At 63.2% G+C, this 458208-nt stretch carries 419 protein-coding genes, 8 tRNA genes, 2 other RNA genes, 11 pseudogenes and 2 riboswitches (1 of these 442 only partly in view); of the genes and pseudogenes, 193 read left to right on the top strand and 247 right to left on the bottom strand.

Annotated features, from left to right (window positions below; all coding sequences use genetic code 11):
* Positions 1 to 37, top strand: the final stretch of a protein-coding gene (locus H4V95_RS07855) for an OsmC family protein (protein ID WP_209729768.1). 458 nt of this gene lie to the left of the window's left edge; 37 of the gene's 495 nt are visible here — the last part of the coding sequence; its start codon lies beyond the left edge, outside the window; the stop codon is at positions 35 to 37.
* Positions 38 to 56: 19 nt separating this feature from the next.
* On the opposite strand, the gene H4V95_RS07850 is transcribed toward H4V95_RS07855, so the two are convergent.
* Positions 57 to 1040, bottom strand: a complete 984-nt coding sequence (locus H4V95_RS07850) for an NAD-dependent epimerase/dehydratase family protein (RefSeq protein WP_209729766.1) — start codon at positions 1038 to 1040, stop codon at positions 57 to 59.
* Between the two features lie 94 nt (positions 1041 to 1134).
* Between H4V95_RS07850 and H4V95_RS07845 the strand changes: the two genes are divergently transcribed.
* Together H4V95_RS07845 and H4V95_RS07840 are read left to right on the top strand one after the other, a co-directional pair.
* Positions 1135 to 1752, top strand: coding sequence for a mechanosensitive ion channel family protein (locus H4V95_RS07845; protein ID WP_209729764.1), 618 nt, complete (start codon positions 1135 to 1137; stop codon positions 1750 to 1752).
* On the top strand, positions 1749 to 2234 hold the full coding sequence (locus tag H4V95_RS07840; RefSeq protein WP_209729762.1) for a globin: 486 nt from the start codon (positions 1749 to 1751) through the stop codon (positions 2232 to 2234). The genes H4V95_RS07845 and H4V95_RS07840 overlap by 4 nt, the downstream gene beginning before the upstream one ends.
* Before the next feature lie 25 nt (positions 2235 to 2259).
* On the opposite strand, the gene H4V95_RS07835 is transcribed toward H4V95_RS07840, so the two are convergent.
* Complete coding sequence (locus H4V95_RS07835; protein ID WP_312883972.1) at positions 2260 to 2928, bottom strand: hypothetical protein; 669 nt, start codon at positions 2926 to 2928, stop codon at positions 2260 to 2262.
* A 3-nt stretch (positions 2929 to 2931) separates the two neighbouring features.
* Positions 2932 to 3414 carry a thioesterase family protein gene (locus tag H4V95_RS07830; RefSeq protein WP_209729760.1) on the bottom strand — a complete coding sequence of 161 codons (483 nt, stop codon included), beginning with the start codon at positions 3412 to 3414 and terminating at the stop codon, positions 2932 to 2934.
* A gap of 161 nt (positions 3415 to 3575) precedes the next feature.
* Here H4V95_RS07830 and H4V95_RS07825 point away from each other — a divergent pair, with 161 nt between their 5' ends.
* Positions 3576 to 4460 carry an acyl-CoA thioesterase II gene (locus tag H4V95_RS07825; RefSeq protein WP_209729758.1) on the top strand — a complete coding sequence of 295 codons (885 nt, stop codon included), beginning with the start codon at positions 3576 to 3578 and terminating at the stop codon, positions 4458 to 4460.
* Between the two features lie 107 nt (positions 4461 to 4567).
* Here H4V95_RS07825 and ettA read toward each other — a convergent pair whose 3' ends face one another.
* Together ettA and H4V95_RS07815 are read right to left on the bottom strand one after the other, a co-directional pair.
* Positions 4568 to 6250: an energy-dependent translational throttle protein EttA gene (ettA, locus tag H4V95_RS07820; protein ID WP_196866508.1), complete on the bottom strand. Its 1683-nt coding sequence runs from the start codon at positions 6248 to 6250 to the stop codon at positions 4568 to 4570.
* Positions 6251 to 6311: 61 nt separating this feature from the next.
* The gene (locus H4V95_RS07815) at positions 6312 to 6896 is read right to left on the bottom strand and encodes a single-stranded DNA-binding protein (RefSeq protein WP_209729756.1); all 585 of its coding nucleotides are present in this window, start codon (positions 6894 to 6896) and stop codon (positions 6312 to 6314) included.
* A 200-nt stretch (positions 6897 to 7096) separates the two neighbouring features.
* On the opposite strand from H4V95_RS07815, the gene H4V95_RS07810 reads away from it, so the two are divergent.
* Positions 7097 to 7172: transfer RNA gene (locus H4V95_RS07810), tRNA-Arg, on the top strand.
* Positions 7173 to 7212: 40 nt separating this feature from the next.
* On the opposite strand, the gene H4V95_RS07805 is transcribed toward H4V95_RS07810, so the two are convergent.
* Both H4V95_RS07805 and mptB read right to left on the bottom strand, forming a co-directional pair.
* Positions 7213 to 7623, bottom strand: coding sequence for a DUF3224 domain-containing protein (locus H4V95_RS07805; protein ID WP_209729753.1), 411 nt, complete (start codon positions 7621 to 7623; stop codon positions 7213 to 7215).
* 55 nt (positions 7624 to 7678) lie between these two features.
* Positions 7679 to 9208: a polyprenol phosphomannose-dependent alpha 1,6 mannosyltransferase MptB gene (mptB, locus tag H4V95_RS07800; protein WP_209729751.1), complete on the bottom strand. Its 1530-nt coding sequence runs from the start codon at positions 9206 to 9208 to the stop codon at positions 7679 to 7681.
* A 173-nt stretch (positions 9209 to 9381) separates the two neighbouring features.
* Here mptB and orn point away from each other — a divergent pair, with 173 nt between their 5' ends.
* The 4 genes from orn (at position 9382) to def (ending at position 12087) form a co-directional block, all read left to right on the top strand.
* Positions 9382 to 9984, top strand: coding sequence for an oligoribonuclease (gene orn / locus H4V95_RS07795; RefSeq protein ID WP_209729749.1), 603 nt, complete (start codon positions 9382 to 9384; stop codon positions 9982 to 9984).
* 137 nt (positions 9985 to 10121) lie between these two features.
* A tRNA-His gene (locus tag H4V95_RS07790) sits at positions 10122 to 10197 on the top strand.
* A 115-nt stretch (positions 10198 to 10312) separates the two neighbouring features.
* Entirely contained in the window at positions 10313 to 11467 is a 1155-nt protein-coding gene (locus tag H4V95_RS07785) for an acyl-CoA dehydrogenase family protein (RefSeq protein ID WP_209729747.1), read from the top strand.
* Positions 11468 to 11517: 50 nt separating this feature from the next.
* A complete protein-coding gene (def, locus tag H4V95_RS07780) occupies positions 11518 to 12087 on the top strand; it encodes a peptide deformylase (protein ID WP_209729745.1) in 570 nt (189 codons plus the stop codon).
* A gap of 18 nt (positions 12088 to 12105) precedes the next feature.
* Here the strand turns inward: def and H4V95_RS07775 are convergent, their stop codons facing one another.
* From H4V95_RS07775 to rnpB, 3 genes are all read right to left on the bottom strand, one after another.
* A complete protein-coding gene (locus H4V95_RS07775; protein ID WP_209729743.1) occupies positions 12106 to 13374 on the bottom strand; it encodes an MFS transporter in 1269 nt (422 codons plus the stop codon).
* Positions 13375 to 13485: 111 nt separating this feature from the next.
* Positions 13486 to 14007 carry a DUF6395 domain-containing protein gene (locus tag H4V95_RS07770; protein WP_312884088.1) on the bottom strand — a complete coding sequence of 174 codons (522 nt, stop codon included), beginning with the start codon at positions 14005 to 14007 and terminating at the stop codon, positions 13486 to 13488.
* A gap of 118 nt (positions 14008 to 14125) precedes the next feature.
* An RNA gene (rnpB, locus tag H4V95_RS07765) (RNase P RNA component class A) lies at positions 14126 to 14532 on the bottom strand.
* Between the two features lie 145 nt (positions 14533 to 14677).
* Here rnpB and H4V95_RS07760 point away from each other — a divergent pair.
* Positions 14678 to 15442: a YaaA family protein gene (locus H4V95_RS07760; RefSeq protein WP_209729739.1), complete on the top strand. Its 765-nt coding sequence runs from the start codon at positions 14678 to 14680 to the stop codon at positions 15440 to 15442.
* A 12-nt stretch (positions 15443 to 15454) separates the two neighbouring features.
* On the opposite strand, the gene H4V95_RS07755 is transcribed toward H4V95_RS07760, so the two are convergent.
* The 3 genes from H4V95_RS07755 to H4V95_RS07745 form a co-directional block, all read right to left on the bottom strand.
* Complete coding sequence (locus H4V95_RS07755; RefSeq protein WP_209729737.1) at positions 15455 to 16441, bottom strand: reverse transcriptase-like protein; 987 nt, start codon at positions 16439 to 16441, stop codon at positions 15455 to 15457.
* Between the two features lie 4 nt (positions 16442 to 16445).
* Positions 16446 to 17186, bottom strand: coding sequence for a zinc ribbon domain-containing protein (locus H4V95_RS07750; protein WP_209729734.1), 741 nt, complete (start codon positions 17184 to 17186; stop codon positions 16446 to 16448).
* A gap of 99 nt (positions 17187 to 17285) precedes the next feature.
* On the bottom strand, positions 17286 to 18167 hold the full coding sequence (locus tag H4V95_RS07745; RefSeq protein WP_395939869.1) for a Nif3-like dinuclear metal center hexameric protein: 882 nt from the start codon (positions 18165 to 18167) through the stop codon (positions 17286 to 17288).
* A 129-nt stretch (positions 18168 to 18296) separates the two neighbouring features.
* On the opposite strand from H4V95_RS07745, the gene msrA reads away from it, so the two are divergent.
* From msrA to epsC, 3 genes are all read left to right on the top strand, one after another.
* Complete coding sequence (gene msrA, locus H4V95_RS07740; RefSeq protein WP_196866521.1) at positions 18297 to 18821, top strand: peptide-methionine (S)-S-oxide reductase MsrA; 525 nt, start codon at positions 18297 to 18299, stop codon at positions 18819 to 18821.
* 101 nt (positions 18822 to 18922) lie between these two features.
* Positions 18923 to 19858, top strand: a complete 936-nt coding sequence (cysK, locus tag H4V95_RS07735; RefSeq protein ID WP_209729730.1) for a cysteine synthase A — start codon at positions 18923 to 18925, stop codon at positions 19856 to 19858.
* Positions 19859 to 19882: 24 nt separating this feature from the next.
* Positions 19883 to 20470, top strand: coding sequence for a serine O-acetyltransferase EpsC (epsC, locus tag H4V95_RS07730; RefSeq protein WP_209729728.1), 588 nt, complete (start codon positions 19883 to 19885; stop codon positions 20468 to 20470).
* An 88-nt stretch (positions 20471 to 20558) separates the two neighbouring features.
* Here the strand turns inward: epsC and gndA are convergent, their stop codons facing one another.
* Positions 20559 to 21998 (bottom strand): NADP-dependent phosphogluconate dehydrogenase, encoded by a 1440-nt coding sequence (gene gndA / locus H4V95_RS07725; RefSeq protein WP_209729726.1) that lies wholly within the window; start codon positions 21996 to 21998, stop codon positions 20559 to 20561.
* 294 nt (positions 21999 to 22292) lie between these two features.
* Between gndA and H4V95_RS18755 the strand changes: the two genes are divergently transcribed.
* The gene (locus H4V95_RS18755) at positions 22293 to 24284 is read left to right on the top strand and encodes an acyltransferase family protein (protein ID WP_245345618.1); all 1992 of its coding nucleotides are present in this window, start codon (positions 22293 to 22295) and stop codon (positions 24282 to 24284) included.
* 59 nt (positions 24285 to 24343) lie between these two features.
* Here the strand turns inward: H4V95_RS18755 and H4V95_RS07715 are convergent, their stop codons facing one another.
* The 5 genes from H4V95_RS07715 to H4V95_RS07695 form a co-directional block, all read right to left on the bottom strand.
* On the bottom strand, positions 24344 to 24679 hold the full coding sequence (locus H4V95_RS07715) for a DUF732 domain-containing protein (RefSeq protein WP_209729724.1): 336 nt from the start codon (positions 24677 to 24679) through the stop codon (positions 24344 to 24346).
* Positions 24680 to 24795: 116 nt separating this feature from the next.
* Positions 24796 to 24871: transfer RNA gene (locus H4V95_RS07710), tRNA-Val, on the bottom strand.
* Positions 24872 to 24964: 93 nt separating this feature from the next.
* The gene (locus tag H4V95_RS07705) at positions 24965 to 25897 is read right to left on the bottom strand and encodes an NAD-dependent protein deacetylase (protein ID WP_312883971.1); all 933 of its coding nucleotides are present in this window, start codon (positions 25895 to 25897) and stop codon (positions 24965 to 24967) included.
* Entirely contained in the window at positions 25894 to 26388 is a 495-nt protein-coding gene (locus tag H4V95_RS07700) for a peroxiredoxin (protein ID WP_209729722.1), read from the bottom strand. Before H4V95_RS07700 ends, H4V95_RS07705 begins: the two co-directional genes overlap by 4 nt.
* Before the next feature lies 1 nt (position 26389).
* Positions 26390 to 26809 (bottom strand): DUF3052 domain-containing protein, encoded by a 420-nt coding sequence (locus H4V95_RS07695; RefSeq protein WP_196866530.1) that lies wholly within the window; start codon positions 26807 to 26809, stop codon positions 26390 to 26392.
* Between the two features lie 417 nt (positions 26810 to 27226).
* On the opposite strand from H4V95_RS07695, the gene aceE reads away from it, so the two are divergent.
* The 6 genes from aceE (at position 27227) to fabF (ending at position 35148) form a co-directional block, all read left to right on the top strand.
* Positions 27227 to 29965, top strand: coding sequence for a pyruvate dehydrogenase (acetyl-transferring), homodimeric type (gene aceE, locus H4V95_RS07690; RefSeq protein ID WP_196866531.1), 2739 nt, complete (start codon positions 27227 to 27229; stop codon positions 29963 to 29965).
* Positions 29966 to 30133: 168 nt separating this feature from the next.
* On the top strand, positions 30134 to 31369 hold the full coding sequence (locus H4V95_RS07685) for a CdaR family transcriptional regulator (protein WP_196866532.1): 1236 nt from the start codon (positions 30134 to 30136) through the stop codon (positions 31367 to 31369).
* 96 nt (positions 31370 to 31465) lie between these two features.
* A complete protein-coding gene (locus H4V95_RS07680) occupies positions 31466 to 32428 on the top strand; it encodes an ACP S-malonyltransferase (protein WP_209729720.1) in 963 nt (320 codons plus the stop codon).
* A gap of 14 nt (positions 32429 to 32442) precedes the next feature.
* A complete protein-coding gene (locus H4V95_RS07675) occupies positions 32443 to 33480 on the top strand; it encodes a beta-ketoacyl-ACP synthase III (protein WP_245345614.1) in 1038 nt (345 codons plus the stop codon).
* Positions 33481 to 33563: 83 nt separating this feature from the next.
* The gene (locus tag H4V95_RS07670; RefSeq protein ID WP_019482900.1) at positions 33564 to 33809 is read left to right on the top strand and encodes an acyl carrier protein; all 246 of its coding nucleotides are present in this window, start codon (positions 33564 to 33566) and stop codon (positions 33807 to 33809) included.
* A gap of 103 nt (positions 33810 to 33912) precedes the next feature.
* On the top strand, positions 33913 to 35148 hold the full coding sequence (gene fabF / locus H4V95_RS07665) for a beta-ketoacyl-ACP synthase II (RefSeq protein ID WP_196866535.1): 1236 nt from the start codon (positions 33913 to 33915) through the stop codon (positions 35146 to 35148).
* 131 nt (positions 35149 to 35279) lie between these two features.
* Here fabF and H4V95_RS07660 read toward each other — a convergent pair whose 3' ends face one another.
* The 23 genes from H4V95_RS07660 to ffh form a co-directional block, all read right to left on the bottom strand.
* Positions 35280 to 35783, bottom strand: coding sequence for a DUF3145 domain-containing protein (locus H4V95_RS07660; protein ID WP_171587029.1), 504 nt, complete (start codon positions 35781 to 35783; stop codon positions 35280 to 35282).
* Between the two features lie 227 nt (positions 35784 to 36010).
* On the bottom strand, positions 36011 to 36931 hold the full coding sequence (locus H4V95_RS07655; protein WP_209729718.1) for a tyrosine recombinase XerC: 921 nt from the start codon (positions 36929 to 36931) through the stop codon (positions 36011 to 36013).
* 31 nt (positions 36932 to 36962) lie between these two features.
* Positions 36963 to 37559 (bottom strand): methylated-DNA--[protein]-cysteine S-methyltransferase, encoded by a 597-nt coding sequence (locus H4V95_RS07650; protein ID WP_209729716.1) that lies wholly within the window; start codon positions 37557 to 37559, stop codon positions 36963 to 36965.
* A gap of 14 nt (positions 37560 to 37573) precedes the next feature.
* On the bottom strand, positions 37574 to 38791 hold the full coding sequence (gene dprA / locus H4V95_RS07645) for a DNA-processing protein DprA (protein WP_209729714.1): 1218 nt from the start codon (positions 38789 to 38791) through the stop codon (positions 37574 to 37576).
* Positions 38788 to 40332, bottom strand: a complete 1545-nt coding sequence (locus H4V95_RS07640) for a YifB family Mg chelatase-like AAA ATPase (protein WP_209729712.1) — start codon at positions 40330 to 40332, stop codon at positions 38788 to 38790. Before H4V95_RS07640 ends, dprA begins: the two co-directional genes overlap by 4 nt.
* Complete coding sequence (locus H4V95_RS07635; RefSeq protein ID WP_209729710.1) at positions 40332 to 40688, bottom strand: YraN family protein; 357 nt, start codon at positions 40686 to 40688, stop codon at positions 40332 to 40334. Before H4V95_RS07635 ends, H4V95_RS07640 begins: the two co-directional genes overlap by 1 nt.
* 157 nt (positions 40689 to 40845) lie before the next feature.
* Positions 40846 to 41352, bottom strand: coding sequence for an SRPBCC domain-containing protein (locus H4V95_RS07630; RefSeq protein ID WP_209729708.1), 507 nt, complete (start codon positions 41350 to 41352; stop codon positions 40846 to 40848).
* The gene (locus H4V95_RS07625) at positions 41349 to 41699 is read right to left on the bottom strand and encodes a winged helix-turn-helix domain-containing protein (RefSeq protein ID WP_209729706.1); all 351 of its coding nucleotides are present in this window, start codon (positions 41697 to 41699) and stop codon (positions 41349 to 41351) included. Before H4V95_RS07625 ends, H4V95_RS07630 begins: the two co-directional genes overlap by 4 nt.
* Before the next feature lie 52 nt (positions 41700 to 41751).
* Positions 41752 to 42342, bottom strand: a complete 591-nt coding sequence (locus H4V95_RS07620; protein ID WP_209729704.1) for a hypothetical protein — start codon at positions 42340 to 42342, stop codon at positions 41752 to 41754.
* Positions 42323 to 42526, bottom strand: coding sequence for a hypothetical protein (locus H4V95_RS07615; RefSeq protein WP_209729702.1), 204 nt, complete (start codon positions 42524 to 42526; stop codon positions 42323 to 42325). Before H4V95_RS07615 ends, H4V95_RS07620 begins: the two co-directional genes overlap by 20 nt.
* Positions 42527 to 42639: 113 nt before the next feature.
* A complete protein-coding gene (locus tag H4V95_RS07610) occupies positions 42640 to 42966 on the bottom strand; it encodes a DUF2469 domain-containing protein (RefSeq protein WP_019482913.1) in 327 nt (108 codons plus the stop codon).
* 7 nt (positions 42967 to 42973) lie between these two features.
* Complete coding sequence (locus H4V95_RS07605; RefSeq protein WP_209729700.1) at positions 42974 to 43687, bottom strand: ribonuclease HII; 714 nt, start codon at positions 43685 to 43687, stop codon at positions 42974 to 42976.
* Positions 43688 to 43692: 5 nt separating this feature from the next.
* On the bottom strand, positions 43693 to 44598 hold the full coding sequence (gene lepB, locus H4V95_RS07600; RefSeq protein ID WP_209729698.1) for a signal peptidase I: 906 nt from the start codon (positions 44596 to 44598) through the stop codon (positions 43693 to 43695).
* 32 nt (positions 44599 to 44630) lie between these two features.
* Positions 44631 to 45296: a signal peptidase I gene (gene lepB, locus H4V95_RS07595; RefSeq protein WP_209729696.1), complete on the bottom strand. Its 666-nt coding sequence runs from the start codon at positions 45294 to 45296 to the stop codon at positions 44631 to 44633.
* 21 nt (positions 45297 to 45317) lie between these two features.
* Positions 45318 to 45677 carry a 50S ribosomal protein L19 gene (gene rplS, locus H4V95_RS07590; RefSeq protein WP_171585996.1) on the bottom strand — a complete coding sequence of 120 codons (360 nt, stop codon included), beginning with the start codon at positions 45675 to 45677 and terminating at the stop codon, positions 45318 to 45320.
* A gap of 197 nt (positions 45678 to 45874) precedes the next feature.
* Positions 45875 to 46696: a tRNA (guanosine(37)-N1)-methyltransferase TrmD gene (gene trmD, locus H4V95_RS07585; protein WP_209729694.1), complete on the bottom strand. Its 822-nt coding sequence runs from the start codon at positions 46694 to 46696 to the stop codon at positions 45875 to 45877.
* A complete protein-coding gene (rimM, locus tag H4V95_RS07580) occupies positions 46697 to 47335 on the bottom strand; it encodes a ribosome maturation factor RimM (protein WP_196866549.1) in 639 nt (212 codons plus the stop codon).
* A gap of 114 nt (positions 47336 to 47449) precedes the next feature.
* Positions 47450 to 47695, bottom strand: a complete 246-nt coding sequence (locus tag H4V95_RS07575; RefSeq protein WP_019482920.1) for an RNA-binding protein — start codon at positions 47693 to 47695, stop codon at positions 47450 to 47452.
* 1 nt (position 47696) lies between these two features.
* Positions 47697 to 48116, bottom strand: coding sequence for a 30S ribosomal protein S16 (gene rpsP / locus H4V95_RS07570; protein ID WP_171586094.1), 420 nt, complete (start codon positions 48114 to 48116; stop codon positions 47697 to 47699).
* A gap of 174 nt (positions 48117 to 48290) precedes the next feature.
* On the bottom strand, positions 48291 to 49193 hold the full coding sequence (locus H4V95_RS07565; protein ID WP_209729692.1) for a VOC family protein: 903 nt from the start codon (positions 49191 to 49193) through the stop codon (positions 48291 to 48293).
* A gap of 205 nt (positions 49194 to 49398) precedes the next feature.
* Positions 49399 to 49893: a GNAT family N-acetyltransferase gene (locus tag H4V95_RS18315; RefSeq protein ID WP_209729689.1), complete on the bottom strand. Its 495-nt coding sequence runs from the start codon at positions 49891 to 49893 to the stop codon at positions 49399 to 49401.
* A gap of 19 nt (positions 49894 to 49912) precedes the next feature.
* A complete protein-coding gene (locus H4V95_RS07555) occupies positions 49913 to 50605 on the bottom strand; it encodes an alpha/beta fold hydrolase (RefSeq protein ID WP_209729687.1) in 693 nt (230 codons plus the stop codon).
* A 167-nt stretch (positions 50606 to 50772) separates the two neighbouring features.
* Entirely contained in the window at positions 50773 to 52350 is a 1578-nt protein-coding gene (gene ffh / locus H4V95_RS07550; RefSeq protein WP_209729685.1) for a signal recognition particle protein, read from the bottom strand.
* Between the two features lie 26 nt (positions 52351 to 52376).
* Here ffh and H4V95_RS07545 point away from each other — a divergent pair, with 26 nt between their 5' ends.
* A complete protein-coding gene (locus H4V95_RS07545; RefSeq protein ID WP_209729683.1) occupies positions 52377 to 53897 on the top strand; it encodes a glucose-6-phosphate dehydrogenase in 1521 nt (506 codons plus the stop codon).
* Positions 53898 to 54044: 147 nt separating this feature from the next.
* Here H4V95_RS07545 and H4V95_RS07540 read toward each other — a convergent pair whose 3' ends face one another.
* Positions 54045 to 54383 (bottom strand): P-II family nitrogen regulator, encoded by a 339-nt coding sequence (locus H4V95_RS07540; RefSeq protein ID WP_019482927.1) that lies wholly within the window; start codon positions 54381 to 54383, stop codon positions 54045 to 54047.
* Positions 54380 to 55678 (bottom strand): ammonium transporter, encoded by a 1299-nt coding sequence (locus tag H4V95_RS07535; protein WP_196866554.1) that lies wholly within the window; start codon positions 55676 to 55678, stop codon positions 54380 to 54382. The genes H4V95_RS07540 and H4V95_RS07535 overlap by 4 nt, the downstream gene beginning before the upstream one ends.
* Before the next feature lie 283 nt (positions 55679 to 55961).
* Here H4V95_RS07535 and H4V95_RS07530 point away from each other — a divergent pair, with 283 nt between their 5' ends.
* Entirely contained in the window at positions 55962 to 57716 is a 1755-nt protein-coding gene (locus tag H4V95_RS07530; protein WP_209729681.1) for a hypothetical protein, read from the top strand.
* A 76-nt stretch (positions 57717 to 57792) separates the two neighbouring features.
* Here the strand turns inward: H4V95_RS07530 and ftsY are convergent, their stop codons facing one another.
* Entirely contained in the window at positions 57793 to 58995 is a 1203-nt protein-coding gene (gene ftsY / locus H4V95_RS07525; RefSeq protein WP_196866556.1) for a signal recognition particle-docking protein FtsY, read from the bottom strand.
* Positions 58996 to 59059: 64 nt separating this feature from the next.
* Between ftsY and H4V95_RS07520 the strand changes: the two genes are divergently transcribed.
* Positions 59060 to 60325: an MFS transporter gene (locus tag H4V95_RS07520; protein ID WP_209729678.1), complete on the top strand. Its 1266-nt coding sequence runs from the start codon at positions 59060 to 59062 to the stop codon at positions 60323 to 60325.
* Here the strand turns inward: H4V95_RS07520 and H4V95_RS07515 are convergent.
* A complete protein-coding gene (locus H4V95_RS07515) occupies positions 60322 to 64017 on the bottom strand; it encodes an AAA family ATPase (protein WP_209729676.1) in 3696 nt (1231 codons plus the stop codon). The genes H4V95_RS07520 and H4V95_RS07515 overlap by 4 nt on opposite strands.
* Before the next feature lie 235 nt (positions 64018 to 64252).
* Here H4V95_RS07515 and H4V95_RS07510 point away from each other — a divergent pair, with 235 nt between their 5' ends.
* Genes H4V95_RS07510 through H4V95_RS07500 form a run of 3 tightly spaced genes read left to right on the top strand, consistent with a single transcriptional unit; the run spans position 64253 to position 69002 of the window.
* Positions 64253 to 65275, top strand: coding sequence for a 3-oxoacyl-ACP synthase III (locus tag H4V95_RS07510; protein WP_209729674.1), 1023 nt, complete (start codon positions 64253 to 64255; stop codon positions 65273 to 65275).
* Positions 65269 to 68034, top strand: coding sequence for an alpha/beta fold hydrolase (locus H4V95_RS07505; RefSeq protein WP_209729673.1), 2766 nt, complete (start codon positions 65269 to 65271; stop codon positions 68032 to 68034). The genes H4V95_RS07510 and H4V95_RS07505 overlap by 7 nt, the downstream gene beginning before the upstream one ends.
* Entirely contained in the window at positions 68031 to 69002 is a 972-nt protein-coding gene (locus H4V95_RS07500) for an NAD-dependent epimerase/dehydratase family protein (RefSeq protein ID WP_209729670.1), read from the top strand. The genes H4V95_RS07505 and H4V95_RS07500 overlap by 4 nt, the downstream gene beginning before the upstream one ends.
* A 266-nt stretch (positions 69003 to 69268) precedes the next feature.
* On the opposite strand, the gene H4V95_RS07495 is transcribed toward H4V95_RS07500, so the two are convergent.
* From H4V95_RS07495 to H4V95_RS07475, 5 genes are all read right to left on the bottom strand, one after another.
* Entirely contained in the window at positions 69269 to 70138 is an 870-nt protein-coding gene (locus H4V95_RS07495) for a C40 family peptidase (RefSeq protein ID WP_209729668.1), read from the bottom strand.
* A 3-nt stretch (positions 70139 to 70141) separates the two neighbouring features.
* A riboswitch (cyclic di-AMP (ydaO/yuaA leader) is annotated at positions 70142 to 70318 on the bottom strand.
* A 290-nt stretch (positions 70319 to 70608) separates the two neighbouring features.
* A complete protein-coding gene (gene mutM, locus H4V95_RS07490; RefSeq protein WP_209729666.1) occupies positions 70609 to 71628 on the bottom strand; it encodes a bifunctional DNA-formamidopyrimidine glycosylase/DNA-(apurinic or apyrimidinic site) lyase in 1020 nt (339 codons plus the stop codon).
* A gap of 9 nt (positions 71629 to 71637) precedes the next feature.
* A complete protein-coding gene (rnc, locus tag H4V95_RS07485; protein ID WP_312883968.1) occupies positions 71638 to 72474 on the bottom strand; it encodes a ribonuclease III in 837 nt (278 codons plus the stop codon).
* Between the two features lie 63 nt (positions 72475 to 72537).
* Positions 72538 to 72741, bottom strand: a complete 204-nt coding sequence (gene rpmF / locus H4V95_RS07480; protein WP_024476178.1) for a 50S ribosomal protein L32 — start codon at positions 72739 to 72741, stop codon at positions 72538 to 72540.
* A 2-nt stretch (positions 72742 to 72743) separates the two neighbouring features.
* Entirely contained in the window at positions 72744 to 73310 is a 567-nt protein-coding gene (locus H4V95_RS07475; protein ID WP_196866564.1) for a DUF177 domain-containing protein, read from the bottom strand.
* A 269-nt stretch (positions 73311 to 73579) separates the two neighbouring features.
* On the opposite strand from H4V95_RS07475, the gene H4V95_RS07470 reads away from it, so the two are divergent.
* From H4V95_RS07470 to H4V95_RS07440, 7 genes are all read left to right on the top strand, one after another.
* A complete protein-coding gene (locus tag H4V95_RS07470) occupies positions 73580 to 74170 on the top strand; it encodes a YdcF family protein (RefSeq protein ID WP_312883967.1) in 591 nt (196 codons plus the stop codon).
* 177 nt (positions 74171 to 74347) lie between these two features.
* A complete protein-coding gene (locus H4V95_RS07465; RefSeq protein WP_209729662.1) occupies positions 74348 to 74692 on the top strand; it encodes a DUF3140 domain-containing protein in 345 nt (114 codons plus the stop codon).
* Positions 74693 to 74852: 160 nt separating this feature from the next.
* Positions 74853 to 75257, top strand: coding sequence for a molybdopterin-binding protein (locus H4V95_RS07460; protein WP_196866567.1), 405 nt, complete (start codon positions 74853 to 74855; stop codon positions 75255 to 75257).
* Position 75258: 1 nt separating this feature from the next.
* Complete coding sequence (modA, locus tag H4V95_RS07455; RefSeq protein WP_209729660.1) at positions 75259 to 76029, top strand: molybdate ABC transporter substrate-binding protein; 771 nt, start codon at positions 75259 to 75261, stop codon at positions 76027 to 76029.
* Positions 76026 to 76835, top strand: coding sequence for an ABC transporter permease (locus tag H4V95_RS07450; protein WP_209729658.1), 810 nt, complete (start codon positions 76026 to 76028; stop codon positions 76833 to 76835). Before modA ends, H4V95_RS07450 begins: the two co-directional genes overlap by 4 nt.
* Positions 76832 to 77869: a sulfate/molybdate ABC transporter ATP-binding protein gene (locus tag H4V95_RS07445; protein WP_209729656.1), complete on the top strand. Its 1038-nt coding sequence runs from the start codon at positions 76832 to 76834 to the stop codon at positions 77867 to 77869. The genes H4V95_RS07450 and H4V95_RS07445 overlap by 4 nt, the downstream gene beginning before the upstream one ends.
* 123 nt (positions 77870 to 77992) lie before the next feature.
* Entirely contained in the window at positions 77993 to 83815 is a 5823-nt protein-coding gene (locus H4V95_RS07440; RefSeq protein WP_209729654.1) for a peroxidase family protein, read from the top strand.
* Positions 83816 to 83914: 99 nt separating this feature from the next.
* Here the strand turns inward: H4V95_RS07440 and H4V95_RS07435 are convergent, their stop codons facing one another.
* Positions 83915 to 84133 (bottom strand): hypothetical protein, encoded by a 219-nt coding sequence (locus H4V95_RS07435; RefSeq protein ID WP_196866572.1) that lies wholly within the window; start codon positions 84131 to 84133, stop codon positions 83915 to 83917.
* A gap of 48 nt (positions 84134 to 84181) precedes the next feature.
* Positions 84182 to 84658, bottom strand: coding sequence for a pantetheine-phosphate adenylyltransferase (gene coaD, locus H4V95_RS07430; RefSeq protein ID WP_196866573.1), 477 nt, complete (start codon positions 84656 to 84658; stop codon positions 84182 to 84184).
* Between the two features lie 79 nt (positions 84659 to 84737).
* Between coaD and H4V95_RS07425 the strand changes: the two genes are divergently transcribed.
* From H4V95_RS07425 to H4V95_RS18930, 10 genes are all read left to right on the top strand, one after another.
* On the top strand, positions 84738 to 85976 hold the full coding sequence (locus H4V95_RS07425; protein ID WP_209729652.1) for an aminotransferase class I/II-fold pyridoxal phosphate-dependent enzyme: 1239 nt from the start codon (positions 84738 to 84740) through the stop codon (positions 85974 to 85976).
* A complete protein-coding gene (locus H4V95_RS07420; protein ID WP_196866575.1) occupies positions 85973 to 86785 on the top strand; it encodes a spermidine synthase in 813 nt (270 codons plus the stop codon). Before H4V95_RS07425 ends, H4V95_RS07420 begins: the two co-directional genes overlap by 4 nt.
* A gap of 181 nt (positions 86786 to 86966) precedes the next feature.
* Positions 86967 to 87257, top strand: coding sequence for a DUF1540 domain-containing protein (locus tag H4V95_RS07415; protein WP_196866576.1), 291 nt, complete (start codon positions 86967 to 86969; stop codon positions 87255 to 87257).
* Between the two features lie 423 nt (positions 87258 to 87680).
* On the top strand, positions 87681 to 88889 hold the full coding sequence (locus H4V95_RS07410; RefSeq protein WP_245345612.1) for a glycosyltransferase family protein: 1209 nt from the start codon (positions 87681 to 87683) through the stop codon (positions 88887 to 88889).
* A complete protein-coding gene (locus tag H4V95_RS07405; protein WP_245345611.1) occupies positions 88876 to 90174 on the top strand; it encodes a glycosyltransferase family 4 protein in 1299 nt (432 codons plus the stop codon). Before H4V95_RS07410 ends, H4V95_RS07405 begins: the two co-directional genes overlap by 14 nt.
* On the top strand, positions 90171 to 91304 hold the full coding sequence (locus H4V95_RS07400) for a glycosyltransferase family 4 protein (RefSeq protein WP_196866579.1): 1134 nt from the start codon (positions 90171 to 90173) through the stop codon (positions 91302 to 91304). Before H4V95_RS07405 ends, H4V95_RS07400 begins: the two co-directional genes overlap by 4 nt.
* Positions 91301 to 93214, top strand: a complete 1914-nt coding sequence (locus tag H4V95_RS07395) for an ABC transporter ATP-binding protein (protein WP_312883966.1) — start codon at positions 91301 to 91303, stop codon at positions 93212 to 93214. Before H4V95_RS07400 ends, H4V95_RS07395 begins: the two co-directional genes overlap by 4 nt.
* A 164-nt stretch (positions 93215 to 93378) precedes the next feature.
* Positions 93379 to 94641 carry a phosphotransferase family protein gene (locus H4V95_RS07390; protein WP_209729645.1) on the top strand — a complete coding sequence of 421 codons (1263 nt, stop codon included), beginning with the start codon at positions 93379 to 93381 and terminating at the stop codon, positions 94639 to 94641.
* Entirely contained in the window at positions 94638 to 95897 is a 1260-nt protein-coding gene (locus H4V95_RS07385) for a phosphotransferase (RefSeq protein WP_209729643.1), read from the top strand. The genes H4V95_RS07390 and H4V95_RS07385 overlap by 4 nt, the downstream gene beginning before the upstream one ends.
* Positions 95898 to 95911: 14 nt before the next feature.
* Entirely contained in the window at positions 95912 to 96130 is a 219-nt protein-coding gene (locus H4V95_RS18930) for a hypothetical protein (protein ID WP_395939868.1), read from the top strand.
* Positions 96131 to 96215: 85 nt separating this feature from the next.
* On the opposite strand, the gene rsmD is transcribed toward H4V95_RS18930, so the two are convergent.
* The gene (rsmD, locus tag H4V95_RS07375) at positions 96216 to 96794 is read right to left on the bottom strand and encodes a 16S rRNA (guanine(966)-N(2))-methyltransferase RsmD (protein ID WP_196866582.1); all 579 of its coding nucleotides are present in this window, start codon (positions 96792 to 96794) and stop codon (positions 96216 to 96218) included.
* A gap of 319 nt (positions 96795 to 97113) precedes the next feature.
* Between rsmD and H4V95_RS07370 the strand changes: the two genes are divergently transcribed.
* Positions 97114 to 97320 carry a hypothetical protein gene (locus H4V95_RS07370; protein WP_209729641.1) on the top strand — a complete coding sequence of 69 codons (207 nt, stop codon included), beginning with the start codon at positions 97114 to 97116 and terminating at the stop codon, positions 97318 to 97320.
* Between the two features lie 42 nt (positions 97321 to 97362).
* On the opposite strand, the gene H4V95_RS07365 is transcribed toward H4V95_RS07370, so the two are convergent.
* The 4 genes from H4V95_RS07365 to H4V95_RS07350 all read right to left on the bottom strand — a co-directional run bounded on the left by H4V95_RS07365 (position 97363) and on the right by H4V95_RS07350 (position 104073).
* Positions 97363 to 98928: an alpha/beta fold hydrolase gene (locus H4V95_RS07365; RefSeq protein WP_209729639.1), complete on the bottom strand. Its 1566-nt coding sequence runs from the start codon at positions 98926 to 98928 to the stop codon at positions 97363 to 97365.
* Positions 98929 to 99242: 314 nt separating this feature from the next.
* A complete protein-coding gene (locus H4V95_RS07360) occupies positions 99243 to 100742 on the bottom strand; it encodes an HNH endonuclease signature motif containing protein (protein ID WP_209729637.1) in 1500 nt (499 codons plus the stop codon).
* A gap of 150 nt (positions 100743 to 100892) precedes the next feature.
* Positions 100893 to 103115, bottom strand: a complete 2223-nt coding sequence (locus tag H4V95_RS07355; protein WP_209729635.1) for an ATP-dependent DNA helicase RecG — start codon at positions 103113 to 103115, stop codon at positions 100893 to 100895.
* Positions 103108 to 104073 carry a DAK2 domain-containing protein gene (locus tag H4V95_RS07350; protein WP_209729633.1) on the bottom strand — a complete coding sequence of 322 codons (966 nt, stop codon included), beginning with the start codon at positions 104071 to 104073 and terminating at the stop codon, positions 103108 to 103110. The genes H4V95_RS07355 and H4V95_RS07350 overlap by 8 nt, the downstream gene beginning before the upstream one ends.
* 282 nt (positions 104074 to 104355) lie before the next feature.
* Here H4V95_RS07350 and wecB point away from each other — a divergent pair, with 282 nt between their 5' ends.
* Positions 104356 to 105495: a non-hydrolyzing UDP-N-acetylglucosamine 2-epimerase gene (wecB, locus tag H4V95_RS07345; RefSeq protein ID WP_395939825.1), complete on the top strand. Its 1140-nt coding sequence runs from the start codon at positions 104356 to 104358 to the stop codon at positions 105493 to 105495.
* Positions 105496 to 105854: 359 nt separating this feature from the next.
* Here the strand turns inward: wecB and H4V95_RS07340 are convergent, their stop codons facing one another.
* The gene (locus tag H4V95_RS07340; RefSeq protein ID WP_209729629.1) at positions 105855 to 106136 is read right to left on the bottom strand and encodes a hypothetical protein; all 282 of its coding nucleotides are present in this window, start codon (positions 106134 to 106136) and stop codon (positions 105855 to 105857) included.
* Positions 106137 to 106149: 13 nt separating this feature from the next.
* Between H4V95_RS07340 and H4V95_RS18310 the strand changes: the two are divergent.
* Positions 106150 to 106344, top strand: a pseudogene (locus H4V95_RS18310) (IS3 family transposase); the annotation flags it as partial.
* A gap of 39 nt (positions 106345 to 106383) precedes the next feature.
* On the opposite strand, the pseudogene H4V95_RS07330 reads toward H4V95_RS18310, so the two are convergent.
* The 4 genes and pseudogenes from H4V95_RS07330 to H4V95_RS07315 all read right to left on the bottom strand — a co-directional run.
* A pseudogene (locus H4V95_RS07330) lies at positions 106384 to 106538 on the bottom strand (IS3 family transposase); the annotation flags it as partial.
* 242 nt (positions 106539 to 106780) lie between these two features.
* Positions 106781 to 107914 (bottom strand): hypothetical protein, encoded by a 1134-nt coding sequence (locus tag H4V95_RS07325; RefSeq protein ID WP_209729625.1) that lies wholly within the window; start codon positions 107912 to 107914, stop codon positions 106781 to 106783.
* A 195-nt stretch (positions 107915 to 108109) separates the two neighbouring features.
* Positions 108110 to 108463, bottom strand: a pseudogene (locus H4V95_RS07320) (transposase); the annotation flags it as partial.
* Between the two features lie 380 nt (positions 108464 to 108843).
* A complete protein-coding gene (locus H4V95_RS07315; protein ID WP_209729621.1) occupies positions 108844 to 109995 on the bottom strand; it encodes a hypothetical protein in 1152 nt (383 codons plus the stop codon).
* A gap of 1309 nt (positions 109996 to 111304) precedes the next feature.
* Here H4V95_RS07315 and H4V95_RS07310 point away from each other — a divergent pair.
* From H4V95_RS07310 to H4V95_RS07300, 3 genes are read left to right on the top strand one after another with little or no spacing between them, the layout of a single operon-like run.
* A complete protein-coding gene (locus H4V95_RS07310) occupies positions 111305 to 111613 on the top strand; it encodes a hypothetical protein (protein WP_209729619.1) in 309 nt (102 codons plus the stop codon).
* A gap of 57 nt (positions 111614 to 111670) precedes the next feature.
* On the top strand, positions 111671 to 112099 hold the full coding sequence (locus tag H4V95_RS07305; RefSeq protein WP_196840410.1) for a hypothetical protein: 429 nt from the start codon (positions 111671 to 111673) through the stop codon (positions 112097 to 112099).
* Positions 112096 to 113097, top strand: coding sequence for a DDE-type integrase/transposase/recombinase (locus H4V95_RS07300; RefSeq protein WP_209729599.1), 1002 nt, complete (start codon positions 112096 to 112098; stop codon positions 113095 to 113097). The genes H4V95_RS07305 and H4V95_RS07300 overlap by 4 nt, the downstream gene beginning before the upstream one ends.
* A 15-nt stretch (positions 113098 to 113112) precedes the next feature.
* On the opposite strand, the gene H4V95_RS18925 is transcribed toward H4V95_RS07300, so the two are convergent.
* Entirely contained in the window at positions 113113 to 113448 is a 336-nt protein-coding gene (locus H4V95_RS18925; RefSeq protein ID WP_395939823.1) for a DUF6270 domain-containing protein, read from the bottom strand.
* A gap of 5 nt (positions 113449 to 113453) precedes the next feature.
* Between H4V95_RS18925 and H4V95_RS07295 the strand changes: the two genes are divergently transcribed.
* Both H4V95_RS07295 and H4V95_RS07290 read left to right on the top strand, forming a co-directional pair.
* Positions 113454 to 114601 (top strand): IS3 family transposase gene (locus H4V95_RS07295; RefSeq protein ID WP_209729601.1). Its coding sequence is split into 2 segments (ribosomal slippage): positions 113454 to 113718 and positions 113718 to 114601, totalling 1149 coding nucleotides; the frame shifts between segments, so codons are not numbered across the junction.
* 79 nt (positions 114602 to 114680) lie between these two features.
* Positions 114681 to 114956, top strand: a complete 276-nt coding sequence (locus H4V95_RS07290; RefSeq protein ID WP_209729617.1) for a hypothetical protein — start codon at positions 114681 to 114683, stop codon at positions 114954 to 114956.
* Between the two features lie 13 nt (positions 114957 to 114969).
* Here the strand turns inward: H4V95_RS07290 and H4V95_RS07285 are convergent, their stop codons facing one another.
* Positions 114970 to 115356: a hypothetical protein gene (locus H4V95_RS07285; RefSeq protein WP_209729614.1), complete on the bottom strand. Its 387-nt coding sequence runs from the start codon at positions 115354 to 115356 to the stop codon at positions 114970 to 114972.
* 602 nt (positions 115357 to 115958) lie between these two features.
* On the opposite strand from H4V95_RS07285, the gene H4V95_RS07280 reads away from it, so the two are divergent.
* From H4V95_RS07280 to H4V95_RS07265, 4 genes and pseudogenes are all read left to right on the top strand, one after another.
* Positions 115959 to 116219, top strand: coding sequence for a hypothetical protein (locus tag H4V95_RS07280; RefSeq protein ID WP_209729612.1), 261 nt, complete (start codon positions 115959 to 115961; stop codon positions 116217 to 116219).
* A 46-nt stretch (positions 116220 to 116265) separates the two neighbouring features.
* Positions 116266 to 116503, top strand: a pseudogene (locus H4V95_RS07275) (hypothetical protein); the annotation flags it as partial.
* 167 nt (positions 116504 to 116670) lie between these two features.
* Positions 116671 to 117171, top strand: coding sequence for a hypothetical protein (locus tag H4V95_RS07270; RefSeq protein WP_209729610.1), 501 nt, complete (start codon positions 116671 to 116673; stop codon positions 117169 to 117171).
* A gap of 2 nt (positions 117172 to 117173) precedes the next feature.
* Positions 117174 to 119282 carry a glycosyltransferase gene (locus tag H4V95_RS07265; protein ID WP_209729608.1) on the top strand — a complete coding sequence of 703 codons (2109 nt, stop codon included), beginning with the start codon at positions 117174 to 117176 and terminating at the stop codon, positions 119280 to 119282.
* Between the two features lie 265 nt (positions 119283 to 119547).
* Here the strand turns inward: H4V95_RS07265 and H4V95_RS07260 are convergent, their stop codons facing one another.
* Positions 119548 to 120795, bottom strand: a complete 1248-nt coding sequence (locus tag H4V95_RS07260) for an IS256 family transposase (RefSeq protein ID WP_209729607.1) — start codon at positions 120793 to 120795, stop codon at positions 119548 to 119550.
* An 18-nt stretch (positions 120796 to 120813) separates the two neighbouring features.
* Between H4V95_RS07260 and H4V95_RS18620 the strand changes: the two genes are divergently transcribed.
* Complete coding sequence (locus H4V95_RS18620; RefSeq protein ID WP_281064522.1) at positions 120814 to 120942, top strand: hypothetical protein; 129 nt, start codon at positions 120814 to 120816, stop codon at positions 120940 to 120942.
* A 142-nt stretch (positions 120943 to 121084) separates the two neighbouring features.
* Here the strand turns inward: H4V95_RS18620 and H4V95_RS07255 are convergent.
* Both H4V95_RS07255 and H4V95_RS07250 read right to left on the bottom strand, forming a co-directional pair.
* Positions 121085 to 121317 (bottom strand): annotated as a pseudogene (locus H4V95_RS07255) (IS3 family transposase); the annotation flags it as partial.
* Positions 121318 to 121362: 45 nt separating this feature from the next.
* The gene (locus H4V95_RS07250) at positions 121363 to 121986 is read right to left on the bottom strand and encodes a transposase (RefSeq protein WP_209729605.1); all 624 of its coding nucleotides are present in this window, start codon (positions 121984 to 121986) and stop codon (positions 121363 to 121365) included.
* Here H4V95_RS07250 and H4V95_RS07245 point away from each other — a divergent pair.
* Together H4V95_RS07245 and H4V95_RS18920 are read left to right on the top strand one after the other, a co-directional pair.
* Positions 121981 to 122259: a hypothetical protein gene (locus H4V95_RS07245; RefSeq protein ID WP_209729603.1), complete on the top strand. Its 279-nt coding sequence runs from the start codon at positions 121981 to 121983 to the stop codon at positions 122257 to 122259. The genes H4V95_RS07250 and H4V95_RS07245 overlap by 6 nt on opposite strands.
* Before the next feature lie 165 nt (positions 122260 to 122424).
* Complete coding sequence (locus H4V95_RS18920) at positions 122425 to 122610, top strand: DUF6270 domain-containing protein (protein ID WP_395939824.1); 186 nt, start codon at positions 122425 to 122427, stop codon at positions 122608 to 122610.
* Here H4V95_RS18920 and H4V95_RS07240 read toward each other — a convergent pair.
* A protein-coding gene (locus tag H4V95_RS07240) for an IS3 family transposase (RefSeq protein WP_209729601.1) occupies positions 122596 to 123743 on the bottom strand; the annotation gives its coding sequence in 2 pieces (ribosomal slippage) (positions 122596 to 123479 and positions 123479 to 123743; 1149 coding nt in all). The genes H4V95_RS18920 and H4V95_RS07240 overlap by 15 nt on opposite strands.
* A 5-nt stretch (positions 123744 to 123748) precedes the next feature.
* Between H4V95_RS07240 and H4V95_RS18915 the strand changes: the two genes are divergently transcribed.
* A complete protein-coding gene (locus tag H4V95_RS18915) occupies positions 123749 to 124084 on the top strand; it encodes a DUF6270 domain-containing protein (RefSeq protein WP_395939823.1) in 336 nt (111 codons plus the stop codon).
* A 15-nt stretch (positions 124085 to 124099) separates the two neighbouring features.
* On the opposite strand, the gene H4V95_RS07235 is transcribed toward H4V95_RS18915, so the two are convergent.
* Both H4V95_RS07235 and H4V95_RS07230 read right to left on the bottom strand, forming a co-directional pair.
* Positions 124100 to 125101: a DDE-type integrase/transposase/recombinase gene (locus tag H4V95_RS07235; RefSeq protein WP_209729599.1), complete on the bottom strand. Its 1002-nt coding sequence runs from the start codon at positions 125099 to 125101 to the stop codon at positions 124100 to 124102.
* A complete protein-coding gene (locus H4V95_RS07230; RefSeq protein ID WP_196840410.1) occupies positions 125098 to 125526 on the bottom strand; it encodes a hypothetical protein in 429 nt (142 codons plus the stop codon). The genes H4V95_RS07235 and H4V95_RS07230 overlap by 4 nt, the downstream gene beginning before the upstream one ends.
* A gap of 72 nt (positions 125527 to 125598) precedes the next feature.
* Between H4V95_RS07230 and H4V95_RS18910 the strand changes: the two are divergent.
* Positions 125599 to 125946: pseudogene (locus H4V95_RS18910) on the top strand (DUF6270 domain-containing protein); the annotation flags it as partial.
* A 292-nt stretch (positions 125947 to 126238) separates the two neighbouring features.
* Here the strand turns inward: H4V95_RS18910 and H4V95_RS07225 are convergent.
* Together H4V95_RS07225 and thiL are read right to left on the bottom strand one after the other, a co-directional pair.
* The gene (locus H4V95_RS07225; RefSeq protein ID WP_209729597.1) at positions 126239 to 129403 is read right to left on the bottom strand and encodes an S-layer homology domain-containing protein; all 3165 of its coding nucleotides are present in this window, start codon (positions 129401 to 129403) and stop codon (positions 126239 to 126241) included.
* 168 nt (positions 129404 to 129571) lie between these two features.
* Positions 129572 to 130573: a thiamine-phosphate kinase gene (gene thiL, locus H4V95_RS07220; RefSeq protein WP_209729595.1), complete on the bottom strand. Its 1002-nt coding sequence runs from the start codon at positions 130571 to 130573 to the stop codon at positions 129572 to 129574.
* Between the two features lie 1136 nt (positions 130574 to 131709).
* On the opposite strand from thiL, the gene H4V95_RS07215 reads away from it, so the two are divergent.
* Positions 131710 to 133059 (top strand): hypothetical protein, encoded by a 1350-nt coding sequence (locus tag H4V95_RS07215; RefSeq protein WP_209729593.1) that lies wholly within the window; start codon positions 131710 to 131712, stop codon positions 133057 to 133059.
* Between the two features lie 238 nt (positions 133060 to 133297).
* Entirely contained in the window at positions 133298 to 135886 is a 2589-nt protein-coding gene (locus tag H4V95_RS07210) for a heparinase II/III family protein (protein ID WP_209729591.1), read from the top strand.
* A gap of 21 nt (positions 135887 to 135907) precedes the next feature.
* Here the strand turns inward: H4V95_RS07210 and H4V95_RS07205 are convergent, their stop codons facing one another.
* From H4V95_RS07205 to H4V95_RS07160, 10 genes are all read right to left on the bottom strand, one after another.
* The gene (locus H4V95_RS07205) at positions 135908 to 136903 is read right to left on the bottom strand and encodes a serine O-acetyltransferase (protein WP_196865905.1); all 996 of its coding nucleotides are present in this window, start codon (positions 136901 to 136903) and stop codon (positions 135908 to 135910) included.
* Positions 136900 to 140844 (bottom strand): glycosyltransferase, encoded by a 3945-nt coding sequence (locus H4V95_RS07200; RefSeq protein WP_209729589.1) that lies wholly within the window; start codon positions 140842 to 140844, stop codon positions 136900 to 136902. The genes H4V95_RS07205 and H4V95_RS07200 overlap by 4 nt, the downstream gene beginning before the upstream one ends.
* Before the next feature lie 585 nt (positions 140845 to 141429).
* A complete protein-coding gene (gene wecC / locus H4V95_RS07195; protein ID WP_196865903.1) occupies positions 141430 to 142680 on the bottom strand; it encodes a UDP-N-acetyl-D-mannosamine dehydrogenase in 1251 nt (416 codons plus the stop codon).
* A 9-nt stretch (positions 142681 to 142689) separates the two neighbouring features.
* Positions 142690 to 144570: a glycosyltransferase gene (locus H4V95_RS07190; protein ID WP_245345610.1), complete on the bottom strand. Its 1881-nt coding sequence runs from the start codon at positions 144568 to 144570 to the stop codon at positions 142690 to 142692.
* Positions 144571 to 144599: 29 nt separating this feature from the next.
* On the bottom strand, positions 144600 to 145481 hold the full coding sequence (locus H4V95_RS07185; RefSeq protein ID WP_312883964.1) for an ABC transporter ATP-binding protein: 882 nt from the start codon (positions 145479 to 145481) through the stop codon (positions 144600 to 144602).
* A complete protein-coding gene (locus tag H4V95_RS07180; RefSeq protein ID WP_312883963.1) occupies positions 145471 to 146367 on the bottom strand; it encodes an ABC transporter permease in 897 nt (298 codons plus the stop codon). Before H4V95_RS07180 ends, H4V95_RS07185 begins: the two co-directional genes overlap by 11 nt.
* Positions 146355 to 147941, bottom strand: a complete 1587-nt coding sequence (locus H4V95_RS07175) for a glycosyltransferase family 4 protein (protein ID WP_312883962.1) — start codon at positions 147939 to 147941, stop codon at positions 146355 to 146357. Before H4V95_RS07175 ends, H4V95_RS07180 begins: the two co-directional genes overlap by 13 nt.
* Before the next feature lie 161 nt (positions 147942 to 148102).
* Positions 148103 to 149287, bottom strand: coding sequence for a glycosyltransferase family 4 protein (locus H4V95_RS07170; protein ID WP_245345609.1), 1185 nt, complete (start codon positions 149285 to 149287; stop codon positions 148103 to 148105).
* A gap of 140 nt (positions 149288 to 149427) precedes the next feature.
* Positions 149428 to 150165 (bottom strand): hypothetical protein, encoded by a 738-nt coding sequence (locus tag H4V95_RS07165; protein ID WP_209729582.1) that lies wholly within the window; start codon positions 150163 to 150165, stop codon positions 149428 to 149430.
* 44 nt (positions 150166 to 150209) lie between these two features.
* Entirely contained in the window at positions 150210 to 151244 is a 1035-nt protein-coding gene (locus H4V95_RS07160) for an LCP family protein (RefSeq protein WP_209729580.1), read from the bottom strand.
* Between the two features lie 110 nt (positions 151245 to 151354).
* Between H4V95_RS07160 and H4V95_RS07155 the strand changes: the two genes are divergently transcribed.
* The 3 genes from H4V95_RS07155 (at position 151355) to H4V95_RS07145 (ending at position 153684) form a co-directional block, all read left to right on the top strand.
* A complete protein-coding gene (locus H4V95_RS07155; RefSeq protein WP_209729578.1) occupies positions 151355 to 151834 on the top strand; it encodes a DUF3515 family protein in 480 nt (159 codons plus the stop codon).
* Positions 151834 to 152757 (top strand): aldose 1-epimerase family protein, encoded by a 924-nt coding sequence (locus tag H4V95_RS07150; protein ID WP_209731305.1) that lies wholly within the window; start codon positions 151834 to 151836, stop codon positions 152755 to 152757. The genes H4V95_RS07155 and H4V95_RS07150 overlap by 1 nt, the downstream gene beginning before the upstream one ends.
* 63 nt (positions 152758 to 152820) lie before the next feature.
* Complete coding sequence (locus H4V95_RS07145; RefSeq protein WP_209729576.1) at positions 152821 to 153684, top strand: SDR family oxidoreductase; 864 nt, start codon at positions 152821 to 152823, stop codon at positions 153682 to 153684.
* 22 nt (positions 153685 to 153706) lie between these two features.
* Here H4V95_RS07145 and H4V95_RS07140 read toward each other — a convergent pair whose 3' ends face one another.
* Together H4V95_RS07140 and H4V95_RS07135 are read right to left on the bottom strand one after the other, a co-directional pair.
* On the bottom strand, positions 153707 to 154426 hold the full coding sequence (locus H4V95_RS07140; RefSeq protein WP_209729573.1) for a CDP-alcohol phosphatidyltransferase family protein: 720 nt from the start codon (positions 154424 to 154426) through the stop codon (positions 153707 to 153709).
* A 16-nt stretch (positions 154427 to 154442) separates the two neighbouring features.
* Positions 154443 to 154877 carry an SRPBCC family protein gene (locus tag H4V95_RS07135; protein ID WP_209729571.1) on the bottom strand — a complete coding sequence of 145 codons (435 nt, stop codon included), beginning with the start codon at positions 154875 to 154877 and terminating at the stop codon, positions 154443 to 154445.
* 72 nt (positions 154878 to 154949) lie between these two features.
* On the opposite strand from H4V95_RS07135, the gene H4V95_RS07130 reads away from it, so the two are divergent.
* The 5 genes from H4V95_RS07130 to H4V95_RS07110 all read left to right on the top strand — a co-directional run bounded on the left by H4V95_RS07130 (position 154950) and on the right by H4V95_RS07110 (position 159403).
* Positions 154950 to 155942, top strand: coding sequence for a zinc-binding alcohol dehydrogenase (locus tag H4V95_RS07130; RefSeq protein WP_209729569.1), 993 nt, complete (start codon positions 154950 to 154952; stop codon positions 155940 to 155942).
* Positions 155943 to 156013: 71 nt separating this feature from the next.
* Positions 156014 to 156412, top strand: a complete 399-nt coding sequence (locus H4V95_RS07125) for a 6-carboxytetrahydropterin synthase (protein WP_196865892.1) — start codon at positions 156014 to 156016, stop codon at positions 156410 to 156412.
* A gap of 6 nt (positions 156413 to 156418) precedes the next feature.
* Entirely contained in the window at positions 156419 to 157516 is a 1098-nt protein-coding gene (locus H4V95_RS07120) for a glycosyltransferase family 4 protein (RefSeq protein WP_209729567.1), read from the top strand.
* Entirely contained in the window at positions 157471 to 158412 is a 942-nt protein-coding gene (locus tag H4V95_RS07115) for a hypothetical protein (protein WP_209729565.1), read from the top strand. The genes H4V95_RS07120 and H4V95_RS07115 overlap by 46 nt, the downstream gene beginning before the upstream one ends.
* Positions 158413 to 158455: 43 nt before the next feature.
* Positions 158456 to 159403 (top strand): lysylphosphatidylglycerol synthase transmembrane domain-containing protein, encoded by a 948-nt coding sequence (locus tag H4V95_RS07110; RefSeq protein ID WP_209729564.1) that lies wholly within the window; start codon positions 158456 to 158458, stop codon positions 159401 to 159403.
* Here H4V95_RS07110 and ribA read toward each other — a convergent pair.
* On the bottom strand, positions 159305 to 160693 hold the full coding sequence (gene ribA, locus H4V95_RS07105) for a GTP cyclohydrolase II (RefSeq protein ID WP_209729562.1): 1389 nt from the start codon (positions 160691 to 160693) through the stop codon (positions 159305 to 159307). The two genes, H4V95_RS07110 and ribA, sit on opposite strands and share 99 nt — an antisense overlap.
* A gap of 295 nt (positions 160694 to 160988) precedes the next feature.
* Between ribA and H4V95_RS07100 the strand changes: the two genes are divergently transcribed.
* Positions 160989 to 161369 carry a hypothetical protein gene (locus H4V95_RS07100; RefSeq protein ID WP_196865887.1) on the top strand — a complete coding sequence of 127 codons (381 nt, stop codon included), beginning with the start codon at positions 160989 to 160991 and terminating at the stop codon, positions 161367 to 161369.
* 17 nt (positions 161370 to 161386) lie between these two features.
* On the opposite strand, the gene heR is transcribed toward H4V95_RS07100, so the two are convergent.
* From heR to H4V95_RS07085, 3 genes are all read right to left on the bottom strand, one after another.
* Positions 161387 to 162190 (bottom strand): heliorhodopsin HeR, encoded by an 804-nt coding sequence (heR, locus tag H4V95_RS07095; protein ID WP_196865886.1) that lies wholly within the window; start codon positions 162188 to 162190, stop codon positions 161387 to 161389.
* 380 nt (positions 162191 to 162570) lie between these two features.
* Complete coding sequence (locus tag H4V95_RS07090) at positions 162571 to 164007, bottom strand: glycosyltransferase family 2 protein (protein WP_209729560.1); 1437 nt, start codon at positions 164005 to 164007, stop codon at positions 162571 to 162573.
* 47 nt (positions 164008 to 164054) lie between these two features.
* Positions 164055 to 164906 (bottom strand): MurR/RpiR family transcriptional regulator, encoded by an 852-nt coding sequence (locus H4V95_RS07085; protein WP_196865884.1) that lies wholly within the window; start codon positions 164904 to 164906, stop codon positions 164055 to 164057.
* A gap of 111 nt (positions 164907 to 165017) precedes the next feature.
* Here H4V95_RS07085 and H4V95_RS07080 point away from each other — a divergent pair, with 111 nt between their 5' ends.
* Entirely contained in the window at positions 165018 to 166043 is a 1026-nt protein-coding gene (locus tag H4V95_RS07080) for an ornithine cyclodeaminase family protein (protein WP_196865883.1), read from the top strand.
* 6 nt (positions 166044 to 166049) lie between these two features.
* A complete protein-coding gene (locus H4V95_RS07075) occupies positions 166050 to 167669 on the top strand; it encodes an aromatic amino acid lyase (RefSeq protein WP_209729558.1) in 1620 nt (539 codons plus the stop codon).
* On the opposite strand, the gene H4V95_RS07070 is transcribed toward H4V95_RS07075, so the two are convergent.
* Positions 167614 to 168633, bottom strand: a complete 1020-nt coding sequence (locus tag H4V95_RS07070; protein ID WP_196865881.1) for a LacI family DNA-binding transcriptional regulator — start codon at positions 168631 to 168633, stop codon at positions 167614 to 167616. The genes H4V95_RS07075 and H4V95_RS07070 overlap by 56 nt on opposite strands.
* Positions 168634 to 168820: 187 nt before the next feature.
* Here H4V95_RS07070 and H4V95_RS07065 point away from each other — a divergent pair, with 187 nt between their 5' ends.
* Both H4V95_RS07065 and H4V95_RS07060 read left to right on the top strand, forming a co-directional pair.
* The gene (locus tag H4V95_RS07065; protein ID WP_196865880.1) at positions 168821 to 169714 is read left to right on the top strand and encodes an amidohydrolase family protein; all 894 of its coding nucleotides are present in this window, start codon (positions 168821 to 168823) and stop codon (positions 169712 to 169714) included.
* The gene (locus H4V95_RS07060; RefSeq protein WP_196865879.1) at positions 169711 to 170301 is read left to right on the top strand and encodes a cysteine dioxygenase family protein; all 591 of its coding nucleotides are present in this window, start codon (positions 169711 to 169713) and stop codon (positions 170299 to 170301) included. Before H4V95_RS07065 ends, H4V95_RS07060 begins: the two co-directional genes overlap by 4 nt.
* Here H4V95_RS07060 and H4V95_RS07055 read toward each other — a convergent pair.
* Positions 170276 to 171781 carry an aromatic amino acid lyase gene (locus H4V95_RS07055; RefSeq protein WP_196865878.1) on the bottom strand — a complete coding sequence of 502 codons (1506 nt, stop codon included), beginning with the start codon at positions 171779 to 171781 and terminating at the stop codon, positions 170276 to 170278. The genes H4V95_RS07060 and H4V95_RS07055 overlap by 26 nt on opposite strands.
* Before the next feature lie 142 nt (positions 171782 to 171923).
* Here H4V95_RS07055 and H4V95_RS07050 point away from each other — a divergent pair, with 142 nt between their 5' ends.
* From H4V95_RS07050 to H4V95_RS07030, 5 genes are all read left to right on the top strand, one after another.
* Complete coding sequence (locus H4V95_RS07050; protein WP_196865877.1) at positions 171924 to 172985, top strand: ABC transporter ATP-binding protein; 1062 nt, start codon at positions 171924 to 171926, stop codon at positions 172983 to 172985.
* Positions 172982 to 173629, top strand: coding sequence for an ABC transporter permease (locus H4V95_RS07045; RefSeq protein ID WP_196865876.1), 648 nt, complete (start codon positions 172982 to 172984; stop codon positions 173627 to 173629). Before H4V95_RS07050 ends, H4V95_RS07045 begins: the two co-directional genes overlap by 4 nt.
* The gene (locus H4V95_RS07040) at positions 173629 to 174354 is read left to right on the top strand and encodes an ABC transporter permease (protein WP_196865875.1); all 726 of its coding nucleotides are present in this window, start codon (positions 173629 to 173631) and stop codon (positions 174352 to 174354) included. Before H4V95_RS07045 ends, H4V95_RS07040 begins: the two co-directional genes overlap by 1 nt.
* Before the next feature lie 58 nt (positions 174355 to 174412).
* Positions 174413 to 175321 (top strand): ABC transporter substrate-binding protein, encoded by a 909-nt coding sequence (locus tag H4V95_RS07035; protein WP_245345608.1) that lies wholly within the window; start codon positions 174413 to 174415, stop codon positions 175319 to 175321.
* 98 nt (positions 175322 to 175419) lie between these two features.
* A complete protein-coding gene (locus H4V95_RS07030) occupies positions 175420 to 176436 on the top strand; it encodes a putative sulfate exporter family transporter (protein ID WP_209729556.1) in 1017 nt (338 codons plus the stop codon).
* A gap of 170 nt (positions 176437 to 176606) precedes the next feature.
* On the opposite strand, the gene H4V95_RS07025 is transcribed toward H4V95_RS07030, so the two are convergent.
* The 6 genes from H4V95_RS07025 to leuC all read right to left on the bottom strand — a co-directional run bounded on the left by H4V95_RS07025 (position 176607) and on the right by leuC (position 183234).
* The gene (locus H4V95_RS07025; RefSeq protein ID WP_196865872.1) at positions 176607 to 177770 is read right to left on the bottom strand and encodes a D-alanine--D-alanine ligase family protein; all 1164 of its coding nucleotides are present in this window, start codon (positions 177768 to 177770) and stop codon (positions 176607 to 176609) included.
* The gene (locus H4V95_RS07020) at positions 177767 to 178798 is read right to left on the bottom strand and encodes an NAD(P)H-dependent glycerol-3-phosphate dehydrogenase (RefSeq protein WP_209729554.1); all 1032 of its coding nucleotides are present in this window, start codon (positions 178796 to 178798) and stop codon (positions 177767 to 177769) included. The genes H4V95_RS07025 and H4V95_RS07020 overlap by 4 nt, the downstream gene beginning before the upstream one ends.
* Positions 178795 to 179553, bottom strand: a complete 759-nt coding sequence (locus H4V95_RS07015) for a 1-acyl-sn-glycerol-3-phosphate acyltransferase (RefSeq protein WP_209729552.1) — start codon at positions 179551 to 179553, stop codon at positions 178795 to 178797. The genes H4V95_RS07020 and H4V95_RS07015 overlap by 4 nt, the downstream gene beginning before the upstream one ends.
* Before the next feature lie 17 nt (positions 179554 to 179570).
* The gene (murA, locus tag H4V95_RS07010) at positions 179571 to 180923 is read right to left on the bottom strand and encodes a UDP-N-acetylglucosamine 1-carboxyvinyltransferase (protein ID WP_196865869.1); all 1353 of its coding nucleotides are present in this window, start codon (positions 180921 to 180923) and stop codon (positions 179571 to 179573) included.
* Positions 180924 to 181143: 220 nt separating this feature from the next.
* Positions 181144 to 181743 carry a 3-isopropylmalate dehydratase small subunit gene (gene leuD / locus H4V95_RS07005; RefSeq protein ID WP_209729550.1) on the bottom strand — a complete coding sequence of 200 codons (600 nt, stop codon included), beginning with the start codon at positions 181741 to 181743 and terminating at the stop codon, positions 181144 to 181146.
* Between the two features lie 9 nt (positions 181744 to 181752).
* The gene (gene leuC, locus H4V95_RS07000; RefSeq protein WP_209729548.1) at positions 181753 to 183234 is read right to left on the bottom strand and encodes a 3-isopropylmalate dehydratase large subunit; all 1482 of its coding nucleotides are present in this window, start codon (positions 183232 to 183234) and stop codon (positions 181753 to 181755) included.
* Positions 183235 to 183311: 77 nt separating this feature from the next.
* Here leuC and H4V95_RS06995 point away from each other — a divergent pair, with 77 nt between their 5' ends.
* Together H4V95_RS06995 and H4V95_RS06990 are read left to right on the top strand one after the other, a co-directional pair.
* On the top strand, positions 183312 to 184031 hold the full coding sequence (locus H4V95_RS06995) for an IclR family transcriptional regulator (RefSeq protein WP_209729546.1): 720 nt from the start codon (positions 183312 to 183314) through the stop codon (positions 184029 to 184031).
* Between the two features lie 26 nt (positions 184032 to 184057).
* Entirely contained in the window at positions 184058 to 184651 is a 594-nt protein-coding gene (locus H4V95_RS06990) for a DUF1697 domain-containing protein (RefSeq protein ID WP_209729545.1), read from the top strand.
* Positions 184652 to 184656: 5 nt separating this feature from the next.
* Here the strand turns inward: H4V95_RS06990 and H4V95_RS06985 are convergent, their stop codons facing one another.
* The 8 genes from H4V95_RS06985 to H4V95_RS06950 form a co-directional block, all read right to left on the bottom strand.
* Positions 184657 to 186300, bottom strand: coding sequence for a GTPase (locus H4V95_RS06985; RefSeq protein ID WP_209729542.1), 1644 nt, complete (start codon positions 186298 to 186300; stop codon positions 184657 to 184659).
* The gene (locus tag H4V95_RS06980; protein WP_209729540.1) at positions 186297 to 188090 is read right to left on the bottom strand and encodes a dynamin family protein; all 1794 of its coding nucleotides are present in this window, start codon (positions 188088 to 188090) and stop codon (positions 186297 to 186299) included. Before H4V95_RS06980 ends, H4V95_RS06985 begins: the two co-directional genes overlap by 4 nt.
* Positions 188091 to 188216: 126 nt before the next feature.
* Positions 188217 to 188289 (bottom strand) — tRNA-Glu (locus H4V95_RS06975).
* Between the two features lie 135 nt (positions 188290 to 188424).
* A tRNA-Gln gene (locus H4V95_RS06970) sits at positions 188425 to 188496 on the bottom strand.
* Between the two features lie 71 nt (positions 188497 to 188567).
* The gene (locus H4V95_RS06965) at positions 188568 to 189287 is read right to left on the bottom strand and encodes an HAD family hydrolase (RefSeq protein WP_196865862.1); all 720 of its coding nucleotides are present in this window, start codon (positions 189285 to 189287) and stop codon (positions 188568 to 188570) included.
* Between the two features lie 2 nt (positions 189288 to 189289).
* Positions 189290 to 190798 (bottom strand): glutamate--tRNA ligase, encoded by a 1509-nt coding sequence (gene gltX, locus H4V95_RS06960; protein ID WP_209729538.1) that lies wholly within the window; start codon positions 190796 to 190798, stop codon positions 189290 to 189292.
* A 117-nt stretch (positions 190799 to 190915) separates the two neighbouring features.
* The gene (locus H4V95_RS06955; protein ID WP_196865860.1) at positions 190916 to 191203 is read right to left on the bottom strand and encodes a hypothetical protein; all 288 of its coding nucleotides are present in this window, start codon (positions 191201 to 191203) and stop codon (positions 190916 to 190918) included.
* An 11-nt stretch (positions 191204 to 191214) separates the two neighbouring features.
* Positions 191215 to 191988: a fumarylacetoacetate hydrolase family protein gene (locus H4V95_RS06950; protein WP_209729536.1), complete on the bottom strand. Its 774-nt coding sequence runs from the start codon at positions 191986 to 191988 to the stop codon at positions 191215 to 191217.
* 543 nt (positions 191989 to 192531) lie between these two features.
* Between H4V95_RS06950 and H4V95_RS06945 the strand changes: the two genes are divergently transcribed.
* Positions 192532 to 193578 (top strand): hypothetical protein, encoded by a 1047-nt coding sequence (locus H4V95_RS06945; protein WP_209729534.1) that lies wholly within the window; start codon positions 192532 to 192534, stop codon positions 193576 to 193578.
* On the opposite strand, the gene H4V95_RS06940 is transcribed toward H4V95_RS06945, so the two are convergent.
* Positions 193575 to 195140, bottom strand: a complete 1566-nt coding sequence (locus H4V95_RS06940) for a glycosyl hydrolase family 18 (RefSeq protein ID WP_196865857.1) — start codon at positions 195138 to 195140, stop codon at positions 193575 to 193577. The two genes, H4V95_RS06945 and H4V95_RS06940, sit on opposite strands and share 4 nt — an antisense overlap.
* A gap of 257 nt (positions 195141 to 195397) precedes the next feature.
* Here H4V95_RS06940 and H4V95_RS06935 point away from each other — a divergent pair, with 257 nt between their 5' ends.
* The 3 genes from H4V95_RS06935 (at position 195398) to H4V95_RS06925 (ending at position 199682) form a co-directional block, all read left to right on the top strand.
* Positions 195398 to 197722, top strand: coding sequence for a glycosyltransferase family 2 protein (locus H4V95_RS06935; protein ID WP_196865856.1), 2325 nt, complete (start codon positions 195398 to 195400; stop codon positions 197720 to 197722).
* An 81-nt stretch (positions 197723 to 197803) separates the two neighbouring features.
* The gene (locus tag H4V95_RS06930) at positions 197804 to 198151 is read left to right on the top strand and encodes an STAS/SEC14 domain-containing protein (protein ID WP_196865855.1); all 348 of its coding nucleotides are present in this window, start codon (positions 197804 to 197806) and stop codon (positions 198149 to 198151) included.
* Entirely contained in the window at positions 198144 to 199682 is a 1539-nt protein-coding gene (locus H4V95_RS06925) for a bifunctional diguanylate cyclase/phosphodiesterase (RefSeq protein WP_209729532.1), read from the top strand. Before H4V95_RS06930 ends, H4V95_RS06925 begins: the two co-directional genes overlap by 8 nt.
* 58 nt (positions 199683 to 199740) lie before the next feature.
* Here H4V95_RS06925 and H4V95_RS06920 read toward each other — a convergent pair whose 3' ends face one another.
* Positions 199741 to 200847 (bottom strand): branched-chain amino acid aminotransferase, encoded by a 1107-nt coding sequence (locus H4V95_RS06920; protein ID WP_196865853.1) that lies wholly within the window; start codon positions 200845 to 200847, stop codon positions 199741 to 199743.
* 11 nt (positions 200848 to 200858) lie between these two features.
* On the bottom strand, positions 200859 to 201920 hold the full coding sequence (locus tag H4V95_RS06915; protein WP_209729530.1) for a 3-isopropylmalate dehydrogenase: 1062 nt from the start codon (positions 201918 to 201920) through the stop codon (positions 200859 to 200861).
* A 146-nt stretch (positions 201921 to 202066) separates the two neighbouring features.
* Between H4V95_RS06915 and H4V95_RS06910 the strand changes: the two genes are divergently transcribed.
* From H4V95_RS06910 to H4V95_RS06890, 5 genes are all read left to right on the top strand, one after another.
* The gene (locus tag H4V95_RS06910; protein WP_196865851.1) at positions 202067 to 203266 is read left to right on the top strand and encodes a sensor histidine kinase; all 1200 of its coding nucleotides are present in this window, start codon (positions 202067 to 202069) and stop codon (positions 203264 to 203266) included.
* Between the two features lie 2 nt (positions 203267 to 203268).
* Positions 203269 to 204003 (top strand): response regulator, encoded by a 735-nt coding sequence (locus tag H4V95_RS06905; RefSeq protein ID WP_395939821.1) that lies wholly within the window; start codon positions 203269 to 203271, stop codon positions 204001 to 204003.
* A gap of 152 nt (positions 204004 to 204155) precedes the next feature.
* Positions 204156 to 204947 carry an ABC transporter ATP-binding protein gene (locus H4V95_RS06900; protein ID WP_209729529.1) on the top strand — a complete coding sequence of 264 codons (792 nt, stop codon included), beginning with the start codon at positions 204156 to 204158 and terminating at the stop codon, positions 204945 to 204947.
* A 3-nt stretch (positions 204948 to 204950) separates the two neighbouring features.
* On the top strand, positions 204951 to 207470 hold the full coding sequence (locus H4V95_RS06895) for an FtsX-like permease family protein (protein WP_209729527.1): 2520 nt from the start codon (positions 204951 to 204953) through the stop codon (positions 207468 to 207470).
* 77 nt (positions 207471 to 207547) lie between these two features.
* A complete protein-coding gene (locus H4V95_RS06890; RefSeq protein WP_209729525.1) occupies positions 207548 to 208081 on the top strand; it encodes a hypothetical protein in 534 nt (177 codons plus the stop codon).
* A 14-nt stretch (positions 208082 to 208095) separates the two neighbouring features.
* Here H4V95_RS06890 and metG read toward each other — a convergent pair whose 3' ends face one another.
* From metG to ilvD, 6 genes are all read right to left on the bottom strand, one after another.
* Positions 208096 to 209667, bottom strand: coding sequence for a methionine--tRNA ligase (metG, locus tag H4V95_RS06885; protein ID WP_209729523.1), 1572 nt, complete (start codon positions 209665 to 209667; stop codon positions 208096 to 208098).
* Between the two features lie 153 nt (positions 209668 to 209820).
* The gene (gene serA / locus H4V95_RS06880) at positions 209821 to 211413 is read right to left on the bottom strand and encodes a phosphoglycerate dehydrogenase (protein ID WP_209729521.1); all 1593 of its coding nucleotides are present in this window, start codon (positions 211411 to 211413) and stop codon (positions 209821 to 209823) included.
* Positions 211414 to 211591: 178 nt separating this feature from the next.
* Entirely contained in the window at positions 211592 to 212617 is a 1026-nt protein-coding gene (gene ilvC / locus H4V95_RS06875) for a ketol-acid reductoisomerase (RefSeq protein WP_209729519.1), read from the bottom strand.
* An 82-nt stretch (positions 212618 to 212699) separates the two neighbouring features.
* A complete protein-coding gene (gene ilvN, locus H4V95_RS06870) occupies positions 212700 to 213212 on the bottom strand; it encodes an acetolactate synthase small subunit (RefSeq protein ID WP_026553121.1) in 513 nt (170 codons plus the stop codon).
* Between the two features lies 1 nt (position 213213).
* Positions 213214 to 215103 (bottom strand): acetolactate synthase large subunit, encoded by a 1890-nt coding sequence (locus tag H4V95_RS06865; protein ID WP_209729518.1) that lies wholly within the window; start codon positions 215101 to 215103, stop codon positions 213214 to 213216.
* Between the two features lie 381 nt (positions 215104 to 215484).
* Entirely contained in the window at positions 215485 to 217188 is a 1704-nt protein-coding gene (gene ilvD, locus H4V95_RS06860) for a dihydroxy-acid dehydratase (protein ID WP_196865843.1), read from the bottom strand.
* 104 nt (positions 217189 to 217292) lie between these two features.
* On the opposite strand from ilvD, the gene H4V95_RS06855 reads away from it, so the two are divergent.
* Complete coding sequence (locus tag H4V95_RS06855) at positions 217293 to 217784, top strand: hypothetical protein (protein WP_196865842.1); 492 nt, start codon at positions 217293 to 217295, stop codon at positions 217782 to 217784.
* A 54-nt stretch (positions 217785 to 217838) separates the two neighbouring features.
* On the opposite strand, the gene H4V95_RS06850 is transcribed toward H4V95_RS06855, so the two are convergent.
* A complete protein-coding gene (locus tag H4V95_RS06850) occupies positions 217839 to 218789 on the bottom strand; it encodes a 2-hydroxyacid dehydrogenase (protein ID WP_209729516.1) in 951 nt (316 codons plus the stop codon).
* Between the two features lie 118 nt (positions 218790 to 218907).
* Between H4V95_RS06850 and H4V95_RS06845 the strand changes: the two genes are divergently transcribed.
* Positions 218908 to 219207 carry a hypothetical protein gene (locus H4V95_RS06845; protein WP_209729514.1) on the top strand — a complete coding sequence of 100 codons (300 nt, stop codon included), beginning with the start codon at positions 218908 to 218910 and terminating at the stop codon, positions 219205 to 219207.
* Here H4V95_RS06845 and H4V95_RS18305 read toward each other — a convergent pair.
* On the bottom strand, positions 219204 to 219449 hold the full coding sequence (locus tag H4V95_RS18305; RefSeq protein ID WP_245345605.1) for a hypothetical protein: 246 nt from the start codon (positions 219447 to 219449) through the stop codon (positions 219204 to 219206). The genes H4V95_RS06845 and H4V95_RS18305 overlap by 4 nt on opposite strands.
* Here H4V95_RS18305 and H4V95_RS06840 point away from each other — a divergent pair.
* From H4V95_RS06840 to H4V95_RS06830, 3 genes are all read left to right on the top strand, one after another.
* Positions 219448 to 220341, top strand: coding sequence for a sorbosone dehydrogenase family protein (locus H4V95_RS06840; RefSeq protein WP_245345604.1), 894 nt, complete (start codon positions 219448 to 219450; stop codon positions 220339 to 220341). The genes H4V95_RS18305 and H4V95_RS06840 overlap by 2 nt on opposite strands.
* Before the next feature lie 82 nt (positions 220342 to 220423).
* Positions 220424 to 220499: transfer RNA gene (locus H4V95_RS06835), tRNA-Lys, on the top strand.
* A gap of 118 nt (positions 220500 to 220617) precedes the next feature.
* Positions 220618 to 221046, top strand: coding sequence for a hypothetical protein (locus H4V95_RS06830; protein WP_209729511.1), 429 nt, complete (start codon positions 220618 to 220620; stop codon positions 221044 to 221046).
* Positions 221047 to 221072: 26 nt separating this feature from the next.
* On the opposite strand, the gene H4V95_RS06825 is transcribed toward H4V95_RS06830, so the two are convergent.
* Entirely contained in the window at positions 221073 to 221588 is a 516-nt protein-coding gene (locus H4V95_RS06825) for a MarR family winged helix-turn-helix transcriptional regulator (protein WP_196865837.1), read from the bottom strand.
* A 176-nt stretch (positions 221589 to 221764) separates the two neighbouring features.
* On the opposite strand from H4V95_RS06825, the gene bcp reads away from it, so the two are divergent.
* The 8 genes and pseudogenes from bcp (at position 221765) to H4V95_RS06785 (ending at position 231093) form a co-directional block, all read left to right on the top strand.
* Positions 221765 to 222235, top strand: coding sequence for a thioredoxin-dependent thiol peroxidase (bcp, locus tag H4V95_RS06820; RefSeq protein ID WP_196865836.1), 471 nt, complete (start codon positions 221765 to 221767; stop codon positions 222233 to 222235).
* A gap of 56 nt (positions 222236 to 222291) precedes the next feature.
* Positions 222292 to 222373 (top strand) — tRNA-Leu (locus H4V95_RS06815).
* A gap of 333 nt (positions 222374 to 222706) precedes the next feature.
* Positions 222707 to 223411 carry a fasciclin domain-containing protein gene (locus H4V95_RS06810; RefSeq protein ID WP_196865835.1) on the top strand — a complete coding sequence of 235 codons (705 nt, stop codon included), beginning with the start codon at positions 222707 to 222709 and terminating at the stop codon, positions 223409 to 223411.
* A gap of 194 nt (positions 223412 to 223605) precedes the next feature.
* Positions 223606 to 225330, top strand: a complete 1725-nt coding sequence (locus H4V95_RS06805; protein ID WP_209729509.1) for an ABC transporter substrate-binding protein — start codon at positions 223606 to 223608, stop codon at positions 225328 to 225330.
* A gap of 96 nt (positions 225331 to 225426) precedes the next feature.
* Complete coding sequence (locus H4V95_RS06800) at positions 225427 to 226923, top strand: malate:quinone oxidoreductase (RefSeq protein WP_281064520.1); 1497 nt, start codon at positions 225427 to 225429, stop codon at positions 226921 to 226923.
* A 47-nt stretch (positions 226924 to 226970) separates the two neighbouring features.
* Positions 226971 to 230132 (top strand): efflux RND transporter permease subunit, encoded by a 3162-nt coding sequence (locus H4V95_RS06795; protein ID WP_245345603.1) that lies wholly within the window; start codon positions 226971 to 226973, stop codon positions 230130 to 230132.
* 174 nt (positions 230133 to 230306) lie between these two features.
* Positions 230307 to 230567 (top strand): annotated as a pseudogene (locus H4V95_RS06790) (5,10-methylene tetrahydromethanopterin reductase); the annotation flags it as partial.
* Between the two features lie 22 nt (positions 230568 to 230589).
* Positions 230590 to 231093 carry a MarR family winged helix-turn-helix transcriptional regulator gene (locus H4V95_RS06785; protein WP_312883961.1) on the top strand — a complete coding sequence of 168 codons (504 nt, stop codon included), beginning with the start codon at positions 230590 to 230592 and terminating at the stop codon, positions 231091 to 231093.
* Here H4V95_RS06785 and H4V95_RS06780 read toward each other — a convergent pair.
* Positions 231087 to 231890, bottom strand: coding sequence for a transglutaminase family protein (locus tag H4V95_RS06780; RefSeq protein ID WP_196865832.1), 804 nt, complete (start codon positions 231888 to 231890; stop codon positions 231087 to 231089). The genes H4V95_RS06785 and H4V95_RS06780 overlap by 7 nt on opposite strands.
* A 103-nt stretch (positions 231891 to 231993) precedes the next feature.
* Here H4V95_RS06780 and H4V95_RS06775 point away from each other — a divergent pair, with 103 nt between their 5' ends.
* Entirely contained in the window at positions 231994 to 232911 is a 918-nt protein-coding gene (locus H4V95_RS06775) for an oxidoreductase (RefSeq protein WP_196865831.1), read from the top strand.
* 10 nt (positions 232912 to 232921) lie between these two features.
* On the opposite strand, the gene H4V95_RS06770 is transcribed toward H4V95_RS06775, so the two are convergent.
* Entirely contained in the window at positions 232922 to 233707 is a 786-nt protein-coding gene (locus H4V95_RS06770) for a hypothetical protein (RefSeq protein ID WP_196865830.1), read from the bottom strand.
* Positions 233708 to 233827: 120 nt separating this feature from the next.
* Between H4V95_RS06770 and H4V95_RS06765 the strand changes: the two genes are divergently transcribed.
* Positions 233828 to 234736, top strand: coding sequence for an alpha/beta fold hydrolase (locus H4V95_RS06765; RefSeq protein WP_209729505.1), 909 nt, complete (start codon positions 233828 to 233830; stop codon positions 234734 to 234736).
* Here H4V95_RS06765 and H4V95_RS06760 read toward each other — a convergent pair.
* The 7 genes from H4V95_RS06760 to H4V95_RS06730 form a co-directional block, all read right to left on the bottom strand.
* A complete protein-coding gene (locus H4V95_RS06760) occupies positions 234733 to 235707 on the bottom strand; it encodes a DUF368 domain-containing protein (protein ID WP_312883960.1) in 975 nt (324 codons plus the stop codon). The genes H4V95_RS06765 and H4V95_RS06760 overlap by 4 nt on opposite strands.
* Before the next feature lie 42 nt (positions 235708 to 235749).
* A complete protein-coding gene (locus tag H4V95_RS06755) occupies positions 235750 to 236898 on the bottom strand; it encodes a cysteine desulfurase family protein (protein WP_209729503.1) in 1149 nt (382 codons plus the stop codon).
* Positions 236895 to 237779 (bottom strand): carboxylating nicotinate-nucleotide diphosphorylase, encoded by an 885-nt coding sequence (gene nadC / locus H4V95_RS06750; RefSeq protein ID WP_196865827.1) that lies wholly within the window; start codon positions 237777 to 237779, stop codon positions 236895 to 236897. The genes H4V95_RS06755 and nadC overlap by 4 nt, the downstream gene beginning before the upstream one ends.
* Positions 237776 to 239428 (bottom strand): L-aspartate oxidase, encoded by a 1653-nt coding sequence (gene nadB, locus H4V95_RS06745; protein ID WP_196865826.1) that lies wholly within the window; start codon positions 239426 to 239428, stop codon positions 237776 to 237778. The genes nadC and nadB overlap by 4 nt, the downstream gene beginning before the upstream one ends.
* The gene (gene nadA / locus H4V95_RS06740) at positions 239425 to 240708 is read right to left on the bottom strand and encodes a quinolinate synthase NadA (RefSeq protein ID WP_196865825.1); all 1284 of its coding nucleotides are present in this window, start codon (positions 240706 to 240708) and stop codon (positions 239425 to 239427) included. Before nadA ends, nadB begins: the two co-directional genes overlap by 4 nt.
* A complete protein-coding gene (locus H4V95_RS06735; protein WP_312883959.1) occupies positions 240705 to 241490 on the bottom strand; it encodes an NrtR DNA-binding winged helix domain-containing protein in 786 nt (261 codons plus the stop codon). The genes nadA and H4V95_RS06735 overlap by 4 nt, the downstream gene beginning before the upstream one ends.
* Before the next feature lie 175 nt (positions 241491 to 241665).
* Positions 241666 to 242148: an Lrp/AsnC family transcriptional regulator gene (locus tag H4V95_RS06730; RefSeq protein ID WP_196865823.1), complete on the bottom strand. Its 483-nt coding sequence runs from the start codon at positions 242146 to 242148 to the stop codon at positions 241666 to 241668.
* Between the two features lie 297 nt (positions 242149 to 242445).
* On the opposite strand from H4V95_RS06730, the gene H4V95_RS06725 reads away from it, so the two are divergent.
* The 5 genes from H4V95_RS06725 (at position 242446) to H4V95_RS06705 (ending at position 246849) form a co-directional block, all read left to right on the top strand.
* Entirely contained in the window at positions 242446 to 243477 is a 1032-nt protein-coding gene (locus tag H4V95_RS06725; RefSeq protein WP_196865822.1) for a thiamine pyrophosphate-dependent enzyme, read from the top strand.
* The gene (locus H4V95_RS06720; protein WP_196865821.1) at positions 243470 to 244507 is read left to right on the top strand and encodes an alpha-ketoacid dehydrogenase subunit beta; all 1038 of its coding nucleotides are present in this window, start codon (positions 243470 to 243472) and stop codon (positions 244505 to 244507) included. The genes H4V95_RS06725 and H4V95_RS06720 overlap by 8 nt, the downstream gene beginning before the upstream one ends.
* On the top strand, positions 244500 to 244829 hold the full coding sequence (locus H4V95_RS06715) for a biotin/lipoyl-containing protein (RefSeq protein ID WP_196865820.1): 330 nt from the start codon (positions 244500 to 244502) through the stop codon (positions 244827 to 244829). Before H4V95_RS06720 ends, H4V95_RS06715 begins: the two co-directional genes overlap by 8 nt.
* Positions 244830 to 244855: 26 nt before the next feature.
* Entirely contained in the window at positions 244856 to 245656 is an 801-nt protein-coding gene (locus H4V95_RS06710; protein ID WP_209729501.1) for an alpha/beta fold hydrolase, read from the top strand.
* Positions 245657 to 245826: 170 nt separating this feature from the next.
* On the top strand, positions 245827 to 246849 hold the full coding sequence (locus H4V95_RS06705) for a serine/threonine-protein kinase (protein WP_209729499.1): 1023 nt from the start codon (positions 245827 to 245829) through the stop codon (positions 246847 to 246849).
* Here the strand turns inward: H4V95_RS06705 and H4V95_RS06700 are convergent.
* Together H4V95_RS06700 and H4V95_RS06695 are read right to left on the bottom strand one after the other, a co-directional pair.
* Positions 246846 to 247001 (bottom strand): hypothetical protein, encoded by a 156-nt coding sequence (locus H4V95_RS06700; RefSeq protein ID WP_196865817.1) that lies wholly within the window; start codon positions 246999 to 247001, stop codon positions 246846 to 246848. The genes H4V95_RS06705 and H4V95_RS06700 overlap by 4 nt on opposite strands.
* Before the next feature lie 17 nt (positions 247002 to 247018).
* Positions 247019 to 247594, bottom strand: coding sequence for a dihydrofolate reductase family protein (locus tag H4V95_RS06695; protein ID WP_196865816.1), 576 nt, complete (start codon positions 247592 to 247594; stop codon positions 247019 to 247021).
* Between the two features lie 104 nt (positions 247595 to 247698).
* On the opposite strand from H4V95_RS06695, the gene H4V95_RS06690 reads away from it, so the two are divergent.
* Positions 247699 to 248151, top strand: a complete 453-nt coding sequence (locus H4V95_RS06690) for a PGPGW domain-containing protein (protein WP_196865815.1) — start codon at positions 247699 to 247701, stop codon at positions 248149 to 248151.
* Positions 248152 to 248186: 35 nt separating this feature from the next.
* Here the strand turns inward: H4V95_RS06690 and H4V95_RS06685 are convergent, their stop codons facing one another.
* From H4V95_RS06685 to H4V95_RS06670, 4 genes are all read right to left on the bottom strand, one after another.
* Positions 248187 to 249083: a DNA-formamidopyrimidine glycosylase family protein gene (locus H4V95_RS06685; protein ID WP_209729497.1), complete on the bottom strand. Its 897-nt coding sequence runs from the start codon at positions 249081 to 249083 to the stop codon at positions 248187 to 248189.
* 93 nt (positions 249084 to 249176) lie between these two features.
* Complete coding sequence (locus H4V95_RS06680) at positions 249177 to 250508, bottom strand: MFS transporter (RefSeq protein ID WP_196865813.1); 1332 nt, start codon at positions 250506 to 250508, stop codon at positions 249177 to 249179.
* Positions 250509 to 250660: 152 nt separating this feature from the next.
* The gene (gene hpaB / locus H4V95_RS06675; RefSeq protein WP_196865812.1) at positions 250661 to 252115 is read right to left on the bottom strand and encodes a 4-hydroxyphenylacetate 3-monooxygenase, oxygenase component; all 1455 of its coding nucleotides are present in this window, start codon (positions 252113 to 252115) and stop codon (positions 250661 to 250663) included.
* A gap of 54 nt (positions 252116 to 252169) precedes the next feature.
* Positions 252170 to 252721: a flavin reductase family protein gene (locus H4V95_RS06670; RefSeq protein ID WP_196865811.1), complete on the bottom strand. Its 552-nt coding sequence runs from the start codon at positions 252719 to 252721 to the stop codon at positions 252170 to 252172.
* A 104-nt stretch (positions 252722 to 252825) separates the two neighbouring features.
* On the opposite strand from H4V95_RS06670, the gene H4V95_RS06665 reads away from it, so the two are divergent.
* A complete protein-coding gene (locus H4V95_RS06665; RefSeq protein WP_209731302.1) occupies positions 252826 to 253581 on the top strand; it encodes an IclR family transcriptional regulator in 756 nt (251 codons plus the stop codon).
* A 12-nt stretch (positions 253582 to 253593) separates the two neighbouring features.
* Here H4V95_RS06665 and H4V95_RS06660 read toward each other — a convergent pair whose 3' ends face one another.
* From H4V95_RS06660 to H4V95_RS06645, 4 genes are all read right to left on the bottom strand, one after another.
* Positions 253594 to 254868 (bottom strand): MFS transporter, encoded by a 1275-nt coding sequence (locus H4V95_RS06660; protein ID WP_196865810.1) that lies wholly within the window; start codon positions 254866 to 254868, stop codon positions 253594 to 253596.
* A gap of 77 nt (positions 254869 to 254945) precedes the next feature.
* Positions 254946 to 258047, bottom strand: coding sequence for an AAA family ATPase (locus H4V95_RS18750; protein WP_209729495.1), 3102 nt, complete (start codon positions 258045 to 258047; stop codon positions 254946 to 254948).
* A complete protein-coding gene (locus H4V95_RS06650) occupies positions 258044 to 259210 on the bottom strand; it encodes an exonuclease SbcCD subunit D (RefSeq protein WP_209729493.1) in 1167 nt (388 codons plus the stop codon). Before H4V95_RS06650 ends, H4V95_RS18750 begins: the two co-directional genes overlap by 4 nt.
* A gap of 75 nt (positions 259211 to 259285) precedes the next feature.
* On the bottom strand, positions 259286 to 260344 hold the full coding sequence (locus H4V95_RS06645; RefSeq protein WP_209729491.1) for an MIP/aquaporin family protein: 1059 nt from the start codon (positions 260342 to 260344) through the stop codon (positions 259286 to 259288).
* Between the two features lie 197 nt (positions 260345 to 260541).
* On the opposite strand from H4V95_RS06645, the gene H4V95_RS06640 reads away from it, so the two are divergent.
* Together H4V95_RS06640 and H4V95_RS06635 are read left to right on the top strand one after the other, a co-directional pair.
* Positions 260542 to 261612, top strand: a complete 1071-nt coding sequence (locus H4V95_RS06640; protein WP_209729490.1) for an ADP-ribosylglycohydrolase family protein — start codon at positions 260542 to 260544, stop codon at positions 261610 to 261612.
* 67 nt (positions 261613 to 261679) lie between these two features.
* Entirely contained in the window at positions 261680 to 262600 is a 921-nt protein-coding gene (locus tag H4V95_RS06635) for an SDR family NAD(P)-dependent oxidoreductase (RefSeq protein ID WP_196865805.1), read from the top strand.
* Between the two features lie 8 nt (positions 262601 to 262608).
* Here H4V95_RS06635 and H4V95_RS06630 read toward each other — a convergent pair whose 3' ends face one another.
* Complete coding sequence (locus tag H4V95_RS06630) at positions 262609 to 263607, bottom strand: exonuclease domain-containing protein (protein ID WP_196865804.1); 999 nt, start codon at positions 263605 to 263607, stop codon at positions 262609 to 262611.
* Between the two features lie 90 nt (positions 263608 to 263697).
* On the opposite strand from H4V95_RS06630, the gene H4V95_RS06625 reads away from it, so the two are divergent.
* Complete coding sequence (locus tag H4V95_RS06625) at positions 263698 to 264306, top strand: HAD family phosphatase (protein ID WP_196865803.1); 609 nt, start codon at positions 263698 to 263700, stop codon at positions 264304 to 264306.
* On the opposite strand, the gene H4V95_RS06620 is transcribed toward H4V95_RS06625, so the two are convergent.
* The 11 genes from H4V95_RS06620 to clpS form a co-directional block, all read right to left on the bottom strand.
* Complete coding sequence (locus H4V95_RS06620; protein WP_196865802.1) at positions 264303 to 264989, bottom strand: hypothetical protein; 687 nt, start codon at positions 264987 to 264989, stop codon at positions 264303 to 264305. The genes H4V95_RS06625 and H4V95_RS06620 overlap by 4 nt on opposite strands.
* Positions 264986 to 265906, bottom strand: coding sequence for an ABC transporter ATP-binding protein (locus H4V95_RS06615; RefSeq protein WP_196865801.1), 921 nt, complete (start codon positions 265904 to 265906; stop codon positions 264986 to 264988). Before H4V95_RS06615 ends, H4V95_RS06620 begins: the two co-directional genes overlap by 4 nt.
* Positions 265903 to 266277, bottom strand: coding sequence for a GntR family transcriptional regulator (locus H4V95_RS06610; protein ID WP_196865800.1), 375 nt, complete (start codon positions 266275 to 266277; stop codon positions 265903 to 265905). Before H4V95_RS06610 ends, H4V95_RS06615 begins: the two co-directional genes overlap by 4 nt.
* A 124-nt stretch (positions 266278 to 266401) precedes the next feature.
* Complete coding sequence (locus H4V95_RS06605; RefSeq protein WP_209729488.1) at positions 266402 to 267052, bottom strand: GNAT family N-acetyltransferase; 651 nt, start codon at positions 267050 to 267052, stop codon at positions 266402 to 266404.
* Entirely contained in the window at positions 267039 to 267752 is a 714-nt protein-coding gene (locus H4V95_RS06600) for a DedA family protein (protein ID WP_196865798.1), read from the bottom strand. The genes H4V95_RS06605 and H4V95_RS06600 overlap by 14 nt, the downstream gene beginning before the upstream one ends.
* Positions 267753 to 267799: 47 nt before the next feature.
* Positions 267800 to 268447, bottom strand: a complete 648-nt coding sequence (gene rdgB, locus H4V95_RS06595) for an RdgB/HAM1 family non-canonical purine NTP pyrophosphatase (RefSeq protein WP_312883958.1) — start codon at positions 268445 to 268447, stop codon at positions 267800 to 267802.
* Positions 268440 to 269213, bottom strand: a complete 774-nt coding sequence (gene rph, locus H4V95_RS06590) for a ribonuclease PH (protein WP_196865797.1) — start codon at positions 269211 to 269213, stop codon at positions 268440 to 268442. The genes rdgB and rph overlap by 8 nt, the downstream gene beginning before the upstream one ends.
* 49 nt (positions 269214 to 269262) lie before the next feature.
* Positions 269263 to 270066 carry an MBL fold metallo-hydrolase gene (locus H4V95_RS06585; RefSeq protein ID WP_209729486.1) on the bottom strand — a complete coding sequence of 268 codons (804 nt, stop codon included), beginning with the start codon at positions 270064 to 270066 and terminating at the stop codon, positions 269263 to 269265.
* Positions 270063 to 270998 carry a glutamate racemase gene (gene murI / locus H4V95_RS06580; RefSeq protein ID WP_209729483.1) on the bottom strand — a complete coding sequence of 312 codons (936 nt, stop codon included), beginning with the start codon at positions 270996 to 270998 and terminating at the stop codon, positions 270063 to 270065. The genes H4V95_RS06585 and murI overlap by 4 nt, the downstream gene beginning before the upstream one ends.
* Before the next feature lie 90 nt (positions 270999 to 271088).
* Complete coding sequence (locus H4V95_RS06575; protein ID WP_196865794.1) at positions 271089 to 271649, bottom strand: DUF2017 domain-containing protein; 561 nt, start codon at positions 271647 to 271649, stop codon at positions 271089 to 271091.
* 64 nt (positions 271650 to 271713) lie between these two features.
* Positions 271714 to 272022, bottom strand: a complete 309-nt coding sequence (clpS, locus tag H4V95_RS06570; protein ID WP_196865793.1) for an ATP-dependent Clp protease adapter ClpS — start codon at positions 272020 to 272022, stop codon at positions 271714 to 271716.
* 102 nt (positions 272023 to 272124) lie between these two features.
* On the opposite strand from clpS, the gene H4V95_RS06565 reads away from it, so the two are divergent.
* Positions 272125 to 273441 (top strand): nicotinate phosphoribosyltransferase, encoded by a 1317-nt coding sequence (locus tag H4V95_RS06565; protein WP_209731300.1) that lies wholly within the window; start codon positions 272125 to 272127, stop codon positions 273439 to 273441.
* Positions 273438 to 274061 (top strand): nicotinamidase, encoded by a 624-nt coding sequence (locus H4V95_RS06560; protein ID WP_196865792.1) that lies wholly within the window; start codon positions 273438 to 273440, stop codon positions 274059 to 274061. The genes H4V95_RS06565 and H4V95_RS06560 overlap by 4 nt, the downstream gene beginning before the upstream one ends.
* 6 nt (positions 274062 to 274067) lie before the next feature.
* On the opposite strand, the gene H4V95_RS06555 is transcribed toward H4V95_RS06560, so the two are convergent.
* Positions 274068 to 275096, bottom strand: a complete 1029-nt coding sequence (locus H4V95_RS06555) for a matrixin family metalloprotease (RefSeq protein WP_209729481.1) — start codon at positions 275094 to 275096, stop codon at positions 274068 to 274070.
* 238 nt (positions 275097 to 275334) lie between these two features.
* Between H4V95_RS06555 and H4V95_RS06550 the strand changes: the two genes are divergently transcribed.
* Positions 275335 to 276234, top strand: a complete 900-nt coding sequence (locus H4V95_RS06550; protein ID WP_209729479.1) for a hypothetical protein — start codon at positions 275335 to 275337, stop codon at positions 276232 to 276234.
* A gap of 36 nt (positions 276235 to 276270) precedes the next feature.
* Here H4V95_RS06550 and H4V95_RS06545 read toward each other — a convergent pair whose 3' ends face one another.
* From H4V95_RS06545 to H4V95_RS06510, 8 genes are all read right to left on the bottom strand, one after another.
* The gene (locus H4V95_RS06545; RefSeq protein ID WP_196865921.1) at positions 276271 to 278052 is read right to left on the bottom strand and encodes a DEAD/DEAH box helicase; all 1782 of its coding nucleotides are present in this window, start codon (positions 278050 to 278052) and stop codon (positions 276271 to 276273) included.
* Positions 278053 to 278088: 36 nt separating this feature from the next.
* Positions 278089 to 279537 (bottom strand): MFS transporter, encoded by a 1449-nt coding sequence (locus tag H4V95_RS06540; RefSeq protein ID WP_196865789.1) that lies wholly within the window; start codon positions 279535 to 279537, stop codon positions 278089 to 278091.
* Between the two features lie 104 nt (positions 279538 to 279641).
* Positions 279642 to 279956, bottom strand: coding sequence for a DUF3039 domain-containing protein (locus tag H4V95_RS06535; RefSeq protein WP_171584226.1), 315 nt, complete (start codon positions 279954 to 279956; stop codon positions 279642 to 279644).
* Between the two features lie 50 nt (positions 279957 to 280006).
* Positions 280007 to 280789 (bottom strand): glucosamine-6-phosphate deaminase, encoded by a 783-nt coding sequence (gene nagB / locus H4V95_RS06530; protein WP_196865788.1) that lies wholly within the window; start codon positions 280787 to 280789, stop codon positions 280007 to 280009.
* A 40-nt stretch (positions 280790 to 280829) separates the two neighbouring features.
* Positions 280830 to 282401, bottom strand: coding sequence for a transporter (locus H4V95_RS06525; RefSeq protein ID WP_196865787.1), 1572 nt, complete (start codon positions 282399 to 282401; stop codon positions 280830 to 280832).
* A complete protein-coding gene (locus tag H4V95_RS06520; RefSeq protein ID WP_209729477.1) occupies positions 282383 to 283195 on the bottom strand; it encodes an ABC transporter ATP-binding protein in 813 nt (270 codons plus the stop codon). The genes H4V95_RS06525 and H4V95_RS06520 overlap by 19 nt, the downstream gene beginning before the upstream one ends.
* A 111-nt stretch (positions 283196 to 283306) precedes the next feature.
* Positions 283307 to 284317: a tetratricopeptide repeat protein gene (locus H4V95_RS06515; RefSeq protein ID WP_209729475.1), complete on the bottom strand. Its 1011-nt coding sequence runs from the start codon at positions 284315 to 284317 to the stop codon at positions 283307 to 283309.
* A 65-nt stretch (positions 284318 to 284382) separates the two neighbouring features.
* Complete coding sequence (locus H4V95_RS06510) at positions 284383 to 286134, bottom strand: hypothetical protein (RefSeq protein WP_209729474.1); 1752 nt, start codon at positions 286132 to 286134, stop codon at positions 284383 to 284385.
* 302 nt (positions 286135 to 286436) lie between these two features.
* Between H4V95_RS06510 and H4V95_RS06505 the strand changes: the two genes are divergently transcribed.
* Positions 286437 to 287750 (top strand): AI-2E family transporter, encoded by a 1314-nt coding sequence (locus H4V95_RS06505; RefSeq protein WP_395939820.1) that lies wholly within the window; start codon positions 286437 to 286439, stop codon positions 287748 to 287750.
* A 24-nt stretch (positions 287751 to 287774) separates the two neighbouring features.
* Here the strand turns inward: H4V95_RS06505 and H4V95_RS06500 are convergent, their stop codons facing one another.
* Positions 287775 to 288566, bottom strand: coding sequence for an alpha/beta hydrolase (locus tag H4V95_RS06500; protein WP_209729470.1), 792 nt, complete (start codon positions 288564 to 288566; stop codon positions 287775 to 287777).
* 66 nt (positions 288567 to 288632) lie between these two features.
* Complete coding sequence (locus tag H4V95_RS06495; RefSeq protein WP_196865781.1) at positions 288633 to 288965, bottom strand: hypothetical protein; 333 nt, start codon at positions 288963 to 288965, stop codon at positions 288633 to 288635.
* Between the two features lie 299 nt (positions 288966 to 289264).
* Between H4V95_RS06495 and nucS the strand changes: the two genes are divergently transcribed.
* The 4 genes from nucS (at position 289265) to H4V95_RS06475 (ending at position 293661) form a co-directional block, all read left to right on the top strand.
* Complete coding sequence (nucS, locus tag H4V95_RS06490) at positions 289265 to 289960, top strand: endonuclease NucS (protein WP_196865780.1); 696 nt, start codon at positions 289265 to 289267, stop codon at positions 289958 to 289960.
* Between the two features lie 153 nt (positions 289961 to 290113).
* Positions 290114 to 291886, top strand: a complete 1773-nt coding sequence (locus H4V95_RS06485) for a DUF222 domain-containing protein (RefSeq protein ID WP_395939819.1) — start codon at positions 290114 to 290116, stop codon at positions 291884 to 291886.
* An 86-nt stretch (positions 291887 to 291972) separates the two neighbouring features.
* Positions 291973 to 293202 carry an N-acetylglucosamine-6-phosphate deacetylase gene (locus H4V95_RS06480; protein ID WP_196865778.1) on the top strand — a complete coding sequence of 410 codons (1230 nt, stop codon included), beginning with the start codon at positions 291973 to 291975 and terminating at the stop codon, positions 293200 to 293202.
* 255 nt (positions 293203 to 293457) lie between these two features.
* On the top strand, positions 293458 to 293661 hold the full coding sequence (locus H4V95_RS06475; RefSeq protein ID WP_019481284.1) for a cold-shock protein: 204 nt from the start codon (positions 293458 to 293460) through the stop codon (positions 293659 to 293661).
* Positions 293662 to 293749: 88 nt separating this feature from the next.
* Here the strand turns inward: H4V95_RS06475 and H4V95_RS06470 are convergent, their stop codons facing one another.
* The 13 genes from H4V95_RS06470 to H4V95_RS06415 all read right to left on the bottom strand — a co-directional run bounded on the left by H4V95_RS06470 (position 293750) and on the right by H4V95_RS06415 (position 305149).
* The gene (locus H4V95_RS06470; protein ID WP_196865777.1) at positions 293750 to 294181 is read right to left on the bottom strand and encodes a DUF2550 domain-containing protein; all 432 of its coding nucleotides are present in this window, start codon (positions 294179 to 294181) and stop codon (positions 293750 to 293752) included.
* A gap of 11 nt (positions 294182 to 294192) precedes the next feature.
* On the bottom strand, positions 294193 to 294477 hold the full coding sequence (locus H4V95_RS06465; protein ID WP_196865776.1) for a F0F1 ATP synthase subunit epsilon: 285 nt from the start codon (positions 294475 to 294477) through the stop codon (positions 294193 to 294195).
* A gap of 5 nt (positions 294478 to 294482) precedes the next feature.
* A complete protein-coding gene (atpD, locus tag H4V95_RS06460) occupies positions 294483 to 295946 on the bottom strand; it encodes a F0F1 ATP synthase subunit beta (RefSeq protein WP_196865775.1) in 1464 nt (487 codons plus the stop codon).
* Between the two features lie 78 nt (positions 295947 to 296024).
* Entirely contained in the window at positions 296025 to 296918 is an 894-nt protein-coding gene (locus tag H4V95_RS06455; RefSeq protein ID WP_196865774.1) for a F0F1 ATP synthase subunit gamma, read from the bottom strand.
* An 89-nt stretch (positions 296919 to 297007) separates the two neighbouring features.
* Positions 297008 to 298642: a F0F1 ATP synthase subunit alpha gene (gene atpA / locus H4V95_RS06450; RefSeq protein ID WP_019481289.1), complete on the bottom strand. Its 1635-nt coding sequence runs from the start codon at positions 298640 to 298642 to the stop codon at positions 297008 to 297010.
* Positions 298643 to 298742: 100 nt separating this feature from the next.
* On the bottom strand, positions 298743 to 299558 hold the full coding sequence (locus H4V95_RS06445) for a F0F1 ATP synthase subunit delta (RefSeq protein WP_209729466.1): 816 nt from the start codon (positions 299556 to 299558) through the stop codon (positions 298743 to 298745).
* Positions 299558 to 300106 carry a F0F1 ATP synthase subunit B gene (locus H4V95_RS06440; RefSeq protein ID WP_196865772.1) on the bottom strand — a complete coding sequence of 183 codons (549 nt, stop codon included), beginning with the start codon at positions 300104 to 300106 and terminating at the stop codon, positions 299558 to 299560. Before H4V95_RS06440 ends, H4V95_RS06445 begins: the two co-directional genes overlap by 1 nt.
* 50 nt (positions 300107 to 300156) lie before the next feature.
* Positions 300157 to 300372: an ATP synthase F0 subunit C gene (locus H4V95_RS06435; RefSeq protein WP_019481292.1), complete on the bottom strand. Its 216-nt coding sequence runs from the start codon at positions 300370 to 300372 to the stop codon at positions 300157 to 300159.
* 86 nt (positions 300373 to 300458) lie between these two features.
* Positions 300459 to 301280: a F0F1 ATP synthase subunit A gene (gene atpB / locus H4V95_RS06430; protein WP_196865771.1), complete on the bottom strand. Its 822-nt coding sequence runs from the start codon at positions 301278 to 301280 to the stop codon at positions 300459 to 300461.
* Between the two features lie 85 nt (positions 301281 to 301365).
* The gene (locus H4V95_RS18300; RefSeq protein ID WP_245345602.1) at positions 301366 to 301707 is read right to left on the bottom strand and encodes a hypothetical protein; all 342 of its coding nucleotides are present in this window, start codon (positions 301705 to 301707) and stop codon (positions 301366 to 301368) included.
* Entirely contained in the window at positions 301688 to 302191 is a 504-nt protein-coding gene (locus H4V95_RS06425; protein WP_209729464.1) for a hypothetical protein, read from the bottom strand. The genes H4V95_RS18300 and H4V95_RS06425 overlap by 20 nt, the downstream gene beginning before the upstream one ends.
* A gap of 113 nt (positions 302192 to 302304) precedes the next feature.
* Entirely contained in the window at positions 302305 to 303327 is a 1023-nt protein-coding gene (locus H4V95_RS06420) for a glycosyltransferase family 4 protein (protein ID WP_209729462.1), read from the bottom strand.
* The gene (locus H4V95_RS06415) at positions 303320 to 305149 is read right to left on the bottom strand and encodes a polysaccharide biosynthesis protein (RefSeq protein ID WP_196865768.1); all 1830 of its coding nucleotides are present in this window, start codon (positions 305147 to 305149) and stop codon (positions 303320 to 303322) included. Before H4V95_RS06415 ends, H4V95_RS06420 begins: the two co-directional genes overlap by 8 nt.
* A gap of 188 nt (positions 305150 to 305337) precedes the next feature.
* On the opposite strand from H4V95_RS06415, the gene H4V95_RS06410 reads away from it, so the two are divergent.
* From H4V95_RS06410 to H4V95_RS06400, 3 genes are read left to right on the top strand one after another with little or no spacing between them, the layout of a single operon-like run.
* Positions 305338 to 306237: a glycosyltransferase gene (locus H4V95_RS06410; RefSeq protein WP_209729460.1), complete on the top strand. Its 900-nt coding sequence runs from the start codon at positions 305338 to 305340 to the stop codon at positions 306235 to 306237.
* A gap of 1 nt (position 306238) precedes the next feature.
* The gene (locus tag H4V95_RS06405) at positions 306239 to 307225 is read left to right on the top strand and encodes a glycosyltransferase (protein ID WP_209729458.1); all 987 of its coding nucleotides are present in this window, start codon (positions 306239 to 306241) and stop codon (positions 307223 to 307225) included.
* A 2-nt stretch (positions 307226 to 307227) separates the two neighbouring features.
* Complete coding sequence (locus H4V95_RS06400; protein WP_209729457.1) at positions 307228 to 308223, top strand: NAD(P)-dependent oxidoreductase; 996 nt, start codon at positions 307228 to 307230, stop codon at positions 308221 to 308223.
* Here the strand turns inward: H4V95_RS06400 and H4V95_RS06395 are convergent.
* The 9 genes from H4V95_RS06395 to argS all read right to left on the bottom strand — a co-directional run bounded on the left by H4V95_RS06395 (position 308132) and on the right by argS (position 320218).
* Complete coding sequence (locus H4V95_RS06395) at positions 308132 to 308851, bottom strand: L-threonylcarbamoyladenylate synthase (protein ID WP_209729455.1); 720 nt, start codon at positions 308849 to 308851, stop codon at positions 308132 to 308134. The two genes, H4V95_RS06400 and H4V95_RS06395, sit on opposite strands and share 92 nt — an antisense overlap.
* A 4-nt stretch (positions 308852 to 308855) precedes the next feature.
* Positions 308856 to 309749, bottom strand: coding sequence for a peptide chain release factor N(5)-glutamine methyltransferase (prmC, locus tag H4V95_RS06390; RefSeq protein WP_209729453.1), 894 nt, complete (start codon positions 309747 to 309749; stop codon positions 308856 to 308858).
* A 14-nt stretch (positions 309750 to 309763) separates the two neighbouring features.
* Entirely contained in the window at positions 309764 to 310840 is a 1077-nt protein-coding gene (gene prfA, locus H4V95_RS06385) for a peptide chain release factor 1 (protein WP_196865762.1), read from the bottom strand.
* A 150-nt stretch (positions 310841 to 310990) separates the two neighbouring features.
* Positions 310991 to 313267, bottom strand: coding sequence for a transcription termination factor Rho (gene rho / locus H4V95_RS06380; RefSeq protein WP_196865761.1), 2277 nt, complete (start codon positions 313265 to 313267; stop codon positions 310991 to 310993).
* Between the two features lie 308 nt (positions 313268 to 313575).
* Complete coding sequence (gene thrB, locus H4V95_RS06375; protein ID WP_395939816.1) at positions 313576 to 314592, bottom strand: homoserine kinase; 1017 nt, start codon at positions 314590 to 314592, stop codon at positions 313576 to 313578.
* Positions 314585 to 315712 (bottom strand): threonine synthase, encoded by a 1128-nt coding sequence (thrC, locus tag H4V95_RS06370; RefSeq protein ID WP_196865760.1) that lies wholly within the window; start codon positions 315710 to 315712, stop codon positions 314585 to 314587. The genes thrB and thrC overlap by 8 nt, the downstream gene beginning before the upstream one ends.
* Positions 315713 to 317065: a homoserine dehydrogenase gene (locus H4V95_RS06365; RefSeq protein WP_196865919.1), complete on the bottom strand. Its 1353-nt coding sequence runs from the start codon at positions 317063 to 317065 to the stop codon at positions 315713 to 315715. It lies immediately after the preceding gene.
* Positions 317066 to 317081: 16 nt separating this feature from the next.
* The gene (gene lysA, locus H4V95_RS06360) at positions 317082 to 318566 is read right to left on the bottom strand and encodes a diaminopimelate decarboxylase (protein WP_395939815.1); all 1485 of its coding nucleotides are present in this window, start codon (positions 318564 to 318566) and stop codon (positions 317082 to 317084) included.
* A gap of 2 nt (positions 318567 to 318568) precedes the next feature.
* A complete protein-coding gene (gene argS / locus H4V95_RS06355) occupies positions 318569 to 320218 on the bottom strand; it encodes an arginine--tRNA ligase (protein WP_196865759.1) in 1650 nt (549 codons plus the stop codon).
* Positions 320219 to 320378: 160 nt separating this feature from the next.
* Between argS and H4V95_RS06350 the strand changes: the two genes are divergently transcribed.
* From H4V95_RS06350 to hrpA, 3 genes are all read left to right on the top strand, one after another.
* Positions 320379 to 320451, top strand: a tRNA-Arg gene (locus H4V95_RS06350).
* 304 nt (positions 320452 to 320755) lie between these two features.
* The gene (locus H4V95_RS06340) at positions 320756 to 321712 is read left to right on the top strand and encodes a YafY family protein (RefSeq protein ID WP_209729451.1); all 957 of its coding nucleotides are present in this window, start codon (positions 320756 to 320758) and stop codon (positions 321710 to 321712) included.
* A 35-nt stretch (positions 321713 to 321747) separates the two neighbouring features.
* Positions 321748 to 325719 (top strand): ATP-dependent RNA helicase HrpA, encoded by a 3972-nt coding sequence (gene hrpA, locus H4V95_RS06335; RefSeq protein WP_209729449.1) that lies wholly within the window; start codon positions 321748 to 321750, stop codon positions 325717 to 325719.
* Between the two features lie 22 nt (positions 325720 to 325741).
* Here the strand turns inward: hrpA and H4V95_RS06330 are convergent, their stop codons facing one another.
* Together H4V95_RS06330 and H4V95_RS06325 are read right to left on the bottom strand one after the other, a co-directional pair.
* On the bottom strand, positions 325742 to 326173 hold the full coding sequence (locus H4V95_RS06330) for an HIT family protein (protein WP_196865756.1): 432 nt from the start codon (positions 326171 to 326173) through the stop codon (positions 325742 to 325744).
* Between the two features lie 67 nt (positions 326174 to 326240).
* A complete protein-coding gene (locus tag H4V95_RS06325) occupies positions 326241 to 327071 on the bottom strand; it encodes a sulfurtransferase (RefSeq protein ID WP_209729446.1) in 831 nt (276 codons plus the stop codon).
* 136 nt (positions 327072 to 327207) lie between these two features.
* On the opposite strand from H4V95_RS06325, the gene H4V95_RS06320 reads away from it, so the two are divergent.
* Together H4V95_RS06320 and H4V95_RS06315 are read left to right on the top strand one after the other, a co-directional pair.
* Entirely contained in the window at positions 327208 to 328290 is a 1083-nt protein-coding gene (locus H4V95_RS06320) for a PLP-dependent cysteine synthase family protein (RefSeq protein WP_209729445.1), read from the top strand.
* 46 nt (positions 328291 to 328336) lie between these two features.
* On the top strand, positions 328337 to 330025 hold the full coding sequence (locus tag H4V95_RS06315) for an alkaline phosphatase D family protein (RefSeq protein WP_209729443.1): 1689 nt from the start codon (positions 328337 to 328339) through the stop codon (positions 330023 to 330025).
* Here the strand turns inward: H4V95_RS06315 and H4V95_RS06310 are convergent.
* Positions 330022 to 330681 carry an MBL fold metallo-hydrolase gene (locus H4V95_RS06310; RefSeq protein ID WP_196865752.1) on the bottom strand — a complete coding sequence of 220 codons (660 nt, stop codon included), beginning with the start codon at positions 330679 to 330681 and terminating at the stop codon, positions 330022 to 330024. The genes H4V95_RS06315 and H4V95_RS06310 overlap by 4 nt on opposite strands.
* Before the next feature lie 110 nt (positions 330682 to 330791).
* Between H4V95_RS06310 and H4V95_RS06305 the strand changes: the two genes are divergently transcribed.
* Positions 330792 to 331229 (top strand): Fur family transcriptional regulator, encoded by a 438-nt coding sequence (locus H4V95_RS06305; protein ID WP_209729441.1) that lies wholly within the window; start codon positions 330792 to 330794, stop codon positions 331227 to 331229.
* Here H4V95_RS06305 and H4V95_RS06300 read toward each other — a convergent pair.
* The 6 genes from H4V95_RS06300 to H4V95_RS06275 form a co-directional block, all read right to left on the bottom strand.
* A complete protein-coding gene (locus tag H4V95_RS06300) occupies positions 331226 to 332113 on the bottom strand; it encodes a metal ABC transporter permease (RefSeq protein WP_209729439.1) in 888 nt (295 codons plus the stop codon). The two genes, H4V95_RS06305 and H4V95_RS06300, sit on opposite strands and share 4 nt — an antisense overlap.
* 2 nt (positions 332114 to 332115) lie before the next feature.
* Positions 332116 to 332898, bottom strand: coding sequence for a metal ABC transporter ATP-binding protein (locus tag H4V95_RS06295; RefSeq protein ID WP_209731298.1), 783 nt, complete (start codon positions 332896 to 332898; stop codon positions 332116 to 332118).
* A 90-nt stretch (positions 332899 to 332988) separates the two neighbouring features.
* Complete coding sequence (locus tag H4V95_RS06290) at positions 332989 to 333978, bottom strand: metal ABC transporter solute-binding protein, Zn/Mn family (protein WP_209729437.1); 990 nt, start codon at positions 333976 to 333978, stop codon at positions 332989 to 332991.
* Positions 333979 to 334069: 91 nt separating this feature from the next.
* Positions 334070 to 335164, bottom strand: coding sequence for a hemolysin family protein (locus tag H4V95_RS06285; RefSeq protein WP_196865748.1), 1095 nt, complete (start codon positions 335162 to 335164; stop codon positions 334070 to 334072).
* Positions 335161 to 336507, bottom strand: a complete 1347-nt coding sequence (locus H4V95_RS06280; RefSeq protein WP_209729435.1) for a hemolysin family protein — start codon at positions 336505 to 336507, stop codon at positions 335161 to 335163. The genes H4V95_RS06285 and H4V95_RS06280 overlap by 4 nt, the downstream gene beginning before the upstream one ends.
* A 313-nt stretch (positions 336508 to 336820) precedes the next feature.
* A complete protein-coding gene (locus tag H4V95_RS06275; protein ID WP_209729433.1) occupies positions 336821 to 338284 on the bottom strand; it encodes a GuaB1 family IMP dehydrogenase-related protein in 1464 nt (487 codons plus the stop codon).
* A 265-nt stretch (positions 338285 to 338549) separates the two neighbouring features.
* Between H4V95_RS06275 and H4V95_RS06270 the strand changes: the two genes are divergently transcribed.
* Together H4V95_RS06270 and H4V95_RS06265 are read left to right on the top strand one after the other, a co-directional pair.
* A complete protein-coding gene (locus H4V95_RS06270) occupies positions 338550 to 342467 on the top strand; it encodes a multifunctional oxoglutarate decarboxylase/oxoglutarate dehydrogenase thiamine pyrophosphate-binding subunit/dihydrolipoyllysine-residue succinyltransferase subunit (protein WP_209729431.1) in 3918 nt (1305 codons plus the stop codon).
* 145 nt (positions 342468 to 342612) lie between these two features.
* Positions 342613 to 343212, top strand: a complete 600-nt coding sequence (locus H4V95_RS06265) for a GDSL-type esterase/lipase family protein (RefSeq protein ID WP_196865744.1) — start codon at positions 342613 to 342615, stop codon at positions 343210 to 343212.
* Between the two features lie 12 nt (positions 343213 to 343224).
* On the opposite strand, the gene H4V95_RS06260 is transcribed toward H4V95_RS06265, so the two are convergent.
* The gene (locus H4V95_RS06260) at positions 343225 to 343656 is read right to left on the bottom strand and encodes a DUF1810 domain-containing protein (RefSeq protein WP_209729429.1); all 432 of its coding nucleotides are present in this window, start codon (positions 343654 to 343656) and stop codon (positions 343225 to 343227) included.
* Between the two features lie 112 nt (positions 343657 to 343768).
* Between H4V95_RS06260 and H4V95_RS06255 the strand changes: the two genes are divergently transcribed.
* Positions 343769 to 344005: a hypothetical protein gene (locus tag H4V95_RS06255; protein ID WP_209729427.1), complete on the top strand. Its 237-nt coding sequence runs from the start codon at positions 343769 to 343771 to the stop codon at positions 344003 to 344005.
* 31 nt (positions 344006 to 344036) lie between these two features.
* Here H4V95_RS06255 and H4V95_RS06250 read toward each other — a convergent pair whose 3' ends face one another.
* Positions 344037 to 345005, bottom strand: coding sequence for a zinc-binding dehydrogenase (locus H4V95_RS06250; RefSeq protein WP_209729424.1), 969 nt, complete (start codon positions 345003 to 345005; stop codon positions 344037 to 344039).
* 140 nt (positions 345006 to 345145) lie between these two features.
* On the opposite strand from H4V95_RS06250, the gene H4V95_RS18905 reads away from it, so the two are divergent.
* A complete protein-coding gene (locus H4V95_RS18905; protein WP_116778527.1) occupies positions 345146 to 345220 on the top strand; it encodes a 50S ribosomal protein bL37 in 75 nt (24 codons plus the stop codon).
* A 96-nt stretch (positions 345221 to 345316) separates the two neighbouring features.
* Here H4V95_RS18905 and rsrA read toward each other — a convergent pair whose 3' ends face one another.
* Both rsrA and H4V95_RS06240 read right to left on the bottom strand, forming a co-directional pair.
* Complete coding sequence (gene rsrA, locus H4V95_RS06245; protein WP_019483104.1) at positions 345317 to 345577, bottom strand: mycothiol system anti-sigma-R factor; 261 nt, start codon at positions 345575 to 345577, stop codon at positions 345317 to 345319.
* The gene (locus tag H4V95_RS06240) at positions 345574 to 346251 is read right to left on the bottom strand and encodes a sigma-70 family RNA polymerase sigma factor (protein WP_245345599.1); all 678 of its coding nucleotides are present in this window, start codon (positions 346249 to 346251) and stop codon (positions 345574 to 345576) included. Before H4V95_RS06240 ends, rsrA begins: the two co-directional genes overlap by 4 nt.
* A 330-nt stretch (positions 346252 to 346581) precedes the next feature.
* On the opposite strand from H4V95_RS06240, the gene H4V95_RS06235 reads away from it, so the two are divergent.
* The 10 genes from H4V95_RS06235 (at position 346582) to H4V95_RS06190 (ending at position 355171) form a co-directional block, all read left to right on the top strand.
* The gene (locus H4V95_RS06235) at positions 346582 to 347160 is read left to right on the top strand and encodes a DoxX family protein (RefSeq protein WP_209729422.1); all 579 of its coding nucleotides are present in this window, start codon (positions 346582 to 346584) and stop codon (positions 347158 to 347160) included.
* Positions 347161 to 347176: 16 nt separating this feature from the next.
* The gene (gene aroA, locus H4V95_RS06230) at positions 347177 to 348508 is read left to right on the top strand and encodes a 3-phosphoshikimate 1-carboxyvinyltransferase (protein ID WP_209729420.1); all 1332 of its coding nucleotides are present in this window, start codon (positions 347177 to 347179) and stop codon (positions 348506 to 348508) included.
* A gap of 1 nt (position 348509) precedes the next feature.
* Positions 348510 to 349643, top strand: a complete 1134-nt coding sequence (gene rsgA, locus H4V95_RS06225) for a ribosome small subunit-dependent GTPase A (protein ID WP_196865739.1) — start codon at positions 348510 to 348512, stop codon at positions 349641 to 349643.
* 102 nt (positions 349644 to 349745) lie between these two features.
* Positions 349746 to 349949, top strand: coding sequence for a cold-shock protein (locus tag H4V95_RS06220; protein ID WP_019483099.1), 204 nt, complete (start codon positions 349746 to 349748; stop codon positions 349947 to 349949).
* Between the two features lie 135 nt (positions 349950 to 350084).
* Positions 350085 to 350894, top strand: coding sequence for a histidinol-phosphatase (hisN, locus tag H4V95_RS06215; protein WP_196865738.1), 810 nt, complete (start codon positions 350085 to 350087; stop codon positions 350892 to 350894).
* 79 nt (positions 350895 to 350973) lie between these two features.
* Positions 350974 to 351732 (top strand): class I SAM-dependent methyltransferase, encoded by a 759-nt coding sequence (locus H4V95_RS06210; protein WP_209729418.1) that lies wholly within the window; start codon positions 350974 to 350976, stop codon positions 351730 to 351732.
* Positions 351733 to 351780: 48 nt separating this feature from the next.
* Positions 351781 to 352689: a metal ABC transporter solute-binding protein, Zn/Mn family gene (locus H4V95_RS06205; protein ID WP_209729416.1), complete on the top strand. Its 909-nt coding sequence runs from the start codon at positions 351781 to 351783 to the stop codon at positions 352687 to 352689.
* Positions 352686 to 353513: a metal ABC transporter ATP-binding protein gene (locus tag H4V95_RS06200; RefSeq protein ID WP_209729414.1), complete on the top strand. Its 828-nt coding sequence runs from the start codon at positions 352686 to 352688 to the stop codon at positions 353511 to 353513. Before H4V95_RS06205 ends, H4V95_RS06200 begins: the two co-directional genes overlap by 4 nt.
* Positions 353513 to 354427, top strand: coding sequence for a metal ABC transporter permease (locus H4V95_RS06195; protein WP_196865734.1), 915 nt, complete (start codon positions 353513 to 353515; stop codon positions 354425 to 354427). The genes H4V95_RS06200 and H4V95_RS06195 overlap by 1 nt, the downstream gene beginning before the upstream one ends.
* Positions 354428 to 354430: 3 nt before the next feature.
* Positions 354431 to 355171, top strand: a complete 741-nt coding sequence (locus H4V95_RS06190; protein ID WP_196865733.1) for a metal-dependent transcriptional regulator — start codon at positions 354431 to 354433, stop codon at positions 355169 to 355171.
* 14 nt (positions 355172 to 355185) lie between these two features.
* On the opposite strand, the gene H4V95_RS06185 is transcribed toward H4V95_RS06190, so the two are convergent.
* From H4V95_RS06185 to H4V95_RS06175, 3 genes are read right to left on the bottom strand one after another with little or no spacing between them, the layout of a single operon-like run.
* Positions 355186 to 355572 (bottom strand): CrcB family protein, encoded by a 387-nt coding sequence (locus H4V95_RS06185; protein WP_209729412.1) that lies wholly within the window; start codon positions 355570 to 355572, stop codon positions 355186 to 355188.
* Positions 355569 to 356066, bottom strand: coding sequence for a CrcB family protein (locus tag H4V95_RS06180; protein WP_209729410.1), 498 nt, complete (start codon positions 356064 to 356066; stop codon positions 355569 to 355571). The genes H4V95_RS06185 and H4V95_RS06180 overlap by 4 nt, the downstream gene beginning before the upstream one ends.
* Entirely contained in the window at positions 356066 to 356548 is a 483-nt protein-coding gene (locus tag H4V95_RS06175) for a universal stress protein (protein WP_209729408.1), read from the bottom strand. The genes H4V95_RS06180 and H4V95_RS06175 overlap by 1 nt, the downstream gene beginning before the upstream one ends.
* A gap of 22 nt (positions 356549 to 356570) precedes the next feature.
* Positions 356571 to 356642, bottom strand: a riboswitch (Fluoride riboswitch).
* An 85-nt stretch (positions 356643 to 356727) separates the two neighbouring features.
* Here H4V95_RS06175 and H4V95_RS06170 point away from each other — a divergent pair.
* Positions 356728 to 357828 carry a glutamate--cysteine ligase gene (locus H4V95_RS06170; RefSeq protein ID WP_209729406.1) on the top strand — a complete coding sequence of 367 codons (1101 nt, stop codon included), beginning with the start codon at positions 356728 to 356730 and terminating at the stop codon, positions 357826 to 357828.
* Here the strand turns inward: H4V95_RS06170 and H4V95_RS06165 are convergent.
* From H4V95_RS06165 to H4V95_RS06110, 12 genes are all read right to left on the bottom strand, one after another.
* A complete protein-coding gene (locus tag H4V95_RS06165) occupies positions 357825 to 358316 on the bottom strand; it encodes a YdeI/OmpD-associated family protein (RefSeq protein ID WP_209729404.1) in 492 nt (163 codons plus the stop codon). The genes H4V95_RS06170 and H4V95_RS06165 overlap by 4 nt on opposite strands.
* A gap of 22 nt (positions 358317 to 358338) precedes the next feature.
* A complete protein-coding gene (locus H4V95_RS06160; RefSeq protein ID WP_209729402.1) occupies positions 358339 to 360048 on the bottom strand; it encodes an alpha-glucosidase in 1710 nt (569 codons plus the stop codon).
* A 13-nt stretch (positions 360049 to 360061) separates the two neighbouring features.
* A complete protein-coding gene (locus H4V95_RS06155; RefSeq protein ID WP_209729400.1) occupies positions 360062 to 362200 on the bottom strand; it encodes an alpha-galactosidase in 2139 nt (712 codons plus the stop codon).
* A gap of 67 nt (positions 362201 to 362267) precedes the next feature.
* Entirely contained in the window at positions 362268 to 362540 is a 273-nt protein-coding gene (locus tag H4V95_RS06150; RefSeq protein WP_209729398.1) for a hypothetical protein, read from the bottom strand.
* 107 nt (positions 362541 to 362647) lie between these two features.
* Positions 362648 to 363018: a transfer-messenger RNA gene (ssrA, locus tag H4V95_RS06145) on the bottom strand.
* Between the two features lie 81 nt (positions 363019 to 363099).
* The gene (locus tag H4V95_RS06140) at positions 363100 to 363471 is read right to left on the bottom strand and encodes a hypothetical protein (protein WP_209729396.1); all 372 of its coding nucleotides are present in this window, start codon (positions 363469 to 363471) and stop codon (positions 363100 to 363102) included.
* Between the two features lie 3 nt (positions 363472 to 363474).
* Positions 363475 to 363948, bottom strand: coding sequence for an SsrA-binding protein SmpB (gene smpB, locus H4V95_RS06135; protein ID WP_196865723.1), 474 nt, complete (start codon positions 363946 to 363948; stop codon positions 363475 to 363477).
* A gap of 85 nt (positions 363949 to 364033) precedes the next feature.
* Positions 364034 to 365545 (bottom strand): M23 family metallopeptidase, encoded by a 1512-nt coding sequence (locus H4V95_RS06130; RefSeq protein WP_209729394.1) that lies wholly within the window; start codon positions 365543 to 365545, stop codon positions 364034 to 364036.
* Positions 365546 to 365573: 28 nt separating this feature from the next.
* Positions 365574 to 366488 carry a permease-like cell division protein FtsX gene (gene ftsX, locus H4V95_RS06125; protein ID WP_209729392.1) on the bottom strand — a complete coding sequence of 305 codons (915 nt, stop codon included), beginning with the start codon at positions 366486 to 366488 and terminating at the stop codon, positions 365574 to 365576.
* A complete protein-coding gene (ftsE, locus tag H4V95_RS06120) occupies positions 366485 to 367189 on the bottom strand; it encodes a cell division ATP-binding protein FtsE (RefSeq protein ID WP_209729390.1) in 705 nt (234 codons plus the stop codon). Before ftsE ends, ftsX begins: the two co-directional genes overlap by 4 nt.
* A gap of 133 nt (positions 367190 to 367322) precedes the next feature.
* Positions 367323 to 368441 (bottom strand): peptide chain release factor 2, encoded by a 1119-nt coding sequence (prfB, locus tag H4V95_RS06115; protein WP_196865719.1) that lies wholly within the window; start codon positions 368439 to 368441, stop codon positions 367323 to 367325.
* 82 nt (positions 368442 to 368523) lie between these two features.
* Positions 368524 to 369657, bottom strand: a complete 1134-nt coding sequence (locus H4V95_RS06110; protein WP_209729388.1) for a glutamate--cysteine ligase — start codon at positions 369655 to 369657, stop codon at positions 368524 to 368526.
* Between the two features lie 259 nt (positions 369658 to 369916).
* Between H4V95_RS06110 and H4V95_RS06105 the strand changes: the two genes are divergently transcribed.
* Positions 369917 to 370981, top strand: coding sequence for an FAD-dependent oxidoreductase (locus H4V95_RS06105; RefSeq protein ID WP_209729386.1), 1065 nt, complete (start codon positions 369917 to 369919; stop codon positions 370979 to 370981).
* A gap of 15 nt (positions 370982 to 370996) precedes the next feature.
* Here the strand turns inward: H4V95_RS06105 and H4V95_RS06100 are convergent, their stop codons facing one another.
* The 21 genes and pseudogenes from H4V95_RS06100 to H4V95_RS06000 all read right to left on the bottom strand — a co-directional run bounded on the left by H4V95_RS06100 (position 370997) and on the right by H4V95_RS06000 (position 395122).
* Positions 370997 to 372562, bottom strand: coding sequence for an FG-GAP-like repeat-containing protein (locus tag H4V95_RS06100; protein WP_245345598.1), 1566 nt, complete (start codon positions 372560 to 372562; stop codon positions 370997 to 370999).
* 108 nt (positions 372563 to 372670) lie between these two features.
* Positions 372671 to 373081, bottom strand: a complete 411-nt coding sequence (locus H4V95_RS06095) for a pilus assembly protein TadG-related protein (RefSeq protein ID WP_209729384.1) — start codon at positions 373079 to 373081, stop codon at positions 372671 to 372673.
* A 62-nt stretch (positions 373082 to 373143) separates the two neighbouring features.
* Positions 373144 to 373587, bottom strand: a complete 444-nt coding sequence (locus tag H4V95_RS06090) for a hypothetical protein (RefSeq protein ID WP_209729382.1) — start codon at positions 373585 to 373587, stop codon at positions 373144 to 373146.
* Entirely contained in the window at positions 373553 to 373987 is a 435-nt protein-coding gene (locus H4V95_RS06085; RefSeq protein ID WP_209729380.1) for a TadE family protein, read from the bottom strand. The genes H4V95_RS06090 and H4V95_RS06085 overlap by 35 nt, the downstream gene beginning before the upstream one ends.
* A gap of 21 nt (positions 373988 to 374008) precedes the next feature.
* The gene (locus H4V95_RS06080) at positions 374009 to 374251 is read right to left on the bottom strand and encodes a hypothetical protein (RefSeq protein ID WP_209729378.1); all 243 of its coding nucleotides are present in this window, start codon (positions 374249 to 374251) and stop codon (positions 374009 to 374011) included.
* Between the two features lie 40 nt (positions 374252 to 374291).
* Positions 374292 to 375233 carry a type II secretion system F family protein gene (locus H4V95_RS06075; RefSeq protein WP_395939812.1) on the bottom strand — a complete coding sequence of 314 codons (942 nt, stop codon included), beginning with the start codon at positions 375231 to 375233 and terminating at the stop codon, positions 374292 to 374294.
* Positions 375230 to 376087: a type II secretion system F family protein gene (locus H4V95_RS06070; RefSeq protein WP_209729376.1), complete on the bottom strand. Its 858-nt coding sequence runs from the start codon at positions 376085 to 376087 to the stop codon at positions 375230 to 375232. The genes H4V95_RS06075 and H4V95_RS06070 overlap by 4 nt, the downstream gene beginning before the upstream one ends.
* Positions 376084 to 376398 (bottom strand): annotated as a pseudogene (locus tag H4V95_RS06065) (CpaF family protein); the annotation flags it as partial. The pseudogene H4V95_RS06065 and the gene H4V95_RS06070, both read right to left, overlap by 4 nt.
* A gap of 156 nt (positions 376399 to 376554) precedes the next feature.
* Positions 376555 to 377452, bottom strand: a pseudogene (locus H4V95_RS06060) (IS5 family transposase).
* Positions 377453 to 377547: 95 nt separating this feature from the next.
* Entirely contained in the window at positions 377548 to 378228 is a 681-nt protein-coding gene (locus tag H4V95_RS06055) for a DUF6308 family protein (RefSeq protein ID WP_209729374.1), read from the bottom strand.
* A gap of 710 nt (positions 378229 to 378938) precedes the next feature.
* Positions 378939 to 379745, bottom strand: coding sequence for a hypothetical protein (locus H4V95_RS06050; protein WP_209729372.1), 807 nt, complete (start codon positions 379743 to 379745; stop codon positions 378939 to 378941).
* A gap of 2 nt (positions 379746 to 379747) precedes the next feature.
* Positions 379748 to 380974 carry a toxic anion resistance protein gene (locus tag H4V95_RS06045; protein WP_209729370.1) on the bottom strand — a complete coding sequence of 409 codons (1227 nt, stop codon included), beginning with the start codon at positions 380972 to 380974 and terminating at the stop codon, positions 379748 to 379750.
* A gap of 147 nt (positions 380975 to 381121) precedes the next feature.
* Complete coding sequence (locus tag H4V95_RS06040; protein ID WP_209729368.1) at positions 381122 to 382429, bottom strand: ISL3 family transposase; 1308 nt, start codon at positions 382427 to 382429, stop codon at positions 381122 to 381124.
* Positions 382430 to 382952: 523 nt separating this feature from the next.
* Entirely contained in the window at positions 382953 to 384455 is a 1503-nt protein-coding gene (locus tag H4V95_RS06035) for an excalibur calcium-binding domain-containing protein (RefSeq protein ID WP_245345596.1), read from the bottom strand.
* A gap of 1098 nt (positions 384456 to 385553) precedes the next feature.
* Positions 385554 to 385870: pseudogene (locus tag H4V95_RS06030) on the bottom strand (IS3 family transposase); the annotation flags it as partial.
* Positions 385871 to 385950: 80 nt separating this feature from the next.
* A complete protein-coding gene (locus tag H4V95_RS06025) occupies positions 385951 to 389028 on the bottom strand; it encodes a type I restriction endonuclease subunit R (RefSeq protein ID WP_209729366.1) in 3078 nt (1025 codons plus the stop codon).
* 86 nt (positions 389029 to 389114) lie between these two features.
* Positions 389115 to 389375 carry a winged helix-turn-helix domain-containing protein gene (locus H4V95_RS18900; RefSeq protein WP_209729364.1) on the bottom strand — a complete coding sequence of 87 codons (261 nt, stop codon included), beginning with the start codon at positions 389373 to 389375 and terminating at the stop codon, positions 389115 to 389117.
* Between the two features lie 2 nt (positions 389376 to 389377).
* The gene (locus H4V95_RS18745; RefSeq protein ID WP_209729362.1) at positions 389378 to 390643 is read right to left on the bottom strand and encodes a restriction endonuclease subunit S; all 1266 of its coding nucleotides are present in this window, start codon (positions 390641 to 390643) and stop codon (positions 389378 to 389380) included.
* The gene (locus H4V95_RS06010; protein WP_312884087.1) at positions 390640 to 392619 is read right to left on the bottom strand and encodes a class I SAM-dependent DNA methyltransferase; all 1980 of its coding nucleotides are present in this window, start codon (positions 392617 to 392619) and stop codon (positions 390640 to 390642) included. The genes H4V95_RS18745 and H4V95_RS06010 overlap by 4 nt, the downstream gene beginning before the upstream one ends.
* Before the next feature lie 311 nt (positions 392620 to 392930).
* Positions 392931 to 394327, bottom strand: a protein-coding gene (locus H4V95_RS06005) for an IS3 family transposase (protein WP_395939811.1) whose coding sequence is annotated in 2 segments (ribosomal slippage) — positions 392931 to 393976 and positions 393976 to 394327 — 1398 coding nt in all. Because the reading frame shifts where the segments join, the coding sequence is not laid out codon by codon here.
* 405 nt (positions 394328 to 394732) lie between these two features.
* Positions 394733 to 395122, bottom strand: coding sequence for a hypothetical protein (locus tag H4V95_RS06000; RefSeq protein ID WP_209729358.1), 390 nt, complete (start codon positions 395120 to 395122; stop codon positions 394733 to 394735).
* A gap of 360 nt (positions 395123 to 395482) precedes the next feature.
* On the opposite strand from H4V95_RS06000, the gene H4V95_RS05995 reads away from it, so the two are divergent.
* The 3 genes from H4V95_RS05995 (at position 395483) to H4V95_RS18285 (ending at position 397765) form a co-directional block, all read left to right on the top strand.
* Positions 395483 to 395668, top strand: a complete 186-nt coding sequence (locus H4V95_RS05995) for a hypothetical protein (protein WP_209729356.1) — start codon at positions 395483 to 395485, stop codon at positions 395666 to 395668.
* Between the two features lie 128 nt (positions 395669 to 395796).
* Positions 395797 to 396462 (top strand): recombinase family protein, encoded by a 666-nt coding sequence (locus tag H4V95_RS05990; protein WP_209729354.1) that lies wholly within the window; start codon positions 395797 to 395799, stop codon positions 396460 to 396462.
* Between the two features lie 313 nt (positions 396463 to 396775).
* On the top strand, positions 396776 to 397765 hold the full coding sequence (locus H4V95_RS18285) for a restriction endonuclease (RefSeq protein WP_245345593.1): 990 nt from the start codon (positions 396776 to 396778) through the stop codon (positions 397763 to 397765).
* Between the two features lie 233 nt (positions 397766 to 397998).
* Here the strand turns inward: H4V95_RS18285 and H4V95_RS05980 are convergent, their stop codons facing one another.
* Entirely contained in the window at positions 397999 to 398841 is an 843-nt protein-coding gene (locus H4V95_RS05980; RefSeq protein ID WP_209729352.1) for a GIY-YIG nuclease family protein, read from the bottom strand.
* Positions 398842 to 399016: 175 nt separating this feature from the next.
* On the opposite strand from H4V95_RS05980, the gene H4V95_RS05975 reads away from it, so the two are divergent.
* Positions 399017 to 399319: a DUF4193 domain-containing protein gene (locus tag H4V95_RS05975; protein WP_209729350.1), complete on the top strand. Its 303-nt coding sequence runs from the start codon at positions 399017 to 399019 to the stop codon at positions 399317 to 399319.
* A gap of 19 nt (positions 399320 to 399338) precedes the next feature.
* Here the strand turns inward: H4V95_RS05975 and H4V95_RS05970 are convergent, their stop codons facing one another.
* On the bottom strand, positions 399339 to 399704 hold the full coding sequence (locus tag H4V95_RS05970) for a hypothetical protein (protein WP_209729348.1): 366 nt from the start codon (positions 399702 to 399704) through the stop codon (positions 399339 to 399341).
* A gap of 230 nt (positions 399705 to 399934) precedes the next feature.
* On the opposite strand from H4V95_RS05970, the gene H4V95_RS05965 reads away from it, so the two are divergent.
* Positions 399935 to 400081: a hypothetical protein gene (locus tag H4V95_RS05965; RefSeq protein WP_209729347.1), complete on the top strand. Its 147-nt coding sequence runs from the start codon at positions 399935 to 399937 to the stop codon at positions 400079 to 400081.
* A 297-nt stretch (positions 400082 to 400378) separates the two neighbouring features.
* Here H4V95_RS05965 and H4V95_RS05960 read toward each other — a convergent pair whose 3' ends face one another.
* Positions 400379 to 400909, bottom strand: coding sequence for a hypothetical protein (locus H4V95_RS05960; protein WP_209729345.1), 531 nt, complete (start codon positions 400907 to 400909; stop codon positions 400379 to 400381).
* Between the two features lie 199 nt (positions 400910 to 401108).
* Positions 401109 to 401492, bottom strand: coding sequence for a hypothetical protein (locus H4V95_RS05955; RefSeq protein ID WP_209729343.1), 384 nt, complete (start codon positions 401490 to 401492; stop codon positions 401109 to 401111).
* A 765-nt stretch (positions 401493 to 402257) separates the two neighbouring features.
* Here H4V95_RS05955 and H4V95_RS18280 point away from each other — a divergent pair.
* From H4V95_RS18280 to H4V95_RS05925, 6 genes are all read left to right on the top strand, one after another.
* Positions 402258 to 402707, top strand: a complete 450-nt coding sequence (locus tag H4V95_RS18280) for an S-layer homology domain-containing protein (RefSeq protein WP_395939867.1) — start codon at positions 402258 to 402260, stop codon at positions 402705 to 402707.
* Positions 402708 to 404192: 1485 nt separating this feature from the next.
* The gene (locus tag H4V95_RS05945; protein ID WP_209729339.1) at positions 404193 to 404549 is read left to right on the top strand and encodes an antitoxin Xre/MbcA/ParS toxin-binding domain-containing protein; all 357 of its coding nucleotides are present in this window, start codon (positions 404193 to 404195) and stop codon (positions 404547 to 404549) included.
* A 63-nt stretch (positions 404550 to 404612) separates the two neighbouring features.
* A complete protein-coding gene (locus H4V95_RS05940; protein WP_209729337.1) occupies positions 404613 to 405392 on the top strand; it encodes a metallophosphoesterase in 780 nt (259 codons plus the stop codon).
* A gap of 479 nt (positions 405393 to 405871) precedes the next feature.
* Entirely contained in the window at positions 405872 to 406909 is a 1038-nt protein-coding gene (locus H4V95_RS05935; RefSeq protein WP_312883957.1) for an endonuclease/exonuclease/phosphatase family protein, read from the top strand.
* A gap of 10 nt (positions 406910 to 406919) precedes the next feature.
* Entirely contained in the window at positions 406920 to 407348 is a 429-nt protein-coding gene (locus tag H4V95_RS05930; protein WP_209729335.1) for a hypothetical protein, read from the top strand.
* 575 nt (positions 407349 to 407923) lie between these two features.
* On the top strand, positions 407924 to 408256 hold the full coding sequence (locus tag H4V95_RS05925; protein ID WP_209729333.1) for a hypothetical protein: 333 nt from the start codon (positions 407924 to 407926) through the stop codon (positions 408254 to 408256).
* Between the two features lie 139 nt (positions 408257 to 408395).
* On the opposite strand, the gene H4V95_RS05920 is transcribed toward H4V95_RS05925, so the two are convergent.
* The gene (locus H4V95_RS05920; protein WP_209729331.1) at positions 408396 to 408755 is read right to left on the bottom strand and encodes a hypothetical protein; all 360 of its coding nucleotides are present in this window, start codon (positions 408753 to 408755) and stop codon (positions 408396 to 408398) included.
* A gap of 202 nt (positions 408756 to 408957) precedes the next feature.
* Between H4V95_RS05920 and H4V95_RS05915 the strand changes: the two genes are divergently transcribed.
* Together H4V95_RS05915 and H4V95_RS05910 are read left to right on the top strand one after the other, a co-directional pair.
* Entirely contained in the window at positions 408958 to 409503 is a 546-nt protein-coding gene (locus H4V95_RS05915) for a hypothetical protein (protein WP_209729329.1), read from the top strand.
* Between the two features lie 150 nt (positions 409504 to 409653).
* Positions 409654 to 409815 (top strand): hypothetical protein, encoded by a 162-nt coding sequence (locus H4V95_RS05910; protein ID WP_209729327.1) that lies wholly within the window; start codon positions 409654 to 409656, stop codon positions 409813 to 409815.
* A gap of 401 nt (positions 409816 to 410216) precedes the next feature.
* On the opposite strand, the gene H4V95_RS05905 is transcribed toward H4V95_RS05910, so the two are convergent.
* A protein-coding gene (locus H4V95_RS05905; protein WP_209728238.1) for an IS3 family transposase occupies positions 410217 to 411613 on the bottom strand; the annotation gives its coding sequence in 2 pieces (ribosomal slippage) (positions 410217 to 411262 and positions 411262 to 411613; 1398 coding nt in all).
* A 485-nt stretch (positions 411614 to 412098) separates the two neighbouring features.
* Here H4V95_RS05905 and H4V95_RS05900 point away from each other — a divergent pair.
* Both H4V95_RS05900 and H4V95_RS05895 read left to right on the top strand, forming a co-directional pair.
* Positions 412099 to 413493, top strand: coding sequence for an IS1380 family transposase (locus H4V95_RS05900; RefSeq protein WP_209729325.1), 1395 nt, complete (start codon positions 412099 to 412101; stop codon positions 413491 to 413493).
* Positions 413494 to 414441: 948 nt separating this feature from the next.
* Positions 414442 to 415838 (top strand): IS3 family transposase gene (locus tag H4V95_RS05895; protein ID WP_209728238.1). Its coding sequence is split into 2 segments (ribosomal slippage): positions 414442 to 414793 and positions 414793 to 415838, totalling 1398 coding nucleotides; the frame shifts between segments, so codons are not numbered across the junction.
* Here H4V95_RS05895 and H4V95_RS05890 read toward each other — a convergent pair.
* Positions 415835 to 416632, bottom strand: a complete 798-nt coding sequence (locus H4V95_RS05890; RefSeq protein WP_209729323.1) for a hypothetical protein — start codon at positions 416630 to 416632, stop codon at positions 415835 to 415837. The two genes, H4V95_RS05895 and H4V95_RS05890, sit on opposite strands and share 4 nt — an antisense overlap.
* 245 nt (positions 416633 to 416877) lie before the next feature.
* Between H4V95_RS05890 and H4V95_RS05885 the strand changes: the two genes are divergently transcribed.
* Positions 416878 to 417240: a hypothetical protein gene (locus tag H4V95_RS05885; RefSeq protein ID WP_209729321.1), complete on the top strand. Its 363-nt coding sequence runs from the start codon at positions 416878 to 416880 to the stop codon at positions 417238 to 417240.
* Between the two features lie 511 nt (positions 417241 to 417751).
* Here H4V95_RS05885 and istB read toward each other — a convergent pair.
* Complete coding sequence (gene istB, locus H4V95_RS05880) at positions 417752 to 418567, bottom strand: IS21-like element helper ATPase IstB (RefSeq protein ID WP_209729319.1); 816 nt, start codon at positions 418565 to 418567, stop codon at positions 417752 to 417754.
* Positions 418564 to 420246: an IS21 family transposase gene (gene istA, locus H4V95_RS05875; RefSeq protein WP_209729317.1), complete on the bottom strand. Its 1683-nt coding sequence runs from the start codon at positions 420244 to 420246 to the stop codon at positions 418564 to 418566. The genes istB and istA (H4V95_RS05875) overlap by 4 nt, the downstream gene beginning before the upstream one ends.
* 2095 nt (positions 420247 to 422341) lie before the next feature.
* On the opposite strand from istA (H4V95_RS05875), the gene H4V95_RS05870 reads away from it, so the two are divergent.
* The 4 genes from H4V95_RS05870 to H4V95_RS05855 all read left to right on the top strand — a co-directional run bounded on the left by H4V95_RS05870 (position 422342) and on the right by H4V95_RS05855 (position 424307).
* Positions 422342 to 423115, top strand: a complete 774-nt coding sequence (locus tag H4V95_RS05870; protein ID WP_245345591.1) for a hypothetical protein — start codon at positions 422342 to 422344, stop codon at positions 423113 to 423115.
* The gene (locus H4V95_RS05865; protein WP_209729316.1) at positions 423088 to 423261 is read left to right on the top strand and encodes a hypothetical protein; all 174 of its coding nucleotides are present in this window, start codon (positions 423088 to 423090) and stop codon (positions 423259 to 423261) included. Before H4V95_RS05870 ends, H4V95_RS05865 begins: the two co-directional genes overlap by 28 nt.
* Positions 423262 to 423298: 37 nt before the next feature.
* On the top strand, positions 423299 to 423664 hold the full coding sequence (locus H4V95_RS05860) for a hypothetical protein (RefSeq protein WP_209729314.1): 366 nt from the start codon (positions 423299 to 423301) through the stop codon (positions 423662 to 423664).
* Positions 423665 to 423791: 127 nt separating this feature from the next.
* A complete protein-coding gene (locus H4V95_RS05855) occupies positions 423792 to 424307 on the top strand; it encodes a hypothetical protein (protein WP_209729312.1) in 516 nt (171 codons plus the stop codon).
* 25 nt (positions 424308 to 424332) lie between these two features.
* Here H4V95_RS05855 and H4V95_RS05850 read toward each other — a convergent pair whose 3' ends face one another.
* Positions 424333 to 425067 (bottom strand): NYN domain-containing protein, encoded by a 735-nt coding sequence (locus H4V95_RS05850; RefSeq protein ID WP_209729310.1) that lies wholly within the window; start codon positions 425065 to 425067, stop codon positions 424333 to 424335.
* 184 nt (positions 425068 to 425251) lie between these two features.
* Here H4V95_RS05850 and H4V95_RS05845 point away from each other — a divergent pair, with 184 nt between their 5' ends.
* On the top strand, positions 425252 to 426145 hold the full coding sequence (locus H4V95_RS05845) for an endonuclease/exonuclease/phosphatase family protein (protein ID WP_312883956.1): 894 nt from the start codon (positions 425252 to 425254) through the stop codon (positions 426143 to 426145).
* Between the two features lie 3371 nt (positions 426146 to 429516).
* Here the strand turns inward: H4V95_RS05845 and H4V95_RS18275 are convergent.
* A complete protein-coding gene (locus tag H4V95_RS18275; RefSeq protein ID WP_245345590.1) occupies positions 429517 to 429717 on the bottom strand; it encodes a hypothetical protein in 201 nt (66 codons plus the stop codon).
* A gap of 230 nt (positions 429718 to 429947) precedes the next feature.
* On the opposite strand from H4V95_RS18275, the gene H4V95_RS18270 reads away from it, so the two are divergent.
* The 3 genes from H4V95_RS18270 to H4V95_RS05825 all read left to right on the top strand — a co-directional run bounded on the left by H4V95_RS18270 (position 429948) and on the right by H4V95_RS05825 (position 434288).
* Entirely contained in the window at positions 429948 to 432755 is a 2808-nt protein-coding gene (locus H4V95_RS18270; RefSeq protein ID WP_245345589.1) for a S8 family serine peptidase, read from the top strand.
* 485 nt (positions 432756 to 433240) lie between these two features.
* Positions 433241 to 433408: a hypothetical protein gene (locus tag H4V95_RS18895; RefSeq protein WP_395939866.1), complete on the top strand. Its 168-nt coding sequence runs from the start codon at positions 433241 to 433243 to the stop codon at positions 433406 to 433408.
* Positions 433409 to 433466: 58 nt separating this feature from the next.
* Positions 433467 to 434288 (top strand): hypothetical protein, encoded by an 822-nt coding sequence (locus tag H4V95_RS05825; protein WP_209729304.1) that lies wholly within the window; start codon positions 433467 to 433469, stop codon positions 434286 to 434288.
* A 129-nt stretch (positions 434289 to 434417) separates the two neighbouring features.
* Here the strand turns inward: H4V95_RS05825 and H4V95_RS18260 are convergent, their stop codons facing one another.
* Positions 434418 to 434696 (bottom strand): S-layer homology domain-containing protein, encoded by a 279-nt coding sequence (locus tag H4V95_RS18260; protein WP_245345587.1) that lies wholly within the window; start codon positions 434694 to 434696, stop codon positions 434418 to 434420.
* A 10-nt stretch (positions 434697 to 434706) separates the two neighbouring features.
* Entirely contained in the window at positions 434707 to 435138 is a 432-nt protein-coding gene (locus H4V95_RS18255) for a hypothetical protein (protein ID WP_245345586.1), read from the bottom strand.
* A gap of 264 nt (positions 435139 to 435402) precedes the next feature.
* On the opposite strand from H4V95_RS18255, the pseudogene H4V95_RS18890 reads away from it, so the two are divergent.
* The 3 genes and pseudogenes from H4V95_RS18890 (at position 435403) to H4V95_RS05800 (ending at position 438585) form a co-directional block, all read left to right on the top strand.
* A pseudogene (locus H4V95_RS18890) lies at positions 435403 to 436486 on the top strand (IS630 family transposase).
* A gap of 968 nt (positions 436487 to 437454) precedes the next feature.
* Entirely contained in the window at positions 437455 to 438261 is an 807-nt protein-coding gene (locus H4V95_RS05805; RefSeq protein ID WP_209729298.1) for a type II secretion system F family protein, read from the top strand.
* 96 nt (positions 438262 to 438357) lie between these two features.
* Complete coding sequence (locus H4V95_RS05800) at positions 438358 to 438585, top strand: hypothetical protein (protein WP_209729296.1); 228 nt, start codon at positions 438358 to 438360, stop codon at positions 438583 to 438585.
* Between the two features lie 27 nt (positions 438586 to 438612).
* On the opposite strand, the gene H4V95_RS05795 is transcribed toward H4V95_RS05800, so the two are convergent.
* Positions 438613 to 439221 (bottom strand): hypothetical protein, encoded by a 609-nt coding sequence (locus tag H4V95_RS05795; RefSeq protein ID WP_209729294.1) that lies wholly within the window; start codon positions 439219 to 439221, stop codon positions 438613 to 438615.
* A 115-nt stretch (positions 439222 to 439336) separates the two neighbouring features.
* On the opposite strand from H4V95_RS05795, the gene H4V95_RS05790 reads away from it, so the two are divergent.
* Positions 439337 to 439945 (top strand): hypothetical protein, encoded by a 609-nt coding sequence (locus H4V95_RS05790; RefSeq protein WP_209729292.1) that lies wholly within the window; start codon positions 439337 to 439339, stop codon positions 439943 to 439945.
* A gap of 506 nt (positions 439946 to 440451) precedes the next feature.
* Here H4V95_RS05790 and H4V95_RS05785 read toward each other — a convergent pair.
* A complete protein-coding gene (locus tag H4V95_RS05785) occupies positions 440452 to 440772 on the bottom strand; it encodes a metallophosphoesterase (protein WP_209729290.1) in 321 nt (106 codons plus the stop codon).
* Between the two features lie 2210 nt (positions 440773 to 442982).
* Here H4V95_RS05785 and H4V95_RS05780 point away from each other — a divergent pair.
* The 12 genes from H4V95_RS05780 (at position 442983) to H4V95_RS05725 (ending at position 449865) form a co-directional block, all read left to right on the top strand.
* Positions 442983 to 443150, top strand: a complete 168-nt coding sequence (locus H4V95_RS05780) for a hypothetical protein (protein ID WP_209729288.1) — start codon at positions 442983 to 442985, stop codon at positions 443148 to 443150.
* Positions 443151 to 443531: 381 nt separating this feature from the next.
* Entirely contained in the window at positions 443532 to 444212 is a 681-nt protein-coding gene (locus tag H4V95_RS05775) for a DUF2510 domain-containing protein (protein ID WP_209729286.1), read from the top strand.
* Positions 444213 to 444280: 68 nt separating this feature from the next.
* Positions 444281 to 444424, top strand: coding sequence for a hypothetical protein (locus tag H4V95_RS05770; RefSeq protein WP_209729284.1), 144 nt, complete (start codon positions 444281 to 444283; stop codon positions 444422 to 444424).
* 223 nt (positions 444425 to 444647) lie between these two features.
* Positions 444648 to 444821: a hypothetical protein gene (locus H4V95_RS05765; protein WP_209729282.1), complete on the top strand. Its 174-nt coding sequence runs from the start codon at positions 444648 to 444650 to the stop codon at positions 444819 to 444821.
* Between the two features lie 57 nt (positions 444822 to 444878).
* Complete coding sequence (locus H4V95_RS05760; RefSeq protein ID WP_209729280.1) at positions 444879 to 445424, top strand: hypothetical protein; 546 nt, start codon at positions 444879 to 444881, stop codon at positions 445422 to 445424.
* A gap of 49 nt (positions 445425 to 445473) precedes the next feature.
* Complete coding sequence (locus H4V95_RS05755; protein ID WP_209729278.1) at positions 445474 to 446460, top strand: pentapeptide repeat-containing protein; 987 nt, start codon at positions 445474 to 445476, stop codon at positions 446458 to 446460.
* Positions 446453 to 446587, top strand: coding sequence for a hypothetical protein (locus H4V95_RS18605; RefSeq protein ID WP_281064518.1), 135 nt, complete (start codon positions 446453 to 446455; stop codon positions 446585 to 446587). Before H4V95_RS05755 ends, H4V95_RS18605 begins: the two co-directional genes overlap by 8 nt.
* 339 nt (positions 446588 to 446926) lie before the next feature.
* Positions 446927 to 447100: a hypothetical protein gene (locus H4V95_RS05745; RefSeq protein WP_209729276.1), complete on the top strand. Its 174-nt coding sequence runs from the start codon at positions 446927 to 446929 to the stop codon at positions 447098 to 447100.
* A 229-nt stretch (positions 447101 to 447329) separates the two neighbouring features.
* A complete protein-coding gene (locus H4V95_RS05740; RefSeq protein WP_209729274.1) occupies positions 447330 to 447848 on the top strand; it encodes a hypothetical protein in 519 nt (172 codons plus the stop codon).
* Between the two features lie 482 nt (positions 447849 to 448330).
* Positions 448331 to 448936, top strand: a complete 606-nt coding sequence (locus H4V95_RS05735; protein ID WP_209729272.1) for a hypothetical protein — start codon at positions 448331 to 448333, stop codon at positions 448934 to 448936.
* A gap of 87 nt (positions 448937 to 449023) precedes the next feature.
* On the top strand, positions 449024 to 449605 hold the full coding sequence (locus H4V95_RS05730) for a hypothetical protein (protein WP_209731424.1): 582 nt from the start codon (positions 449024 to 449026) through the stop codon (positions 449603 to 449605).
* A gap of 116 nt (positions 449606 to 449721) precedes the next feature.
* The gene (locus H4V95_RS05725; RefSeq protein WP_209729270.1) at positions 449722 to 449865 is read left to right on the top strand and encodes a hypothetical protein; all 144 of its coding nucleotides are present in this window, start codon (positions 449722 to 449724) and stop codon (positions 449863 to 449865) included.
* On the opposite strand, the gene H4V95_RS05720 is transcribed toward H4V95_RS05725, so the two are convergent.
* Together H4V95_RS05720 and H4V95_RS05715 are read right to left on the bottom strand one after the other, a co-directional pair.
* Positions 449862 to 451226, bottom strand: a complete 1365-nt coding sequence (locus H4V95_RS05720) for a recombinase family protein (RefSeq protein WP_209729267.1) — start codon at positions 451224 to 451226, stop codon at positions 449862 to 449864. The two genes, H4V95_RS05725 and H4V95_RS05720, sit on opposite strands and share 4 nt — an antisense overlap.
* A 289-nt stretch (positions 451227 to 451515) precedes the next feature.
* Positions 451516 to 452663, bottom strand: a protein-coding gene (locus tag H4V95_RS05715) for an IS3 family transposase (protein ID WP_209729265.1) whose coding sequence is annotated in 2 segments (ribosomal slippage) — positions 451516 to 452399 and positions 452399 to 452663 — 1149 coding nt in all. Because the reading frame shifts where the segments join, the coding sequence is not laid out codon by codon here.
* Between the two features lie 190 nt (positions 452664 to 452853).
* Here H4V95_RS05715 and istA (H4V95_RS05710) point away from each other — a divergent pair.
* From istA (H4V95_RS05710) to H4V95_RS05695, 4 genes are all read left to right on the top strand, one after another.
* Entirely contained in the window at positions 452854 to 454407 is a 1554-nt protein-coding gene (istA, locus tag H4V95_RS05710; protein WP_209729263.1) for an IS21 family transposase, read from the top strand.
* Complete coding sequence (locus H4V95_RS05705; RefSeq protein ID WP_281064517.1) at positions 454404 to 455153, top strand: ATP-binding protein; 750 nt, start codon at positions 454404 to 454406, stop codon at positions 455151 to 455153. The genes istA (H4V95_RS05710) and H4V95_RS05705 overlap by 4 nt, the downstream gene beginning before the upstream one ends.
* A gap of 214 nt (positions 455154 to 455367) precedes the next feature.
* Positions 455368 to 456276 (top strand): hypothetical protein, encoded by a 909-nt coding sequence (locus H4V95_RS05700; protein WP_209729261.1) that lies wholly within the window; start codon positions 455368 to 455370, stop codon positions 456274 to 456276.
* A gap of 164 nt (positions 456277 to 456440) precedes the next feature.
* Positions 456441 to 457748: an ISL3 family transposase gene (locus H4V95_RS05695; protein ID WP_209729238.1), complete on the top strand. Its 1308-nt coding sequence runs from the start codon at positions 456441 to 456443 to the stop codon at positions 457746 to 457748.
* Positions 457749 to 458208 lie beyond the last annotated feature (460 nt).

Raw genomic sequence — 458208 nt, 5'->3', positions numbered from 1 at the left:
GGTGATGATTGCCGAGGACGCCCAGGAGCACGCCTAGGGCGTTGCTGGTCCGGCAGTCACTTGTCCGGTAGCTGCGCGAGCAGCTTTTCCTCAGTGTCTGGGGTCAGCCCCGACTTCCGCTCCCGGCTAAGCCCCCGCCGTCGTTCATCCTCCAGCACCCGCTGGATCGTCTCGTCAACGGGTCGCTGGGACAGACCCTCGGCCAGGGCAGCCGCAGCCGATCGGGAGGCGAACCCTGCATAGCCTTCCGGCAACCAGTGGGGCAGGGAATCCGGGCCAGCCCAGTAGGCGAAGCCGTGCTCCGTCAACCAGTCCGGATCCACCCACCGGATCATGCCCTCGAAGCCGACCTGGGACGCTGTCCGGTCCATGAGGTCACCGAACCCGGTGGACGGGCCAACCGTGTTGAATACACCGGTCAGGTTCCGGGCGGCCGCGGTGAGGAGCCATCCGGCGAGGTCGTCCACGTCGATGGTCTGGGTCGAACGTTCACGCATCGCCGGGACGATCACCGTTCCGCCGCGGGCGAGCCGGGCAGGCCAGTAGCCGAACCGGTCGCTGGGGTCTCCCGGGCCGGAGATCAGCCCGGGACGGGCAATCAGGACACCGGCACCGCGATACCTGTGACATAGCTCTTCGCAGGCCACCTTCGCCTCGCCGTATGACTCGCCAGGTGCGGGGATGTCACCGTCGTACGAAGGAAGAAGCGCGGCGCCCTCGTCCGCGCCGGGCACCGAATTGTCGGCGTAAACGGAACAGCTGGAGACATAGATCCAGAAACCTGCCCTGCCGCCCAGTGACCGCAGCGCCTCCTCGACCTGGTAGGGCTGCCACGACACCTCGACCACCACGTCCCAATCCTGATCCACTGCGGCGTAGGGGGTGGGCCCGTCACGGTCAGCCTGGACGAACGCGGCACCCTGCGACGGCATGGACGACGTGCCACGGGCGAGGCAGGTGACGTCGTGGCCGAGATCGAGCGCGAGCTCGGTGATTCGCCGGGAGAGAAATACGGTTCCACCGAGGATCAGGATGCGCATCAGCCCAGCCTACGGCGCTAGCCTAGGAGCAGACACCCTTTCCGCCGTGTGCGGAGAACACACCTCAGCTAGTGAAGGAACCGGTCATCCCCCCATGCAGTCCCCCACAGAGATCGGTCTAGGAGACCAGCTACTGAACGCCGCCATCATCATCGTGGCAGGGCTGGTGTTGTGGCTGGTGGTCCGGTTTGTCATTAATCGCATGGTGCGACGGGTGCGGAGCGGATCCGACCTGTTCAAGAAGCCCCACTTCAAGTGGGCGCAGCCGGTCCTGCGCACGCTTGACCACAAGCGGCGGGTCCAACGCACTGAAACCATCGGCGCGCTGCTCCGCAGCGTGTCGGGACTGACCATCGCAGTGATCGCCATCATGATGGCGCTGCAGGCGCTTGGCGTGAATATCGGACCGATTCTCGCCAGCGTGGGAATTGTGGGTATTGCGATCGGCTTCGGCGCCCGCGAGATCATCAGGGACGCGTTCCTCGGGTTTTTCATCACCCTCGAGGACCAGTATGGAATTGGCGACACCATCGAGATCGGGGACACCGTGGGAGTGGTGCAGTCGGTCGGTCTGCGGATCACCCGGCTGATCGACGGGAACGGGGCCATCTGGTACATCCGCAACGGGGACATCATGAAAGTGGGCAACCGTTCACAGGGCAATTATCTGCCCCCGGTAGCGGCCGACGAACCGACAGGAGAGAAACAATGACCACCCCTGGAAGCCCCGAAGGCATCCCCATCCCGTCCCGGTTCGGTGAGCCGCTGGCCAAACTGACCCCGCTGGGGCCACGTTTCGACCAGCCCGCCTACACCGACAACTTCTATGCGGCGGTGGGCGGTCACCCGACCTTCGTGCAGCTGGTGGACGTCTTCTACGACGGCATCGCGGGTGATGAGCTGCTGCGGCCGATGTACCCGGAGGAAGATCTGGGACCGGCGAAGGAGCGGTTGCTGATTTTTCTGGAGCAGTATTGGGGCGGCCCCAAGACCTATGGTGACCAGCGCGGCCATCCCCGGCTGCGGATGCGGCACATGCCGTTCACCGTGTCGCCGCGGGCACGCGACCACTGGCTCACGCATATGCGCGCGGCGGTCGACTCACTTGACCTGGCGCCCCTGCACGAGGCGACCCTGTGGGATTACCTGGAGCGGGCCGCCCATTCGATGGTCAACTCTGCCGACGAGCGCTAGGACCCGAACCTTGTGAACCGGCCGGTTAAAGGACGGTCGGGATCCGCGATAGCACGTGTCCCCGCGAGGTGCTGATCCTGGTCCATCGTCCGTTGGTGAAAATGGCTGGGCGTTCACCCTTTGCGAGGAACCCCAGGGCGAAGGCGCCGAAGGCTGCTCCCGCGGGCACCTCCACCGGCAGGCCCTCGATGCTGCGGCCCCAGATTGCTCCCCTGGCGCTGTTCACGATCAGGGCACCCGGGTTGTTGGGCACGGTTTCCGCAACTTCCCGGATTCCGGTTCGGGCTGCGGTTTCAACCACGCCGGCGTCCAGGTCCCCGTGGGACTCCCATCCGGCGCGCGGCGGAAGGACTCCCGTCCAGCTTTCGGTGACGGTGGTCGGCGGTACCTGCAGCACCACGTCATCCTCAGCCATGCGGGCAAGCCGGTCCGACACCGATGCCAGTGCCACCGTTACGTCCACCTGGGCGGGGGCGTTCAGCGGCATGGTCCGCAGTCCCAGGACCGTCGGAGTGGCTTCGCCCAGGATCCGTGGGCGAAGGATGCAGATGTAGGCGGCGAGGACGCTGCCGGCGGCCTGCAACCTGACGGCGCCATCCTCGGCGGCCCGCGCGCGGGCAATGAAAGTGCGCAGGTCAGCGACATTCCACTGATCGGCGAAGACCAGCTCTGCTGACGGCGAGTGTGGTTCCACCGGTTAGCCGTTCGACCGGCGTCGGAAAGACACTGGTTCGCCGAGCCAGTGCTCGAGCGCGGCGCGCTGCGCGTCGTTGAGTTTCGCTGGCCGGCCGGTGGCCCGGTTGACCAGGATCATGGTGGAGGCCGCGAGGGCGTAGCTAGCCGATCCGTCCGGCTCGGCAATCTGGTAGCCGAGGTCGAAGCTGGAACCACCGACGCCTGTCACCCAGATGCTGATCTCCAGGGGGTCTGGGCGGTAGTTCAGGGGTGCCGAGTACTCGATCTCGTGCCGTGCCACCAGGGTGAAGTGGTCGGGACCGATCAGATCCAGCAGCGTGTCCTGCTCCGCAGCACCGTCGGGAGCCGAGTCCGACAGCGGGTGGTGGATGAACTGCACCCGGGCATCCTCAAGATACTGGAGGAACCGGACATTGTTGACGTGTCCGTAGGAATCTTCGTCGCCGAAGCGGAGCTGAATGGGGAAGCGTTGAATCCGGGTCATGCTGCAATCCTCTCAAACGGTTGTTGCTCCGGCTAACCACAGCCATAATCGTTGGCCGTGTTGAGGGGTGGACTCCGGTGCGTCTAAGGTCAGAGGTACTTTCCGCCGTTCACGCGGCGCGTCAGCCTTCCCTTCCCCGCATCACAAGGAGAACCAGATCCATGGCAGTCGAGTCCCCGGTCGATCCCACCCAAACCCTGGTCGATCTGCTTGATCTGAGCAGCGCTGACGGAGCACAAACCGACGAGGAAATTTTTGTCGGAACCTCTGTGCAGCAGGCAGGGCGGCGGATCTTCGGGGGCCAGGTACTCGCGCAGGCTTTGATCGCTGCGATCCGGACGGTCGAGCCGACCCGTGAGGTCCACTCAATGCACGGCTACTTCCTCCGGGCCGGTGATGCGCTGCAGCCGATCACGTTTGGCGTGCAGCGATTGCGCGACGGGCGCTCCTTCTCGGCGCGCCGAACCCATGCCTACCAGAATGGTGTGCCGATCCTGTCGATGATCGCCTCGTTCCAGGAGCCCGACGACGGGCTCAGCCACCAGGAGCCGATGCCCGAGGGCATGCCGGATCCCGAGACGCTGCCGAGCACTGCCGACCTGTTGGGTGAGATGGACCATCCGCTGGCCAAGGCCTGGTCCTTCGACCGCCCCTTCGACATCCGGCATGTGGACGGCGCGCTCTATGTGCAGCACGAGGGCGATCGGGTGGCGCACAACGCCGTGTGGATGAAGACGTTCGCCCCCATGCCCGCCGACCAGGGACTGCACCGGGCGGCTCTCGCCTATGCCAGCGACTACACGCTGCTGGAATCGATCCTGCGCCAGCACGGGTTGAGCTGGATCACCCCGGGGATGAGTGTCGCGAGCCTGGATCATGCCATGTGGTGGCACCGTCCGGTCCGGGTGGACGAGTGGCTGCTCTACGTGCAGCGCTCCCCCAGCGCGTCGGGAGCCCGCGGCCTGTCCACGGGACAGATCTTCAACCGTGCCGGGGAACTGGTAGCGACCGTCGCCCAGGAGGGAATGGTCCGGGTACCCGACTGATCGTCCGGGTAGGCGAAAGGGCCCGTCCTGCGGTGACCAGTCTGTGGTCACCGCAGGACGCGCCCTTTTTCGTATGCCTGGCTGTGCTGACTGCGGCCGTGTTGGTATTAGTCGCGGGTCAGGCGGCGGTGGGTGACGCGGTGCGGCTTCGCGGCATCAGCGCCGAGGCGCTCCACCTTGTTCTCCTCATAGGATTCGAAGTTGCCCTCAAACCAGTACCACTTGTCCGGATTTTCCTCGGTACCTTCATAGGCGAGGATGTGGGTCACCACCCGGTCGAGGAACCAGCGGTCGTGCGAGACCACCACGGCGCAGCCGGGGAACTCCAGGAGAGCGTTCTCCAGGCTGGAGAGAGTTTCGACGTCGAGGTCGTTGGTCGGTTCGTCGAGCAGCAGCAGGTTTCCGCCCTGTTTGAGGGTCAGCGCCAGGTTCAGCCGGTTGCGCTCACCACCGGAGAGCACTCCGGCACGCTTCTGCTGGTCCGGACCCTTGAACCCGAACGCTGACACGTAGGCACGCGAGGGCATCTCCACCTGGCCGACCTGGATGAAGTCGTGTCCGTTGGAGACGACCTCCCACAGGGTCTTGTCGGGATCGATGCCGCCACGCGACTGGTCAACGTAGGAGATCTTGACCGAATCACCGATGGTCAGTTTTCCGCCGTCGATCGGCTCGAGCCCCACGATGGTCTTGAAGAGCGTGGTCTTGCCGACGCCGTTGGGGCCAATGACGCCGACGATGCCGTTACGGGGCAGCGAGAAGGACAGCCCGTCGATCAGGATCCGGTCGTCGTAGCCCTTCCGCAGGTCGGTCGCTTCGATGACCTGGTTGCCCAGACGTGGGCCGGGCGGGATCTGGATGTCTTCAAAATCGAGTTTTTTGGTGCGCTCGGCTTCAGAAGCCATCTCCTCGTACCGGGCGAGCCGTGCCTTGGACTTGGTCTGGCGGCCCTTGGCGTTGGAGCGAACCCATTCGAGTTCTTCGGTGAGGCGCTTGGACTGCTTCGCGTCCTTCTTGCCCTGCACCTCAAGACGGGCGCGCTTCTTCTCCAGGTAGGTGGAGTAGTTTCCTTCGTAGGGGTAGAGGTGGCCGCGGTCCACTTCGGCGATCCATTGGGCGACGTGGTCCAGGAAGTACCGGTCGTGGGTCACTGCCAGGACAGCGCCAGAGTAACTCTTCAGGTGCTGCTCCAGCCAGAGCACGCTTTCGGCATCGAGGTGGTTGGTGGGCTCATCAAGGAGCAACAGGTCGGGCTTCTGCAGGAGAAGCTTGCAGAGCGCAACGCGGCGCCGTTCACCACCGGACAGGATAGTGACATCGGTTTCGGGCGGTGGGCAGCGCAGGGCGTCCATTGCCTGTTCCAGCTGCGAATCGAGGTCCCACGCGTCTGCGGAGTCAATGGCTTCCTGGAGCTTGCCCATTTCCTCGAGCAGCGTGTCGAAATCTGCGTCGGGGTTGGCCATTTCTTCGGAGATCTCGTTGAACCGCTGGATCTTGCCGTAGATTTCTCCGACGCCTTCCTGCACATTGCCCAGGACGGTTTTTTCCTCATTCAGTGGTGGTTCCTGCAGCAGGATCCCTACCGAGTAGCCGGCGCTGAGCTTTGCTTCGCCGTTGGAGGGGGTATCCAGGCCAGCCATGATTTTCAGGATGGTCGACTTGCCCGAGCCGTTGGGACCCACGACGCCGATCTTCGCGCCGGGGTAGAAGGACATGCTGACGTCGTCGAGGATTACTTTGTCGCCGACAGCCTTGCGTGCCTTGGTCATTGTGTAGATAAATTCCGCCATACCTCAAGGCTAGTCGCTGCACCCACCTATCTCCCATTTGTGTGCGGCAGCCGCCGCGGGACTAAAACGGTGCGTCGGTGAGCTGTCGGGCTGATTGTTCACCCCCGGTCTGGTCGGAATCGCCGGAGGGCTCAGCACCGGAGGAGTCATTCCCCTCAGGAGCCGCCGCATCACCCGGGTCGCCGAATATCTCGCCGGTGTCCCGATCAACATCCGGGTAGTCGACATCCGAGTCGTGGACATCCGGTGGGTCACCAGCGGTTGAAGCCTCGGTGCCCGCGCGGTCCGCGCTGGTCCGGCGAAAGTGCGCCGTGCCCCACATCAGGTCATGTCCTGCAGTGTCCGCATCGATGTCCACGGAGGTGCCGGTTCGCCCGTCCTCACGGATCCAGGGCCGGACCCGCAGCCGCCCGGTGACCACCACCTTGTCCCCTTTCCTGATGCTCACCCCGGCATTGGTGGCAAGCTGGCGGAACATCGACACGGTGTACCAGTTCGTTTGGCCATCCGTCCACGAATTGGTTTGGCGGTCGAAGCGGCGCTCGGTCGAGCACATTCGAAAACTCGCGTAGGCGAGGCCGCTCACGGCGACTCCCGATTTAACGTCGGTGGCCACATAGCCGCGGACGGTGATGCTGTCGCTCATCGAATTCCCCTTCAGCAAAGGTGTGCGCTGGCGGGTATGCCAGCAGACACTATTTCACCGGTACCGGGGTTTCGGAGGGAGCCGCGACAGCCCTATGTGGACAACCTGAGGGGAGGAACCCGGTGTGGAGGGAGAGTCGCCGACTGGCGTTCGTCCAACTTGACGATAAACTTGCGGTGGCGTGGAGATATCCGCCGTCGGCCCCCGTAGCTCAATGGATAGAGCAACGGCCTTCTAATCCGTAGGTTGCGCGTTCGAGTCGCGCCGGGGGCACCAGAATTATGCCGGTGGATGACAGCCAGGAGTCGTGCGGACTCTAGTCTCCGAAGGTGACTTTGAGCTCAAGGTGGTGCTGGCCAGCGGCGTCCTGGGAGTAGACGGCCTTCCCGGAGATTCCCTTCAGGCCATCGGTCCCCGATCCCGGAATGATGTGGCCCGAACTGGCGGCGGCGGTACCCTCAGCGATCCCCCAGTGCTGCACGATCATGGTGCCGTCCCTGCCATCCACCGAACCGGTGAATACCTCGGAGGCAACGTAGCCGGCACCGTAGTCGTTGCCCGCCATCAGCAGCTCTGCTGAACTGGTTCCGACAAGGCCGCCGCTGAAGACTTTCGTGGCGCTCACCTTGGTCAGTTCACTCGAGGAGCCTGGCGCTGAGTAGGGTTCCGGGCTCCAGACAGAGATCTCGAATTCGCCGCTGAAGATGTGTTCTGTGGAGTCGGTCATCGTCCAAGTATCGCCGGTTCGGGCCCAGAAAGCATGTTGGACCGGCCAGCGACCGCTAGTGTAGCCCGCCCACCACCGGCTCCTCGTACCGTTTCCGGAATAGGATTTTGGTCTTCGGATCAACAAAAACCAGGTACAGGGCAAAGCCCAGCGCGACGACCGCTGCCACCTGCCGTGCCACCGTCAGACTCAGCTCGAAGTAGGGAAAAATGTCCAGCTGATCCGAAATGGCATAGATCATGAAAAAGGACACGAGGAAGTAGAGGGTTTTGACCTGCCAGTCGTTGCGAATGCCGGTGACTGCGAACAACGGGATCAGCCAGACCACGTACCAGGACTGAATCATGGGGGCGAGGAAGACGATCGCGGCGAAGGCCAGAGCCAGTCGGCGGACCAGCCTGCTGTGCTCCCCCGTGAACATCAGCCAGCCGATGATCGCCAGCGCCACCAGCCGGCCGATCAAATACACCACCTCGGCGAAGGCCTGGCCGTCGAGCCCCACGGCATTCCCCAGGATCATGACGATCATGCCCAGGAAACCGATCGGCGCGTACCAGATCCAGACGCTGCCGGGGGTGCTCAGCGCACCGACCCACCCGAAACCGAAGCCGTTGATCAGTCCCATCACCCACAGAATGCCGAAGGAGATCCCCGCAGTGAGCGCCCAATAGAGGAACTTCCGCCGCCAGCTTGCCCCCTTGCCGGCCCACATCAGGCCGATGAACGGAAGGAAGATCAGGGTGATGGGTTTGATCGCAACCGACAGCGTGACCATGAGCACCGCCCGCCAGGGCTTTTGGGTTGCGGCGAGGTACAGGCCGGAGAGTGCGAGACCGATCATCAGCGCATCGTTATGGATGCTGGCAATGAAATTGATCAGGAAGAGCGGGTTCGCGGCGGTAAGCCAGAGCGCCCGGTTGGGGTTAACACCGTGCAGTTCCGCGAGCTTGGGCACGTAATAGACGCACATCACCACACCGACAATCGCGATGAGCCGGAACAGGAGCACCGAGAAGTCGGGTTGCCCGTTGGTGATGCCCACCACCAGGGCCTCAATCCAGAGGAACACCGGTCCGTACGGGGTGGGACTCTGCGCCCACAAGTCGTCCGCCCCGATTTGCAGGTAGTTGGAGATCTGCGAGTAACCGTCGACGTAGGGGTTCAGCCCGGAGAGGACCACCTGCCCCTGGGCGATATAGGCGAACACGTCCCGGCTGAACAACGGCAAGGCCAGGCACATCGGGGCGCCCCAGGCGATCACGGCGCGAAGAATCACTGGCCGGGATTCCGGGCCCCACCCGTGCAGCCGCTGACCGAGCCGCAGCCAGGACCTCACCAGGAGCATCCCACCGAGCGCCAGGATCAGGACCGATACCACCGCCCCGGCCGGTTCGAACCGCATCCACATGATGATGGGAATCCTGCGCAACTCCACCGATGCCAGCGACAGCCAGCCCACCCCGTAGGACCCGATCATCATCAGCAGGGACCCGATGAATCCCTGGATGACTGCCACGTTTGGTCGGCCAGCCAAAGCTGCGTCCGTCCGGGGCTGCGAGGCGTCCGCTGGCACCTGGGCGGTCATCTGCTGTTATCCAATCCTCGGTGGAACACGAAACTTCTGCACTTCTGACCGGGCAGACTGGCTAGATATTAGCATCGCCCCCTGTGCCGGGGCCGGTAACGCCGCGCACCGGGACGCGGGGTCTCCGCGGGGTACGACGTCGGCCGAGCCGGGAGGCGCGGTACATTTGGGAGGTGCCGATATCTAATGAACACATTGTCTGGATCGACTGCGAGATGACGGGGCTTGACCTCGAGGCTGACGCACTGATCGAAGTTGCTGTCCTCGTGACGGATTCCGAGCTGAACATCCTGGGTGACGGTGTCGACGTCGTTATCAAGCCCGATGACGCAGCCCTGGAGCAGATGGGCGACTTTGTGCGCGACATGCACACCACGTCGGGCCTGCTGACCGAACTCCCCCAGGGCATCAGCATGAAGGAAGCCGAAGCAGAGGTGCTCAGCTACATCATGAAATGGGTCCCCGACCCCCGGAAGGCCCAGTTGGGCGGCAACTCGGTCGGGACCGACCGCTCGTTCCTCGCCCGCGACATGCCGGCCGTGATTGAGCACCTGCACTACCGGGTCATCGACGTATCGACCATCAAGGAACTCGCCCGGCGATGGTTCACCCGCGCGTACTTCCAGTCCCCCGCCAAGAGCGGCGGGCACCGGGCGCTCGGGGATATTCGCGATTCCATCCGTGAGTTGCGTTACTACCGGGAGTCCGTTTTCGTTCCCAGCCCCGGCCCGGATTCAGCGACCAGCAAGGCGATCGCCGGGTCCCTGGCCGACTGACCCAGCGGTCGCGACGCCGCCGCGTAGCCCCGGTGGCGAAGGCCCGGCAAAAATTGTGTAGACTTGTATGCGCTGCCTTTTGTAGGTGACACTCCCGCAGGAACGAACTGCAGGACTGACATTTCGTAAGGCACATGGTGGGTATAGCTCAGTTGGCAGAGCGCCTGGTTGTGGTCCAGGAGGTCGCGGGTTCAAGCCCCGTTACTCACCCCAAGTAGGTCGAAAGATGACCTCGGAAGGCCGCCCCTGAATAACTTCGGGGGCGGCCTTACCTGTAGGACCCAGGCCGGGGACAGCCGGCGTTGAATCACCGTGGAGGTTGAACCGCATGGAACGCACAGTGTTCGAAGAAGACCATCTGCTGTTCCGTGAAGTCGCGGCCGAGTTCACCTCCCGGGAGGTGTCGCCGCACTACGCCCAGTGGGATCAGGACCACCTCATGCCCCGCACCCTGTGGACGGCAGCCGGTGAGCAGGGACTGTTGGGCCTGGCTGTGCCCGAGGAATTCGGCGGCGCGGGTATGCCCGACTACCGGTTCCGCGCCGTCATGGACGAGGAGTTCGCGAAGACCAACCACCTGGCCGTCGGTCTGGCTTTCCACCTCCACGACGACATGGTGCTCCCCCACCTGCTCGCCTACGGCAGCGATGATCATAAGTCGCGCTGGCTTCCCGGAATGGTGAGCGGCGAACGGGTGACCAGCGTGGCCTGGACCGAACCGGGAGCGGGCAGCGACCTCCGCGGGATCAGGACCAAGGCCGTGCGCGACGGCGATGACTGGCTGATCTCCGGGCAGAAGACCTTCATCGGCAACGGCATCAGCGGTGACGCCTCACTGGTGATGGCCCGCACCGACGGCAGCACGGGCAGGGGCGGCGCCGACTCCTTCTCACTCTTCATGGTCGAAAAGGGTGATGGGTACAACACCGGCAAGCAGCTCGACAAGATGGGCCTCAAAGCCTCTGACACTGCCGAACTGTTCTTCGACAGTGTCCGGGTGAGCGGCGACAACCTGGTGGGCGAGCTCGGTCACGGACTCCGCTATGCCCACGAACAACTGCCGCAGGGTCGGCTCGCGATCGCCGTTGCCGCGTCGGCTGTCTCCCGCGCCATCTATGAGGCCACCGTCACGTACACCAAGGAGCGCAACGCGTTCGGGGAACGGATCATCGACTTCCAGAACACCCGTTTCCAGCTCGCTGACATCCTCACCGAGGTGGAGGTCACCGAAACCTACGTCGACCAGGCGATGCTCGCTTTCAACGCGGGCACCCTTGATGCCGCTGCCGCCGCACGGGTCAAGCTGTGGGCCAGCGAACGCGCCACCTCGATCACCGACCGCTGCCTCCAGCTGCACGGCGGCTATGGCTACATCCTGGAATACCCGGTTGCCCAGGCGTTCCTGGCCACCCGGTTGCTCACCATCTTCGGCGGCACCAGCGAGATCATGCGCGACGTCGTCGGCCGCCACATCGCCGGCTGACACACCTGCCGCTAGCCGAACTTCCACCCCAATCCACAGGAAACACCACCATGACTGTTCGCCCCGTCACCATCACCGGTGAGCCAGTGCTGCACCGCCGGGCCGCCGTCGTCACCGAGTTTGACGACGAGCTGCGCGCCCTGATCGCCGACATGTTCGAAACCATGGACGAGGCGAACGGCGTGGGGCTCGCGGCCCCCCAGATCGGTGTGGGCCAGCGGATCTTCGTGTACGGCATGGAGAACGACGACGTCGCGCCGCGCGGGGTGCTGGTGAACCCCTCACTGGTGACCACCAAAATTTCGGGGGCGGACCCCGACCCGGAGGAGGAGTCCGAGGGTTGCCTTTCAGTGCCGGGCGAGTCCTTTCCGCTGAAGCGGGCCGACTGGGTCAAGGTGACCGGTTTCGACGGCTTCGGGGAGCGGCTGGAGTTCGTGGCCACCGGATGGTTTGCACGCTGCATGCAGCATGAGTATGACCATTTGGAGGGCAAGCTCTACGTGGACCGGCTTATCGAGCCGTATTCCCGGGCCGCCCGCAAGGCCATCAAGAAGAACCACTGGGGAGTGCCCGGCCTGACCTGGATGCCGGGCGTGGATCCGGACCCGTTCGGCCACTAGAGAGGGCCGCCAAGCGTGTCAGGCCTGCGGCTCCTGCCCGGGTTCCAGGTCCTCGAGCCGCTCCACGTGGCGGAGCGGCCCGAAAATGGCCACCAGGGGCGCTGCCACTGCCAGCAGGACGCCGATCAGCACGGCGTTCCAGATGCCGACCAGTTCCGCGAGGATTCCCCCAAGGATGCTGGCCACGCCGAGCATGCCCCAGCTGACCATCCGGGAAGCGGCGCCGAGCCTGCCCATCATGGCGGGAGGACACACCCGTTGCCGGAACGCTGACCCGACGACGATGTTCCAGGCGATGCACACGCCCATCACGAACATTCCCACGACACCCCAGAGCATTCCGTAGCCGGGGGTCATGATCAGGAGCGACGCGTACCCCAGCACGCCGGGGACCATGGCGTAGCGCCAGACCGGACCCGATCCGAACCGCTCGGTGGCCCGTTTGACGGTAATGCCGCCCAGCGCTCCGCCAACTGATGCTGCGGCCAGGAGGACCCCCAGCCAGATTTCCGACTCGTTCAGGGTCCGCAGCACCAAAAGCACCAGAAGCGATGCCACCATGCTGCCGCCAAGGTTCCAGAGCGCAGCGTTGAAGAGGATGGCGCGCAGCGGCCCGGTACTGAAGGTGTAGCGCAGACCGTCCTTCATTTCGCGGAAGATACGCCGCTCCCCCTGATACGGCTCGGCTTCCTTGAGCCTGAGGGAGGAGATGGCGAAGAGGGATGCGAAGGAGGTGATGATCTGGACCAGCAGCGAGTTGGAGGCACCCACCGCCACCGTCAACCAGCCAGCAATGCCCCGGCCAGCCGCATCCGCCGACGCCGACGACGCGGTCATCAGGCCATTGCCTTCGACCAGCTCATCCTTGGACACAGCCTGCGGAATGAGTGCCTGGTCTGACAGGGTAAAAAAGACAGCTGAGAGACCGACAAGGAACGCGACAACGAACAGCTGCGCCACCGACATGATCCCGAGCCAGAAGGTAACGGGGATGGTTGCCAGGGTTGCTATCCGGCCAACGAGGGACCAGACGATCACCGGCTTCCTGGGCCACCGATCCACCCAGACGCCCACCGGCAGGCCGAGGATCAACCAGGGGAGAAAAGTCATTCCTGCGAGGGCAGCGACGGCGAAGTCGCTGGCCTGCAGTTCGACCACTGCGATGATGGGCAGAGCGATGGAGGTGACAGCGGTTCCCAGGACGCCCACGGTGCCGGAAAGCCACAGTGCGCGGAAGTTGGGATTACGGACCAGCAGCGACTTCTGCGGCGCTACGGTGTCTGTCATTGGGATAGCGTATCCGAGCAAACACCGATCGGATGCCACTTTCACTATTCGGGAAAAACTTCATTCGGGGCTATTGACCCACGGCTATCGCGCCCTGATAATCCCCTGGTCTTAACCTCGTTTATCACGCAGGCCAGGTCTGGGAATATGTTTCGAATTCATTTCGCATCGCGTCTTCGAAACGCGGAATGTCCGCGCTGCCATTCCCTTTTCGGTCATTCTGCGCAGGAGCCGGATACCCGAGGTGCTCAACTGCATCGGGGAATACGCGCCGTGGAAGGCCAGCGGGCCGTGCGCGTCAATCAGGTCAGTGATCATTGACCCAGGTGGGCCGTTTTGTTGACCCGGCGGCGTCGACAAACTTGTCCCCGTAATAGAGTGCGGTGGCGCAACGAATTTCACGGTGGATTTGCTGCGCAGAAATTCCTCAACCAGGACGGTACCGGCCGGATTCAGCATCGCAGGAACGAATTTACGGCGAAGACACTTGGTGCACCTATTACAGTCCGGCACATCAATCTTTACGCAATAGGCAGCGTCATTCATTCGATGGTCCGCCACGACGATTCTGGCGCTGCCAATTTCGGAGAGGGTAAGGGCGGGAAGAATCTTCACTCCCCCGGTCTGGAATATCCGGTACCGGACGTTTGCGTTGCGGGCTTGTGGCCGACTCCCTTCGGAGCGGCAGGTCCGGGCATTTCGGTTCCGGACCTGACGGTGCGTGAGTTAGTGAACCGTGCACCGGGGTAAAGGGATGGGTTGACCGATACGCCGGGTTCTGTGCTTCCTGCCGTCGCCAGCGAAGAAGTGGCGGCCATCCATCTACGAACGCCGTTGCCGACGCCCTCCAGCGGCCTACCCGGACACTCAGGCGAGCAGCCTTCAAGCGCGCCCTGTCTGGCCTTGCTCCGGGTGGGGTTTACCGAGCCGCACCGGTCACCCGGCACGCTGGTGGTCTCTTACACCACCTTTTCACCCTTACTGCCTCAGGCATTGCTGCCTGGTACAGCGGTCTATTTTCTGTGGCACTTTCCTGCGGGTTACCCCGAGTGGGCGTTACCCACCACCCTGCTCTGCGGAGCCCGGACGTTCCTCGGTGAACGGGAGCCAGTGCACAAGGCACTGCGACCGGTCCAACGCGACCGCCTAGTCAACCCATCCTCCATTGATTCTACGGGCTGGCGGAGTTCCGCGGCGCACGCAGAACAGCTTCGACCTGTGGCTCGGTTCAGTGGCTTGGTTCAGTGGCATGGTTCAGGGGCTCGGTTCTGTGGCCCCCGATGATCATGGGTAAAGTGGTGCGGTGCTGATTCTGCTGCCACCCTCCGAAGGTAAGTCACCCGCTGTGAAGGGCCCGGCAGTGGATCTGGGGACGCTCCGGTTCCCCGAACTGACGCAGGCCCGCGAGACCGTACTGGATGCCCTCGCCGCCGCCAGCACCGATCCCGCCGCCCACAGCATTCTGGGAGTGGGCCAGTCCCTCGGAGCCGAGGTGCTGCGGAACGTCACACTCCGCGACCAGCCGGCGGCCCCCGCCTACCGGATCTATTCCGGTGTGCTATATGACGCGCTGGGCTACCCCACCCTGACCCCGGTGCAACGTCGCAAAGCCCAGGAGTCGGTGGTGGTGGTCTCGGCCCTCTGGGGTGCGCTGGGTTTTGCTGATGCCATTCCGGCCTATCGGTTATCCATGTCGGTCACGCTCCCCGCCACGGGGACGCTCTCCTCGTTCTGGAAGTCACGGCTGGCGGGTCCCCTGGGGGACCGGTCCGGGGACGCCCTGGTGGTCGACTGCCGATCCAGCACCTACGCCACCGCGTGGGCCGGCCACCCTGAGCGGACCGTCGCGGTGAACGTCCTGCTCGAGCGGGATGGCAAGCGCACAGTGGTCTCGCACGCCGCGAAGCATACCCGTGGGCTATTGGCCCGGCATCTGCTGACCCGGCGGTCGCGGCAGCCGGACACGCCGGCGGAGCTGCTGAAGGCTACCCGGGAGCGCTGGAGCGCCGAGCTGATCCCCGCAACACCTCGTAAACCGGTACAGCTGAGCATCATCCTGCCCGGCTGAGCCTTGCTGGGCTTACGCGGGGCCGTCCCAATCGGCGACCAGTTCCACTTCGAAGCCAGCCTGGTTCTCCAGGTACGCCGCATAGCTGTCCTTGCCACCGGCATGCGGGTAGGCGGCAGCAAACATGGGGGTCCAGCCGTGGCTGGTGGCCCTGCGTGCCAGCAGGTCAACCTCTGCAGCGGTCCCCGCCCGGAAAGCCAGGTGGTTCAGCCCAGGGTGCAACCGCTGGTGGGGTTCGTCGGCGACGGCGGTTCCCGATTCGATCACCAAATACAGGCCGTCGGCGCCGAGAAAACTGATGCCCTCCGCCCAGGTTTCCTTGACGGTGAACCCGAGTTGCCGAAGCAGCCAGCCAATCGAGTCGGTGGCCTCCTGCAGGTCCCTCACCCAGAGCTCCACGTGGTGCAGCCGGCCCGTGGACTGCCTGACTGGCTCCGGTCCGGCGTCGGACGTGTCCGGTCCCGGTGCTGAAGCGGCAGCCGAGGGAGCGGCGGCCGAAGGCGAGGCAGCGCGCGGCACCCAGGGGATGCCAGCCATCCCGGCATCCATGGCCTCGTTGGACAGCCGGTCCGCATCCTTATTGATTTCGCGGGGAATCCACTGGTACTTGACCCGGGCGGGGTCAAGCACTGCGCGGGCCTTGGTGGCCAGTGCGCGCATGTCGGCGTGTTTGATCTTCCAGCGGCCCTCCATCTGCTCGACCACCAATTTGGAGTCCATCTTGACCAGGATTCGGCACGTGGGATCCAGCTCGTTCGCCAGTTCCAGGCCAGCCACCAGCCCCGAATACTCGGCGACGTTGTTGGACACCTTCCCGAGATAGGCTGCCTTCTCGACCAGGATGGCGCCTGTCTCGGGGTCCCGGACAAGGGCACCGTAGCCGGCGTGTCCGGGATTTCCCCGGGAGCCGCCGTCGGCCTCCACAATCAGGAAGCGGGGAGCGGCGGCCGGTTCGGTGGTGTCGCTGGAATGGTCAAAGAGGGTCTGTTCAGCGGGCACTGGCCTAGTTGCCCCACTCGGCGGAGCGGACCAGAATGGCACCTGAATCGGGGCAGAACACGATGTCGTCCTCGGCGGCTTTCCTGAGCTCGGCCAGGTCTCCGGGGCTCAACTGCATTCCCGAGCCCTCTGATGTGCCGTGGAACAACCGCGCCGCGCCGACACCGCGGCGGGCGAGGGTCTTCTCGTACAACGCCAGGAGCCCGGCGTCGAACGTTGCCGCCAGCTCACTGCGCTGGGTACTGACGGAACCTGCTTCCGCCTCAATGGTGGTCAGTTCGGCGTCGCGGGTGGCTTCGATGGCGGTGAGTCGCTCCAGCGCTTCTTCCTTGCGCTGCTGGGCTGCCTGCTTGGCGGCACGGGCGGCGTCAACCTTTTCCATGATGTCCAGTTCCACGTCCTCCAGATCGGAGCGCCGTTTGGTCAGCGACGCGATCTCACTCTGCAGGGCGGTGAGGTCCTTGGGGCTCCCGGTCCCGCTGTCGAGGCGCTTCTGGTCGCGCTCCAGGCGGTTCACCACCGATTGCACGTCATCCTCGGCGCGGGTGAGGTCCCGTTCCTGGTCGCTGAGGACCGTCGCGGTGGCTACCAGCTCGCTGTCGGTCCCTTCCAGCTGCTTTGCCAGCTCGGCGAGGGCCGGATTGGCCCGTGCGGTGGCGGCCTGCCGCTGCAGCTGGTTCAACCGCGAATCCAGTGCCTGAAGTTCCAACAGCCTAAGCTGTTCTGCCGGTGCTGCTTTTGCCACAGTAAAACCTCCGCGGTTGCCGATTACCCGTCCATCTACCCTATTGCACGGCGCCTCCCACGGTCACCGCCGCTCAGGACGCCGTCGGCTGCGCTGGCCCTAGGGCATCCCCGGGGTGAGCACGAAGTCCCACGGGTCGGTATTGACGCTGCTTACCCGGATGTCGGCGTCGAACCCGTGGTCCGCCAGCACATGGGCCAGCGCCGCCGCAGCGGGGGTCAGCCACAGCCACTCACTGCCGAAGTGCGACACATCGATCAGGTACGGCCGGTCGTTTGAGGCTGCCTCCCGCGCCTCCGAGACGGGGTGGTGACGCAGGTCAGCGGTGACGTAGACGTCCGCCCCGCTGGCCCGTACCTGATCGAACAGGCTGTCCCCGGCACCGCCGCAGACGGCCACCCTGCGCACCAGCCCGTCACAGTCCCCCGCAACCCGGACACCACCGGCCACTGCCGGAAGGATCGAGAACACCACTCCCGCGAAGTCTCCCAGGGTGGTGGGGGCACTCAGGTTCCCTACCCGCCCCAGCCCTTCCTCCGGCAACCCACCGGCCGAGGACGTGAGGGGTTGGACGTCCACCAGGCCGAACGCGTCCGCCAGCACATCGGACACTCCCCCGACGGCGCTGTCGCCATTGGTGTGCACCGTGGTGAGGGCGCATCCACCCTCGATCAGCCGGTGCACCGCGTTGCCCTTGAAGTGGGTCGCCGCCACCGAATTGACCGGCTTCATCATCAGCGGATGATGCGTGATGATGAGATCGGCACCCCACTGAAGCGCCTCGCTGATGACCTCGTGGGTCGGATCGACAGCAAACAGGATCTTCGAAGCCGGGTTGCTGGGCTTCCCCACCACCAGGCCAACCGCGTCCCAGCTCTCCGCGAGGGTTTCAGGCCAGAGCTCCTCAACCGCTAGCAGCACGTCGCCCACGCTGGGCGGTGGGGTGCTCCCGGCACCGTGGTCGGAGCGTTGGCCAGTCATCAACGGATCAGCTTCCATGGCTCTAGTTGTACCTGCTCCAGTGGGAACAGCCCAATTGTCCTTATCCTTCCGACGTCCTTGGCGGAGAGCGTCGGGAATCTTCTGGCCCGGCAACGCATTGATATAGGCATGATGACATTCGTGCTCGGCGGAGGCTGCTTCTGGTGCCTCGACGCCCTTTACCAAAAAACCCGCGGCGTCACCGACGTGATCTCCGGCTACACCGGTGGACACACACCCGACCCCGACTATGACGCGGTCTGCTCCGGCACCACCGGTCATGCCGAGGTAGTGGCGGTGACCTTCGACGAAACGGTCATCCCCGCCGAGACAATCCTCGACATGTTCTTCGTATCCCATGACCCCACGACCCTGAACCGTCAGGGGTACGACGTCGGCACGCAGTACCGGTCCTCGATGTTCTATCAGAACACCGAGCAGAAGGAACTGTTTGAGCGTGCTATCGAGCGGAACCAGGAAAGCTGGTCCGACCCGATCGTCACCGAAGTCATCCGCTTGCCGCGGTTCCACCCGGCCGAGGAGTGGCACAACAACTTCTATGCAAAGCACCCTGAACAGGGGTACTGCCGCGTGATCATCAACCCGAAGCTGGCCAAGGCGCGCAAGTATTACGCTCAATGGCTGATCGACTAACTTTTACGCGCGGCGGGACGCCGCGCCGCTAGGCTGAATCCAAGCGCGCAGCGCAGAATCCGGCGAGCACTCCCCCAAACCCCGACCCTAGGCAGGTACCCATGGCCAAGATTTACGACGACGTCACCCAGCTGGTGGGGCGGACCCCCCTGGTCCGGCTCAACCGTCTCACCGAGGGCCTCGACGCCCAGGTTGCCGTGAAGCTTGAGTTCTACAACCCCGCGAACAGCGTCAAGGACCGGATCGGCGTCGCCATCATCGACGCCGCGGAGGAGGCCGGGGCGCTCAAGCCCGGCGGCACCATCGTGGAGGGTACATCCGGGAACACCGGTATCTCGCTCGCCATGGTCGGCGCGGCGCGCGGCTACCGGGTGCTCCTGACCATGCCCGAGACGATGTCCACCGAGCGTCGCGTGATGCTCCGTGCCTACGGCGCTGAGATTGTGTTGACCCCGGGGTCCGAGGGCATGCGCGGCGCCGTCGACAAGGCCAAGGACATCGTGGCGACGACCGAGAACGCCATCTGGGCGCAGCAGTTCGCCAACGAAGCCAATCCTGCCATCCACCGCGCAACAACTGCCGAGGAGGTCTGGGAGGACACCGACGGGGCCGTCGACATCTTTGTGGCAGGCGTGGGGACCGGCGGGACCATCACCGGCGTCGGGCAGGTCCTGAAGGAACGCAAACCCGGAGTGCAGATCGTCGCCGTGGAGCCCGCGGATTCGCCGATCCTCAACGGCGGCGCGCCCGGCCCGCACAAGATTCAGGGTCTGGGCGCCAACTTCATCCCCGAAATCCTTGACCGGGAAGCCTACGACGAAGTGATTGACGCCTCCGTCGAGGACTCGGTGCGGGTGGCGCGTGCCCTCGGAACCCAGGAAGGCATCCTGGGCGGCATCTCCTCCGGAGCGATCGTCTGGGCCGCACTGCAGCTCGCCAAGCGGCCGGAGAACGCGGGTAAGCTCATTGTGGCGATAGTCTGCGACTTCGGTGAGCGGTACATCTCCACCGTTCTTTTCGACGACATCCGGGGCTAAACCCCACCCAACAGAAAGTAGTCTGTGAGTTTTTTAGCGCGACTGCACGAGGATCTGCAGACGGCACGCGAGCATGATCCGGCCGCCCGTGGCTCCATCGAGAATGGACTGGTCTACTCCGGTCTCCACGCCATCTGGGTGCACCGGCTGACCCACCGGATGTGGGCCCGCCCCGGACTCCGGTTCCCGGCCCGGCTGCTCGCACAGCTGGCCCGGGCCGCCACCGGAATCGAGATCCACCCCGGGGCGACCATCGGCCGGCGGTTCTTCATTGACCACGGAATGGGTGTGGTCATTGGTGGTACAGCCGAAATCGGTGACGACGTGATGCTCTACCAGGGCGTCACGCTGGGCGGACGGTCCCTCGAGAAGGTCAAGCGGCATCCGACGATCGGCGACCGGGTGACAATCGGCGCCGGGGCGAAGGTGCTCGGGCCGATCACCATCGGTGCCGGCAGCGCGATCGGGGCCAACGCCGTCGTCGTGAAGGACACTCCGCCCGATTCGATCGCCACCGGCATCCCCGCGACCTTCAGGCATCGCGACTCCGCGCGGGAGACCCTACCCGCGGTGGATCCGGCCGAGTACATCGATCCGGCGCTCTACATCTAGCGTCACGCCTGGCGTCGCGGTCAACCACCGTTAGCTTTAACTACTGATGGCCCGGGCACAATGCCCGGGCCATCAGCAGTTAAGGATGCTAGTGGGTGTCCACCGCTTCGATCTCGGACTTGTCCTCGCCCCACAGGGTGTGGAACGTGCCGTCCATGTCGACCCGGTTGTAGGTGTGCGCCCCGAACAGGTCACGGAGGCCCTGAGTCAGTGCGGCGGGTAGCCGACGACGGCGCAGCCCGTCGTAGTAGGCCAGCGAGGCCGAGAACACCGGCACCGGGATACCCAGCTGGACGGCTGTCGACACCACGCGACGCCAGGCGGGAAGCGCCCCGGCAATCGACTCGGCGAACGCCGGGGCCAGCAGCAGGTTTACCGGCTGACCGTCAGCAGTGGCGTAGGCCTTCATGATGTCGTCCAGCAGTTCGGCGCGGATGATGCAGCCGGCACGCCACAGCGACGCAATCTCATCGAGCTTCAGCTCCCAGCCGTACTCCTTGGCAGCAGCCGTGAGCATGTCGATGCCCTGCGCGTAGCTGACCAGCTTCGACGCGTACAGGGCCAGGCGAACGTCCTCGACGAACGACTCGGGCAGGTCAACGGCGCCCTCGTGGCCGGCCAGGATGTCCTGTGCCTCGGCCCGCTGGTCCCGCTGCGAGGACAGGCCCCGGGCGAACACGGACTCGGCGATGCCCGACGTCGGGCTGCCCAGTTCGAGCGCCGACACCACTGTCCAGCGGCCGGTTCCCTTCTGCCCCGCCGAGTCGACGACGACGTCCACGAAGGGTTTCCCCGTTTTGGCGTCGGTGTGGCCGAGCACTTCGGCAGTGATCTCAATCAGGAACGAGGAAAGAGTGCCGGTATTCCAGTCGGTGAAGATCTTGGCCTGTTCGGCCGGCTCGATGCCAGCGCCGGAGCGCAGCAGGTCGTAGGCCTCGCCGATCACCTGCATGTCGGCGTATTCGATGCCGTTGTGGACCATTTTCACGAAGTGCCCGGCACCGTCGGTGCCGATCCAGCGGCAGCAGGGCTCACCGTTGTACTTGGCTGAGATTTTCTCCAGCATCGGGCCCAGGGAATCGTAGGACTCCCGGGAGCCGCCGGGCATGATGGACGGGCCCAGCAGGGCTCCCTCCTCGCCGCCGGAGACGCCGACGCCCACAAAGTGCAGGCCCTTGGTCGCCAGGGCAGCTTCGCGGCGTCGGGTGTCCTCGTAATGGGAGTTGCCGCCGTCGATCACAATGTCGCCGGGCTCAAGCAGCGGTTCCAGCTGACCGATGACCGAATCCACCGGTCCGCCCGCCTTAACCATGATCAGGACCCGGCGGGGCTTCTCCAGGGACTCGACCAGTTCCTCAAGGGTCTCGGTGCGGACGAAGTCGCCGTCGTCGGCGTGCTTCGCCAGCAGGGCGTCGGTCTTCTCGATCGACCGGTTGTGCAGCGCGACGGTATAACCGTTGCGGGCGAGGTTGCGGGCCAAGTTTGCGCCCATGACCGCTAGGCCTGTGACACCAATCTGTGCACTCATAAAGTCTCCAATACTGGGTTTGCCCCCGGCTGTGGGGGCCGATGCGCGGACAGCCGGAAAAGCTCCACGCCACGAAACAGTACTTTCACCTTATTACCGCTGGACGCCCACTGACCACACGGCGACCGATCGTGAAGCGGCAGTGAGCCACGTCTCGGCACCGACGTCAACCTCCGCAGGACGTTCTTTGCACGATTGATATAGATTAACTGAAGGCATCCATCAGGGAAGGGGCTTGTCATTTCGCGACCAACCGTCCGGCAGCCGGCTCCGTTCCGGCCTGATATCCAGGGCTTGCGGGCGGTAGCGGTGGGGGCGGTAGTCCTCTACCACGCCGGCCTGTCAGCGGTACCCGGGGGCTACGTCGGCGTCGATATCTTCTTCGTCATCTCCGGTTTCCTGATCACCGGCCAACTGATCTCCATGCTGGAGGCCCGCGGCCGGATCCCGTTTGGCGAGTTCTACGCCAAGCGCATCCGGCGCATCATCCCCGCCTCGTTTGTTGTGCTTGCTCTCACCACCGTGGCGTCGCTGGTGTTCCTTCCCCCAGCCACCCGTCCCGGGGCGTTGCAGGACGCCATCGCCACCGCCCTGTATGTCCCCAATGTCCTGTTCGCTGCGCAGGGCGCCGATTACCTTGCAGAAACCGCTCCCTCACCGTTCCAGCACTACTGGTCGCTCGGCGTCGAGGAGCAGTTTTACCTGTTCTGGCCGCTGCTCCTGCTGCTGGGGTTCCTGCTGGTCCGCAGATCCACCCGGAGGCTATTCTGGGTGGTCCTGTCGATCGTCGTCCTCTCCTTTGCCCTGTGCATCGTCCTGACCGGGACCTCCCAGCCGGCAGCGTTCTTCCTGCTCCCAACCCGCGCCTGGGAACTGGGGATCGGCGCCCTGGCAGCCTTCGCCCTGCACTCCGGGCTGGTGCGTTTGAACGGCCGGGCCGCGGCGCTCGGTACCTGGCTGGGGATGGCCGGAATCGCGGTCAGCCTGGGAGCCCTCAACGAGAGCACCGTCTTCCCGGGGTGGGCCGCGCTGCTTCCAGTGCTGTCCACCGCCGCGGTCATCGTGTGTGGCAGCAGCCTTCCGTCGCGTGGGGCCGGGATGCTGCTGAGCCGGGCCCCGATGCAGAAGGTCGGCGCCTGGTCGTACTCGATCTATCTGGTGCACTGGCCGCTGCTGGTCATCCCGCAGGCGGCGGTGGGCTACGAGAATCCGCTGCCGCTGGTCCTCACCCTGGCTCTGGGGGCCCTCAGCGTGCCGTTGGCAGTCCTGCTTTACAGGTACGTGGAGAATCGTTTCCGCCATCCGGCAGCGGGCAGCCCGCTGCGCGCCCGCCGGGTCATCGCAACAGCCGCACTGGCGTCGCTGGGGTTCGTGGCGGTCGCGGCGGGCGCGGGCGCTGTGCAAAGCACCGCCCCGATCGCCTCCACCCGTGAAGCGGCGTCGCAACCACTGCAGGTCGCTCCTAACGGCTCCACCTTTGTTCCGGCCAACCTGAACCCGACACTGCGCGACGCGCCGGACAGCATTCCCGGGACGTACGACGACGGCTGTCACGCCGATTTCCCTGCCACCGAGGTGAACACCGACTGCGTCTACGGAGACCCTGACGGCACCGTGGACATTGTGCTTTTTGGTGACTCCCATGCCGCACAGTGGTTCCCGGCGCTGGAGGCCTACGCTACCGACGGCTCCTACCGCCTGCACAATCTGACGAAATCCAGTTGCCCCTCCGTGGACATCGAGATCCTCCACGAGCAGCGCCCGTATTCCCAATGCGAACAATGGCGCCAAAGCGCCGTTGATTACATCGATGCACTCGATCCGGCGGTGGTGGTGCTCAGCAACTACGGGGAGGTGTCCCCCGTCGATACCTCGACCGGACTCGTGGAGCAGTGGGAGGCTGGCCTAGGTGCCACTCTGGCCGCTCTGCCTGGGTCATCGCATGCGCTGGTCCTCGCGGATACACCGAGTCACAGTACGTCCCCGCTGGACTGCCTGTCCCGAAACATTGAGGAGGCAGCGGCTTGTGACCTGCCCAGGGCGGAAGCACTCGACGGCGAGGTCCTTGCCGCAGAGGAGCGGGCAGTGCGGGACGGGACGGTGCAGGGTGGGACGGTGCAGGATGGCAACGCGTCGTTCGTTGATCTGAGCAGCTACCTCTGCACCGACATTTGTCCGTCGATCATCGGGGATCTGCTGGTCTACCGGGATGAGCACCACATGACCACCGCGTTCAGCAGGGCGCTGGCAGGCCCCCTCGGTGACGAACTCGACAAGGTCCAGTAGCGTCGGGTTCCAGCAGCGTCAGGTTTCCGACAGCGCCGAACCTTTCACGGTTCGTTGGCTCAGGCCGCGCCGGGGCAGAGATGCTCGGCAGCGAGTGCCTGGGTGATCCGGATGCGTTCAACGGTCTCGTCAGTCAGGTTCTCGGCGGGGTTGCGGGCGCCCAGCTCCTCGAGGTCCGCACCGGCCTCCAGATCGGCGCACACCTGCTCACCGGTGGCAATCAACTGTTCGTCCCCGGAGTAGGCCGAGTCGGGTGCCTGCTCTCGGAGCTCAGTGAGGAAACGCTCCTGGGCGGCCACGCTCCCGGCGTCGACCGTTCCGCAGCCGACCAAGCCAATCGCCAGACACAGCATCGCTGCGCCGGTGGTGCGGCGTGAAGTTTCACGTCTGGGCATTGCGACTACAGGTCCCTTCTCTTCGTCCAACCCGGTTCCGGTCGGATGCTGCCGCTCCCCGATACTGAAAAACCCCGCCGTCCCAAGCGATAGTGCTTGAAAGGGCGGGGTTTCGGTGGTGGGTCCTACCGGGATCGAACCGATGACATCCACGGTGTAAACGTGGCGCTCTACCAGCTGAGCTAAAGACCCAAATGTGTCGGTTGCGGCCCTCGGACCGGCCAACCAACGAGAAATTACTCTACTGGCATTCCCAAGAGAATGCCAATCGCCAGCCGTTGACCGCTACGGCAGGTCGGGCAGTTCCTCGGCCAGGTAAGTGAGCGCTTCCGAGACCCCGAGATTGACCAGCATGGTGGCCAGATCATCTCCGCGGGTGCTCCCCCGGTTAATGATCACCACTGGCTTGCCGAGCTTTGCAGCGTGCCTGACGAAACGCAGTCCGCTCATCACGGTCAGTGATGATCCAGCTACCAGCAACGCATCGCCGGAGTCCACCATCTCGTAGGCCTTCGCTACCCGGTCCTTCGGCACGTTCTCCCCGAAGTACACAAAATCCGGCTTCAGCATGCCACCGCAGTTGGGGCACGGGGCCATCACAAAGTCGCCCGTGTCGTCGACGTCGGCATCGGCGTCGGGCGCTACGTCACCCGCGTTCGATTCTCGCTCCAGATAGCCGGGGTTCAGGTCCTCCAGCAGCACCGCTATCTCGGACCGTCTGTAGCTCCTCGCGCACTGCAGGCAGACGACCCGATCGTAGGTCCCGTGCAGGTCGATAACCTGGTCACTGCCAGCCGCCGAGTGGAGCCGGTCCACATTCTGGGTGATCAGTCCGGAGAGAAGCCCCCGGGATTCGAGCGATGCCAGGGCATGATGACCAGGGTTGGGGTCGGCGTGACGGAGGTGGTGCCAGCCCACGTGGTTGCGTGCCCAGTACCGACGCCGCAGCCCCTCGTCCCCGACGAACTGTTGGTAGGTCATGGGGTTGCGGGGAACCGACTGGGGTCCGCGGTAATCCGGAATGCCGGAGTCGGTGCTCAGCCCGGCCCCGGTCAGGACGGCGAGGCGGTGGCCGCCCAGCAGCCTCACCACCTCCGCGACCCGGTTGCGTTGCTCGGGGCTGAAGGCGGAGGCGTTCACCACCGGTTCGCCACTGGCGAATCCGGTCAGACCGAGGCCAGGCGGTGTGGCTGCTCCGCCAGCTTGCTCGGGTGTCACGATAGCGGCCCGACGCGGTTTTCCCGCGTGGAAAGTTTGGTCAGCGCCGCTCGATATTCCTCAAGTGGGCGGGGGTGGCCGAGCTCGGCACGAAAGGTGTCAACAATTTGGCCCTGCGCATCAATGAGGTAGGTGGCTCGTTCCGCGTAGCCTCGGCTGGTGTCGAAAGCACCGTATCGGGCGGCGACGTCGCCGTGGGGCCAGAAGTCGGCCAGCAGGTCGAAGGTGAAGCCCTGGTCCTCGGCGTACGCGCGCAGCGTGTATTTGGAGTCGACCGACACGGCGAGGAGTCGCACGCCGTCGTCGTCGAACAATGCAAGGTTGTCACGGAGTTCGCAGAGTTCGCCGGTGCAGACACCCGAAAAAGCGAAGGGATAGAACACCACGGCGACGGGCGTTCCGCGCAGATCACTCAGGCGGACCGTCTCACCAAACTGGTTGGACAGGGCAAAATCAGGTGCCGACTCACCTCTCAGTGGGAGCCCGCTCATGCTAACTTTTCCGTCGGCTGACCAATCGGGTGGCAGCCCAGTCCTTGGAGACACCGGCCGACGACGTCGCGTGCAGACCGGCGGTCGGAGCGGCTTCCTGGATGATCGATGGGGCGACATAGCCGGTGCGGCCTGACTTGGGCGTGAGGACCCACACGGTGCCGCCTTCGTCGAGGCAGGTGAGTGAGTCAACGAGTGCATCCACGAGGTCGCCGTCGTCGTTGCGCCACCAGAGCAGCACGCCGTCCACAACGTCCTGGTCCTCTTCAGTGAGCAGTTCAGACCCGGTTTCATCCTCGAGGGTTGCGCGGAAGTCGAAATCCACATCCTCGTCGTAGCCGAGTTCCTGAAGCAGGTCCCCGTCCTTGAAACCCAACTTGCCCGCCACGGTATCCGTTGTGGCGGCTTCGGCCTCGCTCACTGTTTTCCTCCCGAAAGACTGTGGGCCACTTTTGACAGCGGATCCACTCGTTACGTTGATATGCATTATGACCAGCCAACACCTTTAAACGGCATCCATCAAGCCAGCAGGTCTCCCAAGCGAATCCGCGGTCGCATATGTACACCATATAGTGCGGAAACAGCCGGAAATACCTGCCCGGACGCGCCCGTCGGATCGATCCACGACGAATCCGCCAATTACCGCCGAGAGCGGAAACCTGTCACCTACCCGGTCCCCACTACGCATCTCCGACGCGTCGCGGCTAGAGTTACCAAAGTGAATTGTCACGATCCTTACGATCTTGGGGTCGTGGCCACAGACAGGCTGCGGAGCATCGTTCCGTTGCGTCAGTTGTAAGCATCGTAGACATCATCTGCGGAGTGGGAGAGGTTTGGCGTGGCTGTAGAGCAAGGTGGACCGGAAATTCTTAGTAATTTGACCGGCGGAACCGACGGTGACCCGGAGGAAACAGCCGAGTGGATTGAGTCACTCGATGAGTTGATCCGGGTTCAGGGCACTGAGCGGGCGCAGTTCATCATGCGTTCGCTGTTGCAGCGCGCCGGTGCCCGCAGCGTCGGTGTGCCTATGGTGACAACCACCGACTACGTCAACACCATTCCGGCGGACCAGGAACCAGACTTCCCGGGTGACGAGGAGATCGAGCGGAAGTTCCGCGCCTGGATGCGCTGGAACGCAGCCGTCATGGTGCACCGCGCGCAGCGCCCCGAGATTGGCGTGGGCGGCCACATTTCCACCTATGCGGGAGCCGCGACGCTCTACGAGGTGGGCTTCAACCACTTTTTCCGGGGCAAGGACCATCCAGGCGGCGGCGACCAGATCTTCTATCAGGGCCACGCCTCCCCCGGCATGTATGCCAGGGCGTTCCTTGAGGGACGCCTCACCGAGGAGGACCTCGATGGGTTCCGTCAGGAGAAGTCGAAGGAAGGCCACGCGCTTTCCTCCTACCCGCATCCTCGGCTGATGCCCAAGTTCTGGGAATTCCCGACCGTGTCGATGGGGATCGGCCCGATGAACGCGATCTACCAGGCGCAGTCCAACCGCTACCTTCACAACCGTGGCATCAAGGACACCTCCGACCAGCAGGTCTGGGCCTTCCTGGGCGACGGCGAAATGGACGAGCCGGAATCGCGCGGCCTGCTCCAACTCGCAGCCAACGAACGCCTGGATAACCTGAACTTCGTCATCAACTGCAACCTGCAGCGCCTCGACGGTCCGGTGCGCGGCAACGGCAAAATCATGCAGGAACTGGAGGCCTTCTTCAGGGGCGCCGGTTGGAACGTCATCAAGGTGGTCTGGGGCCGCGAGTGGGACGAGCTGCTGGAGAAGGATGAGGATGGTTCCCTGGTGGGAATCATGAACTCCACGCCCGACGGCGACTACCAGACCTACAAGGCCGAGTCCGGTGGGTTTGTTCGCGAGCACTTCTTCGGCAAGACCCCACAGACCAAGGAAATGGTCGCCGACTTCAGCGACGACAAGGTGTGGAAGCTCAAGCGCGGTGGGCATGATTACCGCAAGGTGTACGCCGCTTATAAGGCCGCCACCGAGTTCAAGGGGAAACCGACCGTCATTCTCGCGAAGACGGTGAAGGGTTACGGGTTGGGCCCTCATTTCGAGGGGCGCAACGCCACTCACCAGATGAAGAAGCTCACCTCGGATGACCTCAAGGCATTCAGGGACCACCTGCGCATCCCCATCACGGACGAGCAGATCGACGACGACCTGTACAACCCGCCGTACTACCACCCCGGCGAGGACGCCCCGGAGATCAAGTACCTGCTGGAACGCCGCAAGGCGCTTGGCGGCTTCGTACCCGAGCGTCGCAACAAGCACACTGACGTCACCCTGCCCGGGGACAAGGCGTACGAAGTGGCTAAGCGTGGCTCCGGCAAGCAGATGGCTGCCACCACGATGGCTTTCGTGCGGCTGTTGAAAGACCTGATGCGGGACAAGGAGTTCGGGAAGCGAATTGTCCCGATCATCCCCGACGAGGCCCGCACCTTCGGGATGGACTCATTCTTCCCGACGGCGAAGATCTACAACCCGAACGGCCAGAACTATCTGTCCGTGGACCGGGACCTGGTCCTTGCGTACAAGGAATCCGTCGAAGGGCAGATCCTGCACGCCGGCATCAACGAGGCCGGATCGGTGGCAGCGTTCACCGCCGCCGGCACGTCCTACGCCACCCACGGTGAACCGCTGATCCCCGTCTACGTGTTCTACTCGATGTTCGGCTTCCAGCGCACCGGCGACTCCTACTGGGCCGCCGCCGACCAGATGACCCGCGGGTTCATCATCGGGGCCACCGCTGGCCGCACCACGCTCACCGGCGAGGGACTGCAGCACGCGGACGGCCACTCACCGCTGTTGGCCTCCACCAACCCCGCCGTGGTCACCTATGACCCGGCCTACGGCTACGAAATTGGCCACATTATGCGTGACGGCCTGAACCGGATGTACGGCGAAGGTTCTGACGACCGCAATCTGATGTACTACATCACCGTCTACAACGAGCCGATCCTGCAGCCGAAAGAGCCGGAAGAACTCGACGTCGAAGGCCTCCTCAAGGGCATCTATCTGGTCTCCCCTGCGAAGATTGACGGCCCGCGGACCCAGATCCTCGCATCGGGTGTCTCGGTACCATGGGCGCTCGATGCGCAGCGGATCCTCGCCGAGGACTGGGGTGTCTCGGCCGATGTCTGGTCGGTCACCTCGTGGACCGAACTGCGCCGCGACGGACTGGCCGCCGAGGAAGAAGCGTTCCTCAACCCGTCCGGTGACGCCCGCGTGCCGTTCATCACCCAGCAGCTCGAAGGCGCCACCGGCCCGATCGTTGCCGTGACCGACTACATGAAGGCCGTCCCGGACCAGGTACGCCAGTTCCTGCCGAACGAATTCGCCACCCTCGGGGCGGACGGCTTCGGCTTCTCCGACACCCGGGCGGCAGCACGTCGGTTCTTCAAGATCGACAGCCACTCAGTGGTGGTACGGGCACTGGAAATGTTGGCACGCCGCGGCGAGGTGGACGCCAGTGCGCCCGCCGACGCGATCGACAAGTACAAGCTCCTCGACGTCAACGCCGGCACCACCGGAAACACCGGCGGGGACAGCTAGGCTCTAGGCACTCGTTGCCAAAAACTGCCCTGAGGGTCAGGTTCGCCGGTTGCAACCGGCGTAGCTGACTCTTGGGGCAGTTTCTCTTTGGGGAGTGAGAGGTACTCGGCGTGTTTGTAGCCTCTACACAAATGGAGCCGGATAGCGCTTCGGACGTATGCTCGTGGAATGCCTGTGTCCGAACGCCCGTTTCCGCCCAGTTTCCGCAGGACCCAGATCCCGGTGGCCGACCCTGACACGGTGGAGCGGCTGCAAGCCAAGATTGGCGCCCTCTCCACCGCCACCCTCCAGCAACTGGACGCCTCCCTCCCCTGGTACCGCAGCCTGCGGGCGGATGAGCGCTCGGCGTTGGGCCTGGTGGCACAAAAGGGCATCGCCTCGTTTGTGAACTGGTACCAACGGCCGGTGTCACCGGCGTGGGTTCTCAGCGATGTCTTCGGGACCGCACCGACGGAGCTCACCCGCTCCATCAGCCTCCAGAAAGCGCTGCAGCTGATCCGCGTGGTGGTGCAGGTGGTCGAGGATCGTGTTCCCGACCTCGCGGCCGACGCCGACCAGGGCGCCCTCCGCGAAGCCGTGCTGCGCTATTCCCGGGAAGTCGCCTTCGCCGCCGCCGATGTCTACGCCCGTGCAGCCGAGACCCGCGGATCCTGGGACACCCGGCTGGAAGCGCTGGTAGTGGACGCGATCCTACGCGGCGAAAGCTCGGACGCCCTGCGTTCCCGGATCGCCGCGGTGGGCTGGAAATCGCAGGCCCGGATCACGGTGATGGTCGGCAGCTCGCCGCCGGAACCAAACGCAATGTTCCTCAATGAGCTGCGCCGGACCACCGACCGGATCGCCGAAGACACCCTGGTGGGCATCCAGGGTGACCGGCTGATCCTGGTGCTCGGTGGAGTGGAAAACACCGAGAGCACTTACAGCCGTCTGAGCGACCTCTTCGGCCAGGGCCCGGTGGTGTACGGTCCGGAATCAGAGTCACTGGTCGCGGCCAGCAGTTCGGCACAGGCGGCGTTCGCCGGGCTGACGGCAGCCCGCGCCTGGCCCGCAGCCCCCCGGCCAGTCGCCGCCGACGATCTCTGGCCGGAGCGGGTCATCTCCGGGGACGATACCGCCAGAAAAGCCCTCATCCGGAACATCTACCGCCCCCTCGTCGGAGCCTCCAACGGCCTCGAAGAAACGCTGTCCGCCTACCTGAACCTGGGCCACTCCCTCGAAGCAACCTCCCGCGCCCTCTTCGTTCACGCAAACACCGTCAGGTACCGGCTCCGGCGCGTCTGCGACATCACCGGCTGGGATCCGCTCCTCCCCCGCGAAGCCTTCGTCCTGCAAACCGCACTGGTGGTCGGCCGGCTCAGCCAGCCCGCCCAGGCCCCGTCAGAGCGGCCTGCTACTCGTCCGTAACCCCTGCCTTCGTTGTAGACTTCCTACAAAGCGGCCTCCGGAGCTTCGTGCACCGGAATACCCAACAATCACCTAGCAGTTTGGAAAGCTTGATACGTGCTTGCAATTGTCTGCCCCGGTCAGGGGTCCCAAACGCCCGGTTTCTTGAGCCCCTGGTTGGAACTCCCAGGCGTCCCTAAGCATCTCGAATCCCTCAGCGAACAGGCCGGGCTGGACCTGATCCGTCACGGCACCGTCTCGGACGAGGAAACGATCAAGGACACTGCCGTGGCGCAGCCCCTGATCGTTGCCGCCGGCTTGGTGACCGCCCGGGTGCTGCTGGGTAACCGTCCGATGACGGCGGCCACGGTGGTGGCAGGCCATTCGGTCGGCGAGGTTACGGCGTCGGCGATTGCCGGTGCGTTGTCCGAACAGGATGCGGCAACCTTTGTCCGGGTCCGCGCCACCGCCATGGCCGAAGCGGGAGCAGCAGTGCCCACTGGGATGAGCGCCATTCTGGGCGGCGCTCCCGACGACGTCGCCGAGGTGCTTGCCCGCCATGGCCTGACCCCGGCGAACGCCAATGGGGGTGGGCAGGTTGTCGCCGCCGGGACCCTGGACCAGCTGGCTGCACTCACGGCCGATCCCCCCGCCAAAGCGAGGGTCATCCCACTGAAGGTTGCTGGCGCCTTCCACACCCACCACATGAGCCCCGCCGTAGCGGCGCTGCATGAGTTGCGGCCCACGCTCACCCCCCGTGATCCGGTAGCCACCCTGCTGTTGAACTACGACGGCGCACCGGTAACCACCGGCGACGGAAACCTGGACAGCCTGATCGCCCAGGTGTCGCGACCGGTCCGGTGGGACCTCTGCATGGCCCAGCTGGAGCAGATGGGCGTTTCGGGGGTTGTCGAATTGTCGCCGGCGGGAACCCTAACGGGATTGATGAAGCGCGGAATGCGCGGCACACCCACATTGGCCGTAAAATCGCCTGAGGATCTGGATGCTGCCGCTGCCTTCATCGAAGAGCACTCACGCACCCCGGACCCGGTCATTTCCCCCATTGCAGAAGGACACTAGTGAACGCCCCGGTCATGAAGCAAGCTCCGCTACGCGAGCACACCCGCATCCACGGCATCGGCGTATTCCGACCCGACGTCATTGTCACCAACGAAGATGTCTGCCAGTGGATTGACTCCTCTGACGAATGGATCCGGCAGCGGACCGGGATTGTTACTCGGCACCGCGCCGACCGCGACACCAGCGTGATCGACATGGCGGAGGCCGCGGCGCGGTCGGCGCTGACGAACGCCGGGATCGACGCAGCACAGCTGAGCGCCGTCCTCGTGTCGACCGTGACCCACCCCTATGCCACTCCCTCGGCCGCCGCCCAGCTGACGGACCGCCTCGGAGCCACCCCGGCGCCGGCCTATGACATTTCCGCAGCCTGCGCCGGGTATTGCTATGGCATTGCCCAGGCAGACGCGATGGTGCACGCCGGGACCGCCGAGTACGTTCTGGTGGTCGGCGTCGAAAAGCTGTCCGACTTCATCGACAACGCTGACCGAACCATCTCCTTCATCCTCGGGGACGGTGCGGGCGCCGTGGTGATCGGCCCGGCGGAGAGCGCCGGCATCGGACCGTCAGTGTGGGGCTCGGATGGCAGCAAGCACCAGGCCATCCGCATGTCCCACTCGCTGCTGGACATCCGCGACGCCGAGCTCGCTTCGGTAGGGGCCGTCGGCGGATCCCTCGAAGACACGCCGAAAGCTTCTTGGCCCACCATGCGCCAGGACGGGCAGACGGTCTTCAGGTGGGCGGTCTGGGAAATGGCAAAGGTCGCCCAGGAGGCGCTGGACGCAGCAGGCGTCACGGCCGAGGACCTGGTGGCATTCGTGCCGCACCAGGCGAACATCCGCATCATCGACGAGATGGTCAAACAGCTGAAGCTTCCCGACCATGTGGAAGTGGCACGCGATATCGTTGACGCTGGAAACACCTCGGCCGCTTCCATTCCACTTGCCATGCACCGCATGCTGCAGGAACACCCTCAGCTGAGCGGGGGCCTCGCCCTACAGATCGGTTTTGGTGCCGGACTGGTGTTCGGCGCACAGGTGGTCGTACTTCCCTAGTTTTTCCCAAGCCAAACCGTCAACCGCGGTTTGATTAACCATGCCGGGTCTTTGATCCGGCTTGACAAGAAAAGGAGCCATCCATGGCTAGCAACGAAGAAATCCTGGCCGGCTTGGCCGAAATCGTCAACGAGGAAACCGGGCTTGCACCAGAGTCGGTCGAGATGGACAAGTCGTTCACCGACGACCTGGACATCGACTCCATCTCGATGATGACCATCGTGGTCAACGCCGAAGAGAAGTTCGGCGTTCGGATTCCCGACGAAGAGGTCAAGAACCTGAAGACCGTTGGCGACGCCGTCAACTTCATTTCCGGCGCGCAGGCCTAGATCCTTTTGACTCCGTGGCCGCCAGCACCAGTAGGCGCTGGCGGCCACGGAGGAGCCAACCCGCACGTTCCACAGCTACACCCCACGTTTTAGAGAGTGAACCATGGCACGCAAAGTAGTGATCACCGGACTGGGCGCGACGACGCCGATTGGCGGCGACGTCCCCACCATGTGGAAGAACGCCCTGAAGGGTGTCTCCGGTGCTCGAACCATCGAAGCCGACTGGGTCCAGGAATACGAACTGCCCGTGACCTTCGCCGCGCAGGTCACCACACCAGCCAGCGAGGTCCTCTCACGAGTTGAAGCCAAGCGCATGGATCCCTCCACGCAGTTCGCGGTCATCGCAGCCCGCGAAGCCTGGCGGGATTCCGGCCTTGAAGAAATTGACCACGACCGGTTTGCAGTTGCCTTTGCTACCGGCATCGGCGGCGTCTGGACGCTCCTGGACGCCTGGGACACCCTGCGCGCCAAGGGTCCTCGCCGGGTCCTTCCCATGACTGTGCCCATGCTGATGCCCAACGGTCCGGCCGCAGCCGTGAGCCTTGATCTGGGTGCCCGGGCCGGAGCCCACACTCCGGTGTCCGCATGCGCCTCGGGTACCGAGGCCCTGCACCAGGGCCTGGAGCTGATCCGGTCCGGCAAGGCCGACGTCGTGATGTGTGGCGGCGCCGAAGCGGCGATCCACCCGATGCCCATTGCCGCGTTTGCGTCAATGCACGCGCTGTCACGGCGCAATGATGACCCCGAGCACGCGTCCAGGCCCTACGACACGGGCCGCGACGGTTTTGTCATGGGCGAGGGCGCCGGAGCCCTCCTGATCGAGGCCGAAGAGCACGCCCTGGCCCGCGGCGCCCGGATCTACGGCGAACTGGCCGGCACCTCGGTGACCGCTGATGCCTACCACATCACCGCACCGGATCCCGGTGGACTGGGCGCCACCCGCGCCCTCAAGGCGGCAATGTTCGATGCCCGGGTGCAGCCGTCCGATATTTCCCACGTGAACGCGCACGCCACGTCCACGCCGGTGGGCGATAAGCCCGAGTACGTGGCGTTGAAGACCGCCCTCGGATCCCACATCGACAATGTGGCGGTGTCAGCAACCAAGTCGCAGACCGGCCACCTGCTCGGCGCGTCGGGAGCGGTGGAAGCAGTGATGACTGTCCTGGCTGTTTACGATCGCAAGATGCCGGTGACCATCAACCTGGAGAAGCAGGACCCCGACATTCCGCTGGACATTGTGACCACCGAACGCACGCTTCCAGCCGGCGATCTGGTGGCGCTGAGCAATTCGTTCGGGTTCGGCGGGCACAACGCGGTAATCGTGGTCCGCAGCGCCTAGCTCGCGGTCTAATCGCCGCTAGCCAGAAACGACACGGAAGGCGCCGACCCAAAGGGTCGGCGTCTTCCGCGGTTCATATGCTTTTCCAGGTCTTTCTGGCGGATGACGGGTCGGATCGCTGCTGGCAGGAATTAACCGACCTGGTGGAGCCATCGCACGGGAGCACCCTCGGCGGCATGCCTGAAAGGTTCGAGCTCCTCGTCCCAGGATTCTCCGAGTGCCAGCGACAACTCGTGGTACACGGCCGCGGGATCCCCTGCGCCGGTCTCGTAGGCGTACCGAATCCGGTCCTCGGTCACCATGATGTTGCCGTGAACGTCAGTCGTGGCGTGGAAGATGCCCAGCTCGGGAGTGTGCGACCAGCGACCACCGTCGGCTCCGGCGCTTTGCTCTTCAGTGACCTCGTAGCGCAGGTGAGCCCATCCCCGCAGGGCTGATGCCAGCTGGGCGCCGGATCCCTGGGGCCCGACCCACGAGAGTTCGGACCTGAACATGCCGGGTGAAGCGGGCTGAGGGGACCACTCAAGATCGGTTCGTTGATCAATCACCGAACCGATCGCCCACTCGATATGAGGGCATAGCGCAGAAGGGGCTGAGTGAATATACAACACTCCGCGCGCCGTAATACCAGACATTCCATCCTCCATAGCTGTAGGTGCGTCTTCCCCAACGACCTGCAACAGTGAATGGATTCGTCCAAATGTGTCCGCCGACACGGCGGACTACGGTTTATTCTGCCCTACATACCCTCATTGCGCCACCGTAGCTAGCTGATGGCCACTTGATCTTGTCCGGAACCGGTGCTGAATCCACCTTGGCCTGCCTTGGGTCTGTCTTGGGTCAGGCTTGGGTCAGGCTTGGGTCAGGCTCGCGGATGGGCCTGTTCGTAACTCTTACGGAGCCGATCGACCGACACATGGGTGTAGATCTGGGTGGTCGCGAGACTGGAGTGTCCCAGGATCTCCTGAACGGCACGCAGATCGGCGCCGCCATCCAGCAGGTGGGTGGCGGTGCTATGGCGGAGTGCGTGGGGTCCGGTGGCGGAAGTGCCCTGCACCCCGGCGAAGAGCTTCCCTACCGTCGACCGGGCCTGCCGCTGGTCCATCCGTCCCCCGCGCTGCCCAAGAAACAGGGCTGGTCCGCTCGTCGATTGAGCCAGTCTGGGGCGTCCGCGTCGGAACCAGTCATCGAGGGCGTGTGCCGCCGGCAGACCGTAGGGCACCGTCCGTTCCTTGTTGCCTTTGCCGAGGACTCTCAGGGTCCTGCGGTCCGAATCGAGGTCATCGATGTCCAGGCCAACCAGCTCGCCCACCCGGATCCCGGTGCCATAGAGCACTTCGACGAGAGCTATGTTCCGCAGCGCAATCGGGTCTCCGTCCACGGCTGACTTGCGCAGCTTATCGAAAATGCCGTCCATCTGTTTGACCGACAGAATCCCGGGCAGCGTCTTCTCTTTTTTGGGTGCCCGGAGACGGAGGGCCGGGTTGACCTCGATGAGTTCCTCCCTGACTGCCCAGGCCAGGAAACTGCGCACGGTGGCAGCGCGGCGGGCAATCGTGGACCGGGCCTGGCCGTGCGCATCCATCGTGCCCAACCAACCGCGCAGGTCCGCAAGAGTCAGCTCGTCCAGGCGGGTAACTCCCGCCTCGTGGGTGAAACGAAGCAGTCCGCCGATATCGGTGAGGTAGGCACGCACCGTGTGCGCCGAGCGGTTACGTTCGGCGACCAGGTAGGTCCGGTACCGGTCCACGGTATCGGCGAACGGGTCGGGCGGTTGCTGCATCCTTTCACTGTGCGCCCTGTGGGGCCGATCCTCAAGGAGGCGCTCCGTCGCTTCCATCGGCGGCTTGCGCCCAGGCCGCCGGTCGGACTGAATCACCTGCCTCGAGGTCAAGGAGGAATCGCTTGACGGCCGCGCCCGCCGAATAGCCGGTGACCGCACCGGACGAGCTGACCACCCGGTGCCCCGGGATGATGATCGCCAGCGGATTCACTCGGATGGCAGTGCCGATGGCGCGTCCCATCAACGGGTTGCCAAGTCGCACGGCGAGTTCTTTGTAGCTGCGGGTTTCGCCATAGGGAATGGCGAGGACAGCTGCCCAGACCCGTTGCTGGAAATCTGTCCCGTTCGCCTGGACCGGAAGGCTGAAGGTCCGGCGTTTGCCCGCGAAGTACGCGCGGAACTGGTCCTCCGCGCGGTCAAAGGTCCCGGCGTCGGCCAATAGATTGGCTGCAGTGGGCGTTTCACCGACTCCGCCCGACGGCCCTGAAATCTTCGCGAACGGAACACCGACGGCGGAGGGGATCGGGGGCGGATTGTGCACCTCGTGGTAAACGGCGGTGAGCGATCCGTGGTCGACGACGAGCAGGAGCTTACCGGCTGGCGTGGCCATGAACCTGTGCGACTTCATCAGGGGTTTCCTTTCTACTGGTTCTTACGGTGGGTGTTCTTCCGACGCCAACCGCCGTCGTCGGAGCGTTCTGCGAGGCCTCCGAACTCCAGCCGGCTCAGTCCCGCCAGGACGCCGCGGATGCTCAGGCCGGCCACTGAGGCTAGTTTGTCGACGCTGGTGGTTGCCCGCACGGGGAGGGCATCCAGCAGGAGAAGGTCTTCGACGCCGAGCCCATCATGGACGGCAGGGGTTGTCTCGGGCTCGGGCGCCAGGGCGATGCCGATCGGCCCGGCGAGTTCGGCGATCTCCGCAGCATCCGTGACACACACGGCGCTCCCCTCCCGCAGGAGCCGGTGGCATCCCGCCGAGTTCGCTGAGTGCACCGACCCTGGAACGGCTCCCACCGCCCGGCCCAGACCCGCTGCATGATGCGCAGTGTTCAGTGCCCCCGACCGCCAGCGTGCCTCGACCACGACAGTCACTCCACAGAGTGCTGCTATCAACCTGTTGCGTTGCAAAAACCTCCACCGTGTCGGGGAGGAGCCGGGCGGCACTTCGGCGACCAGCAGTCCACGGCGGGCGGTTTCCCGCAGAAGCTGTTCGTTGCCGGCCGGGTAGTAGCGGTCGATGCCGCACGCCGTTACGCCGATGGTGGGTACCTGATGGTCCTCCCCTGCTGCGGCTAGGGCGGAACGGTGCGCTTGTGCGTCAATGCCGTAGGCTCCACCGGACACGACCGTGTACCCACGGGTGACCAGGCCTGCGGCGAGTTCTCCGGTCACGGTCGCGCCGTAGGCGGTGCTGTCGCGCGAGCCGACGACCGCGACCATCCGGCTGAGCTCTGGGATGCCTGGTGCCAGCGCGCCGCGTACCCACAGGCAGGTCGGCGCGGAGAGTTGCAGGTCGTCCAGCGCCGCGGGCCATAGGTCACTCTCGGGTGTCACCAGCACACCGCCAAGCCGGCCGAGGGTTGCGAGGTCCCGTTCGGGGGCTAGATCCGCCACTCTCGGCTTCCAGCGGTCCAGTGCCTCCTGCAGGGCGTGTGGCCGGTTATTGAATCCATTGGACTCCAGCAGTCCGGCGATCTCACCGGCCACGACCGCACCGGCAGAGATCTGGCCGCTGGCGATCCGTAGTGCATCGAGTGGTCCGACGGCGGCTGTCAGCGCAAGGCCCACGCTGTCTGAAGGCTCGAACAGCCGTGACAGAGCAGCCCTTGCGATCATTCTGGGGTCCGTGGAAACTGTCATGGGGAGCTCTCCTGAAGCCGCAGGTTGAGCGCAATATCGACGTCGTCGCTCGAGGGCGAGGTACGGCCACCGAGATCGGCGAGGGTCCAGGCCACGCGCAATACCCGGTCGTGTCCGCGCATGGTGAGGGTTTCGTTCTGCATGGCCCGGTCAACCGGTGCCGTGACGGCTCGGGACAGTTTGAGTCCGCCATTCAACACGGCCGAGGACATCTCAGCGTTGGTGCTGGCTCCCCACTTCTCCAGCCGTTCCCGCTGAGCGGCACGGGCGGCCGCCACCCGTGCAGCGACGGTCTTCGATGATTCGGCGGCGGAGGCGTCGTAGTAATCGGTCACGGACACGCGGGAGACCGCAAGCTGAAGATCGACCCGGTCGAGGAGGGGTTGCGACAGACGATTGAAGTACCGGCGGCGTTGCTCAGCGGTGCACACGCAGTCGATTCCCTTGCCGCTCGCCAGTCCACAGGGGCATGGGTTCAGAGCCATCACCAGCTGGAACCGGGCGGGGTAGGACGCGGTGCCCGCCGAACGGTGAAGGATCAGTTCGCCGCTTTCCAGGGGTTCCCGCAGGGCTTCCAGGACGCCACGCTGGTACTCGGGTGCCTCGTCGAGGAAGAGGACGCCTCGATGGGCTCGTGAGGCGGAGCCGGGCCGCGGTATTCCACTGCCTCCACCGATGATCGCCGCAGTCGACGACGTGTGGTGCGGGCTTTCAAACGGAGGTCGGCGCTGCAGGCCATTGCAGGAGAGCACCTTTCCGAGGGAGTGGATCGCTGTCACCTCGATGGCTTCCTCATCCGTGAGGTCCGGAAGTATCCCGGGCATGCGCTCCACGAGCATCGTTTTCCCCGCCCCCGGCGGGCCCATCATCATCATGTGGTGGGCGCCCGCGGCCGCGATCTCCACGGCAAACCGGGCAGTGGATTGTCCGGCGATGTCGGCCATGTCCTTCGGCGCTGCGGGGATACTGCGGGCGGGTGCGCTGACCGCTGGCACCGGATCGGTTACGACGTCAGGAAGAAGAACCTTCGTCGGGTCCGCACCAAAGGCGAGGAAGACCTCGGCCAGACTTGCGAAGGTCCTCACCGTCGCCTGCGGCACCAGCGCCGCCTCACCCTCATTTCCGGTTGCGACCACGAACCGGGTGTGTCCGGCTTTCACTCCAGCCATCACCGCAGGAAGCACTCCACTGACCGGACGGAGTCTGCCATCCAGTCCGACTTCGGCAATGAACACGGTGTCCTCGCAGCGGCGCACATCTCCTGCCGCTGCCAGCGCCGCCATCACGATCGCCAGATCGAAGCTTGAGCCCCGTTTGTGCAGGGACGCAGGGATGAGGTTCACGGTGATCTTGCGGCGACTCAGTGGCAGCCCTGCGTTGCGCGCGGCGGCCCTGATCCGCTCCCGGGCTTCGTTCAGCGATGCGTCCGGCAGTCCCAGGATGACGAACGCTGGCAGGGTCTGCCCGATGTCGGCTTCCACCTCGACGATGTAGCCGTTCAGGCCTACCAAAGACACCGCGTAGGTGCGTCCCAGTGCCATCAGCTCAACGCCCTGAGATACTCAAGCCGGGGTTCGCCGGTGCCGTCGTCGACCACAGCGACAGCATCCACGCGGATCTCCGAGAACCGCAGCTCGTGGGCTTCCGCCCACAGCGCGCCCAGCAGGTAAAGCCTCCGGAGCTTGACCGAACTGATGCCCTCCAACGGGTGGCCAAAATTCAGTGAAGACCGGGTCTTTACCTCCACCACTACCAGCACCGAGCCCTCGATCGCCACCAGATCAATCTCTCCGAGCGGACACCGCCAGTTGCGGTCCACCAGCTGCAGGCCAGTGCCCTCAAGGTAGGACGCCGCCAGCGCCTCTCCCCTACGTCCCAGACTGTCCTTCGCCAGCATCCCAACACCTCCGGTACAAGCCTGCTACGGCCAGCACAGAAGGCATTCGCAAACCCTGGCTATGTGCGAAACGTCAGCGGCACCCGCCCTGTGGAGAGCGAGTGCCGCTGGGATGACCCTGACAGCAAGCAGCGATCAGAATCGCCCACGGGGTGAATCAGAGATCGGCCTCGACCGATGACCTCTCGAGGATCGAGTCAATCTGCCCCATCGCCTGCTTGATGCCCTCCTCCATGCCCATGGCCACCATCTTTTCGAGCTGATCCAAGCTCTCAAAGCTGGACACGGTGGTCATCCGGGTACCGCCGTCCACTGCCTCCAGCGTGACGACGCCGTGGGTGATCCCCATGTCATCCACGGGGTTGCCGTTCTCGTCGGCGAAGCCGTCATCGAACTCGAGATGGGTTGGCGGGTTGATGGCGGTGAACTGCCACCAGCCGCGGCTCTTGCTACCGTCGGGGCCCGTCATGTAGTACGCCGCTTTGCCGCCGGTGACAAAATCATGGTGGTCGAACGTGGCAGGGTAAGTGGGCGGCCCCCACCAGCGTTCGAGCTGCCGCGGGTCTTCCCAGACCTGCCAGAGCCGCTCAACACTCGTAGTAAATTCGGCGACAATCGTGAGGCTGAGCGCCCCGGTGTCTTTACGCGAACTGATTACTGTCATGATGGTGATTTCCCTTCTTCTTCAGCCAGAATGTCGGAAATCCGGTCGACGCGTTGCCGCCAGATGACCTCGTACTCCTCAAGCAGCCGCTGCGCCCTTCTCAACCCGTCGAGATGGACCCGCACAATCTGCTCCCTTCCGCGCTTCTCCTTGGTGACCAAGGAGGCGCGTTCCAGCACTGCTACGTGCTTCTGCACCGCGGCGAAACTCATGGCGTAGTGGGCCGCCAACCCGGACACTGAGTAGTCACTGACCAGCGCCCTCGCGAGGATGTCCCGTCGGGTCGCATCGGCGAACGCCTGGAACAGGCGGTCGACCTCGGCATCGCTCAACTCATCTACAACCATAAGGTTGTACGTTAGCGAACGCCAGGTTCGCCGTCAAGGGGCCGAGAAGTGGTCAGGCCGGACTGACCGCGAAGGAAAGGAGCATCGCCCGGAGTTGGGAGTACTGCTCAGTTTCCATCCACTGTCGTGCCTCCTCTTCGGAGGCGGGTCCAGTCTCGTCAAGGGTGCTGGTGAAGATGAAGACGTCATTGTGCTCCATGAAGATCTTTCCGGCCATCTGGCTGGACATCCCCTCGAACGCGGGTTTTCCCGCTTGAAGCCGCGCCTGATACAGCCGTCCACCCTCCTCGTAGTCGGGCAGTGACTCGAAGACGAAGTAAACCGGGAGACCAGATTCGGGCTCCACGTGTGGAAGGAGTTCCGAGTCGAAGACCAGGTGATCCGGGCTGGGAAGGGCGGCGCCGTCACCCGGGACCCCACCATCGAACCGGGCGATCGGTTGGCCCGAAACATCCGAGATGACGTAGGCCGATGCACTGAGCTCCACCCCGTAGGTGGGCAGATCAAGGGGTTCAACGGCGGCGGCTTCCCACCCGGCAGGAAGCAGGAAGCTGTAGATGCCATCCGGCGTGGTGAAAACCGAACCGGCCACCTCGCCCGGGACAGCTGTGGGCTGGACTGGGTCAGGCGACGCCGACGGCATTGGGGTGGCTGTAGGGGTGGCCGAGGGTGTCGGGGCTGATGTAGGGGTGGCCGACGGCGTCGGGCTTACGGAGGGGCTGGGCGTACCCGAGGCCGTTTCGGTCGCCAACGGAGTCGCCGACGCCGATGGGCTTCCAGTGGATCCCGCGTCGGCGTTCCCCGTGCACGAGCTGAGCATCAGACAAGCCGCTACTCCGACAACGATGACCCGAGACTCTTTACCCATGCTTCAGCTACCCCCGTAGAGACCACATCCGGCGGTGTGCCGGAATTAGTGAGAGCGTACCCCGGGAATGCCTCAGTTCCCGAGCGGGCCGTCCTTCGGCAGTGCGATGTCATCCGACTTGGTCAGTTCCTCGACGTTGACGTCCTTGAACGTGATGACCCTGACGTTCTTGACGAACCGTGCCGTGCGGTAGACGTCCCACACCCAGGCGTCCTGGAGGGTCAGGTCGAAGTAGATCTCACCGTCGGCCGAGCGGGCCTGCAGGTCAACGTGGTTGGCCAGGTAGAACCGCCGTTCGGTCTCCACCACGTAACTGAACAGCCCGACGACGTCCCGGTACTCGCGGTAAAGCTGCAACTCCATGTCGGTTTCGTAGTTTTCAAGATCCTCAGCGCTCATGACCCCATCATCCCCCAATTTCCACGCGGGGAATGTTCATTCCGTCTCCGGTCCCGAGGCGCCAGGTGGTGCGGTGCAGGCCAGTGGGCCCCACCCCGTCGATCGCGGCGCGGTGGCCCGCCGTCGCGTACCCCTTGTTGATGTCCCAGCCGTACTGCGGATGGTCGGCGGCGTAGGACACCATCAGGGCGTCCCGCTCCACCTTCGCCAGAACGCTCGCCGCAGCGACGCTGAGGCACGACAGGTCACCTTTGATCCGCGTATGGACCGGTGCGTCGCAGCCGGCGGGAGGAACGTCAGTCTCGCCGTCGAACAGGGTGGCCTGCTCGCGGGGCGAGAGCCAGTCGTGGTTTCCGTCGAGAATCACCGCATCGGGCCGGGCGGTGACGACAACCTGCTCCCATGCGCGGTTCCCTGCCAACTGGAGGGCACGCATCAGCCCGACGGCGTCAATCTCGGCCGCGCTGGCGTGGCCTACCCCGTAGGCAAGAGCCCATTTCTGGATCCGCGGTACCAGCTTGACCCGATCGGCCGGGGAGAGGAGCTTGCTGTCCCGCACGCCGCGGAGGCCCTTGACGTCAACAAGGTCAATCAGCACCAGCCCCACGGATACCGGTCCGGCCAGTGCTCCCCTGCCCACCTCATCGCAACCGGCCAGGTACCGGTGCCCGGCCTCGCGGAAGGACCGCTCGTACCGCAGGGTGGGTGCAACAGACTTCATCGCAGCTAGGAGGTCGAATCGCTGGCGGCTGCCGGCTCGGGCACACCGTCAAAGACCTCGGGGTAATTGCCGAGGAAGCCCATCCGGTCCAGCGGCCAGGCGATAACCGCCGCCTTGCCCTCGATGTCTTCCACGTCGATGAATCCGGAGTTTGGCTTGTCCGTGTTGGCGCGGGAATCGGCGGAGGCGTTCCGGTGGTCGCCCATCACCCAGATCTTGCCCTCGGGGACCGTCACATCGAATTCTGTGTCGGACGGGCTGGCACCGGGGTACAGGTACGGCTCCTCAAGGGGTTCGCCGTTGACGGTGATCCGACCGTCGTCATCGCAGCACACCACCCGGTCACCGGCCATGCCGATGACCCGCTTCACGAGGTGCTGCTGGGTGTCATCGGGCAGCAGACCGACGAAGATCAGTGAATCCTTGACCCAGTTGGCGCCTGGTCCTTCGCCGGGCGGCGGTGCGGGCAGCCAGCCCTCGGTGTCCTGGAAGACCACCACGTCGCCTCGCTGCAACTCAAACGGTGCGGGCACCAACTGGTTGACGAAGATCCGGTCATCGATCTCCAGGGTGTTTTCCATTGAGCCGGAGGGAATGAAGAACGCCCGGAACAGGAAGGTCTTGATGAGGAAGGACAGCAGGATCGCGATCCCGACGATGATCAGGATTTCCTTGAGCCACCCGAGCAGGCCGCGGTCGCCGTCGTCGTCGCCCTTTTTCTTCGTCGCAGCGTCGCGGCGGGCCGCACGGGCCTCCGCGCGGGGCGTGTCCGAAGGTCGGGCCTCCGCACGGGGCGCATCGGAGGGTGAGGCCTCCTCGCGGGTCGCGTCCGAAGGTGAGGCATCCGGGCGGGGCGTGTCCGGACGGGCGTCAGCGTCGTCATTGGACTTGCCGGGAATGCTCGTTGCCATCTGCTGGTCATCTACCTAAGGTTGCTGGTCGGTCACTGGGCGGCGCGCTCGATGGGGCCGGATCGGGAGGGCGGCCAGATTACCTGGACTGCCCGTCCGATCACGCGGTCTGTTGAGACCAGTCCCCCGCCCGGCGCTCCCAGGAGAGATCGCGAGTCGAAGGATGCGGAGCGGTGATCACCCATCACCCACAATTTACCCTGTGGAACCTCCACCTCGAATTGCTGGTCGCTCGGAGCGTCCGAGGGGAAAACGTAGGGCTCGTCGAGGGGGTTCCCATTCACTTCCACCTGTCCGTCCCCGTCGCAGCAGAACACCGTGTCACCGCCGACGCCGAGCACCCGCTTGACGTACACGGTATCGCTACCGGAGATGCCCAGCCAGTGGCCGATCGTTCCGAGAATCTCGGCCGGACCGCCGCCGCTGATCGGGTCGAACGAGCCGCGGCCGTCGAAGACGACCACGTCGCCGACCCGCGGGTCATCATCGATCCGGGAGACCAGGACCCGGTCACCTTCCTCGAGCAGCGGCTGCATTGATGCCGAAGGGATGTAGTAGATGTCGGCCACGGTCGCGCGGAGCACCGAGGCGACCACCACAGCCACAAGAAGGGCGGACAGCACAAAACGCCAGCCCCGAAAGGGCCGGCGTTCTGGTTGTGCTCCCGCAGGCTGCCGGGGAGGATCTGATTCCGGCATGGTGCGGTTCAAGAACTGGTGTTACTTGGCAGTCTTGGGTTCGCGCTTTTCCTTGATCTTGGCAGCCTTGCCGCGCAGATCGCGCATGTAGTAGAGCTTCGCGCGGCGAACGTCGCCGCGGGAAACAACCTCAATCTTGTCGAGGACTGGGGAGTGCACCGGGAAGGTACGCTCCACGCCTACACCGAAGCTGACCTTGCGGACGGTGAAGGTTTCGCGAAGGCCATCGCCCTGGCGACCGACAACGAAGCCCTGGAAGACCTGAACACGGGTGTTCTTGCCTTCAATGATGTTCACGTGCACCTTGAGGTTGTCACCGGCGCGGAATGCTGGGATGTCGGTCCGCAGTGATGCGGCGTCGACGGCGTCAAGAATATGCATTGATATTGCTCCTGGTGAACGCCACAGGTCATTCACGTTGGTCACAGCGGTCAAGGCCTAGGCAATGTCCGCCGGAAATTTAGAAGACCGGCAAGACCATAGGTGGCCTGCCAGCGTGTCAGCCTGTTGGTAGTTCTCCCCCTGTGGCAGGGAACAACCCAGTAGACACAAAGTTCAATTATGCCATATGGATGGGATCAGCCGGTCACCGGCGGCGGGCTGCCTCGCGGACGCTCAGGCGTTCGCCTGAGCGCGCCCCCGACGACGGCGTACCCCAGGTCCGCCAGTGCTGACACGTCCGCCTTGCTGAGGGAGTCCGATGGCAGAGCTTCGAGCAGGTCGGGACGACGCTGCGCGGTGCGACGGAACTGCTCGTCCCGCCGGAACTGGGCGATCCGTGCATGGTTGCCGCTGAGCAGCACGTCGGGAATCCCACGGCCACGCCAGTCCGAAGGCTTGGTATAGACGGGGTATTCCAGCAGTCCGTCCGAGTGGGATTCCTCGACGAGTGACTCGGGGTTTCCGACGACGCCCGGCAGGAGGCGGCCCACGGCCTCGACCATCGCGAGGACCGCCACTTCGCCGCCGTTGAGGACGTAGTCCCCCAGGCTGACGGGGCGGACGTCAAAGAAATCACCGGCCCATTCAAGGACCCGCTCGTCGATTCCCTCATACCTGCCGCAGGCGAACGCCAGGTGCGGCTCCTCGGCAAGGTCATGGGCCATCCGCTGGGTGAACACCTCACCCGCCGGAGAGGGAACGATCAGCACCGGGCGGGTCTCCGCCGGTGAGGCGTCGACGATGGACTGCAGCGCCAGAGCCCACGGTTCGGGCTTCATGACCATCCCTGCTCCCCCGCCGTACGGGGTGTCATCGACCGTCCGGTGGCGGTCGGTGGTGAAGCTGCGCAGGTCATGGACCCGGAGGTCCAGCAGCCCGTCCTGCCGCGCCTTGCCGATCAGCGACAGGTCAAGGGCTGCCAGATACTCCGGGAAGATACTGACGACGTCGATGCGCACCTAGCGACCGCTGCCCTCAGAGGCAGAATCAGACGTGCCGGCGGCGTCATCGGCTCCGGCAGAACCGGTGGGAGCGTCGTCGTCGAGCCCGGTCACTTCGCCGTCGTCGGGACCTGCCTGGTTGGAACCGGGCAGGTTCAGTTCGAACAGACCGTCCGGCGGGGTCAGCAGGACGAAACCGTCGGCGACATTGACCTCGGGAACGATCTCGGCGACAAACGGGACCAGGGTTTCGTGGCCGGCCGAGGTTTCGATGATCAGCAGGTCCTGCACCTCGAGGGTGCGCAGGCCACTGACCTTCCCGACGACGTCGTCCCCCACCCGGGCCTCGAGGCCCACCAGCTCGTGTTCGTACCAGGCGTCGTCGTCATCGTCGTCGGCTTCATCGGTGTCGATGAAGAGCTTCGCACCGCGGAGCGTCTCGGCCGCGTTCCGGTCGGTGAACCCGTCAAAGCCGAGGATCAGGATGTCCTTGTTCCAGCGCGCCCCGCTGACGGTCAGGGGCCCGAGGGCTGCTGGTTCGGCGCGGAAGACGGACCCGGCCTCGAACCGGTCCTCCGGCGCGTCGGTGAACAGCTGCACGGTGACCTCGCCGCGAATACCGTGGGGCTTGCCGATCCTGGCAACCTGAACTTCCATCTGACACTCCTGGTGCTGCTGGGGTAGGTGGACATAAATTTGGCCCCTCCACCATTATCCGGTGCGGGGCCAAACTCATTGATTTTTGCTGTGTGGCAGTGTGCTGAAGGGCTGTTAGCCCCGGCGGCGGTCCGTGTCGACGACGTCCACGCGTACCGGCTCTCCATCGGCGAGGGCTGACACAACGGTGCGCAGTGCGCGGGCTGTGCGGCCCTGGCGGCCAATGACCCGGCCCAGATCGTCCTGATGAACCCGTACTTCGAGGGTTTCGCCCCGGCGGTTGTTCTTCAGGGAAACCTTGACATCATCGGGACTGTCGACGATTCCCCGGACGAGGTGTTCCAGCGCTTCTGCCAGCAATTTACTTGGCCTCGGCGGTTTCCGTCTCGGCTTCGGCTGGAGCCTCGGCGTCGGACTTCTTGGCCTTGGGGGTGATGGCTTCCGGAACGATGACCGAACCCTTTTCAGGAGCGGTGAAGGCTTCCTTGGGAGCCTTGGTCTTCAAGGTTCCCTCCTGGCCCTCAATGCCCTTGAACTTCTGCCAGTCACCGGTGATCTTCAGCAGTACAGCAACCTGCTCGGTTGGCTGTGCGCCAACGCCGAGCCAGTACTGTGCACGCTCGGAGTTGATCTCGATGAACGAGGGCTCCTCGGTGGGGTTGTACTTACCGATTTCCTCGAGGGCACGGCCATCACGCTTGGCGCGTGCATCCATGACGACGACACGGTAGAAAGGTGCGCGGATTTTACCCATGCGCTTCAGGCGAATCTTTACGGCCACTGTTGTGGTCACTCCTTGATGATCTAAAGGGGTGAACCCTACTCAGTGCTCCCGTGGGGCGGGCCACTTCTGAGGGTTCAAAAGGACAAGATGCGCGCGCAGAGAGAGGGGCTGCCCGGATCGAGTACAGGTCTATTGTGCCAGATAGCCGACTCCAGCACGAATCACGCCACGCTAGCCGACTGCAACCCGGATTTTGTTGTTCCACGGGTCGTTGAAGCGTAGTTCGCTGCCCGTGTGATGGTGGGTGATGCCTGCGCCCCTGAGCCTGTCGGCGAGAGCATCGACGTGGTCTGTGGCGGTAACCCGGATGAGTACCTCACCGAGTCCGAGTGTGTCCTTGCGGGGGCCGGCGCCGCGGCTGTTCCACACGTTCATGGCCATGTGATGGTGGTATCCCCCGGCCGACACGAACAGCGCCTGGCCGTGCCAGCCCGCGGTCCGCTCGAAACCCAGGGTATCGACATAGAACTTTCCGGCGGTCTCCACGTCGCCCACCTGCAGGTGGACGTGCCCGACGGCGGCCCTCGCCTGAGCCTGGCCCGTTACCGCCGCTTCGGTGAGGTGGTCACGGAGATAGGCATCTGCGGGAAGGCGAAGGCTGTCCATGACGACCGATTTACCCGGGGTCTTTCCGGTGGCCTGCCCGGAGCCGTCGGCGCTCCACTGCCAGGTCTCGCGGGGCTTGTCGAAGTAGAGTTCAATCCCGTTGCCCTCAGGGTCGGTGAAGTAGAAGGCCTCGCTGACCAGGTGATCGGCGCTGCCCACGTAGAGCCCGGCGTCGTACTGGGCGGTCGCCGCGACGGTGGCGGCGAGGGCCGAGCGGTCATCGAAGAGCAGCGCGGTGTGGAAGAGTCCTGCCTCGCCCTGGGCGGGGAGCTGGAGTCCTGCGGCCGGGGCGAGGTGAATGAGCGGCGTGTTTGTGCGGCCGAGCCGGAGGCCATCGCTGGCCTCGTCGATGATTTCCAGGCCAAGGGCTCGCTGGTAGTAGTTGGACATGGTGGGCAGGTCGCCCACCTTCAAGAGGACGGTGCCCATCGACAGGTCGTCGGGCAGCAGGTCCTGGGTGATGGTCATGGTTTCTCCTCTACGTGACGCAGTATCAGAGTAAACTACTTGAACCTTCAAGTTATTCCGCGGGGTGCCGCGCGAGTCTCCCCGGGTTCTGGCAAGGATTCGGTGTGGCGGACCGGGACACGCCGTCGTCGGGAGCCCATCCCCGCAGAAGGTGGGGAAACCTGCGCGGCGTCCCGTGTCCGGAACACTCACCCGACGTCGACGGCTACAGGACGGCCCGCATGATCACGCGACGGCCAATGCGGTCGAGGCCGAGCGCAGTTTCGTAACGTTGAAGGTCCAGCAGCGCCGGCGACAGCACCGGTATCGCCTCGAACCCGCAGGTTGCGTAGAACGGGGCGTTGAAGGGCACGTCGGCGAAAGTACTGAGGGTCATCGTGGGGTAGCCGTGGTCCCTGGCCCAGGCTTTCGACGCCTCCACCAGGGCCCGGCCGGTCCCGCGGCCCGCATGCCGCGGCAGCACGGCCAACTGCTCGAGGTGGGCGGCCCCGTCGAGCTCTTCCAGCCGGGCGAACCCGATGCATGGCGTCCCGGCGACCAGCAGCTTCAGTGAGGCGGCCAGTTCAGTCCGGGACGCTCCGTCCGGGAGCGGGACCTGAAGCGGTAGCCCGTTGATCGAGGTCAGGAGCGAGTCGGCCGCCGCCTCGATGGCTGGCAGGAAGGTGATATCCAGCCTCCCGGCCGCACGGATGCTGATCACGCGCTCAAGTCCCGGTTCCTCACGCGTGGGAGGCGATGAACCCACGGATGAGGGCGTCGCCGTCGGGCGTGTCCTGGGGCCGGTGGCCTCCCAGCGACACCACGTGGCGGGCGCCGGTCACGGCCAGGTATTCGGCAATCTCCTCGTACAGGGGTTCCCAGCCGCCGGTGACAATCAGGGTGGGCACCCCCGGGACGATATCCAGTGGAGCCTCCCACGGCGGGGACTGCAACCGGAGCCGTCGGGCCGCGCGGCGGTCCTCGGTGGTCGCGGGCGGCCGGGCATCGGTGGAAAAGACCAGGCGGACCAACTCGTGCAGGAATTCCTCGTCGGAGAGCGATTCGCGGCGATCGTACAGCTGGCCCACGAGCGCACGGTGGGCCGCCGTTGCGGGCAGGTCGGTGGTCAGGGACAAACACGCCGGTTCCACGAGCACCAGGGAACGCACCAGATCGGGGCGGTCAACGGCGGCCATCATCGCCGCGATGGCACCCTGTGAATGGGCCACCACATGGCCGCCCACCCCCAGCGCGTCGATCACGATCCGCTGATCGGCGGCGAAATCGGTGGGCAAAGGGTCAACGCCCACCTCGAAGCCGTGGCGGCGAAGGAACAGGCAGTCATACGTGCTGGCCAGGGCGTGCTGGGTGGGCCAGGCAGCGGCTCCGAAGGTACCGCTGCCGTGGACAAAAACGAGTCGTTCAGTGGTCATTTCAGTGCTCACAGGGTCCTCAAAGGTGGATCGAGTCAACAGAAGTGACCGGATGACGACGAAAATCCGGCCTAGCGGTTGACTCGATCCGGGGTAGAACTGCCGCACCACGGGAGGAGGTGCGTCCTCACCGCCGGGTTGAAGCTGCCCCACCCCGGGGATGAGAGTTACTTGCCGAGGAACTTCTCGAAGCCCTTCGGCAGGTTCAGGGATGCCGGGTCGAAGTCGTTCTGGGCACCGAACGCGGCACCGGAGGGCACCGAGGGACGGTTGCGCCGTGCCTCGGCGTCGGCCCGCTCCTGGGCGGCCTTCGCCGGGTTGCCTGACTTGGGCTTCTTCTTCCCCTTCGCGACGGCCTTGCCCTTGCGGGCGCCACCGTTGAAACCTCCGGGGCCAGCCATGCCGGGCATTCCGGGAATGCCACCACCGGACGCCATCTTCTTCATCATCTTCTGCGCCTGGCCAAAACGTTCCAGCAGGCCATTGACCTCCGAAACGTGCACACCCGAGCCGCGGGCGATGCGGGCGCGCCGGGAACCGTTGATGATCTTCGGTGCCACCCGCTCGTGGACGGTCATGGACCGCACTATCGCCTCAACCCGGTCGATTTCGCGCTCGTCGAAGTTTTCCAGCTGCTCGCGCATCCCGGCAGCGCCGGGCATCATCATCAGCATTTTCTTCATGGAGCCCATGTTGCGGATCTGCTGCATCTGCGCCAGGAAGTCGTCGAGGGTGAAGTCTTCCTGGTCGGAGAACTTCTGCGCCATCCGGGCGGCTTCGTCCTTGTCCCAGGACTTCTCCGCCTGCTCGATCAGGGTGAGGATGTCGCCCATGTCGAGGATGCGCGAAGCCATCCGGTCGGGGTGGAACAGTTCGAAGTCGTTCAGTCCCTCACCGGTTGAGGCGAACATGACCGGCTTGCCGGTGATCGAGGCCACGGAGAGCGCCGCACCGCCGCGGGCGTCGCCGTCGAGCTTGGTCAGGACCACGCCGGTGAAGTTGACGCCCTCATTGAATGCCTGCGCCGTGTTGACGGCGTCCTGGCCGATCATCGCGTCGATGACGAACAGCACTTCATCGGGGTTGACGGCGTCGCGGATGTCGGATGCCTGCTGCATCAGCTCGGCGTCGATGCCCAGGCGGCCAGCCGTATCAACGATGACGACGTCGTACAGCTTGGCGTGTGCCTCGGCAACACCGGCGCGGGCGACGGCGACCGGGTCGCCGGTAGCGGTCTCGGACTCGGAGCTGACACCCGGGTGCGGCGCGAACACCGGCACGCCAGCACGCTCACCGTTGACCTGCAGCTGCTTGACGGCATTGGGGCGCTGGAGGTCACACGCGACCAGCAGGGGGCTGTGACCCTGGCCCTTCAACCATTTGGAGAGCTTGCCGGCGAGGGTGGTTTTACCAGCACCCTGCAGACCGGCGAGCATGATGACGGTCGGCGGGTTCTTTGCCAGGCGGATCCGGCGTGTTTCCCCGCCGAGGATACCCACAAGTTCCTCGTTGACGATCTTGACGACCTGTTGGCCCGGGTTCAGCGCCTGGGACACCTCGAGCCCCAGCGCGCGTTCCTTGACCTTGGCGGTGAACTCGCGGACCACGCTGACCGCGACGTCGGCATCGAGCAGGGCGCGGCGAATCTCGCGCACTGTGGCGTCGACGTCGGCTTCGGAGAGCCGACCCTTCCCACGAAGGTTCTTGAAAGTTTCTGTCAACCGGTCAGAGAGTGAATTGAACACGTGCCGTGAACTGCTTTCTTCGATGGATGGTGGGGCCCAGTTATCAAGGGTACCAACTAGGGCCGCTGACGGCTTGCGGGACAACACGATGGCAAGGTGGCAGGGTAGTGCGGGTGGATACGCATACAAACTCAGTCCAGGACAGCTCCCCCTTTTCACCCGACCAGGAGGTCGCCACGCTCCTCATTCTGGGGGCCTCGGGCGACCTGACGGGCCGCTTGCTCCTGCCCGGACTGGCGCGCCTGGTCGGGCACGGCCGGGCGACGGGGCTAAATCTGGTCGGTGCCGGCTACGACGACTGGAGCGCCGGTCAGTGGGCGGACCGGGTGAGCGCTTCCTTCGCTGACGCCGCGAAGACCGCCGACGACGACGCCCGGGTCACCCTGGAGTTGCTGCGGACCACCAGCGAATACCGGCAGATCGACGTCACCGCGCCGGGTGAGCTGGCAGAGCTGATCTCGTCGCTGCAGGGTCCTGTGGCCGTGTACTTCGCCCTTCCGCCAGCGATCTCGGAGAAGGCGTGCGAGTTGCTCTCCGCCGACGATCTGCCACTGGGTACCCGCCTGGTGATGGAGAAACCGTTCGGGACCGATCAGGCGGCGGCTTTCAGACTCAACGAAACGTTGACGGCACTGGTAGCCGAGGACCATATCCACCGGGTGGACCACTTCCTGGGGAAGGCAACAGTCCTGAACATCCTGGGGCTGAGGTTCGCCAACCGACTCCTGGAGCCGGTCTGGAACAACCTGCACATCGATCGGGTCGAGGTGCTTTACGACGAGGCTCTGGCCCTGGAAGGCCGGGCTGGCTATTACGACGGCGCCGGGGCGCTCCGGGACATGATCCAGAGTCATCTGCTCCATGCCATGGCGATCCTCGCGATGGAGCCGCCGGTCAGTTTGCACGAGCGTGATCTGAGGGATGGCATTGGTGCTGTCCTGCGGGCCAGTGAGGTAGACCCGGATTTCGCCACGAGCACCCGGCGCGCCAGGTACTCCGCCGGGACTGTCGATGGGCGGATGATCCCCGACTACGCGGCCGAGGACGGTGTCGACCCGGCGCTGGGAACCGAGACGCTGGCCGAAATCACCGTGTCCATCAATAACTCACGATGGTCGGGGGTGCCCTTCATCCTACGGTCAGGAAAGGCGCTGGGTGGAAACCGGAAGGAAGCGCTCGTGACGTTCAAGCCGGTGAGCCATCTTCCGACCGGATTCACTGGGCAGGACTCCCCCACCCAGTTGCGGATCGGGTTTGGGCCCGAAACCCTGAAGCTTGAGATTGATGTCAACGGGCCAGGCGATATTTTCTCCCTGGACCGGGCCGTCCTGGAGGTTCAACTGAACGCCTCAGAGCTGCTGCCGTACGGTGAAGTCCTTGAGGGCGTCCTGACCGGCGACCCCACCCTGTCCGTTCGCGGAGACACCGCCGAGGACTGCTGGCGGATCGTCGACCCGGTGCTGGACGCGTGGGCTGCAAACGAGGTGCCGCTGGACGAATACCCCGCCGGTTCCTCCGGCCCCGATGCCTGGGAACAGCGGGCTTAAAGCCAACGTCACCCTCCGCTTCTGAACCACCGCTCGATGCGGTGATTCAGAAAGCGAAGGGTGACAGTTCCGGCGCGATTCAGTGCCGGTGTGATTCAGTGCCGGTGTGATTCAGGAGTGGCTGCGTCCGGCGAAATCCTGGCCCGGTTAGAGCGCGGCGTCGCCGCGTTCTCCGGTGCGGACGCGGACGGCGTCCTCCACCGGGATAACCCAGACCTTGCCGTCGCCGGCCCGGCCGGTGTTGGCTGTTGAGACCAGGACATCGACGATGTCGGTGACCCAGGCGTCCGCCACGAGGACTTCTACGCGAATCTTCTGGAGCAGGTCCACCGTGTATTCAGCACCACGATAAACCTCGGTGTGGCCGCGCTGTCTCCCATAGCCACTGGCCCCGCTGACCGTGAGTCCCTGGACGCCGTACGTTTCCAGAGCCCCGCGGACGCCGTCGAGCTTATCCGGGCGGACGATTGCTGTTACCAGCTTCATGAGTTCACCTTTTCCGACACACTGTCCTTGGCTGCAACGTTGTTAGTGGGGTGGAACTGTCCGCCGACACCGAGGCCGCCGAACTCGTAGGCTGTCTCGGCGTGCTCCGACAGGTCGACACCTGATACCTCGTTGTCGGCAGTGATCCGGAATCCGATGGTCTTGTGGATTGCCAGGCCGATGATCGCGGTCATCACAGCGGAGAGCGTGACGGCCACCAGGACCGAGACAACCTGTGCCAGCAGCTGGCCGCCGCCAGCGCCGTAGAAGAGGCCACCGCCCTCGCCGTCAACCGGCATGGCGATGAAACCGAGAGCAATGGTGCCGACGGTGCCGGCCACCAGGTGCACCGCGACGACGTCGAGCGAGTCATCGAAGCCCAGCTTGTATTTGAGGCCAACCGCCAGCGCGCAGAGTGCACCAGCGACGAGACCGAGGCCGACGGCGCCGATGGGGCTGACGTTGGCGCAGGCCGGGGTGATGGCGACCAGGCCGGCGACGATACCCGACGCTGCACCGAGGGAGGTGGGGCGGCCATCGCGGAAGCGTTCCAGCACCAGCCAGCCGACCATCGCGGCGGCGGGAGCTACCATCGTGTTGATCCAGATGAGGCCAGCTTCTTCCGCGGTGCCAGCGGCGCCGCCGTTGAATCCGAACCAGCCGAACCACAGCAGTGCTGCGCCGAGCATCACCAGCGGAACGTTGTGGGGGCGCTGCGCCGGGTCCTTGCCAAAGCCCTGACGCTTGCCGAGAATGATTGCCAGCACGAGCGCTGCCACGCCGGCGCTGATGTGGACGACTGTGCCACCGGCGAAGTCGATCGCCTCGCCCACGGCTCCGCCGACAGCGCCATCAGCGCTCAGCAGGCCGCCACCCCAAACCATGAAGGCCAGCGGGCAGTACACCAGGGTGACCCAGATGGGGACGAACAGCGACCAGGCACCGAACTTTGCCCGGTCGGCGATGGCACCGCTGATCAGGGCGACGGTGATGATGGCGAAGGTGACGCCGTAGCCGGCGCCGATCATGTCCTCGGTGCCGATCAGCCCTTCGAGACCGAAGGAAGCGAAGGGGTTACCGAACAGCTGGGCAACTCCGTCTCCGCCTGTCATCGAGTATCCCCAGAGAACCCAGACTATGCCGACCAAACCGACGGCGATGAAACTCATCATCATCATGTTCAGTGCGGCCTTGGCGCGCGTCATGCCGCCGTAGAAAAATGCCAGCCCCGGTGTCATCAGAAGCACCATAGCGGCCGAAACCAGAACCCAGACGTGACCTGCTGTCAGATCCATCGTCACATCCTCTCGCGAGTGGCGGGCAGTTCCCGCAATCAAAAGTCTGCCTGCGCTGTGTTTCGGGCCCGGGAGCCAATTGATTGCGGGGAGGTTACAGAACTCGCACGTTGGTAAAGAGTGCATGACGGGCATGTTTCGGCTGTGTTAACCGCGCCCGATTCTGCCCACTTCGCTGGACTGGATCAGGATCGAAGAGTAGTGGAGAAAGGGTCCGGCAGGGGGTCAAAGTGTGAGTCCCGGGCTGGCTAGACTTGCTGGGAGCTGACAACGATGGAGAACAATGTCCGACCAACCCTCTCGCCCCACCCCCGATCCCGCACCCGAAGACACCGGCAATCCGGTTGCAGCACGCACCCGGCCGACCCCGCGGGTCATGATGGCCGCCGGTCTGGCGACCGTTATCGTTCTGATTGGTGCCGGGGTGGGCATTACGGCGCTCACCGGCGACGACGAACCGGCCGCGACCCCGAGCTCGTCGGCGACGGCGACGGCGACGGCTCCCAGCGCACCCGCCGCGACCACCTCCCCTGCGCCCACCACCGAGCCGGTTCCCGAACCCACAGACGCGCAGCCCGAGGCACCGACCGATTTCTACGAGCAGGCCGGGCCACCGGATGGGTCGCCGCTGGAGGCGGTGGAGCCGATGACCGTCAGTGTCTCAGCCGAACCGACCGGCACTGAGCTGCCCTCCAACCTGATCGGCCTGTCTCTGGAGGCCACCGACCTCGCCGACCCACGGATGTCCGGGGACAACGAGGAGATCGTGAGCAGCCTGACCGGGCTGGGACGTCCGATGCTGCGCTTCGGCGGTAACGCCGTCGACCGGCGGTTTTTCTGGACGTCAACTAACGAGCCCATCCCCGGGAACCTTTCCGGCGACGACGCCCACCCGGTGCGGGCCGCGGGCCCCGCGGACCTGGAGCGCGTGAACACGCTCCTGGAAGCAGCCGACGCCACGATCAGCCTCACCGTCGACCTGGGCAACTACGATCCCGCACGCGCGGCCGACATGACCCGGTACGCAAGCGAGATCTTCGGGGACCGGCTGGTGGGCATCACGGTGGGGAACGAACCCAACGGGTACCCGACCAACGGTCTCCGCCCCTCCAATTGGGGCATCCCGGACTACCTGGCCGAACTGTCGGCGTATGCGGAGGCAATGTACGCCGTGGCCCCGGAGGTCCGGATCGTCGGCCCGGGTACCTACGCCGAAGCCTGGTGGGACCCATTCGCCCAGGCGGACCTCCCGCAGGAGAAGATCCTGTCCTTTCACCACTACCCGCTGTCCCAGTGTGACGGCGCGAACGACCCCCTGGGCGAGCCCATCATGGAAAACCTGATGGCTTCACCCATCCATGACCGGGCGCAGAATTACCGCTCCGCAGCCCTCGCGCCAGCCAAAGAGGCTGGGCTGGAAACGTGGATCCCCGAGACCGGCATTTCGGCCTGCCCCGGGTCCAACGAGACCACCAAGACGCATGCCTCGGCGCTGTGGACGGTCGATTACGCGCTGAGCGCGGCCGAGATCGGGGTTGCCCGGCTGAGTTTCCACAGCTCGCTGCTGACCTGTGTGGGTGGACCCCCGATGTCCTCCATCTGCTCCGGCGGACCATATCTTCAGCCGGATGCGACCTTCAACGAGCGGGCCAACTACTACGGGCTGTCGATGGTTGCCGAGCTTCCGCCGGGAGCGTTCCTGCAGAACACCGTCGACGGCGGTGGGCTGGCGTACAGCTACGCGATCGAGCACGAGGACGGCAGCATCAGCGTGGTGCTCGTGAATCAGAATGATCCCGAAGTGAGCGCCCAGACCGACGTCACGGTGCAGTTGCCCGCGGGTGCCCGCACCAGCGCGATGACCCAGCTCGGGGGGCCGTCCTACGGTGCCGAGGATGCGACGGTCATCGACGGGCAGCCCGCACCACCGGTTCCGGCAGCGGACCGTCCGGCCGTTCCCGGGTTTGTCCCCGGGGCCGAGTCGGTGCAGGTCCCGGTGACGGCGGGCACCGTCTCAGTGTTGACCTTCACCTTCTAGCCCCAGCACGAGAGTAATCCCACACAGAAGCGGCGCCCCACGAACCATCGTGGGGCGCCGCTTTCGGGTGGATCAGCTAGTTGAGGATTGCGTCCACAAAGGACTCCGCCTCGAACAGCGCCAGGTCGTCGGCACCCTCGCCGAGGCCCACCAGTTTCACCGGCACCCCGAGGCTGCGCTGGATCGCGACGACAATGCCGCCCTTGGCCGTGCCGTCGAGCTTGGTCAGGACGATTCCGGTCACGTTGACCACTTCGGCGAACACGCGGGCCTGGTTGAGGCCGTTCTGACCGGTGGTGGCATCGAGCACCAGCAGTACCTCATCAACGGTGGCCAGCTTCTCGATGACCCGCTTCACCTTGCCGAGTTCGTCCATCAGGCCGACCTTGTTCTGCAGGCGACCGGCGGTGTCGATCATGACCACGTCCACCTCGCCGTCGATCCCGGCCTTGACCGCCTCGTAGGCAACCGAGGCGGGATCGGCGCCGTCGACGTCGGACCGGACCGTGGGGACGCCCACACGCTGTCCCCACGTGGCGAGCTGTTCCGCTGCTGCGGCGCGGAAGGTGTCGGCCGCGCCGAGGAGAACGTCCTTGTCATCAGCGACCAGCACCCGGGCCAGCTTGCCGACGGTCGTGGTCTTGCCGACCCCGTTGACACCGACCACCAGCACGACCGCCGGGCGGTCTGCGTGCCGGTGGGTCGCGAGGGAGCGGTCCATCGTGGGATCCACGAGTTTGATCAGCTCTTCGCGCAGCATGTCCTTCACCTCGGCGGGGCTGCGGCTACCCGCCACCTTCACCCGGGCGCGGAGCGCGTCCACCAGTTCCATTGTCGGTTCGGTGCCCAGGTCGGCGAGCAGCAGGGTCTCTTCGATTTCGTCCCAGACGTCCTCGTCGATGTTGTCGCGGGACAGCAGGGCGAGCAGGCCCTTGCCGAGCGCGTTGTTCGACCGGATCAGTCGGGCACGGAGGCGGGCCAGGCGGCCCTGCACCTCTGCGGGGGTTTCGACCGGCACCGTTTCGGTCCCGATGGTGGTTTCGTCAAGGTCGCGCAGGTCGTCGGGAACAATGACATCGTCGGCCGTACCCATCGGCCGTTCCAACGTGTCGGTGGAGGTTCCCGACGGGCCGCTGGCGACCCGGTCGTCGTCGTCGCGGGTGCTGGTATAGGTACCCGGCGGTGTTTTCCGTCCCTTCAGCAGCAGCACGGCAAGTGAGCCGATGACCGCGAGAGAAATGGCTACGTAAATTACTATCTGGAGCGTCGTCTCGTTCACAGACCTAGCTTCTCATACGCGTCTGGCGCTGCCCGGGTGAAACTGGTGAAAGACTAAACGCATCATGTTCAGCTTCAGACGCTCCTCCACCACCGGCGCGGCCGCCGTCGAACCCGCCGAGCGCATCAAAATTCCGCGCGACATCCGGGTGCTGATTGCTGCTGCCTTCGTGATTGCCATCGGTTTTGGCCTCGTGGCGCCGGTCCTGCCTCAGTTCGCGCAGAGTTTCGATATGCCGCCGCTCGTGGCGCGCCTGGACCTGGGGGTCACCGCTTCGGCGATTATCGTCAGCGCTTTCGCGTTCACCCGGCTGGTGTTCGCTCCTGCCAGCGGCAAGTTAGTGGAGCGACTGGGTGAGCGACCGGTCTACGTGTCCGGTCTGCTCATTGTGGCGCTGTCGACGGCGGCGTGTGCGTTCGCGGCCGACTACTGGCAGCTGCTGATTTTCCGTGGTCTCGGCGGGATCGGCTCCACCCTGTTCACGGTCTCGGCGATGGGGCTGATCGTCAGGCTGGCACCTCCCGGGCTGCGGGGCCGGGTATCCGGGTCCTACGCGTCAGCGTTCCTGCTGGGCAGTATTATCGGCCCGCTGATCGGTGGCCTGTTGGCCGTGTTTGGGCTGAGGGTGCCGTTCCTGGTCTATGCCGGTGCGCTGTTGATCGCCGCGGCCGTGGTCTTCTTCCAGCTGCGGGACTCCTCGCTCCGGGACAAGGCAGCCAACGCCACCCCCCTTCCGGCGCTGACGGTCAGGGAGGCGCTGGGCGATTCCGCCTACCGGGCGGCCCTCGCCTCGGGGTTCTCCAACGGCTGGTCCTCGTTCGGCGTCAGGATGGCGCTCGTTCCCCTGTTCGCTGCGGCGGTACTCGGTGAGGGGCCGGAAGTGGCCGGCATCGCCCTGACCTTCTTCGCTGCGGGCACCGCCCTGGCGTTGACCTTCTCCGGCAGGCTGGCGGACCGCCTGGGCCGCAAGCCGATGATCCTGACCGGCCTTGCCGTCAACGGACTGGCGATGGCCTGCCTTGGCTTCACCACCGATCTGGTTCTCTTCCTGACCGTCTCCGTAATTGCCGGCCTCGGGGCGGGTCTGCTCAACCCGGCGCAGCAGGCGGCAGTGGCCGACGTGATCGGGAACCAGCGCAGCGGCGGAAAGGTCCTGGCCGCGTTCCAGATGAGCGCGGACACCGGTGCGATCATTGGCCCAATCATCGCCGGCCTCCTGGTGGACGCACTGTCCTTCGGATGGGCCTTCGCCCTGACCGGTGCCGTGGCCTTCGCTGCGTTCCTGGTGTGGCTGGGCGCCCGCGAAACGCTTCCCCAACGAACTCCCTAGGCTTCCACCAGCCGCTGGCTGATGACGGTGGAGACGCCGTCGCCCCTCATCGTCACGCCGTAGAGCGCGTCTGCCACCTCCATGGTCCGCTTCTGGTGGGTGATGATGATGAGCTGGCTGGACTCGCGGAGCTCCTCGAACAGGGTGATCAACCGGCCAAGGTTGGTGTCGTCGAGAGCTGCCTCCACCTCGTCCATCACATAGAACGGCGACGGCCGCGCCTTGAAGATCGCCACCAGCAATGCGACAGCGGTCAGCGAGCGCTCGCCCCCTGAAAGCAGGGACAGGCGCTTGATCCGTTTACCGGCGGGCCGGGCTTCCACCTCGATGCCGGTGGTCAACATGTTCTCCGGGTCGGTGAGGACCAGCCGTCCTTCCCCACCAGGGAACAGCCGTCCAAACACCCGTTCGAACTGCACCGCCGTGTCCCGGTAGGCGGCGGTGAAGACCTGCTCCACCCGCTCATCCACTTCCCTGATGATGTCCAGCAGATCCTTGCGGGTCGCCTTGAGGTCCTCGAGCTGGGTGCTCAGGAACTGGTGGCGTTCCTCCAACGCGGCGAACTCCTCCAGGGCCAGTGGGTTGACCTTGCCCAGCGAGGCGAGGTCCTTCTCGGCGCGCTTCAACCGTTTCTCCTGCTCCTCCCGGACGAAGGGCACGCCGACGGGTACCGGCTTGCCGTCGTCGTCCACGGGGGCGCGAAGCTCTGCCCACTTGTCCGCAGCAGCGGCGGGCACCGGCACCGGGATGTCCGGGCCGTACTCGGCGACGAGGTGGTCAGCGGTCAGCCCCAGCTCATCGATCGACCGGTTCTGGAGCGTCTCGATGCGGGCTTGCTGCTGGGCGCGGGCCAACTCGTCGCGGTGCACCGAGTCGGTCAGCTCCGCGAGCTCGGCCAGCAGCCGGTCGTTGCCGGTCCTGACCTCGCCGAGTTCGGCATCCCATTGGGCGCGCAACTCCTCGGCGGCGTCACGGTGGCGTGCTGCCTGATCCACTGATACGTCGAGGTAGGCCAGCGCACTGCGGGATGCCTGCCCTACGGCTGCGGCACGGCGGGCCTGGACCCGGCGGATCCGTGCCCGTTCGGCGGCCTGTACCCGCGCCTGCCGTTCGGCGATTGCCGCCCGTTCCAGGGAAACCGCCCGGTTGGCGATTGCGCGGAGCTGCTCCTCGGCGCTTCGCAACGACAGCCGGGCGTCCATTTCGGCCTGCCGTGCCTGGGCGGCGCCCAGGGCGAGCAGGTCCCGGTGCTCGGTCGACGGTTCGGTTTCGGCGGGAACGTCCTGGGCAGCCGCGAGCCGCGCGGTGACCTCGTGCAGCCGGTCCTGTTCGGTGGCGAGGTTGGCGGCAGCGGCGTCAGCGAGCTGGGTTAACCGCTCCGTCTCTCCTGCCGCGGAGCGCACCACCGAACCCAGTTGTCCCAGCTTCTCGGCCACTGCCGCCAGCCGTGCATCCGATTCGTGGAGCTGCTCCAGCGCCGTATCGGCAGCCAGCTGGGCGTCCTCGAGCCGCGCTGTCGCGGCGACAATCTCGAACCGTGCCCGTTCCCTCCGGTTGGCGGCCGCTTCCAGCCGGCCGGTGGTCTCATCAACTGCCGCCTGGATCTCCAGGACCCCGGGCTCGGCGGCTGAGCCGCCCCGGACGGAAGCCACGGTCACGAGATGCCCGTCGCGGGTCACCGCGGTGAGGTGTGGGTGCGTCTCCACCAGGTCGAATGCCTGATCAAGGAGGTCGACGACGACACTGTGGGCCAGCATGGTCCCGACGACGCCGGCGATCCGGGCGTCGCAGCGGACCAGGTCTGCCGCCGGCACGGCACCCGGGGGAAGTGCCTCGGCAGAAACCCGAGCTCTCGCGCCCGGCTCACCGTAGGAACTCCCCACCGTCGCAGACACGCCGCTGGCATTTGTCCCACCGGCATCAATACCACCGCCATCTGCCCTACCGACATCAGTACCACCGGCCTCGGCACCACCGGCGACAAGCAGTGCCACCTGCCCGGCGTCGTCGTCGATCACACGACGCAACGCGCTGTCGGCTGCCTGCAGGTCCCGGACCGCGACGGCGTCGGCTGCGGGGCCAAGGGCCGCCGCAATGGCCGTCTCGTACCCCTGCCGAACGGTAATCAGTTCAGTGACGGCAGCGAGCACGCCGTCCAGGCCTCCGTCGAGCACCACCTGGCTCCCGTCGCGGCGTTGCAGTCCGGTCTGGAGGGCCTCCCTGCGCGCCTGCAGCGACTCACGCTCCCGGTCTGCCGCGCGTTCCTGCCGGGTCAGTTCCTCGAGCTCAGCCTGGACTGTCGCCAGGGCGGCGCTGGCCGTCTCATACGTTTCGTCGAGGTTCTCCTCGCCCTGCTCGGCGCCGGCCACCTGTACCTCCAGGGCGGCAAACTCCTGCTGGGCTGCGGTGCGTCGCACGTCGACGTCGGCAACCGAGACCCGAAGCCTGCCCAGCTCCGCTTCCGCCGATTCCACCCGCGACCTGGCCGCTCCCACCTGACCGGTGAGCTTGGCCAGGCCCTCTCTCCGGTCGGCGGCTGCACGCAGCAGCCCGGTGAGGCGTTTATCTTCCAGTGCTGCAGCGTCCTCGGCGTCACCGCGCAGCTCAACGGCCGTCTCGAGGGCTTCCCGCCGGTCAGCAACGTCCCCGCGCAGGGTGGCTTCCTCGGTGCGTACGCGGGCAGCCTGCTGATCCAACTCGTCTGGGGTCCTGCTGCTGGTCCGCGACGCGTCGTCCTCCGCGCCGCTGCCCAGCAGCCGGGTGCGTTCATCGGCGAGGCTACCCAGCGACCTGAACCGTTCACGGGTGCTGGCCAGCTGGTACCAGGTGTCCCTGGCCGTGTTCAGCCGTGGTGTCGCCTCAGCAGCGAGTCGCTCAAGGTCCGCCTGCCGGGAGCGGCCGGTGGCCAGGAGCTTCTCGACGTCGGCCCGGCGTTCCTTGAGGGCTGTCTCGTCAGCCACCTCCTGCTCGAACGAGTTGACCAGCTGCACCAGGTTGTCGGCCATGAGCCGAGCTCGGGCATCCCGGACGTCGAACTGGACCGTCTTGGCGCGACGGGCGACGTCGGCCTGTTTCCCCAGGGGGGTCAGCTGGCGGCGGATTTCACCGGTGAGGTCGGTCAACCGGGTCAGGTTCGCCTGCATTGCATCAAGCTTGCGCACCGTTTTTTCGCGGCGTCGCCGATGCTTCAGGATTCCGGCGGCTTCCTCGATGAAGCCCCGACGGTCCTCAGGGGTGGCGTGCAGCACCTTGTCCAGTTGTCCCTGTCCCACGATCACATGCATTTCCCGGCCCAACCCGGAGTCCGAGAGCAATTCCTGGATGTCAAGGAGCCGGCAGGTGCTGCCGTTGATCGCGTACTCGGAACCGCCGGTCCGGAACAGGGTGCGGGAAATGGTGACTTCGGCGTATTCGATGGGCAGGGCGCCGTCGGCGTTGTCGATGGTCAGGGAGACCTGGGCACGGCCCAGCGGTGGGCGTCCGGACGTCCCTGCGAAGATGACGTCCTCCATCTTGCCGCCGCGGAGGGTCTTGGCCCCCTGTTCGCCCATCACCCAGGCGAGGGCATCCACCACGTTGGACTTCCCCGACCCGTTGGGGCCTACCACTGCCGTTACTCCCGGCTCGAAGTCGAACGTCGTCGCAGAGGCGAAGGATTTGAAGCCGCGCACGGTTAGACTTTTCAGATGCACAGTTCTCAGGGTCTCCAGAAGATGTCGGTTTCCCCCAATCTACTGCGTTCCAGGCCTGTGCAGCAGCATTGTGTTGGTTCACGGACCGCGTAATTCGCGTTTGATGCGGTCCTTGGAAAGTTATAGCAAGTAGGCTTTATAACGGATCGTTAGATCCGTTTGTGCGTCCGAGTGCCCTCAGGGCCATCCAGCGCAGGTTATCGAGGCGCACTGAACAGTCGACAAGGCAGGAAATTTGACCGGCAATTTCAACTTCCGACACCACAACACCGCGCTCCTGGGCATCGAGAGTGTTGAGGCTCCGGTCATCGTCACCTCCAACGAATTCGACCGTGTACTGGCTCCGGCGCTGAAGCGTCTGAGGCTTTCCTCCGGTTTGCTCCAGCGCGTGGCGGGAATCACCGAACGCCGCTGGTGGGCTCCCGGCACCCGGTTCGACGACGCCGCCATCGAGGCGGGCGCCAAAGCACTGGCGTCCTCGGGCATCGAAGCGTCGCAGATCGGCCTCCTGATCAACACCTCGGTCACACGAACCAATCTGGAACCATCGGTTGCGGTGAAGATCCATAATGGGCTGGGCTTGCCCTCCTCTGCCATGAACTTCGACGTCGCCAATGCGTGCCTCGGATTCGTCAATGGGATCACCCTGGCCGCGAACATGATCGAGGCCGGGCAGATCCAGTACGCCATGGTGGTCAACGGTGAAGATTCCCAGGCCACCCAGGAAGCCACTCTGCGCCGCCTGAACCAGCCCGAGGCTACCCGGGCCAGCTTCCTTCAGGAGTTCGCCACGCTCACCCTCGGATCCGGGGCGGCCGCTGCGGTCCTTGGCCCGGCCGACGCCCACCCCGGCGCGCACCGCGTCCTGGGCGGCGTGGCACGAGCCGGAACCGAACACCACGAACTCTGTGTCGGCGGGATCGACGGCATGTACACGGATGCACAGGGACTGCTCGACGGCGGCCTTGAGCTGGTGGTCGACGCCTGGAATGAGGCGCAGCAGGAGTGGGACTGGACCGCGATGGACCGTTACATCACCCACCAGGTGAGCAGCACCCACACCAACGCGATCGTCGAGGCGATTGACCTTGATCCGTCCCGGGTGCCCATGACCTTCCAGAAGTGGGGCAACGTGGGTCCGGCATCACTGCCGATGACCCTGGCCGCCGAGGCCCAGACCCTCACCTCCGGTGACCGGGTGCTCTGCATGGGCGTCGGTTCCGGGTTGAACACCGCGATGCTGGAGATTGCGTGGTAGCACTTCCCGGTGTCGACCCCTCGTGGCCGCACTACCGAGACGTCCCCTCCCATGCGGCAGTAGATCCCGAGGGAACCACCAACAGCTGGCATTACCTCGATAATGGGGCGCAGCTCACTGAGCCTGCCCGCGGAATCCTGCTGTGCGTGCACGGCAACCCCACCTGGTCCTACCTGTGGCGGAGCGTGCTTTCCGCAGGGGTTGAGCACGGCTGGCGGGTGATCGCCGTCGACCAGCTGAACATGGGACTCTCTGAACGCACCGGCCGGTTCCGACGGCTCGCGGACCGGGTCCAGGACCTCAACGATTTCGTCGGAGCCATGAATCTGAACGGGCCGATCATCACCGTCGGCCACGACTGGGGCGGCGTTGTCAGCCTCGGCTTCGCGCACCAGCGCAGGGACCTCGTCGACGCCGTCGTGCTCACCAACACGGCAATCCACCAGGACCCCAAGCGTGCTATTCCCGCTCCCCTGCGTCTGGCGCTCCACCCGCTGGTGCACCGGTGGGGGACGAAGGACACGTCGGCGTTCCTGGATGTCACCCACGCGCTGGCCCGGCCCGCGCTGCCGAAGGAGGTGCGGAAGGCGTTCCTCCTGCCGTACCGCGGTGGCGCCCGGCGCCAGGGTATTGCAGACTTTGTGGCCGACATTCCCGCCGGACCATCACATCCCAGCTATCCGGCGCTCCGGAGCATCGCCGAGGGCATCCGCACCCTCAATGTGCCCGCGCTGATGCTGTGGGGACCCGAGGATCCCATCTTCTCGGACACTTACCTCAACGATCTTGCGGCACGGCTCCCCCAGGCCGATATTCACCGGTTCGAGGGTGCCAGCCACCTCGTCGGCGAAGACCGGAACATTGCCGGTCCCCTCTTCCACTGGCTCGACGACGCCCTGGCTCGCACCGCTGTGGCACCTTCTCCTCAGCGCCCTGGAGAGAATGCCCCAGCAGGCGACAACCCCGCAGAGAATGACCCAACAAACGACGACCCAACAACCGCCGCGACCGCGTCGTTCACCCCGCTGGAGCACGAACTGACCCGGCGCGCACAGGGTCCTGACGCCGACCAGCTGGCTGTCGCCGACATGGGCGAGGATGGCCGGATCGGCCGGTCCCTGTCCTGGCGTGGGCTGGAACACGACGTCAGTTCGCTCGCCGACGCGCTGCGGCGGATCGGCCTGCACCGCGGCAGCCGGGTGAGCCTGATGGTGCCACCCGGGGTGGAGCTCACGGTGCTTCTCTACGCCTGTCTGCGGATCGGCGCCGTGATCATCGTTGCCGACGCCGGGCTGGGCCGTAAGGGTCTCAGCAAGGCGGTTCGCGGGACGGTTCCGGACTTCCTGATCGGTATCGACCTGGCGCTCACCGCAGCAAAGCTGTTCGGTTGGCCCGGCCGCCGCATCAGTGTTGCCACGCTTCCCACCGCCAAGCGGAAACTCCTTGGGGTGGAGTATTCACTCGCGGAGCTCCGCGAGGGCACGACGACCGCCGCGCCCGACGATGCTGGAACCCCTCACCCTGCAACCGGTGACACTGGAACCGGTGACACCGGATCAGCTCACGTGCTCGATCCTGATGTACTCGATCCCGATGCCGACGCCGCTATCCTGTTCACCTCCGGTTCCACCGGCCCCGCCAAGGGAGTCGTGTACACCCACCGCCGGCTCGCAGCGATGCGGGACACTGTCTCCGAGACCTTCGGCATTCGCCCCGGCGACGGCCTGGTGGCGGGTTTCGCACCGTTCGCCCTGCTGGGCCCGGCCCTCGGCACGACGTCGATCACCCCCGACATGGACGTCACCAGACCCAGGACCCTTTCAGCGTCGGCCCTCGCCGACGCCGTTGCGGCCATCGACGCGACCACCGTGTTCGCGTCCCCCGCAGCGCTCCGGAACATCCTGGCCACCCAGGAAGAACTGACCGATGCCGGCAGACAAGCCCTGGCAGGGGTTTTGCTGCTCCTTTCGGCTGGCGCCCCCGTGCCGTCGCGGCTGCTGTCCGAGCTGCTGGGCATTCTTCCTGCGGCGTCTCTCCACACGCCCTACGGGATGACCGAAGCGTTGCCCGTCACCGACGTCGACCTCGGGTTGATCCTTTCGGCCGAAGCCGACGCTGCTGCCGGGAACGTGGTGGGCGCTGGGAACGGCGTCTGCGTGGGCCGGGCCGTCGCGGGAGCACGGATCGCCGTCAGTGAACTCAGCCAGGCGGGGACCGCCGACGGCGAACCCACCACCGAGGCTGGGGTGACCGGGGAAATCCTCATCGATGCTCCCCATGTGAAGGACCGCTACCACCGACTGTGGCTCACCCAGAGCGAGAGCTCGCGGACCGGTGGCTGGCACCGCACCGGGGATATCGGACATTTCGACGGCGACGGGCGGCTCTGGGTCGAGGGACGGCTTCCCCACCTGATCACCCCGGCCGCTGGTGTTCTTACCCCGGTAGGGGTGGAGCAGGCTCTTGAGGCGGTGGACGTCGTCGGGCTCGCAGCGGTAGTTGGCGTGGGACCGGCTGGCACCCAGGCGGTGGTCGCGGTGGTCGAGACCATCCCGGCGACGGCAAAACCGGGGCTAGCACCCGCATCGCTGGCGTCCGAGGCACGCAGTGCCGCCCGCGCCGCTGGCGCTGAGCTGTCCGCCGTGCTGGTGGTTCCCGCGCTGCCCACGGACATCCGGCACAACGCCAAGATTGACCGGACTGCCGTGGCACGGTGGGCAGCCGGGGTGCTGGCCGGCGGAAAGATCGGCAAACTGTGAGGGTCCTGGTCACCGGTGCCAGCGGGATGCTGGGCCGGGTGACTGCCGAGGTTCTGCGGGACCAGGGCCACGAGGTGCGCACGTTTCAGCGGCGTCCAGCCGGGCTGAGCGGCATCGAGGACAGCCTGGGATCAATCACCGATCCGGCTGCCGTCCAGCGGGCGGTGCTGGGCATGGATGCTGTGGTGCATCTGGCGGCCAAGGTCTCGTTCGCCGGAGCGGCAGCTGACTTCGAAGCAGTCAATGTGGAGGGCACCCGGTGCCTGCTGGCTGCGGCGCGCACCGCCGGGGTGCTGGATTTCGTGTTCATCTCCTCCCCCTCGGTGGCGCACGTGGGTACGTCGATCGTGGGGCAGGCTGCCACTGACGCCACGCCCGAGAAGGTGTTGGGTCACTACGCCCAGACAAAGGCCCGCGCCGAAATCATCGCGTTGCAGGCCAACAGCGACAGCTTCCGCGTTGCGGCAGTCAGGCCACACATTGTGTGGGGTCCAGGCGACACCCAACTGGTGGAGCGGGTGTTGCAGCGGGCGCGAGCTGGGCGTCTCCCCGTCCTGGACGCTGGCACCGCACTGGTTGACACCACCTACGTGGATAACGCCGCCGAGGCGATCGCCGCTGCCCTCGGCCGGATGGACCGGGTAGCGGGGTTGGCGGTCGTGGTTACCAACGGAGAGCCCCGGCCCATCGGCGAACTGATCGCGGGCATCTGCCGGGCGGGTGGGGTTCGCCCGCCGCGGTGGAGCGTTCCCGGAAGGGTGGCACGTGGTGCGGGGTCGCTGGTTGAGTTCGTGTGGCAGCGCAGCGGGGCCGATGCGGAACCACCGATGACCCGGTTCCTGGCGGAGCAACTCTCCACCGCCCACTGGTTCGATCAGCGGCGTACCCGCGACCTGCTGGGCTGGAAGCCCGGCGTGTCACTCGATGAGGGCCTGGCCAGGCTCTCGGAGCACTACCGGCAGCTGTAGCCAGGAGTCCTCTCCACACCGAATATCCTCTGCCCGCTGAATAGTGGGCCATAGGCACCGGGACCAGACGTCGGTGAATATACGAGTCTGTGAAAATTCACAGTCAGTGAAAACGCTCATACGGGCGCAAAGAAAAGCGGACACAAGAATGCGCCACCGGAATTCTCCGATGGCGCATTCGTTGGTTGTGCCCGATCTCCTCAGGTTGTCTGCGGGGACGGCTTCCAGCCTGACGGCATTCCGCCTACGAGCCCCCCGTCAGACACTTAGGGAGTGTAGTACCCAACGACAGGCATTGCGTCGACCGCGTGGACCAGGGTGCCCTGGCTAGGGTTCAGCGCGCTGACCATCTGGCCGTCACCAATGTAGATGCCGACGTGTCCGCCGCCGTTCTGGATGACGAGGTCACCTGGCTGCGGGTTGCTGGTGCGGGCTGAGGCAGCCATCTGTGCCTGGCTGGTGCGGGGAAGGTCGATGCCGTGCTGGGCGAAGACCCACTGCGTGAAGCCTGAGCAGTCCCAGGCGCCCGGGGTGGTGCCACCGTAGACGTAGCCCGAGCCGACCATCGACAGCGCGGTGCCAACGATGCCCGAGCTGGATGCCTGTCCACCGGTGGAGGCTGCTGCCATCGGGGTGATGGCTTCAGAGGCGGTGGTGATGCCCAGGGTGCTGGTCTCGGCTGGAGCGGCCGGAGCCGGCGCGGCAACGGTCACCGCGGCGGCTGGTGCCGCAGCGGGTGCTGGTGCTGCTACCTGGGTGGCCTGGGTGGCGCCGCCCGAAAGGGAAATAACGTCACCCGGGAAGATGACCGAGTCGTAGCTGAGGCCGTTCAGGGCGAACAGCGACTCAAGGCTGACACCCTGGGCTGCAGCGATGTTTCCGAGGGTGTCCCCGGCCTGAACGGTGTAGGTTGCTGATCCAGCGCTCTGGACGGCTGGCGCCGAGGCGGCTGGCTGGACGGTGATTTCACCGGCTGCGTTGGCCGGGAGTCCGGCACTGAGCATGAGACCCGATGCGGCGACAAGCACAGCGGCTGGACGGCCGACGGCGCCAGCGTGTGAGCTGACCGCTTTGGAAACGGTCTTGAGCGCGCTCGGTGGGGTTGCGCGGTGACGCGCGATGTGGTTCTTGGACATGATCTTGCCTCTCCCGATGCCTACGAAGTTAGCTGTCGGATTCGGATGGGAGCCACCCGGACTCGAAATCGAGTCTTCACCCCAAGGCCGTCGATCGACGGCCACTATTGGTTCCTCCGCTTCTGCCGGATGTGTGCGGACGGACCTCACGACATCGGCAGAATTGGGCAATCTGTCGGGAGGACGCTGAGTTGAACGGAACCCTGCGCGCTGACCACTGTACCTAGGGTCGTCCAGTTTTGTCACATTTGTATCACGGCGGCGCTGTGATGGGTAGCGATTCGGTAACTCGCGTCGGGGTGATGAACCATGCTCGGGCGCTGGGAAGGTTTCCATTGCATGATGGTCCCGCACGGTCGACGCCCGCGGCGGCTTCTCCCCCGGTATGTGGGCAAGGCCCCGGTGTGGAGAACTAGTCGGCGCCCGCGGCGTTACACAAAAACCGTAATACTGCCTGGCCGGAGAAGCTCTTACCAGCGCCCGTTGCGGGGCTTTGGTTGGCAGCGGGGGCAGCTGAACGAGGACCGGTTCATGAACATTTCACGGCGAATCAGGGAGCTACCGTGGAATCCCGGGTCGGCGGCACAGCGGGTACACGGTTCGCCCTCCCTGCCGTAGGCGTTGAGGGAACGCGCGAAATACCCTGAGGTCCCGTTGACGTTGACGTACAGGGAGTCGAAGCTGGTGCCGCCGGCGTCCAGTGCGCGCAGCATGACGTCGCGGCAGGCATCGATCAGTCGGAGCGCATCGCCCCGTCGCATCGTTTCGGTGGGTCGTGCATAGTGCACGCGGGCAGCCCAGAGCGCCTCATCGGCGTAGATATTGCCGATACCGGAGACCAGTGACTGATCGAGGAGTGCCCGCTTGATGCCCGTCCTGCGCCGGCGCAACTTCGCATAGAAGTCGGCAAAGGAGAACGCCGGGTCCAGCGGGTCTCGTGCAATGTGGGCCGCCTCGACGGGGATTAGTGGCAGCGGGCTTTCGCCGAGGCCTCCGGCGTGACCGTCGGCGGTGGGAATCATCGACGTCACGAAGAGGCCACCGAAGATGCGTTGGTCGACGAACCGGAGTTCCCTCGGGAGCGGTCCGGCGTCGGCAGTGGATACGGCGGACAGTGTGAGCCGGACCCGGAGATGCTTTTCCTCGGGTGCTTCGGCGTCCTGGACGAGCAGTTGCCCGCTCATCCCCAGATGCGCCATCAGTGCAACAGGCGGTCCTGCAGTGTCTGTGTCGGATTTCGCTGCGGCGTCTGAACTAGCTGCAGTGTCTGACGGCTTTGCGGTAGCTGCCAGCGGGAGCCAGAGGAACTTGCCCCGGCGGACTACGTCCAGGACCCGGGCGCCCACCAGATTGCCGGTGAAGTCCTCGCCGCCGAGGGCGTGGCGGCGGATCGACCGCGGGTCGAGGATGTCGACGTCGTCAATGGTGCGTCCCAGGACCCAGCGCGCGAGGCCACGGCGCACCACCTCGACCTCGGGAAGCTCTGGCATGGGGTGCGCTTACGCCGATGCGGCGGATGCGGCGGATGCCGGATCGGACAGGCTGATGACAGGGTCGGGAACGGTGTCAGCGCCGTCAGGGTGAATCCCGTCGTGATCGACGGTGGCCACATCAACCGGGACCACTACCGTCTGGGCCGCTGTTTTGGGTTCAGCGGCGATAACCCGGAGCATCTTCCAGGAGGCTGCAGCAGCCTCCTGTTCGGCTTCCTTCTTGGAAGGACCCGATCCGGAGCCATAGGGCTTGCCTCCGACCGTGAGGAGTGCTTCGAAGGTGCGGGCGTGGTCGGGGCCGAATCCGGTGACCTTGTAGTCGATGGTGCCCAGGCGGCGCGCAGCGGCGATCTCCTGGATATTGGTCTTCCAGTCGGTGCCGGCGCCCATGGCGGCAGCGCTTCCCAACAGGGGACCCACCAGGCGCATCACCATGGCCCGGGCTATTTCGATCCCGTTGCTGAGGTAGGTCGCGCCAATGACGGCTTCCATCGTGTCAGCGAGAATCGATGCCTTGTTCCGCCCGTTGGTCAGCTTCTCGCCCTGGCCCAGCAGGACATGCTGGCCCAGCTCCAGGTCGCGGGCAATCCCGGCCAGGGCACGGGTGCTGACGACCGCGGAGCGCCGTTTGGCGAGGTCACCCTCCGACAGCTCGGGGTTGTCCCGGTACAGCGCGTCGGTGACCGCCAGCCCCAACACCGAATCACCAAGGAATTCGAGGCGTTCGTTGGTGGGGATACCGCCATGCTCATAGGCGAAGGAGCGGTGCGTCAGGGCAAGACGAAGCGTCCCGGCGTCAATTGAGACACCGAGACGCTTCAAAAGGTCTTCAGTATTAGCCACGTCTACTTACGCACTCGCATAAGAACGCTGCAGGCACCGGCGATGCCGGGCACACAGCGGTCGTTAGACGTCGGCTACCTTGCGTCCCTTGTACTCAAGGAACAGTGCAGTGCCGGCGGAGTCGGTGACTACCTTGGCCTGGTGAGCCAGGCTGTAGGTAACGCGGCCGTTCTCCACGGTCTTCACCAGTTTGGGGGCAGTTGCCTTCCACTGGGACCGACGTGCACGGGTATTCGAGCGGGACATTTTCCGCTTAGGAACAGCCACGACTAACTCTCTTCTCTCTCGACAGACTCTGTACTTGCTGCCACGTCGCTTGACGCTGCAGTGCTGGTCAGCCCGGTAAGGGCCGCCCAGCGGGGATCCAAAATTTCGTGCTGATGATCGGGGTCATCCGCGAGGCGGGCTCCACATTCAGAGCACAGACCCTCACAGTCCTCCCGGCACACCGGCTGGAACGGCAGTGACGTTACCACTGCGTCCCGAAGCACCGGCTCAAGATCAATTGAATCCCGATCAACCCGGTGCTCTTCAACAGGTTCTTCTCCCTCGGACAACTCGACGTCGTCGTAGTAGAAAAGCTCCTGCACATCGACGCTGCTGCTGTACTTGATGGGATCCAGGCACCGGCCACATTCGCCCACGATCTCGACGTCTGCGGTACCTGATACCAGAATTCCCTCGTGCACAGCCTCCAGTCTCAGATCCAGTTCCACGGGGGAACCTTCCTGAACACCGATGAGAACCACACCGAAATCCTTTGGTGCGGGTACATGTTCTTCGATTGTTCGCATGCTGCCCGGGCTGCGCCCGAGGTCCTTGACGTTGAAAATCAAAGGCGAACTGAGATCGCTCTTAATGGGAACTCCTGTAGAACATATGACCGACGTATCATCTTAGCCTGATTAGCCCGCCCGGCTCAAACCAGAGCCGGAGGGTTCGGCAAGCAACAGCCGCCGACGACGGCGGCTAGTGCCGCTCACGCCCCACCTCACCACGGATTATGGGCAGAGCCAAACGCGCCACGCGGGTGTGGTCCGGTCTGTGCGGACGCTTTGCGGGCGGTTACGGCCCCAGCTGGTGGCCTGCCCGTAAGGTTGACCCGGTGAGAATCCCCCCGACCCGAGTGCTGTGGCGATGGCTGCAACGGTCGACGGCGGCCCTGGTGGCGTTGACCTGCATCTGGCTGCTCGCCTGCTATTCCCTGTTCATCAACCCACCGGTGTTCGGCCCGGACTATGTGGCTGGAGTCAACGCCGATGCGGTGGTGGTCCTGGGGGGCGACAGCTCGGAGCGGCTCCCCCTCGCTGAGGAGTTGGTGGCGGCAGGGCACGCACCGATCCTTGCCATCTCCCGGACAGACACCCCCGGGAACGTCGACGCCGACCGGCTCTGCAAGAGACCGGCACACGCTTCGCGGGTGTGTTTTGAACCCTCCCCCCTCACCACCCGGGGAGAAGCACGCGCAGTCGCCCGACTCGCAGCCGACCGGGACTGGGACGCTGTCCTGGTGGTGACCTCCGATTATCACGCACTGCGGGCGTTCACCAACCTTCGTCAATGCTCGGACGCGGAGCTGGTCATGGTCCCCTCGACCCCCGACCATGGGCTGCTGGGATGGCTGCCCCGGTTTGTCGAGGAAACGGCAGCACTGGCGGCCACCCACCTGCGGCCTGTCTGCGCGAACAGGATCTAGTACCGGCTGTGCCGCCCGCTCGGAGAATGACCCTTACGGCCCTACCTACTTCGGCGTCCCGATCGCGTGATAGGTTCTCACCAACAATCAGCAGCCTTAGCTTTGCCGGGACACTCGCAGCCGATGAGGACCCGCCAAATGCCTGGGTGCACCCCAATCTGAAGGAGAGCGATAGCCATGAGCGGTTCCGAAGACACGTTGGACTCGGTGTGGCCAGACTGGCAGAAGGCGGTCAACCTGACGGCCTCCACACTGGAGGACTGGCTCGAATCCGAAGAATCACGGGCCGTCGGCCAGAAGGGCAACGGAGGTGAGTCGGTGGGCCACGAATCAGGCCGGCGGATTGTGAAAATCCTGCGAACCAGAAAAGCGGATCTCAGCGAGGAGGATATTGCGCACATGCACAAAGTAGTGGGCTACGTCCACAGACATCTGGCACAGAAGCCGTCGTCCGACGTTGAACACTCCCGGTGGCGGTACTCCCTGATGAACTGGGGACACGATCCACTGAAGAAAGACTAGAGCGCACCGGCCCCGCGCCCACCGCGCTCCGGCCCCGCACCGACCTCGCACCGACCCCGCACCGGCTTCGCACCGGCCCCCGGCTGACGAGGGCTTCACCGAGGCCTTGTTCGCGGACACTCCTGCCTGGAGACGCACCTGCTGGGCTAGAGTGGCTTTTATGTCGCAGATACGGGTCAAAGACGCAGCGCACTACCTCGGTGTCAGCGCCGACACAGTGCGGCGCTGGGCAGAAGACGGTACCCTCACCAGCACCAAATCCTCAACCGGCGTCACCATGCTTGACGGCCTGGAGCTCGCCCACCTGGCCCGGGAGCGTGCTGTCCTGCCCGAGGATCCATCGGGGATGGAGAGCTCAGCCCGGAACCGGTTTGTGGGGCTGGTGACCCGGGTGGTGACAGACAGGGTGATGGCCCAGGTGGAACTCCAGTGCGGCCCCCACCGGGTGGTCTCCCTGATGAGCGCTGAAGCCGTCAAGGAGTTGGCGCTGGAGCCGGGCTCGGTAGCCGTCGCGGTGGTGAAATCGACCACCGTCATTGTCGAGACTCCCGGAAGGAAGATCTGAGATGTGGCATTCCCGCGGCATGGTCGCCGTTGGCTCGTTGGCGGTCCTGGGGTTGGCCGCCTGCGGCACCGCAGCCGACTCTCCGGAGGCAGCGGATGCCGACCAGGGCCTGACCGTGTTCGCCGCCGCGTCGCTGCAGACCACCTTTACGAAGCTCGGTGAGCAGTACGAGGCAGCGAACCCGGGTTCCACCATCACCTTCAGCTTTGCCGGGTCCTCTGATCTGGCCACCCAGCTGACCGCCGGTGCACCCGCCGATGTGTTTGCCTCAGCAGACACCTTCACGATGGACCGGGTAGCCACCGAGGAGCTGATCGACGGGCAACCGGTGCCCTTTGCCACCAATACCCTCACCATCGCGGTACCCGCGGGCAACCCCGCAGGCATCACCGGCTTCGAGGATCTGGCCGACCCCGGCACCAGGGTGGTCCTCTGCGCACCGCAGGTACCGTGTGGGGCCGCTGCAGTCGAGGCTCAGAAAGCAGCCGGAGTGACGGTGAACGCGGTGAGCGAGGAAGCGTCGGTAACCGACACACTGGGCAAGGTCCGCTCCGGTGAAGCAGATGCGGGCCTGGTCTATGTCACCGATGTGCTGGCCGCCGGCAACAGCGTCGAGAGCATTGACTTCCCGGAGGCGACAGACGCTCTCACCACCTACCCGGTGGCGGCTGTGGCGGGTGGGAATAGTGATCGCGCCCGAAGCTTCATTGACCTCGTGACGTCTCCGGCGGGCCAGCAGCTGCTCACCGACGCAGGATTCGGTGCGCCGTGAGCACCAGAACCCGGGCAATCCGGCATGGAATCCCGCGGTGGGTGTTTGTCCTCGCTGCCGGCGGTGCCCTGTTGGTGCTGTTGCCCCTGGCGGCGATGATCGCGCAAGTGAACTGGTCTCAGTTCGTGCAGCTGGTGACCTCGGAGTCGTCGGTGGCGGCGCTCGGCCTGAGCCTGCGCACCTCGGTGATCGCCACGGGGCTGTGCGTCGTGTTTGGTGTACCGATGGCACTGGTGCTCGCCCGCACCGACTTCCCCGGCCAGCAGGTACTGCGGGCGCTGGTGCTGTTGCCCCTGGTCCTGCCGCCCGTGGTGGGCGGCATAGCGTTGCTCTACACGTTTGGCAGGCAGGGACTGGTGGGGTCCAGCCTTGAGGTGCTCGGGATCAGTATCGCGTTCTCGACGACCGCCGTCGTGATCGCCCAGACCTTCGTGGCCTTGCCCTTCCTGGTGCTCAGCCTTGAGGGGGCCATCAGGTCAGCCGGCAGCCGGTACGAAGCGGTTGCTGCGACGCTGGGAGCCCGCCCGGGAACGGTGTTGCGGAGAATCACTCTGCCCCTGGTGCTGCCGGGGCTGATCTCCGGAATGGTGCTGTCCTTCGCGCGGGCACTGGGTGAATTTGGTGCCACCCTGACCTTTGCGGGCAGCCTGCAGGGTGTCACCCGGACCCTTCCCCTGGAGATCTACCTGCAGCGCGAGACCGACCCCGATGCAGCCGTCGCGCTGTCCCTGGTGCTCGTGGTGGTCGCTGTGCTGGTAGTGGGGCTGGCACATCGGTCGCGCGCGCCGGGCGGAGGTGCCCTATGAGCCTGGTAGCCGATGTGCAGGTGGCGTCGCGCGGGCTAGATGTGCAGCTGACGGTGGAGAAAGGTGAAACGGTCGCCATTCTCGGCCCGAATGGCGCCGGGAAGTCGACGCTGCTCGCTGTCCTTGCGGGACTACTGCGTCCTGACAGCGGCAGCGCCACCCTGGGTGACATCACCCTGTTCGGCGCCCATGACTGGTTACCGCCCTACGCCAGGGGCGTCTCGCTGCTGGCGCAGGAGCCGCTGCTGTTTCCGCATCTGAGCGTGCTGGACAATGTGGGCTTTGGGCCGCGGAGCCGGGGAGAAAGTAGGGCTGCCTCCCGGACCGAAGCGCTTCGGTGGCTGCAAGAGGTGGAGGCGGAGGAGTTTGCCGATCGTCGGCCGTCGGAACTGTCCGGCGGGCAAGCACAGCGGGTGGCGGTGGCCCGGGCCCTTGCCATCCATCCACGGCTGCTGTTGCTCGACGAACCCATGGCGGCGCTGGATATCGCCGTGGCTCCCGCGATGCGGAGGACCCTGAAGCGGGTGTTGACGGGGCGAAGCGCGATCATCGTCACCCACAGCGTGCTTGACGCCCTGATGCTTGCGCACCGCACCATCATCATCCAGTCCGGACGCGTCGTCGAGGCGGGACCCACCCGCGAGGTTCTCGAGCGGCCGCGCAGTGCGTTCGGCGCCGGCCTTGCCGGGGTGAACCTGGTGACCGGCACCAGCACACCCGGCGGCCTGGTCACGGGAGATGGCCTCCGGTTGTCCGCCGTTGCTGAAGAGCCGCTCCCAGCGGGTCAGGAGGCCGCAGCGGTCTTCAGCCCCCGCGCCGTGTCGGTGTTTGTTGTCGAACCGTCAGGTAGTCCGCGGAATGTGCTGCCGGTTGTGGTCAGCGACCTGGAGCAGCGCGGTGATCTTGTCAGCGTCCGCGCCGGTCACCTGAGCGCCGACATCACCGCCGCAGCGGCAGCAGATCTTGACCTGATCCCCGGGATGAAGGTGTTCTTCGTGGTCAAGTCCACCGAAATTGCCCTGTATCCGCGGTAGCTGCGGGGTGTGGAGGATCAGCCGATCCTCGGCTGGACCCATCACAGCGCACTTCCAAGGATTTCATAGCCAACATCAAGCATGGTGGGCCCACTCGGTCCCTTCAATCCAGCAGGGTGTGTCATGAATATTTTCGGCAGGAAATCAGCACCAGAAAAACGAGAGGCATCGCAGGGGTCGCGGGCCGCTGTCCACCGAGCCCTTCACTCGGCCCAGTCACCCAACCGTGGGCAGAGGCTGCCGGTCCGACTGGCGGCGATTGCCACCGCTCTCCTCTTCCCGTTGGGCATGTTGCTACCGGTCACCGGAGCCAACGCTGTGGTTGCTCCTACCGGTCAGGGGTTTACCGTCACACCCTCGGATCTTGCCTTCATCCTGAAGCAGATCAAAATCGCCGAGGCGCACGTGGCAAATACCACTTCCGCAACGGGTCCGTGTGGAGCCCTGGTAGGTACCGGACCCAACCAGATCGCCACCCCTCTCATCTCCCACGGGCTGAGGACAGTCGACGGATCCTGTAATAACCTGCAGGCAGGGCAGGAAACCTTCGGCGCGGCGGACCAACCGTTCCCACGGCTCGCGCCCGCCACATTTTCAGGCGCCGAATCGGGTTCCCTCGGCGGGCCCCCTTCGCCGACCAGTTATAACCAAACCGCCGGCAACGTGTTCGATTCCCAGCCGCGAACCATCAGTAACCTGATTGTGGACCAGACCTCAACCAACCCCGCAGCCGTCGCTGCCGCGGGATTGCCCATCAGAAGCCAGAACAACACGGGGGTCACCCCGTGCACCACCGATCCCGACCCCCTGGCTGTGCCAGCTGTGGACGGGGTCCCCCTCGGCTGCACTCCGTCGTTCCAGACCCTGTTCATCCCGAACGTCACCACCGACGTCGGGCTTTCTCCACCGTACAACTCGTTGTTCACCCTGTTTGGCCAGTTCTTCGACCATGGGATTGACCAGACGGTCAAAGGCGGCGGCACTGTGTTCGTTCCGCTCAAGGGCGACGACCCACTTATTGCTGGGCCAGACCACAAAGTCGGCACCGCCGACGATCTGAACCCCAACCTGCGGTTCATGGTCCTCACCCGGGGCAAGAACCAGCCGGGCCCCGACGGACAACTTGGCACCGCCGACGATGTCCGCGATGCCCTCAACACTGACACCCCCTGGGTTGACCAAAGCCAGACCTACACCTCCCACGCCTCCCACCAGGTCTTCCTGAGGGAGTACGTCAACAACTCCAATGGACGCCCGGTGTCGACGGGCAAACTGCTGGGCGGACCTGCGGGGCCCACCGAGGGAGGCATGGCCACGTGGGCAGGTGTCAAGAATCAGGCAGCGTCTCTGCTTGGCCTGAAGCTTGAAGACGCTGACGCGCTTGATGTTCCGATGATCGCCGCCGACGCCTATGGCAAATTCATCCCGGGCCCAGCTCGCGGACTGCCGCAGTATGTAACTCTCACCGGATTGGTTGAGGGGGACACTGCTTCCCCGGTGCCGGTTCCAAACAACGTCAGGCACTTTGAAACCCCCTTCCTGACGGACATCGCCAACAACGCGGTACCGAAGCCGGGCTTCACCCCCGACCCCGACAATGTGGTCACACCCTCGCTGACTCCGTGTGCACAACCCGGATTCCCTGCAGGCTGCGTCAACCAGTACGACGACGAAATCCTCGATCTGCACTTTGCCGCTGGTGATGGAAGGGTCAACGAAAACATCGGCCTAACCGCTATCCACCAGGTGTTCCATTCAGAACACGACCGGATGGTGGGCGACATCAAGAACACCCTGGCGTCGGATACATCAGCGGCGGGAATCAGGGCGCTTGCCGAGTGGAAGTCAGCTCTCGGCGCCGAAGGCTGGAATGGTGAAAGACTGTTCCAGGCCGCACGCTTTGTGACCGAGATGGAGTACCAGCACCTCGTCTTTGAGGAGTTTGCGCGCAAGGTCCAGCCGGCCATCAACCCCTTTGAACCGTTTGCCTTCGTCCAGACTGACGTTGATCCGGCGGTTACCGCCGAGTTTGCCCACGCGGTCTATCGTTTCGGCCACTCAATGCTGACCGAGACTATTTCCCGCCGGAATGAAGACCGGCCAGGTAACGACAATGAATTTGGCACCTCCGATGATGTTGCGGGAACCCAGAATGATATTTCCCTGCTGGAAGGATTCCTCAATCCCCCGGCCTACACCGACGGCGGTCCCGCCGGTGACCTCACCTCCGAGGAGGCTGCAGGCAGCGTCTTCATGGGGATGTCCGACCAGGTAGGTAACGAGCTCGATGAGTTTGTGACCGATACGCTGCGAAACAATCTGCTGGGCCTGCCGCTTGACCTGGCGGCGATCAACATCGCCCGGGCACGGTCTGAGGGTATTCCACGCTTGAACGTCCTGCGCCGCAGCCTGCACGCTGCAACAAACGACGGGCAGTTGAGGCCCTACGTCAACTGGATCGACTTTGGCGAGAGTATCAAGCACCCGGAGTCCCTGGTGAACTTCGTTGCAGCGTACGGATTGCACCCAACTGTTACCGGCGCAACAACGCTGAAGGGTAAAAGGGAAGCAGCACGGGCCATCGTTAATCCAAATGTAGCCGCCGGAGACGTCGCCCCCGACGACGCAGCGGACTTCATGAACAGCACGGGCGCCTGGGCCAACAACGGAACGTCATCCATCACCGGGCTCGACGACGTCGACCTGTGGGTTGGCGGTCTTGCCGAGCAGACCAACGTCTTCGGCGGGCTATTGGGAAGCACCTTCAACTACGTGTTCGAAAGCCAGATGACCGACCTGCAGAACGGTGACCGTCTGTACTATCTTGCTCGTACTCCCGGCATGAATCTGCGCACGCAACTCGAGGGAAACTCTTTCTCGGAGCTGATCATGCGCAATACCAATGCCAAGAGCCTAAAGGCTGATCCGTTCGCGACATCAGACTGCAAGTTCGAACTGAAGAACCTCGCTGGCACCCCGGGCGGGTTCACCTCCTTCGGCAACACGATCGCCGATGATCAGGCCAGTGAATGCAATGAGACAGCGCTGCTGATTCGCATGCCTGACGGGACGATCAAGTATCGCTCACGCAATACTGTTGACCCCGCCGGAATCAACGGACAGAGCGTCTACAACGGGACGTCCGGAACTGACCGGGTCTTCGGTGGCAACGACAGTGATACCTTCTGGGGCAATCTCGGCAACGACGTCATTGAGGGCGGAGACGGAGCCGATGTGGCTCTGGGCGGCGAGGGTAACGACATCCTCACCGATCTCGCCGGAGACGACGTACTCAAGGGCGGTCCGGGTAACGACGCCATCAACGCGGGTCCCGGGCTTGATCTGATTATGGGCGGCGATGGCAAGGACTTCATGAACGGCGGCGGTAACGCCAATACCACCTTCGCCGGTGAGGGAGACGACTTCCTGATCCTCGGCGAAGGTATTGATCAGGGTATCGGCGACGGCGGCGACGACTGGATTGAGGGCGGTGACCAGCCTGACGGGCTGATCGGTGACAGCTCGAATCTGTTCTTCACCGACGACAACAAACCCGGTCACGATATCGCTATCGGCCAGGGCGGTGACGACGACTACGATCTTGAAGGTGGCGACGACATCGGCGTCGCTGGTCCCGGCATCGAGAAGAACGTCGGGGCGGCAGGCTATGACTGGTCGATCAGCCAGGGCGATCCGCAACCAATGGATTCTGATCTGTCGCTTCCCCTTCCTCCGCTCAACGTTCTCACCGTAGGGGTCAGGGACAAGTTCAACGAAAATGAAGCCCTGTCGGGGTGGAAGTTCAATGACAAGATCCGCGGCGACGACGTGGTTCCCAGTGAGGTTGGTGGCGGCGGATTCATCGGCTGCGACGTCCTCGATCAGGCGGGTGTGGATCGTATCGATGGACTCGATGCACTACTTCCGGCCTCCGCGCTGACCACCCCGCTGGCTGATGTGGCTGCCAACTCGGTGATCGGCCCGGGCGAATGTCCCGGACTAGCTGGACCGGTGTGGGGCGATGGCAACATCCTGCTCGGCGGCGCTGGCAGCGACCTGCTGGAGGGCCGTGGCGCCGACGACCTTATTGACGGCGATGCCTACCTCAGTGTTCGGCTCAGCGTCCGCAATGCAGCGGGCGAGGAGATCGGCAGCGCCGGTGTCGAAGGACCGGGTCAAAGTGCCATGGCTTCGCAGTATCTAAGCGATGTCAACGGCAACCTCACCGGGCCAACCCTTCAACAGGATGTCTTCGCCGGAAAAGTTAATCCGGGGAACATCGTGGTCATCAGGGAAGTCCTTTCCCCGGCCAACGGGACGTCGGTGGACATTGCGCAGTTCTCTGATCTTGAGGCGAACTACGACGTGACAACCATACCCACCGGTGCCGCACTTGGTTCGCCAGGATCGGTGACCACAGTGGTTCATGCCCGAGGTACCCAAGCCGACGGCACTGACACTGTCAGGAATGTCGAGGAGCTGCGGTTCTCCGACTTTGGGACCCCTGCCGCTCCGGTGATCGGAACGGCGACGGCTGCCAACGCGTCAGCGACAGTCAGCTGGACCTCACCAGCCGGACTCGTCACCGGCTACAACGTGCGGGTGGTCGATGCAGCGGGCATCCAGGTAGGCGCGCTGCGGCCGGCAGCGAACACAGCGACAAGCCTGGTAGTCACCGGGCTGGTCAACGGCCAGGCCTACCGGTTCCAGGTGGAAGCGATCAACGCGGTGGGAACAGGTCCGCTCTCGGCCCTGTCCACAGCAGTGACCCCGAACGTGGTCCCAGGAACACCCACCAACGTGGTGGGAGTCCGAGGCAACACCTCGGCCACCTTGTCCTGGACCGCTCCGCCAGCAAATGGTGGAACAGCCATCACTGAATACCGGGTGCAGGTGCTGACCGGCACAACAGTGGTTCGGACGGTGACCTTCGCCGGCGCTGCAACAACAGGCCGGGCAGTGACGGGTCTGACCAACGGCACCGCCTACACCTTCAGGGTCCAGGCTGTCAACGCCCTGGGCGCGGGAGCGTTGTCTGCGGCATCGGCAACGGTTGTTCCGGGGGCCGCTCTCCCGGCGGCACCGGTGATTGGGACTGCCACAGCGGGAAACACCTCTGCGACAGTCAGATGGACCGCAGCTGCAGGAGCCACCAGCTACAACGTGAGGGTGGTCAATGCGGCAGGAACACAGGTCGGTGCTCTGCGGCCAGCTGCCGGCACAGCGACGAGCGTTGTGGTAACCGGGCTGGCCAACGGTCAGGCGTACCGATTCCAGGTGCAGGCGCTCAACGCTTCGGGGGCGAGTGCCTTCTCAGCCTTGTCTGCAGCGGTGACCCCGAATGTGGTCCCAGGAGTTCCCACTAACGTGGTGGGAGTCCGGGGAAACACCTCGGTTACCCTGTCCTGGACCGCTCCGCCAGCAAATGGCGGAACGGCGATCACCGAATACCGGGTGCAGGTGCTCACCGGGACAACCCTGGTTCGCACGGTGACATTCACCGGCACCGCAACGACGGGCCGCACGGTTACGGGCCTTTTGAACGGCGTTAGCTATACCTTCCGGGTCCAGGCTGTCAACGCCCTGGGTGCGGGAGCGCTGTCGACGGCCTCAGCGGCAGTGTCGCCAGCGGGCCCTCCGGGGGTGCCGGTCATTCTGGCTCCCACCCAGGGCGCAGTGGGCGGAACACTGACTGCCAACGCCAACTGGAACGCTCCGGCCTCAACCGGTGGATCCCCCATCACCGGTTACCGGGTCAGGGCCCTGCGGATGGCGGCCGACGGTGTGACGATATCCGGCACACCGGTGACCGTCACAGCTGGAGCGACTCTTCGCACCTTGTCGTTCACGCTTCCAGCCGGTAACTACCGGTTTGATGTCGTGGCAGTCAACGCCATCGGATCAAGCCTCGCTTCGGCCCGGTCGGCGATAGTTCAGCCCCGGTAGCGACGGAGTAAGGATCGCACTATAAATGGAGGGAGTGGCCGTGTGGCCACTCCCTCCGTCTATGTACTTCAGGTCCGGCAGTCGCCTGCAGGACGAAGCCTACTTTTCTGAGTCGTCCTCGTCGTCGCGCCCGTCGAGTTCCTCATCAAGCTCTTCCTTGCGGAACGCGGTTTCCGGGTCCGGCTGGCCTTCCTCAACGTATTCCTCGTCGATCTGGCGGTGGACTTTACTGTTCAGCACTTCCACTTCACCGTCAGCCAGCGAGTCAAGATCTTCGGGAAACGGATCTTCTGGGCCAAGGCGAGTCTTGTCGGTCATAGCCATACCCTACTTCATCTGCCTCTTCGGGCCAGGCCGGTTGTGCCCTCAGGTCGATGGCCGATTGAGCCGTTTCAGCACACCCCTGGGCACAAAGGGAGATATGTCGCCGCCCAACGAAGCAACCTCTTTGAGGAGCGTCGATGAGAGGTGGGTGTAGCTGTTTTCCGCTGGAATGAACACAGTCTCGACGCCGGTGAGCTGACGGTTCATGGTGGCCATCGGCAGCTCATAGTCAAAGTCCTGGCTGGAGCGCAGCCCCTTGACGATCAGGTTGGCGCCATGGGACCGGCAAAAGTCGGCGAGCAGTCCGTCCCCCATCGAGAGAACTGAAACACCCCGCAGGTACTGAAGCGTCTCGCGGGCGCTGTCGAGTCGTTCGTCAAGATCAAACCGGTAATTCTTGGCTGGATTATTCGATACCGCAACAATCACCTCATCGAAAAGGCTCGCGGCTCGGGCAATGACCTCCACATGACCGTTGTGGATGGGGTCAAAGGATCCGGGGCAGACAGCGCGGCGCATGGTTCGAATCTACAGTGAAGCGCGCCGCTGTCCACCTGGTCCAATCGGCAGGTCCGAAAAAACAGCAATACTTGAGGGCATGAGTTCAACTACTTCTTCGCTGGTGACCGGCACAGCCTCAACCCCTACGCCATGGCAGCGGACGGCGTCGGGCGCTAATCTTCTGGCCTCCGATGGGCGTCTCGGTGTCACGATTTTCGAGGAAATCACCATGTTGGCAATGCAGCACGGCGCCATCAACCTGGGGCAGGGATTCCCTGACGAGGACGGGCCAGCCGAAATCCTTGAGGCAGCCCGGGCAGCGATTTCCGCAGGGGCCAACCAGTATGCGCCCGGCCAGGGTCTGCCAGTGCTCCGGGAGGCGATCGCGGCTCATCAGGAACGGTTCTACGGCCTGACGCCCGACCCCCACACCGAGACGATCGTCAGTACCGGCGCAACCGAGGGGATTGCGTCGGCGGTGCTGGCCCTGGCCGGGCCCGGCGACGAGGTTCTTACCTTTGAACCATTCTACGACTCCTATGGCGCGATCATCGGCCTGAGCGGGGCCACCCACACCACCGTGGCCCTGTCGGCGCCCGATTTCCAGCCCGATCTCGACGAGCTGGAGCGGGCAGTCTCCCGCTCGACCCGGATTATCCTGCTCAACAACCCCCACAACCCGACGGGAACCGTGTTCACCCGGGAGGTGCTGCAGAAGATTGTGGACCTCGCGGTGAAGCATGACGCCGTGATCGTCACCGATGAGGTCTACGAGCACCTCACCTTCGGTGTGGCGCATCTGCCCATCGCCTCGCTGCCGGGAGCCATGGACCGAACCCTGACCATCTCCTCGGCCGGCAAAACCTTCTCGGTGACCGGGTGGAAGATCGGTTGGATCACCGGGCCGCAGGAGCTCATTTCGGCGGTGCGGACCGTCAAGACCTTCCTTACCTACAGCTCAGGCACGCCGTTCCAGAGCGCCGTCGCCCACGGCCTGGGCCTGGATGACGGGTTCTTCCAGGCGACCGCGGCCACCCTGCAGACGAAACGGGACATCCTCAGCGCAGGGTTGAAAGCCGCAGGGTTTGATGTCTTCTCCCCGCAGGGGACCTACTTTGTGAACGTGGATACCGCGCCGCTGGGAATCAGCGACGCCACCGCGCTGGCACGACAGTTGCCGGAGCTGGTGGGGGTGGCCGCCATCCCTGTGGCGGTGTTCTGCCATCCCGACGGCGCAGCCCGCGCCAGTTCGCTCCTGAGATTCGCGTTCTGCAAAAAAACCGAGGTCCTGCAGGAAGCCGCGGACCGGCTGGCTACGTTGAGCGCCCGGCTATGAAGGGTGTTGAGCTTGCTGCCGACGAGGACGGCTCGGTGCCTACCCTGCAACTGGCCGGAATTGGCGAGCTTGCCGAAATTGATGAGGATGCATTTACCGAGGGGGCATTCATTCTCAGTATTGGTGGCGCACAACAATCCCATGTGAATCTGCGGAATCCCGGGAACGTCTTTTATGAGTATTTGCGCCGGATCGCTAATGTGCTGGATATCTTCAAGCCGGCGGGCGAGCCCATCCGGGTGCTGCACCTGGGTGCGGGTGCGCTGACCCTGGCGCGGTATGTCCAGGCCAGGCGACCAGGTTCCGAGCAGACAGCTGTAGAACTTGAACGGGAGCTGCTGGACTTTGTACTGGAGCATCTACCCCTGCCGGAGGGCACCCGGTGTTCGATGGTGATCGATGACGCCCGCGCGGCCCTGGAGCGTTGTGAGCCCGGCTCCTTTGACGCAGTGGTGCTGGACGTATTTGCTGGTGCTGATGCGCCGGCCCATCTGACTGATGAAGCCTTCTATGATTCGCTCAGGGCGGCAGTCGCTCCAGGCGGCGTGGTCCTGGTAAATGTGGGCGATGATCCGCCGTTGACGTTTGCGCGTGCCCAGGCGCGGAGGTTGCGTGCCGCCGCCGACGACGTCGCGGTGCTGGCTGATGCAGGGATGATCAGTGGGCGGATGGCAGGGAACATTGTGCTGGTGGGGACCGGTTCAGCCTGGCCCGCCACCTGGTCGCCGTCGTTGGTGGCAGCCGGCCCGCATCCGGGAGTCGTGGTGACCGGACCTGAGTTCGCTGCCTTTTGTTCGGCACGGCAGTAGCCCCTCCGCGAGACCGCGGTGGGCCACGAAGTCCAGAGGACATGACAAACCGTAGCGCCAATACGAAAGCAATAAATGCGCTAATTTAATGTGCGCTATCGAAATACTTTTGTTGAGTGTTATTTCCTCCATTCAGCAGTACCGTTAGGGGAATAGATCGACGGATCCCCTAGGAGGAACCATGACAACCGAAGTTGCAAGCGTTTCCGATTGCAGTGTCCATTCCTGCTCCTTTAACCATGACGGCTGCACCGCCTTCGCGATTACGGTCGGTGGTAGCCGTGACCACGCGTCATGCTCCACCTTCATCGACACCTCAGCGACCGGCGGACTACCCATGGTCCTGGCCCACGTGGGTGCCTGCCAGCGGACCGAGTGCACGTTCAATAGCCACCTCATGTGCGGCAAGACCGATGTGAAGATCGGCAGCGGCGCTGACACCGCCGATTGCCTGTCCTACCAGCCACAGTAGGCCGCACGCTTCCCACGCCACGCCACGGTCGGATGCTGCGTTCCGAAGACCCGGTTGTCCTCTGTGACGACCGGGTCTTCGTGTGTCCAGGAAGCACGCGTGTCCAGGAAGTACAGGTGGCAGGAGGTGGACGACCGTTCGTCGGGAACCGGCATAACGGTTATTGACCGACCACCGACGGGTGTCGATGAGAGATTTCGATGAGAACTCTCTCATAAGCGCCTCACGAACGTCTCATAGGCGGCTGGCTAGATAGAGAACCTGCAGCAGTTACATCACCGCAGGGAAAGATTGGTCACCGTCATGGAAACGCACTCGCCGCTAGGGCATTTCTCTCAGGAAGTTCCTGCACTCGACGTCGCTTCAGCGGACGTTGCGGCACAGGAACTCGACGCTCGAGGGCTTCCTGGAGAGGGAAATCAGTTGAAAGAGCTCCGGGTGGTGCTGTACTCACACGACTCCCAGGGCCTGGGTCATACCCGGCGGAATCTGGCTCTCGCCCACTCTCTGGCCGCCAACCTCCCCGGGCTGGCCAACCGCAAGGTCACCGGGCTGCTGGTCACCGGCGAGTCCCAGGCAACACGCTTTGACAGTCCGGATGGCTGGGACTGGGTGGTGCTCCCGGGTATTTCCAAGGGCAGCGACGGCTACGTCCCCCGCAACCTGACGATTAACCAGAGCAAACTCATCCGGCTTCGGTCGCAGATCATGGAAGCCGTCCTCTCCGAGTTTCGGCCTCATCTGGTGGTCGTGGACCGGCACGCCTTCGGTGTGGACCGGGAACTGATCTCGGCCCTGTCGGACCTGAAGAAGGCACGGCCCGGGTGCAAAGTGGTCCTCGGCCTCCGGGAAGTCCTCGACAGCCCCCAGGTGGCACGGCGGGAATGGAACGCGCTGGGGAACCTGGACAAGCTGCGTGGCTATTTCGATGAGCTGTGGGTCTACGGGGATCCCGTCATTCATGACCCGGTGGCATCCGGTGAAATTCCCGGCAAGCTCGCCTCGATGGTCCGCTATACCGGGTATCTGGCAACCGGCCGTCAGTCGAGGCGTCGCACCGGCTCCACAGCAAAGCCATACGTGCTGACCATGGCCGGCGGCGGATCCGATGGTCGTGCGATGCTGCTGGCTGCAGCCCAGGCGACAGTCCCCCACGGCTATGAACACCTGATTGTCACCGGTCCCCAGATGCCCAAGGAGGACCGCGTTGTGATCGAAAAGTCGGCGGCGCCCGGCACCCGGGTCATTTCGATGGTGCGTGACGGCCTCGCCGAGATGAGGGAAGCCTCGGCGATTGTGTCGATGGGCGGCTACAACTCGGTGTGCGAGATCATGAGCACCACCACCCCCGCGCTGGTGGTCCCCCGTGTTCATCCCCGGCGGGAGCAACTGATCCGCGCCGAATCCCTGGCCCGCCACGAGCTGATGGACATGTGCCACCCTGACCGGTTCACACCTGAGGTGCTCACCGACTGGTTCGACACCGTGGTCGGGACGCCGTCGCCACGGCACAACGTGGACCTGAATGGTCTGCACACCGTGGGTAAGTTTGCCGCCGAACTGCTCGGCTTCACGGTGCCAACCCCCCATGCCGACCTTCGCAGCGATTGGAAGAACCTTGCAGCCGTCTAGTGGTTCCCGCACCGGGTACATCCTGAAGATCTATCCCCGGTTCTCCGAAACCTTCATTGTCACCGAGATCCTCGCGCGGGAAGCCGCCGGGGACGAGCTGGAGATCTTTTCGCTCAGGCCTCCGATCGACCCCCGGTTCCATCCCGAGCTGGCCCGGGTCCAGGCTCCCGTCACCTATGTGTCGAAACCAGCCAAACTGGCTGATGGCTGGGCCATCATGGCAACCGCCGGGGACGTGATTCCGGACTTTGCTGAACGGTTCGCCCGGCTGCTCCCTGAGCTGGCCGCCATGGACGCGGTGGAGGTTCACCAGGGTGTTGAGCTTGCGATGCTGCTGTGTCAGCGGGGCATCACCCACGTGCATGCCCACTTCGGGTCAATCGCCGCCCGCACGGCGAAGGTCGCGGCGGAGCTGACGGGCATTCCGTTCTCGTTTACTGCGCACGCCAAGGACATTTTCCACGAAGAGGTGGACCCGGAGGTGCTCCGCGGACTGATCGGTGCCGCGCACCATGTGGTGACGGTGAGCGACTTCAACCTCAATTATCTGGGCGGGTTGTTTCCCGAACACCTGGGACGGGTCCATCGGATTTACAACGGTCTGGAGCTGGAACGGTTTCCTTTCACCAGTCCCACCGCGCCCGGACCGGTGCTGCGGGTTGCCGCCGTCGGCCGGCTGGTGGAAAAGAAGGGTTTCAACCAGCTCATCAAGGCTGTCGCTGAGCTGGTCCACCGCGGCGTTGTCCTCGACGTCCGTATTGCCGGTGGCGGAGAGCTTCACGACCAGTTGTCTGACCAGATTGCCAGCCACGGGCTGGAGGCAACCGTCACTCTGCTGGGACCGCGGACCCAGGCCGAAGTGATAGAGCTGTTGCGGTGGGCCGATGTGTTCGCCGCCCCCTGCCTGGTGGGCACGGATGGCAATGCCGATGGTCTGCCCACCGTTCTGCTCGAAGCAATGGCGATGGGCGTGCCCTGCATCGCCAGTGATGTCACGGGGATCCCCGAGGTGATTTCCAACGGTGGCAGCGCACTGGACCCCGGTCTGCCCACCGGCGACGGCGTCCAGACCGGAATCCTGATCCGTTCCGGCGTGCTCGGCGACCTGGTTGATGCACTCCAGCGGGCGGGGTCAGCGGACTTCGATCGGCAGGCAGTGGCACTCGCCGCGCGCCGGGTGATTGACCAGTTCTTTGATTCGCACCGACAGTCCGTCAGGTTGCAGGAACTCGAAGCCGGCCTGCGTCCGGTCCACCAGATCGAGGAAGCGGTGGTCTACTCATGATTCGTCTTGCCTATCTCTGCGTTGACCCCGGGGTGCCGGTATTCGGCTCGAAGGGTGCCTCGGTGCACGTGCAGGAGATCATCCGCAGCTGGCGGTCCCTCGGCGCCGAGGTCACTGTGTACTGCACCCGGCCGGGAACCGACATCCCAGCGGACCTTGCCGACGTTCCGGTGGTGGTTCACCGCATCCCCAAGGGCGACGGTGCCGCCCGCGAACAGGCACAGGCAGCCGCTGCGGCCGAGTTGGCGGCGCGTGCCATCGCCGACGGCGCGACGGCGGTCTACGAGCGGTATTCCCTCTTCAGCGACGCCCTGGCCCGCGTCGCGTCAGCGCTGGCCATCCCAGGGTTCCTGGAGGTGAATGCCCCGCTGATCGATGAGCAGCGTATCCACCGGTCTCTCGTCGACGAAGAGAGAGCGCTCACGGCGCTGCAGCGCCAGGTTGCGGCAGCGTCCAGGACCGTGTGCGTCTCAGAACCGGTCGCCGCCTGGGTGAAGGAGCGGGTGGCGAACGAGTATGAGGCGAAGGTGCTGGTGGTGCCAAACGGGGTCAACGTTGACCGGATCCGGCCCACTGCCGAGGCGGCAGGCATCCCGATGGTGGTGTTCGTCGGGACGCTGAAGCCGTGGCACGGGGTGGAGACCCTGATCCGGGCCAAGGCTGTCGCGTCAACCGACTGGGCTCTCCGGATTGTGGGAGACGGTCCGGAGGGTGGGCAGCTGCGTGAACTCGCCGTCGCGCATGGCGCGGATGTCGAGTTCACGGGCGCCGTCACTCCCGAACTCATCCCTGCTGCGCTGGCTGGCTGTGCCCTGGCGGCGGCACCGTATCCGGAGATGGAGGACGCAAGCGACCAGTACTTTTCTCCGCTGAAAATCTACGAATACTGTGCCGCCGGTCTGCCCGTGGTGGCCTCGCGGGTGGGTCAGGTGCCCTCAATCATTGACGACGGCGTCACCGGGCTGCTGGTGGCTCCCTCGGATCCGGGAGCGCTGGCAGCCGCCATCGATGACCTTGCCGGTGCTCCGCTGGCCAGGTCAGCGATGTCCGACGCCGCGCGCAGCCTGGCCAACGATCATCACAGCTGGGACGGCGTGCTGGGGCGCATCACCGAGGGGATCCTGTCATGACCATCGAGAAGACGCCCCCAGTGATTGCTACTCCTCCCCCGGCGCCGGCAATCGTCAGGACCCCCAAGCCGGCAACGCCGCCAACCATCGGACCCAAAATGGCGCGCAGCCCGCTCCGGCGGACCATCAACATTGCGAAACCGCATCTGCGCAAACACCGCCTGCTGATGAGCGGCGGAGTGGTGGCGTTGCTCTTTGAGGTGATCTTCCGGGTGCTGGAACCCTGGCCGGTCAAGTTTGTGGTGGATGCGATTTCCCGCAGCCTGGGAGCCGATCTGGCCGGAACCGGCCCGTTAGCCACCGAAGGCCTTCTCCTCGCCTGTGGCGCTGGGCTGCTGGTGATCATTGGGATGCGGGCGCTGTGCAACTACCTCGCCACCGTGGCGTTTGCGTTGGCCGGCTCAAGGGTCGCGACGGAGCTGCGGGCCCGGGTCTTTGAGCACGTGCAGTCCCTGTCCACCCGGTATCACTCGTCGGCGCGGACCGGTGACACCATCCAGCGGTTGGTGGGCGACGTCGGCCGGCTCCAGGAGGTGGCGGTGAGCGCAGGGCTGCCGCTGATCGCCAACTGCATCACGCTGGTGGTGATGGGCGGGGTGATGTTCTGGCTTGATCCGCTGCTCGCCCTGGTGGTGGTCATTGCCTGTGCCAGTTTCCTGCTGCTGTCGAGGGTCAGCACCGGCAAGATCACCGTCGCGGCGCGCAGGACCCGGAAAGGCGAAGGTTCGCTTGCCAACACCGCCCAGGAGAGCCTGGGTGCTATCAGGGTGGTGCAGACCTACGGCCTCGAAAAGACCCTCTCCGATCGGTTTGGCAGCAGTAACCAGAAGACCCTCAAGGACGGAGTCCAGTCCAGGCGCCTGGCTGCGGCGTTGGAGCGTCGCACCGACGTCATTGTCGGCGTCGCCACCGCCGTCGTGCTGGCTGGCGGCGGGTGGAGGGTGGTGCAGGGGGCCATGACTCCCGGCGATCTGGTGCTGTTTCTGATGTACCTGAAAACCTCCATGAAGCCGCTGCGGGACCTGGCCAAGTACACGGGGCGGATTGCCCGCGCGACGGCGTCGGGCGAGCGGGTAGCCGACCTCCTGGACGAACGAGTGGACATTGTTGACGCCCCGAACGCCGTATCGCTGGGCAAGGTGTGGGGCGATGTGGAGTTCCGCAACATGACCGCTGCCTATGGTGACGGGCATCCGGTCCTGAAAAACCTGGACCTGGCGCTGGTGGGTGGGCGCAAGACAGCAATTGTGGGGCCGTCAGGATCGGGCAAGTCCACCCTGGTGTCGCTGATGGTGCGCATGATGGATCCGGTGTCGGGAACCGCGCACGTGGATGGGCACGATCTGCGGACGGTGACGCTCGAGTCGCTGCGGTCGAATATCAGCCTGGTACTGCAGGATGCGGTGCTGTTTACGGGCACCATCCGGGAGAACATCCGTTATGGCCGGGCTGATGCCACCGACGCCGAGGTGGAGCGGGCGGCGGTGCTGGCAAATGCCCATACGTTCATCACCGGATTCGAGGACGGGTATGACACCCTGGTCGGCGAGCGCGGTGGGACCCTGTCCGGTGGGCAGCGGCAGCGGATCACCATTGCCCGGGCGTTGCTTCGTGATTCGCAGGTGGTGATCCTCGATGAGGTGACGACCGGGTTGGATCAGGCTTCCCGGGCCGAAGTCCTTGCTGGTCTGGCCACCCTGACGCAAGGACGCACCACCATCACGATCACCCATGAGGCGTCCGTAGCGCTCACGCATGACCGGGTGGTGTGGCTGCAGGATGGGCAGATCCTTCTGGATGGGACGCCCGCTGAACTGATGACCCATCCGATGTTCGCCACCTGGGTTCGTCAACAGCAGTCGGCCGATGAGGCGCAGCTCGCCGAAAAGACGGCTGGAGGCCGGGCATGAGGTCCACAGCTGTCCGGCCATCGGTAACGGTTGAGTCGACGACAGCTGGTGAGTCTTCGGCGGTTGTTGATTCTTCGTCGGCTGTTGATTCTTCGGCGGCTGGTGATCCGACACTGTCTGTCAATCCGACGTCGGCTGTTGATCGAGCGGCGATGATTGATCCTATGACAGTTATCGATCCGACGGCGGCCGTTGATCCGACGCTGCCGGGTCTTGAAGAGTTTTTCGACAGCGACCGGCTCAGCGGGTTGCTGGGCCGTCCGGTGAGGGCTGACCGGCTGCGGCACAAACCCGGTACGTCCGCTGTGGCAAGAATTCGGGAAGCCGGTGGCGGGATAGGCTGGCTTGCTACCTACAGTCCTGATGCTGCAGCAAAGCTTGAAAAAACGTTTAGCCGGTCGGTGGGCAGTGGGCTGGAAGTCCAGCATGTCGCGTTGCCGGACTACCCGGACCACAGCCTGGTGTCAGGGCCCATCGAACTGGATCACCGACTGTATCGGCCCATGCGGCCGTTTCGGCGTGACGGGTTCGGCTGGATCTTTGTTGACCGCTCGGTAGAGGTGCTCAACTACAACCCGCAGCGCAGGGTGGTGTTTGCGCTTCGCCATCGGGGTGAACGTCTGGTGTGCAAGCTCGGTGCGTCGACCCCACACGCGGATGGCGAGCTGTTGGCGAGGCTCGCGTCCCGAGGTGTCCCGGTATTGGAGACAGTCGACCGGTCGGGGCTGCCGACTTCGAGTCATGTGCAGTACTTCACGTGGTTCGGGTCTGGTGACCTCAGCACCGTGGGTACCAGCAACCAGTCCTCTCAGCTGGGAGCTGCGGATCTCAGGGATACTGCCGGGGCCGGGGCCGATGCGGCTGCCGCGTCCTATGCGGCGGGCATGGCGTTGGCGTTGCTTCATCAGCAGCCCCCAGCCTTTGACACACACCGGTGGCGGGCGCCTGCCGGGTCACTGATCAAACTGGCGCGGGAGACATCGTCACTGCTTCCCGGGATTACCGACCGGCTGGAGCGGCTTCGTGTCGGACTGGAACCGCTGTTGCGGCGTCCGGGCCGGGCAGCGCTCATTCACGGTGACTTTTCTGCCGACCAGGTGCTGGTAGATGGTAACGACATCCGGCTGACGGATCTGGAGCGGTGTACCTATGGTGCAGGTGCCTCCGATCTGGGCAGCTTTGCCGCCGTCGAGATCCTGCACAGTATGCCGCTGGTGAGAGACACCGATGTGTTGGCGCTTCCCCGCACGGCGGCCATGCTGGACGGCTACAGCGCCGGCCCGACGGGCGCCACTGAGACAGAGGTCCTGGGGTGGACAATCTTTCATCTGCTCAACCGCCTGAATGAGCCTTTTCGATCCTGTTCCCCCACCTGGCGGCAAGACATGGTGAACCAATTAGACCTGATGGAGAACATCCTGTGGTGACGACAATTCCTGCGACGCTGACGGATCGTGCTGGCAGGCAGCTGAACGTCCATCGGGCATGGCCGCGTGACGGTGGTCGACTCACCTTTGAGGCGATGGACACCGATGGTGGCCAGATCAGGGCTGGAACCATCGAGGCTGACGGAGTGGTGCGTTTATCCCCGTTTGCTGAAGACCCGGTGCTGTCTGGTCTTCCCGGTGCTGCGGCGCTGGGTCAGTTGCTGGTCCACCGGTACAAGCGGCGCGCAGTGGTCCGCGATGATGCTGGATTCACCAAGCTGCTGGCTCCCGGAAAGGCCGAGGGGGTGGCAGTAGCCCACCGGTTGATGCGCTCGTTGGCGAATCGGTCAGGGATCGTGGTGCCCGACGTCGTGGTGCAGCATCCGGACAGTGTCACGTTGACGGCGGTGCACGGCACCAGTTTGCACGAGCTCGGGCGAGGGTCGACCGCAGGCAGGCATGCGGACGGTGCTAGCTCAGGAGACGGGGACGCGCCTTCGGACGGACCCGGACATGACGGCGGGGCTGACACCTCCGCCGGGATTGGCAACCCGGCCGAAACTAGCACCTGGGACGGGGCTGGCACCTGGGAGACGGCGTGGCAGCAGTGGGCCCAGCGGTGGCCCCGGCTGGCGGTTGCCCAGGCCAGGGTTGAACCGGGCAGTGCCGGACAAGGAAGCGTCGGACAGAGCAGCATCGGACAGAGCAGTGTCGGACAGGGCAGTGTTGCTCTACCCGCCCATACGGCGCGCGATGAGTGTCGCACCGTGGCCCGGTGGGTCAACCAAGTGCAGGAGTTCGAGGCGTTGCCTGTTGCACCCGCCCGGCTCCAACGGGCGTCGGCGCAGGTGGCTCGGCTGCTGATTTCAGGTGTGCCGCAGCAGGCAGTGTTGTCGCATCGTGATCTCCACGACAAGCAGGTGTTGTTCAATCCGGATTCGCGCGTCGTCGGGTTGATCGACTGCGACACGGTGGCTGTCGCTGAGCCAGCGCTCGACCTGGCGAATCTCCTGGTGCACGTCGATTTTCGCCGAGCACAGGGTGTCTATTCTGCTGCTGCGGCGCAAACGGCGAAACAGGCCGTTCTCACCGCGGCAGACGCTATCGGGGTGTCCGATCAACGGTTGGAAGCCTATGCTGCGGCGACAAGGCTTCGACTAGCGTGCCTGTATGCGTTCAGACCTCAGTATCGGGCGCTCGCACACCAGTGGTTTGAAGGCCTCGAGATCAAACTCGCAGAAACAGCTGCGGCCTAGGCTTACTCCCCTGGCTGATCTCGTCTTCCTGGAAGGGCTGGGTCAAGCTGATCTGGACGGTCGTCGGCCAGTTCCTGCTGGTCAGGCCGGTCAGGCCGGTCAGGCCGATCAGGCAGATCAGGCAGATCAGGCAGATCAGGCAGACCGATGGTGTTGATCAGATGACTGATGGTGTTGGTCGGCTGACATATGGTGTTGGCCGGCTGACCAATGGTGTTGATCAGGTGACTTAATCTAGCCAGGCATTACTCTCTTGGCAGTTCCCTCGTTTGGTCTGGGCACATCAATTGGCTTCCCTGGAGGAAACGAGTCCCACATCTACGATGCAGGCGCTGTTGGTTCGGCGAACCACAGTTTAGTTTCGCCGTACTTCTTCTCAGCGAAGCGTTCCAGACCGACCGGCCAGTTTGGCTCCTGCGAGCGCGAAGAACGTTCGAGAACGACCACTGCACCCTCGGCCAGATGCGGAACCAGCGTGGCAAGAAGAGTGGTCAGCGATTCGTTTTCCACTGGATAGGGAGGATCCATGAGGACCAGATCCCACTGGTCCTCGGGGGTCACGCGATCAAGATAGGTTTCCACCTTGAGATGGTGGACCCGCACTGTCTGATGTTTGAGGGTCTTGTTAACCAGATCAGCATTGGATCGGCTGACTGCTGCTGCCTTGTCGGCCGACTCCACCAGGTCAACGACCTTCGCTCCCCGGCTGGCGCTTTCCACGCCCAGGGAGCCTGAGCCAGCAAAAAGGTCGAGCACCCTTGCATCGGCGATGACCTCGTAGGCGTCGAGACGCGAGAACAATGCCTCTTTGACTCGGTCAGTAGTGGGCCGTGTTGCTGTACCCGGGACACTGAATAACGGTATGCCTCCAGCGGCTCCGGCGATGATTCGACTCATGTTTCAACTGTATCGACATGAGGTGGGACGTCTGGCCACCGACGGTCCTCTGCTGAAAGCAGCGGCACTATGACTCACCACGGTATGACCCATCACGGCATGACCCATCTTGGTATGACTCATCTTGGCTTGTCGCGATGGTTGGGTCGACCTATTCAGGTTGCTCCTGGGTCCTGAAAGGCGCAGCCGTCCCCGATCATCGGTAGCCAGCCAGCCAGCCAGGTAGGTAGGCAGCCAGCCAGGTAGGTAGGTAGGCAGGCAGTGCGGGGAGGACCAAAGCCCCTAGCAATTCGGGGGCTTGCACTCGGACGATAGGCACATGACCAAATTGGATGGGTTTCCTGCTACGCCGGACCGTGGGTTCCACGAATATCTTCCCGGTGTGGGTATCAGCATGGGAGCCGGAGCCGGTGTCGTCATCGGCGTGGCGATTGCGGGCGGGCCTGGGATTGCGGTCGGCGCTGGCCTCGGGGCCGCGATCGGGTTGCTGGTGGGTGCTATTGCGAGGCTGATGTATAGACCATAGACGGTTTCGGCCGTCCGGTCGTGGATGACAAACGAGCGCTTCCTATCCGCTCGTGTCCTCCAGTACCTCAACCATCAGCCGATGGAACTCGGTTGGCTGCTCCCATATAGCTCGATGCCCTGAGGTCTCAAACATCCGCAGTTCCTTGGAGGGAGCACTCAGCATTCCGTACCATTCGAGCGCGAGGTCGGCACGACCGGGGGCTTCGTAGCGCCCGTGCGCCAGGTACACGGGGATGTCGAGGCTCGTTACCTGTTCGCGAAAATCAATCTCTTGTAGCTGCGGATAGAGCACTGAGAAGACGTCGAGGGTGGCGCCGAGGTTTCGGATCTTTTCGACATTTGAGTACTCCTCGACAAAAAGTCCTTCGGAGTTCTGACCTGATCCCTCGGCGTTTGGTGTGTGGTCGTACGGATGAACAAGTTGTTCGGTGCCGATCGCCGGTTCGTAGGCCCTAATGTCGGTGTAGGGCGGTGGACCGTTCGCCTCAAGCGTGGCCTCCAGCCCGACGTCGCCTGTGCTGCGCGCCCATTCCAACGCATCCTCATAAAAAATAATGTCAGTGGCCCGCTGACTCACCATCTGACCGATGCCAACGAAGGCCTGGTAGAGCTGTGGTTCACGATCCGAAAGGAGAACCCCGAGCGTTGATCCCCACGATTGTCCGACCAAGTAGATACGGTCCTGACCGAACCGTTGGCGAAGATACTCAGTGACGGCCAGAGCGTCGCTAATTGCGTTCTCAAGCGTCAGGGTTGAGGCCGGCTCGAACTGATCCATCGACTTGCCGGTACCTCGCTGGTCGAGGGTCGCGACGACAAAGTCCTCCTCCAGGGCCGTCCCGTGGTTGCGCATCGCCCCCAACTCGGTTCCGCCGGGACCTCCAGCAAGGAACAGCAGGACCGGGTTCGTATCGCTGCGTCCCCGGATCATGAGGTTCAGCTGATGATCCTCCACATCCACGCTTGCGAACTCGGCGACACTTCCCGGCAGCGGTGTGCCGTCGTCGGCCAGGATGGCGTCCGTGGTACCCGGCAACGCGACAAGGAAGCCAAGGAGAAGAACAAATACACCGGTAAGGGCCGTGAGTCCGCGAAGCAGGACTGTCCGCACCCGCCGAGAAGTTGAAACACTGGAATCTTGGCCTTTCCGCTGATCCCATCGCCGCTCAAGCGCAGCACCCAGGACGGCACCAAACATCATCGGGATCAGGATTAGAAGCCCGTGGAACCCGCGGCCCGTAATGAACGCGATGATGCCGTATAACGAGGTGAGCTGGATTTCGTCCACGGTTGGGCCCTCAGCACCTGCACGGACGAGCTCGAACGACACCAGGAATAGCACGGGCGCAAGAAGAACCGCCCACCGCGAGCGTAGGAGGACGCCGCTGGCAGCCCCGACCAGCAGACTTATCGCCACCGTTGCGACGGCTTCGACCTCCGTCAGGGGACCTCGAGGAGTCAGCCAACCGGCCACCGCCCCATACCCGACCGTTACAGCCACCGCGACTGCCAGTCTTATCCAGGGTTTAGTCAGGATGCCACTACGTCGGCTCGGCTCGGCCGGGTCGGACGGGGACGGCGAAGTAACAAGCTGCTCTTGTGACATATCCGTGTCTTCCTGGAGGGGAAATCCTCACTTGGAGACCACATCCCGCCAATTCAGAGTCGGTGGCCCCCACTGATTCGAACACTCTCTATTCGACAGCCGGCACAGCCCACAGCACAGAGTCGAAGGTCCCGCAGCGCCGGGTAAGAGTCGGGATGTCCGCGCAGTTCCGAGAGAACCGAACGTCTGTCGCAATCACTCGACGAATGGCATGGCATGAGTGAGTTGCCCGGTGAAGCCCCCAAGAGTGGAGTCAACAAGTGCCAATGAGAAAAGCCTCTGGTGGGGGCGGGCTTGGCAAGTCTGGCAGGGCTTCAACTCGTCAGCAATGGATTGTGACCCGGCGGCGGGTGGGGATGATCCCGGTGATAGTGGTTCTGTCGAGGTCTCTGCGTCGGATCGATATACCGGGGAGGAATGAACCATGGAATCCGGCTCTTCAGCTCGATTCTCCACTCCTCCTGGTGAAGCAAATGGTGATGCCTGCTGCACAACAACACTCCGTTATCCACGGTGGTTGGGCCACCTTGACTCCACGGAATGATGTGATGCCCCTCGGTCCAGGGCGACGGCATCATGCAGTCCGGAAACGCGCATCCACCATCCCGCGCTGTCAACGCCTTTCGGAGAATGGGAGGAAACAGCCGACGAGGATTCCCCACATCCAGAATCTGTCCTTCTGTTCCCAGCACCACCGGTAGAACATTCGCATCGCAGGCAATCCGACGAATCGCCCGAGCACTGATCAAACCGCCAAATGCTGCATGACCGGCTCGACCAACATCGGCCACCAAGTCCTTGTAATTGATGGTGACCAGCACCTGCGGCCTCATCCCTCCGGCATCGGAAAGCTTGTTGCTGGCCAAAGCAATACGACATGCACCTACCAGGCCATCCAGCAGCTGCTGCGCCCATGTCGACCGATCAAGTTCATCCTCTGGAGCGTTCCCTGTTCCTGGCATAGGGGAATCTTTCTGGACACCATCCAGCTTTTCGGCTTCGGCGGTTGATAGTCCTGCCCTGGCCCGTGGATTGGTGGCTGAATACATCACCGTGATCAGGTCTTCGAACTGATCGTCGGTCGCCGAGATCTCCATGAAGCGCAGACCATGACGCTTGCCCCTTAGGAAGACTCCCTGCCGTGCTCGCAGAACCTCTTCCGTCGGCTCAGAACCATCAGGATTGAGCAAACTTTCCCACCGCTGGATCAGTACCCTGAGCACGTCCACATCCGACAGGACTGCTTGCCGAGTCAAAGTGGCTTCCATCTCATCCAGGTCTTTGGACGAAGCAAAAGGCCTGACTCTCTCCATCGCCGCACTGATTAGGCTGGCAGCCTGGCTACTGACTTCCGATCGAGCAATTGCAGCTCCCAGGTGTTCCAGCCGCGGAGCAAGCGGCTGGCCATTCAACTGAACCGTGGGTAAAACCTGGCTGGATACACGGATCCGTCTCTTCGCGTCGCTCTTACTGATTCGCAACGTGTTCCGAAGATACTCGGCGTTGTCTCTGCACCCCGTACGGTTCAGGGATCCCGTGGAGGAATCGCCGTCAGACACTCCAAGACTTAGCCGCTGATCGGATTCGCCAACAACTGCCACATTCTGATGTTCCACCGCATGTGCGGCAATCAGCTGGAGTTGCTCCGCAGTTCTGGCGAGCTGTTCGATAGCCACCGCCGTTTCGGCGAGTTTGCGGGTAGGCATCACCATACTCTCCGAACGAAATGAGTCAGCGATCCCCGCAAGTTCGGTGTTCAGCCAAGCTAAATACCGAGGGGTATCGGTCTGCTGCTCGAACGGGCTGATTGCCATGATCAATTCTATCGAACATAGATTCGAACAAGATAGCGAAGATGGCCAGTGTGGAGGAGGAGTCGCCCACTTGTCCTCCACAGCATCAGGGCCGCCATCACGGACCCATGGCGGGGTGACGCTGACACCGAAGTCCCGCACCCACGAAGGCTAGCCCCGCTCCAGGAACGCTTCCTTCTCGGGATTCAGGTACAGATCCATTGCCTCGGCAAGGTCGGGATGATCCACCAGATCGAGATCGTCAGCCACGATCTGCTGTGCATCTTCGCGTGCCTTCTCGATGATCTTCACGTCTTTGACTACCCGAAGGAACTTCAACGCCGACCGTCCGCCGGACTGTGATGCACCCAGAATGTTGCCTTCGCGCCTGAGCTCAAGATCTTTCTGTGACAGTTCGAAGCCGTCGGTAGTCGAGGCGACAGCCGCCAGTCTCTCCCTGCTGGGATGCTCGGGGTCGAGCTGTGTCACCAGCAGACAGGTTCCGGGATGCCCGCCCCGACCTACTCGGCCCCTCAGCTGATGCAGCTGGGAAATACCAAACCGGTCCGCATCCATGATGACCATCAGCGTGGCATTGGGAACGTCCACACCGACCTCGATCACCGTGGTGGATACCAGGAGTTGGATACTGCCGTCATTGAAGCGGGCCATGGTGGCGCTCTTCTCGGCGGGATCCAGACGTCCATGCAGCATTCCCATCGACATGCCCCGCAGCGAGGGTACGTCTTGGAGTGTCTCGAACAACTCGTTGACCGACGTCAATTCCTGCTGAGGACCCCTGTTATCCGACAGCGCGTCTGGCGAGTAGAGCTCCAGCGCCGTGGAGTCCTCTTCCTGGTCGCCAATCTTGGGACACACCACGTACACCTGACGTCCGGCGTCGATCTCCTCCCTGGCCCGCGCCCAGATGCGCTCAATCCAGTCGGGATGTTCGGTGAGACCTACCTGATGGGTAGTGATCGGTGCCCTTCCTGCGGGCAGCTCGGTCAAGGTCGACACGTCCAAGTCACCAAACACCGTCATCGCGACCGTCCGGGGAATGGGGGTCGCGGTCATCACCAGCACGTGCGGCGAATTGGTGGCCTTGGATCGCAACACGTCGCGTTGCTCGACGCCGAATCGGTGCTGTTCATCCACCACGATGAGCCCGAGGTCGAAGAAGCTCACATTCTCGGACAGCAGGGCATGGGTCCCGATCACAATCCCGGCCTCACCCGTCGCCGCGTCCAGCATTGCCTGTTTACGCTGCGCGGTAGACATTGAGCCGGTCAGTAGGACCACCTTGGTTCCATCGACGGCTCCCCCCAGCATCCCTCCCATGGCCAGCGACCCCAGCGTCCGGGTGATGGATTGCAGATGCTGTGCAGCCAGAACCTCGGTCGGCGCCAACAGTGCGGCCTGACCACCGGCGTCGATCACCTGCAACATCGCCCGCAGCGCGACCAACGTCTTACCGGAGCCCACCTCACCCTGCAGGAGCCGGTTCATCGGATGGGAAGAGGACAGGTCCTCGGTCAGGGTCTCCCCGATATGCTTCTGTCCGTCGGTGAGGGTGAAGGGCAGCTGGGCGTCGAACTGGTCCAGCAGTCCGCCCGACCGCGGCTTGCGCGACGTCGCCTCCTCTAGCGAGGTGAGCGCCCGACGTCGGGCCAGTGCAGTCTGCAAGACCAGCGCCTCCTGATAGCGGAAGCGGTGTTTGGCCCGGTAGGTGTCTTCAATCGCATGGGGACGATGGATCAACTCATAGGCCTGGGTGATATTCATCAGCTTGTCGCGGCGCGCAATGTCCGGCGGCACTGGATCATTGAACTGAGAGTGCACCAGCCTGTCGAGCAACGTTTCGACGGCTTTCTTGATGGTTTCGCTGGGAACCTTCGCCGACGCCGGGTACACCGGCAGGGGCGCCTCGAGGAGATCGGGGTCGACGGGTCCGTCGTCGTCGAGCAATGAATAAATGGGGTTGGTAAGGGTCAGCCGGTGCCGATATTCAGTCACCTTGCCGGAGAACATGGCGTGGACGCCGGGACGCAGGTCCCTTGCGGCCTGGCGACCATTAAAGAAGGAGAGGCTGAGCCTGCCGAGCTGGCCTCCGGTGTCGTCGGTGATCACTACCTCGCACAAAGATCCCTTACGGGCCCGCATCTGCCTCAGGTTTGCGGATTGCACCCGTGCAATCAGTGTCACGTCTTCGCCCAATGGCACAGAGCTCACGGGAGTGAGCTCACCGCGCTCAAAATAGGCGCGCGGGAAGTGGTTGAGCAGATGGCTAAAGGTGTGAAGGTTGAGGGTCTCGGCAAAGGCTTTGACCTTGGCCTTGGGACTGACAACCCCATCGAGGGGAGAGTTGAGTTCCCCGGTCGTTGGACTATCCACTGGCCTCTTGGACTTCGCTGTACAGGGGCGTATCGCCGAGCCGTGGGGAAGCCAGCTGAGTCACCGAGACATTCATGGGATTGCCGGCTTCCTGGATGAGTTTCAGTGCAGGCTCAGGAGTGGGCACATGGACGTGGACCCGCCACCGGTAGCCCTCTTCCACCTCGGTTACTGCGCTCATGATGACCGAATCGCCGAGCTCGTCCAGGTGCAGCCGCAGGGTTGCGGCGTCGAGGGGGCTGAGATTGATGGTGCACATGACCTCCACACCCTCGGCGTCGCCGCCGTTATGGATGTGGGGTGCCTGGATGTCGTAGCCGTGAAGACCATCGAGGAGCTCGTCCTGGAGTTCCTCGCCAAGCGATGCGGCGCGCAGCGCATCCAGGATGAGAAGGAACCCCACTCCCCCGGCGTCCACCACCTTGGCCTGGGTCAGCACACCGAGTTGGCTCTCGGTGTGGACGACTGCTACAAGGGCTGCCTCAACGGCTGCCTGAAGGGTCAGGGCGAGGGCGTGGTTACTGTCGTCGCCGTTCTGGGCACCGTCGACGACGGCGGCTCCGCGGGCTGTCGCTTCGAGGACAGAGAGCATGGTGCCGGGAACCGGATCACTGAGCGCAGACCAGCTGCGGATCTGCGCGCGTTGCAGCGCTGTGGCGAGCAACGGGCCCGACAGCCGCATGTGGTGGTGCAATGGCTCGGCGATTGCCGAGAGGAAAACCGCGAACAGAGTGCCGGAGTTTCCTCTCGCGTCCTCCATGGCGGCCTGACCGGCGGTCTTCAGGAGTTCGCCGAGGTCCGAGGTGTCTGCCGCGTTGGCGGCCTGGGACGCGGCGCGGACCGTGAGGTAGAGGTTGGTGCCGGTATCGCCGTCGGCCACGGGAAAAATGTTGATGGCGTTCAGCCGGTCGCTGTGGTTACCCAGGGACTCTTCGGCCTTGCTCAACCATCGCTTCATCGCAGTCGCGTTAGCGGTGATTTTCGTCTGCAAAGTGATCCCATCCCACGTAGGCATGTGACTGCGGCGCTGCGGTCACTCCGGGCAATCCGGCACATACCGAGCCTACCGCAGTGAGGTCTACAGGGTGAGAGCGAATGGGGGTGTTGATGGCGTGCTCGCAGTCTGACTGCCCTCACCGCAGCTTCGGCGGTAACACCTAAGGGGAACATCGCGCCGCTGCAGTAGGCTGTAACGCAGAACACGACCCCATCGAACCTGAGGATACTCTTGCCTGTCATCATGCCGATCTATGGAACCCGACCCGAAGCTATCAAGATGGCCCCGATTGTTGCGGCGTTGAAGGACGCCGAAGGATTTGAGTGCATCGTCACCGTCACCGGGCAGCACCGCGCCATGCTCGATCAGGTAAACGACCTGTTCGGTATTGTTCCTGATTTCGACCTGAATATTCTGCAGCAGCGGCAAACCCTCGCCTCGATCATGACCAAGACCATCGACGGCCTGGACAGCCTGTTTGAGCGGTCCAGGCCCGACGCCGTCATTGTCCAGGGAGACACAACCACGTCAACCGCCGCCGCAATCGCCGCCTTCTACCACGGTATTCCCGTGGTCCACGTGGAGGCCGGCCTTCGTTCCGGCGACCTGTTCTCCCCTTTCCCGGAGGAGGCAAACCGAAAGATCACCTCCCAGATCGCCAGCCTCCATCTGGCCCCGACGACTACCAGCCGGGACAACCTGCTCGCTGAGAATGTCCCTCCAACGTCCATCGTGGTGACCGGAAACACCGTGATCGATGCCCTTCTGGAGACAGTGAAAAAGCAGGTGCCGTTCAACGATCCTCAGTTGGAAGTTCTCGCACGTTCCGGACGAAAAATCCTCCTCGTGACAACACACCGGCGTGAAAACCAGGGAGACGGTATGCGCGGAATCGGGCGTGCGATCGCTCGGATCGCGGATGCAGAATCCGATCTAGTGATCGTCTTGCCTGTGCACAAGAACCCTGCCGTCCGTGAAGCTGTCCTGCCCGCACTGGAGGGACGGTCAAATGTCCTCGTGACAGAGCCTCTGGCGTACGGCGAATTCACCCGTCTCCTCTCGCTCGCGCATATTGTGCTGACAGACTCTGGCGGAGTCCAGGAAGAAGCACCGAGCCTTGGCAAGCCCGTCCTTGTGATGCGTGACAACACCGAACGGCCCGAGGCCGTTGGCGCGGGTACCGTCAAACTTATTGGGACCGACGAGGAGAGAATCGTTGCTGAGGTTGATCAGCTTCTCAATGACGCAGACAGCTTCAGTGCGATGGCGAACGCTGTCAACCCCTACGGAGATGGCCTCGCCGCTTCCCGCTCGGTTGCCGCAATCGCGGAACTGCTGGGAATAGGCTCCCGGACACCGGACTTTGTAGAGCACTCAGCCTGACACTAAAAAGAGGCTGAAGGCCAACTTCTACATTTACAGGAACTCCGTTGGAGCGACACCTACGGTTACATTGACCCGTCATAGAAACTAACTGGTGTACTATATTTCCCGCCAGTTTCTGGTCAGCGCGTTTCGCCAAGCCGTCCATTTTTACTCTTTGGGCAGCGCGCTAGCAAGCCCATTCCAGCTTGGTAATCTCCGAGGCCTCCTGGAAAGCGACCTTCAATCCAGGCTTACCGAAACTGGATCAGACTTCGACGTTCCACTATGAGATCTGACTGACGAACGATTAGGAGTGCTCGTCTCCGGGAAAGGCCGATATATCACCCGTTCAGTCGAGCTGGTGCAGAGTAGGCTGCTCAACGCACACTCCGATCCCTTAGTGGATCATGATCCGGACCTTTAAATACCCCGTCCTTTGGTGACAGGCTGCGCGGCGATTCGAGGACTATCTGCGGAATGATGTAATCCTTGAAAAGGTAGTTCTCCACAATATCCCTGGTCGGATCAAACGCGACATCATCCGCTGCCTCAAGCGCTACGTCATCCGCGAGGTGGACCACTTCATCAAAGCGAACCAGAAAATCGGCGAAATCAGGAGTCGAAAAATATAGGATCATCGACGCGCTGGACGAGACCATGAACAACTGATCAAAGACAGAACTCGTCCGGAGCTCCGAAACGCGACCCGGTACGTGGAAAACGGTGGAGGACCTCGAACTAGCGACCCTTGGACGGTTTCACTGGCAGAACGACGAACGACTGCTCGGCTACCTCGGCGACATTCCACCCTCAGAATTCGAGCAGGCGTTCTATGCTGGCAGAACCAACATCACCCAGCTGGGCTAAATCGAAACCGCGGGCCACTATTAAGCCCAAAGCCGCTCACTCGGAACCGTACTGACTCTTCCAACGGCACCACGCCCCCTCGGTGACCGGCAGTTCCTTGATGACCTCGCGATCATCAGCTGTCCACCGCTGAGCATCTTTTGACCATCACAAACCTTCGGGATGACCTGATCAGGGGTATGTCTCCGCGTCATTCGGTGAGTCTTCTTCTGCACCCACTATCAGATGCTAAAACGTCATAAACACCCAGCTCCTACTTGGCGACACAAGCACGGAGAGTGTTCACAGACGCGGACTTTCATTCTGCCGGCGGTTAATATTCCTAGTAACGAATCTAAAAATAATTCGATCCTCCGCTTCCAGCGTCACGACCGAACAACTATTGTGCAAAATGTAATCTTGGCTTTGAGTTGAAGTCGAACGGGGTCCTATTTACCTACCTGCCCAGTGGCAGCAAGAAATTCAACGACGAGCCCTGTATGATGCTTGAAGAAATGCCAGCAAAGTTAGCCGCTTTACGAAGTTGAGAATTCGTGATGGAGCGGTTTTCACGGTTTGGAGAATTGGATTGGAAAAAAGCCATTCCTTTGGTGGAAATATTGGATTCAAACGTTTTCCATTGCCTGTCGAAAATTGCAAGCGCTGAAGGCTTCGCTCGGAAACGCCACAGCGCCAGATAGATTTCCCATACGTTTCCCCAGTCTCGCGACCAAGTTGGAGATTCGTTCAGATCAGTTTGGCCAGAAAGGACCTCGCGAGCAATTAACTCGGCCGCTTCACCCAATACCTCTACCCATCGGTCATGAAGATCTGGGTCCAATATTTCTGATACGAATGAACCCCAGCCCACTATAGTTGCCTGATAGGCGACGCTGAAGCCTAGTTCAAGCGAACCATTCCAATCCTCACGGTAGGCCCACCAACCAGCTTCATGCGCGCCGAACCTGTATATGAGGTGTTCCAGAATAAGCACAACTTGTATTCTGTATTTCTCGTCAGAAGTCACCTGATAAGCACGTGCTAATACAATCGCAGCGTAGGCATTTCCGTTCAAAACGTCGAATTGAGTTGTCGAGGCATTTTTATATACAGCCCCAGGGTTCTCGGCCGATATCCGCGTGAGAACGTATTCGGCCGCAGATAACAAAACGTGTTTTGCGTCAGGTGACCCAGAGGCATCATATACGCGATACAAGGCGTCCGCAGCAGCTCCTATTTCAGCAATATCCTCAATAGGCTCTTCTCCGATGGGCACGTTATAGGGTCCGCCGAATGATCCGTTGATGTTTTGCCGAGATCTTATATCTGTCGCTAGTGCGTCCGCTATTTTTTTATTGTTTAGGCCCGATACTGTTCCATGTAAAGCATAAAAATGCGCTATTTGGCTCTGGGAACAACAACTGGCGAGCGCCCCAAGCTCCGGATCAAAAATTGCTAAGCCATTTTCAGTTTTGGATTGCACTAAAAGCTCGTCAAAAAAAGGCTTCATACGCCAGAGGGCAGAAAAGTTGTTTCCCGCCGTAGTACTTTCATTCAAAATAGAAGGCGAGCCCTCTGGTTCAATTTTCATTCGACACCATTCTCTAATGCGACTTGCCATTATTCAACCCAGTCCGACAGGGCCGTTTTGAAACAAGGTCTCGTGACAAACAAAGACTGTAATTAAAGTCGGGCAAGTACAGCCTACCACCCATGGATTGGCAAAAGGCACTTAACAGCTTCTAAGGGAATGGCACCGCGGCCGCTCGTAGAAAATGTCAATTTACTCAAACATTGCATTCGCAAGATCTGCCTTGGTGCGCCGCTTCTTCCCTTTGAACAGCTCTATTTGCATGCTCGACCAGAACGATTCGATCATCGAGTTGTTGTAGCAGTCGCCGACTGTCCCGAGCGATGGTATCAGCCCGGAGGCTCGTATTTTGTCCGTGAAGGCCCACGAGGTGAACTGGGTGCCATGGTCGGCATGAACAATGCCGCCGGTCTCCGGCTTCCTGATTCTGATGGGTATGTCGAGCGTGTTGATAACAAGGTTGGTATCTTGGGCGCTATCGGTTGTCCAGCCGACGGTCTTCCCGGAATAGGTGTCCATGACAGCGCAGCAGAACACCTTGCCTTCTCGATGCTTTCCTCATGACCGCCACCTCTCCCTCAAGTAGCCGAATCTTCTTCTTCGCCTTCGCCATCTCACCGCTATTCGGCGTCGTGATGCTGGGATGTTCACCTCGGTCTATCTGATCCAGGCGAACGCAGTTATGAATCGCCGCCGCGCTTACGCCGAGTTCGACCGCAGCTGTTGTGATCCGTTAACCGGCCCGGACGAGCGCGACAGCTCTCCTTCGGAACTCGGCAGGAAAGGAACGTAACACAGGTGAAACCTCTCAACAGAAGCCCAATCCTCAGACAATAGTGGGCAACCAAACTTTGGGGCACGTCCGGAAGGCGACCAAACCCCCGGGGCAAGCCCATGGGCATAGGTCAGAGTTGAACCTAAATGTCTGGCTAGACCACCGGGTGGTATTGGCCGAGAAACGACCTCACTTGGGCGAACTCCTCCCAATCCCCTTTGCTGTAGAAGCACACACCACCTTCCACTAGCTTCCTGGCTAGCCCGCCCATCAGCTTTGCTGGGAAGTTAGCGTACAGAGTGTCGTTTGCCCTCTCAAAGAAGGTCAGGTCGAGCCTGTCGACAAGAAGGTTAGCCTTATTCGGGATACCCGATACAAGGCTTCCTGCGACTTCGCTGCCTGCATGTTTTAGGACGTAAAGCGATAACAGGTCGAGAGCAAAAATCTTCCCAAACCGATAGTGTGGTTGTGCTGGGGCCGGAATGTCCGGTAGGCCAACAGCCACCCCCAACCGCCCCGCTGTGACACTAGCAAGAATCGATTTGCGATAGAGTTTTTCCTCGCCTGGGCTCGCCACCGATAGCAAAGAATTTGCGACGAGATTAGGTTCGGTGCGCAGCATCACGGCTAAGGTCCCTATTTCAGTCAAACCCAAAACGTATGGCGCGTTGATGTATCCCGCTGCCTTGAATGGAGGGAATGTGTTGTTCCTTGCGGCAACCGGGGCAGTCCTCATGTTGTCGGGGCTAGCTTCGAGTATCCCGCCGAAAGTGTGGTACTTGGCTTTATAGTGGTTGCCTGCAAGGATCGCGCCAATGCCCATGAATGACCAAGAGTTTTGTCTTAGCGGGGTGTCAGCTAGGTTCGTTGAAACTCGGAGGGTGTCCCAGCGTTCGAAGGATTCGCGTTCCCTCGCGAACCTGCCACCAAAGTCCATGGAAACAAGCTTTACATCCTCTGGCATCAACATTTTCGCTGCGAGCGAGTCAAATCCACCACTGAAACTGAGCAAAGACCCGGCCCTATGGAATTGGATTTCCTCCGTGGCTGCGCGTGCCGCGACTTGCGCTTGCGTCAGTTCTCGAATCGCAGGAAAAACCCGCTCAGATACTGGGAAGTCATAATAAATTTCGCTATATTTCCTGCCACATAAAGTCGAGAGCGCAACCGCCACTGAAGTTGTTGTTACCCGAATGTCTTCACTGAACTCGAACCACAGATCGTATTCATCCTCTACGGTTGACGCCAACACCTCGACCCGGCGCTCAGACACGGATAGGTCGCGAAAGCTGATGCTCGATGCCACTCAACCACCCTACCCCGCCACAAATGGTGAACGGTCCCGGGATGCCGCTATCTTCTGTAAGAAAAATAGTGATTATGCCCAAGCAGTTATCCCGAGGTCCGTAATCCTGCAGTGCGCACGACGGTAAACCGGTTGTTCGAATACCTTTCTGTCTATACCGCTTGAGGGGCTTTGGTGCCGAAACACGGTGTCTGTGCCGAATCGCTGCGGCACTGGGTGGTCCAGGCCCAGATCGATGCCGGCGAGAGGACCGGGCCGAGCAGTGATGAATTAGAGGGAACTAGGTGGCTCAGGGCCGAAGTGTGGGATTCGAAGGAATCCAACGAGATCCTGAAACAAGCCTCGATTTTCTTCGCGAGGGAACTCGACCCTCGCCGCCGCTGATCTGCCGATTCCTCGACCGAACGTGCGCTCTTGGTTATGGGATCGAGTCGATCTGCGCCGTCCGGCGTGACCAGGGCAGGCAGGACGCCGCACGAACCTACCGGGTGTGGAAGACACGCCTGCCAGCGTTGCGCACCCTTGAAGGCGCCCGCCCTTCCGATGCCCTACGAGCCTTGAACCTCCCCGATACGAAAGGGCGCCCACGCCCCGAGATCATCTACGCGCGGCGGAAGATGACGCAGTGGCTGCGCAGAATCGGGTTTCCGGAAGCCTCCGAACACACTGGGGACCGGCTGATGCGCGAAAAATACATGAACGGTCTGATCAGAGGCCACAGGACCCGCACCACGGTCCCCAGCAAGGAAGTCCGCCGCGCCGTGTTTTCTGTTGAATCGAGACTTCACAGCACTGGCACCGAACCAGGTTTGGGTCACTGGCTTTACTTCCGTTCCGGTCTATGTCGGGTTCGTCAACGTGGTCCTGGTCATCGACCCTTATTCCCGGGCGATCGTCGGCTGGGACACCTTCACCGCAAAAGACACCGGGCACTGCCCCCGCGTTTGTGGAACATTGCCTGCGGATGCCTTTTTTGCGCCGTCAACACACCGACGGGCCATCGGCGAAGGGACTGATTCATCATTCTGACGCGGGGAGCCCAAGGTGAATTCAATTGGTCGTCGCAACACCTCGATTACGGAGGCTCGCGATGGGACGCGGTGGGAAGGAGTTACGGAAGGTTCCGGAGGGTGCGCGTCGGCACCGGGCGGCGGATCGGAAAGATGAGATACCTCTGCGAATTGCAGTCGGTGAATCCACCGAGTGCCCGGAATGCGGCAGAACTCATCAGTGGGAAGAGGGCAAGGTCGGATTCTCCGATTAGTACGGGTAGATCTAAGCGGCAGCCCTTTCAACGTATTGTGGTCGAGTGACTTCTCGTATCGCTTTTCGCGACCTCTCAATTTCAGACCGCCGGCTGGACGTATCCGTATCCACCCCTGACGCTGAACACCATTTATGGTTCGAGTCCACTGATCAGCTGGCTGTGACCACCACAACGATGGCCGTAGCACTGTCTACTCTTTGCGGACGTAAATTTGATCGCGTGGAGTACGACTTCCCGGTTTCAGGGGAAGTGATGCCCGCCATACGAGAGTTGACCGGCGCTGATGTCATGGCCAGCGGCAGCGCAACAATGGACGACTCTCCTCGTACCCTGTCTGTCAGCATTGGGTGAGACACCGCCACTTTTCCCACTGACTCCTTAAGGGCGAGATTTGGAAACCGATTCCCTGTGAGCACCGCACTTGCTTCCCCCACCACCAACACCGATGGTGGAGCCATGTCCGATCCCGAAAAACCCAGGGCAGAAAGGCCCCTCCGCCGCTCCTTCACCCCAGGGGAGAAACTCTCGATCCTGGAAACCTACGAGTCCCTCGACGGCCCCGGAGCCAAGGGCGCATTCCTCCGCCGCGAAGGCCTGTTCTCCTCCCAAATCACCACCTGGCGCCGGGCACGCGACGCCGGCGCCCTCACCGGCCTCGCCACCGCCGCCAGACCGGCGAAGAAGAACAGCCCCGAAGCCCAGCTTGAGGCCATGAAGGACCGCGCCGAACGGGCCGAAGCGAAACTCGGACGGACCGAGGAGGCATTATCGGTGCTGGGAAAATTACACGCTCTCTTGGAGGACATCTCCACGAGGGCGGACAACGAGAAGCCGTGAGCGCCGCCGTGGACGAGGCCTTCACAGCCCTGACCGGGCTGCTGCCCGTGCGGAGAATCTGCGCCCTCACGGGACGGTCTCCCGCCACGCACTACCGGTCCCAGACCCCGAAGGTCCACGGGCCCACACCCCGGCGCCCGGCACCGGTAAACAAGCTCACGGATGAAGAGGTCGCGCAGGTGTTGGACCGGTTGAACAGCGAGGAGTTCGCCGACAAGGCGCCGGCCCAGGCGATCCTGCTGGACCAGGGCACCTACCTGTGCTCGGAATCAAGCATGTACCGCATCCTGCGCGGCCACGGCCAGGTGCGTGAACGCCGACGCCAGGCCACCCACCCGGCGAAGAAGAAACCCGAACTCGTCGCGGTGAAACCCAACGACGTCTGGTCCTGGGACATCACCAAACTCCCCAGCCCCATCCGGGGCGTCTACTACGACCTGATGGTCATCATTGACCTGTTCTCCCGCTACGTCGTGCACTGGCACATCACCACCCGCGAGTCCGGGCTGGGCTCCAAGGACTTCATCGCCGACGCGGTCATGATCCACGGCACCCCGGGCGTGATCCACGCCGACCGGGGGACGTCCATGACGTCCAAACCGGTCGCCGAGCTGATGATCGATCTGGGCATCGACCGCAGCCATTCACGGCCCCGCGTTTCCAACGACAACCCGTATTCCGAGGCGGCGTTCAAGACCACGAAGTATCACCACTCCTACCCGGGGCGGTTTGGCTCCCGCCAGGACGCGGTCGCCTGGGCCAACGAATTCTTCCTTTACTATAATTTCGAACACCGCCATTCCGGGATCGGGCTGCATACCCCCGCGACGGTCTTCGACGGCACCTACGCGGCCATCCAGGGCCGCCGGGCCGCGGTGCTCCAGGACGCCTACGCGGCGACCCCGCACCGGTTCGGTCAACCGCCGGCGCCGCCGGCGGGCCCCACGGCGGCGTGGATCAACCAGCCCCAACAAAGCGAGGTCCCCACACACGCCTAACCACTTAGCTGTGTCTCAAACGCCTTGACAGATTCCGAAGTCGAAGCGCACTGGCTTATCCGCCAGTAGGTCAAGGCGTTTGGTTCGCAGTAGTTCTTTTGACCGTGTGACGAATGACTTGTCAGCTAGGCGCGCCACCCCTAACCGCTCATCCGTTAGGTCAACGAGGAGTAGGTCTGTGGTGGCAGCGTTCCGGCGTAGCGTAGGCAGGAGGTTCGATTGCAGGTCGCCCGACATGGACCGGTTTTGGAATCCTGATGCCAGCACCGCACCTTCTGGTTGGGTCCCCGGGTAGGAGTCCGGTGACTGTGTGAGTTTCGCATCCGATAATGGATGCAGGAGGAAATTCACAGATTATGGCACGTAGACATACCCCGGATCAGGTCATCGCGAAAGTGCGTCAGGGCCAGAAGATGCTCAACGACGGACGACCGATGATCGAGGTCATCAAAGAGTTACAGGTGACCGAGGCGACCTGGTATCGGTGGCTGCAGCAGTACGGGTCCGAGAAGAACGCCACCCAGGCCAAGGCCGTCAAGGACCTCGAGAAGGAGAACGCGCGACTGAAGAAGCTGTTAGCCGATCAGGTCCTGGCCAATGACATTTTGAATGAGGTGGCGCGGGGAAAATTCTGAGCCCCGAACCACGTCACCGCGCCGTTCGTATGGCGCAGGAGAAGTTCGGGGCGTCCGAGAGGTTCGCCTGCAAGGTGTTGGGGCAGAACCGGTCAGCGCTGCGCAAAGGCCGACCCGTGGTCAGCTTTGAAGAGGCACAGTTGCGCTCTGATCTGCGCGCTGTTGCCGGCAAGTATCCGGCGTGGGGGTGGCGCAAGGCGCGCTGGCACCTGCTCGAGCAACCGCAGTGGGACGGCGTGGCGCTGAACAAGAAGCGCGTCCGCCGGCTCTGGCGGGCCGAAGGACTCACGTGCAAGCCCAAGGCGCGCAAGAAGCGCCGCACCGGTCCCGGCTCCGGCGAGCACAAGCGCCTGCGGGCCGAGTACCCGATGCACGTGGTCAGCTTCGACTTCCAATCCGACGTGACTTCCTGCGGTCGGCATATCCGGTTCTTCAACGTCATCGATGAATACACCCGCACCGCCCTGGCCATCATCCCGAGACGGTCCTTCACTGCGACCGATGTGGTCGCAGTGCTGGAGGACATCATCGCCGAAACCGGCATCGTGCCGACCTATGTGCGCTCGGACAATGGTCCGGAGTTCACCGCGGCCGCGCTGATCGATTGGTGTGCCACCGCCGGAGTCGATACCGCGTTTATCGATCCGGGATCGCCCTGGCAGAACGGATTCGCCGAATCATTCAACGCCCAATTCAGGAGGGAACAACTCGCCGGAGAAATCATGGACACGATGGCCGAGGCGAAATACTTGGCCGACGAATGGAAAGAGATCTACAATAATGAACGGCCCCACGGATCCCTCGACGGACTGACACCGTCAAGACACTGGGAACGCTGGACCGCAGAGAACCAATTAGCTATCGCATAGCCGCTGGACTGCTAACGGGGGCCCAACCAGTGCACCAAAGAAGCCGCATTATTCGTTCGGGCAGAACTTTTCGTTAGATATGCTGACTCTTTATTCGATCAACCGAGTCGGCCACGAGTCCGGGCTTGTCCGGGACGTTCCAGACGAAGCGCACAAGCTCGCAGGAGAACTCGGAATGCAGTTCTTCGACCGGGCCAACTCCACCTTGTACGGACGCTTTCCGTCTGACCTGGCTGCCGGCTTGTATCAAAAGCTGGCCGAATACGGAATAACTTGGTACACGGAAAGTGACTGGCTCGACTATCGGAAGGTTCGCAGCTTCATGGCCGCTTACTATCCGGGGGTTGCGGCCTGACCTTCCGATAGGCCTAAGCTGCGTCTGGGGAACGCGAAAGCAGGTAGGCGCGCGCAGCATTGCGTCGCGCGAATGACAATAGCCTAGGCCAGTAAATGATCTCTCTCACCTCCGACACGTCACCGGCCTCGGCTGCGCCGAAGTACACGCCGCCGAATGAGGCAGGCGCAGCGGATCCGCCAGCTGATATCGCCTCGGACGTGCCGGCACGAACAACAAATGTGTTGTCGGCTGCCTGGGCGAGCATGACCACTGTCCCTCCCGCATAGTTGCCGGTCGTATATGCGGCGGCAGACCCCGACGTTCCCTGGATGAATCCGCTGGCACTCCGGCTGATGTAGGTACCTGTGATACCAACCGAACGCTCCCCCGATACCGGCGTCCTTATGACCGCAGCCACAGCCACCGGAAGCGACGTAATGTGCTCACCGAATAGCCGCCCGCCCGAGGTTGCTAGGCCTGGCGAGTGAAGATGTTTGACCCCGGACTCCCTCTTTCATCGTGACGGTTGACGCGGTGCCAGAAAGGGTTGCGAGGGTTGTCGGGGTAGTCCCTGCATTCGAACCCCACTTAGAGATAGTTAATGATTCGAAACTGCCTCGGACCTGACGTTCGAAATCCTCGGCGATGTTGGATCGGCGACGAACTCTAACCGGGGTCGAGCCTCGATCACGGGGGCGATACTCACCGACGGGGAAACGGAGATGGCTGGCAGCGACTACCTTACGGCTTCTATCGAGCATCTCGTGCCGGAGACATACAAGCTGACCCACCGGACCGGAACGTTGCCTCCCGGATTCGATATGGAGACGCGGTACCCGTCCGAATCTTTGACGGTCCGGGGCCAGTGGCTCAAGGAAGCCTTTCCCTCTATCCGGTCCTTTGCCGGGTTTGGGCTTGTGAAGGTCACCCGAACATCCACGATCACAGGGCCATTCGTCGGCCCCATCCCTGATGCATCCTGCAGGGCACTGGCTATCCCGGGAGACGAACACCATCGTCGTGGACAGGGTGCGCGACTACCTAGCAACACAGGTTACGACCCCATCACCGACGATCCCCAGCCTGACGGTCTCCTACGACCCGCGGCTGCAGCTCGGCGCCGTGATCATTATCGATTCAGCAAAGCTCATGAGCATCTCATTGAGGAGCCTCATCGTCGAGAAAAGCTACTCAGCTGGCACTTCAGACACCCGAGAACTAGGCGTCGTGATCATCACTGCCAAAATTACATTCACAACCTACGCCGGCCAGCCCCACTGAACTCTCAGTCAGGAGCATTCACCGGCGAAGACCGCTCTTCATAGAAGGAAAACAGATCCTCGAAAGGGCCCTTTTCTCTCTCCGCCTTGGTGGCATTGAAAGACCCACCATCTAGGGCTAACCACGACCGGAAACGGGCCAAAGGCAAACTTCACAACCAAGCCCTCATCATCCTGGCCCAGCGCCGCTACGACACCCCCTACGCCGTGCTCAGAGACGGAACCATTTTGCCCATCACGACCGGTCACAGCCACTTGACGAAAACCACACGGGCCCACCCCTAGATCACATGGACTCGTTCCATAAGCGGTGTTCGAGCGCGCTTCGTTACGCCGCTGGTACTTAAGCCGGTAGAATTTTTTTGAAATGCGGCACATACGGCCGAACACCGACGAGTACACCACATGGTCGAATCGCGAAGGGGAAACAGATACAAATGAGGCGAATCCAGATGGGTAAAACTGCCACCTCAGGCATTGTGATTCTAGGGTTAGCCATTGCGCTAACATTGTTCGGGCTTACAAATCTAGCCTTGGCAGCGATCGCATTCGGAATCGCCCTCGTCTTTTTCACCCTATCGGCAACGAATAAAGAAGTTCTGCGGGTTCAAAAATCTGAAGAAACAATCACCGAAAGTTTGTCGAATCTGGCGATCAAAATAGCAGCCATTTCTGAGACCTTAGAAAAACAACACGAAGTACAATCTCGGGGCATAAGCGAAAACCGCGAAAATAACGACAATCACCGTAAAAGTCTAGGCCTGATTTTTCGTCATCTGAAAACTATTGACTCAACCATCAACACACACTCTGTGAAGATTTCAAATATGGATGATCAAAATGAGAATAATCTAGCAGTTCAACTACTCGCCCTTCAATCGAGCCAGCGAGAAATAGTCAGAATTATTGACTGTGCCCAGGAAATAAAAACGCCTTCCAGCGTTGGAGAATGATCATGACATCTGCAAACCAGAAAGCAACAAAGACGCTGCAGATAAGTATCATCGTGCCCGTTTATAAAGGAGAACTTTGGATTGATAAATGTTTAACTTCGTTACGAGATCAGACACTCCCTCCCGAGCAGTTCGAAATAATACTTGTCTTCAACGGACCACCCGATGCTTCAGAGGATATAGCCCGTCGATTTTCGCAGGAGAATAAGGCTCTCCTATTTAAGTTCAAAACATCACCGATCGATTCCGCGCCGGCCGCTCGGAATGTCGGCGCGGCCTCCGCCGAGGGCGATTACGTTACATGGCTCGATTGCGATGATTGGTTCTCAGCCGAATATCTCGAGCTAATGCTTAAGAGCGCCCGTCGTGGCGTCGTTCCTATGGCCCAGATAGTCAACGTCGACCAAAATGGGCACGAAGACCACCAAAACTTGATCAATACCTCTATTCTTTCTCACGATCAACATCTAATCGATCCCAGCAAATTCGTTCGCGGGCTCTCATTCATGACATGTAAGTTAATTCCCGCTTGGTTGGCCCGTTCTGTGCCATTTGACGAAACATTACGGAGCGGAGAAGATGTCGCACTCTACGCGCGAATGTATACACGACATCCATTCAAATTCAATCTCATACCTGCGTTTGCGGGCGCTAAATACTACCGTTTGATGCGCGACGAATCAGTGTCAAGACAGGTTGAAAGTATGGACTTCTCCGTAACCCAACGGCTAGAAGTCATAAAATCACTCAATGAGACTCTTGGAGAGGCCCGTCCTCACGCGAGCGGGCTTGTCAAAAGCTTTATAAACTCTCAAGCCTCTTTCATACGCCGATTCGTTCAATCGAATCCAGCCGAGATGCAAGCGGTTATCGACCGGATCACTGAGGAAAACTATCTTCACTTCCCGTGGTCCAATTGGCACCCGAATGTCAGCAAGTTGGTAATAGCTTATAACTTCGTACCCTATGCCGATCCGGGCGCCATCGTAACCGCGAAACGAATCAGACAAGCAGCTGAACCAGTCGACGTCATACTGAACAGAATGGACGGCAAAAGAACCCAGGACCAAAAAAATGCCCTAATCTCTGCGCCATACGTGCAACTAGAAAAACGGGTTCAGACCCCGACTTTTTTTGCCGGATGGTCAGCAGTTTCAGCGTTTTGCGATGCAGGACTAAAAACTGTCTCTGACTGGCAAGCCAATCATGGTCGGATATACCGCGACGTTTATAGTCGGTCGATGTGGCCAGCGTCGCATTTCTTAGCAGCTCTAGTAAAGAGCCACAACCCAGGCGTCAACTGGACTGCAGAGTTTTCCGACCCTGTCAGATTGGACACTACCGGAAACCTACGTACATCGGCTTTCACTCAAGACGAAGTAAGCCGTCAAATTCTGGAGACTCTCGAGCCTGTTGACAAATTGTTGCTTGAAGAGAACTTGGATGTCTATTTTTGGGCCGAAAATCTGCCATACATCTTGGCCGATAAAATCCTCTTCACAAACGAGAACCAGTTACGAGTCATGGTCGACTATGCAGATCCGCGATTGGTCCCTTTGATTTTGGAGAAATCGACAGTCAGCAATCAGCCAACTCTAGCGCCGATGTTCTACAATCTCGAGACAGCCTATGTCCCGGATAAGTCTCGGGTAAATCTTGGATACTTCGGTGACTTCTATTCAACACGAGGACTCGATGAAGTTATTCAGGGAATCTCGACCCTCCCCCCTGAAAAGCGGTCGAGCATTCGTCTGCACATATTCACTTCAAATCCAGCTTTAGCTAAAGAACGGATCGCTGCTTTGGTGGATTCCGAAAATATTCAAATCAACATCTCCCTACCATATCTAAAATTCTTATCTTCTTTGAGGGGCTTTGACTGTTTGATTGTGAATGATGCGAGCACTAGCGACCACCATTCAGTGAATCCCTACCTTCCTTCGAAGTTGAGCGACTACAAAGGTGCCGGCGTCCCAATTTGGGGGATTTTTGAACCGGGCAGTGTCTTAAGTCGAACTGACTGTCGCTTCAAGTCTCCGATTGGGGACGTTGACGCCGCGTCTTCCGTGATGGAGGATCTCATCAATTCTGTCTCGATGGATCGAATCTAACGAATCGCAACGGTAGCCGGGCGGCATAGGCCGACCTCGTCATCACTCGGATTACCCGCCCGGGTACGGAAGAAAGTCGAATTGGGTCCGAACCGAGTGGCCTCTAACAAGTCGAGAGTTTTACAAGTTCGCAAACAACAATAGGTCCGACGAACGCCTAACTGCTGGACGGCACCTGTGGAAAAGCTCCGAAGGACTGGCAGTGCTCGGTTACGTCCCGCTGAGTGGTGGAGTTTTCTCGACACCGTGCGGGTCAGTTCCTTGATTATGCTGCAGTAAGTTCGGGAAGCAAAACCGTCTCCTCTATCGGTGTGGCGGCGGTCGCGTTCATGGTGGTGAGTTCGGCCATGGACGCCTCGGAGAGGTAGCGTCGGTCCCCGGCTTCCCACTCGTCGTGCTGCTCGACGAGGACCGCGCCGGCGAGCCGTAGGAGCGCTGCGGGGTTGGGAAAGACACCGACGACGTCGGTGCGGCGTTTGATCTCTTTGTTCACCCGCTCCATCGGGTTCGTGGACCAGATCTGACGCCAGTGCCTGGCAGGGAATCCTGCGAACGCGAGGACATCCTCCCGTGCGTCGTTGAGCATCGCGGCGACCTTCGGATGGGATTTAGTGAGCATCCGGGTGACTTCGTCGAATTGAGTGTGCACGTGCGCGGCGTCGGGTTGGGCGAAGGCGGTGCGGATGATCGAGGCGACCATCTCCTGGGAGCCCTTCGGCGCGGTCGCCAGGACGTTGCGCATGAAGTGCACCCGGCAGCGCTGCCACGCGGCACCTTGGAACACCGTACTGATGGCTTTTTTCAGCCCGCTGTGAGCATCGGAGATGGCGAGCTTGACCCCGCCCAGGCCCCGGGTCTTCAGAGAGCGTAGGAACGCCGTCCAGAAGCCCTCGTTTTCGCTGTCTCCGACGTCGAAGCCGAGGACTTCCCGGCGCCCGTCGGCGGCGACGCCGAAAGCGACCACGATGGCCTGGGACACCACCCGGTGACCGACGCGGGCCTTGCAGTAGGTCGCGTCCAGGAACACGTACGGGTATTCCAGCCCCGAGAGGTCCCGGTCGCGGAACGCACCGACTTCATGGTCGAGGTCCTCGCAGATCCTGGACACCTCAGACTTGGAAATCCCGGTGTCCGCGCCGAGGGCCTTGACCAGGTCATCGACCTTACGGGTGGAAACTCCGTGCAGGTAGGCCTCCATCACGACCGCGTAGAGGGCCTGATCAACCCGGCGGCGGCGCTCCAGCAGCGCCGGGAAAAACGAGCCCGCCCGCAGCTTGGGAATCTTCAAATTCAGATCCCCCGCGGTGGTCGTCAACGTCCGGGCCCGGGACCCGTTGCGCTGGGTCGTGCGCGCCTCGGAGCGTTCGAACGGGGCAGCACCGATGAACGCTGTCGCCTCCGCCTCGATCAGCTGCTGATACAGGGTTTCAGTCGCGGTACGAATCCGATCGGGCACGTCGGTGAGTTTCAATTGTCCAAGAAGGTCAAGCAGGGCAGACTGGTCTAGAGCCATCGTGTGTTGTGTCTTTCTGTGAGTGACTTTGATCGGTACTCACTGACCATCGCGCGATGGCTCACCACGTTGCCGGAGCAACGCGCTCACCGCGGGAAACTCCACCACCCCACGGGACGTAACCCAGTGCTCGTGCTCGGCGGCTGATGAATGAATTTATTGGAAATTTCGCGAGTTGGGTCATTGGATCCTCAAAACCTCAAAATTTCTCTAGCATCACTGAGAGATTGCTATCCCAAATTTGTGGACCGCATAATTTGGTCCAATCTGAGCTTGATGGAGGCTCGCGCTATTTGATTTCTACCAGCTGAGTGTTGGTGGTTTTGCCAGCATGGAACGCTTGCTCGAATTCTGCGGGTGGAATGTCGCCGAGGTAGCCGTGTAGGCGTTCAGACTGTGCCAGTTAATTCATCCGTCAGTCGCTAGCTCGAGGTCCTCTGCCGTCTTCCAGGGACCAGAGCGTGCCGGGCGTCCGACGAGTTCGATCTTGTAGTACCCGTTCACGGTCTCGGCACGGGCGTTGAAGCTCCTATGGCTGTCAACTCCTGATTTCGCCGGTTGTCGGGTTCATTTTGATGAGCTGGTAGACCTCACGAATGACGTAGCACTTGAGGCGGCGGATGATGTCGCGTTTGCTCCGTCCCTCCGCAGTCCGGCGGGCGACATAGTGATGGCTGGCCCGTTGAATCTCATTCTGACAATACCTGTTCGATAGATTGCGGCGTTGAGCTGGCTATGCCGGCCGTGGTCGATGCGATGCTTTCCGCTAGTCATCCCTGAACCCGTCAGGACCGGGGCGACTCCGGCCAGTTTGGCGAAGGCGGCTTCGGAGCGGAACCCTTCAGGGTTGTCTCCGGCGACGATAAGAATCTCGGCAGCGGTGTCGTTTCCGATCCCGAATTGCTCGAGGAGCTGCCGGGCGATGCGACGCACGAGGATGTCGATTAGGCCCTCGAGTTCTTTGGATTCGGCGTCGAGGGCGAGCCAGCGTCCCGCCAGGGCGCGGACCAAGTAACGTAGCGCGTCGTCGGGAGGGAACAGGTTCCATGGAGGTGAGTCTGCGAGATGTCGAGCGAGCTCGGGACGTGACATTTTGTTCGTGTCGCGGCGCATTTCAGGCGAGCAGTGGACGAGCATCGCTTTCATCATGATCATCGTTGAGGAACGGTTGACGACCGCGGAATCATGCACGACTTTCAGCTGTCGGATCATCTCGACGGCGTCGTCCGCGGTCTTCGGGATTGCGGTCGCGAACCCGGCAAGCAAGCTCCTGGCGGCTTTTCCCGCGTCGAGGGTGTCGGACTTGCAATTCGCGCGCCGCAGTCGCCGGTCAAGGCGGCCAGCTTCGATGTCGTGTCGGCGCAGGAACGAGGTCAGCGTGGCTCCGTAGGAGCCGGTGCCCTCGATGGTGCCCTCGATGCCGAACGCGAGGATCCGACCAAACCCTTCCGCTCAAGCCAGTAGCTGCCGGAACCCGCAGAAGTAGGTCGGGATCGTCAACGTCGGGAGGAGGCCACCGATCGTGTCCATCCTTCACAAAAGGAAAGCGGCATCAAACCCGGTACGGTTCACAGCAATCGTCTAATTTATGTGACAGGCACCCCGAGATGGCCGAGGTAGTGTTGTTATATGGGGAAAAGTATCTTGATTTATGGGAGTTGCGTATCCCGCGACGCATACAGCACATTCGGTGACGACTACGCTCTCACCGGATACGTTGCACGCCAATCGATGATCAGTGCGATGTCCCGCCCCACCACGCTGCCGGAAGTGGTTGGGCCCCCGTTAGCAGTCCAGCGGCTATGCGATAGCTAATTGGTTCTCTGCGGTCCAGCGTTCCCAGTGTCTTGACGGTGTCAGTCCGTCGAGGGATCCGTGGGGCCGTTCATTATTGTAGATCTCTTTCCATTCGTCGGCCAAGTATTTCGCCTCGGCCATCGTGTCCATGATTTCTCCGGCGAGTTGTTCCCTCCTGAATTGGGCGTTGAATGATTCGGCGAATCCGTTCTGCCAGGGCGATCCCGGATCGATAAACGCGGTATCGACTCCGGCGGTGGCACACCAATCGATCAGCGCGGCCGCGGTGAACTCCGGACCATTGTCCGAGCGCACATAGGTCGGCACGATGCCGGTTTCGGCGATGATGTCCTCCAGCACTGCGACCACATCGGTCGCAGTGAAGGACCGTCTCGGGATGATGGCCAGGGCGGTGCGGGTGTATTCATCGATGACGTTGAAGAACCGGATATGCCGACCGCAGGAAGTCACGTCGGATTGGAAGTCGAAGCTGACCACGTGCATCGGGTACTCGGCCCGCAGGCGCTTGTGCTCGCCGGAGCCGGGACCGGTGCGGCGCTTCTTGCGCGCCTTGGGCTTGCACGTGAGTCCTTCGGCCCGCCAGAGCCGGCGGACGCGCTTCTTGTTCAGCGCCACGCCGTCCCACTGCGGTTGCTCGAGCAGGTGCCAGCGCGCCTTGCGCCACCCCCACGCCGGATACTTGCCGGCAACAGCGCGCAGATCAGAGCGCAACTGTGCCTCTTCAAAGCTGACCACGGGTCGGCCTTTGCGCAGCGCTGACCGGTTCTGCCCCAACACCTTGCAGGCGAACCTCTCGGACGCCCCGAACTTCTCCTGCGCCATACGAACGGCGCGGTGACGTGGTTCGGGGCTCAGAATTTTCCCCGCGCCACCTCATTCAAAATGTCATTGGCCAGGACCTGATCGGCTAACAGCTTCTTCAGTCGCGCGTTCTCCTTCTCGAGGTCCTTGACGGCCTTGGCCTGGGTGGCGTTCTTCTCGGACCCGTACTGCTGCAGCCACCGATACCAGGTCGCCTCGGTCACCTGTAACTCTTTGATGACCTCGATCATCGGTCGTCCGTCGTTGAGCATCTTCTGGCCCTGACGCACTTTCGCGATGACCTGATCCGGGGTATGTCTACGTGCCATAATCTGTGAATTTCCTCCTGCATCCATTATCGGATGCGAAACTCACACAGTCACCGGACTCCTACCCGGGGACCCAACCAGAAGGTGCGGTGCTGGCATCAGGATTCCAAAACCGGTCCATGTCGGGCGACCTGCAATCGAACCTCCTGCCTACGCTACGCCGGAACGCTGCCACCACAGACCTACTCCTCGTTGACCTAACGGATGAGCGGTTAGGGGTGGCGCGCCTAGCTGACAAGTCATTCGTCACACGGTCAAAAGAACTACTGCGAACCAAACGCCTTGACCTACTGGCGGATAAGCCAGTGCGCTTCGACTTCGGAATCTGTCAAGGCGTTTGAGACACAGCTAAGTGGTTAGGCGTGTGTGGGGACCTCGCTTTGTTGGGGCTGGTTGATCCACGCCGCCGTGGGGCCCGCCGGCGGCGCCGGCGGTTGACCGAACCGGTGCGGGGTCGCCGCGTAGGCGTCCTGGAGCACCGCGGCCCGGCGGCCCTGGATGGCCGCGTAGGTGCCGTCGAAGACCGTCGCGGGGGTATGCAGCCCGATCCCGGAATGGCGGTGTTCGAAATTATAGTAAAGGAAGAATTCGTTGGCCCAGGCGACCGCGTCCTGGCGGGAGCCAAACCGCCCCGGGTAGGAGTGGTGATACTTCGTGGTCTTGAACGCCGCCTCGGAATACGGGTTGTCGTTGGAAACGCGGGGCCGTGAATGGCTGCGGTCGATGCCCAGATCGATCATCAGCTCGGCGACCGGTTTGGACGTCATGGACGTCCCCCGGTCGGCGTGGATCACGCCCGGGGTGCCGTGGATCATGACCGCGTCGGCGATGAAGTCCTTGGAGCCCAGCCCGGACTCGCGGGTGGTGATGTGCCAGTGCACGACGTAGCGGGAGAACAGGTCAATGATGACCATCAGGTCGTAGTAGACGCCCCGGATGGGGCTGGGGAGTTTGGTGATGTCCCAGGACCAGACGTCGTTGGGTTTCACCGCGACGAGTTCGGGTTTCTTCTTCGCCGGGTGGGTGGCCTGGCGTCGGCGTTCACGCACCTGGCCGTGGCCGCGCAGGATGCGGTACATGCTTGATTCCGAGCACAGGTAGGTGCCCTGGTCCAGCAGGATCGCCTGGGCCGGCGCCTTGTCGGCGAACTCCTCGCTGTTCAACCGGTCCAACACCTGCGCGACCTCTTCATCCGTGAGCTTGTTTACCGGTGCCGGGCGCCGGGGTGTGGGCCCGTGGACCTTCGGGGTCTGGGACCGGTAGTGCGTGGCGGGAGACCGTCCCGTGAGGGCGCAGATTCTCCGCACGGGCAGCAGCCCGGTCAGGGCTGTGAAGGCCTCGTCCACGGCGGCGCTCACGGCTTCTCGTTGTCCGCCCTCGTGGAGATGTCCTCCAAGAGAGCGTGTAATTTTCCCAGCACCGATAATGCCTCCTCGGTCCGTCCGAGTTTCGCTTCGGCCCGTTCGGCGCGGTCCTTCATGGCCTCAAGCTGGGCTTCGGGGCTGTTCTTCTTCGCCGGTCTGGCGGCGGTGGCGAGGCCGGTGAGGGCGCCGGCGTCGCGTGCCCGGCGCCAGGTGGTGATTTGGGAGGAGAACAGGCCTTCGCGGCGGAGGAATGCGCCCTTGGCTCCGGGGCCGTCGAGGGACTCGTAGGTTTCCAGGATCGAGAGTTTCTCCCCTGGGGTGAAGGAGCGGCGGAGGGGCCTTTCTGCCCTGGGTTTTTCGGGATCGGACATGGCTCCACCATCGGTGTTGGTGGTGGGGGAAGCAAGTGCGGTGCTCACAGGGAATCGGTTTCCAAATCTCGCCCTTAAGGAGTCAGTGGGAAAAGTGGCGGTGTCTCACCCAATGCTGACAGACAGGGCTTCGGCACCGACCGCCACACACAAGTCTGGATGCGTGCAGCGACGAACCTATTCGCTCGCATCCAGGACATGCCATTCAAAGTCCTGGTATTGAACACCCCATGGGCTTCCACCACCGGCGCTGGCGAACTTGTGCCTGATGAGCGGACTCCAATAGCAGTAGCCAATGTGACGTTCCAAACATTTGCGGAACACTTACGGGGGCTCGGCCTAGACGTCGCTGACATGCCAGCCGAATTGGCCTTATCCTCACCCGACCACAAGTGGGGTCCGGCCGCCTACCATTACGCACCACCCGCGTATGAATGGATACGGCAACAAGTCGAAGACACTATCTAGCCGAAAAGCACCCCGTGATCGGTGCCCATGCCCGATGAACGTCGCGCACTGGATTACCGCCGTGCGAGCCCCGATGCCAAGCTACCGAGAACCTGAGCGCGCCTTAGCCCCGCGGCCAGAAAGCCATCCTGGGGAATACCCTTCGAACAACACATAAACGGCGGTGAGGCCACCCGGTGATCAACGAGGAGTAGGCCTCGCCGGCCGTGACGTATCCACGCTCATCGTTTTCTGATTGGTGTTTCACAGGACGTCTTTTTATCCGGTCCGGCCCATAGATCTATCTCGCCTTCTACTTCACTGTCGCCGTCAGATTCAGGTTGGACACGTTGACCATGGTCATCTTGATCACCGTCAGCGCCTGCCCGTCTGACCCCTTACCAGGCGCAGCAACAGCAGCCAGTTTAGATCCCGATGGGACGCCACCGAAGTTGATAGTGATCTGCTGGCCGTCTTTCTTTAGCGTCGCCCGGTTGAGGCTGGTGTCGATAGTGACTACCGCGTCAGTAACCCATTGCCACGTCATTGCTTTGCCGGAGCTAGCCTTCATCACATCGTTGACCACCATGCCCGTGGCGTTGTGCGTCACAGTCCGGGTTGCTGAAGACGCACCAGGCAGGGCCTGAACCATATCCACGGAGGCTGACAACGACGAAAGCAGCTTCGTTGCGCCCTTTGCCTTAATGGGTTGATTCGTCTGACCAATTAGCAAAGTTGAGTGGGCTGAAGTGCCTGGCTTCCAGTAATTCCACCTACCACTATCGCCGTAGTAGCCCGGGGGGCTCCCCAGCTCTGTCCCGGGATCGACGGACCATTCCATGCCCTTTCTGAAGAAGGAAACAGTTCCGATGTCCAGGTGGGCATGATTGGCACTGTTGTCTCCACCCTTGAGAGTCGCCGTCGACGATGTGCTCCCTGCCGGTAGGTGCAACGCAGCTAACCCGGTGTGCGGGAATACCGAGGAACGTTTCGCAGGCAGACTGCCGGGCTTGACCCACCACCACATCAGCTGGGAGTCGGGCTTGGCCTGAAGCTCCTTCCATGCCCATGCTGCGGCGCCTGCGTCCTTGCTAGTGAACGCAGACCAGGCTGGCATCAGCGGACTGAGTGCATCCGGCTCGGCGTCAGCAAAGGGCGTCGGCGATCCATTAGGGTCTGTACTATTCATTGCATAATTCGCGGTCTTGACAAGTGAAGGCATGGTCATTGGAGATGTTGCATACACATTCGGCAGCGTCGAATAGATAGTAGATAGCGCGCGGCTTTGATATGTCCAGTAACCAGGCCCTTCTTGGGTCCCACCGTCAGCAGCGACCATGTTCAGCGCTGGTTGCACTGAGACAAGAGACTCCTTCGCTAGCGCTGCTGCCTGTACTGGCGATTTCTCAAGGAAGACTGCGGCGGCCACGAAAGTTGCGGCGTTGTGTATTGCGGCAATATTTGTAGCGGCGTCAACAAAATTTTCCCGGTCAGCATGCAAGCAGGTTTGCGGGCCGATCCACTGGACCAAGACGGTCTCTTCCAGTCCTTCGACGGGCGCCCAATCATTTGCCGTTCCTGCAGCCAGCAGAAGGTGTGACCAGGTCAATGTGTTCATCGAGCCCGGCCCCGCTTCAAGGATCCGTTTGGTGTCCGACCGCAAAACACTGCGTGCCTTAGTGTCCCCCGCCTGCAGCCAGCCGTAGCCGAGCCGCGAGACCCTCGGCGGATAGTTGCTTTGCAACTGCTGCAACGTAAGTGTCTGTGCCGCTTGATTTGCCGCACCTCGGATCATTTGGCCATGAATCGTCGCTATAGCGGGGTCTGAAAGTGCCCGTGCGTTGGCATCAGCAATCATTTTATTCGTTGTGATGATCCCTGGTCCGCTTGCAGGCAGTTTGGGAGCAAACTTTGACTCTGCCAATGGAAGAGCACATCCACCCATAAACCCAACCCAACCAGATGAGGCAGGAATGCTGCCGCTACGGCCCTCAAGTTCATCACGCCAGGTCGGCGCCTGAAGCTTGACCGAGGCCGCCACATCCCCGATAACACTCCGCTGGGCCACGCGGTCGGCTGCCAGAATTGTCGTAAAGGCCTCCGCACGAACTTTCGTCGCTTGATATGCGGATACTGAGATCTGTCCAGCATTCAGGTCAGCTAATGCTGCTTTGGCAACGTTCTGCTGTACAAGCCTTAGATCTTTCAACGTATTCATCTGGCTAGAGCTGGTCTTGACAGTCGCAGCCCGCAGTCCCTCAGCATCGACTGCCTGCGCCGCAGCGGTCATCGTGGTCTGAGTGGTCGCTGCGGAAACCAGACCGGCGGCCTTGTCCAAGCTTGCGGTGCCGTTGGCGACTGCATCTTTCACAATCAGGCCGTCAGACCTGGCCAAGGTTGATATGAAGGGCCTGGAATCCACGTAGAGGTTTTTGGCCGCCACAATGTCCTCCCTTAGAGCCGCACGCTGTTCGCTCAGCGTTGGTCCAGCTGCCGGATCAATAGGCGTAGTCACGGTCACGTTGGCGGCGTTCGCATATTTGCCGTTCACATCGTGTGCGAAGAGGGCATACGAGTAGGTGGTCTTCGGCTTGAGTCCAGGGTTGGTGATGCTGTTTTTTGGTGCCGCGACATCTGTTACGACGGTGCCAGATGTGGGTGAAGCGGGCGCAATCATGCCCAGGGCACGCCGGACAAGTACTCCCGAGTATGTGCTAGAACTTGGATTCGTCCATTTCAACGTCACTGAAAAAGGCGTAGTGCTGGCTACCGTCAGACCCGAAACAGGTGAAAGCGTTACTGGACTGGTAGGCGGGCTGCCTGCGTACCGGTACATGAACGCCGCCATAGCGTCTCGGTTGACGGGCTGCACAGGCCTGTACGTCTTATCAGGCCAGCCCTCAGATATCTTCTTGGCTGCCAGCCAGCTGATCTCCTTATAGAACTGGACATTCATGCCTACATCGACGAACCTCGGCGTGGCTGGAGCAGCATAGGTGGGACTTCCCGCAAGGCGGTACATGAACGCCGCCATTGCATCCCGGTTTACGGGTTCAAGTGGCCGGTACGTTTTGTCCGGGTACCCAGTCGAGATCTTCTTTGAAGCTAACCAGCTGATCTCTTTGTAGAACTGGGTCCTCGTAGTGACATCTTTGAAGGGGGACGTGGCGGGTGGCGTGTAGTTGGGACTTCCCGCGAGCCGGTACATGAACGCCGCCATAGCGTCTCGGTTCACTGGTTGCAGAGGACGGAAGGAACCGTCGGAGTACCCGGTGGATATTTCCTCGCCGGCGAGCCAATTGATCTCCTTGAAGAATTGATTATCACTGCCAACGTCGGAGAAGGCCGGTCCGCTCGCTGCGGCTGCGTAGTCCTTGGGGAGGGTGGCATTCGCTGACCCCATCGCGAGGAACGGGGTCAGAAGAACAACAGCAGTTGCCGAAGCGATAATTCGACGTGCTTGGGTAAGGAACGACATTAAGCTGACCTCCGCATAAGCCAGCCCCAACGACCGACGCCCTGGATAGATTCCGGGTTATTTTGAACCTACCCGTTGGCGAAGACGGAAACTTGTTTCATAACTAAACATGATCGAACGCTGACTGAATCCTGAGGCAAAAGGGCGTCCAGCGGAAAATCCACCACATTAACTGTGTCGGCCCCCGAAGTGGTCCCAACCGCCGGCGTCGTGAAGAGTTGATCCGACTTCGACAACGGATCCACCATCCAACACGTCTCCGACTTCTTGAAATCCTTTGGGCAACTCAGTGCCCAGCGGGAACGTTGCGAGGATTCCATAGTCCTCACCACCAGTAAGCACCCAGTCGGTCGGGTCAACCTTGAGCAATGACCCAGCGGACATAAGCGGGACGGCGAGAAGTTTCACGGCGCCAGGGTTCAATCTGATGGTCGCTCCGCTTGCCTTTGCGATTCGTCCGGCATCCCGTATGAGCCCGTCAGAGACATCGATTGCCGATCGTGCGCCAGCGGCAGCCGCAGCAGGTCCTGCCTTAAGCGGTGGCCAGGGTCGGCGCTGACTCAACACCAACCTCATCATCTCGGAATCAAGGCTTCGGGCATCGTGATCCGACTCCATAAGAGCCAATCCGGCTGCTGCCCGTCCCACTGTTCCGGCGAGGGCCAAAATGTCGCCAGCGACCGCACCAGAGCGGAGAACCGGAGCGCGCGAATCCAGAGTTCCGGTTACAGCTATAGATGCTGCCAGCTCACGTCCCCGCCCCAGATCACCACCGATGACACCGCATCCGACTGCACCGAGCTGCACGATGGCTGCAGCCATCCCATCCGCAAAACTATCTACCCAGTCGATAGGCGTCGCCCCAGGCAAAGTAAGACTGACCAGCAGAGAGGTGGCACGCCCACCCATTGCGTTGATGTCGCTGAGGTTTTGGGCGGCCGCCTTCCATCCGACATCGAAGCCGTCCGTAATGTGTCCATTCCTACGATTGAGTCTAAAATCCTGATTCTCGACGAGTGTGTCGATGGAGATCACAACTCGGCCATCCGGGGCAGCCAGGAGCGCAGCGTCGTCCCCAGGCCCAATGACCGCGGCATCTGCGACAAGAAGTCGCGGAAAAATTCTCGCCAGTAAATCTGTCTCGGTAAAGTCGGCAACGGTGAGGGGCATACATCTAAGGTACAAGCGAATCCTCATACAGCGTCCACCGATTCCAAAGCAACGCATAGCTGGGCGGTCGTTTCGTCGTGGGAAGTACCTGGACTACAGACGCCTTCAGCCCGACACGGGGCGCAGGAAGATGTTCGTGAGCTTTACCCGCGGAACTATAGTGGAACGGTAATAATTCGCATCACATGGGCGAAGCGAGGAGGGGCGGCGTGGACGAAGCACAAGATCAAAGCATTCCTGCCGCTCGTCATCTAGGTTTAAGCGGTGGCAGTCCGTCCACGTTCCCATCATCCGGTCATGGGCAGCCCCCTTCCCTGTCCCAACGAACGAAGGACTCGCCGACTTCAGTTTTAGCCTCACGATCCCACCGCCGTAAAAGATTCGTGGCTCTACTCCTCACAATCCTGGTGGCGCTAAGTATTCCGACTCTTATTGGGACGCTCCTTCTGCTGGGTTAGTCTGTACTGGAGAAACTATTCTGACGAACGCAGGGGCCAAATTTCGCAAAGATTATGCCTATATGGGGTAGGCGACCAGAGGCTATTAAAATAGCGCCCATTATCGAGGCTCCCATTAATTCGTCTCCATTTGACCGCGTTGTGACAGCAACCGGACGGTCCTGTCAGCAATCTCTCCGTGGACTGCGATGGCTCTGCCCAATGTGTTGAGTTGAACCGAAAAACGAATCGAGATATACCTTGCGAACAACGCCAGTCATCTTTCAATCGAAAGCACCTCAGGCTCCGGATCTGGAGTCTTTTAGGGTTTTCGCTAACACTTACGTAGTTGGTAGTTCGAGGGGTGCGGAATGTAGGCAAAACCAGCTAACGGTGTGGGCCCACGGAGTAGGTGCTCTGGGAGGTTCGTTCATAGACGGAGACGAAGAAGCTGCGCGAATCCTGGATCAGCCCGGGCTCTCTAATCTCCCTTCGCTTGGGCAAGAGCTTCGTGGATCAATCTCTCTATACGTCCTAGAGCACGACAAGGACCAAGTCACTCTACTTCCGGACCCGCTGGGAGGCGGCATCGTCTTTACGCACCGCGACGAGGATGGCTGGGCAGCATCGTCGGATCTCGGTGCGCTCGTCGACTTCCTCCGGAGCATCGGTCGAGGCCCGCGGAAGTCACTTGAATATGTGGCTGCATATGTTGCCACCGGTAGCGGCGGGCTCGTCGACTCTAGTTATGAGGGCATCGAAGCGCTGCCACAGTTCAGCTATATCGAGATCACTCTAAATGGATTCACAGTGAAAGATTATGCGGCCAAGCAGTCCTTCTACGCGACAGAAGAGTCCTATGACGATTCTCTCGCTCGCGCCGAGGAAGAAATCAAACTGAACCTGAGGGCGCTTGCCTCTGGAGACCATTCCCGTAAAGTGGCGCACTTGACCGGGGGAATCGATTCACGCGCTGTGTTGGCGGCAATCCTGTCGACGGGCAACGGCGATCAGTTCTCGTTCTACTGTTCTGGTGGGCCCACCGAACCCGACCAGGTCATTGCGCGGCAACTGGCGACTGAGTACGGGCTCATCATGACGAAGGCTCAAGGGACAGAGCCAACTGTCGCGCCTGAGACCCAGGAAGAACAGCTCCTTTGGCGCTTTCAACATACCTCCGGGCTCATATCCGGCCCGATGCATCGGGGAAACACTCGATCTTCGACGGCTATTGCCAGTGGCGGCTATGGCGAGCTATTTCGTTCATTCCACAACAAGGGGATTCCCCACGTTGGGAATCCGCAGGAGGTGGCCCAAAAGATATTCGGCGGACTTGGTTTCTCGACTAACGCTTCCCGCAGACTGCTCTCACGGGACTTTGCCGACCGCACCCAGGCCCGGCTGCAGAACCATATTGTAAAGAGTGAAGGGAAGGGAGTGCGCCGAGATGCGCTTCTCGACCATGTGTACATGAGTAGTCGTAACAGGTTTTTTGTCGGTGAGATCACCAGATCGGTATCACCCTTTGCCGCGCGGTTTGATCCCCTTTACAGCCTTGCAGGAGCGTCCCTCGCTCTCCGACTCGATGGTGCCAGCCGTGTGGCAAATATTGTCGGGATGGACCTGATCGAGCGTATGTCGCCCGGCCTATCGCGGCTGCCATTCGATCGAGACAGATTCAGCGGTGCTTATGCACAAGTTCGCGAAGTGCCCGCCACGAGGGATTTTTCCAAGCAAGGTGGACCATTATTTGATGGGATGGTCAGCGAGCCGGCAGGGAACGCTGGGCTTGTGAAAGTCCCCAAACCAACGGTGGAGGAGCGGCTGCGAGCGAACGAGCTGAAGATGGCCCCCCGACTTATCGCCGAGTTTCCGGCGACGCGTGATGGAATCAAGGACCTGATCGCTGGGATGACCGGGTCAAGATTCGAATCTGCCTTCAATAGCAGGGCGGTGACTCTCCTCGTGGATCGGCCGCCCTCACATCGCGTCCATTACCGGACTGCTCGCAGTATCTACGCCAGCCTCCTGTGGTATCACCGAGGATGATCGCAGAACCTTGGCTCATTGTTCCCTGCCAGATCACGATGCCTCACAAGGACTACCCGCAGCGGCGGCTAAGCTTGATAGATCGAACGGCCAACCGGCCTTCTCATGTTCGATCTTGGTCCGCATTTCTCGAACAGATCTAGGGATAATGGTTACAAACGCTCAGATGTATCGGCTTCGGGAAATGGTCCTTCCGCTCCTCCCCTCGTCTAGCGGGGATCCAAGCAGGGCCCGAGCCATGAACTTCATCGAGAATGGGCTCCTCTCATCAGCGCAGTTCGATGATCTCAAATATGACAACGGCGCGATGTGGGCCGCACCCTACCCTCGAGGCCAACAGCGCTACCTACACGGATTCATTTTCCTTGTCGACTGGTTCGATACTGTTCTGGTGAACGAGCAGTCTGCCCCAGAAGCCGCCAGACTTGCCACCGAAGTAGTGGAGGATTGGGTCGACCGATACCCAAATCCACAGACCGACCACCCTATGGCCTATCACGATGAGACAACCGCTCAACGGCTGATGAACCTCATGTCGTTGGATATGAGAGTGCAGAACTACCATCCTGATCTGTCGCAACGGGTCCTGCAGCCTCTCATTAACACGACCGCCGACCTCCTTGCCCGGGATGACTTTCATGCTGCTGGCAACAATCACGGGATGTTCCAGGATCTCGCTCTGCTGTATTGGAGCATTTTATCTGCGCCCACTGAGGAACGCCGGTCAGCTGCATACTTCGACGTCGCAATGAATCGATTGAGGAATTACTTCAGCGAATGTTTCACCAAAGACGGGGTTCATGTCGAGAATACACCGACTTACCATTTGATGGTTTCCAGACATGTAGCTAATGTTCAGAGAATTGCGGTAGCGGCCGGACATCCCGATGCACCGTTTTATGAAGAGCTCGTCAAAAGGGCCGAAATCTATGCTGTTCATGCACTGATGCCGGATCGCACTTATCCCCCGATTAGCGATACACAGCAAAACGACATTTCTCGATCAGGAATGCAGAAGATTTTTACCAGTGAAGAATTCGCCTATGCGAGCAGTGGCGGATCAACTGGTCGAGCCCCCGACGCGCGAACCCTGGTTCTCCCGGACTCCGGCTATGCGATTTACCGCAGCAAATGGGGAGATCCGAATGCGACCTTCGCGTTCTTCTCAGCGGCCTACAACGCTGATTACCACAAACACTCGGATGACCTGAGCTTCTTTTTACGGAGTGCGGGGGTAGACCTTCTAAGCGAATCGGGCCCCTACAGCTACGACTACAAAGATCCTTTGTCTAAATACGCCTACTCCCAGTTCGCTCACAATAGCCTTGTGGTAGACGGCAGGAGCCTTCCGCGGACTGATGGGAAGTTGAACGATGTACACCTGCGATCCATTGATGAGCGGGACGATGGATTCACCGTTGTTGGCACGAATGCTCGCTACGAGGACGTTATTCACGAGCGGAAGATAGACATCAACGAGATTGATGGATTTCCGCAAATCAATGTTACGGATTCCATTACAAGCCCTGCTAAGCATCATTATCAGTTGCTTTGGAACCTTGGGACGGATGTAGACATAACTTTGCATGGCCAAGGTTTTGAACTATTCCACAAGAATCGGAAGGTCATGGATTTGCTGGTGTCTGCCGATGTAGCAACCATCATTACCATTCGCGAAGGCGTGATGAAGCCTCGTCCACTTGGCTGGCGCTTCCCAAAATTCGGTCAAGCAGAACCGGCCAAAGTTGTGGCCATATCCTTCACAGGTCCGTCTGCGACCCTTACGACCAGCATCAGGCTGTCCGATTTCAACTACGTCGATCGGGGTCTTGCAGCCCAGGACTCAAAGTGGTCACGACAAGACGGTAAAGTGCCGCTAAACTATCTCTTCAGTCCAGGAAAAACGGCTAGCGGGCGGAATCGCTTGGTGGTAGTTTTCTCGGCTATCCAAGGCGTCGGAGACTTCACCTACAACTACAAAGCATCAATCGACGCTGTCGACATCAACGCGCTTTACATTCTGGATGACTTTGGCGACCAGGGTTCCTACTATCACTCTGACCATCGATCAGACACTGTGTTTCAAGCGGTCCAACGGTTGATAAAGACAATTGCTGACCGGGAGGGTGTGGAGGTAAGCGACATTGTGACAGTCGGGTCCTCCAAAGGTGGGACTGCGGCTCTGCTTCACGGCCTCGCCCTGTCGGTTGGTCGAATAGTCGTTGGTGCCCCTCAGACCCGGATAGGTTCGTTCGTTGCTCGCCCACATCCGAACATCCTCGAGTTCATGGCTGGGGGGACTTCCGATTCGGATGTGGAGTACCTCGATGGGTTGATTGACTCCGCAATAAGCAAGAACAACGGAACCACAGCAATTTCGATTCTCGTAGGCCAAAACGATCATCACCTCTCTCACCATGTGCTGCCCTTGTCTGAGAAGCTCGCCGCTAAGGAAATTACCGATACCTCCCTCACAATTCTTCCAGATCTTTCGCATGCCGACGTCGGGTCAGTGTTTAGATTCTTCCTTGCAGCTAACCTGGAGCAGTGGGTAGCAAAGTCCAGTGAGGAAGCGCTAGCTTACATCCTCACTACCAAAGAAAGCGCGCGAAGCATTCGCATCAAGGTGTATGCGCCAGCGGAAACCCAAATCTCTTACCGACTGTTCTCCGGATCAGAAATTGTTCGCCGACGGAGCTATTCAGAGCGCGACGTTGTCATATTCGACGATCTGGCTCCGGGCAACTACAGGGTCCGGGTTTTCCGGACCGAGCCTGGCATGACGCAGCCCAAAGCCTTCACAACCCGTTGGATTAATGTCGAATAGGGATCGAAACCCCATTGCCCTTTACCGGGGAGGCCGCGCCGTATAGTCGGTATACCGCTTGATGTCTGTGCTGATAATGCGAGCAGGTACACCGGCAACCACGCAATTATCTGGAACCTCCTCAAGAACAACGGCGTTGGCGCCGATGACCACGTTGCTGCCGATACGTCCCCCGAAGCACTTGGCTCCAGGCGCGATGAACACGTTATCGCCGACGATGGGGGTTCCATTCCCCCGCACTCTTCCGCCTAATGTGACGTTCTGAGCAATGACACAGTCTCGTCCGATAATTGAGTCCGGGTGGATTACAGTTCCGATACCGCCAATACCAAGGCGGGTACCTTCTCCAATTCGGGCCTTGAACGGCACTCTGGAGTTGAACTTGTTGAAGATGAATGTCTGGATGTAATAGGCGCCGTCAACCAACCCTTCAAGGTAGACCTTGCGGGAAAGTCTATAGAGGTCCATCACCCCGAATCGGTGGAGCTCTTTGGATAACAGGTCTATTGATCCATTTGCCAGTGAGAACTGCTGCATCTCCCCAAAATCGTCTCCATATGCTTCATGACCGATAACCGAACTCCCTTGGGGCTGGCCGCCGGCAGCGACGACGGGTTTCCCGAAGAAATGAGACCCCACGTGTTCCCCAGAAGGATCGATGAACGAAACTACCTGGTGGTTGACACCGAGCATCAGACTCACTGCGGCACTTGTCTTGGTCAAGCCCACCAGGGACAATGATTTTGTCTGACTCGACCGCGGTACGTCGGGAAAACCGACGTACCGCACCCGGTCGGATACCGCTGAAACCGCAGGACTATCGGGCGATTTGGTGTAGCACTTGACGCGATACGTACCCGGACCGTCTAACGGAAACTTATAGGTGTTGGAGACGACATAGGGCGTTTTCTCCACGACCTCGTCACCGCGCAACAGATAGTATGCAAACAGTGTTCCGCCCTCGCTTGCGGCAACGGAAAGCTGGAAGAAATTCTCTAGTGCGGCTGTCACTTTCATGTGTGCTCCCCACGTCGCGTACCAGATTTGGTAACCGGCCTACCTACCACTTCCATATTCAATAGCGGCAGCACTCTATCGTTTGAAAATTGTTGGACGACAAACCGCTGTGCGGCAAACCTCAGCTCATCCCATCGAGCGATATCGGCTGTCACCGTTCGGATGCGCTGGGCCATCCTTACCGGGTCAGGCGCGATCCAATCGACAGGATAGATCTGATCGGCGCCGGGCCAAGCGAGTGTTACAGGGAACGCACCAGACGCAGCCCCGTCGGGCAGCGTGAGATGAAACGACTCGAAGTCGCTGACGGACAAAACCGTTCCGATCTTGCTATACCACTCAGCCATGCCGTCCCCCTGCGCGTCGAAGGTAACTCCTCCGGTCAATGTCGGGTCGGTCTCAATACGCTGATACTGGGTCAGGAAGTAGTCAAGCTCTTCGGTACGATCAGCCATCCATGCGAACTCTTCAGGACGTTTGCCCTTGATGAACAGGTGATACCGACTGTCTTCAGTCCTAAGGGCGCTCAGCAGATCGAGCGCTAGATCAAGCCGTTTTCGTTGCGGCACGATCCCCACCAGGCCGAGGTTCCATTCGGCTCCCGGGAGTTTGTCGCGTTTCAGCGCACGCGTGTCGACATAGTTCGGGATGACAACTGACTTTGAACGTGGAATCCGAAAATCCCGCTGAGCGACGTCCGCTGTGTGCTGGCCGACGAATATGAAGCGATCGACGTTGTCGGTGTTCAGCTGATGGAGGTACGCAGTGGTCAGCTCCTGAAGATGCAGCCGGCAGACCAGCCGCTGGTCGGCACGCTTGTTTTTCGCAAACCAGACGGCGTTTCCAAGAGTCCACTCACAGAAGATCACTTCTGCCTCCGCCAGTTTGGCGCGGCTGGCCTCGTCGTCGTGTTGCGAATGTCCGAGCCATTGATCAATGTCGACCGTGTGTCCGGATGCTTCTAAATGTGCGATGAGCCCACGGGCGAACTTGAGGTCGTGTCCGGCAACCAGAATCTTCTTGGGGGTCCTGTCATCCCAAGGCACATTTGATCGCCGATCTCGAAGAACCTTCCTTCTCAGGACCAGCGTCCGTTCATGGCCAGCGGGAACTACTGCTGCTAAGCCGGACACCTTCCGTTCATCAGCAGCTTCTAGCCGAGCCAGTCCACGACCGCATTCTTTCAGATCCTCTTGGCTGACGAGTGCCGAATCCCAAACTGAATATTTCCTCGATGTGAGAAGGTCCTCGTAATATGTGCGGTCAATCTGACTAGTCGGGAGGTCTCCAATAAGGGTGATTCCGGCTGACAAAAGGGACTGCGAATCGTCCGCGGACATCTTCCTAACTTCAATACCGTTGATTGGTCCAGAATCTCCGGCGCCAAACTCGGTCAACAGAAGAGTAGGGCGGACACTCTGGGCATCGAGATCCGCCAGGATCTCTGGAGTTATCTTCTGAATGCGGAGCGCATACTTCTCCAGCATCGGCGCCTTGACCGTCAGGCCAGCCGTTCTGAGGACGTAAACCAGACGGTGAGCAGCTGTGTGGCTCCGGAGTACCGAACGCAGGGCAAGCCATGCATCCTCATTTCTGGCTTCCTCATTTTCCATCCAGTAGTTGATCAGCGCCTGGGCGCTTGCTTGATCAGAGACGATCGGGATGATACTTCCGAAGACCTGATCGATCCCCTGCCCTGGTCCACTGATAATCGTTCCCCCACAAGCGGCGACCTCAAACACTCTGCGAGAAAACATCGTGCCCGATTGTTCAACGGAGTTCACGTTTACGTGCACGGGGTGGGCTTTGTAGGCTTCCACCATGTCTGCGTAGGTCAGACCACCGGAAACATGGGGCGCGAGATCCGCGGGGAACTTGTAGGGGCTCTCCTTGTTCAGGTGCTGACGATCATAAATGGTTAGACCAACTGGAAGCGCGGCTGCAAGGAGGCTATGGAGCTGATCGGATCTCTTCTGGTACCGAGCCCCATAATATGAGCCAGCATACGAGACAGTATGCGAGTACTGCCTGTCGCTGGGAAGCGGATTATGTAGTGCTGGCTGGGCGTAAAAAGGTAGCGAAGCGACAGTCTCAAGGAATTCGCCCGCCGACTCCAAATAGCGCCGGATCGACCGATCATCACTGGTAAAGACATGCTGAAAGTAGGTGGCGGTTTTCTGGAACCGGTTGAAATGAATGGGATCTTCTTTATTCCAGAAAATTGTTGGTATTGAGTTCGCACGGCAATGTTTAATCAGGTTGCGTAGATCCGCGAAAGAATCGTCGTCGTAATAACCCACCTTCCCCCGCCATGCTCCACCGTTTCCTTCCCAGGCTGACTCGACGAATAGTGCGCTGATCTTCGAATCGGCTAGCTGGTTTGCCCAGTTGTCGGGAAGTAGCTCGACCAGCGAGATGTCGGGGCGCAGGCCAGCGGTAGTGAATTCATCGGCGATAATACCAATCGTCACATCTGACAAGTTTGTTCCGCTTATGCAGGACGCGCGTTGTTCGGATGCTGACAGTGCAACATGGGCTTCTTCACCCACGCGCCGCCAATTCCTCTCGCTGACCGCCCAGAGGCGGGCTCGGCGGCCCATTTCACAACGCCAATCCTCATTCTTCACGAGCTTTGTTAGGACTGAGGCGAGCTGGACTGCATCGCCTGCAGGGAAAAGGGCTGCCCGTTCCCCGTCCGCGCCTGCGAGGTCCCTCAACGGAGGCAAGTCGGAAAGGACCACGGCTTTGGCTGCTGCCATCGCCTCCAAGGGTTTGATCGGAGAAACCATCTCCGTGACAGGAAGTGGCAGACGCGGACATGGCGTTATATCGAAGATACTGAGGTAGTTGGGGATTGCACTGGCTTTGACCCGCCCCGTAAATATCGTCACGTCGGACAGACCCAGCGTCGTAGCTCGTGCCTTCAACGCTGGCAATGCCGCGCCGTCTCCGACGATCACAAGCCTGAAGTCTGTGTCCTCTACCACCATCCGATGGCACGCCTCGAGCAATGTGGCCAGGCCCTCGTACTCGACCAGGCTACCTGCATACCCAATCACCGGAATATCGTGGTCGATACCCAGCCGCTGCTTCGTTGGTCCATGAGCCGGCATGTCGCTGAACTGGTCAGTATCGACCGCATTCGGAAGAATCACGACCTTTTCGTCCGGAACCCCACGATGGACTAGCTCGTCCCGAACTTGGTCTGTTATTGCAAAAACGAGATCGGCTTCACGCGCAACAAGCGTTTCCATCTCCTTCGAGAACCTGAACCGGTCTGACTGACCCCACCCAGCCTTCGTCGACGACTCGGTGATCTCCCATAGCCCGCGAACTTCATAGCTGAATGGAAGCCCGAGCCTGCGCGCCGCAATCAGCGCGGGCAGGGCAGTTACATGGTTTGACGCAGCATGAATCCGTTCAACACGATTACGCGTTGCCACTTGAACATAACTGTCTGCTGCCTCTTGCACGTAATGGTCAAGGGGGCCCTGGGTCCATGTGGGGCCCTGACTGAAAAAGTGGTTGATTCCATCAATGGTTTCGTTGTAGCTCGATGTGGATTTAGGCGCGACATCGGTCTTGATGTCCCATGGATATCCTGGGCGTGCCGCGATGATCACGTCGGCTCCGGCTTGAGTCAGCCCTTGCACCAGGCCCGCTGTGCGGGTTGAGTAGCCGTTTGAGTTGTAGGGGGAAACGCTATGCGCACAGTAGAGAATACGGCCTCGCTCAGCCTGGTAGCCCGGAGAGTCTTGCTTGGGCGGCAGGTTGGGCGGACGCTCGCTGAGCCGATCAAGTCCCGTGACAGCATCGATCAGCTGCTTCTGTTTCGCGGATAGTCCCGTCAAGACTTCCGCATGGTCAGCAATTGCTTTTGCCGGTTCACTAACGCTGCCGAGCACGAAATAGAGATGTGCGATCAGGTTGTATACATTCATTTTGGACGGGTCCCGGAGCACAGTCTTCCGGAGCTCCTCAGCGCGTTCCAACGGACCGAGTGTTGGAGCCGAGTTCGGTTTTGCGGTGACAATAGCCGCCGGCGCAACGGACGCGGTTGTATGAGCCGTCTCTGACCCGGCTGGCAACGGCACATTGACAGCAGCGCCCGAAAGCTCTCTGGGTCCTTGAGCGGGACGCGCAACCTTCTGAATCTGTCGTGGCCACAACCGTCCAAGTACCTGGGCTGGCGTGACAACGGCAGAGCCGATTCTCATTCGTTTTGACCCACGGAGCGCGGATAGTGTGGCCTTTAGCTTCGTGTTCTCTTCACGCAAGGACTTACCCTCGATCGTCAACTTGCTGTTTTCGCGCTGCGCTGAAGCTAAGTCCCTTTCCAAGGACCTAATAGCGCTAGCGTCGCGACGTCGACGCGCGGTCAGCTTCTCGTGCTCAACGATGAATTGGTCAATGTCGGCTAAATACCTAGCGCGTTTAGCCGAGGCATCTATGGGCCGTGATCGGATCTCGTCCTCAAACCGCACTGATTTCCTCCATCATGATTCGGAAACTCACCGTCAGAGGTGTCACCGCCAGATTCCGCGAGTGTCGACTACTGACTTTCCCTCGAGTAATGCACGGTCCATCTCCTTGAAATCATCGTGATCGACAAGCAACAGCACAACGTCAGCATCCCTGACAGCGTTTGCAGTCTCGACGAGCTCGACGTTGGCGAGACCGGTTAGTGACTTGGGAAGCGTCGATACGTGCGGTTCAGCGACAAGAACCGTGCTCTCTGACAGATCACTACTGAGCTGCCTGACAATTTCCACTGCCGGAGATTCTCGCAGGTCATCAATGTTCGCCTTAAAGGCGAGACCGAGGGCCGCAACCTTCGCGTTACTCCCTGCATCCTTAAGCGCCGCCTTCACCTGATCGATAACCCAGGCCGGCTTGGCATCGTTTGTTTCCCGGGCCTGACGAATCAGCTTTGACTCGTCAGGGGCTGCCGAAACGATGAACCACGGGTCAACGGCGATGCAGTGGCCGCCGACGCCTGGGCCGGGCTGCAGGATGTTCACCCTAGGGTGGTGGTTCGCGAGTTCGATCAGCTCCCAGACGTCGATGCCGACCTTGTCGCTAATGACCGACAGTTCGTTCGCAAAGGCGATATTCACGTCCCGGTAAGCGTTCTCGACGAGCTTCGCCATTTCTGCGGTCGCTGCATCGGTGAGGTGGATGTCACCCTGGCAGAAAACGTGGTACAGCTGGCGGGCGAGCTCAGTCGCCGCGTCGGTAATCCCTCCCACAATCCGGTCATTGGTTACGAGTTCAATCATGACCCGCCCGGGGAGAACCCGTTCTGGGCAGTGGGCTACATGGAGGATTGGTTTACCGTTGGCTCCGTCAAGGCTGAGGTCCGGACGAAGCCCCAGCAGGTAATCAGCGAGGTGCTGGGTTGTGCCCGGGGGAGAAGTTGATTCCAGGATGATCAGCTCACCGCCTCGGAGCTGTGGCGCAAGACCGCGGGCCGCAGCCTCGATGTAGCTCAGGTCTGCCGTCTTGTCAGCGTTGAAGGGAGTTGGCACAGCAAGGATAAAGGCGTCTGCTGACGGAGTTACGGTTGTGGCCGACAGGCTACCAACGCTGACTGCACCCGCCACGTGAATGTTGAGGTCTGGCTCGACGAATGGCACTTCTCCGCGGTTGATGGCGTCCACGTTGTCCTGCTTGATGTCCACGCCGACCACCTGAAGCCCGTTGGTCGCCAGAATGGCAGCAGTTGGAAGTCCGATGTATCCGAGACCGATAACTGCGACTTTTTGGATGGTGTTCATGTGTTCCCCTTAGATTGATACATGGTTGTCAGGCTTTCCATAGAACGCGATGTCCGAGGATGCCAGGATTTCGTAGTCGGATACCTGCCAGGTGTGACCTGACCCATTCCGTTGTTGATAGTAGTTGTATCGGTCGGATGAATAGACAGTCCCCGAGGCAGCGATCACTGCCTGCAGGAACGCGGTATCTTCCCCTGTGCTGCGCCGTTCAAACGGGTGCTGAAGGAAGACCCCTCGGGGCGCGAGAATAGTAGGTCCCATGACCATTCGAGTGAACCTGTGTTCCTTGTGAGCGAAACGCAGGACCGTCGCATCATGAGACTGAAGGTACATGTAATGGGCTTGCTTGCCGACGACCTGAGCCCCGGAGTAGTTCAACGCGCCGAGCTGGTCCACGAGGTAGTGCTGCCCGTAAAAGTCATCATCGTCCATTTTGGTAAGCACAGCGCCTGATGCCGCAGCGACGCAGTCATTCAGGCACTCACCCAAACTTTGGCTTGATGGCGCAGTAAGGACAACCAAGGATTTGATGCCGTAGCGCTTTCCCAAGTTCTCCAGTGTCGAAGCATCCGCTGTAAACCCGTGTGTAAGCAATACAAGCTCTGGACTTACCTCGAGCTGTGCACCAACCGTTCGGAATACGTGCTCTAACTGGTGTGGGCGAATCGTCGATACCAAAACGCTGACACTCGGCAAAGCAACCGGTTGGGCAAGCGTTGGCACAGCTGACCGAAGAACCTGTTCAGCCCTGTGCGCATAGGTATGTTCCCGCCAGATTGCACGCTGCGCGAGGTGCACCTGCCGCTCACCCAGCGAGGCTTGTTGAACGAGGGCAGAGAGTAGGCTTGCCGCGCCGTCTGCAGTCTCGACAATCGGAACTTCAGAAGGAGCGAAGTAGCGTTCAATAGCGACGCTGCGCGTCGAGACTACTGGGGTTCCAGAAGCGGTAATCTCGAATATTCGACGAGCGCACATGCTCGGGGATTCAGTCACAGAGTTGACGTTGAGGAATACCTTGTACGCCTTGTATGCCGTCAACATCTGGGAATACGGCAGCGAACCGACAACATGGGGCGATAGCCCCGAAGGAAACTGATAGTCTTCCCGATCACCCAACTTGCGCGAGAATATTTCGAGTCCCGTCGCCATAGACGCCGACGCATCAGCTGCGGCTCCGAGCAGCAAATCCATCTGCGCCCGCCGTTCAGGAAACTTGTGTCGGAAATACATTCCGGCAAAGGCTATGTCCCGTTGATGCCATCCATGTTTCGGACGCACCGGATTATGGATGGCCGGTTGAGCTGCGAAGGACAACGACTCTATCCGATCATGCCCCAGGTCCGTCCTATACCGATCCACCATGTTTGAGTCACTCGTGAACACACGATCGAACAACTTTGCGACGGGTAGGAAGTCCTCATAATGAGGGGGGTCCTCTTTATTCCAGAAAACCGTCGGAATTCCCTTGTCGCCGCACGCTTGGAGCAGTTCCCGAAACCCCTCTGAGGGCCCTGACGAGCCTGTCAGCTTGTATTGCCAGGCACCCCCATTCCCGTTCCAGGCTGACTCCACGAACAGCAAGTCGATCCGGTCATTGGCAACCACCGACGGCCAATTCTCGGGGGTCAATCGGATCATTTCCCACTCATAGGCAAATGCCGATGCAGAGAACTCGTCGAGGATCACCGCCGCGCGAACAGACCGTCTCGGCGCCTCTGTGCGTATCGGCTCTGCTTCGGCGAAAACCAAGCGTTTGGATCTGCGACGCCCCGTCCACGCACCCTCTGCCCCACGGGCGTTGTCTACTGTGAAGACGCCTTTCTCAGCCTGATTCCTTTGATGCCAGACGCGGACAGCAGGGATTCCTCCTCGGCGGAAATGCCACAGCATTGCTCGACCCCTACGGACTCCCGACCGGATCATTCAGTGCTCCTTCGGCCGGTTTCCCGGACAACCACCTCGGGCACTACCAAGTCATACATCACACGTCGCTTAGTCTTCATGGCAGCCACCCGATCTCGTGCCGTGAGGTGCTTGACGAAGGTGCGATACCACTTGATCACTTCATCGGGGTTGCCATCCATGACCAACTCGCCCTCGTCGAGCCAGATCACCCTGCTACACATATCCTTGATGGTGCCTAGGCTATGGCTCACGAGAAACACACAACCGGCGTTGGCGAGAAGTTCATTCATCCTCTGCTTGGTTCGGCCCTTGAACTGGTCATCTCCGGTGTTCAGCGCCTCATCGATTAGGAGGATCTCCGTATCCACTGCGGTGGCAATGGCGAACTGTAGCCGAGACCCCATCCCGGAGGAGTATGTCTTCATGGGTAAATGAATGGAATCCTCCAGTCCGGATAGTTCCACGATGCTCTGGTATTTGCTAGCAATATCTGCCTTTGACATGCCCATGGCCAGGCACCCCAGCATGATGTTCTGTTCCCCTGAGATGTCCGGAACCAACGCGGCGCTTACTCCTAGTAACGTTGGCCTGGCGGACGCGTAGACTGCGCCCGACGACGGCGGTACGCGCCCGTTGATGAGCTTCATCAGAGTGCTCTTGCCTGAACCATTGCGCCCTATGATTCCGACGGACTCCCCGTGGTGCACCACCACGGAGACCTCTTTCAGCGCCTGGAGCTTTACGGAGGTGTCGCGCCCGATGGCCCGTCGAACGGGCCGTAGCAGACGGGGCCCCTTCTGGGCTGCCTGCTGTTTGCTTTGGACCTGGTAGACCATGCTTACTTTGTCCACCACGACAGCAGGTTGCTCGGCCACGAATTCGATCTCACTGGTCACGGCCGTACGTTTCCTCTGCGTTCCAGAAATAGACAAGTCCCACTGCCAAGAAGCCCAATGCCCAGGCAGCCAGAATCGCCCATGACTCCCATGCGGGTAGTTCGTTGTAAAGAACGGACTGGCGAACAATGGTGAGCATCTGATAAATCGGGTTCCACTCGATAATCGCCCTGATAGTCGGAAACTGATCAAAGAGCGTTATCGGGAAAATCACACAGGAGCCGTACATCAGGAACCTGAGGGCAACCGACAACAGGTTCGAGATGTCGTTGACTTTCGAGACCACCCGCGCCAGAACCAGTCCGACACCCAGGTTGAGCACTGTCTGCAACAGGAGGGCGGGAACAATCAGGAGCCAGAGCCAGGAAATTTGTTCCTCGGGTGGGAAAAGGAGGATCAGCAGGAACATCGCTAGAACAACCGGCACACTGCCGAGTAGTTCGCGCATGTTCACCGATAACAACAGGGTGGCCCGGGGAAAGTTGAATGCCTGGACAACTTTAAGGTTGGACCGTATGGCTTTGGCGCCATTGGAAATGGCGCGGCTGCTCATCTGGAAGAGGAACACTCCAATAATGAGGTAGCCGATGAAGTTCTCTACGCCGCGGCTGGCCTGGAGGAGTACGCCGAAAATCAGGTAATACGTCAACCCGCTGAGCACCGGGTTCAGGATCAGCCAGATGCTGCCCAATCGGTCTCGACTATTGCCCGACTGAACGTTCGCCTTCGCGTCAAAGAAGACGAAATGTCGGTAGTCCCACAGCGCAACCAGGTAGTCCAGGAACGGAGGTTTTGCCCCGACCCTGGTCAGACCGCGAAGGTTGACAGAGGTCGGCACAACGTTAGCGCGACTCTTCCCTTTCGAATCTGCCATCAGGCGGAACACCTCAGTGCGGGGTAAGCGTCCAGCAGAGCAGCCGAGTTCCCGACCCAGGTCCGATTCGACAGCACCTGCCGGCGACCTGCGGCACCCATTGCAGCGGCCTCAGACTTGAGACGCGCACCACCGTCGGCAATGAGCCCACGGATACCGGACACCAGGGACGCTGTGTCCCCGGCTACGGTCAGCACCCCGGTGTCAGCCGAAACGATCTCGCGAAGGGCGGGAAGGTCACTCGCCACCACCGTCCGCGCACACGCCATCGCCTCGACTGGCTTCAACGGCGTCACCGCTCGGGTCACTTCCAGGTCCTTCCGCGGCACAACAAAAATATCTATGGCTTGATGATGAAGCCGAGCTTCCTCACGAGGCACTCGGCCGGTAAACGTCACGAGGGCCCTCACGCCAAGTTGTTCGGCCAGAGTCTTCAGCGAGGGTAGAGCCACCCCATCCCCCACGATCAGGCACCGCAAACCAGGAAGGTCTGCCACCAATTCGGCGAACGCCCGCAGAAGGTCATCCAGACCCTCGTAGTCGACGATGCTACTGACAGTGCCGACATACAGGCCGTCGCTGGGCAGTCCGAGTGACTGACGGGCGCTCCGTGAGTCCATCGGTTCGTCGAGGTACTCATCGCCCACAGCGTTCGGGCACAACAGAATCTTGCGCGGGTCTACTCCCTTGCCCACGATGTCCTGCTTCATAGCCTCACCCAACGTCACCACCAGGTTGGCACTGTGCATAACCTGCGCTTCACTTTCAGTGAAGAGCCTATAGCGTCCGCTCTTCTTTGCGGCATCGCTACGACTTGATGCCCAAGTGTCAGCCAATTGGCCGCGTACCTCATATACCCAGGGGATGCCCAACACGCGGGCAACTTCGCGCACCACCAGGCCATTCACAAAGTGGGTGGTGGTATGTAGAACGGTCGGCCGGATCCGCAGCGCCAGGGCCAGGAGTTCCTCAGCTTGCTGCTGCAGCCTGCCATCAAATCCTTCGGCCAGAGTCGAAGGCAACACCCGATGATAGGAGACACCCTCCAGCACATCGAGGTCGGCAGCGAAGAGTTTTCCCACCTGCACGGGATAACCCACGCGGGTTGCCGCATGCACATTCCATCCTGCGTCGTGCTGGGCTTTCAGGATGGAATGAGACCGATGGGCGTAGCCGCTACCGGTGTGGGGCAGTGAGTTCGTCAGGACGTGCAGCACCGTGCGGTCCCGCGGCACATAGCCCTTTACCGGTGCCACACTGGGTGTCCAGCCGGCAAAGACCCGACGCTCCGACTCAAGCCTCTCCGCCGAGCGTGGCCGTCCCGCCGCTTCCAGCACCTCCACAGCGCCACTCATGTCGCCGTCGTACCAGCGCCGTCGCGCCACCGTCCGGCTGGCATCCGGCGCGCCCGGCGCCTGGGCACGAATGAGGAATCCGTCCGCCATCGTCGGATACCCGGCGGCGAGCGACACCTCGGCCAGTCGGATGGCCGTTGAAGCCCGTCCGCCGGCGTCCAATGCCGACTGCAACACTTCCTGGGTACGGCCGCTTTCCCCGCGGAGATATGCGGCTACAGCCTGCGTCACCGGGCCACGATTTATAAGCGACGCCGCTCCCGCCGCCCGGTGCACAACGCCGCTGGGCAACCGGCGAGACACCTGAAGCAACAGCAAGAACGGGTCATCGCCCAGATGGCGGAGGGCTGTGACGCCCAACAATCGCGCATTGCGCAGCAAAGCCCCAACCTTCACCGGTGCGGGCCCCCAGCAACCTCAGCCAGAAGATCGATGTAGCTTTGGGCCAACGCCTCAATGTCGGCATTGTTCTTCACCCAGGCGCGTCCTGCGCCATTGACCTGGAGCAGCGAACGATCAGCGGCCAGCTTCCGCCAGAGCTCCGCAACGTCTTCCGGCGAACAGGCGACAATGTGCCCGGACTCGGCATCCTGAAGAATTTTCTGCGCCTCCCCCAACACAATGCCGGTGACGTGCCGCCCCAGAGACAGCACTTCGTAGGTCTTGGACGGGATGGTGGTCTCAAAAGACTTCCAGTCATCCCGCAGCGAGACGATGCAGCTATCGGTGCGGTTGTAGTACTCCCTGACCGCAGGTCCATAAACGGACTGATGGAATTCCACCGGGGCGTTCAGTTCGTGAGCCAAACGGACCAGCTCAGGACGCTGAACTCCATTGCCCACCATGGTGAGGCGCATCCGCTCCCCTACTAGCGCTGCCGCCCGGATGGGCACGTCGAGCATCTGGCTTTCCCCGTGATTCCCGAGGTACAGCACCTCGAGTCGATCCGCTTCCAAGGGTGGAGGAGCCAACTTGTCCAGCCCCCGCAGATCAACACCGTTGCTGACCGTTGCAACATTTTTCAAGCCACGTTGGCGGAGAGTCCGGGCGAATCCATGGGTCACAGTCACCACCAGCTCGGCTCGCTCCTGGATGGCCATAATAATTCGTTCAACTATCCCCTTGGCACCGCTGCGCACCAATTTGGCATCCCGGGCGATGTCCGGCCAGGCGTCCCGCATGTCAACGACAAGGGGCCGACGCATCAGTCGCGAGACCACAAACCCTGCGCCAAGGATGGGGAGGCTAGGCACGGTGACGATGATGACGTCGGGCCGTTTCGACAGGAAAGCAGCAGGGATACTGCAGGCCGCCGAAAAAAGGTGGTTGCTGAGTCGACCTAACCGGGTGTTCCGGTGCCAGAGAAAAGGGACCCGCCGAATGCGCTCCCCGTGTTGGCCGGCCATGCACATGAATGGCCGACCGGCTTGCCTGCGAGGCAGTGTCCGCTTACCAAAGGGAGCGTGGGCGACTGGTGCGACGACGTCGACGTCCCAACCGGCCGCGCGAAAGGATCGGATGAACTGCGTCCAACGACGCTGGGGCGGGCTATGCTCCGGGGCATATGAATGCGTCAAGAGTAAAATACGCAACGTACACCCCCAAAAGTGTCTCGGTTGCTTCGTGTCGAGCAGGATCAGGTTCAAGTGTAGACCGAAGGTCTCCTAACGGTCGTTTTAGCGCGCTCGAACATCAGTTATCCCGCTGTCGCCCGGGTCTATTTCTCGGGCTTTGGCCGCGGCGAATTGCCGCCCCGGAGCTTCGCGTAGTAGAGCACTCCCAGACCGACCAAACCTGCAATTACCAGTCCCCGCGTCAGTGGGCTTGAGCCCGCTGAGGCTTCCTCGGTTGAGCTCGCCTCGCTGACATCTGTTGCGGTTTCAGTGGGCTCCGGCGTGGCGGAAGGGGTAGGCGTCACCGTGCTGGGCTCGGGTGTTTCGGTCTCCTCGGGCTCCGCTGACTCGGTTATTTCCGGCTCCGGCGTCTCGGTTTCCTCCGGCTCCGGGGTTTCCTCGGCCTCGAAGGTGTCAGTGAGATCAACTACTCCACCCGTGACGGCGATCCACCGGAAGTCGGTATAGAAAAAGGTCGCCCGATCGATCAGATTGCCGGTCCCGGGTTCGATCAGGAAACCCGTGGGCGGGTGGATGGGGTACCCCGTGACCGGGTCAACCTCGAATCCGGTCGCCGGGTCAATGGCGGGCCCCTGCTGGGCAGGTTCAGGTTCCGGTTCCGGGGCGGGCGGCGGCGCCGGAGCCGGCGCTGGAGCGGGGGCCGGTGCAGGCGGCGGGGCGGGAACCGGACCTGGCTGAGGCTGCGGCGCTGGCGTCGGAGAGGGGCTGGGCGATAGGCCAGGCGTTGGCGTTTCGGTAGCCGCAGCCACTCCCGCACCGAGGCCCACGCAGAGCGCGCCGACCGTCAAGCCAGCGAGAGCGCGGCGCATCAATAATTTCATGGGTCCTTATTCTACTTCGGCGGGCCTTGAAAGAGCAGGCAGTACTACTGGGCAGCGGTTTCGACGTAGTCGCTCAGCGTGTCGGCATCCAGCGCTTCAGCGATCTCGGCGATGGCGGCGTCGTCCTTCACGATGATGGATTGCCCATCAGCAGACGTGCCGATGCCCTGGTTTGGCAGGGTGAAGAACTCCACGTCATTGCTGCGGACATTCCGCAGTGACAGCGCCAGGCTGCCGGCAGCGGAGGCGTCAAGACCTTCGTCGACGCTGAGATACGGCGAAACCTGGCCGACAATTTCGTTGATCTTCAGCGGGTTCGACAGGGTCTCGGCGGTGAGGAACTTACCCATGATCGCCTTGATGAAAAGCTGCTGGTTCTTCACCCGCTGATAGTCACCGTCCGTGAAGGCGTACCGTTCCCGGACAAACTTCAACGCCGATTCGCCCTGCAGGGTGATGGGACCCTCGGCGAAGAATTCGCCGTCGGCCCCGCGGGACTGGAACGCGATCTCGTTATCCACTTCCACTCCCCCCAGCGCGTCAGTGAGACCGGTGAAACCCTCGAAGTCAATGATGGCGACGTGGTCGATCGGTGCGTCAAACAGCCCTTCGACCGTCTGAACCAGAAGCGGCACCCCGCCAAACGCGGTAGCGGCATTGATCTTGTGCTCGCCGTAGCCGGGAATCTCGGTCCAGGTGTCCCGCATGATCGACATGACGTACACACCCTCCCGGTCAGCGGGAAGGTGCATGAGCATCATGGTGTCGGAGCGCCCCTCGTTGGGGACCCCGGGCAGGTTCTCGGTCTCGCCGCTGCCGCCGTTCTCGTCGCTGCCCAGCAGGAGAATATTCAGTGCTCCCTCGGCCTCAGCGGCCCGGGTGGGACGGTCGGTGCCTTCAGGGAACACCTCGGCAATGGTGTCGGTCTGCGAGTTATACGTGTTCGCGAGATTGAACAGGTATCCACCAGCAACGAGGCCGGCCACCAGCACCAGCGCGAGCGCCGAAAAGAGAACAAGGCGCCCCGGGCGCCTCTTTCGGGCCTTCGGTTCGACGGGGTCTTCAAGATAATTTGACACGACGGATTTTCCCCTGACATGAGACAGCTTCCTATCCTAACCTTCAACCGTGGGAGGACGCTGGGAACCGTTGCTGCGATTCACCTTCCCACGGCTACTAAGCTGGCACCATGCGTGCCTCCTTACTCCTCCCCCCGCTTGCCGTCGTCGTTCTGGGCATAACCGCCTGCTCGCCGATCGTTGGGGTGGAGGCAGCCCCGGATGCCGCGAACCCCGAATGCGCCTCGGTGATGGTGTCCCTGCCGGACGTTGTCGCCGAGAACGAGCTGCGGGAAACCGACAGCCAGGCGACCGCCGCCTGGGGAGACCCGTCCCAGGTGGTGCTGCGCTGCGGCGTCGCTGTGCCTGGTCCCACCACCGACGCCTGCGCCTCCGTGAACGGCATCGACTGGATCATCCAGGAAGAGGCTGAGGTGTGGCGCGCCACCACCTACGGACGCGACCCTGCGGTGGAAATCCTGTTTGACCCGAACGAGGTGGCGTCGAGCACCATCCTGGTGGATCTGGGCACTGCAGTGTCGGTGGTTGCTCAGGACTCCGAATGCCTGAGCCTCAACGACGAACTCGAACTCCCCACCGAAGGGTCATGATGGACCACACCACTCCCCTGTCCGGACGCCAGCACATCCTGCGGCACGGCGACTACACCGCCGTCGTCGCCAGCGTGGGCGCCTCGCTGCGTGAACTCCGCTACGCCGGACGCCACCTCACCCGGCACTACGACGCCGACGAAATCCGCCCCCAGTACCGGGGCGCGCTCCTGGTTCCGTGGCCCAACCGGGTAGTGGACGGCACCTACGACTTCAACGGGACCACCCATCAGCTCAGCCTGACCGAACCCGAGCGGGGCCACGCCCTGCACGGGCTCCTCGCCTGGGACGAGTGGCAAACGGTGGAGCACAGCGAGGCTTCGGTCCGGCTCCGGGCGACCGTCGTGCCGCAGAAGGGCTACCCGTTCCGGCTCTCCGTCGAGGTGCAGTACTCACTCGACGACGACGGCCTGACCACCACCGTGACCAGCGTCAACACCGGGCCCGACGCCGCCCCCTACGGCGTGGGACCCCACCCCTACCTGGTCGCCGGGGACGGCCCCGTGGATGAGTGGACCCTCACTCTGCCCGCCGACACCGTGTTGGAGGTGACCGAGGACCGGCTGATTCCCACCTCACTGGCCGCTGTCACCGGGGACTTCGACTTCCGCTCGCCCACCCGGATCGGGACGGCGTTCCTTGACCACGCGTTCACCGACGTCGGGTACGCCGACGACGTCGCGACGGTCAGCGTCACCGGCGCTGACGGAAACGGCGCGGCCGTCTCCTTCGGCAGGGACTGCCCGTGGGTCCAGGTCCACACCGGCGACCTGCCGGGGAATCCGCCGGAAAGCCGCGGAAGCATCGCCGTCGAGCCGATGACCTGCCCACCGGACGCGTTCAACTCCGGAACCAATCTTTTGGTCCTGGCGCCGGGGATAAGCCACTCGGTGAACTGGCGGATCCACGCCCTCGGGAAGTGAAACAGGTTCCCCTCGGTTACCTCCGGTAGACGCACTACTGAAGTGCCCAACGGGAGGAACCACATGTCAATCGTCATCACCGGAGCTACAGGCCACCTGGGCCGCAAGGTGGTCGAGCACCTGCTGGCGCGCGACGTCGATCCGTCAACCATCGTTGCCGGCGGACGCAACGACGACGCCCTGGCATCGCTGGCGTCCCTGGGAGTGCGGACGGCGCGCCTGGACTATGCGGACCCTGCTTCCCTCGACGCCGCCGTCGTGGGGGCCGAGAGGGTGCTCCTCATCTCCGGCACCGAGGTGGGCCAGCGCGTCACGCAGCACCAGGCAGTGATCGACGCTGCCGGGCGAGCAGGCGCCTCCCTCGTCTACACCAGCGCCCCCAAAGCCTCGACCTCTGCCCTGGTCCTCGCGCCCGACCATAAGGCGACGGAGGAGCTCCTCGAAAAGTCCGGCCTGACCCATACGGTGCTGCGCAACAACTGGTACACCGAAAACTACTCCGACACCATCCGGCAGGCGGTCTCCACCGGGAGCATCATGACCAGCGCCGGCAGCGGCAAGGTCGCCAGCGCCGCCCGCTCCGACTACGCCGAGGCAGCCGCCGTCGTCCTGCTCTCGAGCGCGTACGACGGCGAAATCCTGGAACTGGGCGGCGACGCGCCGTGGGACGTCGAGGAGCTGGCCGCCACCATCTCGGCAATCTCCGGGAACCACGTAACGGTCAACCAGCTCACCACCGACGAGCACAGCGCAGCGCTGAAGGGCTTCGGTCTGGACGATGGAACCGCCGGATTTGTCTCTGCACTCGACGCGAACATCGCGGCGGGTCTCCTCGCGGAAAGCGATGGAACCCTCTCCCGCGTGATCGGACGCGCGACGACGACGCTCCGGCAGTCGGTGGGCAAGCTGATCATGCCCACCGGGTAGCTCCTCCACAAGGAGCAGCCGGTCAGGAACTGAGAGCGCGGGCCGAGCGCTCCAGCGCCACCACATCCCGGCCGAACGACGCTGCCAGCAACAACAGGGAAGCAGCCGCCACGGGGACCGCGAGCGCTACCGGCGTCAGCGGGACCAGGATCACCACCAGCACCACCCCCTGGGTGGCAGCGACCACTCGCCGGAACTGGCTGAACTCCAGGTCGACCCGCAGCACCGGGCGGAACCACGATGCCGCCACGTAGAGGTAACGCATCAGGCCGATCAGCAGCGCCCACCAACCGACCGTCAATGCCACCGGTATTGAGAGCACCAGCAGCAGGATGGCATCGGTTTCCATGTCGAGGCGGGCACCCGCGGGGGACGCGGTGCCCGTCCGCCGGGCCACCGCGCCGTCGACCGCGTCCAGCAGCACCGCCGGTGCAGCCAGCAGGACCAGCCACCACGACCGGGTGGGCACGTCCCCCCAGAGGGACAGGACCACGATCGTGGCGCAACCCCCCGCGAGCACCGCCCGCAGCAGTGTGACCCGATCGGCAGGTCCCGAGTAGGACGGTCGGCGTCGCACCACACTCAACGCCGCGACGGTCACCAGCGTCAGCCCGGCGACGACGGCGGCCAGGTTGGTGACGTTGTGGGAATCGTTCAACGCCAGCAGGGTGATGCCAATCCCTGCAGACCCCAGCACTGCGCTCGACGCATCGAACAGCGCCCGTTTACTGACCCGCGCCACCGGCTTCTCTTCCGGGCTAGACGAGTGAGTTGAGCTTGTCCCGCAGGCCGTTCAGCGCGGGGTCACGCAGCGAGTTGAACACTGGTTTCAGGAATGGCTGGGCAATCCGCCGGAACCCGTTAAGTGAAAACTCGGCTGTGTAGGTGACGTCGCTTCCCGTCGCCGAGGGGACGACGTCGATCGAATCGAACGATACGAGGGTCTTGTTCGCCCCCCGCAACTTGATGTGACCCTCGCGCAGCTCGGTCACTTCGTACTCGATCGGCTGACGCTTCCCGCGGAATTCCGCCTCCGCGTGGTACTTGTGGCCCACGGCAACGGGGCCGATGGAACGCTTCTCGACCACCGGTGTGCCTGGATCCCATTCGCTGGTGTTCTCGAACTCCTTCAGGAAAGCGAAAGCCTGCGTGGGAGAAAGCGGTGTGCTGATGGTTCCCTTGACTGTAATCATCTACCCAGTCTACTGATCACATCTGCCAAAAGGTTGGGGGCGCCACCTGAGCGTGCAGGGCATAATCGAGTTATGTCTCCCCACAGCCAGTCGTACTGGACCACCAGCCCCGGCCACGGCGAACTCCGCACCGCTCCCCTGCCTCCGCTGGAGCCCGGCCAGGCACTGGTCCGCACGCTGTATTCGGGGATCAGCAGGGGAACCGAGACACTGGTCCACGATGGGCGCATTCCCCCGGAGATCGCCACCCTGATGGAAGCACCCTTCCAGGAGGGCTCCTTCGATGGTCCGGTGAAGTACGGGTACCTCTCCGTGGGGTTGGTCGAGGACGGCCCCGCATCCCTAGTGGGCCGTCGGGTTTTTTGCCTCTACCCCCACCAGGACCGCTACGTGGTTCCGGTGGACGCGCTGACCCTGATTCCCGACGACGTCCCCAGCGAGCGCGCCGTGCTGGCTGGCGCCGTCGAAACGGCAGTGAACGCCCTGTGGGATTCCCGGCCTTGCATCGGCGACCGGATCGCCGTCGTCGGCGGTGGCATGATCGGAGCCGCGATGGCGACACTGCTCCGCCGCTTCCCCCTGGCACGCCTCCAGCTGGTGGATCCGGACCCCACCCGCGCTGCGCTCGCTGAGCAACTGGGCGTCGACTGGGTGCACCCGGACGACGCGGCAGGCGACTGCGACCTGGTCTACCACTGCTCCTCCACAGCCGCCGGCCTGTCCCTGGGCCTGGGCCTGCTCGGAGATGAGGGCGAGGTGATCGAGCTGTCCTGGTACGGCACCCACTCGCCCGAGGTGCCGCTGGGGGCAGACTTCCATGCCCGCCGGCTCAGCATCCGGGCAAGCCAGGTGGGCACCATTGCCGCTCCGCGCCGGGCCCGCCGCACCCATCAGGACCGCCTCACCACCGCCCTCGACGCGCTGAAGGATCCCGCGTTCGATGCGCTGCTCAGCGGATCCTCGCCCTTCGAGGACCTGCCGAACGTGATGCGCGACCTGTCCAGCGGCACCCTCTCCGCCCTGTGCCACGTGATCGCCTACCCGGGCGCCGACCCCACCGCGTAACCCCCGTGCCGAGCCCGCGATAGTCTCGGAGTCCCGCGCCACCCGCTGTATCCACCGACCACAGGAGATCCATGTACCGCCTGACCGTCCGCGACCACGTGATGATCGCCCACAGCCTTCCCGACCCGTTCTTCGGCCCGGCCCAGGGCCTGCACGGCGCAACGCTGGTGGTGGAGGTGACCTGGCGGCGTCGTGAGCTGACCGAACACGCGGTGGTGATCGACATTGGCGAAGCCACGGCCATGCTCGGCGAGGTACTGGACGGGCTCCGGTACCGGAACCTTGACGAGCATCCCGACTTCGCGGGGGTCCTCTCCACTACCGAGGCAGTGGCCCGGTACATTGCCGACCGCCTGCAGGACCGGTTCGACACCTCACCCTTCGCCGGACTCGACGTGGTGCTCCGTGAGCACCCGGACGCCTGGGCCGGTTACTCGGTGGAGTTCGACCCGGCAGACGTGCCGGGCTAGCTCCCCATGGACCTGACCCTGGTGGATCCCGGTGCACCCGGGCCCAGCGGCGGCAGCATCTACAACGAGCGGCTGGCCGCGGCGCTGGTGGACGCGGGACATCGCATGAGAATGATCCCGGTGGGCGGCGACTGGCCGAATGCCGCTGCGCACCACCACCGGGTGCTGGCCGCTGCGCTGCGGGAGGGCCCTGCTGGCTCCGTGGTCCTGGTCGATGGGCTCATGGCGTCCGCCGCTCCCGATGCGGTGCGGGCAGCGGTCGACGCCGGCACCACCGTCTGGGTGTTGCTGCACCTGCCGCTTCCCGCGGAGGCCGGCCTCAGCGAGGCAGACAAGGCAGCCTTTGCGGCGTCGGAGGAGATGGCGTTGCGGCACGCCTCCGGAGTGATCTGTACCAGTAACTGGGCCCGGGAGGATTTGCAGCACCGCTACCTGTTGGATCGGGTGTACGCCGCGCCGCCCGGTACCGAACCGGCGGAGATCGCCATGGGGGACAGCAGCGGGGGCAACACAGGAAGCAACGCCGGCAGTCCCGCGGGGAACAACACGCCGCACCTGTTGATGGTCGGGTCGCTAACGCCCCGAAAGAACCATTCCGTGCTGCTCGCCGCGCTCGCCGACATCGTCGACCTGCCCTGGACCGCCTCCCTGGTGGGCGGACCACTCGACAGTCCGCACGCCACCAGGCTGATGGAGCTGGCCGGGCAGCTCCCGCCGGGGCGGGTGGCCTTCCCCGGCGTGCTGCGCGGGTCTGCGCTCGACGCCGAATGGGCGCGGACCGACCTGCTGCTCCTGCCCTCCGTGGCGGAGACGTTTGGGATGGTGGTGACCGAGGCACTGGCACGTGGCATCCCCGGTGTGGTTGGCCGCGGCACCGGCGCGGTGGAAGCCCTCACGGGCGGCACCCCGGAGAACGCTGGCGGGGACCTGGCGGGCGCCGTCGTCGACCCCTCCAACCCTGAACATCTCAGCGAACTGCTGCGGGCGTGGCTCACCGACGCGCCATTGCGGAAGTCGTGGCGGACCGCCGCACTTCGCCGCCGCGGTACACTGCCGACATGGGCCACTACCGCGACCACGCTGCTGAAGATCATCGACCCGTGACCGCTGCGGACCCCGACGCACCCCGACCGATCAGCAGCGACTGGCTCTCCCTCCGCCGCCCCGCCGACGAAGCCGCCCGACAGGCAAGCAAGCCCCTCCTCGCCGCGCTGCTGGATTTCCTCGCCGAAACCGGCGGTGCCGACAGCCGCGGGCCGGTGAGGATCTTCGATCTGGGGGCCGGGACGGGTGCCAACCAGGCCTGGCTCGCCCCGCAGCTAGCCCTGGCCCAGCAGTGGACCCTCATTGACCATGACGCTGACCTGTTGGACCACACCCTGAGTGCGCCACCGGTCGACGGCGTCACCGGCACGGCCGCAGTGGTCGCCGGGATCGAAGACCTGGGGCAGATTCTTGAGGCTGACACTGATCCTGCCGCCAGCGGTAATCCGGCCGCCGCTGACGGCGATGCCTCGAACCGGAAGCGGTTTGTCACCTGCTCGGCGCTCCTGGATCTCCTGACCCCCGCCCAGCTCCAGGCTCTCTGCGCCACCCTTGCCTCCTCGGGGACCGCCGCACTGTTCAGCCTCAGCGTCACCGGAGTGATGGAGATTGAACCAGCCGACCCCCTGGACGACCGCCTTAACGACGCCTTCAACCGACACCAGAACCGTGGGGACCGGGCGGGCGCCGAAGCAGTGAACCTGACGGCGTCCTTCCTTGCCGACGCCGGCTTCACCGTTACCACCGTTCAGACGCCATGGGAATTGACCGGTGACCACGCCCGGCTGATCGACCGGTTCCTCAGCGACCGGGTGGACGCCGTCCTCGAGGAAGACCCCACCCTTGCTGCGGAGGCGGGCGACTGGCTGGCCCGGCGGGCAGACCAGGCAGCGGCTGGCACTCTCCGGTTGACGATCGGCCACCGGGACCTCCTGGCCCTCCCACCACAACGGTGACAGCTCATCCCCCTCCAACTATCGCAATGACAACTACTACCCAATGAGCCTCTCCGCGCAGGCCCGCCGCCGCTGGCTGGGGGTTCTCCAGGCTGTGTGCGCGGCCGCCCTGATCTATCTGCTGGTCCGGGTGTTCGGCACCGGCCCGTTCGCCGCCGGACTGGAGGCGCTGACGTTCCCCTCAATTACCGCAGCCCTAATCCTTGGACTGCTCGGGACGGCTGCCCAGGCCCAGCGCTGGCGGCTGGTCTCCGGAGGCTTCCGGATGCAGCTTCCCGCTGGCGGTGCCCTGGCCCAGTGCTACGAGGCGTCCTTCCTGAATGCGGTCCTTCCGGGTGGCCTGGCGGGTGATGCCATTCGCACCGCCCGGCAGCGCTCGGCCTACCAATCGAGCTGGCTCAGCAGTATCGGCTCCGTGCTGGGCGAGCGCCTGGCCGGGACAGTGATCGTGCTGCTCGCGGCGGCAGCAGCCCTCCTGGCGGTGGACTGGCGTGTCTCGGCCGCGGTTGCCGCCGGCGCCATGCTGGTCCTGTTGGCCGCACGCCCCTCACTGCGACGGCTGCCCCACCGGACGGTCGCAGCCGTGTGGGCTCTGTCAGTGCTGGGCTGGGGATCGTATGCGGCACTGTTTGCAGTCTCGGCGGCCCTGACCGCACCGGAACTGGACCCGGCGGACGTCGTCGGTCTCGCCGCCATCTGCCTGGCCGGGATGTCGATCCCCCTGAGCCTGGGCGGCTGGGGACCCCGGGAGGGCGTCACCGCCGTCGCGTTCATGATGTTCGGCTACGCGGGCGCGTTGGGCATCGAGGTGTCAGTCGGCTATGGGCTGCTGGCTTTGGTCTCGGTCCTGCCCGGCGCAGCCCTCCTGCTGGTCCTGTTTGTCCGCGGCCTGCTAGGGAACGGGTACGGGGATGATCGCCGAGAAGTCGAACTCGGTGCAGACATCCCTGCCGAAGTCGAAACGCCGCACGGGCGCGGAGAGGGCTCCTGAGAGCGCATCACTACCCACAAACCTGATCCCGGGCACACCGTCGCCCACCAGGATCGGCGCGCAGGTCAGGTACAGCCGGTCCAGCGTCTCTGCCTCCAGGAAGCGTGAGACCGTCTGCCCTCCGCCCTCCACGAGCACACGGGGGTATCCGAGGTCTGCCAGCAGGTTCAGCAGGCGGTCCGGTGCGAAGTCATCGGCTGCCAGCCGCCGGGCGCTGACATTGTCGGCGAGATCAGTGGGAAGCATGGCGTCGGTGCCTACCAGCCAGAGGGTTTGAGCTGCGCCGTCGGTGAGGACCAGGGAGCTGGCGGGAATCCGGGCACGCGGATCCAGCACCACCCGGAGCGGGTTGGGCCCCTCGACCGCCCGTACCGTGAGCTGGCAGTTATCCGCGGTCACCGTCGACGCACCGATCACCACCGCATCCACGAGAGCGCGCAGCCTGTGCAGGTGTTCGCGGTCCTCGCTGCCGGTCACGAAGCGTGCATCGCCGGTCCGCGATGCGATGAACCCGTCCAGGCTCTGGCCGAGCTGGCCAATGACCAACCGGCCGTCGGGGCGGATGGCCTGCACCAGGGGACCGTAGCGGGTGATGAGCTCGGCGGCGAGGCCGAGCACAGACCCCTGGGGGACGGTGCCCTCGGTGAGCTGGCGCCAGACATCCTGGACCGGTTCGCCGTCGTGCCTCATCCGGGCTCGCTTCGTGGCAATGTAGTCGGCGTTCTCGGGCCGCTGTGCAATGTTCAGCCCGCTGCGCCCCGCGACGGTGATGCCGCCGCTCTCCAGGGCCTCCTGCTTGGCGGGGTTGGAGGAGAGCAGCCGGATGCGAGTGAAGCCGAGATCGCGCAGGATCTCGGTGCTCTGCACGTAGTCGCGTGCATCGACCGGTAGTCCCAGCGAGGTGTTGGCGTCCACGGTGTCGGCGCCCTGGTCCTGCAACGCGTAGGCACGCAGCTTCTCCAGGAGGCCAATTCCCCTTCCCTCGTGCCCGCGGACATAGATGACGACGCCGGTGCCCTCCTCACTGATCCGTTGCAGGGAGGCCGCAAGCTGCTCGCCGCAGTCGCACCGGTAGGACCCGAGGGCATCCCCCGTGAGGCATTCGGAATGCACGCGCACCAGCGGGAACGCCCCGTTGCTGATATCGCCCCTCACCAGCGCCACGTGCTCGTTGTTCCCGGAATCGCGGTATCCCACCATCCGGAACACGCCATAGCGCGTCGGCAACACTGTCTCGACAACACGTTCTACCTGTGAGGCGCCCCAGCCGGGGGCCGAATTGTTGGGCATAACCCCACAGTAGGCGACCGGCGCGGGCCCGCATTTCCTGGCCTCCGTGGGGCATTGTTTCCCGGCGAGCCGATCACAATGTCGTCACGGTTATGCAGTGTCAGTCACAGTCGCATAAAGAAAGCATGCTGACCATAGCCGGGGCTTTTCAGGCTTACTACCGTTGAGGGGAGGAACTGGCCGGGCATTCGGGACGTTGACCCAAATAGCTAGCCAACCGGCGGACAATACGTAAGCCGGTTACAGAGCACGGGCAGCCCGCTGGGGTGCTGCCGACATCCGAGCATAGGGCAGCATGGAATCGAAACGGCCATCATCCGACACCGGACGCCGACTGGCGAGCTCATATACAGCCCAGGACGGCAATCTGGCGGTCCTCATCAACTCTCCCGAATTTCCCATTACTTCCCGCATTCGCCGCCGTAGCACGGAAAGCGCTGAACAGCGCCTTTCTGGGCTGGAAGCCCTTCGCCGCCCGCTGGTGCAGGCCGTCCTGGACGCCCGCGAACTCTGCGAACGAACCTCGGAGATTCCGCTCGGCCCCGAAGCCTCACCTGCCGATGGCAGCGCGCCAGTCTCCGGCACCCCTACCTTCGGACAACTGTTGGTCTGCGCAGCCGTCAAGGATCTTGAGGAACTCGACGACCGGCTCCATGAGGCACGCCTCCGGGGCTAACGCTCTGGAGGAGCAGGTCAGCCGGTCAGCGCGGGGATGATGGCGCCTGAGAATACCTGCCACGCGAGCGCGGTCTTGGCAATGAGGCTCAGCGTGATGTAGACGCGTTCGCCGAAGAGGTAGTCCCGCCACGGCCCCACCTGACGGTATTGGAGCAGCTGGTTGATCGCGAACGTGTTGAAGAAAATGAACAGCGAGATGATGATGCCGTACACGAAAGCGGGCGGCTCCGCAGCGCTGGTCGACCCGGGGGAAATGAAATAGATCAGGATGACGATCCACGGCACCAATCCGACCAATGACCCGAGGATGAAAGGCAGAAAGTTTCCGCTGCCGGGTGTCTCGTATTTTTCCTGCAGGGCGCCAAAACCAATCATCGCTGCGTTGGCGGCGAACAGGGAAACCAGTGCGGCGACGTCGGTAATCCCGGTGGTCTGGGCAATCAACCAAATCATCACTGACGAACTGATCGAGTACTCGACCCAGCGGAAGTAGTTGCGGTTTGCCCGCAGCCCGGTCCCGTAGCGCGGGAAGAAGAGCGGCGATGCGACGGCAAAATGGAACAGCGCGGAGATCGCGAGGAAGAGGACAACTCCAGCGCCCACATTAACTGCGAATAGATCCACCCGCTCGGGGGGCAACGGGAACCCGGGTGGACCCGACAAATAGTCCGCGGTCACACCGAAAGTGACCTGCGTATCGAGCATTGCCAGGATGACCCCAAAGACGACGGCCTGCACCAGATGCAAGGACCCGGCCACAAGGTTGTAGGGGCGGAGACGACGGATGTTCTCGTCGGGTGTACGGGTTGCGCGCGCCATGGGAATCTCCTTGGGCAGTGGACGTTCTCCCTGTGTGATCCTCACGGTAACACCTGCGGATACCTACCGCGCGTGCTCCCTGGGACCTCCTGGTGACCGTCCCTGTCATCTTGCAGCAGCTGACAGTTTGTGTAAATCCCCTGGCGACCGATGCATCATTGGAAGTCGGCTGGGTAGATACTGCGCGTTTCCGTCCGGCGGTTCCGCCCCCGAGTCCAATCTGACGGATAAATTTTGGGCAGTACTTTGGCGGCCGCGAGCGCTGCATACATGACGGTGTTGATAGCGACGAAAGCCGCCAGAACTGCGAACAACTCGGAGTGCAGAACTGATTCCGGAAACAGGACCCCGGCGGGCACAACGGAGAGAACCGACATCGGTTAGCCCACTTCCTGGGGTAGGTGTTGTCCTTCGTGGGTGACGTGCTTCCAGGTCGCCTGCCGACGGAAGGCGATATCAAGGATCCCCTTGACGTACACAACGTTCAGGACCATGTCGAAGCACAATTCAGGAAACAGGGTGGCCGCCAACACGCGTGCGCGCCATCCACCCTTCCAGACCGTGACAACCCGTTCGATCATGAAGAGCACCCCCAGGCTCAGCCAGAAAGGGAACCAGATCCATTCCTCCAGCGACAGTAACGTCACCAGAATCAGTAGCAGGAAAGAGCCGAGGGCGATAACCCCATAGCCAATACCCAGCTGCTGAGCCCAGTACCGCATGGTCTGAGACCTGACGCCGTAGGCGCCCAGATTCTCCAGAGCGCCACGCTGCCACCTCAGCCGCTGCGCCCACAGGGTTCGCCAGCCTGGCATCAGTTCGGTGACCACAGTGCACTGGGCGGGCGACACCATCTGGGCGCCCAGCGACTTCAGCGCAATCGTCAACTCATTGTCCTCAGTCAATGCAGCAGTGTCATAGACCTTGCCCGGCTCGCCCGGGATCAGCACTCCGCGGCTCTCCGCCACGGTCCGGAGGGCGAGGGGGCGAAACATCGACGCTGTACCGGTCAGCACGAACACTCGACCCCGGCGTCGGCGGATTTCAGGTGCATACCTGATGTATTCGTTGCGCTGGAATTGGCCCAGCAACCCGTGGCCCTCCTCACCGTAGAAGAGGCCGCCAATGGCCATCAACGCCCTGTCCGCGGTGAACCGCTGGATCTCTGCCTCAAGAAAGCCGTCGTCCAGCCTGGTGTCGGCATCCATCACCATGACGACGTCGTTGTCCCGCTGGCCCGGAAGGAGTTGGGCCAGCGCCTGGTTGAGCGCTCCCCCCTTCTTGTGCTCATTATCGACAGAAATGAACACCTCAACACCAGCCCTTCGGGCGACGTCGGGAGTGGAGTCGGTGCAGTTGTCGGCCACCACGATCACCCGGTCGGGGGGATGAGACTGTGCCAGCAGCGAAGCAATAGTAGCGGGCAACGAAACTTCCTCGTTGTGGGAGGGAATCAGAACCGTCACCGTAACCGGACCCGCATACACCCCACGGGTGGCCGCCATGACAATCTTCGGCGCGAGCGGACTCGCTGACGCATCATTTGAGCGTCGTGACCTCGATGCGATGCGCCGTTCCAACAACGCAACACCCACCGCGAGCAACAGGGCCATAGCCACTGCCGTCAGGATCACTCGTAGCGTGGGCGCCTCGGAATCGTAGAGGACACGCCAGAAACCCAGGAGGTAACCCTCGGTCGGTTCGTCACGTACCTGCGGGTCTCCGCTGGCGACGGCAAACCAGAGAAGCGCCGCTGCGCCGCCTGCCAAAACCGCTATGAAAATGCCGACCCACCGCTGAAACCAATTAGCCCCCATTAGTGAAAGCTAACACAAGGGTCGCTCAGGCGAACTGACCCTGGTGCTTATCGCTGGGTATGTGCCCAGCGCTCCACGAGTTCCTCATGCGCCTCCAGCAGTTCCTGGGTGCGGTGCGGGTCCAGGGCGGCGAGCGCATCCAGCAACGAGATAGCCAGGACGACGGCGGCGGCGTGGGAATCGAATACCAGGTCGGTGCCGACGGGCGCGACCAGGAGGGCGTCGACGTCGTTCGCAAAGGGCACCAGGGGGCTGTCGACGATGGCCACCGTGGCCATGCCGAGCGACCGGGCCTGCGCCAGTGCCCGGACCGTGACCGCCGGGTACCGGGGCATCACAAAAGCCACGACCGCTGTGGCGCCATTGCGGTGCAGTTGCAGGATCGCGTCGTCCATGGAGGCGGCATCGGAGAGTACATGCACGTCTGGCAGTACCCGGCGGGCGAAGTACCCGAGGTACTCGGCAAGCGCGGCCGAAACCCTGAGGCCGATGATGCCAAGCGGCTGGGTACCGGCGAGCAGGTCGATGGCCCGCTGCATCTGTTCGCTGGCAACGGTGCGCTCGAGGGCGCCGATGTTCTGCTGCTCGAACTCGAGGATGGTCGGCCGTTCCGCACCAGCGCCGTTGAGCGCGGCCGTTTTGCCGCGCACCACGTCGCGGATGGCGCTGCGGAATTCGGGATAGCCGGGGTACCCCAGCGCGGTCGCCAACCGGGTGACGGTGGGCTGGCTGACCCCTGCCGCCTCGGCCACATCGATGGTCGAGGCGAAGGCCACGTCCGGGAGGGAGGCGAGCATGTATTGGATCACGCGGCGCTGGGTGGGCGAGACCCGGTGGCGGTGCGCCAGGTCCACCAGCCAGTCATGCGCGCGGTCGGCTGATGATTGGTCGCTCAGCACAGTCGGTCCCCCGGTTTCGGTAACATCATCGTTTGGTGATCCCGCTCACTATGAATAGCATGATACACAGCTACACCACGTGCATGAAAAAATTCACCTTCGGAGGTTCTTTTGTCAGATCAGGGACACCGCGAAATTTGGCTTCGATTCCTCAGCGGCCCGGATATTGACTCACTGGAACTCACCCGTCCCGAGATCATCAAGGCTGTCGACGACGTCGTCGCCTCCCATGGCCGCGGCGAGACGGTCTTCGAACCCCGCATGCACCTGATGCCCAACAATGGCGGGGTAGGGCACTTCAACGTTCTGCGCGGCCATGTCTCGAATCTGGGCGCCAATGGCATCAGCGGCGTCAAGGTGGTGGGTGACTTTGTCCCCAACTACCTGCAGGGGCTGCCCAGCGAACTCGCGATGGCCACCCTGTACGACCCGACCACCGGAGTCCCGCTCTGCGTCATGGATGCCACCCTGGTCACCGAGGTTCGCACCGGCGCCATGACCGCCGTCGGCGCCAAGCACCTGGCCCGGAAGGACTCGAAGATCCTGGGCCACGTGGGGGCCCGAGGCACCGCCTTCTCCAACGTCACCATGCTGGACAGCATGTTCGACTTCGACGAAATCCGGGTGACCAGCAAGCGCCCCGAATCCCGTGAGGCCTTCGCCGAGCAGCTGCGCGCCGAGATCAGCACCCCGGTACGCGTGGTGGACACCGCCGAGGAAGCGTTCGACAACGCAGACATTCTGGTCGAGGCGTCCCGCCTGAACGAGCCCGCCCCGCTGTTGCGGACCGGCGTGGTCAAGCCCGGCGCGTTTGTGGTGCCCTATGGCACGGTCAGCGCCGTCGAACTGGATCTCCTGGACGTGATGGACAAGGTGGTGGTGGATGACTGGCGTGAGGCGCAGTCGGGCCGGTTCGGCGCACTCCGCCCGCACGTGGACACCGGACGGCTGTCCCCCGAGACGCTGTACGCGCAGCTTGGCGAGATTGTCAGCGGGCAGAAGCCTGGCCGGGAAAACGACGACGAGCGGATCCTGCTCTGGCACCGCGGACTGTCGATCCTCGATGTCGCGGTAGCCCACCTGATCCTCACCAAGGCGGAGCAGACCGATACCGGAACCATGCTCAGGTACCGGTAGCGCCGAATGCATCACACCCACACCCCGGTTGACCACCTCACCGTGCTGCGCATCTCCGACCCCCTCCAGCTGGACGCTGCCGCGATCGCCGAGATTGCCGGAGGCGGGCCGCTGCGACTGGAGAAGAGCCTCCTTGACGCCATCTCGGCACAGCGTCGGGAGGTGCTGGAGCTGCTCTCCGATGGCAACCCCGTCTACGGAGTGAACACCGGGATGGGCGCCGCCAGCGAGGTTCCGCTCGATGTCATCGCGCAGTCCCGGCACCAGGACAACCTCATGCTTGCCCGGGCGGTGGGATCGGCGCCCTGGCTGAACCGTCCGGAGACCCGTGCGGTCATCGCGGTCCGGTTGAGGACCTTCCTTTCCGGTGATGCCGGCGTTTCGGCAGAGTTGTGTGTCAGGTTGGCGGAGCTGCTCAGCATGGATCTGCTCCCGGCCATCCCCCGCACCCGCATTGGCGCTGCCGGCGAAATCATCCCCCTCGCCCACCTCGGCGGAGCCCTCACCGGTTCCGGCGCGTTCCTGGCCGACGGGGGCGCGGCACGCTCGACCGGTCACGCTGCCGGCGGCACGACTGTCCAGGTCACCGGTCATACCGCCGGTCATATCACGGGCGACGCCGCCGTCGACGCCGCCGGAGTGCTCGAGGCGGCACAGATGGCGCCCTATTCCTATGGCACCAAGGAGGGCGTGGCGCTGATCGAGGGGGTTCCGGTCGCCACGGCGCTTGCCATCCTGCTGGCCAATGATGCCCGGCTGCTGGCCGCCCAGGCTGTTGCTCTCACGTCGGCTGAGATCGCCCTGGTGGGGGCGAGCCGGGACCCGTTTGATCCCGCACTGGCCCGCGCCGACGCGGAGCTGGGCACGGTGCTGGGGGCGATCCGCCAGCTCGCCGGTTCCGACCCCGCTCCCCGCACCCTGCAGTCGCCTCTCTCCTTCCGGGTGCTGGGCCCGGCCGTCGCCCAACTGCTGCGGTCGATTGCGACGGTGGATGCCGCCGTCGGACGCGCCCTGAACGGTGTCACCGATTCGCCGGCCTACCTGGCTGGGCGGTTTATTGGAACCGCGGGGTTCGACGGGTTCGATCTGGCCGCGTCCCTCGATGGGCTGCGGCTATCCCTGATCCACGTCGCGGAGACGTCGGCGGCCCGCGTGCACCGGCTGCTGGACGAGCGGTTCACCGGCCTCCCCCGGCAGCTGTCCGGCCAGCCGGGCCTGCACGCGGGGATGGTCGCCGTGCACAAGCGGACCGTAGGCGTCGTGCATGAACTGGTGGCCGCGGCGCGACCCTCCAGCGTCGGCGCTATCGAAACATCCTTCGGGCAGGAGGACGTGCAGAGTTTCTCCGCGGAGGCCGCCGAGGCATGCGGTCACGCGGCAGTCGGCCTACGGGACGTCTTCGCATGCGAACTGCTCACGGTGATCCAGGGAGTCCGGCTGGCCCAGGACCCACTGGAACACGTGGACCAACGGCTCGGGACGCTGGTGGACGACGCGTCCGCCCTGTTGCCCGCAGGCACCGATGACCGCGCGTTCGGTAAAGATATTTCCCTGCTCAACGAGCTGCTCGCTAGTGGCTGGGGCCGCTGGGTGGCGACGGAGGAGCTGTCGATTCCCGCGCAATGAAGATCGGGCGGAACATCACCCGGCCACTGGCAGTCCCCATGCCCTCGGGCATGGTGAGGGCACTGACGGCCGCATCGACGATGGCCTGTTCGTCCCAGCCGAAAGTGGTCAGCTCGGGGCTGACCAGCGATGCCAGCTCGCTGTCGTCGAAGCCGAGGATCGACAGGTCCGCCGGTACCCGCAGCCCCAGGTCCCGCGCGGCACGGTAGGCGCCGAACGCAATCGAGTCCCCCAGGCAGAACAGCGCTGTGGGCCGCCTGCGACCGGCGAGCAGCCGGGATGCGGCGTGAGCAGCCCCGTGCACTGACGACGGCGACGACGACACCGTAACCGTCAGCCCCATCGACTCCCCCAGACTCCGGGCCAGCAGTTCCGCCGGCCGACCCGGGGTGGTGGGCAGCGTGGGCGCCAGCAACCCGACGGTGCGGTGGCCCAGGTCAGCAAGATGCTGCAGCGCGGTGCCGACTCCGTACTCGTTGTCGAACAGGACGCTCTCCGATTCCGGGCGCGCCGTCAGCGCATCCCCGATGGAGACGATGCGCGTCTGCTCCGGCACCTCTGCCCAGTACCCGGCCGAGGGATCGACCGGGAGCGCGATAATGCCGTCCACCCGCTGGGCCGCCAGTGAGCGCAGGACCGCCGCCTCGCGCTCGGGCGAGCCGTCGACGTCGGCAATGATGGAGGACAGTTCCTGCGCCCGAAGCTCCTCGGACAGCATCACGGCCAGGCCCTGCCGCCATAGGTCGCGGAGGGAACCCACGATCGCGACGTTGCCGCTGCGCCCGCTGGCGAGGGCCCGGGCGATCGGGTCGGCCGAGTACCCCAGTTCGTCGGCGATGGCGCGCACCCGGGTCTGGGTGGCTTCGGAACCCTTCAGGCCCCGCAGCGCATAGGAGGTGGCGGCCTTCGACAATCCCGCAGCGTCAGCGATGTCCTGGAGTGTCTTACGTTGGGCCCCGGTCATCAGACCAGCATACGTCCGGAGCGTTACCGACTGCCCCAGCGGTGGGGAATGGCGGTTGACAAACCGATGTGTGAACCGGTTCAATTGATAGTAAGTGAACCGGTTCACAACAGCAGCCAGCTTTGTATCTTCCGCTTCCCGAACCCCCCAGTCGGTTCCTCCTACTCCCGCTCAGCGAAAGGGCATCATGCGCACGGATTGCCACCAGCACCTGTGGCCCGCCGCGTTTGTCGATGCGCTCCGCAACCGATCGCAGACTCCCCGCCTGAACGGGTGGGAGCTCCTTATCGACGGTGAAGCGCCCTACGCCGTCGACCCGCTGGCCCATGACCCAGCGATCCGCCGCGGCCGCGAAACCCGCGAGGGCAAGGACCAGGTGCTGCTGTCCCTGTCGAGCCCCCTGGGGATCGAACACCTGCCGTTCGAGGAATCGCGCGAATTGATCGAGGTGTGGCACACCTCGGCGCTGGAGCTCGGCGACCCCTTCCTGGTGTGGGCGGCGACGCCGGTGAGCGAATTCGATCTCGACAGCCTGACCCGCATCCTGGAACACGACCGGGTGGTGGGGCTGCAATTGCCTGCCACCGCGCTGGCGGACCCGGACGCGATCCGCCGCCTGCAGCCTGTCCTTGACGTGGTGCAGGCCGCCGACAAGCCGGTACTGATTCACCCCGGCCCGGCACCCGTTACCGCCGGAACACCCTCCTGGTGGCCGGCCCTGGTCCCCTACGTCTCCCAGCTGCACGCCTCCTGGCTGGCGTGGCACACGGTGGGACGGGCTCAACACCCCACGCTGCGGGTGGCCTTCGTGGCCCTCGCCGGACTCGCACCGCTCCACCACGAACGGCTGGCAGCCCGCGGCGGCAGCTTCGGGGCCGTGGACCCGCTCGTGTACTACGAGACCTCCTCCTACGACACCCGGGCGATCGACGCCACCATCCGGGTGGTCGGTGTCGACCCGATCATCCACGGCTCCGACCGACCCTACGCCGAACCCCGCGACCCCGGCCTCGGCCACGCCTTCACCCACGCGCTCTTCTCTGCCAACCCTCAACATCTCCTGAAAGGAACACCACGATGACCACGGCACCTCCGCAGGGCCACGCCCTCACAGAATCAGACGTTCCTGCCCTGCCCGGGCGCACGCTCAGCCAGAAAGAACTGCAGGACTGGGTGACCACCCTCGCGGCCCGGCCCGACCTGTGGGAACACCACATCAACCACGAGGGCGGCGAACGCCATTACGCCTCCGTCTACCGGGACTCCACCATCGACGTCTGGCTGCTCTGCTGGAACACGCAAGACGATACCGGCTGGCATGACCACGACATTTCCTCGGGCGCCGTCGTCGTCACCCATGGCGCAGTGACCGAAGCGAATCCGCGGATGAACGGCGAACCCGTCCGCCGGGTCGTGGAGGCCGGCAGGTCCTTCTCCTTCGGACCGGACCACGTGCATCGGATGGGCGGCTCCGTCGACGGATCAGTCTCGATCCACGCATACTCCCCGCCGCTGTGGCGGATGGGCCAGTACGCGATTGGCCGCAACGGCGTGATCCGCCGCATGTCGGTCAGCTACGCCGATGAGCTGCGCCCCATGGATGACGAGAGCGTCATCGAGAAATACAAACAGCTCCAGTCGGTCACCGACGAACTGGCTGGACGCTAGAGCCGTACTGACTGGAGAACCGGACGAGGCCCGGCAGCAGCGCTAGTGCTGCCGCCAGGTCATCCCCCAGGGGACGGTCATCCGTTTCGGGGTCCAGCCCTGCCGCCAGGTACTCGAACGCATCCCGCACTGGGGCGCTTCCCAGCCGGTGGGGCGCCATGCGCAGCGCCCGCACGGCCGCGACGGCTTCGAGCGCGACGACGGCCGGCGCCTCCGCCGCTAACTGACGCAATTGCCGGGCCCCCTGGGTGGCGAACCCCGCATGCTCCTCAAGGCCGAGGGAAACGCTGATACCCGGCCCGTTGGCCGGCGTCACCAGGGTGCGCAGGACCGAGAGCACATCCTGCGCCACGTACTCGGCGATCATGAGCCCCGAGCTGCCACGCGGTCCGGCCGACAGGAAGGATGGCAAGCCGCTCAGTTCGGGGCGGAAGAGGTGGGACAGTCTCGCCGCCGAGAGGGAGATCACCGGGTAGACGGCGGACCGGGTTCCGTCCAGCGCCGCCGACAGCATCGCGAGGTGGAACTGGCCGTGGTGGAACACCCCCTCCGACGTCATCAGGGGGTTCTCGGCGGCGCCATTACACTCGGTTTCGATGACCGAGCGCAGCCGTTCAAGGGCGTCGAGCGCCGGGGCATGTACTTGGGGCAGGGCACGCAGGGCGAACGGATCCTGCAACCGGGCTGGCACCGCCGGGGTATCCGGTCCCGTCAACTGGCGCACCGACGACGCTACCGCCGTCTGGTGCGGATGGTTCCTGCCCTGATGTACGGCGGGGGCATAGGGCTCTGGCGACCCCTCGAGAGCCAGCAGGGTCAGCGAGGACACCACTAGGGCACTCTTGAGCAGTTCCTCCATTGCAACGGCCCCCTGCGCTGCGGTGGCCAGCGTGAGGGCGCTCGAGCTCATGAAGGGCAGCGAATCGGTGTCCTCGAAGTGGACTGGGGCAATCCCGCCCACCTGCCAGGGGCGGTCCCCACTCAGGGTGAGAGCCAGTTCCGCCATGGCCGCCAGATCGCCGGTGCCCAGCCCACCGAGGCTATGGATACTGGCGACTGCCCCGTTGTTGAGCGCTTCCAGCAGGCCGACGACCACACCGGTGCTGATACCGGAACCACCGGCCAGGAACTGGTTCAGCCGGACGGCCATCGCGGCGCGGACGGTGGTCTCCTCATCGACCCGGCCCGCCCCGGCACAATGGCTCAGCAGCAAACGTCTCGCGTGGGCCGCCCGGATTTCCTCCGGCGACCCGCTAACCTCCACGTTCAACGCCCGGTTGGCCCCGACGCCGGTATTCGCGCCGTATACCCGCCCCGATTCGCGGGCCCGAATTAGCACGTCATTCGACGTCTTCAGTGCGGCCAGCACGCCGTCGGGCACATGAATACGGGCGGATCCCGTGGAAATAGTAATAAGATCGTCAAGTGTCAGCGAGGCGCCGTCGAGCACCACCCGATTGATGTTGTGCTCGGAAGTCATGGGTGCACCGTTGTCCTTTGTATGTCGTCTATGTAAGTAATCTCACAGATTAGGCCGACTGTCTATTCATTCGCTGAAACTATGAATCAACTTATTCACTGCCGGTTATTAGGGCTGGTGCAAAGGAACCTGGAGAGCCACCGTGATCACGTTTGACAAGGTAAGCAAGACTTTTCCGGATGGCACCCTTGCCGTCGAGAACCTCGACTTTGAATTGCCGACCGGCAAGATCACCGTATTTGTGGGCCCCTCAGGCTGTGGCAAGACCACCTCGCTGCGGATGATCAACCGGATGATCGAACCAACGGGCGGCCGGATCCTGATCGACGGCAAGGACGTCATGAGCCAGGATGCCGCCCTGCTGCGCCGCTCAATCGGGTACGTCATTCAGCACGCCGGACTTTTCCCGCACCGCACGGTCATTGAGAACGTCATGACCGTGCCCAACCTCATCGGGACCGACAAGAAGAAGTCGCGGGCAAGCGCCATGGAGCTGCTGCTCCGGGTGGGTTTGACCGAGAGCATGGCCGACAAGTACCCGGTGCAGCTCTCGGGAGGCCAGGAACAGCGCGTGGGAGTGGCCCGGGCTCTGGCCGCCGATCCCCCGGTCATGCTGATGGACGAGCCGTTCAGCGCCGTCGACCCCATCGTCCGTGCGGGACTGCAGACCGAGTTCCTGAGGCTGCAGGGCGAATTGGGCAAGACCATCGCCTTCGTCACCCACGACATCGACGAGGCCATCAAGCTCGGCGACATGGTAGCGGTGTTCCGGGAAGGCGGGCACCTGGCCCAGTACGCGTCACCGCAGGAACTTCTCGAGAACCCCGCCAACGATTTCGTCGCCGACTTCGTCGGCCGCGACCGCGGCTTCCGCAGCCTTTCCTTCGATTCTTCCGAGGTGCTGGTCCTGGACACCGTCGAGTCGGTGCGTTCCGGCAGCGAGATCCTGATGCTCGACGACGCCGGCCGCCCGCTCGGTTGGGCCGGACCGGGGATTGCCGACGAACGCTCACCGCTCTCGGTGGCGGGCACGTTCACCGCTTCGGACTCCCTGCGGGTGGTTACCGATCTCGCGATCAGCTCCCCCGTCGGGATCGCCGTCCGGGTCAACAACACCGGCGCTGCAGACGGCATCATCAGGCACCCGAGCCTGGTCCGCCAGCTGGATGAGCGACGCCGGCAGCGCGCGGGGAACCCCTCATGATCGACTACATCAACGGCAACCGCGACATCATCCTGAGGGCGTTCCAGGAGCACCTCTATCTGGCGTTGATTCCGGTCATCCTGGCAATCATCATTTCCCTGCCGCTGGGCTACATCGCGGTCCGCTACAAGAAGCTCTACTACCCGCTGGTCAACATCAGCAGCATCCTCTACGCAATCCCGTCCCTGGCGCTGTTCCTGCTGCTGCCACCGATCATTGGGACCGGAGTGCTATCCCCCCTGAACATCATCATCGCGCTGACCGTCTACAGCGTTGCACTGATGGTCAGGGTGGTAGCTGACGGCTTGAACTCGGTTGACCCCGCGATCACCCAGGCGGCGACTGCGATGGGCTACCGGCGGGTCCGGCGACTTTTCTCGGTGGAACTGCCCATCGCCCTGCCGGTCATGCTTGCTGGGCTGCGCGTGGCCACGGTCGCCAACGTGAGCATCGTGAGCGTGGGGGCGTTGATCGGCGTCGGCGGTCTGGGAGCCCTCTTCCTCAGGGGCCTGCAGCTTGATTACCTGGCGCCGATTCTTGTGGGAATTATCCTGTCGGTCCTGCTGGCAGCGACCTGCGACATCATCATTGTGCTTGTTCAACGACGATTCACGCCCTGGGTGCGTGCGGGAGGACGGGCCTGATGGACTATCTCGAGTATCTTCTGGACCCCGAGCACTGGGATTTGGCCGTGAACGGCAACATCCCCTCGCTCATCGTCGACCACCTGTACTACACGGTGATCACCCTGCTCATCGCCTCGCTGATTGCCATCCCCGTGGGGCTGTACATCGGCCACACCGGCCGGTTTTCCTTTGTGGCAATCAACGCCGGCAACGCCGGGCGGTCGCTGCCGACCCTGGGACTGATCATCCTGCTAGTGACAGTGATTGGATTTGGGCTGCTGCCTGTCGTGATCGCCCTGGTGATCCTCGCCATTCCACCCATCCTCACCTCGACCTACGCAGGGCTCAGGGCAATCAATCCCGCATCCGTCGATGCGGCGAAGGGGATGGGCATGCGTCCCCTCCAGATCCTGTTCCGGGTGGAAATTCCCATCGCTTTGCCGTTGATCCTGAGCGGTCTGCGCAGTGCCACCCTGCAGGTCGTCTCGACCGCCACCGTGGCTTCCTACGTGGGCCTCGGCGGCCTGGGCAGGCTGCTCGTCGACGGTCTCGCATTGAATCAGTACGACCGGGTGATCGCCGGGGCCGTCGTCGTCGCCCTCCTGGCCATCGTGCTGGACCTGATCGCTTCCGGCCTGCAGCGGTTGGTGGTCTCCCCCGGCGTGTCCGGGCGCGCACTCACCCGGACATCCAACAAGCCCGCACGATCCGCCCCCGAGGCAGCACCGGCAGCCGCGGGCTAAGCTTGAGAAACCTGACCGAAAGGCAAGACCCATGATAAGAAAACGCTCAACCAGACTGATGAGCAGTGTTGCGCTCTTCGGAGCAGCCACCCTGGCCCTTTCCGCATGCGGCGGTGATCCGCTGGAATCCGACGCCGGTGGGGAGTCAGTCGCCGCCGAGACCATCGCGATTGGCTCAGCCAACTTCCCGGAGAGCGAACTGCTCGCCGAGATGTACGCGCAGGTCCTGGAATCCGAGGGCATCGACGTGGAGCGCAACTTCAACATCGGCGCTCGCGACCTGTACCTGGCGGCTCTCGAGGACGGGTCAATCGACCTGCTGCCTGAATACAACGGAGCACTCTACTCCTCGCTCGTGGAGGGTGGTGCCCCTGAAGGCGTCACCGAACCCGACGAGGTATATGACGCAATGGTCGAGGTGCTCCCCGAGGGCATCGTTGCCCTTGAGCAGTCTGAGGCCGAAGACAAGGACACGCTTGCCGTCCTGCCTGAAACAGCCGAAGAGTACAACCTCGAAACTATGGATGACCTGACCGACATCGCCGGTGAGCTCACCCTGGCGGCGGGCCCCGAGTTTGTCGAGCGTTTCCAGGGCCTGATCGGGCTCGAAGAGGTGTACGGAATTGTGTTCTCCGAGTTCCGTCCCCTGGACGCTGGCGGACCGCTGACCCGCGAAGCACTGCTCAGCGGCGAGGTCGATGTTGCCAACATCTTCAGCACCGACTCGACGATTGAAACCGAGTCTCTGGTGGTCCTTGAGGACACCCAGAACCTGTTCCTGTCGGAGAACATCGTGCCGATCATCCGCGAATCCAAGGTGGACGACACCGTCACCGAGTCACTCAACGCAGTCTCGGCGGCTCTGACCACCGAGAACCTCACCGAGTACCTCGCACGCGTGCAGGTGGACAAAGAGTCCAGCGCCACCGTGGCCACCGCGTTCCTTGAGGAATACGACCTCCTCTAAGCGCACCCTGCCCATCCCGACGGTCCGCCGTCGGGATGGACAACGCCCATTCCCCCACCCCGGCACCCGTTTCACCTGAGCGCCCTGAAAGAAACCCAGTGACCACACAGCGCTCGGCCGCCACCGCGGCAGTCATCAACCTGCTCCCCGGAGTACTGGTCATGGCAGCCGCCGTCGCCATCTCACTCTTCGTTGCCAGCCTCCAGGGATTTGTCGGAGCCCTGGTCGTGGCACTCGCTCTCGGCCTCCTGGTCCGTAACACGGGATTGTTCCACCCCCGCATCCGGCCCGGCATCCAGCGGGCCACCAAACGCTTCCTGCGGCTCGGCGTCGTCGTCCTGGGCCTGCAGCTTTCCCTTCCCGAGATCCTCGGCCTCGGCTACCCCGTGCTGGCCCTGATCATCGTCTCGGTCTTCGTCAGCTTCCTGTTCACCCGCTACGTCGGCGAGCGGCTGGGCCTCAGCCGTGCGGCGTCGACCCTGATGGCTGCCGGGTTCTCGATCTGCGGCGCCTCAGCCATCGCCGGCATGCAGAGCATCGTCAACGCCGACGACGACGAGGTCGCCAGCGCCATTGCCATGGTGACCCTGTACGGTTCGGCGGTGATTCTGGGGCTGCCGCTGATCGGGAACCTGCTCGGGCTTTCCCCCGAAACCTTTGGCATCTGGTCCGGGCTTGCCGTCCACGAGGTGGCGCAGGTGGTGGCGACCGCAAGTACCGCTGGCGCCGTCGCCCTCGCGGTGGCGACCGTGGTGAAACTGGGCCGCGTGGTGCTTCTGGCCCCCGTGGCGGCGTTCGTCTCCGTCGGTATCCGTCGCACCGAGGGCGCCCAACGGTCCGTTTCCGGGCGGGTGGCGCCGATTGTGCCGCTGTTCGTGGTCGGTTTCCTGGCACTGGTGCTGCTCCGGTCCACCGGAGTGGTCCCCGAGCCCGTCCTGGATGCCGCCTCCCTCACCGCCACGCTGCTGCTGGCTGCGGCGATGTTTGGCCTGGGTACCGGGATCGACATCCCGCATCTGGCCCGCACCGGTGGGAAGAACCTGGTGCTCGGCGGTATCTCGACGGTGTTCCTCGGCGGGATCACCCTCGCCGGAGCGGTGCTGGTCACCGCCTAGCGCCCCGGCCCGTCCCGGTCTGGCGTCGCCGCGGGACCCATGCTGTGCAGGTTTCCCCTGGTACTGACCGGCGCCGTCGTGAATGGGCGGCGTGTCGCGGTCCAACACGCGGTCGGCGCCCTGAAGGTGGGGAAACCTGCACGGGCCATGCCCACCCAGAGCGATGCGACCTAGCGCAGGCCGGTCTTCCGGTTCAGTGCCAGGCTGATCAGCTCATCGATGAGCTCCGTATAGGTGAGTCCTGACTTGGCCCACATTTGCGGGTACATGCTGATCGGGGTGAACCCAGGCATGGTGTTGATCTCGTTGATGATCAGCCCGCCCGCCGGGGTGTAGAAGAAGTCGACCCTGGACAGGCCCTCGGCGCCAACAGCGTCGAACGCCTCGGCCGCGAGGGCACGTACCCGGTCGCTGACCGTGGGCGGCAGGTCGGCCGGGCAGCTCAGCTCGGCGGCGGCGCCGTCGACGTACTTGGCTTCGAAGTCGTACCAGTCATGGTCGCCCGGCTGAACGGCGATCTCACCGGGCAGAGAGGCCCGCGGTTCGTTGGTGCCACGGCCCTGCAGAACGGCCACCTCAATCTCCCGGCCAACGATGCCCGCCTCGACCAACACCTTTGGATCAAATTCCCGGGCCACCTCGACGGCGGCAGCCAGGTCCGCCTGCGACGCCACCCGGGTGATCCCCATCGACGAGCCGGCGCGGGCAGGCTTCACGAAGGAGGGGAATCCCAGGGCGGCCGCGCGGGCAAGGCACCCGTCGCGGTCGTTGGCCCATTGGCGGTCGGTAATGACCTCGTACGGCCCCACCGTGAGACCGGCGGCGGCAAAGACCACCTTCATGTAGTGCTTGTCCATGCCCACGGCCGACGCCAGCACCCCGGCGCCGACGTACCGGATGTCGGCCATCTCCAGCAACCCCTGCAGCGTGCCGTCCTCGCCGAACGGGCCGTGCAGCAGCGGCACGACGACGTCGACCCCGCCCAGGCTGCGCGGCATCTGTTCCGCGGCTGTCACCATGAGTTCGGTGGCCGCGAGATCCATCCCTACGCCGGCCGCGGCGAGGACCAGCGACTCGTCCGACGCCGGGACCTCTGGAAGGGTGGCGGAGCGCAGCGACCACTGGGACGGATCCCCCGGGACCTGCACCCATTGGCCGTTTTTCGCGATCCCGACGGGGATGACCTCGTACTTGTCCCGGTCGATTGCCTCAAGCACGCCAGCCGCGGTGATGCAGCTGACCGCGTGCTCGCTGGACCGTCCGCCGAAGAGGACCAGCACCCGCGGCTTGGGCGTACGGTCTGGGTCGGGCGTCTCGGGTGGAACTACAGTCACAGTTTGCCTTCGGATTTCAGGTCGCGGGACAACAGTCGCGGCCCCAGATCATGGACGGAGACGGTGCCCTGAAGCACTGCCACCACGTTCTCGGTGATGGGCATATCAACGCCCAATTGTCCGGCCAGGTCCAGGACAGCCTGGGCAGACTTGATGCCCTCGGCGGTCTGGTTCATCTTCCCGGTGACCTCGTCAAGTGTCAGCCCCTGGCCCAGCAACCTGCCTGCCGTGTGGTTGCGGGACAGCGCCGACGAGCAGGTGGCGATCAGGTCGCCCATCCCCGCGAGGCCGGCCATGGTTTCGGCTTCCCCGCCCAGGGCAACGGCAAGCCGGGTGGTCTCCGCAAGGCCACGGGTAATGACCGAGGCCTTGGTGTTGTCGCCCATCTGCTTCCCCTCGCAGATCCCGACGGCGAGGGCGATGACGTTCTTGACGATCCCGCCGATTTCGACGCCCACCACATCGGGGTTGGTATAGGGCCTGAAGTACTTCGCGGTGCAGGCGGCGGCAATCCACGCGGCCACGTCCTCGTCCGGGCACGCCACCACCGAGGCGGTGGGTTCCTGGCGGGCGATCTCAAGCGCCAGGTTGGGCCCGGACACCACCGCAATGCGATCCGCGGGGAGGTCCAGTTCGGCCGCGATCACCTGGCTCATCCGCGCATCGGAGCCAACCTCAAGGCCCTTCATGAGCGAGACCACCACTGCGTCCTCGCTGAGGAACTGCTTCCAGCTAGCCAGCTGGGGCCGGAGGGACTGCGCGGGGACGGCGACGGCGACGAGTTCGGCGCCGTCGAGCACCTCGGCTATGTCGCTGGAACACTCAATGTTCCCGGGCAGCACCGTGTCCGGGAGGTACCTGCAGTTACGCCGGGTGGTGTTGATCTCCGTGGCCACGTCGTCCCGTCGGGCCCACAGTTTCACCCGGGTACCGTGGGCGGCGCCGGCATCGGCGAGGATCTTCGCAAACGTGGTTCCCCAGCTGCCCGCGCCCAGGACGGCGACCACGGCGGGTGGGGTGCGCGTCACGGGGTTCCTTCCGGCGGGTTGTCGTAGTCCCTGCCGCTGCTCTTCTGGTGTTTGTCGGCCGGGTTCCAGCGTTCAGCGGGTGGGGTTTCCTGGCGCAGGTCCGCCACGAGCGCCGTCAGCGCATCGAGGATCCGTTCGGTGGCCGTGTCCAGGACGGTTTTGGTGATGGGTTTCCCGGCGAGGTCGGCGAAGTCAATCGGGTCACCGACCACTACCCTCGAGGTTTTCCGGGGAAAGAGGTAAAGCCGCTTGGCATAGCGTGGAAACACCTCATGGGCACCCCAGTGCGCGATCGGAACCACGGGCGCACCGGTCTGGAGAGCCAGACGTGCGGCGCCCGTGCGGCCCTTCATGGGCCACAGATCGGGATCCCTGGTCAGGGTGCCCTCCGGGTACACCACGATGCCGCCACCGGCGCTGATCGCGTCCCGGGCGGCCTCGAGGGAGCGGTTGGCGCCAGCAGTGGTCCGGTCCACCGGCACCTGGCCCGTGGCCTTGAGGATCCACCCCATGATGGGCACGTTGAACAGAGACGCCTTCGCGAGGAAATGCGGTGTCACCTGGTGGTTGAACAGGAAATGGCCGATCACCACGGGGTCAATCTCGGTGATGTGGTTGGGGCAGACGATGAAGCCGGTGTCCTTCGGCAGTTTCTCCGACCCCGACCACCGCTTCGCCATCAGCGCGTTCATGATCGGACGCACGGTGACGGCGAGCACGCCAAACGTCACCCGGGATCTCCTCGAATCAGCCATCAGTGAGTGCCGCAGAGCTAGCGGCTAACCCCCTCGGGCGTCGCCTCGGCAGCGGGGGTGACGTCGAAGTCCGCCCCGAGCCCCTCGAGCTTGTCCTGGAACCGCTCGTAGCCGCGGTTGATCAGCTCGATGCCGGTCACCCGGGAGGTGCCCTTCGCGGCGAGGGCCGCGATCAGGTGGCTGAAGCCGCCCCGCAGGTCCGGGATGTCGATATCGGCGCCGTGCAGCTGCGCCGGTCCCGAGATGACTGCCGAGTGCAGGAAGTTCCGCTGGCCGAAGCGGCAGGGGACACTGCCCAGGCATTCGCGGTGAACCTGGATGTTGGCGCCCATCCGGATGAGGGCGTCGGTGAAGCCGAACCGGTTCTCGTACACGGTCTCGTGCACGATCGACACTCCCTCGGCCTGCGTCAGCGCGACGACGAGGGGCTGCTGCCAGTCGGTCATGAAGCCGGGGTGCACATCGGTTTCGAGCACCAGGGGGGAGAGCTTGCCGCCCGGGTGATAGAAACGGATGCCGTCGTCGTCGACGTCGAAAGCACCACCGATCTTCCGGTACGTGTTCAGGAAGGCGGTCAGGTCCAGCTGGCGTGCGCCCTCGACGTAGATGTCCCCCTGGGTGACCAGTGCGGCCGACGCCCAGGATGCTGTCTCGTTGCGGTCCGAGATGGCCTTGTGGTTGAAGCCCGTGAGCTCCTGCACGCCCTCGATCCGGATGGTCCGGTCGGTCTGCACCGCGATAATCGCGCCCATTTTCTGCAGGACGGCGATCAGGTCCATGATTTCGGGCTCGACGGCGGCACCCTTGAGCTCGGTGATGCCCTCCGCCCGGGTGGCAGTCAGGAGTACCTGCTCGGTGGCTCCGACGCTAGGGTAGGGCAGCTCCAGCTTCGCGCCGTGCAGTCCCTTGGGCGCGGAAATGGAGATTCCGCCGGGACGCTTGTCGACGACGGCGCCGAAGTTGCGCAGTACCTGCATGTGGTAGTCGATCGGCCGGTCACCGATCTTGCAGCCACCGAGGTCGGGGATGAAGGCTTCGCCGATGCTGTGCATCAGGGGGCCGCAGAAGAGGATGGGAATCCGCGAATCACCGGCGTGCGCATCAATGTCCTTGGACTGGGCCATCTTTGCACCCTTGGGGTCCATGCTCAGGTCCCCGGTGACGGGGTCCTTGGTCACCTCTACGCCGTGGAGCTTCAGGAGGCTGGTGACAACCTCGACGTCCTTGATCTCGGGGACATTCCGCAGGATTGAGGGGGCATTGCCCAACAGTGTGGCGACCATCGCTTTGGGCACCAAGTTTTTGGCTCCGCGAACGAAGACCTTGCCGGTCAGAGGGACTCCACCACGAATGGTCAGCACGCTTCCCATGAACACCTATTTTCTACGATTTGCACACAACAGAGATTGCCCCCAGAGCAGCTTTTGCCTCCCGCTAAGCATAGGAGCATGTCCAACAAGACTGAAATAGGCTCCCCGGGGATACTGGCGAAAACTGCCGTGAACCCCGATTCATTCCCTGCTGGGGCGCGGAAACGACGCTGGCGGAATGAGTTTGCCCACCCCAGGGTTTTCCCCCGGCGTGGCCGTCTCAGGTCCGGGCGGGAAGAGTCTTCGGCTTGAAACTGGGGCGGGAGCGTTCATACTCGGTAATCGACTCCTCGTGGGTGAGGGTCAGCGCGATGTCGTCCAACCCTTCCAGCAGACGCCAGCGGGTGTAGTCGTCGATCTGGAAGGGCGCCGTGACGCTCCCGCAGACCACCGTGCGCTCCAGGAGGTCAACAGTCACCTCGGTGCCCGGGTGGTTCTCCAGCACCTTCCAGATCAGCTCGATGTCGTCCTGCGCCACCTGTGCCGCGACCAGGCCCTGCTTGCCGGAGTTGCCGCGGAAAATATCCGCGAACCGCGACGCGAGCACGGCCTTAAACCCGTAGTCCTTCAGCGCCCAGACCGCGTGTTCACGGGATGACCCGGTTCCGAAATCGGGACCCGCCACCAGAACGGAGCCGGCGTTGAACGGCGACTGGTTCAGAATGAAGTTCGGATCCTTGCGCCACTCGGAAAACAGGGCGTCCTCGAATCCCGTCCGGGTGATGCGCTTCAGGAACACCGCCGGGATGATCTGGTCGGTGTCGATGTTGCTCTGGCGCAGCGGCACTCCAATGCCGGTGTGCGTGATGATCTTCTCCATGAGGTTCTCCTAGGCGGCGTTCGAAGCGGAGGGGACGACGACGTCGTCGTGCTGGCCGGTGGCGGCGGGCGGCAGGGGCTCAAGGTCCGACGGCGAACTGAGCGTCCCGCGGACGGCGGTCGCCGCGGCAACCACCGGCGATACCAGGTGGGTGCGGCCACCCTTGCCCTGGCGACCCTCGAAGTTACGGTTCGAAGTGGACGCGCAACGCTCCCCCGGCGCCAACTGGTCCGGGTTCATGCCCAGGCACATCGAGCAGCCGGCGAACCGCCACTCCGCGCCGAAGTCCTTGAACACCTGGTCCAGGCCCTCCGCCTCCGCCTCGAGGCGGACCCTCGCCGAGCCGGGAACCACCATCATGCGGATGTCCGGATCCTTGACCCGGCCGCGGATGATATCGGCGGCGATGCGCAGGTCCTCGATCCGGCTGTTCGTGCAGGAGCCCAGGAACACGGTGTCCACCCGGATCTCCTTCATGGGAGTCCCGGCGTCGATGGCCATGTACTCCAGGGCCCGCTCGCAGGCAGCCTTGTCATTCTCGTCGGCGAAGTCGTCGGGAGACGGCACCGCCTGCGACAGGGAGACACCCTGCCCAGGGTTGGTGCCCCAGGTGACGAAGGGCTCCAGCTCGTTGGCGTCCAGGAAGACCTCGGCGTCGAAGACGGCGTCGTCGTCGGTGATGAGGGTCTTCCAGTTCTCGACGGCGGCGTCCCAGTCCTCGCCCTGCGGTGCGTGGGGCTTGTCCTTGAGATACTCGAAGGTGGTCTCGTCGGGTGCCACCATCCCTGCACGGGCGCCGGCCTCGATGGACATGTTGCAGATAGTCATCCGCGCTTCCATCGACAGGGCGCGGATCGCTGATCCGCGGTATTCCAGCACGTAGCCCTGGCCACCGCCGGTGCCGATCTTGGCGATGACCGCCAGGATGATGTCCTTCGACGTCACACCGGGCTTGAGGGTGCCCTCGACGGTGATTGCCATGGTCTTGAAGGGCTTCAGCGAGAGGGTCTGGGTGGCCATGACGTGCTCCACCTCCGAGGTCCCGATGCCGAGCGCGAGGGCGCCGAACGCGCCATGGGTCGACGTGTGCGAGTCGCCACAGACCACGGTCAGCCCGGGCTGGGTCAGACCCAGCTGTGGGCCGATGATGTGGACAATCCCCTGTTCGGCGTCCCCCAGCGAGTGCAACCGCACGCCGAACTCCTTGCAGTTCGCGCGGAGGGTCTCGATCTGGGTGCGGCTGGTGAGATCGGCGATCGGCTTGTCGATGTCCCAGGTGGGGGTGTTGTGGTCCTCGGTGGCGATGGTGAGGTCCGGTCGGCGCAGCGGCCGGCCAGCCAGCCTGAGCCCCTCGAAGGCCTGCGGTGAGGTGACTTCATGGACCAGGTGAAGGTCGATGTAGAGCAGATCGGGCTGCGATTCGGCACCCTGGACCTCCCCTTTGCGCACAACGTGTGCGTCCCAGACCTTCTCTGCGAGCGTGTTGCCCATGACCGGTTCCCTTCGGTGCTGTTCGTGGTACATCTCAAGTAGTTGCATCTCAAATGCTGAGACGGCAATATCATCCTATGGACAATATTAGCGGTGTAGGGGTCATAGACAAAGCGGCGACGGTACTGGACGCGCTGGAGGCGGGCCCCACCACGCTGGCGCAGCTGGTGGCTGCCACCGGGTTAGCCCGTCCCACCGTGCACCGCCTCGCGCAGGCGCTGGTCCACCACCGCCTGGTCAGCAAGGATATCCAGGGCCGCTTTGTGCTGGGCAGCCGGCTGGTGGAGCTGGCCGCGGCTGCTGGCGAAGACCGGTTGATCGCCTCGGCGTCCCCGGTCCTGCTGAATCTCCGGGACGCCACCGGGGAGAGCGCACAGCTGTTCCGCCGGCAAGGCGAGTGGCGGGTCTGCGTGGCGTCGGCGGAGCGCCCGATCGGGTTGCGCGACACCATTCCCGTCGGAACCCAGCTCTCCATGAAAGCAGGGTCCGCGGCACAGTGCCTCCTGGCGTGGGAGGACCACGACCGCCTCCTGAAGGGCCTGCAGGAGGCACGCTTCACCCCGACCGTGCTCGCCGGGGTCCGACGCCGGGGCTGGGCCCAAAGCCTGGGCGAACGGGAAGCGGGCGTCGCCTCGGTGTCGGCGCCGGTGCGGGGGCCGTCCGGCCGCGTGATTGCCGCGGTCTCGATCTCCGGCCCGATGGAGCGGCTGACCCGCCAGCCGGGACGCATCCACGCCGAAGTGGTGCTCAACGCTGCCCAGCAGCTGACTCTCGCGGTCAGCAAGAGCACGGACTAGGGTGGCGCCATGACTAAGGTGGCGCCATGACTGACTATGCGGTGTTCCTCCGGGGCGTCAACGTCGGCGGTATCACCCTGAAGATGGCTGAGCTGCGGACAGCCATCGGAACCCTTCCCGTCACCCGGGTGGCCACCCAGCTGGCGTCCGGTAACCTCACGTGCAGCTCGGACCTGACCACCCAGGACCTCAAGGACGCAGTGGAAGCGCTCCTGCGTTCCGCCTTCGGCTATGACGCCTGGGTGGTGATCCTCGACGCGGGCCGGCTGCGCGAACTGGTGGACGCCTGCCCGTTTCCCGCAGATGATCCCACCACCCACACCTACATCACGCTGTTTTCCAACCCCGCAGCGCTCACCGATCTGGTCGAGGCGATCGACAAGACAGTGACGAGTAGGGCGGCGGCCAGTAACGAGGCGGTGGCGAGTGACAGCGAATCCACCGGAGCGCTCGGCGACTTCCGCGTACTTGGACCTGACGCTGCAGCCTGGTTGGCCCCACGTGGGGGCACCCTTGACTCACCGTTGAGCAAGATTTTGGGCAAGCCCCACTTCAAGAACTCGAGCACCACCCGGAATCTGCGAACCCTGCACAAGGTGCTGGGAGTGCTCGAACAGTAGCCTGCCTAGCTACCCCCACGCGCTGCCTTGATGGCTTTCCTGAACCCGTTGTACCGGTCGATCTCCGCATCAACGGGCGCGACGACGTCGCGCATCGCAACCTCGGCGACCGCCGCGTGCAGGCGTCGTCGGGCGCGGCGGCCCCGCGATCCGGCCGAGATCCGTGCGGCAAGCGCGGCGAGGATCGACACAGCAATGCCGAGGACCGCTCCCCCGAGTGCCAGCAGGGTGGGGAGCGGGAACCCCTCGATGAGCGGGGTCGCCGGTGCCGGGATCTGCAGGAAGCCCAGCGCCGCGAGTACTCCCAACCAGGCCAGGCCAGCCACCGCGGCAGCGAACAGGAGCCATTGGAGAACTCCCACCACTGGCCACCACCACGACCGGCGGCCCCACCGCAGGTCCGTCCGGGCGATGGCCTGGTCGAGACCGTCAGCCAGCGGGCCCCCGGTGGCCTGGGCGGTGCTGCGGAGCTGCTCCCGCCATGGACCCTCTACCGACGTGGCGGCCGCGTCGGCATACTCCCGCAGGGCACCGTCCATGGCGGCACGTTGTGCCGGCCCGGGGGTGGGCAGCGACGTCCGGTTGACCGCGGCGTCGACGTCGGGGCGGCGCAGGTTCAGGCGACGGAGCGGATCGGGTCGGAGCTTCCCGAGCCAGCGGGTCACCGGCCAGCCGGTGGCCGCGTGGGCGTCCCGCCGATAGGACCCGACCACCGCGGCGACCACCGTCTCGGTGCCCGCTGCCCCGGCCAATCGGTCCACCAGCCGCGACCGGTCGGCCTTGGCGGGCGGGGTGGCATCGGTTGACCCGGCATGCCCGGCGAGGTGGGCAGCGGCCGCCGCGACGTCGGCGGTCAGCCGCGCCGTCACGGCGCTCTGGCGCTTGACGATCGCCCCGATGTCCTTCACCAGCCCGTCCAGCCCGGCACCGGTCGCAGCCGACACCTGATGCACCGCCACCGACCCGAGACCGTCGCTGGCCAGGATGCCACGCAGCGACGCTGCCACCTGGGCGGGTTCGTCCCCCACCAGCCGGTCGATCTGGTTGAGCGCCACCAGGGTGACGGCGCCGTGGGCAGACATCCGTTGGAGGAAGCCGTGGTGAAGGGCGGCGTCGGCGTACTTCTGGGGGTCGACCACCCAGAGCAGGACATCGACCTGCCCCGCCAGCCGCTCCACGACGGCGCGGTGGCTGGCTGCCGTCGAGTCGAAGTCCGGGAGATCCAGCAGGATTAGCCCGCCGAGGGCGTCCTGGGAGGTGCGTCCCTCGGCGGCCAGCCGCGAGTGGGCGGGCAGTTCGTGGCGCTGGTCCACCTGGAGCCAGTCGAGCAGCGGCCCGCTGCCCTCGGTCTTCCAGAGCACCGCCAGCGGCTCGGAAGTGGTGGGGCGGCGGGCCGCGACCCGCGCTACCCCGGTGCCGGTAAGCGCATTCAGCAGCGAGGATTTACCGCTGCCGGTAGGACCGAAGATGCCCACCACCGTGTGGGCGGCGGACAGGGACCGGCGGGTGCTGGCCCGGTCGAGCACGTCGTGGGCGGCCTGCAGCTCCTCGTCGGGGAGGCGGCCGGACGCCAGGTCATGGGCGGTGGCCAGGGCGACGAGCTGGTTCTGCACGGCCGAATCGGCGGCCTTGCCCTGATGCCGGCTCACCGCTCCTGCCGGCCTGCGGCGGGGGCGCCGTCGTCGGCGTGGTCCTGTTCGGCCCGATGCGACACCAGTTCGCTGGCAAGGGTGCGCAGGCTTGCCGGCTCGGGTTGCCGGGTGAGCGGCTCCAACAAAACCAGGTATCGCTGCTGCTCCGCGAGGAGGAGTGCAACACACCGGCGCCGCAGATTATCGCGTGCCGTTTTGGCCAGCCGCCGCACCGCGTCTTCTCCGAATACCGCTTCGAGCAGCTTCTGCCCGACGACGGCGGACCCGCCGGCGACACCGATCTCCAGTCCACTGAGGCCAGCGGTGGATGCGAACACCACGACCATCAGGGCCACCGCCACGCCGTTCACCCCGAAGGACAGCATCCGGGCGGTGAACCGCTTGTTGGCACCCTCGGCACTCACCAGGTCGAGGAGGTCCTTCTGCCAGGCCCGGATTTCCCGGGCCACCTCAGCGGAGAAGTCGCCCTCACGCGGCGGCAGCCCGGCCAGCAGGTCCCGGCCGGCGTCCGCGTCCCGCCAGGCGCGCTCGGCTTTCTCGGCCGCCTGCGCCGCCTGTTCCACGATGACGGCATGCAGACCGGTTTCGATGGCCGACTCCACCGTGACTGCCCGGGTGGGGCGGCCGGTGAAGAACGAACCAAGGGCATCGCGGGCCCGGCCCACCCGGGATTCGAGGCCCCTCATGAACTCCCCCGTCCCCACGAAGTCCTGCCAGCGGGCGAGGACCTCGCCGCGGAGCAGGGTGCCGTCCTGCGTGGAATCGAGGATGCCGGTGAGAGCGTCGTCGTAGGCCCCAGTCGCCATTGCCTGGAGGCGCCGCTGCTCCGCCAGCTGATCATCCTGCGCGTCGGCTGCGGCATGCACCCGTCCGGCCAGGGACTTCACCGCCCCGTACAGGGTGCGACGGGCGATTTCCTGCCGCCCGGCGGCGTCGGCGGCCAGCGCCTGCAGCCAGCGCCGGATGGGGTCCACCGTGTCCGCGGGGAGCATCCCCTGCGGGTCCAACGGCAGTTCGGGGACGGTGAAGATTGGCGCATGGCCCAGCTCGGCGGCGGCGAGCAGCGTGTGCAGGTCCCCGCGGATCTCCTCCTCTACGCCCGGTGGAACCCGGTCCAGCACGACGGCGAGCAGGATGTCCCGGGCCGCAGCGTCCGCGAGGAGTTTCCAGGGCACCGCATCCGCGTACCGGTTGGCTGTTGTGACAAAGACCCAGAGATCGGCGGCGGCGAGGAGTTGGTTGGACAGGCGACGGTTCTCGTCGGCGATCGAGTCAAGGTCGGGGGCATCAAGCAGGGCGAGGCCCAGGGGAATCATCGGGTCGGGGCGCAGCAACAGCGTGCCCGCACCAGGCTCCGCGGTGTGAGAAGCGTCCACCGCGGGGACCGGGCTGCCGGGGTCGGCGGCGCGTACCCGGCTGAGGGTGGGGAGGATCCGTTGGTCGGAGAACCACCGGTCGTCGGCGGGATGATGCAGCAGGACCGGTTGCCGGGTGGTGGGGCGGATGGCACCCGACCGGGTCACGGGGTGCCCGACAATCGCATTGACCAGAGTCGACTTCCCGGCCCCGGTGGATCCGCCGACGACGGCGAGCAGCGGCGCATCCAGGCTACGGACGCGGGGAACCACGTAGTCATCGAGTTGGGCTGCGGCCGTGGCGGCGTTGCTTCGGGCGCCCTCGGCGCCATGCACCGCCAGGGGGAAGGTCAAGGCCCGCAGGGCTTCGCCGGTGTGGTGCAGCGTCGCGAGCAACGGCTGCGCGCCGGCGGTGGGAAGGGTGTCAGTCACCACCCCATTGTGCCGTACACCCCCGGATCCCGGCCGGAAGGGTGCCGCCGCGGCAGGAAATGCCGGTGGTGGACTGGTTGAGGGCAAGAAAAAGCCCCCGGAACCGAAAGGTTCCGGGGGCAGTTGTGACCCCAGCGGGATTCGAACCCGCGTTACCGCCGTGAGAGGGCAGCGTACTAGGCCGCTATACGATGGGGCCAGTACTGTGTGCTGTCTGGTTGGACCAAACGAGCTAGATAATTGTTTCACATCTGCTAGTTGCTACCAAATCTGTCGGCTCACATCCGGACCGAAGTCCTTCAACCAAACCGCCTGATCAAGGCTGCATCTAACGCTGGGGTACCAGGACTCGAACCTAGAATGTTGGTACCAGAAACCAGTGTGTTGCCAATTACACCATACCCCAATGGCACATCCCGAAGCGCTCTGTAAAGAGCTTCCGGGCCGCTTCAAACCGCTCTGCGCCGAGAGATCACTTTACCGGACATTCGGCAGGAACTGCAAAACGCCCGCCAGGGAGGTGATCCGATGGCCCCGGAAGTCCGCCGGTCCGGCGTTGCGTCGATCCAGCCACACCCCGATCAGTCCGGCTGCGTCGGCACCCTCGGCATCGATGATTCGGTTGTCCCCCACATAGAGGGTGCACGCCGGATCGGTGCCGAGCAGCCGCGCGCCCTCACGGTAGATGGCGGGGTCCGGTTTCGCCGCTGAGACCGTGTCGATTCCGACGAGCACGCCAAACCGGGAGAGTCCTGAGCGGTCGAGTTTGGCACGCTGATAATCATGCACATTGTTGCTCACGGCCCCGTAGGGCACCCCTGCGGCATCGAGCGCGTCGAGCAGGGGCACGACGTCGTCGTACGGCGCGAAATGCAACGGCAGGGTCGCCTCGTAGGCCGTGTTCCAACGGTGGGCGGCCTCACCCTCAAGCGGTTCCTCGACGAAGGCGGCCTGGGCGTGTCCGGCCCGGTGCAGCCTTTGCTCGGTGAACGTCAGCTCCCCCGCCAGGAACCGGTCATAGGAACCCAGCGGATCATGAACGTACAACCGCTTGTACTCGGTCCAGTCGGCTTCGCTGAGGTGCGCCAGGGTATCGGCGCCCACATGATGCAGGGTCCGGCCCATCGCTGTCTCCAGGTCAACCAGGGTGTCGTCGATGTCGAACAGGACCCCGGCGATTTCCGGTAGCGCACCCACGGTCAGCTGGCCGTGCTGCGGAAAGCGCTGATCCTCGCCAGCGAGGACTCCTTCCCCAGAATCACCATCGACTCGAACAAGGGTGGGGAGATCCTCTTCCCTGAGACGGCGGTGCGGACGGGGCCGAATGCAAGGCGGGGTTTCATTCCCAGGTCCTCGACGAGTGCTTTGCGGAGGGCGTCCTGGATGTTCTCGGTGGTCCACTCGGCGATCGGCAGCAAGGCTGCGTGCGCGGCGTCGAGGACCTCGCCGAGGTTGGCGGGCAGACCTTTCCGGGCGTCGTCGGCGATCTCGATGCCGGCGTCGTCGGTGAACAGGAACCCGAGCATATCGGGGGCTTCACCGAGCAGCGTGATGCGCTCCTGGATCAGCGGAGCGGCCTCGGTGAGGATCTGCGCTTCACGCTCGCTCAGGCTGGTTCCCACCAGGCCTGCGCTCTGCAGGTAGGGAATGACCCGCTCGCGGAAGTCCTCCGGCTCGAGCAACCGCACGTGCGTGCCGTTGATTGCCTCGGCCTTTTTCAGGTCGAAACGGGCCGGGTTGCCCAGCACATCGTGGATGTCGAATTTCTCCACGAGGGTGTCCACGGTGAAGATGTCTTCGTCGGCTGAAAGGCTCCAGCCCAGCAGCGACAGGTAATTGAGGAGGCCCTCGGGGACGAACCCGCGTTCCCGGTGGAGGAAGAGGTTGGACTCCGGATCACGCTTGGAGAGCTTCTTGTTTCCCTGGCCCATCACGTAGGGCAGGTGGCCGAACAGTGGCATGTACCTGGCCACCCCAATGTCGATCAGTGCCCGGTAGAGCGCGATCTGGCGCGGCGTGGAGGACAACAGGTCCTCACCGCGGAGCACGTGGGTGATCCCCATCAGGGCGTCGTCGACCGGGTTGACCAGCGTGTAGAGCGGTGCGCCGTTGGCGCGGACCACCGCGAAGTCGGGAATGCTCCCGGCCCGGAAGGTGATCTCGCCGCGCACCAGGTCGGTGAAGGTGATGTCGTCGTCGGGCATCCGGAGCCGCAGCACTGCCGCGCGTCCCTCGCTGCGGAAGGTCTCCCGCTGGTCCTCGGTGAGGTCCCGGTCGTGGTTGTCGTACCCCAGTTTGATGTCCCGGCCGGCGGCACGGTGACGCTCCTCGACCTCCTCGGGGGTGGAAAACGACTCGTAGAGGTGGCCGGCAGCGCGGAGCTTCGCGATGACGTCCTGGTAGAGCTCTCCGCGCTGCGACTGGCGGTAGGGCGCGTGGGGGCCTCCCACTTCCACTCCCTCGTCCCAGCCGATGCCGAGCCAGATGAGGGCATCGAGCAGCTGGCGATAGCTTTCCTCGCTGTCGCGGGCCGCGTCGGTGTCCTCGATCCTGAAGACCATGGTGCCGCCGGTGTGGCGCGCATAGGCCCAGTTGAACAGGGCGGTCCGGATCAGGCCGACGTGCGGCGTCCCGGTGGGAGAGGGACAGAACCTCACCCGGACGGGGGTCTCGGCGGTGACAAGGGGTATCTCAGCAGAAATAGTCATGATGGCCCCAAGTCTACGGGGCGAGGGCCCCGACCCCGAGCGAAGCGAGGGCTTGGGAGCCCCGGAGACGCTACGGGGCTTTGGTCCCCGACCCGCAGCAGAGGCAGACGAGCGGAGCTACCCGGCGAAGTGCCACCAGGCGCCGAAAATCAGCCCCGCGACCACCACTCCGACGGCAAGCTGCGCCACGAGGGCGGTCTTCGGGCGGAAGTAGCGCACCGGCAGCACCGCCGCAGCGCCAAAGCCCAGCGCCGCGAGAAGTGACACCCAGAGCTGGTCGGCCCCACCCAGGGAGGCGGCCCGTGCCAGCACCAGCGGCAGCGCAACCGCAGCAATGGCAATCAACCGGCCGAGCCGTCGTCGTTCAGCGCCCGGGTTGCCCTTTCGTACCGGTCCGCTGGGCACCCTGCGCATGATTAGCGGCGCGCAGGGTTGGACAGCCGCCCGATGCCTTCAATTTCCACTTCGTAGCGTTGGCCCTCGCTGATCAGCCCAACGCCGGCCGGCGTGCCGGTGAGGATGAGGTCTCCCGGAAGCAGCGTGAACGCCTGCGACACGTACGAGACGAGTTCCCTCACTCCCCAAATCATCTGGCTGGTGGACCCGTCCTGCTTCAATTCATCATCCAGCCGGCCCTTGACGCTGAGATTCTCGGTGTCGAGCTCCGTTTCGATCCACGGCCCCACGGGGCAGGAGGTATCGAATCCTTTGGCCCGGGCCCACTGGTTATCGGTTTTTTGGGCGTCCCTGGCGGTGAGGTCATTCGCGCAGGTGTAGCCGAAGACCACCTCGTCCACGCGGTCCAGCGGAACGTCCTTGCAGATCCGGCCGATGACGACGGCGAGCTCGGACTCAAAGGAAATCTCGTCGGAGAACGCGGGAAGAACAATCGGATCGCCAGGACCGATGACTGAAGTGTTGGGCTTGAAGAACATCAGTGGTGCCGGAGGCACCTCATTGCCAAGTTCCTTGGCATGCTCGGCGTAGTTCCGCCCGATACCGACGACCTTACTCCGGGGAATGACCGGCGCGAGCAGCCTGACATCGGCTAGCTGATGGCGGACACCGGTCAATTGCACCCCTGAGTAGAAGGGGTCGCCAGCCATAACGGCTATCTCTTCCTGGCCTTCCTCGCCCTCTACCACTCCGAATGCTGGGTCACTGTCAACGACAAATCGAGCTATACGCATGATCCTCAGGTTACCGTGACCTGCGAACTTACGCGGTAATTTCGAAGGATCCGGTAATTGGGCGATCTATTTGGTCCCGAACATGCAGATGGTCGTGAACCTGTCCCCAGCGGGCAAGTTCACGACCATCAGCAAACATTCAGCACGAATAAGTGCTGAATGAGATTGGTTAGTGACTAGTGTGGCCAGTTACCCATTTTGAGGATTCGGTCAACGGTCGGGCTTTGAAACCCGATTGACGCGTCGGCCGCGGTGGCGGTGGTAACCCCACCGATTGCGAATACTGCAGCGAGCAGCATAGAGGCAGCTATTTTTTTCATTACGAGAGTCCTTTGATCGCTTGATAAACGTGAGGAACCGAACCTCACGAGTTCGATTAGTATACGAACTAAACTGGAAAAACCATACGGTAGGAAGAATGAACATTCAGGAACCCCTGTGCGAAGACCCCCTGTACTAGGTGCTGGTTTCTGTAGATAATTGGCAGAACCTGGCGAGCACTGCCCGAGGTCCACATCCATCTGCATGAAAGGGCTACCACCCATGGCAACAAATCAGCCCGGTGACCAGCTACTGTTTGAGCTGCGGGCAAGGGAGGCATGGAGCCAACGCGACTACACCCAGGGACGAATAATTTCTGGGCAGGCAGTTGAGCTCGCGCTTGCTGAAGAGAACGACGCCGCGTGGTGGAATATGACTTTTCTGCAAGCTGAGTGCCTGCGGGAGGAAGGCTTGGTCGAGGAATCGGTCAAGCTTGCTCATTCTCTGAAAGTTCACCCCTTGACCAAGCACTCTCCTGCACTCGCTGCACGCGTTCGGACACTGCTATCCGTAGGACTTCATGGACTTGGTCAGCTCCGCGACGCCGTCGAAGAAGCTTCGGCTGCGGTGAAAATCGCGAATACCGATGGAAGCCCCACTGACCTGAATATCAGCGGACAACTTGCTCTCATTGCGGCCCTGGCAGACAGCGACAAATTAGACGAAGCCTGGGATGAGTGCCTCGTCCTTTCGACCTTCATCACGCCCGAGGTTCACACACAGGCCGCCGGTAAAGCGTACTGGGCAATAGGAAACGTTGCCTTCATGCGTCATGAGGTAGCTGATGGAACCAGATTCCATTCCCTTGCGGCGCGCAATCTGTCGCCCAACAATGATCTGGATTTATGGGCCCGGTTCAACCGTGCATCAGCGGCGCTCCGGCTGGCCGCAGGTGTTGTCGACGCCGAGACCCTCGAGTGCATCGAACGAGCAGAGACCGCGAGTTCGATTGTCGGAGGCAACGAGCGCGACCAGCTGGAGCTTTCACTGACCCGCGCCCACTGGCTGGTCCTCACCGGCCAGCTCAACGCCGCGGTGAAACGGCTCAGGCCTATCTGCGCTGAGGGAACGATTCTCGCCTCGCAAACCGCTGGTGAAGCGAATCTTCTCCTGGGGCGGGCACTAGCGGGCCGAGGGGACGACATCGAAGCACTGAACTACCTTGATACGTCCAGGATCCTTTTCGTTCAAGCTGGAGCGCACGACCGTGCTGAGCATGTGGCCGTCCTTATCGACTCGCTAACACAGCCCGAGGAAGATGCTTCCTAGTCGTCGTTCTCCAGATCCTCAAGGAGTTTGACGACGTCGTCGTTGCTGAGCCGGTTCCACGGCGATCCGGCCGATCCCTGAAGTGCGGCCTCGGGGCTGTCCCCCTGGCTCCACCATTTGGCGACGAACACGTGGTCATCGAGCCGGATCCGGTCGCCGCTCTCGTAGACCTCTTCGGGATCCCACTCGTCGATGACTCCAGCGGGAATGGTGGGCGCGCTGACTGGTTTCTCGCCCGGCAGCACCGGCCCGATCAGGGTCCACGGCGTCTCGTCGGCCTGCAGTACCGGGTTGTCGGGAGTTGCCTCCTCGTTCCACCATTTGGCGACATAGACGTTGCCATGCCAGACCACACGCTGCTCAGCAACGTAGGTGGCGTCCTCCGACCAGATGGGGTACGGGCTGGTTTCGGGGTTGTCCTCGACCAGCTCGGGGGTGGGCTCGGGCGTCGCTGACGCCGTCGGGATGCTCTCGGAGCTGCCCTCAAACCCCTGCCCCAGAAGCTGGGCAAAGCTCAGCCCGTTCTGGTCAATTCCGCTGCAGCCCACGGAGACTACCGACACATCGGCGTAGTTGTCACTGCAGGTGACATCCCGGTTCAGTGACCACATGGACATCCGACCGACTCCGTGCTCGACGGCGAAGGCGTTGAGGCCCGCGGCGTCGTCCAGGGAGAAGACCTCGCTGACGACGTCGTTCTGCCCCACCATCGGGGTCAACCCCAGTTTCGTCCAGAGCGCCTGCGGACCAAGCGCCATGTTGGCCCGGCTGTAAAGAGTGGACAGCTGCGAATGGGTGGCCTCTGCTGCGGCGATCGACGCGTCCAACATGCTCATCGACTGGGGCTTGCTACCCCCAAAGTCCATGGTCATGATGTTGACTCCCGCAAGATCAACCCCACCCTCAAGCATCTGCGTGACGGCTGTGGTGCCCGGCTCGGTCAGGCCCGAGGGCGCCACCGGGAGCGTGAGCCAGATGTTCAACGGTTCGTCAGCTGCCAGCCGCTCTTCCTGCAGCAGCGACAGGGCCTCGGCCCTGCGCTCGCCGGCCTCGGTGTCCAGGAGGTTCTCGCCCTCGACGTCCAGATCGATGGTGGTGAGGTTGTACCGCTCCACGACCGAGGCGTAGGCATCCTTCAAGTCGTCAACGTCAGCGCAGGACGTGGCGAGCTCGTCGTTGAGGAGACCTCCAAAGGACACAGCCACCTCGCCACCGCCCTGAACGAGCCTGGCGATCCGGCGATCCAGATCCATGGTGGACTCGGCTTCGTCAAAGCTGTAGGCCGCACCCCAGGACGGCTCGCAGGGATTCTCCGGGTCCGCGACGATGAAGGACAGCATGACGCTGCTGCCCTCGTCGGTCCTCGGACGCTCGAACGCGTAGAACGGAGTAGCGGTGGCGTCGACGTACCCGGTGAACCAGGATCCGGTGCCTTCCGCTGCCCTGGCGTCCTCGAAACGGTTCCACCCGGTAAATGAAGCGCCGACTACTGCGGCAAGAACCCCCACCACAAGAACGAGCCGGACAAACGAGAGTTTCCGGCCCGGAAAATGTCTTGCCACTGTGTACTCCAAGAAATATTCACCCCTGCTGAGCCAGGGTTACTTGAACACTAAACTTTAATGTTACGTACTCACTATAAGTCTTGACCGCAAGTGTTATCGTTACAGCGTCATCGAACCGCTGTAACGGTCATGTGCCAGGTCTCAGTGTTGGACGTGATCGCAGATAAAATCCATCCCCCACGGTGGTACGGCGCGTGCCGGCTGCGCAGGGATAGGCAGGAATTAATCCTGCAATCGAGTCGCTGGGGAGCGAGATGAAGAATCACAAAGTGGCTGCAGCGCCCGTCCGGAAAAACAAGGATGTACCCCCGGCGGCCCGCAAGCGGCAATGGGGCGCCGAGAAGCGCTCCGAACCTCTATCGATTGTCCACCCGACGCCGTCGCGCCGGAAGATTGCTCTTGGCCGGCTGGCTATCGTGGCGACCATGGTCGGCTGGGCCTCCTACGTGGTCACCACGATCCTTCGGCAGCTTATCGAGAACCCGACTGCGGGTTTCCGGTTCCAGTTCGAGGCTGTCTCCTACCTCATTGTGGTCACGTTCCTCACCTTCTCGGCGCTGCTGTATCTGGTGGCGCGGCAGGGCGCCCTGTACCGCTTCAGGGACCACAAACGGGTACCCCGTGGTGAGCTGGACCGGCACTTCGCGCACTATGAAGACGGCATCACCGTCCTGGTGCCCTCCTACGCCGAGGAGCCCCAGGTGGTTCGTGCCACCCTCTGGTCGGCAGCCCTTCAGGAGTTCCCGGACTTGAAAGTGGTTCTCCTCCTCGATGACCCTCCCGCGCCTTCCGACGCGGCAGTAGCCGAGAGGCTCCGGATTACCCGGGAACTGACGGAGGGCATCGAAGCACAGCTGCTCGAACCCTCCACCCGGTTCAACGACTCCCTCACCGCCTTCCGCGAACGTCTCACGGCACCCATCGAAGACGGCATCGACGAGCTGGAACTGCTCACCACCGAATACGTCGCCGCCGCAACCTGGCTCGAGGACATGGCCGCCGCGGAAAGCATCGAGGATCACGTGGACGAGTTCTTCGTTGACCTGGTGCTGATGGGATTGGCCCGGGAGCTCCGGCTCACAGTGCTGGGCCTCACCGCGGCCCGCGCCCAGGGCCGACAACCGGCCGCGGACCGCCTGGACGAGCTGTACCTGCGGCTCTGCCGCATCTTCACGGTGCGGCTGGAAACGTTCGAGCGCAAGATGTTCGCTTCCCTGTCACACGAAGCCAACAAGGCGATGAACCTGAACTCTTACATTTCCCTGATGGGGAAGCGCTGGCACCGGGAAGAATCCCCCAACGGCACCATCCTGCGTCCCGCCGAGGGTCCAGCCCAGGTGGACCTCGATGTGCCCGACACCACCTACTTGCTTACGCTCGACGCCGATTCGCTCCTGCTCCGCGACTACTGCCTTCGCCTGGTCTACCTTCTGGAATCCCCCGGCAATGAACGGGTGGCGGTCACCCAGACGCCGTACTCCTCCTTCCGTGGGGCACCCACCCGGATTGAGCGGGTGGCCGGAGCCACGACCGACATCCAGCACATTCTGCACCAGGGCATGTCCTATTACGGGGCCACCTTCTGGGTGGGCGCCAACGCGGTCATCCGCAAAGAGGCCCTGATGGACATCCTCGAGGTCGAGGATGTTGGTGGGTTCGAGATCCACACCTACATCCAGGACCGGACGGTCATCGAGGACACCGAGTCGAGCGTGGACCTCGGAGCCCACGGGTGGACGCTGGTCAACTATCCCGAGCGGCTCAGCTACAGCGCCACTCCCCCTGACTTCGGATCCCTCGTGGTGCAGCGCCGCCGGTGGGCCAACGGTGGCCTGCTGATCCTGCCGAAGCTGTGGAACCAGCTGTCCGAGCGACGCCACCGCCGGGACCGGATCCTGATGCGGGAAGTGCTGCTCCGGGTCAACTACATGGCCTCGATCGCCTGGGCGAGCTTCGGGCTGCTCTTCCTGCTGATGTACCCGTATGACAGCCGGCTCCTGAGTCCGCTGGTCTTCCTGACGGCGCTGCCCTACTTCCTGGCCATGGGAAGCGACCTGAGGGACTGCGGACACCGGTTCAGCGACATTTTCAGGATCTACGGGTTCAACATCGTGCTGCTACCGGTGAACCTGGCGGGCGTGCTGAAATCCATCCAGCAGGCCTTCACCGGCGAGAAGATTCCCTTCGTGCGTACCCCCAAGGTCAAGGACCGGACGGCGGCACCAGCCCTGTACGTCTTTATCCCGTATGCGATTGTCGCCTTCTCGGTCCTGACCCTGTGGCGCGATGTCTCTCAGGGAAACTGGGGTAACGCCGCGTTCGCAGGATTCAATGCAATACTGGCGGCGGGGGCAATCCGCGCCTACATTGGGGTTAACAATTCAATTGTGGACATGGTTCTTGGAGTCCTAAACTGGCTCTACGTGCCGCCCCGCAAGAAGCCTGAAGCAAAGTCGCGGGTGATTGAGAAAACCCCCGAAGAAGCTGACTGGTCATCGATCCTGTACCACGGTGACCGTCGGCTCAACCGTGATCTCCGGGGCTCCAACGACCGTCGTCGCAGGATCTCCTCGCGGTAGGGATGGGTTTGCCAACAACCGGGCAGAGACGCAGTCGGAGTGAAAGGCACCATGTCGGCTATAACTACACAAGATGATCGCGTGCGGGAGGATCAGCCGGATTGGGTAATCAGGCTGGTCATGCCCCAGGGCGTGGAGGTCACCGGTGAAATTGCTGAGGCACACGCGGCGAGGGCGAGGGCCCTGGCTGGAGACGATCTGCGCCCGGTCCTGCTGGTAATTTCGGGCGTCAGCGCGATCAGCCGTGAAGCCCGCGCCGTCCTCGCCTCCTCACGCACCTCCTCGGCGATCGCCGTCCTGGGCGAGTCCCCGGTGGACCGCGTGATCGCGAACTTTTTGCTCGGTGGCGAACCGCCGCCGTGCCCCACCCGGTTCTTCACCACCGAGTCCGAGGCAATGGCCTGGTTGGGAAGCGGCCCGGATGCCTAGGAAAGAGGCAGACCCGCGCCTGGCCATGCTGGTCGACGGGATCGTCCGGCTCTCCCGCGGTGACCTCAGCAGCCGGATGGAACCCTCAGCGGCACGCGACGACGTCGACGCCGTCATCACCGGCTTCAACCTCCTCGCTGAAGAGCTGGAACTGGTCCACCGCGACTTCGAAGAGCGGGTGGAAAACCGCACAGCGATGCTCCACCAGGCACACCTGGACATGCGGACGATGGCCATGACCGACGCACTGACCGGTCTGGACAACCGGAGCGCACTACTGGGCAAACTTCAGGAACAGCTGGAAACGGAAGAGGGCACTCCCCCGCCCGCCATCATCCTGCTGGACCTCGATTCCTTCAAGGACGTCAACGACAGTTTCGGGCACGACGCCGGCGACCGCGTGCTCCAGGAGGTAGCCCGCCGCCTGCTCGGGGCGGTCCGCGACACCGATACCGTCGCGCGGCTCGGCGGCGACGAGTTCGCAATCCTGGTTCCCGAGGCCACCCTTGAGATCGCGCTCCGGATCGCCAACCGGGCGCTCGCCGCCCTGGGAGACCGGATCACGCTCGCCGAGCTTCACGTCTTCTCCCGCGCCAGCATCGGTGTGCGGTTGGCCGATCCGCGCCAGGAAGCCGAAAGCATCCTGCTGGACGCCGATACCGCCATGTACGCCGCCAAACGCGAGGGCCGCAGCACCATCAAGGTCTTCGAACCGGTCATGCTGTACCAGCGCCAGCTGCGGAGCCAGATCGCGTCCGAGCTCCGGGACGCCATCTCCACGAACCAGCTCTCCCTCAACTACCAGCCCGTGGTGGACCTGCGCGACGGGCGGGTCCTCGGGCTTGAGGTGCTGGTCCGCTGGAATCACCCCACCCGGGGTTTCATCATGCCCGACGAGTTCATCCCACTGGCCGAGGAGATCGGTGCAGTGGTTGAGCTCGACCGATGGGTAATGGCGGCAGCCATCCGCCAATATTCGCTGTGGCGAACTGAACTGCAGCTCGACGACGACTTCCAGCTTCGGCTTAACCTCTCGGCCGTGGAACTGCAGCAGCTGGACCTGGTGGACTACGTGCGTGGACTCCTGCGAAGGTTCGATATCCCGCCGGCGGCGCTGGTGCTGGAAATCACCGAAACCGCGCTGGTGACCGGTGGCGAGGTGGAAACCTATTCGCTGCTGAGCCTGAAGCAGCTGGGCGTGTGCATCGAGATCGACGATTTCGGCACCGGGTACTCCTCCATCAGCTACCTGCGAAAGCTACCCGTCAGCATGGTGAAGGTGGACCGGTCCCTACTCAATGAACTGTCGACCGGATCCATCCAGTTCGACTTCATTTCTGCAATCCTCCAGCTGATTCGCGCAGCGGGGCTGGAGGCCGTCTTCGAAGGCATCGAAACGTACGACCAGGTGCAGAAGCTGCAGGAGATGGGCTGCATCGGCGGCCAGGGCTACTACTTCAGCCGGCCCTTGCCGGTCGAGGAAACCACGGCCCTGCTGCGTTCCGCGGCCACCCTGCCCCTCGCCTCTTAAAGACCGGCGCGCCCACAGATTTCTGCAGGCGCGTCGGTCATCGAAAGTTGACGCCTGATCAGACCAGGCGGGTCAGCCAACCGTGGGTGTCCTCCGAGGTGCCGGTCTGGATGCCGAGCAGCTGTTCGCGGATGGACATGGTGACCTCGCCCGCCTTGGAATCGGGGGCGCCGATGACCTCGGAGCCATCCTTCAGCTGACCGATCGGGGTAATGACCGCGGCGGTGCCGCAGGCGAATACCTCGGTGATGTCGCCGGAGGCCACCCCGTCACGCCACTCGTCGAGGGTGATCTTCCGTTCGGTGACTGTCAGGCCCCGGTCCTTGCCCAGCTGAATCACCGATGAGCGGGTAACGCCCTCCAGGATGGTGCCGGAGAGGGCGGGGGTCACCAGTGACCCGTCCTTGAAGACGAAGAAGACGTTCATTCCGCCGAGTTCCTCGACGGCGTTGTCGTTGAACTGGTCGAGGAAGAGGACCTGCTTGCAGCCCTGTGCCTCGGCCTCCAGCTGCGCGGCGAGGGAAGCGGCATAGTTGCCTCCACATTTTGCGTTGCCGGTACCCCCACGCCCGGCGCGGGCGTAGTTGCGGGATACCCAGATGTCCACGGGTGCCAGTTCCCCACCGAAGTAGTTACCTGCTGGCGATGCGATGACCCTGAAGGACACTTCGCGGGCCGGGCGCACACCGAGGAACGCCTCGGTGGCGATCATGAACGGCCGCAGGTAGAGGCTTTCGCCCTCGCGGGTGGGGATCCAGTTCTGGTCCGCGGCCACCAACTGGCGGAGAGACTCCAGGAAAATGGCCTCGGGCAGCTGCGGCAACGCGAGGCGTGCCGCTGAACGGTTCAGGCGGGCGGCGTTCTGATCGGCACGGAACGTCCACACCGAGCCGTCCTCGTGACGGTAGGCCTTCATGCCCTCGAAGATTTCCTGGCCGTAGTGCAGTACTGCTGCAGCCGGGTCGAGCGCGATGGGTCCGTAGGCTTCGAGGCGGGCGTTGCCCCACCCGCCGGCACCGGTGTTGTCAGCCTTGTAGTCGACCACAACGGTGTGATCAGTGAAGTGGTTTCCGAACCCTGGCTCGGCGAGAATCTCGGCGCGTTCCTGATCGGAGGTGGGGTTGGCGGAGGGGTGCTGGCTAAATTCCAGGTCGGTGGCTGTCATGGTTAACCAGCTTAGGACACCAAGGCGGCGATCGCATCGCCGATTTGGGCTGTAGTCCGGCCCCCACCGGTGCGGGAGGCGACGTCGTCGTCCACGGCACGCTCCACCCGGGCTGCTGCGTCGTCGAACCCAAGGTGATGCAGCAGCAAGGCAACGGAGAGGATGGCAGCCGTCGGGTCGGCCACCTGCTTCCCGGCGATGTCGGGGGCTGACCCATGGACCGGCTCGAACATGGAGGGTGCGGTGCGGTCCATGTTGATGTTGCCCGACGCCGCGAGGCCAATCCCGCCCGTGACCGCCGCGGCGAGGTCGGTGATGATATCGCCGAACAGGTTATCGGTGACGATGACGTCGAACCGGGCAGGATCAGTGACCAGGAAGATCATCGCGGCGTCCACATGGAGGTAGTCGTGGGTGACCTCGGGGAACTCGGCGGCGACGGCCTCGACCGTCCGCTTCCAGAGGTGACCCGCGTAGACCAGTACATTGTGTTTGTGGACCAGCGTGAGGTGCCGGCGCGGCCGGTCGTTGGCCCGCCGGAAAGCGTCACGAACCACCCGCTCCACACCGTGCGCCGTGTTCAGGGAAACCTCGGTGGCAATCTCGTGGACAGTACCCGTGCGCAGCGATCCGCCGTTGCCGACGTAGGGCCCCTCGGTGCCTTCGCGGACCACAATGAAGTCGATGTCCCCGGGGGCTGCCAGCGGACTCGCGATGCCGGGATACAGCCGGGAGGGTCGCAGGTTCACGAAGTGGTCCAGCGCGAACCGGAGCTTCAGCAACATTTCCCGCTCGATCAGCCCCGAGGGGATGCGCGTGTCTCCCGGAGCTGCGCCGACGGCCCCGAAGAGGATCGCGTCATGCTGCCTGAGCTTTTCGAGGGTCTCTTCGGGAAGGGTCTCTCCGGTGGCCAGCCAGTGCTCCGCTCCGAGCTGGTATTCGGTCAGGGCGAAGGAGGTGTCAAGGTTGGCGGTGACGCTGCGAAGCACCTTCACCGCCTCGGCGATGACCTCCGGTCCGATTCCGTCCCCGGGGATGACTGCCAGCTGGATTGGTGAAGAGAATTCGCTCATAGGAACAGGCTATGGATTGAGACCACATGATGGACAACGTGTCTCACTTTTTGAGACGACGCCAACATGGGGTGGTCTGCATCCGACCCGGATCTCCACCCGCGGGTTGATGTTCCTGCCGCTTTCCGGCCCTAGAGTGGGGTTTCATGGACCTCCATCATCGCCTCGCACGATTGCTGCGTGCCCACCCGGGCCGCGTGGACTTCGTGATCATGGTGGTGCTGTTTCTGCTGCTGGTGACCCCCACGGCCCTCTCGGGTGTCGGCCCCCTTGAACTGCTGGCGGCCGTCGGGCTGATTCTTCCGCTCGCCTGGCGGCGATCACGGACCGTTCTCGCTGCGGGACTGATCGCAACCGTCTCCGTCCTACAAATCATTTTCTATGTGTGGCCGTTACCCGGCCAGGTGGCGGTGCTGATTGCCCTGTATGCCCTGGCTGCGTATGCGCCCCGGTGGGCCAGTCTTGGCGGGCTTGCGGTCGCTTCGGTTGGGTGTTTCGCCGGCCTGCTGAGGTACAGCCGCGAATATGGCATCAGTCCGCTCGAGATGCGGGACGCCTCGCTGCCGTTGTTCGTTGTCATCGCTGTCCTGGTTCAGGCTCTGATCCTGTTGTGCTGGACGTTTGGCGACCTGGCCCGCAACCGTCGGCTCACCCTCCAGGCCCTTGAAGACCGGACCCGGCGCCTGGAGGTGGAACGCCAACAGGAAAGGGATCTCGCAGCCGCTGACGAACGCAGCCACATCGCCCGGGAAATGCACGACATCGTGGCCCACTCCCTGTCGGTCATCATCACCCAGGCCGACGGCGCCAGGTACGCGAGCGCCCACGACGCCGCGGTGGCTCCCGCGACGCTCGGCACGATCGCTGAAACCGGCAGGGCATCGCTGCGCGAAATGCGCCGCCTGCTGGGCGTCCTGCGCGGGGATGAGGAAGCCTCCACCCGTCCGCTCCCGGTACTCGCCGACATCCCCACGCTGATTGAGACCGTTCAGCACGCCGGGCTCAGCACCGGCTACACGGTCAAGGGCACCGGCCGCCGGGAGCTTCCCGCCGGTGCCGAGCTCACCGCCTACCGGGTGGTGCAGGAATCCCTCACCAACGTGCTGAAGCATGCTGGCCCGGACGCCTGCGCCGTCGTCGAGCTGGTATGGACGCCCCGCGGCCTGAGCCTGACCATCGACGACGACGGCCGCGGCGCTGGTGCCGACCCCTCCTCCACCGGGGCGGAGCAGGGCATCAAGGGGATGCGCGAGAGACTCAGACTTTACGATGGGGACCTGGCCGCCGCAGCGCAAGCCGGCGGCGGGTACCGCATTACAGCATTCATCCCCTACACGGAAGCCTGACAGTGCCCATCAACCCCGCGCCCATCAACCCCGCTCCCGAAAGCCCCACCATCCGGGTGGCCCTCGTGGATGATCAGCGGCTGGTTCGCAGCGGCTTCACCATGCTGATCAACTCCCAGCCCGATCTGCACGTGGTGTGCGAGGCGGGCAACGGCGCCGAGGCTGTCGCCGCGTTGCAGGCGACCCGTGCCGACGTCGTACTGATGGACGTCAGGATGCCGGGAATGGACGGCATCGAAGCAACCCGACGCATCCTCGCGCAGGCATCCGCCGCGCCCGGACCCGGGGAAGGCAGCGGCCCGAAGATCGTGGTGCTGACCACCTTTGATCTGGATGAATATGCGCTGGCGGCCATCCAGGCCGGCGCCAGCGGGTTTCTGCTCAAGGACGCACCACCAGAGGAACTGCTTGAGGCCATCCGCACCGTGTATCGGGGGGACGCCGTCATCGCGCCGTCCACCACCCGGAGGTTGCTGGACCATGTCGCCCCGATGCTGCGCCGTTCCTCCCCCGCGACGGGGGCGAATGCCGACGCGGTGAAGTCGTTGACCGCGCGGGAGCGGGAAGTCTTTGAACTGATCGCCCGGGGACTGTCCAACCCGGAGATTGCGGGCAGCCTCTACCTTTCGGAAGCGACAGTGAAGACCCATGTGGGCCATATCCTTGCGAAGCTCCACGCCAGGGACCGAGTGCAGGCGGTCCTGATTGCCTACGAAACGTCAGTGGTGCAGCCCTAGCCCTGGTCCAGCCAGCCCTGGTTTAGCTAGCCCCGATCTAGCAGCGCTCCCCCGCCGCTCCCGCTGCCTCATCCCGCGGGATGAGAAGGCCCCGCGGGAAGACCGGCCCGTAGGCTGATCCGCTGCGGAGCCCGCCTCCCTAGCGTTGAAGCATGAGAACTTCTGCAAACACTGCCGACCATTTGTCGACGTCGTCCGCCATCCCTGAACCCTCCGGAACGGGACCCGCGGCGTCCGCCGACTCACTCTCCAAGACCTACGGGCGCGCGGATACCCGAGTGCGCGCGCTGAAGGAGGTCAGCGTCACCTTCGAGCGGGCCACGTTCACCGCCATCATGGGCCCGTCCGGATCGGGCAAATCCACCCTGATGCATTGCCTGGCAGGCCTGGACACCGCCGACTCCGGCCGCGTCTGGATCGGCGGGACCGAGATCACCGGATTATCGGACAATGAGCTGACCCGACTGCGGCGCGACCGGATCGGTTTCGTCTTCCAGGCCTACAACCTGATTCCCACACTCACCGCCGAGCAGAACATCACCCTGCCGGTGGCGCTCGCCGGCGGTACTGTCGACGCCGACTGGCTGTCACAGATCTGCACCACCCTCGGTCTGGCGGACCGGCTCACCCACCGGCCACATGAGCTTTCCGGTGGCCAGCAGCAGCGCGTGGCTGTGGCCCGTGCGCTGCTGACCCGCCCAGATGTCCTCTTCGGTGATGAGCCCACCGGTAACCTCGACTCGCGCTCCGGCGCGGAGGTGCTTTCCCTGCTGCGGCGCAGTACCCGGGAAATGGGTCAGAGCATCATCATGGTGACCCACGACCCCGTCGCCGCGTCCTATGCGGACCGTATCCTGTTGATGAACGACGGCGAACTGGTGGGCCAGCTGGACCGCAGCACACCTGACGTCATCTCCAAGGCTCTCGCCGGACTGGGGGCGTAAGCCGTGCTGCAGGTTGCACTCGCCCAGGTCCGGGCGTACGGCCGACGCTTCATCGCGGTGGGGCTGGCCGTCATGCTCGGCGTCGGATTCCTCTCAGCGACCCTGATGGTCTCAGGAACCACCCAGGCGTCCCTTCAGCAAAGCCTCGGCGCCACCTACGCCAAAGCCGACCTGGTGGTCTCCCTCGGGGAGGGTGCCGGATCGGCGGTGGAAACCGAGCAACTCCTCTCAGGTATCGACGGCGTATCAGCCGTACATGCCGCACAACGAACCATCTCTACCCTGAGTCTCCCGACGGGGCCGGCGGACGTCTTTGTCCTGAGCACCGCCCCCGATGAGCTTCAGTCCTCGACCCTCGCTGACGGTCGCCTACCAGTCGATGGCACTGGAATCACCATCGACAAGACGGCGGCTTCCCAACTGGGACTGGGCGTCGGTGACAGCTTCGCGCTGGAGCAGACCCAGTATTCCCCCGACGGCGAGCCGCTGCCCCCGAAGAGCCTGACTGTCACGCTGACGGGGATCACCGAGAATTCTGCCGATCCCTATCTCGCCGGGTTGCCGCAGGTGTACGCCGCACCGGACCTGGTGGAATCACTCAGCATCTTCTCCCCCGGTGAGGCTCCGCCCCAGGCCACCACTGCCCAGCTGGCCCTCGACGGATCAGCCACCGTGGCGGACGTCCGCACAGCTACGGCGTCAGCCCTTTCGGCATCGGGAGTGTCCGCCGAGGTCCGCACCAGCGCCGAACAGGTGACGGCCGACGTCGCGGCCCTCTCGGGAGGCACCGACCAGCTGACAGTCATCCTGCTGGCGTTCGCCGTCGTCGCCATCCTGGTCACCGTGCTGGTCATCGCCAACACCTTCTCGGTGCTCGTGGCCCAGCGGACCCGTGACCTGGCGTTGCTGCGCTGCATCGGTGCATCCCGGGCACAGATTCGTCGCTCGGTCCTGATCGAGGCGGGCATTGTGGGCCTGGTGTCGTCAGTCCTCGGCGTGCTGTTGGCCGCTGGCGTGATGTGGGCACTGGTCAGTCTTGCCGCCGCGCAGGATGGCACCGAGTTCGCCACCCTGGCCATTCCACCGTCGTCGGTCCTGGCCGGGCTCATCGTCGGCGTCGTGATGACTTTGGTGGCCGCGTTTGTGCCGGCCCGTGCTGCCACCGCCGTCGCACCGCTCGAGGCGCTGCGACCGGCTGAGGATGCCACGACTGAAACCCGCAGGGGCAAGGCGCGGCTGTTCCTCGGACTGGTGCTGGTTCTGCTGGGGGCGGGGCTGCTCGGGGTGGGTGCTGCCTCGTCGGCGCTGCTGGTCGCGCTGCCGGGTGGAGTGCTGTCCTTCGTGGGCGTGCTCCTGTGCGCGTCACTGTTCCTCCCCGCGCTGGTGACCGCCGTCGGGAAGCTTGCCACCCCCTTGGGTGTGCCGGGACGGCTCGCCGCGATCAACGCAGTCCGCAATCCCGCCAGAACCACTGCCACTGCCAGCGCACTGCTGGTGGGAGTCACCCTGGTCACCATGATGATGGCCGGCGCCCAAACCTCGCGGACAGCGTTCGAAGCCGAGCTGGGAGCCAACTATCCGGTGGACCTGGCGGTGCAGGAGGTCGGAAGCGCAGCCGCGGCTGACGCGGCTGTGACGACGGTTGAACGTCTGGACGGTGTTGATGCAGCGCTGGCCCTGTCAGTCGGCGCTGTCTCCGACGACGCAACCGGTGCCATGCCAGTCTACGCGATCTCACCCGACGAGGCCGAGGCGGTCCTGCGCAGTGAGGACCCCGGGTTGGTCGACGACGTGGTGTTTATGCCCCAGGACTCCGGGCTCACCGAGGTGACCCTGATGGGTGCGGACGGTCCGGTGACCCTGCCGGTTCAGGAGGTGCAGACCCAGATTTTCGTACCAACGATCACCGCTGCCACAGCTGCGGAGCTGGGGACGGCGCCCCTGCCGGGTGTCGCAGCACTCGGCGACGGGACTGGGATCCTGTGGCTGAAGCTCGATGATTCGCTCGACGCTGCGGGGGTGACCGGGCTTCGGTCAGACATTGTCGAGGCGCTCGGCGTCTCGGAGTACCAGGTCAACGGCGCAGCCATTGAACGGGTGTCCTTCAACCAGATCATCGACGTCATCCTGCTGGTGGTGACGGCTCTCCTCGCCGTCGCCGTGCTCATTGCGTTGATCGGTGTGGCCAATACGCTCTCCCTGTCGGTGCTTGAACGGACCCGGGAGTCGTCCCTGCTGCGGGCCCTCGGGCTCACCCGGGCGCAACTGCGCGGGATGCTCGCCGTGGAGGCGGTGCTCATTGCCGGCGTCGCCGCCGCCTTCGGGTGCCTGCTGGGCGTGGTGTACGGGTGGCTTGGCGTGCAGTCGGCCCTGGGAGCGATCGCGCCGGTCACCCCATCAATCCCCTGGCTCCAGTTGCTGGGTGTGCTCGCGGTGGCTGTTATCGCCGCCCTGTTGGCGTCGGTGCTGCCGGCCCGACGTGCGGCCCGGCTGTCGCCGGTGGAGGGGCTCGCCACGGCGTAACCTAGCGACCACAATCGACGCGGAACCTGCGAAGATGGAATTTTCCAACTCGCAGGTTCCGCTCGAAAGGTTTATCAATGGAACATCCACCGACGCCGCGCAGCAACTCAAACCCGACGGATTCCAGCAGACTTTCGGCGTACCTGGATGACCACCTGGTGGCCGCCGCGTCGGGAGTAAAACTCTTCTCCACCGCCCAGGAGGCGTGGCGCGGCACCAAGCACGAGCAAACCTTCGCAACACTCACCGAGGAGATCGCCGCCGACCGGAAAGAACTGGCTCAGATCATCAGTTCCCTCGGCTACACCCCGAGCAAGGTCAAAATGGTCATTGCCCAGATCGGCGCGCAGCTCAGCAAGGTCAACCCGCTCAACCTCCGCCGTTCAGACAAGGGCAGCGGTGCCCAGCTGGAACTGGAGGCCCTGCAAAGCGCGGTCCGTGGCAAGGAATGCATGTGGGAGACCCTTAACGCACTAACCGAGGCAGGGTCGACCGCGCTGGACTCCGAACAGCTCCGGCGCCTCACCGACCGGGCCCGCAAACAGCAGGAGCAGTTGACGCACATCATGCGTCAGACAGCACCCGAGCGGTTCCTCTCGGGCGACCACTAGCACCGGGCGGACCGCTAGCCCTCGGCTGGCTCTTCGTACTTCGGGAAGATGGGCGACGGCGCCGGCAGTGCCGTCCCAGCGACCAGCGGAGTCTCGATGGCGCTGAACTGCCGCTCGACGTCGTCGGGCCCGGTGCCCTGCCCCAGCGCGGTGAGCAGCCGTCCGGCGCCCTCAGGCATCACCGGCTGCGCCAGGATCGAGACGATCCGGAGCACCTCCAGCGTCACGTACAGCACCGTGTTCATGCGCTCGGTATCGGTTTTCCGGAGCACCCAGGGCTGCTGGTCGGCGAAGTAGGCGTTGGTGTCGCCCAGTACGCCCCAGATGAGTTCGAGTGCCCGGGAGAACTCCTGGCGGTCAAACGCGGCCCGGGACGCCTCAAGGAGTCCGTTGGCCTGCGCCAGGATGGCCTCGTCGGCTGGCGCGAGCGACGACGGCGCTGGCACCTGCGCGTCACAGTTCTTGGCCACCATTGACAGCGACCGCTGGGCGAGGTTGCCCAGGTTGTTGGCTAGGTCGGAGTTCATCCGGCCCACGATTGCCTCGTGGCTGTAGGATCCGTCGGCTCCGAACGGCACTTCGCGCAGCAGGAAGAACCGGATCTGGTCGAGGCCGTACTGGTTCACCCAGTCCTTGGGCGCCACCGTGTTGCCCAACGACTTGGACATCTTGACGCCCTTGTTGAACAGGAAACCGTGAATCATGATCCGCTGTGGCAGTTCGAGTCCGGCTGACATCAGGAACGCGGGCCAGTAGATGGCGTGGAACCGTGAGATGTCCTTGCCGATGACATGGACGTCGGCTGGCCAGAACTTTTTGAAGCGCTCCGACTGAACATCGGGGAAGCCGACGCCGGTGAGGTAGTTGGTGAGGGCATCCACCCACACATACATCACGTGGTCCTTGTTGCCGGGGACGGGCACTCCCCAGTCGAAGGTGGTCCGGCTGATCGACAGGTCCTCGAGGCCGCGCTTGACGAAGCTGATCACCTCGTTGAACCGTGACTGGGGCGCGCCAAACTCGGGCTGGTCGGAGTACAGGGCGAGGAGTTTGTCCTGGTAGGCGGAGAGCCGGAAGAAGTAGCTCTCCTCCTCGGTCCAGGTCACCTCGGTGTCAGTCTCCGTGGCGTAGCGGATGCCGTCCTCGCGGACGTCGGTGTCGTCCTCGCTGTGGAACGCCTCGTCCCGCACCGAGTACCAGCCGGCGTACTTATCCAGGTAGATGTCGCCACGGGCTTCCATCAGCTTCCAGATGGCGGAGGCAGCCTCGTAGTGGTCCGCGTCTGTGGTGCGGATGAACCGGTTGTAGGAGCTGCCGACGTCGTCGTTCATGGCCTGGAACGCCTGCGCGTTGCGGGTGGCCAGGTCGCGGACGGGGATGCCCTCCTTGTCGGCGGTCTGCTGCATCTTCAGTCCGTGCTCGTCCGTTCCGGTCAGGAACATGACGTCGTAGCCATCGAGCCGCTTGAACCGGGCCAGCGCGTCGGTGGCGATCGCCTCATAGGCATGGCCGATGTGCGGGGTCCCGTTGGGGTACGAGATGGCTGTGGTGAGGTAATACGCGGGCAGCTGCTCTGTGGATGTCACCTAAAGAAATTACCCTGTTTCCGGCCCGCTTGTCGCTTCGTGACCGGGCCGCCCACCGGTAGCGTCCCTGGCCTGGCCCCTGCCCAGGGGCCAGCGCAACGACAAGGGCCTCCCACCGCTGTCGCGGCGAGAGGCCCTGAAACACCTGGGTGGTTAGCTCTGCAGGTCCACTTCGCGGGCCACCGTGGCGCCGATCGCTTCCTTCACGGCGTCTAGGACCTCCTGCGGCACCGAACTGTCGACCGTCAACAGGGACAGGGCCTGGCCGCCCTCGGTGTTGCGGGCCACCTGCATTCCCGCGATGTTGATGTCCCGCTCGCCGAGCAACCGGCCCAGCGTGCCAATGACACCGGGACGGTCCTGGTACAGCAGCACCAGCAGGTGTTCGCTGATCGGGATCTCGAGGTCATACCCGTTGACGCCTACCAGCTTTTCGATCTGCTTCGGCCCGGTCAGGGTACCGGCGACGGAGATCTGCGATCCGTCCGAGAGCGCGCCGCGGATGGTGAGCACATTGCGGTACTCCTCCGATTCGGGGGTGGTGACCAGCCGGGTGTTGATGCCGCGCTGTTCGGCGAGGACCGGTGCGTTCACGTAGGACACCTGCTCGGAGACAATGTCGGTGAAGACCCCCTTGAGAGCGGCAAGCTCCAGCGCCTTCACGTCGAGGGACGCGATCTCGCCAGCCACTTCCACCTCGATCTGGGTCAGTGAATCGTGGGTCAGCGCGGTGAAGATCCGACCCAGCTTCTCGATCAGCGGGATGCCGGGGCGCACCTGGGGATCGATGACGCCGCCAGCGACGTTGACGGCGTCGGGCACCAGCTCACCGGCGAGGGCAAGGCGCACCGATTTGGCGACGGATACGCCTGCCTTTTCCTGGGCCTCATCGGTTGAAGCCCCGAGGTGGGGGGTGACCACCACGTTGTCGAGGGTGAAGAACGGGAGATCGGTGCTGGGCTCGGTGACGAACACGTCGACGCCGGCGCCCGCGATCTCGTTCGCCTGGAGGGCTGCGAACAGCGCCGCCTCATCGACCAGTCCCCCGCGTGCCACGTTGACCACGTAGGCAGAGGGTTTCATCTTCCTGAAGGCCGCCTCGCCGAGCATGCCGAGCGTTTCGGGGGTCTTGGGCATGTGGATGGTGATGAAGTCAGACTGTTCGAGCAGTTCATCAAGGGTGACCAGCTGGACTCCCAGCTGGGCGGCGCGTGCCGAGGTGATGTACGGGTCGTAGGCGAGGATTTCGGTGTCGAAGCCCTGCAGGCGGGCGGCGACGAGGGCTCCGATCCGGCCGAGGCCGATGATGCCGACCTTCTTTTCGTACAGTTCGATGCCCGAGTACTTGGAACGCTTCCATTCGCCGCCCTTGAGTGCGGCGCTGGCCTGCGGGATGTGGCGGGCGAGGCTGAGGATGTGGCCGACGGTCAGTTCGGCGGCCGAGATGATGTTGGAGGTCGGAGCATTGACCACCATGACGCCAGCCTGGGTGGCGGCCTTAATGTCCACGTTGTCCAGGCCCACGCCGGCGCGGGCAATGACCTTCAGCTGCGGTGCGGCGGCGATCGCCTCGGCGTCGACCTGGGTGGCGGAACGCACCAGGATGGCGTCGACGTCGGCAATCGCGGCGAGCAGCTGGCCACGGTCCGAGCCGTCGGTCTGCCGGATCTCAAAATCGGGGCCGAGGGCCTCGATTGTGGCAGGAGAAAGCTCCTCGGCGAGGAGAACTACGGGTTTGCTGGTCACGGGTGTGATCCTTCGCTGCTGTGCTGTGTGTGAATGAGGGAATTCGTGGCGGTGTGGCAAGTCTAAATGGGCGCTGCCTCTGGGCCGCTTTTGTTACCGGCTCGGCCCGGACAGCACTCGGCCAGGACGCGTGAGCGCCCTGGCCGAGTGCTGATGCCGGGTCTCCAGCGGGGCTGGCCTAGCGGGCTACCGAACCCTCGTTGTAATCGTCGTTCGTCTTGATCCAGGAGAAGAGCTTCCGCAGTTCGCGGCCGGTGGCCTCGATCGGGTGGTCCTCGCCCTTCTTGCGCAGTTCGGCGAATTCCTTGCCGCCGTTGTCCTGGTCGTCGATGAAGCGCTTCGCGAAAGCACCGTTCTGGATGTCCGCGAGCACGGCCTTCATGTTCTCTTTCACTGACGCGTCGATGACCCGGGGGCCCGAGACGTAGTCGCCGTACTCGGCGGTATCGGAGACGCTCCAGCGCTGCTTGGCGATGCCACCCTCCACCATCAGGTCGACAATCAGCTTCAGCTCGTGGAGCACCTCGAAGTAGGCAACCTCCGGCTTGTAGCCCGCTTCGGTCAGGGTCTCGAAGCCGTACTGGATGAGCTGTGATGCGCCACCGCAGAGGACTGCCTGCTCGCCGAAGAGGTCGGTCTCGGTTTCCTCGGTGAAGGTAGTCTCGATGACTCCGGCACGGGTGCCGCCGATCGCCTTGGCGTAGGACAGCGCAAGCTCGCGCGCCTTACCGGAGGGGTTCTGCTCGACGGCGATCAGGTCGGGAACGCCCCGGCCTGCCTCGAACTCGCGGCGCACGATGTGGCCTGGGCCCTTGGGTGCCACCAGGGCGACGTCGACGTCGGCGGGTGCCTTGATGTACCCGTAGCGGATGTTGAAGCCGTGGCCGAAGAACAGGGCGTCGCCGGCCTGCAGGTTCGGGGCAATGTCCTCCGCGTACACGTGGCGTTGCACCTGGTCCGGTGCGAGCACCATGATGAGGTCGGCCTCGGCGGTGGCGTCGGCGACGTTCAGGACGCGCAGGCCCTCGGCCTCGGCCTTGGCGCGGGACTTCGAGCCCTCCTTCAGGCCAACGCGGACATCGACGCCGGAGTCGCGAAGGCTCAGCGCGTGCGCGTGGCCCTGGCTGCCGTAGCCGATGACGGCCACGGTGCGGCCCTGGATGATCGAAAGGTCGGCATCGTCGTCGTAGAACAACTCAGTCACTTGTTTATCTCCTGTGTGTTTTCTTGCTGGAGTCCAGCTGTGGTCTTGGTGGAACTGCCGGGAGGTCCTGGGCGCTGTCTTTCTAGGCGCTGCGGAGGGCGCGGTCGCTCATGGACTTCGCTCCGCGGCCCACGGCAAGGGTTCCGGACTGAACAATTTCGCGAATCCCGAAGGGCTCGAGCACTGACAGAAGCGCTGTGAGCTTCTCGGCGGTGCCCGTGGCTTCAATGATGAGGGCGTCGGTCGAGACGTCCACCACCGAGGCCCTGAACAAATCGGCCGCCTGGGTTACCTGCAGCCGGGTTGCGGCGTCCGCCCGCACCTTGACCAGGATGTGGTCACGTTGCACGGAGGAATCGGGAATCAGCTCAACAATCTTGATGACGTTGATGAGCTTGTTCAGTTGCTTGGTGACCTGTTCGAGCAGGTCACCTTCGGCTTCAACCACCACCGTGATCCGGGACATGCCCTGGACCTCCGTGGGGCCGACCGCCAAAGAGTTGATGTTGAAAGCGCGGCGCGCAAAGAGGCTGGCGACGCGGGTCAGGACGCCTGGGACGTCCTCGACCAGAACGGAAAGCGTGTGACGGGCCATGTTAATCCTCCTGCTCCCAGTCCGGGGTCATGTTGCGGGCAATCTGGATGAGGTCGTTGCTGACCCCTGAGGGAACCATCGGCCACACCATCGAGTCGCGGCTGACCACGAAGTCGATGACGACGGGGCGGTCGTTGATCTCCAGCGCCTGCGCGATGGTCGAGTCGATGTCCTCGTCGCGTTCGCACCGCAGGCCGGCACACCCATAGGCGTCGGCGAGCTTCACGAAATCGGGCACCCTGGCGGTGTCGTGCCCGGTGTTCAGGTCGGTGTTGGAATACCTGCCCTCGTAGAACAGGGTCTGCCACTGGCGGACCATCCCGAGGGAGGAGTTGTTGATGACTGCCACCTTGATTGGGATGTTGTTGATCACGCAGGTGGCCAGTTCCTGGTTGGTCATCTGGAAGCAGCCGTCGCCGTCGATCGCCCAGACCACCCGGTCAGGGTTGCCCACCTTGGCGCCCATGGCGGCGGGGACCGCGTACCCCATGGTGCCCAGTCCCCCGGAGTTCAGCCAGGCGTGGGGGCGCTCATACTTGATGAACTGGGCCGCCCACATCTGGTGCTGGCCGACGCCAGCGGCGTAGACGCCTTCGGGTCCGGTCATCTCGCCGATCCGCTTGATCACGTGCTGCGGTGCCGAGAGGCCGTCGTCGGGCTGGGTGTAGCCCATCGGGTAGGTCTCACGGAGCCGGTTGATCATGGTCCACCACGCCTCGAGGTTCGGGGCGCCGGTGGCCGCGAACTGTTCCCGCAGGGCGTTGGTGAGCTCTGGCATGATTTCTTTGACTGACCCCACGATGGGGACATCGGCGGTGCGGTTCTTGGAGATTTCAGCCGGATCGATGTCCGCGTGGATCACCTTGGCGCCGGGGGCGAAGGTGGACAGGACACCGGTGACGCGGTCGTCGAACCGGGCGCCAAGGGTGATGAGCAGGTCGGACTGCTGCAGTGCCGTCACCGCTGACACCGAGCCGTGCATTCCGGGCATGCCCACGTGCTGTTCATGCGAGTCGGGGAACACACCGCGCGCCATCAGGGTGGTGACCACCGGCGCTCCCACCAGTTCGGCCAGTTCCTTCAGCTCCGCGGCCGCGTGGGCCTTGATGACTCCGCCACCGACGTACAGCACGGGCCGCTGGGACTCGCCGATCAGCCGTGCGGCTTCGCGGACCTGCTTGGAGTGTCCACGGACCACCGTCTTGTAGCCGGGAAGGTCGATCCGGGGAGGCCAGGAGAACATGGTGGTGGCCTGCTGGGCGTCCTTGGAGATATCCACCAGGACCGGACCGGGCCGGCCGGTGGACGCAATGTGGAATGCCTCGGCGATGACCCGGGGGATATCGGCTGCCTTGGTGACCAGGTAGGAGTGCTTGGTGATGGGCATGGTGATGCCCACGATGTCCGCCTCCTGGAAGGCATCCGATCCGATCACTGCACTGTTGACCTGACCGGTGATGACCACCATCGGGACGGAGTCCATGTGTGCGTCGGCGATCGCCGTCACGAGGTTGGTCGCTCCGGGGCCGGAGGTGACGATGCAGACACCCGGCCGGCCGGTCACCATGGCGTACCCCTGAGCTGCGTGTCCCGCGCCCTGTTCGTGCCGCACCAGAATATGCCTGAGCTTCTTGGAGGCCAGCAGCGGATCGTAGGTCGGGAGGATGGCACCGCCTGGAAGACCGAAGATGTCGTCGACGCCGAGTTCCTCGAGTGAACGCACGATCGCAGCGGATCCGAGCATTTCAGTGGGTGGAACAACAGTGTTGGGGCCACGGACGGCAGTCGGCTGGACGCCCTGCACTGCGTCACGGGGCTGGCTGCGCGCCGGGGCCGCCGGAGCGGTTGGTTTGGCCATCAGCGAGGGGCTATAGGGCGATCCCTTGGACATTGGTGACTTCCTTGATGAATCGGTACTGCTCGTGTACTTCGGGTGTCGTGCGCCTTGTGTCCGGTGGGAACAAAAAAACCCCTCAGCCTGGTTGGCTCCGTGAGGGGTTGCGCGTGACGTAGTACTACCAGTCGGGCTTTAGGCCACGCGCTTGGTAAGAAGGACTACTACGGAATCGAGATGCATATCTGTAGTTTCCCCTCACCCTCAGGGGGTGTCAAACGACACCCACCACCGTCTCACTATCTGGACACACCGTCCAGTTAGTGGACACTAACTGATGTTGGCGGTGGACCTTCGGGGCCCGGATGGGCCCCGGCGAAAAGTGGCCTCTGGCGGGTTCGGGGGTCCTGAACCCACCAGAGGTCATGGTTCGGTGGGTTAGCCGCAGTACGCGCCCTCGGAGGCCGAGTGCACCAGCTTCGCGTACTTGGCCAGCACGCCCTTGGTGTAGATCGCTGGCAGGGGCTCCCAACCCACCTTGCGGCTTTCCATCTCGGACTCGTCGACCAGCAGGTCGAAGCTCTTGTTAGGGATGTCGACCCGGATCCGGTCGCCGTTCTTCACGAAGGCGATCGGTCCGCCGTCGACGGCTTCAGGTGCCACGTGCCCAATACACAGGCCGGTGGTGCCGCCGGAGAAGCGGCCATCGGTCAGCAGCAGCACATCCCTGCCAAGGCCCGCACCCTTGATCGCACCCGTGATGGCGAGCATCTCGCGCATCCCCGGGCCACCCTTGGGACCTTCGTAACGGATGACGACGACGTCGCCGGCCTTGACCTCACCGTCGGCGAGCGCCTTCAGGGCTCCCTGCTCCCGCTCGAACACGCGGGCGGTTCCTTCGAACACCTCGGCGTCGAAGCCGGCGGTCTTGACGACGGCGCCCTCAGGGGCCAGCGAGCCCTTGACGATGGTGATGCCGCCGCTGGCGTGGATGGGGTTGTCCAGCGCCCGCAGGATTTTGCCGTCAAGATCCGGCGGGTTGATCGAGGCCAGGTTCTCGGCGAGGGTTTTACCCGTGACCGTCAGGACATCGCCGTGCAGCAGGCCGGCGTCGAGCAGTGCACGCATGATGACCGGCACGCCGCCGACCTTGTCGACGTCGGTCATGACGTAGCGACCGAAGGGCTTCAGGTCCCCGAGGTGCGGGATCTTGTCGCCAATGCGGTTGAAATCGTCGAGGGTCAGGTCCACCTCGGCTTCGCGGGCGATCGCCAGCAGGTGTAGCACGGCGTTGGTCGAGCCCCCGAAGGCCATGGTGACGGCGATCGCGTTCTCGAACGCCTTGCGGGTCATGATGTCCCGCGCGGTGATGCCCAGGCGCAGCAGGTTGACGACCGCCTCACCGGATTTGCGGGCGAACTCGTCGCGGCGGCGGTCGGCCGACGGCGGTGCGGCAGAGCCGGGCAGTGACATGCCGAGCGCTTCGCCGATGCAGGCCATCGTGTTGGCCGTGTACATGCCACCGCAGGCGCCTTCACCCGGGCAGATAGCTTTCTCGATGCGGGTGAGGTCTTCCTCGCTCATCTTGCCGGCGGCGCAGGCGCCCACCGCCTCGAAGGCGTCAATCAGGGTGACTTCCCGTTCGGTGCCATCCTCAAGCTTCACCCAGCCCGGCATGGTCGAGCCGCCGTAGAGGAAGACACTCGCGAGGTTCAAACGTGCCGCGGCCATCAGCATGCCGGGCAGCGACTTATCGCACCCTGCGAGCAGCACTGACCCGTCGATCCGTTCGGCCTCCATGACCGTTTCCACCGAATCGGCGATCACTTCACGCGAAACCAGCGAGAAATGCATCCCGGAGTGCCCCATGGAGATGCCATCGGAGACGGAGATGGTGCCGAACTGCATGGGAAATCCGCCACCCGCGTGCACACCTTCCTTGGCGCTCTGCGCGAGGCGGTTCAGGGACAGGTTGCAGGGGGTAATTTCGTTCCACGAACTCGCGACGCCGATCTGCGGCTTGGCAAAATCGTCGTCGCCCATCCCGACGGCACGAAGCATTCCGCGGGCCGGAGCCCGCTCAAATCCATCGGTGACGGCCCGGCTTCGCGGCTTGATATCAGGGGTATTTTCCACGCTCATGGGTGAAAGTCTAGGCGTAAGCGGTTTCACCTGTTCGCCATATGACCGGCCTGTTACGGGAACCTCACCCTGCCGGAGGACGACCGGCACGTAAACTTGGCGGTATGTCGACGCCTCCATCGGACACTTCCCAGCCGGACCCGCCTGAGAAGGCACCCGACAGCAACCAGCTCAAAGACGACCTCCGCCGTGTCTTCGATTCACAGATCCCCAACTACGGCGACTACAACCTGGTCTTCGGGGCCAACGAACACTTCCAGCAGCGGGAGTCCGACGGCGCCCGCGTCGTGACGCCCAGGTACTACGTGGTCGGCTACCGGTGGAAACCCACCGAAATCATGATCGCCCCCGTGGACCCGCACACGCTCAACGCCACCGGCATCCCGGTGGAAATCAACATGACCAATCTGTCGCACGCCTACCGCCTCGCCAATGGCCGCTTTGAGGTGGGCACCAGCACCGGCAAGACCTTCCGCTTCGGCGTCCAGCCGGAGGCCCGCTTCAGCTCGGGACCCCATGCCCGGCTGGTCATCGACCAGCGGGAGGATCACACCGATTTTGACGCGTTCATGACGGCCTTCGTCGACATGGCGTAGCGCGGCCCTGCCTGGAGCGGCCCTGCCTGGAGCCAGAGCCCGGAGCCCGTGGGCTCAGCTGAAGAGCGATCCGCGCTGCACCAGGTTCTCCGGCTCCCGGCCAGCCGCGAAGCTGTCCAGCTGGCGTTGCAGCAACTTGATCATCCGTGGCCAGAACGCGCCGGTGTTGCCTCCGCTGTGGGGGGTGACCAGTGCACCGGTTGCCGACCACAGCGGATGGCCCTCGGGGACGGGTTCGGGGTCGAACACGTCCACGGCCGCTTTCAGGCGACCGGACACCACCTCGGAGGTCAGCGCCTCGCTGTCCACCACGGCACCACGGGCAACGTTGACAACCAGCGCGCCGTCCGGCATGGCAGCCAGCACCTCGGCGTTGATCAGGGAACGCGTGGAGTCCGTCAGCGGAGTGATGATCACCAGCACCTCTGCCTGCGCGGCCAACCCCACCAGTTCATCGGTCCCATAGACGTGTCCCCACTCGTCGTCGCGCGCCGAGCTCCCCACCCGGGTCAGTTCGACCTCAAACGGAGCGAGCCGCCGGGCGATTTCGACGCCGATGCCCCCGACACCCACGAGGAGCACCCTGCGGTCCGCGAGGCCAGGATAGAGTGCCGGCTGCCACTGTCCCAGGGTCTGGCTGCGGACAGCGTCGTCGATGCCGCGCAGGGAAGCGATCATGAGACCGAGGGCGAGTTCAGCAGTGGCGGCGGCGTGGACACCCGAGGCACTGACGACGGCGACGTCCTCGCCCACCAACTCCGGAATGCCCTCGTACCCGGTGGACTGCGTATGCACCAGCCGCAGGTTCGGCGCACTCTTCACCGCTTCGCCGAACTGGTCTGGCGAGGACAGGTAGGGCAGGACCGCCGCATCAATCTCAGCCAGGGCCGCCCCGACCGGCTCTCCGGTGAAATCCCACAGCACCAGCTGGATCCCCTCCGGCGCAGGTTGAAGCGCATCGAGCATTTCCTCGCTGGGCACGGAGACCGTCCTGATGGTGTTCATCCTCAAAAGCCTAGCGTCCTGCCTATGCGGGACAACATCGGCGGGTTTGGTGGACACCTGGGAATGTTGGTCGTACGGTCGAGGAGTCCGGTTGTCCAGCAGGAAGCGGGTTTGTGTCATGGATGTAACTCTCTGGGTATTGCTGATCGTCGTCGTCATCGGAGCTCTCTGGTGGTTCCGGGCGCGCCGGTCGGGAGCATCCGACACCGCTGGGCGTGGCGAGTTTGAGCACGAGGCCCCCACCATGACCCATGGCCTCACCGACGCCGTGCCGCAGCCGCCGCTCGTGATGAATTCAGCCCCGGAATCGGGACCTAACCGCCCACCGGCCGAGCCCGATCCCACCGACGGTCCGACGGCCGGGACCCCACCGCCCGCCGATGGCCCCGAGTCGCCGGCACGCCGGACCGAGGACTAGCCCGTTTTGTCTTTCAACCCGCCGCGCTGGGGCCTTGCTGTGGTCACGGTGCTGACGGTGGCGGGGATCTCGGCCTGCGCCGCGCCCGAGCCCGCACCGCTGGTCGGCGGGAGTCCGACGTCTTCCGCCGGATCGACGGCAGGACCCGGCTCCACTCCGCCATCCTCCGCATCAGCGACAGCGTTGCCGGCGCTATCCGCCGCTGACACGCTTGCCGGGGGTTTCGAGGTGCCCTGGGGCATGGCTGCATTGCCCGACGGATCGGTGCTGGTCTCGGAGCGGGAATCCGGGGAGATCAGACGTGTGGTCGACGGCCAGGTCTCGGAAGTTGGTTCCCTTGCTGGCTCGATTGCCGCTGCGGGCGAGGGTGGGTTGCTTGGCCTGGCGGTCGGCCGGGACTTCGCCACCAATCCGGAAGTATTCGCCTACTTGACCAGCCCGACCGATAACCGGATCGTCAGCCTCAGCTACGACGACGACGGACTGGGTGATCCCGAGGACGTGCTGACGGGCCTCCCGAAGGCCAACATCCATAACGGAGGCCGCATCAAGTTCGGGCCGGACGGTTACCTCTATGTGGGAACCGGCGACGCCGCCGACGGTCCCCTGGCTCAGGATCCAGGCAGCCTCGCGGGAAAGATCCTGCGCATCACGGCGGGCGGCGATCCGGCCCCCGGCAATCCGGTGGAGGGAACACCTGTCTACAGCCTGGGGCACCGGAACGTGCAGGGTCTCGCCTGGGATTCGGCCGGGCGGCTCTGGGCGACTGAATTCGGTCCGGAGGTGGACGACGAGCTGAACCTGATCACTCCCGGCGGGAACTACGGGTGGCCCGAGGTCACCGGCGCACCGGGCAGGGACGGTTTCATCGATGCCCAGGTGGTGTGGCCCTCCACAGCATCCTCCTCACCGAGCGGGATGGCGATCGTCGACGACGTCGCCTACCTCGGCGGTCTTCGCGGCGAGCGGCTTTGGCAGGTGCCACTGAACTCCGGGACGGCCGGCACACCCGTCAGCCACTTCGACGGCGAACATGGGAGGCTGCGCGATGTGATTGACGGCGGGGATGGCGCGCTGTGGATCGCAACCAATGAGGGCTCGGGGTCCCGAATCCTCCGCGTTGCTGCTGAGTAGGCAGGTCCAATTTCAGGTTTCCGCAAAGGTGCTGGTAGAGTCTCATGCTGTTGCGGTTGGCCCGATGGGCCGAAAACAACACGCACCTCTAGCTCAATTGGCAGAGCATCTGACTCTTAATCAGAGGGTTCCGGGTTCAAGTCCCGGGGGGTGCACCAAACAAAAACCGCCTGACCGTCGCATGATCGGTCAGGCGGTTTTTTTGCCCCGGTACCGGTTTGGTTGCAGTTGCTTCCGGCCCTTCCCGGGAACCGTAAATCGCAGTACGTTTGCCGCATGGAGGGCATCCCTGTCTTGCGGGACCTACGAACCGGTGAGATCAGTCGGAGGGTGGCCCGCGGTCGCTGGGCGTCGATTGCCTCCGAATTCGGAATGCTGACCGGGTCCGAGGTAGACCAGTTGGTTGGCCCGGGCTCCCCTCCTGCGGGGTGCCTTGCAGCGAAACGGCAGATCCTCGGGGTGGTCACCCGTGCAGGTCGCGTCCTCTATCCGGGATTCCAGTTCGATCCCGTCACTGGTCAGGCCCGTCCCATGGTTGCGAGGGTGGCCGCGATCGGCCTCGCTGGAGGATGGAAGGACAGGCACCTGCTGCAATGGTTCTGCTCGCCGAACGGCTATCTCGGCGGAGACCGGCCCGTCGACGTCCTTGATGATCCGGATCGCCTGTCGTACGCAGCGCACAGCGACCTGGACCTGGTGTGGTGAGCTGGATCTGGTGTGGTGAAGCTGCCCTACAACTCGCCCGCAACCACGACGTTCGGCCCGTCGGACAAACCGACGGTGGGGAGTGAGCCGTCGGGGTTGGGAGCCACCGGGAGGCTGGTGTTCCAGCGGGGTGCGCCCAGCTCACGGATCAGGCCCTGCAGGTGGTCGCGCAGCTCGTCCGAGACCAGCCCCTCACCTGTCACCAGCGTGCGTTCAATATCCTTTGCCTGAACCAGGACACTGCGGCCAGCATCCGTTATGGAAACCATATGGCTGCGACGGTCCAGATCATTTCGCGTACGTGAGACGTGGCCCCTCGTCTCGAGCCGGGACAAAGTTTTGCCCATCGTTTGTGCCTGGACCCTGACGATCTGCGCGAGCGATGCTTGCGTCATCGGTCCCTGTGTGGCGAGGACGCCCAGCGCGATCACACCGGCATGGGTTACGCCCAGCGTTACCAGTCGTTCATTCCAGGCATGTTCAACCAGGCGAGCCGCGGTTGTCAGCAGCCGACCGGTGGGCCATTGCTCCAGGTCCGACATAAAAGAAAGCACTTCCTCTCGCCATGCAGCAGCATAGCGTTGATCTTGGTCCCGCTGACGGGGTGTAGTTTCGAACGTAACGACCCTATTTGCTTATGATAGCTACCGATTTGGAAAAAGTGTCAGCGCAACCGCGTGCACGGCAACTGAAATGAATAGCTGAAGGAATACCGAAAATGGCTGAACGACTATTGTCAGGCGACACTGCACCGGGGTTCACTCTGCCCTCCGTTGACGGTTCCACCGTCTCCCTGAAGGATTACGCCGATGCGAGCGTAGTGGTGTACTTCTACCCGGCGGCGTCAACACCCGGCTGCACCACCCAGGCCTGCGATTTCCGGGACAACCTCGCCTCCCTTGCGGGGGCAGGCTACACGGTACTGGGGATTTCCCCCGACGGCGTATCCAAACTCCGCAACTTCGCCGACGCCGAAGAGCTCACCTTCCCGCTGTTGTCCGATGAAGACCACGCGGTAGCCGAGGCGTGGGGTGCCTGGGGAGAGAAAAAGAACTACGGGAAGGTCTATGAGGGGCTGATCCGCTCAACCGTCGTCGTCGGGCCCGATGGTCTGGTGCAGTTGGCCCAGTACAACGTCCGGGCGACAGGACATGTGGCCAAACTCCGCAAGGACCTGGGCGTCGAATAGATTCGCGTACACTGGAGGCTGACGTTTTGGCAGCCCGGCTGTCCTGAACGTCGAACGCGCGAGTGGCGGAATTGGCAGACGCGCTGGATTTAGGATCCAGTGTCTTCGGACGTGAGGGTTCAAGTCCCTTCTTGCGCACCTTTGTTATGGGTCGCGACATGAACTACATATGAGTCGCGGGATAGACAACACCCCCAGCTTCGGCTGGGGGTGTTGTTGTTTAACAGCATCGACGTGACCATTTCGTTACCCGGATAGGGGTCCCCGCGGGTGCGTTGTAGGTCACATTTGACCCACTAAATCCGCGGATTCACGCTGATCTGCGACCAATCTGAAGATTTCAGGAATTGCCACCCATCCTCCGTTCGAACACGAGCGAAGTACCTATGAGACATCGACAGGATGTGTTCGACAAGTTAGTTAGCTGATCGGCAAAGTTCGCCCGGTCACACCAATGAAGGAGAAAATCCAATGGGAAATATCAAGAGCCGTAAGCTCTCCATCCTCGGTGTTGCTGCTGTGGCCATGTTCGGCCTCGCAGCATGCGGCGGCGGCGACACCGCATCCGAGTCCACCGGTGAGATGACCAGCGAGGAAATGACCACCACCGAAGCCGCTCCCGAAGCAACTGAGTCGGCAATGGAAGAGGAAATGGGCGAGGACATGGACCCAGCCGCCAACCTGGTTGGCCCAGGCTGCGAGGGCTACGCCGAGCAGGTCCCAGAAGGCGACGGCTCAGTTGCCGGCATGGCCCTGGACCCCGTAGCAACCGCTGCCTCAAACAACCCGATCCTCACCACGCTCACCGCGGCAGTCTCCGGTGAACTGAACCCGGACGTTGACCTCGTTGACACCCTGAACGGTGACGAGTTCACCGTCTTCGCTCCGACCGACGATGCCTTCGCCAAGATCGACGAAGCCACCCTCGAAACCCTCGGAACCGACGCTGACCTCCTCAGCGGCATCCTGACCTACCACGTGGTTCCCGGCCAGCTGTCCCCGGATGAGGTCGCCGGAACCCACACGACCGTCAACGGTGCAGAACTGACCGTTGAGGGCATGGGCGACGAAATCACTGTCGGGGAAGACGGATCAGCAGTGGTCTGTGGTGGAGTCATGACCCAGAACGCAACCGTGTACATGGTTGACACCGTTCTGATGCCTCCTAGCGAGTAATCGACTCCCTGGGGCGAATCCTCTACCTCGCTTCAGGGCGAAATAGGCTGGGATCCTGAACACCGTGACGGTGCTCAGGGTCCCAGCCTTTCGTCGTGGCGACCCGGGACCGGATGGCCCAGGAACATCACCTAGACTGAGGAACCTAATCAACTTTCCGCCGTGTGCGGCTACGGCGTGAGGAGACGACGGCAATGACCGCTGCTGGCCAACCCGCCCGACGGGCCCGCCCGGTCCGCGCCGCAGTTGCGCTGGTTCTGTCCCTCACCCTCGCCGGGTGCACCGGGGCGACCCCATTGCCATCGCCGACCAGCTCGCCCACCACCACTCCCCCAGCCACGGTCCCCGCCGAGGATCCCGAAGCAGTCTTCACCTTCGGCACCGCCGCCGACCCGACCGGCCTGGACCCGGCACTGGTAGCCGATACCGAGTCCTACCGGGTCACCCGGCAGGTACTGGAAGGCCTGGTCGGCATCGACCCGCTCACGTCGGAACCCGTCCCCCTCCTCGCCACCTCCTGGGACGAGCGGGACGACGGCCGGGCCCATGCGTTCAGCCTCCGGGAGGATGTCACGTTCCACGACGGTGAGCCGTTCAACGCCGAAGCGGTCTGTGCCAACTTCGAACGGTGGTATTCATTGCCAGCGGAGACCCGGATCTTCGACAGCACCATCACCTTCGGCTCGGTGTTCAACGCCTATTCCGACCAGCCTGAGCTATCCATCTACTCGTCATGCCAGCCGCTCGGCGAATACGAGGTCCTCATTTCGCTGAACAGTCGGCTCACCGGGTTCATCCCGGCCCTGGCCATGCCGTCCTTCGCGATGTCCTCGCCCAAGGCGCTGGAGGAACTCTCCGCCGACGACCTGTCCGAGCAATTCAACGGGACTGCCATGTCGCAGTATGCACTGAACCCGGTGGGCACCGGGCCCTACACCTTCGAAAGCTGGGAAGAGGGTGAGGTCCGCCTCACCTCCTTCAGGGGGTACTGGGGTGCCCGCGGCGAGATCGGCACGGTGGTGTTCACCACACTCCCCCTGGCCGATGATCGGCTCGAGGCGCTGAACACCGGGCAGATCGACGGCTACGACTTTGTCACTGTCGACAACGCCGGAGACCTGGCCCGGGAGGGTCAGCAACTGCTGCAACGCGACCCCTACTCCATCCTGTACCTCGGCATGAACCAGGACTTCCCCGGCGTCGACAGCCTCCTGTTCCGCCAGGCAGTTGCGCACGCCATCGACAAGCCGGCCGTCATCGACGGCCTGTTCCTGGACGGCACCGCGCCCGCCGACCAGTTCACGCCGCCCAAGCTGGCTGTCACTAACGACGAGATCACCACCTACGACTACGACGTCGAACTGGCCCGGGAACTGCTCGAAGAGTCAGGCTACGACGGCGAGCCACTGCCCTTCCACTACCCCACCGATGTGTCGCGGCCCTACCTTCCTGCACCCGAGGGCGTCTTCGCTGTCCTGCAGGAACAGCTGGAGGACGCCGGTTTCACCATCGATCCGGTCCCCACCGCCTGGGCCGACGGGTACGTCAAGACAGTGCAGAACGACGACGACCGCGCTTTCCATCTGCTGGGCTGGAGCGGAACCTACCAGGACCCCGACAACTTTGTCGGCCAGCTGTTCGGGGCTGCCCCCAACGAGTTCGCCTTCGAGGACAACCAGCTGTTCAGCAAGATCGACCGGGCCCGCACCCTGCCCAACGGGGAGGACCGGGTGGCCGCCTACCAGGACATCAGCGATCAGATCGCCCGCCGCTTGCCCGCTGTCCCACTGGCTTTCCCCATCTCGGTCCTGGCAGTGTCGGAACGGGTCGCCAGCTACCCGGTCAGCCCCGTGATGAACGAGGCGTTCAACCTGATCGATCTGGCCGACGTCGACCTGGAACCCGCAGGGAGCACCTGATGACCGCTACCCCGTCCTGCCGGCGGTGCCAATTACCCAAGGAACCCACCAGACGCTACGCTTCAAAGCTAAGCGCCCTTGCCACTGGAGATGAAGTTGACTGCTAAGAGCCCGGCGGGATTGCCCGCAGAGAACACCGACGTCGTCCTGATCGGCGGAGGGATCATGAGCGCCACGCTGGGCGCATTCCTCAAACAACTCCAGCCCGACTGGAGCATTTCCCTGTTCGAGCGCCTCGACCGTGCCGGCCTTGAAAGCTCCGACCCATGGAACAACGCGGGAACCGGGCATGCGGCCCTGTGCGAGCTGAACTACACCCCTGCCGGCCCCGACGGTACCGTTGACCCCGCCAAGGCTGTCGCCATCAACGAGCAGTTCCAGGTGTCCCGGCAGTTCTGGGCGCACATGGTGGAGAGCGGGCATCTGGGCGATCCTTCCGGATTCATCAACCCCGTGCCCCACATGAGCTTTGTCTGGGGCGAAAAGAACACTTCCTACCTGCGCAAACGCTACGAAGCCCTGCGGTCCCAGCCCCTCTTCGAAACGATTGAGCACGCCGAGGACCCGTCAGCCATCGCGGACTGGGCTCCGCTGCTGATGAGCGGACGGGCTGAAGGCCAGCCTGTTGCCGCCTCACGGGTGGCTGGCGGAACCGATGTCGATTTCGGCTCCCTCACCCGAGGACTCACCAGCTACCTGGACGCCAATGGTGTCGACCTGAACTACAACCACGACGTCGCCGACCTGTCCCGTGGCTCCCACGGCCGCTGGGAAGTCAAGGTCCGCAACCGGGCCACCGGCCAGGCACGGACTGTCAACGCCCGCTTCGTGTTCATTGGCGCCGGTGGCGGCGCCCTCCACCTGCTGCAGCGGACCGGCATCCCCGAGGGCAAGGGCTTCGCTGGCTTCCCCGTCTCCGGTCAGTTCCTCAAGTGTGGCAACCCCGAAATCGTGAATCAGCACAACGCCAAGGTGTACGGACAGGCGTCGGTCGGCGCACCCCCCATGTCCGTGCCGCACCTGGACACCCGGTACGTCAACGGTGAGCGGTCCCTGTTGTTCGGCCCCTACGCCGGATTCTCCACCAAGTTCCTCAAGCGCGGGTCGTTCTTCGATCTGCCGGGTTCCATCCGGTCCTCAAACCTGGTACCCATGCTGGCGGTCGCCAAGGACAACGTGCCGCTGACCAAGTACCTGATCTCCGAGGTACTGAAGAACCGCGATGCGAAGAACACCTACCTCAATGAGTTCATTCCCGACGCCGACGGCGACCAGTGGGACCTGATCACGGCGGGGCAGCGCGTGCAGATCATCAAGAAGGCACCCGGCAAGGGCGGGGTGCTGCAGTTCGGCACCGAGGTCATCACCGCGGCTGACGGTTCGGTCGGCGCACTGCTCGGGGCCTCCCCAGGGGCTTCGACGGCGGCGCCGATCATGCTCGAAATCCTCAAGCGGTGCTTCCCCGCGCAGCTGCCTGCCTGGGAACCGAAGCTCAAGGACATGGTCCCCGGCTACGGCGCGAAGCTCAACGAGAACAGCTCCCTCGCCGCAGACATCCTGGCCCGCACCGACCGGGTGTTGAAGCTCCAGTAACCCCCGCCTGGGCCCTGACCGGCCGGCAACAGTAGAAGGCACGGCACATGTTCCGTCTGGCTCAGCTCTCCCTGCGAAACCGTGCGCTGATTGCACTGATCACCATCCTGGCCTCGGTGTTCGGTGTGATCACGATGGGCTCCCTCAAACAGGAACTCATACCGTCGCTCGAGTTCCCGCAGATCACCGTCCTGTCGTCGGTACCGGGGGCCTCACCGGAGTACCTCGACCGCCAGGTCAGCGAACCGCTCGAGACTGCTCTGAGCGGTGTGGAGGGACTGGAATCGTCGTCGGCCACCTCCCGGACCGGGGTGTCGACCATCAACCTGATGTTCGCCTACGGGACCGACCTTGACCGCGCCCGCGGCCAGGTGGACCGGGCAATCTCCACGGTCAGCCCGCTGCTGCCCGAGGACGTCACCCCACAATCGCTGGCCGGCAGCATCGCCGACCTGCCGATCGTCTTCATGGCAGTCTCATCCGACTCACCGCTCAGCGAACTTAACGGTGACCTCACCCGGCTCACCGTGCCCCGGCTACAACAGCTGGAGGGCGTCCGGGCGGCGGAAGTCAGTGGCGGTGCCAACCAGTACATCTCGATCCTGCCCGACCAGCGAGACCTCGCCGCCAACGACCTCACGGTCGCCGACATCACCACGGCGCTCGAGAACAACGGCGACCTCATCCCGGTCGGCACCCTCGAGGACGGCGACCGTTCCCTCACCATCCAGGCCGGCAGCCCGATTGCCTCGCTGGATGACATCCGTGCTCTCCCCCTCCTGCCCGACGGCGGGACCCCCGAAGCGGGCCAGACCCCACCGACCATCGGCTCGGTCGCTGAGGTAGCCGTCGCCGACGACGACGCCACCAGCGTCACCAGCGTCACCCGCACCAACGGCACCGAGACCCTGGCCCTGACCGTCACGAAGATTCCCGACGGCGACACCGTCGCCATCTCCAACCTCGTGGAGGAACTGCTGCCGCAGCTGGAGGCAGAGCTGGGGAACAACGCCGAGATCACCGTGATCTTCGACCAGGCCCCCTTCATCGAACGCTCGATCAGCGACCTCACCACCGAGGGGATCCTCGGTCTCGGTTTCGCCGTCGTCGTCATCCTGGTGTTCCTCCTGTCAGTGCGGTCCACCCTGGTGACTGCGATCAGCATTCCCCTGTCCCTCTTGATCACGTTCATCGGTCTTTGGGTGACCGGATACTCCCTGAACATTCTGACCCTGGGCGCGCTGACCATCGCCATTGGCCGGGTGGTGGACGACTCGATCGTCGTCATCGAGAACATCAAACGGCACCTCAGCTACGGCGAGGATAAACGCGAGGCCATCCTGACCGCGGTGCGGGAGGTCGCCGGGGCCATCACCGCATCGACGCTGATCACGGTCGCGGTGTTCGCGCCGATTGCGTTTGTCGGCGACCTCGCCGGTGAACTCTTCAGGCCGTTCGCACTCACCACGACGATCGCGCTGCTGGCCTCGCTGGCGGTTTCGCTGACCATTGTGCCGGTGCTGGCGTACTGGTTCCTGCCCGCTGCGGCCCCCGGAGTGGACTCCGACCAGGTCCGGGAGGACGCCCACGAGGCGGAGCGCAAATCCTGGCTGCAGCGCGGCTATCTGCCGATCCTCGGTACCACCCAGCGGCACCCGGTGTGGACGCTCTCGGCAGGAGTGCTGGTCCTGGCCGGCACGGCCGCGATGATCCCCCTCCTGCAGACCAACCTGCTCGGAAACACCGGGCAGAACAGCTTCAGCATCAACCAGACCCTCGAACCGGGGTCCAGTCTCGACACCACCGTGGCAGCGGCTAGCCAGACCGAGGAAGTACTGGCCGGCTTCCCCGGGGTGGAACAGGTGCAGGTGACCGTCGGCAACGCCTCCAGCGGCTTCGCCGCCCGGCTGTCCGGAGGCACCTCGGTGGCGTCCTTCACGGTAATCACCGCCGAGGACGCCGACCAGGAGCAGCTGCAGAACGACATCAGGGAGGAACTGGAGTCGCTGACCGGCGTCGGCGACTTCGCCCTGTCCGCACAGCAGGGGGGCCTGGGCACCTCCAGCACGATTGACGTGGACATCACCGCTCCAGGGCCCGATGAGCTGCAGGCCGCCAGCGACGCCGTGCTGGCTGCCATGCAGGGTCTCGACGGCGCCCGGGACGTCACCAGCAACCTGGCCGCAGCACAGCCGCAGGTACAGATCAGCGTCGACCGGGCTGAGGCAGTCGCCGCCGGCCTCAGCGAGGGACAGATCGCGGGACTGCTGGGCGGGAGCATCAGCCCGATTCCCGGCGGTCAGGTACGCCTGGAAACCACCGACTACCCGGTTCTCATCGGCGAGGGTACCGAGGTGACCAGCCTTGAACAGCTGCAGGATCTGGTCTTGCCCACCCCCGCGGGGCCAATCCCGCTCACCTCGGTGGCTTCCGCCGTCGAGGTCGAGGTGCCGCTGTCCATCACCAGCGCCAACGGCGAACGGACGGCCCAGGTATCCATTACACCGTCGGAACAGAACCTCGGGGCCCTCACCACGGCCGTCACCGAGCGGCTGGACGGCGTGGAACTACCCGCCGGGACCACCGCAACCCTGGGTGGCGCATCAGCCGAGCAGGCGGAGTCCTTCGCCCAGCTGTTCCTGGCGCTCTGGGCAGCTGTCGCCATCGTGTACGTGATCATGGTCGCTACCTTCAAATCTCTGATCCAGCCGCTGATCCTGCTGGTCTCGGTGCCGTTCGCCGCCACCGGGGCCATCGCACTGCTCGTGATCACCCAGATTCCGCTGGGCCTGCCGTCCCTGGTGGGCATGCTGATGCTGGTGGGGATCGTGGTGACCAACGCCGTCGTGCTGATCGACCTCATCAATCAGTACCGGCGCCCGCACGACGGCTCCCCCGGCCTGGGGGTTGAGGAAGCGATCATCCAGGGAGCCCGGCAACGGCTCCGCCCGATCCTGATGACCGCGTTGGCAACGATCTTCGCGCTGACCCCGATGGCGCTCGGCTTCACCGGTGAGGGCGGGTTCATTTCGCAGCCCCTGGCCGTGGTGGTGGTGGGCGGTCTGGTCTCGTCAACGGCGCTGACGCTGATCCTGGTCCCGGTAATCTACCGGCTGGTGGAAGGGCGTCGGGAGGCGCGCGAGCACTCGCGGCGGCCCGAGCAGCCCAGCGAGCCTCCCCGGACCGGGCGGCACGCACTCCCCCAGTAACCAGGCACGGGTGAGGGAACAAACGGTTGGATACCCCGGTTGACGGTATAGTAGATGCACATGCATCTACTTGGAGGAGGAACCATGCAGATCGGTATTTTCTCGGTTGGAGATGTGACTCTCGACCCCACGACTGGGACGGCACCCGCCGAGCTCGAGCGAATCAAGGCGATGGTGACCACCGGCAGTCCCCAGGAAGTCATCGAAAAGACCCTCACGTTCAGGGAGTTCTTCGTCGACTACCAGCGACAGCTGTTCCTGGTGGACCACGCCGGGCTGCCGCTGAAAACCGTGCTGGAGCAACTGGACCTGCTGGGTTCAGAGGTGCTCCCCGTCCTTCGCCAGGAGTTCGCCCAGCGCACCCCCGGGAACATCCCCGCCCCTCCGACCTTCCAGAACCGGCTCCAGTCGCTGTCGGAGGCCCACAGTGCCTGAGTCAACCGGGACGGAAAGCACAGTGCCCGAAGCAACAGTTCCCGAAACCACAGTGCCCGAGACACCCGGACCTGCCATCCGGCTGACGGCCGAAGCCTGGGAGTCGCTGTTCCGGGCCCAGGTCGCCGTGATGCGGAGGCTTCGCAATGATCCGTCGTTCAAGAAGCTGGCCATCGGTGAGTATGACGTACTGTTCAACCTCAGCCGCTGCCCCACCGGTTGGACCCGGCTCAACGAACTCAACCGCCATCTGCTCATCTCCCAGCCCAGCCTCAGCCGCATGGCGGAGCGGCTCGAGGCCAAGGGCCTGATCCAGCGGAAACCGGCACCCGATGACCAGCGCGGTGTGATGGTGGGTTTGACGGATTCGGGCAGGGAACTGCAGCGCGAAATCGGTGCGGCTCATGTCAGGGTGATTTATTCGCTCCTCGGCCCGGTTCTGGCGACCGAGGAGCTGGAACAGCTACTGACCCTGACCCGGCGGATCCGCGACGGTGTCGACGATCCGGAGCGCGCCGACTACTGAAGCCGGACGAGCTTCTCCGGCTGATCGACCGGAAGGGAATCCACCACAGCGGTCACTTCCATCGAGGAGAGTTGAAGGCTTCCGCCGACTGTGGAGAGGAACGCCGTGTCCGAGGCGTCCCGGCCGGTGGCGATGCGCAGCAGCGATTCGCGAGGCGCCAGACCGGTCGCGTCCACCACGTGCCACGCACCGTCCACCCACGCTTCCGCCACGGCGTGGAAATCCATGGGACTGAGCCCCGGTGCGTACACGGCGGCCAGGCGCGCTGGGACGTCCTTTGCGCGCAGCAGGGAGATCACCAGGTGAGCGTAGTCGCGGCACACGCCGCGCCGGCCCAGCAGCGTTTCCACTGCGCCGTCGGTGGGACGTGAGGAGCCGGAGACGTACGCCAGTTCCTTGCCCACCCATTGCCGCACGGCCTCCAGCAGGTCGGTGCCGCTCAGGGATCCGAACTCGGCGTACGACGTCGGCAGCAACCGGTCAGACTCGCAGTAGCGGCTGGGGCGGACATAGCGAATCAGGTCAGCTTCCGAGACCTCCTCGGGTGTGGCCAACCCCGTGACCGCCAAACGGTACTCCAGCACGATATTCGCCTCGCCCTCCACTGTGAGGGTGTGCAGGCGGCCCCCATGAATGTCCGCAAGCTCCCCGGGGATGACCAACTGGTCATTGACCGTGATCGACAGGTCCTCCTCAAAGCTGGTGTACCCCTCGTTGCGGACCGCAGCCAGGGCGAAGACAAGGGAGGACGCCGAGCGGGTCTGGGCGGTCAAACGGGCAGTCACGGATCGCTGCATGAGGGTACTCCTGATCAAGGGTGGGGATGCCAGTGCATGGGAAGGCCGGATACGGACTCTATGCTGAAAGCTATCACCACCGTAGAACAAGGAAGGCCCCTTAGTGAATTCCACTCCCCAGCTCCAGACCCACGACCTCGACGGTCGCACGGTGGTGATCACTGGAGCCAACAGTGGCCTCGGCCTGCAGACCGCCATCGCCCTGGCCCGCCGTGGCGCCCGGGTCACCCTGGCCTGCCGCAGCGAGTCCCGTGGTTCGCTGGCACTGGAGACGCTACGCTCCCGGGTTCCCGGGGCGGCCGCCGAACTGAGAATCCTTGACCTGGCATCGCTGGCCTCGGTGCGCCGCTTCGCCGAGGACTGGACCGAGCCTCTGGATCTGCTGATCAACAACGCCGGAGTGATGGCGACACCACGGGCCGTCACCGAGGATGGCTTTGAGCAGCAACTCGGTATCAACCACCTGGGTCACTTTGCCCTCACCGGGCTCCTGCTGGAGCGGTTGCGGGCGGCCGAGTCGCCGCGGGTGGTGTCGGTCTCCAGCCTCGCCCACAAGCGCGGCGCCATCAATTTCGACGATTTGAACTCGACCATCAGGTATCGCCGGTGGACAGCCTACAGCCAGAGCAAGATCGCCAACCTGTACTTCACCATGGAGCTGGACCGCCGGGTAAGGGCAACCGGGGAGCAACTGCTGGCGGTCGCCGCGCATCCCGGCCTCTCCAACACCAACCTCACCGCCGGCATGGGAACCACACCGGTGCTCGATGTGCTGGGCGGTTTCTTCAAGCTGTTCGGTCAGTCCGACGTTGCTGGTGCGTTGCCGATTCTCCGGGCAGCCACCGCTCCACTGGCCAGCGGCGGCGACTACTCGGGACCGGATGGGCCCGGGGAAACCAGGGGCAACGCTGTCCTCGTGGCGCCGGAACCCAAGGTGCTTGACCCCGAGGTGGGGGGCAGGCTGTGGGAGGTGAGCGCCGCGATGACCGGCGTCACGTTCCCCCGTCTGCCGGCGGCCTGAGAACCCGGCGCTACCGGGCCACCTGCAGAGACGCAACCATCCGGCGCACCGCCCCGAACTGGTCGGAGTCGAAGAACTCCTCGGCGTCCGCGATGGTGTCGAACGACGCCGTCCGGGATCCCACCTGTTCGGGCGTCAACGCCGTGAAGGAGATAGCGTCCCCGAAGGAGTAGAGCCCAACGTGCTCGGGGCCCTGGAGGGTGTTGTACAACTCGCAGGCTGCACCGTCGGCGCCTCCCACCACGTCGGTTACCCCGTACGAGCTGAAGAACCGGTAGCCCTCGATCAGCCGGACCACCAGCCGCGGGTCGATGGACTGCTCGGACTCGGCGGTGGACGGCAAGTCCACCGGCTGGCTGAGGATTACCGTGTAGGGACTGGCGTTGTCCGGGTCGCAGTCCTGCTCCACCGGGGTGATTCCCGTGTGCAGCTCCGCCATCGATTCGCCGTCGGCGTTCTCGACGGCGAAGTGGATCGATTCAGGCTCAAAACCGTCACCGGGATCCTCGATTGGCTCGACGGTCCAGTCCGGCGGTAGTTCGAAGCTCACGAGGGCTGCCGGGTCGGTGAAAACCTGCCAGTCGTCGTCGGGCGCGGGACGGGCGGCGACCGTGGGCGCCGGCTCCTGCATAGTGGTCGCTTCCGGGGCGGCAGAGCTGGCGTCCGACGACGGCGCCGCGGACTGCACGGGCCGGTCCCCGATCTCGACACCGGTGCAGCCGGAGACCGTCAGCGAGGCGGCCAACAGCAATGCACCCGCTGACACAACCCGCGTGGTTGACCGTGATCGACTCATCTGTGGTGTCCTTTGGTGTCGGAGGTCAGGGCCTGTGGTCCGAGTCTACTCAGTTGTCCCACTTGGGTGAGGCACCCCACCCAGGGTCATCCACACCGGCCGCCGTGGAGAATTACCCCTATGACCCCTGACCTGTCCCACACCATGGTTACCTCGGTAGCTTTCCCTACCGCGCTGGGTCCCGTGTGGGTCCGAATCTCGAGGTCTGCCGGCGTGGGCGCGGCGCCGTGGGTTCTGCTGCACGGCGCGGCAGGTTCCTGGCGGACGTTCAGGGAGCTACAGGCAGCCCATCATTTCCCCACCGACGTCGACACCGTGGTGATCGACCTTCCCGGGTGGGGCGACTCTCCGGGCATCGGAGGATTCACCATCGAGGCGCAAGCCGCCGCAGTGGTGGAGGTCCTGGTCCAGGCGGGATACCGGCAGTGGCGGCTCTTCGGGCACTCAATGGGCGCTGTTCCGGCGCTGGAGATCGCGACCGTTGAGCCGGAGAGGACACTCGCGGTGGTGGTGCTCTCCCCCACCGCGGTGGTCGCCGCACAAGCCTTCCGCCACCCCTGGCGGAACCTTCACCGAATGTTTCCGCTGCTCGGAATGAAGACCATCATGGGGTTTCTTGACCTCACCGGAGTGCTGGGGCCGCGTCTGGTGGCTGTGGCGCGCCGGCTTCGACTGTTCAGGCTCGTGCTGCGGCCGTTCGTGGTCAGGCCCGCAGCCCTGACCGAGCCGGTGGTCACCGCCCTCGCCGTCGACGCCCGACCGGCCGCGTTTGCGCTCGCGGCGGACGCTTTGAAGCACTTCGACTTCTCCCATTGGAAGGCGGCCGGAGGAATCCAGGTGCTGCTGCGGGGTGAACGGGATGTTTTCACCCCGGCCGCGGAGCTGGCCGAACTCGCGGCGCTGCTCCCCCACGTGCAGGCCCACGTGCTGGCGGGTACCGGACATTTCGCCCACATCGAGGATCCGGAAGCCGTGGCGCGGATCCTGGCTGACACGTCAGGCGCCGCGGACCCCCGTGTCGGGGACTAGAAGATCTCCCCCTTGGAGGGGCGCGGTCCCTGAAGGGACGCGGCGACAGCGTTCCCACGGCGTTCCCGTGACCAGAGGAGCAGGACCACCGCTGCGCCACCGAGGGCGGCCAGCAGTGGAGCCAGCCAGTCGCCGTCGGGCGCCAGGAGTGCACTGTTCTCCTGCCAGGGCCACAGCGCCCGGAGCGAGCCGAGGATCAGGCCGGTGGCCACCAGCAGGACAGCCCGGCGGTGCACCCGCAGGAGGTACGCAAGGAGCTGGACGATGGAGGCCAGTCCCAGGACGGCACCACCGGCGAAAAGCGCCAGGTACCCGAAGTCCCGCTCGCTCACTGCCTCCAGGGTGGGTTCGTACATGCCAAAGGTCAGCAGGATGAAGGAGCCGGAAAGACCCGGCAGGGCCAGGGCACATACCGCGGCCGCACCGCTCAGCACCAGCACCCACCAGGCGGGATCCTGTACCTGCAGGGCGGGCAGACCCAGCAGCAGGAACGCGGCACCGGCCACGAGCAGCACCACCACGGGCCCGCCCACCAGGGTGGACCGGGTGACCGGTCCCGCCTCAAGGGCCATCGAAATGGGCACCAGCAGGCTGGCCGTGACCATCCCGAGGAACAGGGCGCTCGAAATGGTCGGCTGGCCCTCGACGAAGGCGTGCAGCGGGCCGGAGAGGGTAAACAGGGCGAGGAACATGCCGATCACCAACGGCACCACGAGCGCCCATTCCACACCGGTGAGGTGACGGGAGACGCTGCGACCCTGACGTTTGACGGTGAATCGGACGACGCCTCTGATCAGGTGGTTGGCCGAGGAAATCAGCCGGTCAAAGATGCCCAGGACCAGTGCGACGGTGCCGCCGGAGACTCCCGGCACAAGTTCGACGATCCCGATCAGCGCGCCACGGATCACGTGGGCAAGGCTGGATCGGACGGTGGGTGCGGGCTTCACTGGGGTGGGGGATGGGGAAGTCACCCTTTTAACTGTAGTGTGCCGGCGCTGATGGGCCGTGCCAGATTACGCCGGGCGCCCCAAGCCCCTGACCGTCGTCACGGCCGCGGTCACGGCCCGCGCAGTGAGGGCGATGTCGCGTTCGGTGGTGGCGGACGTCCAGGAGAAGCGCACCGCCGTCTGGGCGGTTTCCCGGTCAATACCCAGCGCCAGCAGGACCGACGACGGTTCGTCGCTGCCCGCCGCGCAGGCCGACCCGCTGGAACACACGACGCCTCGACGTTCCAATTCCAGGAGCACCGACTCCCCGCTGGTCCCGGGGAAGCAGAACGATGCGAGGTTGGGCAGGCGCTGGCCCGGGTCCCCCGTCAGGAGTGCTCCCGGCACCGTGTCCAGCACGTGATTGATCAGGTAGTCCCGCTGTGTCGTGGCGGCAGCGACGGCCGCGTTCCGTTCCCCCTGCGCCTGGCCGAGCGCGATGGCGAACCCCACGGCTCCGGCGACATTCTCGGTCCCGGACCGGCGTCCGCGCTCCTGCCCGCCACCGTGAATCAGAGGTTCCAACGGAATCCGGGACCTGACATACAGCAGGCCGGTCCCCTTGGGTGCTCCCAGCTTGTGACCGGACAGCGTGAGCGCGTCGACGCCCAGGTCCGCGACGCTGAGCGCCAGCCAGCTTCCGGCCTGGACCGCGTCCGTGTGGAACGGCACGCCGGCCGCCGCGCACCGGTCGGCGAGCGCTCTGATGTTCTGGACCGTGCCCACCTCGTTGTTCGCGTACATGATGGAGCAGCAGGTGGTGCCGGGTGTCAGTGCGTCGCTCAGGCTGTCGGCGTCGACGAGTCCGGTGGAGGAGACCGGGAGCACCGTGATCCGGAAGCCATGGAGGCGGTGCAGGTAGTCAAGGGCTTCCAGGACAGCGGGATGCTCAATGGCACTGGTGATGATGTGCCGGTCGCGGGGCGAGGCGAGCGCAATGCCCTTCAGGGCAAGGTTGTTGGCTTCAGTCCCACCCGAGGTGAAGGTGAGTTCAGCCGGTCGGCACCCCAGGACCCGCGCGGCGCTCTTCCGCGCTGTGGCCAGCGCAGCGGCAGCAGTCTCGCCCGGACCGTGGTGGCTGGAGGGGTTACCGAACTCAGAGGTCAGCAGCGGCCACATTGCCTCCAGGACCTCCTGGCGGACCGGTGCGGTGGCGGCGGCATCCAGATAGATCACCGGGCTGTTCCCCGGACGGTGAGGTCGAGTCCCAGGTCAAGGGCGTGGACGCTGTGGGTCAGCGCCCCGGAGGAAATGATGTCCACCCCGGTGCCGGCTATCGCGCCCACGGTGTCGAGCCGGACGTTCCCGCTGGCTTCGACCAGCGCACGCCCCGCCACCAGCAGCACACCCTCGGCCAGCTCGGCCAGCGAGAAGTTGTCGAGCATGATCGTATCCACCCCTGCGGCGAGCACGGGCTCGATCTGGTCGATCCGGTCCACCTCCACCTCGAAATGAACCGTGTGGGGAAGCCGGGCCTTTGCTGCGGTGAGCGCCTCAGTCAACCCGAGGGCGCCGCCGCGGGTGAGGAGGGCCAGGTGGTTGTCCTTGGCCATCACGGCGTCCGACAGGCTGAACCGGTGGTTGAAGCCTCCCCCGCAGCGAACCGCATACCGTTCCAGCACCCGCAGTCCGGGCGTGGTTTTGCGGGTATCGACGATCCTGGCGCGTGTACCTTCCACCGCTTCGACGAACCGGGCGGTGAGAGTGGCAATCCCGCTGAGCCGCTGCGCCAGGTTCAGCGCCACCCGTTCGGCCCGCAGCAGAGACCGTGCGGGTCCCGACAGGACAGCGAGGACGGCGCCGACGTCGAAGGTCTCCCCATCCGCGAGGAGGAACCGCACGCTGGTGCGCTGGTCGGTCAGTCGTAGCGCCGCTTCAATGACCTGCTGGCCACAGAAGACTCCCGCCTCCCGGGCCACGATCGAGGCTTCCGCGGAGGCAGACGCGGGGATCAGGGTCTCCGACGTGATGTCGCCCCAGGGCGCGTCTTCGGCGAGCGCCGCGGCCACGATGCGGTCGACGTCGGGCGTTGCCGGCTGACCGGTCGGCTGGCTCATGGGTGTGACCTTCGGTAGGCAGTGGAGTGCGGAACGCTACCGGGGGTGGCGCGGCCCGGGAAATCGGTGCGGTAGTGGGCGCCGAGGGACTCCTCCCGCGCGGCAGCGGCATGGACCAGCAACCGGGCGGACGTCAGCAGGTTGCCGGTCTCGCGCTCGTCAGGGGAACCGGAGGCACCGGCGAACTGGTCGAGTTGTTTGGCGGCCACCTGCAGGCCGGCCGCGCTGCGCGTCACCGCTGCATGGTCGCTCATCAGCTGCTGCAGGGTGCGGCGGTCGCAGATCTCCGTCCGGACGCCGTCGGGAAACTCGAGCTCGGTCGCAGCGAACCCTGGCCAACCAGAGGCCAGGTCATGGGCGGTCATGGCATGGGCGTTCGTGGCGTGGGAGGTGCCGGTGCCGGAAGTGATCGCGTCGACAGCCCGGCCTGCGAAGACGAGCCCCTCCAGCAGTGAGTTGGACGCCAGCCGGTTGGCGCCGTGGACTCCCGTACAGGCGGTCTCGCCGATGGCGTAGAGCCCCGGAAGGGAGGTTCTCCCGGCGAGGTCGGTCTGGATTCCGCCCATCCAGTAGTGGGCAGCAGGGACCACCGGCAGCGGATCAACCGACCAGTCAAAGCCGTGGGCGGCGGTGTGCCGGTGCAGGGACGGGAACCGGGTGGAGAGGAAGCCGGCCCCCAGCCCGGTGGCGTCGAGGTATACCCGGTCCTCACCGCGGTCCCTCAGGTGCAGGGCGATGCTCCGGGAGATGACATCCCGCGGCGCAAGTTCCCCCGCCGGGTGATAGGCGCTCATGAAGCGGTTCCCCGACTCATCCCGCAGGACTGCGCCTTCTCCGCGGACTGCTTCCGAGATCAGCAGGTTGCCCGGGACGTCAAGGGCGGTGGGATGGAACTGGAAGAACTCAAGGTCCTTGACGACGGCGCCGGCTCGCCACGCAGCGGCCAGCCCATCGCCGGTGGCCACCAGGGGGTTGGTGTTGTGGGCGAACAGCTGGCCCGCACCCCCGGTGGCAAGCACCACCGCGTCGGCGTCGACGGTGTGGGGTATACCGTCCCGGAGGATGAGAGCGCCACGCACCGACTGCCTCACTGCCCCCTCAAGGAGCAGGTCGGCGAGGAATGAGTGTTCCAGCACCTCGATTCCGGGGTCGCGCAACACCGCCGCAATGAGCGCCCGGGCGAGAGCGGCCCCGGTAGCGTCACCGCCGGCGTGCAGGATCCGCGACGCTGAATGGGCGGCCTCCCGGCCGAGGGCCAGCCCACCGGCAGCGGTGCGGTCGAAGGGGGTCCCGAGGTCCAGAAGCGCCGCAATATGGCGGGCTGCCCCGGAGCACAGGGCCTGAACCGCCTCCGGCACGCAGGCCCCTGCGCCAGCGGCCAGGGTATCGGCAACGTGGTGGGCAACAGTGTCGGGGTCTGCCGTGGCAGTGTCTGCTGTGTCAGGGGCGGTTGTGTCAGGGTCTATCCGGTCCGGGAGTACGGCCGCGATCCCGCCCTGCGCGTGCCAGGTGTTGCTGTTTTCCAGGCGTCCCTTGGTGGCAAGGATGACCGCGGTACGGGGGCTGGACCGGCGCAGGCAGAGCGCGGCGTACAGCCCGGCAATGCCGCTGCCCACCACGAGGACCTGCCCCAGCGGTGCCCCGGTCATGGCTGGACGGCGAGCATGCGCTCGAGCGCCACCCGGGACGGGACCGTCACCGACTCGTCGACGGTGATCTGGTTCAGGACGGTCCCGTCGACCAGCGCCTCCAGGACCCATGCCAGATAGCCGGGGTGGATCCGGTACATGGTGGAGCAGGGACAGATCACCGGGTCCAGGCAGAAGATGGTGTGTTCGGGGTGCTCGGCCGCGAGCCGGTTGACCATGTTGATCTCGGTACCGACGGCGAAGGTGCTGCCGGGTGCAGCGGCGTCGATCGCCTTGCGGATGTAGTCGGTGGAGCCGGACTCATCGGCTGCGTCCACCACCTCCATGGGGCATTCGGGGTGCACGATCACCCGGACGCCCGGGAAATCGGCCCGTGCCTTCTCGATCTGGTTCACCGAGAACCGCTTGTGTACCGAGCAGAAACCGTGCCACAGGATGACTTTCGCGTCCTGCAGGGTGGCTTCCTGGTTGCCGCCGAGCGGCTTGCGCGGGTTCCACAGGGGCATCTGCTCCAGCGGCACACCCATGGCTTTGGCCGTGTTCCGGCCGAGGTGCTGGTCGGGGAAGAACAGGACCCGCTGCCCGCGCTGGAAGGCCCACTCAAGGACTGCAGCCGCGTTCGAGGAGGTGCACACAATGCCGCCATTTTCACCGCAGAACCCCTTGAGCGCGGCCGAGGAGTTCATGTAGGTGACGGGGATGACCGGGACCCGACCGTCGTCGTCGGGCTCGGTCCCGAACAGTTCCGCCAGGTCTTCCCAGCAGTCCGTCACGGAGTCGATATCGGCCATATCGGCCATCGAGCAGCCGGCAGCGAGATTGGGGAGGATCACCGCCTGGTCGGGCCGGGAGAGCATGTCGGCGGTCTCGGCCATGAAGTGGACACCGCAGAAGATGATTGCTTCCGCCGCTGTCTTCTCGGTGGCGGCGCGCGCCAGCTGGTAGGAGTCGCCCACGAAATCGGCGTACCTGACCACCTCGTCGCGCTGGTAGAAGTGGCCCAGAATGACCGCCCGGTCCCCCAGCGTCGCCTTGGCGGCCAGGATGCGCGCGTCCAGCTCCGCGTCGGAGGCGAGGCGGTACTCCTCGGGCAGTTCGCCCTGCCGCGGCGTCGTGGCAGGAGCACTGTCACCCATCGAGGCGCCGGGCCCATAGGTGGGTGCCACCTCCCGGTCAACCGTCCACGGGTCCTTGGCGAGGGCTGGCGAGCAGGTGGTAACGCGCCTGGTCAGTGCTTGTTCACGGGTCACAAGCTCAATGGCGGTGGCGACACTGGTCATGGGAGGCTCCTGGAAATCTGGTCAGTGGGGGCGGTGCTGGAGGAAGAGGTGCTGGAGGAAGTGGAGGCAGGAGTCGGGGTGGCGTGGGCGCCGAGGGTGCCTGCGGTTCCCGTGTACCGGTACAGCCGGGGCGGGCGGTGGCGGACGCCCTGCAGGTACTCGTCCGTGGGTGTGATGTCCGGGGTGGTGCGGAGTTGGCGGCGGAAGTTCGCCGGGTCCAGCTGCCGGTCAAGCACCGCCTCGTAGACCTCCCGGACCTGCGCCAGCGTGAACGTCTCGCCGAGGAAGTGGTAGGCGATCGACCCGTATTCCATCTTGCTGCGCAGCCGCCAGAGCGCGTAGTCAACGATCGAGTTGTGGTCGAACGCGAGGTCCTCAAGCTTGTCAGCCCGGAACCACCTGACGTTCTCGGACTCCTGCGTCAGCGCTGCCTCGTCCGGCTGGACCAGCGCCCAATAAACGATCGAGACGAGGCGCTGAGTGGCCGCCCGGTCAAGCCCGCCAAACGCGTACAGCTGTTCCAGGTAGTTGGGGACCAGCCCGGTGGTTTCCCTCAGATTGCGGGACGCCGCATCCTGAAGTGACTCGATCTGGGCGAGCGGGCCGCCCGGCAGCGCCCACTTACCCAGGTGTGGCTGCCTGATCCTACGGACGAGCGGCAGCCAGAGGGTGGGGCGTCCTGACGTCGCACTGGGGCGGAGGGCGAAAATCACCGTGGAAATGGCCAGTGCGGGCGGCTGCAGCTGCCGCTCGGAGACGTTCGCCGCCTCCGGATGGCTCACACCTCTGTACATTCGTTCCCTCGATTCCGCGCCTGGAGCGTGGCACAGTGTGCCAGCGAATGATGTCCAATCCGAGTTAATGTCAGATTGACTATAACTAATTCTAGCGGGAAGAGTCCGGTTCTCCAACCCGCCCTCGACTTGGGGGCGCAGGGCGGGAGTACACCCGCGGTGGCTAACCAGAGGTGTCGTGGTCCGCGGCAGCCCGCATCAGCGGCAGGGTGCGCCCCTCGAAGTGCGTGTTGAGCACGATGACCGTCGACGAGCGCACCACCGTCCGGGTGGCAATAATCGCATCGATCACGCGTTGGAGGTCAGGATTGGACCGCGCGGCCACCTTGGCGAGGAGGTCGCTCTCCCCCGACACGGTGTGCACTTCCTGAATTTCGGGGATCTTCGCGAGCGCCGATGAGACGGCGTCATGCCCGGAGTCCTGGTGGATGATCAGGGAGCAGTACGCCACCACCGGGTACCCCAGACTGCGTGGCTCGATCCGCGGGCCCCAGCCGGCAATCACGCCGTCGCGCTGCATCCGGTCGAGGCGCGCCTGAATGGTGGCCCGGGCTACGGACAGGCGCCGCGACGCCTCAAGTACGCTCATCCGCGGATCATCGGTGAACAGTTCGGCGATGCGGGAATCGAGCGGGTCGATGGCCATGTGTTACCTCTCGGACACGCCGGGCACCGGCCCATGTTGTGTCACAGCGAATTAGTGACTACTGTCACAGTCGTTGGTCTAGCGACCAAGCGGCAGGGGTGGGTTCGACGGCGCACGCGCTCCTGTCGCTTTTTTTATGTCGATCAATATCCAGTCTAACGAACACTTTGTGTAGTTGTGAGCTGAAAATTCCACCAATTATCTACACGGTGCGCAGGCTCGCCTGCACAGATTGCAGTACCGGCCCCGAGGACGTACCGTCACTGCAGCAGAGTGATCCCCATCATAAGGACGGCAATGAATCCCACGCCCACCCCTCCCGAGGAGGAACTGACGAAGCTCTACCAGTTACTGGTCCGAGTACGTCAGCTGGACATTGCGGCCGTCCGCTGGCAGCGGCAGGGAATCATTCCCGGTTACGCTCCGCTGCTTGGCCAGGAGGCTGCCCAGGTGGGCAGCGGCTACGCCGTCGACACCACCCGTGACTTTGTCTTCCCCACCTATCGGGAGATGGGCGTCGCCCGGGCAATGAACGTCGACATGGTTCACTACATGGCCACCCACAAGGCAACCTGGCACGGCGGCCTCTACGACCCCGCCGCCACTCGCCTGGCCCCGATCCAGGCCGTCGTCGCCGGCTCGGTGCTGCATGCGGTCGGCTGGGCCCACGGACAGACCCTGGCCCAGCATGAGCAGGCTGCCGGCGACGGGAGCGGCGTCGCCCTCACCTACTTCGGCGACGGCGCCAGCTCCCAGGGTGACGTCCATGAGGCGATGAACTTCGCGGCAGTGATGAAGGCACCGGTGGTCTTCTTCGTGCAGAACAATGGCTGGGCGATCTCCGTCCCCACCGCCGCGCAGGTTGCCGGGGGCACTGTTGCCGCCCGCGCCGCGGGTTACGGGATGCCGTCGCTCACCGTGGACGGGAACGACGTCGTCAGCGTCCTCGCTGCCACCCGGCAAGCCATCGCGCATTGCCGCGCAGGCAACGGGCCCATGCTGATCGAAGCCAACACGTATCGCCTCGGACCTCATTCCACCAGCGACGATCCAGGCCGATACCGATCCCTCAAAGATGAGCAGACGGCGCGCAGTCTCGATCCCGTGCAGCGATGCGCGGACCTGCTGCGCACCGCCTACGGTGCCGGTACCGACTACTTCGACTCGGTCTTCGCCGATGCCGAGGCGGAGACCGAGCGCGTCCGCGAAGGCGTGGAATCCCTGGCACCGCGGCCCGGCGCCGACATGTTCAAGTACGTCTTCCAAGAGACCACCCCAGCGCTCCAGCAGCAGGAAACCACCTGGCGAGAGGAATCAGAGCATGTCTGAGCAGACGGCAGAAATCACGGCGCCGGATCTGGATGAGGCTGGACCCCACCTGGAACACCTCTCCATGCAGCAGGCCCTGAACCGGGCGCTGGCCGAATCGCTTGAAGAGAACGCCAAAACCCTCATCTTCGGGGAGGACGTTGGTCAGCTGGGCGGCGTCTTCCGGATCACCGACGGACTGCAGCAGCGATTCGGCGCGGACCGGGTGTTCGACACGCCCCTGGCCGAGTCGGGCATCCTGGGCATGTCCGTAGGACTGGCAATGGCGGGATTCCACCCCATCCCCGAGGTGCAGTTCGATGGATTCGCCTACCCTGCCGTCAACCAGATTGTCTGCCAGATCGGCCGGATGAACTACCGCAGCCGCGGCACCCTCCCAATGCCCATCACCTTGCGCGTTCCCAGCTTTGGCGGAATCCGCGCTCCCGAACACCACGGGGAAAGCCTAGAGAGCCTTTTCGCGCACGTTCCCGGGTTGAAGGTTCTTTCACCGGCAGATCCGCACCAGGCCTACCACCTGCTCAAGCACGCTGCCCGGAGGCCCGACCCGGTGATCTTCATGGAACCGAAAGCACGGTACTGGCAGAAGGATCCGGTTGACACGGCAGACGGCGGCACGCTCGAGGGTGCGCGGGTGGCCCGTCCCGGGCGGCACGTTACGCTCATCGCGTGGGGCGCCATGGTGGCTCGCTGCCTGCAGGTCGCCGAACTCGCCGCCGAGGACGGGATTGACGTTGAGGTGCTCGACCTGCGCTGGCTGAAGCCCATCGACACTGCGGGGCTGGCCGCCTCGGTGGCCAAAACCAAGCGAGCCGTCGTCGTGCATGAAGCGCCCCGCACCAGTGGATTGGGCGCCGAAATTGCTGCGCTGGTCACCGAGCAGTGCTTCAATGTTCTCAAGGCACCGGTGGAACGGGTGACAGGATTCGATGTTCCGTACCCCTCCGGCGATCTGGAAGACGAGTACGTACCGAACATCGACCGGATCCTGTTCGGTATTCAACGAGTATTGGAGCACCGCCGTGGCTGAACTGTCCTTCCCGTTACCCGACCTGGGTGAAGGCCTCATCGAGGCAACGGTGCTGGAATGGCTGGTGGCCGTCGGCGACACCGTCGAGCGCAACCAGCCCCTGGTGGAGGTGGAGACCACCAAGTCCGCGGTGGAGCTCCCCTCACCGCAGGCCGGCGTCGTGGTGCGGGTTCACGGTGAGCCGGGCCAGGTGGTGAAGGTCGGCGACCCCCTCATCGTGTTTGAGGTGCCCGACAACACGGCAGGCATCGTCGGAACGGTTCCGCAGGAGCACGCACCCAAACGGCGGGTGCGCCTGAGCCCCATTGCCGACGACGACTAGACGCATCTAACCCGAGGGAGATTGACATGGGACGGCACCGGGACCACTTGGTAGAGGGCATCGACCCGCATTTGTTCGTCGAGGAACACAGCCCGGCGCAGGAGTCCGATACCCGGCCGGTGCTGCTGCTGCACGGGTTCGCCTCCTCAACGAAACTGAACTGGCAGGACACGGGCTGGATTCGGGCACTGACCGACGCCGGACGCCGGGTGATTACCGTCGACCTCCCCGGTCACGGCAACAGCGCCTCCCCCGAAGAGCGCGACGCCTACGCACCGAGCCGCATCCGGGCCGATCTTCTGCAACTCCTGCAGGACTCGCACGTCATCCCGCTAGATGACGCCACGCCGGGCAGCGGGGTGGACATCATCGGCTACTCTCTCGGCTCACGGCTGGCCTGGGAATTCGGTGCCACCCAGCCCGAGCTGGTGCACCGCATGGTGCTGGGTGGTCCCGGTTCGGCCGATCCGCTGGCCGACTTTGACCTCACCGCCGCGCAGCAGCACCTGACCGACGGCACCCCGGTCGAGGACGCCTTAACAGCCGACCTGCTCCGGATGGCACGGATGGTACCGTCCCACGATGTGTTCGCGTTGCTGACCATGGTGGAGGCCATCAAGGGTGAGCCCTTCACTGCCGCGGAGGCCGTGCCGCGCATGCCGCTGCTGCTGGTCGCTGGCGAAAACGACGACAGGGCGGCCACCATGCCGGACCTCGCTGCCCTCAGCAATCAGGCGGAGACGGTGTGGCTCCCGGGACGCACCCACACCAACGCCATCACCTCCCGCGCCTTCAAGAAGGCCGCAATCGATTTCCTCAACGCGTAGGCCCTGCCGGGGAGGCGACCCGTTCAAGAAAAGCAACGGGAGAACCGGGTTCCGGGGGCGTGCGTGTGGCGTGGCACTTTACACCCCGCGCGTACGATAGCGTGGCATAGTCAGCGGGCTTAGCTTTGTAGGTGCTGATTCCCGCCGACCATTCGTTATCTAAGGAACCCGTGAACCAACTGTTAGGGCAGCGGTACACGACCGCTGAGTTGCTCGGGACGGGCGGTGCCTCCTCGGTGTACCGGGCGACCGATGAGAACCTGGGGCGAGATGTAGCCGTCAAGGTGTTCAATCCCAGCACCTCGGATGACGATGACTACCGTCGCCAGCACACCGAAACCCTCCTGCTGGCGACCCTGAATCACCCGGGCCTGGTCACCCTGCATGACGCGGGCCTGCACGAGGATGAATCAGGTCGCACCACCAGCTTCCTGGTGATGGAAATCGTGGACGGCAGGGACCTGCGGAAGCTGTTGAAGGCCGAACGCCTCGGACCGCTTGAGGTGGCGCAGCTGGGCGCGGACCTGGCTGATGCGCTGGCCTACATCCACTCGCAGGGGGTTATTCACCGCGACGTGAAACCCGCCAATATCCTGCTCTACCGGACTGGGGAGCAGGACACCCGGCTGTATTCCAAACTCACCGATTTCGGGATTGCCCGGATGATCAATGCCACCATGGCTACCGCCACGGGAGCCACCCTTGGCACCGCCAACTACCTCAGCCCGGAGCAGGCGCACGGGTCAGTCGTCGATACCGCCTCGGACATCTACTCCCTCGGCCTGGTCCTGCTGGAGAGCCTCACCGGCCAGAAGGCTTTTCCTGGCGCGGTGGTTGAAGCCGCGGTGGCCAGGCTGCTGCGCGACCCGGAGGTCCCCGACTCGCTGGGACCTGTATGGGGCACCCTGCTCACCGGCATGACTGCCCGCGACCCCCAGCAACGTCCAGATGCCCACGAGGTGGCCCTGGTGCTGCGGGACTACGCACTCGACACGGACGAGAGCCGTGCGCTCAGGCCCCTGCACGGCACCGGCACCGGCACCGGCACCGACGAGCCTGCTGACCCGCCGGAGCCGGTGACCGGCGGCGTGATGACCAATGGGATCATGACCGGTGGGGTCCTTACCGGCAATACCATCACCGGCAAGGTGCATATCCCCGCGCCGCCGCCCCACGCCCCACGCCTGGGCTAGTTCTCTTCGTCGGCGGGTTCCTCAGGCTCAAAACTCGACGGCTCCTTGGTGACTCCCGCGCCTACCCCATCCTCAGACTCCGGGATAGTACCGTCGGGGCCTTTCGACTTCTCGTCGGCGTTCGTGTCCTCGTGGTCAGGCTGCTCAGTCATGGTGCTCCTTCTGGTTGCTATTCGGCTCGTTCTGCCATCCTAACGACCCCATAGCGGAGCCAGACCATCGAGTTTCCGAAGGTCCGGGTGTCGCGCAGCACCAGGGGGACGCGGGCCTTCGGATAGAACGCAGTTCCCCCGCCCACGATCACCGGCGCCACGATCACCTGGATCTCGTCGACCAGGCCAGCGGTGAACGCATGGGCGGCCAGGGTGGGCCCCGCAATGTTGACATCGGCGGTGGCACCATCAAGCAGCTGCCTGATCTCCTCGGCGTCGAAAGCCCGGCGCAGACCAGTGTGCCTGGTCGACACATCGGCAAGGGTGGTGGAGTAGACGATCTTCTCGGCCGCCTGCCAGATGCCTGCGAAACGCGCCGACTGCGGCGACTGGGCGGCGTAGCTGTCCTCGGTTTCCCAACCCGTCATCATCTCGTACATGGTGCGCCCATAGAGATAGGTGCCGACCTTCAGCTCCTGGTCGTTAATGAAGTCAAGCACCTCCTCGTCGGGCACAGCCCAATCGAAGGTGCCCGCCTCGTCGGCGATATAGCCGTCAAGCGAGCTCATGATGGAGTAGATCAGTCGGCCCATGGGGTCATCTTCCGCTCCGCGCCGTCCCGTGTCCAGCATCGGGCCGGTTGGGCTGTGCCGGTCGTGGCTCCACGCTCGCAAGCCGAATATGGGAAGCTGATTCAATGATGAAGTCGGACCGGGTTCACCCGTGGATACGGCGGGTCGCCATCGAAGTCGGCGGGTGGACCCTGGTGGTACTCGGCATCGCGGGGCTGGTGTTACCCGGCCCCGGCCTCCTCTTGCTGGCGTCGGGGTTGGCAGTCCTGTCGTTTCGTTACGCCTGGGCAGGAAGGCTGCTGCGCCCGGTCATGGCACGCGCCATGCAGGCGGCCGAGTTGGGTATGCTGACCTGGCCCCGCATCCTCTGCAGCGTGCTGGGCGCCTTTGGTCTGATGACCATGGGAGTCATCTGGGGAATCCAGCCGCCGATTCCTGGCTGGTGGCCGCTGGAAGAGCGGTGGTGGCTTCCTGGCGGTTGGGTCACCGGCGGGACCCTCATCGGCTCGGGAATCATTGCGCTTGTTCTGATCGTCTATAGCTACCGGCGGTTCAGGCCCTCCCGCGTCGAGCAATAGTCCGTCCGGTGCCGCCCCAGGGCCCGCGAGGGGAGCTACTTCAGGAACTTGGAGGTTCTGCGGTCGGCGAGGGGCTTTCCGCCGGTCTGACAGGTGGGGCAATACTGCAGTGAGGAATCCGCGAAGGAGACCTCACGCACCGTGTCCCCGCAGACCGGACAGGGCTCCCCGGTGCGGGCATGGACCCGGAGCGCCTCCCGTTTGGTGTCCTTGAGCTCCTTGGCGGGCTTGCCCGACGCCGCCGTGATGGCCGTCTGCAGCATCTGGCGCATGGTGGCGTGCAGGATGGCGACGGCGTCGTCGTCCAGCCTGTTCGCGTGGACAAAAGGTGAAAGCCGGGCGGCGTGGAGAATCTCGTCGCTATTCGCGTTCCCGATTCCGGCGACCTTCGACTGATCACGCAGGAGTCCCTTGATCTGGCCGGTATGGGACTTCAGCAACCCCTCGAAGGAGTCCAGGTCCATCTCCAGTGCGTCCGGCCCCAGACGGACGATCCCGGGAACCTCGTCGGGCTCCTCCACCAGATAGGCTGCCAGCGACTTCCGGGTGCCCGCCTCGGTGAGGTCGAAACCGGGCTGATCGCCCGTCCCGGCGTCGTTCCCGCCGTGGGCGAACCGGACCCGCAAGGCGATTGGTCCCTTCCCGGGTTTCAGCCGCGCCGTGCCGAGATTATCGGACCACCTGAGCCACCCGGCGCGTGCCAGATGCATCACGAGGTACTTCCCGCCGATCTGAAGCACCAGGAACTTCCCGCGCCGCTGGACTGACTGCACCGACGTGCCCGTGAGCGCCTGCACCGGCACCTGCGCCGTCTTCAGCACGGAGAAGGACGCCACTTCAACGTCGACGACGACGGCGGGCGGTCCGTCGTCGGGAATCAACTTCCGACGCAGGAAATCAACGAGCCCCTGCACCTCAGGCATCTCTGGCATGGACCTAGGTTAACACTGCCCGGTAACCGAAGAGGCCGGAAACGGCGGGAATCTTCCCGCCGTCTCCGGCCTCCCGAGGGATGGCTGGTCCTGCTAGTGGTGTGACACTCCCAGGGGCGCGCCCTTGGTCTCCTTGACTAGGCTGACGCCGATGAAGGAGATCACGCAGAGCACCATGATGTAGATCGCGACAGAGCCGGACCACTCGTACGCCTCAAGCAGGGCCTGCGCCACTGTCGCGGCGAAAGCACCGCCGAGGATCGCGCCGAGAGCGTACCCGATGGAGATGCCCGAGTACCGTACCTGGGCGGGGAACATCTCGGCGTACATGGCGGACATCGGCCCGTAGGACAGCCCCAGCCCGATGGTCAGGACGAACAGTGCAATGCCGTAGAGCACAATGTCACCGGTGTCGATCAGCAGGAACATGGGGATCATCCAGACAAAGACCCAGGCGTAGCCAATCTGGAAGGTCCGCACCCTGCCGATCTTGTCGGAGAGCCAGCCACCCACCATGGTGAAGATGAGCCAGCCGAATGAGGCGAGCACCGTCGCGAGCAGCACGTCCGTGATGGGAAGGCCCAGTCGCCCGGTCGCGTAGGAGATGAAGAAGGCGATCAGGAGGTAGCCGGCCGCGTTGTTGCCGATGAAGATAGCGGCGGACAGAAGCACGTTCCTGGTGTGGTTCTTGAACAGTTCGCGCAGTGGCGCCTTGCTCTCTGCCTTGCGCTGGGCCATTTCCTTGAACACGGGGCTCTCTGCGACGGAGCGTCGGATCAGGTAGCCCACCACGATGAGGACCACCGAGAGGAGGAAGGGAATCCGCCAGCCCCAGGCCAGGAACTCGTCTTCGGAGAGGACCGTGCGCAGTAGCAGGAGGAGGCTGGTCGCCAGGATCATGCCGATCGGGACACCGATCTGCGGGTAGGCACCGAAGAGACCGCGCCTGTGCACTGGCGCGTGCTCCACGGCCATCAGTGCGGCACCACCCCACTCGCCGCCCGCCGAGAAGCCCTGGATGATGCGGAAGAGGATGAGCAGGATGGGGGCCCAGATGCCGATCTGAGCGTAGGTCGGCAGCAGGCCGATCAGCGCGGTGGCGCCGCCCATCAGGAGCAGGGTCATCACCAGGACCGCCTTGCGGCCGATCCGGTCGCCCAGGTGGCCGGCGACGATAGCGCCCAGCGGTCGGAACAGGAAGCTGATACCGATCAGGGCGAAGGAGAGAATCTGGGCCAGGCCCGCGTTGGATTCCGCGAGGGGGGTCAGGAAGAGCCCTGCCAGGACTGTTGCGGTCAGCTGGGCGAAAATAAAGAAGTCGTACCACTCGATGGTGGTACCGACCAGGGTCCCCGCGAGAACCTTGCGTTCCTCGCGGGTCACGCGCTGGTTGGACTGGCCAACACTGGTTGAAGAAGACGTCATTGTGTACTCCAGGGTGGGACGGGCTATTTACTGACAGAACGTTCGGTAATTGTGACGCTGATCATACTACCCTTTGTCACTTTAATCAGCGCACCCAACAGGAACCGTCGTTACATGTCAGAATCCCCGTCGGGTAACGCAGCCCGGCGGAGTCAGTCGGAACGGTTCAGGAACTCGCGGACCCGTGCCTGAACCGGCGCCGTGTTGTAGCTTTTGACCAGCGCTCCAGCCATCCGTACCGGGTCGCCAAAAAAGAAATACTCGTACAGGGCCTGGCGCCCGGAGAACCCGGAGATCGAGGCGTCGTGCGCCAGCTTGAACAGCCGCACCCGCTCCGGCCCGGTGAGGGTCTTCGCCTGCAGATACAGCTCGATGTCCGGTAACGCCGCGCTCGCCAGGTCGGCTTCCCCCGGCAGGGCCATCAGGCCACTGGCGGCGAACTTCCTGATGATCTCGGGGAATCGCTGCGCCACCTTCGGATACCAGTTCCGTGCGGCGTTCAGGGTGGTCCATCTCGGCAGCATGACGCCGTCGTCGTTCGGTTGCGCATCCACTTCCGACGCCCGCATCAGGGCCTTGCCGATCTCGACCGTCTGGATCAACTCGGCCAGATCCTCCTGAATGTGCTGGAAGCCATCAATGCCGATCGATTCCGACAGTTCGGATGCCAGACCCAGGAAGAACTCGCTCTTGGCGATGGTCCGGCTGACCACCTGGTGGGTCATCAGCGCTCCGGCGCCTGTGTCGGAGTAGAAACTGTTGCACAGGTCCGGGTGGCCCAGCATGAAGATTCGCTCATTGGGCACAAACACGTTGTCGAAGACGACGACGGCGTCCATCTCCTCAAAGCGGGACGCCAGGGGCTCGTCGTGAGTCGATCCCCCGTTGTACAGCGGGGTGCGGCAGAGGTACCTCACCCCCTCGGTGTCGCTCGGCAGCGCAAACGCGTAGGAGTACGGAGCGTCCTCGGGGGTTCCCCGCAGCAGGGTGGAGGGGAACACCAGCAGTTCGTCGGCGATCGGGGCGATGGTGGCGAGCATCCGTGCCCCATTGATAATGATTCCGTCGTCGCGCTCCTCAGTGATCCGGGCGGAGAGCTGGCCACCCAGCTGTTCCGACCCGGCTACTGAGCGGTTGACCTGCGGCGGGATCAGGGTGTGGGTGGTGAGGAGATCATTCTCCCGGCAGTGCTCGTAAAACCTGCGGATATTCTCGCCGAACATCGGATCCGCCTGCGCGAACCACTTTTCCGCGGTGCTCAGCGCCGTCAGGCAGCCGTTCATGTAGTCGCCCGTCCGGCCCAGGAACCCGTGCGAGTACTCGGCCCAGCAGGAGGTTGCGGCGCGTCGCCTTTCCAGATCGCCAACACTCCGGGGCACCAGGAAGGAGGCGTTCACCAGGTCGCCGCTCGTGGGCGAGACGTAGGTGAGCCGGTCCGTGTAATCGGGATCGTGTTGCAGGTCGTAGAGCCGGGCGTAGGTGCGTGCGACGTTCCGAAACGCCGGGTGCTCGGCGACGTTCTCGCTGACCGTTTCGCCGTTGATGACCACGTGCGGCCGCATGGAGTTCAGTTTGTCCAGGTACTGCGTGCCGGATCGGATTCCCATTGTGCTCCACTCGCGTGAGGTGGCTGTCGTTTGTACTGCCTGGTGTGCAACCCGCTAGAACAGGTCTTCCATTCCCAACTGGTTCTCCGGAATGGTGGTGAAGGTACTGTTGGCGTACGCAAGGGCGTCTCCCTTGCGGTAGTTGAAGTCCTGCACTTCACCCAGATACAGGGTGTGATCACCGCCGTCGTACGCCGCCCACGGCGTGCATTCAAAGAAGGCCAGGACATTGGCCAGACGAGGTGCCGTGGAGCCTTCGAGCCAGGTCGGCTCGTTGGTGGGCCGGCCCGCGAAATGCATGGCCAGCGAACGCTGCTCGGCACCAAGAATGTTGACGGCGAAGGGGCACCCGGCCAGTTCATCGTGTGCCTTGGTGCTGCGCGCAATACTCACCAGAACCAGCGGCGGTTCCATGGACACCGAGGTGAAGGAGTTGACGGTAATCCCGTGGCGCTTGGTGGCGCCATCGAACGTCACAATGCCCACCCCGGTGGCGAACCGGCCAAGGCTCCCCCTGAAGTGGTGCGCGCGGGGGGCGTTCAGCGAGCGGCGGCGGGCGGCAAAACCATCGCCCGCCGCATCCCGGTTCTGCGGTGACGCAATCATTGCGGGACTCCTTCGATGGGTTCCTGTTGGCTCCTTTCCAGCCTAGCTGTTCTATAGTTGAACATTTCATTCAGATAATGAAATAGTGACCAGAAGTGACCGAGATGACAGTCGACCAGCCAGGAGGAACAGCCGTGGTAAGTGCCCAGAGCGGTACTGCGATCGCGCCATCAGCCCACTCGCAGACCCTCTCCCGTGGTATCCGCGCCCTGGAGATCCTGGCCGAGGCCAGCTCGCCACTGTCGATAGCCGAGCTGGCAGTGCGTCTCGACGTCCACCGCTCCATCGCCTACCGAATCCTGCGGACGCTGGAGGATCATTCGTTGGTAGTCCGTGATGCGGCGGGCGGGGTGCAGGCCGGACCGGGCCTGGCCGCGCTGGCCCGGGGTGTTGCGAGTGATCTGCAGTCCGCTGCCCTCCCCGAACTGACCCAGCTGGCCAACACGCTGGGCATGACCGCCTTCGTGGTCGTTCTGGACCAGCAGGATTGTGTGACGCTGGTGGCGGTGGAGCCCCGCCACACAGGGGCCACCGTGGCCCAGCGGCCCGGCACCCGCCACCCGGTAAGCGCCGGGGCGCCGGGAATCGCCATCCAGTCGGCCCTCACCGAACAGGCGTGGGAGCGCCGTGCCCCCGGGCAGCCGTACCGGGCCGATGCCCGCACCGCTCAGCGCACCGGCTATGCGGTGAGCCATGATGAGGTGATTGACGGGGTCTCGTCGGTGGCAGTGCCGGTGCGGATTCCAGGCCAGCTGCCGGCCGCGGTGGCGCTGGTCTACATCCGCTCGCTGCACACCCCCTCCGAACTCGGCGCCCAGCTGATCGACTGCGCGCGGACCATCGAGGACCAGCTGCGCTGACCTCCCTTGGAGCTACTCCTCTGGCTGCTGCCGGGGAACCGCGAGGGAGACGATGCCCAGGAGGAGCAAGGCACCGGCAGCGGCAACGGGAACGATGAAGGCCGCGCTGAATCCCTCAGCTTCCGCGACGGTCCCGGCTACCGAAGCTCCGATCGCGGTGCCCGCGACAATCCCACTGGCCAGCAGGGTCATGACGGTGCCCATGAGTTCCTTCGGGGCCACCAGGGAACCGATGCTGAAGATGGTGACCATAGTGGGTCCCACCGGGATGCCGAGCACGAACAGAACCAACAGCATCAGGGGGACCTCCTGCGGAATAAAGAGGAACAGGGTCAGCAGGCTCATTCCACCCGCTGAGAGAATCCAGCGCCACGACGCCGAGAACCGTGCCGGCCAGTACGCCACCGACAGGGCGGCTGCCGCCGAGCTCAGACCCATCACCGCGTACAGCAGGCCGGCCGAGGTCGCCGCACCGAACTCTCCCGCGAACGCGATGAGCGCAGTCTGTGTCGATCCGAAGAAGGTCCCCATCGCGACCATCCCGAACACGGGCAGGGGAACCAGGAACCAGAACCGTCGGCTGCCGGGGGCGCCCCGCCGGGGCGGCGCCTCCCCCGCGGCGGCGCGTCGGGGCCGGCGGTTGAGCGGCACGACCGCCTGGACCGTGCTGTGAACGGCAAAGGCGCTCACCATCACGACGGTGAGCACGGCGGCGAGGGCCAACGGCAGCCAGGGGGTGATCAGGCTCGCCAGAAGTCCCACCAGTGCTGGTCCAAGGACGAAGGTCAGCTCATCCGCGGTGCTTTCATAGGACAGCGCCGTGTCCAGGTCACCGGGTTGGGTGCGTCGGGTCAGCGCGATCCAGCGCACCCGCGCCAAGGGCCCGATCTGGGGGGAGGTCAGACCCATGCCGAATGCCGCGGCGAGGATCATTGCCGTTGATGGTCCGGAGAAGTCCGGAACGAGATAGCTCGCAGCGATCACCCAGATGATGGCTGCGGTGTTCAGTGCTGCCGAGATGAGCAGCACGGGCCGCTGGCCGGTACGGTCCGCGAGGTACCCGAGGATCGGTGCGCCCAACGCCGAGCCCACACCAACCGCTCCGGCGGCGAACCCGCCGGTCGCCACGGATCCGCTCGCCGCGGTGACCAGGGTGAGGGCTCCGACGGTCAGCATGGCCAGCGGGAGCCGGGCGAAGAAACCTATGGTGAGGAAGGATGGTCCGGCCAGTGCGGGGAGACGGCCAAAGCGTCCCAGCCGGCTGCCGGCTACAAGGGGTGGTGTCATGATCGAGTCTTTCCGGATACAGCTGAGTGCGCATCGTCCCCCCTCCCGATGCGCCCAACCCGGTGAACAAGCCTAATTTACACTGTCTGCAGCACGACCGAGGGATCCGCCTGGGCCGGGACCTGATCGACAATATGCAGGGTGGAGCCGTCGCGTTCCTTCACCACCTGCAACTGGGCGCCGATTCGCTGCTTCAGCTCCGCAACATGGCTGACCAGTCCCACCATCCGGCCCCCGTCCCGGAGCCCCTCCAGCGCGTCCATGACCTGCTCCAGCGACTGCTCGTCCAGACTGCCGAACCCTTCGTCGACAAAGAGGGTCTCAATCTCGATGCCGCCCGACTCGGCCTGGACGACGTCGGCCAGGCCGAGGGCCAGCGCCAGTGCGGCCATGAAGGACTCACCGCCCGACAGGGTCGCGGTGTCCCGCCGGTTCCCGGTCCATCCATCGATCACGTTCAGGCCCAGGCCGGACTTCCTGTTTCCGGAGAGTGCATCACTGTGCACCAGGGCGTAGCGCCCGTCGGACATCGCCAGCAGTCGCTCGGTGGCGGCATCGGCCACCTGCTCGAGGCGGGCGGCCAGCACGTAGGTGCCCAGGGACATCTTGAACGAGTTCTCTCCGCCCCCGGCCGCGGTGTCGGCGAGCGACTTGATCAGGTCACGCTCCTGCAGCAGGGGCAGCACCACCTGCTCCTGACGCGTCAGTTCGGTCGCGTACCGGTCAAGCTGCAGCACTGACTCCTGGACCATCCGGAGCCTGAGCAGGCTCGCAGTTGCCCGCTCAGCGGCTTCTGCCTCGGACGCGGCGGCGTCGTCGACCTGCACACTGGTGACGATCGGCAGGCCCGCCGCTTCGTCCCTGAGTGCCCCGGCAATGTCGGGGAGAGCCCGGTCGGCCTCCAGCCGGTCTCCCGCCCGGTGGTGGGTGGCAAGGAAAAGTTCCGCATGGTCGAGTTCCACCGGCGACAACAGTGCAGAACGCACCTCGTCGGGGTGATCGAAGGCTGAACCCACGAGCGCCTCGGACAAGGTGGCGAATGCCAGTTCCCGGCTGGAACCGGCCCGCGCCAGATCCTGGAGAGCGTCCCGGCAGTCGGCCATCGTCTCGTGGGCTGCCGCCAGGTCACCGGTCCGTTCGGCGAGGGTTTCGTACCCGCCGCGCAGCGTAGCCAGCCGCTCCTGCATCTCATCCATTTGCTCCTGCAGTCCCGTGATGGAGGCCCGGGTCTCGGCCTGGGCCGTGGCCAACCCGTTGTGCTGGGCGGTCAGGGTCTCTTCCCGGCCGGCCAGCGCTGTCAGCCGCTCGGTCGCCCGCTCCAGCGCCTTACCGGCCGCGACGGCCTCCGCCAGGAGCGCGGTATCTGCCTCAAGGGCTTCCCGGACGGCACCGACCTCGCGGTCCCCGCCCTGGGCCTGCAGCCGTGCAGCGTCGAGGACGGCGTCGTCGCGCACCCGCCGTAGACGCTCCACGACCTGTTCCGCGGCAAGCTGGTCCTGCCGTGCCGCCTGCTCCTGCTCGTGGGTAACCAGGCTCGCCCCGTCCGCCGACGCGGGGTGTGGATGGGACCGACTGCCGCAGACGGGGCAGTCGCTGTCCTCGGTGAGGCCAGCCGCCAGTTCTGCTGCCGCCTGCTCCAGGCGTTGCCGGAGGGTCTCCAGCCAGATGCTCTTGAGCTCCAGGAAGCGCCGTTCGGCAGCTGAGTATCTGTCTTCTTCGCTGGTCATCCTCGTCCGCGCGGTGTCCAGCGCAGCGATGGTCGCCAGGAGCCGTTTTCCTTCCGCCACCCGCTCGTCGAGCGCCGATGTCCCGTTGACCGTTCGTTCCAGCTCGACCCGCTCCCCGCCGACCAATGCTGTCTCGGCACGAACCTCGGCCAGTGCTTCCGCACACTCCCGCAGGGCAGCATCAATCCGCTGCAGCTCGGTCGCCGACTCCGTGAGACGTTCCTCCAGGCTCTGCAGCCGCTGTTCCTCCGGCAGTGCGGCGCGGAGGACGCCGAGTTCCGACGTCGCTGCGGTGCACGCTGCGTCCAGCATCGCGATGGTGTCTGCCGTCCCGGGGAGGGCCTTCTCCTGACCGGTGCTCTCGAGGTCCGGGAGGAGGGAGGTGGCAACTGGCGAACCGGCCACCATTCGCGTTGCTGACTGCGCCCGCTCGGTTGTCTGCCGCAGTGCATCCTCCGCCAGATCCAGGGCACGCAGTCCGCTCTCCAGGATGCGTGCCTTCCGGTCCCGGTCGACCGCCGTCTGGAAGTCCGCCGCTTCTTCCCGCTGTGCCGCATGCGCCTCTTCAACGGCACGGAAGGCTGCCAGGGCTTGCCGACGGGTGTAGGCAGCCAGGGTGTCCTGCTGCTGCTGCGTGAGCAGGCTTCGATTCCGTGAGTCCGCGTCCGAGGTCCGCCGGGCGCTCTCCAGCACGGTTGCGAGCCGTGCGCGAAGATCGGTCAGGGTGAGGGGAGCCCCGGCATCACCCGTCGCGTCCGGTACCGCATCGTCGGCCGACTCATAGCGTTGCACCTCGTCCACCGCTCGACGGTGGATGTGGCTCAGCCCCGCTTCGGCCTCCGCCACCCGGCCCGCCATCGTCCGGGCGCGTTCGGTGAGGACCTGCTCCACCTTCTCGAACCGGTCCGTGGCGAAGAGTTTCTGTAGCAGGTCCCGCCTTGATTTGGCGTCAGAGCGCAGGAAGGCCGCGAACTCGCCCTGGGGCAACATGACCACGCGGGTGAACTGTTCGCGGTCCATGCCCAGCAGGGCCTGGATTTCACCGCCAGCCTCATCATTGCGGGCAGATTTCTGTACCCATTCGCCGTCAATTTTTTCCCTCAGCAGGGTCCGCGCGGGCTCGGACGTAGTGCCGGTGCCCCGCTTGGCAGGGCGATTCCACTGGGGGTTGCGAATCACTTCCAGCCGGCGGCCGCCCACGCTGAACTCGCAGGCCACCTCAGGGGCGAGGGACTCCGGTGCGTGGTCACTGCGGAGCCTCTTTGCGCCCTGGCGGGCACCCGGAACCGACCCATACAGGGCGTAGCAGATCGCATCGAGGACGCTCGACTTGCCCGCCCCTGTTGGGCCGTTCAGAAGGAACAGTCCGTGGGCGCCCAGGCGGTCGAAGTCGACCTCCTGGCGATGCGCAAAGGGGCCGAAGGCCTGCAGTTCAAGGCGGTGGATCCTCACCGTTCCACCTCTGCCGAGCGAACGGTTTCCAGGACAGCTGTCAGCACTGTGCGTTCGCTCTCGCTCGCTGGTCGGGACCGCACGTGGTCAAGGAAGCCGCAGCACACGTCCACATCATCGGTGGCCTGGGCGATCCGCTGACTGTACGTCTGGGCGGCGCGCTGACGATCCCCCGCAGGTTCGAAAACCAGGACGAGGGTCGAGGGGAAGCGGCTACGCAACCGCTCCATGGCCTGGGTGGGCCGGTCCGGATCCACGAGGGTGATGTGGCAGTAGGCAGTCTCGGCCCACTCATGGCGTGGATCCGACAGTAGCTCTTCCAGTTCACCGGTCAGGACGGCGAGCTCACGATAGCCGGGCCATTCGACGGCACGGACGTTACCCAGGCCCGCTGGGCCGATCTCCACCAGCCACGCGCCCTTCGACTGACGTGCTTCGGAGAAGGAGTACGGCAGGGGCGAACCGGAGTAGCGCACATTCGGGGAGAGCTGCTGCTGACCGTGCAGGTGGCCCAGTGCCGCATAGTCGAAGGTTTCAAAGAGATCCAGGGGGACGGCTCCCACCCCTCCCACGCTGAGATCGCGTTCGCTGTCCGAGGTGATGCCGCCGCTGGCAAAGGTGTGGGCCATCACCAGCGACCGGACGGTGCCCGCGGACCGGCGATGCGCCAGGTCGGACCGGACCAGGTCCAGCGCCGCCCGGGTGACAGCAGTGTGGGTGGGGGCCTCGGCGCCGAGCGTTTCCGCTACCAACCGTGGTTCGAGGTACGGCAGGCCGTACACAGCGAGCTCGGCGCCGTCCTCATCCAGAGGGAACAAGACCGGCCGGGCGATATCCTCGAGCCGGGTGCGCAGGTGCACTCCCCCGCGTTCCAGGATGCGGCCGCCGAAGCCCAGCCGGGTGGCAGAGTCATGGTTTCCGCTGGAGACAACCACTTGCGCGCCGGCAGCGGTCAGGCGTTCCAGCGCCTCGTCAAAGAGTCCGACGACGTCCACGCCGGGCAGTGCACGGTCGTAGACGTCGCCGGCGATCAGTACCACGTCCACCTCAAACTCGCGGACGGACTTCTCGAGGTGATCGATGAAGAGCCGCTGCGCCTGTAGGGTGCCCACACCGTGGAACGACCGTCCCAGGTGCCAATCGGATGTGTGCAGTAGCCTCATACTTCCAAGCTACCGGCCCCCACTGACATTCCTGCGGAGCGCACCCGGCGGTGCGGACTTTGCCCGCTGGGCGACCTATTTTCCGTCGCGGCGTTCGTCTGATTCGTCGAAGAACGTCCGTGCGTCGTCGGTGCCGGCCGGGCGGTCCACCTGCCCCTCATCGGCGTTGTCGCCGGTGCGCGCATGGTCGGCGGGGTACCGGTCCGTGGCTGGCCGAGAAGTGGGCGTCGTGGACGTAGCTGGTGTGGCGGTGGCCTGGGTGGCGGTGTCCGCGGTGGCGGTGGCCGGCCCACTGGACGTCGCGCTGGGGTCGGGCGCGTCAGTGACCTGGACAGGCTTTGCACCCGTGGTGCGTCCACCGAACAACTCGGAGCTGCGGTAGATCAGTCCGGCGATTGCCGCGCCCAGAACGGGGGCCACCCAGAACAGCCAGAGCTGCTCGATGGCCCAGCTTTCGGAGAAGATTGCTGCGGCAGTGGAACGGGCCGGATTCAGAGATCCGTTGCTGATCGGCAGCAGGAAGGTCAGCAGCGCCGCATACACCAGGCCGATAGCAAAGGGGCCGCCAGCGTTGCGCAGCGAGCCGGTGGCGGTCCGGGACATCGCGCCCAGGACCACCGCGACAAAGATGGCTGTCCCGACCACTTCGGCCAGGAAGGCGCTGCTCAGCGCGAACTGGGTGGGGGAATGTTCCGCGTAACCGTTGGCCGAGACGGCGAACAGCGCCTGGACACTCCCGGCGAACTGCTGGTTGGCGCTCAGGAGCAACCAGATGAAGACTGCCGCGATAACGCCCCCCACAACCTGCGCCACGAGGTAGGGCAGCACCGAGATCCATGAGGTCTTGCCGGCGATGGCTGAGCCGAGCGTGACCGCCGGGTTGAAGTGACCACCAGAGACATAGCCGAACGCAACAATCGCTCCGATCAGGGCCAGGCCGAACGCAAGGGTGGGCTGCACCCCCGTCTGGGTGTTCAGGATGGTGACCCCCAGTCCGGCCAGGACCAGGAGGAATGAGCCGGCGGCTTCGGCCAGTGACCGGGCCACCAGGGAGAAGTCGCTGATCGAGGACGAGCGGCCGGACGGTTCCGGGTTTGCGTGCTGTTCAGCGGTGGGCAGTGATGTCTGCGTCATGGTGGACGAAATCCTTTGAGCTGTTGGAAGAGCTGAAGTTGTGGCCGACGCTATGGTCGGGACCGTGCTGGCTGCCGGGACCGTCGTGTGGGGTCGGGCAAACCTGTCAAGCCTTCCACCTGTTGCTGAATGCCCGCTGAGAACGGGCGTCAAGGTGGTCGCGGCAGTAGAACACTACCCGACACTAGACTGTTGTGGTGCTGACCAATCCCTCTTTCTCGGACCGTGTCCATGGCTGTCTGCTGGGCGGCGCGCTCGGCGATGCGCTCGGCTTCGCCGTCGAAAATCTCGATCTTGAGGCAATCAGGGCAGCCTACGGCCCGGCTGGGCTGACCTCCCCCACCCAGTTGCAGGAAGTCTTTCGGTTCTCGGACGACACCCAGCTGTCGCTCTATACGGTCGACGGCCTGGTGGATGCTATCCAGTGGGCCAACGACGGAGTTGCCGCCGACGAGACGGCGTGCCTCTGGCTGGCCTACCTCCGGTGGCTCGCGACGCAGGGCGAGACACCGCCGTCGTCGGCTCCCGTAGCCCCACCCCGCTGGATCGATGCCCAGGAGGTGCTGCAGCACCGTCGACGACCCGGCACCGCCTGTCTGAGCGGCCTGCGCAGTGGGGAGATGGGAACCCAATCCCGGCCGGTGAACCCCGAGGCCAAAGGATCGGGTACGGTAATGCGCTCCGCGCCCTTCGGGCTGGTGCCGCACATTCCGGTTGAGGTGGCCGATCGGCTGGCCATGAACGCTGCGGCCCTCACCCATGGCCACCCGGCCGCCCTGCACGGAGCGGCAGTGATGGCGGTCCTGATCCATGGCATCGTGCGGGACGAAATGTCGCTGCGGGAGGCCGTTTCCGCGGCCGTCGCCCGGGCGCACAGCTCCAGTGTCCCCGAACTGGCTCAGCTCCTCGAGACGGCGGTTCAGCTGGCCGACGACGGCGGGTCGCCTGAACAGATGAGCGCAGCCCTCGGCGGCGGTTGGACAGCTGACGAGGCGGTGGCGATCGCCATCTACGCGGTCCTGGCCAGCGAGGCCGGCGCCGGGCCAGCTGGGTCTGCCACCGGTCCAGAGCAGCATTTCCGCACCGCGATCGCCCTGGCGATCAATCACGACGGCGACAGCGACACCACCGGGTCGCTGACCGGCAACATCCTGGGTGCGCTGTACGGTCGGGACGGTCTACCGGCGAGCTGGTCCGCAGTGCTGGAGGGTGCCGACGTCGTCGGCACCATGGCCAGCCTGCTGGTGGACACCACTTCGACCGGATGAGCGCGATCCAGCGATGCGCGCCTTCGGCTACCGGGTACCTCGTCGTCACAGCACCTAGTCTTGGGGAATGGATAACTGGAACCCCACCGACCTGTCTGATCTGAGCGGCCGCACGGTCGTTGTCACCGGCGGAAACGCCGGCCTCGGCTATTTTGCCTGCGAGCAGCTCGCCGCCGCCGGTGCGACCGTCGTGATGGCCTCGCGCAACGAGGAGAAAGCCAGGGCGGCGATTGCGGCGATCCGGCAGCAGGTCCCGGAGGCACGGGTCGAGTTCCAGGAACTCGATCTGGCCCGGCTGAAGTCCGTCCGACAGGCGGTGGACCTGCTGTCTGCGAGGGGGCCCATCGATGCGCTGCTGGCCAACGCCGGAGTGGTGGGGGCCGCTGGCCGCCAGCACACCGCCGAAGGGTTCGAGTTGCAGTTCGGGACCAACCATCTGGGCCATTTCGCGCTGACCGCAGGCCTGTTGCCCGCCCTCACCGCTGCACGCGGGCGGGTAGTTCATCTGGGCAGCATCAGCCACCGGTGGGTCCGGCTGGATACCGCCAATTTGATGCCCGCGCGGTACAACAACCCCCGGGCCTACGCGACGTCGAAACTTGCTGTCATGACCTTCGGTTTCGAACTCGCTGCCCGGCTGCGTCTGGTGGGGAGCCCGGTGCAGAGCATTGTCGCCCACCCGGGTCTGGCTCTGGACATGCTCACGCCCCTGCGTCCGGGCATTGGGCTGAACAACACCTCGCCCGCCCCGCAACGCCGCATCCTCGCGCCCGTTTCCCAGGGAAAGGACACCGGGGCGTGGCCCCTGGTGCGCGCGGTGGCCGATCCCGCCGTCGTCAATGGGTCCTACTGCGGACCACGCGGGTGGTTCCAGCTGCGGGGCAATCCGGCAGTGGTTCCGGCGCAACCCCACGCCCGCGAGCGCAACACGGCGTCACGGCTGATCGACGCCTCCCAGGAACTCACCGGCGTCCAGCTGAACCTGTAGGGCGCTGGCTACGGGCTGTCGACCGGCCAGCGGCCCTCCGTCATCTGCAGGAACTCCGCCTCCGAAAGTACCTCAATCCGCTGGCCCCGCTCGTGCAGGTCCAGCACCCGCCGCACCTTCCCGGTGACCCGGCCGTTCCGCAGATCGGACGCCACAAACCCGTCCCCCACTACCAGCACGGTGGTGCGCTGGGTGACCGTGCTCGCCGGCTGCGCCCCCAGCCATGCCGCCCGCTCCTTGGCTTGCGGGCGGGGCATGCCGAGCGTTCCCGTGAAGACCACCGTCTGGCCGTACAGCGGGTTGGCGGGGTCGGCTGCGCCGTTCGCCGGCGGGTTCAGCCCCTCGTCAGGCCATCCTGATGGCCCGGTACGGACGACGGCTGCCCCACGGGCCAGCGCGCCACGGGTCGCCTTCGAGACCTCATTGATGCCTGGCACATATGCGTCCTGGGTGGAGAACGGGAGCCGCTGGATCGAGGCCAACTCCTCGAGGCTGCCAGCGTTGTTCATCCGGGCGATGTCGATCATGATTCCGGCGCACGCCCGGGCGTCCTCCACTGCATCGTGGTGGTTGACCAGCGGGACGCCGGCGGCTTCAGCAACGAACGGTAGCGAGTAGGACGGCAGCGAATAGTTCCGCCGGGACAGCACCACTGTGCAGGAATAGTTGTAGGCGGGACCGGCAATCCCTGAGACTTCCTGACCCGACCTGATCACGCCCATATCGAACGCCGCGTTGTGGGCCACCAGCACGTCGTCGCCGATGAACGCACCGATTTCAGGGAAGAGGTCACCGAAGCGGGGCTGCGCAGACACCATCTCTTCGGAGATGCCGTGGATCCGGACGTTCCGCCAGTCGAAATGGTCGTGGCCTGCGGGAGGCCGCATCAGCCAGTGCGCCTCGTCAACAATCCTGCCGTCCCGGACCTTGCTCAGGCCCACGGCGCAGGGCGAACCACGGAACCCGTTTGCTGTCTCGAAGTCGATGGCCGTGAACTCAATTCCCACCCGGTCAACGCTACGGGGCGCAACCCTGAATTTTACCCAACGTTCACCCGCGCGCCGGGAGATACCTGCCACATTCCCCTACCCTGAGGTATGGGAAACACACGGTGGTACCTCTTTGACTACGGCATGGTGATCACCAATGCCCCCACTCCTGAGGACTGGTTGAACCTTGAGGATGCTGCGGGCGTCCCCCTCATGGATCCTGGCTCGCCCTACTGGCAGCACCGGCTGGAGTTCGACGCCGGCCGGCACACCTCTGTCGAATACTGGTCGCTGGTGACCGGCAGGGAGGTCCTCCCGTCCCGGACGGACCTGCTCGACACCCTGGACGCCAACCAATGGTCCCACTTCAATCTGGACACGCTCGATACGCTGGAGGAACTCAGCGGCCAGGGTGCCCGGTTGGCGCTGCTCTCGAACATGCCGGCCCCGATGGTGTCGCGGTTCGAACAGGCTGCCTGGACCGGCTACTTCCAGCGCAGGTATTTCAGTTCGGCCCTGTCGCTGGTGAAGCCGCAGCGCGAAATCTTTGAGCATGTCCTGCGGGATCTTGCGGTGGAGCCTGGGATGGTCACCTTCGTTGACGACAATCCAGCCAATGTTGCCGCGGCCCAGGGTTTGGGCATTGACGCCCGTCTTCACCAGCCAGGTATTGACCTGCAGCGGGAGCTGGTCGCCAACCCCCGACCTGCCGCCTAGGGTACCGCCCGCCTCAGGGTGAGGTAGGACCCTCCTGCCAGGGCGACGCCGGCGACGGCGAGCCATCCTGCGACGCTCAGCTGCGACTGGCTGCCCAGGAACTGCCCCACCTGTCCCCAAAGTTCGGCCCGGGCGATGTAGAAGACGAGGCCCACCAGGATAAGTGCGGCACCGATCCCCGTGATGAGAAGGCCCGTGGTCTGCCACCGCTTGTAGATGGTTGCGGACCAGAACCCGATCAGGAACAGCACCATCATCGCCGTGAAATAGAAGACCATCGTCGGCAGTCCGGATCCTTCGGCAATCCACTCGAGAGCGAAGAACCGGCCATTGAGTCCCCAGCCGTTCGTCGCTATCTCGATCAGGCCCAGCACGTAGTAGAGCGCCGTCGTCACGACCGCAATGATCGAGAACAGTCCGAGGGTTCCAAGGAAGAAGGCCTTGCGGCTGATACTCAGACCCTGCGAAAAGGGGAAGGTCATGGTCAGCGACTGGATTCCCAGGGCCAGGAAATACCACATGATCGCCTGTGACCCACCCGAGTACTTGGCTCCCTCGTAGGGGATGAAGGACCAGATGGCCCAGCTCAACGCGAACGAGGCAACGAGGATCACCGCGGGAATGCCGATGAAGGTCCACCGGTTGATCAGCTGCATCCGCATGACGTTGACGATGCGGTTCATTGTGACACCTCCAGTGAATGGTTGTTCACGGCGTCCAGGTCCCCGGTGGTTGCCGCGAGGGTTCGACGGATCACCAGTTGCTGCAGCGAGACCGGAGCCAGCTCCAGGCCCAGCTCGACGGCCTCACGCTTTTCCGCTGGTGTCAGGACGCCGAGGGCAGTAACCGAGGCGAGCGAGGCAAAGTTGTCGGTGTGCAGGATCTCCCGGCCCGCGAGGAAGGACCTCACCACGGTGGCCGATCCGACCACGGTGAAGGCTGATCCCCTGATGCTCCCGGCATCGTCGTTCATGATGATCCGACCCTTGTCGATCAGGATCACGTGCTCCAGGAGATTCGCCACCTCATCGATCAGGTGCGATGAAAGCACTATTGTGCGGGGGTGCAACGCATAGTCCTCGACCAGCCGATCGTAGAACAGCTGACGGGCGACGGCGTCCAGGCCAAGATAGGGCTCGTCAAAAAAGGTGAGCTCAGCCCGTGAGGCCAATCCGATGATCACACCCACCGCGGATAACTGACCCCGGGAGAGTTTCTTGATCGAGCGTTTGAGCGGCAATTGGAAGTCATCCACCAGCCGGTCCGCGAGAGTCTGGTCCCAGTTCCTGAAAAACAGGGCCGCAGAACGGAAGGCGTGCTTCGGGGTGAAGGCGTCTGGATACTTCTGCGATTCCCGGATGAAGCAGATCCGGCTCAGGACACGTTCGTTTTCGTAGGGGCTTTCGCCGAACACCTCAACACTTCCCGAGGTCTGGAAACCCTGCGCCGTCAGCATTGACATCAGGGTTGTCTTGCCCGCCCCATTTCGTCCGAGCAGGCCGTAGATTTTCCCTGGCGCAAGGGAAAGGTTCACCCCATCCAAAGCAATGGAGTTCCGATAGGTCTTGATCAAATCGTGGGTCTCAATGACGCTGGTCATGGCGTACCTCCCGTAACTGATTCACTGCTCCGGACCATCTCGGCCAGTTCGTGGGGGCTGATTCCCAGCTTCCGGGCTTCGACGGCCAACGGGCGAACATACTGATCGAAAAACTGGTCCCGCCGGCGCTGCAGGAGCGCGGCTCGGGCTCCGGTGGCTACAAACATTCCTATTCCCCGTTGCTTGTACAGGATGCCCTCATCCACAAGCCGGTTGACCCCTTTGGCGGCGGTGGCCGGGTTAATGCGGTGGAAAGCGGCAAACTCGTTGGTGGATGGGACCTGCGCCTCTTCGGCGAGTATCCCCTCGACGATCTCGTTTTCAATCTCCTCGGCAATCTGCAAGAAGATGGGCCTGCTGTCGTCGATCATTTCGGCCCTCCGTTGACCGGTTACACTTGGCCAGTTGGTTAGTTACTGATGTAACTAACCATACAACCCGAGGGAGGAGGCGGCAATGCTTTGCGGACCGGAGGTTCGGACGCGTGGGGTAAGGCTAGCGGGCGAGCAGCGAGCCTCGCGCCGCCTCGAAACCCGTCACCGAGATAGCCCATCCGGGCCGGTTAAATGACTCGGCGGGTAGCCGGACGTGGTGAATGGTGGCGGCTTCGCCGGGACGTACCTCTGTCCTGCTGACGCCGTTGTGGCCGTAGCCGAGGTTTCTGGAAACCGTCAGGGACGCCGCGTTCCAGGAGGCAGCGTCGGAGACGGCCCATTGGGCGCCCAGATGATCGAAGGCGAACTGCAGGACGGCCGACCGCATCTCGGTGCCCAGACCCTTCCCCTGCTCGGCCTGTGTAAGCCACGAACCGGTATGCACCGTGCGTTCGATGCTTAGGTTGCGTGCCGAGAGATCCTGCACGCCGATCACCCGTCCCCCGAGGCACACCGCCAGGTTGATGGTCCAATTCTCCGGCCCGACCGTGCAGCGCTGCCGCCACTGGTGCTGCACCGTTCCCTTGATGAGCTCGTCGCGGGGCGCGTCGGTCCAGGGCACGCTGAAGGGCATCACCGCCGGATCGTGGATCCCGGCCAGGACCGCGTCGACCAGGCCGGGTAGCTGCTCGTCGCGAACAGGGTTCAGCGTGAGCCGGGGCGTGGAGAGCTGCAGGCCGAAAAGCGGCCAGACGTCCTCAAGGCGTTTCATGGGTTGCACGGTTGCGGCGAATCTTCATGATCCGGCTGATGACGAAGTAGCCGACCAGCAGGATGACCGACACGATGACGATCCTCTGGAAAACATCCGCGTAGGCTTCGACCACATGCCAGTTCTCCCCTAAATAGAAGCCGGCCATGACGAAAATACAGTTCCAGATGAGGCTTCCCGCGGTGGTCAGCCCGAGGAATTTCCAGACCGGCATTCGTTCGATGCCCGCGGGAATGGAAACCAGGCTTCTGAAGAGGGGAATCATCCGGCCAAAGAACACCGCCTTGTACCCGTGGCGGCTGAACCAGGCCTCGACCCGGTCAACGTCCTGCAGGTCCACCAGCGGCACCCGGGAAACAATGGCCCGCATCCGGTTGCGTCCCAGCCAGGCGCCCAGCAGGTACAGGGCGAGGGCGCCGATGACTGATCCAGCGGTCGTCCAGAAAATCGCTTCGAACAGGGTGAAGCTGCCACGGCTCGCGGTGAAGCCGGCCAGCGGCAGGATGACCTCGCTGGGCAAAGGTGGAAACAAATTTTCCAGGGCAATCGCCAGCCCCGCGCCTGGCGCGCCAATGGTTTCCATCATGGAGACGGCCCAGTCAGAAATGGAATCCAGCCACGATCCCCCGCCGGAGGGTGCGCCGAGTGTTGCGTGGATGGAAGCCGCGGGGAGCGACGTCGGATGCAGGAGAGTAGTCATATCCCGATCAAGTGTGCCCTACGATTCTGGCGATAACCTCTACCGCGCTACCTCAGGGCATCGACAAGGTGCGGCACCAGAGCGGCGAAGGCCTGGGCCCGATGGCTGATCGCGTTCTTCTCCGCGGGAGTCAGCTCAGCGCAACTCACCTGCATGCCGCTTGGCTGCAGGATCGGGTCATAGCCAAACCCTCCGGTACCGCGCGGCGCCGTCAGGAGCGAACCTTCCAGCGCACCCCGGGTGACGTGGGCGGTGCCATCGGGCAGCGCCACCGCTGCCGCGCAGACAAAGGACGCGCCACGGTGCTCAGCGGGAATATCGGCGAGCTGGGCAAGCAGCAGGTGCAGGTTGGCTTCGTCGTCGCCGTGGCGCCCGGACCAGCGTGCCGAGAAGATTCCCGGCGCCCCACCCAACACATCGACCGCGAGACCGGAATCGTCGGCGACGGCGACAAGCCCGGTCACGGCGGCCACCTCCCGTGCCTTCAACAGCGAGTTCGCTTCGAAAGTGGTGCCGCTCTCGACGACGTCGGGCGCGCCCGCTGCCTGCGCGTCTATTACCTGGGTATCCACGTCGAGGCCGGGGACCTTACCGCGCAGCAGCTCCCTGAGTTCGCGGAGCTTGCCCGCATTACGGGTCGCCAGGACCAGTCGGGCTCCCACCGGGTACGGGGCCTCCTCGGGGGTGTCAGGCACCTGCGCCCTCAGCAAGGATGTCGAGCTGGATCTGGGTCAGCTGGGAGGTGCCAAGCAGCGCCAGATCCAGGAGCGCGTCCAGCTCGTCCCGGTCGAAGGGTGCACCCTCAGCTGTGCCCTGCACCTCGACGAACTTGCCGCTCCCGGTCACCACCACGTTCATGTCTGTTTCGGCGCGGACGTCCTCGACGTAGGGCAAATCCAGCATGGGGACCCCATCGATGATTCCGACGCTGACAGCTGCGACCGTGTCAATGAGGGGACGGGCAGAGGCCGCAATGAGCTTGTTTTCCTTGGCATAGCGGATCGCCTCGGCCAGCGCCACGTAGGCGCCAGTGATTGCAGCGGTCCGGGTGCCGCCGTCGGCCTGGAGTACGTCGCAGTCCAGCACAATGGTCGTCTCGCCCAGCGCCTTGGTATCGATAATCGAACGCAGGGACCGCCCGATCAGGCGGGAAATCTCGTGGGTCCGGCCGCCGATCTTGCCCTTGACGGACTCACGGTCCGACCTGGTGTTGGTGGCCCGCGGCAGCATGGCGTACTCCGCAGTCACCCAGCCCTTGCCTTCACCTTTGAGCCAGCGGGGCACGCCCTGCGTCAGCGAGGCGGTACAGAGGACGCGGGTGTTACCGAACTCGATGAGGGCCGAGCCCTCGGCCTGGGTGGACCACCCGCGGGTGATGGTGATTGGCCTGAGCTGGTCTGCGGTCCGACCGTCGGCCCGGAGCGGGGCAGCGGTAGTGGAGGAAGTGTTTGCGGGATTCATGGGGTCAAGTCTACGGGGCATGGCCGCGGGGGTTGAGGGCGAGCAACGCTCAGATCTCGTAGGACACGCCCGCCACGGCCACTGCGAGGTCGCCCCGGTAACTGGTCCGGGCTTCCTCGACGGTCCGGTTGGCGTCATTCCAGACCGGGATGTGGGTCAGCAGCAACCGGTCCGACGACGCTGCTGCCGCCACCTGCCCGGCGCGCCTGCCAGTGAGGTGCACACCCTCGATCGCATCGTCGCGGCCCTCATGGAACGCGGCTTCACACAGGAAGACGTTGGATCCGGCGGCAGCCTCGATCAGGTTGTCGCAGGCGTCGGTGTCACCCGAGTAGGTGAGCACCCGGGGCGGATCCCCCGGATTCTCCCCCGCCACCTCGACGCGCAGGGCGTAGGCCTCCTCAACCGGGTGCAGGACCGGGTACGGGGTGATGGTGAACGGGCCCAGGGTGACGGAGCCGCGTGGGCTCCACTTGTGGAAGTCGAAGTCCTCGTGCATGCCCGGATCCAGTTCCAGGCCATAGGCGGTCGCCATCCTGTCGGCGGTGCCCTCGGGTCCCCACACCGGGATGCGCGGCCGGTTCCAGCCGTTGGGGTCCCAGTGCACCGCGACGTGAAGGCCGCAGAGGTCCATACAGTGGTCGGGGTGGAGGTGGCTGAGGAAGACGGCGTCGATGTCCCGGAGGTCCATGTAGCGCTGCAGCGCGCCGAGGGCGCCGTTGCCCAGGTCCAGGAGGATTCGCCACGTCCTGGTGCCGTCGCCGTCGGGAACGGTGGCGGTGACCAGGTAGCACGACGCCGGTGACTGGGGGCCGGGGAAGGAGCCGCTGCAACCCACAATGGTCAACTTCATGGGCGGGAGTTCCCGATGGCATCGGCGCGGGCGGTGGCGATCATCTCCGGGGTGATCCGCGCCATGCTCCCCGTCGGGTACTGCGCCGCCACGTGGTCCACGTGTTCGACGCTGAGCACCTCGGGGCCGAGGAAGCGACGGGCCAGTTCACCGAAACGCTGGGCGTCGCCGGTAGCCACGAAATGGTGCTTCGGTGCCGATTCCCCCACCCGTTCCAGGTCATGGGAGATTAGGGCCCGGTACACATCTTTGGCGGTCTCTTCGGCGCTGGAGACCAGCGTGACCGCGTCCCCCATGACGTAGGAGATTGCCCCGGTCAGCAGCGGATAATGCGTGCATCCCAGCACGAGGGTGTCGACCCTGGCACGCTTGAGCGGTTGCAGGTACTGCTGGGCGGTGGAGAGAAGCTCGGGGCCGGAGGTGATCCCCGCCTCGACGAACTTGACGAAATCGGGGCAGGCGGCCGACGTGATGGACAGGTGCGGCGCGGCAGCAAACGTGTCCTCGTAGGCACGGGAACCCACCGTCGCGGACGTCCCGATGACACCGATCTTTCCGCTGCGGGTGGACGCAACGGCACGCCGGACGGCTGGCTGGATCACTTCGATCACCGGGATGCCGTACCGGGCGGTGTAGCGTTCGCGGGCGTCACGGAGCACCGCGGCAGAGGCGGAGTTGCACGCGATGACCAGGAGTTTCACTCCGGAATCGACCAGTTCATCCATGACGCCGAGCGCGTGGGCACGCACCTTGGCGATCGGGAGCGGCCCATAGGGGCCGTGAGCGGTGTCGCCGACGTACAGGATCGACTCCTGCGGCAGCTGGTCAATGATGGCGCGGGCGACGGTCAGCCCGCCGACGCCCGAATCGAAGATACCGATCGGGGCCTCGGTTCGTTTCAGCGATGAAATCTCACCCGGGACGTTGGTCATAATCTACCGACCATAAGACCTGCGACAGGCATTAGACGAACCAGCCGCCAGTGTAATTAGTCACAGCGATGGAGCGCGGGGGCAGGAAATTCACTTGTCCTTGAGCCCAAACAGGGCCTGGATCAGTGACTCCTGGAGCCAGCTCGTGAAGTTGTAGACGAGTGCCAGATAGGTCTCGACGTCGTCAGCGTCGGCGACGTCGTCAATCTCGTGGAGGCGCGCGGCGTCCTCGTCGGATTCGATCTTCAGCCGGTCCGCGAGGACCAGCCGCACGTCGTTGAGGGCACGCGCCATGAGCCGCGCCTGGTCGGCGCTCAGGGTCATCGGGCTGGATTCGAGCAGCACGGCGCTGCCGCGCAGGGTGCCGATCTTGTCTTCCCGCAGGGACCGCTCGGTCAGGCGGCGGAACTCCAGCGCCTCGTCGTCGTCGTCGCGGACCGCATCAGGCAGCAGCCGCCGGACGGCACTGTCGGAGGGGGCGACGGCGACACTGTCCACCCCCACCATCGCCGCCAGGGGGTCGGCGTCGGCGGGTTCGGCGGGCTCGAGCAGTTCGATGATGTCCTCGAACAGTTTGCGCAGCAACTGCCGCTCCCCCGGGTCCAGGGTGCCGATGATTCCGCGGCGGGTTGCCTTGAATGCCTTGGCCAAAAATTCTCCTTATCGCGCAGTCACCATCGAAAATAGTGATCGCTCGGGCTAGCTGGGACAGATCCTAGGGTGCATCCGACTTCTGGAACGTCGCCCACAGCCCGTAGGAGTGCATGGCGAGCGTGTCGCGTTCAGCTTCCTCACGACTTCCACCGGCCACCACCGATCTGCCCGCCTCATGGACTTCCATCATGAGCTTGTGCGCCTTGGCCTCGCTGTAGCCGAAATAGGTCTGGAACACGTAGCTGACGTAGCTCATCAGGTTCACGGGGTCGTTCCAGACGATCACCACCCAGGGGATGTCGCTGGCCGTCAGCTGCTCGGTGTCCGTTTCCTCGAGGCGTTCGGTGTCCGGAGCGGTGCCAACTGTCATAGAACCATTGTAGGACCGGGCACCGACGATAGGAGTCCGGGTCCTCGGCACTGCTGAGGGGCTAGAGTTTTGCATGTGAGCCCCACCGACGCCGCCCCGGTCATGAGCACCCGGGCCAGTACCGCCCTCTATACGGACCACTATGAGCTGACCATGCTGCAGGCCGCCCTGCACTCCGGAGCAGCCCACCGGAAGTCAGTTTTCGAGGCCTTCCCCAGGAGACTCCCGGAAGGACGCCGCTACGGGGTGGTCGCCGGGACCGGACGGCTCCTTGACAGCCTCGAGAACTTCCGCTTCGGCGCCGAGGAGCTCGACCATCTGTCCTCCGCCGGAGTGGTGGACAGCCTGACGCTGGACTGGCTGGCCGATTTCCGCTTCAGCGGAAACATCTGGGGCTACGCCGAGGGCGAAGCCTACTTCCCGCACTCCCCCATCCTGATAGTCGAGGGCACCTTCGCCGAAGCCTGCATCCTGGAAACCCTGGTGCTCTCGATCCTCAACCACGACAGTGCGATCGCCTCGGCTGCGTCCCGGATGACAGGCGCCGCGGGCCAACGGCCCTGCATCGAGATGGGATCGCGCCGCACCCAGGAAGAGTCGGCGGTCGCGGCCGCACGGGCAGCGGTGATCGGCGGCTTTGCCAGCACCTCCAACCTGGAGGCGGGCCGGCGGTATGGCGTGCAGACGGTTGGCACGGCTGCCCACTCCTTCACCCTGCTTCACGACTCCGAGCGGGACGCCTTCACAGCGCAGGTCGCCGCGCTCGGCGCCGGCACCTCGCTGCTCGTCGATACCTACGACGTCGAACAGGGTGTCCGGACGGCGGTCGAGGTGGCCGGCCCCGCGCTGGGAGCGGTCAGGCTCGATTCCGGCGACCTCGTGGCCCAGGCCCGCTGGGTCCGCCAGCTCCTGGACGACCTTGGCAACCACACCACACGCATCGTGGTCACCTCCGACCTCGACGAGTTCGCGATCGCGTCGCTCGCCTCCGCGCCCGTGGATTCCTACGGCGTCGGCACCTCCCTCGTCACCGGTTCGGGAGCCCCCACCGCGGGTCTCGTCTACAAACTGGTAAGCCGGACCGACGACGACGGCGAGTTCGTCTCGGTCGCAAAGTCCGCACTGAACAAGGCGTCGCGGGGCGGGCGCAAGTACGCGCTCCGTCGACTCGACGACACGGGCACTGCCACGGCCGAGGTAGTGGGCATTGGCCGGTCCCCGCACGACGACGGCAACGACCGTCCCCTGCTGCAGCAGTTCGTCAGCAATGGCGACATCCTGCCCGGCTGGACCGGCGTTGACGGAGTACGGCGGGCCGTGGCCCACCACAGCGCGTCAATGAGCGAATTGCCTGGCTCGGTCATGCGCCTGCAACGCGGAGAACCTGCCATTCCCACCGAATTTGAGGAGGAGCCATGACCCGGGCCCTGATTATTGTCGACGTCCAGAATGACTTCTGTGAGGGAGGTTCCCTTGCGGTCGACGGAGGCGCCGACGTCGCCGCACGACTGAGCGATTTCATCGACGCGGAAGGGAGCGAGTTCGACCACATCGTCGCCACCCAGGACTGGCACATCGATCCCGGCGCGCACTTCTCGGACACCCCCGACTACCGTCACTCCTGGCCGGTGCACTGCGTGGCCGACACCCGGGGGTCCCAGTTCCATCCGGAGCTGGACACCGAGAATATTCAGGCGGTGTTCCGCAAGGGACAGTTTGAGGCTGCGTATTCGGGCTTCGAAGGCGTCCTCGCGCCGGAAGACGAAGTGCCGACCGGAGAGCAGAAGCTCGGCGCCCTTGACGACCTGACGCCTGACGAACCCATCACACTCGACGACTGGCTCCGCGAGCGCGAGGTCGACGAGGTTGCGGTGGTTGGCCTTGCCACTGATTTCTGTGTCCGGGCAACGGCACTGGACGCCGTTGCGGCCGGTTACACCACCGCGGTACTGCTCAGCTATACCCGCGGAGTCCACCCCGACGGCGTCGAGACCGCCCTCGAGGAGCTCGAGGACGCCGGCGTCGAGTTAGTGGACTAGGCCCGCTCACCAGTACATGGCGGCCGTCTGACCCGACTGCCCCGCCCAGTACAACCGGACCCTGAGCACATACCTCCGGCCCTGGATCAGTTTCGCGCTGAACAGGGCGTTGCGGTCCTCACCACTGTCGTCGTCTCCGGCGAGGAACCGGGGCTCACCGTCGATCTCCTCGAACAACACGAGCACCGTATCTGCCGTGCCAAAGGTCCCCAGCTGGTAGGACCGGGACGACGGCGGGTCGATCACGAAGTCGGCCTGCGCCCCGGCGACAAGTGACAACGCCACGGACTCGAATGGCTTGAGCGTGGGAGTGGACCCGTTGAGACCGGGATAGGTTCGCCGTACCCACTCCTGGTCCGCTGCCGAGAGCCCACCCGGGGGTGTCAGCCCGTCCTTGAACTCCGCTGGCTCAGTGATCAGCCCGGCAGGGAACCAGTACTCCATCACCGAATCCGGATCCCAGTTGGACCCTTCGACCTCGTGCGTATTGATCTTCCGGAGGACGTTGTGGAAGGTCTGGTCCCGGGTCCAGCCGTTGGGCGCGCCGGTGAAGTACTGATAGACCTTCTGTTCGTCCCAGACAATCCCCGCGAAGGGGTTCTGGTGTTCGTGCGGCAGGCCGAGGGTATGCCCGATCTCGTGCAGGGCCGTCGTCCTGCCGTAATCAGTGGTGAGGTCCCAGCCGAAGTTCATGGTGGGCTCGGTGGCCCCGATGCCCAGAACATCCTTTCCCAGGTAGGACCAGGACCCGTTGCCCTGGTCGAAGGCGATCCGGATTTCGGCCTCGCCAGGATCCGCAACCTCTGCGAAATCCAGTCCGATCCCGAGCGCTTTCCACTCCACGAAGGCACTCCGGACGGCCTCCTGCTGGGCCGCGGGGCCACCCAGGAAGTGATAGTGCAGCACCGTGCCGTTGACCCATTTGGTTCTCAGCAACACGATGAGCCTCATCCGCGGGTCCGAAATTCCAGCGGGTAGGGCGATCGGGATGCGGGGCTTGGGATTGCAGTGCGGTCGCGGTTGATTCTCTGACATGTCTGGCTCCTTGGGCGCCGGTGGTCGACTGGGTTCTCGGCCGGACGATCGTCACGCCAGCCGAAGCAGCACACTCGATCACACCATCCCGGGCGTTACTCGCGTGTTATTCATTTGTTCCATAAGCATCAAATACGGTGCGAAAAAATAACACTCGGATAACGCAGTCTTTGTACAGTTTAATTTCTCACGCAATACCCAATAACTGACCTTCAACTATTGATTGAGGATGAACACCATGACACGGATTACCACCGAGGTGGACCAGGTACTCGAGCAACTCGTCGCCGAACGGCGGGAAGAGGTGGTCGACCTGCAGAAAACTGAAGCGAACCGGCTGGAGCAGCTGGAGAAAAGCGGCGGTGCCCGGCTGAGCCAGTTGCAGAAGGAACTGCCTGACGAGCTTTCCAAGGCCCTCGTCGCACAGGACAAGACCCATCAGGACCTCGCAGCCGACACGGTCAAGGACACCGAGTCCATCGTCCAGAAAATGTCCGGCTATGAGGTAGCCCCCGAAGTCTCGGCCGCCGCCCATCCCGGGCTGGTGCGGGGCAGCCTCGCCGCTGAGGCGAGCGCCGTCGGCTGGGTCTATCCCTACTATGGAACGCTGCACGGTTCAAACGGGGCAGTGTACTGGCAGGGGTACAACCCGGGAACCATTGACGCCTCGACGTTTGCCAGCGGCGCGGGATCCGGTCTGTTCGGCACGGGTGCGGGATCGTTCACCGTGTATATGGACTGGTGGTTCACCTATTTGGCACCGCTAAACCGCAACTACTCGCACACCGTCTATGTTCCCTTCAACGGGTTCCATATTGTGAGGGCTGACGACGGGTTCTGGGATTCCAAGGAAGCGAAGGTCAAAATCGACCTGACGACAATTGGCTACCAATACAATTACAAGGCATCGGCAACGACAAATGTGCTGAGCATTTCGGACGACAACATCAATATCAATGATCGTTTTGATGGCTGGCGGACCATGTACTACGCGCAGCTGCTCGGTGCGGACATGGCCTACCTGCGGGTGACCGCGTCGCTGTACGTCTATGCCAGGGGTGGCGGCTCCCACGCGCAGCTGAACTTCAGCGATGGGTCAGCCAACTACCTGGGCGTGCCGATAGTCTCGGTCGACTAGCACTTTCGGTGCCTCGGGCACCGGGAACGTCGGCCCCTATTTGCGGCCGATAAACCAGTCCTGCAGCTTCTTCAACCGACGCTGCAACTGATCCTCGTTGGCCTGGGCCACTGCGGGGCCACCGCAGGCCTTCCGCAACTCGGTGTGCACCACGCCGTGCGGCATGCCGGAGCGCGCCGACCACGCCGAAACGTTCTTCGCGAGCTCGCCACGCAGCTCGGTCAGCATCCGGTGATCCACGACCAGCGGCTCCGGCGCTGGCGCAACGGCTCCGCCCTTGCGTCCTCGCCGGGTCTGCTGCTCCTGCTGACGTTGCCGCAGCAGCACTCCCACCTGGTCGGCGTCGAGCAGTCCGGGGATGCCCAGGAAGTCCTGTTCATCCTCACTCCCCATCTCCCCGCCGGTACCGAACTCGCCGCCGTCGAAAAGCACCCGGTCAAAGGACGCCTGTGACTCGAGGGCCTCGAACTTCTGCTTGGTCAGCTCGTCGGAGGCCTTCTCGGAACGGTTCGCCTCCTCCATCAGCGCTTCCTCGGGGGCAAACCCGTCCTCGTCGGTCTTTGGCCGGTCCAGGGCGTGGTCCCGCTCCAGTTCCAGCTGGTTGGCGAGGATCATCAGGTTGGGAACCGAGGGCAGGAAGACCGATGCGGTCTCCCCCCGGCGTCGCGCACGCACAAAGCGGCCGACCGCCTGGGCGAAGAACAGGGGCGTCGCCGTGGACGTCGCGTAGACGCCGACGGCGAGCCGTGGCACGTCCACGCCTTCGGACACCATGCGGACGGCCACCATCCAGCGTTGCTCGCCCGCCGAGTATTCCTCGATCTTCTCGGAGGCCTTCGCGTCATCCGAGAGAATCACAATCGGGGACTCACCGGTGATTCGCTTCAGGAGACCAGCGTAGGCGCGGGCGTCGTCGTGATCGGTGGCGATGACCATTCCGCCGGCGTCGGCCACTGTGCGCCGCACCTCGGAAAGTCGTTTGTCGGCAGCGGCGAGGACCGCCGGGATCCACTCGCCGGTCGGGTTCAGCGCGGTCCGCCAGGCATGCGCGGTGATGTCCTTGGTGACGGCTGCCTCACCGAGTGAGGCTGCCATCTCCTCACCGGCGCTGGTGCGCCAGCGCATCTGCCCCGAGTAGGCCATGAAGATGACCGGACGCACCACATGGTCCCGGAGCGCTTCTCCATACCCGTAGGTGTAGTCGGACTTCGAACGCCGGATGCCGTCGTCGTCCGCTGCGTACTCCACAAACGGGATGGCGGCGGTGTCTGAACGGAACGGGGTACCGGTCAGCGCCAGCCGCCGGGTCGCGGGCTCAAATGCTTCCCGGATACCGTCGCCCCAGGACAGGGCGTCGCCGCCGTGGTGAATTTCGTCCAGAATAACCAGGGTCCGTGCGGCCTCGGTCTTCGCGCGATGCAGCATCGGTTTGCTGGCCACCTGCGCGTAAGTCACAGCCACACCGATGAAACCCTGGCCGTGGCGTCCGTCGGCATTCCGGAAGTTGGGGTCGATGGCCAGACCGATCCGCGCGGCAGCGTCGGCCCACTGACGCTTCAGGTGGTCGGTCGGGGCGACGATGGTGATCCGGTTGATGGTGCCGCGCTCCACCAGCTCGGTGGCCACCCGCAGTGCGAAGGTGGTTTTACCTGCACCCGGGGTAGCAACGGCGAGAAAGTCCTGGGGACCAGTACTGAAGTACTTGGCGAGCGCCTGTTCCTGCCACTGGCGCAGCTTGGGGGCGGTGCCCCACGCTGCCCGTTCCGGGTAGGCCGGCGGCAGCGACGCACCTGCGGCAGGGGCAACGCCAAAGAGCATGTTATTACTCACGCTTAAGAAGAAACCTTTCCATGCCTACGGGTGCCTGGGTGCAAGTGCGCTGGGATCATCAGAGGACCCCAGTGCCCCCCTCAAACCGGCAACTATACCGGCAACCGCGAAGAGGCACAGAGCCAGCCAAATCGCAACAAACACGCCCACCTGTCCCGGGTTGGACGGGTCACGCAGCAGGGCGAAAAGCCCGCCAGCGATAGTGGTTCCGACCACCCCGCCCAGCTGGTCGCTGAGCTGTAGCGACGACGAGTTCTTTCCCCGCTCCTGGGCCGGTGAGAGCTTCAGCACCAGCACCGAGGTGCTGGACAGGGTCATTCCCATGGCAAAGCCAGCCAGCGTCCAGACCAGCACCAGAACCCAGAACGGCACTACCGGGTCCGAGGCAAGGGCCAGCAGGCCAATGCTCATCGACAGCACCGACGCCCCGATCACCAACAACCATTGCCTGCGGAACGTGACCCGCGCCTGCACAAAAGCCCCAGCGCTCCAGCCCAGGGCACCTGCGCTGAGGCTCAGCCCGGCGGTCGCCTCATCCATTCCCCGGGAGGTGACCAGCATCAGCGGCAGGAAGGCCTCCGCGCCGAAGAACGCGGCTGTCACCAGGCCGCGGGTGGCGATAATACTGGGCAGTCCGGGAGCCAGGCGTACTGTCCCTTTCGGCAGGAGGCGGGGGAAGGTCACCGCCGCAACGATCACGCCGGCGATGGCGAGCGTCACCAGCAGCACCGACCCGGCGTCACCGGCCACGCCCTGGGCTGCGAGCCGGTTCACCGCAATCTGGGCCGCCAGGACTCCCCCGGCAAGACCCAGCCCGGTGAGGGCACGCCGTCGTCCGTCGTGCCGGTTCCCTGCGCCGGGCTCTGGTGGCGCCAGTGCGGCGGTTCTCGGCCAGACCAGGGCGAAGGCCGCGAGGACGATCGGTGCCACCCCGAGGAAGACCAGGCGCCAGGAGACTTCTCCCGCCAGATAGCCAGCTACCGCTGGACCGATCAGCGAGGGCAGCACCCAGGCCGCGGATAACCAGCCGAAGATCACCGGTTGGCGGTGCTGGGGGTATGCTCCCCCGATGATCACATAAACGGCTACCACCATGAAGCCACCGCCCAGTCCCGAGACGGCCCGACCAGCCGTGACCATCCAGAACTCACCCGCGGCACCCGAGACCAGCAGCCCTGCGATCATGACGAACATGCCGACGGCGAGTGCCGGACGCGCACCCGCCCGGTCACACCAGGTACCGGCGATCACCGTGCCCAGCAGCGACGCCGTGAGGTACATCGAAAAGGCCAGACCGTACCCGGAGACCCCGTCCAGGTCAGCGACCACCGCAGGCATCGCCGTCGTCACCGCCATCGCCTCGAAGGCGGCACAGGTGATGATGGCGATGATCCCGATGGTCAGCGGGCGCAGGTTCGCCGTTTCGCCTACGACTTCGGGCCCCGTGGTGGGCCGGGCGGAGTGATCAGTCATGAATCCTTAGTCAACCGACGACGACGGAGGGGCACGCAGGAATACCGACCACCACTATCCCCGGACAAACCCGTATCCGGGGACGTTTCCTCTGAGGGGTGGTGCTATTTGTCCTTGTCGTCCTTGCCAGGGCGCATGCCGTTGTAGATGTCTTTGCACTCCGGGCATACCGGGAACTTCTGCGGGTCGCGGCCCGGCGTCCACACCTTGCCGCACAAAGCGATCACTGGCTCGCCTGACAGGGCGGACTCCATGATCTTCTCTTTGCGGACGTAGTGGGCGAGGCGTTCGCGATCCCCTGGTTCCAGCTCTTCCCGAAGCTCCTCGCGCTCCAGCGTGGCGGTGGAGCCTGAGCGCTGGGGATCAGTGCGTGGGTCGTTGCCGGGATCATTGTCAAAAGGGTCTGCAGGCGTACTCATGCGTCCATCCTATCCTTGCTTCGTGACCATACTGCCGGGCGGATAGCAACCTAGATTCCCTGCCAGGAGGGTTTGTTGGCGTAAGTGTGGCGATAATAATCTGCCAGTTTCAAGCCCGAGGCCGCCGCATCATCGATGAGGATGGTGGCGTGTGGGTGCATCTGCAGAATGGATGCCGCGCACACCGCCGCCACCGGGCCCTCGACGAAATCGTGAACTGCCCGCGCCTTTTGGGCGCCCGTTGCGATCAGCACCACGTGCCGGGCGTCCATGATGGTCCCGAGGCCCTGGGTCACCACGTGATGTGGCACCTCGTCGACGCTGCCGAAGAACCTGGCATTGTCCTTGCGGGTCTGCATGATGAGCGACTTGATCCGGGTGCGTGAGACCAGTGAGCTACCCGGTTCATTGAAGCCAATGTGGCCGTCGGTCCCCACCCCCAACAGCTGCAGGTCAACGCCGCCCGCCAGCCGGATGGCCTCCTCATAGGCCGCGCAGGCTGCGGGAATATCCGTTGCGGCGCCGTCGGGACCGTGCACGTTTTCCGGGCGGATATCGATCCGGTCGGTGAACTCCCTACGGATCACCTCCCGGTAGGACTCGGGGTGCCCGGCGGGAAGTCCCACATACTCATCCAGCGCGAAGCCGTGGGCGGCCGCGAAGCTCAGACCGTCCCGCTGGTGCCGGGTCGCCAGTTCGTCATAGACGCCGAGCGGCGACGAACCGGTCGCCAGACCCAGCACAGCGTCGGGTTTGCGCCGCACCAGCGCCTCGATCGCATCCGCTGCGAGCGTGGCGATGGCTGACGGATCGGGCAGGATAACAACTTCCATCCACTGTCCTTTTGTTGTGGTCAGGCTGTTCAGAACCTGCCTACTTGTTGACTGACACCGCCTGCAGCAGTTCCGGCGCCCTACGGTCGTACCATTGTCCGCCCAGCTTCAACCCGACGAGAAGCAGGACGGCACCCAACACGCATCCCACCAGCAGGGTGAGCCAACCGAAGGCACTGTTTCCGGTGACCAGATAGGCAATCGCGAGCCCCAGTTCCGGGATGACCAGCACCAGCAGGACCAGCCAGCCAATCATCTGGACGGCAAACATCGAGAACCCGGTGCCCGGTGGGGTCTTCAGCGGGCTCTCCCCCGGCAACGGCACGTTGTAGGTATACCGTGCGGAAACCACGCTGGAGAACCCAATGCCGGTCAGCAGGACGCCGATGGACAGTCCGAGCATCATCGGGAGGTCCTCGAGGCTGCCGGAAATCCACAGCGGTGCAATGGTGAATACCAGCACCGCTGGGGCCGAGATTACCGCGACGGCCAGGGCGCGTCCGGCCCGGTCGGACCGACCGCTCACACCCGTGGACAGGTGTAACCAGAAGGCAGTGTTGTCGTAGGAGATGTCGGCTGAAATGGACCACGCGAGCAGGAAAGCGATAATCGGTCCCACGAAATTCAGCAGCGTGTAGTCCCCCGACTGTGCTGCGAAGAACAGCATCAGCAGCGGTACCAACGGAACGATCACGATCGACCCCAGATACCGTGGGTCCCGGGCCCAGTAGGTCAGTGCCCGGGCTGCCACCGCGCCGGTGGGTGTGGCCGGGAAGCGGCGGAAAAATCCCAGATTGCCGGCGCCCTTCCGGGTGACCGCGTTGTAGGCGGGGGTGACCAGCGCCCTCGCCAGGTTCAGTTGCCAGAGCCAGGCAAGCACCGCGAGCACAACGACGCCGAGGACGAACCGGAGCGTAGCGGTGAGGTAGGCGCCGTCGGCCACGTCCGCGGGCACCGCCCAGAAAACCCCGAGCGGGGTCCACCCCAGGATAGCCGCGAGTTCGTTGGCGAAGCCCGGCGACTGCTCAAAACCGGTCGCGACAGCGGCGATGATCGGACCCACCAGGATCAGCGGCACCAGGATCACCATCGAGCTGACGTCCTTGAACCGGCGGGAGGAGGTGAGGGAAATGACCGCTGTGGTCGCCAACCGGGAAGCGACCACGCAGAGCAGCACGGCGAGCACCGCGCAGATGAGGGCCGCCACAGCAGCGGCCGGGTACCGGATCCAGGTGCCCACCTGGGCCAGGGAGGCCAGCAGGGTGATGATCCCGGGAATCCCGATCACCGCTCCAAGCGCCAACCCGGCGATCATCTGCCGCATTGGTACCGCGAAGGTGACAAACCGGGCCGGGTCGAGGGTCATATCGATACCGGAAGAAACCATTGGCACCACGATCCAGCCGAGGACCACCACCGACCCGCCAATGACCAACACATTGCGGATCACTGTAGGGTCTGCGTTCCCCAGGAAGACCAGACCAACGATCAACAGGCCCAGCATCCCGAGCCCGTACAGGCCACCCAGGATGACCCCAACCAGCGCCCAAGTGCTGCGCTTCAGGGAGTTCCGGAGGAGGGTGAGTTTGAGTCTTAGGAGGTGCGCAACCATGTGAGGCCCTCCGCAGTGTTCCGGCCACCCACGAGTTCCACGAACCGGTCCTCCAGGCTGGATTCCCCGCGCACCTCGTCCACGGTGCCGGCAGCGAGCACGGTACCGGCGGCGATCACTGCCACGTGGTCGCACATCCGCTGCACCAGGTCCATCACGTGGCTGGAAACGATGACGGTTCCACCGGAGCCGACATAGCTGGCGAGGATGTCACGGATGTTCGCCGCTGACACCGGATCCACCGATTCGAAGGGCTCGTCGAGCACCAGCAGCGACGGCGCATGGATCAGCGCGGACGCCAGCGCGATCTTCTTGGTCATACCGGCCGAATAGTCGACCACCAGGGTGCCCGCGTCGTTGGCGAGGTCCAGGGCCCGGAGCAGGTCCGCAACCCGTTCGGCAACGGTGTCCCGGTCCATGCCACGCAGCAGCCCGGCGTAGGTCACCAGCTGCTCGCCGGTCAACCGGTCGAACAGCCTTACCCCGTCCGGAAGGATTCCCATCAGCTTCTTCGCTTCGAGGGGATGGTCCCAGACGTCGACGCCATGCACCCAGGCATGCCCATGATCGGGCCGGAGGAGTCCGGTCGCCATCGATAGCGTGGTGGTCTTGCCCGCCCCGTTGGGTCCCACCAGTCCGTAGAAGGATCCGGCCGGGACATCCAGGTCGACACCGTTGACGGCGATCTTCTCGCCGAACCGCTTGGCGAGCCCGCGGATGACGAGTGCAGGGCTCCCCGGAAGGGTAGGTTCGCCGGCAGTATCGGGAGACAGGGGAAGGGTGGGTGAACTCATCCCCCAACGCTAACAACGTGGGAGGCTGCTCCTCGTCATCCAAAGGGACGAATTACCGCCCGGGATCTTCCGCCACCCGGATGACCTGTGTCCCCGAACCGGGGTCCTGCTCTAGAACAGGGCTCGGGCGAGTGCTCCACGGGCCTTGGTGACCCGTGGATCGGCGACACCGACGACGTCGAACAGTTCCAGCAGCCGCACCCGTGCCGCTTCACGCGGTTCACCGGCGGTGCGGGAAATGAAGGCCACGATCCGGGCGAACCCGTCCTCGACGTGTCCTCCTGACACATCCAGGTCCGCCACGGCCAGCTGGCTTTCAAGAATGTCTGGCTCGTCGGCTGCGCGCTGGCGGATGGTTGCCGCATCAACGTCCTTCAGCCGCTGCATCAGTTCCACCTGGGCGAGTCCAGCCTTGGCCTCGGCGTCCGCGGGCTGTTCGGCCAGGGCCTGGCGGTAGGATGCCGCGGCGGCCAGATAGTCCCCCGCCTCGATCGCGTCAAAGGCGGCCTGGTGGTGCGGGGGCAGGGGTGGCTCCTCGGCCGCGGCCTCGGCACCCTCGGCGTCAGCGCCCTCCCGCAGCGATCCGGCGACCCCGTTGGCGCCTGCCACCTTCAGCAGTTCATCGATGAAGGAACGGATCTGCTGTTCGGGGACGGCACCCTCGAACAGAGGCACGGGCTGCCCCTTGAGAACGGCGACGACGGTCGGTACGGTCTGGGCCTGAAATGCCTGGGCAATCTGCGGCTGCGTTTCGACATCGACCTTCGCCAGCAGGACCTTGCCATCGTGTTCGACGGCGATGGCTTCCAGCACGGCAGTGACGCGGGAGGATTCCTCGCTCCATCCGGCCCGCAGGTCAACGACCACGGGGACCTGGGAGGAGAGCTGTACCAGCTGGGGGAAGCTCTGCTCGGTGACCTCGACCACGTAGGGGCTCCCGGCGGCGCCGGCTCCGCTGGCGGGTTGGGCTTCCGCCTGCTGGCCGTTGCCAGCCGCCGGCGCGCCGCCCTGGGGCGCTGTGCGTGCTGCTTCGGCACGCGCCTTCAGCGCCGAAAGGTCAACGGCTCCGTGCAGGTTCATTGACGACGGCGGGAGGGGCCCGCGGTTGTTCGGAATGCTCATGGTTCCGCCTTTATTCGTTGGAAGTCATTTGATCGTGGGTAGACAAGTGGTGATGCTCGCCGGAACTATCTCAGCTCGGCGGACAAAAATTGCTGGGCGGCGCCGACGACCCGGACGCGTTCGCCGCTTTCCTCGGTGGGTATGTACATCATGACCGCTTCGCCGTAGCGCACGTCAATGCCCTCGTCGGTCGACGTCTCGCCCGTGAGCGACTCGTAGACGGTGCCGTCGAGATCGATGGAGTCACGGGAGCCCCGGGGCACGCTGGAGTAGGTGTGGTTCAGGTACCCGAAGACCATCGCGCCGCCGTCGCTGGTGGCGAGGGCATGCGTGTAGTCGGGCTCCGAAGCGTGGACAAAGGTGATGTCCGCCGAGTCATTGTCCGGATCCGCCACGACATCCGACTGGAAGGACGTGATGGCCTCCGCGAAGGAGTTCTCCTCGAAAGTGTCGGCGTTGTCGCCGTCGGGTTCGGAGAGGAAATCCGCAATGGCGTTCATCGCCGTCTGCGGCGCGTAGGCGAGTCCTGGTGCGTTGTCGAGCGGGACCTGTGCCACCCCGGCTGAGCCCTCGGAGCTGGGAAAGGTCGTGCCGGGCAGCATCTGGATAGCCGCGCTGAGCTGGTAATTGGACCGGGGGTCTGCCTGTACCAGCACCAGCGCCTGCGGCACTGGGTTGTCCTCGGACTGGGTGAGGGCCACCACCGTGCGGGGCCAGCTGGGATCGGAGGAGATCATGGTGGTCAGGATCGGTTCCGCGGCCACCGGCGTGGGCTCCGGGATCTCCGAGGCGTCGGCACGCACAGCGTAATTGGCGGTCCGCAGCGCCAGTGCGGCCTCTGCGGTCCGAGGCGCAAGCAGATCGGCGTCGGCGGCCGCGTCACCCTCCGCGACGACGGTGGCAACCGAAGCGAGAATTCGCTCCAACTGGCTTTCGAGCACCACCGGCGGCTGGTCCCCGGTCTCCTCCGCCGCGGGCGAGGGGGATGGCTCCGACGTCGCAGGCGAGGGGGATGGCTCCGACGTCGCAGGCGAGGGGGATGGCTCCGACGTCGCAGGCGAGGGGGATGGCTCCGACGTCGTGGCGTGCGCCGCACTGAGTCCGGAAGCGGTGAGTCCCATGACAACGACTGCCACGCTGAACTGTGCTCCGCCCTTCCTGCCCTGCTTGTTGCGGGCTTCAAGGGCGCGCTGATGGGCTCGCGACCCCTCAACGGTCGGAGGTCGTTCGCGCTTGGGCTTGCGGAAGAACAGTGCGATCCCGATCAGAACGATGAGGGCTCCGATCACGATGAGGGGAACAGCCCAGACCGTGGTCTCGTCGTTGGGCCATGTGATCGAGACATTGGTAGGGGCGGGGTTTTCGCCGTCGGACGCAAGCAAAATGGACCAGTCGCCGTCGGCCGGGTCCAGCCAGCGGTGGGTGACGCTACCTTCGGCGGTTTCCTCGCTGGTCCAAAGATCGGATCCGCTGGGATCCGGAACTGTCTGCTCGCCGTCAGTGAACGTGGTCTGGAGGCCGTCCTCTTCAATTCCGGTCACCCGGAGGTGGGCCGCGTCGCCCACCCAGGCGTCGACGTCGCTGGCCCGGCCGACAGCGAGAGTGAAGGTCCCCTCAGAGCGGACCGTGATGTCGACGTCGTCGGCTCCGGGCTCCTTGGCACCAGCGTCGATCACAGTCACCGGACCGCTCTCGGTTCCGGCTGGCACCGAAGCGGTCACTGTCTCGGAAGGGGACAAAAAGGTGAGCTGTGCGATGCCCACGAGCATCAACAGCACTCCGATCACCAGGGCGGGAACTGCAATCTTGAAACGCACTCAGATACCTATCGTTGCTCGCGCGCAGCACGGCCGCGCATCATGCGCCGACAGGTCCCCGGCGGCGCGATTGTCTGTGCAAAAGCTTGATCTCACCTCCCATCGTAACTAACTTCACCTACACGGCAGGATTTTGTGGAGGGCGTCACTATCGGCTGGAACCACGCTGGTCCCGGGCACGACGGCGGACCGGTCAGGGTGCAGGGCGCCGTCCAGCTTGCCTGTTAGTGTTTCGCTAACGTGCAATGGCTCTGGATGACGGCCACCCCTCGCAGGCACCACTGGGAAAGCAGAAAACAAGCGTGAGCGATAATCAGGAAGTTCCGGTCGGCGAGCCGCTCCCCCGGCCCACTGCCCCACCCCGCGTGGCGAACGGGCACACGGCGGGCTCCCCCGATGAAGCCTCCCAGCCGGGCCTGCTGGCCGCGATCCTGCACCGGTTGCGCAAGCCCATCCCCGGGGCGCAGCCCCGGCTGCGGTTTGAGTTCCCCCCCGAGCGCGCTCCTGATCAGGTGCCCTTCGACGAGGAGGTGACCCTCGCCGACGAGCGCCTGAAGTTCGGCAACCCGCAGCCCCGGTCCATGCGCCACCACCCCATCCACTTCGGATTCATGGGTACCGTGGGTGTCGGCCTGGCCCTGCTGGCCTATTTCATGATCACCAACGTGGGCCAGTTGCTGCTGTGGATCGGCGCTGCCATGTTCATTGCGCTCGGGCTGGATCCCATAGTCCGCTGGCTGGAGAAAAAGGGGGTACCACGCCCGGCCGGTATCGCCGTCGCGCTGTTGTTGCTTGCGAGCCTCATTGCAGGCTTCTTCGCCACCCTGATCCCCACCATCGCGAACCAGACGAGCCAGTTCGTGGACCGGGCGCCCGGGTTTGTTGATGACTTTCTGAACTCGGACTTCTTCCGTACGGTCGACCAGCAGTTCCAGGTGAGGGAGCGGGTAACCGATGAGGTCAATAACTTCTTCGACAACTCGGAGGCGGTAGGCGGGATCTTCGGTGGCGTTCTGGGAGTGGGAACGGTCATCCTCAACAGCCTGTTCGGCACCCTGATCGTGCTGGTGCTGACCCTGTACTTCCTGGCGTCGCTGCCCGCGATGAAGGAATGGGCCTACCGCCTGGCACCACGCTCACGCCGACCACGGGTCAAGTCGCTGGCCGAGGAGATCACCAGCAGCGTCGGCAACTACGTGATCGGCCAGGCGTGTGTCGCCCTGCTGAACGCGATCTTTGCCTTCATCTTCATGACCATCGCCCAGGTCCCGTTCTCGGTTCTGCTGGCCTTCGTCGTGGTACTGCTGGCCTTCATTCCACTGGTGGGGGCGCTGATCGCCGCGGTCATCGTCACCTTAGTTGCGTTGACCGCCGGGTGGCAGACCACACTGCTCTTCGCCGTGCTCTACCTCGCCTACCTGCAGGTTGAGGCGTACTTCATCTCACCCCGCATCATGCAGCGGGCGGTCGCGGTTCCCGGCTCGGTGGCAGTGATCGCCGTGATTGCTGGCGGCAGTCTGCTGGGCGTGCTGGGGGCGCTCATCGCCATTCCGACCGCCGCCGCCGTGATGTTGCTGCTCAAGGAAGTGTTCATCGCCCGTCAGGACGGGCAGTAGCCCGGTGTGCTGGATGCCACCGCTTTAGGACGCGGTGGCGGCTTCTCCGGTCCAGGTGGTCGGCAGCGAATCGGAGCTGCCGGGCAGGACGGTGTCGGCGATTTCATCGAGGACACGCGCCGCATACTTCTCACCCACCCAGAGGTGCTTGGCCCCATCCACCCCAATGACCTCGGCCTGGGGTACCCGGGAGAACCGGGTGGTGGCCGCTGCTGGCTGAAGATAATCGTCGTGTTCGGGTACCAGGACCTTCAGGGTCAGACCGGAGGCGGCCCACGCATCGAGATCCTCATCCCCAGCTCGGTGGAGCGGCGGGGACAACAGGATTGCACCCTGAATGGCGGACGCTATCGGCTCGGAGGCACCGTACTTCAGGCACAGTTCGGTGCCGAAGGACCAGCCGACCAGCCAGATGTTTTCCGGGTGGCGTTCGGCGGCCCAGGCGACAGCCGCCTCAATGTCTGCTTGTTCCGCTGCGCCGCCATCGAACTCGCCTTCGCTGCGGCCACGCGGCGAACTGGTGCCGCGGGTATTGAAGCGAAGTACTGCGATGTCCGCCAGCGCCGGAAGCCTGAAAGATGCCTTCCGGAACACGTGCGAGTCCATGAATCCGCCAGCGGTGGGCAGCGGATGCATGGTCACCAGTGTGGCCAGCGGCGGCCGGTCCACCGGTTCGGCGAACTCGCCCACCAGCGTCAACCCGTCGGAAGTCCGCAATTCAATGTCCGTGCGGGTTGCGGGGAGCACCGTGGATGCCCTGATGTCCATCGGAGAGTCAGAATCGGTGAAGTCATAGCTGGAAGGCGTCGAAGTCATCGTTTCAGTCTAGGGGAACACGGGATAGCCCCGCGGTATCCGGAGCGGCCCTGCGCCGTCGTCGGCTCAGTACTTGTAGCTTCGGGTCCGCCAACAGTTCACGTGCCAGTGGCGCCGGCCAGCCAGCCCCGCGGCAGCGCCGAACAGTGAGTCTTCCTGCCAGACCACCAGGTGTGCGAGGCCGGATGGAATCACCCGGTGGCAGCCCGGACATACATAGTCCTTGGCAGCGTTGCGCTCGGTGATCCGGCGCACCGACCACTCGCCGTCGGGCGCGCTTTCGTGGGTCGGAATGCCAGCCCGCGCCCGCTCAAGATCGATCTCGGGCACCGGGCCGGTCTTGCGCCCGGGCTGAGCTGTTGGCTTCCCGGGACGACGGGGACGGTTGGAACGCGGCATAGACCTAGTCTGCCCGATGAATCGGATCGAATAAGACGAGATATTCTGACCCACCTCAGCGACGCGCCCGCGACGGTCTCCGAACCTTCCGAAACTGCCGACATCACGACGAGCCGCTGGGTCTGGGGCTGCTTGCCTACATCGTCTGAATAGTGCTCGCGGCCCGACAGGCCGCAGTAGCCGCCGAGCACCAGCCACCTTCCGGCACTCCCTGCCTTAGTTTCGGGGGCAGGGGTTCTCTGCGCATTGTGGGACGATTTAGGTACCCCCAAACCACTCAGCGAATTGGATGGCAATACGTGCGTTTAGTTGTAGCCCAGTGCTCAGTCGATTACATCGGCCGCCTCCGGGCCCACCTGCCCTTGGCCACCCGACTGCTGATGGTCAAGGCCGACGGGTCAGTATTGGTCCACTCCGACGGCGGCTCTTACAAGCCCCTCAACTGGATGAGCCCGCCAGCCACCCTGCGCATTGTCACTCCCGACGAGGCGGACACCGAGCTGGGTGTCACCGAAGTGTGGAACGTGCAGCATGCCAAGACCGACGACCGCCTGGTAATCAATATTCATGAGCTCATTCACGAGACTTCGCATGATCTGGGAGTGGATCCCGGCCTGGTCAAGGACGGCGTTGAGGCAGATCTGCAGCGCCTTCTGGCTGAGCAGATCCATCTCGCTGGCGCCGGTTTTACGCTGATTCGCCGTGAGTACATGACCGCCATCGGGCCCGTGGATATCCTTGCCCGTGATGCCTCAGGAGCCACTGTGGCCATTGAGCTCAAGCGCCGGGGCGACATCGATGGTGTTGAACAGCTGACCAGGTACCTCGAACTCCTTAATCGGGATCCCCTGATGTCTCCGGTCAGGGGAATCTTTGCGGCACAGCAGATCAAACCACAGGCACGCGTGCTGGCCCTGGATCGGGGTATCGACTGCCTGACGTTGGATTACGACATGATGCGTGGGGTAGACGACGTCGAGTCACGCCTCTTCTAGCCTGACCCTTGAGGCGGCTATCAGATGCCGATGATCGGGTGTAGATAACCGGATATCGGGTGCCAACCTTTCGTTCGAAACTTTGTTCGAGAGGTTTGTCCACATAGCCCTTAGTTCCGCAGGAATGTCGGTGGTGTTTGGGACAATAGAGGTATGGAAGGCAGCGCAGCTCCATCACCGAAACGGAGGGGAATCCCCTCCCGGGTGACGGCTGCGCGGGGAGCCTCGGGTGCTTGTCGTGAACCTGAGCGCGGCCGACTCTCTGGTGCTGCGGACGGCATTCCTGTCGATTCTTCTTCTGCTACGTCTGCCGGTGCTGCTCCGACGAGCAACACTCCTGTGAGCACCCTTGCCGGGGTTGGCCGTGAGCGTTCCACCCTAGCCCTGGCCGAAGCGCTGAACTCCCTGAAACCGGCGGTGGATGCGGCAGGGTTGATTGATCAGTTGCGGGAGTTGGAGGATCTGAAGTCGGCGATTGCTGGGGTGCAGGCCCGGATCACGGTTGCGATCGACGTCGCTGAACGCGACACCCAAACCCTCGCCGGGGTACCCGCCGCCGAACAGGGCAAAGGGGTGGGGGCGCAGGTCGCATTAGCCAGGCGTGAATCCCCGTCCCGCGGCAGCCGGCTCCTCGGCTTGGCGCGGGCGCTGGTCACGGAGATGCCCCACACACTGGCGGCCCTTCACACGGGTCAGCTCAATGAGTGGCGGGCGACCCTGTTGGTGAAAGAGACCGCGTGCCTCAGTAGTGCTGACCGGGCTGCCGTGGATGAAGAGCTATCAGCTGATACGGGTAGGTTCACCGGATACGGGGATAAGGCGGTCGTCGCCGCTGCGAAGGCAGCCGCGTACCGGCGGGATCCCCGGTCGGTGGTGAACCGGGCCGCCCACGCTGTGACGGAGCGGTGTGTGAGTATCCGGCCGGCACCGGACACCATGGCCTATCTGACCGCGTTGCTTCCGGTGAAGGAAGCCGTCGCCACCTACGCCGTGTTGACTCGTCACGCTGACACGGTCCGGGGTGCCGGTGACCCCAGGTCCCGGGGTCAGGTGATGGCCGATACCCTCGTCGAACGCGTCACCGGGGTCCCCGGGGGTATCAGCCGGGTCGAGTTGCAGCTCATCATGACCGACCGTGCCCTCTTCCAAGGCGACAGCGAACCAGCCAGGATCCCCGGCTACGGCAGCGTCCCCTCCAGCTGGGCACGCAACCTCCTTCAGGCAGAGACACCGACCAGCCCACGGACACCAACAGGCCCGGGCATTCTAGAAGGCTCAGGCACACCAACAGGCCAGCGTCCCACCACAACCGAACCGGGTGCTGAGCCAGCAATCAGCCAGGGCGGTCCAACCAGCCCAGCAATCGGTCGGGCAGATTCGGCCGGGGCAGGGCCAGCTGGCGGCACTGGCACTGGCACTGGCCGGAAGGATCCAAGCGACTCCGCCGCACACCGTGCTTTCGACGTCTGGTTACGTCGCCTCTACACCGCCCCATCGACCGGGGATTTGGTGGCGATGGATTCCACGGCCCGGCTCTTCACCAAAGCGCAACGCCGGTTTATTACTGCCCGGGATGACACCTGCCGGACCCCGTACTGCGACGCCCCGATCCGCCACATCGACCACATCATCCCGTGGCATCGGGGCGGGCCGACATCGATCACGAACGGGGCAGGACTCTGCGAAGCATGCAACCACACCAAAGAACACCCCGGCTGGACTGTAGCCCCCGCACCCGGACCGAGACATCAGCTCAAAACCACCACCCCCACCGGCCACACCTACCACTCCACCGCACCACCCCTACCCGGCAACGCGATAATCGAACGTCAACAGGTCAGGGCTGCGGGAATCTTCAGGACTATGGAAATTTTCAAGACTATGGAACAGGTCAGGACTGTGAAGCAGGACAGGTCGCGACCCTAAGCACCGAGAAAGGACCTTGCGCTCGGAAAGCCACAGCACAAGGTCATCCACGCGACCAACCCGCGAGCTGCGCATAGAATCAGGCTATGGTCAGCAACGAGATTCCTGGACGCTCCACTGTGCGTTACATTCGTGGACGCATCATCACCGAGGCCGGAATCATTGATGACGGGGTGCTGGCTGTCGACGGCGATCGCATTTCGTTCGCCGGCCCAGCTGCCGCATTCGATGGCGGATCCGCACCGGCGGATCGGGAATTCCCGCCGGGCAGTATCCTCCTACCCGGACTCGTGGACACCCACTGTCACGGAGCCAACGGCGGGGACTTCGCCAATGCTGATGTAAGTGCCGCGCGCCGGGCGGTCGACTTCCTCCACCGCAGCGGCACCACCACCGTCCTGGCGAGCACCATGACCGCTCCGCGGCAAGACTTGATCAATGCGCTTGCGGTCCTGGCCGGGCTGGCAGAGGAAGGGGTCATCGCGGGCATCCACGCGGAAGGACCGTTTGTCTCGGTCGCACGCTGCGGCGCCCAAAACCCCGACTACATTTCCGACCCTGAACCCGACTATGTGGCAGACCTGATCGAAGCGGCACAGGGCAGGCTCAAGACCATGACCTACGCGCCGGAGCTGCCTGGAGCGGATGCACTGGTCGATATCCTGACCACCCACGGGATCACCCCGTCCCTCGGCCACACCGATGCCGACGCCGACACCGCTGCAGCGTCGCTGTCACTCGCCTGGGAGGAAATGGAGTCATCCGGGTTCGACGGCTACAGCATGCGACCCACCGTCACACACCTCTTCAATGGGATGCCGCCACTGCACCACCGCTCCCCCGGGCCGGTAGCCGCCTGCCTCAGGGCAGCGAAAGCGGGGACTGCCGTCGTCGAACTGATCGCTGACAACGCTCACCTGGATCCCCAAACGGTCCTGACTGTTTTCGACCTCGTAGGGTCGGAGAACATCACGTTGGTGACCGATTCAATGGCCGCGGCGGGTCTCCCCGACGGCAACTACCATCTGGGCTCCTCCGCTGTGACAGTCGCCAATGGCGTAGCTACCCTTGACCGCACCGGATCCCTCGCCGGCGGTACGGCAGTTCTGCTTGATGTGGTGCGCCGCACCGTTGACGCCGGTGTACCCCTCAAAGATGCGGTGGCCTCCGCGACCGCGGTCCCCGCCAACGTCCTCGGACTCGCCGATGAAATCGGCAGCCTCCGGCTGGGCCTGCGCGCCGATGCCGTGGTGGTGACCGCCGACCTTGCATTGCTGGCCGTGCTCCGGGAAGGCGTCTGGCTGGAACCGTTCTAACAGCATGCCTACCCGTTACCTTTTGCTAATTTCCCAGAATTTGCACGAAATCTCCGTTGACCAGCACAGGCCATTATGTGATGCTTATTTCAGTCTTTGTGTACGTGTGAAGCATGCTCGCAAGACGATGTTGCGAGCGTGAGACTTCCCACCGGAACCGAAATACAAGAGGTGCCGATAGGTTGTTTCCGTGGAGTGACCCCGGGACTACATGCAGTGTGTAGGACTGAACATTTCATTATGGAGGAGAAACAAATGGCACAGGGCACTGTGAAATGGTTTAACGCTGAAAAGGGCTTCGGCTTCATCACCCCGGACGACTCCGACGGCGATGTTTTTGTACATTACTCTGAGATCCAGACCGGTGGATTCAAGACTCTCGACGAAAACCAGCGCGTTCAGTTCGAAATCGGTCAGGGCGCCAAGGGCCCCCAGGCTACCGGCGTCACCGCCCTGTAGCGTCCGATCGGTCGTCTCAGCAGTCGACCGGTTCTTTATAGGTAGGGCCCCCACGGATCACCGTGGGGGCCCTACCTATATGTGGATCTCAGCGCCAGGTACCTATCCCGACAACCGGTCCCGCCTCCAGCCACGAGGACAGGCCCGCGTAGACGTCGAACTTCATCGCCAGCAACACTTCCTGGCCCTCGTAGTCCAGCGTGACCACTATCGCGCCGGGCTGGATCCGGCGTTTCTCAGCCTCAGTGGGCTGACGCCATCCCTTAAGCTCCAGCGAACTGCGTAGATAACGGTAGCGGGGACGAGGACTCAAGGATGCCATCTGAAGCCATTCAAGATGCAGGTCCGTATAACGACAAACCCCCATCTGCCATCCCTGGGGAGGGAAGCAGATGGAGGCGTCAAAGGTTCCGAGCGCTCCGCGCAGCTGAAGCCGGCGAAGACCGAAAGCCATGATGGCAAGCACCAGCAGCAGAAAGATCGCTGCGAGCGTGATGAAGGCTATACCTAGACCGTCCATCACCGGTGCTGTCAGCGAGTCTCCGCAGACACATTGCCGCCGATCTTCGCGTTGTCAGCGACAATGACTACCCGGTTGCTGTCGACAGAGAAGAACCCTCCGTCAACCGTTACCAATAGCCGTTCACCGGAGACGGGCTCAATGGCCATTTCGCCTTCAGCCAGGATGGCGAGCATCGGAGCATGCCCGGGCAGGATACCGATTTCGCCGTCGCTGGTGCGAGCCCTGACCATGGTCGCCGCGCCGGACCAGACAAAATGGTCCGCCGCGACGATTTCTACTTCGAGTTCAGCCATGAACGTTACTTTCCGGTCTGCTCTTGGATCTTGGCCCACTGGCGCTCGACGTCGTCGAGTCCGCCAATGTTGAAGAACGCCTGCTCAGCAATATGGTCAAGGTCGCCGTTGGCGATGGCGTTGAAGCCCTCGATGGTGTCCTTGATGCTCACGGTGGAGCCTTCGACTCCGGTGAACTGCTTAGCCGTGTAGGTGTTCTGCGACAGGAACTGCTGGATACGGCGTGCCCGCGAAACAACAATCTTGTCTTCTTCGGAGAGCTCGTCAACACCGAGGATGGCGATGATGTCCTGCAGTTCCTTGTTCTTCTGGAGGATCTGCTTGACACGCACTGCAGTGTTGTAGTGATCGTGTCCGATGTACTGGGGATCGAGAATTCGCGACGTCGAAGTCAGCGGGTCGATCGCCGGGTACAGTCCACGTGAAGCAATTTCACGCGACAGCTCGGTGGTGGCATCAAGGTGGGCGAAGGTTGCTGCCGGTGCCGGGTCCGTGTAGTCATCAGCAGGTACGTAGACGGCCTGCATTGACGTGATCGAGTGGCCCTTGGTCGAGGTGATGCGCTCCTGGAGGAGTCCCATCTCATCGGCAAGGTTCGGCTGGTAGCCCACTGCCGAAGGCATCCGGCCGAGGAGGGTCGATACCTCGGAACCTGCCTGGGTGAAGCGGAAGATGTTGTCAACGAACAACAGCACGTCCTGCTTCTGGACATCCCTGAAGTACTCGGCCATGGTCAGGGCCGACAGGGCAACCCGGAGGCGCGTTCCTGGTGGCTCATCCATCTGGCCGAACACCAACGCGGTGTCCTTCAGGACGCCCGCCTCTTCCATTTCAACCCAGAGGTCGTTTCCTTCACGGGTCCGCTCGCCAACACCGGCGAATACCGAGGTACCACCGAAGTTACGGGCAACACGGGTGATCATTTCCTGGATCAGCACGGTCTTGCCAACGCCTGCACCGCCGAACAACCCGATCTTTCCACCCTTGATGTACGGGGTGAGAAGGTCGATGCTCTTGATGCCGGTCTCCAGCATCTCGGTGGAGCCTTCGAGCTGGGCGAATGCCGGTGGCTTGCGGTGGATTGGCCACCGCTCAGTGATCTCCAGCGAGGACTCTTCGACGTCGAGGGGCTTACCCAGGACGTTGAAGATGTGACCCTTGACGACGTCGCCGACGGGCACCGAAATGGCGCTGCCGGTGTCGTGGACAACGGTTCCGCGGACCAGGCCGTCAGTGGCCTGGAGCGAGATTGCACGCACCAGGTTGTCACCGAGGTGCTGTGAGGTCTCGAAGGTGATCATGTGCGTCTCACCATTGAGAGTGATCTCAGTGGTCAGCGCGTTGTAGATTGCGGGAATGGCGTCAGCCGGGAACTCGACGTCGACAACCGGGCCAATGACACGGGCGATTCGACCTGTGCCGCCGGATGCAACTGAGTCACTACCGTGCTCAATAGTCTGGGCAGTCATCTCTCTCACTTCACTTACGTAGATGGCGTGGGGCTAAGTCTAACTAGGGTGGAGCAGGTTCAAGAATTTGCGGGGAAGCTAGGATGCGCTGAGCGCGTCCGCACCTGCCACAATCTCCGAAAGTTCCTGGGTGATCTCCGCCTGGCGCGCAGTGTTGCGGAGCCGGGTGTACTTCTTGATCAGATCAGTTGCGTTGTCGCCTGCGGACTTCATTGCCCGCTGACGGGCGGCGAGTTCGCTCGCTGCTGCCTGCAACAGGGCCGCGAAGATCCGCGACTCGATGTAGCGGGGGAGCAGTGCGTCCAGAACCATTTCGGGCTCCGGCTCATACTCGTAGAGCGGCAACAGATCTGATTCAGATGCTGCTTCCTCTTCGACGACCTCGAGTGGAAGCAGGCGGATTACCGTTGGTTCCTGCAACACCATTGACCTGAAGCGGGTGTAAACGACATGGATTTCGTCGACGCCGCCGTCTTCGAAGTCCGTATTGAACTCGGCCAGGAGTGCTTTGCCGATCTCGCGTGCGGTTTCAAAATCTGGCGCGTCAGTCCCGCCGATCCACACGTTCTCGAACGCGCGGTCCCGGAAGTCGAAGTAGGCCTGCGCCTTCCGACCGACAAGGTAGGTTTTGACTTCCTTGCCTTCTTCCCGAAGCAGCTCGATCAGTGATTCGGCCTGCTTCAGCACGCTCGCTGAGTAGGATCCCGCGAGTCCGCGGTCTGAGGTCATCACGAGAACCGCCGATCGCCGAATCTGCTCCGGCTCGGTGGTGAGCGGGTGATCGATCTCTGACTGCGATGCCACTGCTGAGACGGCACGGGTGATCGCATTGGCGTAGGGCAGGGACGAGGATACTCGTGCCCTTGCCTTGCCGATGCGAGAAGTCGCGATCAGCTCCATCGCCTTGAAGATCTTCCTCATCGACGTGGTCGACGTGATCTTCTGGCGGTAGACCCGGATCTGGGCTCCCATACATGTCCTTTCCTTCGTAGTCCACCTGGGGATTACGGCTAAGGCCGGGGTGGTACCGGGGTGACTGAGTCACCCCGGTACCTCATTCCCTAGCGCTTCTGCTTGACGATCTTCTCCTGGTCGACCTCGTCCTCGGAGAGGGCGCTGTACTCTTCGTGTCCGGCTACCAGTCCATCGTGGCCTTCGCCGAAGAAGCCCTGCTTGAAGTCGTCGATCTGCTTCTTCAGCTCGTCGACGGTGGAGTCCTCAAGGAGGTTGGTCTCGGCCAGGGTGGTGAGGACTGACGACTTGTGCCGCAGGTGCTCGAGGAACTGGCCCTCGAACTTGCGAACGTCCTCAACCGGTACGTCGTCGAGGTAGCCGTTGGTGCCGGCCCAGATCGAAACGACCTGATCCTCTACGGGGAACGGTGCATACTGGCCCTGCTTGAGCAGTTCCATCAGGCGCGCACCGCGGGTCAGCTGCTGACGCGATGCTGCATCCAGGTCCGAGGCGAACATTGCGAACGCCTGCATGTCCCGGTACTGCGCGAGGTCCAGCTTCAACGTGCCCGAGACCTTCTTCATGGCCTTGACCTGTGCTGAACCACCCACGCGTGACACCGAGACGCCGACATCGACTGCTGGACGCTGGTTGGCGTTGAAGAGGTCCGACTGCAGGAAGATCTGCCCGTCGGTGATCGAGATAACGTTGGTCGGAATGAACGCCGAGACGTCGTTGGCTTTGGTCTCGACGATCGGCAGACCGGTCATCGAACCCGCACCGAGCTCATCGGAGAGCTTCGCACAACGCTCCAGCAGACGGGAGTGCAAGTAGAACACGTCGCCCGGGTAGGCTTCGCGTCCTGGTGGACGACGCAGCAGCAGCGACACCGCTCGGTAGGCTTCGGCCTGCTTGGAAAGGTCATCGAAGATCACCAGGACGTGTTTGCCGGCGTACATCCAGTGCTGGCCGATGGCCGAACCTGCGTAGGGTGCCAGGTACTTGAAGCCTGAGGGATCGGATGCAGGTGATGCAACGATCGTGGTGTACTCCAGGGCGCCCTTGTCCTCAAGGGTCTGGCGTACGGCAGCGATAGTTGAGGCCTTCTGTCCAATGGCGACGTAGATGCAGCGAACCTGCTTCTTCACATCGCCGGACTCCCAGTTGGCCTTCTGGTTGATGATGGTGTCGACGGCGATGGCCGTCTTGCCGGTCTGACGATCACCAATGATCAGCTGGCGCTGGCCACGGCCGATCGGGATCATCGCGTCGATGGCCTTAAGCCCGGTCTGCATGGGCTCGTGGACCGACTTACGCTCGGTAACGCCCGGCGCCTGAAGCTCCAGTGCGCGCCGCGCTTCCGCCTTGATCTCGCCAAGGTCATCGATGGGCTGACCCAGAGGGTCAACTACGCGGCCGAGGAAGGCGTCGCCCACTGGCACGGAGAGGATCTCTCCTGTGCGGTGAACTTCCTGGCCTTCTTCGATACCGGTGAAGTCACCAAGCACGACGACGCCGATTTCACGGGTGTCGAGGTTCTGGGCGAGGCCCAGGGTGCCATCTTCGAAACGCAACAATTCATTGGCCATCACCGAAGGCAATCCTTCTACCTTGGCGATGCCATCGCTGGCAGTGCTCACGCGGCCGACTTCAACGCGTTCTGCGTTGCCGGGCTCGTAGGATGCCGCAAACTCGTTCAACGCATTACGGACGTCTTCGGCGTTGATGGTCAATTCGGCCATCTGCAGTCCCTGCTCTCCTGTGTTGTGATCACCACTGCTTCGCGGCGACCGGTGTGTAATTCAGTCTGTTGTGTGTCTGGCTCCAGGACGGCGTACCGTCCTACACCGCAAGCTTTCGCCGCAGTTCAGACAGCCTGGCGATAACCGTGGAATCAACCACTTCATCGCCAACCTGGACGCGGACCCCGCCAATAAGCGACGGCTCCACGGTGACATCGGTTCTGAGCTCGCGTCCAAACAGGGAGTTGAGGCCCTGCTGCAACCGCTCGTACTGCTCATCAGTCAACGGACGGGTAACGCTGACGTTGGCAATCCAGCGGTCATGCCGTTTGGCCACGAGTTCAACGAACCGCTTCACCAAGTGAGTGGGCTTGATGCCGCGGGGTGCCTGTACTGCCTGACGCACCAACAGCTGCGCTTCTGGTCCGGCGTTGGGAACCAGCTTCAGCGCCAGGGCAACCCGGGCGTCGTCAGTGGCCTGCCGCTCGGACAGAGCACGCTGCAATTCGTGGCTCGAGTCAACGGTCCTGATGAAGTCGAAGAGGTCGTTTTCAAGACTCTCCAGACTTGCTGCACCGTTGCCCCGATTTTCTGCCACCGCAATCGCTGCGGTGGCACCAAGGGTTTCCAGCGCGTCTCCAAGGTCCCGGGCCGCGGCCCATCGCATGGAAACCAGTTCCCCGACCACCGTCGCTGTCTGCTCTGAGACCTTGCCCGCAACCAGGGTCGAAACCAGTGCGGCTTTGTCCCTGCCTTCGCGGGAAGGATCGGTCAGCGCGCGACGGAGACCGGCGTTGCTATCGAGCATGTCGAGGACCCCGAAGAGTTCCTCGGCCGACGACAGCGTTGCGCCGGGCAGACGGGTTTCTAGATCTTTGAGTGCCGTTGCCAGGGACTGGCTGGATACACCTGCCATTACTTCGATGCACCTGCGCTCTGAGTTTCGAGGTCGGCCAGGAAGCGGTCGACGACCCGCGCGGACCGCTGATCATCAGAAAGCGACTCTCCAACGATGCGGCTGGCGAGGTCGGTTGCCAGCGTGCCAACTTCGGCGCGCAGTGACACAACAGCTGCCTGACGTTCTGCTTCAATCTGGACGTGTGCCTGCTCGGTGATACGAGCTGACTCAGCTCCGGCCTTTTCCTTCAGTTCCGCGAGGATCTGCGCACCTTCGGCGCGTGCTTCCTCACGGATGCGGTTGGCTTCCGTGCGTGCATCCACCAACTGCTGCTTGTATTCGTCAAGTGCTGCGTTTGCTTCAGCCTGCGCTGCTTCAGCCTTGGCGATGCCGCCTTCGATGGCTGCAGTCCGCTCCGCAAACGTCTTCTCAAACGCCGGCATCACGAACTTGATGACGATGAACATCAGCACCGCGAAGCCCACCAACGTAACGAGCAGTTCCCACAGATTCGGGATAAGAGGACTTGTGCCCTCTTCTGCCGCCATTATCGCTGCGTTAAGCATGTTTCACCCGTCTTTCTTTAGCTAGTCTATGGACCGTGGCGGACGCGTAATTACGCGCCGATAACGAACGCGAAGACCAAGCCGAGGATGGCGAGTGCTTCAGTCAAAGCCAGTCCGAGGAAGGCGATGGGCTGGAGGACCCGCTGGGCTTCTGGCTGACGCGCTACACCGTTGATGTATGCGGCGAAGACGAGTCCTACACCGATGCCACCACCAATTGCGGAGAGACCGTATCCAACGAGGTTGAGGCTACCCTGTACTTCCATTGTGTTCCTTTCAAGATGCCGCTTGCTGCGACAGGTTGTTTGGGATCATCCCCGACGGGGAAGTCTGTATTAATTAGTCGTGAAAATTAGTGAGCGTCGGCGTGGAGTGCGCCTTCGATGTAGATGGCTGCCAGCAGTGTGAACACGTACGCCTGGAGGATCATGATCAGCACCTCAAGCATGTACATGGAGACAGCTCCAACCAGGACCAGCACGCTCGTACCCTGTAGCAGGATGTTTCCCGTCAGCACCATGTATTCAATGGCCGAACCGGCCAGGGTGATGATCAGGTGGCCTGCCAGCATAGTGGCGAAGAGTCGGAGTGAGTGGGTCACCGGACGAACGAGGAAGTTCGAGATGATCTCGATGGGGACCACGATCGGCAGGATGTACCAGGGAACCCCCGACGGGACAACTGCCAGTTTGAAGTAACGCAGTCCGTGCTTCTTGATGCCAATGCCAACCCAGAGTAGGTAGAAAATCCCCGCAATGGCGTAGGCGCTACCTGGATGGGAGAAGCTCGGCAACTGAAGGAACGGAATCGCGCCGAAAATGTTGTTTACGAGGACGAAGAAGAATGCGGTGAAAAGCCACGGCACATACTTCATGAAGTCCTTGCCACCGATAATGTCCTTACCGATGGAGTTCCTGACGAATCCGTAGGCGGACTCCCCCAGGAACTGCATTTTGCCGGGGACCAGCTTTCCCTTGCGGGAGGCAATGATGAAGAAGATGGCAATAAAGATGACTGACAGGATAATCATCAGCATCTGCTTGCCGAAGCCACCCTCGAACCAGACGCCGTATTCACCGCCCCACGGGAAAATATCCCGGTAGTGGGTGTCGTCAATTGTGGGGGCTACGAAACCCTCATCCGTTGTAGTGGCCGGGAGCGCAAGCGCGATCAACGCGTTTCCTCTCTGCAGTGTCCATCGTTGGGCAGGTTCTGATCGGGCATGGATTTACTGCTCCGACTCATTAAGTTTTCGACATTCACTTAGGGTTCTCCCCAGCCTTCCCGCTGCTGTCCCGCGGCGTCGAACCGGGCTCAGCTTGTATGGTGCGGGTGAGGTTATGCATATGGGAGAGGTAGAAACCCCCGACTGCACCCAAGAGACCTCCAACGAGCACTATCCATTGTGTTCCCAGGAGGTTGTCCAGCCCCCACCCTATCAAACTCCAGACGAGTATCCCGCCAATAATGTAGCTAAAGACGGCAATACCAGCGTTGTATCCGCCCTCACCGTAGGGGCCCCGATCGGCCCCACCATCAGTGTTTGCCGTAGACGACTGTCGGGGGTCCTGTGGGCGCGAATCAGCCACGGTCTCCCTCATTTCCTGGAGCTGGCTTGACCGGCTCCGGGTCGTTGTAAAGCTGGTGCCGCGCCTTGGAGAAGACATAGAGTTCCACCGTTTGCCAAAGAATCACCGTTCCGACAGCGCCGGCGAAGAACCAGTTCGGCTCGAGCCATGGTGGAGTCCCGAGCACGAAGAGAACAACCGCGAACCCAACAACCTTGATCGCATACGTTACGGCGAAGAGCCCGATGGCACCCGATGGGTTATTGCGTCCAGCGAAGTGTCCAACAGCAAGGCTGATCCCGAAGAAAGCGACGACGACCGCTAACCCGAACAACGCGCTCAAGGCAGCGCCCGGACCGGTGACGAAAATCGCGACCGCAGCGGTCACGGCAATGGCTGAGGTAGTGACCAGAACGCATTTTTTAAGGATTCCCAGCCAGAGGGATCCTGACGGATCAGCGGCGGGATGGGTAGTGCCTCGACGGGCACCGACGCCTGGGGCGTCAGGTGTGCTCATAGGGAATCCATCCGTAGATTCGATGTGAGGGAAGTCCCCGACTCAGGCCACGGGAGGAACGCCGCGGACTGCGTATCAATTCTACAGTAAAGAGAAATCGGGGTTCGACCCGCTCACCCGGGCAGAGTGCGGGAGGCCTTGACGCGGCCGGTCAACAGCCGAGGTGAGTAGAGGTAGAACACCACTACCCCGGCGGCCAGCAGAGAGAACGCGACCGCAACGAATGGCGAGGCAGTCGCCGCGACAAATCCGGCAGCGCCGGTGAGCACCGAACAGCCGGTGACCAGGAGCGCCGATTGGACGTGGGTCAGTCCCACGTCGGTCAGGCGCTGGTAGACATGCTCACGGTGGGAGGCGTACCAGCGGTCACCGGCCCGGACGCGGCGCAGGAAGGTGGTGAAGGTGTCGGCGAGGTAAATCAGCACCGGTGAGAACAGATACTCGAGGTACACCCCAGCGAGCAATCCGGTGACAGCTATCGCCGCGATGGAGGCGCCCAGTAGGTAACTGCCCACATCGCCGAGGAACACGAATCCCCTACCCAGATTCCAGGGCAGGAACCCCGCAAAGGCTGCCGCCACCACCAGGCCTGCAACAACGAGCCAGAGCTGGTCACTGAGCATCCCGGCGATCGCATAGAAGGCGCCTACCGCCACTCCATGCATACCGGAGATACCGTTGATGCCATCCATGAAGTTTGCCGCGTTGATGTACGCAGCCACGGCTAGCGCACCCACCGGAACCCACCAGAAGCTCTGCCCGATGGTCCACGCCAGCGCTGCGGTACCTACCGCTCCGATCATCAGTTGCAGAACTGCACGCACCCTAATCGAGATTCCACGATAGTCCTCGATCCAGCCCAGCAACGCCGCGACGGAGAGCATGGACAGAATAATCACGATCAACGACCGATCCACGGCCACCAGCCCGATGGCAAGGGAAAGCACCAGCGACGCCGCGATGCCCACCGCCACGGTGATCCCCACTCCGCGGATCACCACCGTTGTGTGAGAGGACCGCTCATTGGGGATGTCCAGCACCCCGAGCTTCGCCAGCACCGGCTTGAGGACGAAAGGCAAAAGAGCGCTGAGGACCAGGGAGGTACCGACCACGAGGGCGAGCTGGAGTTCAAGCATCGAGAATCCCGCCCTTGCGTTTCCAGTCGAGCAGGTTCAGCTGTCCCGGGTCCAGAATCGATACGTTGGTGTGCGAGATTTTCGGGTGCAGCGGACGGGAACCGTCTTCGCCGAATCCGACCAGTTCCTCATGCATCTTCTCCCCCGGCCTGAGACCGGTGAAAACTATTTCAATGTCCTTACCCGACATCGTGATCATCCGTTGCGCGACGTCGAGGATTTTCACCGCCTCGCCCATGTCCAGGATCAGCACCTCACCCGGGCGTCCAATAGCCCCGGCCTGGATCACCAACTGGCAGGCCTCGGGAATGGTCATGAAGAACCGGGTGACCTCAGGGTCGGTCACGGTGATGGGTCCGCCCACCCTGATCTGCTCGGTAAAGAGGGGCAGCATCGAGCCCCGGCTTCCGATGACGTTGCCGAACCGGACCGAGACGTAACTGTTCGCAGTCTGAGTAGCCTGCCAGGCGGTGAGCTTCTCGGCGACCCGTTTCGAGTGACCCAGCACGCTGGTGGGGTTCGCCGCCTTGTCGGTGGAAATGTTCACGAAATGGGTCACGCCTGCTGCCTTGGCGGCGTTGAGCACGTTCTGGGTGCCCAGGACGTTGGTTTTCCAGGCTTCTTCCGGGTACTGCTCGAGCAACGACACGTGCTTGAGGGCTGCCGCGTGGAACACCACCTCGGGTTTGCGTTCCCCAAAGATCGCCTGCAGCGTGTCGGCATCGCGAATGTCCGCCAGGACGGTGTCCTTGCCGGTCAGCAGTCCACGCCCCGTCATGGAGAGCTGGGTGGTCTGCAGTCCCGTTTCGTCGCGGTCGAGCATGATGAGCTCGGCGGGGTTGAACTGCGCCAGCTGACGGCACAGCTCGGATCCGATGGATCCGCCGGCGCCGGTGACCAGCACCTTCTTTCCGGTGATGTACCCGGCGACCTCGTCGGCGTGGATGTCCACGGGCCGGCGACCAATGAGGTCCTCGACCGCAACCTCGCGAAAGTCGGAGAAACCGGCGCCAGACCCTTCGGTCGCGAGCATATCCCGCAGGGGTGGCAGGACCAGGACCCTGATGTTCATTCCGGCCACCAGATCGGACACCCGGCGCACCTGGGCTGCTTCGACGTCGGCGAACGCGATCACCAGCACCGAAGCCCGGGTGCGCGCGATGATCCCCGGAAGGTCCTCAAGCCGGCCCAGGACTGGAACGGTGGCAAGGCGGAGGTGTTTCTTGGCGGGGTCATCGTCGATCAGGCCCACCGGAAAGTACGGTGAGTCCCGGTCCTGGAGCATCCGACCCACCAGCGAACCACCGAGGAACCCGGCTCCGTAGATGAGGGTCCGCTGTGCATCCTCACCGGGTTTTGCCTTGCTTTCAACAAACATGCGTTTGAGGTACCTGGTGGAGGCCATGAACATGCAGGCAAACGGGAACGCGATGATGCCGATGCTGCGCGGAATTTCGATGATCGAGAAGAAGGCGACACTGACCAGCAGGAGGATCACCGAGACGATGACCGTGACGATCACCAGTAGTCGTGCCTCGTGGAAGCTGCCGAAACTATAACGGCCGCGATAGAGGGCGAAGCTCAGACCTACTGCGAGCTGGGCGGCGAGGGCCGCCGCGCAGAACACCACCACCCCCGTCACGTTGATCTGGTTGATCAGTAGCTCGTACCGGAGTACCAGGGCCAACACAATCGCGACCACCCAGGCCACCGAATCGAAAATGTACTGCGACCAGAGCCAGAGCGTCGGCTTCTCCGACCGCGTCGTGCTGCGGTTATCTGGCCCTTCCCGGGCTGGATCCGCGCTGTCAGCGAGTTTCATGGTTCCTAACAACGGCTCGGCGGTCATGGCAATCGTGTAGAGGAGTCCTCACGGCGAGGGGTAAGTCCTCACGGCAAAGTATCAGCTCGTGCTGGTGTAATAGACTCTCCCTACCCGAGAATACTAACCGCACTACCCGGCCCTGACTGCTTTTGAGGCGTGTTGTGAGCGGACCGGAAAGGACTGTTTTGCAGGATACCGTGGCCGTTGCGGCAGTGACATTTGACCGCCCTGACGACCTGCGTACCCTCCTGCTGGCACTGTCCCAACAGAGCACGCCGCTCACCTCGGTCGCGCTGGTTGACTCGGGAACCCGGGACATCGAGGCAATCGCCGTCGAATCCGACGCACCGGTGAACTACATCCGCTCCCTGAGCAATCTTGGCGGTGCAGGCGGGTTTTCCCTTGCCATCCTGTCCGCGATGGCCAGCGGCGCCGAGTGGGTCTGGATCATGGACGACGACGCCCACCCGGAGGATCCGGAAGCCCTCGCTACCCTGCTGGCAGCCGCGAAAGCGGAGGGACTCGACGTCGTCGTACCCCTGATCGTGGCCCCCGGAGAGCCGACCCGGCTGTCCTTTCCTTTCCGGTTGGCTGGGCGTTCGGTGCACGACCGTGCCGAAGTCGAGAAGCTGGGGATCATCAGAGACGTTGGCCAATTCTTCAACGGCGCGTTGATCCGCACCGACGTGTTTTTCCGGGTGGGACTTCCCGATCTCCGCCTGTTCATCCGCGGAGATGAAACGGATTTCATGCTGCGGCTCCGGCGTGCCGGCATTCCGTTCGGCACGGTGACCACCGTTGCCCTGAGCCATCCTCCGGGGTGGGCGGAAACACACCAGGTCCTCGGTGACCGGCTGCACGTGCTCGTCCCCGAGACGGCGTTCAAGCGTTATTACTACTTCCGTAACCGCGGATATTTGACGCGCCGGTATGGCCGGGTGAAATCTCTCATCGCGGACGGCGTGGGCTACCCGCTCTATTACCTGGCGCATCGCGACCCGCGCGGACTCGCCGACTGGTTCAGGGCCTACTCCACCGGCGTGCGCGGACGCGGTTTTGGGCCCCCCTCGGACCATGGATTCTGAGATGACCGCCTCCGACCCCGCCGTGACGGTGGTTGTCACCACCTTCAACCGGGCAGGCTACCTCCGGGTCCTGCTCGAAACCATTGCGCAGCTGGATCCGGCACCGCAGAACGTCATTGTGGTCAACAACGCGAGTACCGATGCCACGGACGAGGTCATTGCGCAGGCGAACCTCCCGGTGCCGCTGATTCATCACCGGTTGAAGAAGAATGTCGGCGGATCCGGCGGTTTCTCGGCCGGGGCGGAGCGGGCACTCGCCGAGGGCGCCGAGTGGCTCTGGCTGATGGACGACGACGTCGAGGTGCTTCCCGGCGCGATCGCCGCATTCCAGCCGCAGCTGCAGACGTATCGCTGCCTTCACGGGCGCCGGTACGACCACTCGGGCAAACCGTTCTTCTGGCAGCACCAGTTCAACGCTTTTCTCGGCGTACACTTCCCGGTCCGCGGCAACGTGTTTCGCCATAGCCGCGTATTCCATACCAATGTGGGCTGCTTCGAAGGAATGCTGGTCCACGCCGATGTGGTGCGCCGCGTGGGTCTCCCCGATCCCCGGTTCTTCCTCAACGGGGACGACACCACCTACGGCTGGCTGATCTCCCAGTCCGAGCCGGTGGTGTACATCAACGAGTACGTGCTGAAAAAAGCCCGGCCCCAGAAACAGATTGACCTCGGAGTGCGGCACCTGAACGATTCAAATGATCTGGGCCGCTACTGCGGCATGCGGAACCGGGGCCATCAGGCGCGCTATCTCAGGATCAACGGCAGGTTCAACCGCTGGGGCTTTGGTCTGGGCACCCTGCTGACCGCCGCCAAGGAAGTGTTCCGGCTGGTCGCCGTCGAGCACTCCCTCTCCGGGCTGGCACCGCTCTGGCGGGGCTGGCGGCAGTCGCGCGCCATCCTTACGGATCCTTCGTGGCAGCCCATGCCGTCCCTGGAACCTCCTGCCGAACGCCCTGAGCGGTCCGAGCTGCTGAGGGAGAAGAACTGACGATGCCCTGGGTGATTGTTGGCGCTACCGGGTTTGTCGGATCGGCCGTGTTACGTGCCGCGCAGGATGCGGGTGTGGAGGTGACGGGTATCGCGGCACCCCGCCTGGCGAGCGATGCCCGGTCCGCTGGACAGATCCTCGATGAGGCAGCCCGCCACCCGTCGGTCGCCGGGCTCGCCGCGGCACTGTCCGGTGCTTCAGTGGTGGTCAACGCCGCTGGTGTCGCCGCGCCACGAAGCGCTGACACGGCTGAACTCCGCGGAGCAAACGCGCTGCTCCCCGCTGTCCTGGCCTACGCCTGCTCGGCAGCGCGGGTGGACCGGCTGATCCACCTGAGCAGTGCAGCGGTCCAGGGTCAACGGGAGGTCCTGGACGAGTCCTTCGACCTGGCGCCGTTTTCGGCCTACTCCCGGAGCAAGGCACTGGGTGAGGAGGCACTCCGTCTCACCGTTGGACGGGGTGGGGTTGAAGGAACGCACCCGGTGGTGGTCCGCGCCACGTCGGTGCAGGGTGCCGATCGCCCGACGACCGCCGCGCTCGCGCGGCTGGCAGCATCACCCCTGGCCTCGGTAGCCGCACCCGGAACCGCAAGCACCCCGGTCACGTCGGTGGAGTCCCTGGCCGATTATGTGGTTCAGGTGGGTTCTTTTGCCGGACCTCTTCCGGCTGTCATCCTGCAGCCCGGCGAAGGAATGACGGTCCGCTCCGTACTGGAGGCAGCCGGAGGCACCCCCATGGTGCTGCCGCGGTCCATGTGCCGTTTCATCCTCCGCGCGGGCTACCAGATGTCAGCGCTGCTCGGTGAACGACTGCATGGCAGCCTGCGCCGGGTGGAACTGATGTGGTTCGGTCAGGCGCAGGACCCGGGGTGGGCTGAAGCTCACAACATCCGGGTGGAGCACCGGGTCAGTGGTGTGCTGGAGGCTGCGGGGTCCCGGCGTCGTCAGGGTCGAGCGGGGCGGAACCGTCAGAATCCTCAGGAGCGCCAGGTTCCCTGACCCCGGGGACAACCTCCTGCAGCTGGGTCAGGCTGATACTGCCGGCGCGCACCAGCACGAGGTCCTCCCCCGTTGCGTCGACGATTGTCGAGGCGGTGCCACTCCGTGGTCCACCCTCAAGGTACACCTCCACCGAGTCGGCTAGCTGGGCATAGGCCTCGGCGCCGGTGGTTGCAGCCGGCGACCCCGTGCGGTTGGCCGACGAAACAGCCATGGGTCCGGTCAAGGTCAGCAGGTCGATCGCCAACGCGTCGTCGGGCATGCGCAGCGCAACCGTGCCCAGGGTCTCGCCGAGGTCCCAGGTCAGGGAGGGCTGGGCCCGGAAGATGAGGGTCAGTCCTCCTGGCCAGAAGGCCTCGGCAAGCTTCCTCGCATCAGGGTGGACATCGGTGGCCAGTCCGTCCATGGTCTGGATACGGGGTATCAGGACGGGCGGCGGCATGTTCCGCCCACGACCCTTGGATGCCAACAGGGTGGCGACGGCCTGGGGCGAGAAAGCATCGGCGGCGATCCCGTACACCGTGTCGGTGGGGAGCACCACACACTGGTTGGCTGCAACAGCGCGTTGGGCGTGGGCCAACCCGTCGCTGCGCTGGGCCGGGTCGGAACAGTCATAGCTGGTGGTCACGAATTCATCCTTTCACTGGTGCGCCCGGATTGGCGCATTCGGTGCGGAGGGCTGAGGTGGAGCGGTCCCGCCCGGTGAGGTCCTGGTGGGTGAGCACAGTTTCCCAGCGGGGGTCGGACCGCAGCAGCGCTGCGATCGCGGGGGCCTGCACCTCCGCATGTTCCATCACGAAATAACCGCCGGGCACCAGCAACCGCGCCGCGCTGAGCGCCGCTGCCCAGGGCAGTTCGAGCCCATCCCTGCCGCCGCCGTACAGCGCGATCTGTGGGTCATGTTCCGCCACCTCAGGCTCACGAGGCACTGCTTCGGAGGGAATATAGGGCGGGTTGGACACGACGACGTCGAACGTCCCGTCCTCCTCCCCCAGCGCATCCCGCAGGTCGCCAAGAATCAGAGTCACTGACCGTGGCTGAAGATTCCGTTCGGCCCACGCATGGGCCAGGGGGCTGAATTCGACCGCGTAGACGTCGGCACCGGGCACCTCGTCGGCGATGGCGGCCGCGATGGCGCCGCTTCCGGTCCCCAGGTCAACCACCCGGGGTCTGATCAGCGTCAGCGCGTGATCAATCGCGAGTTGCGCCACGGACTCCGTCTCCGGGCGGGGTATGAAAGCTCCCGGACCGACTGCAAGCTCCAGCCGCCGGAAGTGGGCTGTGCCGGTGATGTGCTGGAGCGGGATCCTGAGCGCACGCTCCGCCACCAGCTCGAAGAAGCCTGCCGGGGCTGCCGCACCCAGGAGCGCCATGGTTTTGACCCGTCCCACGGGTTCGCCAAGCAGGTGGGCTGCCAGCAGGTGGGCATCGACCCGCGGGCTGGGCACACCGGCGTCGGTCAGGATACCGGTGGCTCGCGCCAGCGCTTCCTCAAGCGTCTCTCCGGAGGAGATCTGTTCGGTCATCGGGCGGTTGGCACTCAGTCGTCCTCGCCGATCGCGTCAAGCCGGGACTGTTCGTCCATCTCGATGCCCGCCTGGACCACGGCCTCGAGGTCACCATTCATGACCGCGTCAAGGTTGTAGGCCTTGTACCCGGTGCGGTGGTCGGCGATGCGGTTCTCGGGATAGTTGTAGGTACGGATCCGCTCGGAGCGGTCCATGGTGCGGATCTGTGACTTCCGGATGTCGGAGTTCGCCGCGTCGATCTGCGCCTGCTGGTGTGCCAGGATCCGGGACCTGAGCACCCGCATACCCGCCTCACGGTTCTGTAGCTGGGACTTCTCGTTCTGCATCGCCACGACAATTCCGGTGGGAAGGTGGGTGATGCGGACCGCGGAGTCGGTGGTGTTCACCGACTGGCCGCCCGGACCGGACGACCGGTACACGTCGATCTTCAGATCGTTCTGGCTGATCTCCACTTCCTCCGGCTCATCCACCTCGGGCAGGATCAGCACACCGGCAGCCGAGGTGTGGATACGGCCCTGGGACTCCGTCACGGGGACGCGCTGCACGCGGTGCACGCCACCCTCGAACTTCAGGCGGGCGTAGACGCCCTCCCCCGGTTCGTTGGAGGAGCCCTTGATTGCCATCTGGACGTCCTTGTACCCACCCAGGTCGGACTCGTTGGCCGAGATGATCTCGGTCTTCCAGCCGCGGGTCTCCGCATACCGGGTGTACATGCGGAGCAGGTCGCCGGCGAACAGGGCCGCTTCGTCGCCGCCCTCGCCACCCTTGACCTCGATGATGACGTCCCGGCTGTCGTTGGGGTCGCGCGGGATGAGCAACCGGCGCAGCCGCTCCTGCGCGGCAGCGAGCTGCTCCTCCAGGACCGGCACCTCGGCAGCGAACTCCGGGTCGTCGGCCATTTCCTGTGCTGCTTCGAGATCGTCCTTCAGCGCCTCCCATTTGGTGTGCGCGTCGACGATACTGCTCAGCTCGGCGTACCTGCGGCCGAGCTTGCGGGCCAGCACCTGGTCAGAGTGCACTGCCGGGTCGGAGAGCCTGAGCTGGAGCTCGGCGTGCTCGTCGAGCAGGTTCTGGATCGACTCAAACATCTGGGAAATACCTCTTTCGAACAATTTCTATTCAACAGCAATCACCTCAACCGGTCCGGAAACCCGTCATTTCTGTTGACTCGTTTGGTTAACCAGAGCCGCCCACGCCCGATCCGGCGGACCGGACGAGCGTGGGCGACGGATGGCTCGCTAGTCGTCGTCGTTCTTGGAACCCAAGGTGGTCTTCTGGACCTGCATCAGGAACTCGACGTTCGACTGGGTTTCCCGGATCTTGTTGGTCAGCAGCTCAAGTGACTGCTGTTCGCCAAGTCCGGAAAGGACACGCCGCAGCTTCCACATGATCTTGACCTCGTCCGGGGACAGCAGCTTCTCTTCACGACGGGTACCCGACGCGTTGACGTCGACTGCCGGGAAGATGCGCTTGTCCGCGAGGTTCCGGGACAGTCGCAGCTCCATGTTGCCAGTGCCCTTGAACTCCTCGAAGATGACCTCATCCATCTTGGACCCGGTCTCCACAAGCGCAGTGGCCAGAATGGTGAGCGAGCCACCGTTCTCGATGTTGCGTGCCGCACCGAAGAAACGCTTCGGCGGGTAGAGCGCTGCCGAGTCGACGCCACCGGACAGAATGCGTCCGGATGCCGGGGCTGCGAGGTTGTAGGCACGGCCCAGACGGGTCATGGAGTCGAGCAGGACCACCACGTCCATCCCCATTTCCACGAGACGCTTGGCGCGCTCGATGGAAAGTTCGGCGACAGTGGTGTGGTCATCCGCCGGACGGTCGAAGGTGGAGGCAATGACCTCACCCTTGACCGTGCGCTGCATGTCGGTGACTTCCTCGGGGCGTTCGTCAACCAGCACCATCATGAGGTGGACCTCAGGATTATTGATGGTGATCGCGTTGGCGATTGCCTGCAGGATGAGCGTCTTGCCCGCCTTGGGGGGTGAAACGATCAGGCCACGCTGGCCCTTGCCGATCGGCGCTACCAGGTCGATGACGCGGGGACCGATCTTCTTCGCTTCGGTCTCGAGGCGCAGGCGTTCGGTCGGGTACAGCGGAACCAGCTTGGCGAACTCGACCCGGTCCTTGAGGTCCTCGGCTGGCTTGCCGTTCACCGAGGTGACGCGGATCAGCGCATTGAACTTCTGGCGGGTGTTGTTCTGGTTCTCGCCGTCGCGGGGGGCGCGGATGGCGCCCACCACTGCGTCACCCTTGCGCAGGTTGTGCTTCTTGACCTGTGCCAGGGAGACGTAGACGTCGTTGGGGCCGGGCAGGTAGCCCGAGGTCCGCACAAACGCGTAGTTCTCGAGGACGTCGAGGATGCCCGCTACGGGCAGCAGGACGTCGTCGTCAGTTACCTCGACGTCGTCGACCTCGGGGTTCTGGTTGCGGTTGCGACGGCGGTCATTCCGGTCGTTGCGGTCGCGGAACCGGCTGCTGCGGTCGTTGCCCCGGTCATTCCCGCGATCGTTCCCGCGATCGTTCCCACGGTCATTTCCACGGTCGTTGCCGCCGCCGTTGTCATCGCGGGAGTTACGATTGCGGCGGTTCCGGCTACGGCCTCGGCTGTCGTCGTCCCGGTTGTCGTTGCTGTTGTTCCGGTTGTCGTTACCCCGGTTGTCGTTGCTGTTGTTCCGGTTTTCGTTGTTCCGGTTGTCGCCGGAATCGGTCCGGTTCTCATTCCGGTTCCGTCCGCCACGGTCATTGCGCGCGTTTGAATCACTCTGCTCGGAGGAGTCGTTCGACTCGCCGGAGCCCTGACTGTTCCGGTCGGCGCTGTTCCGGTCGGCGCTGTTCCGGTCGGAGCGCGAGGAATCGTCCGACGACGTCGTCTCCGGGGATTCGTTCGCGGAGTTGTCGGCACGCTCTTCGCCGCGGCGTCCACGCCGGTTCTCGCGGGGAGCGCGGCCACGGCCACGTTCGCCGCCATTGTCCCGGCCATTGTTCTCACGGCCGTTCGTGTCGCCGCCGCTGTTCTGGGCGTCGTCACCGGATGCCTCAGTAGCTTCCGGCTGGGGAGCCTCAGAGGCAGGCAGGCTGACGACGCCGTCTGATCCGGCACGTCGGTTGCGGTTGCGGGTGCGCGACGGACGCTCGGTCGGCTCCTGTGCAGCACCATCGCTGTCCTGGCTGTCGCTGTCTGTGCTCGCGGTCCGGCTGGATGCACGGCGCGAGGAACGGGTCGAGCCATTTGACTGGCCGGCCTCAGACTCTGGTGCGCTGGCGTCACTGGGAGCGGAGTCCTTGGGGCGGTCTGCAACCGCAGAGCCGCGCTGATGATCGGAGATGGCCGAGACCAGGTCGCCCTTGCGCATCCTGGAACCGCCAGTAATGCCCAACTGGCCCGCAAGAGCCTGGAGCTGGGCGAGCTTCAGCCCGGCAAGGCCGGAGCTTTTGGAAGCGGGAGCGTCGGCTGCGCCGGCGTTTGATGTGTCCACACCTGACAACAGGTCAGTGGTTTCAGTCACGAAGGATCCTTCCCCCTCGTCGGGCGGTCCAACTCTGATGTGGACCGCGTTTGGTTAGCCCTGCCACCGTTAGACGAACTGGCGGATAGGGTTCGGTCCTGCCGGAAGAGTCCGGCCTGGCCGTGCGTGCTAAAAACCTTCGGAAGTAAGTAGGCTTTCGATTCAAGTTCAAACCGGTGATGCTCGTACGTTCCTGGGAGGTTACACCGGAGGTGATGCGACTGCTGAAAACCATGCAGTTTGCGGCGGTCAAAAGAAAATGACGGCCAGATCAGCAGAAGCACTCAGATGAACAACGAACCGACAGGTCACGATTCATTCCGTTGGTGCACCACTAGTTTAGCACCCTCGGGGGCAACGGTCAGCCTGAGGACGCGCCATTGGACGCCTGAATCTGCGTTGTTTGGCTCTCCAGTCAATGCCACGATCGCCTTCTCGGCTGCCGTCGCCTGCGCTTCCCCGACGGCGAGAGTCATCACCGTTGGCCCCGCACCGGAAATCACTGCGGGGAATCCCTGGGCCCTGAGTTGACGCATCAGGGTGGCGCTGGGAATCATCGCCTGTGCCCGGTAGTCCTGATGCAGCTCGTCCTGCGTGGCATCCAGAATGAACTGCGGCTCGCGTGACAGCGAGTCAATCAGCAGCGCGGCGCGGCCAGCATTGGCCGCAGCACTTGCGTGGGACACAGAGGTCGGCAGCAGTGCCCTCGCGCTCTCGGTCGAAAGGCTGCTTGACGGGACCGCGGCTATCGGAATGATCGACGGATGCACCGGGACGCGGGTGCTGCGAAAGACCCTGCCTGTTTCCCAGGAGATTGCAAGCGCACCCGCCAGTGCCGGCGCAACATTGTCGGGGTGGCCCTCCAGGGTTGAACACAACTGCAGCAGCGCGGGTGGTTCCATCCGGGCGTTGTCCGGCAGCAGGAAGTTCGCTCCCAGCACGGCTGTGACGATGGCCGCCGCCGAGGAGCCGAGCCCCCGGCCATGAGGAATCAGATTTTCGGTGTCCAATTCGAGGCCGGGGCAGCCGTATCCCGCCCGGTCAAGCGTTTCCAGCAGGGTCCGTGCCACCAGGTGGCTGCCATCGGTGGGGAGGCTGTCCGCCCCCTCGCCGGTAACCCGGACCGACACGGTGCCGCTGGTGTTGGTCCGCACCCTGACCGTGTCAAAGAGTGACACCGCGAGTCCCAGCGTGTCGAAGCCCGGTCCCAGGTTTGCGCTGGTCGCAGGTACCCGGATGGTCGCGTCCTGGCCAGCAGCGACCATCCGCGGGGACCCCAGCGAAGGGTCGATCACGGAAGAGTACACGGGAACCCGCTCACTCACCCGCAGCGTCCTCGAGTCCCAGCGCGGTGGCGACGCTGACGACGTCGAAATCAACCTTCGTGGGCTCGACGTCCGATCCGTCGGCGGCTTTCAGCGCCCACTGCGGATCCTTGAGGCCGTGGCCGGTCACAGTGATGACGATGGTCTTGCCGACCGGTGCCTCTCCGGCCGCATGCTTTTTCAACAACCCGGCAACTCCGGCTGCGGAGGCCGGCTCCACGAAGACACCTTCGCGTGCGGACAACCAGCGGTGCGCGTCGAGGATTTCCTCGTCGGTGACTGCTTCGATGATGCCCCCGGACTCGTCCCGGGCGGCAATCGCCTGGTCCCAGGAGGCAGGGTTGCCAATCCGGATGGCCGTGGCAAGGGTATCGGGCTCGGTCACCGGGTGTCCCTTGACCAGCGGCGAGGCGCCCTCCGCCTGGAAGCCCCACATGATGGGCCGTTTGGTGGAGACGGGCGCGAGCACCGTGCTGTCGCCGATGAGGTGGGGGTTGGAGTAGGGCTCCGAGTACTCCTTATAGCCCTTCCAGTACGCAGTGATATTGCCGGCATTGCCGACCGGGAGCAGGTGATAGTCGGGGGCGTCGCCGAGGACATCAACAACTTCGAAGGCCCCGGTCTTCTGGCCTTCGATCCGCGCCGGATTGACTGAGTTCACCAGGAAAACCGGGTACGCCTCGGCGAGCTTGCGGGCGACGTCGAGGCAGTTGTCGAAGTTGCCGTTGACCTGTAGCAGTTCTGCCCCGTGAGCGATGGCCTGACTCAGTTTGCCCATTGAGATCTTGCCGTCCGGTACCAGAACGGCGCAGGTGATGCCCGCCTGGGTGGCGTACGCCGCGGCGGAGGCTGAGGTGTTTCCGGTCGAGGCGCACACCACTGCCTTGGCACCGGCCTCGATCGCAGCGGTGATCGCCATGGTCATTCCCCGGTCCTTGAAGGATCCGGTCGGGTTCATCCCCTCGACCTTGAGGAAGACCTGGGAGCCCGTCAGTTCGGAGAGCGCCTTGGCCGGAACCAGAGGGGTCCCGCCCTCACCGAGGGTGATGACCTCAGTGGACTCGGTGACGGGCAGACGGTCGGCGTACTCGCGGATAACGCCGCGCCATTGGTGAGCCACTTAGGCTCCTTCCACTCGAAGGACGCTCGTCACCGAGTTGATCACGGCGAGGTCCTGGATATGTTGAACGGTCGTGGCGAGGGCCGCCTCGGTGGCACGGTGGGTGACAATGCGCAGTTCAGCGGTGGCCTCCCCCGGCGTGCCTGTTGGATGGATATTCTGCCGCATGGTCTCGATCGAGACGCCCTGCTCGGCGAACAGTTGGGCGATCCGGGCCAGCACACCTGGCTGATCCGCGACATCGAGGCCGATCGAGTAGCTGGTCTTCACGGAGTCGATAGTCATCGAGGGCACATGCCCGGTGGTGGTTTCGGTGCGTCCGGGGCCGCCGAGCACCATCCGTCGTGCCGCGCTGACGACGTCGCCCAGCACCGCCGAGGCGGTAGGGGTGCCACCGGCCCCCTGGCCGTAAAACATCAGTTCGCCAGCGTTTTCAGCTTCGATGAAGACGGCGTTGAACGCGCCATGGACAGCAGCCAGCGGATGATCCCGGGGCAGCAGGGTGGGGTGCACCCGGACGCTGACGCCCTGGGAGCCGGCGCCGTCGGCGTCGTCCCGGGGCAGGAGTTCGGCGATGGCCAGCAGCTTGATCACAAAACCGGCATCCTTGGCGGCCGCAATATCGTCGGCGGTCACCTTTGTGATGCCCTCGCAGTAGACATCTTCCAGGGCGAACCGGGTGTGGAAGGACAGCGAGGCCAGGATGGCACCCTTCGCCGCGGCGTCGTGCCCCTCGACGTCCGCCGTGGGGTCCGCTTCGGCATAACCGAGCCGTTGGGCTTCGGCCAGGGCGTCGTCGAACTGCGCGCCGGTAGTGTCCATCTGGTCGAGGATGAAGTTGGTGGTGCCGTTGACGATTCCGAGCACCCGGGTGATGCGGTCGCCGGAGAGGCTGTCCCGGATGGGGCGCAGGATCGGGATGGCGCCAGCCACCGCGGCCTCGTAGGACAGTTGGACCCTGGCCGCATCGGCCTTCTCATAGAGGGTGGGCCCGTCGAGCGCCAGCAGCGCCTTGTTGCCGCTGACCACCGTGGCGCCGTGCTCAATGGAGCGCAAGATCAGGGACCGCGCAGGCTCGATGCCCCCCATCAGTTCAATCACGATGTCGGCGCCTTCCACCAGCGCCTCGGCATCGGTGGTGAAGAGTTCGCGCGGCAGGTCGACGTCCCGCGGGGCGTCGATATTCCGGACCGCAATGCCGGTCAGCTCCAGCCGTGCACCGGTCCGTGCGGCCAGCGCGTCGGCATCTTCAAGAAGGATCCGCGCCACCTGCGAGCCGACGTTGCCGCAGCCCAGCAGCGCAACCTTCAGTGTCGAAAGGGCGGGTGAATTCGAGTCTGTAACGGGTGAAATTGTGTCGCTCCTGCAATCAGTTGGTGGTGCGAGTGATGTCACGGGCCAGGATGTCGTTCTCGGTCTCGCCGCGCACGATCAGCCGTGCCTGCCCATCCCGGACGGCCACGACGGGAGGTCTCCCGACCCAGTTGTAGTTACTCGACAGCGCCCAGCAGTAGGCGCCCGTCCCGGGGACGGCCAGCAGGTCGCCCGCACCGGTGTCCTCCGGCAGATAGACGTCACGGACCACGATGTCGCCGCTTTCGCAGTGCATCCCGACCACCCGTGACAGCACGGGGGCCGCCCCGGATGTCCGCGACGCAAGGGCCGCTGAGTAATTGGCGTCGTAGAGGACCGGGCGGGGGTTATCGCTCATCCCTCCATCCACCGAAACGTAACGCCGCGGCTGGGTGTCGCCGTCGACGTCGACCCTGACCGTTTTGGTGATACCGGCCGTGTACAGGGTAAAAGTGGTTGACCCGACGATCGCCCGGCCCGGCTCAATCGAGATCCTGGGCACGGCCAGGCCGAGTTCCGCGCAGGTGGAGCGCACGACGTCGGCCATCGCCGAGGCAATCTCGGCTGGCGGGCGGGGAGCGTCAACCTCGGTGTACGCGATCCCGTAGCCGCCGCCCAGATCCAGCTCGGGCAGTTCCCGCCCATGCAGGTCGCGGACCTTTCCGAGGAAGGCAAGCAGCCTGCGGGCGGCGAGCTCAAAGCCCTCGGGCTCGAAGATCTGCGAACCAATATGGCAGTGGACGCCCAGCAGGTTGACCGACTCGTGACCCAGCGCCGCCGCGACTGCCTGCGCTGCCGGGGAGGAGGCTACGTCGCCAGTGCCCGGGCCCGCGGGCCCACCGGCGAGGGACAAGCCAAACTTCTGGTCCTCGTGAGCGGTGGCAATGAATTCGTGCGTGGACGCGTGCACGCCCGGGGTGAGCCGGAGCATCACGTTCGCGGTGGTGCCGAGGGAGGTAGCGAGGGCGGCAACCTGCTCCAGCTCGGGCAGGCTGTCCACCACGATGCGGCCCACGTTCAGGTCCAGCGCCCGGCGGAGGGCTGCGTCGGACTTGTTGTTCCCGTGCAGGCTCAGGTGCTCGCCGGGAATGCCGGCCCGCATAGCGATCGCCAGCTCGCCGGCCGAGCAGGTGTCCAGGCGCAACCCCTCCTCGGCTCCCCAATGCGCAATCTCGGTGCAGAGGAACGATTTGCCAGCGTAGTAGACATCCACTCCCCCGCACAGGTCTGCGAAGGCGGCGTCGAACGCGTCCTTGAAGCTGCGGGCCCGTGCCCGGAAGTCGTCCTCGGACACGACGAACAGCGGGGTGCCGAACTCTTCGGCGAGGGCGCTGACCGTGAGCCCACCGATGGAGAGTTCCTCGCCCGGGCGGGCGACGTCCTGCGCCCAGAGGGCAGGGTCGAGCCGGTTGACGTCGTCGGGATAGCTCAGCCATGGAGGGGCCAGCGGCGAGGCCGCGGATGGGACGGCAGCGGTCAGGCGCATCTCTTCGGGTCCCATGCTCACATCCGCTCCGGTGCCGAGACGCCGAGCAGGCCCAGACCGTTGGCGAGAACCTGCTGCGTGGCGTTGTTCAGCCAGAGCCGGGTGCGGTGCAGATCGGTGACCGGTTCCTCGCCCAGCGGCGCGATCCGGCACGCGTCGTACCAGCGGTGATAGGTGCCGGCGATGACCTCGATGTGGCGGGCCACCCGGTGCGGTTCCCTGAACGCGGCGGCCTGCGCCACCATGCCGGGGAACTGGCCGAGCGCCGCCAGCAGCTCGCCCTCGGTGGGGTGGCTGAGTTCGGAGGCGTCGAAAGCACTGGTGTCCACTCCGGCGGCTACGGCGTTGCGCTCCACGGCATGGGTCCGGGCGTGCGCGTACTGCACGTAGAACACCGGGTTGTCGTTGGTCCGCCGGGTGAGCAGGTCAAGGTCGATGTCGATGTTCGAGTCGGCCGAGAAGCGCGCCAGGGTGTACCGGGCGGCATCCACGCCGACGGCGTCGACCAGGTCTTCGAGGGTGACAACGGTGCCCGCCCGCTTGGACATCCGGACCGGGACACCGTCCTTCATCAGGTTGACCATCTGGCCGATCAGCACCTCGACCGTGTCGGGGTCATCGCCGAGGGCCGCCGCTGCAGCCTTGAGGCGGGCGACGTAGCCATGGTGGTCTGCACCGAGCATGATGATGTTCAGGTCGAAGCCCCGGCGGCGCTTGTTGACGAAGTAGCCGATGTCGCCGGCGATGTAGGCGGGAGCGCCGTCGGACTTGATGACCACCCGGTCCTTGTCGTCGCCGAACTCGGTGGACCGCAGCCACCAGGCGCCGTCCTCGAGGTACAGGTTCCCCGAGGTCTTCAACTTCTCCAGCAAACCCTCGACGAACCCCTCCTCGAAGAGCGAGTGTTCGTGGAAGTACACGTCGAAGTCGACGCCGAAGTCATGGAGCGATGTCTTGATGTCGCCGAACATCAGATCGACACCCAGCTCACGGAACCGCTCGACCGACTCGTCCTGCGGCAGGTCAAGGATGGCAGGGTCGAGAACCAGTACGCGGGCTGCAATGTCGTCGATATAGGCGCCGCCGTAGCCGTCCTCCGGCGATGGCTCGCCCTTGGCGCTGGCCCACAGGGACCGGGCGAAGCGCTCTACCTGGGCGCCATGATCGTTGAAGTAGTACTCACGGGTTACCGCTGCACCCTGGGACTGGAACAGCCGGGCCAGCGCATCGCCGACGGCCGCCCACCGGGTGCCGCCCAGGTGGATGGGACCCGTGGGGTTCGCCGAGACGAACTCCAGGTTGATCCTGGTGTCAGCCATCAGCCCGCTGTTGCCGTAGGTGTCGCCGGCTTCGACGATTGACCGGGCAAGTTCACCGGCGGCGGCGGCATCGAGGGTGATGTTGAGAAAGCCCGGACCTGCGATCGCGACGGTCTTGACGCCGTCAATCTGCTCCAGGCGCCCGCTCAGGATCTGGGCGAACTCCCGGGGGTTCATTCCCGCCTGCTTGGACAGCTGGAGGGCGATGTTGGTGGCCCAGTCCCCGTGCTCGCGGCTCCTGGGTCGCTCCACCCGGACCTCAGAGGGAAGCTCGATGTCGAATTCGCCAGCAACGACGGCGTCTTTGAGGCATGAGGAGATGGCAGCAGAGAGTTCTTCAGGAGTCACCCGTCCAGCATAACGGGGCGCAACGCTGCGGCCATTTCTGTGACGCCTCCGCTGCCCCCTCCCCTCGAACGGGAGGCCCGCAAGAGGGGTTTTCGTCAGGGGCTGCTTCCCTGCTAAGCTCAATGAGTCCCAATTACGGGGCCGGTACGACCGGCTCCACGCCTTCGTAGCTCAGGGGATAGAGCGTCTGCCTCCGGCGCAGAAGGTCGTAGGTTCGAATCCTATCGAGGGCACAGAACAACCCCCGGATTTCAGTGAAATCCGGGGGTTGCCTGCTTTAACGCCGGTCGGCTGCCTGGGTTGAGGGCGACCTGAGCACCCCCACCATCAGGTGCCCCATCCGCCAGGCAATTGTGGTGACCGGCGCTGGCACCGGTTCAGGAATACTCCTCATCGCTCAACCCATCCAGCCGGGGGCGAGCCTGATGCTCCCAATACCACCGCAACTGGTCTGTCAGTTCCATCGTGATGTCCATGGATTCAGGGTAAAAGCGATTGAGGACAGTTTCTGACCTGGTTGAAGAGTATTTTGGGTTCGTGTTGGAAACCTCGGCCCGGCTGCTGCAATTACTGTCGCTGCTTCAGCTGCGCCGTGAATGGACCGGCTCCGCCCTGGCCGACAGGATGGATGTCACCGAGCGGACCGTTCGACGCGATATTGGCAAGCTCCGCACCCTGGGCTACCCCATTCACGCCTCCCCGGGTGTCGCCGGCGGCTACCAGCTCGGGGCAGGTGCCCAGTTGCCCCCGCTGCTGCTCGACGACGACGAAGCACTGGCCGTCGCCCTCGGCCTCAGCGCCGTCACCGCAAGCCCCGTGGCGGGCATCGGCGAAGCCTCCGTGCGTGCGCTCACCAAACTGGAACAGGTCCTGCCGGGCCGGCTGCGCCCCCGGTTCGCCGGTCTGCGCAACGCCGTCACCCGGATGGCCGCGGTCAGTACCCCGGTGCGGCCCGAGATTCTCACGGCACTCTCCGCGGCGATCACCGAGCGTCGCACAGTCGTGTTCAGGTATGCCCGCCAGGACGGTGAATCGTCGCGCCGGATCGTTGAACCCTACCGGCTGGTGGACACCGGTCGGCGCTGGTATCTGGTGGCCTGGGATGCCACCCGTGAGGACTGGCGGACGTTCCGGGTGGACCGCTGTCAGAGCGTCCCCGCCCAGCGGGACCGCTTTGCCCCCCGGCCGCTGCCTGCCCGGGACCTCGCACTGTACGTCCAGCAATCAATTACCCGGTCACCCTACAAGTACGACGTCGTGGTCCGGCTCGCCGGGAACATCGCCGACGTCTCGCAGAAGATCTCACCGGACACGGCTGAACTCCAGAGCGACGGAGACGGCCACACGATCATGCGGGCTGGATTCGATTCGCTCGATTGGCCCCTGATGCACCTGGTAGCGCTGGAACTGGACTTCGAGATCCTGGATCCGCCGCAGATGCGTGAGCGCGCCCGGCTGGCAGCGGCCCGGCTGAGTAGGGCAGCCGGGGACTGATCCGGTTCTCCCAAGGCCTAGAATTGATACCAACCATGGCACTGAAAATCTCCTATCCCCCCGAACTCCCGGTTTCCGAGCGCCGCGCCGACATCATGGCCGCGATCGCCGCCAACCAGGTGACGATCATCGCTGGCGAGACCGGCTCCGGCAAGACCACCCAGATCCCCAAGATGTGCGTGGAACTGGGGCTCGCGGAGCATGGGCTGATCGGCCACACCCAGCCCCGCCGGCTGGCGGCCCGCACCGTCGCCGAACGGATTGCCGAGGAACTCGATGTCACGGTGGGAGCGGAGGTCGGTTTCCAGGTCCGGTTCACCGGGGAGGTCAGCCGCCGCACGAAGATCAAGCTGATGACTGACGGCATCCTGCTCGCGGAGATCCAGCACGACCGGCTGCTGAAGAAATACAGCACCATCATCATCGATGAGGCCCACGAGCGGAGCCTCAACATCGACTTCATCCTCGGGTATCTGAAGCGGATCCTCCCCCAGCGCCCCGACCTGAAACTCATCATCACCTCCGCCACCATCGATCCGGAGCGCTTCGCCGCGCACTTCGCTGCCGATGAAGCCGTGAGCGTCAAGCAGCCGGCGCCCATTATCGAGGTCTCGGGCCGCACCTACCCGGTGGAGATCAGGTACCGTCCGCTTAGCCAACCGGCCGGCGAGGCAGACGACAGCGCCGACCCCGGGGACCAGGAGGAGGACCGCGACCCGCTCGATGCGGTGTGTGACGCCGTCGACGAACTCGCCACGGAAGCACCCGGGGACATCCTGGTGTTCTTCTCCGGCGAACGCGAGATCCGGGACGCCGCCGACGCCCTTCGCGCCCGGGTGCAGGTCAACCCCAGGCTCAAGGGCACTGATATCCTGCCATTGTTCGCCAGGTTGTCGCTGCAGGAACAGCACCGGGTCTTCCGTCCCTCCGGTCCAGGCCGCCGCATCATCCTGGCCACGAACGTCGCGGAGACCTCGCTGACCGTCCCGGGCATCAAGTACGTCATCGATACCGGTACCGCCCGGATCTCCCGGTACTCGCACCGCACCAAGGTGCAGCGGCTACCGATCGAGCGAGTGTCGCAGGCCTCGGCGAACCAGCGCTCCGGGCGCTGCGGCCGGGTGTCGGATGGCATCGCCATCCGGTTGTATTCCCAGGAAGACTTCGACGCCCGCCGCCCGTTCACCGATCCCGAGATCCTGCGCACCAACCTGGCGGCCGTCATCCTGCAGATGAGCGCGATGGGCGTCACCCGCGGCCCCAAAGATGTCGCCGACTTCCCCTTCGTCGAACCACCGGACTCCAAGGCCATCAACGACGGCGTGACCCTGCTCAAGGAGCTCGGTGCCCTCGAACCGTCCGGCAGCATTTCGAAGGTCGGCCGGAAGCTCGCGCAGCTCCCGGTGGATCCGCGCCTGGGCCGGATGATCGTCGAGGCCGGCGAGCGGGGGTGCGCCAAGGAAGTGATGGTGCTCGCCGCGGCCCTGACCATCCAGGACCCCCGGGAACGCCCGCAGGCCGACCAGGGCGCCAAGCTGCAAACCGCCACGGCGATGCACAAGCGGTTCCTGGATGAGAACTCCGACTTCACCGGCTACCTGAACCTCTGGCGGTACCTGCAGGAGCAGCAGAAGGAACTCTCCTCGACCCAGTTCCGCAAGCTGTGCCGCAACGAGTTCATCAATTACCTGCGGGTGCGCGAGTGGCAGGACCTGTTTGCCCAGCTCCGGCAGCTGGCGAAACCGCTGGGGATCACGCTGTCTCCTGACCCAGTGGATCCGGTGGGCAACGACACCCCGATTCACATCAGCCTGCTCGCCGGGCTGCTCAGCCACATTGGACTCTATGACCAGCGCAAGCGCGAGTACGCCGGTGCGCGGGGTACCCGGTTCGCGGTCTTCCCCGGCAGCGCCCTCTTCAAGAAGTCGCCGGACTGGGTGATGGCTGCCGAACTGGTTGAAACCTCCCGTCTCTGGGCCCGGGTCGCCGCGAAGTTCGACCCGCTGTGGGCGGAAGAGGTGGCGCCTCACCTGGTCAAGCGCAGTTACAGCGAGCCACACTGGTCCCGCAAGATGGGCGCGGTGATGGCCCATGAAAAGGTGACCCTCTACGGCGTTCCGATCGTCCCTCAGCGCCGGGTCAACTATGGGCGGATCGACCGCGAGGTTGCCCGCGAGATGTTTATCAGGCATGCCCTGGTTGAAGGTGACTGGAAAACCCACCATAAGTTCTTCCACCGCAACAAGGCACGCCTCGCGGAAATCGAGGAGCTGGAGAACAGGCTGCGCCGTCGTGACCTGATGGTCGACGACGAGACCCTGTTCGAGTTCTACGACTCCCGGGTGGGACCCGAGGTGGTCTCCGAACGGCACTTCGACTCCTGGTGGAAGGACACCCGCCACCGTCAGCCGGAACTCCTGGACTTCCTTCCCGGCGATGTGCTCGCCGAGGATGACCTTGACGAGTCTGCCTTCCCCAAGACCTGGCATCAGGGAGGGTTCGACCTGCCGCTGAGCTACGAGTTCTCCCCCGGTGTCCAGGGCGCCTCAGACGGCGTCACGGTCCAGATCCCCGTGGTGTTCCTGAACCAGCTCGAGGCGAGGCCATTCCACTGGCAGATCCCGGGGCTGCGGGTGGAACTGGTTACCGCGCTGATCAAGTCACTGCCGAAACAGGTGCGCAAGAACTTCATTCCCGCACCCGATGTGGCACGGAGTGCCGTTGCAGCACTCAACACCGACTTTGACCCCGACCGGGACGATCTGGAGCAGTCGCTGGAACTTGCGTTGCGGCGGTTGAAGGGACACATCATCGCACCCGGTTCCTGGAACCGCGCCGTCCTGCCTGAGCACCTCCTGATGACCTTCCAGGTGGTGGACGGCCAGGGCAAAATCCTCGACGAGGGCACCGACCTGACCGCGCTGCAGGAACGGTTGGCACCACAGACACGCCGCGCGATCGCCGAGTCCCTGGGTGCCACGCCGTCCACCACCCGGCCAGCGAAGGCTCCAGCGCGGGTTCAGGCGCGGGCCGCCGTGAACGGCTCACCGACAGACAGCTCACCCACAAACGGCTCACCGACAGACAGCTCACCCACAGACATTGGGATCACCGAGCGGTCCGGCCTTACCGCCTGGACCATCGGTGACATGCCCCGGCAGGTCACCCGGTTGGTGAATGGCCACACCGTGACCGGGTACCCGGCACTGTCCGACGAGGGCACCGCCGTCGGGGTGTCGGTCTTCCCCAACCCCGCGGAGCAGGAAGCATCGATGCGCGACGGGGTCATCCGCCTCCTCGCGGTCCGCGTCCCGAGCCCGGCCAAGTACGTCCTGGAGCATCTCAGCAATGCGGAGAAGCTCACGTTCACGCAGAACCCCCACGGCAGCGTCGCGGGACTGATCGGGGACTGCACCCTGGCGGCCGTCGACAAGCTCACCCCGGAGTCCCTGCCCTGGACCGAGGCCGAATTCAGTTCCCTCTACGAGACTGTCAGGGCCGAACTCATCGACACTGTCTTCACCGTCACGGCCACCGTGGAAAAGATCCTCTCCAGCACCCGGCGGATCGAGAAACAGCTCAAGGGGACCACCAGCCTCGCCCTGATCACTGCACTAAATGATGTGCGGAGCCAGCTGGAACAGCTGGTGTACCCCGGCTTCGTCGCGAAAACGGGCTACACCCAGCTCAGCCATCTGCCCCGGTACCTGACCGGCATCGAGACCCGGATCGCCAAGCTGGCTGGCAATGTCCAGCGCGATTCCCTCGGGACGGCGGTGGTGCAGCGGCTGGAAGATGAGTACGACGACGCCGTCGCTGCCCTCGTGCCGGGCGGACGGAAAACCCCGCCCGCACTGTTGCGGGTGCGCTGGATGCTCGAGGAACTGCGGATCAGCCTGTTCGCGCAAGAACTCGGGACCGCCTACACCGTCTCGGAGAAGCGGATCCGCGCCGCGATCGGCGAGGCGATGGCGGCGCAGCGGGCCGGGGTGGGCACCGCCGGCTAGCAGCCCACTGGCCAGCCCGCTGCTAGCTGTCCCCGGCCACGTTCGCTCCGTGGCCCGCCTCCCGGAGCGCATCCCGCAGCGCTGCGGCGTTGGCGTCGAGCCGCGCCGGGTCCGGATTGTGGTCCACCGCGTGAACGTCGAAGTCCTTCGCGCTCTGCGTCGGCCAGACGTGGACATGCAGGTGCGGCACCTCGAACCCCTCCACCAGCACGCCCACCCGCTTCGGTGCGAACGCGGTCACCTGCGCCTTGCCGATGGTTTGCGCCACGGCCATCACCTTGCCCAGAAGCTCAGGTTCCGCGTCCACCCAGTGCGCCACCTCCCGCCGGGGCAGCACCAGGGTGTGCCCGTCGGTCAGGGGTGCGATCGTGAGAAAAGCGACGACGTCGTCGTCCTTCCAGACGAAGCGCCCCGGAATGTCACCGTCGATAATCTTGGTGAACAGGGTACTCATGCGAAACTCCTCGGATGCTTGGTCGGGGTGGGTGGGTAGGTGGCCGGTGCCGGGCCGGGTGGGCCGGCTAGGCTCCGGTTGCCACCGGCAACTCGGACCGCGACGACCACTGGGACCATGATCCCGGGTACAGTGCGGCACGGTAGCCGGCAATCTCCAGGGCAGCGATCTGGTGGGCGGCGGTGATCCCTGACCCGCAGTACACGGCGACGTCGACCGTGTCGCTGACACCGAGGGCCTCGAACCTTTCCCGGAGGTCCTGCGGCGTCTTGAACCGCAGGTCGGGGGCGAGGTTTTCGGTGGTGGGTGCGCTGATCGCCCCGGGAATATGGCCCGCCTTCGGATCCAGCGGTTCCACCTCGCCGCGGAACCGTTCACCGGCGCGCGCGTCCAGCAGGACGCCGTCCCGTGCGACGTCCGAGACGGCATCGATCGGGGTCACCGGCATGGCCCCCTGCGTCAGGTCGACTTCGCCGAGACAGTGCTGTTCCTCGCCGCCCTCGGTCTCGAAGCCGGCGGCAGTCCAGGCGGTGAGTCCGCCGTCGAGCAGGTGCACAGTCTCGAGCCCTGCCCAGCGCAGCAGCCACCAGAGACGTGCGGCCGAGGTGTTGCCGGAATTGTCATAGGCGACGACGACGTCGCCGTCGTTGATGCCCCACTGCCGGGCAGCTTCCTGCAAGCGATCGATAGTCGGCAGCGGATGCCTGCCCTCGCGGGCTGACGGTTCGGCGCTGAGCGTGGACTCCAGGTCAACGAAGACGGCGCCGGGGATGTGGGCTGATTGGTAATGACCGTGACCGTGGGGATCGCCCAGCGTCCAGCGGACATCCAGCAGGACCGTCTGCAGACCGGAGGTCATCCGGTCCCGCAGGGCCTGCACGTCCATCAGAGTCTTCATCAAGATCTCCTTTTGAATGTGACCGGCAGCACTGCCGGGCCTATGTGCACAAGTCCACCACAGCCCGTGCTGGTTTTGTAATCCATTGCCTGGCGGCTCAGGGACCGGACGGGGCTGTGGCCGGTAGGCTGAACCCGTGACTATCCTGACGCCCCTCTCCGAAAGGTCCTGGGCTGCGGAAGCGATCCGCCGCATCGAGGCCGAGAACAACCGGTCTGCCGATACACACCTGTACGCGGTCCCCCTGCCGGAGCACTGGGGAGTGGATCTGTTCTTCAAGGACGAGTCCACGCACCGCACCGGCAGCCTCAAGCACCGCCTGGCACGGTCCCTGTTTCTGTTCGGCCTGGTCAACGGCTGGATTACTGAGAACACCACCATCGTCGAAGCGTCGAGTGGTTCGACAGCCGTCTCGGAGGCCTATTTCGCACAGCTCCTCGACCTGCCGTTCATTGCCGTGATGACCCGGACCACCAGCAAGGAAAAGATCGACTTGATCGAGCAGTACGGCGGGGCCTGCCACTTCGTGGACCACGCCTCAGAGGTGTATGACGCGGCCGCTGAACTCGCTGCCACCACGGGTGGCCACTACATGGACCAGTTCACCTATGCGGAGCGGGCCACCGACTGGCGTGGCAACAACAACATTGCCGAATCGATCTTCGGCCAGCTCGCGCTGGAACAACACCCAATCCCCGACTGGATCGTGGTGGGGGCCGGAACCGGTGGCACCAGTGCCACCATCGGCCGGTACATCAGGTACCAGCGCCACCGGACCCGGCTGGCCGTCGTCGACCCGGAGAACTCGGCGTTTTACCCGGCATGGCTCAACCGGGGCACCTCCGCGGCGGGCAGCCCCTCCCGCATCGAGGGCATCGGACGGCCCCGGCTGGAACCCAGCTTTGTGCCGGGAGTGATTGACCACATGATTCAGGTGCCTGATGCGGCCTCCGTCGCCGCGATGCGGCACCTGAGGGACCTCACCGGGCTCCACGCCGGGCCGTCCACCGGGACCAACCTGTGGGGTGTCTGGTGCCTGATTGCCGAAATGGTCGCCGAGGGACGGCGGGGCAGCGTGGTGTCGCTGATGTGTGACGCCGGCACCCGGTATGCCGGGTCGTACGACGACGACGCCTGGCTGGCCGCCCGCGGCCTGGATCCGGCACCCGCAACGGCTCAGTTGGAGCGGTTCTTCAGCACCGGGACGTGGCACGACTGAGAGAAGCCAGATAGCGGCGGCCGCGCGAACCGGGTAGAACTGAGTAATGACTGATTCCCTGGTGCTTGGTCCCATGATGCGGTATGTCGACCTGACGTCGGCCAGCATCTGGGTGGAAACCCGCCGCGCAGCCCAGGTGACGGTCGCTGCAGGGCAGCGCACCTGGACCGCCCGGACTTTCGGCGTCCACGGCCACCACTACGCCCTCGTCGAAGTCGATGGGCTGGAACCCGGCTCCGTCTCCGAGTACACGGTGTCGATTGACGGTGAGCTGGTGTGGCCGGAGGAAGGATCCACGTACCCGCCCTCGAAGATCGCCACTCTGGCACCCGGCAAGCCGATCAAGATGGCCTTCGGCTCGTGCCGGACCAGCGTCCCCCACAACGAGGCAGGAAACGGCAAGCACGGCGTCGACTCGATGCGGGCCTACGCCCTCAACATGGCGAACGGCGTCGACGACGTCGCGTGGCCCGATCTGGTGGTCTTCCTCGGTGACCAGGTGTACGCGGATGTGACCAGCGACGCGATGCAGGAGTTCATCATGACCCGGCGGGACATCACCGAGGAACCCGGCGAGGAACTGAAGGATTACGAGGAGTACGCGCACCTGTACAACCTGGCGTGGTCGGACGATGCCAACCGGTGGCTGCTGTCGACCCTGCCCAGCGCCATGATTTTCGACGACCACGACATCCGGGACGACTGGAACACCTCCCTGAAATGGAAGCAGTCAATGGAGGAGACGTCCTGGTGGCAGGGGCGCATCGTCTCGGGACTCGGGTCCTACTGGGTGCACCAGCATCTGGGCAACCTCTCCCCGCAGAACCGTGCCGACGACGAAATCTGGCAGGTCATCGCTGCGCATCACGGGGAAAACGAACTGGACATCAGTGATGTGCTGGACCGGTTCGCCGACCGGGCGAACCGACAACCCGCCACTTACCGCTGGAGCTTTGCCCGGGAAATCGGCGACGTGCGCCTGGTGGTCGTCGACTCCCGCGCGGGTCGGGTGCTCGACCCCGACAAGCGCTCCATCCTCGACGATCAGGAGATGGACTGGCTGGATGGGCAGATGCAGGGCGGCTTCCGTCACCTGCTGGTCGCCACCTCGCTGCCCTTCCTGCTCCCCGCAGGCCTGCACCACATCGAAGCCTGGAACGAGGCGCTGGCCGACGGCGCCTGGGGCAGGTTTGGCGCGAAAATCGGTGAGAAGATGCGGCGCACCGTTGACCTGGAACACTGGGGCGCTTTCCAGCGGAGCTTCAGGACTGTCGCACGAATGGCGGTCGAGGTGGCCGACGGGTTGCGCGGGCCGGCGCCGGAGACAGTGACCTTCCTCTCCGGGGACGTGCACTTCTCGTACGTTTCCGAGGTGGAGCGCACCTCGGGCAGCCGGATCATCCAGGCGGTGTGCTCACCCATCCGCAACCCGCTCCCCCGGGCAATGCGGTTTGCGACGGCGATCTTGTCCTACGGCGTCGCGAGCCCGGTGGGGGCGCTGGTGGCCAGATCAGCCAAAGTCCCGAACCCGCCGTTCCGGTGGTCAGGCCTGAAGGGGCCCTGGTTCGACAACAACCTCGCGGGCCTCCAGGACGGCCCCGACGGGCTCCGGTTCTGGTGGGAGCGCGGCATCGTGGTCGACGGCGACCACCTCTCGCCGAAGCTCGAGCAGGTCTCGACGGTGACCGTCTCCCCCCGGACCTCAGCCGCGGGGGCCGGGTCCTCCCAGCACTAGATCATCACATTCTCGCCCGGGGCAAGATGGCGGAACTCGGTGCCGTACAGCCCGCCGAGGCGGGCGACGTGGCCCTCGACCATCTGCAGTCCCGTGTCATTGAGCAGTGCGTCGTGGATCTGATAGGCCCGCGGCGCGCGCACCGAGGTGACAAAATCGATCACCTCCGCGATCTTTGACCAGGGGGCATGCACCGGGACCAGCAGCGTGGTGATGTCGATGCCGTGGGGGACGATGAAGGAATCTCCCGGGTGGTAGAGGTTGCCGTCAATCACGTAGCCGATGTTCGCGACTACCGGGATCTGCGGGTGAATCATCGCGTGCTGGCCGCCGAAGGTCTGCACCTCGAACCCGGCAACGCTGTAGCGTTGCTCCGGCGCGGCCGTGTGCACTCTACCGGCGGCGTCCCCGTCGAGGCGTTCGGCCAGCGCGCTCGCGACCACCTCCGGCGCATACACCACCAGCGACGGGTCGTCGTGGAGTGCAGCCACCACCCGGTCCTCATCGATGTGGTCGGGATGCTGGTGGGTAATCAGGAGTGCGTGCGCACCGGCGAGGGCGGTCTCCACCTCGGAGAACGATCCCGGGTCGAGGACCAGCACCGCACCCTCTTTTTCCAGCCGGACACAGGAGTGGGTGAATTTGGTGAGCTTCATCGCGTCAGCCTACCGTCAGGGCCCTGCCCGCCAACAGGGTTGTCCGCGGAGCGCTGGTAACCTTGTTCGCGGGGTCAGTAACGTACGAGCCGCCAGGAGGCGATTTCCGAGTGCCACCAACAGCAGAACCGGCAGCCCGTAAGGGGACCGAACAACGGGTCACTAAACAGCGTCTGGCAGTGAGCGCAGCGCTCGATGACCTGGACGATTTTGTCAGCACCCAGGAGTTGCATCGGCTGTTGCACGAGACGGGCCAGCCGGTCTCCCTGGCCACCACCTACCGCATCCTGCAGTCAATGTCCGAGGACGGTCTGGTCGATGTGCTGCGTAACGGCGAAAACGAGGCCGTTTACCGCAGGTGTGCAGCCCCCCACCATCATCACCATCTGCTGTGCCGCAACTGCGGCCGCGCGGTGGAAATCGAAGCGCCAGCGGTAGAGAAGTGGGCCGCCCGCATTGCCGAGGAGCATGGTTACATCGAGGTGGCCCACACCGTGGAAATCTATGGTCTGTGCCCGCTGTGCTCAACCGGTCAGGTGCCGGTCTAGGCGGAGCGCACCTGCGCGGGTTGACGGGTACTGGCGCTGGTCCGCCGGCCCCGCTGCCAGCTGATGCCGCGGCAAATGAGGTAGATGACAAAGGAAATGGTCGTCACATAGGGGCTGATCGGAATCCGGCCACCGAGCGCCAGCAGGATGCCGCCGACCACCGAGAGGCAGGCGAACACGACGCTGAGCAGCACCACCAGACGTGGCGATGAAGTCACCTTCAGCGCGGCCGCCGCCGGTGTGATCAGGAGGGCCAGGACCAGCAGGGCTCCGACCACCTGGATGGACAGAGCCACCGAGACGCCGAGCAGGAACATGAACATGATCGACAGCCCGCGGACGGGTACCCCGCGAGCCTCCGCGAGATCGGCGTCGGCGCTGGCGAAGGTCAGCGGACGCCAGATCGCCAGCAGCGCCACCATCACTGCGAGGGCGCAGCCGACGAGGAGGGATAGCTGCACGTCGTCGACCGAGACAATCTGGCCGGTCAGCAGACCGAACTTATTCGCCGCCCGGCCCTCGTAGAGTGCCAGGAAGAGGATCCCGAGGCCAAGCCCGAACGGCATGATGACGCCGATAATTGAGTTGCGGTCCCGCGCCCTGATCCCCATGACCCCGAGCAACACGGCGGCCATCACCGATCCGACGAGGGAGCCATAGATGACGTTGGCGCCGATGAGCAGGGCGAACGCGGCGCCGGCAAAGGACAGCTCCGCGATCCCGTGCACCGCGAACGCCAGATCCCTCATCATGACGAAGGTACCGATCAGTCCGCCCAGGAGCCCCAGTACTGCCCCCGCCCAGAGCGAATTCTGCACCAGCGGCAACAGGTCGGCGTAGTTCTCGAAGTTGAAGATAGCGGTGAAGATCTCCTGCAGATCCACTGTCAGTGTCCTTCCGCATGGTGGTGGGTGGTGTCATCGGGGAGCCCGACGACGATGATCCGCCCTTTGCTGTGCAGGACCTCGACGTTGCTGTTGTAGAGCTCCGAGAGCACCTCGCTGGTCATCACCTCGTGCGGCGGCCCCACCCTGAACTGCCCGCCCGCCAGGTAGAGCACCCGGTCCACATAGTCGATGATGGGGTTGATTTCATGGGTGACAAAGACCACCGCGGAGTCGTTGTCCCGGCACTGGGAGTTGATCAAACCACTGACCGCCTGCTGGTGGTGCAGGTCCAGTGACAGGAGCGGCTCGTCGCAGAGCAACACCTCAGGATTGGTCGCGAGTGCCTGCGCTGCGCGGAGCCGCTGCTGCTCGCCGCCGGACAGCCTGCCGACCGGTGCTTCGGCGTAGTCCGATGCACCCACCTTGTCCAGCAGGGCGTCCACTGCAGCGTTGTAATCCTTGCCCCGCCAGCGGAGGCCCCAGCGATGGCCATCGACGCCAAGGCCCACCAGATCCCGTGCCCGCAACGGAGTTTCGGGAGGGAACGATTTCTGCTGCGGGATATACCCGATGTCCCGGCTTCCCCGCCGTACCCTGGACCCGTTCACCGTGGCCGACCCGGAGTCCAGCTGCTGCAACCCCAGCAGGACCTTCAGCAGGCTGGTTTTACCCGACCCGTTCGGGCCCAGGACGGCGAAAAACTCGCCGGGATGGATGTCAAGGTCAAGGTCCCGCCAGAGCACGCGATCACCGAACGAAAGGGACGCCGACCGCAGTTGGATGACGGGTTCCGCGGTGCGGTGATCAGTCGAGGGGTGGTCATGGGTCAAGGCCAGTGGGTTCAGCTCCAGTAGAAGGTAGGTGGCGCCAGATCAGGGGGCGAGGATGCTTTCGATGCCGTCCACGTTGGCGGTCATCCAACTCAGGAAGTCGTCCCCCTCAGGCACAGTTTCGGTGAAGTTCACGATGGGCACCCCGGCTTCGTCCGCCGCGTCGCGGACGGTCTGGGTCTGGGGGCTTTCCGTCTGCTCATTATAGGCAAGGAAGGCCAGCGACTCGTCCTCCATCAGGTTCATCATGTCGTTGAGGATGGCGACTGACACATCAGAGCCTTCCTCGATTGCCTCGCTGTAGCCTTCGGGGGTGACGTTCTGCAGTCCTGCCGCCTCCAGCAGGTAGACCGGGACGGGTTCGGTGATCGCGACCGTCAGGCCGTCGGCAGTGCTGCTCAGTTCCGCCAACCGGTCGGTCAATGCGTTGATCCCGGTGGTGAACTCCTCAACGTTGCCCTCGTAGGTCGCGGCGTTGTCCGGGTCGAGGCTGGACAGCTTCGTCCCGATATCTTCGGCCACTGCTGCCATGGCGTCCAGGTCGTACCAGACATGCTCGTTCACGGATCCATGAGCGTGATCCGAATGGTCGTCCTCGGCATGCTCCTCCTCGGACTCACCCTCATGCTCGGCGTGCTCCTCCTCAGACTCTTCGTAGCCGGACACGGAAACCGCCGAGACAATGTAGTCGTGATCCATTTCCACTTCGTCTGCCAACTGGTGGAGGAACGGGTCATACCCTCCACCATTCTCGATCAGCAGCTCCGCCTCGGACACAGCCAGTTTGTCCTGCACCGTGGCTTCGTAGGAGTGCGGGTCCTGTGACAGCGAGTCCACGATCGAGGTCACCGAAACGAACTCCCCGCCAATGGTCTCGGCGATGTCGCCATACACGTTGGTGGAGGACACCACCTGGATGCCCTCGGTGGATGGGTCCGCGGCTGCCGGGTTACCCGACTGGCCGCACCCGGTCAGGGCAAGAGCCGCCGCTGCTACCCCGACGAAAGTTGTCGATGTGGAAAGACGTCGCATTGTTCCTCGATCTTCGTATGGCGGGTCCTCGGATGATTACCCGGTGAATTCGAGTCTAACGCAAACGCGAATCATTCGCATATCGAAGCGACTACACAGGGCGTCGATCCGCCCCCAGCTCGACGACGCTCTCCCCCGTCCGCCGATGACCCTGGTTCTGGGTGGCGTCGCGGATCTCACCGATCAACTGCTCGATCACGTCCTCAAGGAACAACACCCCGTGGGTTGCGCCGTCGGGACCGAGGACCCGTGCCAGGTGTGACCCGGTGCGCTGCATGGTGCTCAGCGCGGTCTCGATTTCGTCATCCAGGGACAGGTTCGCCAGCGTGCGCACCTTGTTCTCAGTAATCGGCTTCGAGTACATCTCCTCCGAGATGGACATGATGTCCTTGAGGTGCATGTAGCCGGTGAGGACATCGTTCTCGTCCATCAATACGAACCGGGAGAACCCTGTCCTGCCGACCGTCTTCTCAAACTCGGCAGGGGTGGAATCGGTCCGCACGCTGACCAGTTCCTCCAGGGGGACCATGACGGTGCCGGCTGTCTGACCAGAGAACTCGAGCGCACCGGAGATCAGCCCTGAGCCGTCGTCGACCAGTCCGTGCCGGGTGGACTCCTGAACGATTGATTGCACCTCCTCCAGGGTGAAGGACGAGGTCACCTCGTCCTTCGGCTCCACTCTCATGGCCCGCAGGATGTGGTTGGCCAGCCAGTTCAGCGAGCCGATGATCGGGTTCACGATGCGTGCGATCATCACCAGCGGCGGGGCCAGCAGCAGGGCCGCCTTGTCGGCGACCGACACCGAAATGTTCTTCGGAACCATCTCACCGAACGTCACATGCAGGAAGGTCACCACGAGCAGGGCGATCGCAAACGCGATAATGTCGGCCGGTCCCGCAGGGATTCCCACCGTCTCCAGTGGAACCACCAAGAGGTGGTGGATTGCGGGTTCAGCCACCTGCAGGATGAGCAGTGAGCACACGGTGATACCGAGCTGCGCACAGGCCAGCATCAGCGAGACGTGTTCCATTGCCCACAGGGTGGTTTTCGCCCGCTTGGAGCCCGCGTCTGCGAGCGGTTCGATCTGGCTGCGACGGGCAGACATCACGGCGAACTCGGCGCCGACGAAAAAGGCATTGCCAATCAGCAGGACAACTAGCCATACGATTCCGGCCCAGTCGCTCATCGTCGGCCTTCCGTTACTGCGGCGGTCGCTCCGCTGGTGTCATCTGCTGGTTGTCGGGGGATGAAGCTGACCCGGTCGATCCGGCGCCCATCCATGCGTTCCACTTCGAGGAGCCCACCCCGGACGTCGACCCGGTCACCGGGGACTGCAATCCGCCCCAGCTCGGCCATGATGTACCCAGCGACAGTCTCGTACCCTGCCTCATCCGGCACCGCAAGGTGCGGGATTTGGTCAGTAACCTCGTCGGGACGCATCAGCCCGGGAAAGAACCAGTTGCCTGAGGCGCTCTGCAGGACTCCCGGCTTGAGCTTGTCGTGTTCATCGGCGACCTCGCCGACGATTTCCTCAACCAGGTCCTCCAGGGTGACCACGCCAGCGGTGCCGCCGTATTCGTCCAGGACTACGGCGAGTTGGAGGTTCGCCTCCCGCAGCTCGGCGAGAAGCGAATCCAGGTGGACCGTCTCAGGCACCCGCAGCATCTCGGTCATGATGGTTCCGGCGGGGAGACCTGCCCGCTTGCTGCGGGGGACGGCCACTGCCTTCTTGACGTGTACCACGCCCCGGATGTCATCGGGAGAGTCGGCAATCAGCGGGAACCGGGAGAACCCGGTCCGGCGGGCGAGGTCGACGACGTCGGCCACGGTTTGATCAGAGTCAATGGTTTCCATCCGGATCCGTGGCGTCATCACGTCTGCGGCGGTGCGTTCCGAGAAACTGAACGTGCGCGCCAGAAAATTTGCGGTACCGGCGTCAAGGGTGCCCATCTCGGCGGATCGGCGGACCAACGAGGACAACTCCGAGGGGGTGCGGGCACCGGAGATCTCCTCCTTCGCCTCCAGTCCAAAGAGGTTGAGGACACGGTTCGAGAAGCCGTTGAGGACAACGATCGCAGGTTTGAAGACACCGGTGAAGATCAGCTGTGGCCGTGCCAGGAGTTTGCCGATCTTGAAGGGAAGCGCGATCGCGAGGTTCTTCGGGACCAGCTCGCCGATCAGCATCGATAACAGGGTGGCGAGGGTCATTGCGATCACCAGGGAAACGGTGGCCAGAATCGCGTCGGGGACCCCGATCGATGTCAGGGGCCCCTGAATCAGTCGTCCAACCGAGGGCTCCATCACGTACCCGGTCAGCAAGGTGGTGAGGGTGATGCCCAGCTGACAGCTGGACAGCTGGGTCGAGAGTGACTTCAGGCACTTGAGGAGGGGCACGGCGCCCTTGTCCCCGTTATCCACGGCTCGCTGCACGTAGGTCTGATCAAGTGCGACGAGGGAGAATTCCACGGCGACAAAGAACCCGGTGCCGAGGATGAGCAGCAGGCCTGCTACGAGGAAATAGATCTCCATGGTGCCGTCACCGCCGCCCGGGCGGTATGGCCCTGATCGCTAAGGGAACACTGTGGATGATCGGGTAGCCCCGGTCTAGAGGGCTCCGATAGCGGCTCGGTGGAGCTTGCCGCCGAGAAACCGGCCCTGTTGGGCTCGCTCTCAGTGGGGCTCAGAAGTGCCGGTAGGTGGTGATGGGGGTAAGTGCGGGGGCTGCCGGCGCTTCTCGATCGTGCTGCGGAGATTCGCTGCGCACGCATCGCGGGCCGGCCCCTAGAGGAACTGTCCATAAGAGTTTCAGTTTACATCAGGGACCGGGCCACACCAGTCCCTCCTACCAGCTCTGTGGCAGCGGCCTGCCCTCTTCATAGCCAGCCGCCGACTGAACACCCACCACTGCGTTTTCCCGGAACTCGGCGAGGCTGCGTGCGCCAGCGTAGGTCATCGAGCTGCGCAACCCGGCGGTGATCATGTCCAACAGGTCCTCCACACCGGGCCGCGCCGGGTCGAGGTACATTTTCGACGTCGAGATCCCCTCTTCGAAGAGGCCCTTCCGTGCCCGCGCGAACACGTCGTCGCGCTGGGTCCGGTTCTGGACGGCCCGCGCCGAAGCCATGCCGAAGCTCTCCTTATACTGTCGGCCGCTGCTGTCGGTCTGCAGATCACCCGGGCTCTCATAGGTGCCAGCGAACCACGAGCCGATCATCACCTGGCTGGCACCGGCTGCCAGGGCCAGGGCGACGTCGCGGGGGTACCGCACGCCCCCGTCGGCCCACACCTGGGCACCCAGCGCACGCGCCGCCTCGGCGCACTCCTGGACTGCCGAAAACTGGGGACGCCCGACGGCGGTCATCATCCGGGTGGTGCACATGGCGCCCGGCCCCACCCCCACCTTGACGATGTTGGCGCCAGCCTCAACCAGGTCGCGGACGCCCCCGGCGCTCACCACGTTTCCAGCAACGATCGGCACCGGGCGCGCGAGTCCGTTGGCAACACTGCGGACCACCTTCAGGGCGTCGAGCATCTTGCGCTGATGCCCGTGGGCGGTATCCACCACCAGAACGTCCACACCGGCGTCGAGCAGCGCCGAGGCCTTGGCCTCAACGTCGCCGTTGATGCCGACGGCGGCCGCTACCCGGAGGGCACCCTTCGCGTCGAGCGCCGGCCGGTAGATCGTGGAGCGGAGCGCGCCCTTGCGGGTCAGCACGCCCAGGAGTTCGCCGTCGCGCAGCACGGGGGCCAGGCTGGTGCTGGACGCGTCGAGTTCCTCGAATGCCCGCTGCAGGCCCGCTAAAGGATCTCCCTCGAACCGGGTGGACTCGAAGCTGATGAAGCTGGTGCGCATCACCGATTCCAGCGACGCGAACCGGTCGACGCCCTCGCAGTCGGCGGACCGGACCACTCCGACACAGTGGTTCTGCTCGTTTACCACCATCACTGCCCCGTGGGAGCGCTTGTTGATCAGGTGCAGTGCGTCGATGACGGTGTTGTTCGGCTTCAGCCGCAGCGGTGTCTCGTAGACAGCATCGCGGCTCTTCACCCACTGGGTGACCTCCGCGATCACCTCGGACGGGATGTCCTGCGGCAGCACCGCGAGGCCGCCGCGGCGGGCCACTGTTTCCACCATCCGCCGCCCTGTCACTGCGGTCATGTTGGCGACGACCAGGGGGATGGTGGTGCCCGAGGAATCATCACTGGATAGGTCCACATCGAATCTGGAGACCACTTCGGACGCTGACGGGACCAAAAAGACGTCTGAATAGGTGAGGTCAGTGGCGGGCTGATTGATAAAACGCATGGTGTTGCTCCTGGCTCGGCTTCCCTGAAAGTCTAGGCGGTTGACGCCCAGGGGCACGCACTCTCGTCGGCGCTCCGGCGGTCACCGCCGGAGCGCTCGGAAGCATCACGGAAGGATCCCCGCAGGATTGCCCAGGTGATTGGCTTGTTGCCTCAGACTGTCATTAGACTGACACAGGGTCTGTATACAGTTTTATCTAGCAAGAAAAGGCTGCAGGCTGTTCCCACCGGGCTCAGGGCAAACTTACGGAAGAGGCGTATTACTAGTGCCAGAACAACCCAACCACCGTCTACCTGAAGAATTCGGCGGAAACGAGTGGCTTGTCGACGAGTTATACGAGCAGTTCCAAAAGGACCGGAACTCGGTGGACAAGAAGTGGTGGACACTGTTCGACTCCTTTGCCGCCGATGACTCCAAGTCCGGAAACGGGCGCCCCGCCTCGACCAACAGCGGCTCGAATGACAGTGCTGTCAAGAGCGGCGTCAACAACAGCAGCGGTGAACTCGGCCACAACCCAGCCACCCGCGAACTGCCCGTGGTGAACGCAGAGGGCAGCACCCCCAAGGCATCGGGCGAGTCTCCCGCGAGCTTCGAGGAGTCGGCAAAGCCGCCGGTTCCCAAGGAGACGCACAGCAAGGCCGAGATCAAGGCCGAAGACAAGGCTGACCAGGCTATGGAGGCGGCAGCCAAGGAACGAGCCGAGAAGCCCGTGGCCAAGCAGTCCGAGAGCGCAAAGGCCGAGAAGCCAGCGACGACGCCGATCCCCGCCCAGTTACCGAAGACCGATCGCAGCACCGACATGGATGAGGACACGGTCAAGGTCCTCCGCGGACCGGCCAAGGCGATCGCGACCAACATGGACGCCAGCCTGACCGTTCCGACCGCGACGAGCGTCCGCGCCATCCCGGCGAAGCTGCTCATCGACAATCGGGTGGTCATCAACAACCACCTCGCCCGCGCCCGCGGCGGCAAGGTTTCCTTCACCCACCTCATCGGCTACGCCATCATTCGTGCGCTGGCCCAGTTCCCCTCCCAGAACGTGTACTACGACGTCGTTGACGGCAAGCCCTCGGCGGTGCAGCCCGCGCACGTGAACTTCGGCCTGGCCATCGACATGCCCAAGCCGGATGGCACGCGCTCGTTGGTGGTTCCCAACATCAAGAAGGCCGAGACGATGAACTTCTCGGACTTTTGGCACGCCTACGAGGACCTGGTCAAGAAAGCCCGTGGCGGCAAGCTGGGTGCAGACGACTACGCGGGGACGACCGTATCCCTGACCAACCCTGGCGGGATCGGCACCGTCCATTCGGTGCCCCGACTCTCCAAGGGCCAGGCCTGCATCATCGGTGCCGGCGCCCTGGAGTACCCGGCCGAGTTCCAGGGTTCCAGTGAAAAAACCCTCGCCCGGCACGCAATCAGCAAAACCATCACCCTGACGTCCACCTACGATCACCGCGTGATCCAGGGTGCGGGCAGCGGTGAGTTCCTGCGGATCATCCACCAACTCCTGCTCGGTGAGCAGAACTTCTACGACGAGATCTTCGAGGCCCTGCGGATCCCGTACGAGCCGGTCCGGTGGAGCGCCGACATCCAGGTTGATCCGATGGATGAAATCAACAAGGTTGCCCGCATCCAGCAGCTGATTCACGCCTACCGGGTGCGCGGTCATCTGATGGCCGACACCAACCCGCTGGAGTACGTCCAGCGCAAGCACGCCGACCTCGACGTGCGCACCCACGGCCTGACCCTGTGGGATCTGGACCGGGAGTGGCCCACGGGCGGCTTCGGCGGCAAGCCGATGCTCAAGTTCCGGACCATCCTCGGTGTCCTCCGGGATGCGTACTGCCGCACCACCGGCATCGAGTACATGCACATCCAGGACCCGGAGGAGCGTCAGTGGTTCCAGGATGAGCTGGAACACTCCTACTCCAAGCCCAGCCGTGAAGAGCAGATGCGCGTGCTGCACCAGCTCAACGCCGCCGAGGCTTTTGAGACCTTCCTGCAGACGAAGTTCGTTGGCCAGAAGCGGTTCTCCCTTGAGGGTGGCGAGTCACTGATTCCGCTGCTGGACTCCGTGATTTCGAACGCCGCCGACGACGGCCTCGACGAGGTGGCAATCGGCATGGCACACCGGGGCCGGCTGAACGTCCTGACCAACATCGCTGGCAAGACCTATGGCCAGGTCTTCCGTGAATTCGAGGGCACGCAGGATCCACGGTCGGTACAGGGCTCCGGTGACGTGAAGTACCACCTGGGCACGGAGGGCACCTTCACCTCGGAGAGCGGCAACGAGACCAAGATCTACCTGGCGGCGAACCCGTCCCACCTTGAGGCAGTTGACTCGGTCCTCGAGGGGATCGTTCGGGCCAAGCAGGACCGGCTCGACCAGGGGAACGCGTTCCCCGTGCTACCCATCCAGATCCACGGCGACGCGGCCTTCGCTGGCCAGGGCGTCGTCGCTGAAACCCTGAACCTGTCCCAGCTCCGCGGTTACCGTACCGGTGGCACCATCCACATCATCGTGAACAACCAGGTTGGCTTCACCACCTCCCCCACCTCGTCGCGTTCCTCGGTCTACTCGACCGATGTGGCGAAGATGGTGCAGGCGCCGATCTTCCACGTCAACGGAGATGATCCGGAAGCGGTGGTCCGCGTGGGCCAGCTGGCCTACCAGTTCCGCCAGAAGTTCAACAAGGACGTGGTCATCGACATGGTGTGCTACCGCCGCCGTGGACACAACGAGGGCGACGACCCGTCGATGACCCAGCCCATGATGTACAACCTCATCGAAGCCAAGCGATCGGTCCGCAAGCTCTACACCGAGGCTCTGATCGGTCGGGGCGACATCAGCCAGGATGAGGCCGAGCAGGCTCTGAAGGATTACCAGGAGCGTCTGGAACGGGTGTTCGCTGAGACACACGCGGCCCAGACGTCACCGATCCCCATCGTGACCAAGGATGCTGCGGCCGTGTCGGATATCGAGCGGCCCATCGCCCAGCAGTCCGATACCGGGGTCGGGGCGCCAGCCAGCACCGCGATCACCGCCGAGACCCTCGCCCACATCGGCAAGGTTCATACGGCAATTCCCGAGAACTTCACTGTGCACCCGAAGCTGAAGGCGCTGCTGGACAAGCGCGAGCAGATGTCGCGTGAGGGTGGCATCGACTGGGGCTTCGGCGAGCTCGCCGCCTTCGGGTCGTTGCTGATGGAAGGCGTCCCCGTCCGTCTGGCCGGGCAGGATTCCCGTCGCGGGACGTTCGTCCAACGGCATGCCGTTTTCCACGACCGGGCGACCGGCGAGGAATGGTTGCCCCTCGACGACCTGAGTGAGGCCCAGGCGAAGTTCTGGATCTACGATTCGCTGCTGTCGGAATACGCGGCGATGGGCTTCGAATACGGCTATTCGGTCGAACGCCCCGACGCGCTCGTCCTGTGGGAGGCCCAGTTCGGTGACTTCGTCAACGGTGCCCAGACGATCATCGACGAGTTCATCAGCTCCGCAGAACAGAAGTGGGGCCAGCGCTCGTCCCTGGTACTGATGCTGCCTCACGGTTACGAGGGCCAGGGCCCCGACCACTCGTCGGCCCGCATTGAACGGTTCCTGCAGATGTGCGCTGAGGACAACATGGTGGTGGCCAACCCCACCACCGCCGCGTCGCACTTCCACCTCCTGCGCCGTCAGGCCTACACCCGGCCCCGCAAACCGTTGATCATCTTCACCCCAAAGCAACTGCTTCGGCTGAAGGCGGCCGCGAGCTCGGTGGAGGACTTCACCACCGGCGGTTTCCTGCCGGTCATCCCGGACAAGCAGGAACTCAACGCCAACGACGTCGACCACGTCATCCTCGTCTCCGGACGCCTGTACTACGATCTGCTGGCCGCCCGCCAGAAGACCGAAGACCAGAAGACGGCAATCATCCGGGTGGAGCAGCTGGCGCCGCTCCCGGTTGATGACATCCTGGCGGCTGTCGGCAAGTACCCGAATGCCGACGTGGTGTGGGCCCAGGACGAACCAGCGAACCAGGGGCCATGGCCGTTCATCGGCCTGAACCTGCCTGAGCACCTGGACCGGCCCCTGCGGCTGGCATCCCGTCCGGCCTCGGCATCGACTGCGACAGGTTCGGCCAAGCGCCACGCCGTGGAGCAGGAGATTCTGGTCAAGAAGGCGTTCGAACGCAACTAGCAGCTGACCAGCTGCCGGGTACGTATGATGTTGGGTGGGGTGCCGGGCACCCCACCCAACTCCAGTTTCAGACTGGATCTTTACACTGGGTTCGAAACGCGGACCGCAGTAGCGCAATCGATGAGTGGACAAAGGTAACCAACCAGTGGAACAACGCAGAATCCGGCTCGCAGCCGTAGGTGACGAACTGCTCGCAGGCCTGGGCGACCCTCGTGCGCTCGGCTGGTTCGGCCGAGTGCTGGCCCGGACAGCTCCCAACGGCGTCTCCCTTCAGGCGTTTACCCTTGCGGCGCCCGAGGAGGGCACCGAAGCCCTCGCCAACCGTTGGCAGCAGGAGACCGGTCGGCGGTTCGACAACGGATTCGAGAACCGGCTGGTGATCGGCCTGTCCGACCGGGACCTGGACCTGGACCTGTCCACCGCGCGCAGCCGCCTCAATCTTGCCAACATCCTGGATGGCGCAGCCCAGATGAGCGTCAAGGTGCTCGTGGTAGGTCCTCCCCCGGGGCTCGACCCCGAACGGAACCGCCGGCTGGCAGATCTGTCCGCGGCGTACGCGGATGTGACCACACGCCGGAAACACGTCTACGTTGATACCTTTACCCCGTTGCAGGCCCATGAGCAGTGGCGGAGCGATCTGGTAGCGAACGGCGGTGGACCTGGCCAGGCCGGCTACGGACTGATGGCCTGGCTCGTCCTCCACCGTGGCTGGTTCCAGTGGCTGGATGTACCTGCGCCGCAGTAGCTCCCGCGGCCATCATTGAGCCCTGAGGAGCCGATCAGTCAGTGGGTCGGGCAGTCCGTCAAAGTACTGCTCCAGCACCTGGGCAAAGACGTGCTGCTCGGGATCCGCCCGTGAAAACAGGGTCATTGATGATCGTAATTTCTGCGCATCCACCGAGCCGAAGACCCGATCCGCATTGGTCCCGCTGAGGGACAGCAGGATCTGGGCGGCGGCCACTAATCTGGGGCCCAGGACAGGGTGGCGCAGGTAGGCGCCGGCTTCCGCAGTCGACATCACCGCATACCGCTGCGCCGTGGGGCTACGGCCCAGCCCTGCAAGCTGCGGAAAGACAAACCACATCCAGTGGGACTCCTTCCGCCCCGCGGCCAGTTCCGCCATGGCTCGCTCGTAGGTCCCATCGCTGTCCTGCGCCGTGACAAAACGCTGGAGCTCACCCATGGTCATCGGACCTCTTCCCTGCTCAACTCATGGTCCTCTCATTTTCCCTGTGTACGGTGGGGCACTGATTGATTGACCGATCACCCACGATTGATCCACCAGGAACGGACGAATCCCCATGAAGACCTCCCTTTCGAAAAAAGCCTCTGCAGCAGCCTTCATCCTCGCTGCGCTCTTCCTCGTCGGTTGCGATGACACCACCGGTGACAACCAGGACCAGGAACAGCAGCAGGAAGACAGCGGATCGGGCTTCAACAATAATGACGACACTTCAGGCGACGGCGACTCCGGTGACGATTCGGACGACGAGAGCGACGAGAGCGACGACGAATCAGACGGCGGCGACGACGACTAGGGCATCATGCCGGGCGCCCGTTGCTGGGCGATTAATGCGCGAAGACGATTTTCCCGAAGACGTCGCCGTCGGCCATTTTGCGGAAGCCCTTCTCCGCCTCGTCCAGCGGTAACACCTCGTCAATCTCCGGCCGGACGCCTGTCGCGACCAGGAACCGGGTAAGCCGGAGCAGTTCCTCGCGGGTGCCCATGGTGGACCCTAGAACCTGCAACTGCAGAAAAAACACCCGGTTCAGGTCGGCGCTGGGCGCCGGCCCGCTGGTGGCACCGCAGGTCACAACCGCGCCGCCGGGCTTCAGGGCCTTTAGCGAGTGACCCCAGGTGGCCTCGCCCACCGAATCGAAGACGACGTCCACGCGTTCGGGGAGGCGCGCGCCGTCGTCAAACACTGCCGCTGCCCCGAGCTCAAGTGCCCGCTCCTGTTTTGCCTTGCTCCGGCTGGTCGCCCAGACCCTGAACCCGGCAGCGCTTGCCATCGCGATGAGTGCTGTTGCGACGCCGCCGCCGGCCCCCTGCACCAGAATGGTGGATCCGGGCGCGGCGGGGGACACGGTGAACAGCATCCGGTAGGCGGTGAGCCATGACGTGGGCAGGCAGGCCGCCTCCTCGAAACTCAGCTCGGCTGGCTTGGGGACCAGATTGCGTTCCGGCACCCACACCACATCGGCCATGGCACCAGGCAACTTCTCGGACAGCAGGGTACGGCGTGGATCGAGGGTTTCGTCGCCTTCCCAGCCCGGCGAGGAAATGACCCCGTGCACCAGCACCTCGTTGCCATCATCGTCGACGCCGGCAGCGTCGCACCCGAGAATCATCGGCAATTTGTCCTCGCCCAGACCCACCCCACGGAGGGACCACAGGTCATGGTGGTTTAGCGCGGAGGCACGGACGGTCACCTTCCGATACCCCTCTGGGGCCTCACTGACCGGCAAGTCGCCGATCACCAGGCCAGCCAGCGGGTCGTCAGCGGAAAATGAGTCAACGTATACGGCACGGGTCACGTGATGCTCCTTCGGATCGACTGTTATTCCATCCTAGGACTCCCGACCTCCGGGAAGGCCACCTGATTGGACGGTCGGCCTCTGCGAAGTGTGGGAGACTGGATGGTAGTTCAAAATACTTGAGAAGCAAGGAGGCAGCCATGAGCAAGCGAGCACGCAAGAAGCGCGACCGCAAGAAGGGCGGCGCTAACCACGGTAAGCGCCCCAACGCCTGAGCAGTCGGGCTAGCACCATAAGGAGAGCCCCCGCACCGATCATCGGTTGCGGGGGCTCTCCTTTTTTGTCTGGGGCAGGCTGTCTGCCCCAGTGAGCTAGTGCTCTGCGGTCTTGATCTGACTGATCCGGTCCAGGATGCTGGTCTTGAGGGTGGTGGGCGCCACCTCGGTGCAGGATCTCTTGACCACTGAGCGGATGACGCACTCGAGGTCGTGCTCTTCCGCACACTCAGGGCAGTCCTCCAGGTGGTTCTTGATCTCCACCAGATCATCGTGGGACAGCGCCCCATCGAGGTAGTCGTACAAGCGCTCAATCCGGGAATCGGCGCAGTCGCCAAGGCTCTGACAATCGCTCATTTTCCACCCTCCTGTGTCTTTGCCGTGCCGCTGCCCGCCGCTACCTTCGCAGCCCCCAGGCCGCGATCGTGCGCGTACTCGGCAAGCAATTCACGCAACAGCTTGCGCCCACGGTGCAGCCGCGACATTACGGTGCCGATGGGCGTATTCATGATTTCTGATATCTCCTTGTAGGCGTACCCCTCCACATCGGAGAAGTAGACGGCTAACCGGAACTCCTCCGGAATGGCCTGCAGCGCCTGCTTGACGTCTGAATCCGGCAGGTGGTCAAGCGCCTCCACCTCGGCAGACCGCAGACCCGTGGGAGTATGCTCGGCGGCCTTCGCGAGCTGCCAGTCCTCGATCGTGTCCGAGTGGGACTGCAACGGTTCCCGCTGGCGCTTCCGGTACAGGTTGATGTACGTGTTCGTCAGAATGCGGTACAACCAGGCCTTTAGATTGGTGCCGGGTTTGTACTGGTGGAACGCTGAAAAAGCCTTCGTGTAGGCCTCCTGCACCAAATCCTCGGCATCAGCGGGATTGCGTGCCATTCGCATGGCAGCTGAGTACAGCTGATCCACATACTGCATGGCATCTCGCTCGAAGCGAATCTTCCGATCCGCATCCGATTCGGTCGACACATCCAATTGAGCGTCTTCGGCTGGGACGCTGCCCGCCGCGGGTGTTGTATTCATTGAGGAAAAGTCTACGCGCCCGGGCCTCGCTGGCCGCACGGGGTTAACCGTCAACTGGAAGTCGGGCGTCTGTCCGACTATTGCGGCTTGTGCCGTCATGATCCGCCTCTCGTGAGCTTGCAGTTGGTTCTGCCGTACCTATCTGATCTCTGCTGGACATAACCGCTACCCCCGGGTGGTTATTCCTCACCGATCGGCCGCCCCCGATCGGCGATGAGTGCCGCCGTCGTCCCTCTGAGCACCACTTACGGATACCCATATCGCCTTACCACTTTAAAAATGCAAAACTAGAACGCAAGTGCCCAATCAGTCCACAGCCAGGAGGCAATCATGACCCTTGTTCGCGTAGTAGCCCGTCCGATGCTTGCGAGTTCGTTCGTGGTGGCCGGTATTGACCGGCTGCGGAACGCCGAAGCAGCCGGCACACAGCTCCGTCCCACCCTTGACCGGATCACCAAGGCCGTCCCCTCCGCCTCGTCGGTCACCGCCAACGAAAAAGTAGTGGCACAGGCCCTCGGCGCCGCGCAGGTCGGCGCTGCCGCGCTGCTGGGCATCGGACGGTTCTCCCGGGTTGCCGCGCTGGTCCTCGTCGGCACCGCAGGTCTGAACACCCTCGTTGACTACAAGTCGGCCGACTCGTCCACCGCCGAGGCGCGGAAGGCCCGCCGCAACCAGCTCCTGAAGAACGTCTCGCTGCTTGGCGCAGTCCTGCTTGCTTCCGTGGACACGAACGGTCGCCCGGGTCTGGCCTGGCGCGCCGAGCACTTCGCGTCCGATGCCAAGCGCAACGCGAAGGCCCTCAGCCACGACACGCGCAAGAGCGCCAAGTCCATTACCAAGGACACCGAGAAGCAGCTGAAGAAGGCCAACAAGTCCGTCCGCAAGACCGCCACCGATCTGGTGAGCTAGCAAAGACGTGACCCACATGGAACTGTCGCATTGGCCGGCACCCTTCGCCACCTCGCCGGTCAATGCGACAGTTCAGGTTCCCGGCTCCAAATCACTCACCAACCGGTTCCTCGTCCTCGCCGCCCTGGCTGACGGCCCGTCCCGGCTGCGTGCACCACTGATCTCCCGCGACTCCGCGCTGATGGTGAAGGCGCTCACCGCCCTGGGTGCCGGGTTTACCGAGGTGGCCGGAGACGGCGCCTTTGGTCCGGACCTCCTCGTCACCCCGCTGGATCCTGCCGCGACCGGCGACCCTGCCATCGACTGCGGGCTGGCCGGCACCGTGATGCGGTTCGTTCCACCCCTCGCGGCATTGCGCCACGGAACCGCCTCGTTCGATGGTGATCCACACGCCCGCCAGCGTCCGATGGGTGCAGTCATCCAAGCCCTGCGGGGTCTCGGGATCACGGTCGACGACGACGGCGACGGGCAGCTCCCGTTCACGGTCACCGGTACCGGCTCCGTCCCCGGGGGAAAACTGGTGGTGGACGCCAGCGCCTCCTCCCAGTTCATTTCCGCGTTACTTCTGGTCGGCGCCCGGTTCACCGACGGCCTGCACCTTGAACACGTGGGTCCGCCCGTGCCCAGCCTTGACCACATTGCCATGACGGTGCGGGTGCTGCGCGAGGTGGGTGTCGACGTCGACGATTCACTTCCGAACCAGTGGCGTGTCTCCCCCGGCACGATCCGAGCCTTCGACGTCCGGATCGAACAGGACCTCTCCAACGCCGGCCCATTCCTTGCCGCGGCGCTGGTCACCGCCGGCACGGTGCGGATTCCCAACTGGCCCCTGGGTACCACCCAGGTAGGCGATCAGTGGCGTGAGATCCTGGTGCAACTCGGTGCTGAGGTGGTCCTCTCCGACGGGACCCTTTCGGTGACCGGGGGTGCCCGCATCCGTGGAGCACACCTCGCCGACACCAGCGAACTCGCCCCCACCGTCGCGGCACTCTGCGCGCTGGCTGATTCGCCGTCGACCCTGAGCGGGATCGCCCACCTGCGCGGCCACGAGACCGACCGCCTCAAGGCACTGGCGACCGAGATCAACCGTCTGGGTGGAGAAGTAACCGAGACCGCCGACGGGCTGTCGATCAGTCCGGCCCCCCTCCATGGCGGCGTGTTCAGAACCTATGAGGATCACCGGATGGCAACCGCCGGAGCGATTATCGGGTTGGCCACCGAAGGCGTCGAGGTTGAGAACATCGGCACCACAGCCAAGACCATGCCCCAGTTCCCCGAGCTCTGGGCAGACCTCGCGGCGACCGGGCGTCCCTCCGCCGGCGAGCCCCTCCCCACCAGCGGGCGCTGACGTGGCTACCGGCGGCAACCGTGGCGGCGCGCGGTCCTGGGACGAATCCGACATCAGGGTCCGCCCCAACAAGAAGGGCACCCGTCCCCGCACCAAGGACCGGCCAGCCTACGAGGACGCGGTCACCGGACGGATCGTCACCGTCGACCGCGGACGCTACACCGCCGTCGTCGACGAGGATGGCGCCGACGAGCGGATCGTCATTGCCGCCCGGGCCCGCGAGCTGCGGCGCACCCCCGTCGTTGCCGGTGACCTGGTGGCACTGGTAGGTGACCTCACCGGCGGACCCGACGCCCTCGCCAGGCTGGTCCGGGTACAGGAGCGGCGCACGCTGCTCCGGCGCAGCGCCGACGACACCGACCCGGTGGAGCGCGCCGTCGTCGCCAACGCCGACCAGCTGGTCATTGTGGTGGCCGCGGCCAATCCGGAACCGCGCACGGGCTTCATTGACCGGGCGCTGGTCGCGGCGTACGACGCTGGAATCCAGCCGATCCTCTGTGTCACCAAGGCCGACCTCAAGGACCCCAGCGAGTTGCTGGATAACTACCGGCACCTGGACCTCCCGGTGATCATCAGCCGGACCGCCACCGACGACGACGCAGTGGCAAGCACGTCCGACGACGGCCTCTCGGCGCGTCTCCTCGGTGACGCGGTCGGCCAACTGCGCGCTCATCTGGATGGCAGGGTCAGCGTGCTGCTGGGCCACTCGGGGGTCGGTAAATCAACAATGGTCAATGCGTTGACCGGCTCCAACCGGGCCACCGGAGGAGTGAACGCCGTGACCGGCCGGGGCCGTCACACGTCGTCGTCGGCAATCGCACTGAAAGCCGGGGACGCACTGCCGGGTACCTGGATCATCGACACCCCCGGGATCCGTTCGTTCGGCCTGGCCCATGTGGACCCCGACCGGATCCTGCAGGCCTTCCCGGACCTCGAACCCGGCACGGCCGACTGCGCCAGAGGCTGCCGCCACGACCGGACGGCAGTGAAGTGCGGATTGGACCCCTGGGTCCGGGACGGGCTGGCCGGCGGCTCGGGGCCGGTGCGCCTCGCCTCCCTGCGACGGTTGCTCGGCTCCAGCATTCCCGAGGCAAAAGGAAATACCCAGGAAGCCAAAGAGCTCGGCGAACAGTAGACCTGATAGGCTTAAACCAGTTGTGGCGTTGCGCACGTAGTAGCACTGCAACGAGAACCCCGAAGCACGGGGGGATTCTCACACACAAGGAATATGAAAAAAATGGCAACAGGTACAGTCAAATGGTTCAACGCTGAAAAGGGCTTTGGATTCATTGCTCCTGACGACGGCGGCGCGGATGTATTCGCCCACTTCTCGGCAATCAACTCCAGCGGATTCCGCGCGCTCGAAGAGAACCAGAAGGTCAACTTCGAGACCACGCAGGGCCCCAAGGGACCGCAGGCCGAGAACATCACCGTTATCTAGTAACCCAGATACGTAGGCCGCCCCACTGGGCGGTTCTTCCACAGGACACTGACACGGCTTTGAGCCGGCGGTGTCCTGTGGTGTTTAACGGCAGGGCCTCCCGCACTCTGCGGGGTAAGGCGATAGGTTGAAGGTATGAACCACCGCCAAAGTTATAACGATGATCTGCGCCTTGCCCACGTGATGGCCGATTCTGTTGACGACCAGACCATGTCGCGATTCAAGGCTTTGGATCTGGTGGTGGAAACCAAGCCGGACCTTACCCCCGTGACCGATGCCGACAAGGCCGCTGAGGAGTCGATCCGGGGCCAGCTCTCCCGGGCACGCCCCCGCGACGCGGTGCTGGGTGAGGAATTCGGCAGCACCGGCGCCGGATCACGACGCTGGATCATCGACCCTATCGACGGCACCAAGAGCTTTGTGCGCGGCGTCCCTGTCTGGGCCACCCTGATCGCCCTCGTCGACGAGGGACAGCCCGTGGTGGGCCTGGTCAGCGCACCGGCCCTGGGGAAACGCTGGTGGGCGGCCACCGGAACCGGTGCCTACATGGGCAAATCGCTCGCCGCGGCGAGCCGGCTGAAGGTCTCGAATGTCTCCCGGCTGGAAGACGCCTCTCTGTCGTACTCGAGTCTCTCGGGCTGGAAGGAGCGGGGGAACCTGCCTGAGTTCATGTCGCTGACCGAGAAGGTCTGGCGCAGCCGGGCCTACGGCGACTTCTGGTCCTACTGCATGGTCGCCGAGGGTGCTGTCGACATCGCCTGCGAACCCGAGCTGAACCTCTACGACATGGCCGCCCTGGTGCCGATCATCACCGAGGCCGGCGGGCGCTTCACCTCCCTGGAAGGCACCGATGGGCCCTTCGGCGGCAACGCCCTCGCCACCAACAGCACCCTCCACAACGATGTGCTCCAGATCCTGAACCCCGATGTGGATGACCTGCTGTAGGAATCCGTTGTCCGACTGGTCGGGGCTACGCTAGGGGTATATCCCGACAGCTGTCCGAGCCTGCGAAAGCGAGTCCACCATGCCCCGCGGCGGCCCGCGCCTGCACCAGAGCCGGCGAGTCCACCTCGCGGGTGGCTATCTCGACGGCGGCGAGCAGTATGACCGGGTCAGACCTGGCTACCCGTCGGAGAGTGTCGACTGGTCAGTGCCGCACGGTGCGCAAGCAGCCGCCGATCTGGGCGCGGGTACCGGCCTCTTTACCGCCGAGCTGGTGAAGCGCGGGCTGCAGGTGACCGCCGTCGACCCCTCCAGCGACATGCTGGGGGTGCTCAGGGCGAAGCTCCCCCAGGTCACCACCGTGGTCGGCACCGCCGAATCGACCGGACTGGCCGTCGCCTCCACCGACCTGGTGACCATTGCACAAGCCTGGCACTGGCTTGATCCGGTCGCGGCTTCAGCGGAAGTGGCACGCATCCTGGTTCCCGGCGGACGGCTCGCCCTCCTCTGGAACCAGCTTGATGTGTCGGTCCCCTGGGTTCACCGGCTCAGCCGCATCATGCATGCCGGGGACGTCTACACCCCCGAGTACCAGCCCGCAATCGGCCCCGGGTTCGGGGTAGCGCAGCATTTGACCGCCCGGTGGAACCAGCAGCTGAGCACCACGGACATCATCGAACTGGCCAAATCCCGCAGCTACTACCGCCGCGCCAGCCCAGCCATCCGCGTGAAGGTGGAAGCCAACCTGGACTGGTACCTGCACGAGCATCTGGGATTCAACGGTGAGGCCGCGGTAGACCTGCCCTACTTCACCCATTCCTGGCGGGCTGACCGCAACTGATCAGGCCTGTCACTACTGTTAAGGCACGCCTATGAGTAGGATTTAGGTATGCCGAAATATTGTCTTCCGCTGGTCCTGGCGATGCTGCTTGCGGTCGCCGGTTGTGGCGCCAGTCCGGCAGCCCAGGTGAGGCCGGCCGACGACGATGATCGTCCCATGGTGTTGACGACCTTCACCGTTCTCGCCGATCTCGCCGACCAGGTCGGTGGAGGGCATGTCCGGGTCGAGTCCATCACGAAGGTCGGTGCGGAGATCCACGGTTACGATCCCACTCCCTCAGACCTGGTGAACGCCCAGGACGCCGACCTGATCCTGGACAACGGCCTGGGTCTTGAACGGTGGTTCGAGCGATTCCTGATCGCCGTCGACGCTCCGCGCGCAGTTCTCTCCGAGGGTGTGGAACCGGTCGACATCCGCTCCGGCAACTACAGTGGACTGGCCAACCCGCACGCCTGGATGTCCCCCCGTGCCGCACAGACCTACGTGGACAATATCGTGGCGGCGCTCACCGACCTCGATCCCGCCCACGCCAGGGACTTCGAGGCGAACGGTGCGCTGATCAAGGCCGAACTGCAGGGAATGCTCGACGACCTGCAAGCTGCCTTCGCCGACGGCGGCACCCCGGCCCTGGTCACCTGCGAGGGCGCCTTCTCCTACCTGGCTCGGGATGCCGGTCTTTACGAGTCGTTCATCTGGCCGGTCAATTCGGACGCTGAGGGCACACCCCGGCAGATCAAGGAAGTGATCGGGTTCGTCGAGGCCAACGAGGTGCCCACGGTGTTCTGCGAATCGACAGTCAACCCCTCGGCGCAGGAGCAGGTGGCCTTGGCCACTGGTGCGAATCTCTCGGGACCCCTGTATGTCGATTCGCTCTCGGGGCCGGACGGCCCGGTACCCACCTTCCTCGACCTCCTGCGCTACGACATTGCACTGATCACCGAAGGACTCGCCCCATGAGCTGGTACGCCCCCGCACACCCTGCGCCCTCCCCTGCCGACCTCCACCCGGTGGCCGCGCTGTCCGTCTCGGGACTCAACGTCAGCTACAACGAGGTGCAGGCGCTGATTGACGTTGACCTGACCGTCGAGCGGGCACGGATCTGCGGCCTGATCGGCGTCAACGGATCGGGCAAGTCGACACTCTTCAAATGCCTGATGGGCCTGGTGCAGCCCTCGGTGGGTACGGTGACACTCTTCGGCAAGGACCACCGCACCGCACGGCGCACCAATATGGTGGCCTATGTCCCCCAATCGGAGGATGTCGACTGGACCTTCCCGCTCTCGGTGGGAGATGTGGTCCTGATGGGCAGGTACGGGCGGATGGGGCCGTCCCGCCGGGCCGGCCGTGCCGACCGGGAGGCTGTAGACGAAGCGCTTGACCGGGTGGGCCTGACCGCGCAGCGTAGCCGGCAGATCGGGGAACTCTCCGGCGGGCAGAAGAAGCGCGCTTTCGTTGCCCGGAGCATCGCCCAGGATGCCCAGCTCCTCCTCCTGGATGAGCCCTTTGCCGGGGTGGACAAGTCCAGCGAAGCCACCTTGATCAGCCTCCTGAAGGAGCTCAGGGACGAGGGCCGGACGGCGCTGATCTCCACCCACGACCTCGCGGGGATCCCCGAACTCTGCGACGAGGCGGTGCTCCTGCATAACCGGGTCCTTGCCCATGGCCTGCCCGCAGAGGTGCTGACGCATGAAAAGCTGGCGCTCGCGTTCGGGCCGCTTCCCGGGGCCGCGTCCGGCCCCCGCCCTCCCTCACCGACCACCGAAAAGAACGAGGATTCGTGATGGAATTCCTGTCCTTCCTGACCGAACCGTTGCAGTATGGTTTCCTGACCCGGGCCCTGGTGGTCACGGTATGCGCAGCGGTGGTGGCGTCGGTGCTCTCCTGCTGGCTGATCCTGATGGGCTGGTCGCTGATGGGCGACGCCGTCTCGCACGCCGTCCTGCCGGGGGTTGCGCTGGCCTACATCATCGGGATCCCCTTCTCGATCGGCGCGTTCGTCTTCGGCGCCGGAGCCGTCGCCCTGATCGGTGTGGTGAAATCGACGACCAAGCTGAAGTCGGACACGGTGATCGGCGTCGTCTTCACCGGGCTGTTCGCCGTCGGGCTGGCGATCGTGTCCCGCACGCCGTCCCAGGTGGACCTGATGCACATCCTCTTCGGCAACGTCCTGGGCGTGACCGACGGTGAGCTCTGGCAGGTGGTCATCCTCGGCGCCCTGACCCTCGCCATCGTGTTGTACAAACGCCGGGATCTGACGTTGTTCGCTTTTGACCGCACCCACGCCCATGTGATCGGGCTGAACACCAAGGCTCTGTCCACCCTCCTGCTGGGCCTGATGGCGTTGAGCGTCGTCGTCGGGCTGCAGGCCGTCGGCATCATCCTGGTGGTGGCTATGCTCATCACCCCCGGTGCAACGGCGTTCCTCCTGACCCGCAGCTTCGACCGAATGCTGATCCTCGCCGCGAGCATCACCACCGTGGCGTCGGTGGCCGGTATCTACGCCAGCTACTACCTGGACATCTCGACGGGCGCTGCAGTGGTCCTGTCCCAATCGCTCGTCTTTGTGCTCGTCTACCTCTTCGCCCGCCGGACGGGAATCATCTGGCAGGCAGGCAACCGTCGTCGGTTGCGGCGTCCCACCACGCCGGACGACGTCGGAGAACCGGCCCGGCTGCAACCGACAGGAAGGGCCTGACCCATGGCCAAGCGCACTGCCGCAACACTGAGCGCAGGATCATCGAGCGTCCAGGACTATGTGAAGGTCATTTACTCGTTCACCGAATGGCAGGATCGTCCTGTCACAGCCTCGCAGCTGGCCGCCCGGTTGTCGGTGGCGAATTCCTCCGTCTCCGAGATGGTGCGCAAGCTGAGGGATCTGGGCCTTGCCCGCCATGAACCGTATGGTGCGGTGGAGCTGACGGGTGACGGGCGGCAGCTGGCCCTGGCGATGGTACGCCGGCACCGGCTCCTGGAGACCTTTCTGGTCAGCGAGCTGGGATACAGCTGGGACGAGGTGCACGACGAAGCAGAGCTGCTGGAACATACGGTCTCCGACACCTTCATCGAACGGCTGGACCGGAAACTTTCCCACCCCACCCGGGACCCGCACGGGGATCCCATCCCCACCGCTGATGGAAGGATCACCCTGCCCACCGCTCACCTGCTGAAGGATCTTGACGACGGCCACCCTGGACGGATTACGCGGATCAGCGACGCGAACCCCGACCTGCTGCGGTTTCTTGCCTCGGAATCCATCGACCTGGATATACCGGTACGCGTGGTGGAGCGTAAACCCTTCGGTGGTCCGCTGGTGGTTGCCGTGGGTGGGATAGCAGATGCCAGGACGTACGACTTCGGCGAGGAGCTGACCCAGGCGCTCTGGATCGAGACGGATGGAGTCCACACCGGCTGCCGGCTCGCCGAACCCGCACGGGTGTAGCCCCGGGTGCTGCGTCAGCCGCCCGCCAGTAGAGAGCCGACGGCCAGACCGGCCCCCGCGGCGAGAAGAGCCAGGGTGGCGGTGCCCATCGCATTGATCAGGCCGCGACCCACCCGTCCGCTCTGCAGCAGTCTGACGGTTTCGATGCTGGCGGTGCTGAACGTAGTGAACCCGCCCAGGAATCCGACGCCGGCAATCATTTCTGGGTCGAGCGGCATGCCACCGCGCAGGCCCAGCCCGGCCAGGATCCCCAGCAGCCCCGACCCGACCACGTTAATTGCCACGGTGCCCCACGGAATGGCTGTCCGGAACCGGGATCTCACCACGCCGTCCAGCATGAATCGGGTCACAGCGCCACATCCGCCCGCCGCACCGACCAGAAGTATCAGGAGCACGCTCATGGCCTGGCTCCGCCCTGGTGGGGGCGCGGCCGGCTGGCGCGGCGTCGGTGCAGCGCCGACGCTGCGGCGATCCCCGCGAAGCTCAGCAGGATCCCGCCCATCACGCTGATTCCGACATACAGGGCAGCCCACCCGAGATCCCCGTCGATTCCCAAACCGACGGCCTCGATGGCGAACGTACTGTAGGTGGTGAAACCACCGAGCAGCCCGGTGCCGAGGAGTAGACGGGCGGACCGACGTTTTCCACGGTCCGGTCCGGTCCGCAGGAGCGCTTCGAGCAACAGACCCAGCAGGAAAGCGCCGACCAAGTTGATGGCCAGGGTGGGCAGCGGGAGGCCCAACGGCCTGGGGACAACCCCCTCCAGCCAGTATCTGCACAGGGTTCCGGCCATTCCTCCGAGGAAGACAAGGAGAAGAAGAGCCGGTCGCCAATGGGGATGGCGCTCCAGCGGCGCCGGCGTCGTCACACTGGACACGGTTGGACGGGAGTGCATCAGCGCCCACCCTGCGGATGGGAGGGGGCAGCGGGAACCACCAGGACCGGCGTTGGCTGGTGGTGGGCGAGGTGGGCGGCCACCGAACCTGTGAGAAGATTCCCCATCCGGCGTGCCACGGTCTGGCGGCGCGCTCCCACCACGATCATGAACGCCCCCGCCGTCTCAGCTGCCTGCGCAAGCTCATGCGCTGCCTCGCCGCGGGCCACCCGGTAGCTCCATCCGATCCCGGCTTCGGCGAGTCCGGCGCTGAGCACGGATTCGAGGTGCGCCGACCTGGAGTCGTCGTCCTCGACGTCGGGGTCGATCGAGGCGAAATGCTCCCCGCCGTCGGGCTCCTGCCACCGGAACCCGGCGGGGTCGACGTAGACGAAAGCGACAGTGGTGTCCAGTGCGCGCGCCAGGGTGATTGCGGTATCGAGAACCGCCCGGTCCTGACCCGGCATCACCCCGACCAGCAGGGGGCCTCGAACGGAATTCACGGTGTACCTGCCTCTATCGAGTGCCAAGGCGGGAACCATCAGCCCTTGTGGCGGTTCGGGCAGGGCCCCGGCGGGATCCATCGCCGTTGCCTCGACTATAGCGGATTGGTCCGCCGGCTCGATGGAGCCGCAGCGCGTCACAGTATTATCGACCGGCCAACAAATGCAATGATCACTACATGACAACGCTGGGGATTGAAGAAGAGTACCTCCTGCTGGACCCGACGTCGGGATTGCCTGTCTATAAGGCCAACGAGGTGCAGGCGTTACTGGAACAGTCATCGACGATCGAGGCGGAGGACATCCAGCGTGAGCTCCTGGGCTGCCAGCTGGAAACTGCGACGCCGGTCTGCACCACCCTCACCGAGGCCGAGGAATCGTTGCTGCACTTCAGGCGACGGATCTCCGCGGCGGCGCGGAAGGCCGGGGTGCGCGCCACCGGGTCGGCGACAGCCCCGCGGATCGAGTCCGCGTATCCCACCTTGACCGACAAGCAGCGCTACCACGAACTCCGGGCGAGCGCCCGCGGTATTGTCGCGGACCAGTTCGTGAACGGCTTGCATGTGCACGTGGGCATCCCGGACAAGGAAACCGGGGTACAGGCCTTGAACCGGATCCGGCCCTGGCTCCCGGTCATCACCGCCCTGAGCACCAACTCGCCGTTCTGGCTGGACCGGGACAGCGGCTTCGCCAGTTGGCGGGTGGTGCACTACCGCCGGTGGCCGGTGCAGGGCTGCCCCCCGGTATTCGCCGATGCCGCCGGCTACGAACGCCGGATTGAACGGCTGGTAGCCACCGGCGTCATCATCGACCGCGGGGTGCTGACCTGGATGGCGCGGCTCTCCGACACGTATCCCACCCTCGAGGTGCGGGCCGGCGACGCCCAGCTGGAGGCACAGGATTCGGTGCTGCAGGCGGCCCTGGTCCGGGGGCTGGTATCCACCGCCATCCGCGAGGCGGAGGCAGGACTGCCGTTCCTGGACCCGGACCCTGAGCTGCTCGATGCGGCCATGTGGCAGGCTGCCCGGCATGGACTGGCCGGAGACCTGGTGGACCTTCACACGGGCGATCTGATTCCGGCCCGCGAGCAGATGGACCGGTTGCTGGGCTACACGTCTGACGCAGTCGACAAAGAGGGCGACGCCGACTGGATCGCCGCTGGCCTGGCGACTGTCTGGGAGCGCGGGACGGGCGCTGAACGGCAGCGCCGGGCGATGGAGGGCGGCGGAATGGCCGCGCTACTGGATCTGTACAGCGAAACCCTCACCGCCGAACGCTAACCCGGCTTCTGGTTGGCCTTACCCTCCGCAAGACGCTGCACCGTCCGTTTGATGCGAGCCTCCCGGGTCGCCGGGCGCTTGGCCGCCGCGATCCACAGGCCGTATTCGCGCTGGCGGGAGTAGGACAGGGCCCTGAACGCATCCACTTCGCCCCCGGCGACCAGGGCATCCACCACGTCGTCGGCGAGGGCCACCACCCGTTCACTGGTGTCGAGGGTGAGGGAAACCCGCACCGTGTCACCGGCGGCCTTCCCGATTTCTTCCTGCACATCGGAGCGCACCAGCAACAGATGCGCGTCGCCGTAGGTGACCAGTGAACCGCGGTAGCCAACACCGTCGAACGCTGCCATCACCGGCACGCGCCCGCTTGCGCCAAAGGTTTCGGGCACACTGTGCGGAAACTCAACGTACGCTGCCGAGCCGACGACAGCCGAGCGCTGAATAATCGCGTCGAACTCGATGGGGCCGGGATCTCGGAATTGGGCCATTTCAGAAGCTTAGCGAACCCGTCTACCGAATGGCCGTCCGCAACAGGCGCGCCTCCCACGGTTGGAGGCGCAGCGGATCCTGGGCCGGGTAGTTTCCCAGCACCACTTCGCCCTCGCCAAGCTCCGGCGGCAGGGCGAGCTCCTCCCCCGACACGTTGCCGAGCACGGTGAGCGTCTCGCCGTCGTGGGTGCGGGTGAAGGCGTACAGTGTGCGGTGGGATTCCTCAATCAGGGTGAAGGTGCCGAGCCGCACGACCGCGCTGTCGTGGCGCAGCTTGATGAGCCGCTGGTAGTACCCGTAGATGGACCGGTCGGCCGATCGATCGGTGTCGGCGTTGATGGTCGGATAGTTCGGGTTGACGGCCAGCCACGGTTCGCCCGTGGTGAATCCCGCGTGCGGGCCGGCGGTCCACTGCATCGGTGTCCGGGCGTTGTCCCGGCTCATGATGCGGATCATCCCCAGCACCTGCTCGGGGTCGCGGCCCAGCGCGGTGGTGGCTTCGTTGTAGTAATTGATGGACTCGAGGTCCCGGAAGTCCCCGATCGTGGTGAATGGGACGTTCGTCATCCCCAGTTCCTCCCCCTGGTAGATGTAGGGGGTCCCCCGGTGGAGGTGGAGCAGCGTAGCCCACAGGGTGGCTGATTCGTACCGGTAGCGGGTGTCGTCGCCAAACCTGGACACCAGCCGCGGCTGGTCGTGGTTGTTCAGGTACAGACTGTTCCAACCGGTGTCAGCAAGGCCCTTCTGCCAGCGGTTCCAGGACGTTTTCAGGTCCTGAAGGTCCAGCCCCCGGTAATCCCATTTGCCGCCCGGCCCGTAGTCCAGTCCCACATGCTCGAACTGGAAGATCATGTCCAGTTCCTGGCGGGCGGGATCGGTGAAGAGCCGGGCCTCTTCAAGGGTTGCACCGGGCATCTCGCCCACCGTCATCAGGTCGGCAGTCCTGCCGCTGAACACTTCGCGGTGCATCTCCTGGAGGTAGTCGTGAATCCGCGGTCCGGAAATGAAGTGCGGAGCGCCGTCGCCCCAGAGCCCACCGGCGGGCACCACGCCGTCGGGCAGGGCAGGATCCTTGGAAATGTAGTTGATGACGTCCATCCGGAAACCGTCGACGCCCAGGTCAAGCCACCAGTTCATCATTTCGTAGACAGCCGACCGGACTTCAGCGTTTTCCCAGTTGAGGTCCGGCTGCTGGGGTGCAAACAGGTGCAGGTAGTACTGTCCGGAGGCCGGGTCGAGCGTCCAGGCAGGTCCGCTGAAAGCCGATCCCCAGTTGGTCGGTTCAGCACCCGGCTCGCCGGCGGTGAACCCCTCCCGGGGATCCCGCCACCAGTACCAGTCCCGTTTGGGCGAGTCGATCGAGGAGGATGCCTCCCTGAACCACTCGTGGTCGTTGGAGGTGTGGTTGACCACCAGATCCATCACCAGTTTCATGCCCCGGTGATGCGCTCCCGCCAGGAGCTCGCTGAACTGCTCGAGGGTGCCGAACGCGGGGTCGATCCTGCGGTAATCGCTGATGTCATACCCGTTGTCGTGCTGCGGCGACTGGTAGACGGGAGACAGCCACAGCACGTCCACCCCGAGTTCCGCCAGATAATCAAGCTTGCCGATGATTCCGCCGAGGTCCCCGACGCCGTCGCCGTCGGAATCTGCGAAGCTGCGTGGATAGACCTGATAGACGACGGCGTGGGTCCACCAGGCGGGCTGGTCCTGGATCGGGGCGGTGTTCATGGGGACGATCCTCTCACGGGACCTGCCGGACCTCGATCAGGACGGATTGTTCGGGGAACAGCACCGGTGCCTGGACTCCAGTGGAACCCAGGAGGCGTCCGGAGAGGACCAGGGGCGTTCCGGCCCGCGCTGCCTCGGACCAGTCCAGGGGTGAATGGCCGGCGTCGGGATGCTGCAGCGCGCCGGCGGCCGGGGCAAGCGTATACCTCGCCGCGGGGTCAAGACCCGGCAGCCGGATCCTCCCGGGCGGGTAGGAAGAGCTGGATGCGCTGAGGGTGTAGGCATACAGCGCAGCGGTGCGGTCTGGAGCGACGATTCCGCGCAGGTCCATGGCAGGGTCCGGGAGGTCGGCATGGACTACCTGGCCGGTGTGGAGCAGTTCCCGCCATCGCTTGTGCAGGGCAATCCAGGACGCGAGGTCGGCGGTGTCCTCCTCGGCCAGCTCGGCAATGTCCCACTCAACCCCGTAGTGCCCGAACACCGCAGTAGCCGCCCTGAACGCCAGCGAGTGGGCGCGGTGGGTGGAGTGGGATACCGGACCGCCGATGTGCATTCCCATGAGTTCCGGAGCGACCAGCAGCCCGGTGTATTTCTGGATGACCAAGCGCTCCAGCGGGTCGATACAGTCACTCGTCCAGATCCGGTCGGTGCGGGTCAGGACGCCCAGGTCCACCCGGCCACCGCCCGAGGCGCAACTTTCGATCTCCAGCGCGGGATGGCGACGTTTGAGCTCGTCCAGCAACCGATACAGTGCCCGCACGTTGCGGTGAACTGCGGCGGCACCCGATCCGGCGGTGCCCGCCTCCATCAGGTCCCGGTTGTGGTCCCACTTGATGTAGGCAATATCGTGGGCCGCCAGGATGGCGTCCATCCGCTCCAGGATGTAGTCCCAGGCCTCGGGAATGGCCAGGTTGAGTACCTGCTGCTGGCGGGCCGACGGCGGCAGCCGCCCCGCAGCCTGCAGGATCCAGTCGGGGTGCGCGCGCGCCAGGTCGGAGTCCGGGTTGATCATCTCGGGTTCGAACCACAACCCGAACTCCATGCCGAGCGAGCGCACATGGTCGATGAGGGGGTCCAGCCCGTCGGGCCACACGCCGTCGTCGACAAACCAGTCCCCCAGACCGGCCGTGTCGTCGCGCCGCCCCCGGAACCAGCCGTCGTCGAGCACAAACCGCTCGATACCCACCTCGGCTGCCTTGTCCGCGAGCCGGGTGAGCCGGGTGTGGTCATGATCGAAATAGACGGCTTCCCAGGTGTTCAGCGTGACCGGTCGTGCCCGGCGTGGATGGGAGGGCCGGTCACGCTGCTCCCGGTGGAACCGCTGAGCCAGCTGGTTGAGCCCGTACCCCCAGGAACCAAGCGCATCCGGAGCGTCGTAGGTTTCACCTGGCTGAAGCAGGATCTCCCCGGGCAGGAGCAACTCTCCAGCGGCGATGAACGCGGCACCCGTGGGAGTCTTCTCCACCAGCAGCTGGTGGTTGCCGCTCCAGGCGCAGTGGACGGCGTGGACCTCGCCCGATTCGAAGCGAAAGGCCGACTCGCCGGCGGCTAGCAGGAGGGTCGCGTCGAGCCCGGGGCGGCCCCGACGGCTCTCCCGTCGATAGGTGCCGGTGGTGAGGGTGTGTCGCTGGGGGCTGCGCTCGCGCAGGTGGCGGCCGGTGGTGTCGAGAATGTCCACTGCCGACGACGGGACCGGGAACACCGCGAGCAGCGAGCCTACCTCACAGGGGGTCTGGCCTTCGTTCGTCAGGTGGAGCCGCTGCCGGAGCAGGCCCGCCCCGGTGACAGTGACAGTACCGTCGAGGCGAAGGCCGGCGTGGGGATCCGACGCGGTGAACCGCAATTCGCTCCCCGTGGAGGACACGTTGGTGGTGGTGAGCCGGGGAAACAGCACCAGGCCTTCGCGGGTACCGGTCAGGCCGGGGGTGCCCTGCCAGCCGAGCGACTCCTGCGGCACGAGGGTCAGCTGGGCCGGCGTGTCGAGACCGCCCGAGACCCGCTGCGGCCGGGAGGCGGTGGCGAAGTCCTCGAGGTTGCCCTGCTCTCCCAGTTCCTCGCCCCAGTACAGAATGGCGGGGAGGCCGGCGGTCGAGGTGTCGATGATGACACTGGTGCCACCGTTGGTGAGGTGGAGGACGGGTGCGGAATTCATTAGTTATTTTTATCGTAAAAGTAATTGGGGGGTCAAGGTGGTGAAGCTGGGAACCCCGGCCCGATGGTTAACGCCCCTCGTTGCGCCTGACCATCCCCATGATGAGGAATATCAATCCGACGGCCAACGGGATCAGGGTGTACAGCGTATGGGTGCCACCGATGAAACTCATGTAAAAAATGAAAATGAAGGTTCCGATCACCAGGATCAAGCCCGTGGTGACCAGGGCGCGGCCGCGATTGGGCGGCGGCAGCGGAGGAAGCCACGGTGGCGGATCATCCGTCCAGTTCATACAGATCAGTGTACGGCTGGCAGGCAGGTGTTGACGCCACAGTGTCATGTGCACCGTATCTTCTGTACCGGAGCCTAGAGCCTGGCGCCTTAACGACCAAACGTCCCTCCCCCAAAGGGTAAGGACGTTTGGCCGTAAATCCAGGCGGGACTTTTGTGTGGAGATGGCGGGAATTGAACCCGCGTCCGATGCAGTGTAGTCAGGGCTTCTCCGGGCGCAGTTTGCGTCGGTTTTTCTCAGCTTCAGCAGTTCTGCAAACAGACTGCTGCCAAGCTCAGTTACATAAGTGTCCCCCTGAAACCTGTAACAAGTTTCAGGAGCAGTGGCCCTCTAAATGACGCCAGGATCCGGGACGAGAGCATTCCCGGGCTGACGGACTTGGTCTTACTGCTTAGGCAGCGAGAGCGAAGTCAGTGCGTTTTTGTTCGGCACTTATATTTTTACAAGGAGCGTTTACGAGATAGCCTTGTAAATCCTCGGCCCGCTTCCCCTGTCGCGACTAACATCGTCGAAACCTGTCATCCCCGTGTGTAGTTATCAATTGTGGTGCATCCCGGTTGCCCGGATATCCAAGTATAACGCACCATCATGGACGAGGTATTCCCGGCTAGAAGGTAATCCCAAAAATCACAATCGGGGACTGCCACAGCGATACCACCACAAATGACACCGCCACGAATGCGAGCCCGACGGCGGCCAGCGCCGTCGTTGCCGCCTGTTTGCGCTTGAAGCTCCACCAGAACACCACCACGTTCATCAGGACGAGCAGCGGTGCCACCCAGATGATCAGCTGCGCCAGGTACAGATAGATCAGGAGGAAGAAGGGAATCAGCGCGAAGATCCCCACCGGGACAATCGCGAGCAGGAGCAGCAGGTCGATCAGGGCGACGACAGTGACCCACCAGGGCCTGCGGTACCGTAACTCGGACTCGTCGGGATCCTCGCCAGGTTCCTGGGCCTCCCAGAAAACATCGCTCATACCTCAGGTGCCCCGGTTTTTCTCACGCATGTCGCGCAGAGCCTCGCGATTGTCCTGCTTCTCCCGCAGGGTCTGTCGCTTGTCGTAGTCCCGCTTACCGCGGGCGACGGCGATTTCCACCTTCGCGCGGCCGTTGAGGAAGTACAACTGCAACGGAACCAGGGTGAACCCGCTCTCGCGGATCCGCTGGGAAATACGGGTGAGTTCGTCACGGTGCAGCAGCAATTTGCGACGGCGTCGGGCGGCGTGATTGGTCCAGCTACCCTGCGTGTACTCGGGAATGTGGATGCCCTCGAGCCAGAGTTCATCGTTGTAGAAGATGGCGAACCCGTCCACCAGGGAGGCGCGCCCGGCGCGGAGTGACTTCACCTCGGTGCCCATCAGGGCAAGGCCAGCCTCATACGTGTCCAGCACCTCGTAGTCATGCCGGGCCTTCCGATTGGTGGCCACTACTTTTCGGCCACTTTCCTTGGGCACGGTACAACTCCTTTTGCAGGTGGGCGGCTCCACGGCTTACCACCGGGAGGCAACGAACGGTCCCTCCAGTCTAGTGCGTCGGGTCCTACAGCAGGCCCAGCGGGTCGACGAGGCTGCCGTTGAGCTGCGTTTCAAAGTGCAGGTGGCAGCCGTTGGAGTTGCCGGTGGTACCCGTGCGGCCTATCAGTTGGCCGGCGCTGACCTTCTGCCCTACCGACACGTTAAAGCTGGACAGGTGGTAGTAATTGGTCGCCAGGGCGTTCCCCTGCAGTACGCCATGGTTAATGACAACCCGGTTGCCAGCACCGGTTACTGCGTTGGAGTCGGCATACCAGACCTCGCCGGCGGCCGCCGCGTACAGCGGTGTGCCACACCCCACGCCGTAGTCGATCCCGGTGTGCCGGTAACCGCCGGAGCCGTCAAAGTCGATCGTGCCCACCGGTGTCGCACGCCACCCGAAGCCAGAGGAAACGGGACCGCTAACCGGTGCCCGCAGTCCGAAGGCGGAGGGATCGCCAGACTCGATGGGAGCGATGGGGCCTACCGTCGCAGGAACAACAGCGGCGGGCTCTACGGGTGCCGGTGCCGGCCGCCGGGCCGCAGCAGCGGCCGCGGCTGCCGCTGCGTTCTCGGCGGCAGCCTTTTCAGCCGCAGCCTGGGCGCGGCGTTCGGTCTCGATCCGGGCCCGCTCCTCGGCCTCGGCGCGGAGCCGGGCTTCCTCGCGTTTGCGCGCCTCCTCGATCAGCCGGGCCTGCCTCGCAGCGATGTCAGCGGTGACCTTCTGATGTGCGGATTCCACCTCGGCCAGCTGGGCCTCGATCACTGGCTTCTGTTCCTGGAGCTGCTCAGACAATTCAGAGGTGTCCGCCACGAGGGCATCGACCTTACTCTTTTGCGTTGCTGCTTCGTCGCGGGCTATCTGTTCCGCGGCGAGTGCCTCCTCCGCCTGCGCCTGAAGGTCGAGGATCTCAGCCTCGACGGCGATCAGACGCGCCTCTGAGCTGAGGTTGATCGCGTTTTGCTGGGAAAGCTGATCGAGGGCGGCGTTCTGGCTGCGCAGGGCCTGGTCGACCATGTCGATTGAGTTGGTGAGGCTTTCCGAGCCTTCCGAACCAAAGAGCAGTGACAGGTTCGAGGGCACTCCCCCGTTCTTGTAGGCCTGGGTAGCGATTTGCCCGATCATCTCCCGGGTTTCGCCCATCGCCTCCTGGTCGAGGTCAATCTGCTCGTTGATCTTGTTCTTTGTTTCTTGCGCAAGGTCGACCCGCTGGGTCAGCGCGGTTACCTGGCTGGTTGCCGATTCGACGCGCCCCTGCGCATCCGCCAAGGCCTGCTGGGCTGCGGGCAATTGTCCCTGGAAGACCCGGAGCTGGGCGATCGTTTTAGCAATGTCGGCATCGAGGTACTCGATCGACTGCTGAACATCTTCGATTTCCTGCTCGAGAGCGCTCTGCCGGTTATCAAGTTCATCAGCAAAGACTGGTGCACTGAAGCCAAACGCCAACGCCACAATCACCGCGACCGATGTGCCGACAACGGCTTTGGTCGCGACTGATTGATTGGCCGGCGAGAACGGCCAAGATTTAAGGGCAAGCATAGGCTCTCTTTCTTTGCTGGACATCACTCTAAACCCTCAAATAGCGTCTGAGAGTGAGAAGTGACGACACTCCGGCAAGAACTCCACCCAACAAAATGAGCAGTGGGGCCAAAAGAAGCACCTCGGATGAGGAAATAAATGCGGTTTCCGGATACATCTCTGCGAGCACACCGTTGAGGGCGAAGTGGGCGAGAGCCCACAGTGTGCCGGTGGCCAACAGCCCACCAATCACCGCGGCAATCACCCCTTCCAGCACGAACGGGAGCTGGATGACGGCCTTACTGGCGCCCACCAGACGCATAATTCCGGTCTCGCGGCGTCTACTGAACGCCGAAAGTCGAATAGTAGTTGCCACCAGCAACACCGCGCAGAGCAGCATAACGCCGGCTATGGTCAACGCGATCGCCGACGCAACATTCATGTAGGTGAAAAGCCGTTCCAGCAATTCCCTCTGGTCGCTGACCACGTCAACCCCGGGCGTCGAGGAAAAGGCTTCGTTGATGACCTCATATTTCTCGGGGTCCACCAGGTTGACCCTGAACGATTCGGGCAGCTGGTCCTCTGTTACCGAATCAACAATCGGTGAATTGGCAAACTGATCCTGGAAATGGCCGAGCGCTTCTTCCTGGGATTCGTACTCGACCGTTGAGACGTACGCGCTGAAGGAGTCCGATTCGAGGATCGCTTCGATGTCGTCGCGCTGGTCGTCGGTGACCGGGCCTGCGGCACAGCTCGGCGAGGTGGAATTATCCACGCAGAGGAACACGGCAACCTGAACGCGGTCGTACCAGTAGCCCTTCATCTGGTTGATCTGCAGTTGCAGCAGGCCCGCCGCACCCACGAAGGTCAGGGAGATAAAGGTGACCAGAATAATCGAGACGACCATCGCCAGGTTCCTGCGCAGGCCGGATCCCAGCTCGCCGAGGACGAAAGCGAACCTCATTGCGCTGGTACCCCGGTCTCGCCGATATAGATGCCCTGGGCGTCGTCGCGTACCACCGACCCATTGTGGAGCTCGACCACCCGCTTCCGCATCGTATTCACGATGTCGTCGTCGTGAGTGGCCATCACCACGGTGGTGCCGTTGGAGTTGATCTTGTCCAGCACTTTCATGATGCCCATGGACGTGGTGGGGTCGAGGTTTCCCGTGGGCTCATCGGCCAGCAGGATGCCTGGCCGGTTCACGATGGCCCGGGCAATCGCGACGCGTTGCTGCTCGCCACCGGAGAGCTCATGGGGCATCCTGTTGTTCTTGCCCTCAAGGCCCACCGTCTGCAGCACGTCGGGCACTGTCTCCCTGATGACGGCGCGGCTTTTCCCGATCACCTGCATCGCGAACGCGACGTTGGCGAAAACGGTCTTGTTGGGCAGCAGCCGGAAGTCCTGGAACACCACGCCGATCCCGCGGCGCAGCTTGGGAACGCGCCAGCTGGGAATGTTGGCGACGTTCTGGCCTGCCACGTACACGGATCCACGCGACACCCGGTCCTCCTTGAGGACCAGGCGGATGAACGTGGACTTGCCGGACCCTGAGGCCCCGACCAGGAAAACGAACTCCCCACGGTCCACTTCGAGGCTGACGGCGTCGAGAGCAGGCCGTGACTTGTTGTCGTAGACCTTGGTGACAGTGTCGAATCTAATCATGACTACTTTGCGCCCATAGGAAGCTGCCAGTGCACGGGCATTTGCTGGGGGAAAGAAGTACCGGCCTCTGAACTATAGCGACGCCCTTGTGCGTTGACTGCTCATCACGGCGGTGTGTCGCTTTGGTGTCGGTCTACTCCGCGGGAGCACTGCGGTTATTGGCCCGCCACCGGATTCCGGCATCGATGAAGTCGTCGATCTCACCGTCAAACACCGCCGAGGTGTTGCCCACCTCGTGCTCGGTCCGGAGGTCCTTGACCATTTGATACGGATTGAGGACGTACGAGCGCATCTGGTCACCCCACGACGCCTTCACATCGCCGGCCATCGCCTTCTTTTCAGCGTTTTCCGCTTCCTGCATCTGCAGCAGCAGACGGGACTGGAGCACCCTCAGTGCCGCGGCACGGTTTTGCAGTTGGGATTTCTCATTCTGCATCGACACCACAATGCCCGTGGGGATGTGGGTCAGGCGGACCGCCGAGTCAGTGGTGTTGACCGACTGGCCGCCGGGGCCGGAGGACCTGAACACGTCCACCTTGATCTCGTTGTCGGGAATCTCCACAGAGTCGGTTTGTTCGATGAGCGGGATGACTTCGACGGCGGCGAAGGATGTCTGGCGGCGCCCCTGGTTGTCGAAGGGGCTGATTCGCACGAGCCGGTGCGTTCCGGCTTCCACGGAGAGGGTGCCGAAGGCGTAGGGCGCTTTCACCTCGAAGGTGGCGGACTTCAGGCCGGCTTCCTCCGCATAGGAGGTGTCCAGCACCTGGGTGGGATACCCGTGGCGTTCGGCCCAGCGCAGGTACATGCGGAGCAGCATCTCGGCGAAATCGGCAGCGTCCACTCCACCAGCACCCGAACGGATGCTGACCACCGCTTCCCGTTCGTCGTACTCCCCCGCCAGCAGGGTTACCACCTCAAGCCGATCCAGTGAGGCGCTCAACGAGGTAAGTTCCTTGACGGATTCCTCCCGGGAGGCCTCGTCGTCCTCGTCCTGGGCCAGTTCCACCAGGACTTCGAGGTCCTCGATGCGTGAGTGAAGGGTTTCCAGGCGCTCCAGCGCAGACTGGCGGTGGGACAGCCGGGAGGTGATTTTCTGGGCGGCAGCAGGATCGTCCCACAGGTTGGGCTCCCCCGCCTGTTCGCTGAGTTCAGCAATGTCAGTGCGGATCGCCTCCACATCAGCGACCTGTTCGATGTTGGCGTACTTGGTGCGGAGCGCGCGGATTTCTGCGGGAAAATCGATGTTTGCCATGATTGATCCAGCCTACGTCATGGCGCCGGACTCACGTGGTGACCCCTGCGGGTAATCGGCCGGGTGACTTGGTGCGTGGTGGCTAGCTCAGGGGGCCCAGATGGGTGCGCTCCATGGCATCGGCGGCGACGGCCGCCGGGCCTTCACGCATCAGGTGCCGCTGGTGATCGGCCCCCGATCCGTGTTGCACGATCCTGCGCAGCAACCCGTTCACCGTGGCCTCGTCGTCGTACTCCCGCAGGATTGGTTGTACCCGTGTGATCAGCAGGTTGATTGCGTCAGCGGCGTCGCAGAGCCCTCCATCCACCGGGTTGACGAGTGGTCCTCCGAGCCCGTATCTGCTGGCCGTCCAGCTGGCGGCCCGGAGATCCGCAGCCGTGGCGACGGGTGCCGGCTCTCCTGCCCGCCACGCCCGCGCCCCGTCTTCGACCAGCGCGCGGGTCAAGGCTGCGATCAGGACGGCGTCGCCCGCGTAGAGGCAGACGTCGCAGATTCGGACCTCCACTGTCGGGTGTTTGCGCGCCAACCGCGCATCGGTATAGAACATGCCTTCGTCGAGGATCACGCCGCCGTCGAGACGCGTCTGGATCAACTTCTGATACGCCCGCACCGAGCCGAACGGCTCGTAGGTACCGGAGGTGGGCCAGCGGAGGTTCAGGGGATAGCGGTAGCTGGCATATCCGCTGTCCACCCCGTTCCAGTAGGGTGAATTGGCGCTGAGCGCCAGCAGGATGGGCAGCCACACCCGGATCCGGTCCAGGACGGCGACGCCCTCCTCTGGGGACTCGATTGACACGTGCACATGGAACCCGCAGGTGAGGTGCTCTGCGAGCGCCAGCCCGTAGAGATCCCGCATCCGTTCATACCTGCCCTCGGGCGCGAGCCTGAGCGTCCCCGGGTGGACGCTGGTGGCGAGCGCTGCCACCCTGGCACCATACTGGCGAGCTGCACGGTCCGCCTGGCGACGGCCGCCGTGGATTGCCGCCGCCAGGTCCCTCAGGTCGGCGTAGGGCTGGCTGATTACCTCCAGCTGTTGCTGCTGCAGTTCCAGGGACAACTCGCTGGTGTCGTCGTCGTCGGGCGCCACCTCGGAAAGAACCAGCGGCGAGAGAGCCGCCGGGCGCCCGGTGTGCTCATCGAGCAGGAGGAGTTCTTCCTCCACGCCGAACGTCCTGCCCGCCCGGGTACCGGAGGGGGTGACGTCTCCTGTGGACACTGCCTCCCCTCCTCTTCTTCGTGCCAGGGGGCTGGATGCGGATAACCCAGGGCTTAGGAAGAAGCGTCCTCAGAACCAAGAAGGGTGTCAAGGGTCGCCGGAGACCCTTGAGGTTGGCGGGCCCCAGTGCACCCCCACCTGTGGGGGCCAAGGCCCGAGCCGGAATGCCGGCAGCGGTGGAATAAGCACCCCCCGTTCACCCGTTCCATGGGTAGGCGAGGATCGGGTACCGGTAATCGGGGATGGGTGAGAGGGAAGCATGCTGAAAACTGTGGTGATTGGGGCCGGCCAGGCCGGTCTCTCGGCCGCCTACCACCTGCGACGGCAGGGACTCGAGCCCGAGAGGGACTTCGTGGTGCTGGATGCCAATCCAGGCCCGGGCGGCGCGTGGCGGCACCGCTGGCCATCGCTCACCTTCGGGACTGCCCATAATATTCATGACCTGCCGGGACTTGCGCTCGGCGTCCCCGACCCCACCGAGCCGGCGTCGGACGTGGTCAGCCGCTACTACGGCGCTTATGAGCGGAAGTTCGAGCTACCGGTACACCGCCCGGAGGTCGTCCGGGAGGTCGTGTCCGACTCCACCGACGGTCCGCTGCGGGTCGTCACCGGATCGGCCAGCCGGGATACCGAGCTGATCATCAACGGCACCGGCACCTGGGACCGCCCCTACTGGCCCTACTATCCGGGCCGCGAACTGTTCCTCGGCTCTCAGCTCCACACCCATGACTTCCGGTCGGCGGAGGAGTTCAAAGGACTACACGTGGTGGTGGTGGGTGCCGGGACGTCCGCTGCCCAGTTCCTTCTCCAGCTCACCGCGGCCGGTGCCACCACCACCTGGGTCACGCGCCGCCCGCCGGCGTTCACCGGGCGCGAGTTCAACGCCGAATGGGGCAGGGAGGTCGAAGCGTCTGTCAACGAACGCACGGCGGCGGGACTTCCACCGGCCAGCGTGGTCTCGACGACTGGGCTGCCGCTGACCCGCCAGTATCAGGACGGGATTGACGCCGGGATCCTCATCTCTGCCGGTGGAATGCGTTCGATCACGCCCGAGGGGGTTCTCCTTGAGAGCGGAAGAGAGATCCGGGCGGACGCCATCCTGTGGGCCACCGGGTTCAGGGCGGCGCTGGATCATCTGGCTCCCTTGAAACTGCGGGAACCTGGAGGCGGCATCCGGATGGATGGGGTCCATGTCATCAAGGATCCCCGGGTGCTCTTGGTGGGCTATGGAGCCTCCGCTTCCACACTGGGAGCCACCCGCGCCGGCAGGGCTGCCGCGGTTGCGGCCGTGAAGCGCCTCGACAAGGTCACAGCCAGCACCTGAGGGGCGGCTCTCCGTCTAGAAGATGGCGTTCAGCCCATTCCATCCGGTCCCCACCTGAACCCGCGGCAGCCAGCCTCCGGAGCCGTTGCCCGGGTACAGCCACAGGTAGCCCCGGGAATCCCGTGCGAGGAGGTCCGCGGTGCGGTCGCCGTTGAAGTCACCCGGACCCATCAGGGCGGTCATCGAGTTCCAGCTGGTCCCGACCCGCACTCTTGGAAGCCACCGCCCGGCGCCGTTGCCCGGATACAGCCACAGGTACCCGGTCGCTGATTCTCGGGCGAGAATGTCCGAACGGCCATCCCCGTTGAAATCGCCCGGCGCGACAATCGCGCTGAACGCGTTCCAGTCGCTGCCGACCCGCTGCCGGGGCAACCACCCGCCGGACCCGTTTCCCGGGTAGAGCCAGAGGTAGCCGGTGGTCCTCTCACGGGCTAGGACGTCGACGAACTGGTCGCCGTTGAAGTCGCCCGGCCCGACGATGGAGTTGATCGCGTTCCACCCGTGGCCGACCCGAACGCGGGGAAGCCATCCCCCCGTGCCGTTCCCCCGGTAAAGCCAGAGGTAGCCAGTGGCTGCCTCACGAGCGAGCACGTCAGAGGGGCCGTCGCCGTTGAAGTCACCAGGCGTTTCGAGGGCGTTCATTGACCCCCAATTGACCCCAATTCGGATACCAGACCAAACGGTGCCGTTCCCCTTCCCCCGGTACAACCGCAGGTCACCCGTTGACGTGACGCGGGCCAGGATGTCATTGTTCCAGTCCCCGTTGAACTCCGCTGTGGATAGGGACAGCGTTGATGCAGGGATCGCGAGGGGCGTGAAGGCGTACGGCTCGCACGTCAGGTCGTAGTCGCGGGTTTCGTCGTACCACTGGGAAATATAGACGCGGCCACCGGAGAAACTCGGTTGACGGCAGCGGTCCAGTGCTTCGTTGGGATAGTCCAGCCTGCCGGCGGTCGCCCAGACGGGCACCCCTGGCAACCGCCAGGAGCCGGTGATCCCGGTCCAGCCTGCAGCATAGGAGTAGAGACCGTAGGAGAAGCCCGCGTCCCGCAGGCCCCGCATCAGCCCCTCGATGATGAGCCGGTTGTCCCGTTGTTGAGCTGCCGTGCTGGTGGGCCAGGGCTGGGCGGGGCGGGGTTCGACGTCGATCCAGACGACCGGCGGCCGGAACCCAATCCTGTTCATGCTTGCGACGGCGTATTGCGCTTCGGAGTAGCCCACGTTGGAGAGTCGCCCTGCACGGGTGTTGCTGGTCCACGGCCCCCTTGAGCCGTAGGTGCTCAGCTGGGCGGCAGTCGGGTAGCCCGCCATCGCATAACCGTGTGCTTTTTTGTTGTTGGTCTTGGTCCAGTTGACCTGGCTGGCCAGACAGGGGTTCTCGGTGAAGGGAAGCCCCCTGGTCAGTCCGATAATCACGAACTGGGTGGAGGTGGGCGGCATGGGCAGAGAGAACCCGCCCTGCGCCGTCGAGCACTGGGGCCAGGAAATGTCGTGGCCGTACAGCGGCGCGGCCTGGGCAGGGGGTGCGACGGTCACGAAGCCGAGCAGGAGCGCCAGTGAAGTCAGTAGAGCTATTGCCATCCGCCGGAGCGAGCGAATCATCACGCAAACCACCTCATCCAACCGGCACCAGTTTACCGCCGCTGAAGGAATAAAGAGCCTGCTCAGCGGCACCAATCTCAGGCGATCTCAGCGGGTCAGCTCGGACCTGGCATCCGCTGTCACCACAATCGGAATACCTTCGGGGACGAGGAAATTCACCATTGGCGGATGAACGACGGCGGTGAGCACCACCCGAGCCGTCCGGCTATCCGGTGCGCCGGTCGCTGGATCGACAGACAGTCCGTTGAACCGTGCTCCGGCACCGGTCAGGACCAAATAATTCTGCACCGACGAGCGCACCGTACCCGAGTCCAGTTCCGGCACCGGCGCCGTGGCATCCGGCTCCGGCTCCGCCAGCCCGAACGTATCCGCCGCACTCAAAGCCGCCCCGTCGGCAACCGATAAAAGCTTCTGCCGGTCAAGGTAAACCGCAGACGCTGCCATGACCACCGTGAGTGTCAGCAGGGACAACAGAACGTAGCCGATCACCATCACCATGATGTGCCCTTCCTCAGCGGCAGACGATGCACGGCTAGGTCTGGGCTGTAGCAGGCGGCCACTCACCGGTAACGCTCCACTAGCTGGGTTGCTGACGCGTCTACTGAGATCGCCGAACCACTCACGCCGGCCCCCGATGGCATCAGCGGCAGCTGAACTCCAAGCCGAACCTCAACGGTCACACCCGATCCGGGAGCCAGACACTCGCCTGAACACCGGATCTGAACCTCCGCTGCAGCTGCATCGAACCCGAAGTCATTCAGCACCAGCAGGGCCGCCCGCTGCGCACCCGCAGCTGCATCCGGCACTGATTCCTTACTCACATAGACTTTCGCGGCCTGGTCTGCCGCACCAACGACCGCGAAAGACCCGGCCTGCAGCTGGGAGAGTGTCAGGACGAAATAAATGACAGGTACCAGGAGCAGCAGCCCAAGAAAAACGAACTCCACCACGGCACTTCCGGATTCCTCGTTATTGATCCGCTGGGGTGGTCGAGAGCGCCGCATGTCCTGTCACCTCGAGAATCCCGGCGGGACCAATGAGCCCGATCACCGGCAACGGTGCCCGCACTGTCACGGCCAACATCGACAGACCGTCCCGATCGATCTCCTCCACCGAGATGTTCTCTGCGTATGCGCCATTCAGTGCGGTGGAAAGGATCGTCCCCGTACGATCGGCCGCATCACTGGCTGAGCGGTCGGCCAATGTGCCGTAGCGCGCCCCAGCGGACGCGGCATCAATGAGCGTGTTGCGGACATGGAGAACCAGCGTCAGCTGCAAGACCGCGATAAAGATGACGGTCAGGAGACCTCCCACCAACGCGAAGTCGACCACCGCTGCGCCACGCTCGGGATCCTCAGCCCCGCCCTTGTGGTCGGTGCGCCGCCAGTCCGGCCTGGATTCCATCCGGCGTATCCCTGGGTTGCTTCAGGGACTGACGCGACTGATCGCGTCATTGAACAGGTTCTCCAGGGCTGGGCCGGCGAGAGCCAACAACGCCGCCACCAGCACGGCTGACATCAGCGTGATCATGACCCATCCCGGCACGTCACCGCGCTCGGACGGATCGTTTGCGGTGCCGCGCGCCCCATGAACCACACGGGTCAGAGTGAATGCCACGAGTAGGTAAAGGGCCGGAAGGATCCGTTGGATGGGTGGGTGCGGTTTCATTCTGTGCCTCTTCCGGTCGACTTCAATTGTTTGCTGTGGGTCACAGCCCCAGGCTGATCAGGGCAATGCCCGGGTAAACGGCGAAGAGCACCGTCAGGGGAAGCACGCCAAACACCAGGGGGACCATCATGGCGATCTCCTTCTTTCCGGCGGACTCCATCAGTTCCCGCTTAGACACATCGCGGACATCCTGGGCCTGCGCCCTCAGCACATCTGCCAGCGGTGTGCCCCGCTGGACTGCTACCGACACTCCATCGACAAACCGCACCAGGGGCGTGAGCCTGGTGCGGTCGGAGAACTGCTGCAGTGCCGCGATGAGCGGTGTCCCAGCCCGGGTTTCCGCGAGGACCCGCTCAAACTCCAGCGCCAGCTCCCCGTGAGCTGTGCGGCAGATTCGTTCCAGCGCCCCTGTTGCACTCTCCCCCGCGCTCACTGCCAAGGCCATCAGCTCTGCCAGGCTCGGAAATTCGGCGAGCATCTTGGCCTCCCGCCGCTTGATCTGCGCAGTCAAGACGTAGTCCCTCAGCAGGTATCCGCCGGCTGTACATCCCACGACGGCGAGCGCAGCGGGGAACGGGCCGATGGCACCCGACAAAGTCATCAACACCGCCGTCCCGGCGGAGAGGCTGAGAGCAACCGCCGCCCAGAGAATCTGTTCAGCCCGAAAGTCGACGACCTTCTGGTCCTTACCGGCCTGGGCCAGCCGTTTGGCCAACATGGTCGATGCAGGATTGAACCTGCCCAACCAACCGACGACGTCGTTCACCACCGGGCGTGCAATGCGCTCGATGGGACCGAAGGGAGTCAAGAGCGCCGGAGACCCATCCAACAAACGGGAACGCACATCAACAGACTTCAGTTGGGGCGCTACCCGGTCGACAAACCGCGTCGATCGCATCAGCGGCACTCTCACCACGACCAACCACAGCCCCACGCCCAGCACGCAACCAGCGAGCGCTGCGAGCGCCTGGATATCCATCACCGGAGGACCCTCTCATCCTGGGGCAGCGCACCAATGCGAAGCATGATCCGGTAGCACACCACTGAAATCACCAGGCCTCCCAGCAGGACGGCGGCGCCGGTTGGAGTGTTATAGGCCCTGACCGCCTCGGGCCGGGTTGCAAGGAGCATCAGAACCAGCCAGGGAGCGGCCACCGCCAGGCGGGCAGCATTGATGGTCCAGGATTGTCGTGCCTCAAGTTCGCTTCTCGTCCGGGCGCTGTCCCGCAGGAAGTCGGCCAGGGTTCCGAGGAGCCGGCCCAGGTCAGAGCCGCCCACTTCACGTGTCATCCGCAGGGCTTCGATGATGCGGTCCGCTACCGGATCGGCGAGTCTGGTCTTCAACCGACCCAGTGCATCGTCGAACCGGGCACCAGCGCGGTAATCAGCGCCGAACGCGCCGAACGCCTGGCGTAGCTCGACCGGCCCCTTGTCACCCAGTTGGGAGATCGCTTCCGGAAGCGACAATCCAGCCCGGATCGCCGATCGCAAGTGGTCAACGACGTCGGGCCACAGCTCCCGGAGCGCCGCCGCGCGCCGGTGTGCCCTCCACCTGACGACACCCGTGGGGAGGAATGCGGCAAATAGTGAGAAGCATGCCGCGATAGGTGGAGACCCGGTGAGAACAAGGATCGCGAGAAAGCACAGCACCCCTATCCCCAGTGAGGATGCCACCAGGCCCCCCACCGAAACCTTCTCGATTCCGGCGCGCAGGAGGAGTTCCTCAACCCGGCCGATCTGTTGAACGGCTGGCCTGCTCCGCGGGGATTCGGTCCAGCAAGACCACCAGAGGAGGTACAGCCCGGTCCCGAGCGCAGCCCCAATCGCCGCCGTCATGTCACGGGCTCCAGCAGTCGTGACACCTGGAAACCCGCATTCGCGAACTTCTCCTCAGCGGGCATGGCCGATGCCGTGACGACGAGGTCTCCTCCGACCCTCCGGAAGACTGAGGAAGACTCGATGATGCCGTTCTCCACCCGTCGCCCCAGGCACAGGATTTCGGTAATCCACCGCCGTCCGTCTCGGACGCGTTCACAATGGACAACGAGATCGATGCAGGACGCGACGGTCGGCACAACGAAAGCGCTAGAGATGTTGTCACCGGCGAGCAGCGGAAGGGTACAGATCTTCGTCACTGCGTCAGTGGCACGTTCTTCACCACGTGTACTTTTACCCCGTCGATCCGGGGAACGTGAGAAATCACTGGTCGAGTTTGTACCAATTCATATTAGCGAGCGGAGGTCCACGCTCCTTCGCGGCAGTGGATTAGCGCCCTATTGACGACGTCTGCCGCTGGAGTTCGACTAGGGCGTGTCTCCTAATTCTTTGAGCCAAATAGTGATGGCTCGGAGTACGACTCCTCCGCGGTAGGTGAGGGCGAGTTTGTCGTACCGGGTGGCCAGACCGCGCCATTGTTTGAAGGTGTTGAAGGAACGTTCAACGACGTTGCGCCGTTTGTAGGCTTCCCTGTCGAGACCGACGGGTCTTCCACCACTGCGGCCGCGGCGTTTACGGTTCGCTTGCTGGTCGGAGCGTTCCGGGATGACCGCCTGGATCCCGCGGGAACGCAGGAGGTTCCGGTTAGCTTTGGAAGAATACGCCTTATCTCCCAACGCCCGGTCCGGCCTGGTCCGAGCCCTGCCTTTGCCTATCCGCGGGACGTGCAACGCATCGAGCAAGAGCGGAAACATTGGTGAGTCCCCGCCCTGGCCCGGTCCGATGAGCATCACCAACGGCCGCATTTTCCCGTCGCAGAGATGATGGATCTTCGTCGTCAACCCGCCACGGGAGCGGCCGATCGCGTGGTCAGGAGGCTCCTCGCGCAGTTTCATGTAATTCGACAGGTCCCCCTGTGGTGCGCGGAAGGTTGGTTGCGTGTTGGTGAGCCCGGTTCACTGTCGAGTCCACGGAAACCTCCCAATCGATCATCCCTGCCGCGTCAGCTTCTGCCAGCAACTGGGTGTGGATCCTGTCCCAGGTGCCATCGCTGCTGAACCGGCGGTGGCGTTTCCACACCGTCTTCCACGACCCGAAACACTCCGGCAGATCCCGCCACGGGATTCCTGCCCGGAACCGATAAACGATGCCCTCAACGACCAGCCTGTGATTGTTGAAGGGGCGGCCCGGGCTTCCGTCCGAGCTTGGCATCAACGGCTCAATCCGAGCCCACTGAGCATCCGACAAAACAGCAGTACGTGACATACCACCAGCATCCCAAAGACCTCACCGAACAATAAGGAGACACGCCCTAGTTTGACTTTGGCTATTCCGCGGAGAACCTTGACCGGGCTATCAGGCTAATGAGCCTGACTGACAACCTGTCTAACGGCCTTGATCTCGTATGCCTCGCGCCACAGAACGATGTCCATGATGCGAAGAACTGAGGGATCAAATCCTTGCTCGACGATGCCCGAGTCAGCCTTGATGCCCTCCAGCCGCTCCACCAGCCCGGTACCGTCGGTCAAAGCCCTGTGCCAGCCGCCCCAATACGACTTGGGCGGGACGATGTTGAAGATAAGCGAGTCTACGATAGGGATGAGGTGCGGGCGCTTGCGGGCCAGCAGCTTACTCGCCGTAGTCGGGCCGATACCCCATTTCTCTTTACCGCGGCGGGTGACCGTCTCCCAAAGCTTCTGCGCCGGACTCTCCATACCGAGGTGTTCCCTGTAGCCGTCGTCGTCCAATTCGGCCATTCTTAGGTCCGCCGGGATGGCCGAGAGCAGTTTCTCTACTAGGGCTGCATCGTCGCGGATGAAGGAGATGGCGGCGACTGCGGGCACATTGACGCTAAGGAACGAAACGGCCACCAGGTCATCGGCGGTGAATCTGTTCTTCACGTCCGGACTATCTCCCCCGCCTGCCCACTGGTCGAAATTGGCGCCGGTGCGCGGTAGGCCAAATCTGTAGCCAGGACGGTAATACTCGGCCAGGTGCCGAGTCGCCTTCTCTGTGTCGTTCAGAACGGAATGCAGTGTCATGGTTCCCCCTTTGAATGGCGGCCGATGCCGCCCAACTAAATCTATCTGAACCTGAAAATGGCGTGACTCGCAGAGTCCGTAAGTTCCCCGGTCCGGGATGCGGTCGACCAGACCTACAGAGTTCGTAAGTTCGCCGTCCCAAGGTGCGATGACTTCGGTGAGCCTCGGCAGCAACCTGGCCGTGAAGCCCGAACGCGTCGACGACGCGGAAGCGGCCTGAGTTGGGGAGACACTTCCCGGCTCCCGCACATATAGTGACCACGTCCAATTCAACGGAGCCTAAGAAGACGAACCGGTTCCTCCCGGACACGAAGAAGCCCCGGAGCATTCGCCGCTCCGGGGCTTCAAAATGTGGCAACTCACCCTGCGAATGGGGTTAAGCGTGCTGCTTCGTCAGTATGGCTATCCGGCTTCCATGGTCACCGGAATGCTGCAGAACACACATTAGCAGAGCTAAATAGTTGCTCGGGCCGGCCACCGTTCATCGATTCGGCGCCTCCCACTTAGCCAAGCGTTCGTCCCCTGGTCCGCTACCCGCACCGTCGCCGACTCCTAAGCGCGCACCTGATGCATTTGCCGAGATGGCCCAGCTAGTCGAACTCATCGAGGGGACAGTTCACAACCCAAGTCGGAGTACTAATCGCGGTTGACGCCGGTGGTGTCCAAGGTCTCCAAATTTTCTAAGAGATCTATCTGATCAGAAAGATCTCCTATTTGATGCCAAAATCGAACCCGTCCCTCCGATGATGCCCGAACCGCTCTCTCAGAAAGTTGCCTGTGCTAGTCAGGTTCGCTGAAGTCTGGCTGTGCCGGTTGGAATGTAGCGCTTCAGCTTGTCCATAGAGCAAGAGAAGCTGCTCAACTAGCTCCTCATTGGACGTTTTTCCATTGGGTTGCCGATTTTCTACCAAACCCGAAGGTATGGCCAAGTAGCCTTGTAGAACATTTGGAAGGTACTCCCTCACTACGGCTTCCAGTTCGTACTCAAAACCCGCATCCCCGGATGGCTGCCGTCTTTCCGCATCTATTACGGCATCGAGGGTCTGGCAGGTTTCCAGTACGGTGACGTAGGCATCGGGCGGGAGTCGGTGTTTGTTCTGCTTAGCGCTCGAGCTTACCCATGCAAGCGCCGCCGATAATTCGTCCCAAGACCGAGGTGCGGGAACTGCTTCTGGACGGTATTGGGGGGCGGGGTGCACATGTTCGTGCGGTCCCACAGGTGCGCCAAGCTGTTGTTCCCGCACCCTTTTGCGTAGCCATAGATCGCGTAGCCCATAGGACCGAACCGCGGAAACACCCATGACCGCCAATCCGACAAGGCCCGACATGGTAGAAAGCGGGCCGTCTCCAGGGACCGAGAAAGCAACAATGAAGACGGCAGCATAGATTGCTCCCTCAAGAAGGACCCTTTTGTTCTTCGCGCCTATGCCGATGATGAGCACGTAGAAGGCGACAAAAATGAAGAATATGAGGGCAAGCGCTACTTTAATGACGTTCCCGACGGTGAGCCGCGACATGTCTAACCCCTCAATTTGTGCGTTGTGGCGGCGTCAGAGGAGTGGCTACGCTCGAGCTGATGTCGAGCGCGGCTCACCTGACCTTCGAGGACTTGCACCGTCTGTTTCATTGACTGGGTTGCTTCGGCCTTGTACCGGTCGATCTCGTCCATGGTCTGGAACACGATGTCGAACGCATGCTGCAGCTTGGCGGGGTCGATCGTCGCCTGGGCGGCGTTTTGGTGAATTGCTGCGCCTTGGGAACGCAAAAGCTCTGAGGTCGAGACAATCATGTCCGACGTGGTCGAATTCAGGGCGTTGATCTGCGACAGAACGATCTTTTGCTGAGCCAATGCCAATGCAACGATCACGGCGACACGTAGCGCCGCGAGGGTGGTGTCTAGGGCGCGATCCACGCCTTTGATCAGTTCCGAGTTGTTCTTCTTGACAACATCGAGCGCTAGGTAGCCTTGGATAGAGACCGCCATCTGGGTCATTAGATCTTGATGGCGCTGACGAACGTAAAACAGAGCATCTGCTTCCAAGCTTGCAGCTTCGTCTGCCTTACCCTGGTTGCGAGATTCTGAGATTCGCCGCTCTAACCCATCTCCAAGGTGACCGGCGAGCACGGCGTAATTTGCAAGTTGCCCCATCGCCGCCCACAGGGCGTCGCGCTCCGTTTGGATCGCGGCGTTGTCCTGCCGAAGTTCGTCTTGGGCGCCCTTGAGTGCTTTGGTAATAGCGTCGAGCTGCTCTTGAGCAGATTCATACTTCAAAAAGTATCGCTGTATGGCGCTTCCCCCAGGAAGAAACTTGAGGATGCGCTTTGTTCCGGTCAGATCATGACGCTTAGGGTCCAGCTCGGTTACGATCTGTCGCAGTTCCACCAAGGTGTTGCCAGTACGTGATGCTGGATCTGCGCCAGTCGCTGCGAGAGCGGCTGCGGGCCTCTTCAATATGCGGTTGGATGCGCCGGTCGCCTGCTGCATCGTCCCTTCGCCCAGCCGGGTCAGCTGAGCTAGCTTCGTCTGGAATTCTGGGCTTTGAAGAGGAGTAGCCATGAGGTCATCAAGAAATTTGTTAGCGTTCTCAGCGTGCTTCTGCTGCGCCTCGGCATCCACCAGAATCATGCCGCCGACCTTTTCCGGTTCGCGAACCGACACCTCGGCCACCGGCTCCGGCGGCTCCAGTTTCAGTGGATTGTCTACTTGCGGGGACGGGGTTGAGCTGAGGTCGAGCGGATTCGACATGCTGTACTCCTAAGGGATTTGAGACCGATCGCAGACTGCCGGGGTTTGTTTGTAGGCTACCGTAAATGCCGAGGTCTTATCCGTAGCGGCAAGCACTCGAAAATAACTTAGCTAGAAGGTCCTTATACCTTGCCCTAAACCGGCTCTTCAGAATTGAGAGTGTAGTTTCGGTCTGAATCCGCCGGATTCGAGTAGTGATCTGGCGACATAGTTGGTGATGTTTGTGAAGCCGAGGGCGGATCCGCGGAGGTGTTCGAGGCGTCCATTGATGGCTTCGGTGGGGCCGTTGGATGTCCCTGGGCGGTCGAAGTAGGCAAGGACATCTTGGGCCCGGCGATTGAGGGTTCGCCCGAGTGTTTTAAGCTCAATGAGCGCGGCGGGAACGCCTGTGCCCAGGGATGTGATCACTGCTTGCATCAACTTTCGTCCCTTGGCCCGGTCCGCCTCCCGGTAGGCGGCAACCATGCGCTGGTAAATCCCCCAACTCGCTTCTACCTCGACGTGGGTGTCCGTTTCGAACAGGGCTTCAAGACGTGCACGTTGCTTATCGGTGAGCAGATCCGCCCCGGTATGAAGGGTTAGCCTTGCCGAATACAGAGGGTCGCCGGCACGCCCACGATGCCCGCAGGACTGTTGCTGGACTCGTCGTCGGCAACTATCCAGACCCTCTCCGGCCAGGCGGATGACATGGAAGGGATCCATCACCGGAACAGCTCCGGGAAGTTCTTCGGCCGCGGCGCTCTTGAACCCGGAGAACCCGTCCATGGCCACGACCTCGATCCTGTCCCGCCATTGTTGCGGGCGTGCTTTTAGCCAGGAGGCGAAGACTTGTTTTGAGCGGCCTTCGACCATATCCAGCAGGCGGGACGGGCCCGTGCCGCCCCTGATCGGGGTCAGGTCGATGATCACGGTGACGTACTTGTCCCCGCGGCGGGTGTGCCGCCAAACATGCTCATCAACACCGATGACTTTGACCCCGTCGAACCGGTGCGGATCATCAATGAGCACACGCTTACCTTCGGCCAGGACAGCTTTGTTGGCAGTATTCCACGTCACGCCGAGCCCTTCGGCGACGCGGGCGACCGTGAGGTGTTGGCGTACGATCCCCTCCAACGCCCACCGCAGCCCCCGTCGGGAGAGTTTCGCCCGCGGTTCGGCGGCTTTGGACGTGTCCTGCCGCCACACCTGCCCGCACCCGGAGCATTTGTATCTGCGTACCCTGACCAGCAGCGTGGTCGGGCGCCAGCCGAAGGGTTCGTGACCGAGCTGGCGGGTCACCGTGTCCCGAGGAACGCCTTGACACCCACAGCTACGGCACCACTCATCCGGGTCAACAACACGGCAAGCAAGAACGGCGCGATCACGGCTCAGAAACTGCCCCGTGGCCTCGAGCCCGAGTTCATCGAGCCGACAGAATGTGGTCAGGTCAGGACTATGAAAGGTAGCGTGGAACACGAGGGCCTTGCGGTAGAGGAATCAAGATCTAGACAATCCGATTCTCTCCCAAGGCCCTCCCATCAGCCGAAACAACCTCCCGCCCCAGACTCCTCACGGCGCCGCCAACTACACTCTCAATTCTGAAGAGCCCCTAAACCCTGCTTTAGTTTTCGCGCGTTCTACGGATTGTGACTTGTGCGGCACTGACGATCTGGCCCTTCAGTAAAGACCACCTAAGTACCTGCGCGAAGAAACAAAGTTGGGTTCTACTTCTTTGTGAAATGAGTTTCGGGCTCTCCCCTGCTAAACGACATGAATAGGATTGCCCAAGTTCTGAACCTATGATAGGCCCGCACCGATCCCCAAGAAGTTCAAGTGGACACAAGCCTGCCGTAGCTGGTTGACAGACTGGTGGATGAATCGAGGGCTCGAGCGTTTTAAGGAATCGAGGGCTCGAGCGTTTTAAGACAGTGCAGACTGATCTCTTTAGCAAGTAGGGAAGGCAGCTAGAATGAAGCGCTACCCCTACCTCCGTTGCCTGTCACTCGCAGCCCACGCCGTCGTTATTGCGGTCGAATTTCGGTTCAAAGCCCGGGTCTCCGGGGTAGATCGGTGCCGCGCCCGCGGCCCGCACAGCATCACAGTTTTCGTAGTAAACATTTCCAGGTGGCGCTGGAACGGGAGCCGGTACCGGCGCGGGTGCCGGAGCTGGAGCCACCGAGGCTGGCTGGCTGTCTCCCGCTGCACCAGAATTCTTGCAGGCGACACCGTCGCGATCACTGTCTAGGTCCACGCTGTAGCCGGGAGAGCCCTCTCGGATGTTGAAAGCACCAGCAGCTGCCGCAGCAGCACAATTGGGGTAGGCCTCGACGACAACCTGCTCCGGTTCAGGCTTTGGCTCCGGTTCAGGCTTTGGCTCCTGTTTCGGCTTCGGCTCCTGTTTCGGCTTCGGCTTCGGCTTCGATTCTGACTTTGGTTCAGGCTGATTCGTTGGTGCCATGATGTCGGCACAATTCCCCAATACACGTACCATCGCAGCCCGCTCTGATTGGGTAACCCAAAGATCGTATGTTGCCTTGACCGAGATCTGCCGGGCGACGTATTCACACCTGTAGGACGTGTTGGGCGGAAGCCACGTGGCGGCGTCGCCGGGGCCCTTCTGGGCGTTAGTGGGGCCGTCGGTGGATTGTAGGTTGAGCGGATCGTTGGCGAAGGCAACCCGCTCCTTAAACGTGAGTTGCTGGGCGCCCTTCTGCCAAGCATCCGAAAGAGCGACGACGTGGTCGATTTGCACCTCAATGCTCGTGTCTTGTCCCCGTAGGAACGGAATTGTTGTGTCGGTGTACGGATCATCAAGAATTCCGGACTTGACCTTACACGGCACAGAATTGGTATGCACGATGTCCCGGAGGTCCCGATTCAGCATGTCGTTGCGCGTGTCGCAACCATTCCGGTCCACATCAAGCCAAGCCAGTCCGAATTCCTCTCGGTCATAACCGGTCTTCGGTGCGCGGCCCTTGACCTCGAGAGTTTCGAGTAAGGCCAATGCTGTAATGCCGTATTTTGGTTGATCGTTCGGCGCCTCTGCGGTGCCGCTGATCCTTGCTGCGCTGCCGGGATCTACTGGCGCAACATCGGCAGCGCGTCGCGGTGAAGCTGATTGTGTGGGTTTCTCAGGCTCGGTCGGCGTCGGCGACGCGGATGTCGTTTGCCCAACCACTGCCGTAGGAACAGGATTTTCAGTCGGCGGTGACGCTATCGCCCCGACTGTCATTGCTACGAAGCTGATACTGAGTAGAGCGGCTCCCATTTTCCGACCAGTGAGCCCTGCCCAGGACTGCCGATTCGTGAGCAGAGTGTAAACGCCCGTGAAGAACCCGAACATCGCGGCCATGATCACCGCACCGCTTATCCCCCTGGAATTGAAACTTACGACGGTGAGGACCACAACAATTCCCGCGACGACGAAAGTCGAAAACGAGACTCTACTTTTTCGGGTAGCCAGCCCTTGCACAGCGAAGTCACTGGTATTGCGGTCGTTCATTCGTCCCCCAGAAGATTGTTTGGTCTAAGGGTATTGGAGGTTCGGGGTGTTCGCAGAATGCTCAGTGTAACCTTGGAATTTCTTGTGTGTTACCCCTCGTGGTGTCTGATCCTTCCTGTGACTTCTCACCATGGTCGCCGGAGACCTTAGCATCCTTCTTAGGTGTAATTCACGTGTTGTTCTTCATTCTCGACGCTGAGTTCTTGTGTAAACGGTGATAGTACACAAGCGTTTGGTTCTGGCGGTGCGCCCTTATGTTGGCCCAACAAATGACGTTTGAGTTGGGCAATGAGCTGCCAGGCCACTTGCTGGGCCAAGACAATCCTCCGGCTGGCCGAGCTTACAGTCGACGAGTCCGCGGACGTTGCCGCCCGGCATGACCAGCAGCCTGGGGTCCCATTCAAGGAGGCGACTTCCTGGAGCTTTCGTGCACAGTGATGCGCAAGACGGGAACACGATAACCTCTATGGCCAACCAGCACTATCATGCTTCGATACGGCCTGCTGGGCCCCCTCATTCCGGAAGCTTATCCATCTGATTAACTGGGCGCGGTGATCTCGGTAACAGGGGGCTTCACCGCGGCTAACATCATTGCCCAGATTGAGTTCGCCCCAACCTAAGTGGAAGCAGCCATAGAGTGGTGCCGGACGGCGTCAATGATTGCCCAGCCCACCACGTGTCCACCGAAGTCAAAGCGCTGCTTCCGTCGGCTACGTGAGAGCCCTATCCTGAGTGGATGGCCCAACCAGCCGGCATAGAGGAAGAAGGCGACCCCGACGACTGGGGTCCGTGCACTTCCACTGCAGAGTGGAAGCTCAGGTACCTGAACGGGGTGACCATAGAGCAAATAGCCCGTTTCTGTAGGGTGCCAATGCGCAGGGTTCGCCAGAATATCCGCTTATTCGAGAATCGTCATCCTGAGTTGGCCGCGACCCGCCTGGTACTCAACGACCGCCCTGCTCGCCCGACGGCTGCAGACTTGCTGCGGAAACCGCCACGACCGTCCTGGGAGACCCGGGTAAATGAGGCTGAGAAGTTTGTGCTGCACCACCAAAGAATGCCGCGCATCCTTTCCAAGGACCCCGCCGAGAAGGCCCTCGCCGGGTGTTTTGCTGGCCAACGCAGATCGGCACGCAGCTGGTGGTCTTCGAAGCTGGCCACCGGCCGCCCCTTACGCAGCGCGGACCGGTTTTGGCCCAGGATCGAGCAGGCGAGTCTTTCGGACGCCCCGAACTTCTCCTGCGCCATGCGCACCGCACGCCGCCGAGGTCCCGGGCTCAGAATTTTCCCCGCGCCACCTCATTGAGAATATTGATGGTCAGTTCCTTCTCCGCAACCAGCTTCTTCAGCCGGGCGTTTTCCTTCCCCAGCTCCCGTACCGCTTTGGCCTGGCTGGCGTTGTGCTCGGAACCGTATGGTTCCTCGGGGCAAGCCAGCATCGGTGCCAACACTTCCGGAGCGGTCAGGGTCGGCATCAAATTTGTCGGCCCGGATCTTATTTCTGTAGCTCCTCGTATATGAGTCCGCTAAGCATTTGGAGTAGGGCGCCCATTTTTGTCTTATCCCCCAGGGCTTGCAAGCTCAGATTGTAGTGGCTGTCCATCGAATTCGACACGGCATTGGTGATTGCGCTAGCGAGGTCGGGGCTATTTCCGAAGTGGTTGCGTGAGTTGTTCTGCGCTTGTTTCTGCAGCGTCTCGTTCTTCACCAGCTCTCGCCGCACGCCTTCAACGAAGTGCGCGACGGCATCCATTTCCTCACCTTCGAAAGCCAGGTTCGCCTGCTGGATGATTTCTTCCCAAGTGGACAGGACCGGATCCTTCGTTTGCCCGGTGCCCACTTCCGTTGGTGGCTTCAACATGGCGTCCTCTCCTGTGAGCTGCAGCTGCGCCAGCCCTTTATCTTTGAGGGCGTATTTCGCCAGCACCACACCGGAGAGATCCAACGCCACCTTGGAATCGTTCACCCTGAGAACCGGCAACAGGTGCTTGTAGTAGATCGAGCGTTTCTCCAGGTCCGTATCGGCAAAGTTGAAGATTTGGGACAGGAAATCGTAGGCGCGGACGAAGGACCCGAGATCCTTGCGGAACAGGTCGAGTTCATCTTGCGCTGTCTTGTCCTCTGCGGCCACTGCGGCGTTGTATCGGGTGTTGAAGCGAGATTTTGCCGGTGCCACCCAGCCAGATAAGGCGTTGTTGCCCTCCTCTAGCACATAGGCCTTCACCATCCCGTCCACCTCGGATTCGAGGTAAATCTGGGCGGCGTCGAGCTTGGCCTGGAGGTCGTGAACTACGTTTGGGTCCGAGACGCCCTCCAACGCGGCCTCGCGGAAGTAAGGCTGAAATGAGGCCAGGATTTCGTCGGGGTTATTGACGAAGTCCAGTACGAATGTCTGGTCCTTTCCCACAGCGATGCGGTTCAGCCGGGACAGTGTTTGTACGGCGGAGACACCGGAGAGCTTCTTGTCCACATACATTGCTACTAGTAGTGGCTGATCGAAGCCGGTCTGGAACTTGTTTGCCACCAGCATGATCTTGTATTCCTCGGTGGAGAACGCCTCGGGCAGCGTCCTGCCTTTCAGCCCCGGGTTCATGTTGATTTCAGTGAATTGTTCTGGACCTGATTCGCCGTCGGTCACTTCGCCGGAGAAGGCGACGAGGGTTCCCAGCCCGGAGTAGCCCGCATCCTTGATGTACTTGTCGATGGCGAGTTTGTACCGCACCGCTTCTTTGCGGGAGCCGGTGACCACCATGGCTTTGGCCTTGCCATCCAGGCGCCAGGCGACATTGGTGCGGAAGTGCTCGACTATTACCTGGACCTTCTGGCTGATGTTGTAGGGGTGCAGCTTCACCCAGTTCATCAGGAACTTCAGCGCCTCGGATTTCTCCACCTGGGTGTCGTCCGAGTCGTAATCCCGGCCCTCGTGGGTGAGCCGGTATGCCACCTTGTAGCTGGTGTAGTTCTGCAGCACGTCCAGGATGAAGCGCTCCTCGATGGCCTGTTGCATGGAATACAGGTGGAACGGCTGCGGCAACCCGTCCGGCCCCTTTCTGCCGAACAGCTCAAGGGTCTTGGCCTTGGGGGTGGCGGTAAACGCAAAATAGCTAATGTTCTTCGCGTCGGCGCGTTCGGCCATTTCGGCGGCAAGGAACGCTTCGACGTCGAACTCGCCGCCGTCATTGACGTCCGCCAGCTCCTCAGTGGACAGAACCTTCTTCAGTTTGTTGGCCGTGGAACCGGTTTGGGACGAGTGCGCCTCGTCAGCGATGATCGCGAAATTCCGTCCGTTCAGAGCCTGGGATTCTGCGATGGCTTTCAGCGCGTGCGGGAACGTCTGGATGGTGACGATGATAATCGGGGTCCGGGCGACCAGCGCGGCAGTGAGTTCGGCGGACTTGGAACCTGTGTTGCCGCGGATGGGGACCACGACACCGGATTTGTGCTCGATCTGGTAGATCGCGTCCTGTAGCTGGGAGTCCAGCACGGTGCGGTCCGTTACCACGATCACCGAGTCAAAGAGCTTCTCGTTGCTGGTCCCGTGAAGGGAGCTGAGCTGGTGTGCTGTCCAAGCGATGGAGTTGGTTTTGCCTGATCCTGCCGAGTGTTGGACTAGGTACCGGTGGCCGGGACCCTCGGTGCGGGCGCTCTCAATGAGCTGGTTGACCACGTCCCACTGGTGGTAACGAGGGAAAAGTAGAGACTTGCGGACCTCGCGTTCACCGGTGACGGGGTTGGTTTTGTCGCTGATCTGCAAGTGCAGGAACTTGCCGATGATGTTCAGCCAGGAGTCGCGCTGCAACACCTGCTCCCACAGGTAGCTGGTGGCCGATCCTTTCGGATTGACCGGGTTACCAGAGTGGCCGTCGTCACCGAGGTTGAAGGGCAGGAAGTAGGTGTCTTTGCCTTTCAACTCGGTAGTCATCTGGATTTCGTCGTTGCTGACCGCGAAGTGAACCAGAGCCCGGCGGCCGAAGGACAGGAGAGGCTCGTCCTTGTTTTTTCCGTTGCGCGGCAGCCGGCTTGTGCGGTACTGCGCTACAGCGTCGTTGATGTTCTGCGTGAAGTCGGTCTTGAGCTCGATGGTCGCGACCGGCAGGCCGTTCATGAACAGGACCAGGTCGATGCTTTTCTTGGTGTCGACCGTGGAGTAGTGGACCTGCCGGATCACTCGGAGCCGCACTTTGCCGTAGCGTTCCAGTGTCTCGGGGTTCAGGCCCATTGCCGGCTTGAACTGACACATGTCGAACTTGGCGGCGACGTCCTTGAACCCGGTGCGGAGGACGGAGAGCATGCCCGCTTCCTTGGCCGCTGGCTTGTCCAGGACCTTACACAGGCGGTCCAGCAGCAGACGCTTCGCCATATCCTGTTCTGCTGGCGAACCTGCGGGCTTTAGGACCTTGGCCAGCTGCTCTGGTTGCGTATCCGCCAGCCACCCGAAGACATCCTCGGGCACTAGGGCTCGGGTGCCATCATAGAGCTCGCTGGCCTTCCGAAGGGGCTCGTAGATCCAGCCTTGTGCCGCGAGGGCCTTGCAGATCTCGTCCTCGAACGTCACTTCATTGTGCTGCGCCATATAGTTCCCCCTAGAAACTTTCGAATAGATCCTGATCAAGCTTCTTCACGACCACCGTCCGGTCCACCTGAACGCCCTCACCGTATTCAAACATGAGCGACGCTAGCCGTTGACCGTCGATCAGAATCAGAGTGTAGGGGGCGGTGTCCGTGACGGTCGAAGAAAGCCCAATTGATGCGGTTCGAACACCGAGCCCCCTCCGAGGACATGACTTCGGTTCTGTCCTCGGCGGACAAGCGGAACCGTTCTGCAACGGCGATTCGAATTTCAGCAGTCCGGCGTATCGCGCCATCGGACATCATTCTTAGAGCGGGACCAACAAATTCACGCCACTGAGGTAATGCCATGCTCAGGCAATTCCTTCTTGAACGTTAATCTTTCCAGTCACTGCAGCGGAGATGAGAGCGGAACGACGTTCCTGAAGTCTCAGGACCATTTTTCGAGCCGTCCCCTGAATTGTGTTCAGGCGATCACACTTCCTGTTGACGTAGTCAAGAATCCGTTGCTGTTCTTCCAGCGGCGGAATCGGAAATGAGAAGGATTGCAGGTTCTCGACGGACATGTTTGGTTGTGCAGATCCAGAGGCGATTATGGCAAGTTGCGTCTCTGCTGCTGGCGATTTAAAGAGTAACGCGAGATAGGCGGGGGAAACCCGTGCATTATGAAGTGCTCTGAGAGCAACAAGCGAGGACGCGAGTGCGCCCTCCTGCAGGCCGGTCAAGAGAGCATGTTTTCCCAACGATCCCCGAAGGCAGTAGAGCACATCTCCTACCCGAAGCTTTGCGCCGCCCAGTTCCTCATACTTTTCTCGGCTGATGTAATTCATTGTGCTCAGGTCAACGCGGCCGCCGCTTAAGTGCCCAGCGTTGATAAATGCCACTCCTTCCGGCTGAAACTCATCACGGGATGGATAGTTCGAGCCTCTATCGCCATTCAAAAACCTGAAGGCCCAACTCAGCTTTATTTTTGTCCAGTGTTCTGGAGCCGCGTTCAGCCACGGGGTTCTCGACGGTTTTGTGGGGGCGGTGGGATCGAGGCCTCTGGTGACTGTGTGGGTAATGATGGCCTGGCGCTTCTCAATGAGCAGCTCGATGAGCCGCTCCTGCTTGCCGATCAGTCCGTCGATCTGGGCGGTTTCTTTGTCGAGGAAGTCGACAGTCCGCACCTGAACATCGGTTGTTGGGAGGGGTATCTCCACGGAGGCTAGCGCGGACGCAGAAAGCTCCAAGAAGGTGGATCCCTGACCCATGGATTGGAGTTGCGGCTCGGTGTGGATCAGTGCGTATTTCAGAAAGCGAGCCGAGACGCCATCCGCTGGAATTAGGGCTTTACAACCCTGGTTGAAGGCCATCGGGACTTCGTTGATCGCGACATAGCCGATAGGGGCACGCGTTGAGAGCAAAACACTGCTCTTCGGAGCAATTGCCGATCCGGAAAGGGCCCCTAATATTGTTAGATTGCGCCCCGTCTCACTCAGCGAGAATCCGTTAGTTCGGCCGAGATCCACCGGCGTAGCCCATGGTATTTTACCGTTCCAGTTCTCCGGGTCGGGTGTGGGCGTCCCGCCGTTGATTATTCGAGCGACACGGCGAAGGGGAACCGATTGCTTGGTCACCGCTCCACCTCGGCCAGCAGCGTCGTGATATGAGAGATGAGCTGATTCAAGTCCGAGTCGATCTCGTCCAAAGTTCTCGGGGTAACGTACTTGTAGAAGTGCCGTGTGAAAGGGATCTCGTAGCCAACCTTGGTCTTCGACCCATCGATCCAAGCGTCGGGTACGTAGGGTAGGACTTCGAGGGCGAAGTAGTCCTGAATGTCCTCACCCAAGGGAACATTTTCCGTGTCCCTGAAGTCGGTATCAGCTTCGGTGGTTCCCTTAGGTCCCTTGCAGATGTCGGCGGTTTCGTCTCGTTCGGAGAGACCGCCGATCACAGCCTTCAAGACCGGTGCCGCGAGTTTTAGGCCCACTTCAGTGAGGGCCGGCTTCAACACGCGGAGGAGGTTCTCGCGGTTCTTATAAATCTCACCTGACTCAGCGACAAGCGAGTGGAGACCCTTCTCCAGAAGCTGTCGGTCCGCGTCTGGCAGCTTCTCAACCGGCTTCTGCGCTAACACGGCGTCGATGCGCTCGGCCGTGAAAACGAAGTTGAGCTTCAGCGGCCGCTCGACAGTGATCGTGGAGTAGCCGAAGTCCCGATTGTTGAAGATCTTAGAAGTGTCGCCATTGTCCTCAAAGGCCCCGTAGAGCTTGACGATTGTTGAGATGTCGCTGGGTCCGAGTTCCTTGCGCTTTGAACCGAGGCTCTTGCGCATCTTCTGGAAGAAGTCGACGCCGTTGATGAGCTGGATCTTGCCGATGCGCTCCGGGTGCTTCTGTTTCTTGCTGTTTGAGAGGATCCAAATATAGGTGGAGATGCCGGTGTTGTAGAACATGTCGGTGGGCAGCGCGATGATGGCTTCCACGAAGTCGTTCTCGATCAAGTATTTGCGGATCTCGGATTCGCCCGAGCCAGCGCCGCCGGTGAACAGCGGTGAGCCGTTCAGGACGATGCCGATGCGAGATCCTCCGTCGTGAGCCGGGCGCATCTTCCGGACTAAGTGCAGCAAGAACAGCAGCGAGCCGTCGCTGACTCTGGGCAGCCCGGGGCCGAAGCGGCCGTCGAAGCCGTGGAGCTCGTGTTCCTTTTGGATTTGGGGTTGGATCTTCTTCCACTCCACACCGAAGGGCGGGTTGGAGAGCATGAAGTCGAACTGCTGACCGATGTTCTGGTCATTGGCAAGGGTGTCACCGACCGAGATTTTGGAGATGTCCTGGCCCTTGATGAGCAGATCTGATTTGCAGATGGCGTAGGACTCGTCGTTGATTTCCTGGCCGTACGCGACGAGCGAGGCGCTCGGGTTCAGGGCGTGCAGGTGTTCCTGGGCGACCGTTAGCATGCCACCCGTTCCGGCGGTGGGGTCGTAGATGGACCGGACGATGCCCTCCTTGGTGAGGACGTCGTCATCGTAGTTCAGCAGGAGCTGAACCATGAGCTGGATGACCTCGCGTGGGGTGAAGTGCTCACCGGCGGTCTCGTTGGATGTCTCCGCGAAGCGGCGAATGAGCTCCTCGAACATGTGGCCCATCTCGATGTTGCTAATTGCCTCCGGGTGGAGGTCGATAGCCGCGAAATCCTTGGTCACGTGGTATAGCAAATCCGAACTGTCTAACTTCTCGAGCGTCTTGTAGAACTCGAAGCGCTCGAAGATGTCCCTGGTGTTCTCAGAGAAGCCCTGGACGTAGTTGAGGATGTTCGCCTTGATGTTGGTCGGGTCATCGAGGAGTTTATCGAAGCTGAACCTGGAGGTGTTGAAAAAGGTGTGGCCGGAGGCTTTCTGCAGGAAAGTGTCTAAGGGGATATTGAGGTTTTCCTTCGCCTTCTGCTCCGCTAGGACGGCCCCCTTGGTGGCGTCCAAGACACAGTCCAGACGGCGAAGAATGGTGAACGGCAATATGACCGAGCCATACTGTGCCGGTTTGTAGGTGCCCCGCAGTATGTTCGCGATGCTCCACACCAAATTGGCGTTGTTGTTGCTGGCCAAAACTCCCACTTCCCTTGCTGCCTGCGATGAGTGTGCCAATATCGATCGGTCCAAAAATGTCATCGCCGAGCAGCGTTCATTGTTCGCGCTCGTATTCCCCCTGAATTGTATGGGGAGGATGCGCACTCAGACGCCGCCGCTCAGGTCGTGTCCCGACTAGTGGAAGCCGCCGCGAGGGGACACAGCCTAGGGTCAACAAGCCCTGGCGGTCACCCCAGCCCCTCCTATTCGCCCGAGTCACAAGCCTAAAGCAGCCCTGATAGGGATCTAAGTCGGTTTGCGTGCACGGAATTTGTCAAGGTGAATGAGGCCAGTGGGAATTAGGCTGCTGCTTTTGTGTCGTTTTTCTCGGTTGGTTTGTTGATCCAGGCGGTGTTGGGGATGGCGAGGATTTTGGGGTCGTTGTTGGTGGTGAATCGTTCGGGTGTTTTTGCCCGTGCGGCGGCCAAGATTTTGGCTCGTTCGAGGGCTTTGCTGGCGGCCAGTCCGTAGTGGACATCCGCCGGTGTGTTGAGGCCGATTCCGGTGTGGCAATGGGTGTGGTTGTACCCGTCGACAAAGAAGTCCATGAACGCTCTCGCGTCGGGTAGGGAACTGAAGCGTTCGGGGAACGTGGGAGCGAACTTCAGCGACTTGAACCAGGCCTCACTGTACGGATTATCATTGCTGACCCGGGGACGGGAATGGGACCGGGTGACCTCCAGGTCCGAGAGCAGCGCCGCGACTGTTTTGGAGGTCATCGAGGTGCCACGGTCGGCGTGGACGATCTGCGGGATGCCGTGGATGCCGAAGATTTCCTTCATCATTTCCACGGCCAGTTCCCCGGACTCGTGGGCATGGACGTAGGCGCCGACGATGTAGCGGGAATAGATGTCGATCATGACGTAGCAGTCGTAGTATTTTCCCTTGATCGGGCCAGCGAGTTTGGTGATGTCCCAGGTGTAAACCTGTCCGGGTCCGGTCGCGACCAGCTCCGGCACGGCCCGCGCCGGGTGGCGTGCGATCCGGCGGCGTTCCTTGACCTGGCAGTTCTCCTCCAGGACGCGATAGAACGTGGAGATTGAGCACAAATAGACGCCTTCGTCCAGGAGCCGGGCATAGATCTGCACCGGCGGCAGGTCCACGAAATCCTTCGAATTCACGGTCGCCAGGATGTGGGCGCGCTCGGCCACTGAGAGCTTGTTTGCCGGCGCCGGGACCGGCGGAGGGTCTTCCACCGCGATGCGGGGTTTGCGGGTCGCTGTGGCCCTGGATACCCCTGCAATCACGGCCGCTTCCCGGGTAGAAATGTCCGCCAGGGTGAGGGCGGTGTAGGCGCTCATCAGGGTTTCTTGTACCAGGGCTGCTGCTCCGCGCTTTCGGAGATATCCTCCAAAAGCAGCCGTGCTTTTTCCATTATCGACAACGCAGCTGCAGTCCGTGCCAGCTTGCGTTCACTCACCTCCAGCTGCCGACGTAGACGCCCGATTTCTGCCTGTTCAGCAGTGGGCTTGCCGATCTTTTCCCCGGGCTTTTTGCCCTCGAGGACACCGGCGTCGCGGAGCTTACGCCACTCGGTGATCTGGGAGGAATACAGGCCCTCGCGGCGCAGGTAAGCCCCGCCGCCGGTGCCATCGTCACAGGCCTGCTGGTACGCATCCAAGTACGCCAATTTTTGTGCCGGAGTGAACGACCTACGAGGGGTCGGGCCTCCGGACCTGGGGCCAGGATTACTCATGGACCCATTCTCCCGCGGCGGGGAAATTGTGGAGATAGACATTAGTGGTGATCCTGGTTCTCGCCCTACGAACTAGACGAAGTTGCTACGAAGTACTGGCCTCACCCAACCCTGACACGTAGGGGCAGAGCGGAGAAGATGTGTCAGGTAGCACCGTCAGCTACGTCTATCGCTTTGTCGTGGAACTGGCCGGCCTGATGGGATGACCGTTGACACGTTGGAGGAGAAAGGTGGGTCTTTTCAGGGCGATCCGCATAAAGGGGTCCAGGGTTTGGGTGGGTCCGCCAAGCCGCTATCGCTGTGATCTGGGCTTCCCGGAGCGATGCACGGATGTTATCCAGTCGCGCCGCTACTTCGAGCGCCTCAATCAGCTTATGGCTCTGGGATCCTCCCAAACTCCTACTATTAGCGTTTCTTTCCTAGACCCGGCAATCCACCCGATACCGTGCGTATGGAAACAGATTCATCCCAACGCCGTTCCATGACGGGCAGGTGTTCCTCAAGGCGATTTCTCATGGCTTCCAAGATGTTGAACACTCTGTCTCCGTCGTTTCCTTTCGGGTAGCGGATGCTCGCATCATTGATAGCCTTCAACAACTTTCGACGGGTTGCAGCGTTCCCGACACCGTTCTGGCAGAAACGACCAACTTCTTTCCGCAACGCTACGACGCTCGACGGAATTGCCTGTTCACGCTTCGTCCCTGGACTTCTAACGCGAGTCTTACGTCCGGACAATTCGGCCACTCCCAGACGCTCAAGTAAAGAATCTGCGAGGTATTCCATCTTTTTCGTCACGATGTCCTTCCATGGGTCAGAGGTCGAAAACTCGCGCCGCTGCGACCGTATATCTCGGTGTTCGATTCGAGCTCGCGAAATACGACCGCGCCGACAGGTTAATTTCTTCGACCACAAGGTGTGCTTGGGTCTCCTCCAGCAGTATCTCGCGCACCCGATTGTAGGAACTAATAGGCGCTAAACGAACTAGGACACGCGTGACTCCACCCAAACATCTGGCCCGTCCCCTGACCCACCGGTGTTGTTCCACCGTCCTGCCGACCAGGTGCCCGTTCGCGATGGTCTTGCCCGGGTGTTGGAACCGAGCGCCGGCTGCTCTTCGAGTCGCTGAAGTCAGTATTCATCTCGCTAGGGTTCTCAGTGTTCATCTCGCTAGGGTTCTCAGTGTTCATCTCGCTAGGGTTCGATGCTGTCGGTGATGAGGTGTTCACCGATCTGGTGATCTCCCGGATCGTGGAGCCGACCTCGCTGCTGGATGCTGGCCTTACACCTGTCATGTTCCTTCAGCCTGCGGGATTCATCGTCTTACAAACACCAGTTCGGTAGTACACATCAAAAGCGACACCCTTTTTTGAGTATTTCGTCTCTGACTGTCCTATCAACCCCGTCCCACTTGGCCGATCTCACGACTCCTCGAAGAATAATGACACACCCAAGGGCTACCGTTTGCGAGTATGGGACTTCTACTCGGATATGTCAGGACCTCGACCACTGATCAGCATGGTCGAATGCAGTTTGATGCTCTTATCGAAGCCGGTGTTCCGGAGAAACGGATCTGGTTTGACCAACTCTCAGGCGCCAAGGCCTCAAGGGAACGCCCAGCGATGGTCAAGCTACTGGAATACGCCCGAGAAGAGGACGAAATCCTGGTCTACCGGATCGACCGGCTCGGGAGGTCGCTGCTCGATATTCTGAATACTGTTGCCCTGATGCAGGAGCGCGGTATCCGGCTACGGTCATTGGTCGACAAGATTGATCCCTCCACGGCTCAAGGCCGTTTGCAGCTTGCGCTCTTTGCAACCCTGGCTGAATACGAACGTGAGCTGATCAACGAACGGGTCCGCGACGGGATCGCTGCAGCCAAGGCCCGCGGGGTGCGGTTCGGACAGAAACCTGTTGACCAGTCGAAGGTTGAAGACAAGCTGCGCTTGGCCCGGCGTGAGCTGGCTGAAGGCAAGACCGCCGAGCGCGCGGCCGGCGCCGTCGGCTGGTCCCGGTCGACCCTATACCGGTACCTGAAGCAGTACGGCACGGAGCAGCCTCCGATTGAGGGTCCGGTAGCTCTAGGCAGGGGGCGCTCACAATACGCAGACAGTGAGCCGCTGCCCCGTCGGAACTAGGTATTCCTTCGGCAACTGGTGACTAGTTGAGTTCAAGCTGGTAGCCATCTCACACGCATGGGTCGGCCACTAGTGGCAACTATCTAAATCGCAGGATCGGGCTAAAAAGTTTGAGACTTGCGATCGTCCCGCTACCGATCCAAACATCTTGGCGTTTGGGATTGACGTCATTTCGATCCGGATACTCACTTTCGGTGCGAAAGTGCCATTCGAGTCCCCGTCATTGCCTATATGGCAGACTCATTCCACACTAAACATTGGGCCAGAATCCGAGTCGTTAGAGAAGGTACTCCACGAAGCTATGAGAAACCCCTTGAATCAGCCGCAGAGTGATGCGCTGGACCGCGAGGTCATGCAGGTGGCTGCCCTAGCACTGCAGCAGGGATGGTCCACCCTGAGGCCCAATCCCAAGGGTCCAGGACCGCTCTACATGGATCTGCCTAGCAAATCCGGTCAAATCGCACTCGATGCATGGCCCAAATACCGGGCCGAACAGATCTACCCACCCCCCGGACTTATCCCACCCGAACCACTGGCGCCTTCGGTGTCAGGGATCCATTTTCTGCTTGGCGCCCCGGTCGTCATCCTCGGGGGGACGATATATTACGCGTCCGTTTCCAGCGGCGGAGGTGATGCCACCCAGGCCGTTACAATCCTTGGTTTGATCTATGTCGCCCTGGGTATTCTCGCGGCAATTCTGCAGAGTGCCTACGAATCTCGCCTCAGCCATTACTGGGTAAAGCACGATCCGTTTCGGAAACAGCGCAGAGACCTGCAGAAGAACCTCGAATCATACCTGAACCGATCGCTGCTGACTGCCGCCGAGGAGTACGGCCGTCCCGTAGCGACAATTGAACCGGACATGGTTGCTAAAGCCCCGCGGCAGCCGCTCCCGTACTCGCCTCAGTCAGGTCGGCCGCAACCTTTGCTCTCATGCACACCGCGGCAAGCAGAATACCTAGCGCGCGACTGGATGGCATTTCTTGGCGCAACCGGCGCTAAGGCATCCCAGGCTACAAGGGACGGGGGGATCGACGTCGTTGCCGATAGATTCGTTGCTGAGGTGAAGCATCGAGCAGTACCTTCATCACCGGATTTGATCCGCCAAATTTTCGGGGCGGCCACGGCTGAGCAAAAAGCGGCGCTTTTCTTCTCTTTAGGTGGCTACACCTCCGAAGCAGTGGCATTCGCCAACAAAACCGGAGTAGCTCTATTTGCCTACAGCCCCGAAGGGGGCACCATCTCCGCTAAATCCACTGCAGCGCGGAAAGCTCTCAAAGAGGGTCTGAACGCGTTACTTTGACGGGTGCTGTCCTCGAGCATGTCAGCCACCGCTGGGAGTCGAGCAAACATATCGGTCACCTCTTTGGTATGGATGTGAATTGCCCTACGGAAACGCTAAGGAACTTGCGCCTGGTTCGAGGCTCTGCCTTAACTAAGTGTTCACAGCCATTGTCAGAGGTTGGAGAGTGTCAGCTTCTGAGAGACCGGACAAATGTTTACGCTGATAGATCTGGTTTCTGACTTGTTGGCCCTCTAGTTCCTGTTTAGGCCCTCATCGCCGCGGGACAGTAATGCCAACTTGTAATGGACTTCGGCGTCATCTATCTGACGTGCCGGAGCGTTGGGCGAGAAGACCTGCAGGATGCTGAACTGGAGGCGCATCCGGTGGTTCAGGTCCGAATCGTTGAGTTCTCGCAGGGCTACGTTGCCACCGTGACCGGTCTTGGCGTATTCGGTCCAGCGCCCCAGGAAGCCACCAGCACCGTCAGCCTTCCCGACGTACAGTCGACGTGTCAACGTGTCAGCGATGAGGTAGATACCCTTCACAGAGGCGAGTGCGACCCTCCATTCCAGATAGCGGGAGTCCACCATAACTTCCTGGAGTGTTGCGAAGTCGATGATGATCGAGTCGAACCCAGGGAAAGGCACTTGCGCGCGGTCGGCGACTTCGACCACGTTGAAATCTTCCGCTTGGCTCCCCACCTTCGCCCAGTTGACCGCGTCCCCCGACCATTCGATTACCAACCTGTCGGTGTGGGCGGAGAAAACATGCGACGGCTCCAGGTCAAAGAACCGTTGATCGATCGTACGTTCGGAGTGAACTTCACCGTGGTTTTCATAGGCTGCGATGAACCGTCCGAGCCGGCCCGGGGCCCCGAGAAATACCAGCCAGATCCTGGGTGGGACCGGGGGCAGCTTGCCGCTTTTGATGCTTTGAGTGCGCGTGTAGTCCAGCAGTGAATCCCCGTGAGCAACCGCGCCGTCCGCCGCGAGTCCTTTAGGGGTGTGCCGGATCACCACCACGTCGGCCAGATCCATGCCTGCTGCGAGAAACAGGTGCCCGAGTTTCAGCCGGCCGGTCGAGTCGCTATCCACTGATCTCCTAGGTGTGCTGTGAAGCTTCAGTCTACGAGCCGCCGGGGACAGCCAGCTCTCGGGTAATTACGAGCAGCACCGTGACCTGCACGGGGCCCAGAAACGCTGAGATGCATCTCGGCCCTCACCGTTGTGCTCTTCGTTCGAGCATCCACCCCACAAAGGACATCACCCCATGGCAACAGATTACGACGAACCACGCGTCAAGGCCGAAGACCAGCCGGCTAACGAGTCTCTGGAAGCCATCCAGGTCCAGCGCAGCGCCACCTCGCAGGCGCCAACGATCGACGTCGACGAGGGGGAGATCACCGACGCTTTCGACCTGCCCGGTGAGATCCTCGACGAGGAATTGATCATCTCGGTCATCCCTGCGCGGGCGGACGAGTTCACCTGCATGTCCTGCGTCCTGGTGAAGCACCGCACGCAGCTGGCCCGGGAGAAGAACGGCTACGAATACTGTGCCGAGTGCGAAGGCTGACCGGGAAGTTCTTCCCCGCCTAGCTCAGCTGCAGATCGGCAGGCTGCAACAGCGACACGGTGACGCTGCCGTCGGTGATGCTTAACGTGTTGATCTGCGCCGCTGCTGCGGTTTTCAGGGCTTCCTCAACGTGGATGGACAGCAAGGCCACTGACGCCGCTGCCAGGGAAAAGTCCGGCCACATCGCGTGACGGGTCTCCTCATCGATGGCTATTCGCTCATGAATTGCCGCGATGCTCTGTTCGAACACGAGGATCCGCCCCGAAGACTGGGTGAGTTTCACCCGCGCACACGGACCCTGCCCGTCGAAGCTGACCGACCCCAGATGGCCCAGACCGGTCTTGAGCATTGCCCTGAACCAACCGTCCTCATAATCGGATGTCATGGTGGCCTCCTTGCCAAGATGGTGCTCAATTCTAGGCCTGACGGACGTCCAATGAGCTGAGAAACGGGTGAACATTTGGCGACAATCCTTCGTGTTCACTCGCATATCCCCACGGCTAAGCCACCGTATGCCAGGGTTCAGGTTGGCGGGACTGGCAATAATCACCGTGTCATCGCGGACACTGAGGAAGACGCGACATCACAGCGCCTCATCTTGTGTTCAATGAAGGCATGACAAGCCCAATCAAAAACATGCCCAACCACCCGGCCAGCAGCAGCCAGAGTCGCAGCAAGGTCCTCCTGGCAGCATTTGCCCTCAGCGTCCTCACCGTCGTCCTGTATGTACTCGCCTACACCTTGGGTTCATTCCTTCTGTAGTGTTCCTCGCAGCGGTGGCCAGCGGGGTTCTATTGGCTGTCTGGGCACCCCGGAAAAGGGAAAATCCCGGCAAGCGGACCGGAACCTTCGCGTTGACCTACGGCCTACTCGGAACTCTGGGGGCAGTAGCGTCGTTCGGCATCGGGCAAGTCCTGCAGCAACTCGATGTCCGCGCAGTAGCGACCTTCCTGTTTGTCGCTGGCTTTGGATTGACCATTTTGGGCTGGCAACATTCTTCGCTGGCGTCATCAAGCGCATCAACGCTTAATGCGACCAACCGAGTCCAGGTACGGCTCGTCAGGCGGTGCGGAGACCGAAGCGGTGCGCGGCGGCCAGGAGGTCCCGGTTGGTCCCGTGGATCTCGGTGCCTCCGTCGGAACTCATGGTGTCCTGGGACTTGTTCGCGCGCGGCCAGTAGGCCCAGCTGTAGCCGTGGCCGACCTTACTCGCGTAGCGGATACCGAGGGGGCTGCTTCCGTCCTCGAGGGTCTGGGCTTTTATCCAGGTGGCGACGATGGTAGTCGCGATCCGGCTTTCGCCGCTGAGGGTGGCACGAGTCAACCGGTCAACGCCCGCTTGGCGCAGTAGGCGCCCTGCCCCGTTACGGATGGCGGCCATGGACTCAGGGTGCTCGACGTCAACCCACCAGCCGGCGGATCCCAGAGTCAGCTCGTAGATCAGGCGGCCCTGCCACCATTCGCCGGATTCCGGGTCCGAGTCGAAGTAGCTTCCGAAGCCGGCAACATAATCGTTCAGGGTCAGCCCAAGGAAGGCGGCATCCCGGGTGATGGAATGCAGGGTTCTCGCGGAGGTGGCACGGCAGAGCATGGCCTGTTCGAAGGCGATCTCGTCGGTGTTGGCAATGTAGATCGTCGAGCCCGGGGCGTCGTACCGGTGCCAGGTCTCTTGGTCGACGCCTGCAATGCGCTCGTTGAGCTCATGGAATAGTGACCGGCTTCGCCGAGATAGCTGCCAGTCTCGAAGTCGTCAGTGACCCAAAGCCCGTTGTACGAATCCCGTCGTTCGCTCAAACTGCCTGCCGATCTTCAAGGAAAGCATTCAGCGCTGTCCCCAGTTCCCGGTGGCGGTCCTCACGGATGGCTGTGACTGGGGTGTCTTCGTTCAGGAACGGGTTTCCGCCGATGAACCAGGCGCGGGCAATACCGGGGGTCTCTGCCTCGGCAATGAGGATCCACGCCCGGTAGGCGAGCTGAAGTCGCTTCTGAAAGGCCGGCCCCGGAACAGTGCCGTCGGGTTTGGCCCACTTGTGGGGCAGCTTCGGGTCCTTCGACCCGGCAAGCGTGGCGACCAGCAGAGGTCCCAGATGACCGTTGAGGCGGTGGACCAGGTCATGGACGTCCAGGCGCGCGGCCTCGGCGTGACCGGCAGCAATAGCGTCCTGAACCTCCATGACACCACGATAACACCCTGATTACACCGTGGGTTAGTTGTGGCCAGGCAAAAGCTGGTCGGAGCGTTCCGCGCGTCGCCCACCGAGGCCTATTGATCAGGATCCTGGTGCGGCTATAGTTCGCTGAAGGGGAGATGCTGTGGTCTTTCCGCACACATCAGGCACGAAAGTACCTCCCATTGCCGGGCGGATGCTCGGGCAGCACCCGACTCTGGATCCGGCCCGGTCTCAAGGAACCCCATGACAGCCACTTCCAGACGTTTGCTGAAATCTGTGACCTCCCTCTCCGTTGCCGCCCTGCTGTTCGGCTCGTTGACGGCCAGCCCGGCGGCAGCCCAGCCCGAATCTCCCTTCGTCAATGTGCTCGCCGCCGAGGTTTCACCCGTCCAGCCCACCATCAGCGGCCTCGCCGCCGTCGGCTACAGCCTCAGCGCCGAAGCGAACCACTGGGGGCCGGAAGCGATTGTGGGCTACGAGTGGCTGCGTGACGGTCAGCCAATCGACTACTTTGGCACGGGACCCTTTTACCGGGTGATTCGCCCTGACATTGGCGCACGCCTGACGGTGAAGGCCACCCTGTACAACGAGTCGGAGGCCGTTGCCTCGACGATTTCGGACCCGACCAACGTCATTAAGGCACCGTTCGAGGATGTCTTCCTCCTCACAGCGCAGTTCGGCCACGAGATTACCTGGATGGCTGCGAACGACATCAGTACCGGGTGGACCGAGAAGGACGGCACCACAACCTACCGGCCGCTCGTCTCCGTGAACCGGGATGCGATGGCAGCGTTCATGTACCGGATGGCCGGCAGCCCTGTCTACACTCCCCCAGCGAAGTCACCGTTCGCTGACATCTCCACCAGCCAGCAGTTCTACAAGGAAATGGCCTGGCTGGCCTCCGAGGGGATCAGTACCGGCTGGACCGAAAAGAACGGCACCAAAACGTACCGGCCTCTGACCACCGTGAACCGGGATGCAATGGCAGCGTTCATGTACCGCCTCGCCGGAAAGCCCGCCTACACCGCGCCCACCAAATCGGTGTTCGCTGATGTTTCCAAGAGCCAGCAGTTCTACAAGGAAATGGCCTGGCTGGCCTCCACCAAGATCAGCACCGGATGGACCGAACGCAACGGCACCAAAACCTACAGGGCGCTGACCCCGGTGAAACGGGACGCGATGGCAGCGTTCATGTACCGGTTCTCCGAGAAGTTCTAGCGCTCCACCAGGAAAGCCCGTCGGACTCATCCCGGCGGGCTTTCCTGCGTCTTAGCCCCACACATCACGAATTGGACATGAATAACTCACCTGCCCAAAAGGTCTTCGAACAGGTTTCGTGTGTATATGATGCGAAGCGGAAAGAGCGTGTGTCTGTCCGCTTCGCATGCTTGCTAAAGAAGGTCGAGGCTCCGAGGCGGAAACTTTGGCAGCCGGTCCTGCTTCTGGCACCCGTCCGGCCCAGGGGCCTTACTGCCGGCCAGGTGAGCCGCCGAGGTCCTTCGGTCGGATCGGTCGTGGCAGCTCCCGGGTGCGCGTTCATGGGTCCCCGAGTCAACAATGTCCATGCCAAGGGCGCGGAGGTGCCGGCTGAGGACGTCTCGTCCAGTTCCGGCCCGCTCCACGATGGCAAACCTATTGACTGGGGCATTATTCATGGACTGGACCATGCGAAGATACGCGCAGCCTCAGCCGGGCAAATCGGCGGTTACAGGAATGGCGCGGATTCAGTCCTCTCCCTGTCTGATCCACCACCCGTAATTACTGTCAGCCCTCGTAAGCTTCATCAAGTAGCGCCTTCGCCGCAGAAGCTGCAGCGACGAAACGGTCCTCCCGAATTGCTTTCACAGGGGTCGTGTATCCAAGCCTAGGGTTCACGGTGATGGCCCATGACTGTGCGATGCTGGCATGCCGCGCCCGCTGAATGCTACTTAGTACTTCGTGGGCGAAGCGAAGTCGCGTGTCGGCAGAATCTGGGGGAACTGAGGTTCCGTCACCCCATTCGCGCACTAGGTCCGGGTCCTGGTGTCCCGACAAGCCGGCAACGATCCGCGGAGTCAACAGGTGGCTCAGCTTGCAGACCACATCTTTGATCTCGGGCGACAAGTATTCGTCTTGGCCGCCAGAGTGTGGGGAGGTCGTCATTTGGATTCCCTTTGCGCTAGTTCTTGATTTTAGCGTCAGTTAGATCGTCCCTGAATACAAGAACCGGATCTATATCTGCGCTCTACACGGCCCCTGTCGGAGAATGTCAGACGGCGCTGGCAGGATGTCGCCTAATGGCGACGAGTGCCGCCAACCCCGACTGGAGGAAACATGTATGAACGCTTTGACGGTGTTCTGCTCAGTTCCGATGATGAGCCCACAGAGTCTTCCACTGGCCTTCCCCGCGACCACGCGGATGCCGTAGATGAGCGAGCCGGTCGCGTTCCTGCATTTCCGCCGTTTGCCTTGAGCTTTTGCCCGGAATACTGGCCCTAACCTGGGCTGGTATTCGGGCGGCAACACTTTTTGGACCAGGACGGATTACTCACGGCAACCCGTGAAGAGCCGCACAGAGAGTCGACCCCGCGTCAAAGTCGGTCTGGAGAACCTGCAGGCCCGTAAATCAAGCCAAAAGGTGTTGCGGTCCGACGTGAACGGCATCACTAGGGCTTGAACCAGGTACTTGATCGTATTTCGGGTCGGTGTCAAATAGGGAGAGCAATGAGTGTCAACGGGCTGGCTCAAGCAGTGGAAGCGTCCAACTTCGTCACAGCATTCCACGGCTATGGCGTGAGCACAGCCGACATTGCCCGAGTCGTCCGGATCGACGTCGACACGGTGTGCGCATGGAAAACGGACGGTCCAAAACCCGGAGAAGATGCCTACATCCAGCTAGTGGGCCTCCGTGAGATCGTCTTGATGCTCTCTGATTCACTCACCCCTCGAGGGGTTGGACAGTGGCTGCACGCCAAGAATCGTCTACTGGACGGGAAGCGGCCCCTGGATGCGCTGGGTGAAGGTCAACAGCAGAAGGTCTGGGAAGCGGGGCGAGCTCTTGTTGCTGGATTCTACATCTGAGGAATTGGAACGGTGCGGGACCATTCACCTTCGTTTGTCACACCTGCAAACTAGGGTGAAGCAATGACTTCCGAACCCCGACCAATTGCTATTTTCGGGGACTGGCATGGGCACCTTGGCTGGGCGCTTGGCAGCCTCGATGCAGCAACAAAAGCCGGCGCAAGGACCCTCGTGCATGTCGGTGATCTAGGTCTTGACTTTCCTGGCCGACGCCGAGGCAGGTTCGAAAAGAAGCTCAATCGGATCCTAGTCGAACGCGAGATGACCCTCATCTTGTCTTTGGGCAACCACGACAACCATGACACGGCAACAAAACTCGAGGTGTGGGACGACGGTCTATCCTCCTTTCGGTCCAACATCAGGACCCTTCCCCGCGGCGGCCGTACCCTCATCGAGGGCCTCACCATCGGCGGTCTCGGCGGCGCCTACAGCATCGATCGGAAACATCGGACCGAGGGAAAAGACTGGTGGGCCAATGAGGAGCCCACTCAGGAAGAAGCTGACCTGCTTGTGGCAGGCGGCCCAGTGGACATTTTTATCACCCACGATGTGCCAGCTTCCGTCCCCATGAAAGGGGATCTTAAGCTTCCGGCAAACGTCGTTGCCCGGGCAGAGAGAACCAGAACTCTCCTCGATACGGTGGTGCGGCGATTGCGGCCTCCGCATCTATTTGCAGGTCACTGGCACCAACGACGGACATATGACCTTGTTCATGAAGCCGGCACGGTTACACGGGTTGACGTGCTCGCGAATGAGTTCGCTACCAACGGCAATGGCGTACTGGTGTGGCCGTCCGAACAGATGCCACTGAGGGTTGAACCTATGAGGATAACAACGAGATGAAGGGAAGGTTTGATCGGGAATGGGCCTAGACGAGTGGGAGTTTGATTTGGCGTATGACCTGGCCAATGGCCCGGGAACTCCGTCTCTGCTGACGCTGGCAAGTTGCGGAAGTCCTGCCGCCAGCCGGAAGATTATCCAGATTGCACAGCGGTTGGTTGGTAAGTCAGGTTGGCCGCTGTACGAACTGGTTGCCGGTCAGGTAGCGGCCGGACCATTGAGGGAAGAGGGTTTCCTCATTCTCAAGGATGTGCGGCGGCCCGTGCCGGAAGCGGTACCTGCCCTTGTTGCCGCACACCAGCACCTCATTACACGGAGTCTACCCGTCGGGTTGCTGGTCGTAGGGTCGGTCTCGGGGATCAGGGATCTACGTCGGCACCCTGTGATGGGCTTCCTTAGCCGAGCCTACCCAGTCGACCTCGCCTGACCTGAGTATGAAAGCCACCGCTTGTACAGGCGCCTGTTCTCGTCTCGATGTCCCAGTGGGCGGGTTGATTGCACAGGTGGGGGCCAACAATAGGGGCCTTGCCCGGGAAGGCCTTCGCGCGCTTAATGGTTCTGTGCCTATTACGCCGCTAGATTTACCTGTGGTTCCTCCTCTCAATGGAGTGCAGAAAGAACTGGCTCACTTTGGGGTCGCCCTGGACAAAAATATCCCTTCCAAAACCGCCACTAATCTGCTGATCGGGACGTGGAACCTGCGGGCTTTCGGCGGGTTGACCCGCTCCTGGGAATCCACTCGTGGAGACTCCCCTAAACGGAACTGGCACGCGGTCGCCTGTATCGCCGCCGTTTCCTCCAGATTCGACGTGATCGCCGTCCAAGAGGTCCGCCGAGACGTCACCGCTCTGCGAACCCTCATGACTATGCTCGGTCCGACTTGGAAGTTCATGACCTCCGACGTCACCGAAGGTTCTGCCGGCAACAGCGAAAGACTGACGTTTATCTATGACACCGACCGGGTCCAAGTATCGGGCCTTGTCGGAGAAATCGTTCTCCCCCCAGCAGCAGATGGCCCCGTCGAACAGTTTGCCCGTACCCCGTACGCCGCGGGGTTCACCCGAGGGGAAGTCGATTTCCTTCTGACCACCGTGCACGTCCTATGGGGAGCAAGCCCAGCGCAGCGGCTCCCCGAAATTACCGGCTTCGCCCAATGGATGCGCGACTGGGCCGACCGGCCAAACGACTGGAACCAGAATCTGTTCGTCCTCGGCGACTTCAACCTCGACCGGATCGGTAATCCGCTCTTTGAAGCGTTCATCTCGACCGGGCTCTGGCCCCCGACCGAGCTCAACAACGTACCGCGAACTATCTTCGACGCCAGCGGTGCAAACCATTTCTACGACCAGATCGCCTGGTTCTCCGAACCAGATGGCACCTCACTGCTGGAGTCAATGACTTACACCGGGCGGGCCGGCCATTTTGACTTTCTCCCCCATCTCTATCCCGATCTGACCCGCAATGAGGTCTCGTGGCGGATCTCCGACCACTACCCGCTATGGGCCGAATTCACCATCTGAAGGGAAAAGCATGAACGCCGAGCTCCGGTCACTCCACCGTGGCGCATTACAGCGTCGGGCACGGCAGCGAGTCGATCTGTTCGATGACATGCGCGCAGTGAAGATTGCAAGAGGCCATGGGCTCGCACAGCGAGAGATTGCTGACCTGCTCGTCACCAGCCAAGACATAGTCCACCGCCTCCTGAAGGCCGTCGAGCGGCGGGGCGGTGATCTCACCCCTGATCCTGCCGAGCTCATTATGCGGGCTTTCGCCTACGACAGTCCTCGCGGTGCATTACTTAACCAGCTGAAGGCGTACCCCTATGATTTCGGGAAGAATGCCCCGAGCCCGTATGAGGGCCGGCTGCCCGGCACTTGGGACCAGATCGTCGTAGCCTTCGCGCAGGAAATGCTGAGTAGAGAAGAGTTCGACGAATTGAAGAATGCAGTTGGCCGGTAATACGAGGTCAGTTCACGTCCCTCACAAGCACGTTGTCGCTTGTCCACGGTCATTACGCCACTGCAACCTGGTGAACCTCAGTGGCCACAATCGCCTCGAACATGAGGGGCCGCGTGATTCATCATCAGGAATGTCACCAACGGAGGCTAACGTCTGGTCTATCAAACTGCATCTAATCACCTTAGGGAGTCAGCCGTGAATGCCACTCTTAGTCCGCAGCAGAACGAGCAATCGACTTGCACAAACCGGAGATGTCATGACCCCGCGGACTGCCGCGATGGGCTTGCACCGGTTGACCCCCACCCTGTCCTTCTGCAGCCCCCGTTTCCGAGGTCGGGCGATGAATCCCTTTAGGAAGCGACCTTTGTGCCCGTCGCGCGGTCCTTTACCCGGCAGGCTCTCCTGGGATCTTACCCGGGCGGCGATGGACCGAGCCCTCAGCACAGAACCTCGCGTTCGTCGGATCGGGCTCGCATCACTACGAGCCCTCGCCTCGGGAACGTTGCTGAGCAGCATTGATCGAGCGGCAGCCATAAGTTGCATCAACATCTTGACAGAAAGCGAGTTTCGGCCAGATGAACGATCTTGACCTACTCTACGAGCTATCGGGTGACGAACCTGGAAGCTTCACCATCACCACTGAGAGCGGGACTGTGTACGTGGTGGACTGCACCCGGGGCTTCCTTCAGAGGTTTCCCAACGTTCGGCCGCCCACAACCGATTTCGCATCAATACCTGTATACGACCTCCGGCGTGATGAGAGTCGAATTCCCATCATTCGAATTGAACGACTAGTCGTCGGAGAGCGCGGAGTACTCATTTTAGACGTCGTCGAGGACGGCCAGACCGTAACTGTCCGCAGCACCACTCCCGTGCTCTCCATCGAACGGACCGCCAACACCGGCTGACGCTACACCCTGATGCTTGAGTCCCGGTCGTACAAGAGCAACCTCCGATCAGGGACTCGACGCACCTGGCCAGCCAGCTGCCTTGTCCCAGCGTTCTCCGAGTAGGTCGGGCGTTGAACCCTATTCGCGGACCTACTCACTAACTTGAGAAGGTGCCGTCTATCAACGCGGTCGCCGCCCCGGACACCTGGTCGAAGCGACCTTCGCGGATTGCCGTCACGGGCGTCTCGTCGCCCAACCAGGGATTTCCGCCGATGAACCACAACCTTGCAAGATCAGGGCCTTCAGCGCGACTGATCAGGCAGAACACCTTGTGTGCCAAAATCATCCGAGCGGCTTCATAATCGTTCGGGAGAGGTCCATCCTTCTCCACCCACTCCAAGCTAATCCGACGGGTTGGATTGCCCGCAAGGGCGCCGGTGAGCAGCGGTCCGAGCGTCCCATTTAGACCCGCTGCCGTCGTTCGTATCGAATCCGCTTCATGCTTCACTCGAACCATGTCCGCCTCCAAACATCCCGTTCTTGATCGGCGCGTCTGGCTGTGCCCCATAATCGGCGGGTCATAGAGACTCCTTCAGTCGTCCAATCCCATGCGTAGGCACCGCAGGTCCGCCCCGCCTGAGGATCGGCCTTCTTTGTGGCTGACGAGTTGTCAGCGCCTTCGATAAGCTTAATTGACGAGTTGACTAGGAGTGGAAGCGATGACGGACCCGGCCGACATCCAGCCGAGTAGGGCAGACCAAATCCTTCAGGCCGCCCGAGCACAGATACATGGAATCGCCATCAGCGGGACCGTGCCAGTAGAAGAAATTGCCAGGCGGATGGCTACTCAAGTCTCGCGCGAGCAGAGCGAAAACAGGCTTGCGCAGAAGGTCGGGCCTTTTTATGACGCCGAAGGGGTGCTCAACTGGCTGGGTGTCAGTCGCCAGGCGATCCACAAGCGCCGGGGAGCACGGACGATCCTTGGGTGCCGCACTGCCGATGGAAGATTCATCTACCCCGTTTGGCAGTTCCAGAACGACGGCAGGTTACTTGCCCGCCTGCCCGAGGTTCTCAAGGTGCTCGCGGCCGGTATCGACGACCCATGGACGTGGGCGCTGTGGCTACAGTCCGCTGTCGATGAAGAACTGGACGGCAAGACGGTGACCCAGTGGCTTCGCGATGGCGGTGACGTTGAACCAGTCCTCCGACTGGCCCGGAACGATGCCGCAGCGTGGGCCGCAGAAACCGAGCGGGTTTGGGCCTAGCGGCGATAGCCGATGTCACTGGGCGCGTACCTTGAGATCATGATGATCCGCGCGCGCGGAAGCCGACAACTGTGAGCGGGCGCCGTTCGATCCATGGACCCGCACCGGAATCGGAGTCGACAGCTGCAGCTGAAACCGAGCGCGCGAAGCATGCCGTGTCATCTAGGAAATCCGGCTGCGGGTTTCCCGCTCCTGGCCGTCATCCTGATCACCGCCGGGCTCACCATCTTCTCCGTCATCGCCAACGCCGTCGAGGGTGCCGAAATGGCCGAACGCCAAAGAGTCATTGACGCCTGCCACAGCGCCCTTTAAGTCGAGATCCCCGAGGCCGAAGTATCCCACCGGGTCAGAATCTACGACCTCGACGAGAACTGGTCCGGGTCAGGGCGGTTCCGTAATCCAGGATTGCCCGGGGATACCCGCGAGTGGATCGGCTTCGATTGCTCGGCAACCCAGAAGGTCATGGGCTGCGAGCTTGTCACCGCCACCATCTCCGAACCTTGACCAGCCAACCACCAAGCACGCCTGAGTATGTCAATGTGTTTTGGCCCCGGCTGGACGGCCGAAACTGGCCCCACTCGGCACACTTACAGATTAAAGCCCAGTAACAACAATTACCCGCTGCCGGTAGTCATGGAGCCACTTGAACGCGTCCGTTTCGAATGGAGAAAGGGCAGGGCGGAAGTTGTCAAGGTGAATGGGGCCAGTGGGAGTTAGGCGGCTGCTTCTGTCTGGGTTTCCTGGGATGGTTTGTTGATCCATGCCGCGCCGGGGACGGTGAGTATTTTTGGGTCCGTTTCGGTGCTGAATCGTTCGGGATTCTTCTGCCGTGCGGCGGCCAAAGTGATGGAGCGTTCGGTGGCCTTCGTCGCGGCAAGACCGTAGTGGACGTCTGCCGGGGTGTTTAGTCCGATTCCGGTATGGCGGTGGCTGTGGTTGTATCCTTCGACAAAAGTCGCCATGAAGGCCCTCGCATCGGCCAGGGAGCCGAATCGTTCAGGGAACACGGGAGCGAATTTCAAGGTCTTGAACCACGCCTCGCTGTAGGGGTTGTCATTGGATACGCGGGGCCTGGAGTGTGACCTGGTGACTTCCAGATCGGAGAGCAGTACAGCTACGGTCTTGGACGTCATAGAAGTCCCGCGGTCCGCGTGCACGATTTCCGGGATGCCGTGGATACCGAAGATTTCCTTCATCATCTCCACCGCCAACTCCCCGGATTCGTGGGCATGGACGTATGCGCCCACGATGTAGCGGGAGTAAATATCGAGCATCACGTAGGCATCGAAGTACTTACCCCTGACCGGGCCGGCAAGCTTGGTAATGTCCCAGCTGTAGACCTGCCCGGGGCCGGCCGCTGTCAATTCCGGAACGGTCCTGGGCGGATGGCGTGCCTGCCGGCGGCGCTCTTTGACCTGCTTATTCTCAGTCAATATCCGGTAGATCGTTGAGATTGAGCACAGGTAGGTCCCCTCGTCCAGCAGCTGCGCGTAGATCTGGACCGGGGCTAGATCCACGAAGCGGGCAGAGTTCACGGCAGCGAGGATACCGGCGCGTTCGTCCGGGTCGAGCTTGTTTGCCGGGACAGACACGGGCATCGGCCCGGCCTGCGGGATCCGCGGGCTGCGGGTTGCGGTCGCCCGCGGTATCCCGGCCAAGACCGCCGCTTCCCGCGTGGGGATATGCGCACCTGTGAGTTCGGCATAAACCCCCATCAGGGTTTCCTGTACCACTGCTGCTGCTCCTCGCTTTCGGAGATTTCCTCCAAAAGCTGCCGTGCTTTTCCCATGATGTCCAACGCTGCCCGAGTCCGTGCCAGCGTGCGTTCATTCACCTCCAGTTGCCGGCGTAGACGGGCGATTTCGGCCTGCTCAGCGGTAAGCTTGCCGATCTTCTCCCCGGGCTTCCTACCCTCGAGCACACCTGCATCACGGAGTTTGCGCCACTCAGTGATCTGGGAGGAATAGATGCCCTCACGACGAAGGTACGCCCCGCCTCCGGAGCCATCGTCACAGGCCTGTTGGTAAGCGGCCAGATGGGCTAGTTTCTGCGCCGGGGTAAACGACCTTCGAGGCCTTGGACCGCCGGCACGAGGGCCAGAATTACTCATGGACCCATCTTCCCGCACCCGGGAAATTGTGGAGATAGACATTGGTTCTGATCCTGATTCTCGCCCTACGAATTAGACGGACTTGCTATGAGCCACTGGCCTCAACTCACCCTGACACGTAGGGGGGCCGCCATTTATCAGTCCAATTCCCGTCTCGCGGCCGCGACCGAGCTACGTCACCAAATCGGGGTGCTTCATCCGATGGGTCCCAAGGATCTCCGCTCGGTAGTCAAAGACTTCTCCTTGCGGGATGGACGATCAGGATCTTTATCATGCGTTGGACTGGCCGCCGGACGGCACGAGGTGGCCGCACAGCGGCGCACCCGATATAACTCACTTCTGCTGGCGGGACGCGGCTACTAGCCTCGGTATTTCATGGGAGGTGGCCCCAGCGGGGTGTGTTAAGCGACGAAAAGTGCTCCTGACGTGGGAAAATGGTGTTGTCTACGCATCATGTCCACCGCGTCAAAAGGAGCACCTTTCTGGTGAGTCAGTCTACCGGTTTCTATCCCTCGGTCCGTGTTGATTCCGCCGGGACCGGTGTGGTGTCCCAGGCCGGCGGGCTGATCCTGGCGGAGACGGTGCGCGTCTCGGGTATCGGGGCGGGTCTTTCCGCGGGTCTGGAGGCGTGGCGTAAACCGTTCGCCCGCCATGATCCCGCGAAGATCATCACCGATCTGGCGCTGTCGCTGGCCACCGGCGGTGACTGTATCTCCGACATTGACAGGCTCCGTACGCAGCCGGATGTCTACGGTCCAGTTGCCTCTGATCCGACCATCAGCCGGCTGGTTACCACCGTCTCGACAATCAAACCTGCCAAGGTACTGTCGGCAGTCAATGCGGCCAGGGCCGCAGCCCGCGCCCATGTCTGGGCCGCGGCCGGGGACCACTCGCCACTGCACGGCGTCAGCACCGAGAACCCGCTCACCGTGGACCTCGACGCCACCTTAGTGAACTCGCATTCGGAGAAGGAAAAAGCGCGCCCCACGTGGAAGAGGGGGTTCGGGTTCCACCCGCTGGCGTCGTTCCTGGACCACGGTCCGGAGGGCACCGGGGAACCGCTGGCGGTGCTGCAGCGACCCGGCAATGCTGGGTCGAACACCGCTGCGGATCACATCACCGTGGTGCGGGACTCGCTGAAGCAACTCCCGGTGGGTTACCGGTCGGGGCGGAAGGTCATGATTCGCACCGATTCCGCCGGCGGCACCCACGAGTTCCTGAACTGGCTCACAGCTAGGCACCGCAACCTGGGTTACTCGGTCGGCTTCCCCATCCACGGCGCCGTCGAGGCAGTCCTGCCCCGGATCCCGAAGAAGGCCTGGGCCCGGGCGTATAACAGCGACGGGATCGAACGCAACGGCGCCTGGGTAGCGGACATCACCGCGATGCTGGACCTTGGCTCCTGGCCGGCCGGGATGCGCGTCATCGTGCGCAAAGAGGAGCCCCATCCAGGGGCGCAGCTGCGGATCACCGACATTGACGGAATGCGCTACACCGCGTTCGCCACCAACCAGAAACGCGGACAGCTCGCGGACCTGGAAGTCCGCCACCGGCTCCGGGCCCGCTGCGAGGACCGGATCCGTAACGCCAAAGACACAGGCCTTCAGAACCTACCCCTGCACTCCTTCGCCGCGAACACGTTCTGGTGCCACCTGGTCATGCTCGCCGCCGAGCTCACCGCCTGGACCCAAATGCTCGCCTTCCACGGGACCAAAGCCAGACGCTGGGAACCAAAGAAACTCAGGGCACGGATCTTTGAAATCGCCGGGAAGATCAGCACCCACGCCCGCAAGCTCATCCTTCACCTCGCCGCGGCAGCACCCGACACAGGCCTGCTGATCAAAGGCCTGGAAAGGATCAGGGCACTGAGCCCGCCATAGTGGCAAACAGGCCCACCCCAGGAAACCAGGAAAGCCCGCACAAACACGATGGACGTGGAACCCTCAACGACTCCCGCCACCGGTCAGCGGCCGCACTGTCACACCCGCATGCAAGAATCAATCACATCAGGCAGCCAGTAAGCCCTGCCCCCGCGGAAACCCCACCCCATGAAAGATCGAGGCTAGGTTGCGCGGCTGGCTCAAACACCGCCTGAACGCCTGGCAGACACGATTGGTGAACCGCTCTACTCCCGGACCCACCGCGAGCAAATGGCGTACCAGGCCATTGAGCGCCGTCGGATTCTCGAAGAACACGCCCGCGCGGCGCGCCGGAAGCCGAAGGGAACTCCATACCCCTGCCCTGGCGGCTACGCCTCGCAGAACAGATCAAACAAGGCGAGCAAGATAGAGCACAGCAGTTTCCTGCCAAGGGCGATGCCAAGCGTATTGGTTGCTCGTTTGGCGTTCCCAGCTGAGACCTTCTCTATACGTCACTTATGGTACGAGCCATACGGCTGAACTGGTCCCAGCTATCACGGAGCCAATCGAGCTGAAGCAAGAGAGATTGCTGTTGTTACCTGCTCGGTGCATCCCCACTGCACGTACTCCATTCGATACGAATTGGTATACCGGAGCGCCGCTATCCCCGTTTCTGGTTCCTCCGTCTTCCCAATTCCAGCAGTAGGCGTTGTTGACATATTTGGCTGGGTTGTCATTGTAGGTCTGCACATTAATGTAGTTCCCGTTTAACGCCCCACATTTTTCACCGCCTGTGTATGCTCCTCGGGTACAAACCCTCGTACCTGACTTGAGGTCTGCCGAGTCCCTACGTGTCAGGGTGAGTTGAGGCCAGTGGCTCATAGCAAGTCCGTCTAATTCGTAGGGCGAGAATCAGGATCAGAACCAATGTCTATCTCCACAATTTCCCGGGTGCGGGAAGATGGGTCCATGAGTAATTCTGGCCCTCGTGCCGGCGGTCCAAGGCCTCGAAGGTCGTTTACCCCGGCGCAGAAACTAGCCCATCTGGCCGCTTACCAACAGGCCTGTGACGATGGCTCCGGAGGCGGGGCGTACCTTCGTCGTGAGGGCATCTATTCCTCCCAGATCACTGAGTGGCGCAAACTCCGTGATGCAGGTGTGCTCGAGGGTAGGAAGCCCGGGGAGAAGATCGGCAAGCTTACCGCTGAGCAGGCCGAAATCGCCCGTCTACGCCGGCAACTGGAGGTGAATGAACGCACGCTGGCACGGACTCGGGCAGCGTTGGACATCATGGGAAAAGCACGGCAGCTTTTGGAGGAAATCTCCGAAAGCGAGGAGCAGCAGCAGTGGTACAGGAAACCCTGATGGGGGTTTATGCCGAACTCACAGGTGCGCATATCCCCACGCGGGAAGCGGCGGTCTTGGCCGGGATACCGCGGGCGACCGCAACCCGCAGCCCGCGGATCCCGCAGGCCGGGCCGATGCCCGTGTCTGTCCCGGCAAACAAGCTCGACCCGGACGAACGCGCCGGTATCCTCGCTGCCGTGAACTCTGCCCGCTTCGTGGATCTAGCCCCGGTCCAGATCTACGCGCAGCTGCTGGACGAGGGGACCTACCTGTGCTCAATCTCAACGATCTACCGGATATTGACTGAGAATAAGCAGGTCAAAGAGCGCCGCCGGCAGGCACGCCATCCGCCCAGGACCGTTCCGGAATTGACAGCGGCTGGCCCCGGGCAGGTCTACAGCTGGGACATTACCAAGCTTGCCGGCCCGGTCAGGGGTAAGTACTTCGATGCCTACGTGATGCTCGATATTTACTCCCGCTACATCGTGGGCGCATACGTCCATGCCCACGAATCCGGGGAGTTGGCGGTGGAGATGATGAAGGAAATCTTCGGTATCCACGGCATCCCGGAAATCGTGCACGCGGACCGCGGGACTTCTATGACGTCCAAGACCGTAGCTGTACTGCTCTCCGATCTGGAAGTCACCAGGTCACACTCCAGGCCCCGCGTATCCAATGACAACCCCTACAGCGAGGCGTGGTTCAAGACCTTGAAATTCGCTCCCGTGTTCCCTGAACGATTCGGCTCCCTGGCCGATGCGAGGGCCTTCATGGCGACTTTTGTCGAAGGATACAACCACAGCCACCGCCATACCGGAATCGGACTAAACACCCCGGCAGACGTCCACTACGGTCTTGCCGCGACGAAGGCCACCGAACGCTCCATCACTTTGGCCGCCGCACGGCAGAAGAATCCCGAACGATTCAGCACCGAAACGGACCCAAAAATACTCACCGTCCCCGGCGCGGCATGGATCAACAAACCATCCCAGGAAACCCAGACAGAAGCAGCCGCCTAACTCCCACTGGCCCCATTCACCTTGACAACTTCCGAGTTGCCAATACTTCTAACTACTTTGTTGCTAGTGGCGGTTTGAAAAAGGTAAGCGGTACCATTCGCCGACATTCGAAAGATGGCGGCATCTGTATACGCAGGACTCGCGCCATACATTGTGTTGTCTTGAATATTCCCTCTCTGGATGCCCGCAAACCTGACCAGTCGGCCATCTGGTCCACAGTGTCCAGCGGTGGAGCCGTAGGCAAGTCCTCCCTTTTTCATCAGGAAGCCTGTAGTACAGCCATTCAACGAGCCGACAGCAAGAAACTTACCGGCTCTGTAAGGGTTTTCCGAAGGACTCTCCTCTTCAGTCATCACCTGTAGATCGAAGGTTATCCCCGCTTTGAGACCTTGCACACTTAGACGATTCTCCTCGGTCGAGCGGCTAAGTGTGAGTTCCCGACCAATCTCGCCCGAAATGCCCTGGGCTGCCTCGCTTAATGTCGCATCGTCAGCAGTAGAAATATGCACATTGCCGGAAAAGTAGTTTTTTGAAAGGGTCTGAAGTACTCCTAGATTTTTATACGCCCAAGCCTGCACCCCCTCGTATAAAGCGTCAACTTCTGCCCTCGAAACCTGAGAGTCAACAAATTCCAGTGTCACCGACGGGTATACGAAGCCCGCCAAAAGCTTTAACCTCTCATCCGATGTAAGGCCAATGACTCCGATGGTGACCGTCCGTGTGTCCTCATTGAGAGTGATCTCTGTGTAGCGTTCACCGAGCACGTCTGTTAAGCGCTTTTCAAGCTCTTCCATTGGGACATCATCGGTGAGGGAGAGCGAACCAGGAACCCATTTGTCTGACGATGTTGATGAAGCCATGGGCGCGCTAAAGAGCGAGAAAATGAGGACCGTCGCTACTACCCCAACACTAACAACGAGGTAGAGCGGGTTCCTTAAGCGGAGATTCACGGTGGCTCCTGACAAGAGGGGATGATGGGCATAGCCTATGTTCTAAGTGTGATATACACCATGTTTTTTGTTGGTTTAGGGGTAACGATATGGATCAGATGAAGCGTGTCAGTGTTTTCCTAATGGCTGTCCTCATCGGGTGTGGGATAACGGCTTGTAGTTTCAGCGATGACGGTGAGAGTGAAACAATGGCCGACATCTTGGCGTACGACATGGGCGACAGTTCATCGGAGTTGGTCCTGGTCTTCAATAGCTGGCCCGGGATCAGTGGGACGCCAGCAGTGGTGGACGAGAGCGACGATGAAGTCATAGTCGAAGTCTCCATTACCCGTCCCACCGAAATGATCGCGGACGTAGCCGTTCGAACAGAGGCGTCATTGACGTTGGATGAGCCGTTGGGTGATCGACAAGTCGTGAACACTGATGGCGATCTGATTGAACGCAGAGAATGACCGAATGCTGGCCATTAGTTCGGTAATAAATGCTGCACAAAGGTTTCCGATGTTGGAGGGAGCGACCTTCTGATCTAGGAGGTCAGTAGCATCACGTTTGGCAGGACCCAACGGAAGCGGCTGGGTAATAGTCGCTTGGAGCATGACGGATTTGGGCGCCACACTCTCAGGAATGGCCGTAACCGAGTTCGAAGACTACATAGCCCAACATGGCGGAACAGGCCGCTAAACGCCAGCAGCAGGAAGATGGGCTGCTGCGGTGGTTTCGGACAGCGGATTTGATGGTTTTTCTACGCTGCCATGGTTGGCTGTTGGTAACTGCCTTCTGCCATCACAGCCTTGGTAACAGGGATCTTCACGCGGCTTTCTATGATCAGGCGAGCTTCGCAAGGCAACACCTCAACTATTTGACCTCCTGGCGGGCGTAGGGATGTTTGTTCAGGATTGACTTGGCCAATCACCCCTTTTCCCGGGAATTTCAGTGGCTGCATAGGGACGCCATTCCTCAGTGCTACTTCGCCGACTGATGTGCTCTGGTGGTGGCGAGGCGGTAGGAGTCGGTGCCGGTTTCGATGATGTTGCCGCCGTAGGTGAGGCGGTCGACGATGGCGGCGCAGAGTCTGGGGTCGGTGAAGGTTCTGGTCCAGCCGGAGAATGATTCGTTGGAGGCAATGGCGATGGAGTTCTTCTCCTCGCGCTCGGTCAGAACCTGGAAGAGCAGTTCCGCCCCGCGTTTATCCAGTTCCATGTATCCGAGTTCGTCAATGCAGAGTAGGTCCACGCGTCCGTAGCGGGCGATGGTCTTGGCAAGGATTTTCTCATCGGCGGCTTCCACTAGTTCGTTGACGAGGCGGGTTGCGAGGGTGTATCTGACCCGGTAGCCCTTTTCCGCGGCCGCGGTGCCAAGACTGATGAGCAGGTGGGATTTGCCGGTGCCGGAGTCCCCGATCAAACACAGGGGTTGGCCTTTGCGGATCCAGTCGCCGGTGGCGAGGGTGTTGATGGTGGCGGGGTTGACGTTCGGGTTGGCTTCGAAATCGAAGTCTCCGAGCCACTTATTGCGTGGGAACCCGGCGGCTTTCACGCGGCGGATGGAACCCCGCCGGTCCCGGTCATCGCATTCGGCGAGTAAGAGTTCGGCGAGAAATCCCTGATATGAGAGTTGTTCTTTACCGGCAACGGTAACCGCTTCATCGAGCACCGCCCGGATGGTGGGCAAGCGTAACCGGCGGCAGGCCTGATCCACCGCGGCCGATGCTGCCTGTTCCGTCAGTCCGCGCCGACGGCGCAGGGTAGGCGTAATGGTCGTTGACGGTGGTGTGCTCATGAAATGTGTTCCTTCGTTTTCGTGGCCGGTGATGGTGAAGATGTCCGGTGTTGGGAGAGCAGGCCGTCGTACGCTGCCACTGTTGGTATTGGTCTGCGGTCAGGCGGAAGGCCCGCGATCACTGCTGCGGGGTCGGTGAGCCGGCGCTGGGTCAGACTCACAATCCGGTGCGCGTCCCGGGGTTGATCGGCAACGGGATAACGGTTCGACATGGCCCCACCAATGAGCCCGTTGGCCGCGTGCCGGCGGGCTTCAACGGCAACAACATCGGCGCTGACCGCCCCAACACCCAGCGCCGCTGTTATCCCGGCGACCACGTCATCATGGTTCATGAAGCGGTGCAGCAACAGGATTTCGATCAGTTCGCGGGTCCCTTCCGCGTCGCCGTTGACCTTCCTCGTTTCGGCCCAGAACGCCTCATGAGCGGCAGTGAAGGAACCCGCCTGGCGCGCACTGGCCAAAGCGGTGGAACCCGGTAGGGCACCGGGTTTGGTCTTGAGGACCTCAAGATAGTGATCGAGCTGCACGGACTGACCCCCGCGGGTCACCACCCGCGGATGGCTGGCAATGACAGTCCGCCCGTCGAAGATCACCAATTCCGAGGCACGCAGGGAAACCCGGATCCGGCGGTTGATGAACCGGACAGGGACGGAGTATTTCGCCATCCGCACCATGATCATCGAGGAACGGTCCACCCGCGGTGTGAGCACCAGCCCGGGATCAAAGGTCTCCACAGGCAGCGGACCGAACAGTGGGCGCTCGGCCGCGTAGTCGGCGGCTACGGTGCGGATTCTATCGCTGATTCTCCGGGCATCATCTGCCTCGTCCCACGCGATGATCCTCTCATTGAGCTCAGCGAGTGAATCAACAACCGGCATCGGCGAGAGCCGGTTACGCCGGAACCTTCCGACTTCACCCTCTACTCCGCCCTTCTCATGCGCTCCGACGATCCCTGGCTGGCAGTAGAACGCGTCGAAGCCGTAGTGGGAGCGGAACAACGTCCAGCGTTCGTTCTCCGTCCGGCGCCTACCCTGGCCGAAGAGTACTGTCTGCACCGCGCTGGTGAGATTGTCGTAGCGGATATGGCGGGTCGGGACTCCACCGATCAGGTTGAAGGCTTCAATATGGCCCTCCAGGAAGGCCTCCTGACCGCAGGAGGGATAGATCCGGTGGATTGCCTTCCCGGAATGGGAGAGCCGGAAGGTAAACATGTGGCACTTGGTTTTCACCCCGGCCAGAACCACCCACACCTCACCGAAGTCAACCTCAGCCTCCGCGCCGGGAGCGTGCTCCTGCGGGATGAAGACTTCCAACCTGCGGCCGGCTGCAACATCGATCTCCGCCCGCCGCACCCTCACATAATCGCGCACCGTAGAATACGACAGATCCGCCGCCCGGTGTTCTTCGATCAGGCGGGCCAACACCCGCCGCGCCGTATGACGCTGCTTCCGCGGAGCCTGTAAATCCTCCGTCAACATCCCATCAATGAGAGGTTTGAACGGATCCAGCCGCGGCGCAGCCCGCACCGGTCGTTTTCTCGGTGGTGGATCGGCGGAGGCAAGCGCGGCACGGACAGTCCGACGGTGGACCCCATGCCGCCGGGCGAGTTCCCGCACAGATACGTCCTCAAGACGGGCATCCCGTCGAATACTGGCAAACAACTCCACGCGCGCCTTCATCCTGCCCTCCAAACGTCGGAACCATCAGATGGAACCAACGATGGGGTGGGGCCAAATTAAACCGTCATAAGCTGCCCGGCGAGTCGCAGGTGGAGCCAACTTAAACCGTCACACCGGGGCCACACCAACCTGTCACACTCACACGCCCGTTGCTTTGCGCCGGCCCCCGGTGCGTTTCGGTCCGGCGATAGCCGCACCACCGGTCGCTGAATGTGAAGCCGTTTTGAACCAGCTGCCAGTCAAACCAAACCAGCCCCGAGCGATCCGAAATGGTGTTGCGATCCAGTGGACCCGTCGAGGTTGGCATATTAAGAGACTCGGCCCTGGCGGGCCTCGTCGGAATGCCTTACTTCTCGTTTCCTGTCCGCTCCCCTGATCGTTTCCCCTGCTTCGTGATCCTCTTTTTGTTCCCCTCTATGAACACCTGACAAACCAACTTCTCGATCTCTTGTTGCTCCCTGATTGCGCTCTTCTCGTCCTCCCTGCTCTTGCGCTGCGCGCCTTCGCAAAACCTGTCCATAACCTCCACAACCCACGCAACTTCTCTGACTCTGAACCACCCTGACTCTCTGATCCACCTGCAACCACACTGCTACCGTTCCGCTGCCCATTTAGCCTCCCCACCGTTACTCGTCTCGCTCACCCGACAACCCACCTGACTGTTTCCTTCTCGCTCACCTTCCGCACACCACACCGGAGTCCCATTCCGCAACCTCAGCCACACACTCACTCTCTGCACACCACACACGCAACCACCGCCTGAACCTGACTCACCCACTCCAGCGACACCGGCAACCCAGCCAGGGCGGCCTCGCTGCGCTCCCCCACCACAACCACCGGACTCTTCTCGCTCACTGTGCGCAGCCGCTGCGCATGCCCCCGCCACACCTGTCATGCCGCACCGTTGCCCACTCAGGCGACCAGTGCGGGACTCTCATTGATTCCTGCTCTCTGCCTTCTTCCTTCCCGGATTCACTTCCGTCTCCGACGGGCCTTCCTCCAACACTGTTAGCTTTCTTCTTCGAGCTGGACCAGTCCAATGCAATGGCCTGCGGCCCGCCGGTTCGTACTCATCGAGTTGGACTGAATGTAGAACTGGGCGGGCCCCATTGCGGCTGCACGGTTTCCGTGTGACCTGCCGAATCGCTTCACGCACTGACCCTCTTGGCGCTCCTCGCCTCGTTTCCCCGCTGGCCTCTCCTCCATGTCCTTCCTTCCCGTGGAACAACCTTCGCCTTCGGCATCTGACTCAACTCCGTTACTCCTGCTCGCGCAGCGGGCTCTGCCCACTCGATAACTGCTGGGCCGGAGAAATGTCGGCCTCCCACATGCTTTCGGCGTCTGACGCGGTGCGACCATCCTGGCCACGCAGTGATTTCCCGTCCTGGCTCCCTGGTAAACCTTCCAACCCTGCTGCTCGTCTTCCCCTGCGGGAGCAGGATGCTTCACTGCGTGTTGATCCCGAAGGTCCAATCCACGACGTGCTCCCTGACCGGGCTGCGCTCCGCTGCACGCTCCGGTTTCTTCATGGACACTCTCCCAGCCACACAGAAAGTTGGCTAAGGAATTTCACTTGCCCCGCACACATCTGCTGTCCGCAGGACGTTGAAGACCGCCGGAGGCAAAGACCACTGGAGATGCACGCTCACTCTCCACCAACCACCACCGAAGAATCTTTCATCAGACCCCTCTTTCATCGCAGGAACTGTTAACCAATCAGCACATCAGCTGATCCTCACCGGCAGGACTGGCCACGCACTTACCGCCGTCCGCAGGACAATAGACATCGTCGAAGACATGCACCAACTTGGTCCACAAAAACCTGACATTCTCCGAAAGCTGCCGCACACAATACTGGTGACACCGAAAACTTTGGTCCTATATCCTCCACAACCCGCACTGCTGCGCAGTTACACCTGCCCTTGGGCGCCCGAAATTGAGCAATTGTTCGAGGTGGAAGCCACCGGGGGCCTGGCGAACCTGGCTTCCCGCGATTCCGGGCGCGTGTATTCAGATTCAAGAAATGAGCTCGCCGCAAATCCGGGGTCCTGGGTTCCACAGGGGCACTACCGGGAATCTACGCATGGATTCAGGCATGCAACAGGCAATTTACCGGCTGGCTCGTTCCGGCGGCATCGAAACCAACCCCATGACCTTCTCCCAGAAGTCCGGAGTGTTCTCCTCCGCGGCCACTGAGCACGGTGCAGCGACCCTTTTGACCCGGCGCGAGGACACTGGCCTCAACGGCTACCTGATCCTCCCCGAGAAATCCCTGGCCTCCAACGCCCCATTGCACCTGGCGCACACCGTCGGGGCCCGCGCTGAAGAGGCCGAGCTGCCCGAAGACCTGGGCAACTCCCCGGCCATCGGCGAACTCACCTACCGCCGCTCACCGGCGCTGCGCGAAACCCAGGCCGGCATCGATCCGACCGAGCTGCCACGCCTGCTGGCGAACGCGATGCCTGCCGGAAGCTGGGTTGCTGTCACGATGCGCAAACCCGCCAACAAGGAACGCGCCCGCTACACCGCCTGGCTGGCCAACCGGCTCGGCACCGCCGTCCCGACACACCACTCCGTTCACCCGACCGCTGTCGCCATGACCATCACGGCCGGTGGATCCGGATCGGAGTCGCCTCGTGGAGCGAGTGGTTTCCCGCCCGCCACGAGCTCGGGGAAGCGTTCTTCTCCCTGGAGGCCGACTTCGCCACCGTCCAAGGCAAAGGTGCCCAACGCTGGGTGCCGCGGCAGCTGTTCGGTGACTACGCCTTCACCCCGTGGGAAACCTTCGACGCCACCGCCATCGTTGACAACGCACCAGCGATCCTTGCCACCCCGTACTGGATGCGCACCGGTGACCACACCCACCTGATCGGCACCCCCATGTCCCGGGCCGGTGAAGAGACCCCGCACCCGACGCCCGCGAAACCGGACAAGGTCAAGGGCCGCCCGCTCGGGGCAGGCGTCGGTGTCGTCGGCGACGCCAAGCTCCCCTCCCGGCTGCGGCTCGGCAGTTAGCGGGATGTCGGGCGCACATCTGCGCATGGATGAAGGCATGGAACATCTGTCTGGGCGCGGCGACCTTATTGGCCTGCTGAGCGCACCCACTGACGGCGATGCTGCAGAGATCGCCAAGTTACTCAGCGACCCGGAGCTCGACGGCCGGATGCGCGAGATCCTCACCGCCGCGTTCACCCTGGCTCGCTTCGTCACCCCGGCCGTGGCCATCATGGCCGACTGCCCGGTCGGGGCATCACCCATCGGATATGCCCACTGCATCCTTGTTGAACCCCGCGGCAGGGTCCTCGCCGACGCGGTGATGACTTGCCTCGGGTCCGTCCACTCTCCTTGGCCGGCGGAAATGCTTATCTTTGTGGGCGATGCCCATCTGACCCTGTTCCGCCCCACACCCGAAAAATAGGAAGGGCTTTGCTAGGAGGCTCCCAAGGGCTGCGCACCACTCCTTCGGCATGATTGGCCGGGGTACGGCGCTGCTTAACCGCTGAGGGCTCGGCCTTTGCGATACTGGGTGCATGGGGAGACGGGCATTGAAAACCGACGAGCAGGACGAGACGCTCGAGGGTAGGGCCGACACCGATACTTTGGCGCCCCGACAGCTGGTCTGGGATCTCATCAAACCGGCCGAGAGCGCTTCGCTGATAGAGCCTACGATCACGCGAGCCTTCAGGGCAGAGGGAACACCAACGGGGGTAGGCGAAGTTCAGGTCTTCATTCAGACTTTGGATGGTAAAGAACAGGTGACTGCTGTGGAGATCATCGATGAGGTACCTACGCAGTACTCGATCACTCGTCCGATAGGTGGCGGGGAGTTTGCCCCTAAGGTCGGCTATTTCCTGACAGATACGACTGTAGGGACCCGGTTGGAGATCCGGCATCGCATCTCGTTTCCTCGACGTGGTGCCCCCTATGTTCGCCATCTCATTCCTTCATATGAGGCGGGCTCGCGCGCGGTTCTTCAAAGAGTCAAAGTTTTAGCAGAGAGCCGGTGGGACAACCGTTCTCCAGGGTTACGGGCGTGGAACGGTCAACCCGATCCAGACTAGTAGTCGATTCGCAAGCGACTGGTTCTCACGCGATGGCGCCGCGTACCAGAGTGCGCTTGTCTCGTACCAGGACTCTTTGGTTCTCCCGTTTGAGTTCAAACAGGCCGATCGCGTCGATGAGGTCGCTGAGCTTCCGATAGCCGTGATTGCGGGGATCCAGAGACGCTTGATTACTGATTTGGCTTCCTACCGCGGCTAGGTGAGCCCAACCATCCTCGCCGCTGGCAGCCTCAACAGCGTTGCGCATCAAGAGCACGAGACGGGTATCGCCTCGCAGTTTGTTCGGGTCAGTTCCCGCTGAGGTGTCCGGGCTCGTGGTTACTTGACCCAGTCCCTCGACGTAGGTGAATAGCGAGCAAGCGTTGACGAACGGCTCCGGGGTTTTTCTCTGGCCAAATCCGTAAACCTTTAATCCGTCCGCCAGTATCCGCATCACGAGCGGGGTGAAGTCGGCGTCGCTGGACACGAGGGCGAAGGCATCGACCGATCCTGCACGAAGCAGATCCATTGCGTCTATCACCATGGCCATGTCAGATGCGTTCTTGCCGGTGCTGTACGCGAACTGTTGCATGGGGCGAATCGCGTAGGGGTGGAGAGCGGCTTCCCACTGTTGGAGATGTGGGCTTGTCCAATCACCGTATGCCCGCCGGACGTTGGCGACGCCATGACGTGCCACTTCAGCAAGGACGACGTCGACCTTGGACGCCGGCGCGTTATCAGCGTCGATGAGTAGGGCAATGCGTTTTTCTTCAGGCTTCACCAGTTGAGGATGTACGCAGACACAGGCGCAGTCAAACCATCCGGGTGGTGAATCAACAAAGTTGCCGCCTTCCTTCACGATTTAAGGGGTTCATTCCCTGGCCGTTCAAAATGTGCTTCGATGAACCATGGATCCCCGGGTCGTTCCACCCACAGCAGTCGCCGAAGACCTAAACCGCCTACGGGTGACGCTGGATGCTACGGTGCCCGTAAAGGATCACACGAATCTTCTCGTCGCGACGTGGAATCTGCGCGCGTTCGGTGACCTAACAGTGAAGTGGGTATCCGGACCGACGGATTCACCTAAGCGGGACTTCCATGCCTTGGTGTGCATCGCAGAGATAGCGTCCCGCTTCGACGTCCTTGCTCTTCAAGAGGTGCGGAGGAACACCACGGCGCTGCAACATTTGATGGACCGACTCGGCCCGGCGTGGCGATTCGTTACTTCCGACGTCACGGAAGGGCCGGCAGGTAATGGTGAACGCCTGACCTATATCTTCGATACCACCCGCGTTCAACCCTCTGGCCTAGTCGGGGAAATCGTCCTTCCGTCGGGAACGGACGGGCCGGTGACACAGTTTGTTCGGACGCCCTACGCCGCCGGATTTACCCGCGGAACCGCTGGGTTCGTACTCACGACCGTGCACGTCCTCTGGGGTAACAAGGCCGCCGATCGCCTTCCTGAAATTACAGCGTTCGCTCAATGGATGCTCGGCTGGGCGAACCGCCCGGATGATTTCAACGAGAATCTCCTCGTTCTGGGAGACTTCAACCTTGACCGCCTCGGCGATCCCCTCTATGAGGCATTCGTCTCCACCGGGTTGTGGCCACCAACAGAACTTAATGACGTGCCGCGCACCATCTTCGAGGATGACAATAGCAAGAACTTCTACGATCAGATCGCCTGGTTCTCTGAACCTGACGGCAGCACCTTGCTCCAAAGCCTCGCCTACACCGGAAAGGCAGGGCACATTGATTTCCTCCCCCACGTCCTGACCGGGCACACCAAGAACGAAGTGTCTTGGCGTATCTCTGACCATTACCCCCTCTGGACAGAATTTCGCGTCACTCACCCCTAACCAAGATCTCTAGGTCCGGTTACCGCCAGGGGGCCACAGCAAACGATGATCGCAAACCCGCAGTGGTCAGCAGTAACCAGTGACTGACCCCGGGGGTGCCGCGCCCTCGTTTACTTGAGCAACCCAGCTACCTCTGCTCAGGGACCGAGGTGTGCCCAACCGGGCCTTAAGGGCTCCGCGCGACAGCGGAGCGTTGGGTGGCGGTGCGTGTAGCCGGTCGCTGGTCTATCTCACGCTTTCCGCGTTGGTCGACGAAATGAGGCCGATCGCAGGTTTTTAGAGGCCATCAAAACACCAATGAAGCACAATTTAATCGATCAGAACACCATCAGACCCCCGACATCAGTGATCTTGTCGAATTGCCGGAGCGGGCATTACGAAGGTCCGACTTCATCCACGAGGTATCGTTTCGCCAGTCGTCCGCTATCAGAATTCCGGGCACCCCCTCTTCATGGGCAGACTACTCCGAGGGGATAGCATCGTTCGGGGATCGTTTTCGTGTTCGCTGGTGATCGGTGATCGGTGGCCGTCGCCATGAGAGCTGATCGGGATCGGCTGAAGCGGCGATTCGAGCTCCGTGAGCATCGAAAACCGGGGTTTCGGGTGATCGGCGTCGTGGAGACCCGAAATCCGGCCAGCAACGAAAACCGGGTTTTCACCCCCATTTTCGACCCCGATCACGACAACACCCTTTTTCAGCCCAAACCGACGAAACACCACCGAAGAGCGTTTCCGGGCAAAAAAGAAGCCCCCCAAGAGGGCCTTGTGATAACCTTCGTCACTGTGGATGAGAGTTCGTTCCTAGGTTATCACACTCCACCAAACCCGGAATTCACCCTTTTTCGTTTGTCCTACCTGTCCACCCCCTGTCCACCCCCTTTGCGGGACACTTTTTTCGGGTATCGTCCCACGTCAGAGGCACAATGGAGGGTCGAAAAAGTGTTTGTCCCACCAGTCCCACCAGTTTGGTAACCATATATAGATACAGCAGTGGTTGTAGTAGTAACAGCCGACAACAACAACAGTGGCCCTATATATATTCTTTTTCTTCTTAACAGGTAGGACAACTGTCTCTAAGGGGGCCCCTTCCCTTTGTTTACCTGGGAACTTTTTGTCCCACCAGTGGTGGGACAGAGGTGGGACGGTGGGACAAATCCAAAACCATGCCCACGGTCTCCTTTTCTGCCCTTTGGCCCTCCTCGGCTGATCTCGCCGCTGGAAACCACTTGGCTTACTCCTCGACACCCTCGGCAAGTGTGTCACTGCATGATGAGTCGCAAGCCACCTGGGACCCCTCCAGCAGGTCGTTGCCGTTGCGCACATCTCTTGCGTCAACAGGAGATCCCCCGCCATGGATCCTCCCTCAATTCATCGACCTGGTCGCCGGGATGGTGCGAACAAGAACCCCCGTCCGGTTTGTGTACAGCAGGTGAGAATTTCAAATCGACCGCACCCCAGATGACTGCCCGCGCCGAACGGTCGAGCCGGAACATGCAAAGCTAAATGCTCGTGATCAATCTCCGGCTCTCGGACGGCACGGAACCACAACCCGTCACGCCCCATTTGAAGAATCAACCAGCTTGGCAGACCCCTCCTCACAGGAGGCACCATCACGGGCATCAATCACGGAGGTACACGGGGCGCACCAATTGGCTCTTGTATGGCTCAACGCCCACAAGGGCCCTCGGGCCCTTCGACTCGCGGGGGCTGTCACGTGGTCCTTGGCGTAGTGAGCGGACGCCCACTACTTCCTCAGGGGCCGATGAAGGCACTGTGACGATTGAGCCTCGCTACCACCCCCAACGCTTCGCTGTTCCATGTGATCCACACCCCAGTGAGAGCGAGATGCGGGTGCGGGTCATCGGGGAGCCAAGGGTTCAACTGACCTTATGGCGACACCAGGGATCTGTTCACGAGATCAGACCAAATCCACGAGTTCAAGATGACCTGTCGGTCATTTGAAGCTTACGATTTTGTGCCGCCCCCTCGAGGTGGTAGCTTCAGCCTCATCAAGGAATCTTGGCTCGGATAGCACTGGTTTCATGGTGGTCTGAAGGAGCGAATCAGTCAGAGTCAAATCTGCATTCTGATTGCCCCGACCTGAACGGCGTTTCGCGTGCCTAACAATGTCAGGTGGGGTTTTGGACATCATGAAGCAACTACCATCTCGGGCGTAGCATTCCAGCATCAACAGGCTCCTCAAATTTGGGGCCTGGCACGTGGACGACCGTGGAACAACAGAGCGCCTGTGGCACGATTCGTCTTTCCTCGTTGGTCGCCTAATTTGTTCAACGAGGAAGAAATATCCGCTGTAGGCGGGTGTTGAAACCCTCAATATTTCGCTGCAACCACGGCGGAAGCCATGTCACTTTACACATCGAACCGGACTATCGACCCGTACTAGGGCTCTTCGGCTTCTCGTAGTTCGCTCCAGTCGACGCCAGTAACAAGCCTCAAATCAAAATGGGCGTAGCCAGTGGTTGGATAACCGGGACCAAAGTCGAATGACGGCTCGGAGTCAAGAGGCCGTCAAAGACGACAAGAAACATGCTCGGGGCACTCACCTAGCCCCAGGTCCCTCGAGACGAGTCAGTAGGGCCGGGTCATCGGAAGCCACGAAACCCATACCTGCATTGATCTCGCGCTGCCGTTCATAACGAGCGACGACAAGCTGCGCACCTTGAAGGAGCAGCGCATGCTTCGAGACCTGCGATGCGGCCGCAATGCGGCCCAGTTCAAAGTTCAGATCTTCGGGGGGTCGCAGGTTCATACCCATGCCGAATGGTGCAATTTGACCTATGTGGCCCCACCTACTGCTACGAGGCTAACCAGCCTGCACACAGGGCGATTTCGATGACAACTCGCACCAGCACGTTGATCCAGAAAGCGTTGGCCATCGCCGCAACCTCAGCTGTGGCCCGTGACACCTTCAAGGTTCACCCGGCGACGTCGGATCGGTCCTTTCGGACTAGTTCTTCGGCACCAATCTCGGCTACATCTCCGCCAGCCGGGCCTCGAAAGAACCCCCAAAGATCATCCTCGCCCCTAACATGGTCCGGACCGCGCCCGCCATCGATAGCTATCCCCGCTCGTTCGATCGTACCGAGAACTGACCTGCAGCGCCGAGGTGGCTGCCGTCTCGAAGTCGTTGGTGACCTAGAGCCCGGTGTAGGTGTCGCGGCGTTCACTCAAACGTCGGGCCTGCCTTCCAGGAAGGCGACCAGCGCATCGGATACTTCCCGGTGACGGTCCTCGCGGATCGCAGTCAATGGAGTGTCCTCGCCCAGGAAAGGGTTGCCACCAATGAACCAGGCCCGGGCAATTGCCGGTGTTTCCGTGTCGGCAATGCAACTCCACGCGCGGTGGGCGATCTACAGCCGCTTCTGGAAGGCAGGGCCGGGAACGGCACCGTCGGGTTTGGCCCACTTATAGGGCAGCTTCGAGTCCTTCGATCCGGTCAGTGTGGCGACTAACAAGGTGCCCAGATTGCCGTTCAGGCGCCGGACCATTTCACGGACATCCAGGCGCGCAGTCTCGGCATGACCCGCAGCGATAATGTCCGGCACCCGCATGACACCAGAACAACACTCTCAGTACACTTCCTCTAGCGCTGGAGCCGGCCAAGAACCACTGTGGACCGCCGCGCCGAGACCTGTTATTCACTTCCTGGTGCGGCTATAGTTCGCTGAGGGGAGATGCTGTGGTCTTTCCGCACACATCAGGCGCGAAAGTACCTCCCACCGCCGGCAAGGATGCTCGGTCATCACCCGACTCCGGTTCCGGCCCGGTCTCAAGGAACACCATGACAGCCACTCCCAGACGTTTGCTGAAGTCTGTGACGTCACTCTCCGTTGCAGCGCTCCTGCTCGGATCGTTGACGGCCAGCCCGGCGGCAGCCCAGCCCGAAGCTCCCTCAATTGATGCTCTTCCCGCCGAGGTGACTGTACCTGCGTCGGCCCTGGAAGCACCCGCCGTGGATCAGCCGGACCGGTTCATCGTGAAGTTCATGGACAAAGCCCAGCCCAGTGCGGCCGGACGCGAGAAGGTCTACGAGCTGACCGTCGAAGACCTGGGCATCCCGGTCGAGGAGTTGCGACCCACCGGCGACGGAGCGGTCGTCCTGGAAGCGGTGGAGTCCCTCACTGAAGACCAGGTGCAGGAAGTGGTTACCGCTCTTGAAGCGCGCTCCGATGTCGAGTACGCCGAGGTCGACCACTTCGCCACCCTGATGGCCGCACCCGATGACCTCATGTACCCGTTCCAGTGGAGCCTGTTCGAGGCCCAGGGCGGGATGCGCGTCGAGCAAGCCTGGAACACCTCCACCGGCTCCGGCATCACCGTAGCTGTCATCGACACCGGCAGCACCAACCATAGCGACCTGACCGCGAACACCGTCAGCGGCTACGACTTCATTTCCGACCCCAACGTCAGCGGTGACGGCAACGGACGTGACCCTGACCCGACCGATGCCGGGGACGCGTGCGGCACCAACAGGTCCTCCTGGCATGGGACGCACGTCGCCGGGACCGTCGCAGCCACCGCCAACAACAACTCAGGTGTAGCCGGGGTCGCATACGGAGCCAAGCTGCAGCACGTCCGGGTCATGGGCACCTGTGGAGGCTGGACCTCCGACATCATTCCAGGCATCATCTGGGCTGCCGGCGGCACCATCTCCGGTGTCCCCAACAACCCGAACCCCGCCCAGGTCATCAACCTCAGCCTGGGAACAGCCGCAGCCTGCGGGACGTCCTACCAGAACGCGATCGATTATGCGGTCAGCCGAGGCGTCGTCGTGGTAGCTGCCGCTGGCAACGCCGGCAGCCCGGTCGCCGGGACGTCGCCAGCGGATTGCAAGAACGTGATCACCGTCGGAGCCACCGGCCGGGAAGGGGCACAGACCCCCTATTCGAACTACGGCCTCGAAGTCGATGTCAGCGCCCCCGGCGGGGATATGAGCCGCGGTTACGAGGGCGGCATCCTGTCCACCTACAACCAGGGCAGCACCACCCAGGGCTCTGAAGGCTACAACTACCTGCAGGGCACCTCCATGGCAACACCCCATGTGGCCGGTGCGGCCGCGCTGATGCTTTCCGCCAAGAGGAGCCTCACCCCCGCGGACGTCGAGAAAATCCTCAAGGACACGACACGGCCACTCCCGGGAGCCTGCTTCGGTGGATGCGGTACTGGCATCGTCGACGCCAACGCTGCTGTGAAAGCCGTCGCACCCCAGGCACCCACCTTGACCGGTGCCGTCCCGACCATTACCGGCTCCCCGCGGGTAGAGTCCACCCTTACGGCCGTCCCCGGAACGTGGGGGCCCAGCCCGGTCAATCTCACGTACCAGTGGCTGCACAACGGTGATGCCATTCCCAATGCGACCGCCTCCACTTTAAAGCTCGACGTCGGTGTAACCGGCGGGAAGGTGAGCGTGAAGGTCACCGGAACGAAGACCGGATACACCTCCGCCTCGAAGACGTCAGCGCAGACTGCCGTCATCACCGACCCGAACGACGACATCATCACCCCGGTGCCGGTCATCACCAACGCCTCCAGCGCCCAGGTGGGAGTCCAACTCACCACTACCATCGGCACCTGGGCTCCGGCACCGGTCACCTTGACCTACCAGTGGCTGCGCGACGGCACCCTGATTTCCGGGGCCACCCAGACCACCTACACCCCGGTCGCCGCCGACGTGGGCAGGACCCTGACTATCAAGGTCACCGGCACAGGATCAATCCCGTCAACAAGTAGCACCTCGACGCCCACGCGAGCCGTTCTTCTCGGCGTACTCTCACCTGCCCAGCCCACTATCAGCGGCGCTGCGGCCGTCGGTTACACCCTCACTGCCGCGTCAAGCGGTTGGGCGCCAGGGACGTCGGTGGGCTACCAGTGGCTGCGTGACGGTCAGCCGATCAACAGGGGCACGGGGGTCAATTACCAGGTGATTCCCGCAGATAACGGAAAGCGCCTGAGTGTGAGGGCCACCGGGTCCAAGGACGGTTACGCCCCCGCCACTATCACTTCGGGCCAGACCAATGTCATACACCAGAAGTTCAGCGATGTTCCCGACTACCTGCAGTTCAGCGAGTACATCTACTGGATGGCTGGTGAAGGCATTAGTACCGGGTGGACCGAAAAGGACGGCACCAAAACGTACCGGCCGCTGGTCAGCGTGAACCGGGATGCGATGGCGGCATTCATGTACCGGATGGCGGGCAGCCCTGCCTATGCTCCCCCGGCCAAGTCGCCGTTCGCTGACATCTCCACCAGCCAGCAGTTCTACAAAGAAATGGCCTGGCTGGCCTCGACGGGGGTCAGCACCGGCTGGACCGAACGCAACGGCACCAAAACGTACCGAGCCCTGGAGCCGGTGAACCGTGATGCGATGGCGGCGTTCATGTACCGCCTCGCCGGAAAGCCGGCCTTCACTCCCCCAGCCAAGTCACCGTTCGCCGATGTCTCGACGAAGCAGCAGTTCTACAAGGAGATCACCTGGCTGGCCTCCACAGGCATCAGCACCGGCTGGCCGGACGGGACCTACCGAGCGCTGACCCCGGTGAAGAGGGACGCGATGGCCGCGTTCATGAACCGGTACTCGCAGAAGTTCTAGTACCCACTCAAGGAAGCCCCGTTGGATGATTCTGGCGGGGCTTCCTTGCTGCCGGGGCCACACATCACTAAGTAGACCCCCGCCGGGATGAGGACCTGTTGATAGTAGCGAATCGCTCTTGCCCTAAGGCTTTGGCGTCCGCTAGGTGGATGTAGCCGCTGACGTCTTTGGCAGGGATGGTCATCACCTAATAGCTGTTCGGGATCACTATTCATCGCCCGATGACGACGATGCCGTCACCTTCGACTCTTCTTCTCGATGCCGACATGGCCAGCAGCTCCGGTGGTCCAGTCCCCCACGGAAACGTTCGCTGCCCATCGAAGGGCCGACGGCACAAGGCCGGGGTCGACGGTTTGAGGATTGCCCGCGAGCTGACCGCCACCGAGTCCACGTCAGTCGAATCCGCGGTAAGTCGCTGCGCCTAAATTCTCCAGGGATGCTTCTGGTTGGGCGCTGACCACGACTACATCGGCACCGAACATCTGATGCTGGTTTGCCTCACCACCCCTGATCCCTTCGCCGTGCAGGCCCTCTTTATGGCCGGCTGCGACCTCGAGGTTCTGTCCGCCCCTGTCCTTGAGCTGATACACGAGGACCGGGGTCTCGGGAACACCGAGCCAGAGACCGATCATGGGTTCGTCCTGTCGACCTAGCCCTATCCGCTAGGATCAAGAAATTGGCGGTGCGATCGTCAACACATATGGGGGAAGTATGAACAACCGATCGACTTCCACTGCGGTAGCCCTAGCATGCGTCCTGGGCCTCGGCCTGACATCCTGCGCAGCCGCGGAGCGCAGGGCTGACATACAGACCTCCGCCACCTCGGCTGTGGCCGCTGCATCGCCCTCTGCTGAAGCTACCGCTGAGCCGACAACGCCAGTGCCGCCGGCACGGCCCGAGGCTGTCCCCCTGGACATGAGCGGTGTCGCCATGGATCCAGCTGTCCCCGAAATGTATCTTTCTTTTGAGGACCCGAACCTGCTCGCCGGCAAGCTAGGCGACGTGGCCGAGGAATTCACCGAAGTTGGACTGAGCTTCACTGACCAGCAGAAAGCAAGCCACACGAGGACTGTTGCTGACCTGGAAGAATTCGAGCCGCTCCGCCCCTTGGTCGACCCGGTCTACTGGGACAACCTGGTCGAGAACTGGCCGAAGCCGGATGAGGCGAGGGAGACCATGATGGGCTTGCTGCCCCTTGGCCCCACCTCCATTTTCGGCGAGGAGGAGTATGCCATTGACGACAACGGCTACTCCGTCGTCTTCAAAAACGAGGGCATGAAGATCGTCCACTCCCCTTGGGAAAACGAGGACGGAAGCTGGCTCGGCGAAGGTGTCGAGATCCAGAATGTGAAGGCCAGGATCTTCTTCACCGCCGTGGACGGCGAAGTTATGCACGTAGACCGCGAGCTGACCATCCATCTCTGGCTGGACGGGAACTACGAATGGAAGGTCCACACCGCGACCGGTCCTGACGCCACCGAATGGGGAGCCAGCACCACCCAGGAAGAGCTCGACGAGCTGCCGCCACTCTGACCCCAGGAGATCGCTCTTAACGAGTCGGTGAGGGACTTCTCCTTCTCCGCACACATGATCATGTGTGCGGAGAAGTGAAACTTCCTCCTCCGCCGTTCAGCTTCTGTCTGACCCGGCCAGCCCGCGCTGCTACTTGCTGGGGAGGCCGGTCGGCTGAGGCTCGGTCAGCTCAGGAGGGAGCATATCTACCCGGTAAATGACTGCAGCCATCGCGTCACGGTTCACTGCTTGCAAGGCCCGGTACGTGCGGGTCCCGTTGCGTTCAGCCCAGCCAGTGCTGACGCCGCGGCTGGCAAGCCAAGACATCTCTTTGTAGAACAGCTGCTTCGAGGAAACATCCGCGAACGGTGAGGTGGCTGCTGGCTTGTAGGCAGGGGCACCAGCGGACCGGTACAGAAACGCATCCATCGCGTCACGGTTAACCGGTTGCAATGCACGGTAGGTCTTCGTCCCGTTCTTTTCGGTCCAGCCGGTGCTGATTCCCTTGCTGGCGAACCAGCCCATCTTTGTAGAAGAGCTGCTTCGTGGAAACGTCCGCAAACGGTGACACCTTGGGCGGCGTATAGGCGGGGGAACCAGCGGCTCGGTATAGGAACGCTGCCATCGCGTCGCGGTTCACCGGTTGCAGTGCCCGGTAGGTGCGGGTCCCATCCTTTTCGGTCCAACCGGTGCTGATGCGTTCGTTTGCCAGCCACATCATCTCGGTGTAGAACTGCTGGCTATCGGAGATGTCGGCGAAGCCCCCGACATCACCACCGACTCCGCCGTCTCCAACTCCACCGTCTCCGACTGGAATGCAGGTTTTCGCACCGTTGCCCGCTTCGACCGCGCGGCGGCAGGCGGGCCCCACTGAACACCCCCATCACAATCCGCCAGATGGTCCTTATCCATGGATGAGGAAACAGCCATTCTGGTCGGTGATACGCCACAGCGGCAAGATGAGTGCCTTAGGGCTCTTCGCTAGGTTCCCTCGGGATAGGTTGGACTCGCATCTAAGTCAGTCCAAACAACTCCTGGGGGAACCATGACCGTCGACCCGTCACTGCTCATTCCAATGCTACTAGTGTAGCGTGTCGTTGGTTCCTTTGTGTCTGATCTTTGTCAGACTTGATCCATGGTTTATCTGGCGAGGGCTTTGGAATTGCGTGACGGGGACCGGGGCGCCTTGGAAGTGCTGACGCGTGGGAATTCTTCCTCGGCGACGTTAGCGTTGCGGGCACGCACAGTTTTGTTGGCTTCCGCCGGGATGCCGAATATCCAGATCGAGCAGATCACGGGGTTTTCAGCGCCCACGGTTTTGAAGTGGCGCAACCGCTATGCCGAGGGCGGGATCGAGGCCCTGTCCGATGTCCAGCGTCCGGGCCGGGAGCGAGAAATCGATGAACTTGCCTTGATCGCGGACACCCTGGCCAATGACGGGAAACCGCCGGCCGAATTGGGGATCTCGCACTGGTCCGCCCGCATCATGGCCGAACGCCACGGAGTCTCCTTTTCCTCTGTGGCCCGGATTTGGCGTCGTTGGAAAATCCAGCCGCACCGGATCGAGACCTTCAAGTTCTCCACCGATCCCGCCTTGGAGTTCAAGCTCCGGGACGTGGTGGGCCTGTATATGTCTCCGCCGGAAAACGCGGTGGTGGTCAGTGTCGATGAGAAGACCCAAATCCAGGCATTGTCCCGTACCGGCCCGGATCAGCCGTTGTCTCCGACGCACCCGCTGCAGCAGACCCATGACTACCAAGCGCAACGGCACCACGACCCTATTCGCCGCTCTGGAGGTCCTCACGGGCAAACTCAGCGCGAACGCCTTCTACCCAAAGCACACCAACATCGAGTTCGTCGATTTCCTGGGCCGCGTAGCGGACGCCCACCCCGGGATCGAGCTGCATGTCATCTGCGACAACTACGCGACCCATAAACACCAGAACGTCTTGGACTGGCTGGACGCCAATCCGCGGGTCACCCTCCACTTCACCCCGACCAGCTGTTCCTGGCTGAACATGGTGGAGATCTTCTTCGGGATCATCACCCGCCAATGCCTCAAACGTGGCACATTCAGCTCCGTCAAAGACCTGGAACAAACCATGCAACGCTACATCGAGAACTACAACCAGGACGCCAAACCATTCACCTGGACCAAATCAGCGGAGTACCTCCTAGGCAAGATGAAACGCAAACAAACCATTAACACGGAGCACTAGTCACCATTATCCCGGTGATCCTCAGTTGCTTTGTCCTGTATTTCATCATCCGGTTCGGCGTGAAGCACGGCATCGAATCAGCAAAGGCAAGAGAAAACCGCGGCCGGGGCATCCGCTGACAGGTACGTAAGCGACCCCTAGCCGACCGACTGGCACCAATGCGCACTCGTAGTGCCATGACTCCCGGGCCAGGTGCCCCGTCCTTTAGGTACATCTGCCCCATCTCAGCCAAGCTGATCGTCCGCCTAGAACCAAGAAGGAGTTCCCAGTGAATGCTCAAGCTCTTGGCCTCCATCTCGGGTTGGAGACCTATCCTGCGCCGGCGTAATGAACCAGCGCAGAGTATTCATCAGGGCGGCGCGGGCAGACCATACTTTCCAAAGTCGGCCTGACTGCGCGTGGCCTTCCCCTCGGTCTTGGACGAACACCATCAACGTCTTCTCCTATCTGAAAACTTTTGATGACGAAGCTTCGGGTCTCTCCTACGGGGGGCCCGGCCTTTGTCATGGGGGTGGCCGTCATGGTCCGGATTGGAACCACTGGGCGGTGCCGACGATCAATCCCATCGCCCCGGAAACAATGGACACCACTTGCGCCACTGGTTGTGATTAGTCCATGAGGGTGTCGGAAGATGACAGCGCGATGGTGGACACCACGTAGCCGCAAGCAGAAAACGCCGAGAACCAGAGGATCATCAGCTTCACCGCCCGCCCGATCGTAGCTTCCGGGACATCACCCTCATCCCCGGTTGGACCCGATCCGGGATGCCGCGCGGATCCCGTGGGCGGTCTCGAGCTGGCCCCTGGTGAACTGGGCCGAGAGGAGGTCCACGGCGGGGCGTAGTCGCTGTCCGGCCGGGCCGGTGCTGGCTTCGACTCTGGCTTTGGTTTCGGGGGTGGCTGCGGCTTTTTCGGTTCAGGCTTTGGTTGGGGCCTTGGTGGCGGTCTCGGATCAGACTTCGGCTGCTCATGTTGGGGTTGCCCCTGGGTCCGGTCGTACGCCGCCCGTTTGGCCGGATTGTTGAGCGTCTCGTACGCCTTCTGCACCGCCCGGCACAAGGGGACCATGTACTCGTCGCCGCCGTCCGGGTGGGGGTGTTGCGCGTCGGCGAGTCCGAAGCCAGGGCCCTGGAAGTGGTGGGCCTGCAGTTCCACAAGTTCGAGATCGGCCGGGCGTTCGAGCATGCCGCCGAGGTGATGCGCAACGACGGTGCCTCCTTCAAGCAGGCACTCCTGGCCGAGGAGATCATCCCGCGGACCGCCCGGCAGCTCATCAAGGCGTCCCCGACGTCCCAAGCGCTGCACAAGAACCTCGAGCAGGCCGCCGTCCTGGTGGCCGAATCGCAGTCGATCAAGAAGAAGCTGGTCATGAACCTGATCCAGCCCGGCTTCATGCTCTCGCTGTGTATCGGCTTCCTCTTCGCGGCCGTGGCGTTCATCATCGCGAACTTCGTGGCCCTGTTCGCTGACCTGGGCACCGAAACCCCGCCGATGACGCTGATGGTCCTGAAGATCGCCGGCATCGCCAAATGGGTGGTCGGTGGTTTCATCGCCGCGATCCTGCTGTTCGTGGCCTTCTGGGTGACCATCGGACGCAAAACCGAGGCGGTCCGGATCGCGGTGGGCAACCTGTTCATCCGGATGCCCGGGATCGGCCCGATCCTGCAACTGGCTGCCACGTCACGGCTGTTCCAGCTTCTGGCCGCGAACCTGTCCAACGGCATCAACGAGCCGGAAGCTTTGCGGACAGCGGGCAGCGGGCAGCGGTTGCGGTAACGACGCCCTGGCATCGCACTGCAACAAGCATGCCGACAAGATGCTCGCCGATGGTGTTCCCCTGCAGGAATTCGCTGACTCCGGCTGATCCCGGCCGTGGCCCGGCAGATCCTCGCGTCGGCGCCGTCGATCCGCCAGGAAATCGAGGTCAGGGAAGAGCTCGCCCCCGAGTACCGGGACGAAGCGAACATGCAGCTTGAAACCCTGAACCGGACCCTGGAGCCCACGGTGAACTACCTGGTGTACGCCATCGCCGGTCTGCTCATCGTGGCGATCATGCTCCCGATGTACTCGATCTACCCGGCCCTGATGGACATGGGCTAGCCATGGCGCCCGCTCACCGGGGCGGCCCTAAATCTGCTCGATGAAGATCGGTTCGAGCGCGTCAAACTCCAGCGGACCACTGTTGACCGTGTTGCCGCGCACCTGCTCGTCTTCAATTTCCAGCAGCGCCAGGGCCGTCTCTGTGTCGGTAAGGAACACGTAGACGGCGAATCCTTCGCCCGGAAGCTCGTTCAACCCGAATCGGACATCAAGGCAGTCGAAGGTGCCGGCCGCTTCATCGACGACGCAGGGATTCAGGGAGAACAAGCTGTCCCGTGCCAGCGCAGGAACATCGTTCCAGCCGCTGACCATCCGCACCCCAGCCCAGAGTTGAACCCCGGCCGGCAGCTCCCCTGCGACCCGTCCCCGGACTGGGATGGTAGTTGTCCCAATCTTGACTTCGGCGGGCGGTTGCTCCAGGGCCAGCAGTTCGGCCGCGGTAGACGGCACAGTCTCCGTCGGTGAGCTGGTCTCGGTCGGTGGGCTGGTCTCCGCCGGAGAAGAGAAGGCACCGTTCATCCCGGCGCCGACCAGGCCGCCGGCGACGGCAGCCACCAGGGCAAACCCGATTGCAATCCACACACCTTCGCGGCGGGACCTCTCACGATTGGGCGCCTCAAGCTGGTCCTCATCCATGGGTGGGGCTCCCTTCGGTTCGGTCGGTAGCAAAAGGGTAAGCCCGCAGCGTACAAAACGGGGCAAATCCGCTACCAGAATTCGACAGTCACCGCCATCACCGGCGGACCTACGCATGGGCCTGGGCAGAGAACTCACCCACCAGAAGGACCCCGGTGAGCGAACCACCTACGCCCCGGTCGCAGCTGACCTGGGCAAGACCGTGAGAATCCGGGTCACGGGCAAGAGCTCAGCGGGCACGACAGTTTGCACGTTACTGTCCACCCAACTGATCCAAACCGAGACCCTGACATCGGCGAAGCCGACCGTCACGGGGCAACTGAGCGTCGGCAGCACACTAACCGCGAGCACCGGCACCATCTTCACCTACCAGGGGCTGTGCAACAACGCTGCCATTTTCGGGGCAGCAAGCAGCACCTATAGGGTCGCTGACGCTGGCAAGAATCTCAGCGTGAAGGTCACCGGCACCAACCCCGGCTACACGACGGCTGCGCAGACCTCCAGCCAGACGGCAGCCGTACCAACCCCGGCACCCGAGCCGGTCATCGTACCCCCAACACCGACCATCACTGCCACCTCAGTCGTCGCACATCACTGTCCGCGACGATCGGCCAGCGGTCACCCGGCCCGGTCACCTTCACCTACCAGTGGCTGCGCGGCGGCACCCCGACCCCCGGGGCCCCACACGCCCGGAAGCCATCGATTACATCTACATGGTCGATAGTGCAGGTGCCCTGGCAAGCATGGAAAGCTGCGCCCGATCGCGATGGACCAACTCAAGCGATAGATTTCGGCCGAGAAGTGGGGCGAAATTGATTTCGTGAGGATGCGCGTCACGATGGGGGGATGGTCTGGCGACCTGACCGATGCGGAGGTTAGAGAGGAGGCCGTCAGCTTCGTTTCGCAGATCAAAGTGGCAGCTTGATATGCCGGGGTTTTGAAACGTCCTTGATCAGCTGGATTGCAGTTTCGTGTCGCACTAACCGTGCTGCCAAACTCCCTCGAAGGGTGCATCTTTGCCTGACTTCGGCGACGGCCCGGCTTCGGGGACTGGTTCGCTGCGACGCTGATGCCAGTGACCGCAGAAAACGAGCTTTGGGTCGGTGGTACAGACCGCGTGCAGGATGTGCCGTCGGTTGATGGCGGATTCGGTATCGAGGGCTTCTGATGCCTTGAACGGTTGATGCTCATCGCTCCCCCAAGGGCACCGAAGCGGACGCCGTCGATCTCTTAGCGGTGACCCCGCGGAGCGTACAGCAGATGATCGCTGATCCTTCCGAAGCCTTCCTCGGTGAGCGGCAGGGATCGCAGGGCGGGGTGCGCCTCATGGTTGCCGTCGACGAAGATGAGCCGGATGTTCAGCCGCTCCAGAAGGTCCACCAGGGCGCCGGTGAACGTCGGCTCGTGGGGCCAGCGATCACCCGGCCAGAGGACCATCAGATCCCCTACATGGATGATCGTGTCGTACCCATCACGGCTGGCTTCGAAGAGGACGGATGTCATCCAGGAGGTGTTGCCGTGCCAGTCGCCTGCTATCAGTATTTTGGTCATATTCTCTCTATGCGTAGACGCTCACCACGGGTGCAAGCACCGTTTCTGACGCCGTTTTCGCGTTCGCCAGGGGTGTTTTCGCGTTCGCCAGGGGTCCTGATCCGGGCGCCGGCCGACGCTCGGGAGCCGGAAAGGTTCATCCGAGACCGCTTTTCGGGGTCCGAGACTGTCGAAAACGACCGCTTTCGGTGTTTGGCACTCGGAGGCCCGAAAACCGTCCTGCACCGAAAACCGGGTTTTGACCCCCTCTTTCGACCCCGATCACGACAACACCCCTTTTCGACCCAAACCGGCGAAACACGACCGAAGACCGTTTTCAGGCAAAAAAGAAGGCCCCTAGAAGGGCCTTGTGATAACCGTCGTCACTGTGGATGGGAGTTCGTTCCTAGGTTATCACACCCCACCAAACCCGAAATTCACCCGTTTTCGTTTGTCCCACCCCGTCCACCCTCTGTCCACCCCTTTGCGGGACACTTTTTTCGGGTATCGTCCCACGTCAGAGGCACAATCGAGGGTCGAAAAAGTGTTTGTCCCACCTGTCCCACCAGTTTGGTAACCATATATAGATATGGAGAGGGATGTAACAACAACAGCCGACAACAACAACAGTGGCCCTATATATATATTCTTTTTCTTCTTAACAGGTAGGACAACTGTCTCTAAGGGGGCCCCTTCCCTTTGTTTACCTGGGAACTTTTTGTCCCACCAGTGGTGGGACAGAGGTGGGACGGTGGGACAAACCCGAAATCACCCCGAACAGGCCTCATCCTGACCATGAGGCAGTCATCCCACCTCGCCGCAGTAATCACGCGTCTCAATAATGGCCGCCCCGCCCCTCTGAACAAAACGTGGGTCGCTGCATGGCTGGAAGCGGGCGCCTGCAACCCCCTCAGTCGGATGGCCGGATGTACCCCCGAACGCATTACTAGTTTCAACGCCGCCGTACACCCCTTCAGTCCCAGAGGATCTTTTGATGTAGATCCTCCTTCAACTCCCCAACCTGGCCGTGAGATGACCCGAGCAAGAACGCCTATCCGTCTTGTGCGGAGCAGGGCGGTTCTTCCAAATCTGAGGCGACCCGGATGGCTGGGGATTCCGGGCCGTCAAAAACGGAACATGCAGCGCTAGATCCGGGTGCTTCATGGCTGACCCTCGGAGGCGCGAAGCCGTAACCGGGGTACCCACTCGGGGACGCTCCGTGGCTAGGCTGGACCGATCTTGCGGACGGCGCCCGCCACTGCCATTTCGACCACCTGAACTCGAGGGATCGGCTAATTGGTCCGCCGCTGGCCACGGAACGCCTGCAGGGCCCCCTGAGGGCCATTCAAACGCCAAACGGTCTCACGCCGCCGAACGTCGCGTACTGCGCTGCAAGACCGCTTCAGGGGCCAGTGAAGGGCATTTGGCGGTTTAGTGCACCCCCCACACCTACATGGAACGCTACGTTGTTCAACCTTTCCTGGCTCTCGGGCTGTTAGACATGAATCCGGTTCTTGACTTGGCGAAGATAGCGCTTGCGATCTACGGACCCACAGCTCTTGGTGAGGTTGTTGGCGGCGCGAGTTCGGGATGACCCGTCCTGGATTCGAGACGCGCGATTACTGCTGCCAGCGTCGAGGTGATAACGTGCGCATCACCAAGGGAATCTTTGTCGAGTGGGCAGCGGTTTCATAGTGATCCGAACGAGCGAATCAGGCAGAGTCAAATCTGACACTGATAGCCCCGACCTAAACGGCGCGTTGCGTGCATCGCAAGGTAAGGCGGGGTTCGGACCTCATGAAGCAATCAACATCTCCGACAATGCCATTCCAGCAAGAAATGGCTCCTTCAAACTGAGCCTGATACATAGACGACCATGGAGCAACAGAGCACCTGTGGCATGAGTCGTTTTACTTCACGGGGTTTACTATTCCCCTCTCCCGGGAGAAGGGAATTTCCCTAACAACGACTTGAGCGCATCAATAGCAGTTACCACTGAGAGCACTGGGGACAATCACTGATCCACTCCGTTGAGGCTCTCGGTGATTGTCGCGAAGAACCTCGCATACTTGCCGCTAGATGCACGGAGGCACCCGAAGTGCATTCACAATTACGAGCACCTGGATGGCCTATTTTCTTGGTCCAGTCCAACGAGGCTCTCTACGACAGAGACGTCACGACCGGTCCATGCCCCGAACCTGGTCGACCCGCGCAACTCACGCGAATCAGCCGTGAATGACGACCACTACGTGCCCGGCAAGGCCATGGCCAGCGCCTCGGTCGCCTGGGTGCTTATGGATACCGCCGCGAATCCGGAAACCCTCCGGTTGCACGGACTGGACCTTGCCATCGGAGTTCACGCCTACCAGGTGTCCGACATCCTCAAGAATACCTACTAGGGCATCACCGCCCACCCACCGCCAGGCCCGGCAGCTCACCAGCCACTTCCTGAACGGGGGGATCAAACACCGAAACGAATACAACCAGAAAACCGGGTCGGCCAAGGCCGAGGACGCCGAGGCGGCCAAGGAATCCCGCGGTGCCTCGAACGTGTACACGTCCGCGGCGTCGGCACCTCCCGCGAACACCAGTCCGACTACGAGAAGCGGATCATCGACGCCATCGACGTCGGCTTCGGCAACCCGGACTTCATCGTGGCCGATGTGTGGGGCACCACGGAAGACAACACCTGGTAGTGCCCAACGGGGTTGGCATCCTACTTCCACCAGACACTTGGCGTAGATTGGTTCGAAAACCAGCTCAGGAGTGACATGGGGAAAATGAAGGGTAATCGCCTGAACACGGCTGCCAACGTTGGGGGCTTCGTCACCGGCCGGCAACAACTAGGAGTGCAACGTCAGCTCCTTGAGCAAGGCTCGGCCCAGGCCCACCTGTCGGCAATGCAGCTGGATCAAATCACGAAGGCCAACGCCGATGCCGAGATGGCGAGAGTGCAGCAGTGGATCCGTGAGAAAGTAGCTTCCGGTCGCATCACCCAGCGAGAAGCCGAGCTGGAAATCGCAACCCAGGCCTTCAACGCCCGCAACCCGCCACCCGCATCGCATGAACGCATCGCCGGCAGTTTCATCGGTCGCGTTGCAGCGTCGCTGACCTACTTCGGGTCCCCGGCCGGCTGGTACAAGGAAGGTCGCGGAGGACGATATTGGTCCGGGCAGCGGTGGACCCTGGTCACAGCCAGTCGAAAGGAATTGCTCCGGCATATCGAGGCCGGAACAATCCCTGACGATGTGCTTCCCTCCGACGCTCCAGACGGAGCACCCGCGGTGACGCCCGCTCCCCCGGTGGCACCATTACCCCAACAGCTACCAGCTGATGTTCCGCCCCCTCCGACCATTCCGGACGGCTGGTACTCCGACTCCACGTCCGGGCTGCAGCGTTACTGGCAGGATGGCGCCTGGACCCAACAAACGAGACCATCCCCTCCAGCACATCCAGCGTAGGGATTAGTCGAACAGTCTTCTCCGCAGGATCACTGGCAGCTTGTCGCTGTTGCCACACATCTAGGGGTATGTCTATTTCACGCGTTCAGCCCGGTGTGCCCGCCGGCGGCCAGTTCTCAGCCAGCCTTCACCCGGAAGCCGACATTTCTCTGGCCAGCGCCTCAGGCCTGACCGTCCTCCCTGCGCGGCCGGCCCGCTGGCCTACGATCTAGCCCGAGAGGTCGGGCTGACCGGTCCCATCACCGGATACGAGGGCAACAACCCCGACGTCCCAGCGGGAGCCCTCACCTACCGTCACCCGCAGCCGAACCACGACCCAGTCGTCAGCCTGACCGACGACGAGTTCGGCATCAGCTACGACGACCGGTACGACGAAGGCAATTCGTCCTTACGGAGATAGCAGCACCACTGCCCTACCCCAAGGGTGCCAGGGCAATGGTCTCGGGCGAGTTTTGTTTCATCGAGACTGAACCCGACACCCGGGGCCGGATGAGCGTGCTGCTCCATGACTGGTGGACAGTCCACACCAACTCCCGCGACGTCGTGAACTGGGACCATTATGAGGCCGTGACCGCTGGCGAAAACTACGATCCTCAGCCCAGCGGGTAGGTTGAACGGGGTCTCCGCACAAATGGGGAATGACCAACTCCTACCGAAAAATCTGTGATGGCTGAACGAGCCTCTGACACCCAGCGCGGCTCGACCACGCAAAAAGCCCTCAATCGACTGCACAGCCTGGAACCGACGGCCCCGGACACCCCTCGGCCGGTCATCGCTTTGCACATGGCTGATGCCTGCCGACGGAACCTGGAGTCGACTGCCTTTGATGCGGCCATCGTGTCTCCTAAGACGTCGGCCTTGGCCTCATCGGTCGCGAGAACCTTCCCTGCCATGACACTGGAAACCGACAACGTTGCAGCAATGGACATCTGGCTGGACCTGTTCCGCAGCGATGTTGCCGAAGTCCGGGTTAAGCTCGAAATGGCGTTGCTCCTGGAAGCCCAGCCGTCAGGCTTCATCATCACCGCGGCTTCCGTCCTGGAGGCCATCGAGCAGTTCCTCGGCACGCAGCCCTGCAAGGTCTGCGCCCTACCCGAGAATTCGTCCAACGAATGCGCCCCATACGACTGCTCGGGCACCTATGATCCAGTGAACGGCAGCGGAGACCACCGCTTCCTCGACTGGATGCAGAAGGGACGGCGTGGGTTTTAGAAAGGCAAGGATCCGATCGTGGTTCTCTCGGGTTAGCCTCCTCCCATCGGTGGTCATCGGCCTGGCAGCGGCAGCTCTCGTCGCCGTACTCGCAACCCTCGTCCTGTCTCAGCTGCTCAACGTCGGCACCGACGAGGTCCAGCCCGTTGACCTGACCGGAACCGTCCTTACAATCGTCGCCGGTGTCGGCGGTGTTGTCTTCCTGGTCGTTGCCTACCGCAAGCAGCGCGATGTGGAGAGCAGCCGGTTCGTCGAACACTTCGGGGCTGCATCAGAACAACTCGGTCATCCCGACCCCGCTGTGCGGATGGCCGGCGTGTACGCGATGGCCGGAGTGGCGGACCAAGTTCTCGGGCTCAAACGGCAGCAGTGCATCGACGTGCTCTGCGGCTACCTTCGGCTGCCGTATTCACCCGAAATCGGTGCAAACCACCAACACCAGGTCATCGTTCGGAGGACCCCAGGCGATTTGCGGCCAGAGATCGAAGAGCATCACAGCTACCGACAGAACGACCGCGTAGTCAGGCAGACTATCGTCGGTGTCATCAAAGATCACCTTCAATGGACAGCGGAAATCTCGTGGTCAGACTGGAATTTCGATTGTCGAGGAGCGGTGTTCGAAGAGGCTGACCTGAGGGGAGCACATTTCTCCGGCAGAACCACCAGCTTCAAGGAAGCCCACTTCACCGGCGAGACCACCCGGTTTAACGGAGCCCGGTTCACCGGTGAAACCACCCGGTTCGACGGAGCCCACTTCACCGGCAGCTACACCAGTTTTAACGGAGCCCGGTTCACCGGTGAAACCACCCGGTTCGACGGAGCTCATTTTGTGGGCGAAACCATCCGGTTCGATGAAGCCCGCTTCACCGGCACAACAGACCTCAGATCCGTCGATTTCGGGGCAGGAACAGTCAATTTCGGATTCCCTGAGCAATGGAATCCGCCCCCGGAATTCGATTGGGATGACGATCCGGCCATCAAGCCGGCCAACGTCGAACCTGCCGAATGGCCGTCCGTCGTCAATGATCATGAGTAGCCGCACTCGGGCATGTAGCGAAGCAGAAGGCCACGAGAACTTCACTGTCTTCACCCCTACCTGGATCAACCCCGGCTGCGTCCCCGGCAAGCTGGCCGACGTTGAGCAGCAGCTCGGCCCGAAGTGAGTCATCAAGCTGATCCTTACCCACGACAAGACCGGGGTCCGGGCCGACATCCTAATTTATGACAAGCCGGGCATTACAGGCGCCCACACGCCGACGTGGAAGTACCTGATGTTTGACAAGGATTACAACTCCCACATCGACGCCCCGCACCATCTCACCGACCCTCGTGAGTGGCGCTCTGCCATCTTCCAGATGCTACGGCTCTCAGTAGCCGCCTAGATCCGTTCTGCACGCTCAGCCGGGCTCCTGGCTGCGCTGGTGAGGTAGAGGCTGGCTTCCCTACAGATGGGGTTCCATGTCTACCCAGCCCTAAAGCCCACCCCGTCCGGCCTTTGCGCTTTGGAGCAGCTCCAACTGAGAGCCGCTGATCTCGCTGCCGAAGCGAGACGCCTTGAAGACCTGGACGCGCCCAGCGCCCAGTCACTCGTGCCCACCTCGACTGGCATCGGAATTGTCCCTGCCCAGTCCGTGCAGTCAGCGGCCGCCGATCAGCGCGTCGAGGTCCTCCGCTAGCAGCGTGAAATGGCTGCCAACCAAGCCTTCATGCAGGCCGAACGGGAACGCCAGATGGCCTCCATGAAAGCGCTAATCGCACCCATGAAGGAGCGCTAAAGAGCAGCCCACCGAGGTCATCAACACGGTCAGCCGGTACCTGGGTCACAACGAGTACATTGTTCGGCTGCGCGGCGGCAAGCGGGCCATACTGAATACTCCGATCACGGTTCGCCAGACGGTCCTATCCATGGACGAGGAAACAGCCATTCTGGTAGGTGATGGCGGCGCGGACGTCGTCCCCGGACAAGTTAATCTAGGGCAACCGCTACCCAGCGCGGTCTGGCCCCGCCGTCGCCATGACGCCGAACTGATGCTAAAGAAAATCACCGATCTGAACCCACTGTACGAGGCCTACGGTGAATACTTCGTCGACGGTGAAGCCCGCTGGAACCACAAGGAAGCCCGGGAGATCTTCGACGTCACCGTCCCGGACCTCTCCGATGAGCGCCGCGACCATCACGCGAAGCTGATCGGCTTCGCCGTGCACACCGAGATGAAGCACTGGGACGACTCCGGCTATCTGCTGTCCAAAGACCACGAGTACGAGGTGCTCGTCGACATGGGCAACTACTACAGCGAGGATGACGTCCTGGAGCGCGGGTCCGAAGACAACCGCCGTGAATGGGCCGACCTGGCCAACCTGGCCGCGCAGGAAGCCTACTGGGAGAACATCGAAGCCCGGAACGCCGCCAAGAAGGCCGCCTAGGCTCACTCTGGGTCGAGACGACCTTCTAGGAAAGCCGCCTGGAACGCGCAGGGTTGCCGTGCACAACCGGGCGTGGGACCATCCCTCTCTAAGAGAGGGTGGTATTCGATGACTTCCTCGCATAGCAAAGCAGTCAGGCCGCGCACTAAGCTCAAGGAGCTTTCGCGATGGTTCCGCTTATTTGAGGAGACGCTCAGCCATGGGCGGCGTCTCACACTCGAATTGAATCATCCGATGAGAGCACTGGCCCGGGCTGCTTACTGGGCGCTCTGGACTGTCACCCTTTTCGGGATGCTTCTAGATTTCGTCCTCAGCTTCTTAGTTTACTTTTCCGGACTTGAGATCCCGCCAGATGTATTGGAACTCAGCTATTGGGTATGGCAGAGCGGTGCTGTCATCTGCGGATCATGTTTCTTTCTGTACGGCATCCTCTGGACAAGACAACCGCTACCCCCACCCCATCGTCCGAGGGGGCCGAAGCTATGACTACTTACGACTGGCTGTATGCCGTCGTAAACATTGCCATATTGGTGCTGTTTATTGTGATGGGTTTCCGCGCAATGATGAGCAGCTGGCGAGAATGGCGGCAAACCTGGCGGCAGCCGATTATTTCAGTCTCGTTCGACGAAATTTCCCAGATGGAACCAGAGTGGCCCCTTTCAGGGCAACTAGGCGGCCATCGTTGGCCAAACCCTTTTCCCTCTGACGAAGATCAGATGAAGCCCGCGATGGCTGCAGCGTTCGGCCGTGCTGCTGCCGTCAGGGAACGGACGCACAGATACCGCGCGGAGGTTATCTTGATTCTTGCGGCGGCATTTCTAGGCGTTCAGCTGCAAGAAATCCTCACCGGCGACAACGAGTGGACAGTCCTTAGCGAACTCTGGGACAGCGTTTATCCCGCCCTGATTGGCTTGGCCGGCTTGGCGATAGGTTTATCACTGCGCTTCAGGGCGGAGCAACTGCACGTTGCTAAAAGCTATTACGAAGAGGCGAGCAGAGCTGATAGCTCGTCCCATGATCTGCCTGTGCTGAAGGACCGGGGACGGTCTGGAATAGTTGCCCGGCTGCTATCTGCCGTACTTCAGTAGCTCCAGGCTGATCTTGAGTCCTCCCATCCAGACGCCTCCTGGCTAGCCCGTCTGGCACCTGGAGCTCATCGCCGCACACCACTGGGTATGACCTCTTCAATCGCACGTCAGCCCCAGGGAATCCCTGTCGGTGGCCAGTTCGCTGCCACCTCCCACCCGGAAGCCGGGGTCACTTTGGCCCCGGTCCTTCCTTTGCCCGTCAGCCCTCCAGTACGTCACAAGGCACGAAGCCTTTTCGATGGCACAGTCGAACGCGAGACCACCGACGGCGCCGAGGTCGAGCACAAACATCCCGCGACCAAGTCCGAGGCCCGCCGGCTACTCTCGGACACCCGCGGAGAGAAGGGCGACCGGGTCCGCCAGGTCCACCAGGTCCACCAGGTCCACCAGGACGATCACAGTGCCCCGGATTCCGATTCCGGTGAGCACGTCGACATTGTCGGTCCCGCCGACGGTCGCCCGATCATCGTGACCTTGTCCTCAGGCATGGCGCGCTTGCGGGTCGCGTCCCGGAAGGCCATCATCAAATCCGACTCCGCCTGGGGCAACGTCGTGACCGGGCCCATTTCATCTCTGCCGACCTCGAGGTGTGCTCGCTCCTTCGATGTGCACCAATGGCTGAGGCCCGAGAGTCGAATAGTACGGCTACCCCGGTTCGGAAATTACTGAGCATTCACACCAGGGATTGAATACTGCAGCCCCTCGCTGCGCCGTCGGCTGGATACCCGTCTCATTCTGGCATTGGTCTATGACCGCCGTCAGCGGATTGGCCGCATAGAGATCACGTGAATGAAAAAACAGATGCTGCCGCGTGGGTTAAGAAGACCCGCGCTGACCAGGGCCTTCCGCCCACCATTGCCGACCGCGGGGTCCGCTTTAGGGCGCTTTCCGCCGTCGATAAGGCGGAGGAGTCCACAGACGCAGCCTAGCGCCGCCATTCCGGCACAAGGCGCCCTGGGTCAAAGGTTTTCTGGCCTGTAACTATCCGGCGGGGCATAACGACGATTCTGATGAAGGCGTCATCCAGCAGCGCCCGCTTGGTGGTGCCTGGAATATCGGGCCAAGCCGAGCGCAACTCATCCCCAGTGATTCGCTTTCTGTGCGGCTTCACCCTGGGTTCCGGGAGCCGCTTCAGTTCTTCCCTATTTGCCGCAGAGGCTAGCACCCACTCCTCAGGCTCCATTAGGCCCTTGCCCAATAACTCAGCGAGCGTTTTCTGTCGCGACTCTAAAGCTTTACGCTTCTCCGCCCATACTTCCAGGTCGTCACTTTGCTGATCATCGTCCACGGCTTCATCGTGGGCGACAAATAGCGCCTCAGAAAGAAAGGCTTCGGCTCCTGTGAGGCTGATGCTGGTCCCACCGCAAGCACCACTGCCTTGGTTGGCTGGGCAACGGTAGTTCGGTGTCTTCTGCTTGCCTGCTAGTCCACGTACCATCCCGTGGTTGCACTTGCCACAAACGAGAAGTCCAGTCAGAAGGTGTTTTCGGGGTCCTCCACGTGTCCCGCCTGATCTACCTGGCATCAGCCTGGAACGTAGAAGCATAGACGTCTCTTCGTCAATAATCGCTTCCCAAGCATTTCGGAACGAGATCACACCCTTGTGCTCGCGGTGCCCTGCGATCCGAGCACTTCGAGCTATGCCTGTTATTGTCGATGCTCGCCATTTAGCACCTGTAAGAGTAGGTATGCCACGAGTATTTAGGTCCGAAGCTATCGAGTTGTAGCCTTCGCCAGCCAGAAGCCGGGCACAAAGATCTTTGATGACATCTGATTCTTTTTTCACTACAGATGCGTCCGCGCGATAGCCGTAAACTCGCTGGCCTGGCCACTTACCTGACTGAGCAAGTTCCGCATGCTTGCGTTTAATGCGTTCCTGGGTTTTCTCTCGTTCGGCAGCGGCAAATGCACCAAAGATGTGTGCCTGGAGCCGACCATCCGCCGTGGCCAAGTTGATGCTACCGCCGGTTACGGACACGATCCCAACGTCTGTACGTCGAGATAGCTCGATATAATCAACCAGCTCCGCCATCGAGCGGTGCAGCCGATCCATCGAATAGACGACGGCAAGATCGATGCTCCGGGTTTCCATTAGTTCCCGGAGCTGTAGGTAGCTTGGCCGCTGTTTCAGGCCGGATGCCGAAATGTCGTTGTCCTTAAGTTCGAGGACAACGACATAGCCTTTTTTCTTGGCGTAGGCTCTGCAATCGCTGAGCTGGCGGGCGATTCCAAGACCCTCCTGGGCAAGATCCTTACTTATCCTGGCGTAGATGGCGGCGCGGGTGGTCATGTTAGTAAGCGTAAATGGGGGCACATGAAACTCCGTAAGTTACACGCCATAGAATCCGCAAATACGTAACAGCACCCGATCCTTCGCCACTCAAACCGCCCGCACTGTTGATGCCTGTGATCCCGGCACTCGCGTCTGTTCCATACGGGCGGCATGCAGCGAACAGCTTGCGCAGCAGCCTAGCCCGCATATAACGTGAGCCATCACCTTCACCGGTTATAAAGGCGTGAAAAGTCAGCAGGCATTGCCAAAACACACCATGGTTGGGCCCCCGTTAGCAGTCCAGCGGCTATGCGATAGCTAATTGGTTCTCTGCGGTCCAGCGTTCCCAGTGTCTTGACGGTGTCAGTCCGTCGAGGGATCCGTGGGGCCGTTCATTATTGTAGATCTCTTTCCATTCCTCGGCCAAGTATTTCGCCTCGGCCATCGTGTCCATGATTTCTCCGGCGAGTTGTTCCCTCCTGAATTGGGCGTTGAATGACTCGGCGAACCCGTTCTGCCAGGGCGATCCCGGATCGATAAACGCGGTCTCCACCCCGGCAGTGGCACACCAATCGATCAGCGCGGCCGCGGTGAACTCCGGACCATTGTCCGAGCGGACATAGGTCGGGACGATGCCGGTTTCGGCGATGATGTCCTCCAGTGCCGCGACCACATCGGTCGCAGTGAAGGACCGTCTCGGGATGATAGCCAGGGCGGTACGGGTGTATTCATCGATCACGTTGAAGAACCGGATATGCCGCCCGCACGAAGTCACATCGGATTGGAAATCGAAGCTGACCACGTGCATCGGGTACTCGGCCCGCAGGCGCTTGTGCTCGCCGGCGCCGGGACCGGTGCGGCGCTTCTTGCGCGCCTTGGGCTTGCACGTGAGTCCTTCGGCCCGCCACAGCCGGCGCACACGCTTCTTGTTCAGCGCCACGCCGTCCCCCTGCGGTTGCTCGAGCAGGCGCCAGCGCGCCTTGCGCCAACCCCACGCCGGATACTTGCCGGCAACAGCGCGCAGATCAGAGCGCAACTGTGCCTCTTCAAAGCTGACCACGGGTCGGCCTTTGCGCAGCGCTGACCGGTTCTGCCCCAACACCTTGCAGGCGAACCTCTCGGACGCCCCGAACTTCTCCTGCGCCATACGAACGGCGCGGTGACGTGGTTCGGGGCTCAGAATTTTCCCCGCGCCACCTCATTCAAAATGTCATTGGCCAGGACCTGATCAGCTAACAGCTTCTTCAGTCGCGCGTTCTCCTTCTCGAGGTCCTTGACGGCCTTGGCCTGGGTGGCGTTCTTCTCGGACCCGTACTGCTGCAGCCACCGATACCAGGTCGCCTCGGTCACCTGTAACTCTTTGATGACCTCGATCATCGGTCGTCCGTCGTTGAGCATCTTCTGGCCCTGACGCACTTTCGCGATGACCTGATCCGGGGTATGTCTACGTGCCATAATCTGTGAATTTCCTCCTGCATCCATTATCGTGAATATTGGCCTCCGTGAGCTCCGCCTGTGGTGCGGGTGAGCGCCATCGCCGGGTAGCGCGACTGGTGTGGTTGAGCACCACTGTTGGTGTGGTTGAGCACCACCTGTAAAGCTCCTTCCACCATGTGAGGGACACATGGTGGAAGGAATACCGGTAATGGTACGGAAGATCAAAGCGAAGCTGGTGTTGCAGCTGCGTAATCAAAGCCTGTCGCGAAGAGCAATTGAGTCCGCTCATGGGATATCCCGGCACAGCATTCAGGCGGTCCTCGATGCGGCGGAGCTGGCCGATCTCGGGTGGGATGACGTCGCCGAGCTGTCGGAGGTCGAGGTGTATGCGGCGTTGTTTCCCGGCCGTGGCGTCCGTGAGAGTGCCTTCGCGCAGCCGGACTGGGCGCGGGTGCACACCGAGCTGGCCCGGGTGGGGGTGACATTGAAGCTGCTGCACCAAGAGTATGTCGACGCGTCTACCCGCGCAGGGCAGGCGGTGATGAGTTATGACCGGTTCTGCCGGCTCTATGGCGAGCACGCCGCCGTGACCGGGGCGACGTCGCGGGTTGGTCATAAGGCCGGCCGCAGCATCGAGGTCGACTGGTCCGGGCCCACGATGGGGCTGCTGGATCCGACCACGGGTGAGACCTCGAAGGTGTATTTGTTCGTCGCCTGCCTGCCCTTCAGCCGGTACGCGTTCGTAGAAGCCTGCCTTGATATGCGGCAGGAGTCGTGGCTACGCGCCCACACATCGATGTTCGCCTTCTTCGGCGGCAGCGTCCCGCGCCTGGTGCCCGACAACCTAAAGACCGGGGTGATCTCCCACCCAAAGGAGGGCGAAGTCGTCCTGAATGATGCTTATCGGGAGATGGCGGCACACTACTCGGCCGCGGTATTACCGGGCAGAGTTCGGGCTCCGAAAGACAAAGCGAGCGTCGAGAACACGGTCTCCCACGTCGCGACCTGGGTCATCGCGGGCTTGCGGCACGAGCAGTTCACGTCCCTGCCGCAGTTGCGCATCCGGGTCTATGAACAGATCGATGCCTATAACCGGCAGTCGTTCCAGAAACGCGACGGGTCCCGGCTGAGCGTCTTCACCACCGAGGAGAAGCCGCTCATGCAACCGCTGCCGGCGGTACCGTTTGAGATCAGCACGTGGTCCTACCGGCGCAAGGTGAACAAGAACGCACACGTGGTCTGGGCAAAGAACTTCTACTCCGTGCCCTTCAGCCACATCGGCTCTCTCGTTGACCTTCGCGTCACGGACACCATGCTGGAGGTCTATCGGGCTGATGAGCGCCTGACCAGCCACCTGCTGTTGCCGACAAGCACGGTGAATCAGTATCAGACGAACGACGCGGACCTGCCCGAGGGACGCAGCTTCCAGGCCTGGGACCGGGCCCGGATTGAGGCCTGGGCAGCCCGGATGGGCCCGGCCACGGTGACGGTGATCGGGAAAATCTTCGAGGCAGCCTCCATCGAGGAAGCCGGCTACGACCCAGCCCTGGCGGTCCTGCGCCTGTCTCGGAAGTTCTCCGCGGCCCGGGTGGAAGCGGCCAGTGCGCTGGCTTTACGGGGTCCGCTGCGCTCACCGCGCTACGCGCATCTGCGGCCGATCCTCGACACCGGGCAGGACAAAACCGGACACACCCCCGAACCGGAACCGGATGATGGCGGCTATGTCCGCGGCAGCGCCTACTACGCCGGAGGGACCCGTTGAGCGCGCTGGATGGAGAGACCAAACGCAAGCTCCGCGAGATGAACGCCGGCGAGCTGCTGGAGGCGATCGATACCCAGGACGAGACCTTGTCGATCAGTTTGACGTTCGAGGAGCGGGTCCGGCTGGTCGTCGATGACGCCTACTCGACCTTCATGCATTCCAAGGTCGCCGGGTTGATCCGGCGGGCGGGGCTGCGTTACCCGAACGCGGATCTGCGCCGCATCGACCTGCTCGACGAACGCGGCCTGAACCGGCAAGTGCTGACCCAGCTCGGCACCTGCTCGTTCGTGACCCGGCAGCAGAACGTTGTCTTCCAGGGCTTCACCGGGTCGGGGAAGTCGTATCTGGGATGCGCGATTGGTAAACGCGCCTGCGAGCACCGCATCCGCGCCCACTACGTCCGCATGCCCGACCTCGAGGAAGCCTGGGTCGCCGCCCAGGACACCCCCGGCGGGGCCGGGAAGTTCCTGCGCAAATACGCCGCATTCACATTGCTCGTTATTGACGAGTGGTTGCTGGACCGGCCGACGGAATCAATGCGAACCATGCTGCTGGAGCTGATGGAGCGCCGTTACGGCGAAACATCGACGGTGTTCTGCACCCAGTACTCGCAGAAGGACTGGCACCAACGCCTCGGCTCCGGTGTTCACGCCGACGCGATCATGGACCGGATCATCCACAACACGATCTGGGTCGAGACCGGCACCTACAACATGAGAGCGCACACCGCGCTGGCCAGCGCGTAATCGATGATGGAGAGCGTCAGTGGCCCCCAACCACACCACCACTGGCGCTCTCCCGCACGATCGGTGGTGCTGAACCGCACGATTGGGTGGTGATCAAAGCCTCAAATACTCAATCGGATGCGAAACTCACACAGTCACCGGACTCCTACCCGGGGACCCAACCAACCACTACGAGTAATTTTTCCTCCGCGTAGCAGCGAAAGAGGACGATCGAATGATAGACAACGAAACCCTGACCCAGATGGCAATCGCGAACATTCTTATAGTCGTTGCCATTGTCCTCATCGCGGTCCTCCTCCGATGGTTTGGCGTCACACGAGCCCGCAAAAAACTGAGCGATGCCGATCTGGATCGAATCCGGGAAGAACTCGTTGAATACATGCAGTCGGTCAGCGCAAACCGCGGCCAGGCGAAGCCCCTAAAGCTCTTTTGGAAAGGGAAGCGCCTATCTCGCACAAGTAAATGGTTAGTCGTCGACCGTCTTCTGAAAGAAGACATCATCTGCGCCGAAGCACCGAACAAAACAGAAAAAGCCGATGGCACACTCTTCGATGAAATCGCCCAGTGGCTCGGTGGTCTTCTGGACAAGTTTTTGGCCTGGTTGGTACTTGCAGCTCCGGGAAGGGTGTTTCTTAGCGACCGCGACTGGGACTTCATGATGGCCAAGCATCTCTCGGCACGTAATCTACTGGAGGAGCGCAACGTGATCATAGTTAACGGGGATGGCAACGTTTTCGGGAGGAAGAACAAGGTCAAGAGTGACTTCAGTCGAGACGACCGTAGTAGGTCCAAGGTTAAAGCGGGCGGTGACGTTAGCGGCTCAAACGTCACCGGTGACTCAGAGATTCATACTCGCTGGCAGGCTGGTTCGCGGAAGTCGGAAGATCTCAAGGCTTTGGCAGCGGCTCTCAGGTCCGACGCAGAAAACCTTGGGCCAGACCACTGCGAGATCGCTCACAAACTAGCCTCAAATGTCGACGAAAAGGCCGATCAGCAGCCGCATGAAAGAAATGACATTGAAGTTGTTTTGCAACGCGTAGCCTCATTTGCTGCTCCCTTAGCGACAGTATTGACCGAGACCCACAGGATCTTGAAATCCTTCTGGCCCACCACCCAGGAATGACTTCCTGATCGCTTCGAGACGCATACTTCTTCGGTGGGTAACAGGCTCATCGCAATTGAGGGTGTAGTCGGGGTGTGAGCGGGATGGGCGCGTCGGTCACGGGATAGGGGTCGAGGCCTTCCGATGATGGAAGTTCTCACGCTCGCCATCCGGAAGACCTCAACGTGTTCAACGCTACCTTCGCTGCACCCGATCTGAGCACGTTCTGCCGACTCGATGAACTCGGTCTGGAAGCCATCGGTCAGGAGGTGAAGCCCGATGGTGCGGTGCTGGTTTGCGAGGTAGTGGAACCGGACTCGTGGTGCCGGCGCTGCGGAGCCCAAGGCGCTGCACGGGACATGGTGACCCGGCGCCTGGCGCACGAACCGTTCGGCTGGCGGCCAACGACGCTGCTGATCCGGGTCCGCCGCTACCGGTGCACCGGATGCGCTCACGTGTGGCGGCAGGACACCGCTAAGGCCGCCGAGCCGCGGGCGAAACTCTCCCGACGGGGCCTGCGCTGGGCGCTGGCCGGGATCGTGTGTCAACACCTCACCGTCGCCCGGGTCGCCGAGGGCCTTGGGGTGTCGTGGAATACCGCGAACACCGCGGTCCTGGCCGAGGGAAAGCGGGTCTTGATCGATGACCCGGACCGGTTCGACGGGGTGAAGGTGATCGGCGTCGATGAGCACGTGTGGCGGCATACCCGCCGCGGGGACAAGTACGTGACCGTCATCATCGATCTCACGCCGATTCGCGAAAAGACTGGGCCCTCAAGGTTGTTGGACATGGTCGAGGGCCGCTCAAAGGCCGTGTTCAAGCAGTGGTTAGCCAAACGCCCACAGGCGTGGCGGGACGGGGTGGAAGTCGTCGCCATGGACGGATTCACCGGCTTCAAAACCGCGGCCGCCGAGGAGCTTCCCAGCGCGGTGGCGGTCATGGACCCGTTCCACGTCGTCCGTCTCGCCGGGGACGCGTTGGATGGGTGCCGACGCCGGATCCAGCAAGCTACCTGCGGTCACCGCGGACGCAAGGGCGACCCGCTCTACAGCTCACGGCGGACCCTGCATACGGGGGCGGACCTGCTCACCGACAAACAGGAACAACGCCTCACCGACCTGTTCACCACGGACACTCACGTCCAAGTCGAGGCAACCTGGGGCATCTACCAGCGGATGATCGCTGCCTACCGGCACGAGGACCGGGCCCGAGGACACGAGTTGATGCAAGCACTTATCGAATCGGTCAGCGACGGTGTCCCGGCCGCGCTCACCGAGATCCGCACTCTGGGCCGGACCCTCAAACGCCGGGCCGCCGACGTCCTGGCGTACTTCGACCGGCCCGGCACCAGCAACGGACCCACCGAAGCCATGAACGGCCGCCTCGAACACCTCCGAGGCTCAGCCCTGGGCTTCCGCAATATCGCCAACTACATCGCCCGCTCACTCTTGGAAACCGGCGGCTTCAGACCCCGACTACACCCTCAATTATGAAGAGCCGGGTAACAATCAGAAGAGTAGGAGAGCCAATCCTCCTCGAATATAGCTCCGGGCTGGTGCGCGCGATAAAACGGCCTTCGGCATGAACCAACTAGTGGAACTACTTCAAACCTGGACAGCATCTATGGTGCCGCCCGCGGGATGTTGGAATCCAACTTGTCTAGTCTTGCTTGCGCACGTTTACTACACAGGCTTCAGAGGCCCGCGCATATCTTCAGGATGGGCGAGGTAGAATGCATTGTCCTCCCGCTCAGCGGCAATTAGGATCCATCGAGGACCATATGTGCAGCCGGGATACCCGCTCCGCCCGGTTCACGGCGGGTGCCTACCGACTATGATGCCAAGAAAGCCGCAAGTTTTTGTAGCATCCGAGGTGAGGCCGCCTCGCTGAAACTCCGGTTCTCCTCTGGACTTGCCCAACCCGCCCGCGGAGCAGCTTCGTATCGGAAGCCGC

It is taken from the genome of Arthrobacter sp. CAN_C5 (assembly GCF_017875735.1).
Lineage (GTDB): Bacteria > Actinomycetota > Actinomycetes > Actinomycetales > Micrococcaceae > Arthrobacter_D.
This window is presented reverse-complemented; position numbering and strand designations above follow the sequence as displayed.

What these genes read in the sequence shown, in the direction of transcription:
- H4V95_RS07850 (WP_209729766.1), bottom strand. Translation starts at nt 1,040, where the DNA reads ATGCGCATCCTGATCCTCGGTGGAACCGTATTTCTCTCCCGGCGAATC.
- H4V95_RS07845 (WP_209729764.1), top strand. Translation starts at nt 1,135, where the DNA reads ATGCAGTCCCCCACAGAGATCGGTCTAGGAGACCAGCTACTGAACGCC.
- H4V95_RS07840 (WP_209729762.1), top strand. Translation starts at nt 1,749, where the DNA reads ATGACCACCCCTGGAAGCCCCGAAGGCATCCCCATCCCGTCCCGGTTC.
- H4V95_RS07830 (WP_209729760.1), bottom strand. Translation starts at nt 3,414, where the DNA reads ATGACCCGGATTCAACGCTTCCCCATTCAGCTCCGCTTCGGCGACGAA.
- H4V95_RS07825 (WP_209729758.1), top strand. Translation starts at nt 3,576, where the DNA reads ATGGCAGTCGAGTCCCCGGTCGATCCCACCCAAACCCTGGTCGATCTG.
- ettA (WP_196866508.1), bottom strand. Translation starts at nt 6,250, where the DNA reads ATGGCGGAATTTATCTACACAATGACCAAGGCACGCAAGGCTGTCGGC.
- H4V95_RS07815 (WP_209729756.1), bottom strand. Translation starts at nt 6,896, where the DNA reads ATGAGCGACAGCATCACCGTCCGCGGCTATGTGGCCACCGACGTTAAA.
- H4V95_RS07805 (WP_209729753.1), bottom strand. Translation starts at nt 7,623, where the DNA reads ATGACCGACTCCACAGAACACATCTTCAGCGGCGAATTCGAGATCTCT.
- mptB (WP_209729751.1), bottom strand. Translation starts at nt 9,208, where the DNA reads ATGACCGCCCAGGTGCCAGCGGACGCCTCGCAGCCCCGGACGGACGCA.
- H4V95_RS07785 (WP_209729747.1), top strand. Translation starts at nt 10,313, where the DNA reads ATGGAACGCACAGTGTTCGAAGAAGACCATCTGCTGTTCCGTGAAGTC.
- def (WP_209729745.1), top strand. Translation starts at nt 11,518, where the DNA reads ATGACTGTTCGCCCCGTCACCATCACCGGTGAGCCAGTGCTGCACCGC.
- H4V95_RS07775 (WP_209729743.1), bottom strand. Translation starts at nt 13,374, where the DNA reads ATGACAGACACCGTAGCGCCGCAGAAGTCGCTGCTGGTCCGTAATCCC.
- H4V95_RS07745 (WP_395939869.1), bottom strand. Translation starts at nt 18,167, where the DNA reads ATGACTGGCCAACGCTCCGACCACGGTGCCGGGAGCACCCCACCGCCC.
- msrA (WP_196866521.1), top strand. Translation starts at nt 18,297, where the DNA reads ATGATGACATTCGTGCTCGGCGGAGGCTGCTTCTGGTGCCTCGACGCC.
- cysK (WP_209729730.1), top strand. Translation starts at nt 18,923, where the DNA reads ATGGCCAAGATTTACGACGACGTCACCCAGCTGGTGGGGCGGACCCCC.
- gndA (WP_209729726.1), bottom strand. Translation starts at nt 21,998, where the DNA reads ATGAGTGCACAGATTGGTGTCACAGGCCTAGCGGTCATGGGCGCAAAC.
- H4V95_RS07715 (WP_209729724.1), bottom strand. Translation starts at nt 24,679, where the DNA reads ATGCCCAGACGTGAAACTTCACGCCGCACCACCGGCGCAGCGATGCTG.
- H4V95_RS07700 (WP_209729722.1), bottom strand. Translation starts at nt 26,388, where the DNA reads ATGAGCGGGCTCCCACTGAGAGGTGAGTCGGCACCTGATTTTGCCCTG.
- H4V95_RS07685 (WP_196866532.1), top strand. Translation starts at nt 30,134, where the DNA reads ATGCCTGTGTCCGAACGCCCGTTTCCGCCCAGTTTCCGCAGGACCCAG.
- H4V95_RS07675 (WP_245345614.1), top strand. Translation starts at nt 32,443, where the DNA reads ATGAAGCAAGCTCCGCTACGCGAGCACACCCGCATCCACGGCATCGGC.
- H4V95_RS07670 (WP_019482900.1), top strand. Translation starts at nt 33,564, where the DNA reads ATGGCTAGCAACGAAGAAATCCTGGCCGGCTTGGCCGAAATCGTCAAC.
- fabF (WP_196866535.1), top strand. Translation starts at nt 33,913, where the DNA reads ATGGCACGCAAAGTAGTGATCACCGGACTGGGCGCGACGACGCCGATT.
- H4V95_RS07660 (WP_171587029.1), bottom strand. Translation starts at nt 35,783, where the DNA reads ATGTCTGGTATTACGGCGCGCGGAGTGTTGTATATTCACTCAGCCCCT.
- H4V95_RS07655 (WP_209729718.1), bottom strand. Translation starts at nt 36,931, where the DNA reads ATGCAGCAACCGCCCGACCCGTTCGCCGATACCGTGGACCGGTACCGG.
- H4V95_RS07650 (WP_209729716.1), bottom strand. Translation starts at nt 37,559, where the DNA reads ATGAAGTCGCACAGGTTCATGGCCACGCCAGCCGGTAAGCTCCTGCTC.
- dprA (WP_209729714.1), bottom strand. Translation starts at nt 38,791, where the DNA reads ATGACAGTTTCCACGGACCCCAGAATGATCGCAAGGGCTGCTCTGTCA.
- H4V95_RS07640 (WP_209729712.1), bottom strand. Translation starts at nt 40,332, where the DNA reads ATGGCACTGGGACGCACCTACGCGGTGTCTTTGGTAGGCCTGAACGGC.
- H4V95_RS07635 (WP_209729710.1), bottom strand. Translation starts at nt 40,688, where the DNA reads ATGCTGGCGAAGGACAGTCTGGGACGTAGGGGAGAGGCGCTGGCGGCG.
- H4V95_RS07630 (WP_209729708.1), bottom strand. Translation starts at nt 41,352, where the DNA reads ATGACAGTAATCAGTTCGCGTAAAGACACCGGGGCGCTCAGCCTCACG.
- H4V95_RS07625 (WP_209729706.1), bottom strand. Translation starts at nt 41,699, where the DNA reads ATGGTTGTAGATGAGTTGAGCGATGCCGAGGTCGACCGCCTGTTCCAG.
- H4V95_RS07620 (WP_209729704.1), bottom strand. Translation starts at nt 42,342, where the DNA reads ATGCCGTCGGCGTCGCCTGACCCAGTCCAGCCCACAGCTGTCCCGGGC.
- H4V95_RS07610 (WP_019482913.1), bottom strand. Translation starts at nt 42,966, where the DNA reads ATGAGCGCTGAGGATCTTGAAAACTACGAAACCGACATGGAGTTGCAG.
- H4V95_RS07605 (WP_209729700.1), bottom strand. Translation starts at nt 43,687, where the DNA reads ATGAAGTCTGTTGCACCCACCCTGCGGTACGAGCGGTCCTTCCGCGAG.
- lepB (WP_209729698.1), bottom strand. Translation starts at nt 44,598, where the DNA reads ATGGCAACGAGCATTCCCGGCAAGTCCAATGACGACGCTGACGCCCGT.
- lepB (WP_209729696.1), bottom strand. Translation starts at nt 45,296, where the DNA reads ATGCCGGAATCAGATCCTCCCCGGCAGCCTGCGGGAGCACAACCAGAA.
- rplS (WP_171585996.1), bottom strand. Translation starts at nt 45,677, where the DNA reads ATGCATATTCTTGACGCCGTCGACGCCGCATCACTGCGGACCGACATC.
- rimM (WP_196866549.1), bottom strand. Translation starts at nt 47,335, where the DNA reads ATGGAAGTTCAGGTTGCCAGGATCGGCAAGCCCCACGGTATTCGCGGC.
- H4V95_RS07565 (WP_209729692.1), bottom strand. Translation starts at nt 49,193, where the DNA reads ATGACCATCACCCAGGACCTGCTGCCCGACGACCTGTCGATGGGCACC.
- H4V95_RS07555 (WP_209729687.1), bottom strand. Translation starts at nt 50,605, where the DNA reads ATGACCACTGAACGACTCGTTTTTGTCCACGGCAGCGGTACCTTCGGA.
- H4V95_RS07545 (WP_209729683.1), top strand. Translation starts at nt 52,377, where the DNA reads ATGGTGGGGCCCAGTTATCAAGGGTACCAACTAGGGCCGCTGACGGCT.
- H4V95_RS07540 (WP_019482927.1), bottom strand. Translation starts at nt 54,383, where the DNA reads ATGAAGCTGGTAACAGCAATCGTCCGCCCGGATAAGCTCGACGGCGTC.
- H4V95_RS07535 (WP_196866554.1), bottom strand. Translation starts at nt 55,678, where the DNA reads ATGGATCTGACAGCAGGTCACGTCTGGGTTCTGGTTTCGGCCGCTATG.
- H4V95_RS07530 (WP_209729681.1), top strand. Translation starts at nt 55,962, where the DNA reads ATGTCCGACCAACCCTCTCGCCCCACCCCCGATCCCGCACCCGAAGAC.
- H4V95_RS07520 (WP_209729678.1), top strand. Translation starts at nt 59,060, where the DNA reads ATGTTCAGCTTCAGACGCTCCTCCACCACCGGCGCGGCCGCCGTCGAA.
- H4V95_RS07495 (WP_209729668.1), bottom strand. Translation starts at nt 70,138, where the DNA reads ATGTCCAAGAACCACATCGCGCGTCACCGCGCAACCCCACCGAGCGCG.
- mutM (WP_209729666.1), bottom strand. Translation starts at nt 71,628, where the DNA reads ATGCCAGAGCTTCCCGAGGTCGAGGTGGTGCGCCGTGGCCTCGCGCGC.
- H4V95_RS07465 (WP_209729662.1), top strand. Translation starts at nt 74,348, where the DNA reads ATGAGCGGTTCCGAAGACACGTTGGACTCGGTGTGGCCAGACTGGCAG.
- H4V95_RS07460 (WP_196866567.1), top strand. Translation starts at nt 74,853, where the DNA reads ATGTCGCAGATACGGGTCAAAGACGCAGCGCACTACCTCGGTGTCAGC.
- modA (WP_209729660.1), top strand. Translation starts at nt 75,259, where the DNA reads ATGTGGCATTCCCGCGGCATGGTCGCCGTTGGCTCGTTGGCGGTCCTG.
- H4V95_RS07445 (WP_209729656.1), top strand. Translation starts at nt 76,832, where the DNA reads ATGAGCCTGGTAGCCGATGTGCAGGTGGCGTCGCGCGGGCTAGATGTG.
- H4V95_RS07440 (WP_209729654.1), top strand. Translation starts at nt 77,993, where the DNA reads ATGAATATTTTCGGCAGGAAATCAGCACCAGAAAAACGAGAGGCATCG.
- H4V95_RS07435 (WP_196866572.1), bottom strand. Translation starts at nt 84,133, where the DNA reads ATGACCGACAAGACTCGCCTTGGCCCAGAAGATCCGTTTCCCGAAGAT.
- coaD (WP_196866573.1), bottom strand. Translation starts at nt 84,658, where the DNA reads ATGCGCCGCGCTGTCTGCCCCGGATCCTTTGACCCCATCCACAACGGT.
- H4V95_RS07425 (WP_209729652.1), top strand. Translation starts at nt 84,738, where the DNA reads ATGAGTTCAACTACTTCTTCGCTGGTGACCGGCACAGCCTCAACCCCT.
- H4V95_RS07420 (WP_196866575.1), top strand. Translation starts at nt 85,973, where the DNA reads ATGAAGGGTGTTGAGCTTGCTGCCGACGAGGACGGCTCGGTGCCTACC.
- H4V95_RS07415 (WP_196866576.1), top strand. Translation starts at nt 86,967, where the DNA reads ATGACAACCGAAGTTGCAAGCGTTTCCGATTGCAGTGTCCATTCCTGC.
- H4V95_RS07400 (WP_196866579.1), top strand. Translation starts at nt 90,171, where the DNA reads ATGATTCGTCTTGCCTATCTCTGCGTTGACCCCGGGGTGCCGGTATTC.
- H4V95_RS07395 (WP_312883966.1), top strand. Translation starts at nt 91,301, where the DNA reads ATGACCATCGAGAAGACGCCCCCAGTGATTGCTACTCCTCCCCCGGCG.
- H4V95_RS07390 (WP_209729645.1), top strand. Translation starts at nt 93,379, where the DNA reads ATGACAGTTATCGATCCGACGGCGGCCGTTGATCCGACGCTGCCGGGT.
- rsmD (WP_196866582.1), bottom strand. Translation starts at nt 96,794, where the DNA reads ATGAGTCGAATCATCGCCGGAGCCGCTGGAGGCATACCGTTATTCAGT.
- H4V95_RS07370 (WP_209729641.1), top strand. Translation starts at nt 97,114, where the DNA reads ATGACCAAATTGGATGGGTTTCCTGCTACGCCGGACCGTGGGTTCCAC.
- H4V95_RS07365 (WP_209729639.1), bottom strand. Translation starts at nt 98,928, where the DNA reads ATGTCACAAGAGCAGCTTGTTACTTCGCCGTCCCCGTCCGACCCGGCC.
- H4V95_RS07360 (WP_209729637.1), bottom strand. Translation starts at nt 100,742, where the DNA reads ATGGCAATCAGCCCGTTCGAGCAGCAGACCGATACCCCTCGGTATTTA.
- H4V95_RS07350 (WP_209729633.1), bottom strand. Translation starts at nt 104,073, where the DNA reads ATGAAGCGATGGTTGAGCAAGGCCGAAGAGTCCCTGGGTAACCACAGC.
- wecB (WP_395939825.1), top strand. Translation starts at nt 104,356, where the DNA reads ATGCCGATCTATGGAACCCGACCCGAAGCTATCAAGATGGCCCCGATT.
- H4V95_RS07340 (WP_209729629.1), bottom strand. Translation starts at nt 106,136, where the DNA reads ATGGTCTCGTCCAGCGCGTCGATGATCCTATATTTTTCGACTCCTGAT.
- H4V95_RS07325 (WP_209729625.1), bottom strand. Translation starts at nt 107,914, where the DNA reads ATGAAAATTGAACCAGAGGGCTCGCCTTCTATTTTGAATGAAAGTACT.
- H4V95_RS07290 (WP_209729617.1), top strand. Translation starts at nt 114,681, where the DNA reads ATGCTGACTCTTTATTCGATCAACCGAGTCGGCCACGAGTCCGGGCTT.
- H4V95_RS07270 (WP_209729610.1), top strand. Translation starts at nt 116,671, where the DNA reads ATGGGTAAAACTGCCACCTCAGGCATTGTGATTCTAGGGTTAGCCATT.
- H4V95_RS07265 (WP_209729608.1), top strand. Translation starts at nt 117,174, where the DNA reads ATGACATCTGCAAACCAGAAAGCAACAAAGACGCTGCAGATAAGTATC.
- H4V95_RS07260 (WP_209729607.1), bottom strand. Translation starts at nt 120,795, where the DNA reads ATGGCTCTAGACCAGTCTGCCCTGCTTGACCTTCTTGGACAATTGAAA.
- H4V95_RS07245 (WP_209729603.1), top strand. Translation starts at nt 121,981, where the DNA reads ATGCACGACTTTCAGCTGTCGGATCATCTCGACGGCGTCGTCCGCGGT.
- H4V95_RS18920 (WP_395939824.1), top strand. Translation starts at nt 122,425, where the DNA reads ATGGGGAAAAGTATCTTGATTTATGGGAGTTGCGTATCCCGCGACGCA.
- H4V95_RS07225 (WP_209729597.1), bottom strand. Translation starts at nt 129,403, where the DNA reads ATGTCGTTCCTTACCCAAGCACGTCGAATTATCGCTTCGGCAACTGCT.
- thiL (WP_209729595.1), bottom strand. Translation starts at nt 130,573, where the DNA reads ATGCCCCTCACCGTTGCCGACTTTACCGAGACAGATTTACTGGCGAGA.
- H4V95_RS07210 (WP_209729591.1), top strand. Translation starts at nt 133,298, where the DNA reads ATGAACTTCATCGAGAATGGGCTCCTCTCATCAGCGCAGTTCGATGAT.
- H4V95_RS07205 (WP_196865905.1), bottom strand. Translation starts at nt 136,903, where the DNA reads ATGAAAGTGACAGCCGCACTAGAGAATTTCTTCCAGCTTTCCGTTGCC.
- H4V95_RS07200 (WP_209729589.1), bottom strand. Translation starts at nt 140,844, where the DNA reads ATGAATGTATACAACCTGATCGCACATCTCTATTTCGTGCTCGGCAGC.
- wecC (WP_196865903.1), bottom strand. Translation starts at nt 142,680, where the DNA reads ATGAACACCATCCAAAAAGTCGCAGTTATCGGTCTCGGATACATCGGA.
- H4V95_RS07190 (WP_245345610.1), bottom strand. Translation starts at nt 144,570, where the DNA reads ATGCTGTGGCATTTCCGCCGAGGAGGAATCCCTGCTGTCCGCGTCTGG.
- H4V95_RS07165 (WP_209729582.1), bottom strand. Translation starts at nt 150,165, where the DNA reads ATGAAATTATTGATGCGCCGCGCTCTCGCTGGCTTGACGGTCGGCGCG.
- H4V95_RS07155 (WP_209729578.1), top strand. Translation starts at nt 151,355, where the DNA reads ATGCGTGCCTCCTTACTCCTCCCCCCGCTTGCCGTCGTCGTTCTGGGC.
- H4V95_RS07150 (WP_209731305.1), top strand. Translation starts at nt 151,834, where the DNA reads ATGGACCACACCACTCCCCTGTCCGGACGCCAGCACATCCTGCGGCAC.
- H4V95_RS07145 (WP_209729576.1), top strand. Translation starts at nt 152,821, where the DNA reads ATGTCAATCGTCATCACCGGAGCTACAGGCCACCTGGGCCGCAAGGTG.
- H4V95_RS07135 (WP_209729571.1), bottom strand. Translation starts at nt 154,877, where the DNA reads ATGATTACAGTCAAGGGAACCATCAGCACACCGCTTTCTCCCACGCAG.
- H4V95_RS07130 (WP_209729569.1), top strand. Translation starts at nt 154,950, where the DNA reads ATGTCTCCCCACAGCCAGTCGTACTGGACCACCAGCCCCGGCCACGGC.
- H4V95_RS07125 (WP_196865892.1), top strand. Translation starts at nt 156,014, where the DNA reads ATGTACCGCCTGACCGTCCGCGACCACGTGATGATCGCCCACAGCCTT.
- H4V95_RS07120 (WP_209729567.1), top strand. Translation starts at nt 156,419, where the DNA reads ATGGACCTGACCCTGGTGGATCCCGGTGCACCCGGGCCCAGCGGCGGC.
- H4V95_RS07115 (WP_209729565.1), top strand. Translation starts at nt 157,471, where the DNA reads ATGGGCCACTACCGCGACCACGCTGCTGAAGATCATCGACCCGTGACC.
- H4V95_RS07110 (WP_209729564.1), top strand. Translation starts at nt 158,456, where the DNA reads ATGAGCCTCTCCGCGCAGGCCCGCCGCCGCTGGCTGGGGGTTCTCCAG.
- ribA (WP_209729562.1), bottom strand. Translation starts at nt 160,693, where the DNA reads ATGCCCAACAATTCGGCCCCCGGCTGGGGCGCCTCACAGGTAGAACGT.
- H4V95_RS07100 (WP_196865887.1), top strand. Translation starts at nt 160,989, where the DNA reads ATGGAATCGAAACGGCCATCATCCGACACCGGACGCCGACTGGCGAGC.
- heR (WP_196865886.1), bottom strand. Translation starts at nt 162,190, where the DNA reads ATGGCGCGCGCAACCCGTACACCCGACGAGAACATCCGTCGTCTCCGC.
- H4V95_RS07090 (WP_209729560.1), bottom strand. Translation starts at nt 164,007, where the DNA reads ATGGGGGCTAATTGGTTTCAGCGGTGGGTCGGCATTTTCATAGCGGTT.
- H4V95_RS07075 (WP_209729558.1), top strand. Translation starts at nt 166,050, where the DNA reads ATGCATCACACCCACACCCCGGTTGACCACCTCACCGTGCTGCGCATC.
- H4V95_RS07070 (WP_196865881.1), bottom strand. Translation starts at nt 168,633, where the DNA reads ATGACCGGGGCCCAACGTAAGACACTCCAGGACATCGCTGACGCTGCG.
- H4V95_RS07065 (WP_196865880.1), top strand. Translation starts at nt 168,821, where the DNA reads ATGCGCACGGATTGCCACCAGCACCTGTGGCCCGCCGCGTTTGTCGAT.
- H4V95_RS07060 (WP_196865879.1), top strand. Translation starts at nt 169,711, where the DNA reads ATGACCACGGCACCTCCGCAGGGCCACGCCCTCACAGAATCAGACGTT.
- H4V95_RS07055 (WP_196865878.1), bottom strand. Translation starts at nt 171,781, where the DNA reads ATGACTTCCGAGCACAACATCAATCGGGTGGTGCTCGACGGCGCCTCG.
- H4V95_RS07045 (WP_196865876.1), top strand. Translation starts at nt 172,982, where the DNA reads ATGATCGACTACATCAACGGCAACCGCGACATCATCCTGAGGGCGTTC.
- H4V95_RS07040 (WP_196865875.1), top strand. Translation starts at nt 173,629, where the DNA reads ATGGACTATCTCGAGTATCTTCTGGACCCCGAGCACTGGGATTTGGCC.
- H4V95_RS07035 (WP_245345608.1), top strand. Translation starts at nt 174,413, where the DNA reads ATGAGCAGTGTTGCGCTCTTCGGAGCAGCCACCCTGGCCCTTTCCGCA.
- H4V95_RS07015 (WP_209729552.1), bottom strand. Translation starts at nt 179,553, where the DNA reads ATGGCTGATTCGAGGAGATCCCGGGTGACGTTTGGCGTGCTCGCCGTC.
- murA (WP_196865869.1), bottom strand. Translation starts at nt 180,923, where the DNA reads ATGGGAAGCGTGCTGACCATTCGTGGTGGAGTCCCTCTGACCGGCAAG.
- leuD (WP_209729550.1), bottom strand. Translation starts at nt 181,743, where the DNA reads ATGGAGAAGATCATCACGCACACCGGCATTGGAGTGCCGCTGCGCCAG.
- leuC (WP_209729548.1), bottom strand. Translation starts at nt 183,234, where the DNA reads ATGGGCAACACGCTCGCAGAGAAGGTCTGGGACGCACACGTTGTGCGC.
- H4V95_RS06995 (WP_209729546.1), top strand. Translation starts at nt 183,312, where the DNA reads ATGGACAATATTAGCGGTGTAGGGGTCATAGACAAAGCGGCGACGGTA.
- H4V95_RS06990 (WP_209729545.1), top strand. Translation starts at nt 184,058, where the DNA reads ATGACTGACTATGCGGTGTTCCTCCGGGGCGTCAACGTCGGCGGTATC.
- gltX (WP_209729538.1), bottom strand. Translation starts at nt 190,798, where the DNA reads ATGACTATTTCTGCTGAGATACCCCTTGTCACCGCCGAGACCCCCGTC.
- H4V95_RS06950 (WP_209729536.1), bottom strand. Translation starts at nt 191,988, where the DNA reads ATGCGTATAGCTCGATTTGTCGTTGACAGTGACCCAGCATTCGGAGTG.
- H4V95_RS06945 (WP_209729534.1), top strand. Translation starts at nt 192,532, where the DNA reads ATGGCAACAAATCAGCCCGGTGACCAGCTACTGTTTGAGCTGCGGGCA.
- H4V95_RS06935 (WP_196865856.1), top strand. Translation starts at nt 195,398, where the DNA reads ATGAAGAATCACAAAGTGGCTGCAGCGCCCGTCCGGAAAAACAAGGAT.
- H4V95_RS06925 (WP_209729532.1), top strand. Translation starts at nt 198,144, where the DNA reads ATGCCTAGGAAAGAGGCAGACCCGCGCCTGGCCATGCTGGTCGACGGG.
- H4V95_RS06920 (WP_196865853.1), bottom strand. Translation starts at nt 200,847, where the DNA reads ATGACAGCCACCGACCTGGAATTTAGCCAGCACCCCTCCGCCAACCCC.
- H4V95_RS06915 (WP_209729530.1), bottom strand. Translation starts at nt 201,920, where the DNA reads ATGAGCGAATTCTCTTCACCAATCCAGCTGGCAGTCATCCCCGGGGAC.
- H4V95_RS06910 (WP_196865851.1), top strand. Translation starts at nt 202,067, where the DNA reads ATGGACCTCCATCATCGCCTCGCACGATTGCTGCGTGCCCACCCGGGC.
- H4V95_RS06900 (WP_209729529.1), top strand. Translation starts at nt 204,156, where the DNA reads ATGAGAACTTCTGCAAACACTGCCGACCATTTGTCGACGTCGTCCGCC.
- H4V95_RS06890 (WP_209729525.1), top strand. Translation starts at nt 207,548, where the DNA reads ATGGAACATCCACCGACGCCGCGCAGCAACTCAAACCCGACGGATTCC.
- ilvN (WP_026553121.1), bottom strand. Translation starts at nt 213,212, where the DNA reads ATGGCCCGTCACACGCTTTCCGTTCTGGTCGAGGACGTCCCAGGCGTC.
- H4V95_RS06865 (WP_209729518.1), bottom strand. Translation starts at nt 215,103, where the DNA reads ATGTCCAAGGGATCGCCCTATAGCCCCTCGCTGATGGCCAAACCAACC.
- ilvD (WP_196865843.1), bottom strand. Translation starts at nt 217,188, where the DNA reads ATGAGCGTGGAAAATACCCCTGATATCAAGCCGCGAAGCCGGGCCGTC.
- H4V95_RS06855 (WP_196865842.1), top strand. Translation starts at nt 217,293, where the DNA reads ATGTCGACGCCTCCATCGGACACTTCCCAGCCGGACCCGCCTGAGAAG.
- H4V95_RS06850 (WP_209729516.1), bottom strand. Translation starts at nt 218,789, where the DNA reads ATGAACACCATCAGGACGGTCTCCGTGCCCAGCGAGGAAATGCTCGAT.
- H4V95_RS06845 (WP_209729514.1), top strand. Translation starts at nt 218,908, where the DNA reads ATGGATGTAACTCTCTGGGTATTGCTGATCGTCGTCGTCATCGGAGCT.
- H4V95_RS06840 (WP_245345604.1), top strand. Translation starts at nt 219,448, where the DNA reads ATGGCTGCATTGCCCGACGGATCGGTGCTGGTCTCGGAGCGGGAATCC.
- H4V95_RS18305 (WP_245345605.1), bottom strand. Translation starts at nt 219,449, where the DNA reads ATGCCCCAGGGCACCTCGAAACCCCCGGCAAGCGTGTCAGCGGCGGAT.
- H4V95_RS06830 (WP_209729511.1), top strand. Translation starts at nt 220,618, where the DNA reads ATGGAGGGCATCCCTGTCTTGCGGGACCTACGAACCGGTGAGATCAGT.
- H4V95_RS06825 (WP_196865837.1), bottom strand. Translation starts at nt 221,588, where the DNA reads ATGTCGGACCTGGAGCAATGGCCCACCGGTCGGCTGCTGACAACCGCG.
- bcp (WP_196865836.1), top strand. Translation starts at nt 221,765, where the DNA reads ATGGCTGAACGACTATTGTCAGGCGACACTGCACCGGGGTTCACTCTG.
- H4V95_RS06810 (WP_196865835.1), top strand. Translation starts at nt 222,707, where the DNA reads ATGGGAAATATCAAGAGCCGTAAGCTCTCCATCCTCGGTGTTGCTGCT.
- H4V95_RS06805 (WP_209729509.1), top strand. Translation starts at nt 223,606, where the DNA reads ATGACCGCTGCTGGCCAACCCGCCCGACGGGCCCGCCCGGTCCGCGCC.
- H4V95_RS06795 (WP_245345603.1), top strand. Translation starts at nt 226,971, where the DNA reads ATGTTCCGTCTGGCTCAGCTCTCCCTGCGAAACCGTGCGCTGATTGCA.
- H4V95_RS06780 (WP_196865832.1), bottom strand. Translation starts at nt 231,890, where the DNA reads ATGCAGCGATCCGTGACTGCCCGTTTGACCGCCCAGACCCGCTCGGCG.
- H4V95_RS06770 (WP_196865830.1), bottom strand. Translation starts at nt 233,707, where the DNA reads ATGAGTCGATCACGGTCAACCACGCGGGTTGTGTCAGCGGGTGCATTG.
- H4V95_RS06765 (WP_209729505.1), top strand. Translation starts at nt 233,828, where the DNA reads ATGACCCCTGACCTGTCCCACACCATGGTTACCTCGGTAGCTTTCCCT.
- nadC (WP_196865827.1), bottom strand. Translation starts at nt 237,779, where the DNA reads ATGAGCCAGCCGACCGGTCAGCCGGCAACGCCCGACGTCGACCGCATC.
- nadB (WP_196865826.1), bottom strand. Translation starts at nt 239,428, where the DNA reads ATGACCGGGGCACCGCTGGGGCAGGTCCTCGTGGTGGGCAGCGGCATT.
- nadA (WP_196865825.1), bottom strand. Translation starts at nt 240,708, where the DNA reads ATGACCAGTGTCGCCACCGCCATTGAGCTTGTGACCCGTGAACAAGCA.
- H4V95_RS06730 (WP_196865823.1), bottom strand. Translation starts at nt 242,148, where the DNA reads ATGGCCATCGACCCGCTCGATTCCCGCATCGCCGAACTGTTCACCGAT.
- H4V95_RS06725 (WP_196865822.1), top strand. Translation starts at nt 242,446, where the DNA reads ATGAATCCCACGCCCACCCCTCCCGAGGAGGAACTGACGAAGCTCTAC.
- H4V95_RS06720 (WP_196865821.1), top strand. Translation starts at nt 243,470, where the DNA reads ATGTCTGAGCAGACGGCAGAAATCACGGCGCCGGATCTGGATGAGGCT.
- H4V95_RS06710 (WP_209729501.1), top strand. Translation starts at nt 244,856, where the DNA reads ATGGGACGGCACCGGGACCACTTGGTAGAGGGCATCGACCCGCATTTG.
- H4V95_RS06700 (WP_196865817.1), bottom strand. Translation starts at nt 247,001, where the DNA reads ATGACTGAGCAGCCTGACCACGAGGACACGAACGCCGACGAGAAGTCG.
- H4V95_RS06695 (WP_196865816.1), bottom strand. Translation starts at nt 247,594, where the DNA reads ATGGGCCGACTGATCTACTCCATCATGAGCTCGCTTGACGGCTATATC.
- H4V95_RS06690 (WP_196865815.1), top strand. Translation starts at nt 247,699, where the DNA reads ATGATGAAGTCGGACCGGGTTCACCCGTGGATACGGCGGGTCGCCATC.
- H4V95_RS06685 (WP_209729497.1), bottom strand. Translation starts at nt 249,083, where the DNA reads ATGCCAGAGATGCCTGAGGTGCAGGGGCTCGTTGATTTCCTGCGTCGG.
- H4V95_RS06680 (WP_196865813.1), bottom strand. Translation starts at nt 250,508, where the DNA reads ATGACGTCTTCTTCAACCAGTGTTGGCCAGTCCAACCAGCGCGTGACC.
- hpaB (WP_196865812.1), bottom strand. Translation starts at nt 252,115, where the DNA reads ATGGGAATCCGATCCGGCACGCAGTACCTGGACAAACTGAACTCCATG.
- H4V95_RS06670 (WP_196865811.1), bottom strand. Translation starts at nt 252,721, where the DNA reads ATGATTGCGTCACCGCAGAACCGGGATGCGGCGGGCGATGGTTTTGCC.
- H4V95_RS06665 (WP_209731302.1), top strand. Translation starts at nt 252,826, where the DNA reads ATGACAGTCGACCAGCCAGGAGGAACAGCCGTGGTAAGTGCCCAGAGC.
- H4V95_RS06660 (WP_196865810.1), bottom strand. Translation starts at nt 254,868, where the DNA reads ATGACACCACCCCTTGTAGCCGGCAGCCGGCTGGGACGCTTTGGCCGT.
- H4V95_RS06650 (WP_209729493.1), bottom strand. Translation starts at nt 259,210, where the DNA reads ATGAGGCTACTGCACACATCCGATTGGCACCTGGGACGGTCGTTCCAC.
- H4V95_RS06645 (WP_209729491.1), bottom strand. Translation starts at nt 260,344, where the DNA reads ATGACGCAGACATCACTGCCCACCGCTGAACAGCACGCAAACCCGGAA.
- H4V95_RS06635 (WP_196865805.1), top strand. Translation starts at nt 261,680, where the DNA reads ATGGATAACTGGAACCCCACCGACCTGTCTGATCTGAGCGGCCGCACG.
- H4V95_RS06625 (WP_196865803.1), top strand. Translation starts at nt 263,698, where the DNA reads ATGGGAAACACACGGTGGTACCTCTTTGACTACGGCATGGTGATCACC.
- H4V95_RS06620 (WP_196865802.1), bottom strand. Translation starts at nt 264,989, where the DNA reads ATGAACCGCATCGTCAACGTCATGCGGATGCAGCTGATCAACCGGTGG.
- H4V95_RS06615 (WP_196865801.1), bottom strand. Translation starts at nt 265,906, where the DNA reads ATGACCAGCGTCATTGAGACCCACGATTTGATCAAGACCTATCGGAAC.
- H4V95_RS06610 (WP_196865800.1), bottom strand. Translation starts at nt 266,277, where the DNA reads ATGATCGACGACAGCAGGCCCATCTTCTTGCAGATTGCCGAGGAGATT.
- H4V95_RS06605 (WP_209729488.1), bottom strand. Translation starts at nt 267,052, where the DNA reads ATGAAACGCCTTGAGGACGTCTGGCCGCTTTTCGGCCTGCAGCTCTCC.
- H4V95_RS06600 (WP_196865798.1), bottom strand. Translation starts at nt 267,752, where the DNA reads ATGACTACTCTCCTGCATCCGACGTCGCTCCCCGCGGCTTCCATCCAC.
- rph (WP_196865797.1), bottom strand. Translation starts at nt 269,213, where the DNA reads ATGAATCCCGCAAACACTTCCTCCACTACCGCTGCCCCGCTCCGGGCC.
- H4V95_RS06585 (WP_209729486.1), bottom strand. Translation starts at nt 270,066, where the DNA reads ATGAAGTTGACCATTGTGGGTTGCAGCGGCTCCTTCCCCGGCCCCCAG.
- murI (WP_209729483.1), bottom strand. Translation starts at nt 270,998, where the DNA reads ATGACCAACGTCCCGGGTGAGATTTCATCGCTGAAACGAACCGAGGCC.
- clpS (WP_196865793.1), bottom strand. Translation starts at nt 272,022, where the DNA reads ATGACAGTTGGCACCGCTCCGGACACCGAACGCCTCGAGGAAACGGAC.
- H4V95_RS06565 (WP_209731300.1), top strand. Translation starts at nt 272,125, where the DNA reads ATGAGCACCCGGGCCAGTACCGCCCTCTATACGGACCACTATGAGCTG.
- H4V95_RS06560 (WP_196865792.1), top strand. Translation starts at nt 273,438, where the DNA reads ATGACCCGGGCCCTGATTATTGTCGACGTCCAGAATGACTTCTGTGAG.
- H4V95_RS06555 (WP_209729481.1), bottom strand. Translation starts at nt 275,096, where the DNA reads ATGTCAGAGAATCAACCGCGACCGCACTGCAATCCCAAGCCCCGCATC.
- H4V95_RS06550 (WP_209729479.1), top strand. Translation starts at nt 275,335, where the DNA reads ATGACACGGATTACCACCGAGGTGGACCAGGTACTCGAGCAACTCGTC.
- H4V95_RS06545 (WP_196865921.1), bottom strand. Translation starts at nt 278,052, where the DNA reads ATGCTCTTTGGCGTTGCCCCTGCCGCAGGTGCGTCGCTGCCGCCGGCC.
- H4V95_RS06540 (WP_196865789.1), bottom strand. Translation starts at nt 279,537, where the DNA reads ATGACTGATCACTCCGCCCGGCCCACCACGGGGCCCGAAGTCGTAGGC.
- H4V95_RS06535 (WP_171584226.1), bottom strand. Translation starts at nt 279,956, where the DNA reads ATGAGTACGCCTGCAGACCCTTTTGACAATGATCCCGGCAACGACCCA.
- nagB (WP_196865788.1), bottom strand. Translation starts at nt 280,789, where the DNA reads ATGGAAGTTGTTATCCTGCCCGATCCGTCAGCCATCGCCACGCTCGCA.
- H4V95_RS06525 (WP_196865787.1), bottom strand. Translation starts at nt 282,401, where the DNA reads ATGGTTGCGCACCTCCTAAGACTCAAACTCACCCTCCTCCGGAACTCC.
- H4V95_RS06520 (WP_209729477.1), bottom strand. Translation starts at nt 283,195, where the DNA reads ATGAGTTCACCCACCCTTCCCCTGTCTCCCGATACTGCCGGCGAACCT.
- H4V95_RS06515 (WP_209729475.1), bottom strand. Translation starts at nt 284,317, where the DNA reads ATGAGCATTCCGAACAACCGCGGGCCCCTCCCGCCGTCGTCAATGAAC.
- H4V95_RS06500 (WP_209729470.1), bottom strand. Translation starts at nt 288,566, where the DNA reads ATGACTTCGACGCCTTCCAGCTATGACTTCACCGATTCTGACTCTCCG.
- H4V95_RS06495 (WP_196865781.1), bottom strand. Translation starts at nt 288,965, where the DNA reads ATGCCGCGTTCCAACCGTCCCCGTCGTCCCGGGAAGCCAACAGCTCAG.
- H4V95_RS06485 (WP_395939819.1), top strand. Translation starts at nt 290,114, where the DNA reads ATGGAAGGCAGCGCAGCTCCATCACCGAAACGGAGGGGAATCCCCTCC.
- H4V95_RS06480 (WP_196865778.1), top strand. Translation starts at nt 291,973, where the DNA reads ATGGTCAGCAACGAGATTCCTGGACGCTCCACTGTGCGTTACATTCGT.
- H4V95_RS06475 (WP_019481284.1), top strand. Translation starts at nt 293,458, where the DNA reads ATGGCACAGGGCACTGTGAAATGGTTTAACGCTGAAAAGGGCTTCGGC.
- H4V95_RS06470 (WP_196865777.1), bottom strand. Translation starts at nt 294,181, where the DNA reads ATGGACGGTCTAGGTATAGCCTTCATCACGCTCGCAGCGATCTTTCTG.
- H4V95_RS06465 (WP_196865776.1), bottom strand. Translation starts at nt 294,477, where the DNA reads ATGGCTGAACTCGAAGTAGAAATCGTCGCGGCGGACCATTTTGTCTGG.
- atpD (WP_196865775.1), bottom strand. Translation starts at nt 295,946, where the DNA reads ATGACTGCCCAGACTATTGAGCACGGTAGTGACTCAGTTGCATCCGGC.
- H4V95_RS06455 (WP_196865774.1), bottom strand. Translation starts at nt 296,918, where the DNA reads ATGGGAGCCCAGATCCGGGTCTACCGCCAGAAGATCACGTCGACCACG.
- atpA (WP_019481289.1), bottom strand. Translation starts at nt 298,642, where the DNA reads ATGGCCGAATTGACCATCAACGCCGAAGACGTCCGTAATGCGTTGAAC.
- H4V95_RS06445 (WP_209729466.1), bottom strand. Translation starts at nt 299,558, where the DNA reads ATGGCAGGTGTATCCAGCCAGTCCCTGGCAACGGCACTCAAAGATCTA.
- H4V95_RS06440 (WP_196865772.1), bottom strand. Translation starts at nt 300,106, where the DNA reads ATGCTTAACGCAGCGATAATGGCGGCAGAAGAGGGCACAAGTCCTCTT.
- H4V95_RS06435 (WP_019481292.1), bottom strand. Translation starts at nt 300,372, where the DNA reads ATGGAAGTACAGGGTAGCCTCAACCTCGTTGGATACGGTCTCTCCGCA.
- H4V95_RS18300 (WP_245345602.1), bottom strand. Translation starts at nt 301,707, where the DNA reads ATGAGGGAGACCGTGGCTGATTCGCGCCCACAGGACCCCCGACAGTCG.
- H4V95_RS06425 (WP_209729464.1), bottom strand. Translation starts at nt 302,191, where the DNA reads ATGAGCACACCTGACGCCCCAGGCGTCGGTGCCCGTCGAGGCACTACC.
- H4V95_RS06420 (WP_209729462.1), bottom strand. Translation starts at nt 303,327, where the DNA reads ATGCTTGAACTCCAGCTCGCCCTCGTGGTCGGTACCTCCCTGGTCCTC.
- H4V95_RS06415 (WP_196865768.1), bottom strand. Translation starts at nt 305,149, where the DNA reads ATGAAACTCGCTGACAGCGCGGATCCAGCCCGGGAAGGGCCAGATAAC.
- H4V95_RS06405 (WP_209729458.1), top strand. Translation starts at nt 306,239, where the DNA reads ATGACCGCCTCCGACCCCGCCGTGACGGTGGTTGTCACCACCTTCAAC.
- H4V95_RS06400 (WP_209729457.1), top strand. Translation starts at nt 307,228, where the DNA reads ATGCCCTGGGTGATTGTTGGCGCTACCGGGTTTGTCGGATCGGCCGTG.
- prmC (WP_209729453.1), bottom strand. Translation starts at nt 309,749, where the DNA reads ATGACCGAACAGATCTCCTCCGGAGAGACGCTTGAGGAAGCGCTGGCG.
- prfA (WP_196865762.1), bottom strand. Translation starts at nt 310,840, where the DNA reads ATGTTTGAGTCGATCCAGAACCTGCTCGACGAGCACGCCGAGCTCCAG.
- lysA (WP_395939815.1), bottom strand. Translation starts at nt 318,566, where the DNA reads ATGGGACCCGAAGAGATGCGCCTGACCGCTGCCGTCCCATCCGCGGCC.
- hrpA (WP_209729449.1), top strand. Translation starts at nt 321,748, where the DNA reads ATGGCACTGAAAATCTCCTATCCCCCCGAACTCCCGGTTTCCGAGCGC.
- H4V95_RS06330 (WP_196865756.1), bottom strand. Translation starts at nt 326,173, where the DNA reads ATGAGTACCCTGTTCACCAAGATTATCGACGGTGACATTCCGGGGCGC.
- H4V95_RS06325 (WP_209729446.1), bottom strand. Translation starts at nt 327,071, where the DNA reads ATGAAGACTCTGATGGACGTGCAGGCCCTGCGGGACCGGATGACCTCC.
- H4V95_RS06315 (WP_209729443.1), top strand. Translation starts at nt 328,337, where the DNA reads ATGACTGATTCCCTGGTGCTTGGTCCCATGATGCGGTATGTCGACCTG.
- H4V95_RS06310 (WP_196865752.1), bottom strand. Translation starts at nt 330,681, where the DNA reads ATGAAGCTCACCAAATTCACCCACTCCTGTGTCCGGCTGGAAAAAGAG.
- H4V95_RS06290 (WP_209729437.1), bottom strand. Translation starts at nt 333,978, where the DNA reads ATGCGACGTCTTTCCACATCGACAACTTTCGTCGGGGTAGCAGCGGCG.
- H4V95_RS06285 (WP_196865748.1), bottom strand. Translation starts at nt 335,164, where the DNA reads ATGAGCGACTGGGCCGGAATCGTATGGCTAGTTGTCCTGCTGATTGGC.
- H4V95_RS06280 (WP_209729435.1), bottom strand. Translation starts at nt 336,507, where the DNA reads ATGGAGATCTATTTCCTCGTAGCAGGCCTGCTGCTCATCCTCGGCACC.
- H4V95_RS06275 (WP_209729433.1), bottom strand. Translation starts at nt 338,284, where the DNA reads ATGCGTTTTATCAATCAGCCCGCCACTGACCTCACCTATTCAGACGTC.
- H4V95_RS06260 (WP_209729429.1), bottom strand. Translation starts at nt 343,656, where the DNA reads ATGACCATGGGTGAGCTCCAGCGTTTTGTCACGGCGCAGGACAGCGAT.
- H4V95_RS06255 (WP_209729427.1), top strand. Translation starts at nt 343,769, where the DNA reads ATGAAGACCTCCCTTTCGAAAAAAGCCTCTGCAGCAGCCTTCATCCTC.
- rsrA (WP_019483104.1), bottom strand. Translation starts at nt 345,577, where the DNA reads ATGAGCGATTGTCAGAGCCTTGGCGACTGCGCCGATTCCCGGATTGAG.
- H4V95_RS06240 (WP_245345599.1), bottom strand. Translation starts at nt 346,251, where the DNA reads ATGAATACAACACCCGCGGCGGGCAGCGTCCCAGCCGAAGACGCTCAA.
- H4V95_RS06235 (WP_209729422.1), top strand. Translation starts at nt 346,582, where the DNA reads ATGACCCTTGTTCGCGTAGTAGCCCGTCCGATGCTTGCGAGTTCGTTC.
- aroA (WP_209729420.1), top strand. Translation starts at nt 347,177, where the DNA reads ATGGAACTGTCGCATTGGCCGGCACCCTTCGCCACCTCGCCGGTCAAT.
- H4V95_RS06220 (WP_019483099.1), top strand. Translation starts at nt 349,746, where the DNA reads ATGGCAACAGGTACAGTCAAATGGTTCAACGCTGAAAAGGGCTTTGGA.
- hisN (WP_196865738.1), top strand. Translation starts at nt 350,085, where the DNA reads ATGAACCACCGCCAAAGTTATAACGATGATCTGCGCCTTGCCCACGTG.
- H4V95_RS06210 (WP_209729418.1), top strand. Translation starts at nt 350,974, where the DNA reads ATGCCCCGCGGCGGCCCGCGCCTGCACCAGAGCCGGCGAGTCCACCTC.
- H4V95_RS06205 (WP_209729416.1), top strand. Translation starts at nt 351,781, where the DNA reads ATGCCGAAATATTGTCTTCCGCTGGTCCTGGCGATGCTGCTTGCGGTC.
- H4V95_RS06200 (WP_209729414.1), top strand. Translation starts at nt 352,686, where the DNA reads ATGAGCTGGTACGCCCCCGCACACCCTGCGCCCTCCCCTGCCGACCTC.
- H4V95_RS06195 (WP_196865734.1), top strand. Translation starts at nt 353,513, where the DNA reads ATGGAATTCCTGTCCTTCCTGACCGAACCGTTGCAGTATGGTTTCCTG.
- H4V95_RS06190 (WP_196865733.1), top strand. Translation starts at nt 354,431, where the DNA reads ATGGCCAAGCGCACTGCCGCAACACTGAGCGCAGGATCATCGAGCGTC.
- H4V95_RS06185 (WP_209729412.1), bottom strand. Translation starts at nt 355,572, where the DNA reads ATGAGCGTGCTCCTGATACTTCTGGTCGGTGCGGCGGGCGGATGTGGC.
- H4V95_RS06180 (WP_209729410.1), bottom strand. Translation starts at nt 356,066, where the DNA reads ATGCACTCCCGTCCAACCGTGTCCAGTGTGACGACGCCGGCGCCGCTG.
- H4V95_RS06170 (WP_209729406.1), top strand. Translation starts at nt 356,728, where the DNA reads ATGACAACGCTGGGGATTGAAGAAGAGTACCTCCTGCTGGACCCGACG.
- H4V95_RS06165 (WP_209729404.1), bottom strand. Translation starts at nt 358,316, where the DNA reads ATGGCCCAATTCCGAGATCCCGGCCCCATCGAGTTCGACGCGATTATT.
- H4V95_RS06160 (WP_209729402.1), bottom strand. Translation starts at nt 360,048, where the DNA reads ATGAACACCGCCCCGATCCAGGACCAGCCCGCCTGGTGGACCCACGCC.
- H4V95_RS06155 (WP_209729400.1), bottom strand. Translation starts at nt 362,200, where the DNA reads ATGAATTCCGCACCCGTCCTCCACCTCACCAACGGTGGCACCAGTGTC.
- H4V95_RS06150 (WP_209729398.1), bottom strand. Translation starts at nt 362,540, where the DNA reads ATGACACTGTGGCGTCAACACCTGCCTGCCAGCCGTACACTGATCTGT.
- H4V95_RS06140 (WP_209729396.1), bottom strand. Translation starts at nt 363,471, where the DNA reads ATGAGCGATGTTTTCTGGGAGGCCCAGGAACCTGGCGAGGATCCCGAC.
- H4V95_RS06130 (WP_209729394.1), bottom strand. Translation starts at nt 365,545, where the DNA reads ATGCTTGCCCTTAAATCTTGGCCGTTCTCGCCGGCCAATCAATCAGTC.
- ftsX (WP_209729392.1), bottom strand. Translation starts at nt 366,488, where the DNA reads ATGAGGTTCGCTTTCGTCCTCGGCGAGCTGGGATCCGGCCTGCGCAGG.
- ftsE (WP_209729390.1), bottom strand. Translation starts at nt 367,189, where the DNA reads ATGATTAGATTCGACACTGTCACCAAGGTCTACGACAACAAGTCACGG.
- prfB (WP_196865719.1), bottom strand. Translation starts at nt 368,441, where the DNA reads ATGGCAAACATCGATTTTCCCGCAGAAATCCGCGCGCTCCGCACCAAG.
- H4V95_RS06105 (WP_209729386.1), top strand. Translation starts at nt 369,917, where the DNA reads ATGCTGAAAACTGTGGTGATTGGGGCCGGCCAGGCCGGTCTCTCGGCC.
- H4V95_RS06100 (WP_245345598.1), bottom strand. Translation starts at nt 372,562, where the DNA reads ATGGCAATAGCTCTACTGACTTCACTGGCGCTCCTGCTCGGCTTCGTG.
- H4V95_RS06095 (WP_209729384.1), bottom strand. Translation starts at nt 373,081, where the DNA reads ATGGTGATGGTGATCGGCTACGTTCTGTTGTCCCTGCTGACACTCACG.
- H4V95_RS06090 (WP_209729382.1), bottom strand. Translation starts at nt 373,587, where the DNA reads ATGCGGCGCTCTCGACCACCCCAGCGGATCAATAACGAGGAATCCGGA.
- H4V95_RS06085 (WP_209729380.1), bottom strand. Translation starts at nt 373,987, where the DNA reads ATGGAATCCAGGCCGGACTGGCGGCGCACCGACCACAAGGGCGGGGCT.
- H4V95_RS06080 (WP_209729378.1), bottom strand. Translation starts at nt 374,251, where the DNA reads ATGAAACCGCACCCACCCATCCAACGGATCCTTCCGGCCCTTTACCTA.
- H4V95_RS06070 (WP_209729376.1), bottom strand. Translation starts at nt 376,087, where the DNA reads ATGACGGCGGCGATTGGGGCTGCGCTCGGGACCGGGCTGTACCTCCTC.
- H4V95_RS06055 (WP_209729374.1), bottom strand. Translation starts at nt 378,228, where the DNA reads ATGACACTGCATTCCGTTCTGAACGACACAGAGAAGGCGACTCGGCAC.
- H4V95_RS06050 (WP_209729372.1), bottom strand. Translation starts at nt 379,745, where the DNA reads ATGTCGCGGCTCACCGTCGGGAACGTCATTAAAGTAGCGCTTGCCCTC.
- H4V95_RS06045 (WP_209729370.1), bottom strand. Translation starts at nt 380,974, where the DNA reads ATGTCGAATCCGCTCGACCTCAGCTCAACCCCGTCCCCGCAAGTAGAC.
- H4V95_RS06035 (WP_245345596.1), bottom strand. Translation starts at nt 384,455, where the DNA reads ATGAACGACCGCAATACCAGTGACTTCGCTGTGCAAGGGCTGGCTACC.
- H4V95_RS06025 (WP_209729366.1), bottom strand. Translation starts at nt 389,028, where the DNA reads ATGGCGCAGCACAATGAAGTGACGTTCGAGGACGAGATCTGCAAGGCC.
- H4V95_RS18900 (WP_209729364.1), bottom strand. Translation starts at nt 389,375, where the DNA reads ATGGCATTACCTCAGTGGCGTGAATTTGTTGGTCCCGCTCTAAGAATG.
- H4V95_RS05990 (WP_209729354.1), top strand. Translation starts at nt 395,797, where the DNA reads ATGGGACTTCTACTCGGATATGTCAGGACCTCGACCACTGATCAGCAT.
- H4V95_RS05975 (WP_209729350.1), top strand. Translation starts at nt 399,017, where the DNA reads ATGGCAACAGATTACGACGAACCACGCGTCAAGGCCGAAGACCAGCCG.
- H4V95_RS05970 (WP_209729348.1), bottom strand. Translation starts at nt 399,704, where the DNA reads ATGACATCCGATTATGAGGACGGTTGGTTCAGGGCAATGCTCAAGACC.
- H4V95_RS05965 (WP_209729347.1), top strand. Translation starts at nt 399,935, where the DNA reads ATGACAAGCCCAATCAAAAACATGCCCAACCACCCGGCCAGCAGCAGC.
- H4V95_RS05960 (WP_209729345.1), bottom strand. Translation starts at nt 400,909, where the DNA reads ATGCTCTGCCGTGCCACCTCCGCGAGAACCCTGCATTCCATCACCCGG.
- H4V95_RS05955 (WP_209729343.1), bottom strand. Translation starts at nt 401,492, where the DNA reads ATGGAGGTTCAGGACGCTATTGCTGCCGGTCACGCCGAGGCCGCGCGC.
- H4V95_RS05945 (WP_209729339.1), top strand. Translation starts at nt 404,193, where the DNA reads ATGAGTGTCAACGGGCTGGCTCAAGCAGTGGAAGCGTCCAACTTCGTC.
- H4V95_RS05940 (WP_209729337.1), top strand. Translation starts at nt 404,613, where the DNA reads ATGACTTCCGAACCCCGACCAATTGCTATTTTCGGGGACTGGCATGGG.
- H4V95_RS05930 (WP_209729335.1), top strand. Translation starts at nt 406,920, where the DNA reads ATGAACGCCGAGCTCCGGTCACTCCACCGTGGCGCATTACAGCGTCGG.
- H4V95_RS05925 (WP_209729333.1), top strand. Translation starts at nt 407,924, where the DNA reads ATGAACGATCTTGACCTACTCTACGAGCTATCGGGTGACGAACCTGGA.
- H4V95_RS05920 (WP_209729331.1), bottom strand. Translation starts at nt 408,755, where the DNA reads ATGGTTCGAGTGAAGCATGAAGCGGATTCGATACGAACGACGGCAGCG.
- H4V95_RS05915 (WP_209729329.1), top strand. Translation starts at nt 408,958, where the DNA reads ATGACGGACCCGGCCGACATCCAGCCGAGTAGGGCAGACCAAATCCTT.
- H4V95_RS05910 (WP_209729327.1), top strand. Translation starts at nt 409,654, where the DNA reads ATGCCGTGTCATCTAGGAAATCCGGCTGCGGGTTTCCCGCTCCTGGCC.
- H4V95_RS05890 (WP_209729323.1), bottom strand. Translation starts at nt 416,632, where the DNA reads ATGGAAGAGCTTGAAAAGCGCTTAACAGACGTGCTCGGTGAACGCTAC.
- H4V95_RS05885 (WP_209729321.1), top strand. Translation starts at nt 416,878, where the DNA reads ATGGATCAGATGAAGCGTGTCAGTGTTTTCCTAATGGCTGTCCTCATC.
- istB (WP_209729319.1), bottom strand. Translation starts at nt 418,567, where the DNA reads ATGAGCACACCACCGTCAACGACCATTACGCCTACCCTGCGCCGTCGG.
- istA (WP_209729317.1), bottom strand. Translation starts at nt 420,246, where the DNA reads ATGAAGGCGCGCGTGGAGTTGTTTGCCAGTATTCGACGGGATGCCCGT.
- H4V95_RS05870 (WP_245345591.1), top strand. Translation starts at nt 422,342, where the DNA reads ATGCAACAGGCAATTTACCGGCTGGCTCGTTCCGGCGGCATCGAAACC.
- H4V95_RS05865 (WP_209729316.1), top strand. Translation starts at nt 423,088, where the DNA reads ATGCGCACCGGTGACCACACCCACCTGATCGGCACCCCCATGTCCCGG.
- H4V95_RS05860 (WP_209729314.1), top strand. Translation starts at nt 423,299, where the DNA reads ATGGAACATCTGTCTGGGCGCGGCGACCTTATTGGCCTGCTGAGCGCA.
- H4V95_RS18275 (WP_245345590.1), bottom strand. Translation starts at nt 429,717, where the DNA reads ATGCGGGTGCCGGACATTATCGCTGCGGGTCATGCCGAGACTGCGCGC.
- H4V95_RS18270 (WP_245345589.1), top strand. Translation starts at nt 429,948, where the DNA reads ATGACAGCCACTCCCAGACGTTTGCTGAAGTCTGTGACGTCACTCTCC.
- H4V95_RS18895 (WP_395939866.1), top strand. Translation starts at nt 433,241, where the DNA reads ATGCTGGTTTGCCTCACCACCCCTGATCCCTTCGCCGTGCAGGCCCTC.
- H4V95_RS05825 (WP_209729304.1), top strand. Translation starts at nt 433,467, where the DNA reads ATGAACAACCGATCGACTTCCACTGCGGTAGCCCTAGCATGCGTCCTG.
- H4V95_RS18260 (WP_245345587.1), bottom strand. Translation starts at nt 434,696, where the DNA reads ATGGATGCGTTTCTGTACCGGTCCGCTGGTGCCCCTGCCTACAAGCCA.
- H4V95_RS05805 (WP_209729298.1), top strand. Translation starts at nt 437,455, where the DNA reads ATGTTGGGGTTGCCCCTGGGTCCGGTCGTACGCCGCCCGTTTGGCCGG.
- H4V95_RS05795 (WP_209729294.1), bottom strand. Translation starts at nt 439,221, where the DNA reads ATGGATGAGGACCAGCTTGAGGCGCCCAATCGTGAGAGGTCCCGCCGC.
- H4V95_RS05790 (WP_209729292.1), top strand. Translation starts at nt 439,337, where the DNA reads ATGGGCCTGGGCAGAGAACTCACCCACCAGAAGGACCCCGGTGAGCGA.
- H4V95_RS05785 (WP_209729290.1), bottom strand. Translation starts at nt 440,772, where the DNA reads ATGACCAAAATACTGATAGCAGGCGACTGGCACGGCAACACCTCCTGG.
- H4V95_RS05775 (WP_209729286.1), top strand. Translation starts at nt 443,532, where the DNA reads ATGAAGGGTAATCGCCTGAACACGGCTGCCAACGTTGGGGGCTTCGTC.
- H4V95_RS05770 (WP_209729284.1), top strand. Translation starts at nt 444,281, where the DNA reads ATGTCTATTTCACGCGTTCAGCCCGGTGTGCCCGCCGGCGGCCAGTTC.
- H4V95_RS05765 (WP_209729282.1), top strand. Translation starts at nt 444,648, where the DNA reads ATGGTCTCGGGCGAGTTTTGTTTCATCGAGACTGAACCCGACACCCGG.
- H4V95_RS05760 (WP_209729280.1), top strand. Translation starts at nt 444,879, where the DNA reads ATGGCTGAACGAGCCTCTGACACCCAGCGCGGCTCGACCACGCAAAAA.
- H4V95_RS18605 (WP_281064518.1), top strand. Translation starts at nt 446,453, where the DNA reads ATGAGTAGCCGCACTCGGGCATGTAGCGAAGCAGAAGGCCACGAGAAC.
- H4V95_RS05740 (WP_209729274.1), top strand. Translation starts at nt 447,330, where the DNA reads ATGGACGAGGAAACAGCCATTCTGGTAGGTGATGGCGGCGCGGACGTC.
- H4V95_RS05735 (WP_209729272.1), top strand. Translation starts at nt 448,331, where the DNA reads ATGACTACTTACGACTGGCTGTATGCCGTCGTAAACATTGCCATATTG.
- H4V95_RS05730 (WP_209731424.1), top strand. Translation starts at nt 449,024, where the DNA reads ATGACCTCTTCAATCGCACGTCAGCCCCAGGGAATCCCTGTCGGTGGC.
- H4V95_RS05720 (WP_209729267.1), bottom strand. Translation starts at nt 451,226, where the DNA reads ATGACCACCCGCGCCGCCATCTACGCCAGGATAAGTAAGGATCTTGCC.
- istA (WP_209729263.1), top strand. Translation starts at nt 452,854, where the DNA reads ATGGTACGGAAGATCAAAGCGAAGCTGGTGTTGCAGCTGCGTAATCAA.
- H4V95_RS05700 (WP_209729261.1), top strand. Translation starts at nt 455,368, where the DNA reads ATGATAGACAACGAAACCCTGACCCAGATGGCAATCGCGAACATTCTT.